The 457,878-nt window shown below is 49.0% G+C and carries 469 protein-coding genes, 17 tRNA genes, 1 other RNA gene and 23 pseudogenes; 332 read left to right on the forward strand and 178 right to left on the reverse strand.

Going from position 1 to position 457,878, the window contains the following annotated elements:
* Positions 1–438: 438 nt before the first annotated feature.
* Complete coding sequence (locus tag HS1genome_RS00005) at positions 439–1,353, forward strand: acyl-CoA dehydrogenase family protein (RefSeq protein WP_126448958.1); 915 nt, start codon at positions 439–441, stop codon at positions 1,351–1,353.
* 96 nt (positions 1,354–1,449) lie between these two features.
* A complete protein-coding gene (locus HS1genome_RS00010) occupies positions 1,450–2,649 on the forward strand; it encodes an MFS transporter (protein ID WP_126448959.1) in 1,200 nt (399 codons plus the stop codon).
* Positions 2,650–2,786: 137 nt separating this feature from the next.
* Here the strand turns inward: HS1genome_RS00010 and HS1genome_RS00015 are convergent, their stop codons facing one another.
* The 4 genes from HS1genome_RS00015 to fbp are packed head-to-tail and all read right to left on the reverse strand — an operon-like array spanning position 2,787 to position 4,772.
* Positions 2,787–3,134 (reverse strand): hypothetical protein, encoded by a 348-nt coding sequence (locus HS1genome_RS00015; protein ID WP_126448960.1) that lies wholly within the window; start codon positions 3,132–3,134, stop codon positions 2,787–2,789.
* 1 nt (position 3,135) lies between these two features.
* The gene (gene urm1 / locus HS1genome_RS00020) at positions 3,136–3,378 is read right to left on the reverse strand and encodes a Urm1-like protein (protein WP_126448961.1); all 243 of its coding nucleotides are present in this window, start codon (positions 3,376–3,378) and stop codon (positions 3,136–3,138) included.
* Positions 3,379–3,380: 2 nt separating this feature from the next.
* On the reverse strand, positions 3,381–3,617 hold the full coding sequence (locus HS1genome_RS00025; protein ID WP_126448962.1) for a 30S ribosomal protein S17e: 237 nt from the start codon (positions 3,615–3,617) through the stop codon (positions 3,381–3,383).
* Between the two features lie 9 nt (positions 3,618–3,626).
* A complete protein-coding gene (gene fbp / locus HS1genome_RS00030; RefSeq protein ID WP_126448963.1) occupies positions 3,627–4,772 on the reverse strand; it encodes a fructose-1,6-bisphosphate aldolase/phosphatase in 1,146 nt (381 codons plus the stop codon).
* 185 nt (positions 4,773–4,957) lie between these two features.
* Between fbp and lrs14 the strand changes: the two genes are divergently transcribed.
* Entirely contained in the window at positions 4,958–5,335 is a 378-nt protein-coding gene (lrs14, locus tag HS1genome_RS00035; protein WP_229768035.1) for an Lrs14 family HTH-type transcriptional regulator, read from the forward strand.
* Between the two features lie 296 nt (positions 5,336–5,631).
* Here lrs14 and HS1genome_RS00040 read toward each other — a convergent pair whose 3' ends face one another.
* Genes HS1genome_RS00040 through HS1genome_RS00050 form a run of 3 tightly spaced genes read right to left on the reverse strand, consistent with a single transcriptional unit; the run spans position 5,632 to position 7,748 of the window.
* Positions 5,632–5,919 (reverse strand): 30S ribosomal protein S26e, encoded by a 288-nt coding sequence (locus HS1genome_RS00040; RefSeq protein ID WP_126448965.1) that lies wholly within the window; start codon positions 5,917–5,919, stop codon positions 5,632–5,634.
* Between the two features lie 33 nt (positions 5,920–5,952).
* Positions 5,953–7,392, reverse strand: a complete 1,440-nt coding sequence (gene proS, locus HS1genome_RS00045) for a proline--tRNA ligase (RefSeq protein WP_126448966.1) — start codon at positions 7,390–7,392, stop codon at positions 5,953–5,955.
* Between the two features lie 41 nt (positions 7,393–7,433).
* The gene (locus tag HS1genome_RS00050; protein WP_126448967.1) at positions 7,434–7,748 is read right to left on the reverse strand and encodes an ATP synthase subunit c family protein; all 315 of its coding nucleotides are present in this window, start codon (positions 7,746–7,748) and stop codon (positions 7,434–7,436) included.
* Between the two features lie 155 nt (positions 7,749–7,903).
* Between HS1genome_RS00050 and HS1genome_RS00055 the strand changes: the two genes are divergently transcribed.
* Complete coding sequence (locus HS1genome_RS00055) at positions 7,904–9,514, forward strand: DNA-translocating ATPase CedD (RefSeq protein ID WP_158613641.1); 1,611 nt, start codon at positions 7,904–7,906, stop codon at positions 9,512–9,514.
* Here the strand turns inward: HS1genome_RS00055 and thsB are convergent.
* The 3 genes from thsB to purB form a co-directional block, all read right to left on the reverse strand.
* Entirely contained in the window at positions 9,511–11,175 is a 1,665-nt protein-coding gene (gene thsB, locus HS1genome_RS00060) for a thermosome subunit beta (protein WP_126448969.1), read from the reverse strand. The two genes, HS1genome_RS00055 and thsB, sit on opposite strands and share 4 nt — an antisense overlap.
* A 138-nt stretch (positions 11,176–11,313) precedes the next feature.
* A tRNA-Thr gene (locus HS1genome_RS00065) sits at positions 11,314–11,399 on the reverse strand.
* Positions 11,379–12,743, reverse strand: coding sequence for an adenylosuccinate lyase (purB, locus tag HS1genome_RS00070; RefSeq protein ID WP_126451239.1), 1,365 nt, complete (start codon positions 12,741–12,743; stop codon positions 11,379–11,381). The genes HS1genome_RS00065 and purB overlap by 21 nt, the downstream gene beginning before the upstream one ends.
* Positions 12,744–12,785: 42 nt before the next feature.
* On the opposite strand from purB, the gene HS1genome_RS00075 reads away from it, so the two are divergent.
* From HS1genome_RS00075 to tes, 6 genes are all read left to right on the forward strand, one after another.
* Complete coding sequence (locus HS1genome_RS00075; RefSeq protein WP_126448970.1) at positions 12,786–13,781, forward strand: formate--phosphoribosylaminoimidazolecarboxamide ligase; 996 nt, start codon at positions 12,786–12,788, stop codon at positions 13,779–13,781.
* Positions 13,778–14,824 carry a formate--phosphoribosylaminoimidazolecarboxamide ligase family protein gene (locus HS1genome_RS00080; RefSeq protein WP_126448971.1) on the forward strand — a complete coding sequence of 349 codons (1,047 nt, stop codon included), beginning with the start codon at positions 13,778–13,780 and terminating at the stop codon, positions 14,822–14,824. Before HS1genome_RS00075 ends, HS1genome_RS00080 begins: the two co-directional genes overlap by 4 nt.
* A gap of 162 nt (positions 14,825–14,986) precedes the next feature.
* On the forward strand, positions 14,987–16,003 hold the full coding sequence (locus HS1genome_RS00085; protein WP_126448972.1) for an adenylosuccinate synthetase: 1,017 nt from the start codon (positions 14,987–14,989) through the stop codon (positions 16,001–16,003).
* Positions 15,993–17,387 carry an NAD(P)/FAD-dependent oxidoreductase gene (locus HS1genome_RS00090; RefSeq protein WP_126448973.1) on the forward strand — a complete coding sequence of 465 codons (1,395 nt, stop codon included), beginning with the start codon at positions 15,993–15,995 and terminating at the stop codon, positions 17,385–17,387. Before HS1genome_RS00085 ends, HS1genome_RS00090 begins: the two co-directional genes overlap by 11 nt.
* Positions 17,388–17,416: 29 nt before the next feature.
* On the forward strand, positions 17,417–18,355 hold the full coding sequence (locus HS1genome_RS00095) for a thiamine-phosphate kinase (RefSeq protein ID WP_126448974.1): 939 nt from the start codon (positions 17,417–17,419) through the stop codon (positions 18,353–18,355).
* 60 nt (positions 18,356–18,415) lie between these two features.
* On the forward strand, positions 18,416–20,161 hold the full coding sequence (gene tes / locus HS1genome_RS00100) for a tetraether lipid synthase Tes (protein ID WP_126448975.1): 1,746 nt from the start codon (positions 18,416–18,418) through the stop codon (positions 20,159–20,161).
* A gap of 73 nt (positions 20,162–20,234) precedes the next feature.
* On the opposite strand, the pseudogene HS1genome_RS00105 reads toward tes, so the two are convergent.
* The 3 genes and pseudogenes from HS1genome_RS00105 to HS1genome_RS00115 form a co-directional block, all read right to left on the reverse strand.
* Positions 20,235–20,872, reverse strand: a pseudogene (locus tag HS1genome_RS00105) (2,5-diamino-6-(ribosylamino)-4(3H)-pyrimidinone 5'-phosphate reductase).
* A 210-nt stretch (positions 20,873–21,082) separates the two neighbouring features.
* Complete coding sequence (locus tag HS1genome_RS00110) at positions 21,083–21,598, reverse strand: MBL fold metallo-hydrolase (RefSeq protein ID WP_126448976.1); 516 nt, start codon at positions 21,596–21,598, stop codon at positions 21,083–21,085.
* The gene (locus HS1genome_RS00115; RefSeq protein WP_338067363.1) at positions 21,595–22,380 is read right to left on the reverse strand and encodes a phosphoribosyltransferase family protein; all 786 of its coding nucleotides are present in this window, start codon (positions 22,378–22,380) and stop codon (positions 21,595–21,597) included. Before HS1genome_RS00115 ends, HS1genome_RS00110 begins: the two co-directional genes overlap by 4 nt.
* 127 nt (positions 22,381–22,507) lie before the next feature.
* On the opposite strand from HS1genome_RS00115, the gene infB reads away from it, so the two are divergent.
* Positions 22,508–24,304 (forward strand): translation initiation factor IF-2, encoded by a 1,797-nt coding sequence (gene infB, locus HS1genome_RS00120; protein WP_126451240.1) that lies wholly within the window; start codon positions 22,508–22,510, stop codon positions 24,302–24,304.
* A gap of 12 nt (positions 24,305–24,316) precedes the next feature.
* On the opposite strand, the gene ndk is transcribed toward infB, so the two are convergent.
* Positions 24,317–24,727: a nucleoside-diphosphate kinase gene (gene ndk, locus HS1genome_RS00125; protein ID WP_268243592.1), complete on the reverse strand. Its 411-nt coding sequence runs from the start codon at positions 24,725–24,727 to the stop codon at positions 24,317–24,319.
* Positions 24,724–24,909, reverse strand: coding sequence for a 50S ribosomal protein L24e (locus HS1genome_RS00130; protein ID WP_126448978.1), 186 nt, complete (start codon positions 24,907–24,909; stop codon positions 24,724–24,726). Before HS1genome_RS00130 ends, ndk begins: the two co-directional genes overlap by 4 nt.
* Positions 24,910–24,981: 72 nt before the next feature.
* Between HS1genome_RS00130 and HS1genome_RS00135 the strand changes: the two genes are divergently transcribed.
* The 11 genes and pseudogenes from HS1genome_RS00135 (at position 24,982) to HS1genome_RS00185 (ending at position 36,465) form a co-directional block, all read left to right on the forward strand.
* The gene (locus HS1genome_RS00135; protein WP_126448979.1) at positions 24,982–25,230 is read left to right on the forward strand and encodes a 30S ribosomal protein S28e; all 249 of its coding nucleotides are present in this window, start codon (positions 24,982–24,984) and stop codon (positions 25,228–25,230) included.
* Positions 25,231–25,242: 12 nt separating this feature from the next.
* On the forward strand, positions 25,243–25,890 hold the full coding sequence (upp, locus tag HS1genome_RS00140; RefSeq protein ID WP_126448980.1) for a uracil phosphoribosyltransferase: 648 nt from the start codon (positions 25,243–25,245) through the stop codon (positions 25,888–25,890).
* Positions 25,871–26,260: a cytidine deaminase gene (locus HS1genome_RS00145; protein WP_126448981.1), complete on the forward strand. Its 390-nt coding sequence runs from the start codon at positions 25,871–25,873 to the stop codon at positions 26,258–26,260. Before upp ends, HS1genome_RS00145 begins: the two co-directional genes overlap by 20 nt.
* A 6-nt stretch (positions 26,261–26,266) precedes the next feature.
* The gene (gene gatB, locus HS1genome_RS00150; RefSeq protein WP_126448982.1) at positions 26,267–27,691 is read left to right on the forward strand and encodes an Asp-tRNA(Asn)/Glu-tRNA(Gln) amidotransferase subunit GatB; all 1,425 of its coding nucleotides are present in this window, start codon (positions 26,267–26,269) and stop codon (positions 27,689–27,691) included.
* Positions 27,692–27,822: 131 nt separating this feature from the next.
* Positions 27,823–28,077 carry a DNA-directed RNA polymerase subunit H gene (locus tag HS1genome_RS00155; protein ID WP_126448983.1) on the forward strand — a complete coding sequence of 85 codons (255 nt, stop codon included), beginning with the start codon at positions 27,823–27,825 and terminating at the stop codon, positions 28,075–28,077.
* A gap of 39 nt (positions 28,078–28,116) precedes the next feature.
* A pseudogene (locus HS1genome_RS00160) lies at positions 28,117–31,439 on the forward strand (DNA-directed RNA polymerase subunit B).
* 2 nt (positions 31,440–31,441) lie between these two features.
* Positions 31,442–34,083: pseudogene (gene rpoA1 / locus HS1genome_RS00165) on the forward strand (DNA-directed RNA polymerase subunit A').
* A gap of 65 nt (positions 34,084–34,148) precedes the next feature.
* Positions 34,149–35,261: a DNA-directed RNA polymerase subunit A'' gene (rpoA2, locus tag HS1genome_RS00170; protein ID WP_373286754.1), complete on the forward strand. Its 1,113-nt coding sequence runs from the start codon at positions 34,149–34,151 to the stop codon at positions 35,259–35,261.
* A 4-nt stretch (positions 35,262–35,265) separates the two neighbouring features.
* Positions 35,266–35,577, forward strand: coding sequence for a 50S ribosomal protein L30e (locus tag HS1genome_RS00175; protein WP_126448985.1), 312 nt, complete (start codon positions 35,266–35,268; stop codon positions 35,575–35,577).
* A 4-nt stretch (positions 35,578–35,581) separates the two neighbouring features.
* On the forward strand, positions 35,582–36,013 hold the full coding sequence (locus HS1genome_RS00180; RefSeq protein WP_126448986.1) for a NusA-like transcription termination signal-binding factor: 432 nt from the start codon (positions 35,582–35,584) through the stop codon (positions 36,011–36,013).
* Between the two features lie 8 nt (positions 36,014–36,021).
* Positions 36,022–36,465: a 30S ribosomal protein S12 gene (locus tag HS1genome_RS00185; protein WP_126448987.1), complete on the forward strand. Its 444-nt coding sequence runs from the start codon at positions 36,022–36,024 to the stop codon at positions 36,463–36,465.
* 30 nt (positions 36,466–36,495) lie between these two features.
* On the opposite strand, the gene HS1genome_RS00190 is transcribed toward HS1genome_RS00185, so the two are convergent.
* Positions 36,496–36,948 carry a bifunctional nuclease family protein gene (locus HS1genome_RS00190; protein ID WP_126448988.1) on the reverse strand — a complete coding sequence of 151 codons (453 nt, stop codon included), beginning with the start codon at positions 36,946–36,948 and terminating at the stop codon, positions 36,496–36,498.
* 70 nt (positions 36,949–37,018) lie between these two features.
* On the opposite strand from HS1genome_RS00190, the gene HS1genome_RS00195 reads away from it, so the two are divergent.
* From HS1genome_RS00195 to lysS, 9 genes are all read left to right on the forward strand, one after another.
* Positions 37,019–37,624, forward strand: coding sequence for a 30S ribosomal protein S7 (locus HS1genome_RS00195; protein WP_126451242.1), 606 nt, complete (start codon positions 37,019–37,021; stop codon positions 37,622–37,624).
* A gap of 65 nt (positions 37,625–37,689) precedes the next feature.
* On the forward strand, positions 37,690–38,994 hold the full coding sequence (tuf, locus tag HS1genome_RS00200; protein WP_126448989.1) for a translation elongation factor EF-1 subunit alpha: 1,305 nt from the start codon (positions 37,690–37,692) through the stop codon (positions 38,992–38,994).
* An 18-nt stretch (positions 38,995–39,012) separates the two neighbouring features.
* The gene (rpsJ, locus tag HS1genome_RS00205; RefSeq protein WP_126448990.1) at positions 39,013–39,321 is read left to right on the forward strand and encodes a 30S ribosomal protein S10; all 309 of its coding nucleotides are present in this window, start codon (positions 39,013–39,015) and stop codon (positions 39,319–39,321) included.
* 9 nt (positions 39,322–39,330) lie between these two features.
* Positions 39,331–39,413 (forward strand) — tRNA-Ser (locus HS1genome_RS00210).
* 56 nt (positions 39,414–39,469) lie between these two features.
* Positions 39,470–40,264 carry an SDR family oxidoreductase gene (locus HS1genome_RS00215; protein ID WP_126448991.1) on the forward strand — a complete coding sequence of 265 codons (795 nt, stop codon included), beginning with the start codon at positions 39,470–39,472 and terminating at the stop codon, positions 40,262–40,264.
* A gap of 119 nt (positions 40,265–40,383) precedes the next feature.
* Positions 40,384–40,566 carry a chromatin protein Cren7 gene (locus tag HS1genome_RS00220; protein WP_126448992.1) on the forward strand — a complete coding sequence of 61 codons (183 nt, stop codon included), beginning with the start codon at positions 40,384–40,386 and terminating at the stop codon, positions 40,564–40,566.
* A gap of 34 nt (positions 40,567–40,600) precedes the next feature.
* The gene (gene pyrH / locus HS1genome_RS00225; RefSeq protein ID WP_126448993.1) at positions 40,601–41,281 is read left to right on the forward strand and encodes a UMP kinase; all 681 of its coding nucleotides are present in this window, start codon (positions 40,601–40,603) and stop codon (positions 41,279–41,281) included.
* A gap of 15 nt (positions 41,282–41,296) precedes the next feature.
* Positions 41,297–41,563 carry a hypothetical protein gene (locus HS1genome_RS00230; protein WP_126448994.1) on the forward strand — a complete coding sequence of 89 codons (267 nt, stop codon included), beginning with the start codon at positions 41,297–41,299 and terminating at the stop codon, positions 41,561–41,563.
* Positions 41,564–41,657: 94 nt separating this feature from the next.
* Positions 41,658–43,037 carry a homocitrate synthase gene (gene lysS / locus HS1genome_RS00235; RefSeq protein ID WP_126448995.1) on the forward strand — a complete coding sequence of 460 codons (1,380 nt, stop codon included), beginning with the start codon at positions 41,658–41,660 and terminating at the stop codon, positions 43,035–43,037.
* Between the two features lie 3 nt (positions 43,038–43,040).
* On the opposite strand, the gene HS1genome_RS00240 is transcribed toward lysS, so the two are convergent.
* The 6 genes and pseudogenes from HS1genome_RS00240 to HS1genome_RS00265 all read right to left on the reverse strand — a co-directional run bounded on the left by HS1genome_RS00240 (position 43,041) and on the right by HS1genome_RS00265 (position 49,489).
* Positions 43,041–43,134, reverse strand: a tRNA-Leu gene (locus HS1genome_RS00240).
* 66 nt (positions 43,135–43,200) lie between these two features.
* Positions 43,201–44,274: a nucleotidyltransferase family protein gene (locus HS1genome_RS00245; protein ID WP_126448996.1), complete on the reverse strand. Its 1,074-nt coding sequence runs from the start codon at positions 44,272–44,274 to the stop codon at positions 43,201–43,203.
* Positions 44,271–46,031 carry a glutamine--fructose-6-phosphate transaminase (isomerizing) gene (glmS, locus tag HS1genome_RS00250; RefSeq protein WP_126448997.1) on the reverse strand — a complete coding sequence of 587 codons (1,761 nt, stop codon included), beginning with the start codon at positions 46,029–46,031 and terminating at the stop codon, positions 44,271–44,273. The genes HS1genome_RS00245 and glmS overlap by 4 nt, the downstream gene beginning before the upstream one ends.
* 22 nt (positions 46,032–46,053) lie before the next feature.
* Entirely contained in the window at positions 46,054–47,013 is a 960-nt protein-coding gene (gene mvk / locus HS1genome_RS00255) for a mevalonate kinase (protein ID WP_126448998.1), read from the reverse strand.
* The gene (locus HS1genome_RS00260) at positions 47,010–48,146 is read right to left on the reverse strand and encodes a threonyl-tRNA synthetase editing domain-containing protein (RefSeq protein WP_126448999.1); all 1,137 of its coding nucleotides are present in this window, start codon (positions 48,144–48,146) and stop codon (positions 47,010–47,012) included. The genes mvk and HS1genome_RS00260 overlap by 4 nt, the downstream gene beginning before the upstream one ends.
* Positions 48,147–49,489, reverse strand: a pseudogene (locus HS1genome_RS00265) (MBL fold metallo-hydrolase).
* Between HS1genome_RS00265 and HS1genome_RS00270 the strand changes: the two are divergent.
* A complete protein-coding gene (locus HS1genome_RS00270) occupies positions 49,488–49,823 on the forward strand; it encodes a nascent polypeptide-associated complex protein (RefSeq protein WP_126449001.1) in 336 nt (111 codons plus the stop codon). The pseudogene HS1genome_RS00265 and the gene HS1genome_RS00270 sit on opposite strands and share 2 nt — an antisense overlap.
* Here HS1genome_RS00270 and HS1genome_RS00275 read toward each other — a convergent pair.
* Positions 49,795–50,508, reverse strand: coding sequence for a helix-turn-helix domain-containing protein (locus tag HS1genome_RS00275; RefSeq protein WP_126449002.1), 714 nt, complete (start codon positions 50,506–50,508; stop codon positions 49,795–49,797). The two genes, HS1genome_RS00270 and HS1genome_RS00275, sit on opposite strands and share 29 nt — an antisense overlap.
* 35 nt (positions 50,509–50,543) lie before the next feature.
* On the opposite strand from HS1genome_RS00275, the gene HS1genome_RS00280 reads away from it, so the two are divergent.
* The 3 genes from HS1genome_RS00280 to HS1genome_RS00290 all read left to right on the forward strand — a co-directional run bounded on the left by HS1genome_RS00280 (position 50,544) and on the right by HS1genome_RS00290 (position 53,072).
* Positions 50,544–50,619, forward strand: a tRNA-Pro gene (locus tag HS1genome_RS00280).
* Between the two features lie 60 nt (positions 50,620–50,679).
* Entirely contained in the window at positions 50,680–51,888 is a 1,209-nt protein-coding gene (locus HS1genome_RS00285) for a cryptochrome/photolyase family protein (protein ID WP_232018770.1), read from the forward strand.
* Positions 51,889–52,532: 644 nt separating this feature from the next.
* Positions 52,533–53,072, forward strand: coding sequence for a hypothetical protein (locus HS1genome_RS00290; RefSeq protein ID WP_126449003.1), 540 nt, complete (start codon positions 52,533–52,535; stop codon positions 53,070–53,072).
* Here the strand turns inward: HS1genome_RS00290 and HS1genome_RS00295 are convergent.
* Genes HS1genome_RS00295 through HS1genome_RS00305 form a run of 3 tightly spaced genes read right to left on the reverse strand, consistent with a single transcriptional unit; the run spans position 53,059 to position 54,748 of the window.
* Positions 53,059–53,607 (reverse strand): hypothetical protein, encoded by a 549-nt coding sequence (locus HS1genome_RS00295; protein WP_126449004.1) that lies wholly within the window; start codon positions 53,605–53,607, stop codon positions 53,059–53,061. The two genes, HS1genome_RS00290 and HS1genome_RS00295, sit on opposite strands and share 14 nt — an antisense overlap.
* On the reverse strand, positions 53,607–53,894 hold the full coding sequence (locus HS1genome_RS00300; RefSeq protein WP_126449005.1) for an Sso10a family chromatin protein: 288 nt from the start codon (positions 53,892–53,894) through the stop codon (positions 53,607–53,609). Before HS1genome_RS00300 ends, HS1genome_RS00295 begins: the two co-directional genes overlap by 1 nt.
* Positions 53,895–53,953: 59 nt before the next feature.
* Positions 53,954–54,748 carry an aldo/keto reductase gene (locus tag HS1genome_RS00305; protein ID WP_126449006.1) on the reverse strand — a complete coding sequence of 265 codons (795 nt, stop codon included), beginning with the start codon at positions 54,746–54,748 and terminating at the stop codon, positions 53,954–53,956.
* Between the two features lie 33 nt (positions 54,749–54,781).
* Between HS1genome_RS00305 and HS1genome_RS00310 the strand changes: the two genes are divergently transcribed.
* Positions 54,782–55,720, forward strand: a complete 939-nt coding sequence (locus HS1genome_RS00310; RefSeq protein ID WP_126449007.1) for a GHMP family kinase ATP-binding protein — start codon at positions 54,782–54,784, stop codon at positions 55,718–55,720.
* Positions 55,717–56,688: a diphosphomevalonate decarboxylase gene (mvaD, locus tag HS1genome_RS00315; RefSeq protein ID WP_126449008.1), complete on the forward strand. Its 972-nt coding sequence runs from the start codon at positions 55,717–55,719 to the stop codon at positions 56,686–56,688. The genes HS1genome_RS00310 and mvaD overlap by 4 nt, the downstream gene beginning before the upstream one ends.
* A 13-nt stretch (positions 56,689–56,701) precedes the next feature.
* Here mvaD and HS1genome_RS00320 read toward each other — a convergent pair whose 3' ends face one another.
* Positions 56,702–57,655, reverse strand: a complete 954-nt coding sequence (locus HS1genome_RS00320; RefSeq protein WP_126449009.1) for a UDP-N-acetylglucosamine--N-acetylmuramyl-(pentapeptide) pyrophosphoryl-undecaprenol N-acetylglucosamine transferase — start codon at positions 57,653–57,655, stop codon at positions 56,702–56,704.
* Between the two features lie 38 nt (positions 57,656–57,693).
* On the opposite strand from HS1genome_RS00320, the gene thrS reads away from it, so the two are divergent.
* The 4 genes from thrS to HS1genome_RS00340 all read left to right on the forward strand — a co-directional run bounded on the left by thrS (position 57,694) and on the right by HS1genome_RS00340 (position 60,690).
* The gene (gene thrS / locus HS1genome_RS00325; protein WP_373286751.1) at positions 57,694–59,316 is read left to right on the forward strand and encodes a threonine--tRNA ligase; all 1,623 of its coding nucleotides are present in this window, start codon (positions 57,694–57,696) and stop codon (positions 59,314–59,316) included.
* A complete protein-coding gene (locus tag HS1genome_RS00330) occupies positions 59,313–59,768 on the forward strand; it encodes a methylated-DNA--[protein]-cysteine S-methyltransferase (protein ID WP_126449010.1) in 456 nt (151 codons plus the stop codon). The genes thrS and HS1genome_RS00330 overlap by 4 nt, the downstream gene beginning before the upstream one ends.
* Positions 59,769–59,773: 5 nt before the next feature.
* On the forward strand, positions 59,774–60,571 hold the full coding sequence (locus HS1genome_RS00335; RefSeq protein WP_126449011.1) for an MBL fold metallo-hydrolase: 798 nt from the start codon (positions 59,774–59,776) through the stop codon (positions 60,569–60,571).
* Positions 60,572–60,616: 45 nt separating this feature from the next.
* Positions 60,617–60,690 (forward strand) — tRNA-Ala (locus tag HS1genome_RS00340).
* A 908-nt stretch (positions 60,691–61,598) separates the two neighbouring features.
* Here the strand turns inward: HS1genome_RS00340 and HS1genome_RS00345 are convergent.
* The 3 genes and pseudogenes from HS1genome_RS00345 to HS1genome_RS12380 form a co-directional block, all read right to left on the reverse strand.
* Positions 61,599–62,501 carry a pirin family protein gene (locus tag HS1genome_RS00345; protein WP_126449012.1) on the reverse strand — a complete coding sequence of 301 codons (903 nt, stop codon included), beginning with the start codon at positions 62,499–62,501 and terminating at the stop codon, positions 61,599–61,601.
* A 425-nt stretch (positions 62,502–62,926) separates the two neighbouring features.
* Positions 62,927–63,001 (reverse strand) — tRNA-Gly (locus HS1genome_RS00350).
* A 178-nt stretch (positions 63,002–63,179) separates the two neighbouring features.
* Positions 63,180–63,397: pseudogene (locus HS1genome_RS12380) on the reverse strand (RNA-guided endonuclease InsQ/TnpB family protein); the annotation flags it as partial.
* A gap of 242 nt (positions 63,398–63,639) precedes the next feature.
* Here HS1genome_RS12380 and HS1genome_RS00355 point away from each other — a divergent pair.
* Entirely contained in the window at positions 63,640–64,608 is a 969-nt protein-coding gene (locus HS1genome_RS00355) for an Lrp/AsnC family transcriptional regulator (protein ID WP_126449013.1), read from the forward strand.
* Here the strand turns inward: HS1genome_RS00355 and pheA are convergent.
* Positions 64,605–65,456, reverse strand: coding sequence for a prephenate dehydratase (gene pheA / locus HS1genome_RS00360; protein ID WP_229768032.1), 852 nt, complete (start codon positions 65,454–65,456; stop codon positions 64,605–64,607). The genes HS1genome_RS00355 and pheA overlap by 4 nt on opposite strands.
* A 30-nt stretch (positions 65,457–65,486) precedes the next feature.
* On the opposite strand from pheA, the gene HS1genome_RS00365 reads away from it, so the two are divergent.
* Together HS1genome_RS00365 and ilvA are read left to right on the forward strand one after the other, a co-directional pair.
* Complete coding sequence (locus tag HS1genome_RS00365) at positions 65,487–65,984, forward strand: HIT family protein (protein ID WP_126449014.1); 498 nt, start codon at positions 65,487–65,489, stop codon at positions 65,982–65,984.
* Between the two features lie 6 nt (positions 65,985–65,990).
* Positions 65,991–67,235, forward strand: a complete 1,245-nt coding sequence (gene ilvA / locus HS1genome_RS00370; protein WP_126449015.1) for a threonine ammonia-lyase — start codon at positions 65,991–65,993, stop codon at positions 67,233–67,235.
* A gap of 2 nt (positions 67,236–67,237) precedes the next feature.
* Here ilvA and map read toward each other — a convergent pair whose 3' ends face one another.
* Positions 67,238–68,143: a type II methionyl aminopeptidase gene (gene map / locus HS1genome_RS00375; protein ID WP_126449016.1), complete on the reverse strand. Its 906-nt coding sequence runs from the start codon at positions 68,141–68,143 to the stop codon at positions 67,238–67,240.
* Positions 68,144–68,197: 54 nt separating this feature from the next.
* Between map and HS1genome_RS00380 the strand changes: the two genes are divergently transcribed.
* Genes HS1genome_RS00380 through pheT form a run of 3 tightly spaced genes read left to right on the forward strand, consistent with a single transcriptional unit; the run spans position 68,198 to position 71,911 of the window.
* The gene (locus HS1genome_RS00380; RefSeq protein ID WP_126449017.1) at positions 68,198–68,878 is read left to right on the forward strand and encodes a metal-dependent hydrolase; all 681 of its coding nucleotides are present in this window, start codon (positions 68,198–68,200) and stop codon (positions 68,876–68,878) included.
* Positions 68,879–68,885: 7 nt separating this feature from the next.
* Positions 68,886–70,286 carry a phenylalanine--tRNA ligase subunit alpha gene (pheS, locus tag HS1genome_RS00385; RefSeq protein WP_126449018.1) on the forward strand — a complete coding sequence of 467 codons (1,401 nt, stop codon included), beginning with the start codon at positions 68,886–68,888 and terminating at the stop codon, positions 70,284–70,286.
* Positions 70,280–71,911 carry a phenylalanine--tRNA ligase subunit beta gene (gene pheT / locus HS1genome_RS00390; protein ID WP_126449019.1) on the forward strand — a complete coding sequence of 544 codons (1,632 nt, stop codon included), beginning with the start codon at positions 70,280–70,282 and terminating at the stop codon, positions 71,909–71,911. Before pheS ends, pheT begins: the two co-directional genes overlap by 7 nt.
* Here the strand turns inward: pheT and HS1genome_RS00395 are convergent.
* Positions 71,898–72,524 (reverse strand): hypothetical protein, encoded by a 627-nt coding sequence (locus HS1genome_RS00395; protein WP_126449020.1) that lies wholly within the window; start codon positions 72,522–72,524, stop codon positions 71,898–71,900. The genes pheT and HS1genome_RS00395 overlap by 14 nt on opposite strands.
* 249 nt (positions 72,525–72,773) lie before the next feature.
* On the reverse strand, positions 72,774–74,576 hold the full coding sequence (locus HS1genome_RS00400) for a ribosome biogenesis/translation initiation ATPase RLI (RefSeq protein ID WP_126449021.1): 1,803 nt from the start codon (positions 74,574–74,576) through the stop codon (positions 72,774–72,776).
* Between the two features lie 419 nt (positions 74,577–74,995).
* On the opposite strand from HS1genome_RS00400, the gene HS1genome_RS00405 reads away from it, so the two are divergent.
* From HS1genome_RS00405 to HS1genome_RS00420, 4 genes are all read left to right on the forward strand, one after another.
* Positions 74,996–75,235: a hypothetical protein gene (locus HS1genome_RS00405; protein ID WP_126449022.1), complete on the forward strand. Its 240-nt coding sequence runs from the start codon at positions 74,996–74,998 to the stop codon at positions 75,233–75,235.
* 42 nt (positions 75,236–75,277) lie between these two features.
* Positions 75,278–76,786, forward strand: a complete 1,509-nt coding sequence (locus HS1genome_RS00410; RefSeq protein WP_229768031.1) for a B12-binding domain-containing radical SAM protein — start codon at positions 75,278–75,280, stop codon at positions 76,784–76,786.
* 82 nt (positions 76,787–76,868) lie between these two features.
* The gene (locus HS1genome_RS00415; protein WP_170166191.1) at positions 76,869–77,174 is read left to right on the forward strand and encodes a zf-TFIIB domain-containing protein; all 306 of its coding nucleotides are present in this window, start codon (positions 76,869–76,871) and stop codon (positions 77,172–77,174) included.
* Between the two features lie 8 nt (positions 77,175–77,182).
* A complete protein-coding gene (locus HS1genome_RS00420) occupies positions 77,183–77,902 on the forward strand; it encodes a class I SAM-dependent methyltransferase (RefSeq protein ID WP_126449024.1) in 720 nt (239 codons plus the stop codon).
* Here HS1genome_RS00420 and HS1genome_RS00425 read toward each other — a convergent pair.
* Complete coding sequence (locus HS1genome_RS00425; RefSeq protein WP_126449025.1) at positions 77,886–78,263, reverse strand: hypothetical protein; 378 nt, start codon at positions 78,261–78,263, stop codon at positions 77,886–77,888. The two genes, HS1genome_RS00420 and HS1genome_RS00425, sit on opposite strands and share 17 nt — an antisense overlap.
* A 283-nt stretch (positions 78,264–78,546) precedes the next feature.
* Here HS1genome_RS00425 and HS1genome_RS00430 point away from each other — a divergent pair, with 283 nt between their 5' ends.
* The gene (locus HS1genome_RS00430; RefSeq protein WP_126449026.1) at positions 78,547–79,383 is read left to right on the forward strand and encodes a fumarylacetoacetate hydrolase family protein; all 837 of its coding nucleotides are present in this window, start codon (positions 78,547–78,549) and stop codon (positions 79,381–79,383) included.
* A 1,075-nt stretch (positions 79,384–80,458) separates the two neighbouring features.
* Here HS1genome_RS00430 and HS1genome_RS00435 read toward each other — a convergent pair.
* Positions 80,459–80,947 (reverse strand): tRNA pseudouridine(55) synthase TruB, encoded by a 489-nt coding sequence (locus HS1genome_RS00435; RefSeq protein ID WP_126449027.1) that lies wholly within the window; start codon positions 80,945–80,947, stop codon positions 80,459–80,461.
* The gene (locus HS1genome_RS00440; RefSeq protein ID WP_126449028.1) at positions 80,929–81,933 is read right to left on the reverse strand and encodes an RsmB/NOP family class I SAM-dependent RNA methyltransferase; all 1,005 of its coding nucleotides are present in this window, start codon (positions 81,931–81,933) and stop codon (positions 80,929–80,931) included. The genes HS1genome_RS00435 and HS1genome_RS00440 overlap by 19 nt, the downstream gene beginning before the upstream one ends.
* Before the next feature lie 4 nt (positions 81,934–81,937).
* Here HS1genome_RS00440 and cyaB point away from each other — a divergent pair, with 4 nt between their 5' ends.
* Positions 81,938–82,492 carry a class IV adenylate cyclase gene (gene cyaB / locus HS1genome_RS00445; protein WP_126449029.1) on the forward strand — a complete coding sequence of 185 codons (555 nt, stop codon included), beginning with the start codon at positions 81,938–81,940 and terminating at the stop codon, positions 82,490–82,492.
* On the opposite strand, the gene HS1genome_RS11920 is transcribed toward cyaB, so the two are convergent.
* Together HS1genome_RS11920 and HS1genome_RS13260 are read right to left on the reverse strand one after the other, a co-directional pair.
* Positions 82,478–82,774 (reverse strand): hypothetical protein, encoded by a 297-nt coding sequence (locus HS1genome_RS11920; protein WP_158613643.1) that lies wholly within the window; start codon positions 82,772–82,774, stop codon positions 82,478–82,480. The genes cyaB and HS1genome_RS11920 overlap by 15 nt on opposite strands.
* A 174-nt stretch (positions 82,775–82,948) precedes the next feature.
* Positions 82,949–83,050 (reverse strand): annotated as a pseudogene (locus tag HS1genome_RS13260) (TFIIB-type zinc ribbon-containing protein); the annotation flags it as partial.
* A 62-nt stretch (positions 83,051–83,112) separates the two neighbouring features.
* Here HS1genome_RS13260 and HS1genome_RS00455 point away from each other — a divergent pair.
* The 3 genes from HS1genome_RS00455 (at position 83,113) to HS1genome_RS00465 (ending at position 85,349) form a co-directional block, all read left to right on the forward strand.
* The gene (locus tag HS1genome_RS00455; RefSeq protein ID WP_158613645.1) at positions 83,113–83,577 is read left to right on the forward strand and encodes a hypothetical protein; all 465 of its coding nucleotides are present in this window, start codon (positions 83,113–83,115) and stop codon (positions 83,575–83,577) included.
* Positions 83,578–83,593: 16 nt separating this feature from the next.
* The gene (gene hisS / locus HS1genome_RS00460; RefSeq protein WP_229768040.1) at positions 83,594–84,841 is read left to right on the forward strand and encodes a histidine--tRNA ligase; all 1,248 of its coding nucleotides are present in this window, start codon (positions 83,594–83,596) and stop codon (positions 84,839–84,841) included.
* Between the two features lie 405 nt (positions 84,842–85,246).
* Positions 85,247–85,349 (forward strand) — tRNA-Leu (locus HS1genome_RS00465).
* Here HS1genome_RS00465 and HS1genome_RS00470 read toward each other — a convergent pair.
* The 3 genes from HS1genome_RS00470 to HS1genome_RS00480 all read right to left on the reverse strand — a co-directional run bounded on the left by HS1genome_RS00470 (position 85,350) and on the right by HS1genome_RS00480 (position 87,899).
* The gene (locus HS1genome_RS00470; protein WP_126449033.1) at positions 85,350–85,892 is read right to left on the reverse strand and encodes an endonuclease dU; all 543 of its coding nucleotides are present in this window, start codon (positions 85,890–85,892) and stop codon (positions 85,350–85,352) included.
* A complete protein-coding gene (locus tag HS1genome_RS00475) occupies positions 85,858–87,045 on the reverse strand; it encodes a Cdc6/Cdc18 family protein (RefSeq protein WP_126449034.1) in 1,188 nt (395 codons plus the stop codon). Before HS1genome_RS00475 ends, HS1genome_RS00470 begins: the two co-directional genes overlap by 35 nt.
* A 290-nt stretch (positions 87,046–87,335) precedes the next feature.
* Positions 87,336–87,899 (reverse strand): hypothetical protein, encoded by a 564-nt coding sequence (locus tag HS1genome_RS00480; protein WP_126449035.1) that lies wholly within the window; start codon positions 87,897–87,899, stop codon positions 87,336–87,338.
* A 61-nt stretch (positions 87,900–87,960) separates the two neighbouring features.
* Between HS1genome_RS00480 and HS1genome_RS00485 the strand changes: the two genes are divergently transcribed.
* Positions 87,961–88,734 carry an enoyl-CoA hydratase/isomerase family protein gene (locus tag HS1genome_RS00485; protein ID WP_126449036.1) on the forward strand — a complete coding sequence of 258 codons (774 nt, stop codon included), beginning with the start codon at positions 87,961–87,963 and terminating at the stop codon, positions 88,732–88,734.
* Between the two features lie 232 nt (positions 88,735–88,966).
* On the opposite strand, the gene HS1genome_RS00490 is transcribed toward HS1genome_RS00485, so the two are convergent.
* From HS1genome_RS00490 to HS1genome_RS00505, 4 genes are all read right to left on the reverse strand, one after another.
* Positions 88,967–90,211 (reverse strand): dihydrolipoyl dehydrogenase family protein, encoded by a 1,245-nt coding sequence (locus tag HS1genome_RS00490; RefSeq protein ID WP_126449037.1) that lies wholly within the window; start codon positions 90,209–90,211, stop codon positions 88,967–88,969.
* A 251-nt stretch (positions 90,212–90,462) separates the two neighbouring features.
* A complete protein-coding gene (locus HS1genome_RS00495; protein WP_126449038.1) occupies positions 90,463–90,891 on the reverse strand; it encodes a universal stress protein in 429 nt (142 codons plus the stop codon).
* Positions 90,892–90,973: 82 nt separating this feature from the next.
* Positions 90,974–92,206, reverse strand: a complete 1,233-nt coding sequence (locus HS1genome_RS00500; RefSeq protein WP_158613647.1) for a metallopeptidase TldD-related protein — start codon at positions 92,204–92,206, stop codon at positions 90,974–90,976.
* Entirely contained in the window at positions 92,155–93,384 is a 1,230-nt protein-coding gene (locus tag HS1genome_RS00505; protein ID WP_158613649.1) for a metallopeptidase TldD-related protein, read from the reverse strand. The genes HS1genome_RS00500 and HS1genome_RS00505 overlap by 52 nt, the downstream gene beginning before the upstream one ends.
* A 925-nt stretch (positions 93,385–94,309) precedes the next feature.
* Between HS1genome_RS00505 and HS1genome_RS00515 the strand changes: the two genes are divergently transcribed.
* The 4 genes from HS1genome_RS00515 to HS1genome_RS00530 all read left to right on the forward strand — a co-directional run bounded on the left by HS1genome_RS00515 (position 94,310) and on the right by HS1genome_RS00530 (position 97,152).
* A complete protein-coding gene (locus HS1genome_RS00515) occupies positions 94,310–94,729 on the forward strand; it encodes a metal-dependent transcriptional regulator (protein ID WP_126449042.1) in 420 nt (139 codons plus the stop codon).
* On the forward strand, positions 94,730–95,341 hold the full coding sequence (locus HS1genome_RS00520; protein ID WP_197721495.1) for a DedA family protein: 612 nt from the start codon (positions 94,730–94,732) through the stop codon (positions 95,339–95,341).
* 66 nt (positions 95,342–95,407) lie between these two features.
* Positions 95,408–95,791 carry a DsrE family protein gene (locus tag HS1genome_RS00525; RefSeq protein ID WP_229768029.1) on the forward strand — a complete coding sequence of 128 codons (384 nt, stop codon included), beginning with the start codon at positions 95,408–95,410 and terminating at the stop codon, positions 95,789–95,791.
* 5 nt (positions 95,792–95,796) lie between these two features.
* Entirely contained in the window at positions 95,797–97,152 is a 1,356-nt protein-coding gene (locus HS1genome_RS00530) for a dihydrolipoyl dehydrogenase family protein (RefSeq protein WP_126449044.1), read from the forward strand.
* Here the strand turns inward: HS1genome_RS00530 and HS1genome_RS00535 are convergent.
* Genes HS1genome_RS00535 through HS1genome_RS00545 form a run of 3 tightly spaced genes read right to left on the reverse strand, consistent with a single transcriptional unit; the run spans position 97,114 to position 99,535 of the window.
* Entirely contained in the window at positions 97,114–98,040 is a 927-nt protein-coding gene (locus tag HS1genome_RS00535; RefSeq protein ID WP_126449045.1) for a homoserine dehydrogenase, read from the reverse strand. The two genes, HS1genome_RS00530 and HS1genome_RS00535, sit on opposite strands and share 39 nt — an antisense overlap.
* A complete protein-coding gene (locus HS1genome_RS00540) occupies positions 98,037–98,690 on the reverse strand; it encodes a B3/B4 domain-containing protein (RefSeq protein WP_126449046.1) in 654 nt (217 codons plus the stop codon). Before HS1genome_RS00540 ends, HS1genome_RS00535 begins: the two co-directional genes overlap by 4 nt.
* 38 nt (positions 98,691–98,728) lie before the next feature.
* Positions 98,729–99,535 carry a helical membrane plugin domain-containing protein gene (locus tag HS1genome_RS00545; RefSeq protein ID WP_126449047.1) on the reverse strand — a complete coding sequence of 269 codons (807 nt, stop codon included), beginning with the start codon at positions 99,533–99,535 and terminating at the stop codon, positions 98,729–98,731.
* Between the two features lie 51 nt (positions 99,536–99,586).
* Here HS1genome_RS00545 and HS1genome_RS00550 point away from each other — a divergent pair, with 51 nt between their 5' ends.
* The 3 genes from HS1genome_RS00550 (at position 99,587) to HS1genome_RS00560 (ending at position 101,170) form a co-directional block, all read left to right on the forward strand.
* Positions 99,587–99,907 carry a PIN domain-containing protein gene (locus tag HS1genome_RS00550; RefSeq protein ID WP_126449048.1) on the forward strand — a complete coding sequence of 107 codons (321 nt, stop codon included), beginning with the start codon at positions 99,587–99,589 and terminating at the stop codon, positions 99,905–99,907.
* 66 nt (positions 99,908–99,973) lie between these two features.
* Positions 99,974–100,837 (forward strand): heme o synthase, encoded by an 864-nt coding sequence (gene cyoE / locus HS1genome_RS00555; RefSeq protein ID WP_126449049.1) that lies wholly within the window; start codon positions 99,974–99,976, stop codon positions 100,835–100,837.
* A 159-nt stretch (positions 100,838–100,996) separates the two neighbouring features.
* Positions 100,997–101,170 (forward strand): AbrB/MazE/SpoVT family DNA-binding domain-containing protein, encoded by a 174-nt coding sequence (locus HS1genome_RS00560; RefSeq protein WP_126449050.1) that lies wholly within the window; start codon positions 100,997–100,999, stop codon positions 101,168–101,170.
* A 1-nt stretch (position 101,171) separates the two neighbouring features.
* On the opposite strand, the gene HS1genome_RS00565 is transcribed toward HS1genome_RS00560, so the two are convergent.
* Positions 101,172–101,435, reverse strand: a complete 264-nt coding sequence (locus HS1genome_RS00565; RefSeq protein WP_126449051.1) for an SSO5209 family protein — start codon at positions 101,433–101,435, stop codon at positions 101,172–101,174.
* A gap of 359 nt (positions 101,436–101,794) precedes the next feature.
* Between HS1genome_RS00565 and HS1genome_RS00570 the strand changes: the two genes are divergently transcribed.
* The 3 genes from HS1genome_RS00570 to HS1genome_RS00580 are packed head-to-tail and all read left to right on the forward strand — an operon-like array spanning position 101,795 to position 103,040.
* Positions 101,795–102,103, forward strand: a complete 309-nt coding sequence (locus HS1genome_RS00570; protein WP_126449052.1) for a hypothetical protein — start codon at positions 101,795–101,797, stop codon at positions 102,101–102,103.
* A 23-nt stretch (positions 102,104–102,126) separates the two neighbouring features.
* Positions 102,127–102,612 (forward strand): protein-lysine N-methyltransferase, encoded by a 486-nt coding sequence (locus HS1genome_RS00575; protein WP_126449053.1) that lies wholly within the window; start codon positions 102,127–102,129, stop codon positions 102,610–102,612.
* The gene (locus HS1genome_RS00580; protein WP_126449054.1) at positions 102,609–103,040 is read left to right on the forward strand and encodes a DUF2286 domain-containing protein; all 432 of its coding nucleotides are present in this window, start codon (positions 102,609–102,611) and stop codon (positions 103,038–103,040) included. The genes HS1genome_RS00575 and HS1genome_RS00580 overlap by 4 nt, the downstream gene beginning before the upstream one ends.
* On the opposite strand, the gene HS1genome_RS00585 is transcribed toward HS1genome_RS00580, so the two are convergent.
* Positions 102,991–105,702 carry a DNA-directed DNA polymerase I gene (locus HS1genome_RS00585; RefSeq protein ID WP_126449055.1) on the reverse strand — a complete coding sequence of 904 codons (2,712 nt, stop codon included), beginning with the start codon at positions 105,700–105,702 and terminating at the stop codon, positions 102,991–102,993. The two genes, HS1genome_RS00580 and HS1genome_RS00585, sit on opposite strands and share 50 nt — an antisense overlap.
* A 43-nt stretch (positions 105,703–105,745) precedes the next feature.
* Between HS1genome_RS00585 and HS1genome_RS00590 the strand changes: the two genes are divergently transcribed.
* Together HS1genome_RS00590 and HS1genome_RS00595 are read left to right on the forward strand one after the other, a co-directional pair.
* Positions 105,746–105,820: transfer RNA gene (locus HS1genome_RS00590), tRNA-Arg, on the forward strand.
* 461 nt (positions 105,821–106,281) lie between these two features.
* A tRNA-Thr gene (locus HS1genome_RS00595) sits at positions 106,282–106,355 on the forward strand.
* 25 nt (positions 106,356–106,380) lie between these two features.
* Here the strand turns inward: HS1genome_RS00595 and mobB are convergent.
* Entirely contained in the window at positions 106,381–106,932 is a 552-nt protein-coding gene (gene mobB, locus HS1genome_RS00600) for a molybdopterin-guanine dinucleotide biosynthesis protein B (RefSeq protein ID WP_126449056.1), read from the reverse strand.
* Between mobB and HS1genome_RS00605 the strand changes: the two genes are divergently transcribed.
* From HS1genome_RS00605 to HS1genome_RS00620, 4 genes are all read left to right on the forward strand, one after another.
* Complete coding sequence (locus HS1genome_RS00605; RefSeq protein ID WP_158613651.1) at positions 106,913–108,058, forward strand: molybdopterin molybdotransferase MoeA; 1,146 nt, start codon at positions 106,913–106,915, stop codon at positions 108,056–108,058. The genes mobB and HS1genome_RS00605 overlap by 20 nt on opposite strands.
* The gene (locus tag HS1genome_RS00610; protein WP_126449058.1) at positions 108,036–108,623 is read left to right on the forward strand and encodes a molybdenum cofactor guanylyltransferase; all 588 of its coding nucleotides are present in this window, start codon (positions 108,036–108,038) and stop codon (positions 108,621–108,623) included. The genes HS1genome_RS00605 and HS1genome_RS00610 overlap by 23 nt, the downstream gene beginning before the upstream one ends.
* Positions 108,624–108,987: 364 nt before the next feature.
* The gene (locus HS1genome_RS00615) at positions 108,988–109,659 is read left to right on the forward strand and encodes a diphthine--ammonia ligase (protein WP_126449059.1); all 672 of its coding nucleotides are present in this window, start codon (positions 108,988–108,990) and stop codon (positions 109,657–109,659) included.
* Positions 109,629–110,837, forward strand: coding sequence for an amidohydrolase (locus tag HS1genome_RS00620; RefSeq protein ID WP_126449060.1), 1,209 nt, complete (start codon positions 109,629–109,631; stop codon positions 110,835–110,837). Before HS1genome_RS00615 ends, HS1genome_RS00620 begins: the two co-directional genes overlap by 31 nt.
* A gap of 28 nt (positions 110,838–110,865) precedes the next feature.
* Here HS1genome_RS00620 and HS1genome_RS00625 read toward each other — a convergent pair whose 3' ends face one another.
* On the reverse strand, positions 110,866–111,282 hold the full coding sequence (locus tag HS1genome_RS00625) for a hypothetical protein (RefSeq protein ID WP_126449061.1): 417 nt from the start codon (positions 111,280–111,282) through the stop codon (positions 110,866–110,868).
* A gap of 225 nt (positions 111,283–111,507) precedes the next feature.
* Positions 111,508–111,762, reverse strand: coding sequence for a hypothetical protein (locus tag HS1genome_RS00630; protein ID WP_126449062.1), 255 nt, complete (start codon positions 111,760–111,762; stop codon positions 111,508–111,510).
* Positions 111,763–112,062: 300 nt separating this feature from the next.
* On the opposite strand from HS1genome_RS00630, the gene HS1genome_RS00635 reads away from it, so the two are divergent.
* Complete coding sequence (locus tag HS1genome_RS00635) at positions 112,063–112,629, forward strand: tRNA(Phe) 7-((3-amino-3-carboxypropyl)-4-demethylwyosine(37)-N(4))-methyltransferase (RefSeq protein WP_126449063.1); 567 nt, start codon at positions 112,063–112,065, stop codon at positions 112,627–112,629.
* 422 nt (positions 112,630–113,051) lie between these two features.
* On the opposite strand, the gene HS1genome_RS00640 is transcribed toward HS1genome_RS00635, so the two are convergent.
* From HS1genome_RS00640 to metG (HS1genome_RS00650), 3 genes are all read right to left on the reverse strand, one after another.
* Entirely contained in the window at positions 113,052–113,684 is a 633-nt protein-coding gene (locus HS1genome_RS00640) for a 7-carboxy-7-deazaguanine synthase QueE (protein WP_126449064.1), read from the reverse strand.
* A gap of 131 nt (positions 113,685–113,815) precedes the next feature.
* Positions 113,816–114,805 carry an NOG1 family protein gene (locus HS1genome_RS00645; RefSeq protein ID WP_126449065.1) on the reverse strand — a complete coding sequence of 330 codons (990 nt, stop codon included), beginning with the start codon at positions 114,803–114,805 and terminating at the stop codon, positions 113,816–113,818.
* Position 114,806: 1 nt separating this feature from the next.
* A complete protein-coding gene (gene metG / locus HS1genome_RS00650) occupies positions 114,807–115,136 on the reverse strand; it encodes a methionine--tRNA ligase subunit beta (protein ID WP_126449066.1) in 330 nt (109 codons plus the stop codon).
* A gap of 120 nt (positions 115,137–115,256) precedes the next feature.
* On the opposite strand from metG (HS1genome_RS00650), the gene HS1genome_RS00655 reads away from it, so the two are divergent.
* The 15 genes and pseudogenes from HS1genome_RS00655 to lysX all read left to right on the forward strand — a co-directional run bounded on the left by HS1genome_RS00655 (position 115,257) and on the right by lysX (position 132,354).
* Positions 115,257–115,958, forward strand: coding sequence for a phosphoribosylaminoimidazolesuccinocarboxamide synthase (locus HS1genome_RS00655; protein WP_126449067.1), 702 nt, complete (start codon positions 115,257–115,259; stop codon positions 115,956–115,958).
* A complete protein-coding gene (locus HS1genome_RS00660) occupies positions 115,955–116,200 on the forward strand; it encodes a phosphoribosylformylglycinamidine synthase subunit PurS (RefSeq protein ID WP_126449068.1) in 246 nt (81 codons plus the stop codon). The genes HS1genome_RS00655 and HS1genome_RS00660 overlap by 4 nt, the downstream gene beginning before the upstream one ends.
* Complete coding sequence (gene purQ / locus HS1genome_RS00665) at positions 116,197–116,871, forward strand: phosphoribosylformylglycinamidine synthase I (RefSeq protein ID WP_126449069.1); 675 nt, start codon at positions 116,197–116,199, stop codon at positions 116,869–116,871. Before HS1genome_RS00660 ends, purQ begins: the two co-directional genes overlap by 4 nt.
* A pseudogene (gene purL / locus HS1genome_RS13135) lies at positions 116,868–118,963 on the forward strand (phosphoribosylformylglycinamidine synthase subunit PurL). Before purQ ends, purL begins: the two are co-directional and overlap by 4 nt.
* Positions 118,960–120,324 carry an amidophosphoribosyltransferase gene (purF, locus tag HS1genome_RS00675; RefSeq protein ID WP_126449070.1) on the forward strand — a complete coding sequence of 455 codons (1,365 nt, stop codon included), beginning with the start codon at positions 118,960–118,962 and terminating at the stop codon, positions 120,322–120,324. The pseudogene purL and the gene purF overlap by 4 nt, the downstream one beginning before the upstream one ends.
* Entirely contained in the window at positions 120,312–121,493 is a 1,182-nt protein-coding gene (locus tag HS1genome_RS00680; RefSeq protein WP_126449071.1) for an amidophosphoribosyltransferase, read from the forward strand. The genes purF and HS1genome_RS00680 overlap by 13 nt, the downstream gene beginning before the upstream one ends.
* Positions 121,490–122,908: a phosphoribosylamine--glycine ligase gene (gene purD, locus HS1genome_RS00685; RefSeq protein WP_126449072.1), complete on the forward strand. Its 1,419-nt coding sequence runs from the start codon at positions 121,490–121,492 to the stop codon at positions 122,906–122,908. Before HS1genome_RS00680 ends, purD begins: the two co-directional genes overlap by 4 nt.
* Positions 122,905–123,870, forward strand: coding sequence for a phosphoribosylformylglycinamidine cyclo-ligase (gene purM, locus HS1genome_RS00690; RefSeq protein ID WP_126449073.1), 966 nt, complete (start codon positions 122,905–122,907; stop codon positions 123,868–123,870). Before purD ends, purM begins: the two co-directional genes overlap by 4 nt.
* A 59-nt stretch (positions 123,871–123,929) precedes the next feature.
* Positions 123,930–124,379, forward strand: coding sequence for a hypothetical protein (locus HS1genome_RS00695; RefSeq protein ID WP_126449074.1), 450 nt, complete (start codon positions 123,930–123,932; stop codon positions 124,377–124,379).
* A gap of 90 nt (positions 124,380–124,469) precedes the next feature.
* Positions 124,470–124,655, forward strand: a complete 186-nt coding sequence (locus HS1genome_RS00700; RefSeq protein ID WP_126449075.1) for a ribbon-helix-helix domain-containing protein — start codon at positions 124,470–124,472, stop codon at positions 124,653–124,655.
* A gap of 112 nt (positions 124,656–124,767) precedes the next feature.
* Positions 124,768–125,940, forward strand: coding sequence for an argininosuccinate synthase (locus HS1genome_RS00705; protein ID WP_126449076.1), 1,173 nt, complete (start codon positions 124,768–124,770; stop codon positions 125,938–125,940).
* 3 nt (positions 125,941–125,943) lie between these two features.
* Positions 125,944–127,296 carry an argininosuccinate lyase gene (gene argH, locus HS1genome_RS00710; protein WP_126449077.1) on the forward strand — a complete coding sequence of 451 codons (1,353 nt, stop codon included), beginning with the start codon at positions 125,944–125,946 and terminating at the stop codon, positions 127,294–127,296.
* A complete protein-coding gene (gene carA, locus HS1genome_RS00715; RefSeq protein WP_126449078.1) occupies positions 127,271–128,389 on the forward strand; it encodes a glutamine-hydrolyzing carbamoyl-phosphate synthase small subunit in 1,119 nt (372 codons plus the stop codon). The genes argH and carA overlap by 26 nt, the downstream gene beginning before the upstream one ends.
* A pseudogene (gene carB / locus HS1genome_RS00720) lies at positions 128,376–131,512 on the forward strand (carbamoyl-phosphate synthase (glutamine-hydrolyzing) large subunit). The gene carA and the pseudogene carB overlap by 14 nt, the downstream one beginning before the upstream one ends.
* Entirely contained in the window at positions 131,509–132,354 is an 846-nt protein-coding gene (lysX, locus tag HS1genome_RS00725) for a lysine biosynthesis protein LysX (protein ID WP_126449079.1), read from the forward strand. The pseudogene carB and the gene lysX overlap by 4 nt, the downstream one beginning before the upstream one ends.
* Positions 132,355–132,393: 39 nt before the next feature.
* On the opposite strand, the gene HS1genome_RS00730 is transcribed toward lysX, so the two are convergent.
* Positions 132,394–132,981: a translin family protein gene (locus HS1genome_RS00730; RefSeq protein ID WP_126449080.1), complete on the reverse strand. Its 588-nt coding sequence runs from the start codon at positions 132,979–132,981 to the stop codon at positions 132,394–132,396.
* Between the two features lie 191 nt (positions 132,982–133,172).
* Between HS1genome_RS00730 and HS1genome_RS11925 the strand changes: the two genes are divergently transcribed.
* From HS1genome_RS11925 to rnpB, 6 genes and pseudogenes are all read left to right on the forward strand, one after another.
* On the forward strand, positions 133,173–133,349 hold the full coding sequence (locus tag HS1genome_RS11925) for a hypothetical protein (RefSeq protein ID WP_158613653.1): 177 nt from the start codon (positions 133,173–133,175) through the stop codon (positions 133,347–133,349).
* Positions 133,300–133,581 (forward strand): transcription elongation factor, encoded by a 282-nt coding sequence (locus HS1genome_RS00735; protein WP_126449081.1) that lies wholly within the window; start codon positions 133,300–133,302, stop codon positions 133,579–133,581. The genes HS1genome_RS11925 and HS1genome_RS00735 overlap by 50 nt, the downstream gene beginning before the upstream one ends.
* Entirely contained in the window at positions 133,556–134,326 is a 771-nt protein-coding gene (locus HS1genome_RS00740) for a phosphoglycerol geranylgeranyltransferase (RefSeq protein ID WP_126449082.1), read from the forward strand. The genes HS1genome_RS00735 and HS1genome_RS00740 overlap by 26 nt, the downstream gene beginning before the upstream one ends.
* Positions 134,316–134,492, forward strand: coding sequence for a preprotein translocase subunit Sec61beta (locus tag HS1genome_RS00745; protein WP_126449083.1), 177 nt, complete (start codon positions 134,316–134,318; stop codon positions 134,490–134,492). Before HS1genome_RS00740 ends, HS1genome_RS00745 begins: the two co-directional genes overlap by 11 nt.
* Positions 134,493–134,507: 15 nt before the next feature.
* Positions 134,508–135,032: pseudogene (locus tag HS1genome_RS00750) on the forward strand (CBS domain-containing protein); the annotation flags it as partial.
* 31 nt (positions 135,033–135,063) lie between these two features.
* Positions 135,064–135,372, forward strand: an RNA gene (rnpB, locus tag HS1genome_RS00755) — RNase P RNA component.
* Between the two features lie 300 nt (positions 135,373–135,672).
* Here rnpB and HS1genome_RS12935 read toward each other — a convergent pair.
* From HS1genome_RS12935 to HS1genome_RS00770, 4 genes are all read right to left on the reverse strand, one after another.
* Entirely contained in the window at positions 135,673–135,801 is a 129-nt protein-coding gene (locus tag HS1genome_RS12935) for a hypothetical protein (protein WP_268243591.1), read from the reverse strand.
* 1,396 nt (positions 135,802–137,197) lie between these two features.
* Positions 137,198–138,001 (reverse strand): hypothetical protein, encoded by an 804-nt coding sequence (locus HS1genome_RS00760; RefSeq protein ID WP_126449084.1) that lies wholly within the window; start codon positions 137,999–138,001, stop codon positions 137,198–137,200.
* Between the two features lie 340 nt (positions 138,002–138,341).
* Positions 138,342–138,716 carry a putative metallopeptidase gene (locus tag HS1genome_RS00765; protein ID WP_126449085.1) on the reverse strand — a complete coding sequence of 125 codons (375 nt, stop codon included), beginning with the start codon at positions 138,714–138,716 and terminating at the stop codon, positions 138,342–138,344.
* Between the two features lie 159 nt (positions 138,717–138,875).
* Positions 138,876–138,950: transfer RNA gene (locus HS1genome_RS00770), tRNA-Arg, on the reverse strand.
* Between the two features lie 211 nt (positions 138,951–139,161).
* Between HS1genome_RS00770 and rpiA the strand changes: the two genes are divergently transcribed.
* Positions 139,162–139,836: a ribose 5-phosphate isomerase A gene (gene rpiA / locus HS1genome_RS00775; RefSeq protein WP_126449086.1), complete on the forward strand. Its 675-nt coding sequence runs from the start codon at positions 139,162–139,164 to the stop codon at positions 139,834–139,836.
* A 10-nt stretch (positions 139,837–139,846) separates the two neighbouring features.
* On the opposite strand, the gene HS1genome_RS00780 is transcribed toward rpiA, so the two are convergent.
* Positions 139,847–140,896 carry an NAD(P)-dependent glycerol-1-phosphate dehydrogenase gene (locus tag HS1genome_RS00780; protein ID WP_126449087.1) on the reverse strand — a complete coding sequence of 350 codons (1,050 nt, stop codon included), beginning with the start codon at positions 140,894–140,896 and terminating at the stop codon, positions 139,847–139,849.
* Between the two features lie 110 nt (positions 140,897–141,006).
* Between HS1genome_RS00780 and HS1genome_RS00785 the strand changes: the two genes are divergently transcribed.
* Entirely contained in the window at positions 141,007–142,905 is a 1,899-nt protein-coding gene (locus tag HS1genome_RS00785; protein ID WP_126451247.1) for a beta-CASP ribonuclease aCPSF1, read from the forward strand.
* Positions 142,906–142,922: 17 nt separating this feature from the next.
* Here the strand turns inward: HS1genome_RS00785 and HS1genome_RS00790 are convergent, their stop codons facing one another.
* A complete protein-coding gene (locus tag HS1genome_RS00790; RefSeq protein WP_126449088.1) occupies positions 142,923–143,141 on the reverse strand; it encodes a hypothetical protein in 219 nt (72 codons plus the stop codon).
* Between the two features lie 53 nt (positions 143,142–143,194).
* Between HS1genome_RS00790 and HS1genome_RS00795 the strand changes: the two genes are divergently transcribed.
* Positions 143,195–143,800 carry a hypothetical protein gene (locus tag HS1genome_RS00795; protein ID WP_126449089.1) on the forward strand — a complete coding sequence of 202 codons (606 nt, stop codon included), beginning with the start codon at positions 143,195–143,197 and terminating at the stop codon, positions 143,798–143,800.
* Entirely contained in the window at positions 143,801–144,301 is a 501-nt protein-coding gene (locus HS1genome_RS00800; protein ID WP_126449090.1) for an NUDIX hydrolase, read from the forward strand.
* A gap of 56 nt (positions 144,302–144,357) precedes the next feature.
* Here the strand turns inward: HS1genome_RS00800 and HS1genome_RS00805 are convergent, their stop codons facing one another.
* A complete protein-coding gene (locus HS1genome_RS00805; RefSeq protein ID WP_126449091.1) occupies positions 144,358–144,825 on the reverse strand; it encodes an AAA-associated domain-containing protein in 468 nt (155 codons plus the stop codon).
* Positions 144,826–144,935: 110 nt separating this feature from the next.
* Here HS1genome_RS00805 and HS1genome_RS00810 point away from each other — a divergent pair, with 110 nt between their 5' ends.
* On the forward strand, positions 144,936–145,430 hold the full coding sequence (locus HS1genome_RS00810) for a DUF367 family protein (protein WP_126449092.1): 495 nt from the start codon (positions 144,936–144,938) through the stop codon (positions 145,428–145,430).
* A gap of 318 nt (positions 145,431–145,748) precedes the next feature.
* Here the strand turns inward: HS1genome_RS00810 and HS1genome_RS00815 are convergent, their stop codons facing one another.
* The 4 genes from HS1genome_RS00815 to HS1genome_RS00830 all read right to left on the reverse strand — a co-directional run bounded on the left by HS1genome_RS00815 (position 145,749) and on the right by HS1genome_RS00830 (position 149,181).
* The gene (locus HS1genome_RS00815) at positions 145,749–147,170 is read right to left on the reverse strand and encodes an MFS transporter (protein WP_126449093.1); all 1,422 of its coding nucleotides are present in this window, start codon (positions 147,168–147,170) and stop codon (positions 145,749–145,751) included.
* 496 nt (positions 147,171–147,666) lie between these two features.
* Entirely contained in the window at positions 147,667–148,311 is a 645-nt protein-coding gene (locus HS1genome_RS00820; protein WP_126449094.1) for a sulfocyanin, read from the reverse strand.
* Positions 148,312–148,396: 85 nt separating this feature from the next.
* Positions 148,397–148,636: a hypothetical protein gene (locus HS1genome_RS00825; RefSeq protein ID WP_126449095.1), complete on the reverse strand. Its 240-nt coding sequence runs from the start codon at positions 148,634–148,636 to the stop codon at positions 148,397–148,399.
* A complete protein-coding gene (locus tag HS1genome_RS00830; protein ID WP_126449096.1) occupies positions 148,627–149,181 on the reverse strand; it encodes a hypothetical protein in 555 nt (184 codons plus the stop codon). Before HS1genome_RS00830 ends, HS1genome_RS00825 begins: the two co-directional genes overlap by 10 nt.
* Before the next feature lie 406 nt (positions 149,182–149,587).
* On the opposite strand from HS1genome_RS00830, the gene HS1genome_RS00835 reads away from it, so the two are divergent.
* Both HS1genome_RS00835 and pgsA read left to right on the forward strand, forming a co-directional pair.
* Positions 149,588–150,019, forward strand: coding sequence for a hypothetical protein (locus tag HS1genome_RS00835; protein ID WP_126449097.1), 432 nt, complete (start codon positions 149,588–149,590; stop codon positions 150,017–150,019).
* Positions 150,020–150,601: 582 nt separating this feature from the next.
* The gene (gene pgsA / locus HS1genome_RS00840) at positions 150,602–151,174 is read left to right on the forward strand and encodes an archaetidylinositol phosphate synthase (protein ID WP_126449098.1); all 573 of its coding nucleotides are present in this window, start codon (positions 150,602–150,604) and stop codon (positions 151,172–151,174) included.
* Between the two features lie 268 nt (positions 151,175–151,442).
* Here the strand turns inward: pgsA and HS1genome_RS00850 are convergent, their stop codons facing one another.
* On the reverse strand, positions 151,443–152,276 hold the full coding sequence (locus HS1genome_RS00850) for a hypothetical protein (protein ID WP_126449100.1): 834 nt from the start codon (positions 152,274–152,276) through the stop codon (positions 151,443–151,445).
* A gap of 113 nt (positions 152,277–152,389) precedes the next feature.
* On the opposite strand from HS1genome_RS00850, the gene metG (HS1genome_RS00855) reads away from it, so the two are divergent.
* Complete coding sequence (gene metG, locus HS1genome_RS00855; protein WP_126449101.1) at positions 152,390–154,099, forward strand: methionine--tRNA ligase; 1,710 nt, start codon at positions 152,390–152,392, stop codon at positions 154,097–154,099.
* Here metG (HS1genome_RS00855) and HS1genome_RS00860 read toward each other — a convergent pair.
* The gene (locus tag HS1genome_RS00860) at positions 154,092–156,224 is read right to left on the reverse strand and encodes a V-type ATP synthase subunit I (protein ID WP_126449102.1); all 2,133 of its coding nucleotides are present in this window, start codon (positions 156,222–156,224) and stop codon (positions 154,092–154,094) included. The two genes, metG (HS1genome_RS00855) and HS1genome_RS00860, sit on opposite strands and share 8 nt — an antisense overlap.
* Before the next feature lie 67 nt (positions 156,225–156,291).
* Between HS1genome_RS00860 and HS1genome_RS00865 the strand changes: the two genes are divergently transcribed.
* From HS1genome_RS00865 to HS1genome_RS00895, 7 genes and pseudogenes are all read left to right on the forward strand, one after another.
* Positions 156,292–156,594 carry a V-type ATP synthase subunit F gene (locus HS1genome_RS00865; RefSeq protein ID WP_126449103.1) on the forward strand — a complete coding sequence of 101 codons (303 nt, stop codon included), beginning with the start codon at positions 156,292–156,294 and terminating at the stop codon, positions 156,592–156,594.
* Positions 156,595–156,598: 4 nt separating this feature from the next.
* A complete protein-coding gene (locus tag HS1genome_RS00870) occupies positions 156,599–157,171 on the forward strand; it encodes a V-type ATP synthase subunit E (RefSeq protein ID WP_126449104.1) in 573 nt (190 codons plus the stop codon).
* Position 157,172: 1 nt separating this feature from the next.
* Entirely contained in the window at positions 157,173–158,948 is a 1,776-nt protein-coding gene (locus tag HS1genome_RS00875; RefSeq protein ID WP_126449105.1) for an ATP synthase subunit A, read from the forward strand.
* 55 nt (positions 158,949–159,003) lie between these two features.
* Positions 159,004–160,337: pseudogene (locus HS1genome_RS00880) on the forward strand (V-type ATP synthase subunit B).
* Positions 160,334–160,963 carry a V-type ATP synthase subunit D gene (locus HS1genome_RS00885; protein ID WP_126449106.1) on the forward strand — a complete coding sequence of 210 codons (630 nt, stop codon included), beginning with the start codon at positions 160,334–160,336 and terminating at the stop codon, positions 160,961–160,963. The pseudogene HS1genome_RS00880 and the gene HS1genome_RS00885 overlap by 4 nt, the downstream one beginning before the upstream one ends.
* Positions 160,964–160,965: 2 nt before the next feature.
* The gene (locus tag HS1genome_RS00890) at positions 160,966–161,109 is read left to right on the forward strand and encodes a hypothetical protein (RefSeq protein WP_126449107.1); all 144 of its coding nucleotides are present in this window, start codon (positions 160,966–160,968) and stop codon (positions 161,107–161,109) included.
* A gap of 647 nt (positions 161,110–161,756) precedes the next feature.
* Positions 161,757–161,903 carry a DNA-directed RNA polymerase subunit P gene (locus HS1genome_RS00895; RefSeq protein WP_126449108.1) on the forward strand — a complete coding sequence of 49 codons (147 nt, stop codon included), beginning with the start codon at positions 161,757–161,759 and terminating at the stop codon, positions 161,901–161,903.
* Here the strand turns inward: HS1genome_RS00895 and speB are convergent.
* Entirely contained in the window at positions 161,890–162,780 is an 891-nt protein-coding gene (gene speB, locus HS1genome_RS00900; protein ID WP_126449109.1) for an agmatinase, read from the reverse strand. The two genes, HS1genome_RS00895 and speB, sit on opposite strands and share 14 nt — an antisense overlap.
* A gap of 50 nt (positions 162,781–162,830) precedes the next feature.
* On the opposite strand from speB, the gene HS1genome_RS00905 reads away from it, so the two are divergent.
* From HS1genome_RS00905 to HS1genome_RS00930, 6 genes are all read left to right on the forward strand, one after another.
* Positions 162,831–164,546, forward strand: a complete 1,716-nt coding sequence (locus tag HS1genome_RS00905) for a glycine--tRNA ligase (protein WP_229768223.1) — start codon at positions 162,831–162,833, stop codon at positions 164,544–164,546.
* A 23-nt stretch (positions 164,547–164,569) separates the two neighbouring features.
* Positions 164,570–164,890 carry a hypothetical protein gene (locus HS1genome_RS00910; protein WP_126451248.1) on the forward strand — a complete coding sequence of 107 codons (321 nt, stop codon included), beginning with the start codon at positions 164,570–164,572 and terminating at the stop codon, positions 164,888–164,890.
* Positions 164,887–165,351, forward strand: coding sequence for a hypothetical protein (locus HS1genome_RS00915; RefSeq protein ID WP_126449111.1), 465 nt, complete (start codon positions 164,887–164,889; stop codon positions 165,349–165,351). The genes HS1genome_RS00910 and HS1genome_RS00915 overlap by 4 nt, the downstream gene beginning before the upstream one ends.
* 24 nt (positions 165,352–165,375) lie before the next feature.
* A complete protein-coding gene (locus HS1genome_RS00920; RefSeq protein WP_126449112.1) occupies positions 165,376–166,023 on the forward strand; it encodes a DUF47 domain-containing protein in 648 nt (215 codons plus the stop codon).
* 1 nt (position 166,024) lies between these two features.
* Complete coding sequence (gene endA / locus HS1genome_RS00925) at positions 166,025–166,564, forward strand: tRNA-intron lyase (protein ID WP_126449113.1); 540 nt, start codon at positions 166,025–166,027, stop codon at positions 166,562–166,564.
* A 125-nt stretch (positions 166,565–166,689) separates the two neighbouring features.
* The gene (locus HS1genome_RS00930; RefSeq protein ID WP_179950436.1) at positions 166,690–167,013 is read left to right on the forward strand and encodes a hypothetical protein; all 324 of its coding nucleotides are present in this window, start codon (positions 166,690–166,692) and stop codon (positions 167,011–167,013) included.
* Between the two features lie 82 nt (positions 167,014–167,095).
* On the opposite strand, the gene HS1genome_RS00935 is transcribed toward HS1genome_RS00930, so the two are convergent.
* The 4 genes from HS1genome_RS00935 to HS1genome_RS00950 all read right to left on the reverse strand — a co-directional run bounded on the left by HS1genome_RS00935 (position 167,096) and on the right by HS1genome_RS00950 (position 168,566).
* Positions 167,096–167,203, reverse strand: a tRNA-Ser gene (locus HS1genome_RS00935).
* 29 nt (positions 167,204–167,232) lie between these two features.
* Complete coding sequence (locus HS1genome_RS00940) at positions 167,233–168,141, reverse strand: spermine/spermidine synthase domain-containing protein (RefSeq protein WP_126449114.1); 909 nt, start codon at positions 168,139–168,141, stop codon at positions 167,233–167,235.
* Position 168,142: 1 nt separating this feature from the next.
* Positions 168,143–168,328 (reverse strand): 50S ribosomal protein L37e, encoded by a 186-nt coding sequence (locus HS1genome_RS00945; RefSeq protein ID WP_126449115.1) that lies wholly within the window; start codon positions 168,326–168,328, stop codon positions 168,143–168,145.
* Between the two features lie 10 nt (positions 168,329–168,338).
* Entirely contained in the window at positions 168,339–168,566 is a 228-nt protein-coding gene (locus HS1genome_RS00950) for an LSM domain-containing protein (protein WP_126449116.1), read from the reverse strand.
* 198 nt (positions 168,567–168,764) lie between these two features.
* Between HS1genome_RS00950 and HS1genome_RS00955 the strand changes: the two genes are divergently transcribed.
* Positions 168,765–168,850 (forward strand) — tRNA-Tyr (locus HS1genome_RS00955).
* A gap of 638 nt (positions 168,851–169,488) precedes the next feature.
* Here HS1genome_RS00955 and HS1genome_RS00970 read toward each other — a convergent pair.
* On the reverse strand, positions 169,489–170,055 hold the full coding sequence (locus HS1genome_RS00970; RefSeq protein WP_126449118.1) for a VIT1/CCC1 transporter family protein: 567 nt from the start codon (positions 170,053–170,055) through the stop codon (positions 169,489–169,491).
* A 43-nt stretch (positions 170,056–170,098) separates the two neighbouring features.
* Between HS1genome_RS00970 and HS1genome_RS00975 the strand changes: the two genes are divergently transcribed.
* Both HS1genome_RS00975 and HS1genome_RS00980 read left to right on the forward strand, forming a co-directional pair.
* Positions 170,099–170,485 (forward strand): hypothetical protein, encoded by a 387-nt coding sequence (locus tag HS1genome_RS00975; RefSeq protein WP_126449119.1) that lies wholly within the window; start codon positions 170,099–170,101, stop codon positions 170,483–170,485.
* 173 nt (positions 170,486–170,658) lie between these two features.
* Entirely contained in the window at positions 170,659–171,147 is a 489-nt protein-coding gene (locus HS1genome_RS00980; protein WP_126449120.1) for an adenosine-specific kinase, read from the forward strand.
* Here HS1genome_RS00980 and HS1genome_RS00985 read toward each other — a convergent pair.
* Entirely contained in the window at positions 171,076–171,534 is a 459-nt protein-coding gene (locus HS1genome_RS00985) for a DUF309 domain-containing protein (RefSeq protein ID WP_126449121.1), read from the reverse strand. The genes HS1genome_RS00980 and HS1genome_RS00985 overlap by 72 nt on opposite strands.
* 33 nt (positions 171,535–171,567) lie before the next feature.
* Here HS1genome_RS00985 and amrS point away from each other — a divergent pair, with 33 nt between their 5' ends.
* Positions 171,568–172,617 carry an AmmeMemoRadiSam system radical SAM enzyme gene (gene amrS, locus HS1genome_RS00990; protein WP_126449122.1) on the forward strand — a complete coding sequence of 350 codons (1,050 nt, stop codon included), beginning with the start codon at positions 171,568–171,570 and terminating at the stop codon, positions 172,615–172,617.
* On the opposite strand, the gene HS1genome_RS00995 is transcribed toward amrS, so the two are convergent.
* From HS1genome_RS00995 to HS1genome_RS01005, 3 genes are read right to left on the reverse strand one after another with little or no spacing between them, the layout of a single operon-like run.
* Positions 172,618–173,688 carry an L-threonylcarbamoyladenylate synthase gene (locus tag HS1genome_RS00995; RefSeq protein ID WP_126449123.1) on the reverse strand — a complete coding sequence of 357 codons (1,071 nt, stop codon included), beginning with the start codon at positions 173,686–173,688 and terminating at the stop codon, positions 172,618–172,620.
* A gap of 31 nt (positions 173,689–173,719) precedes the next feature.
* On the reverse strand, positions 173,720–175,549 hold the full coding sequence (locus tag HS1genome_RS01000) for an amylo-alpha-1,6-glucosidase (protein WP_126449124.1): 1,830 nt from the start codon (positions 175,547–175,549) through the stop codon (positions 173,720–173,722).
* Positions 175,550–175,558: 9 nt separating this feature from the next.
* On the reverse strand, positions 175,559–177,397 hold the full coding sequence (locus tag HS1genome_RS01005) for a glycoside hydrolase family 15 protein (RefSeq protein WP_126449125.1): 1,839 nt from the start codon (positions 177,395–177,397) through the stop codon (positions 175,559–175,561).
* A 280-nt stretch (positions 177,398–177,677) separates the two neighbouring features.
* Here HS1genome_RS01005 and HS1genome_RS01010 point away from each other — a divergent pair, with 280 nt between their 5' ends.
* The 8 genes from HS1genome_RS01010 to glmU are packed head-to-tail and all read left to right on the forward strand — an operon-like array spanning position 177,678 to position 182,649.
* Complete coding sequence (locus HS1genome_RS01010) at positions 177,678–177,974, forward strand: 50S ribosomal protein L21e (RefSeq protein ID WP_126451250.1); 297 nt, start codon at positions 177,678–177,680, stop codon at positions 177,972–177,974.
* An 18-nt stretch (positions 177,975–177,992) separates the two neighbouring features.
* Complete coding sequence (locus tag HS1genome_RS01015) at positions 177,993–178,316, forward strand: DNA-directed RNA polymerase subunit F (protein ID WP_126449126.1); 324 nt, start codon at positions 177,993–177,995, stop codon at positions 178,314–178,316.
* A gap of 47 nt (positions 178,317–178,363) precedes the next feature.
* On the forward strand, positions 178,364–178,966 hold the full coding sequence (locus tag HS1genome_RS01020) for a DUF655 domain-containing protein (protein WP_373286782.1): 603 nt from the start codon (positions 178,364–178,366) through the stop codon (positions 178,964–178,966).
* 2 nt (positions 178,967–178,968) lie between these two features.
* Positions 178,969–179,628 (forward strand): 16S ribosomal RNA methyltransferase A, encoded by a 660-nt coding sequence (locus tag HS1genome_RS01025; RefSeq protein WP_126449128.1) that lies wholly within the window; start codon positions 178,969–178,971, stop codon positions 179,626–179,628.
* Entirely contained in the window at positions 179,589–180,179 is a 591-nt protein-coding gene (locus HS1genome_RS01030; RefSeq protein WP_126449129.1) for a HemK2/MTQ2 family protein methyltransferase, read from the forward strand. The genes HS1genome_RS01025 and HS1genome_RS01030 overlap by 40 nt, the downstream gene beginning before the upstream one ends.
* Entirely contained in the window at positions 180,151–180,834 is a 684-nt protein-coding gene (gene trmJ / locus HS1genome_RS01035) for a tRNA (cytidine-2'-O-)-methyltransferase TrmJ (protein ID WP_126449130.1), read from the forward strand. The genes HS1genome_RS01030 and trmJ overlap by 29 nt, the downstream gene beginning before the upstream one ends.
* 36 nt (positions 180,835–180,870) lie before the next feature.
* Positions 180,871–181,458 carry a 30S ribosomal protein S3ae gene (locus HS1genome_RS01040; protein ID WP_126449131.1) on the forward strand — a complete coding sequence of 196 codons (588 nt, stop codon included), beginning with the start codon at positions 180,871–180,873 and terminating at the stop codon, positions 181,456–181,458.
* Positions 181,459–181,464: 6 nt separating this feature from the next.
* Positions 181,465–182,649: a bifunctional sugar-1-phosphate nucleotidylyltransferase/acetyltransferase gene (gene glmU / locus HS1genome_RS01045; RefSeq protein WP_126449132.1), complete on the forward strand. Its 1,185-nt coding sequence runs from the start codon at positions 181,465–181,467 to the stop codon at positions 182,647–182,649.
* 3 nt (positions 182,650–182,652) lie between these two features.
* Here the strand turns inward: glmU and HS1genome_RS01050 are convergent, their stop codons facing one another.
* On the reverse strand, positions 182,653–182,991 hold the full coding sequence (locus HS1genome_RS01050; protein ID WP_126449133.1) for a DUF2175 family protein: 339 nt from the start codon (positions 182,989–182,991) through the stop codon (positions 182,653–182,655).
* A gap of 350 nt (positions 182,992–183,341) precedes the next feature.
* Between HS1genome_RS01050 and HS1genome_RS01055 the strand changes: the two genes are divergently transcribed.
* The 5 genes from HS1genome_RS01055 (at position 183,342) to HS1genome_RS01075 (ending at position 187,124) form a co-directional block, all read left to right on the forward strand.
* Positions 183,342–183,962, forward strand: a complete 621-nt coding sequence (locus HS1genome_RS01055; protein WP_126449134.1) for a superoxide dismutase — start codon at positions 183,342–183,344, stop codon at positions 183,960–183,962.
* Positions 183,963–183,990: 28 nt separating this feature from the next.
* Entirely contained in the window at positions 183,991–185,058 is a 1,068-nt protein-coding gene (locus HS1genome_RS01060) for a sugar phosphate nucleotidyltransferase (protein WP_126449135.1), read from the forward strand.
* Entirely contained in the window at positions 185,055–185,750 is a 696-nt protein-coding gene (locus HS1genome_RS01065; RefSeq protein ID WP_126449136.1) for a Rossmann-like domain-containing protein, read from the forward strand. Before HS1genome_RS01060 ends, HS1genome_RS01065 begins: the two co-directional genes overlap by 4 nt.
* A gap of 165 nt (positions 185,751–185,915) precedes the next feature.
* Positions 185,916–186,683 carry an FAD-dependent thymidylate synthase gene (thyX, locus tag HS1genome_RS01070; RefSeq protein WP_126451251.1) on the forward strand — a complete coding sequence of 256 codons (768 nt, stop codon included), beginning with the start codon at positions 185,916–185,918 and terminating at the stop codon, positions 186,681–186,683.
* A gap of 60 nt (positions 186,684–186,743) precedes the next feature.
* Positions 186,744–187,124: an NADH dehydrogenase subunit 3 gene (locus tag HS1genome_RS01075; protein WP_126449137.1), complete on the forward strand. Its 381-nt coding sequence runs from the start codon at positions 186,744–186,746 to the stop codon at positions 187,122–187,124.
* Here HS1genome_RS01075 and HS1genome_RS12405 read toward each other — a convergent pair.
* Complete coding sequence (locus HS1genome_RS12405) at positions 187,096–187,305, reverse strand: hypothetical protein (protein ID WP_162299805.1); 210 nt, start codon at positions 187,303–187,305, stop codon at positions 187,096–187,098. The two genes, HS1genome_RS01075 and HS1genome_RS12405, sit on opposite strands and share 29 nt — an antisense overlap.
* Positions 187,306–187,335: 30 nt before the next feature.
* Between HS1genome_RS12405 and HS1genome_RS01080 the strand changes: the two genes are divergently transcribed.
* The 9 genes from HS1genome_RS01080 to HS1genome_RS01120 are packed head-to-tail and all read left to right on the forward strand — an operon-like array spanning position 187,336 to position 197,184.
* Entirely contained in the window at positions 187,336–187,800 is a 465-nt protein-coding gene (locus HS1genome_RS01080; protein ID WP_126451252.1) for an NADH-quinone oxidoreductase subunit C, read from the forward strand.
* Between the two features lie 4 nt (positions 187,801–187,804).
* Entirely contained in the window at positions 187,805–189,001 is a 1,197-nt protein-coding gene (locus HS1genome_RS01085; RefSeq protein ID WP_373286783.1) for an NADH-quinone oxidoreductase subunit D, read from the forward strand.
* Positions 189,001–190,056: an NADH-quinone oxidoreductase subunit NuoH gene (nuoH, locus tag HS1genome_RS01090; RefSeq protein WP_126451253.1), complete on the forward strand. Its 1,056-nt coding sequence runs from the start codon at positions 189,001–189,003 to the stop codon at positions 190,054–190,056. Before HS1genome_RS01085 ends, nuoH begins: the two co-directional genes overlap by 1 nt.
* Complete coding sequence (gene nuoI / locus HS1genome_RS01095; protein ID WP_126449139.1) at positions 190,044–190,571, forward strand: NADH-quinone oxidoreductase subunit NuoI; 528 nt, start codon at positions 190,044–190,046, stop codon at positions 190,569–190,571. Before nuoH ends, nuoI begins: the two co-directional genes overlap by 13 nt.
* Positions 190,552–191,055 carry an NADH-quinone oxidoreductase subunit J family protein gene (locus HS1genome_RS01100; protein ID WP_126449140.1) on the forward strand — a complete coding sequence of 168 codons (504 nt, stop codon included), beginning with the start codon at positions 190,552–190,554 and terminating at the stop codon, positions 191,053–191,055. The genes nuoI and HS1genome_RS01100 overlap by 20 nt, the downstream gene beginning before the upstream one ends.
* A gap of 1 nt (position 191,056) precedes the next feature.
* Positions 191,057–191,344 (forward strand): NADH-quinone oxidoreductase subunit NuoK, encoded by a 288-nt coding sequence (locus HS1genome_RS01105; protein WP_126449141.1) that lies wholly within the window; start codon positions 191,057–191,059, stop codon positions 191,342–191,344.
* A 1-nt stretch (position 191,345) separates the two neighbouring features.
* Positions 191,346–194,810: a proton-conducting transporter transmembrane domain-containing protein gene (locus HS1genome_RS01110; protein ID WP_126449142.1), complete on the forward strand. Its 3,465-nt coding sequence runs from the start codon at positions 191,346–191,348 to the stop codon at positions 194,808–194,810.
* Positions 194,811–194,813: 3 nt separating this feature from the next.
* The gene (nuoN, locus tag HS1genome_RS01115; protein WP_126449143.1) at positions 194,814–196,202 is read left to right on the forward strand and encodes an NADH-quinone oxidoreductase subunit NuoN; all 1,389 of its coding nucleotides are present in this window, start codon (positions 194,814–194,816) and stop codon (positions 196,200–196,202) included.
* 1 nt (position 196,203) lies between these two features.
* Complete coding sequence (locus HS1genome_RS01120) at positions 196,204–197,184, forward strand: inositol-3-phosphate synthase (RefSeq protein ID WP_126449144.1); 981 nt, start codon at positions 196,204–196,206, stop codon at positions 197,182–197,184.
* 82 nt (positions 197,185–197,266) lie between these two features.
* Here the strand turns inward: HS1genome_RS01120 and HS1genome_RS01125 are convergent, their stop codons facing one another.
* Together HS1genome_RS01125 and HS1genome_RS01130 are read right to left on the reverse strand one after the other, a co-directional pair.
* Positions 197,267–199,171 (reverse strand): GltB/FmdC/FwdC-like GXGXG domain-containing protein, encoded by a 1,905-nt coding sequence (locus HS1genome_RS01125; protein WP_126451254.1) that lies wholly within the window; start codon positions 199,169–199,171, stop codon positions 197,267–197,269.
* Positions 199,171–201,285, reverse strand: coding sequence for a glutamate synthase-related protein (locus HS1genome_RS01130; protein WP_126449145.1), 2,115 nt, complete (start codon positions 201,283–201,285; stop codon positions 199,171–199,173). Before HS1genome_RS01130 ends, HS1genome_RS01125 begins: the two co-directional genes overlap by 1 nt.
* Positions 201,286–202,575: 1,290 nt before the next feature.
* Between HS1genome_RS01130 and HS1genome_RS01135 the strand changes: the two genes are divergently transcribed.
* Complete coding sequence (locus HS1genome_RS01135; protein WP_126451255.1) at positions 202,576–202,782, forward strand: hypothetical protein; 207 nt, start codon at positions 202,576–202,578, stop codon at positions 202,780–202,782.
* A gap of 55 nt (positions 202,783–202,837) precedes the next feature.
* Here the strand turns inward: HS1genome_RS01135 and HS1genome_RS01140 are convergent, their stop codons facing one another.
* From HS1genome_RS01140 to HS1genome_RS01165, 6 genes and pseudogenes are all read right to left on the reverse strand, one after another.
* Positions 202,838–203,533, reverse strand: coding sequence for a hypothetical protein (locus tag HS1genome_RS01140; RefSeq protein ID WP_126449146.1), 696 nt, complete (start codon positions 203,531–203,533; stop codon positions 202,838–202,840).
* Positions 203,534–204,170: 637 nt separating this feature from the next.
* A complete protein-coding gene (locus HS1genome_RS13140; protein WP_126449147.1) occupies positions 204,171–204,440 on the reverse strand; it encodes a hypothetical protein in 270 nt (89 codons plus the stop codon).
* Between the two features lie 128 nt (positions 204,441–204,568).
* Positions 204,569–205,300, reverse strand: a pseudogene (locus tag HS1genome_RS01150) (RNA-guided endonuclease TnpB family protein); the annotation flags it as partial.
* Entirely contained in the window at positions 205,278–205,859 is a 582-nt protein-coding gene (locus tag HS1genome_RS01155) for an IS607 family transposase (RefSeq protein ID WP_126451256.1), read from the reverse strand. The gene HS1genome_RS01155 and the pseudogene HS1genome_RS01150, both read right to left, overlap by 23 nt.
* Before the next feature lie 220 nt (positions 205,860–206,079).
* Positions 206,080–207,318: an HD domain-containing protein gene (locus HS1genome_RS01160; RefSeq protein ID WP_126449148.1), complete on the reverse strand. Its 1,239-nt coding sequence runs from the start codon at positions 207,316–207,318 to the stop codon at positions 206,080–206,082.
* Entirely contained in the window at positions 207,318–208,034 is a 717-nt protein-coding gene (locus HS1genome_RS01165) for a purine-nucleoside phosphorylase (RefSeq protein ID WP_126449149.1), read from the reverse strand. Before HS1genome_RS01165 ends, HS1genome_RS01160 begins: the two co-directional genes overlap by 1 nt.
* Positions 208,035–208,168: 134 nt before the next feature.
* Between HS1genome_RS01165 and HS1genome_RS01170 the strand changes: the two genes are divergently transcribed.
* Complete coding sequence (locus tag HS1genome_RS01170) at positions 208,169–208,729, forward strand: zinc ribbon domain-containing protein (protein ID WP_229768263.1); 561 nt, start codon at positions 208,169–208,171, stop codon at positions 208,727–208,729.
* 100 nt (positions 208,730–208,829) lie between these two features.
* Here the strand turns inward: HS1genome_RS01170 and HS1genome_RS01175 are convergent, their stop codons facing one another.
* Complete coding sequence (locus HS1genome_RS01175) at positions 208,830–210,080, reverse strand: nucleotidyltransferase family protein (RefSeq protein ID WP_126449150.1); 1,251 nt, start codon at positions 210,078–210,080, stop codon at positions 208,830–208,832.
* A gap of 36 nt (positions 210,081–210,116) precedes the next feature.
* Between HS1genome_RS01175 and HS1genome_RS01180 the strand changes: the two genes are divergently transcribed.
* From HS1genome_RS01180 to HS1genome_RS01190, 3 genes are all read left to right on the forward strand, one after another.
* Positions 210,117–211,448: a glycoside hydrolase family 57 protein gene (locus HS1genome_RS01180; protein ID WP_126449151.1), complete on the forward strand. Its 1,332-nt coding sequence runs from the start codon at positions 210,117–210,119 to the stop codon at positions 211,446–211,448.
* Positions 211,445–213,145, forward strand: a complete 1,701-nt coding sequence (locus HS1genome_RS01185) for a glycosyltransferase (RefSeq protein ID WP_126449152.1) — start codon at positions 211,445–211,447, stop codon at positions 213,143–213,145. The genes HS1genome_RS01180 and HS1genome_RS01185 overlap by 4 nt, the downstream gene beginning before the upstream one ends.
* Positions 213,146–213,224: 79 nt before the next feature.
* Entirely contained in the window at positions 213,225–213,755 is a 531-nt protein-coding gene (locus HS1genome_RS01190) for an NADH-quinone oxidoreductase subunit B (protein WP_126451257.1), read from the forward strand.
* Here HS1genome_RS01190 and HS1genome_RS01195 read toward each other — a convergent pair.
* Positions 213,734–214,963: a glycerate 2-kinase gene (locus tag HS1genome_RS01195; RefSeq protein WP_158613655.1), complete on the reverse strand. Its 1,230-nt coding sequence runs from the start codon at positions 214,961–214,963 to the stop codon at positions 213,734–213,736. The two genes, HS1genome_RS01190 and HS1genome_RS01195, sit on opposite strands and share 22 nt — an antisense overlap.
* A 25-nt stretch (positions 214,964–214,988) precedes the next feature.
* Positions 214,989–215,978 (reverse strand): alcohol dehydrogenase catalytic domain-containing protein, encoded by a 990-nt coding sequence (locus HS1genome_RS01200; RefSeq protein ID WP_126449154.1) that lies wholly within the window; start codon positions 215,976–215,978, stop codon positions 214,989–214,991.
* Positions 215,979–216,968: 990 nt separating this feature from the next.
* On the opposite strand from HS1genome_RS01200, the pseudogene HS1genome_RS01205 reads away from it, so the two are divergent.
* Positions 216,969–217,303: pseudogene (locus HS1genome_RS01205) on the forward strand (IS200/IS605 family accessory protein TnpB-related protein); the annotation flags it as partial.
* A gap of 58 nt (positions 217,304–217,361) precedes the next feature.
* Here the strand turns inward: HS1genome_RS01205 and HS1genome_RS01210 are convergent.
* On the reverse strand, positions 217,362–217,802 hold the full coding sequence (locus HS1genome_RS01210) for a GNAT family N-acetyltransferase (protein WP_126449155.1): 441 nt from the start codon (positions 217,800–217,802) through the stop codon (positions 217,362–217,364).
* A 111-nt stretch (positions 217,803–217,913) separates the two neighbouring features.
* The gene (locus tag HS1genome_RS01215; RefSeq protein ID WP_126449156.1) at positions 217,914–218,096 is read right to left on the reverse strand and encodes a hypothetical protein; all 183 of its coding nucleotides are present in this window, start codon (positions 218,094–218,096) and stop codon (positions 217,914–217,916) included.
* Between the two features lie 894 nt (positions 218,097–218,990).
* On the opposite strand from HS1genome_RS01215, the gene HS1genome_RS01220 reads away from it, so the two are divergent.
* Positions 218,991–219,064, forward strand: a tRNA-Ala gene (locus HS1genome_RS01220).
* Between the two features lie 772 nt (positions 219,065–219,836).
* Here the strand turns inward: HS1genome_RS01220 and HS1genome_RS01225 are convergent.
* The 5 genes from HS1genome_RS01225 to HS1genome_RS01250 form a co-directional block, all read right to left on the reverse strand.
* Positions 219,837–220,181 (reverse strand): single stranded DNA-binding domain-containing protein, encoded by a 345-nt coding sequence (locus HS1genome_RS01225; RefSeq protein WP_126449157.1) that lies wholly within the window; start codon positions 220,179–220,181, stop codon positions 219,837–219,839.
* Positions 220,182–220,237: 56 nt separating this feature from the next.
* Positions 220,238–221,080 carry a tRNA(Ile)(2)-agmatinylcytidine synthase gene (locus tag HS1genome_RS01230; RefSeq protein ID WP_126449158.1) on the reverse strand — a complete coding sequence of 281 codons (843 nt, stop codon included), beginning with the start codon at positions 221,078–221,080 and terminating at the stop codon, positions 220,238–220,240.
* Positions 221,077–221,328 (reverse strand): Lrp/AsnC ligand binding domain-containing protein, encoded by a 252-nt coding sequence (locus tag HS1genome_RS01235; protein ID WP_126451258.1) that lies wholly within the window; start codon positions 221,326–221,328, stop codon positions 221,077–221,079. The genes HS1genome_RS01230 and HS1genome_RS01235 overlap by 4 nt, the downstream gene beginning before the upstream one ends.
* A gap of 1,541 nt (positions 221,329–222,869) precedes the next feature.
* Positions 222,870–223,121, reverse strand: coding sequence for a sulfurtransferase TusA family protein (locus HS1genome_RS01245; RefSeq protein WP_126449160.1), 252 nt, complete (start codon positions 223,119–223,121; stop codon positions 222,870–222,872).
* 240 nt (positions 223,122–223,361) lie between these two features.
* Positions 223,362–223,664, reverse strand: a complete 303-nt coding sequence (locus HS1genome_RS01250) for a hypothetical protein (protein ID WP_126449161.1) — start codon at positions 223,662–223,664, stop codon at positions 223,362–223,364.
* Positions 223,665–224,734: 1,070 nt separating this feature from the next.
* Here HS1genome_RS01250 and HS1genome_RS01260 point away from each other — a divergent pair.
* Positions 224,735–225,100 (forward strand): hypothetical protein, encoded by a 366-nt coding sequence (locus tag HS1genome_RS01260; protein WP_126449163.1) that lies wholly within the window; start codon positions 224,735–224,737, stop codon positions 225,098–225,100.
* Between the two features lie 378 nt (positions 225,101–225,478).
* Here HS1genome_RS01260 and HS1genome_RS01265 read toward each other — a convergent pair.
* Positions 225,479–225,563 (reverse strand) — tRNA-Ser (locus tag HS1genome_RS01265).
* Between the two features lie 249 nt (positions 225,564–225,812).
* Between HS1genome_RS01265 and HS1genome_RS01270 the strand changes: the two genes are divergently transcribed.
* From HS1genome_RS01270 to HS1genome_RS01325, 12 genes and pseudogenes are all read left to right on the forward strand, one after another.
* Entirely contained in the window at positions 225,813–226,949 is a 1,137-nt protein-coding gene (locus HS1genome_RS01270) for an acyl-CoA dehydrogenase family protein (protein WP_126449164.1), read from the forward strand.
* 123 nt (positions 226,950–227,072) lie between these two features.
* A pseudogene (radA, locus tag HS1genome_RS01275) lies at positions 227,073–228,049 on the forward strand (DNA repair and recombination protein RadA).
* A gap of 709 nt (positions 228,050–228,758) precedes the next feature.
* Positions 228,759–229,574, forward strand: coding sequence for a transketolase (locus tag HS1genome_RS01280; RefSeq protein ID WP_126449165.1), 816 nt, complete (start codon positions 228,759–228,761; stop codon positions 229,572–229,574).
* Positions 229,543–230,481 carry a transketolase family protein gene (locus HS1genome_RS01285; RefSeq protein ID WP_126449166.1) on the forward strand — a complete coding sequence of 313 codons (939 nt, stop codon included), beginning with the start codon at positions 229,543–229,545 and terminating at the stop codon, positions 230,479–230,481. Before HS1genome_RS01280 ends, HS1genome_RS01285 begins: the two co-directional genes overlap by 32 nt.
* Before the next feature lies 1 nt (position 230,482).
* Positions 230,483–231,520: a chorismate mutase gene (locus HS1genome_RS01290; RefSeq protein WP_126449167.1), complete on the forward strand. Its 1,038-nt coding sequence runs from the start codon at positions 230,483–230,485 to the stop codon at positions 231,518–231,520.
* The gene (aroF, locus tag HS1genome_RS01295; RefSeq protein WP_126449168.1) at positions 231,517–232,509 is read left to right on the forward strand and encodes a 3-deoxy-7-phosphoheptulonate synthase; all 993 of its coding nucleotides are present in this window, start codon (positions 231,517–231,519) and stop codon (positions 232,507–232,509) included. The genes HS1genome_RS01290 and aroF overlap by 4 nt, the downstream gene beginning before the upstream one ends.
* On the forward strand, positions 232,506–233,546 hold the full coding sequence (gene aroB, locus HS1genome_RS01300) for a 3-dehydroquinate synthase (RefSeq protein WP_126449169.1): 1,041 nt from the start codon (positions 232,506–232,508) through the stop codon (positions 233,544–233,546). The genes aroF and aroB overlap by 4 nt, the downstream gene beginning before the upstream one ends.
* Positions 233,534–234,319 carry a shikimate dehydrogenase family protein gene (locus HS1genome_RS01305; RefSeq protein ID WP_126449170.1) on the forward strand — a complete coding sequence of 262 codons (786 nt, stop codon included), beginning with the start codon at positions 233,534–233,536 and terminating at the stop codon, positions 234,317–234,319. The genes aroB and HS1genome_RS01305 overlap by 13 nt, the downstream gene beginning before the upstream one ends.
* On the forward strand, positions 234,297–235,475 hold the full coding sequence (gene aroC / locus HS1genome_RS01310) for a chorismate synthase (protein WP_126449171.1): 1,179 nt from the start codon (positions 234,297–234,299) through the stop codon (positions 235,473–235,475). Before HS1genome_RS01305 ends, aroC begins: the two co-directional genes overlap by 23 nt.
* Entirely contained in the window at positions 235,442–236,239 is a 798-nt protein-coding gene (locus HS1genome_RS01315; RefSeq protein ID WP_126449172.1) for a shikimate kinase, read from the forward strand. Before aroC ends, HS1genome_RS01315 begins: the two co-directional genes overlap by 34 nt.
* On the forward strand, positions 236,214–237,440 hold the full coding sequence (aroA, locus tag HS1genome_RS01320; RefSeq protein ID WP_229768265.1) for a 3-phosphoshikimate 1-carboxyvinyltransferase: 1,227 nt from the start codon (positions 236,214–236,216) through the stop codon (positions 237,438–237,440). The genes HS1genome_RS01315 and aroA overlap by 26 nt, the downstream gene beginning before the upstream one ends.
* A complete protein-coding gene (locus tag HS1genome_RS01325; protein ID WP_126449174.1) occupies positions 237,437–238,063 on the forward strand; it encodes a type I 3-dehydroquinate dehydratase in 627 nt (208 codons plus the stop codon). Before aroA ends, HS1genome_RS01325 begins: the two co-directional genes overlap by 4 nt.
* A gap of 475 nt (positions 238,064–238,538) precedes the next feature.
* Here HS1genome_RS01325 and HS1genome_RS01330 read toward each other — a convergent pair whose 3' ends face one another.
* Positions 238,539–238,847 (reverse strand): Rieske (2Fe-2S) protein, encoded by a 309-nt coding sequence (locus tag HS1genome_RS01330; protein ID WP_179950426.1) that lies wholly within the window; start codon positions 238,845–238,847, stop codon positions 238,539–238,541.
* Positions 238,848–238,989: 142 nt separating this feature from the next.
* Between HS1genome_RS01330 and HS1genome_RS01335 the strand changes: the two genes are divergently transcribed.
* The 3 genes from HS1genome_RS01335 (at position 238,990) to HS1genome_RS01345 (ending at position 240,909) form a co-directional block, all read left to right on the forward strand.
* Positions 238,990–239,277, forward strand: a complete 288-nt coding sequence (locus tag HS1genome_RS01335) for a hypothetical protein (RefSeq protein ID WP_126449175.1) — start codon at positions 238,990–238,992, stop codon at positions 239,275–239,277.
* Between the two features lie 22 nt (positions 239,278–239,299).
* Complete coding sequence (locus tag HS1genome_RS01340) at positions 239,300–240,238, forward strand: DEAD/DEAH box helicase family protein (RefSeq protein WP_232018798.1); 939 nt, start codon at positions 239,300–239,302, stop codon at positions 240,236–240,238.
* Positions 240,239–240,300: 62 nt separating this feature from the next.
* The gene (locus HS1genome_RS01345) at positions 240,301–240,909 is read left to right on the forward strand and encodes a helicase C-terminal domain-containing protein (RefSeq protein WP_126449177.1); all 609 of its coding nucleotides are present in this window, start codon (positions 240,301–240,303) and stop codon (positions 240,907–240,909) included.
* A 108-nt stretch (positions 240,910–241,017) separates the two neighbouring features.
* Here HS1genome_RS01345 and HS1genome_RS01350 read toward each other — a convergent pair.
* A pseudogene (locus HS1genome_RS01350) lies at positions 241,018–241,249 on the reverse strand (transposase); the annotation flags it as partial.
* A gap of 460 nt (positions 241,250–241,709) precedes the next feature.
* Positions 241,710–241,937, reverse strand: a complete 228-nt coding sequence (locus HS1genome_RS01355) for a hypothetical protein (RefSeq protein WP_126449178.1) — start codon at positions 241,935–241,937, stop codon at positions 241,710–241,712.
* Positions 241,938–242,075: 138 nt separating this feature from the next.
* Here HS1genome_RS01355 and HS1genome_RS01360 point away from each other — a divergent pair, with 138 nt between their 5' ends.
* On the forward strand, positions 242,076–242,831 hold the full coding sequence (locus tag HS1genome_RS01360) for a thioredoxin family protein (RefSeq protein ID WP_126449179.1): 756 nt from the start codon (positions 242,076–242,078) through the stop codon (positions 242,829–242,831).
* A gap of 410 nt (positions 242,832–243,241) precedes the next feature.
* On the opposite strand, the gene HS1genome_RS01365 is transcribed toward HS1genome_RS01360, so the two are convergent.
* The gene (locus HS1genome_RS01365) at positions 243,242–244,444 is read right to left on the reverse strand and encodes a redox-regulated ATPase YchF (protein WP_126449180.1); all 1,203 of its coding nucleotides are present in this window, start codon (positions 244,442–244,444) and stop codon (positions 243,242–243,244) included.
* A gap of 55 nt (positions 244,445–244,499) precedes the next feature.
* Between HS1genome_RS01365 and HS1genome_RS01370 the strand changes: the two genes are divergently transcribed.
* The 17 genes and pseudogenes from HS1genome_RS01370 (at position 244,500) to HS1genome_RS01450 (ending at position 258,288) form a co-directional block, all read left to right on the forward strand.
* Positions 244,500–245,147: a 50S ribosomal protein L15e gene (locus tag HS1genome_RS01370; RefSeq protein WP_126449181.1), complete on the forward strand. Its 648-nt coding sequence runs from the start codon at positions 244,500–244,502 to the stop codon at positions 245,145–245,147.
* Position 245,148: 1 nt separating this feature from the next.
* Positions 245,149–245,577 carry an RNA-binding domain-containing protein gene (locus tag HS1genome_RS01375; protein ID WP_126449182.1) on the forward strand — a complete coding sequence of 143 codons (429 nt, stop codon included), beginning with the start codon at positions 245,149–245,151 and terminating at the stop codon, positions 245,575–245,577.
* Positions 245,564–246,112, forward strand: coding sequence for a hypothetical protein (locus HS1genome_RS01380; RefSeq protein ID WP_126449183.1), 549 nt, complete (start codon positions 245,564–245,566; stop codon positions 246,110–246,112). Before HS1genome_RS01375 ends, HS1genome_RS01380 begins: the two co-directional genes overlap by 14 nt.
* Positions 246,113–246,149: 37 nt before the next feature.
* Entirely contained in the window at positions 246,150–246,515 is a 366-nt protein-coding gene (locus HS1genome_RS01385) for an Rpp14/Pop5 family protein (protein ID WP_229768125.1), read from the forward strand.
* 107 nt (positions 246,516–246,622) lie between these two features.
* A complete protein-coding gene (locus HS1genome_RS01390) occupies positions 246,623–248,407 on the forward strand; it encodes a hypothetical protein (protein ID WP_126449184.1) in 1,785 nt (594 codons plus the stop codon).
* A 799-nt stretch (positions 248,408–249,206) separates the two neighbouring features.
* Positions 249,207–249,935 carry an archaeal proteasome endopeptidase complex subunit alpha gene (psmA, locus tag HS1genome_RS01395; protein WP_126449185.1) on the forward strand — a complete coding sequence of 243 codons (729 nt, stop codon included), beginning with the start codon at positions 249,207–249,209 and terminating at the stop codon, positions 249,933–249,935.
* Between the two features lie 10 nt (positions 249,936–249,945).
* A complete protein-coding gene (locus HS1genome_RS01400; RefSeq protein WP_126449186.1) occupies positions 249,946–250,644 on the forward strand; it encodes a ribosome assembly factor SBDS in 699 nt (232 codons plus the stop codon).
* Positions 250,645–250,666: 22 nt separating this feature from the next.
* A pseudogene (gene rrp4, locus HS1genome_RS01405) lies at positions 250,667–251,371 on the forward strand (exosome complex RNA-binding protein Rrp4); the annotation flags it as partial.
* Positions 251,340–252,071: an exosome complex exonuclease Rrp41 gene (gene rrp41, locus HS1genome_RS01410; protein ID WP_373286763.1), complete on the forward strand. Its 732-nt coding sequence runs from the start codon at positions 251,340–251,342 to the stop codon at positions 252,069–252,071. The pseudogene rrp4 and the gene rrp41, both read left to right, overlap by 32 nt.
* Position 252,072: 1 nt before the next feature.
* Entirely contained in the window at positions 252,073–252,921 is an 849-nt protein-coding gene (gene rrp42 / locus HS1genome_RS01415; RefSeq protein ID WP_126449189.1) for an exosome complex protein Rrp42, read from the forward strand.
* Positions 252,918–253,130, forward strand: coding sequence for a 50S ribosomal protein L37ae (locus tag HS1genome_RS01420; protein ID WP_126449190.1), 213 nt, complete (start codon positions 252,918–252,920; stop codon positions 253,128–253,130). Before rrp42 ends, HS1genome_RS01420 begins: the two co-directional genes overlap by 4 nt.
* A gap of 232 nt (positions 253,131–253,362) precedes the next feature.
* On the forward strand, positions 253,363–253,608 hold the full coding sequence (locus tag HS1genome_RS01425) for a hypothetical protein (protein WP_126449191.1): 246 nt from the start codon (positions 253,363–253,365) through the stop codon (positions 253,606–253,608).
* Positions 253,584–253,847, forward strand: coding sequence for a hypothetical protein (locus HS1genome_RS01430; RefSeq protein ID WP_229768127.1), 264 nt, complete (start codon positions 253,584–253,586; stop codon positions 253,845–253,847). The genes HS1genome_RS01425 and HS1genome_RS01430 overlap by 25 nt, the downstream gene beginning before the upstream one ends.
* Positions 253,825–254,202: a prefoldin subunit beta gene (locus tag HS1genome_RS01435; RefSeq protein ID WP_126449192.1), complete on the forward strand. Its 378-nt coding sequence runs from the start codon at positions 253,825–253,827 to the stop codon at positions 254,200–254,202. The genes HS1genome_RS01430 and HS1genome_RS01435 overlap by 23 nt, the downstream gene beginning before the upstream one ends.
* Positions 254,203–254,225: 23 nt before the next feature.
* Positions 254,226–254,924 carry an ERCC4 domain-containing protein gene (locus tag HS1genome_RS01440; protein WP_158613661.1) on the forward strand — a complete coding sequence of 233 codons (699 nt, stop codon included), beginning with the start codon at positions 254,226–254,228 and terminating at the stop codon, positions 254,922–254,924.
* Between the two features lie 432 nt (positions 254,925–255,356).
* Entirely contained in the window at positions 255,357–257,567 is a 2,211-nt protein-coding gene (locus tag HS1genome_RS01445; protein WP_126449194.1) for an elongation factor EF-2, read from the forward strand.
* A 4-nt stretch (positions 257,568–257,571) separates the two neighbouring features.
* On the forward strand, positions 257,572–258,288 hold the full coding sequence (locus tag HS1genome_RS01450; RefSeq protein WP_126449195.1) for an HAD family hydrolase: 717 nt from the start codon (positions 257,572–257,574) through the stop codon (positions 258,286–258,288).
* Here HS1genome_RS01450 and HS1genome_RS01455 read toward each other — a convergent pair.
* The gene (locus HS1genome_RS01455) at positions 258,271–259,089 is read right to left on the reverse strand and encodes a hypothetical protein (protein ID WP_126449196.1); all 819 of its coding nucleotides are present in this window, start codon (positions 259,087–259,089) and stop codon (positions 258,271–258,273) included. The two genes, HS1genome_RS01450 and HS1genome_RS01455, sit on opposite strands and share 18 nt — an antisense overlap.
* A gap of 26 nt (positions 259,090–259,115) precedes the next feature.
* Positions 259,116–259,547, reverse strand: coding sequence for a hypothetical protein (locus tag HS1genome_RS01460; RefSeq protein ID WP_126449197.1), 432 nt, complete (start codon positions 259,545–259,547; stop codon positions 259,116–259,118).
* Between the two features lie 9 nt (positions 259,548–259,556).
* Between HS1genome_RS01460 and HS1genome_RS01465 the strand changes: the two genes are divergently transcribed.
* The 32 genes and pseudogenes from HS1genome_RS01465 to cmk all read left to right on the forward strand — a co-directional run bounded on the left by HS1genome_RS01465 (position 259,557) and on the right by cmk (position 279,768).
* On the forward strand, positions 259,557–260,168 hold the full coding sequence (locus HS1genome_RS01465) for a DUF447 domain-containing protein (protein WP_126449198.1): 612 nt from the start codon (positions 259,557–259,559) through the stop codon (positions 260,166–260,168).
* On the forward strand, positions 260,143–261,156 hold the full coding sequence (locus HS1genome_RS01470) for an isocitrate/isopropylmalate dehydrogenase family protein (RefSeq protein ID WP_126449199.1): 1,014 nt from the start codon (positions 260,143–260,145) through the stop codon (positions 261,154–261,156). The genes HS1genome_RS01465 and HS1genome_RS01470 overlap by 26 nt, the downstream gene beginning before the upstream one ends.
* A 95-nt stretch (positions 261,157–261,251) precedes the next feature.
* Complete coding sequence (gene ileS / locus HS1genome_RS01475; RefSeq protein ID WP_126449200.1) at positions 261,252–264,401, forward strand: isoleucine--tRNA ligase; 3,150 nt, start codon at positions 261,252–261,254, stop codon at positions 264,399–264,401.
* Positions 264,402–265,160, forward strand: a complete 759-nt coding sequence (locus tag HS1genome_RS01480; protein ID WP_126449201.1) for a putative RNA uridine N3 methyltransferase — start codon at positions 264,402–264,404, stop codon at positions 265,158–265,160.
* Positions 265,161–265,205: 45 nt separating this feature from the next.
* A complete protein-coding gene (locus HS1genome_RS01485) occupies positions 265,206–266,237 on the forward strand; it encodes a 50S ribosomal protein L3 (RefSeq protein ID WP_126449202.1) in 1,032 nt (343 codons plus the stop codon).
* On the forward strand, positions 266,234–267,034 hold the full coding sequence (gene rpl4p / locus HS1genome_RS01490) for a 50S ribosomal protein L4 (protein WP_126449203.1): 801 nt from the start codon (positions 266,234–266,236) through the stop codon (positions 267,032–267,034). The genes HS1genome_RS01485 and rpl4p overlap by 4 nt, the downstream gene beginning before the upstream one ends.
* Complete coding sequence (locus HS1genome_RS01495; protein ID WP_126449204.1) at positions 267,031–267,282, forward strand: 50S ribosomal protein L23; 252 nt, start codon at positions 267,031–267,033, stop codon at positions 267,280–267,282. The genes rpl4p and HS1genome_RS01495 overlap by 4 nt, the downstream gene beginning before the upstream one ends.
* Before the next feature lie 12 nt (positions 267,283–267,294).
* Positions 267,295–268,019, forward strand: a pseudogene (locus tag HS1genome_RS01500) (50S ribosomal protein L2).
* Positions 268,009–268,431 (forward strand): 30S ribosomal protein S19, encoded by a 423-nt coding sequence (locus HS1genome_RS01505; protein WP_126449205.1) that lies wholly within the window; start codon positions 268,009–268,011, stop codon positions 268,429–268,431. The pseudogene HS1genome_RS01500 and the gene HS1genome_RS01505 overlap by 11 nt, the downstream one beginning before the upstream one ends.
* Positions 268,432–268,434: 3 nt before the next feature.
* Positions 268,435–268,908 carry a 50S ribosomal protein L22 gene (locus tag HS1genome_RS01510; protein WP_126449206.1) on the forward strand — a complete coding sequence of 158 codons (474 nt, stop codon included), beginning with the start codon at positions 268,435–268,437 and terminating at the stop codon, positions 268,906–268,908.
* A 1-nt stretch (position 268,909) separates the two neighbouring features.
* A complete protein-coding gene (locus tag HS1genome_RS01515; protein WP_126449207.1) occupies positions 268,910–269,608 on the forward strand; it encodes a 30S ribosomal protein S3 in 699 nt (232 codons plus the stop codon).
* The gene (rpmC, locus tag HS1genome_RS01520) at positions 269,589–269,798 is read left to right on the forward strand and encodes a 50S ribosomal protein L29 (RefSeq protein WP_126449208.1); all 210 of its coding nucleotides are present in this window, start codon (positions 269,589–269,591) and stop codon (positions 269,796–269,798) included. The genes HS1genome_RS01515 and rpmC overlap by 20 nt, the downstream gene beginning before the upstream one ends.
* Entirely contained in the window at positions 269,785–270,042 is a 258-nt protein-coding gene (locus tag HS1genome_RS13265) for a ribonuclease P protein subunit (RefSeq protein WP_126449209.1), read from the forward strand. Before rpmC ends, HS1genome_RS13265 begins: the two co-directional genes overlap by 14 nt.
* Positions 270,039–270,371, forward strand: a complete 333-nt coding sequence (locus HS1genome_RS01530; protein ID WP_126449210.1) for a 30S ribosomal protein S17 — start codon at positions 270,039–270,041, stop codon at positions 270,369–270,371. Before HS1genome_RS13265 ends, HS1genome_RS01530 begins: the two co-directional genes overlap by 4 nt.
* A gap of 4 nt (positions 270,372–270,375) precedes the next feature.
* Positions 270,376–270,792, forward strand: coding sequence for a 50S ribosomal protein L14 (locus HS1genome_RS01535; protein WP_126449211.1), 417 nt, complete (start codon positions 270,376–270,378; stop codon positions 270,790–270,792).
* Positions 270,793–270,802: 10 nt separating this feature from the next.
* Positions 270,803–271,204, forward strand: a complete 402-nt coding sequence (rplX, locus tag HS1genome_RS01540) for a 50S ribosomal protein L24 (protein WP_126449212.1) — start codon at positions 270,803–270,805, stop codon at positions 271,202–271,204.
* A 23-nt stretch (positions 271,205–271,227) separates the two neighbouring features.
* A complete protein-coding gene (locus HS1genome_RS01545) occupies positions 271,228–271,965 on the forward strand; it encodes a 30S ribosomal protein S4e (RefSeq protein ID WP_229768141.1) in 738 nt (245 codons plus the stop codon).
* Position 271,966: 1 nt separating this feature from the next.
* A complete protein-coding gene (locus tag HS1genome_RS01550; protein WP_126449214.1) occupies positions 271,967–272,494 on the forward strand; it encodes a 50S ribosomal protein L5 in 528 nt (175 codons plus the stop codon).
* Between the two features lies 1 nt (position 272,495).
* Positions 272,496–272,660 carry a 30S ribosomal protein S14 gene (locus tag HS1genome_RS01555; RefSeq protein ID WP_126449215.1) on the forward strand — a complete coding sequence of 55 codons (165 nt, stop codon included), beginning with the start codon at positions 272,496–272,498 and terminating at the stop codon, positions 272,658–272,660.
* Between the two features lie 4 nt (positions 272,661–272,664).
* Positions 272,665–273,066 carry a 30S ribosomal protein S8 gene (locus HS1genome_RS01560; protein WP_126449216.1) on the forward strand — a complete coding sequence of 134 codons (402 nt, stop codon included), beginning with the start codon at positions 272,665–272,667 and terminating at the stop codon, positions 273,064–273,066.
* 10 nt (positions 273,067–273,076) lie between these two features.
* Complete coding sequence (locus HS1genome_RS01565) at positions 273,077–273,616, forward strand: 50S ribosomal protein L6 (RefSeq protein WP_126449217.1); 540 nt, start codon at positions 273,077–273,079, stop codon at positions 273,614–273,616.
* 2 nt (positions 273,617–273,618) lie between these two features.
* On the forward strand, positions 273,619–274,005 hold the full coding sequence (locus HS1genome_RS01570) for an eL32 family ribosomal protein (protein WP_126449218.1): 387 nt from the start codon (positions 273,619–273,621) through the stop codon (positions 274,003–274,005).
* Between the two features lie 6 nt (positions 274,006–274,011).
* Positions 274,012–274,458, forward strand: a complete 447-nt coding sequence (locus HS1genome_RS01575; protein ID WP_126449219.1) for a 50S ribosomal protein L19e — start codon at positions 274,012–274,014, stop codon at positions 274,456–274,458.
* Position 274,459: 1 nt separating this feature from the next.
* A complete protein-coding gene (locus HS1genome_RS01580) occupies positions 274,460–275,047 on the forward strand; it encodes a 50S ribosomal protein L18 (protein WP_126449220.1) in 588 nt (195 codons plus the stop codon).
* Entirely contained in the window at positions 275,047–275,691 is a 645-nt protein-coding gene (locus HS1genome_RS01585; RefSeq protein ID WP_126449221.1) for a 30S ribosomal protein S5, read from the forward strand. Before HS1genome_RS01580 ends, HS1genome_RS01585 begins: the two co-directional genes overlap by 1 nt.
* 2 nt (positions 275,692–275,693) lie before the next feature.
* Positions 275,694–276,125 (forward strand): uL30 family ribosomal protein, encoded by a 432-nt coding sequence (locus HS1genome_RS01590; protein ID WP_373286764.1) that lies wholly within the window; start codon positions 275,694–275,696, stop codon positions 276,123–276,125.
* A 12-nt stretch (positions 276,126–276,137) separates the two neighbouring features.
* On the forward strand, positions 276,138–276,575 hold the full coding sequence (locus HS1genome_RS01595) for an uL15 family ribosomal protein (RefSeq protein ID WP_126449223.1): 438 nt from the start codon (positions 276,138–276,140) through the stop codon (positions 276,573–276,575).
* Positions 276,576–276,591: 16 nt separating this feature from the next.
* Complete coding sequence (secY, locus tag HS1genome_RS01600) at positions 276,592–277,983, forward strand: preprotein translocase subunit SecY (protein WP_126449224.1); 1,392 nt, start codon at positions 276,592–276,594, stop codon at positions 277,981–277,983.
* The gene (locus HS1genome_RS01605; RefSeq protein WP_126449225.1) at positions 277,983–278,576 is read left to right on the forward strand and encodes an adenylate kinase; all 594 of its coding nucleotides are present in this window, start codon (positions 277,983–277,985) and stop codon (positions 278,574–278,576) included. Before secY ends, HS1genome_RS01605 begins: the two co-directional genes overlap by 1 nt.
* A gap of 1 nt (position 278,577) precedes the next feature.
* Complete coding sequence (locus HS1genome_RS01610; RefSeq protein ID WP_126449226.1) at positions 278,578–279,024, forward strand: hypothetical protein; 447 nt, start codon at positions 278,578–278,580, stop codon at positions 279,022–279,024.
* Between the two features lie 31 nt (positions 279,025–279,055).
* Positions 279,056–279,238, forward strand: a complete 183-nt coding sequence (locus tag HS1genome_RS13270) for a hypothetical protein (protein WP_373286765.1) — start codon at positions 279,056–279,058, stop codon at positions 279,236–279,238.
* The gene (gene cmk / locus HS1genome_RS01620) at positions 279,238–279,768 is read left to right on the forward strand and encodes a (d)CMP kinase (protein ID WP_126449228.1); all 531 of its coding nucleotides are present in this window, start codon (positions 279,238–279,240) and stop codon (positions 279,766–279,768) included. Before HS1genome_RS13270 ends, cmk begins: the two co-directional genes overlap by 1 nt.
* Before the next feature lie 5 nt (positions 279,769–279,773).
* On the opposite strand, the gene HS1genome_RS01625 is transcribed toward cmk, so the two are convergent.
* Together HS1genome_RS01625 and HS1genome_RS12410 are read right to left on the reverse strand one after the other, a co-directional pair.
* Positions 279,774–281,822, reverse strand: coding sequence for a helicase-related protein (locus tag HS1genome_RS01625; RefSeq protein WP_232018771.1), 2,049 nt, complete (start codon positions 281,820–281,822; stop codon positions 279,774–279,776).
* Positions 281,777–282,493, reverse strand: a complete 717-nt coding sequence (locus HS1genome_RS12410; RefSeq protein ID WP_232018772.1) for a DEAD/DEAH box helicase — start codon at positions 282,491–282,493, stop codon at positions 281,777–281,779. The genes HS1genome_RS01625 and HS1genome_RS12410 overlap by 46 nt, the downstream gene beginning before the upstream one ends.
* A 35-nt stretch (positions 282,494–282,528) precedes the next feature.
* Here HS1genome_RS12410 and HS1genome_RS01630 point away from each other — a divergent pair, with 35 nt between their 5' ends.
* The 4 genes from HS1genome_RS01630 to HS1genome_RS01645 are packed head-to-tail and all read left to right on the forward strand — an operon-like array spanning position 282,529 to position 285,571.
* Positions 282,529–284,127: an ATP-binding protein gene (locus HS1genome_RS01630; protein ID WP_126449229.1), complete on the forward strand. Its 1,599-nt coding sequence runs from the start codon at positions 282,529–282,531 to the stop codon at positions 284,125–284,127.
* Positions 284,128–284,140: 13 nt separating this feature from the next.
* The gene (locus tag HS1genome_RS01635; protein WP_126449230.1) at positions 284,141–284,386 is read left to right on the forward strand and encodes an RNA polymerase subunit Rpo13; all 246 of its coding nucleotides are present in this window, start codon (positions 284,141–284,143) and stop codon (positions 284,384–284,386) included.
* Positions 284,383–285,129, forward strand: coding sequence for a beta clamp domain-containing protein (locus HS1genome_RS01640; RefSeq protein WP_126449231.1), 747 nt, complete (start codon positions 284,383–284,385; stop codon positions 285,127–285,129). Before HS1genome_RS01635 ends, HS1genome_RS01640 begins: the two co-directional genes overlap by 4 nt.
* 22 nt (positions 285,130–285,151) lie before the next feature.
* A complete protein-coding gene (locus tag HS1genome_RS01645; protein ID WP_126449232.1) occupies positions 285,152–285,571 on the forward strand; it encodes an archease in 420 nt (139 codons plus the stop codon).
* Here the strand turns inward: HS1genome_RS01645 and HS1genome_RS01650 are convergent.
* Positions 285,541–286,071, reverse strand: a complete 531-nt coding sequence (locus tag HS1genome_RS01650) for a hypothetical protein (RefSeq protein ID WP_126449233.1) — start codon at positions 286,069–286,071, stop codon at positions 285,541–285,543. The genes HS1genome_RS01645 and HS1genome_RS01650 overlap by 31 nt on opposite strands.
* Before the next feature lie 123 nt (positions 286,072–286,194).
* Between HS1genome_RS01650 and HS1genome_RS01655 the strand changes: the two genes are divergently transcribed.
* Positions 286,195–286,282 (forward strand) — tRNA-Phe (locus tag HS1genome_RS01655).
* Between the two features lie 95 nt (positions 286,283–286,377).
* Here the strand turns inward: HS1genome_RS01655 and HS1genome_RS01660 are convergent.
* The 3 genes from HS1genome_RS01660 to HS1genome_RS01665 are packed head-to-tail and all read right to left on the reverse strand — an operon-like array spanning position 286,378 to position 287,701.
* Entirely contained in the window at positions 286,378–287,133 is a 756-nt protein-coding gene (locus tag HS1genome_RS01660) for an RNA-guided pseudouridylation complex pseudouridine synthase subunit Cbf5 (RefSeq protein ID WP_229768131.1), read from the reverse strand.
* Positions 287,134–287,151: 18 nt separating this feature from the next.
* On the reverse strand, positions 287,152–287,409 hold the full coding sequence (locus HS1genome_RS12415) for a tRNA pseudouridine synthase A (RefSeq protein ID WP_229768132.1): 258 nt from the start codon (positions 287,407–287,409) through the stop codon (positions 287,152–287,154).
* A gap of 1 nt (position 287,410) precedes the next feature.
* Positions 287,411–287,701, reverse strand: coding sequence for a 50S ribosomal protein L14e (locus HS1genome_RS01665; RefSeq protein WP_126451262.1), 291 nt, complete (start codon positions 287,699–287,701; stop codon positions 287,411–287,413).
* Between the two features lie 121 nt (positions 287,702–287,822).
* Here HS1genome_RS01665 and HS1genome_RS12195 point away from each other — a divergent pair, with 121 nt between their 5' ends.
* Positions 287,823–288,059, forward strand: a complete 237-nt coding sequence (locus tag HS1genome_RS12195; protein ID WP_162299806.1) for a hypothetical protein — start codon at positions 287,823–287,825, stop codon at positions 288,057–288,059.
* A 67-nt stretch (positions 288,060–288,126) separates the two neighbouring features.
* Here the strand turns inward: HS1genome_RS12195 and cedA are convergent, their stop codons facing one another.
* From cedA to HS1genome_RS01715, 11 genes are all read right to left on the reverse strand, one after another.
* Positions 288,127–288,918 (reverse strand): DNA import protein CedA, encoded by a 792-nt coding sequence (gene cedA / locus HS1genome_RS01670; RefSeq protein WP_308423722.1) that lies wholly within the window; start codon positions 288,916–288,918, stop codon positions 288,127–288,129.
* 2 nt (positions 288,919–288,920) lie between these two features.
* Complete coding sequence (gene cedA1 / locus HS1genome_RS01675; RefSeq protein ID WP_179950427.1) at positions 288,921–289,169, reverse strand: DNA import protein CedA1; 249 nt, start codon at positions 289,167–289,169, stop codon at positions 288,921–288,923.
* Between the two features lie 827 nt (positions 289,170–289,996).
* A tRNA-Ser gene (locus tag HS1genome_RS01680) sits at positions 289,997–290,079 on the reverse strand.
* 90 nt (positions 290,080–290,169) lie between these two features.
* Positions 290,170–290,298, reverse strand: coding sequence for a hypothetical protein (locus tag HS1genome_RS12940; protein ID WP_268243604.1), 129 nt, complete (start codon positions 290,296–290,298; stop codon positions 290,170–290,172).
* Positions 290,299–290,619: 321 nt separating this feature from the next.
* Positions 290,620–290,697 (reverse strand) — tRNA-Gly (locus HS1genome_RS01685).
* A gap of 73 nt (positions 290,698–290,770) precedes the next feature.
* Positions 290,771–291,736 (reverse strand): amidohydrolase family protein, encoded by a 966-nt coding sequence (locus HS1genome_RS01690; RefSeq protein ID WP_158613663.1) that lies wholly within the window; start codon positions 291,734–291,736, stop codon positions 290,771–290,773.
* 125 nt (positions 291,737–291,861) lie between these two features.
* Entirely contained in the window at positions 291,862–292,566 is a 705-nt protein-coding gene (locus HS1genome_RS01695) for a GTP cyclohydrolase IIa (RefSeq protein WP_126449236.1), read from the reverse strand.
* Positions 292,563–293,027 (reverse strand): 6,7-dimethyl-8-ribityllumazine synthase, encoded by a 465-nt coding sequence (gene ribH, locus HS1genome_RS01700; RefSeq protein ID WP_126449237.1) that lies wholly within the window; start codon positions 293,025–293,027, stop codon positions 292,563–292,565. The genes HS1genome_RS01695 and ribH overlap by 4 nt, the downstream gene beginning before the upstream one ends.
* Positions 293,008–293,469: a riboflavin synthase gene (gene ribC, locus HS1genome_RS01705; RefSeq protein ID WP_126449238.1), complete on the reverse strand. Its 462-nt coding sequence runs from the start codon at positions 293,467–293,469 to the stop codon at positions 293,008–293,010. Before ribC ends, ribH begins: the two co-directional genes overlap by 20 nt.
* Positions 293,466–294,122 carry a 3,4-dihydroxy-2-butanone-4-phosphate synthase gene (locus tag HS1genome_RS01710; RefSeq protein WP_126449239.1) on the reverse strand — a complete coding sequence of 219 codons (657 nt, stop codon included), beginning with the start codon at positions 294,120–294,122 and terminating at the stop codon, positions 293,466–293,468. Before HS1genome_RS01710 ends, ribC begins: the two co-directional genes overlap by 4 nt.
* A 34-nt stretch (positions 294,123–294,156) precedes the next feature.
* The gene (locus tag HS1genome_RS01715) at positions 294,157–294,645 is read right to left on the reverse strand and encodes a hypothetical protein (RefSeq protein WP_145986043.1); all 489 of its coding nucleotides are present in this window, start codon (positions 294,643–294,645) and stop codon (positions 294,157–294,159) included.
* Between the two features lie 48 nt (positions 294,646–294,693).
* Here HS1genome_RS01715 and HS1genome_RS01720 point away from each other — a divergent pair, with 48 nt between their 5' ends.
* The gene (locus HS1genome_RS01720; protein WP_126449241.1) at positions 294,694–295,458 is read left to right on the forward strand and encodes a DUF2208 domain-containing protein; all 765 of its coding nucleotides are present in this window, start codon (positions 294,694–294,696) and stop codon (positions 295,456–295,458) included.
* Here the strand turns inward: HS1genome_RS01720 and HS1genome_RS01725 are convergent.
* Positions 295,442–296,731, reverse strand: a complete 1,290-nt coding sequence (locus tag HS1genome_RS01725) for a cobyrinic acid a,c-diamide synthase CobB (protein ID WP_126449242.1) — start codon at positions 296,729–296,731, stop codon at positions 295,442–295,444. The two genes, HS1genome_RS01720 and HS1genome_RS01725, sit on opposite strands and share 17 nt — an antisense overlap.
* A 316-nt stretch (positions 296,732–297,047) precedes the next feature.
* Here HS1genome_RS01725 and HS1genome_RS01730 point away from each other — a divergent pair, with 316 nt between their 5' ends.
* From HS1genome_RS01730 to HS1genome_RS01750, 4 genes are all read left to right on the forward strand, one after another.
* A complete protein-coding gene (locus HS1genome_RS01730) occupies positions 297,048–297,782 on the forward strand; it encodes a DNA polymerase sliding clamp (RefSeq protein ID WP_126449243.1) in 735 nt (244 codons plus the stop codon).
* Between the two features lie 6 nt (positions 297,783–297,788).
* Positions 297,789–298,751, forward strand: a complete 963-nt coding sequence (locus HS1genome_RS01735; RefSeq protein WP_126449244.1) for a uroporphyrinogen decarboxylase/cobalamine-independent methonine synthase family protein — start codon at positions 297,789–297,791, stop codon at positions 298,749–298,751.
* Entirely contained in the window at positions 298,748–299,776 is a 1,029-nt protein-coding gene (locus tag HS1genome_RS01740) for a methionine synthase (protein WP_126449245.1), read from the forward strand. Before HS1genome_RS01735 ends, HS1genome_RS01740 begins: the two co-directional genes overlap by 4 nt.
* A 591-nt stretch (positions 299,777–300,367) precedes the next feature.
* Complete coding sequence (locus tag HS1genome_RS01750) at positions 300,368–300,826, forward strand: 30S ribosomal protein S15 (RefSeq protein WP_126449247.1); 459 nt, start codon at positions 300,368–300,370, stop codon at positions 300,824–300,826.
* 5 nt (positions 300,827–300,831) lie between these two features.
* Here HS1genome_RS01750 and rnhA read toward each other — a convergent pair whose 3' ends face one another.
* A complete protein-coding gene (gene rnhA, locus HS1genome_RS01755; protein ID WP_126449248.1) occupies positions 300,832–301,281 on the reverse strand; it encodes a ribonuclease HI in 450 nt (149 codons plus the stop codon).
* A 38-nt stretch (positions 301,282–301,319) separates the two neighbouring features.
* A complete protein-coding gene (locus HS1genome_RS01760; RefSeq protein ID WP_126449249.1) occupies positions 301,320–301,703 on the reverse strand; it encodes a CbiX/SirB N-terminal domain-containing protein in 384 nt (127 codons plus the stop codon).
* Positions 301,704–301,770: 67 nt separating this feature from the next.
* Between HS1genome_RS01760 and HS1genome_RS01765 the strand changes: the two genes are divergently transcribed.
* Genes HS1genome_RS01765 through HS1genome_RS01790 form a run of 6 tightly spaced genes read left to right on the forward strand, consistent with a single transcriptional unit; the run spans position 301,771 to position 305,279 of the window.
* Positions 301,771–302,400 carry a 30S ribosomal protein S6e gene (locus tag HS1genome_RS01765; RefSeq protein WP_126449250.1) on the forward strand — a complete coding sequence of 210 codons (630 nt, stop codon included), beginning with the start codon at positions 301,771–301,773 and terminating at the stop codon, positions 302,398–302,400.
* A 4-nt stretch (positions 302,401–302,404) separates the two neighbouring features.
* Positions 302,405–303,646, forward strand: coding sequence for a translation initiation factor IF-2 subunit gamma (locus HS1genome_RS01770; protein ID WP_126449251.1), 1,242 nt, complete (start codon positions 302,405–302,407; stop codon positions 303,644–303,646).
* Positions 303,625–304,023 carry a PIN domain-containing protein gene (locus HS1genome_RS01775; RefSeq protein ID WP_126449252.1) on the forward strand — a complete coding sequence of 133 codons (399 nt, stop codon included), beginning with the start codon at positions 303,625–303,627 and terminating at the stop codon, positions 304,021–304,023. The genes HS1genome_RS01770 and HS1genome_RS01775 overlap by 22 nt, the downstream gene beginning before the upstream one ends.
* Before the next feature lie 10 nt (positions 304,024–304,033).
* The gene (locus tag HS1genome_RS01780; protein ID WP_126449253.1) at positions 304,034–304,588 is read left to right on the forward strand and encodes a DNA-directed RNA polymerase; all 555 of its coding nucleotides are present in this window, start codon (positions 304,034–304,036) and stop codon (positions 304,586–304,588) included.
* Positions 304,588–304,788 carry a transcription elongation factor subunit Spt4 gene (gene spt4, locus HS1genome_RS01785; protein WP_126449254.1) on the forward strand — a complete coding sequence of 67 codons (201 nt, stop codon included), beginning with the start codon at positions 304,588–304,590 and terminating at the stop codon, positions 304,786–304,788. The genes HS1genome_RS01780 and spt4 overlap by 1 nt, the downstream gene beginning before the upstream one ends.
* 23 nt (positions 304,789–304,811) lie before the next feature.
* On the forward strand, positions 304,812–305,279 hold the full coding sequence (locus tag HS1genome_RS01790; RefSeq protein ID WP_158613665.1) for a GTP-dependent dephospho-CoA kinase family protein: 468 nt from the start codon (positions 304,812–304,814) through the stop codon (positions 305,277–305,279).
* A 55-nt stretch (positions 305,280–305,334) separates the two neighbouring features.
* Here the strand turns inward: HS1genome_RS01790 and HS1genome_RS01795 are convergent, their stop codons facing one another.
* Positions 305,335–306,576, reverse strand: coding sequence for a 2,3-bisphosphoglycerate-independent phosphoglycerate mutase (locus HS1genome_RS01795; RefSeq protein WP_126449256.1), 1,242 nt, complete (start codon positions 306,574–306,576; stop codon positions 305,335–305,337).
* Positions 306,573–308,729 (reverse strand): CDC48 family AAA ATPase, encoded by a 2,157-nt coding sequence (locus tag HS1genome_RS01800; protein ID WP_126449257.1) that lies wholly within the window; start codon positions 308,727–308,729, stop codon positions 306,573–306,575. The genes HS1genome_RS01795 and HS1genome_RS01800 overlap by 4 nt, the downstream gene beginning before the upstream one ends.
* Before the next feature lie 800 nt (positions 308,730–309,529).
* Between HS1genome_RS01800 and rgy the strand changes: the two genes are divergently transcribed.
* The 5 genes from rgy (at position 309,530) to HS1genome_RS01825 (ending at position 315,879) form a co-directional block, all read left to right on the forward strand.
* Positions 309,530–313,066, forward strand: a complete 3,537-nt coding sequence (rgy, locus tag HS1genome_RS01805; protein ID WP_126449258.1) for a reverse gyrase — start codon at positions 309,530–309,532, stop codon at positions 313,064–313,066.
* Positions 313,067–313,072: 6 nt separating this feature from the next.
* A complete protein-coding gene (locus HS1genome_RS01810) occupies positions 313,073–313,933 on the forward strand; it encodes a carbon-nitrogen hydrolase family protein (RefSeq protein WP_126449259.1) in 861 nt (286 codons plus the stop codon).
* Between the two features lie 77 nt (positions 313,934–314,010).
* A complete protein-coding gene (locus HS1genome_RS01815) occupies positions 314,011–314,346 on the forward strand; it encodes an ArsR/SmtB family transcription factor (RefSeq protein WP_126449260.1) in 336 nt (111 codons plus the stop codon).
* 12 nt (positions 314,347–314,358) lie between these two features.
* Positions 314,359–314,826 carry a hypothetical protein gene (locus HS1genome_RS01820; protein ID WP_126449261.1) on the forward strand — a complete coding sequence of 156 codons (468 nt, stop codon included), beginning with the start codon at positions 314,359–314,361 and terminating at the stop codon, positions 314,824–314,826.
* A 36-nt stretch (positions 314,827–314,862) separates the two neighbouring features.
* On the forward strand, positions 314,863–315,879 hold the full coding sequence (locus HS1genome_RS01825; protein ID WP_126449262.1) for a phosphate signaling complex PhoU family protein: 1,017 nt from the start codon (positions 314,863–314,865) through the stop codon (positions 315,877–315,879).
* Here the strand turns inward: HS1genome_RS01825 and HS1genome_RS12420 are convergent.
* From HS1genome_RS12420 to pyrE, 3 genes are read right to left on the reverse strand one after another with little or no spacing between them, the layout of a single operon-like run.
* Positions 315,854–316,516: a hypothetical protein gene (locus tag HS1genome_RS12420; RefSeq protein WP_229768133.1), complete on the reverse strand. Its 663-nt coding sequence runs from the start codon at positions 316,514–316,516 to the stop codon at positions 315,854–315,856. The genes HS1genome_RS01825 and HS1genome_RS12420 overlap by 26 nt on opposite strands.
* Positions 316,497–317,150 (reverse strand): orotidine-5'-phosphate decarboxylase, encoded by a 654-nt coding sequence (pyrF, locus tag HS1genome_RS01835; RefSeq protein ID WP_126449263.1) that lies wholly within the window; start codon positions 317,148–317,150, stop codon positions 316,497–316,499. The genes HS1genome_RS12420 and pyrF overlap by 20 nt, the downstream gene beginning before the upstream one ends.
* Complete coding sequence (gene pyrE / locus HS1genome_RS01840) at positions 317,140–317,727, reverse strand: orotate phosphoribosyltransferase (protein ID WP_126449264.1); 588 nt, start codon at positions 317,725–317,727, stop codon at positions 317,140–317,142. The genes pyrF and pyrE overlap by 11 nt, the downstream gene beginning before the upstream one ends.
* A 68-nt stretch (positions 317,728–317,795) precedes the next feature.
* On the opposite strand from pyrE, the gene pyrB reads away from it, so the two are divergent.
* The 8 genes from pyrB (at position 317,796) to HS1genome_RS01880 (ending at position 323,236) form a co-directional block, all read left to right on the forward strand.
* On the forward strand, positions 317,796–318,686 hold the full coding sequence (pyrB, locus tag HS1genome_RS01845) for an aspartate carbamoyltransferase (RefSeq protein WP_126449265.1): 891 nt from the start codon (positions 317,796–317,798) through the stop codon (positions 318,684–318,686).
* Between the two features lies 1 nt (position 318,687).
* On the forward strand, positions 318,688–319,158 hold the full coding sequence (gene pyrI / locus HS1genome_RS01850; protein ID WP_126449266.1) for an aspartate carbamoyltransferase regulatory subunit: 471 nt from the start codon (positions 318,688–318,690) through the stop codon (positions 319,156–319,158).
* Positions 319,151–319,768, forward strand: a complete 618-nt coding sequence (locus HS1genome_RS01855) for a ferredoxin reductase domain-containing protein (protein ID WP_126449267.1) — start codon at positions 319,151–319,153, stop codon at positions 319,766–319,768. Before pyrI ends, HS1genome_RS01855 begins: the two co-directional genes overlap by 8 nt.
* Positions 319,740–320,882, forward strand: coding sequence for a dihydroorotase (gene pyrC, locus HS1genome_RS01860; RefSeq protein WP_126449268.1), 1,143 nt, complete (start codon positions 319,740–319,742; stop codon positions 320,880–320,882). Before HS1genome_RS01855 ends, pyrC begins: the two co-directional genes overlap by 29 nt.
* Entirely contained in the window at positions 320,875–321,741 is an 867-nt protein-coding gene (gene pyrD, locus HS1genome_RS01865) for a dihydroorotate dehydrogenase PyrD (protein ID WP_126449269.1), read from the forward strand. Before pyrC ends, pyrD begins: the two co-directional genes overlap by 8 nt.
* Positions 321,742–321,744: 3 nt before the next feature.
* On the forward strand, positions 321,745–322,050 hold the full coding sequence (locus HS1genome_RS01870) for a hypothetical protein (protein WP_126449270.1): 306 nt from the start codon (positions 321,745–321,747) through the stop codon (positions 322,048–322,050).
* A 39-nt stretch (positions 322,051–322,089) separates the two neighbouring features.
* Positions 322,090–322,704, forward strand: a complete 615-nt coding sequence (locus HS1genome_RS01875) for a MarC family protein (protein WP_126449271.1) — start codon at positions 322,090–322,092, stop codon at positions 322,702–322,704.
* 64 nt (positions 322,705–322,768) lie between these two features.
* Positions 322,769–323,236 carry an Lrp/AsnC family transcriptional regulator gene (locus tag HS1genome_RS01880; RefSeq protein ID WP_373286766.1) on the forward strand — a complete coding sequence of 156 codons (468 nt, stop codon included), beginning with the start codon at positions 322,769–322,771 and terminating at the stop codon, positions 323,234–323,236.
* On the opposite strand, the gene HS1genome_RS01885 is transcribed toward HS1genome_RS01880, so the two are convergent.
* The 5 genes from HS1genome_RS01885 to HS1genome_RS01905 all read right to left on the reverse strand — a co-directional run bounded on the left by HS1genome_RS01885 (position 323,223) and on the right by HS1genome_RS01905 (position 326,752).
* On the reverse strand, positions 323,223–324,152 hold the full coding sequence (locus HS1genome_RS01885) for a DNA cytosine methyltransferase (RefSeq protein ID WP_126449273.1): 930 nt from the start codon (positions 324,150–324,152) through the stop codon (positions 323,223–323,225). The genes HS1genome_RS01880 and HS1genome_RS01885 overlap by 14 nt on opposite strands.
* Positions 324,145–324,651, reverse strand: coding sequence for a transcription factor E (tfe, locus tag HS1genome_RS01890; RefSeq protein ID WP_170166197.1), 507 nt, complete (start codon positions 324,649–324,651; stop codon positions 324,145–324,147). Before tfe ends, HS1genome_RS01885 begins: the two co-directional genes overlap by 8 nt.
* A 7-nt stretch (positions 324,652–324,658) precedes the next feature.
* Entirely contained in the window at positions 324,659–325,084 is a 426-nt protein-coding gene (locus tag HS1genome_RS01895; protein WP_179950438.1) for an RNA methyltransferase, read from the reverse strand.
* Between the two features lie 112 nt (positions 325,085–325,196).
* On the reverse strand, positions 325,197–326,225 hold the full coding sequence (locus HS1genome_RS01900; protein ID WP_126451267.1) for a GTPase: 1,029 nt from the start codon (positions 326,223–326,225) through the stop codon (positions 325,197–325,199).
* Between the two features lie 29 nt (positions 326,226–326,254).
* Positions 326,255–326,752, reverse strand: a complete 498-nt coding sequence (locus tag HS1genome_RS01905; protein ID WP_126449274.1) for a multiprotein bridging factor aMBF1 — start codon at positions 326,750–326,752, stop codon at positions 326,255–326,257.
* Between the two features lie 69 nt (positions 326,753–326,821).
* Between HS1genome_RS01905 and HS1genome_RS01910 the strand changes: the two genes are divergently transcribed.
* From HS1genome_RS01910 to HS1genome_RS01920, 3 genes are read left to right on the forward strand one after another with little or no spacing between them, the layout of a single operon-like run.
* The gene (locus HS1genome_RS01910; protein ID WP_126449275.1) at positions 326,822–327,997 is read left to right on the forward strand and encodes a proteasome-activating nucleotidase; all 1,176 of its coding nucleotides are present in this window, start codon (positions 326,822–326,824) and stop codon (positions 327,995–327,997) included.
* Positions 327,998–328,006: 9 nt separating this feature from the next.
* Positions 328,007–328,480 (forward strand): PUA domain-containing protein, encoded by a 474-nt coding sequence (locus tag HS1genome_RS01915; RefSeq protein WP_126449276.1) that lies wholly within the window; start codon positions 328,007–328,009, stop codon positions 328,478–328,480.
* Complete coding sequence (locus tag HS1genome_RS01920; RefSeq protein ID WP_126449277.1) at positions 328,477–329,202, forward strand: proteasome assembly chaperone family protein; 726 nt, start codon at positions 328,477–328,479, stop codon at positions 329,200–329,202. The genes HS1genome_RS01915 and HS1genome_RS01920 overlap by 4 nt, the downstream gene beginning before the upstream one ends.
* Here the strand turns inward: HS1genome_RS01920 and tgtA are convergent.
* Entirely contained in the window at positions 329,167–330,627 is a 1,461-nt protein-coding gene (gene tgtA / locus HS1genome_RS01925) for a tRNA guanosine(15) transglycosylase TgtA (protein ID WP_126449278.1), read from the reverse strand. The two genes, HS1genome_RS01920 and tgtA, sit on opposite strands and share 36 nt — an antisense overlap.
* Positions 330,624–331,073 carry an Lsm family RNA-binding protein gene (locus tag HS1genome_RS01930; protein WP_126449279.1) on the reverse strand — a complete coding sequence of 150 codons (450 nt, stop codon included), beginning with the start codon at positions 331,071–331,073 and terminating at the stop codon, positions 330,624–330,626. The genes tgtA and HS1genome_RS01930 overlap by 4 nt, the downstream gene beginning before the upstream one ends.
* A 58-nt stretch (positions 331,074–331,131) precedes the next feature.
* Between HS1genome_RS01930 and HS1genome_RS01935 the strand changes: the two genes are divergently transcribed.
* The gene (locus HS1genome_RS01935) at positions 331,132–331,512 is read left to right on the forward strand and encodes a DNA-directed RNA polymerase subunit G (RefSeq protein WP_126449280.1); all 381 of its coding nucleotides are present in this window, start codon (positions 331,132–331,134) and stop codon (positions 331,510–331,512) included.
* A gap of 45 nt (positions 331,513–331,557) precedes the next feature.
* Here the strand turns inward: HS1genome_RS01935 and psmB are convergent, their stop codons facing one another.
* From psmB to HS1genome_RS01950, 3 genes are all read right to left on the reverse strand, one after another.
* The gene (gene psmB / locus HS1genome_RS01940) at positions 331,558–332,142 is read right to left on the reverse strand and encodes an archaeal proteasome endopeptidase complex subunit beta (RefSeq protein ID WP_126449281.1); all 585 of its coding nucleotides are present in this window, start codon (positions 332,140–332,142) and stop codon (positions 331,558–331,560) included.
* A gap of 248 nt (positions 332,143–332,390) precedes the next feature.
* On the reverse strand, positions 332,391–333,641 hold the full coding sequence (locus tag HS1genome_RS01945; protein ID WP_126449282.1) for an MFS transporter: 1,251 nt from the start codon (positions 333,639–333,641) through the stop codon (positions 332,391–332,393).
* Positions 333,642–333,687: 46 nt separating this feature from the next.
* Entirely contained in the window at positions 333,688–334,056 is a 369-nt protein-coding gene (locus tag HS1genome_RS01950) for a Zn-ribbon domain-containing OB-fold protein (protein ID WP_229768134.1), read from the reverse strand.
* A 402-nt stretch (positions 334,057–334,458) separates the two neighbouring features.
* Here HS1genome_RS01950 and HS1genome_RS01955 point away from each other — a divergent pair, with 402 nt between their 5' ends.
* The 12 genes from HS1genome_RS01955 (at position 334,459) to HS1genome_RS02010 (ending at position 343,446) form a co-directional block, all read left to right on the forward strand.
* Positions 334,459–334,932, forward strand: a complete 474-nt coding sequence (locus tag HS1genome_RS01955; RefSeq protein ID WP_126449283.1) for a DsrE/DsrF/DrsH-like family protein — start codon at positions 334,459–334,461, stop codon at positions 334,930–334,932.
* Between the two features lie 29 nt (positions 334,933–334,961).
* Positions 334,962–335,186: a sulfurtransferase TusA family protein gene (locus HS1genome_RS01960; RefSeq protein WP_268243605.1), complete on the forward strand. Its 225-nt coding sequence runs from the start codon at positions 334,962–334,964 to the stop codon at positions 335,184–335,186.
* A 121-nt stretch (positions 335,187–335,307) separates the two neighbouring features.
* Positions 335,308–336,093, forward strand: coding sequence for a 4Fe-4S dicluster domain-containing protein (locus tag HS1genome_RS01965; RefSeq protein ID WP_126451270.1), 786 nt, complete (start codon positions 335,308–335,310; stop codon positions 336,091–336,093).
* A 120-nt stretch (positions 336,094–336,213) separates the two neighbouring features.
* A complete protein-coding gene (locus tag HS1genome_RS01970) occupies positions 336,214–337,533 on the forward strand; it encodes a CoB--CoM heterodisulfide reductase iron-sulfur subunit B family protein (RefSeq protein WP_126449284.1) in 1,320 nt (439 codons plus the stop codon).
* Positions 337,524–338,612, forward strand: coding sequence for a CoB--CoM heterodisulfide reductase iron-sulfur subunit A family protein (locus tag HS1genome_RS01975; RefSeq protein WP_126449285.1), 1,089 nt, complete (start codon positions 337,524–337,526; stop codon positions 338,610–338,612). Before HS1genome_RS01970 ends, HS1genome_RS01975 begins: the two co-directional genes overlap by 10 nt.
* Before the next feature lie 40 nt (positions 338,613–338,652).
* Positions 338,653–339,321, forward strand: a complete 669-nt coding sequence (locus tag HS1genome_RS01980; protein ID WP_126449286.1) for a hypothetical protein — start codon at positions 338,653–338,655, stop codon at positions 339,319–339,321.
* Positions 339,308–340,000, forward strand: coding sequence for a 4Fe-4S dicluster domain-containing protein (locus tag HS1genome_RS01985; RefSeq protein WP_126449287.1), 693 nt, complete (start codon positions 339,308–339,310; stop codon positions 339,998–340,000). Before HS1genome_RS01980 ends, HS1genome_RS01985 begins: the two co-directional genes overlap by 14 nt.
* The gene (locus HS1genome_RS01990; RefSeq protein WP_229768135.1) at positions 339,997–340,923 is read left to right on the forward strand and encodes a CoB--CoM heterodisulfide reductase iron-sulfur subunit B family protein; all 927 of its coding nucleotides are present in this window, start codon (positions 339,997–339,999) and stop codon (positions 340,921–340,923) included. Before HS1genome_RS01985 ends, HS1genome_RS01990 begins: the two co-directional genes overlap by 4 nt.
* Positions 340,924–340,964: 41 nt before the next feature.
* On the forward strand, positions 340,965–341,411 hold the full coding sequence (gcvH, locus tag HS1genome_RS01995) for a glycine cleavage system protein GcvH (RefSeq protein WP_126449289.1): 447 nt from the start codon (positions 340,965–340,967) through the stop codon (positions 341,409–341,411).
* The gene (locus HS1genome_RS02000) at positions 341,411–342,502 is read left to right on the forward strand and encodes a lipoate--protein ligase family protein (RefSeq protein WP_126449290.1); all 1,092 of its coding nucleotides are present in this window, start codon (positions 341,411–341,413) and stop codon (positions 342,500–342,502) included. The genes gcvH and HS1genome_RS02000 overlap by 1 nt, the downstream gene beginning before the upstream one ends.
* Before the next feature lie 108 nt (positions 342,503–342,610).
* Positions 342,611–343,033, forward strand: a complete 423-nt coding sequence (locus HS1genome_RS02005) for a hypothetical protein (RefSeq protein ID WP_126449291.1) — start codon at positions 342,611–342,613, stop codon at positions 343,031–343,033.
* The gene (locus HS1genome_RS02010; RefSeq protein WP_126449292.1) at positions 343,030–343,446 is read left to right on the forward strand and encodes an OsmC family protein; all 417 of its coding nucleotides are present in this window, start codon (positions 343,030–343,032) and stop codon (positions 343,444–343,446) included. Before HS1genome_RS02005 ends, HS1genome_RS02010 begins: the two co-directional genes overlap by 4 nt.
* 20 nt (positions 343,447–343,466) lie before the next feature.
* Here the strand turns inward: HS1genome_RS02010 and HS1genome_RS02015 are convergent, their stop codons facing one another.
* Positions 343,467–343,706: a hypothetical protein gene (locus HS1genome_RS02015; RefSeq protein WP_126449293.1), complete on the reverse strand. Its 240-nt coding sequence runs from the start codon at positions 343,704–343,706 to the stop codon at positions 343,467–343,469.
* Between the two features lie 274 nt (positions 343,707–343,980).
* Between HS1genome_RS02015 and HS1genome_RS02020 the strand changes: the two genes are divergently transcribed.
* From HS1genome_RS02020 to HS1genome_RS02030, 3 genes are all read left to right on the forward strand, one after another.
* Complete coding sequence (locus tag HS1genome_RS02020; protein WP_126449294.1) at positions 343,981–344,448, forward strand: hypothetical protein; 468 nt, start codon at positions 343,981–343,983, stop codon at positions 344,446–344,448.
* Between the two features lie 39 nt (positions 344,449–344,487).
* A complete protein-coding gene (locus tag HS1genome_RS02025) occupies positions 344,488–345,156 on the forward strand; it encodes a DsbA family oxidoreductase (protein WP_126449295.1) in 669 nt (222 codons plus the stop codon).
* 116 nt (positions 345,157–345,272) lie between these two features.
* Entirely contained in the window at positions 345,273–346,340 is a 1,068-nt protein-coding gene (locus HS1genome_RS02030; protein ID WP_126449296.1) for a VIT1/CCC1 transporter family protein, read from the forward strand.
* On the opposite strand, the gene HS1genome_RS02035 is transcribed toward HS1genome_RS02030, so the two are convergent.
* Entirely contained in the window at positions 346,337–346,900 is a 564-nt protein-coding gene (locus HS1genome_RS02035; protein ID WP_126449297.1) for a hypothetical protein, read from the reverse strand. The two genes, HS1genome_RS02030 and HS1genome_RS02035, sit on opposite strands and share 4 nt — an antisense overlap.
* A 343-nt stretch (positions 346,901–347,243) precedes the next feature.
* Between HS1genome_RS02035 and HS1genome_RS02040 the strand changes: the two genes are divergently transcribed.
* From HS1genome_RS02040 to HS1genome_RS02065, 6 genes and pseudogenes are all read left to right on the forward strand, one after another.
* The gene (locus HS1genome_RS02040; RefSeq protein WP_126449298.1) at positions 347,244–348,029 is read left to right on the forward strand and encodes an MFS transporter; all 786 of its coding nucleotides are present in this window, start codon (positions 347,244–347,246) and stop codon (positions 348,027–348,029) included.
* Positions 348,020–348,367 carry a hypothetical protein gene (locus HS1genome_RS02045; protein ID WP_126449299.1) on the forward strand — a complete coding sequence of 116 codons (348 nt, stop codon included), beginning with the start codon at positions 348,020–348,022 and terminating at the stop codon, positions 348,365–348,367. Before HS1genome_RS02040 ends, HS1genome_RS02045 begins: the two co-directional genes overlap by 10 nt.
* A 105-nt stretch (positions 348,368–348,472) precedes the next feature.
* Positions 348,473–349,612, forward strand: a pseudogene (locus tag HS1genome_RS02050) (RNA-guided endonuclease TnpB family protein).
* A 510-nt stretch (positions 349,613–350,122) separates the two neighbouring features.
* On the forward strand, positions 350,123–352,648 hold the full coding sequence (gene acnA, locus HS1genome_RS02055; protein WP_126449300.1) for an aconitate hydratase AcnA: 2,526 nt from the start codon (positions 350,123–350,125) through the stop codon (positions 352,646–352,648).
* A gap of 72 nt (positions 352,649–352,720) precedes the next feature.
* The gene (gene slaA / locus HS1genome_RS02060; protein ID WP_126449301.1) at positions 352,721–356,851 is read left to right on the forward strand and encodes an S-layer protein SlaA; all 4,131 of its coding nucleotides are present in this window, start codon (positions 352,721–352,723) and stop codon (positions 356,849–356,851) included.
* 39 nt (positions 356,852–356,890) lie between these two features.
* A complete protein-coding gene (locus tag HS1genome_RS02065) occupies positions 356,891–358,174 on the forward strand; it encodes a carboxypeptidase regulatory-like domain-containing protein (protein ID WP_126449302.1) in 1,284 nt (427 codons plus the stop codon).
* Between the two features lie 837 nt (positions 358,175–359,011).
* On the opposite strand, the gene HS1genome_RS02070 is transcribed toward HS1genome_RS02065, so the two are convergent.
* Together HS1genome_RS02070 and HS1genome_RS02075 are read right to left on the reverse strand one after the other, a co-directional pair.
* Positions 359,012–359,566, reverse strand: a complete 555-nt coding sequence (locus HS1genome_RS02070) for a hypothetical protein (RefSeq protein WP_126449303.1) — start codon at positions 359,564–359,566, stop codon at positions 359,012–359,014.
* A gap of 565 nt (positions 359,567–360,131) precedes the next feature.
* Entirely contained in the window at positions 360,132–361,445 is a 1,314-nt protein-coding gene (locus HS1genome_RS02075) for an ATP-binding protein (protein ID WP_126449304.1), read from the reverse strand.
* A gap of 326 nt (positions 361,446–361,771) precedes the next feature.
* Here HS1genome_RS02075 and HS1genome_RS02080 point away from each other — a divergent pair, with 326 nt between their 5' ends.
* Complete coding sequence (locus HS1genome_RS02080; RefSeq protein ID WP_229768136.1) at positions 361,772–362,233, forward strand: transposase; 462 nt, start codon at positions 361,772–361,774, stop codon at positions 362,231–362,233.
* 465 nt (positions 362,234–362,698) lie between these two features.
* Here HS1genome_RS02080 and HS1genome_RS02085 read toward each other — a convergent pair whose 3' ends face one another.
* Together HS1genome_RS02085 and HS1genome_RS02090 are read right to left on the reverse strand one after the other, a co-directional pair.
* Complete coding sequence (locus HS1genome_RS02085; protein WP_126449305.1) at positions 362,699–363,004, reverse strand: hypothetical protein; 306 nt, start codon at positions 363,002–363,004, stop codon at positions 362,699–362,701.
* Entirely contained in the window at positions 363,001–363,576 is a 576-nt protein-coding gene (locus HS1genome_RS02090) for an XdhC family protein (RefSeq protein ID WP_126449306.1), read from the reverse strand. Before HS1genome_RS02090 ends, HS1genome_RS02085 begins: the two co-directional genes overlap by 4 nt.
* 66 nt (positions 363,577–363,642) lie before the next feature.
* Here HS1genome_RS02090 and HS1genome_RS02095 point away from each other — a divergent pair, with 66 nt between their 5' ends.
* On the forward strand, positions 363,643–364,824 hold the full coding sequence (locus tag HS1genome_RS02095) for a mandelate racemase/muconate lactonizing enzyme family protein (RefSeq protein ID WP_126449307.1): 1,182 nt from the start codon (positions 363,643–363,645) through the stop codon (positions 364,822–364,824).
* 18 nt (positions 364,825–364,842) lie between these two features.
* Here HS1genome_RS02095 and HS1genome_RS02100 read toward each other — a convergent pair whose 3' ends face one another.
* Positions 364,843–366,432 carry a long-chain-fatty-acid--CoA ligase gene (locus HS1genome_RS02100; protein ID WP_126449308.1) on the reverse strand — a complete coding sequence of 530 codons (1,590 nt, stop codon included), beginning with the start codon at positions 366,430–366,432 and terminating at the stop codon, positions 364,843–364,845.
* Positions 366,433–366,611: 179 nt separating this feature from the next.
* Between HS1genome_RS02100 and HS1genome_RS02105 the strand changes: the two genes are divergently transcribed.
* The 7 genes and pseudogenes from HS1genome_RS02105 to HS1genome_RS12425 form a co-directional block, all read left to right on the forward strand.
* Entirely contained in the window at positions 366,612–366,932 is a 321-nt protein-coding gene (locus tag HS1genome_RS02105) for an SCP2 sterol-binding domain-containing protein (protein ID WP_126449309.1), read from the forward strand.
* Positions 366,932–368,842, forward strand: coding sequence for a 3-hydroxyacyl-CoA dehydrogenase/enoyl-CoA hydratase family protein (locus tag HS1genome_RS02110; protein WP_126451271.1), 1,911 nt, complete (start codon positions 366,932–366,934; stop codon positions 368,840–368,842). Before HS1genome_RS02105 ends, HS1genome_RS02110 begins: the two co-directional genes overlap by 1 nt.
* A complete protein-coding gene (locus HS1genome_RS02115; RefSeq protein WP_126449310.1) occupies positions 368,843–370,024 on the forward strand; it encodes an acetyl-CoA C-acetyltransferase in 1,182 nt (393 codons plus the stop codon). It begins immediately after the preceding gene.
* A 3-nt stretch (positions 370,025–370,027) separates the two neighbouring features.
* Entirely contained in the window at positions 370,028–371,128 is a 1,101-nt protein-coding gene (locus tag HS1genome_RS02120) for an acyl-CoA dehydrogenase family protein (protein ID WP_197721497.1), read from the forward strand.
* Positions 371,125–372,162 (forward strand): acyl-CoA dehydrogenase family protein, encoded by a 1,038-nt coding sequence (locus tag HS1genome_RS02125; RefSeq protein ID WP_126449311.1) that lies wholly within the window; start codon positions 371,125–371,127, stop codon positions 372,160–372,162. The genes HS1genome_RS02120 and HS1genome_RS02125 overlap by 4 nt, the downstream gene beginning before the upstream one ends.
* A 96-nt stretch (positions 372,163–372,258) precedes the next feature.
* Positions 372,259–372,366 (forward strand): annotated as a pseudogene (locus HS1genome_RS02130) (transposase); the annotation flags it as partial.
* 403 nt (positions 372,367–372,769) lie between these two features.
* Positions 372,770–373,473: pseudogene (locus HS1genome_RS12425) on the forward strand (RNA-guided endonuclease InsQ/TnpB family protein); the annotation flags it as partial.
* An 877-nt stretch (positions 373,474–374,350) separates the two neighbouring features.
* On the opposite strand, the gene HS1genome_RS02150 reads toward HS1genome_RS12425, so the two are convergent.
* Genes HS1genome_RS02150 through HS1genome_RS02165 form a run of 5 tightly spaced genes read right to left on the reverse strand, consistent with a single transcriptional unit; the run spans position 374,351 to position 377,576 of the window.
* Positions 374,351–375,055: a fumarylacetoacetate hydrolase family protein gene (locus HS1genome_RS02150; protein ID WP_197721498.1), complete on the reverse strand. Its 705-nt coding sequence runs from the start codon at positions 375,053–375,055 to the stop codon at positions 374,351–374,353.
* Positions 375,043–375,387, reverse strand: coding sequence for a hypothetical protein (locus HS1genome_RS12330; protein WP_197721500.1), 345 nt, complete (start codon positions 375,385–375,387; stop codon positions 375,043–375,045). The genes HS1genome_RS02150 and HS1genome_RS12330 overlap by 13 nt, the downstream gene beginning before the upstream one ends.
* A 36-nt stretch (positions 375,388–375,423) precedes the next feature.
* Complete coding sequence (locus HS1genome_RS02155) at positions 375,424–376,269, reverse strand: peptidase dimerization domain-containing protein (RefSeq protein WP_158613667.1); 846 nt, start codon at positions 376,267–376,269, stop codon at positions 375,424–375,426.
* A complete protein-coding gene (locus tag HS1genome_RS02160; RefSeq protein ID WP_126449314.1) occupies positions 376,269–376,715 on the reverse strand; it encodes a zinc-binding metallopeptidase family protein in 447 nt (148 codons plus the stop codon). Before HS1genome_RS02160 ends, HS1genome_RS02155 begins: the two co-directional genes overlap by 1 nt.
* Positions 376,716–376,763: 48 nt before the next feature.
* Entirely contained in the window at positions 376,764–377,576 is an 813-nt protein-coding gene (locus HS1genome_RS02165) for a cyclase family protein (protein WP_126449315.1), read from the reverse strand.
* Between the two features lie 191 nt (positions 377,577–377,767).
* Here HS1genome_RS02165 and HS1genome_RS02170 point away from each other — a divergent pair, with 191 nt between their 5' ends.
* The 11 genes and pseudogenes from HS1genome_RS02170 (at position 377,768) to HS1genome_RS02215 (ending at position 392,526) form a co-directional block, all read left to right on the forward strand.
* Positions 377,768–379,183, forward strand: a complete 1,416-nt coding sequence (locus HS1genome_RS02170) for an MFS transporter (protein WP_126449316.1) — start codon at positions 377,768–377,770, stop codon at positions 379,181–379,183.
* A 55-nt stretch (positions 379,184–379,238) separates the two neighbouring features.
* Positions 379,239–379,994 carry an enoyl-CoA hydratase/isomerase family protein gene (locus HS1genome_RS02175; protein ID WP_126449317.1) on the forward strand — a complete coding sequence of 252 codons (756 nt, stop codon included), beginning with the start codon at positions 379,239–379,241 and terminating at the stop codon, positions 379,992–379,994.
* A gap of 1,527 nt (positions 379,995–381,521) precedes the next feature.
* A complete protein-coding gene (locus tag HS1genome_RS02180) occupies positions 381,522–382,637 on the forward strand; it encodes an aminotransferase class V-fold PLP-dependent enzyme (protein WP_126449318.1) in 1,116 nt (371 codons plus the stop codon).
* Positions 382,638–382,901: 264 nt separating this feature from the next.
* Entirely contained in the window at positions 382,902–385,277 is a 2,376-nt protein-coding gene (locus tag HS1genome_RS02185) for a xanthine dehydrogenase family protein molybdopterin-binding subunit (protein WP_126449319.1), read from the forward strand.
* A 67-nt stretch (positions 385,278–385,344) separates the two neighbouring features.
* On the forward strand, positions 385,345–386,193 hold the full coding sequence (locus HS1genome_RS02190) for an iron-containing redox enzyme family protein (protein WP_126449320.1): 849 nt from the start codon (positions 385,345–385,347) through the stop codon (positions 386,191–386,193).
* Positions 386,194–386,207: 14 nt separating this feature from the next.
* Positions 386,208–386,984, forward strand: coding sequence for an SDR family NAD(P)-dependent oxidoreductase (locus HS1genome_RS02195; RefSeq protein WP_158613669.1), 777 nt, complete (start codon positions 386,208–386,210; stop codon positions 386,982–386,984).
* A gap of 67 nt (positions 386,985–387,051) precedes the next feature.
* Positions 387,052–388,923, forward strand: a complete 1,872-nt coding sequence (locus HS1genome_RS02200; RefSeq protein WP_126449322.1) for an APC family permease — start codon at positions 387,052–387,054, stop codon at positions 388,921–388,923.
* A gap of 52 nt (positions 388,924–388,975) precedes the next feature.
* Complete coding sequence (locus tag HS1genome_RS02205) at positions 388,976–389,629, forward strand: cyclase family protein (protein WP_126449323.1); 654 nt, start codon at positions 388,976–388,978, stop codon at positions 389,627–389,629.
* Between the two features lie 2 nt (positions 389,630–389,631).
* Positions 389,632–391,233 (forward strand): APC family permease, encoded by a 1,602-nt coding sequence (locus HS1genome_RS02210; protein ID WP_158613671.1) that lies wholly within the window; start codon positions 389,632–389,634, stop codon positions 391,231–391,233.
* A 64-nt stretch (positions 391,234–391,297) separates the two neighbouring features.
* Positions 391,298–391,641, forward strand: a pseudogene (locus tag HS1genome_RS12430) (FAD-binding oxidoreductase); the annotation flags it as partial.
* Complete coding sequence (locus tag HS1genome_RS02215; protein ID WP_232018799.1) at positions 391,618–392,526, forward strand: FAD-binding oxidoreductase; 909 nt, start codon at positions 391,618–391,620, stop codon at positions 392,524–392,526. The pseudogene HS1genome_RS12430 and the gene HS1genome_RS02215, both read left to right, overlap by 24 nt.
* Positions 392,527–392,733: 207 nt before the next feature.
* Here the strand turns inward: HS1genome_RS02215 and HS1genome_RS02220 are convergent, their stop codons facing one another.
* Positions 392,734–394,323 (reverse strand): acetoacetate--CoA ligase, encoded by a 1,590-nt coding sequence (locus tag HS1genome_RS02220; protein WP_232018773.1) that lies wholly within the window; start codon positions 394,321–394,323, stop codon positions 392,734–392,736.
* An 8-nt stretch (positions 394,324–394,331) separates the two neighbouring features.
* Positions 394,332–394,697, reverse strand: coding sequence for an acetyl-coenzyme A synthetase N-terminal domain-containing protein (locus HS1genome_RS02225; RefSeq protein WP_126449326.1), 366 nt, complete (start codon positions 394,695–394,697; stop codon positions 394,332–394,334).
* Positions 394,698–394,788: 91 nt separating this feature from the next.
* Between HS1genome_RS02225 and HS1genome_RS02230 the strand changes: the two genes are divergently transcribed.
* From HS1genome_RS02230 to HS1genome_RS02245, 5 genes and pseudogenes are all read left to right on the forward strand, one after another.
* The gene (locus HS1genome_RS02230) at positions 394,789–395,559 is read left to right on the forward strand and encodes an enoyl-CoA hydratase/isomerase family protein (RefSeq protein WP_126449327.1); all 771 of its coding nucleotides are present in this window, start codon (positions 394,789–394,791) and stop codon (positions 395,557–395,559) included.
* Positions 395,560–395,565: 6 nt separating this feature from the next.
* The gene (locus HS1genome_RS02235; protein WP_126449328.1) at positions 395,566–395,928 is read left to right on the forward strand and encodes an acyl-CoA dehydrogenase family protein; all 363 of its coding nucleotides are present in this window, start codon (positions 395,566–395,568) and stop codon (positions 395,926–395,928) included.
* A gap of 11 nt (positions 395,929–395,939) precedes the next feature.
* Positions 395,940–396,122, forward strand: a pseudogene (locus HS1genome_RS13275) (acyl-CoA dehydrogenase family protein); the annotation flags it as partial.
* Between the two features lie 12 nt (positions 396,123–396,134).
* Complete coding sequence (locus HS1genome_RS12335) at positions 396,135–396,686, forward strand: acyl-CoA dehydrogenase family protein (protein WP_126451274.1); 552 nt, start codon at positions 396,135–396,137, stop codon at positions 396,684–396,686.
* 285 nt (positions 396,687–396,971) lie between these two features.
* On the forward strand, positions 396,972–398,474 hold the full coding sequence (locus HS1genome_RS02245; protein ID WP_126449329.1) for a thiamine pyrophosphate-binding protein: 1,503 nt from the start codon (positions 396,972–396,974) through the stop codon (positions 398,472–398,474).
* A 268-nt stretch (positions 398,475–398,742) separates the two neighbouring features.
* Here the strand turns inward: HS1genome_RS02245 and HS1genome_RS02250 are convergent, their stop codons facing one another.
* Positions 398,743–399,882: a pyridoxal phosphate-dependent aminotransferase gene (locus HS1genome_RS02250; RefSeq protein WP_126449331.1), complete on the reverse strand. Its 1,140-nt coding sequence runs from the start codon at positions 399,880–399,882 to the stop codon at positions 398,743–398,745.
* Between the two features lie 422 nt (positions 399,883–400,304).
* On the opposite strand from HS1genome_RS02250, the gene HS1genome_RS02255 reads away from it, so the two are divergent.
* The 3 genes from HS1genome_RS02255 to HS1genome_RS02265 all read left to right on the forward strand — a co-directional run bounded on the left by HS1genome_RS02255 (position 400,305) and on the right by HS1genome_RS02265 (position 402,840).
* Complete coding sequence (locus HS1genome_RS02255) at positions 400,305–401,060, forward strand: GNAT family N-acetyltransferase (RefSeq protein ID WP_158613673.1); 756 nt, start codon at positions 400,305–400,307, stop codon at positions 401,058–401,060.
* 420 nt (positions 401,061–401,480) lie between these two features.
* Positions 401,481–402,326 (forward strand): FAD binding domain-containing protein, encoded by an 846-nt coding sequence (locus HS1genome_RS02260; protein WP_126449335.1) that lies wholly within the window; start codon positions 401,481–401,483, stop codon positions 402,324–402,326.
* A gap of 4 nt (positions 402,327–402,330) precedes the next feature.
* Positions 402,331–402,840: a (2Fe-2S)-binding protein gene (locus HS1genome_RS02265; RefSeq protein ID WP_126449336.1), complete on the forward strand. Its 510-nt coding sequence runs from the start codon at positions 402,331–402,333 to the stop codon at positions 402,838–402,840.
* On the opposite strand, the gene HS1genome_RS02270 is transcribed toward HS1genome_RS02265, so the two are convergent.
* Positions 402,837–404,054, reverse strand: a complete 1,218-nt coding sequence (locus HS1genome_RS02270; RefSeq protein ID WP_126449338.1) for a threonine synthase — start codon at positions 404,052–404,054, stop codon at positions 402,837–402,839. The two genes, HS1genome_RS02265 and HS1genome_RS02270, sit on opposite strands and share 4 nt — an antisense overlap.
* Positions 404,055–404,206: 152 nt before the next feature.
* On the opposite strand from HS1genome_RS02270, the gene HS1genome_RS02275 reads away from it, so the two are divergent.
* On the forward strand, positions 404,207–405,607 hold the full coding sequence (locus HS1genome_RS02275; RefSeq protein ID WP_126449339.1) for an APC family permease: 1,401 nt from the start codon (positions 404,207–404,209) through the stop codon (positions 405,605–405,607).
* A gap of 37 nt (positions 405,608–405,644) precedes the next feature.
* Here the strand turns inward: HS1genome_RS02275 and HS1genome_RS02280 are convergent, their stop codons facing one another.
* The 4 genes from HS1genome_RS02280 to HS1genome_RS02295 all read right to left on the reverse strand — a co-directional run bounded on the left by HS1genome_RS02280 (position 405,645) and on the right by HS1genome_RS02295 (position 411,286).
* The gene (locus HS1genome_RS02280) at positions 405,645–407,120 is read right to left on the reverse strand and encodes a GMC family oxidoreductase N-terminal domain-containing protein (RefSeq protein ID WP_126449340.1); all 1,476 of its coding nucleotides are present in this window, start codon (positions 407,118–407,120) and stop codon (positions 405,645–405,647) included.
* The gene (locus HS1genome_RS02285; protein ID WP_158613675.1) at positions 407,107–407,580 is read right to left on the reverse strand and encodes a gluconate 2-dehydrogenase subunit 3 family protein; all 474 of its coding nucleotides are present in this window, start codon (positions 407,578–407,580) and stop codon (positions 407,107–407,109) included. The genes HS1genome_RS02280 and HS1genome_RS02285 overlap by 14 nt, the downstream gene beginning before the upstream one ends.
* A gap of 260 nt (positions 407,581–407,840) precedes the next feature.
* Positions 407,841–408,998: an acyl-CoA dehydrogenase family protein gene (locus HS1genome_RS02290; protein WP_126449344.1), complete on the reverse strand. Its 1,158-nt coding sequence runs from the start codon at positions 408,996–408,998 to the stop codon at positions 407,841–407,843.
* A 5-nt stretch (positions 408,999–409,003) separates the two neighbouring features.
* Positions 409,004–411,286 carry a xanthine dehydrogenase family protein molybdopterin-binding subunit gene (locus HS1genome_RS02295; RefSeq protein ID WP_126449346.1) on the reverse strand — a complete coding sequence of 761 codons (2,283 nt, stop codon included), beginning with the start codon at positions 411,284–411,286 and terminating at the stop codon, positions 409,004–409,006.
* Between the two features lie 705 nt (positions 411,287–411,991).
* Here HS1genome_RS02295 and HS1genome_RS02300 point away from each other — a divergent pair.
* The 8 genes from HS1genome_RS02300 (at position 411,992) to HS1genome_RS02340 (ending at position 421,194) form a co-directional block, all read left to right on the forward strand.
* Positions 411,992–413,317, forward strand: a complete 1,326-nt coding sequence (locus HS1genome_RS02300) for a phenylacetate--CoA ligase family protein (protein WP_126449348.1) — start codon at positions 411,992–411,994, stop codon at positions 413,315–413,317.
* A 622-nt stretch (positions 413,318–413,939) separates the two neighbouring features.
* Positions 413,940–415,316: an MFS transporter gene (locus tag HS1genome_RS02305; protein ID WP_126449349.1), complete on the forward strand. Its 1,377-nt coding sequence runs from the start codon at positions 413,940–413,942 to the stop codon at positions 415,314–415,316.
* Positions 415,317–415,570: 254 nt separating this feature from the next.
* The gene (locus tag HS1genome_RS02310) at positions 415,571–416,005 is read left to right on the forward strand and encodes an SRPBCC family protein (RefSeq protein WP_126449350.1); all 435 of its coding nucleotides are present in this window, start codon (positions 415,571–415,573) and stop codon (positions 416,003–416,005) included.
* Positions 416,006–416,082: 77 nt separating this feature from the next.
* Positions 416,083–417,027 (forward strand): ornithine cyclodeaminase family protein, encoded by a 945-nt coding sequence (locus HS1genome_RS02315; protein WP_126449351.1) that lies wholly within the window; start codon positions 416,083–416,085, stop codon positions 417,025–417,027.
* 408 nt (positions 417,028–417,435) lie between these two features.
* A complete protein-coding gene (locus HS1genome_RS02320) occupies positions 417,436–418,800 on the forward strand; it encodes an MFS transporter (RefSeq protein ID WP_126449352.1) in 1,365 nt (454 codons plus the stop codon).
* A gap of 196 nt (positions 418,801–418,996) precedes the next feature.
* The gene (locus tag HS1genome_RS02325; RefSeq protein ID WP_126449354.1) at positions 418,997–419,233 is read left to right on the forward strand and encodes a hypothetical protein; all 237 of its coding nucleotides are present in this window, start codon (positions 418,997–418,999) and stop codon (positions 419,231–419,233) included.
* 308 nt (positions 419,234–419,541) lie between these two features.
* Complete coding sequence (locus HS1genome_RS02335; protein WP_126449355.1) at positions 419,542–420,753, forward strand: thiolase family protein; 1,212 nt, start codon at positions 419,542–419,544, stop codon at positions 420,751–420,753.
* Positions 420,754–420,783: 30 nt separating this feature from the next.
* Positions 420,784–421,194, forward strand: coding sequence for a Zn-ribbon domain-containing OB-fold protein (locus HS1genome_RS02340; protein ID WP_126449356.1), 411 nt, complete (start codon positions 420,784–420,786; stop codon positions 421,192–421,194).
* Between the two features lie 298 nt (positions 421,195–421,492).
* On the opposite strand, the gene HS1genome_RS02345 is transcribed toward HS1genome_RS02340, so the two are convergent.
* The gene (locus tag HS1genome_RS02345; protein ID WP_126449358.1) at positions 421,493–422,338 is read right to left on the reverse strand and encodes an SDR family NAD(P)-dependent oxidoreductase; all 846 of its coding nucleotides are present in this window, start codon (positions 422,336–422,338) and stop codon (positions 421,493–421,495) included.
* Between the two features lie 536 nt (positions 422,339–422,874).
* Here HS1genome_RS02345 and HS1genome_RS02350 point away from each other — a divergent pair.
* The 5 genes from HS1genome_RS02350 (at position 422,875) to HS1genome_RS02370 (ending at position 428,495) form a co-directional block, all read left to right on the forward strand.
* Positions 422,875–424,086: a LeuA family protein gene (locus HS1genome_RS02350; protein WP_126449360.1), complete on the forward strand. Its 1,212-nt coding sequence runs from the start codon at positions 422,875–422,877 to the stop codon at positions 424,084–424,086.
* Positions 424,087–424,712: 626 nt separating this feature from the next.
* A complete protein-coding gene (locus HS1genome_RS02355; RefSeq protein ID WP_126449361.1) occupies positions 424,713–425,576 on the forward strand; it encodes an FAD binding domain-containing protein in 864 nt (287 codons plus the stop codon).
* A 2-nt stretch (positions 425,577–425,578) separates the two neighbouring features.
* Positions 425,579–426,079, forward strand: coding sequence for a (2Fe-2S)-binding protein (locus HS1genome_RS02360; protein ID WP_269470935.1), 501 nt, complete (start codon positions 425,579–425,581; stop codon positions 426,077–426,079).
* Positions 426,076–426,855, forward strand: coding sequence for a xanthine dehydrogenase family protein molybdopterin-binding subunit (locus HS1genome_RS12945; RefSeq protein ID WP_158613677.1), 780 nt, complete (start codon positions 426,076–426,078; stop codon positions 426,853–426,855). Before HS1genome_RS02360 ends, HS1genome_RS12945 begins: the two co-directional genes overlap by 4 nt.
* Positions 426,855–428,495, forward strand: coding sequence for a xanthine dehydrogenase family protein molybdopterin-binding subunit (locus HS1genome_RS02370; RefSeq protein ID WP_338067371.1), 1,641 nt, complete (start codon positions 426,855–426,857; stop codon positions 428,493–428,495). The genes HS1genome_RS12945 and HS1genome_RS02370 overlap by 1 nt, the downstream gene beginning before the upstream one ends.
* Before the next feature lie 612 nt (positions 428,496–429,107).
* On the opposite strand, the pseudogene HS1genome_RS02375 reads toward HS1genome_RS02370, so the two are convergent.
* Both HS1genome_RS02375 and HS1genome_RS12440 read right to left on the reverse strand, forming a co-directional pair.
* A pseudogene (locus tag HS1genome_RS02375) lies at positions 429,108–430,294 on the reverse strand (acyl-CoA dehydrogenase family protein).
* Positions 430,295–430,505: 211 nt separating this feature from the next.
* The gene (locus HS1genome_RS12440) at positions 430,506–430,718 is read right to left on the reverse strand and encodes a hypothetical protein (protein WP_126449364.1); all 213 of its coding nucleotides are present in this window, start codon (positions 430,716–430,718) and stop codon (positions 430,506–430,508) included.
* 247 nt (positions 430,719–430,965) lie between these two features.
* On the opposite strand from HS1genome_RS12440, the gene tnpA reads away from it, so the two are divergent.
* The 7 genes and pseudogenes from tnpA (at position 430,966) to HS1genome_RS02420 (ending at position 436,902) form a co-directional block, all read left to right on the forward strand.
* Positions 430,966–431,376, forward strand: coding sequence for an IS200/IS605 family transposase (gene tnpA / locus HS1genome_RS02390; RefSeq protein ID WP_126449365.1), 411 nt, complete (start codon positions 430,966–430,968; stop codon positions 431,374–431,376).
* Positions 431,363–432,739: pseudogene (locus HS1genome_RS02395) on the forward strand (RNA-guided endonuclease InsQ/TnpB family protein). The gene tnpA and the pseudogene HS1genome_RS02395 overlap by 14 nt, the downstream one beginning before the upstream one ends.
* 27 nt (positions 432,740–432,766) lie before the next feature.
* Positions 432,767–433,177 carry an STK_08120 family protein gene (locus tag HS1genome_RS02400; RefSeq protein WP_126449367.1) on the forward strand — a complete coding sequence of 137 codons (411 nt, stop codon included), beginning with the start codon at positions 432,767–432,769 and terminating at the stop codon, positions 433,175–433,177.
* A 545-nt stretch (positions 433,178–433,722) separates the two neighbouring features.
* Positions 433,723–434,823, forward strand: coding sequence for a thiolase C-terminal domain-containing protein (locus tag HS1genome_RS02405; RefSeq protein ID WP_126449369.1), 1,101 nt, complete (start codon positions 433,723–433,725; stop codon positions 434,821–434,823).
* Positions 434,820–435,998, forward strand: a complete 1,179-nt coding sequence (locus tag HS1genome_RS02410; protein ID WP_126449371.1) for a thiolase domain-containing protein — start codon at positions 434,820–434,822, stop codon at positions 435,996–435,998. Before HS1genome_RS02405 ends, HS1genome_RS02410 begins: the two co-directional genes overlap by 4 nt.
* A complete protein-coding gene (locus HS1genome_RS02415; protein WP_126449372.1) occupies positions 435,995–436,504 on the forward strand; it encodes a Zn-ribbon domain-containing OB-fold protein in 510 nt (169 codons plus the stop codon). Before HS1genome_RS02410 ends, HS1genome_RS02415 begins: the two co-directional genes overlap by 4 nt.
* Entirely contained in the window at positions 436,495–436,902 is a 408-nt protein-coding gene (locus tag HS1genome_RS02420) for a Zn-ribbon domain-containing OB-fold protein (RefSeq protein WP_126449374.1), read from the forward strand. The genes HS1genome_RS02415 and HS1genome_RS02420 overlap by 10 nt, the downstream gene beginning before the upstream one ends.
* Positions 436,903–437,788: 886 nt before the next feature.
* On the opposite strand, the gene HS1genome_RS02430 is transcribed toward HS1genome_RS02420, so the two are convergent.
* The 4 genes from HS1genome_RS02430 to HS1genome_RS02445 form a co-directional block, all read right to left on the reverse strand.
* Positions 437,789–438,388 (reverse strand): DNA-3-methyladenine glycosylase family protein, encoded by a 600-nt coding sequence (locus HS1genome_RS02430; protein ID WP_126449376.1) that lies wholly within the window; start codon positions 438,386–438,388, stop codon positions 437,789–437,791.
* 402 nt (positions 438,389–438,790) lie between these two features.
* Positions 438,791–439,198, reverse strand: coding sequence for a PaaI family thioesterase (locus tag HS1genome_RS02435; protein ID WP_126451277.1), 408 nt, complete (start codon positions 439,196–439,198; stop codon positions 438,791–438,793).
* 322 nt (positions 439,199–439,520) lie between these two features.
* Positions 439,521–439,937, reverse strand: coding sequence for a hypothetical protein (locus tag HS1genome_RS02440; protein ID WP_126449377.1), 417 nt, complete (start codon positions 439,935–439,937; stop codon positions 439,521–439,523).
* Positions 439,938–439,996: 59 nt separating this feature from the next.
* Positions 439,997–440,785, reverse strand: coding sequence for a coiled-coil domain-containing protein (locus HS1genome_RS02445; protein ID WP_126449378.1), 789 nt, complete (start codon positions 440,783–440,785; stop codon positions 439,997–439,999).
* A gap of 1,331 nt (positions 440,786–442,116) precedes the next feature.
* Here HS1genome_RS02445 and HS1genome_RS12445 point away from each other — a divergent pair.
* A complete protein-coding gene (locus HS1genome_RS12445; RefSeq protein ID WP_126449380.1) occupies positions 442,117–442,329 on the forward strand; it encodes a hypothetical protein in 213 nt (70 codons plus the stop codon).
* Between the two features lie 43 nt (positions 442,330–442,372).
* Here HS1genome_RS12445 and HS1genome_RS02455 read toward each other — a convergent pair whose 3' ends face one another.
* Complete coding sequence (locus tag HS1genome_RS02455) at positions 442,373–443,389, reverse strand: glycosyltransferase family 4 protein (RefSeq protein ID WP_158613679.1); 1,017 nt, start codon at positions 443,387–443,389, stop codon at positions 442,373–442,375.
* 30 nt (positions 443,390–443,419) lie between these two features.
* Here HS1genome_RS02455 and HS1genome_RS11930 point away from each other — a divergent pair, with 30 nt between their 5' ends.
* Together HS1genome_RS11930 and HS1genome_RS02465 are read left to right on the forward strand one after the other, a co-directional pair.
* The gene (locus tag HS1genome_RS11930; protein ID WP_158613681.1) at positions 443,420–443,797 is read left to right on the forward strand and encodes a BlaI/MecI/CopY family transcriptional regulator; all 378 of its coding nucleotides are present in this window, start codon (positions 443,420–443,422) and stop codon (positions 443,795–443,797) included.
* Positions 443,769–444,479 (forward strand): M56 family metallopeptidase, encoded by a 711-nt coding sequence (locus HS1genome_RS02465; protein ID WP_126449385.1) that lies wholly within the window; start codon positions 443,769–443,771, stop codon positions 444,477–444,479. Before HS1genome_RS11930 ends, HS1genome_RS02465 begins: the two co-directional genes overlap by 29 nt.
* Here HS1genome_RS02465 and HS1genome_RS02470 read toward each other — a convergent pair.
* Positions 444,451–445,626 carry an amidase gene (locus HS1genome_RS02470; RefSeq protein ID WP_126449387.1) on the reverse strand — a complete coding sequence of 392 codons (1,176 nt, stop codon included), beginning with the start codon at positions 445,624–445,626 and terminating at the stop codon, positions 444,451–444,453. The genes HS1genome_RS02465 and HS1genome_RS02470 overlap by 29 nt on opposite strands.
* A 141-nt stretch (positions 445,627–445,767) precedes the next feature.
* On the opposite strand from HS1genome_RS02470, the gene HS1genome_RS02475 reads away from it, so the two are divergent.
* Genes HS1genome_RS02475 through HS1genome_RS02485 form a run of 3 tightly spaced genes read left to right on the forward strand, consistent with a single transcriptional unit; the run spans position 445,768 to position 446,759 of the window.
* A complete protein-coding gene (locus HS1genome_RS02475) occupies positions 445,768–446,064 on the forward strand; it encodes a ribonuclease P protein component 4 (protein ID WP_126449388.1) in 297 nt (98 codons plus the stop codon).
* Positions 446,051–446,311, forward strand: coding sequence for a YhbY family RNA-binding protein (locus HS1genome_RS02480; RefSeq protein ID WP_268243627.1), 261 nt, complete (start codon positions 446,051–446,053; stop codon positions 446,309–446,311). The genes HS1genome_RS02475 and HS1genome_RS02480 overlap by 14 nt, the downstream gene beginning before the upstream one ends.
* Positions 446,274–446,759, forward strand: a complete 486-nt coding sequence (locus tag HS1genome_RS02485; RefSeq protein ID WP_126449392.1) for a DUF371 domain-containing protein — start codon at positions 446,274–446,276, stop codon at positions 446,757–446,759. Before HS1genome_RS02480 ends, HS1genome_RS02485 begins: the two co-directional genes overlap by 38 nt.
* On the opposite strand, the gene HS1genome_RS02490 is transcribed toward HS1genome_RS02485, so the two are convergent.
* Complete coding sequence (locus HS1genome_RS02490) at positions 446,640–447,536, reverse strand: class I SAM-dependent methyltransferase (RefSeq protein ID WP_126449393.1); 897 nt, start codon at positions 447,534–447,536, stop codon at positions 446,640–446,642. The two genes, HS1genome_RS02485 and HS1genome_RS02490, sit on opposite strands and share 120 nt — an antisense overlap.
* Positions 447,537–447,550: 14 nt before the next feature.
* The gene (locus HS1genome_RS02495; protein WP_126449395.1) at positions 447,551–448,549 is read right to left on the reverse strand and encodes an NAD(P)/FAD-dependent oxidoreductase; all 999 of its coding nucleotides are present in this window, start codon (positions 448,547–448,549) and stop codon (positions 447,551–447,553) included.
* Between the two features lie 84 nt (positions 448,550–448,633).
* Between HS1genome_RS02495 and HS1genome_RS02500 the strand changes: the two genes are divergently transcribed.
* Positions 448,634–448,996 (forward strand): hypothetical protein, encoded by a 363-nt coding sequence (locus HS1genome_RS02500; protein ID WP_126449396.1) that lies wholly within the window; start codon positions 448,634–448,636, stop codon positions 448,994–448,996.
* Here the strand turns inward: HS1genome_RS02500 and HS1genome_RS02505 are convergent.
* The gene (locus HS1genome_RS02505; RefSeq protein ID WP_126449398.1) at positions 448,926–450,020 is read right to left on the reverse strand and encodes an MFS transporter; all 1,095 of its coding nucleotides are present in this window, start codon (positions 450,018–450,020) and stop codon (positions 448,926–448,928) included. The two genes, HS1genome_RS02500 and HS1genome_RS02505, sit on opposite strands and share 71 nt — an antisense overlap.
* 54 nt (positions 450,021–450,074) lie before the next feature.
* Between HS1genome_RS02505 and HS1genome_RS02510 the strand changes: the two genes are divergently transcribed.
* From HS1genome_RS02510 to HS1genome_RS02520, 3 genes are read left to right on the forward strand one after another with little or no spacing between them, the layout of a single operon-like run.
* Positions 450,075–450,812, forward strand: coding sequence for an NAD(+)/NADH kinase (locus tag HS1genome_RS02510; RefSeq protein ID WP_126449400.1), 738 nt, complete (start codon positions 450,075–450,077; stop codon positions 450,810–450,812).
* Positions 450,809–451,282 carry an NOB1 family endonuclease gene (locus HS1genome_RS02515; RefSeq protein ID WP_126449401.1) on the forward strand — a complete coding sequence of 158 codons (474 nt, stop codon included), beginning with the start codon at positions 450,809–450,811 and terminating at the stop codon, positions 451,280–451,282. The genes HS1genome_RS02510 and HS1genome_RS02515 overlap by 4 nt, the downstream gene beginning before the upstream one ends.
* Before the next feature lie 39 nt (positions 451,283–451,321).
* Positions 451,322–452,062: a DUF929 domain-containing protein gene (locus HS1genome_RS02520; protein WP_126449403.1), complete on the forward strand. Its 741-nt coding sequence runs from the start codon at positions 451,322–451,324 to the stop codon at positions 452,060–452,062.
* A 582-nt stretch (positions 452,063–452,644) separates the two neighbouring features.
* On the opposite strand, the gene HS1genome_RS02525 is transcribed toward HS1genome_RS02520, so the two are convergent.
* Positions 452,645–453,778, reverse strand: a complete 1,134-nt coding sequence (locus HS1genome_RS02525; protein ID WP_126449405.1) for a hypothetical protein — start codon at positions 453,776–453,778, stop codon at positions 452,645–452,647.
* Between the two features lie 455 nt (positions 453,779–454,233).
* On the opposite strand from HS1genome_RS02525, the gene HS1genome_RS11935 reads away from it, so the two are divergent.
* On the forward strand, positions 454,234–454,404 hold the full coding sequence (locus tag HS1genome_RS11935; protein ID WP_158613685.1) for a hypothetical protein: 171 nt from the start codon (positions 454,234–454,236) through the stop codon (positions 454,402–454,404).
* Between the two features lie 216 nt (positions 454,405–454,620).
* On the opposite strand, the gene HS1genome_RS02530 is transcribed toward HS1genome_RS11935, so the two are convergent.
* The gene (locus HS1genome_RS02530) at positions 454,621–454,809 is read right to left on the reverse strand and encodes a hypothetical protein (protein WP_126449407.1); all 189 of its coding nucleotides are present in this window, start codon (positions 454,807–454,809) and stop codon (positions 454,621–454,623) included.
* Between the two features lie 156 nt (positions 454,810–454,965).
* Here HS1genome_RS02530 and HS1genome_RS12450 point away from each other — a divergent pair, with 156 nt between their 5' ends.
* The gene (locus tag HS1genome_RS12450) at positions 454,966–455,481 is read left to right on the forward strand and encodes a hypothetical protein (protein ID WP_232018775.1); all 516 of its coding nucleotides are present in this window, start codon (positions 454,966–454,968) and stop codon (positions 455,479–455,481) included.
* Positions 455,441–456,070 (forward strand): RNA-guided endonuclease InsQ/TnpB family protein, encoded by a 630-nt coding sequence (locus tag HS1genome_RS12455; protein ID WP_232018761.1) that lies wholly within the window; start codon positions 455,441–455,443, stop codon positions 456,068–456,070. Before HS1genome_RS12450 ends, HS1genome_RS12455 begins: the two co-directional genes overlap by 41 nt.
* 763 nt (positions 456,071–456,833) lie before the next feature.
* Here the strand turns inward: HS1genome_RS12455 and HS1genome_RS02540 are convergent.
* Positions 456,834–457,745, reverse strand: coding sequence for a nucleoside hydrolase (locus HS1genome_RS02540; RefSeq protein ID WP_232018776.1), 912 nt, complete (start codon positions 457,743–457,745; stop codon positions 456,834–456,836).
* Between the last annotated feature and the right edge of the window lie 133 nt (positions 457,746–457,878).

The following is a 457,878-nucleotide window of genomic DNA, read 5'->3' on the forward strand; positions in this document are numbered from 1 at the left end:
AGCAACTTTTATTTAAACTTCAAAATATATAACTTATGCATTTTAAAACTTGAAAGCTTCGTCCCTTCGAGGGTAGGGAATGACAATTTAAATAGAAATTAAAAAATTACCTACATGATATGAACGACGTGCCTCCATGGCTCGATTGAAGGAGGAGACTGAGAAGGCACCAATATGTCCGTTTCCCATCATCAAAGGGTCCATCGGAATTCAATGGAGGATCCCTAATTTATATGGAGGTGGTTCTCTGAGCCACTCGGCTGTTCACCAAACGAGAGATGTAACCCCGAATCTACAGTCAGAACGACGCCGGAGGAGGAACCCTGTATGACTGAAAAGAAGATAGTGAAATTGTTAATGACTGCTTTCTTCCTTGCTCATCTTCACTAATAGCTAATTGGAAACAGTTTAAAATTGCGGTAAAAGAGTTATGATATCGTGCTAATCAAGGACACTTATTTGGACGAGGAGACTAGCCTGATCCTTTCCTCCTTGGATCAGACCCTGAAGAAGTTCTGGTCCACCAAGGAGCTTCGAAAATACAGGACAGGCGACTTTTCCCAAGCCAGGGTCCTTGCAAATTCCTTGGCGGAGTTAGAGATGTTCAGGTACATGATCGAGGCTACCCCTCGGACAGCAGCAGAGATGCATATGTTGGTGGGAGCCAACTTATTGCCTGGAATATTGAGCTCTACTCTCTTGGCACTGAGAGCCATAACAGACAACGTTGTCAGGGAGGAAATAGCCCTCAAGTCTCCACGAGCTGCAATATCCTCCTTCAATATAGTGCCCGCTGCAGATGAGGCTGATTACGTTATTGTCGGGGAGAGTTTGGCGAGAAGGGATGACGTACTTTTGAGCGTTATGGAGTCTCTAGATCCAACTATGAAGCTTTGTAAAGTGACGTTTAAGAGGTCACAACTTTCCCCATGGAATAGAGACGAACTTGGTTTAGGAGTTGCCTCTCAATTAGTAGGTCACGCAGAAGAAGCTCTAAGAATGACAATAGAGTACAGTAGAGTTAGAAAAGCCTTCGATCGTCCAATAGGTTCATTTCAGGCAATAAAACATAGGTTAGTTGATGACGCCATTTCGCTTGAACTGGTCAAGTCGTTGGTCTTAAAGGCAACTGAGGATAAATCGATGACAGAAGCCGCTCTATTTTTGGCAATGAAAAAGGTTCCTAAAATCATTACAGACTCGATCCAAACTTACGGGGGTATGGGGTTTACTGACGACGTGGACCTTCACCTTCACTTAAGAAGAGCGTTGACACTAACCAAAATAGCAGAACCAATGGTTGGAAAGATACTAGATAATTTCAGGATGCAACATAAATATGATATACATTAGCAATTTTCGAGATTTTATGTCGATGGATTCGTCCCTTCGCTAAAGGTACCTCGTCCAATTCACCGGATTTTTTAGGAAGCTGGCAGTGAACATACTATGCCGTTTGAGAGATTCAATTTCGTCGGCGCTTACTTTTCGTGGTTAATGGATTCCTACGACCTTGGAGCGGTCGTAATAACTTCTGCCATATTGGGTAAACTGTTCTTCCCTAGTTTAGGCCTATTGGGAGCAGCTATCCCTATCGTATTTACAGTGGTTTCAAGGCCCTTAGGCGGATTTCTGTTCGGTCTTCTAGCTGACAAGAGAGGAAGGCGTTACGCTCTCATCTTCACCGTCCTCGGCTATTCGGCGTCAATAGGTCTGACAGGTGTATTGCCTACATACGCTCAAATTGGAGTTGGAGCCGCGATCCTTTTGTCGGTTCTGAGACTTACCCAAGGACTGTTCATAGGGGGAGACGTTTCGTCCAGTTTCACGTTGGCAATGGAGAGCGCAACTTCCCATAGGGGATTTTTCTCAGGCTTGATGCAATCTGGAACGCTAGCTGGGTTCGTCATAGCCGACACCCTCTTCACCGTTCTTTCTTCTCAGCCTTGGTTCCCATCCTTCGGATGGAGAGTGGTGTTCCTTGTGGGAGTAATTCCTGCAGCCCTAGCAATACTAATTAGAGCTAAAGCAGTTGAACCTAAAATATTTTTAGACAGAGAAAAGAAGTCGATCTACTCTGGTCTAAGGCCTCTTTTGCAGACATTAATGGTAATGGTTGGTTTCTGGCTCATGATATATGCAGGGCCCCAATATCTCTCCATCTACTTCGGACACGTCCTTAGCTATAGACCACAAGTTTATGGTACTCTGTTGATTTACATGAACCTCATTGGCATAGCTGCAATGCTGTTAGCTGGAGAATTGGCTGACCTAATGGGAAGGCGCTTAATAGCTATAACTGGACTAGTTATAGCAGGAATAGTTGGAGCTATATTCTACCAAAGAGTCACGGACTCTCCCTTATTTTACACTCTAATGTTTGGTTTCGGAGTCAACATCCCTTCTGCTATATCCCCCGCATATTTAGCCGAGAGGTTCAAAACGTTCAGTAGGGCCACAGGTGTGGGTTCCGCATATAATGGCGCATTCGTCGTTTCAGGCTTCGCACCCATCATGATATCTGCTCTTTCGGGTCTACTTCCAGTTTCAGAGGCAGCTACCTCGGTCCTTCTGATCGGTGTAGCGATAGCAGTCGTAGGTCTAATAGCGGGTCCTGAAACGCTTAGAGTCAGCGAACTTAGAAATTGAGACCTTTACTACGCAAGCCCCCAAGTTCTAATAGGAAGGATTTCTACCATCCTTTTCCATATAATTTATATTTAAAGTAACTTTCCTTTGCAGATGCGCATGAGAACAGGAGAGCCTCAGCTCACATCTCCATGAAATTAGAGTATGAAGAGAGCGTTTCTACTCAAAGCGATTCTCGTTACTCGATTCTCTATCTTGACTTCTCTCGAATACAACTCATCTTTGCAGCAAGTAACTAGATACCCTTCCTTCCTCACTCCCAACCTCTCTTTGGCTCTACGAATTTCCTTTTCACCACTCAGCAAGAGAAGGAACTCTAATTCCGGTCTCCTAAGCAAAGTAGTGCCCTGTTCTATTCTCTTGAAGAGCAAATAGCAGGCCTGTCTTAAGAGAACTTCCTCTGGTAGTTCACTTACAATCTGGGTTACACATTCACCGTCGAATCCAATCTTGGCAGAATCAAAAAAACTCTTCTCTATTAGCATCTTAACCACCGTGATTGACTGGAATTACTTCGACGATATCCGTTAGGCCCACAGGACCTAAATGCAACCTCCAGTCTTTACCATTAATCAAGACAAGCAATCCCGGCCTTATTTTCCCCTCCTTAGTAAGGGTTCCGCCTTTGTCAAGCTTGGCGAGCAGTTCAGAGACTTCTCCACAATCTTGGACGCTGACCGATGCACCAAAAAACTGACTTAAGGGTCCTTTAAACCGCACTTCTACCATTTCTACTCCTCGACTAGCTCCTGTTCCCTCTCCTGTCTCATCTTCTCAGCGTTCTCGACTGTCCTTACGTAACGAGTCAAATAGCCAGCTACTCTGTTTCTTACCTTTTTAGACTGGACGTCCAAGTATTTTTTAAGCAATTCCTTGTTCTGCCTGAAATCCTTAGTTACTTCACCCTTATGCTCCTCAAATATTTGCTGAGCCACCCGCTTTATATCGCGCGTGTATACGTTTCCCATCCGACCCACCTATTCGGAGCTTTGCGCCGTATAGACGCTATGCTTAGCTTTGGTTAAGCCTTCCTCCTTCTTAAATCTGCCCTTCAATTTCTCAAGCACCAAACTTAAGGTGGTGTACTCCATTTCTGCTGGCTCCAGTCTATGAGGCATGAATGGGCCATGCCTCCTCATGTAATCTGTCACGTCTGAGGCTAGTCTCCTCGCATTATCAAAGGCAGGATCGTCAAATAAGTCGCTTGGACCAACCAGCTTCCCGTTCTTGACATTAAATCCTAGGCCTATTAGCCTAGGCGGACCATCAAACCGGGTAGCTCTAGCGTCTCTTTGAGAGACGGGCATAAGGGGACCATAGTGACTTCCCCTCATCCATCCCGCCACTAGATGCGGGAAGGAGAACGCCTCAAGTGCCTCTCCCAGTGCTGGCAGTCCATGCTGAAGACGTACCACCATAACTGGATCGTCTTTTCCTACATACTTCCCTGCCATGAGGTTTAGCCTTTCGATGGAAACCGTGGAAGCTAGTAGATCGTCCTGTTTTCTCCACACCCTTCTAACTACATATCTTCCCGTGGTCCCAATAAGTGCTAGAAGATCGTAGGACTCCTCCGGAGTGGTGAAAGTGACACTCTCACCTTCATAAACATCGAGCACATCGAACCTAAACCCGTTATGCAGGGCTGGGTCTATCACTAGGCCGGCTGTGTTAAACGGATCTGCAAACAACTTGTAGATTGGTAAATTGAAGGCTCCTGGTTCAGTCTTATCTGCCATAAATATCGCTATCGGCTCTGACTGTCTCTCCTCGAACTCCATTTCCGCCACACCGGGACCTAGGCCCTTAACGTTCCCAGAGAAGGAATCTGAGAGTAGATCCTGCCCAGCCGCATAGAGACCTAAGTCTTTGGCTACTTTCGCCGCCTCTTTGAAGGCGTTCCACGCAGTCTCGTGAACCTTGGGGTCTAAGGTGCCGCGGGAGTGAGTCATTATCAGTTCCAAATCATCGCCAACGTGAGTAATGTAATAGTCTGAGATCACGCCAGATCGCTTAGCCTCCGCCAAGACCCTGTTCGCCACGGCCATTGTATCTGGATGCACCGTGTGGTGACCGGCCAAGCTCCCTATATCGGCCTTTATAACACTTAAAGTAGTTTTCATGAGTAACCAATTACTCCCTCGTACAACACATATTAAAGTTTAGTCGGTAGGGAACCGAACACCAGTCTTAAGAAAAACATGATCAGAACTTCCATCTCCACTGACGTCTGGATCTATACACACAAGAAACGTAATATGGTTTAATATACAAAAATTTATATATGCTATCAACTGGAGACTATCACGTGGGTCTTGAAGAACTTCAGAACGTTAGAGTGAGGTTGCCCTCAGGTAGGGAGGCCCGAGTGGCCGACGCGATAAGTTTTTGTTACGACCTATCAGACACCGACATATCTGTATTGAAGGAGCTACTGCAACAAGGGATCAAAAGTGAGGACGAATTGGCAGAGGCATTAAAATTGAGTAAGGCATCAATTAATAGATCTGTGAATAAGCTGACGTCGTTGGGGTTCGTAGAACGGGTCAAAGATCCTAACTCCAAGGGAGGGAGGCCGCGATATCTATATAAACCAATGCCCATGGAGCAGCTTCTCGAGAGAATGAGAAGAGATTTCAGCTATTGTGCGGAAATATTCAGTAAAGCTATAATAAGCCTCACTTAGTCATGTTTAGCTGTGAAACGAGAAGATTCTCTCGTAAAAGCTAAGGAGGCATGTTTCTATATTAATGCAGTAGTAGATTATTTCAACTCTCTTCTCCCCACCGAGAATACTCCATGCTTAAAAACCCACTTACGCGAAATTCCTCATAGAAATGGGTAATCTAACCAACGGAAGGGGTGAAAGGGATCTGTGACTTTAGTGGCGGCCTAGGTTCGATTTCTTGAAAATGCCATGGAGCCTGGAACTCCTATTAGATAGGGGGATATTACCATTAAAGGAGAAACCTAGTCTCACTTCTATCTTAACCTGGTGTGAGATCTTCTCTCAGTCTCAGACCTGACCTTTATTATTCCAAAATGTACCGCACAGTTAACACAGTAGCACCTTGTAACTGGATATCTAGTGATCATGGCACCTTTCTTTTCCAACTCTGCAGCGAGTCCAGAGTCGACTGGACTATACATTCTGGTTACACATACAGCCTTGTCTTCAGGTATCCTCGCACCACAGTTGTCGCAAGAGATATAGCCGACGTGCCCCTTATCTCCTTTTCGTCTCCCTCTATTTTCCCTTTTCTTCGGCAAGATTACACCTTCTGCCCTCTCTACAATAATGATCTAATAAGTTTTTGCGATCCTGAGCACGGTCTCGGCAGGGCTTCCACAAACTACACATTTTCCTTGGATTTCTGCCCCTTCATAAGGTGAGCCCAATACCCTTCCTCCAGTTTGTTCTTCCATCTTCAATCCGCACTTGTTATTTCCACACCAAGGGACTTCCACTATCCCAAGTTTCGATTCTAATCTACTCTTAGCTAAATTGAGGTCGTCAACTCTACTCACTAGATCCTTCATCCTCTTCCAACTTGAGGTCCTCATATTGTCCTCTATTTGTTTAAGAATCTCTCTCACTGCGTCTATTAGATGGTTAAGTTCAACTTCTTTGGACTCTAGCGTGTCCCGCCTCTTTATAGACACAGTTTTTGAGGCCAACTCTCTGCGTCCCACTTCTACCCTAAGTGGTACGCCCCTAAGTTCCCAGTAGTAATATTTCTCGCCAGGCGTCGCTTTCTCATTATCATCAATCTTGGTTATTATGCCCGCCGAATTCAAACTATGAGCGATTTTTCTGGCATAATCCTTTACCTTCTCTCCCTCTTCCTTGGCAGGAATAGGTATTACCACCACTAAAATTGGAGCCACTAAAGGATGTAGAACAGCTCCGTGGTCATCACCGTGAATAGCTATGATGGCGGCGATAGCTCTATCCGATATACCATAACTGGTTTGGTGAGGATAATCTAAAGAACCGTCGGCCCTCTGTATCTTCATGTCGAAGGCCTTAGTGAAGTTTTGTCCAAGGTGGTGAACCGTTCCTATTTGTACGACTCGGCCATCTGGAAATATAGTATCGAAGGCAACAGTGTAAAGGGCACCGGCGAACTTATCCCACTCTGGCCTGACCGAGATCACGTAAGGAATACCGAGAGAGTCGAAGAACTTCTTGTAAATGGAGATGGCCTCCCTCACTTGTCTCTCTGCATCTTCATAGCTCTCATGAATTGTGTGGGCTTCCTTAAAGGTTGTGATCTCCCTGACTCTAAGGAGAGGTCTAGTGGCCTTGGTCTCGTAACGGAATACGCTTACTATTTGATAGTACTTTTTAGGTAACTGGGTGTAGCCTTTTATCCATAGGTTCTCCATATAGGTGATGGAAACCTCACTGGTGGGTCTAAGTGCGAGTTTAACATCGAGCTCCTCGTTACCACCCTTAGTTACCCAGAACACTTCGCCTTGAAATCCCTCTATGTGTTCTGCTTCTTTCGCCAACAAAGTCTCTGGAACAAGTAATGGAAACAACACCTCCTCATGCCCCGTCTCATTAAGGAGATTCCTTATATTCGCTAGAACTCTCTCACGGATCTTGAAACCATAAGGCATCCAAACTCCCATTCCTTTTACTGGGTATCGTCCATAATCCAGTATTTCCGCCTCAGACAAGACCCAATCATACCATTCGCTGAAGTTAGAGGAGACCTTGTCTCTTGTTAACTTCACGAGTTCCTGAAAAAGGTAAGGAGTTAAAAGCTTCTTCTGGCTTAGAACTTCGCGAACAACATAAGGACAGCGAACAATATGCCGTACACCGCTATTCCTTCACCTATTGCAACGAACAATAGCACGGTGCCGAACATATCTCTCCTCTCCGTGAGTACGCCTATTCCCGCTGCAGCTGCCATACCGACGGCTACTCCAGCCCCAATCGCCGCTAAACCTACAGCCAGTCCAGCTCCGATGTTCAGTCCTTCAAACCCAGCCGAAGTATCGGCGGCGGTTTGAGCCCCGACCATAACTGCACTTAATAGGGCCAGAAGGAAACTTCCTAGACCTAACAACCTATACTTCAGGCTCATTCAGTATCAAGCATACCCCCACTCACTTCTCCTTTAAAGCTTTCCCTAGCTTACGAAAGTTGGCTTCATGGTCTTAATTGAGAGACATCAATTGAAGAGGCCGAATATCTAAACTACCGTTCCACTCTCCATAACTCTTTATGAACTACCCTCTCATGAACGTCAATAGAGCTCTAGGGCCTGCTGTATTAGTTATCTTCGCTATTGCCCTACTCCTAAGCAGGGGTAGGTATTTAGATATATTTTTTACTTCACATACGATTTTATTAGTAATACCCAGTGGATTAGGATTAATCATATTTATATTAATAAAAAATAGAATTAAGAAGAAAATTGATCTCCTAAAAATACAGAACGATGTAGTGGTAATAAAAAACGGAGAGAAGTTGATTGCCTCCGTGCCGTATAAGCTTTCCATAAGGGAGAGGGGGTCACAATCGAGAATCGATTACGCGAACGAGATAGAAGCACTAGGAAGGGTTCTAAGTAGGGCTTTCCCTGATCTGCTTTTAACGATCGTGACCCAGCTTGAAAACCGGCCAAATACTCTATTAATAGCGAGCTGTGAGGGGAAATCAGAAGAACAATTAAGGAGGAGATTAAAGGAGTTCGGAGAGTTCCTGATTACAGTCAAAGACTCCATAGCCCCAGATATAGAAATGAACTCGATGCGCAGTAGTAGAGCTCTCGTAGTTCCGTTGGGAGATGGAGGAGACGCGGTATTTCTAAAAGTGTACGGCTCTGTGCCGGCCTTGCCAAATTCTCGTGGGTACTCAATTGGCTTCGACATCGAGTTAGGTAAAGCCAACGACGGCTACGACACGCCAGTGGGATTGAGAAAAGAGGAGTTACTCAGACATGTTGCGATATTTGGAACTACGGGTAGTGGGAAAACCAACACGGCGGGACTGATTGCAGCGGGCGCTGCTAAGCTCGGATTCAGGACTGTAATAGTAGACTGGCACGGAGAATATTCCGCTTTGCTGAAAGATGCAGAAAAATGGGACGTTAAAAGGCCCCTCAAATTGAAGCTATTCCAAGAGGACGATGATTTGGAAGAAGTAGTACAAGTACTAGGGGAGGCCTTAGACCTCACTGAGCCTCAGCGGTTTCTACTTCTCACAATTCTAAATTTGGTCCGCAAAAAAAGTAGGGAAAGGGTCTTTGACGCCGTTGTACGAGCAGAGGAGAACTCGTACTGGATAAGAGATGTAAAATATGCATTGGCTCGAAAACTTTACACTATTTCTACCCCCAAGGCAGACATACTTTTCAGCGACGGCGAAGGTGTGGAGTGGAGGGATATATTGAAGTGTTTGAAAGGAATCAACGTAATAGACCTCTCTCTGGTCAACAACTTGATTCTAAGGAAGGTTTACGTTCTCTTCCTGCTAAGATTCTTGACCGAGGCTCACTTGAGAAATTGGGACGGTAAGACTACAATTGTAGTACTCGAGGAAGCTCATAACTACCTCAAGGAAGACAACCCGTTTATAGAAAGGATGATGTCAGAAATGAGGAAGTTCAACTTAGGGATCTGTGTAGTCTCACAGTCGCCCTCCACTATAGCTCCTTGCGTAATTAAAAACACCAACACGAAACTTGTTCACGCCTTAAAATCAAACGTCGACAAGTCGGTAGTGAGGGATTCCATGGCATTGGACGAAAAATTCACTTCCGCTTTAGATAAGCTCAGAGTGGGAGAGGCGTTGTTAAGTAGCCCCACCCTTCCATATCCTGTAAGTCTGAGAGTAAAAAAGGGTTAGTCCTCGTCTTTCTTTTCCTCTCCAGACTTCTTGCTTTCTCCTCCCTTTGGTTCGCTCTTCTTCCCAGCTGCTATGAGATCGTCGATTCTGAGTATTAGCGTGGCCGCTTCCGTAGCTGCCTTTATGGAATTGGCCTTCACTACCGTTGGTTCGATTACCCCTAACTTCCACATATCGTCGGGCTGCCCTGTAAAGACATTAACTCCATACCACTTGTTCCCCTCCGTCTCATGCAGACTCCTGAGCTTCATCAGGAAATCTATCGGGTCCAGTCCAGAGTTCTCCATCAGTGTCACAGGGAGTCCCTCTATGGCATTAGCGTAGGCCTCGATTGCCAACTGCTCCTTCCCGCCAACTTGAGGTGCCATCTTCCTCAGTCTCTTGGCAACCTCAATTTCCACCGCACCTCCCCCAGCAACGACGCGTCCATCTCTTATAACGTCGGCAGTAGTTCCTAGAGCGTCCTTTATGGCTCTCTCTGTCTCGTCCACAACCCTCTCTAGACCTCCTCTTATCAATATACTCACGGCCTTCGGATTCTTAGCTTGCTCTACAAAGACCATCTTATCCTCTCCTACTTTCCTTTCCTCCACTAATTTCGCGTAACCCAGATCCTGGGCCGTCAGCTCGTCGATATTGGAAACAACCCTTCCTCCGGTCGCTCTGGACAACTTCTCTAGGTCGCTCTGCTTCGCTCTTCTCACAGCTAAGATTCCATGCTTAGCCAAGAAGTGTTGTGCAACGTCATCTATTCCCTTCTGGCAGATGACAACATTAGCCCCGCTTGCAACGATCTTTTCGACCTTCTCCTTGAGGATGGACTCGTCCTCTTCGAGGAACCTTTTCATCTGTGTGGGATCGTTTATCCTTATCTCAGCATCTATCTCTGGTTTCTCAACCTCTAGTGGGGCGTTGAGAAGAGCGATCTTAGCGTCCTCTACTCTCTTGGGCATTCCTGGGTGGACTACTTCCTTGTCTACAACTATTCCATAAACTAACTGGGTATCTCTTATGCTTCCACCATGCTTCTTCACTAACTGAACGTTATCTAAGTCTACGTAGAGTCTGTCACCTCTCTTCTCAGTAACCTGAGTGACTGCCTTAACCACTATGTCGGCGATGTAATCTCTGGCTCCAGCCACAGCCTTGCTATTAAGGGAGGTATGGGCCACCTTCTTCAGAGTCTCCAAGTCGTCTACAGTAACTTTGGCGCTCAATTCATTGATCGCCTTTATGGCCTCCTCCTCAGCCTTCTTATATCCGCTTACAATAACTGTCGGGTGAATATCCTTGTAGAGCAAGTCCTCTGCCTTCTTCACTAGGTCTCCAGCTAATATTACCGCTGTCTTAGTGCCATCTGCAGTCTCTTCGTCCTGCCCCTTGGCTATCTGAACTAACAGCTTGGCCGCTGGGTGCTGTAAATCCATTTTGTCTAATATAGTAGCACCATCGTTGGTAATCGTTATATCTCCTAAGCTGTCAACGAGCATCTTGTCCATACCTCGAGGTCCGTAAGTGGTCTTTAACATCTCCTGCACAATCTTAACGGCGGAGATGTTGACTCTGAGGGCTTCTTTCCCGTAGCTCCTACTCGATCCTTCCTTGAGGATTATCACGGGGATTCCTTCTGGAGTTTGCGCAACTGTTGCAGTTGAGGACATCTATCTATCACCTTTCACAGGCTCTTAACAAATGGTTCTATAAAAGATTTTCTGACATTGCGTAGCATGGGCCTAGCTCGGTTCCACACAACTCATAGCATTAGGAAATGCATGTCGGTTTAATCCAATCAGTAAAGGAGCCGCCGACGGGACTTGAACCCGCGACCACCGGCTTTCCAGCCAGAGGCTACGAGGCCGGCGCTCTACCGCTGAGCTACGGCGGCAAACTCTTCCCTAATTCCCTTGAAGTAGTTTATAGCCCTTTCTATCATTTCTCTGTACTGGCCTAGGTAAACCGAGGGATCTAATACCTTGTGAAGTTCTTCGTTGTTGAGGAGTGACTTTACTGTCTGATCTTCAATCGCTACTGATATCAATGGAAGTCCGAGATTACTACTTTTTCTACTTAGTTCTGATACTATGCTGTGGGCGACATGTCGTGGAATTCCTTTCCTTGTAAGGCTTAGCATGAGGCTCTCCGCCATTATATTCCCTTTACTCAATTCTAGGTTTTCCATCATTTTCTCCTTATTTACCTTCAAGGAGCTTAAGAGTTGAATAAAACTGTCCAACATCTCATCGATTATAAGCAGTGAGTGGGATAGAAGTATGCGTTCTGACGAACTATTCGTCAGATCTCTCTCATGCCAAGTTGGAATATTCTCAAGCGCGGGAACTACAAAGCCCCTAAGCACCTTAGCCAAGCCACAGATCTTCTCAGAAAGAACTGGATTCTCCTTCTGAGGCATAGTGCTACTCCCAACCCTAGAAGGGACGGACTCAGCTAGCTCAGCAATCTCTGGTCTCATAAGTTCCCTCACTTCTAGGGCGAAACGATCTAGCTGGCTACCCAATATGGCTAAATCAGATATGAGTTCGGCATGTCCGTCTCGAGGGGCTATCTGTGTAGTGATCTCGTGAGGAGATAAGCCCAGTCTCTTCGAGACCTCCAATTGGATCATGCCACCTTTCTCCCCCCAACCGGCGGCCGTTCCGACTGCACCCGCCATCTTCACTTTTAGCAGCCTCGACTCCACCTCCTTCAGACGCTCTAGCGATCTCGTCAATTCGTAAACGTAGTTTGCAAGCTTAAAACCGAAGGTTATTGGAAGGGCGTGTTGTCCGTGAGTTCTCCCCACCATTAACGTATCTGCATGTTCGATAGCCAACGCGGATAGCAAGTCGAGACTCTTAACTAGCTTTCTCTTAAGAATATCCAAGGCGTCCCTAAAGATCAGAGCATATGCGGTGTCCACTATGTCGTAGCTAGTGGCGCCAAAGTGCACCATCTTCCCGGCGTCTCCCGCTTTCTTGGCCAAAACAACTGCCATTGCCATTACGTCGTGGCCTATCCTTCTCTCTTCCTCCTCAATTTCGGATGGGGTAATGGTCGAGGCGACGTCAAGAACAACCTTAATGCTCTCTGGATTTTCGATCCCAACCTCCGCCAGAGCTTGGAGGAGGACCACCTCTACACGGATCATTCTCCTTATTATTTCCTCTCTGGAGAAGAGTAGTCTCATCTCTCTGCTTCCATACCTCCAATCAAGTGCACAGATTGAAGACACAACGAAGATATGCTTTTGAACGTATAAGGTTTCCTCGAGACTGTGAGAGTAGCCACACTAGGTAGTCATTCCTCTCTCCAAATCCTACATGGGGTCAAAGCTGAAGGTTTGGAGCCTATGCTGGTCGTTGAGAAGAAGAGACGGGACTTTTACTCTCGCTTCGACTTCATAGACTCCATCCTTACCTACGAGGATTTAGACAGCGCAGTGACACTACTTAACTCCTCCGACGTTATTGTTCCTCACGGGAGTTTAATCGAGTACCTAGGAATTGAGAGGGCGTCTAAGTTAAAAAGTAAGAGCATCTTCGGAACTAGGAATCTTTTCAGTTGGGAGTCAGACCAAAAGAAGAAAATGAGTCTGTTAAAGATGGCAGGAGTGAAAATCCCAGAACAGTTCGAGGATCCAGAGGACGTGGACAGACGAGTAATTGTTAAACTTCCTGGAGCGAAGGGAGGCAAGGGCTACTTCGTAGCAGAAAGTAAGGGCAAGGTGAAAGAAGGGCTGGCAGAAGTAATGCGAAAAGGCCTGATAAAGGATCCTTCAGAGGCGTTAATTCAAGAGTACGTGATAGGAGTTCCCATGTACTTCCAGTTTTTCAGAAGTGTAGTTAAAGACAGAATTGAAATAACTGGCATAGACGTGAGATACGAGACTAACGTCGACAGCCTCAGGAGGCTGGTAGACCCTAAAGGAGTGGAACCTTCGTTCGTGGTTGTGGGTAACATACCGCTTGTGGCTAGAGAAAGTCTGCTTCCCAACGCCTTCGCATACGCGGAGTCCTTCGTTAGGGTAGTAGACGACTTGGTGCGACCCAAGATGATTGGGCCTTTCTGTCTAGAAACCGTGGTAACCGATGAGTTAGACATTGTAACGTTTGAGTTTTCGGGGAGAATAGTAGCTGGGACTAACCTATACATTGATGGAAGCCCATATAGTTGGCTATACTGGAGGGAGCCAATGAGTGTGGGTAGAAGAATTGCGAGGGAATTAAGAGAGGCGAAAGAAAAAGGGAAATTGGAGGAAGTTCTCACATGAGGGTAGCCGCCTTCGCCAGCCATTCCGCCTTAGATGTCTTCGATGGCGCAAAGGACGAAGGATTTGAGAGCGTGGGACTCTGCAAGAAAGGTAGAGAGAGGCCTTATCTAGAGTTCAAGGAAGTAGTGGATTACTGCATAATGGTTGAGGAATTTAAGGAAATTGCTTCCGTTAAGATAGTTAACGAATTGCGCCGGTTGGAAGCTGTCCTGGTCCCGAACAGGAGTCTAGCGGTCTATGTCGGATATGACAGCTTAGAAAAGATGGAGATTCCATTCTTTGGTAACAAATTCATGTTGAGATGGGAAGAAAGAACTGGAGAGAAAAACTACTATCGATTGTTAGATGTAGCGAAGATCAAGAGACCAAGGACTTACAAGTGGGAAGATAAAATAGAAGGACCCGTTCTAGTCAAGATACCTGAGGCTAAGAGGAAAGTAGAGAGAGGGTTCTTCTTCGCTGTAAACGATGAAGACATGAGAAGTAGACTGGAGCACCTAGTCAGCGTGGGTATGGTAGATAAGGAGGATGTTAGGAATACCGTCATAGAAGAACTGATTCTAGGAGCCCATTTCAACGTGAACTTCTTCTACAGTCCTTTAAGAGAGAGAGTAGAACTTCATAGCATCGACAGGCGAATTCAAAGTGATTGGGATGGCTTCTATAGACTTCCTGCCGATATTCAACTTAGATTGAATTCGCAGCCCCGCCTCATTGAGGTGGGCCATGAGCCAGCAACGTTAAGGGAGAGTTTACTAGAGAAGATTTTCGAAATTGGGTACTCATTCGTTAAGGCAACTAAAGAACTGGAGTCACCTGGGATAATAGGACCCTTCACACTTCAGTTAATGGTGACCCCTGAGTTAGAGCTGGTGGTTTACGACGTCGCTCCAAGGATAGGCGGTGGAACAAATGCCCATATGGGAATAGGGAGCCAATACTCTAAGCTATACTGGAGGGAGCCAATGAGTGTGGGTAGAAGAATTGCGAGGGAATTAAGAGAGGCGAAAGAAAAAGGTCAGTTAAAGGAGGTCACCTCTTGATATATTTTTCATTTTGATCGCTTAAGTCGCATAGCAACAAACATGTTCAAACAGCGTCTCCTAGGTCTGTTGTAGTCAAGGGGTTTGATAGTAATCGATGTGAACATCCAGATATAGCAACTATTTTATACAAGGGATCGAGAGTAGGCAAAACGGTTTCACATGCTGCAGATAGTTGTGGGAGGTTTCTTTGGAGATGAGGGAAAAGGGAAGGTCGCGTCGTATCTAGCCCTTAAGGACTCGCCCGCGGCCTCCGTAAGGACTGGCTCCATAAATGCGGGACACACTGTAACTCACAACGGACAGTCGTGGAAGGTTAGAATTATCCCTTCCGCTTTCGCCAATAAGAAGGTTAGATTACTCCTGGGACCTGGCGCCCTCACCTCGCTGAACCTCCTTGTAACCGAAATGGAAAATACAGGGACAAGAGGAAGAGTAGGGATCGATCCGCATGTTGGAATAATAACAGAGGAGGAAATTGAACAGGAGAGGAACGACGAATACCTTGTGAAGAGAATAGGTAGTACGGCTCAAGGCGTAGGATACGCTGAAGCTAAGCGTGTACTGAGAAAGTTAAGACTGGCAGGAGAGTACAGCGAGGTGAAAGACCTAATCATAGACGTACCTTCTACTGTGGTAGACTACGTAGAACGAGGCTCAAAGGTGCTTATAGAGGGTACCCAGGGCCACTATCTAAGCCTATACCACGGAGATTACCCGTATGTGACTAGTAGGAACGTCACCGCCTCAGGGATATTAAGTGAGGTTGGCGTGGGGCCGAAATACGTTAAGGATGTTATAATCGTTTTCAAGTCTTTTGTTACTAGAGTAGGACAGGGTGAACTTCCAGGAGAGATCGAGGAGGAGAAAGCAAAGGAACTAGGTCTGATAGAGGTGGGGACTGTAACTGGAAGGAGGAGAAGAGTTTCACCATTTAACGTGGAAATGGCAAAGAGGGCCATAAGGATTAATGGAGCCACACAAGTCTGCATAACGAAGCTCGACTGGCTGTTCAAGGAGGCACACAACGTTGTAGAAGAAACTAAACTATCCAAGGAAGCTAAGCTCTGGATAGATGACATCGAATCGCAACTAGGAGTCCCAATAACTCTTATTGGAACAGGGGAAGAGAGCCTCAGCATGATCGATATGAGGAGGGAGAAAGGATTTGAAATATGATATTGCGATAATAGGAGGAGGGCCGGCAGGACTCTTCGCCGCGTACGAAATTTCAACTAGAATGAGAGAAGGAACGCAAGTAATTCTTATAGATAAAGGAGCACGGGCCAGTGTCAGGAATTGTCCTTTGCTCTCTCCAAAGGAAAAGTGCACGTTCTGTACCCCATGCCACATCACGTATGGGATAGGAGGGGCTGGCACCTATAGTAGTGGCATAATTAATTTGAGGCCTGATATAGGAGGGGAGCTCCATGAGCTTTTGAAGAGCTGGAGCGAGGCCCAATCCTTGATAGACTACGTGGACGAGGTTCTGCTTTCATTTGGAGCGCCTCACGATAGGCTATTCGTTCCCAACGAAGAGAAAGTCAGGGAAGTCCAGAAGAGGGCCGCGAAGGCGGGAGCGGAGTTCGTACCTATAAAACAGCGACATATGGGCACAGACAAGACTCCACAAGTTATAGAGAATATGACTAGATACGTAGAATCCAGAGGAGTCAAGATTAGTGACCTAACTACGGTCTTCGAAATCCAGAAGAAAGACGGCATATTTTCCATGAAGACGTCGAGGGGAGAAGTAGAGGCTGGTATAGTACTCGCAGCTCCAGGGAGAGCGGGAGCCCAGTGGTTTTACTCGGAGGCCAAGAAGCTAGGAGTGGACATGACCCCAGCCCCCTTAGACATAGGTGTTAGAGTCGAGGTAGAGGCATTGGTATTCGAGGAGGTTACCAATGCTACATGGGATCCTAAACTCATTCTCTATACGAGAAAATACGATGACAAGGTGAGGACCTTCTGCGTCAATCCAAGGGGATATATAATGAAGGAAGTCTATTCTGACGGAACAATAGGAGTAAATGGAGAAACGTATGTAGATAAGAAAAGTGATAACACCAACTTCGCCTTCCTAACCACCGTCAAACTTTCAGATCCGTTGGAGGACACAATAGAATATGGGAAAAGCATAGCCAAACTCATGACCAGACTTGGGGGTGAGAAGCCCATAATTCAAAGGCTAATAGACTTAGAGAAAGGCAGGAGGAGTACGTGGGATAGAATATCAAAGTCTACAGTCAAACCCACCTTGAGGGATGTGACTCCAGGAGACATAAGTATGGGACTTCCGTTCAGAGTTGTGGAAGACCTAATAGAGGGACTGCAGAGGTTAGACAATGTGGCGCCCGGGGTTTACTCGTCAAATACCCTCCTTTATGCGCCGGAAATTAAGTACTACAGCATGAAGGCCGTGGTAGATAGAAACATGGAAACTGTAGTGGACAACCTGTTCGTGGCCGGAGACGGTGTGGGACTATCTAGGGGAATAAACGTAGCGGCGGCCACAGGTATCCTAGCGGCTCGAGGAATAACCCTAAAGTTAGGGCTCTAAAAATTAAACAACGCCGTCAGTGCAACCTAATGAAGCTGTCTGAACTTGGAGAGAGGAAATTCCTTACTACGGTTGTAAGGAAATTGTTAGAACATTCGGAGCTCGACGATGTGTACCACAAAGACGGTATTGTGTACAAAATGGATGGATTTCCTCTCTCATTCGGATTCACCTTCTCAGACCCTTATGACATAGGATGGAAGTCAATTACAGCTGCAGTGAGTGATGTAGTAGCAAAGGGTAGCTTACCAAACGAGGTGATGATTTCGATAGGCCTAGACCCTGACTTGGAGGTAAGCGATGCCTCGGCCTTGATGGAAGGGATAATCGATTCCACTAATTACTACGGGGGAAAGGTAGTGGGAGGAGATACCAATGGAAGTAAAAAGGGAGAAGGTTGGATAGACGTAGCGATAATAGGAAAAGCGCTCTGCTACAAGCCGCTCTCGAACGCGAAAGAAGGCGACACAATTGTTCTGACTAATAAAATTGGGATGACCACCGTGGCTTTCATAAGTTTCCTAAAGGGTATTGAGGTACCTCATCACTTCCTCACAAGCTTAAGGCATCCTGTTGCTAACCGTTATCTTCCATTGGTCATGCATAATAACTGTGAGCACATATCCACTTCAACCGATATAAGCGACGGTCTCCTCATCTCTCTATCTAAAGTGGCGGAAGCATCGGGGAAGGGAGTAAACCTAACTACGATTCCTTATAGGGAAGACGTCCTAGACCAACTCAACAGACTCTCCATGGATCCTTTTTCTTCTCTGAAATATGGAGGTGAGGAGTATGAGGCGTTATTAGTAGTGACGGGGCGAGAAGTGGAGCACATTATGGAGGAAATGTCGAATTGGGGAATGAGACCGTTAATTGTCGGAAAGGTGATAGAAAGAGAAGGACTCTACTTCATGGGTAAAAAGATGGAGCCTTCTGGATGGGACAACTTCAGAGGATGGGATTAACCAAATAAACGGGTTGGAAGGAGAAATGTCTTATATACTAGTTGAAGAGATTTCTGAGTCATGGCGCAAACAGCGCAGGAACAGAGATTCACCCTGCTACCTGCGCCTTCAAAATTCGATGAAGGAGTTGTCAAATTCGGCGACAGAGACATCAAAATAGGAGGGCCCCTTCCTAAACTGGCGGAGAACGAGAAACTCATAAGGGTTACTCACTCTCTTTGCCCAGCTTGTTACAGGCTACTTCCCGCCGCGATTTTTGAGAAGGAGAGTAAACTCTTCATAAGGAAAGTATGCCCAGATCACGGTGAGTTCGAGGACCTATACTACGGAGACGTAGGAATGTACTACAAGTTCGACTACTGGGAATACGAGGGGAAGGGACCTAAGGTACCGTACGTTGACCTGAAGTCTCCATGTCCGTACAACTGCGGACTCTGTCCTATGCACCACCAGCACTCGGCCTTAGTTAACCTAGTGATAACCAACAGATGTGATCAGTCTTGCTGGTACTGCTTCTTCTACGCTGAGAAGGCTGGATACGTGTTTGAACCCTCCCAAGAACAGATAAGATTCATGGTGGAGCAGCTCAAGCGGCAGGGAGCAACAATGGTAGTACAGATAACTGGAGGTGAACCTACACTCAGGGAGGACCTTGTTGAAGTAGTGAAGATCGTCAAAGATGCTGGGGTTAAGCATATCCAGCTAAACACGTGGGGAGGTACCTTCGCTAAGATGTACATGGAGGATCCAGAGAGGGCTGTACGTTTCGCTAGAGCAGTGAGAGAAGCGGGCGTGAATACCATATATATGAGCTTCGACGGGACCACCAGGAAGACTAATCCAAAGAACCATTGGGAGATCCCCTACACGTTAGACGTATTCAGAAAGGCAGGAATGACAAGCGTAGTTTTAGTACCGACCGTAATCAAAACAGTTAACGACCACGACCTAGGCAATATAATTAAGTTCGCCGCTAGGAACATGGACGTTGTTAGAGCAATAAACTTCCAACCAGTGAGCCTAACGGGGATGATGAAGAGAAATATGAGGGCTAAGTTTAGGATCACTATTCCAGAGATACTAAAGAATATAGAGGAACAGACTAACGGAGAAATTACTAGGGACAGTTGGTATCCTATAGGCACATCCGTTGTGTTTTCGAAGCTTGTGGAGGCGCTCACTGGTAAGGAGCAGTTCGAGATGGCCAATCATCCGTCCTGCGGAGCTGGAAGCTACATCTATGTGGAGTGGAAAGGTGGAGAGCCACACTTCATCCCCATCTCGAAGTTCATAGATCTGGAGGGAATTCTGGAATACCTCAAAGAGAAGACGGAAGAAATTAGGGAAGGAGCCAACAAATACGTCACCGCGGTAAAACTAGTCTACAACTTAAGGAAGTTCATAGATAAAAAATATGGTCCTAAGGACTTCGATGTGTGGAAGATGCTCTATAACATAATAGTGAATCACAATTACGATGCGCTGGGAGAGTGGCACTACAGGACTCTATTCCTAGGTAACATGCATTTCATGGATCTTTACAACTACGACGTCCAGAGGGTAATGAGATGCGATATTCACTACGTCACGCCCGATGGAAGGGTGATACCCTTCTGTACATATAACGTACTCAACGATCTTTACAGGGACAAGATCTTGAAGGAGTATCAAGTTTCCCTAGACGATTGGATTAAGAAGTTCGGCGAGAACAGCATAGGAGATTCAGTCAAATACAAGAGGGCAGTAGGATTACTAGAGAAGGGAGAGACCTACAAGGAGACCTACAAGGGATTCCAGATATTATAATCACCTTTAGCCTCCGTAAAGAGTAGGAATTTTATCTATCCTTAAGGACAGACCTTAAGGATAGATTAGGAAGTCAGAGGATTGGGTTTTTGTTCTGATATTTTAACAACACTTCTGTTCTACACTCGCAAAGCCTAGCGTCCATTAACTCCAGGACTGGAGCTTCAGGTCCGAGAAAACCCTCACCTTGGACTAGAGACGTCCCCGAGCCGAAGATCTTCGGGCCACTGTGAGCCTCAGTTCGTCGAAACAACTTTCTTTCACTAAACTCCATATTATTCCTCCTCCTCCCTCCACCATTACCTTCTCCACGCTAAATGACTCATAAAGATCTCTCATGACCTCGCACAGCTTTCCTCCAAACTTCCTAACCTGCACACCAAGCTGTAGTAGTTTATTCTTTATTTCTTCGTTGGGAGATATAGCGTAAGCGACGGTTCTTCCACCAATAAATATCTTACTCTCTGAGTTAAGTTGCAATTTAGTGGAAACTACTACCCTGAGAGGGGGTCTACCTCTCGCGTACTTCAAGCTTAGAGATGGATTGTCAATTCTAACCGTATTAGCACCCACTAGGACTGCATCCACCTCCGACCTAAGGATGTGTTGCCTTGTTTTATCGTAGGGACAGCTTAGCTCACTGAATCCGTTTTTTGCCGCTAACCTTCCATCAATTGAGATGGTACTGAAAATAATTACGAATGGCCTCAAGACAGGAAATCATCTAGCTTGGGTTCCCTCTTAATTTTTCTGCGGACTGAAGTCCTTACCGTTAGGTGCCTAAACCACACCCTAGACTCACACTTGTTTCTAAACGCACAAGTTAGACAACAATAAGGACAAACTGGAATTCCCTTAACGGGACAATCTATTGTCAAAGATTCGCGGCCGCAAGAGCCACAGCGTTCTCCGTAGAGCAACTTAGGACACTTTGCTGCAGTCGCTGACGCTACATAAATAACTTACAGTTTTTAAAGGAGAAACGAGCGTGCTACCAGCGAAGATCACTCCATTATAGTTGGCGATAATCGAACCTAAAGTTGGAGTCCTAGTCAACTTAATCCTTATTCCCTCAACTACCTCTTCATCGCTTCTCAACTCGACGCTGACTCTCGCGGGTTCGTAGAAGGAGCCTTCACACTCTCCCCTTCTTAGAGCTACAGAATCTGGATAGTGTGAAACCACTAATGACTCTACGAAGAACTTGGAGAGTGCACCTATAGCAGAGGCCGCAGCGGGATGACAGCTCGTGACTAGAATATATTTAGGAGTAACTCCCCTAGTCACCTCCAAAATATCGCTCACTATTATATTCAGCGAAACCGGATCTCCTCCATCTATAATGACCCAACCTCTATCTCCCTTCACTAAGTAGCTTCTCATTCCTCTGGGTGTCACTAGAACGTAAACATCCCTAGTCAACCGATAAAAACTCATAACCTCAGAATTACCTTGACGTTCTTAACGTCTCTTAGCCCGTCCTGCCAACCCCTCCCTACACCTATTAGGGCTAATACTCCTACAACGGAGGCTCCTGACCTATTAACTAGACTTACTAAGGCTCTTACGGTCTTCCCAGATCTCACTACATCGTCTACTACTAATACTCTATCTCCCTTCTCGATTAAGTCTTTCCGAAGATAGAAGGTCGATACCATGCTGTTGACTTCCCTCACGGACTCTTCGTAGTAGTCCACATATGTGGACTCCTTGTACTTCTTAACTACTATTAAGGGGCGACGAAGTATGTAAGCAGCCATAGCACCGAGGGCAATACCGTTAACGGCTGGAGTTATAACCTTATCTACTTCGTCTATGGCAGATGCCTTCTCCAACGTGCTAAGTACAACAATGGTAAGGAGGTTTGGATAGAAGAGAATCTTGCTAGTGTCTACAAAATTATCATCATAAATTGATATTTTATCTTTAAAGAATTTAAAAATAAAATCATCGGTTTTGACCTTTCCCAATATCTCCCTTGCTTGGAGTTCGCTGGGAATAGTGGCTCCATTCGTGTATCTGCAAAGGAGACTCTCTTGAATATCCAGCATCGAAGATAATTCCTTGTAAGTGAACGTTTTCTTAAGCTCCTTAAGGGTCTCCACTGCCATGATACGCATTCGCAATTCCTTTTCTTTATGTTCCTTCCCTGTTAACAATTTAATACACGCCCCTCGTATACATAAATAGAGGGATGAGCGGGGTATTAAGTTCTGCAACTATGATGAGAAACCCACGCTGCGACCAAGTATGGGAGTGAACTACATGACCTAGGCGGAGTCCTAGGCCCTAAATGGGTAGTCAGTTTAATTTAGTTGGGAGTTGCACGTGAATCGGTTGAGCGCAGTGAGCTCGAGCGACATCAAGAAGTTGAGGCAACCCATAGTTACAGTGTTAGGACACGTGGACCATGGCAAAACCAGCCTTCTGGACAAAATAAGAGGAACTGCTGTTGTGAGGAAGGAAGCGGGGGAGATGACGCAGGAGGTGGGAGCCAGTGTGGTTCCTAGGTCAGTCATACAAAAAGTAGCTGAGCCACTTAAAAACATAATACCATTGAAACTAGAGATCCCAGGGTTATTATTCATAGACACTCCTGGGCACGAGCTTTTCTCTAATCTAAGGAAAAGAGGAGGGAGTGTTGCCGATATATCTGTAGTAGTTGTAGATGTTACAGAGGGATTTCAAAAACAAACGTTCGAGTCCATACAGATTCTACGAGATAGGAGAGTTCCATTCCTAATGGCTGCCAATAAGATTGATAGAGTGCCTGGTTGGCAACCTAACCCCAACCAACCGTTCACAGTGTCTATATCAAGACAGAGCAAAGAAGTTCAGAGTAGGCTTGACACGTTGATCTACAAGCTGGTCATGGACCTAGCCCAATTGGGCTTCAATGCGGAAAGATTTGATAGAGTGAGGGATTTCACAAGAAACGTTGCAATAGTCCCGGTATCGGCCAAGACCGGGGAAGGAATTCCAGAGTTGTTAGCGTTGCTAGCTGGACTGTCGCAGAGATACATGGAGAACAGGCTAAAGGTGGTGGAAGGGCCGGCTAAGGGAGTGGTAATGGAGGTCAAGGAAGAAATAGGACTAGGACATACAATCGATGTTATAGTCTACGACGGGATTCTGAAGAAGAACGATATCTTAGTGTTGGCGGGCCTAAACGGCCCTATTGTAACTAGGGTTAGGGGAATTCTGGTTCCTAAACCACTTCAAGACATAAGGATAGTAAAGACAGACTTCGTAAGCCTAGATGAAGTAGTTGCTGCTGCAGGTGTTAAAATCTCAGCACCAGGACTCGAAGAAGCTATAGCTGGCTCGCCGCTCTACGTCGCCGAAGACGAAAGTAGAATTGAACAATTGAAGAAGGTTGTGGAGGAGGAGGTCTCAACTATAAAAATCTATAATAAGGATGTTTCTGGGGTTATAATCAAGTCGGACAGTCTTGGAACGTTAGAAGCGATAGTTTCGGCTGTAAGTGGGGAAAAAATTCCGATCAGGCTAGCTGACGTAGGTCCCATATCCAAGAGGGACGTATTGGAAGCCAAATTGTCAGAGGATGAGGCCTACAGGGTTATACTGGCCTTTAGAGTCAGACCGCTCACTGGAGTAGATGTGAGCGGTGTTAAACTAATAAGTAACGAGATAATATATCAATTAATAGACGAATTAGAGAGATATATACAGGAAGTACGGGATAGGGAGAGAAGGAGGACGCTAGAGAGCATGAGCCTGCCCTGCAAAGTAAAGATACTACCAGGATTCGTATTTAGGAGGAGCGATCCCATAATAGTAGGGGTGGAGGTGATAGGAGGGGTCCTCAAGCCTGGCACAACCTTAATCGATAAAGAGGGAAGACAGATAGGACAAGTCCTTCAAATTCAAGATAAGAAGAAGAGTTTAGAACGAGCGACCAAGGGGATGGAGGTGGCCGTTTCCATAAAGAGTAATTTGATGGTAGGTAGACACGTTAACGAGGGAGACTTCCTATACAGTGATTTCACCAACGATGAGCTTGGCCTACTTCTTAAGAAGTTCAAGGATGTAGTGACAAACGATATGATGGAAGTCATAGAAGAGACGGTTAAAATAAAGAGAAAGGAAGACCCCCTCTTTGCCCTTTCAGTGCTGAACTGAAAGGTATCGTCGTCAAGGGAAGAAGACCGAACTTTCGTACGCCACCTTCTCAGGCGAATCGGACGCATGTATCACGTTCTCACTCTTGGAGAGGGCCAAATCACCTCTTATTGTTCCAGGTGAAGCTTCCTTTGGATCCGTCGCACCTATCATTCTTCTGACTACGCTGACCACATCATCCCCCTCCACCAACATTGCCACCACAGGACCTGATGTTACGTATGACACTAGTTCTTCGAAGAACGGTTTTCCCTTGTGTTCTGCGTAAAGCCTCTCCGCGCGGTTTCTATCCAGTTTATCCATCTTCAACTGAACAATATTGAGGCCTCTCTTCTCAAACCGACTTATTATCTCACCGATTAATCCTCTCCTAACACCGTCAGGTTTTATCATAACGAAGGTTCTTTGAGGCACTAATCTCACCTTACCTTAGTGTAGAACTTTGTCCATTTGAGTTTCTTTGGGTCCTTCCCGTATTCTAACATGTATTTTCTACATCTACTCGAACAAAACCAGAGTATAGTGCCATCGTTCTTTATGTGCATTAGCCCAGTTCCTGGCGCTATCTGATGCCCGCAGAAACTGCAGTTTCTAATTGCTACCATAGACCATCACCCATAGAGGCAAGGCGCGAAGTATTTAAATTGAACTGTGTCAGTTAGGTTAGACCGGTCAAGATGAGTGAGAGGTCCAAAGTACAGTCCTCACCAATAATAGAGGAGTTCGGTTTCCCCGCTGAAGTGATAAACATAATAGATAGAACAGGCGTAACTGGGGAAATAACCCAAGTCATGGTTAGAGTTCTGGAGGGGAGAGATAAGGGAAGGATCCTGACTAGGAACGTTAAGGGATCTGTCAGAAAAGGAGATATATTGATGCTCAGGGAGACGGAGAGGGAGGCTAGGAAGCTCACGACCAAGAGTTAAAGGTTCTAAGACATGCCACTATTCAAAGTTGACACGCCACTGGCGAGACACATACTTACTCAACTTCGAGATAGAAACACAAACCAAGTCCTCTTTAGGAAGAACCTAGTTCGTCTGGGCCGTCTCATTGGATATGAGATAGCAAACACCATGGAAGTAGAGGAAGTGACTGTAGAGACCCCTCTTTCAACATTAGCAAGAGGAGTGAGAATTGTAGGCCTTGAGAGAGTGGTGATAGTTAATGTAATGAGAGCTGCCACCCCTCTTGTTGAGGGACTATTGAAGGCATTTCCTTCGGCTAGGCAGGGAGTCGTGGTAGCGAAACGAAAGGAAGGCGAATTCGATTCGCCTCCAAAGGAAATGGAGGTTGATATACATTACTATAAATTCCCAGATGTTAAAGAGGAGGACAACGTGATTATCGCGGATCCTATGGTAGCTACGGGCAGCACAATCCTCAAAGTTCTAGAGCTAATGAGAACAAGTAAGGCTAAGAAGTACTACGTGGCGTCTGTACTCTCTTCACGGTACGGTGTTGACCGTATCACTAAGCAGTACCCTTACGTCAATATCTTCACTGTGGAGGTGGATCCTGAAATCAATTCCATGGGGTACATAGTTCCAGGTCTGGGGGACGCAGGTGACAGAGCCTTCGGATGAGGAACTAATCAGATTGGCAGAAAACGCCGCTTCGAAGGCGTATGCCCCTTACTCTAACTACAGAGTCGGTTCTGCAGTAGTAGGGAGAAGTGGAAGAGTTTATTTCGGGGCTAACGTCGAGAATGCTTCCTACGGACTCTCCATTTGCGCCGAAAGAGTGGCAATCTTCAACGCGGTCTCCTCTGGGGAGAACGAAATAGTTAAGATCGCGGTGGCAAGGGCTGACGGCGGTGAAATCGTACCGTGTGGAGCCTGCAGGCAAGTTATAGCCGAGTTTGGAGAAAAGGCCGTTGTGATCGTGAAGAGCGAAGGAAAAGCTAAGAGGTTCCAGCTGAGGGAATTGCTACCTGACATCTTTAGGCTGAGGTGATACGAAATGGTCCTAGTAGGGTTAGAAGTTCACGCGCATCTAACGGCCCTCAGAACCAAGCTTTTCTGTCCATGCCCTTCAGACTACGTGGGAAAACAGCCCAACTCCAACGTGTGCCCAATATGTCTAGGGCTGCCAGGGGCTATACCAGTATTCAACGAGAGGGCGTTGAGATTAGCTATAATGGTCGGAATAGCTCTTGGGTCTAGGATATCTAACAAAGTAACCTTTGTGAGGAAGCATTATTTCTATCCCGACATGAGTAAGAACTATCAGATATCTCAATACGATGGTCCTGGAACAGAGGCCATAGCGATGGGAGGGCAGCTTAGAATCAGAAATAAGAACGTAAGGATACGGAGAATAAATATAGAGGAGGATCCAGCCAAGAGTGTTTATCCCACTGGTTCGATGCTTACGAGTCAGTACACCCTTCTAGACTACAATAGGTCGGGGATGGGAATGTTAGAAATAGTTACAGAACCAGATATGAGTGAACCACGCGAGACTAGGGAATTCTTAGAGAAACTTAGGTCGGTGTTAGAACATCTGGGGGTATGTGACGGTTCAATAGAGGGGGCCATAAGGGCCGATGCCAACGTCTCAGTTGAAGGAGGTGAGAGGGTAGAGGTGAAGAATATAGGCTCAGCAAAGGATGTTGAGCTGGCCGTGGCCTATGAGATATCAAGGCAGCGCGCAGCAGTGTCCCAAGGAATTCCAGTAAAGAGGGAAACTAGGCATTGGGATGCAGAGAGGAGAGTTACTGTCCCATTAAGGTCCAAGGAGACAGAGGAAGATTACAGATACTTCCCAGATCCAGACCTCCCTCCCATCTCAGTTAACCCCACACTAATCGAGGAGATAAGGAAGTCTATGCCAGAATTACCAGATCAAAGAATAGAGCGGTTCATCAAACAGTATGGGATAAGCAGCTATAACGCCAACGTCTTAGTAATGAATAAACAATTGGCCGATTTCTTCGAGAAGGTCGCCGAGCAGTACCACGACTACACCAAGGCTTCGAGTTTGATAATCAACGACTACCTGAGGTGGCTAAATGAGAGGGATCTCTCGATTGCGCAGGCCAAGGCTGGACCAAGAGAGCTCGCTGAGCTGTTGAAGATGTTAGATGAGGGGATAATAACAATAAAGATCGCGAAGGAGTTCCTTCCAAGAATGATATACGAAGGAAAGGCCCCAAAGGAGTTAGTGGAGGCTACAAGTATGACCGCGTTGAGAGATAGGGAAACTCTGGAGGCCGTTGTCGACTCTGTGATAAAGGAGAATCCGAAGGCGGTGAAGGAAGCCAAGAGAGAACCCAAAGCGATTCACTACCTAGTTGGACAGGTAATGAAGAAGACAAGTAAGAGAGCGGAGCCTGAGACAGTGTATAAGTTACTAGAGAAAAGAATAAAAGAAACAAGCATGTAACTTTAAATTGCAAGCGGATCTAAATTGCAAAGAAAGCCCAAGATTTAGATTAGCCTTGCCTCCCCTTTATGAATCAATGTTTTTATACTCTATGCTTTAGGAAGTTGTTTTAGCTCATAGGTGTTATCTGGATGCGTTCTAGCACGAAAAAGAAGGTTGATCCCCTATCTTATCATCTCACACCTAAACATGAGTTATTGTCTCCAGAGGAAGCACTGACGGTATTGAAATCGTTAGGTGTCACACCAGATCAGCTTCCTTGGATGAGGTCCACAGATCCGGTGGCTAAGGCAATAGGTGCGAGGCCAGGCGACCTAGTGAAAGTTACTAGAAAGAATCCTTTAGGGGGCGAGGTAGTAATTTATAGATATGTGATAAGTGGTTAGGTGAACGTGTTGATCAGTTTAGAGAATCGTTGGACCCTTATGCAATCATACTTCAAATCTAAGGGCTTAGCGAGACAGCACTTAGACTCTTTCAACGACTTCATCGAGGAAAGGCTACAGGAAATAATCGATGAGCAGGGTGAGATAACTACTGAGATTCAAGGTCTTAAAATCAAACTCGGGAAGATAAGAATAGGGAAGCCAAGGGTTAGGGAATACGACCGCGGAGAACATGAGATAACTCCGATGGAGGCTAGACTTAGGAACCTCACCTACGCTGCGCCTCTCTTCCTAACCATGACGCCAGTAGAGAACAACATCGAAGGAGAACCTACAGAGGTCTACATTGGAGACCTACCAATAATGATAAAGTCTTCTATAGACCCGACTTCGCAGCTTTCTCCAGAGGAGCTTATAACAATAGGAGAGGATCCAAAGGACCCAGGAGGATACTTTATAATTAACGGCACTGAGAAGGTCATTGTAATTCAGGAGGATCTTGCTACCAACAGAGTGCTTGTAGACTACGGAAAGCCAGGAAGTAACATCACTCACACTGCAAAAGTCATATCTAGTGCGGCGGGGTACCGACTCCCAATCACAGTAGAAAGGGTAAAAGACGGATCCATCCAAGTTTCTTTCTCTGCTCTCCCTGGGAAGGTTCCCTTTGGTATATTTATGAGGGCACTAGGAGTTACCACGGATAAGGACATAGTTTACATGGTCTCTCTAGATCCTGAGGTTCAAAACGAACTACTTCCCTCACTGGAACAGGCGAGCTCGATAACTACCGTTGAGGACGCGTTAGATTTCATAGGAAACAGGATAGCAATAGGTCAAAAAAGGGAAAACAGGATTCAGAAGGCAGAGCAAGTCATTGACAAATACTTCTTACCTCACGTGGGAACAACGCCCACTGACAGGAGGAAGAAAGCCTTCTATCTCGCTTACGTGGTGAACCGAGTAATCGAGTTGAGTCTCGGAAGGATTGAGCCCGACGATAAGGACCACTATGCAAATAAGAGATTGAAATTAGCGGGAGACCTTTTCTCGAGCTTATTCAGAGTAGCGTTCAGGGCATTCATAAAGGATCTACAGTATCAGCTGGAGAAGTCTAGACTACGTGCTAGAAGACTAGTATTAGGCTCCCTAGTCAGGGCCGACATTGTAACAGAGAGAATAAGACATGCGCTGGCTACGGGTAACTGGGTGGGAGGAAGAACTGGTGTAAGCCAATTACTAGATAGAACGAACTGGATCTCCACTCTGAGTCACCTTAGGAGGGTCATATCGTCCTTAGCGCGCGGGCAGCCTCATTTTGAGGCTAGGGATCTCCACGGAACACAGTGGGGAAGGATGTGTCCATTCGAAACGCCTGAAGGACCCAACAGCGGACTAGTGAAGAACCTCGCTTTAATGGCACAAATCTCGGTCGGTATCAGTGAGAAGACGATTGAAAGAATGTTGAAAGAGATGGGAGTAGTGGACATTGAGGAAATAGTGAGGAAGGTCTCCGAGGAGGAGGTTAGCCAAGATCAGTATAGCGGATGGAGTAGGGTAATACTCAACGGCCGTTTAATAGGGTACTACGAGGAAGGTAAAGTCCTCGCCTCTGAGATCAGGAAAAGGAGGAGAAGGGGGGAGATAAATAACGAGGTCAACGTTAGTTACGTCTCTACGGAATATGGGGATGAAGTGAGGATTAACTGTGATTCGGGCAGAGTAAGGAGACCTCTGTTGGTGTTAGAGGACGGTGAGCCCCTTGTCACTGAGAGAGACATAGAGAGATTGAGAAGGGGGGAGATCGAGTTTGACGACTTGGTTAAGGAGGGGAAGATCGAATACGTCGATCCTGAGGAAGAGGAAAACCTATACATAGCTATAAATGCTGAGGACGTGACACCAGAACACACGCACCTAGAAATATGGCCACCCACCCTGCTAGGTATAACGGCCTCCATGATCCCGTACCCGGAACATAACCAGTCTCCGAGGAACACTTACCAGTCGGCTATGGCAAAACAAGCTCTCGGACTCTATGCGGCCAATTACCAATTGAGGACAGATACCAGGGCTCACTTACTACACTATCCACAGAAACCGTTGGTCAAGACTAGGGTCTTAGACGAGATAGGCTACAACTATAGACCCGCTGGAAATAACGCGATATTCGCAATTATGTCGTTTTCTGGGTACAACATGGAGGACGCTATTCTTCTGAACAGGTCCTCGGTAGAAAGGGGAATGTATAGATCGACGTTCTTTAGACTTTATGCCACTGAGGAAGTTAAGTACCCAGGAGGACAAGAGGACAAGGTTGTCGTACCCGAGCCTGGAGTCAGGGGATTCAAAGGAAAGGAGTACTACAGACTACTGGAGGATAATGGTATAGTTTCTCCAGAGATGGAAATAAAGGGAGGTGACGTCCTGATCGGGAAGGTAAGCCCCCAAGATTCCTTCAGGAATTCAAAGAATTGAGTGCTGAACAGGCTAAGAGGGATACCTCTGTCATAACTAGACATGGCGAGGTCGGCATAGTTGACCTCGTGATGGTCAGCGACACGTCAGAAGGAAATAAACTAGTGAAAGTCAGAGTGAGAGACTTGAGGATACCCGAGTTGGGGGACAAGTTTGCTTCCAGGCATGGGCAAAAGGGTGTGGTAGGTCTACTTATACCACAGGTAGATATGCCCTTCACCACCGAAGGGATCGTTCCAGATATAATCCTCAACCCTCATGCATTCCCATCAAGAATGACCCTAGGACAACTCATGGAGGCTATAGCTGGTAAGTATGCGGCGCTCTCTGGCGAGTTGATGGATGCTTCACCCTTCTACAAGATACCGATGGACGAAATTCAAGCCAAACTGATGGATTTCGGCCACCTCCCAGACTCAACCGAGGTCGTCTACGATGGTAGAACTGGAGAGAAGGTTAGGAACCGGATATTCTTTGGTGTAGTCTATTATCAGAAACTCCATCACATGGTAGCTGACAAGATCCACGCTAGAGCTCGTGGCCCAGTGCAAATACTTACGAGACAGCCAACCGAAGGAAGAGCGAGGGAAGGAGGACTGAGGTTTGGGGAGATGGAGAGAGATTGTCTAATAGGGTACGGTGCTGCAATGTTGATTAAGGATCGATTGCTAGACAATGCGGATAAGGCAGTCATCTACATCTGCGAACAATGTGGTTATGTGGGGTGGTTCGACAGGAACAAGGGCAGATACGTCTGCCCTCTACATGGGGATAAGAGCACATTATATCCGGTCACAATATCCTACGCCTTCAAACTGCTGGTTCAAGAGCTCCTCAGTATGGCAATATCTCCAAGACTGATCCTTGGTGAGAAGGTGAGCTAAATATGGAGGATAAAGTAATAAAGGGAGTAAACTTTGGAATTCTATCTCCAGACGAGATAAGGAAGATATCAGTAACAGCAATAATAACGTCGGAGGTCTATGACGAGGACGGTACCCCTATAGAAGGGGGAGTTATGGACCCGCGGCTTGGAGTAATTGAACCTGGGCAAAAATGCCCCACGTGTGGAAACCAGCTAGGCCAGTGCCCAGGTCACTTCGGCCATATAGAACTGGTGAGGCCTGTAGTGCACATTGGGTTCGTTAAACACATCAATGAGCTTCTCTCAGCCACATGCAGAAAATGCGGCAGACTCAAACTCCCCGAGGAGGAGATAGACAGATATCTTAGGATATACAGAGCAATACAGTCGAGATGGCCATCGGCTGCGAAGAGACTTGTTGACTACGTCAAGAAGACTGCGGGGAAGAACACGACATGTCCTCACTGCGGAACTGAACAGTTGAAGATCAAGCTAGAGAAGCCGCTCACCTTTTACGAAGAGGGTAAGGAGGGAATAACAAAGCTCACTCCATCTGACATAAGGGAGCGCTTAGAGAGGATACCCGATAAAGACGTAGAGGCCATGGGGCTAAACCCGAAGACTAGTAGACCAGAGCTAATGGTGCTAACCGTTCTCCCAGTTCCGCCAGTAACCATGCGCCCCTCAATAATGATCGAAAGTGGAATCAGGGCCGAGGACGACCTTACCCACAAACTGGTCGACATAATCAGAATAAATGAGAGATTGAAGGAGAGCCTAGACGCAGGAGCCCCTCAACTCATAATTGAGGATCTATGGGACCTTCTGCAGTACCACATCTCAACATACTTTGACAACGAAATTCCAGGATTACCCCCGCTAAACATAGATCAGGAAGGCCTTTGAGGACGTTGGCCCAGAGGTTGAAAGGGAAGGAAGGAAGATTCAGAGGGAACCTCTCTGGAAAGAGAGTAGACTTTTCGGCTAGAACTGTGATATCGCCGGACCCCAGCATAAGTATAGACGAAGTTGGTGTACCAATAGACATAGCAAAGATATTAACAATACCCGAGAAGGTCACAAGTTGGAACATAGAAGAGATGAGACAATTGGTGATAAATGGCCCAGAGAAGTGGCCAGGGGCCAACTACATAATTCGACCTGATGGTAAGAGAGTAGATCTAAGGTACGTGAAGGATAGGAAAGCCCTAGCCGAGGGGTTAACACAGAATTACATTGTGGAGAGGCACCTCATGGATAAGGATGTGGTCCTATTCAATAGGCAGCCCTCCCTTCACAGGATATCAATAATGGCTCACAGAGCTAGAATCCTTCCTGGAAGAACTTTCAGACTTAATCTCCTCGTCTGTCCTCCATACAACGCCGACTTCGACGGAGACGAGATGAACCTTCACGCACCACAGGCTGAGGAGGCGGTGGCTGAAGCCAAGGAACTAATGACTGTGCACAAGAATATTCTCACTCCAAGGTACGGCGGGCCGATAATGGGAGGAACTCAAGACTACATAAGTGGAGCTTACCTAATGACAGTGAAAACTACACTCATCAATAGGGAGGAGTTAGCAAAGCTACTCGGACCTGTAAACTACACGGGCGACGTTCCAGAGCCAGCTATCTTGTCACCTAAGGAATACTGGACTGGGAAACAAGTAGTTAGCATGTTCCTACCAAATAACTTCAACTTCCGCGGACCTGCTAACGTGTCGAGTGGTACTAGAATTTGCAGGGACGAAGACTGTCCACATGACTCATACATAGTAGTTAAGCGGGGAGTATTGGTAACAGGTGTTTTCGACAAGAAGGCGTTGGGAAATCAGCAGCCTGAGAGCGTGCTTCACTGGCTGATCAAGGAGTATCCAGAGGATTATGGATTATGGATTATGGATAACCTCTTCAGGCTCTTCATCAGATTCATAGAGATACGGGGGCTCACAATGACCTTCAACGACGTTAAAATACCGGCAGAAGCGGTTTCTAAGATAGCGGAGCAGTCGAGGGAAACAAGAAAAGAGGTGGAGGAACTAATAAATAAGTTCAATAAAGGTGAATTAGAGCCAATACCTGGCAGGACGCTAGAGGAGAGTCTAGAGAACTACATTTTGGATGCTTTAGATAAGTTAAGAAATAGCGCGGGAGAGACTGGATCCAGTTACCTCGACCCCTTCAACAATGCCTACATAATGGCTAGAACAGGCGCCAGGGGAAGCCTCCTCAATCTCACCCAGATGAGCGCTATGTTAGGGCAGCAGTCAATAAGGGGTGAGAGAATAAAGCGAGGCTATAAGGACAGAGTTATACCGCACTTCAAGAAAGGGGACATATCACCTGAGGCGAGGGGATTCATATATTCCAGCTTCAGTAGAGGGTTAACTCCAGTAGAAATGTTCTTCCACGCCGCGGCCGGAAGGGAGGGACTAGTGGATACCGCCGTGAGAACTTCCCAGAGCGGATATATGCAGAGAAGATTGATAAATGCGCTCTCTGACGTGAGGTTAGAGTACGATGGAACCGTGAGAAACATAGGTGGGGACCTAATTCAAACATTTTATGGATACGACGGTGTGCACCCAATGAAGAGTGTACACGGTAAGGCCATAGACATAAATAGGGCTATAGAAAGGGTTGTGGGCTGGAAAAGGTGAGGTAGTTGTTAACCGAGGAGGCTGCAAGACGTCTTGAGGAGCGGCTGACAGAACTGGGGCAGTTGCTGTCTCCTAAAATAATCGAAGACATTAAGAAAACTATAACGTCTTACCCCGTAGAAATAACAGAGGAAGAAGTAGACCAAATTGTAGATATACTGGCCAAGGACTACGTAAGTTCGTTAGTTGAAGCTGGAGAACCGGTAGGAGTAGTCTCTGCTCAATCTATAGGAGAGCCAGGTACCCAAATGACACTAAGGACCTTCCACTACGCTGGCGTAAGGGAACTTAACGTCACCTTGGGCCTACCTAGACTGATCGAAATTGTAGATGCTAGAAAGGTCCCCTCAACTCCGATGATGACCATTTACTTGACAGATGAGTACAAGGATAATAGGGAAAAAGCGCTAGAAGTGGCGAGAAAGATCGAGTATACCAAGGTGGAGAACGTAATTGCATCAACAAGCATGGACATCTCCTCCATGTCGATAGTATTCAAACTGGATCCGGAGTTAATGAGAGACAAGGGAGTAACCATGGACGACGTCAAGAAAGTGATATCGAGATTGAAGATAGGTCAATATACTGTGGATGAGGCAGACGAGAATACTCTAGTTCTAAACTTCACAGAACTTGAGAACGTTTCTTCGCTTTTCAAGGTTAGAGAGAAGGTACTCTCATCTAAGTTAAAGGGTGTGAAAGGAATAAAGAGAGCCATAGTACAGAAAAGAGGATCTGAGTACGTGATAATTACAGACGGCTCCAACTTGGAAGGCGTGATAGGAGTAAAGGGAGTAGACGTGACGAGAGTTGAGACTAACAACATTCATGAGGTAGAGCAAATGTTCGGCGTGGAGGCAGCTAGGGAACTGATAGTGAGGGAAATAAAGAGAGTCTTAGATGAACAGGGATTAGACGTAGATATTAGGCATATCATTCTCGTATCAGACATTATGAGTAGGACTGGTGTTATAAGGCAGATAGGGAGGCATGGAATATCTGGAGAGAAGCTAAGCGTATTAGCTAGAGCCTCATTCGAAGTGACAGTGAAGCACTTGCTTGAAGCCGCGGCTAAGGGTGAAATGGAAGAATTTAAAGGGGTTATGGAGAACATAATTATCGGTCAACCCATAGCGGTGGGAACGGGAATGGTAGAGCTGTCCATGAAGTTAAGGTGAGAGGATGTCACAGTCAGTTTCCTTTGAGTCAGAACTGAAGAGGCTTCTGAAAACTGGGAAGGTGGTGATCGGAACTAAAGAATCTCTAAATGTAGTTGCGGGGGGGAAAGCGAAAATGCTAATCATTTCCTCCTACTTAAAGGAGGAGTTAAGGGAGGAGTTGAAGAGACATGCCGAGCTCTCCAACGTACCTATTTACGAGTATGCTGGATCAGGCTGGGAGCTCGGGACGCTCTGTGGTAAGCCCTACATGATATCTACAATGGCAATCACTGATTTCGGAGACTCTAGAATGGAACAGTTGGCGAAGAGGTGAAATTTTGCCCGAAATAAAACTGACACCTGAGGGTATGCGATTTCTTTCTCTATTTCAGGATTTTACCAAAGTCACGGCCAGGGACTGCATCATAGATGAAGAGGGAAATAGAATTGTATTTCTCGTGGATCCGAGTGATATGGGCTTGGCAATAGGCAAGAACGGAGCCAATGTGAAGAGGTTAAGGAAAGTTCTAAACAGAGAGGTTGAGGTGGTAGCTTACAGTAACAGCTTAGAGGATATGGTTAAAAATCTCATGATGCCAGCACGAGTCAGAAGCATAAGGTTGGTTCAGACAGATTCCAAGAAAACGCTCTACATTACGGTGGCAGGAGAAGATAAGGGTCTCGCAATCGGAAAGAACGGGAAGAACGTAAGTAGGGCAAAACTTATATTGAAAAGGTACATGGACGTAGACAGCGTAGTAATAGTGTAGGTGGTAAAATGACCGGTAGTAAATCTCCGAAGGGCCTTTTTGCCGCTAGAAAATTAAAGGTAAAGAGGTTGAGGTTCAGGTGGAGTCAAAGGAAGTTCAAGAACAGAATGTTGAAGTTAAAGGAGAAGTACGACCCGCTCGGAAACACACCGATGGCTAGAGGTGTGGTCTTGGAGAAGGTTGGAGTTGAGTCAAGGCAACCTAATTCGGCCGTCAGAAAGTGTGTCAGGGTACAACTGGTGCGAAACAGTAGGGTGGTAACAGCGTTCGTTCCAGGTGACGGTGGGGTAAACTTCATCGATGAGCACGATGAGGTTATAATAGCAGGTATAGGTGGAACGTTAGGTAAATCGATGGGAGACCTGCCTGGAGTTAGATATAAAGTTATAATGGTAAATGGGGTGTCGCTGGATTCCCTATATAGGGGCAAGAAACAGAAACCGGTGAGATAGGTTATTCCAGAACGAAAGCCCGTAAGTGAGTTAGCCGTTGCTCATTTCTTTCTCCTGGTCGTCGACTAGTTCCTTCTTCACATATATATCCGTTTTTGAAAGGAGAGCCAAGTATATCGCATGACTGGGAATCATGTTCTTCTGTATCAGCACACCGTCGAACTTTATGCTAACTGTGGCACTATATACTCCTAATTCCCTATTAAGGTTATCAATAACCACACTGTCTATTCTTTTCTCCAACTCGTCTATCACCTCACTGAGCATCAAAAGAACCTCATAAATGGTTTCTCTATCATTGTAAGTAGTGAGTCCCTTGAACTTGTTAATTGCCATCACAATCTCAACTGGAACGTTAAGAAGGTTGAACTGCCTACCATCCTCTAGGTAACAAACAATCACCGGGACTGAGGGAGATACTGGGAGGAAGAAAGCCTCCACGCGATCAACCTTGATCGTGTCCCGGCTCGTCTCAGGATCCATTAATAACAATTGCAGACCTCCCCTATTTACACTTAATGAAGTGGTCGTGAGTCAGACAAGAAGGGTAAATATTTATTCCGTAAAGCCGTCATGCAAGCTTGAATTGGAGTCGCAGCTAGATGTGAAGATCTTCGGAGCTTGGGACACCGAAGTGCAGATCAGAGACCCAAGCCTAAAGAAGTACATCTCTCTGAGCCCAGTCTACTTACCACATAGTGGAGGAAGACATGAACACAGAAGGTTCGGCAAATCCAGAATCTCGATAGTAGAGAGACTGATAAACAACGTGATGCGGCCAGGAAAAAACAAGGGAAAGAAAATATTAGCGTATAACATAGTGAAGATGGCATTCCAAATCATTTCAGCTAAAACAGGAGAGAACCCGATTCAAGTGTTGGTAAGAGCGATAGAGAACGGCGCACCAAGGGAGGAAACGACAAGGATAATGTACGGAGGAATAGTGTACTATGTGGCAGTTGACATCTCCCCCCAGAGAAGAGTTGACTTGGCTTTGAGACACATAATTGAAGGGGCTAGGGCTGCGGCCTTTAACAACCCAAAACCAATAGAGGAAGCACTTGCGGAGGAAATAATGGCCGCGGCATCCGCCGACCCCAAGAGCTTTGCAGTGAAGAGGAAGGAAGAAATAGAGAGAATAGCTCTGAGCTCGAGGTAGAGTCCTAGGAATGAACTAAAAACTTTTAACTACATCTCCTTATGCTTTCGCCAAGAGGTGTTTCAATGTCTCAGAAGCCCCACGTTAATATCATAGTAATAGGGCACGTAGACCACGGTAAGAGTACCCTCATAGGCAGGCTTTTGCTCGAGAGGGGATTCATAGATGAGAAGACACTGAAGGAGGCAGAGGAAGCTGCAAAGAAGTTAGGAAAGGAGACAGAGAAGTACGCTTTCCTTCTGGACAAATTAAAAGAGGAGAGAGAAAGAGGTGTCACCATATCTCTGAGCTTCATGAAGTTCGAGACGCAGAAATACTTTTTCACTGTAATAGACGCCCCAGGCCATAGGGACTTCGTTAAGAACATGATAACAGGTGCGAGCCAAGCTGATGCCGCCATACTTGCAGTCTCAGCTAAGAAGGGAGAGTTCGAGGCGGGAATGAGCTTAGAGGGACAGACTAGGGAACACGTAATATTAGCCAAGACTATGGGCATAAATCAACTCATGGTAGCCATAACTAAGATGGATCTAACTGAACCACCTTACGATGAGAAACGGTACAAGGAGGTGGTTGATACGATGACGAAGTTCATGTCTAGGTGGTACGATATGAACAAGGTGAAGTTTGTGCCGGTGGTGTCGACGACTGGAGAGAACATAATTAAGAGGTCAGAGAACATGAAGTGGTACAACGGCCCCACATTAGAGCAACTTCTTGATGCGATAGAGATACCTCCGAAACCAATTGACAAACCACTGAGATTGCCGGTGCAGGATGTTTATTCGATCTCTGGAGTTGGAACGGTGCCCGTTGGAAGAGTAGAGACAGGAGTGATAAAGGTAGGAGACAAGGTAGTCTTTATGCCTGCTGGTAAGGTAGGAGAAGTGAGGTCGCTGGAAACTCATCATACCAAACTAGAGAAGGCTGAGCCAGGCGATAACATAGGCTTCAACGTTAGAGGTGTAGATAAGAAGGACATAAAGAGGGGAGACGTCGTTGGCCACCCGACTAATCCACCTACTGTAGCCGACGAGTTCGAAGCTAGAATAATAGTCCTCTGGCATCCGACAGCAATAACCGAAGGATACACCCCAGTCCTCCACCTACATACGGCCAGCATTGCATGCATGATCAACCAGATCACGTCCAAACTAGACCCTAAAACAGGTAAGGAGATGGAGAAGAATCCGCAATTCATAAAGCAAGGAGATACAGCAATAGTGAAGTTCAAACCAATTAGACCCCTCTGCGTCGAGAAATTTAGTGACTTTCCTGCATTAGGTAGGTTTGCAATGAGAGACATGGGGAAGACGGTGGGAGTGGGTATAGTAACTGACGTGAAGGCCACCAAAGTCGAAATAAAGTAAACTTTTTAGGTGCGTTTCATGCCAAGTAAGGCTAGGATAAGGCTCTGGAGTACGAATGTAGACAATCTAAACTACGTAGTTGGACAGATCAGGAACATCGCAGAGAAAACTGGAGTCAATATAAGGGGTCCTATCCCTCTGCCCAAGGGGACGATGACAGTGCCTGTGATGAGGTTGCCTCACGGTGAAGGGAGGAAAAAGTGGGAGAAATGGGAGATGAGGTTGCACAAGAGGATTATAGACCTTTCTGCAGACGAGAGGGCCATGAGGCAGTTAATGCGGGTCAAGGTACCAGAGGACGTATATATTGAAATAGAACTGATCTGAGCGACGGTTGCCGGGGTGCCCGAGCGGTCAAGGGGCTGGCCTGGAGAGCCAGTAGGCGCAAGCCTTCGCGGGTTCGAATCCCGCCCCCGGCGTTCTCTCTCTTGCTCGAGTTAATGTTATGTTTCCACAAGGATACTAGATAGTTTAAATGAGGAGAGCTTTGGGGAAGAGGGTAGTTGTAACCTCCTCAACAAGAGGAATAGGAAGGGGAGTGGCAGAAACTTTCCTCCGTGCTGGCGCTAAGGTATTCATAGGTTCTAGAAATCCAGAAGCTGTACGTGAGACACTAGAATCTCTTAGAAAAATCAGCCCGGCCGTGTGGGGAATAACAGTTGACATGACGTCACTGGAATCCGTCGGTAGGTTCTCTAGAGAAGCCAGAGAAACCTTAGGGGGAATTGACGTCCTGATCATCAATTCTGGAAATCCTTCAAACGAACCCGCTACGTTCTTCGAAACCACGATGGAGGACTGGATTCAATCGGTCAATCTCTTTCTCCTCAGTCCAATTAAGTTGATTCGAGAGATGGCGGAGGACATGATGAAGGGAAAGTGGGGAAGGATATTCTTTCTCTCCTCCTACACCGTGAAGGAGCCAAAGGACTTCTTCTCTCTAGCTGATGTGTCCAGGTCTCCCCTAATTCAACTTACGAAGATACTTGGTAGAGAACTAGGTCCTTTCAACATAACAGTCAACACGATACTCATGGGCACATTCGATAGCGAAGGTGCTAGGGACTCTATAAGTAAGTTGGCCAAGAGAAGAGGACAACCCTTCGAAAAGATATGGTTGGAAGAAGTTGTGGGACCCGTTCCGGTTGGAAGAATAGGAGACTCTATAAAAGATCTGGGCGCCTTGCTCCTTTTCCTCACAAGCGAGGAGGGCAGTTACATAACAGGGAGCTACATAGTAGCTGACGGGGGAATAACCCAAGCGGTCTAGTCACGAATTGAACTAAAAGTTTCCTTTAGCATTACCATTAAAGGACTAACGGTATTACTAATTAAATGAGTCATGGAAAGGTTTATTAAATGGTTCATGTAGGTTCTACTGATCAATAGATGCCTGCTGGGAAGAAGTCCGTAAAGGTGAAGACACCCAACGGAAAGGAGGCCGAGCTCAGTCCAGAAAAGGTTTGGTTACTCGCCCCCAAGGGAAGAAAGGGAGTGAAGATAGGGCTGTTTAAAGATCCCGAATCGGGAAAGTACTTCAGACACAAGCTGCCCGACGACTACCCAATGTAAATTTTATAACTCAACCTTCTTTTTTGTGAGTTCGATGAGCGTTGTAGTAAAGGTGAGTGGTAAACTCTTTGATGAGGAAACTGTGGATTCGCTTAACGCTCTAAGGGAGGGAATAAGGGGGTTGATAGAGGAAGGAAAGAGAGTCGCAGTAGTTACAGGAGGTGGAGCAACTGCTAGACGTTACATTGGGAAGGGGAGGGCCATGGGTGCCAACGAATCTATGTTGGACCTCTTAGGAGTTTGGGCCTCCAGGCTTAACGCATATTTGCTCTCCTTTTCAATGGCTGACGTGAGTTACCTAAAGGTCCCCGAGAGCCTAGAGGAGTTCATTCATGCTTGGACTAGTGGGAAAGTTGTAGTGGTGGGAGGATTCCAACCTGGCCAATCCACGGCTGCGGTCGCCGCCTTAGTGGCGGAAGCGTCCAATAGTGAACTACTAATATTGGCAACTAACGTTGACGGTGTCTATGAAAGAGATCCACGACTTTTCAAGGACGCTAAACTGATTCCGCGGCTTACCACCAAGGAACTCTCAGATATTCTTGAGACTTCACAGTCAGTGAACGCTGGAGGATACGAGTTGCTAGATCCCATTGCCATAAAGATAGTTAATAGGTCGAAGATAAAAGTGGTAGTGATGAACTACAACAAACTTTCCAAGCTAAGGGAAGTACTTAAAGGTAAAGACATTTCCACCATCATTGAGCCTGCGTGATCTAGGTTGTCTGTGATGGAAGACCCAGACTTTAAGGAGCTAAGAAAATTTAAAGGAAAAGTTGATGTGAAGGGGGTGGAGTCGATTCTACAGGAGGTAGTGTCAGAGATAGAGATGGGGAGCTCAGTCACCAACGCCCTTATATACGTATACTCCCTTCATTATTCCGAGGTCAGAAGCTACAGGGAACTTTTCAACGTCATCACTAAGCTCATGGAGAAGTTCGCTGGAAAGCTAGGTGCGGATAACGTAGCTAACCTGATTAGGGATTCATTAAAATAGTAACGGCTTCGCTGGTATTAGTTCGAAGTTATACCCATTAATATGAACAATGTTTAATACTATGTACCCTGTATAGCACCTTCCAGGTGCGACTTTGGTAGGAATACTGGACTCTACTCTTAGGGAAGGTGAACAGACGCCAGGAGTTGCTTTCACAGTACAACAAAGAATAGAGATAGCGAAAGCCCTCTCAGATGCAGGAGTGGCCATGATAGAGGCCGGCCACCCCACTGTCTCCCCAGATATAAGGGAGGGGATTAAGGGGATCGTCAAGTTGAAGAGAGAGGGAGTCATAGAGTCAGAAATAATAGGCCACAGTAGAGCGGTAGAGAAAGACATCGAGGAAGCGGCTAGCTTAGAAGTAGATCGGGTCGCAATATTTTACGGGATTAGCGATATCCACTTAAAGAGTAAGCACAAGACGGACAGAGATAGTGCTCTCCAACTGATCGAACACGCAGTCAGGTTCGCTAGATCTCACGGAGTAAAGGTTAGGTTCACGGCGGAGGACGCTAGCAGGGCAGATCCAGGGTACCTCATAAGGGTGGTCAAGACAGCGAGAAATGCGGGGGCGGACAGGGTGAGTATAGCTGACACCGTAGGTGTGTTGAAACCGACAACTACTAGGGACTTCTTCTCGTGGATAAGGAGGGAGGTACCAGACGTTGAACTCGATATTCACGCTCATAACGATATGGGAAATGCGGTGGCGAACTCGCTCGCTGCAGTGGAGGGAGGAGCCACGATCGTGCACGCTACAGTTAACGGCCTCGGGGAGAGAGTAGGTATAACTCCGTTGCAAGTAATTGGAGTGGCTCTTAAATACCATTTAGGTGTGGATGTTGTAAAGTTGGAAAAGCTCACCCAACTCTCCTCGCTTGTAGAGAAATACAGTGGGATCCCTCTACCACCAAATTACCCAATAACAGGAGACTACGCCTTCGTTCATAAGGCCGGAGTTCATGTAGCGGGCATATTAAGTGACCCTAAAACGTATGAATTCATTCCTCCAGAAGTTCTAGGACGGAGTAGAGATTATACAATCGACAAATACTCTGGAAGGAACGGTATACGCAGAAAATTAGAAAGGATGGGTGTAACCCTCAGTGACGACGTGCTAGATAAGGTCCTCAGCAAGATCAAGGAGAAAGAGGATGCGAAATTCTACAGGGATGAGGATCTTTTAGAGTTAGTGGAGGAAGTAACTGGCTCGAAGCTTAGACCCAGGCCTCCCGAGGAGATCGAAGCTGTTATTTCCGTTAAGTGCGAACCCAACGTTTATACCACTTCCGTGACTAGGAGACTTCACTTAGTGGATGGAGTTAAGGAGGTCATGGAAGTCAGCGGTGAATACGACATCATAGTAAAGATCACAGCTAAGGACACGACAAGTCTGAATCAGATAATAGAACAGGTTAGAGGAGTAAAGGGTATAAAGAACACGACCACGGCCCTTGTCTTAAAGAAGATGTGAATGTGCGGGGGCGGGGATTCGAACCCCGGATGGCCTACGCCAGCGGATCTCCCACGAGGTCTTGAGTCCGCCCCCTTGACCGCTCGGGCACCCCCGCTCAACAAATTTCTGCCGTTCTGCCCTTTAAAGCTCTTCTCAACTCTCTGTTACGCTATTTGAGTTTTCATTCCCTGTAACCGGGTTCCAAGACCTTACCGTGAGGAACTTGTCTACTCGGCGAAATTAGACACCCTAACTTCTCCACTTTACTGCGGGTAACTTCAGCTGGATAGCTAGAGGCAACGACTCCTGCTCCAATCTTGGAGGAACTTCCTATGATGGAGAATGATAGATAGGCCTTCGAACCAACGTCTGCCCTAGGTTGAACTAGAGCGTGGGCTAGCTCAGCATATGCTCCAACCCTAGAATCTTCCTCAAGTGACGTGAAGTCTCGAATCAGGGAGAAGTTTCCCACATATACGTTTCTGCCAATATAGGCTGGACCCTTGATCACAGCATACTCATCCACATACGCGTTTTCCTCTACGATCACTCCGCGTCCAATTACTGCCGTCCTTGAGATGTAGGCTTTCTCTGAGATCTCGGTTGCCCTGTTAGATAATATCGATTCTACGGCCCTGATCAGATCTTCTGGGTACCCCACATCGACCCAGCTACCGCTCCACACGAAGTAGTTAGAACCCCTCTGGATAAGATGGTTGAAGTAATCTAGGAGATTATCGAAATTACCTTTGGGTATTACATAGGCTCCGGCCAAAGCCAAGGTAGATCCGGTGTTAGTAATGGCCTTTAACTTGCCTTCCTGTATAACGGCTAATCCGTATGTGGAAAGTCCCTCACTTACAGGTACTAGGGAGAAGACCGCATCTTTCCCTCCCTCCAAATAGGCGTTCATTAAACTCCTGTAAAACCTCGGTGGGGCTACTATATCCCCATAGGCAAGGGTAAACACTTCATCATCTACTTCACTCATTCCATCAAGAACAGCTCCTTCAATACCCTTACGTTTCTGCCTCACGAACGTTAACGGAATGGAAACTCCTGAAAGGGCCTCCTTTACCTGCTCCTCCTTGTCTCCAACTACAACGACGAATTTGTCAATCCCCGCATCAACTAGTCCATCAACGACATATCTTATTACTGGCTTACCCACGACAGAAATTGTCTCCTTCTGTACGAAAGTTGTGTACGGCTCTAATCCTCTCCCAGACCCAGCGGCTAGCACTAAAGCTATCATTCCACAGTCACCGTTTTAGCCAAGTTTCTGGGCCTGTCTGGGTTAGCTCCCTTACACACCGCCGCAAAGTATGCCACCATCTGCAGAAAAGGAGAGATGTAGAATGGGGCAAGCGACGAATCTCCTTCAAAGTAGATCTCCTCATCGGCACCGATCCTAGAGTTTACCGAGACTGAGTAAGTCTTAGCCCGTCTAGCCTTCATTTCTTTAAGGTTATTAATTAATAGAGCCGTACGTTCACCGTCATTTACAAAGAACACAGGGAATCCATCGCTTATCAAGGCAATAGGTCCATGCTTACTCTCCCCCGCTGGATAGGCCTCTGCATGAATATAGGCTACTTCTTTTATCTTCAGTGCACCTTCCATGGCTAATGGGACTCCCATTCCTCGGCCTAAGTAGAACATGTCCGATTTCTTACACAGCTCCTCTCCAATCGCCTTAGCGTAACCCTGCTGAGATAGGGAGTTAGAGACTGCCGCGGGAGCACCTTCAAGGTAGTCGGTTGGCTCCCCCACGATGAGTGACTTAAGGTAGAGTAGAGCTGCGAGCTGGGAGGTGAAGGTCTTAGTGGCTGCAACTCCAACCTCCGGACCGGCCCTAGTGTGGAGCCTTATGTCGCTGACAAAGTTAAGTGCACTTTCTATCCTGTTAGTCAATGAAATCGACTTAATGTTATACTTCTTGAAGTGATTCTTAACCGCATTAAGGACATCGAGAGTCTCCCCACTTTGAGATATCGATATGAGAACGTCACCTTCTCGAGGTCTCAAGGTTGTAGCCTCTGATGCTATTAAAGTCCTCACGTCGTAACCTTCCTTCTCCAGGAGATGACCGAAAAGAAGTCCGGCGTGATAGCTTGTACCAGAACCAACTACAAGGACCCTCTCGGAGTTGCGAATTAAAGATGCGGCTTCGCTAACCTGGTCAAACCTTATGCCAGCCAACGTGTCCCTGACTGCACGAGGAGACTCTTGAATTTCCTTAAGCATGTAATGTTCGTATCCAATGATTCCGCTCTCCTCTGGACTCCAACCGATTTCCATTACTCTTTCGCCGACAGCTATCTCCTTCCCTGTGAAGTCAAAGATGCGCACCTCATCGGCTTCTATGTAGCCTAGCTCACCATCCATCAATCTAACGACCCTTCTTGTGAATCTCACGAAGGCTTCAGCGTCGCTGGCAATGTAGTTAGAGCCCTTTCCTAGTCCAATAGTAAGCGGGTTGTCCTTCCTAGCAAAGTAAATTCTCCTCTCTCCAGACACCACTGCTAATATAGCGTAACTACCATTTAGGGCTTGAACTGTCCTCTTGAACGCCTCCCAGCTCGTCAGACCCTTCTTTATCCACTCCTCCATCATATGGGGAATGACCTCGGTGTCAGTTTCACTCTTAAAACGATGACCCAGTGAAGTTAATTCCTCTTTAAGGACATCGAAGTTAGTTATAGTTCCATTATGAACGACAGCGATCTTAGAACTACAGTCTGTATGTGGATGAGCGTTACTGAAAGTGGGCATGCCGTGAGTAGCCCACCTAGTATGCCCCACAAGTACAGAACTGGAAATGGAGTCTACGTCAACCTGCTTGAGGAGATCTTCTACTCCACCCACGGTCTTCATAACCTCCACTTTTCCTACATCTAGCGCAGCTATGCCAACACTATCATAGCCTCTATATTCGAGCAGCCTGAGGCAAGAGGCTACTATTGACGCTCGTTGCTCCTTATGGGATACAATACCGATTATTCCACACACATTTAACAAATGGGTTTCGAACTCAAATAAAACTTGTATATACTCCTGTGAACGTGGGATTAGAGTCTACTATTTTGGCTCCGAAGGACAAGAGGAGTGACTTGGCTTGTAGAGACGAGTATGGGTCTTTTGTGACACAAAGCAAGGAACCCCCAGCGCCACCGCCACTCACTTTACATCCAACTCCCAGCTCCTTGGCCCTTGAGACAAATTCGTCTATTGAAGAATTAGTCACTCCAAGTGCACTCAATAACCCGTGAGAGAACGGTGCCAGCAACGAAAGATTCTCGTAGTCTTCTTTCACTATCAAATCCTTGGCTCGTTCGGTAACGTTTCCCATAAGCTCCATCAAATCGTTAAACAGCTTGGGCTCCCTCTCCATAAGGGACTTGACCTTGTGAAGAAGCTGCTTGGTTGTGGTGGTCCTTGGCATATAGCCGGCGACAATAGGGATCTTCCTCTCAGGGAGGACTTCATACGTCCCGTCTCTGCGAAAGTAGATTATCCCACCTATGGTCTCAGTGAAGGTGTCCATTTTACTTCCTAACCCCTGAACTTCAAGTTCAATCTCGTAGGAAGTTCTCGCTATCTCGTCTTTGGAGAAGTTAAAGCCCAGATAATGTGATAGAGCTGCTACCATACCAACTACTACAGCGGCGCTTGTACCCATGCCAACAGAAGGTTCAACCGTGGACTGGATCTCCACCTCTAACGGTCTTTTGACGTGAAAATGCTTTAAGGTGGCCACAACATATTCTACCAGTCGTCCCGCCTCTGGGCTCTCTAAAGTGAGGGAGTCTAGATCCACTGAAGCCCCAGTAAACCTGAGTGAATCAGATTTTAGGAGGAACTTGGATGACTCCTTAACTTTCACGGTCAGACTCTCGGACGTAGTGAAGGCCAGTGCTGGTCTCTTGTAAACTACCGCATGCTCGCCGAAAAGTGTAAGCTTCAATGGAACCTTTGCTACTACAGAGTTCAACTCCTTTCACTGACAAGGAATGGGAAAGGTTGTCTTAGGGCTAACGGATCTTTCACCTTGGCTTTGAGCTCCTCTGGCGTGAGAGTGAGTTGTTCCCCTGACTCTCTTATCCTCACAGTTAGGGTCCCAGTCAAGGCCTCTCTCTCCCCAATCACGGCGACGAAGGGAATCCATTCTCCTCCAGCCCGACGTATTTTACTCCCAAGCCTCTCCTCGGTATCATCTACATCTACCCTAAATGGAGATAGTGATTTTCCCATCTCAATTGCCTGGTCTAGGAACTTACTAGATATTGGTAACAGTCTAATTTGTATGGGAGCCATCCATAGAGGTAGCATGGGAGCCAATCCCTTCTCCTGCCTCTTCACCGCCTCTATAAGCAGATAGTAGATATACCTGTTCACGTCTACTAAAACTCCGTTAGCGTCTTTCCTTTTTAAGACGTATCTATTGGCATCATCCTCAAAGTTCTCAGGCAGTGGTACGTCCTTAAGCACCTTCACGAAGACGCCTATCCTTTCGTTTACACATGGAAGTAATTTTCCAGAGTTGGGCCGCATTACTACACCGGCTTGAGAATCACTTGCAGGTTCTCCGTCCGTCACAGTCCTAGCTCCTGCCAATTGGCTTATGTAGTGAACCACTGCATCCCTGAAGAATCTCATGGAAACCCCATCGAATTTAGTGCAAATCTCCAAGGATTTGGAGATCCTTAGCTCCTCAACATTACTTACAGTCCTAGACAATTCGCTCAGAGGATGCCCTAAGCAATGAATGTAGAACTCTTTATACCAACCGAAGGGTGCCCTTTCAGCTTCCTCACCAAGCTCCCTGACGAAACTATGCAACGAAGACAGGAGTGCAATGGCGTTTGAGGGAGAAGCTAAGTTAGAAGATAGATGTGCGTAAGGGTAAATCACAATAGAGGATGCACCCACCCTTTTTTTGACCTCAGTGAGATCGTTAGCGGCTTTCTTGGCTGTCTCTACATCGTCGCCCTCCTCAACTGAGACGAATGCGACTAGAACGTTTCTCTTTGAAAACTCCTCCATAGCTTCTTCCTCGGCCTCCCTTAGAGCTCGTTCCTTGACCTTGAACCAGAAGTTGTCTGCGTGGATGAGTAGGAGTCTCATTTAAGACCACAGCGGGATGTCTTGGCCGTTCTCGGGACCTACTACTTCTACTCCCAATTGTTCCTTAGCTAGTTGCCCGAAGCCCTGCACGCTCTGCTCGGAGCCGTGGACTAACACAACCTTCTGAAGGTTTGGCACAGCTCGAAGGATCTCTAGTAACTGATCCTTACCAGCATGACTAGAGAAGTCAAACATCTGCAGTCTTGCCTTAAGTAACTTAGACTGCTCGTCAAACTTTCCCATTTCCAATAACCTCCTGCCTGGAGTTCTTTCTCCCTGATAGCTGACGAGGAATATTGCGTTTCTTGGATTATCTTCTATTCTCTTGAAGTAATAAACTGATGGGCCCCCCTTCAACATTCCCGCGCTTGCTACTATGACTCCCCTCTCCCTCCACACCTTATGCCTATCCTCCCAACCTCTCACTGGCTGGAAAGTTTCAAAAGCCTTACTCAGAACGTCATATCTGTTCACGAATTGTCTATTCTCTAGCATCATTCTAGTTAACTCCCTTATCATCCCGTCGAAGTAAACTGGATATGGAAAGTTCTTTTCCGCCAATACAGCCATGACCTCTTGGCTTCTAGACAGGCTAAAGGCTGGGACTAAAACCGTCCCTCCACCCTCTACAACCTCTTTAACTGCGTTCACGAACTCATCTTCAACCTTGGGCCTCTCGAGGTGTCTGAAGGTACCATACGTCGTTTCCATTACTACAACGCTAGTGTCTTTAAGTTTCTCTATTTCGGCCCTTTTACTTAATTTAGTCTCTGTCAGATTTATGTCGCCCGTGTAGGTCACGACCCCCTTGTCGGTTCCAACTGTAATCATCGCACTGCCAGGAATGTGACCGGCGTCGTCTAATCTCACCTTGAAGGGGCCTATCTCGAATTCCTGACCATACTCTACAGCGGTAAAGCTTTCCATGGTCTTCTTGACTTCAACCCACTCATATGGTATGTGAGCTGCAGATAGCTTAAGAAAATCCTTAAGCATTACCTCAGTTATCACCTTAGTCATTAACGTCCCGAACACTGGCTTAGAGCCAGATATCTGGTATATGGGAAGTGCCCCCGTGTGATCTAAGTGTGCGTGAGATACGACGAAACCAGTTAAAGCCCTCGGTGAGGTCTGGAGAGGGAAGTTGGGCTTATCGTTCTGATCAAAGTTCACACCATAGTCCATAACTACGCTATGAACCCCGTCCGTTACTTCAACGCCAGCCCTACCTACCTCTCGACCGCCACCTAAAATCTTCAGCGTGTACATTTCGCATCATTCTTCGTTTTTCTTTACGGTGCGACCGCAAAGTATTAAGCTTTGTCCAAGACGCCTTCATACATGGTTAGTTCCAAGGATGTTAAGAAGCTCAAGAAGATGGGGATTGAAACTGATCAGATAAACGCTATTAGAGTTATTATAGAAACTCCTGATACCATCATTACGATAGATGAGCCTACTGTGATCCAAGCCAAGGTGGGGGGACAGAGCGCGATAACTGTAATGGGGGGCAAGAAGTCTGAGACTGTGAAGTCTAGCAGAGTCGAGGTAAGCCAAGAAGACGTAAACTTCGTTATAGCACAAACTGGAAAGAGCGAGAAGGAAGCTAGGGAGGCACTGGAGAGGGCTAATGGTGACATAGCTAAAGCTATATCGATCTTGAGTGGAGGCTCCTGAGGTTCTTCACCAGTTCCTCCTCCGATTTAAGTGTTGATAGTATGACGGGAATTCCGTCTGAGTCGGCTAGAACCATCGCTAACGGGTCGAACTTTATGGGTCTATGAAGGATTACAACGTTAGGTTTTATGGGTGCTATCCGTAATGCTATCATGGGAGACCTACCACTTCTGACTTTAGTAAATATTAGGGCCCTGTTTATACTGAGCCCTAGAAGTTGATAGAACTCGTTACCTCGATGCATAGAAATCGATCTTATACTATCTGTGACTAGATAGCCGTAGACTTGAACCTCTGGATAGAAACTGTTAATAAGAATACCATCAGTCAGTTTCAGTAACCTATCAAACGAGACTGGCTCATAGAAATCACCAGCGTCTATGACGTAGTCAGGATTTACGCTAATTCCCTTAGCGAGTTCCTTGATAAGAGGCAATCCTCTCTCCTTATCGATATCTATTAAAGACTGCACGAATTTCTTGATGAACCTAGTGCCTGGTATTCTCCTCCCTTTCTCGTAATCTCCAATTACTGACGTTGATACGTTAAGCATCCTCGCTACATCAGATTGAGAGGCATTGAATGCAACCCTCCACTTTCTCATTGCTAGACCTGGATTCTCGTTCCACACTACATCTCCTGCTATACGCTTCGCGATGGTCTCTATAACGTTCTCTAGGCTCATCAAGTTTAAATCCGAGGCCACATTAAAAGCATCGGGGGCCCGTGGTCTAGCCTGGACTAGGATGCGAGGTTCGGGTCCTCGTGGTCGGGGGTTCAAATCCCCCCGGGCCCACTCCTAACTATTAGGGCTGATTTAATCCCATTTTATAAGGAATCTATGGATATACGTCAGGTGTTTTGTGCGTTTCTATTCAGGAGGGATCTGAGACTTCAGGACAACACGGGACTTAACCTAGCGTTGGAAAGCTGTCAAGCGGTAGTACCATTGCTCGTCTTAGATCCAAGACAGCTTCTCCACAACGAATATAAATCAGACTTCGCAATAGCGTTCTTCATTAACTCCATAGTGGAGCTAAACGAGGAGCTGAAAACGTTAGGCGGGGAGCTGAACTTGATTGAAGGAATAGCGGAGGACGTGATACCTTCACTTCCGGTCAATGCGATATTCTTTAACCAAGATTATACGCCATTCGCTAAAATAAGGGACGAAAAGCTAATGGAAAGGTGCAAAAGTAGGGGAATTCAGGTTAATGTAACTGAAGACTATACACTGATGCCGAAGGAGTTTTTCCTGAGAAAAGGAAGGCCATATCACACGTTCTCTAGATTCTACGCCGAAGCGATGGGAATCTCGATAAGAAAGCCCGTCGGAACGAAGGGTGGAAAATTCTCTAAATCGAAACTGGGAACTAGTACACGAATTCTCAGTAAGTACGTTGTCGGGGAAAAACCGATAGTAAGAGGGGGTAGGAGAGAGGCAATGGGATTACTAGAGAGAGCTAGAACTCTAAATGTCGACAAACGGGAGTTCCCCGCTGAGGAGGCCACCACCATGCTTTCAGCTCACATAAAGTTCGGAACCGTGTCCATAAGAGAGGCCTACTACAACGTGCCTGAGCCAATTAGAAGACAACTGTTCTGGAGAGACTTCTTCACTCTAATAGCGTACTACAATCCCCGCGTATTCGGAGAAGCTTTCAAACAAGAATATAACTGTATAAAATGGGAAAACGATTGGAAAAAATTCAAGGCGTGGACAGAGGGTCGTACCGGGTTCCCGTTGGTAGACGCTGGAATGAGGCAGTTAAATGCAGTCGGCTACATGCACAACAGAGTGCGAATGGTGGCCGCTTCGGTCCTAGTGAAACTTCTTCACATAGATTGGAGGATAGGTGAAAAGTACTTTGCGACTAAGTTGGTGGACTACGATCCTGCGGTTAACAACGGAAACTGGCAGTGGGTGGCTTCCACTGGAACGGATTACATGTTCAGACTTTACAACCCATGGCTACAACAAAGAAAATTCGACCCGGACGCTGAGTATATCAAGAAATGGGTTACTGAACTAAGGGAGTTAGCAAAGAGAAAATTCTTGACTTAGAGCGAAAGGAAGTTAATGGATATAGGAGGCCCATCGTGGAGTATAGGGGAGCCGCAGAGGAGGCTAGACGCATGTATTTCAGGTCGTTAACGGATTGTGGCGGAAACTCCAAATCGGTGAGTTAGCAAGCCGAACTTTCTCCCAGCAATGAGGAGAAGATTGATCGTTCTTCCACAGGGCATCTTAAACGAGTCTCTGGCACGAGACTTAGACAAATGGGATGCCCTTCTGGTTTAATGACGTCTTGCCTACAACTAAATCATATGGTACCCCCTGAGGGGTGAACTATCCCTTACGGACTGGACTTCCTACTTCATAACCTTACCTTGCCCAACGGGCAGAGGGCTCCACAGGTGGTTGAGTGTAGTCCCAGCCTCGACCTAGATCGGTCGGTGCAAACGAAGTGTGATTGGTTGGGGGCGGAGACGTTACCTCACGAACCCTCCCTTTGACGGAAGCTTCTCGGCAAGGCTTACGTCATCGACGACTTTTATCAGTAAATTTCTTGAGAATTGATATTTAAATGGGCCATCCCTCTCACATCGTTACTGATGAGGTCTCTCCGCAACCCTGAGAGATAAAGAGGAGAAGAAGTTAGATAGTGTGTGGAATTCCTTTCCGCGAAAACTAGGAAATGTTTGACCATGATCTCTCGGACTGGCCCAAATGGAATAACGGTAGATAAATTAATTGAACTAATGATACCGTTAGAGACTAGGGAAAGCGTCCTCAAGTCCTTAGAGGAACTAGTGTTCGGAGGCTATGTGGACGTTCTTGGAGAGTCCGGCTCCGTCAGAGTGGTGGCTTCAAAAAGTGTGAGGACCTCTATGGTAGCGCTAGAGTTGCACAAACTGATCATCGTGAAGAAGCTTCAATCTTTAAGGAGTTCGGTTGAATCGAAACAAGAGAACGAGGCCAAGAAGTGTATCAAGGAATTATCGGAGGCGTTAGGAAACGCATTTCTCTCCCTCTCTGGTGAAACGCCTGAGCTAACTATTCCAGAGTTGCTGGAGTTAATTAGGCCAATTAGGGACAGATTGGGAAGTGTAATGGGATCAGAACAAACTCTCCCGCTTGATTTACTTAAGGAGTTAATTGGGCTAGTCTCGAAATATAAAGGAGACACAGAGGCCAAGATCTTAGAGAACATCCTTCAGAAAGAACAACATGTCAGGGATGCTTAAATAAGTGTGCCTTTCTTTTCATGTTTTTTATAACCTCCAGCAGTCTAAAGGATAAAACGATGAAGTAACTCATGTAGATGAGAGTTGCAAGCTCTAGACCTACAAAAAGGGTGCTACCAGTGGTAACGTACCCTAAGGAGAGTCCTAAAGTGAGAAAACCCAATAACATGGAGTTCCTTAAGTAATCTGAGAACTTAGCGTCCAACGACGTCAGCTCCTCTAGATCCTTGACCAACCACGATATTCCCTCTAGCTCCTTCTTTATAAAGGGAATCTTTCCGTTTACAAATTCAATCACTGTGCCTATCTCTCCTTGAATATCGACGCTTAATAGACTCTGAGTGAGAACTTCTGATACAGAACCCTCCGAAAAGGAAGTTATCATCCGTTCGAGAAGCTCCAACGTCTTCAAAGCCTTCAGCTTCTCGAGGTCCCTCCTTACAACTTCAGTTCTCTTACGCAAGTAGAAATTAAGGAGGGACAGTTCTACAAAAGTTAACGATAATGTTAGTATAGCTACATCTATGATTTCCACTAATAAAGTTCTTCTCTTATTTGGTTAATAAGTTCACTAGCTTTTGCCTGCAGTTCCCTCAGCGAATCGAGCCTATTGAGAAGTTCTACTCCCTTCTCGGTGAGCTTGAACATCCCACCTTCCTCAATTAACAAACCCTTCTCTCTGAGATAAGCCAAGTACTTCTCCATTACCTCGTAACTCAGATTGGCATCTCTCATTATTGCTGACTTCCGTCCCCTGCCTTCAGCTACAACTCTTAAGATATCGCCAACAAGTTCCACACTGGTCCTTTTAGTTCTGGTCATAGACGGATCGAATTTCTACTCACTAGGAACGGCCTAAAAACTCTTATCCATATTATCTCCTAAACCGACTTCAAGTATAGATAGTCATCCTCGCTGAGATTCCAGCCTAACGCCCCAACAATATCATCGACGTGCTCTCTAGATGACGCCTTAGGAATAGGAATAGACCTCCTCATCACATACTTCAGAGCTACCTGCACAGGGGTTCTGCCATACCTCTCTGCAACTTTCCTAACCTTAGGATCTACTGACACTCGCCCTCTTGCCAAGGGCGTGTATGCAATCACTGTTACGCCACTCTTTTCACAGAAGGGAATTAGTCCCTCCTCTGGGTCCTTTCTAAACACGTTGTACTCTATCTCATTAGCAACGATCTCGTACTTCGACGTGGATTCCATGGCGTTCCTAAGTTCCTCCTCATTGAAGTTACTCACTCCTATGAACCTCGTGGTTCCCTCCTCTACTAGTCTCTCCATGGCCCTGACTGTTTCCCCTATGGGCACAGAGGAGTTTGGCCAATGAATGAGTAATAGATCTACATACTTCAGGCCTAACCTCCTCAAGCTCAACCTTCCATACTTGATAACGTCATCATACCTAAGGTGATTACTCCACAGCTTAGTCACTACAAAGAAGGAGTCTCGCTCGATACCAGACACCGCTTTACCCACTAGCTCTTCTGCGTGTCCACCTCCATACATCTCTGCCGTGTCGACGAGTGTAAGACCCTTCTCTAGCGCGTATCTTATGACCTCGATCCACTGAGCATCCCTCGACGTATCGGCCTCCCAATAGCCGCCTCCCATTCTCCACGTTCCTATGCCTATTGAGACCTCGAAGTCTCCTACCCTCATACCTTTAAGGTAGATAGCGTGGGCTTATAACTAATGATTTCGGCGCCAGGAAAGGTCCTATGGATAGGCAGTTATACTGTGGTGTTCGGAGGGCTCGCCCACGTTATAGCTATAGACAAGAGAGTAAGATGTGAGGTCTGTGAGTCTCAGAGACCAATTTACGAGACTAACTTCGGTGTTTTTGAAGGAAAGGGGAACGAACTCATTCAATCTGTCCTAGAGGAGTTCGAGAGAGAGGAGGGGAAGGTTCCTCCACTACGGGTTAAGCTTATGAACGATAGAGAGTTCATCAGGAACGGAAGAAAGACAGGTTTAGGAAGCTCCTCCGCTGCTACAGTAGCACTCACGGCCTGCATATACAAATACCTCCATGGGAGACTCGACTTAGGCGAGATTTATGTTAAGGCCCAAAGGGCCAACTGGAGGAGGCAGGGAGGGATAGGAAGTGGGTTTGATGTAGCAGCTGCTGTCTTCGGCAGCGTTGTTTACAGGACTTTCACTGATCCTATCAAGGTGGACTCCTATCATGAACCATTAAAGCTAGGAGATAAGGTGTCTATGATCGTTGGGCTAAGTGGAAGACCTTCCTCTACAGTAGAATTGGTGAAACGGTTCATTGAGGGGAGATCCAAAATAGAACCGCTAATGAAGTTGATCGACGAGGAGAATCAAAACGCTATCAATCTGTTGAAAAGAGGAAAGATTGATGCTGCTGCTCTACATACCAGACTGGCTAGGAACATTCTGGCACAGGCCGCCAAGACTGTAGGTGTCAACCTTAACGGTGAGATGGGGAAAGTAATAGATGAAGCTGAGGAGAATGGAGCATATGTCTCTCTCTCACCAGGAGCGGGAGGAGGAGAGCTATACTTCGCCCTAGGAGATGATTTAGCGAGTGTGGAGGCCAAGTGGCGGAAGAGAGGGCTAACAGTGTTCTACGTTAAGGAAGATATGGGGGTGAGAGAAGAGTGAAGAGAGCCGTAGTTGAAGCACCTGCAAACATAGCGCTGGTGAAATATTGGGGGAAAAGGAACGAGGAGCTTAACTTGCCTTTGAACGACAGCTTATCCATGACCCTAGACCTAACCGTTAAGACTGAGGTGACTTTATCCAGGGAGTTCGATAGAGACGAGGTCTACGTTAACCAAAGGAGATTAAGTGACGAAGAGGTGAAGGAGTATGCAGGTAGAGTAATGAGATCTATTAGGAAGGTGGCTGGGGACCAAGGACTTCGAGCGGTGGTGCGGTCTGTCTCTACGTTTCCAGAGTCGGCAGGTCTGGCATCCTCAGCGGCCGGAATGGCCGCACTCGTGTGGGCATGCAACGAGGCGTTAGGGTTAGGGTTAGACAGAAAGGAAATCTCGAAGTTAGCTCGAGAGGGTTCCGGCAGCGCCTGCAGGAGTATCTTCGGTGGATTTGTATTGTGGAAGAAGGGGACGAGGAACGACGGCAGTGACTCTTACTGTGAAGAATTGTTCCCCCCTTCCCACTGGGACCTAGTTGATGTGATAGGACTCGTCTCAGATTCAAAAAAGAAGATTTCATCTAGAGAAGGGATGAAGAGAGTAAGGACTGCCCCCACGTTAGATAGCAGGTTGGAGTTCGTGAACAGGACCCTACCTAAAATGATAGAGAGTATAGCTAACAGAGACGAGAGTTCCTTCTATGAATTGGTGATGAGGCATAGCAACAGTATGCACTCAGTAATCATGGACTCTTGGCCGCCAACTTGGTATCTTAACGATATATCTATAAAAGTGATGGAAATAATTTACGCCTATGGTAAGGCTGCCTATACCTTCGACGCCGGTCCTAATCCACACGTAATAACTTCCAGCTCTAGAGCAGATGAGATCGAGAATTTGCTAAGGGACGCCGGGGCGAGAAGGGTGATAGTGTCCAAGATAAGCCAAGGACCTAGGACACTTGAGGTCGGATGACAACAATAAACCTCTAACCTGAGCCGAGTCTTCTCTTTAGAACGTAGTTAACCAACTTAATCGTCCCAGGCTCAATTGGCTTGGGTTCCTTGACGGAAGCCAGAGCGGTGTTAAGTTCATCACCTTTCCACTTTGACGGGTCCTCTAGGAAATATGCCCCAAGTAACTCAGCGTAGATCTTGGTGTCCTCTCTAGATGCTGCCCTTGTCCAGTCCGAGTTGTAGACAACTACGGTAGGCTTCCTATACATTACCACGGCCTCCATCGCGGTCTTCCCTTGATGGGTTACGACTATTGAGGCGTGTGCTATCCATCTCTCTAGATCTATGTCGTAGTCGAAGAAATTCCAATCCGGCCTTTGGCTTCTATAAAGGTCGGGCGAGAGCCTACCCGTCTGAACAACTCCCTTAACCTGCAGGGCCAAGGCCTTCTTAAAGAGTCGGTGAAATCCCATACTTCCAGCAGTGAAAAGGACGTAGCCTTCGTCCCTGGCATCATACTTAGGTTTTTCAACTATGGGGCCCGTCACCACTCCGTTTTTATACAGAGGAAGCTGCTCCTTCCAGTGGAGGAAGACCGCCCTAGAGAATCTAGAGATTAAGTGAATTGCCTTTCCCCGAGTAACTATCCTGTCCTGGCTCTCTATCGCATAAATCGAGGAACCTTTGACCCTCTCAATTAATGATGGAACGACAGAATGGTTAGAACCCGTTGCCACGGTCGCATCATACTTCGGTAGCTGAAAACTCTGAGTTAGCGCCCTTAACACGCCTAAGAGAAGCGACCCCCCAGATGGCTCCCTTCCCTTAGCTACCTCAAAGATCTTCCTAGCATAGGGCTCGAGTAGCTTTCTGGATAGCAAGTCGCCCTCGGGAACCACGAAGTCTACTTTTTCCTCTAAGTATTGGGCTATCGCTCTAGCGTAACCTGTATGTCCGCCCCCACTGGCAATTATGAGTACATCCAACGATAATCTAATTTACTCAGCACTCATAAAAGCGCACTGTGCAGGATTACACCTCCACGTGGATCAAGGGTGCCGTTATACTTGCGGCAAACATGGCAAGAGCAGGGTACAGGCCAGTTGCAGTGGGAGTAGGAGAGAGGGAGTTCTACGTAGATGTAGAGTCAGACAAATCGATAGAACTAGAAGAAGCTACGAAGTTCGCTCAATATACCGACATCCAGCTGAAGGTGTCGGATGGAGAGATTGAAGTTAACGGATTGCGATTGAAGTCCTCACATATCCCGTCTGACAATAAGCCAAGGTACTTCCAGATACTAAATATTTCCACCCACCACCCTTCTCCTGACAGACAGTACGTGAGAGTGCATGGAGTCGCTTTCGAAACTGAGGAGGAACTAAATCGATATATGGAATGGCTCAGAAGGGCCGCGGAGAGAGACCACAGATTAATAGGGGAATCTATGGACCTCTTCAGTTTTCACGAGGAGGTAGGTCAAGGACTGGCCCTGTTCCATCCAAAGGGTCAATTAATAAGGAGGGAATTAATGAGGTACATGCAAGAGATAAACGAGTCCATGAACTACCAAGAGGTCTTCACCAGTCACGTGTACAGGAGCATACTTTGGAAGATCAGTGGTCACTACGACATGTATAGGGATAAGATGCTCATCTTTACTCATGAGGATGAGGAGCTCGGCGTCAAACCCATGAACTGTCCTGGACACATAATGATATATAAATCGAGGCAGAGAAGCTACAAGGACCTCCCCATCAGGTTCTCTGAATTTGGAACCATCTATAGATGGGAGAAAAAGGGAGAGTTGTATGGACTCCTTAGAGTAAGGGAAATAACGCAGGACGACGGTCACGTCTTTCTAAGGGAGGATCAGATACAAGAGGAGGTCACTCTTCTGATAAGGAAAACGCTAGAAGTACTAGAGAAGTTAGGGTTCAAGGGAGAGGACGTCAGAGTGAACCTCAGCACTAGACCGGACGAGAGCATAGGAACCGATGAGCAATGGGAGAAGGCAACCAACAGCTTAGTGAATGCGATGAGGAGTATGGGAGTCGAGTTTAGAGTAAAGGAGAAGGAGGGAGCATTCTACGGCCCAAAGATAGACTTCGAGATAAAGGATAGTTTGGAGAGATGGTGGCAACTCTCTACCATACAGGTCGACTTTAACTTACCTGACAGATTTAAACTCGACTACGTTGAGAGGGACGGCTCCAAGAAGAGGCCAGTTATGGTTCACAGGGCGATCTTCGGATCTATAGACAGGTTCATGGCAATACTCCTAGAACACTTTTCAGGTAAGTTGCCTACTTGGCTCAGCCCAGTACAGGTGAGAGTGATACCAATATCTGACGCAGTGAGCTACTACGCGAATTCCATCGCCGAGAAACTAAAGAAACGTAAAGTTAGAACAGAAGTGGACGGTACCGATGAAACCCTATCAAGAAGAATAAAGAGGGCTTACGATGAGGGCGTCCCCTACATCGTAGTAGTGGGAAGAAGAGAAGCAGAGGAAGTCACGGTTACTGTGAGAGGGAGAGGTAACGTAGAAGTTAGGGGGGTTTCATTAGATAAGTTCCTTGCCGCGATAGAGGAGGAGGTGTCAAACAGAGAGTTGAATCCCACCACTTTGGAGAGGATCCGATGATAAAGTACGGTCTATACGAGAGCCCCCTTGGAGTGATAACAGTAGCGGCCACGGAGAAGGGCCTTAGGATGCTGGACTTTTGTCGGTGTGCAGAAAAAGGACTTATAGACCAAGACTACTTCTCTGCTCTTTTCAGACGATTAGACCTTTACTTCTCTGGTAAAAAAGTGAGCTTTGACTTTCAATTGGACTTAGATTATAACCCTTTCAGAGTACGGGTGTTTAAGGAGGTGACCAAAATAGTTTGGGGGACTACGTCTACGTACAAAGAAGTGGCAGCGAAAGTTGGAACTTCCCCCAGGGCAGTTGGTGTAGCGCTCTCAAAAAATCCCTTACTTCTTGTCATACCCTGTCATAGAGTAGTGGCAGAAAACGGGTTAGGAGGCTACTCCAGAGGTGTGGAACTGAAAAGGAAGCTCCTTGAGCTAGAGGGTGTGAACCCTCGGAGGTGATAGCCTTGAAACTGACAAGAGACGTAGAGGTCGTTCCAGGAAGTCCAAACACCCTCATATATCAAGGGAGGATCGTAGTGGACCTAGGGGGGAGAAACGCTGAGCTGAATCTGAGCGCCGAGTGGTACCTCTGCACCCATGGACATGCCGATCACATAGCGGGGCTGAAGAGAAATGGACTTAAGTATCTCCCTTCAAAGGACATGTGGGCTTTATCGAAGGCAGGAAGGAGGTCCATGGTTTATGGCTTCTCGTCCAAGGATAGCCAGCTGTTCTCTTACGATCTACCTCATGGAGACATAGAAGCACAAATAACGGACGTAGAGGTGGAGAAGGTGCCTCTACCTGGACACACTCCAGGACATACGGCCTACGTGCTGGGTAGTGTAGCCTACTTAGGCGATTCAGTTTTCGGCCAGAGAGTTCTTGAATCTTTCGTTTTCCCTTTCCACGGCGACTTCTGGCAGGCTCTCGAATCGCTTAACTTAGCGGAGGAGCTAGTCAGAGGAACAGAAGGAGCAGTAATAGCTCACGGTCCCCTACAAACTGCACCAACCAAAGTCCTCGACCTAATAAGAGTGAATAGGGAGTACATGAACAAGTTAGTCCTGAAAGTGAAGGACCTAATTGCATCCAAGCCTCAGACAGCCGAAGAGTTGGTGGTGAAAGTGATGAAGGAAAGCGAAAGAGAACCGAGCCCCACGGCCGTTCTTCTCAACTCAGTTACCGCAAAGTCAATATTGGTGGGGCTAGGCGCAGAGCCAAAGGTTACTGAGAGGGGCATAGAGTGGGCTCTGAAATAGAAACACGAAATGCTTAAAACCAATTGAAGCGAGGGAAGATTCCGAGGGCCGGTAGCTCAGCCTGGAAGAGTGCTCGGTTGGCATCCGAGAGGTCCCGGGTTCAAATCCCGGCCGGTCCATTGCGCTAGTGGGCCCGTGATATTCTTACCAACCTAACAGCTCGTCTAAGAGGTAGCTAAAGGTAAAACCTCTCTTACTTATCCCTTGTTTCATTCTCCATTATAAGGCTCCATTATAAGGACGTAAGACTCTCCCATCTCCGATTGTATAATATATCTCCTTTAGAGAAAGGACTTCACTGTCTTCAGCGACACACTGGTCCCAATCTGGCTTCCTTTCCGCCCTGTAAGGGCGAGAGTTCCATTCTATGAGTTCGTCCTTCTCACCGTCGGTTCGGGATTACATCTCTCATTTGGTGGGCAGTTGGGGGCGTCAGACCGACCCTCACGAAAGGAGAGTCCCCATCGAACACCTCTGGATCCTTCGAAAGTAAAGAATGCTATCGATGCCCCCTAATTACGACGGAGAACTACAGCCTCTTCGGTTAAGGGTCAGACTGCGCCGAGGTCAGGGAGAGGGATTCTTTGCCTGAAGGACGGAGGGCTTAAGCTTCATGAAGATAGTTGTTGAGTAGTATACGAGGTATAGCTTCGCGAACCATGGTTTCAACTGAGGTGTCCTCCGTGGTACTCACACCACGGGTGACTGTAATGGGCACAGCCCACGACAAGGGGGGACACTTGCTTTCCGGAGGAGAGACATTCACGGGAGGATATTTCTAAGCAGTGAACTACCCCTCCCTCACGAAGCGTCCTCTCCACGAGTCCCGCTTCTCGGAGTGACCTCAATCTCCGTTGGTAGGAGAGGTTCCAATGTAACCGTTTTGTGAGCTGTATGGAAGGGAGATCACAGAGGGTCGCTTTTACAGGCGCGAGTTCCCCCAGCGCCTAGGATACGACCCAGCTCCTATGGCCTAGGTCTAGATCAGTGCTTCGTAATTGCTGAGTCTCAAGGCCTCCTGACTCCATCATTCCACAATGGGATGTTTCTCTCTTACGAAAGTACCTCTCCTAAGGTCGGCCAAGGCCTCAACTATCTGTTCTTCGGTATTCATTACAATGGGACCATACCAATATACGGGCTCATTTAGAGGCCTCCCAGAGAGTAGGATAAAATGAACGCCCTTCTCCGTACTCACACGCACTTCGTCACCATCTTCATAGATGACTAGATATCCATCGGGTATAGAGGTCTTCGAAGAAGGATCGAACTTCCCCTTTCCTTCAACTATATATACTAAAACCGTATATCCACGCTTCACTTTGAATGAAGCTTCTGACTCAGGCCTCAATTTCACTTCCAAGTACGTGGGATCTACTGCGACCCCAGCTTTAACTGGCCCCTCTACACCCATGGCCTCCCCTGCCACTACAGTGACCTCACCTCCATCAAACTCTACCTTAGGAGCATGATTTCTTCTAACGTCTCTATACACTGGGGTAGTCATTTTCTTAGTTGCTGGAAGATTTATCCACAACTGTAATCCTTTAACTGTTGTATTCATAACTGAGGTCTGCAGTAAACCCCTATCGCCCTCAGAGATGGGTTTAGGCATCTCCTGATGAAATATTCCGCTTCCTGCCGTCATCCACTGAAGGTCTCCTGGGTATAGGACACCCTTGTTCCCTTCACTATCCTCATGTTCGACTTTACCCTCCATCAGATAAGTCACAGTCTCTATTCCCCTGTGAGGGTGCCATGGAAATCCGGCCTCATATTCCCTAGGATCATTTGAACCGAAGAAATCGAGTAAGAGAAAAGGATCAGTAAGACTGACAGTGTCCATCCCGCCAAAGACCCTGTACAGTTTGACACCGGCACCATCCATAGTGTGTCGACCTTGAATCGCTCCAGATATTCTTCTAATCAAGCTCGGATCACAGAAATGTCATTGACTTGGTCAAATAAAAAGATTCACGTACTTGGTCGTTTTAATGTTATGTCTAAATTCCGTTACTCTTAGCCCATAAATAGGATCAGACAAGGAAAATCAGCGTAAGCACCTCAATGGTTTTCCTGAGGACTTCTAGTGGAATCCTCCATTTACATATAGAGAATCCCTCTACCCACTTCTAAGGTCTTCAACACGTGAAGTAGTCTCAGCTTGTTCGCCAGCCTCTTCAAGATCCTGTGCTTCTGTTCGCCGTTCAGCCTCTCTACATCGATTAAGTGTAGTCACCTGTCACACCTATTAGAATGCGATGCTGTTCAAAAATAAGGACTGTTATTACATTTACGCCTTTACATGGAACCTTTACATGGAAAAGGTATCTCTTTCAATTTGCTAAGAAATAGTGCGACCGCCGGGATTCGAACCCGGGACCTCTGGCTTGGGAGGCCAGCGTCCTAACCAGGCTAGACGACGGCCGCATCACCTTTCTCTAAAATTGAGGCTTTAACTTTAACGCCTATCCATACTCCAGGGTAGAGGTCTTCCACCTTTGAAGCCTAAATTTAAGATAATCGTGGGTGAAGTTGCCCTTCCTCGATTGGATGCGACGAGAATTCTCTTAACATCCCGTTTGTGGTATAGTCGTGAGTGAACTAACCCCACCCTCATGGACGGGACATCCCCACCTCGCAATAGAGATTTCCTGTTTCTTACAGGAAACTTGCTTTACACTCCCTCGGAAAAGGGAATGTGCAGCAGAGGTTCCCTGTCCGCAGGCTCTAAGGGTAGTCCAGACCCAGCACAGACGTTCAGAGAAGCGTTATAATCCATAGATCTATAGTCCAACCTCATTTAGGACAGGTGAAGATCCGCCAGCTAAAGTCGACTCCTCTTTTGTACATAAATTTAGCACAAGGTCTCTCTAGGAGGACGATTTAGACTCAAACGTTCATGAAGCGATTATTTCACCCTGAGAACCGTCACCTCTCGATATCTATAAGGGGTCGAGATGAATAACCGTTCTTAGTTAAGGGAAGGTTACCGACCTCCTCTAACCTTAAGGACGGTTATCAGGTTTGATCGAAGCATTAAAACTGGCAATCTAAATAGTTACGTTATGCCAGTGTTGGAGAAGTCGGATGTAGATCTGTTGATGGAGCTCCAGTACCACTTTCCACTTTCGGAGACTCCGTTCGCCGAAGTGGCCCATCGACTTGGCATCAAGGAAGAAGACGTGCTGAACAGAGCAAGGATTCTAGTGGGACGAAACGTCTTGAAGAGAATTGGTATGTATGTCAGCTTCAGGGCGAAGGGAATGGAGGGAGCGTTGGTAGGAGCGTCTATCCCTCCACACAATGTGGAGTCCTTCAGAAGGACGGCCCTTGGCGTGAGAGAGATCACCCACAACTTCGTCAGAACTCACCCGCAGTTCAATATATGGTTTGTAATAAAGGAACCTACTAGGAGGGAATTGGAGGAGAAAGTGAAAGAGCTGATGAATAGGACAGAGAGTAGGAACTATATAATTCTATATTCTAAGAAGACCTTGAAGTTGAGTGTAAAGTATGACCTACGAAGGGGGGTGTCATGGAGCGAGCCAGAAGTGATAGAGGAGAGAATCCCTACCTTCGACCAGCTTGGACTGGATCAGTCGCTAGGTAAAGCTCTCTCATCACCCCTACCGATCGTTGAGAGACCGTTCTCACAAATAGCCTCCCAGTTCGGATACTCCGAACAAGAGTTGATAGATCTAGTTAAGGAGTTGAGGGAAAAGAAGGTGGTGAAGGACTACGGTGGAACTGTAAACGGTGAGAAGGCCGGAATCACAGAAAATGCTATGGTCCTCATAAGTTCCGATAATGTTGAAAAATCCTGTGATGCGTTAGCAAGGAATGTGGGAGAAGCTACACATGTCGTGCTCAGGGAAGCGGACAAACGTTGGGACTACTTATGCTACTGCATGCTTCACGGAAGCAGTAGGGCCGTAATTGATGGGGTAGTAGGAAAAGTAGTGGAGCTCACTTCTGCGTCATCCTACATGGAACTGTTCAGCCTCGACAACCTTAAGCCAGGGATCGTAGTTTAAGGGTTGCTCACCCCGCGTTTAGGGTAGCTACCCTTTAACCAAAGTTCCGACGTCAAAGACCTAGCCTCCTCTATAGAGGAGGAGATCATGGGATCCTGGATTCCTCCTTCTAACTCCAAGTAGAAATAGTACTTCCACGGGGAGGTCTTGAGTGGCCTAGAGTATATCATTGTTAGGTTAACATCCCTCTCTGCGAATGCCTTCAGCGCAGTGAAAAGAGAACCGGGCCTATGAGGAACCGTGAATAGGATGGTTGTCTTGTCTCCTTGGTAGGAGGGTTTAGTGGAGACGAGGAAGAACCTCGTCATGTTGACGTGGTCTTGAACTCCTTCCGTCAGGACCTTAAGCCCGTAGAGCTCAGCAGCCAGCTTGGAGCAAAGAGCCGCCGCACCTGGGGTTACTGAGGCCGTCTGGGCTGCTTTGGAAGTGCTTTCCACTACCTCCATCTCTTTCAATCCGTGTCTCTCCAAAAAGCCGGCCGCCTCCTTGAGGGCATGGGGATGGGAGTAAACCTTCCTAACCTGAGATATTCCACTTACGGTGGGGTTTACTGCCAACACTAACTCGATTTCCTTTTCTACCTCAGCGTTGACGTATATCTCCTTATGCTGGAATAAGTTATCCAAGGTCTCGTTCACTGGTCCTTCTATACTATTCTCAACCGGAACAACCGCAGCTCCACCTTTCAATGCCGACGAGAAGGCTTCGGTTATCGTTCTGACCGGAACTGGACGCCCCTGAAAGAGCGAGGCTACCTCGTGAGAGTAGCTACCCTCAGGGCCTAGGAAGTAAATTCCATGTGGGTCACGTCCTAACCAGTTGAGCAGCTTAAAAGGTTTAACGGACAAGTATAATATTCCCCCGAAGGGGCATAACTCATGGATTTACTTTGGTCTCCTTGGAGGTTACAGTACGTCTCCTCATCTAAACACGAGGGTTGTGTGTTCTGTGAAGCCCCGAAGCACGAGGATAGAAACGGACAGATACTCTTTAGGGGCAAGGTCTCCTACATCATAATGAACGCATTCCCTTACAACACTGGACACGTAATGGTGGTTCCCTTCAGACACGTCCCTAGCTTAGAGCTACTCACAGAGGAGGAGGCAATAGAGGTGCATAGGAACGTAGCAAGGTCGCTTAGAGCGATCAGAAAGGTTTACAAGCCAGATGGATTCAACGTTGGCGTCAACATAGGTTCGGCGGCGGGAGCTGGAGTGGCAGGCCACGTTCACGTTCACATAGTCCCCAGGTGGGTGGGGGACTCAAACTTTATGGCCATACTATCAAACACTAAGGTGTTGCCCGAGATGCTTAATGACACATATTCTAGGCTCAGGCCAGCCTTGGAGGCCGATGAGGAGGCTCTCGATCACTGATTGGAGATGAGAGCAGGGTTGACTGAGGCGTTAAGCTCGGCGAGCCTGGAACAACTATACACTAAGGTCCTTAGAGCGAAGGAGAGAGTAGCCCCCTATGTGCACGAGACCCCTCTGGACTACTCCAAGACGTTCTCTGACGCGACTGGCTCCGAGCTCTACCTGAAGCTGGAGAACCTTCAAAAGACAGGCTCTTTCAAGGTCAGAGGGGCCTTCAACAAACTCCTCACCATGGACGAGAAGGCCAGAGAGAGGGGGGTAGTGGCTGTTTCGGCCGGTAACCACGCACAGGGAGTGGCGTTCGCTGCGAGGAGTCTCAATGTAAAGTCCGTGATAGTAATGCCCGAGACTGCCCCAGCCTCGAAGTACTTGGCGACTAAGGGCTACGGAGCTGAGGTCGTCCTATACGGGAAGTATATACACGAGAGCATGAAGAAGGCTGAGGAGATAATTATGAAGAGTGGGGCCACTTTAGTTCACCCTTACGATGACGTAGAAATAGTAGTAGGACAGGGAACTCTTGGCCTAGAGTTAGTTCGGGTAATGCCAGAGATCGTTGTAGTTCCAATAGGCGGGGGAGGTCTCATATCTGGAATAACAATTGCGCTCAAGGCTAGGAACCCAGCGATAAAAGTGGTCGGAGTGCAGAGCAGCGCCTCTCCCTCCATGAAGGTATCAAAGGAGCTTGGCACGCTAACTGAGGTGGAGCCCTCCTTCTCCATAGCAGACGGCATCCTAGTCAAGTCTCCTTCTCACTTAACGTTCTCAGTGATCAAGGAGCTGGTGGATGAGATCGTGGTGGTGGAGGATGAGGAGATAGCCGAGGCTATGTTCCTCCTACTGGAAAGGAACAAGACATTAGCTGAGGGGGCAGGGGCGGCCTCCTTAGCTGCACTGTTAAGCGAGAAAGTCAAGGTAAGGGGGAAGAGAGTTGTAGCAGTGATTTCTGGTGGAAACGTTGACCTCACCTTGCTCACCAACATCGTGGAGAACGTACTACACAGAATGAGGAGGGTAGTGAGGATAAAGCTGAAGGTCCCAGACAAACCAGGCTACCTCAATAGAATACTCAGCTACGTGGCGGAGGTGAGGGGAAACGTAATTGACGTGGTTCATGATAGGATGAGCGCTGAGGTCAGACCAGGCTACACCTTGATATACGTTACTTTCGAGCTAGCTAATCCTCAAATAGTGAGGCAGTTCCTCTCGAACCTGTTAAAGGAGGGTATTGAAGCCAAGGTTATGGAGTGAACCTAAGGGGAGAGTTCAGTCACTACAATCACTCCATTCTGCTGAACTAAGACTGTGTGTTCGAATTGTGCTACAGTGCCCATCCTAGTCTCCAGCAACACAGGGTAACCATTCAGGACACCCTTCTTCCAGAGCGACTTGATGGTCGCCCGGAGCTTCTCAACCTCCATAACATCAACTAACCACCTTTCAGTGAAGGGAAGTGTCCTGAACCTCTGCTCGATCACTTCTATCAGGAACCTCTCCTCCTCTGTCAAAACCTTGTTTCTGACTCCCCTGAATGAAAAAATGGTAACCTCCTTACCTTCCCTCACAGAGCCCTCCCCATCTGTACCGAAGGGCTCTATAGCGTAAGTCTCCCCAGGCCTGATGGGCCCAAGGCCTCGCTCGAAGACGTTAGGGACGAAGGCACCAGCGTGCAGTTCGTAACGCCTTATGAGGTGACCTCCCAAGTTCCTTATGGGTTTGAAACCCGCGACTTTAAGTGTCCTCTCAATTACTCTTCCAACTTCACCTAGATCTCTACCGGCCCTAAAGGTGGAAATTGCCGCTTTCAACGAGTCTCGCGTAGCCTCCAAAAGCTTAGAAAACCTATCATCTAAGGACACGGTTACTGCGGTATCCGTAACGTATCCGTCTATATGGGCACCGACGTCAACTTTAACCACCGCCCCTTCAGGTATGGTTTTCTGATCTCCTATTAACGGTGTATAGTGGGCCGCCTCGTAATTTACAGACACATTGCAGGGGAACGATGGCATGGCTCCGGCCTGGAAGATCTCCTTCTCTGCAGCATCACACACGTCTAAGACCTTGGCCCCAGCCCTGACCGCCTTAGCTCCCGCTTCCCTGGCCTTGGCGGCTATCTTGCCAGCTTTAAGGAGAAGTTCCACTTCCTCGTCAGTCATATTCCCTTACCATCATAGGAATAGAGTTAAAAAACGACTCGTAAATTAGCATCCATGGTGACACTTCGCTGGTTCGGGCATGCGGCGATTGAGTTGAATTTCGGAGGGAAGAAGGTCATAATAGACCCATTAATTAAGGATAATCCCAAGAGCCCAGCTAAATTAGAGGAAGTAATAGGGAAATATGACGTAGTGGCAGTAACTCACGACCACCCCGACCACCTCGGGGATGCCGTGGAGATCCTTAAGGGCGGGAGGGGTCACTTCTTTGCCAATTTCGATCTCAGCGTATACGTGAACCAGACGATGGGGTTACCGATAGAGAAGGTGATTCAAGCTAACGTGGGAGGATACATAAACGTGGATGGACTGAGACTGGCCCTCACCAAGGCCGTGCACAGTAGCGAACATGGAGATCCGACGGGCGTGGTAGTCTCGGGAGAAGGAGTTACGGTGTACCACGCTGGAGATACAGGTCTCTTCGGAGATATGAGGCTAATCGGGGAAGTGTTCAAGCCCGACTATGTTCTACTCCCCATAGGAGGTAGGTTCACCATGGATCCAGAACAGGCCTCCTTGGCTGTGGAGATGCTGAGGCCTAAGAAGGCGGCGATCCCGATCCATTACAATACATGGCCCCTAATCCAAGTGGACGAGACCCAATTCGTGAAACTCAACCAAACCAAGGGATTCAAGACTATAATACCCAAGGTTGGTGAGCAAATCCAGTTGTGAGCCACAGATGCTAACTGAGCTTGAGAGACAGGTACTACGGTACCTAAAGGATCGAGGAGAAGTTGGGGCCGAAGAGCTAGAAAACGCCCTATCCCTTCCAAAGAGCACACTGATGAGTGTCCTGGAGTCCCTCAAGTCAAAGGGCTATTTAGAGCTAGAGGAGAGGATCGATAAAGTTTACGAATTAACCGAGGAAGGGAGAAGGAGGATAGAGGAAGGACTGCCAGAGGATAGGCTGGTGAACTGGTTAGCCGGGAGACCAAGAACCATAGCCGAGGTCAAGGCCTTCATGAGGGAGGACTTCGAGATCGCTTTAGGCTGGGCCAGAAGGAAAAGGTTGGTAGAAGTTAAGGATGGATTAATCGTTCCCAAAGTTGACAGGGCGAACTCAGAAGAGGCGGTGGCTCTTCATTCCCTTCCTGGAAAGCTAGCACAAGAGATCGCCTCAGTCCTGAAGTTAAGGAACCTCGTGAAAGAAAAGGAGATCAGGTCGTTAAGAGTTAGGGGACTGAAGTTTGAGGAGGATGAGAAATCGGTAACCTTCTTGACAACAGAGCTCCTAGTAGGCGGTAAATGGAGAGACGTGAAGTTCAGACCATACAACGTCGAGGCAATGCCGCCTCCATTCTACATAGGGAAGAAACACTTCTTCGTCCAATTCTTGGAACACATAAGGGACGTTCTAGTTAGCATGGGATTCACGGAAGTGAAAAGCGATTACGTGGAGCTTGAGTTCTTCAACTTCGATTTACTCTTCCAACCTCAAGACCACCCTGCCAGGGAAATCCACGACAGTCTAGCTTTACCTGGAGTTGGGAAAGTAAGTGATGCGAAGTTGCTTGAGAGAGTAAAGGAGATGCATGAGAGGAACTGGAAATACCGGTGGAGCGAGGAGGTCACATCGAGGATAATGCTAAGGAGCCAGGCTACCGCCACCACGGCCAGAACCTTGGCTTCGAGGCCGACCCCACCTGTGAGGACCTTTACAGTAGGGAAAGTCTTCAGATACGACACGATAGATGCCACACACCTACCAGAGTTCTTCCAGCTAGACGGCCTGATCGTGGAGGAGGGCTACAACTTCAGGAGGTTGCTTGGCACCCTCTCTGAGATATTCAGGAGAATTGGGATCGAAAGAGTCAGGTTCAAGCCAGCATACTTTCCATTCACCGAGCCTAGTGTGGAAGCGTATGGCTTCATGGAGGGGCTGGGGTGGGTCGAGGTGTGCGGAGCTGGACTACTTAGGGACGAGATAATGCTGGCCGCTGGAGTGCAGGGAGTGGCGGGGGCTTGGGGTATAGGACTGGACAGGTTAGCTATGATGTTCTCTGGTGTTAAGGACATCAGAGAGCTATACTCGCAAGACCTAAGGTACTTGAGGAACAGAAAGGTGAGTTGGCAATGGTAACAGTTACGTTCAACAAGTTCAGGTTATTGAGTAAGTGTGAGGTCCAAGAAGACGAGCTCGAGTCGTTACTCTTCGACCTGAAGTCTGAAGTTAAGCCAAAAGAGGGAGGACAACTAGAGGTGGAGGTCAATGCTGACAGACTGGATCTGCTCTCGTCAGATGGAATAGCTAGAGCGGTAAAAGGGCTCAAGGGGAAGGCGTTGGGAGAGGCAAGTTACAAACAGTTCTCTTCCTCTTACATCTTAGAGGTCAATGAGGTTAGGTCTAGGCCTTTCGTCGCTGCGGCTGTTCTAGAGGATGTGGTATTGGGAGAGGAGGGATTGAGAGAGCTCATACAGTTCCAAGAGAAGTTGCATACGACGATCGGAAGAAAACGGAGAAAAGTGGCAGTAGGTATTCATGACCTATCTAAGGTCGATACTAAAGTCATCAAATACAGTACACTTCCATTGGATTACAAATTCGTCCCATTAGGAGCAGGGAAACTGATGTCGTTAAGGGAAGTGCTCTCAGAGACAGAGCAGGGAAGGAATTATGGTCAAATATCGCTTTCAGAGGGAAGGTTACCTGCAATACTACAGGAAGATGGTCAAGTTCTTAGTGTCCCGCCGGTGATAAACTCTGAGAAAACTAAACTTACCGCTGAAACTGATAGGCTCCTGATAGATGTGACAGGAACCTCAGGCGAAGCGGTGGTTCAAACACTAGATATACTAGTAACCAATCTGGCGGAGGGAGGAGCCAAAATAGGTACAATTGAATTGCAAGGAGGAGTTTGGCAAAGTACGCCTGTTCTAAATCACGATGCCTTGAAGGTAGAACTGGAATATATAAGATCAGCCTCTGGCTACGAGATGGCGTGTGAACAGGTTGTTGCGTTGCTCTCTAAAGCAAGGCTCGACTCCAGCTGTGATGGCCAGACCGTCTCTGTGACTATCCCGCCCTACAGAATCGATATATTAGGTAGGGCAGACATCGTAGAAGAAGTGTTAATGGCCTACGGCTATTCTAGAGTGGACCCAATAGACTTCATAGTGACCAAGGGAGGGAGCTTACTCACTCAGACGAAATTAATTAGAGCACTTAGAGATTTGGCGGTTGGAGCTGGTTTCACAGAGGTGTTTAATTTCGTCTTAGTGGACGGAAGGGACTTCAAGGGGAACTCTGTGAAGTTAGCTAACCCAGTAACGGCAGACGTAAATAGCGTCAGAAGCTCGCTTATACCTGGCCTCCTTAAAATGCTCTCCAAGAATCAGAAGGTTGGTTTTCCTGTTAAGGTGTTCGAAATAGGAGAGGTCGTGTTAGCAGACGCTGAAAAGGAGACAGGCTACACTAACAGAACGATGATGTCATTAGCTACAATAGATAGTAAGATCAGCTATGAACAACTGCAGTCTGCTCTACACGCAATCCTCACGTCGTTGGGGGTTACTCCCTCATACACAAGATACGATAACTCATACTTCATGGAGGGAAGGGGAGCAAAGATCATAATAGACGATGAGGAGGTGGGAGTTGTGGGCGAGGTACACCCTAGGGAACTGGAGTTCTTCGGGCTAACGTTTCCAGCCATGGTTGCGGAAGTTTCGGTGGACGAACTACTTAAGTTGCTCAGGACCCCTTGACAGTCTCTCTCATTCTAAAGGACTTAGGTACTACTCTAAAGAGTAGTCTAACATGAACTGCAAGAGCGATAGTTGTAGACAGTGGAAGCGCGTAATAAGCGATTAAAAGGACTACTCCGGAGATGGGAGAGAGAAGTATTGCTGAAGAGAGTGGTGTGAAGTCTGCTATCAAAAAGGGCAGCGATATGCAGCATGATGCCCCAGTAACAACCCCTCCCACAGGAATTAGAAGGTAGTACGCAGGCATCTTTCCCCTGACCTCCATTATCCTGGTGAGGGAGGCCGTGACTAGGACTGCTATCATTAGACCCATTACTATCGAAAACGGGGATAGGTCGAGTTCAAAATATGGGGGTATTAGCAATACACCGGTGGGATTAAGAGTTAGAGAGAACACGGGTGAGAGAAGGCCAGAGAAGGGTGTCGCGCTCAGAAAGGCGTAAAAGCTAGAGGCAGGCAGATATGGCGCAACAGAGAGCGAGGATATTATCTTCTCCAATACCAAAGAGTAAACGAAGTAATGGACAATCAGATATCCGAAGAATATCCCCGCACCCAAGGCGGTGCCCAACTTACTAAGGGTCTGCCTTACTGCGGGCCTAATCAAGTTCATAATAATCAGCGTCAGAGGCACCCAAAATACTAAAGCGTCTAAGGATGTAAAGAGAAGGAGGGCACTGTAATTGAAGGCTAGTGAGGGGACAACGAGAGTGAAGATGATGCTTAGAAGAATCGACACAATAGAAACGATGATAGTATACCTTCTCACGTTCGCCCATCAGGATCTTACATAATAAAACTTTGTATGAACTAAACACCTAAGAACGAGGAATAACTAGTAGAGCCAAAAAGACTGGCATACTCATTCTCCGCTTAACTCCATGGCATAATACTCGTTACGCTCCTTCTGCAGCCTGTCCAAATAGCTCATTGGTTTATTGGCTCGAGGTCTACCAGTTTCGGCATCCCTCCTGAAGGTTATCCCGAACTCCCTGAGGAACTTGTTAAGGCCGTGTCTGAGAGGAACAGGTTCCTCCACATTACCACTAACTCCAGGCTTTCCAGAGAACACTATGATCCTGTCGGCCACGTAGTCGTGTATGGCAAGGTCGTGTTCTACTATTAAGGTGGCAGATCGCCTCTCTCGAGTTACCCTCTTTATAGCTCTGGCCATGACGTAACGCTCCTCAACGTCGATGTAGGCTGAAGGTTCGTCGAATACGTAGACGTCGGCCTCCTTAGCTAGAGTTTTAGCGATCATTAGCTTCTGGAGTTCTCCTCCACTAAGTGAGGAGACTGAGGAGTCTAGTAGCTTATGAAGGCCGAACCTCCTCACTACCTCAACATAAAACCATGACGAGGAGGAAAGCGAATCCTTGCTGGCATCCTCCATAACCTCCCTAACAGTTCTTTCAGTAAAAGGTGATATGACCTGTGGCTTATATGCCAGCCTGCTTTTTTCAGGTTCCACGATCCCTGCGTCGGCCTTAAGTTCGCCCACCAAGATCTTCACGAACGTCGTCTTTCCTATACCGTTGGGCCCTACTATCCCAACCACCTCACCTTCTCGCACTTCTCCTCGTGGTGCCGATAGGGAGAAGCCGAGAAACGATTTCTGCACACCTGACCACGAGATCTTTATAGATGTACCGGTAACCCCCTCCATCTCGGCGAGGTCCTTCATATAGAACCTTATCTCATAATCTCTCATCTTCACATTTTCACTTGGAAGGAAGCCCTTTAACATGTGGTTTATACCAGCTCTTACAGAGTAGGACTTGGAAACCCTACCATAAATCGACGGCTCTCCATACATCACGTTGACAAGGTCTGCCACATAGTCTAAGACTATCAGGTCGTGGTCAACCATAAGGACGTACTTATCCCCTAAGAGCTGTCTAAGTACTCGAGAGAGGTTAAGGCGTTCGTTTATGTCTAAGTAAGAGGAGGGTTCGTCGAATACGTAGACGTCGGCCTCCCTTAGGAGAGCTGCCCCCACCAAAAGCTTCTGCAGCTCTCCACCGCTCAAGGTCGAACTCTCCTTCTCCCACATCGACTCCATTCTCAATAAAGTCCTGATCTCGTCCAACTTTCCCCTCTCGTCAATTCTTCGGAGTAGATCCGATACCTTCCCCTTTAGTAACCTCCCTACCACCTCAACATACTGGACTTTATGGACAACTCTCAGTTCCTTATTATAGAGTTCCTTGAAGTAAGAGTGTATTTCCTTCCCCCGAAACCGCTGAAGCACCATGTCCTGTGTAGGCATGACTTCTGGATCCCCGAAGTTGGGAACGAGCTCCCCGGACAGAATCTTCAATATGGTGGTCTTGCCGGTGCCGTTCTTACCTATAATTGCAGTGATCGCTCCGCGCTTTGGGGTCGGTAATCCGAATAACTTAAAGCCATTGATGCCATACCTGTGGATCGCTTCTCCTTCTAGAGCATCGGGCAAGTTCACAATAGATATGGCGTCAAAGGGACACTTCTTCACACAAATTCCACATCCTATGCAGGTCTCCTCGTAAATAACAGGTTTGCCCTTCATGGCCTCTACTAGCTCTATCGCTTTAGTGCCGGACCTATTGACTGGACAGAAGTTAACACATTCGACCCTACACTTGTCCGGCTTACAGTCGGCGTAATTTATGACAGCTACCCTCAAAACTAGGCACCGTGCACAATCTTTCCTACTCAAAAACTAAAGGTTTAACCTTCACTCTTCCTCCCAATCTTCCTCTTCCCAATCTTCCTCTTCTTCCTCCCAATCTTCCTCTTCCCAATCTTCCTCTTCCCAATCTTCCTCCATTTACAGCACCGTGCTGAAAGCGATATAGGTATTTTTATGATTTTCCTTTATCGGATTTGGCGTTTAGGGAATAATGAATGGGCTGAAGAATAGATGACGCAAGTAGAACCCGGACTACCCGCACACCTTTGACGGTATGAATGAAAGACTGAATACCTCACTAATTCTTCCTTGTAATTGCAGACGTTAGCTTAGAACTTAACGTGAAGAGGAAGGAGTTTTCATGCCCCCTTAACCCAAAAAAGTTAAAGGAGTTGAGGAGTAGGTTTCCACCCATGAAAATCAGTAGCGTAGACTCGAAGTATCTTCTAACCGTAGGCGAAAGACAACTCCTAATAGAGGACTCTAGAAACGAAAGGGGAGAGAGACTCGTTTTAGTTTCTACAGTTTCATCTTTCACACTCCCTAACGGGGAAAAATGGACTCCCAAGGTAGAAGATGCTAAGACCGTAAAGAGGGAGGAACTTCCACCAGAATTGAAGAGAGCATTGAGAAAGTTGCTTGCCCTTTCATAAGTATTCTTTTTATTTTGGATCAAGATCTAAGGTGAGAACGTCATGGTGTCCTTCGACTTCGTTATAACGACCGACAGATGTCTCATGACTAACCACCACCACAAAGAGTTCCTCGGATTCCTAGGCACAGGGCCTGCCATTGGACTGCCAGAGAAGGTATGGAAGTGGTTAGCTTGCCCTAAGATAGGTACGGACTCGCTGGGAAGACCTAATGAGGCTCCATACGGACTCAGGAAGATAGAGGCAAAACTTCTCGACGAGGGGTTCAACGCGGCCATAATAGATCCAGATGCCATTGATAAGTACCTCCCCACTGCCAAGGCCTTGATGTTTTCTCACCACGATTACTTCGCGTTCGGTCCTCCATCTTCGACGTGGTGGGGGATAACTAAGAAGGAACCCATAAACTACAAGAGTTTTCAGGAACTCATAAACAGGCCTTCCATAGCTCAAGCTAAATCGAGAGGAATGAAGGTAATAGTAGGTGGCCCATCAACTTGGCAGTGGCTCTGGAGGGAGGACATGATAGAGAAGGTAGGAGTAGACACCCTCTTCGATGGAGAAGGGGAGAGGCTAATAGTGAAGATAGCACAGTCGATAATAGATGGAGAGCCTTTGCCTAAGTATATGTATGTTGACGCTGAGGACTCTCCGTCTCTAGAGGAGATACCAGAGATTAAGGGTGCCAGCGTGAATGGCTTAATTGAAGTAATGAGAGGTTGCCCTAGGTACTGCAGGTTCTGCTCTGTAACATTGAGGCAAGTGAGATACTACCCCTTGGAAAAAATTGAGAAAGAGCTGCAGGTGAACGTCAAGGCGGGAATAAGGGATGGAGTAATTCATAGTGACGATATGCTCTTCTACGGAGCGGTGGGTATATTTCCAAGACCAGAACCACTTATAAAATTACACCGGTTGATTAAAAGGTACTATAAGTCTATTGCGTGGAGCCACGCTAGCCTAGCCGCCATCAGATACTCTGAGGAGAAGTATGGGCTCATGAGCAAGTTATCGGAGATCATAATAGACGATAATCAGCGCTACTTGGGTGTAGAAGTGGGGGTGGAGACTGGATCTCCACGGCTGGCCAAGGAGATAATGCCTGCCAAATCCTCTCCATACAAGCCAGAGGAGTATCCCGAAACGGTTGAAGAAGCATTCAAGATAATGCATGAGCACGCTGTAATCCCCGCCGGAACCATGATAATCGGTCTGCCAGAGGAGAAGGAAGAGGATGTCATAAGGACTATTGAAATGGTGGATAACCTGAGGCCCTATAGGAGCATACTAGTTCCAATGTTCTTTGTTCCCATGGGTATGTTCAAGAATAAGGACTGGTTCACAAGAATAAAACTGAACGATAGCCACATAGAGCTTTACAGGAAAGTGTTTTGGCATGACGTTTATTGGGCTGAGGACATAATCGACAAGTTCTACATGCAAGGGCCCCTATATTATCCAGTTAGGCTCGGACTGAAGTTGTTCCTGAAGAACGCCAAGTCTAGAATGAGGAAAGTTGAGGCCTGGCTCGAAGGCCAATTGAAGAAGTGAACCATTTTTAAATGATAGAAGCAACGACCGAAAAGGTTTATATTCGGCACATGCAGAGTACTAGGATACCACGGTGACGTAGTTGAAGTTCTGTCCCAAATGTGGAGGAGCTATGGTTCCTGTAAAGAGAGATGGAAAGGAGCTACTAAGATGTACTAAGTGCAAGTACGAGGAGGAAATGAAGAAGGAATCGAAGAAGGAGTATGTAGTAACAGAGACTAAGAACAAGAGCGAGAAAGTGCTAACTACTTCCCTAGTAAGTGATAAGTCCGGGAGGAAGAGGGAGGAAGAGGAACTTGAGCAGGAAAGGGAAGAGTACTATAGAGAGATAGGGTTAGATTTATTGAGAGATGAGTTGGAAGGAAACGAGGAAAACGATGAGGACTGAGAAGTGAGTTGGAAGGAATAGAACGAACGGAGCTTCTTTTCATCCTTCGGTGTCCGTTAGATGGTATGGAGTTGAACTCCAAATTAAGGTGCCCTCAAGGCCATCAGTACACGATAAACAACGGCTTCGTAGACTTCCTAGAAGGTCAAACTAAGGAAGGCTTCCTAGAGAGAATAGCAAGAATATACGAAGGATTGTGGGCCCCCTTGGGGTTTGCGCTGAGTTCAAGGAGAAGCTACGAGTGGATGGCCAGAAAGTCTATCTTCTCCTCAGGCCGCATTGTACTTGACGTAGCTACAGGAACCGGAAAGTCATTCGACTATGTTAACTGTGAACTTTGTATAGGTCTTGACGTTTCAGCTAGACTTTTGGCTGAGGCGAAAAAGAGGAGACCACACCTACAACTAATTAGAGCCGATGCGATGAGAATTCCGCTGTCTGATGGGAGCATTGACGGTGTTATATTCAATTTGGCATTCCACCTAATCCCAAACAAGACAAAGGCCTTAGAGGAAGTGGAAAGGGTTCTTAAGAAGGGAGGAAGACTTACAATGACGACCTTGGTCAGTGACACGACTTTAGGAAAGGCCCTAGGGACCTTGTTCCACGCAGAACCGTTGAGAACTAGTGAACTACACGAGTTAGCAAAAACTGTAGGCCTAAAAGTAGAGCATTCCGAGATAAATGGAGCATGGCTCACAATTCAAGCGATCAAAGATAATCGATAGCAAGGAACACGAAGCCTAAGGTCTCCACCAATGTCAAAGGTTGAAAACCGCTGACTGCGTTATAAATGATAATATATATTGCAGCTACGAGGAAAATGAGGAATAGGGACATCCTAGCTTGGGCTGAAAAGGCCTCCGGTCCCTGAAATATCTCGTTTAGTGATTGTTTGTTGGTAATGAGATAAACTATCTTATAGGCCCCAAACACCAAACCTATCACGTAGAAGAAGTAAGGACTGAACCCATAGTAGGTGAGTACAGTAACGCTCTGCAATCCCTGGTTTATATCCTTGACTACTAAGATGAGCGATACCACCAGCAAAATCACTCCGCCAACTGCACCTAATAACTTCTTAATCATAGGGGAAATACGACTTCCAAGGTTTTTAAGGTGGATCAATGCCTTCTCCTCTAGGCTGAGCTTCCTTGAGAGGCTAACTAGTTCATAGACTCTACACATCTAGGGCGAATTCCTTAAGTTTAATAAACTTTACTATAATATAAATCTTTAAAAGCAAAAGAATAGATCTTTAACAATGGACTGACTTGTGAGCTTTCGTCTTTCAACATTGGTGAGCCGCCTGGGAAGGTGAGGTGGTTAGCTCTCCAAGAATGGTTTTTACCTAATCAGCTAAGCTTTCAGCATGAAAATAGGAGTAGCTAAAGTGGGACAGGAAAGGAGAGTCGTAATAATTAAGAATAACACTACTTTATCATTTACAGCTGAGGGGTTATCATGCGTCCTGTCCGACATGAGAAGTTTCATTTCAGCCTTCGACTATCTCAAATTCGAATCGCTCGAGGAAGTTAAGGTTGAAAAGTTCTTACCCCCGTTAGTCCCTAAGAAGGTTTTCCTTCCAGCTGTAAACTTCAGGAGTCACTCACAAGAAAGTTCTACCAAACCACCTGAAGAACCATACTTCTTCACAAAGTTCTCAAACACCGTAGTAGGACCTGATGAAGAAGTGATCCTGCCCAAGGGAGCCTCAAGAGTTGATTATGAGGGAGAAATAGGAATAGTTATTGGTAAAAAAGGGAAATATATCCCTCGAGAGAGGGCCCTAGACTACGTTTTCGGCTACACCGTAGTAAACGACGTGAGTGTAAGGGACATGCAGTACCCTGAGAGACATCCGTACGGCCTGAATTGGGTGTTAGGTAAGGGTGTGGACACCGCACTCCCGATCGGTCCCTGGATTGTAACGAAGGAGGACGCGGGTTGGCCAATGAAGATTTCGACTAGAGTGAATGGTGAGGTGAGACAGAACGGAACCACAGAAGAAATGGTGTTTGATGCCGCAACCTTGATAAGCTACGTCAGTAACGGTATAACCCTTGAGCCTGGAGACCTTATAACCACTGGCACTCCATCTGGCGTGGCAGAATTCACCGGCTCTCGATATCTAGAGGATGGAGATGTAGTGGAAGTAATCGTTGATAAAATAGGGACTCTGCGTAACATGGTGAAGAGAGAGGCCTAGCATATGGAGCACTGTAAGCTCTCTTCACTAACCACGTTTAACACTCAAACTTTTAGCCTCACCAGATTGCATCGATACTAATCCAAACTCTAAATGAAACTATAATTGAAGAAGTGGTAAGTAACAGTCTCTTTCAAGTTTGTCCCTTTCAGACTTGATCGAGAAGCAGGAGTCTTTGCGGAAGAGGGTTTTCAAACCCACATGTATAGTTTAAGGAGAGGTTACGTGGTCTAGAACCCCCCTATTTGAACTAGCGGAAGTCGGCAGCCGATTTAATGCGGATCATGTGAATGAAGTAGCAGTGGGCAGATACCTCCTCGATCTCCTCATATCACCAATAGAACTGATATTTCGTTACATCGCTAAGAAATCTCTCTACAAGGACTTCAAATTACACTGCCTTTAAAGGTGAGGACTTTCTGGTTTGTAATCGAGAAGAAATCGAGAAGACCTCCCATTCGAAGGACCGATTTGTAGGAGAGTGAGGGACTGCACTAAGAAACTGGCTGCTAAGTGAGCGTGTTAACTCGTTAGGCCAACTCAAAGACGCTAGAGTTGAGATCTAGGGGTCGAATCTCACGTTTACGGAATTCGCATTGATTCGGAACCCTATAGGCCCTCTAACTAGGTGAGGGACTTAGTCTGAACGAAGGATAGAGAACTCTGAGTCCCTAATTGTCGGAATCGTGAATTATGGGGGCCTAAGTTCACACGTTCGGCGAACGAGAGCGCGGTGAAAAAAGGGTAGTCCTCCTCAGATGTGGGACAGAGGTACCTATGTTACTGTAGAGTTGCAATCATCTATCTCCTTATAAAATGGTGAAAATCCGTCTCTTGAGAGATGGGAACGCAATCTAAACGTCTCTTCGAAAATCTCTTTTTCAGCGATATTGACCTTCTAGGTCCACGGAGGGACTGAGGAGGGAGCGTCAAGGAGCTCATCGTCGTGATCGTCGGGTCCCTTCAAGTGTGGTGTCTCTGGACCACCCCTACTGTTTGACTTGGGACTAAACCCCGAATGGGGGAGGAAAATGGCCTAGGAACCCTCAACGGTGAGGAGGAAGTTAGTGCTAATTCAACCACCTTTACGTAAATACCACCCTAGATCCCTTAATGGTCTTAGCAGGTTTCCGCTAGGTATCACTTCTCCGTACCCCAAAAAATCGCCTCTCCTGTCTACCACAACAAACAATCCAGAATTAGCGTCAACCTTCACACTCTTCCCGTATAAAAACCTAACAAGCTGACTATCATCAAGTACTATCTTACGACATGCTCGGGCCATATATTCACCAAAAGCTAGAGAAGGCTCTACCTTAGGTTCTAGCGTAGCGACTGGTATTCCTATAGAATATGGATGCATCTTCAACCCCCTTAAAGCCTGAACTATCTTCTTTACGTTAGTGGCTGTGGTCAAAAAAAGCTGGGAAAAATTCGCTATCATGAGAAAGAAGCTGTAGCCTCTGAGGAGTTCGTCGAATTCGCATCCGTACGAGAGAGAGAGCTCCCTTAGTATCAGTTCAACCGTTCCCGGTTCTGCCTCTACTACCTCGATAGAAGACATAGGAAGAACCCCTCAGTACCATGTAGGTGAGGATATAATCTTCTACAGTTTTCGATAGAACTATGAAAACTTACACCCCTAAACTCTCTAAGGCCAGGGTTTCCAACGCCTAGATCTAAAGGAAGGGTCTTCAAACCCAAGTTTTCTATAGCGAAGTCTATTACCGCTTCGTTCTCTTCTGGTGCTATGCTGCATGTAGAATAGATCAGCTTACCCCCTTCATCTAGGGCGGCAATGGCGTGTGTGAGAAGATTAATTTGGATTCCTTGAAATCTTTTCAAATGTTCTGGAGTGGTCTTAGTCCTCCTAGAGGGGTCTTTAGCAATCAACCCCTCTCCAGAACAGGGCGCATCTAGGATAATCTTACTGAACTTCAGGTCTAATTTGGACACAATGGAACTCTCAGCCCTTAGCAGAACAGTGTTTTTAACGCCCATCCTATTCACATTCGACATCAGGCTCCTCATTCTATCCCTCCTCTTTTCGATAGCGACTATGAGACCTGAGTTCTTCATCAATTGTGCCAGCTGAGTCGTTTTGCCACCTGGGGCCGCTGCCATATCCAAAACGATGTCGCTGGAGGAGGGTCTTAGAGCGTAGGCCGGAAGCATTGACGCTAAACCTTGAATGTAGTAGTATCCTTTGAGGTACTCTGGAGTAGCTCCAAGAGAAGGTTTCCTAGGGCTTTTCTCCAGAACAAGAGCATGAGGTGCCCACCTCACCTTCCTAAAAGAAAATCCCTTTTTCTCTAAGAGAGCGGATAGTTCCCCACAGTCTACTTTGAGGTCGTTACATCTGATACTAAGCCTCGGAGGGACTTGACAGCTGGAAAGGAAGGAAATAGTACCTCCCTCTCCTAACATATTTACATACCTCTCAACCATGTAAGGCAGTACTCCAAACCTAGATGCTAGCCCTCTCCACTTATCGCTGTTCTCAAATTGAAAGAGCTTTTGATACTTTTTAATTCGGGGCCTATCACTCATTCCAATGCCTAATGTTATAGAAAGGGAGATTAAAATAAGGATATTATCTCCCCCGCTCAGGTTGCTGAGAGAGTCTTTACGGGCCGTTGCTGTCTACATAGGAGCTGAGGAGCAATTAGATTACTACTTCGATAATGAGCACCGGCAACTTACTTCCTCGGATCGAGCATTAAGGCTAAGGATATCAAACGCAAGAACGGAATTAACCTATAAAGGCCCGAAGGAAAACTCCCTAGTTAAATCTAGACTGGAAGCTACGACGGCTGTAAGTGACGCAAAGGCCATAGTAACGATCTTGGAAAGTATTGGGTATCGTCCGATACTGAAAGTGAGGAAATTTAGGGAGAACTACTCATATGAAGGAGCCACAGTATCCTTGGACGAAGTTGAAGGATTAGGGGAGTTTCTAGAAATTGAACAAAACGATATAAACGAAGAAGAACTACTTACACTAACAAATAAACTGATTACCGTCCTTAACATAAAGGGAGCAAGGGAGAAGAGGTCGTACGCGGAACTTATGGCATCCATGGCAAGTGATGGGCTAAGCTTTGAATAGTTGCGAAGTTCTCTCTATTAGTTCGCATTTAACTGGATAGGGAACGCTCGACAATACTCCCCTGAAGTACGATTCATTAACTCCTATTAGTCTGAGAAGTTCTTTAAGCTTCTCTCTCTCGCTTAAGACCGAACATTTCAAGTAGAAGGCCAATGCTACTTTGATTTTCTCGGTCTTACCGCTAAACAATGGTTCTTCAGCTATTATTTTTTGGTAAACTTCAAATGCCTTTGGATCCCCCATCAAAATCCTCTTGGCTTTCAACGAGTCTAGCCTTATCATTGTCTTCACCTGTTTGGTTCCAGTCAGGTAGGAGTATAGGCCCGACTTCACTATTCTAAATCTCCTAGAATTAAAACTTTTTATATATATTTGATATTTATTAATTCTCAACATTCTATTATTGCTTAAAGGGTGGGAAGGACCTAGTATAACGTAGTTCTGTTCAGGCGAATCAGAGTAATACACCTTATCATTAACTACCCCACAATCCTCACAGACAACTTCCCCTCTCGAGTCCCAAACTAAATTGGGGGAACCACACGCTTCACAGTTCATAATTGATGAGACCACGATCCAGTTGAGATAAGTACCTCTGTTCCAAAGATCGTGGTGTGAGTGTGGAGGGCGAAACTTTAACCATAATCACTGATCCTCCTGGTGAGGGGGTGAAGGTCAATGCTACTGACTCTTTCCTGTTAGAGGTGTTATGTGAAGGGTTAATCAAGGGAAGAAAAATTTCCGCTATATGGAACGAAAGAAAGTTGGAGGTAGGGGAACTTATCGAGAGGCTATCGATAAGAGACGAGAAGCTCTGGGAAAAAGTTACAGTTTGTGTAGACTTAAGGAATAGAGGAAGACAGGTAAAGAGTGGACCATTCAATAATTCCCTTTTAATAAAATCAGGAAGCAGCTTCAATACCCTCATATATATCGTAAGTCAAAACGAGGAACTCAAACTAGGAGAGTTAATGAGTTGGGCGGAGAACCAGAGAAGGTTGAGTTTGGAAACTGTTTTGGCAGTAGTGGATAGGTCGGGCGATGTTACTTATTACTCCTTCTCGTCTCTCCATACGTTGAAGTGAAAGCCTTTTGGAATCTATGAGAGGAATGAGGGATTACGTAGGAGAAGAAGCAGATAGATTGGTGTGGATTCAAGATACCTTCAGGAGAACTGTGAGGAGAGCGGGTTACTCCGAGATCATTACACCTATCTTAGAGAGCTTTCAGCTCTTCGCTAAGAAGGGAGGTGAGGAGCTAAGGAAGACAATGTACACATTCACCGACAAGGCCGGAAGGGAAGTGGCGCTCAGACCAGAAATAACTCCAAGCGCAGTAAGGGTTTTCATAGACAGGTTGCTTCCAATGCCTAAACCAGTTCGTTTATTCTACGTAGGGCCTGTTTACAGATACGACGAACCCCAGATGGGGAGGTACAGGGAGTTCAGGCAGGGAGGAGTCGAACTCTTCGGTTCCAGCAGTATCCTAGCTGACGTAGAGGTACTGACCCTGCTACAGGAGTTCTTTGACGAAGTAGGTTTAAGGGACAAGGTAACGTTCAAGTTAGGGAACGTGGGAATACTGAGGGAAATTATGAACAGAAACGATGTTCCTGAAGACGTTCAGGAGTCGACCTTGCATCTAATTGACAAGGAATTAATAGATGAGGCAGTTAAGGTCCTTAAGCCATATTTACCTGAGGCGATCCTAAACACATTAAGTGAGGTGCTTGTCTCTGACGACCAAAAGGCCCGCGAACTCCTAGCTAAAGAGGAGTTAAAGTACGTGATTCCACATTTGACGTACTTAGACGAGTTGACGCGAATCTTGATGGACATAGGACTTAAACTTAGCGTCGAGGTGGGATTCGTAAGAGGGCTAGCCTACTACACGGGTCCGATTTTCGAAGCCAAAGTGGAGGGTGTAAGCGTCAGTATAGCAGGAGGAGGAAGATACGATAGACTAGTGGAGCTCTACGGCGGGCCTCAGACGCCAGCAGTAGGTTTCGCTGTGGGACTAGAGAGGACCCTCTTAGCTATACCGACTAGTGCTGCACAGTCCTCACCTAAGATCGTTCTACTTTTCCTAGATCGCTCCCCAGACATATTAAAGTATGGGCTGAAATTAGTAGGACTATTAAGAAAGGCCGGCCTCTTAATCACCATCAACCTAAGGGACGAAATTCTCTCGAAACTTCTATCCCACTACGGAGAACAACAGTACTCCCATGCTATCATAATAGGTAGAAAAGAGGTAGAAACGTCTAAGGTTACCATAAGAGATCTCGTTCAACGAACTCAAACTACAATTGATGCGTCTGATGTTATTGAGGCATTAAGGAACGTTTAACGGAGTTGTTGCTTCTAGAGATTTTTAGAAATATAGGCGTTTAACAGCGTACGCAGTGAGTTAATAGTTCCCGCGAACTACTTACTTTAGTGAAGTGACGTCATAGTGATTTCTTGCCCAGCAGAGGACCTCTCCTAGAGGGGTTCTACGAAACCGTTCAGCGAAATGAAGTCGCTGACGGTTGACACCACGCTGGTACTAATCCCAACCCAGAGGGTGTGATATCAACTCCTGCGGCCTAGCTGTCGCCTCTGGTTAGAATGTAGGGCCATTCCCACCACCGACTACCCCTCGAGTAGGTCTTACCCCTTCAACCCCTCTAAATTAAGCTACTACCTAAGAAATCACACTCAGCTCGAATGAGACTGAAAACCTAATTAACCAAGAAGTTAGGCATTCAGTAATGCGGGGGTGCCCGAGCCCGGTCAAAGGGGGCGGACTTAAGACCTACAGGTGAGAGATCCGCTGGCGTAGGCCTGCGTGGGTTCGAATCCCATCCCCCGCACCACTACTTGGTCAAAAGATACTTAGAGATTGCAGAAGCAACAACATGTGCTGCTCTAATGGGTTCAGGCTTTCTATCGAACACCTGATAAAACTCCACTAACTCCCTAGCATCCCTCAAGGATATGCCAGGACTGTAAAGTAAAACGTCTCCCTGCTTCGTAGTAACCTTGGTGAGAGACTTCAGGACTCTGAGAATGGTGGTCCTCCTACCTATGTCACTTGGAAAGTGTTTAAACAGGGCTTTCTCGACCTCATCCACGTTGGGAGGCGTAGAATAGAAAATGATGCAGTCCTCCATTGGTTCCACGTAATTGAAACCTCCATACACAACGCCGTCCAAGAGTCCTACCCCTTCAGGTTTCACATCTCTCAAGGCTTGAGTAGCATCTTCTCCGTCCACGGTTATTGTAGTAAAGTCTACCGAAGTTAACTCAAGTCCCCTAAATATTGCTACCGCCAAAACAGTCTTACCCCTCCTACCCTTAAATTGAGGTGGAAAGTATCCATCATCAGCTCCAAATACCGTGAAGGCGCTCATCTTCATTCAGGACCTCCAGGATTGACTTCCTATCAACTGAGAGCTTAATTTCCTTGGTCTTCCCATACCTGCCACGATTTACTACGGAAGCGGTAATCACTCCCAACATATCAAGCTCGTTTACTATATCACTGACCCTCCTCTGTGTTACACTCTCTAATCCCAGTTTTCTGGTTAATCCCCTATAAATCTCGAAAACCTCACCGGTTGTCAAGGATCTATCCCTCTTGGAACCCTCAACTATAGAGAGAAGAACAAGTTTAGAGTGAAAAGGTAGAGTCTGAATAACGTCATGCATCCTGTCTCTTTCTATCTCTGTTCTGGCTTGGTATACATGCTCTTGACGTACGACCTGTTTACCCTCCCTCTCAGCTATCTCTCCTGCCACCCTCAGGAGGTCTAAAGCCCTTCTGGCGTCACCATGTTCCCTCGCTGCCAATGCTGCACATAAACTGATCACCTCGTCAGAGACCACACCTAACTTAAACGCGACTGAAGCTCTCCTTTTCAGTATGTCTTCCAGTTCCACCGCGTTATAGGGCGGGAATACCTGTTCCACCTCGCCCAAACTACTCTTCACTCGCGGGTCAAGCTCGTCAACCAATGTTACATCGTTGGTTATTCCTACAATTGATACTCTACTTACGGAGAGCTCAACATTTATTCTTGTCAATCGATATAGAAGCTCATCCCCATGTCTCTTAATAAGAGCGTCGAGCTCATCTAGAACTAAAATTACCACTTTTCTAACATCGTTTACGGTCCTCTGCAACCTACGATGTAACTCAGCAGTTGAAAGACCTGTGAATGGAACCTTTCCACCCAAAGTCTCAATGACGTCAGCCATTACCCTATAGGGGGTATCACTCTGTCTAGCATTAACATAGACAAAAGAGAACTTGTCTGGGGCTCTTCGATGGAGGTTCGATAGAACGAACTTAGTCACTGCGGTCTTTCCGGTTCCTGTGAGTCCATATATGAAAACGTTGCTGGGTGCTTCACCCTTCACTGCGTGCACTAGAATGTCCCCCAAAGCTCTTATCTGAGTCTCCCTGTGAGGCAATTCGTCAGGAACGTAGTCTGGACGCATATACTCCCTGCTCCTAAAGATGGGAGACACCTGAACTCTAGCTATAATGTTATCAATAATGTCACTCATTGTCTTACAACATCTTCACTTGGGTACCTTATAAGTGATGAGATCCCTTTAACTGGGGAGTAAAATACCCCTCTGTTTCCACTGGAAAAGGAGTAGTGAACTTACTGATAAACGACTTAAGACGTCCACCCCTCTGTTTCCACTGGAGACTGTTTTGCCCTAAGCTACTTCAATATTGTCGGTTTGTATATTAAGCTAAAACGCTGTAGGCGAGTACTAACATCTGTTCTATCTTCACCCGCACAGTTTTAGAGTAGGCTTTTCCAGTGGAAACAGAGGGGTCCGGCCTTTCAATAAGGAATTGAAACCTTTATTTTAGCCTTATCGTTAACTACAGTCGCCTCTACGACAATTCCATTGCAGTTCTTCCTCATCACAATTCCATCTTGGTTCACTCTTACTCTAAGAGGCGGACACTCCATGACGGTCTTTATTTTTGACTTATAGTATGGGTTTCTTATTTTCCTAAGGGCCATATCCAAAGCCATTTTGAAGAGCGTGTTAGGGTCAAACGAAGGATCTATGTTCTTCAACCATAGCCTGATCTCTAACGTGTCTTCATCGTATGTTAGTTCTACCTTATTGTAGAAGGTGGTTATCATAAAGGAAATTATGAAAGGTGTGGCTAGTGAATATATCAATATGGCGTAAAGGTATTTTTGTATGGTTGGTATCCCTAGATACAGAAATAGTGCACCTAGGGCCGAGAATGGTAGAGAAAATGCTACGTATTTAAGTGCTTGTGTGAAGTCAGAAGTCTCTCTACCTATCAGAAAACCACTGAGGGGAGGTCCTATAACTGGTATCAACGCACTTACCTCAGCTAACTTTAAAAAAGTCCTCCCCTCATTCATGGGAAATACTTTGCAGGAGAACCTATAAATAATTTATGAGCCCTTAGGTGCCACGTGATTTATGGAGACTCTCAGGATAGAGAGATATGGGCAGGTTTATGTTCTGTTATTAAATCGGCCCGATAAACTCAACACAATTAACCTCCTAATGTTGGAGGAACTTTCCAAGGCCCTTCAAGAGCTTAGTTCACTTGACGAGCTAAGGGTCCTAGTGATCCGTGGAAATGGAAGAGCTTTCTGTGCTGGTGCCGACGTTTCGGAGTTCATCAAACTGACCCCATCCACGGCCTTAAATTTCTCGAGAAAAGGTAAAGAAGTCCTAAAATACTTGGCACACTTTCCGAGGCCCACTCTGGCGGCAATTAATGGGTACGCGTTAGGTGGGGGGCTGGAGTTAGCGTTAAACTGTGATCTCAGGTTCGCCTCGTCTGCCGCACTCCTCGGCTTGCCTGAGATTAATTTAGGTATATTTCCGGGGTTTGGTGGTACAGTTAAACTCCCAAAGATAATAGGAAAGGCCAAGGCCTTGGAGATGATGTATACAGGTGACAGGATCTCCGCAGAGGAAGCCCTCAGAGTGGGACTGGTAAACCGAGTTATACCCTCCGAGAAGTTCGATGAGGAGGTGATGACTTTCGCAAATAGGTTGGCGTTGAAGTCGCCCGCGATTCTCAAGCTGCTTAAAACAGCAGTCATCTCTTCCTTAGATTCCCCAGAGGAGGTGGGATCCCCCATTGAGAGCTTGGCCTGGGCCCTCACATTCACTACTGACGATCAGAAGGAGGGAATTAAGGCTTTCTTGGAGAAGAGGGAACCGAAGTTCTCGGGAAAGTGATATATTACACCTGACTCCTTTATGATCGCCTCACAGGTGAGCGAGTTTCCTCCCCCATTCCATTGGGATATTGGAGAACATTAATTAACTAAGTTATAATTAAATCTTAATTTTATAAAGATTTGGATATAAATTGATTAGGGAAACCCTCGTCCTTCAGGGCACAGGACGAAAGGTAGCCTCACAGGTGACGATAGTGTAAGCCTAACCTTAAAACATGAGGATGTAGAGTTTAGTGAAAGTGTCCCAATATTTTACCGGCGGCTTCCCATAGTAATTCCATATATGATGGATGAGGGAAGTGGTAATTGAATAAATCCTCAACTTTCATCCTAGCCTTTATGGCCAGACCGGCAATGGAGATTAGGTCCTCTGCCCTCTCACCGTAGGCTGTAGCCCCTACTATTCTCCCTTTTGTGTGAAAAACCTTTAGGAATCCCTCAACTTCGCCGTCGGCCAACGCCCTGGAAAGCGAATTGTAGCTCACCTTGACCGATTCTCCTTCCATCTTTCCTACAGTTGCTATCTCCGGTTTTGTGTAGATCACTTTAGGCACAACCTCCCCTTCATAGATCGTTGTTACCCCAGTAGCGTTGAGCCCAGCAACTATTCCCTGGTGTATAGCTTCATGTGCGGTGAATGTTCCTGTGACATCCCCAGCTGCATAAACTCCTTCTCTGCTCGTACTCATTAGTTCGTTGACCTTGATGTATTTACCCTTCAATTCCAATCCTAACCCCCCTGAGTTTGGCCTCCTACCAAAGGTGAATAATGTAAGGTCGGATTCTATGGACGTCCCATCAGATAGGATAACCTTTCCCTTCGTAGAACCCAAGGCCCTAACCCCTAGATGTAGTTTAATTCCCCTCCTAAGGAAGTTTGACTTTATGGCCTTAGAGATATCGGGATCGCCCCCTTGAAGTAGAGAATCTGATGATTCTATGATGTGAACTTCCATACCACATTGGGATAGGAACCAGGCGAACTCAACTCCTCCAGCCCCTCCCCCTATTACTACTGCCTTCCCCCCACTTATGTTGATGTAAGGTAGCTCATCCGAAGCGACAGTCCCCTCAACTTCTGGCTTACTTGTTCCCGATGCAATCACTGCTTTATCGAAGGGAAAGGTTTGAGTTCCGACCTCCATTCCATTTTGAGACAACTTTCCCTTTCCTCTAACTATTTCTACCCCGTAACTTTCTAGGAGATATTCTACTCCTTTGGAAACTTTGTCGGCCGCTTCTCGACCAACTTCTTGAAGCTCCTCTATGCTTATCGATCGAGATAGGCCGAATTTCCGAAGACCCGACGCCAACTGAAACGGATGAAACATTGCCTTTGAAGGAATACACCCGTACAGGACGCAAGTGCCACCTAGTTTCTCTTTTTCGTCTACGAGGGTGACCTTGGAGTTTCTAGATAGCATAACAGCAGCGTAGACGCCTGCTGGGCCAGATCCCAAAACTACGCTCTTCACTTAAACTTCCTCACCTAACCCCCTTTTATCCTAATGTGGAGCTCAAAGGAGGTGAAAGACTTCAACCATGAAGGGGATGGAAGTCCGCGATCTTCAAAACGCTTGAACGACTGCTCCTTCTACTCTATGGTCATACGGAATTAGCGAATCTTTGAGCTTATTGTGGTGTAACCTATGCGCCTCATCTTCTGGATCCACGATATAGTAAATAATCAAACATGGGACTTCCTTCTATGGCTGGGGTAACTACTTTACTTAACCACGAGAACGGGTATTCTAGAGTCCGTTACTAACCTAGTGGAGACACTCCCTAGCATTATCCGTTTTAGTGTAGAGAGTCCTCTACTTCCTGCCACGATCAGGTCTGCTCCATTCTTAGTTGCGTACTCTAGGATGCTGTTGGCAGGGTCTCCATCGAGGGTAACGGCCTTAACCTTGACTCCCTTAGCTGACAACGAGGAGGCTGCCTCTTCAACAGTGGACTTGGCCCTATCGTACATTGTTCTTATCACCTCGTCTGGAATTGGACTAACGCCGTTGGCCGCCAGTATCAGGGTGTCTACCACGTGTATCACATCCACTTGAGAGTTGAACTTGAGAGCTATCTCCGTTGCTGCGTTCAGTGCTCTCTTGGCTGGCTCGGAGCCGTCGTAGGCGACCACTATGTGAGTGAACATAATTAATTTTTAGCATGAAGAGAACTTAAATGCATTGTGCTGAAGTTTTTCTTCTATATTATTAGTTTAAGGATTAATAATAAAACTATAGCAATGTGGCCCTCGATATCAGCGACGGTGTCTTAATATTCCCGTATCTCTGGGGAGCTTTTGTCCCTAATTTCATGTTCTGGAGAAAATCCTTAAGGGATAGTCTAATTATGGTAGGTTTAAGGGTCTTTCCTTCAGACTTTAAATACGCTCTTACTACGGAAATTAACACGATGTCGGACAAGGTGTAGTCCGTTATGTCCTCGACTTCTTCTACGAATATGTCTCCCTCCATTTCAGCCTTATCACCCCTTATTTCCACGTTGGTTGGCCTAGCGGTGAGTCTAGAGTCTATCCAAGTAGCCGACTTCGTGTTAAGTAATCCAAGTCTCTTAGACCATCTCGCATTCGTCACCGGCCTGAGCTCCCCATCTTTAGTAAGTAATGAGGTCGAAGTCCTTAGTCCCTCGTCATCGAAGGACCTACTGTGTGGGGAGAACGGATCTCTAGGTTGGTCATAAAGTTCCATACTTTGATTGAGTACGATGTGGGAGTTTGAGTCCCACAACTCAGGGTACGTCAGAGGAAGTATTATTCGCTTTACTATTTGAGAGGCTGCTTTAGGGCCAAATTCCACCAGCCTTTCTCCAGACACCCTTTCACTACCCCCTCCACGATATGGTGTGAAATCAATCACTCTCCCTAAACTTGGATCGTCAAGTCGTGTTGAAGATGCCTCTTCGACTCCTCCGTAGTTGTTCCAGCCCCATTTCCTCAATTTCACCACAGTTATTACTTCACTAACTTCCTTATCGTTGGTGCTCTTGACAACCCTCCTTTTTCTTCCAACCTCTACCTCTCCAGTCATATTTCCTGTCGGATCCGTCAGACCCATTTCTATACCCAATTCGGTTCCTGCCTTAACTACATCATCCAATTTAGGATCCCTCAAGTCAATTTTATCCAACGGATCTGGTTTCACTACTTCAGCATAAGGATCTGGAGAGTACCTCTTTTCAATCTCGTCAAGGATGTTATGGACATTCACACCTTCATTGAACGTTAGTTCCACTGACCCTCCCCACTTCACGACCTTCACGAAATATTCGGTATTGGTTTGATACGAAGGAATTAGTTGTCCCCTCCAGACTAGGGAGTACTTCTCCACCTCTTCGGCATAAATCACACACTCTCCACCGCTCTCTTTGATCTTAGTTAATAGCAGATCCAGATCGATCAATCTGTAGCCCTCGAGAGTAGCATAGATGGAGTACTCAAAGTAACCCACAGTCCCTTGGTATTAACGGGCAAAGTCCTTCTTTCTTTGGAGCATGTCGAAAGATAGGAAAACGGTCTACTAGCTTCAAGTGTTATTTCAATTAGTGAGGGTTGTCCCTCGCTCATTCCCTCACCCGTGACAACTAGAGACCTACCAGCCGACGCTATGCTCCACACGTGGTTCATATAGGCTTCCCCCTCCACCAACTCACTCGAAATAGCGGTCTCCTCCTTACCACACTCTATAACTATGTTTCGAGGGTGAGCTGATATTGGGTCTTTAAACGAGGCGGCTCTCCCATTTCCTGTGGGTCTTATTCCATAATAGGCGGAAGAGTAACGATCGGTTCCTATTTCCTCAAGAATTCCCTTATGCACTATCCTAAGTTCTCTACCCTCAACCCCTTCGTCATCTACGGGTACCGGAGAGACTGTTGGAAACTCTTTGGGGACCGGTACATCCCTTATCTCCAAGCTGGATGGGCCAACCTCTTCTTCTAAGTTAAGTTCGCTGGGAGGTTCGGGATAGACACGATTCAACCAGTGCAGGGTCACAGTTGCCACGCTCTCTGGACTCATTAGTACGCTACCAACCCGCACATGTTTTTTGGGTTCGGCCTTCAGTACTCTAATTAATTCGGATGCTTCCTCTACGATCCGTTTTAGCTCGCTGAAGGAAGGAGGCCTAAGTCCACCTATTCTTCTTACGATTTTGTGTAGGGATCCCTGACCTATGGAGAGTTCTGTTAGAAACATGTTCCAATTTAATTCAATCTCTCTATCCTCCGTACTTAAATATTTTTTAGAGTGCCTCTCTTTATACAACTTTACTTTACTTACTCCTATCTCAGACTTGAGGCCCTCAACGACGGCCCAGAGCTCGTCATCTGAAGTCTCCACCCACTTAAACCTCGCCGGCCTAAGCCTGACGATGTTTATCTTCTCATGTCCTAACGCCGTAGCCACAACTTGGTCGCTACTAACGTGGTGCAGATCATCGGAGATCGTTACCCCCCAATTCCCTCCGAATAATCCCCTTACCTGAACGCCAGTTCTATAGCTCCAATTCTTCGCCCTTTGGTCACCTTCTATCTCCAGCACCTCAACTTCCAAGGATTCCTCTCTGATATCTGCGAAAGTGGCCCCTTTGGCCCTCAGCTCGTCAAGTATTCTTCTCCGCCTCTCCAATGGGATTCGCCGTGACTAACGCTCACTAACATATCGTGAATTTATATATTTTATCCATTCCTGTTCGATAGATATTCATTACTTAGGGACGGAGCTAGAGACTGATTATCTTCTTCCTAATCCCTGTTTAACTTCCTCCTCACCGTTGAGGGTTCCTAGGCCATTTTCCTCCCCCATTCGGGGTTTAGTCCCAAGTCAAACAGTAGGGGTGGTCCAGAGACACCACACTTGAAGGGACCCGACGATCACGACGATGAGCTCCTTGACGCTCCCTCCTCAGTCCCTCCGTGGACCTAGAAGGTCAATATCGCTGAAAAAGAGATTTTCGAAGAGACGTTTAAACTAGTATGAAGGGTGTCAGTTTCCGCAGGCGAAGTTCCATGTTTCCTTCTAACCCTCATCCTTCTGACTTCCTCCCCGCCCTGGAAGGGCGATGGTTCCCTCCCAGAGGGATCGTCGTTCCCACCATCGGTTCGGGTTTACATGTCTCGTTTGGTGGGCAGTCGAGTGGATCAGAGATCCACTCCCATTCGAAGAGGAGGGGACTTTCATCGCAAAGCTCTAGTCCCTTAAGGGAGAAGAGAGACGATGGTTGCTCCTCCCACAGTCCCATTAAACCTTCGATCGAGCTGGGGAGGAGCGTCGTTAGTACCACTAAGAGAAATTTCACAAAGAAGTATAAATACAAGGGGGCTGTTCACCCCCGTGAAAGGCGAGGCTTTACGCCCCCTTAACCCCAATTTTTGTAAACTAGGAACTGCTAGACCCTTTGAATCGGAGCTCACTCCTTATATATGGACTTTTGAGTCACTCGTAGCAAAAATGAGTAAAAACTCATTTTCTGAAGACCGTGTGAGGTAATCCGTCATTGTAGTGACTCAGTTTAGAGATCAATGTTTTTACCTCATCCACAGATTGTATTCTCGTGAGGATCTCCAGGAAGGAATACAACTACATCACCGAGATAAGTAACGAGGCCTCAAATGGAAGAGGTGCTAGGTTGACTCAGTTGGCGAAAAACCTGAAAGTTTCCCCAGCCAGCGCCTACGAGGAGGTCTTTCACTTAGTAAGCAAAGGCCTGGTTAGACGGGAAGGGGAGTATATTTATGTTACAGAGGAGGGAAATAGGGAGCTACTCTACGCCAAAAAGGCGCATAGAGTAATAGAAACGTTCCTAGTTAAGACTGGCATGGGAGTTGAGGACGCGTGTAGGCTCACTGATAAATTCGACTTGCAGGTGCCCGAGGAGGTTGTAGAGCATATTTATCGGTTTCTAGGCAAGCCCGAACGCTGTCCACACAGTCACGAAATACCTGACGTTAAGTCTGAAGGAGGAGCTAAGTAAGTGGACTTAATTTCTACACTAATTCAGAGTTTAATAGGAAATTATGTGGGCTTATTTATACTGATGTTGTTGGAGGGAATGTCCCTACCAGTCCCTAGCGAAATAGTCATGCCATTAGCGGGCGCCTTCTCTAGGGACGGCTTCATGAGTCTTTGGGCGGTAGTTGCGGTTGGCACCATGGGAAGTCTCCTTGGTTCTTTGGTGGACTATTACATAGCACTTTACGCAGGTAAGGCAGTAATAAGGCGTTACGGGAGATTTTTGCATTTAAACGAGCGAAGAATTGATAGAGTGCAGAGTTGGTTTAACAAATACGGCGTAGCTGCCGTTTTCTTCATGAAGTTTGTGCCTGGCTTCAGGGCTTTAATTTCGTTCCCTGCGGGCTTCGGTAGAATGAAGATCGGGAAATTCACGTTAGCCACCCTCGGCGGTCACGTAATTTGGGACACGGTCTTGGCCTCGATAGGCTACGTCTACGCTTCGTCTTGGAACATGTTAATTTATCTAATGGATAAATACCTGAATTACATTGCTATATTTTTAGCCGCAGGGCTCATGATGTATTTCGTTTTTCTCCTTCTTAGAACGCGTAAAGGACCTTTGAAGGATTAAAATAGTTGATATGATTTCAAGGCATGTAAGAAACGAATTTAAGTTGCTGATAAAAGCAACATGTTGGTGGTTGGTTTGGAGGAAGCAAAGAAGAAGTTCCTAATAGTGGTCACTCACGGCCCTGAGGATATAGACAGAACCTACGCTCCACTCTTCATGGCATCGATAGCAGCCTCCATGGAGCTAGATACCTCGGTTTTCTACATGATTAAAGGCCCTCTCCTTCTCTCTAAGTCTTGGCAAGAAGAGGCACGAAAGAAGGGCGACAATCCATTCATAAGGTTCTTCGACCTGGCGAAGGAAAATGGTGTCAAGATGTACGTCTGTGTACAGAGTCTCAAGGACATGTGTCATATGAGAGAGGACGAGATAGTGGATGGTGTAGAGATTGTTGGAGGCTCTACTCTCATCGATCTTACCATGGAGGCTGAGAGGAGTCTATTCTTCTAAGGTAAGTGGCTCTTTTGACGGCCTACGACGTCGTAGTGATCGGTAGTGGACCAGCCGGTTACATGGCTTCTTCACTTCTCTCTAGGGCAGGGAAGTCGGTCTTGGTAATAGAGAGAGGACGCTTCGGCGGGGTGTGTGTCAACTTCGGTTGCGTACCAAGCATATTTCTTCACGACCTCACCTCCGTCATCTCGAGGTTTAAGGAAGTTGAAAATCAGTTCGGACTTGAGGGACAGTTGCGCTTGGGAAAATTCGTCCAGAGAATGAGGGAAATCAGAGATAGACTTTCCTCAGCTGGAGAGGAGTTAGTTAGGAACGCGGGTGCAGAGGTTATTTACGGCGAAGCTGAGCTTAAGGAGGACTACGTTCTTATCGACGGAAAGCCGGTGAAGTATGGCGCACTACTCGTGGCCACCGGATCTACACCAGATACTTCACTAGTCAAGGGAGGGGGTGTATACACTGAAGACCAGGTGGGGGAGATCGACACTCCACCTGAAACTATGATCGTGGTAGGTGGAGGTTACGCTGGGGTGGAGATAGCCCAGTTCTATGCTAGACTCGGCTCTAACGTTACTCTCGTTACTGAAGCAAGGTTACTGGGAAACCTAAGTCCGAGACTATCTGAAGCTATAAAGGAGTCGTTAATTTGGGATGGGGTAAATGTACGAGAAGGGGTCAAGGTTACTTCCGTGAAAGAGAAAGAAGTGGTGAGCGAGTCTGGCTCCCTCAAGGCAGACGTCGTTATTCTTGCTGCTGGAAGGAGACCTAGCGTCCCGCGAGGAACGGTAGGCTTGGGAGTGGTAGTAGACCAGCGCGGGATTCTCGTCAATGAGCAAATGAAGACAGAAAACCCGAGGATCTGGGCCGCGGGAGACGTAGTGTCAAAGTCAGGGCCTAAGAACGCACATACTGCCATGCATGAAGCAACTGTAGTTTATAGAAATATGATGGGTCAAAGGTGTTCAGTCGATTACAATGCCGTTCCAGAGCTTGTTTACACCGATCCTGAGGTCGGAAAGGTGGGAGAAGAACAGTCTGTCCGTGAATGGGCCTATTTCCCTCTTAACGTCACTACTAGGTCCATAATTACTGGATTTACAGAAGGATTTGTTAGAATAGGCATAGACTCCTCTGGGAGAATCGTTTACGGGGAGGCAGTAGGTCACAACGTGGAAGAACTAATGAACGCCTTGACCATAGTTGTGAGAGCAAAGATGTCCTTAAGAGACTTCTCGTACACGGTCCTACTCCACCCTTCGCTGGGAGAGGCCCTCACTGGGGCTGCCAAGTCGTTCTTTGGGGAAGATGTGGATATGCCGTTAAAACTCAATCGACTGCCCGCTAGAGATGATAAGTAGGTCACTTAGAATTCCGTAGGCTGCCCTCTTTGGGCCTGCCCCAGGGCCGGAAATGAATATGTCTTGAATATCAGTACGAATTAGTAACCCGTTAGTGACACCGTCTACATGATAGAGGGGATCGTTCCGAGTCAGGGCTTCGACGGAAACCCTAAGTTCAGACCTGGAAGCCTTAGCGACCAACTTCGGCTTCAGTCCTTCATTCCTCCATCTACCTACTTCAGAGAAGTCTATATGCTCTATTCCGGAGAACCGTACGTCTTTGATCGACTTTCTACATCCAAAATACACATTCGCTAATATGGTTAATTTGGCAGCGGAGTCGAAACCATTTACATCCAAGGTGGGATCTGGTTCCGCAAATCCCTGCTCTTGAGCTTCCTTTAATGCCTGGTCGAAGCTTAATCCATCATGCATTTTGGAGAGAATGTAGTTAGTGGTACCGTTAAGGATTCCCCTTAATTCATATACCTTCAAGGCTGGCAACACCCTCCTAAGGTTAACGGAGGGCACACCACTCATGACTGTTGCTTGAAACCCCAGCGAGGCCTTCCTTTTCCTAGCCTCATCTAAAATCTCCCCGAATTTGAGTGCCAATGGGGCCTTATTCGCGGTTATTACGTGGATTCCTCTCTTGAAGGCCTCCAGGTAGGCTGATACGGAGGGTTCTCCATTAACGTAGTTTGGAGACGAAACGTCAACTAATACGTCTGGAGAGAGTTGTTCTAGGCCCTTCTCGATTTCAACGGCCTTTTCCTCACCCCCTAATGGGGCGACTAGTCCTCCTCTCTTGAAAGCCCCCACCACTTTCACGTTCAATTGGTTCTCTCTTAGGAGCTCCACGAAGGCCTTTCCCACGTTTCCATATCCTAACAACAACACTTTCAAATAACAACCACCTCCTTCCCCGAGGCTCCACAGTACTTCTCCAAGTAATAGAGGGTTAACTTGATTGCTTCTAGAAGTAACTCCCGAGGTACATTAGGAACTCCTGCCGCTACTATTAGTAATTTGGTCGTGGATTGAGATATAGCTGTGAGCCTCGAGTCACGATGAGGGAATACATGCATCACTTTTTCGTCATCCCTCATAATCGGTATGCCGCTGCTGAGGCTATCTACGTTTCCACCAATGGGGTGAAAGGACTCTCCCCCTCTGGAGACAGTTATTCGCGGGGTCCCCTTTACTTTGTCTAGATCGTAGAGTCCTATTGGAACTAAAGTCCTCACACTGGCCAAGTTTCCTGAGTCAACGACATTATTTATAAAAGGAAAATCCCTGCCATTAATTAGTCTCCTGCGCAAGGCCTCGCCGCTTGGTCTGACTTTAGTAGGATCTAGACCTATCCTCCAATAGAACTCCCTGTAGGCCCTCACTACTGGGTTTCTTGTAAGGTCCTCTCCCTTAATCTCCTCCTTGATCGACTCGACTTCTCTTCTCAACTCCTCCGGTGACTGTTCAACCTTTACCTTTTCAGCCGAGGACGTTGCGACGAATATTCCGAGTCTCCTACAATCCTCTTCTACTTCGATCGTCACATGTAAATAATAGTCCAATTGGACGTAAAAGCTAACTCCTACTGTCTGAAACTCCTTCCTAATGCTTCCGCGAACGAGAGCATGAGTCCTAGTGCATAGGCCACGTCGGGGTTTCTTCCGGCCGTGAGTAGACCGAAAGTACCGACAGGTTTCGCGTTTGGTGCATTCTTGATCCATTCCCTGAGCGCCCTGGCTAACTTCTCCAACAACATGCTCAAGCTCCCCGTCACTTCGGGTGTACCTAACACATCTAACAGTTTCACTAGGTTATCCCAAGAACCGTTGGCCTGCATTTCAGCGAACTTCCCGAGCAGAGTGAAGAGGGAGTCCCAGTTTATCTGATTTATTGACTTCAATACGGCCGGTTCACTGAACTTCCTCATTAGTGGCGTTACACCGTTGAGAGCCCCTAGCAGTCCTTCCCAGTCAACCTTCTCCATCGATTTCACCATCTCCTCTTTCCCCAGCTTAGACAGGAGCGGGGAGAGAGAGGACATCCCCTGCAGAAGTGCACCTATATCCATTTCTTGGATCGCAGTTAGCGTTCTTTCATCTGTCATTTTCTCCAGAATAGGATAGAACGCTTGCAATTTCCCCATTTGATCCATTCCTATACTTACTAGAGTATTTATGAGGTCTGCCTTCTGTACGGCTTCGTAAAGCGACATTCCCTGCTCTAACAAGTTCGATATTTGATCTAAATACCCTTTTTTCTCCCAGTCATTAACTCTTTCCATCAATTTTTCCAGCGTAGGAAGAGAGTCCATCAGTTTAGTCAACGCTATTAGTGTGGAAGGTTGCAATAACTTATCTAACGGATCCTCCACGGTTAATTCCTGAGTCAACCCGATTCCCCACCGAGACTTTAAATTTTAGACATTTAAACGTTTCAATGAATGCGGCGCAAAGTAGTCGTCTCACCTTCGGCTTACCGAGATATAGAGGAATTAGCTGAAGACTCAGCCTATGAGTTGATCGTAACCACCACCGGCCTGAGTTACGCTATGAGGAACGGTTTACCCATAAACTACATTCTAGATACATGCTCTATCAGATCTTTCGGACACAAGGTCCCTCCCATGGAGGGTCTTCCCGTACATGAGTGGGAGGCCCTGTTGCTGGCACGAGATTTGAATGCCCTTCTACTTACGAAGGATTCCAAAGCCGCCGAAGAGGCCGTGAAGTTAGGTGTTGAATTGATGCAGAGGAGGACCTAGCGACATGCTAGCTCTTCCACTTTCTTTAAACCATAGTTTAAATTTGGACAACCCTCCATTATCTTAATGCCGGCAGTGAGAGCAAGACTCCAGAGCTACGCTAAGCTCAGTAAACCTAGAATAGTTGCACTGCTAGATCTAGCGGCCGTTGCTGGAGCACTGTTGGCCTATGAGAGAGGTCTATTCAACGTTGTCGCATTTCTCTCCATGTTAGTTGGAGGAAGTTTAGCCTCAATAGGAGCAAGTATGATAAATGAGAGCCTCGAGGCCGACAGAGATAAATTAATGAGTAGAACCTCTTGGCGTCCAACTGCCACTGGTGGAGTTGGCACTAAGGAAGCAGCGTTGCTGGGATCCTCGTTAGTTGGAGTCGGAACTTCGTTAGGTCTCTTAGCTAATACCTTGACTGCGGTCTTCATTCTCTTAGGAGCGTTAATTTATGTTGTAGTTTACACTATACTCTTAAAGCCAAGGACTTATTGGAACATAGTCATAGGAGGCTTCGCCGGTAGCGCGGCGGCGTGGGCTGGTTACGCCTCACTAACAGGAAAATTCGACCTCGCCTCCTTTCTACTAGGCTTCCTAATTTTCATGTGGACCCCGGGACACTTTTGGTCTCTAGCCCTCAAATATAGAGAAGACTATGCGAGGGCCGGGATCCCGATGCTCTCCGTGGTGACCAACGAGAGGAACACAGTCTTAGGAATAGCTATCTCTAACTTCCTTATGATCCCCTTCGCGTTACTTCTTTCTATCTATCTCGGTCTGGTCTATTTGATTGCGACTGCTCTGGTAAGTGCGGCCCTCTCATACTTCACTGTTAGGTTAGTACGAAATCCGACTGCAGACGAAGCTTGGAAATCTTTTAAGTTTTCCTCACCATATTTGGCCATAATTCTCATGACTATTATATTAGTGAAAACAATTTAGGCTTCATAGGTCAATGTGAGAGCCTCACAATTTCCATTTGATCGGAGTGATAAATTTAGACAAACTGCAATATCGCTACTGTTTTGTTTATACGACCAGTTTTTAAAAAGTTACAAAAACTTTTTAACCCTTGACTATAATTCCTCAACAGGTGATTGCGTGGCTAGGACGGAGGAGATCGTGAAGGTCTCCCGGAACTATCAGATCACGATCCCATCCAAGATAAGACAAAAGTTTAAGATAACTGAGGGGGAGCTAGTTAAAGTTGTCTATGACGACAATGAGAACGTTGTAAAGATCGAGCCCGTCAGGGAACTATGGAAAGGGCAATGATTTAGGCCTCCTCCTGATCTACTACCACAGTGATGGTTACATTAGATCCCTTCTCTAGAGCTTGTAGAATCTCCAGTCCTTTATCGGTTAGTTTAAAGACTTTGTGAGAGCCCTTGGAGTATATCTGCCTTATTAGGCCGAGCCCTTCTAGTACATGGAATACGGCTAGAACCTCGTACCTCGGAAGGCCAGTTTTGACAACTACGTCTCCAGGATTAAGAGCCCCATCTCTTATCGCACTTAGTACGGACTTTATCTCCTCCATCTCAGAAGTCTCGATTAGGGTGTTTTCCTTTTAAGGGTGGGGGTTAGTAGCTTCTACTCTAAGGCTAAAGAGCAGTTGATTTCCCGACAACCTTAGGTTCCCTCATTGAAAGTCCATTGTTTTCCATGGTCTATTCTAGCCACGTCCCTTGGCATAATTGACAGGAATTGCCTTCGACCTGAAAAATAGAGATATCCACACCCCGTTATAAACAATTTTCTATGAGTTATTGAACTTGTCTACAGGTCGTCAATTGAATTTGAAGACCTAGTAGACCCTCGAATTTGTTGAGGCTCTACTGGCCACCCTCCCACACACTTTTTAAACGGGAAGAACTCCCTAACTCACGGGTCGTCTCAATGAATGTCAAGAAGCTTATCCTTGTAACTTCTAGCGGACATCCCTTAGATAAAGTTTTCAGAGAAGTTACAGAGGAGGTCTCCAAGGAACTAGGAATAGAAAATGAGGTTAGACAGGAGGACTACGCTTTCCTCTCAGACTTTGGTGAGAAGGATGACCTAGGCATGTCTTGGGTACCTCAACTCTTGGCACAGAAAACCGATGGTCAGGTAGTTCCAATCCTGACGCAGTTCCCTCTAGATGAGAAGTTCAAACCAGACAAGGCCAAGGGAAGAGAGGAAACCATAAGGAAGATTAAAAACCTCTAGGTTGAACTAACTCGAGGAGAAGCTTGAGCTACATTCCACACGTACCTTACGTTCCTACCCCTGAGAGGGTAGTGAAGCAAATGTTAGAGATAGCTAAGGTCAGTCCAGGCGACGTTGTCTACGACTTAGGCTGCGGTGACGGTAGGGTAGTAGTTACTGCAGCTAAGGACTTCAATGTAAAGAAGGCGGTAGGAGTGGAGATCAACGACGAAAGGATCAGAGAAGTTCAGGATAACATAAAGAAGAACGGTGTAGAGGGAAGGGTGCAAGTGATCAAGGGGAACTTCTTCGAAGTTGACGTTTCGGAAGCTACAGTGGTTACCATGTTCCTTCTGACCAATGTAAACGAGATGTTAAGGCCTAAACTAGAGAAGGAGTTGAGGCCTGGTACTAGAGTAATCTCTCACGAGTTTGAGATGCGTGGATGGACTCCCAAGCAGGTAGTTAGGGTTGAAGACGGTAACATGACTCACACCGTTTATCTTTATGTTATAGGTGAAAATAAGTGAAGATTTTGCTTTTGAAAAGTGAGAGAGGAAGAGTGACTTCAGAACAATTGATGGAAGGTGAGCTCAGGGCCGCTGTTACATCTGTAGCTAAGAAGGCATTAGAGGAGTGGGATGTGGATAAGTCGGATTTCGTTATATTGAAGGACGTTCACGAAATAAGGAAGAAGCTTCCTCTCTCCCCCTCACTCTATGAAGTGATAAGTAAATACCTTAAAGGAAAGGAACAGGGAGAAGCCCTAGCTGAGGTCCCAGTGTACATAATAAGTTTCGATAATGACTGGGAGGAAGAGGACTTCAAGGACAGAAGTGTATATCTGATCGCGCCGTATTTAGACGAGGAGTCTAAAAACGAGATGAAAGAGTATGCGGAAGAGTTGACTATCGAGGAGACTGAAGAGACTGACGAGGATCAGGAGTCTGAGGAGTGAAGAACGAATCTATTGAGATCCTAGACGTTATATCGTCCCAGCTAAGACCGAGGGCCTTCAGAACCTGCTCGAACGTGCTTCTCACCGCCTCCACATATTTCTCCACATCGACTTCCTTAAGTTTAGCCAACTGGACAGGCTTCACTCCTTCTTTCCCTTTCACCTTGACAAAGAGTATTATGTCTCTAGAAGTCATCTCCTGTCCTGTCACTCTCTTCAGTTGTAGCGCAGCCTTAGCGTGTTGTGGCATGGTTTTCGTATATTGTTCTATCGACTTGGAGAGCATGACTTTGAAGGCGAGCTGATCTAGGTTATAACCTTTCTCTCTTAATTTATTGTAGATTTCCTTTATCTCTTCTGCCACCTTCTGCTTCGCCACTTCCACATCCGCCTCGGAGTTCATAGAAGCCACAATGGACTTAACGTCATTAAATGAGCTCTTCAAGAATTCTGGTGTGTTTCTCTTCTTGGCTAACATTCCCTTTATTTCCACCTTTCCGTCCTGGGACACCCCCATGTAGTTCTTCTTTAGTCCCGAGAAAAGCACCAGTTTGTACGCCTTATCCACCTCGAAATCCAGGTTAAACTCCTTCTTCACCCAAGCGACAATCTCTTCTAATTTATCCTTACTTGGGTTATGCAAGAAAAGAGAGTCAGTATCGCCATAAAGTACTCTTAATCCTATCTGTTCCGCTTTCCTCAGCGTGTTTGTTATCACGAATCTACCCAGAGCCGTCACGCTTTCCGCTACAGCTGGCGCATAGAGGGGGAACTTATCGTCTCCAAAGACGCCATAAGTAGCATTGATGAACACCTTCATTGCCCTCTGGACGACGTCGTAGAGGGCCTTCTGTGAGGATTCTAGATCCTTCTGCTTCGACTTCCTCTTGTATATCTTTACTCTGAAGTCCCTCAGTAATCCTGTTATTAGCGCTGTAAGTCCTACCTTATCCATACAAACTTTGTGCAGGACGTCCCCGTTCTCATCTCTGACCTCTCTTTCGTTTCTACACTCTGCTATGTCTACAGTCTCGTAGCTTATATTCCAGTTCTTTATAACCGAGGGATATAGAGAGGCGAAGTCGAGGACAACAACATTGAAGAAGACACCAGCAGGCGGGTCTATCACTATGGCCCCCTTATATCCCTTCCCTTTTATTATGGCAGAGGTCCTGATCTTACCTCTCCTGGCTATCTCCTCCTTAGAGGGTATTAAAAGACCCCTCTGTCTATGCTCCCAATAGTACAGATTCTTAATCCACGTTGATACCTCTACACGGGTCAGCTCCTCCAATCCCAGCTTGGAGATCCTAGCCAACAGGATCATTAGTTTCCACACTAGTTCATCGCTAAACGTGGTGAGGCCAAGCGTTATCTCTGCGTCCCTGTAGTTATAAAGGATCAGGGTCTTCAGGTCTACGAAACTCACTATGGTATCCAACTTCATTTTGTTCGCTCCAAGTATTCCCGAGGCCACTGCGTCTAGGTTGTACTCACTGTACCTAGCCTCGAAGGCGTAATTTCTTACTGCCTTATTGAAGAAGAACCTAAACAAATCTACGTGAAGCCCTAGGTTATATTTGGTAGCTGGCTTTCCCTCCTGCTTGGTAACTGTGAAGGGTGTCAAGTCTCCTATTCCTAACTTCACAGCCCTGTAGAAAATGTAAGGTATGTCGAAGTCGTCACCATTGAACGTTAGGACCACTGGGTATTGAGAAAGAACTTCAAAGAACTTCATCATTAGGTCCCTCTCGCTCTTAAAGAACTCCACCTGAATCTCCTTCAACTCACCATCGAAGCCTGCAACGTCCTTCCTCTCCAACACGAGAACCTTCTTCAGCCCATCGCTTCCAGCAAGTGCTATACTTATGATAGGGAACTCTGCGTCCTTCGGGTTAGGAACTCTACCCTTAGTTGGTGTATATACCTCTATGTCTATGGCAACCCTCTTCACAGTGGGTATAGGAGTTTCGAAAATCGGAAACCAATCTAGCGCAGTCTTCTTAGAGATCTCGTCAGTATACTCTAAGCTCTTTAACAACGCGTCGACGTCATCCCTTGAAGGGACCTTCCCGGCGAATTTGAGCTGGCCCTTACTTACTTCGTAAGGCATCCCAGGAATAAGTCCTAAATCGTAAATGTAGTTGTTGAAATACTTTATATGTGCCTCGTAGGCCACGGGTATGGCATCCCTCATCCGTCTAACTGCTAATGGGTCCTTGGTTACCACCTTCGTGAGTTTTACTTTCCTCCCTGTGAAAGGATCGACTTTCTCCACCAACTCAATTCTCTCAAAGGAAGGATCCTTTACGATCTTCGCTATCTTACTTATTTTATCCGGAGGAACGTCGGCGAGGAAGTAAGGTAGGTGTTTAGTGTTGTCATATAACACATGAACCTTACTTGTTGTTACATCGTATAACTTGCAGAAGGCCTTTCCTTGTTCGCCATCGTAATCGACCTGAAGTAAGAGGTAGCTTTTCCCCTCTTCGGCTGCGGGCATTTCGAGGCCCTCTCTGTTTGTGGAGTTCCTCCCCTCTTTCTCCTTAGTCGGCCTTGGAGATTGGTTCCTAGCTTTTTCCTTACTTTCTTCCTCGCTTCTAGGCTGCTCGAGAGAAGTTAAGAGGAAATCGTCCAGTGTGCCCTGCTTTGCCTTCTGCATTAAATATAATTTAGACCTGCTCCCCATCTATAAACTTACTTGAGGACCCGTAGCTCAGCCAGGACAGAGTGTCGGCCTTCGGAGCCGATGGTCCCGGGTTCGAATCCCGGCGGGTCCGTTTTCTGTAATAAGGATCATGCGACCACGTAAGCCAGGGACAACTCTTCCTGAATTTAATTTTACAGAGGAAGGAGGTTGAGTTGGCGGAAAGCCCCCAGCGGGGATGGACGGCCTTCTCGTTTAAATATCAGTTAGATATTTCTTCAGTGGCGCTGACGACGTCCTTCCCCAACTCGACCGAGGGTTTAACGCGACTGAGGTGGAGGCGATCGGCATCTCCCTCCTACGTCCCTTTCGACAGGGACTAGAGGCCGTTCGACGAGAGTTCACTTCTAAGGGTGGCCCCCTCCCGAGTCCCCCTCTATAGACGTAACCCCGAACAGAAGGTGGGAACCACGAACCCTTGGAGGGGAACCCTCAACGGTGGGGAGGAAGCCAGATTTAGGCTCGATGAGAGACGTTTAAGCCCAAATTATTCATAGTGAAAACTTAAATATGGTACAAGAAAATTGGGTTATCGCCGCGGTAGCTCAGCTGGCTAGAGCACCGCCTTGGTAAGGCGGGGGTCTCGGGTTCGAATCCCGACCGCGGCTTATGGCAGAGTTTGACTTCGTTCTTTCACACCCTTTTTATCGCTTTAATGTTGCCTATTTTCATCAACTTATCTATTAATTCTAGTAATCCGGTAGCTTTTTTCCGTTCACCATCTACTTCCACATATTCATAAGAAACACATTTTTCGGCTTCATCAGCAATTTTTGAGATGGCCTTCTCCCAATCTTCCCTCCCCTCTACTTCAATTACTTCGCCTAGATTAGCCTCTCGCCATCCCTCTATTAACACCACGTCCGACGGAATTGCGAGAGCTAGTAGGGTAGGATCCACGTCTAAGAAAATCGCTGTTTTCCCTCTTCCCTTAAATATCACTACGTCTGCCCCGCTATTAATAAATCTAGAAGTATCCTTTCCTTCTAAATCTAATTGATGATGGGAATGTTTGATCACTACCACTCTAATTCCCTTGGATTTTAACCTCCTTAAGGCCTCCTCTATTACACTTGTCTTTCCAGATCCTGAAGGACCTACGACTTGAAATACGCAAACCATTATTTCCACCTTACCAATATCAACAATTAGAATGTTGATTCCCTTGGAGAAGGCCCGAGCCATAGTGGACCAGCTCACCTTCCCCCCAGTCAACAGGGCGACCCTACCCCTAGAACTGGCGGTGGGTAAGGTGTGCGCCAGGGACGTGGTGGCCGACAGGGACGTCCCGCCGGCCGACCTTTCAGCCATGGACGGGTACGCCCTCAGGGCGGAGGACGCCGGGAGGGGCCTGAGGGTTAGGGGGAAGGTGTTCCCGTCCGGAGGGGACGTGAGTAGGTTGGACAGGGGGGAGGCCGCCTACGTCGCCACCGGCTCAGCTCTACCCGAGGGGGCCGACGCCGTGGCCAGGGTGGAGGCCGCCAAGTTGGAGGGAGGGGAGCTCCGCGTGCTGGAGGAGGTGTTCAGGTGGAAGGACGTGAGGAGGGCAGGGGAGGACGTGAGGAGGGGGGAGTTGGTCCTGGGGGCCGGGACCAGGGTCAGGACGACCCACCTGGGGCTCCTCACTGTCCTGGGGGTGGAGGAGCTGGAGGTCTACCTGCCCAGGATAGGGGTGCTCTCTGTTGGGGACGAGCTCTCTCCCTTCTACTCCCCCGAGGCCGGGAAGTCCAGGGACGCCCTGGGCAGGGCGCTCGTGGCGACCCTGTCCGGGATAGGGGAGGTCAGGTACTTGGGGGTGGTGGGGGACTCGGTGGGGGAGATAGGGGAGGCGGTGAGCCGGAGCGTCAGGTCCCTCGACCTGCTGATCACGGTGGGGGGCTCCTCGGTGGGGGAGAGGGACTTGGTCAAGGCCGCCGTGTCCTCGGTGGGGGAGGTGTTGTTCGAGGGGGTCACGGTGAACGTGATCAAGAGGGGAGGGCTGGGCGAGGTGGGTGGGAGGCCCGTGCTGATGCTCCCGGGGCAGGCCGTGGCGGCCTTCGCCACGCTGGCGGAGCACGGCTACAGGCTCCTCTCCAGGATGCTCGGGGCTAGGCTCCAGAGGACAGAGACGGTGGAGCTAGGGACGGACGTGACGGTGAACCACAAGATGGACACCCTCTACGTGTTCGCCGTGGACGACGGCGTGGCTACTCCCTTGCGCTGGGGAGTCGGGCTCTACTCCGTCCTCGCCCAGGCCGACGCATACGCCGTCTTGAGGAGGGGGGAGACTTACAGGAGGGGGGAGAGAATTGTCGTACGGAGACTGGTTTGACGCGGTAGTACTTGCGGGCGGGAAGTCGAGGAGGTTCGGGGCGGACAAGTGCGAGTTCGAGCTCTCCGGCAAGTCCATGCTCCGGAGGGTGGTGGAGAACTTCGAGAGCCCGATAGTGGTGGGGAGGGGAGGCTTGACGGACGAGGGCAGGGGTCCCCTGGATGCCGTCGAACTGGCGGTCCCCCTCCTTCGGAGGGAGAAGGTCTTCGTCGCCGGGTGCGACTTCCCCTTCCTCAGGAGGCCGGTGGTGGAGCTGATCTGCGGCAAGGACTACGACGTGGTGGCCCCGGTGGTGAACCGAACGATCCAGCCCATGCTGGCCTGCTACAGGACCGCCTACCTCAGGGACGTCCTTCCCAGGGCCAGGTCCATGGCGGACCTGGTGTACGGGACTGAGTCGGTCTACCTGGTGGGGACCGAGGAGGTCTCCCGGGCCGACCCGTCCCTCTCCTCCCTCTTGAACGTGAACAGGGTAAACGACCTGTGGGGGAAGGTCGAGCGGACCCACTCACCCCTGCCGTTGAGGAGCTGGGCCAGACTCTTCCATTCTCTACATTACTACTGAAGAATACCTAAGGGGGGAAGCGTAAAAGTGAGACCTTCTTTATTTAGAGAATTTTGATACTTGGCAACTTAGTTGTGGTGAGTGCTTGAAAACTTTTGAATGTGACAGGCAGAATACTCGTTATCTTTCATGAAAGACCAACACTTTTTAAATCAGTATTTTGTAATCTCCAATTGAGTTATTCTTATATTGCTCCTATCTCATCTCCTACATAGAGCCAAAAATGGCCGCAAAGAAGAAGAAGGAAGAGGGCCAGAAAGCAGGCGGACAGAAGCCCGAAGAGAAAAAGAAGTAAAACTGAGCGAAGAATCCACTCACCGCAAGTCAAACTTTTTTAATGTGATTAGCTTTTCGTTTTGGAAAATTGCGGGTAGTATCAATGTTCTCTGGAGGCAAAGATAGTACGTATGCCCTCCATTGGGCGGTTGAGAAGGGATTTGACGTATGTTGTCTTCTGACTTTACTCCCTGCTAGTGATGAGTCATGGATGTTTCAGAAAAGCAGTGTCAATTTCGCCACATATCAGGCCGCGGTTATGGGAATTCCTCTAATCAGCTGGAGAACTAGTGGTGCTAAAAACGAGGAACTAAAGGATCTAGAAGAAGCCCTTCTCTACGTCAAGGAGAAGGGAGTTTCTGGAGTAATAACTGGAGCTCTCCTGTCGGACTATCAGCGTCTGAACATAAATCTGATTGCACTCAAGGCCGGCCTCAAGGTCTATTCTCCCCTCTGGCGAAAAGATCAGTCTAGGTACATGTTCGATCTTATTAGGCATGGTTTCACTTTCGTTATCACTTCGGCATCGGCTTACGGATTTCCTTTTCACTTAGTTGGCAAGGAAGTGGTGAGCGAGGAACAAGTGGAGGAGATAGTAGAGGCCGCTCTTACCTACGGCTTCAATCCTGCGTTCGAGGGGGGAGAGGCCGAAACTTTCGTAACTTTCGCTCCTCTTTTCTCTAGGAAGCTGCGACTGGAGGGAAGAACAGTAAAGGAGGGAGAGTTCAGATGGAGATACGACATCAGCCGTATACTATAACCAACTGCGACTTCGTGTTATCATCGAGAGGAGTCCTGCGTCATGTAAATGTAGTGATTGATGAAGGGAAAATTCAGAGCATTGGAAGGGAGAGAGTAGGGGATGAACTGTCTTGCGTTGGAATGACCCTCGCACCTGGGTTAGTTAACGCTCATACCCACACCGGTATGATGTATCTCAGGGGATATAGCGACGATCAGGAGCTAGGTCCTTGGCTGAAGAGGGTCTGGGAAGTCGAGTCGAGGGCGAAAGAGGAGTGGATGCGGTTGAGCTCGGAACTGAGCATTATTGAGATGTTGGCAGGGGGGATCACTGCTTTCATAGACATGTATTTCAATCCCTTTGATCTAGTTCAGCTCAGTACCAAGTATGGCGTGAGGGCGGCGGCCGGGCCAACTTTCCTCGATTCATTTAAGGATCCACACGAGATCGATAAGGAAATCAGAGAGGTCGCAAGGAAGCGCTCTCCAACCTTCTCCCCCATAATCAACGTTCATTCCTTATATGCGGTCTCCAGGCAGACCCTCCTTTTAGCGAAACAGTTAATGGAAGAGCTGGATCTCCCCCTACACATGCACGTTTCAGAGACGCGAGATGAACTCTTCGAGGTGAAGAGACTATATGGGAAGTTTCCGGTGGAAGTGTTAGCTAGTGAAGGAATTCTAGGCTCGAGGACCATATTAGCCCATCTAGGTTGGGTTAGCAGCTGGGAAATCGTGTCTATAGCGAGTTCTAAGGCTAGGGCAGTTCACTGTCCTACTTCGAACATGAAACTTGCGACAGGGGGTTTCTTTCCCATTAATGAATTCTTACAGAAAGGAATTACTCTAGCATTGGGTACAGACGGACCTGTTTCCAATAACTCGCTCGATATATTTAGGGAAATGAAGCAGGCAGTACTCCTGCAGAGACATGGATATTGGGAAGCGTCAGTAGGCGCTAGACACGTGCTTAAAATGGGAAGCCAAGAGGGTTACAAGCTTTTAGGCCTAAATGGAGGAGAAGTAAAAGAGGGAGCCTTAGCTGACCTAATTTTGATTGATAACAAGTGGCTTCGTCCCCTGACCGAGGCCAACTTAGAATCTTCACTGGTCTACTTAGCCACGGGAAGGGACATCTCCTGCACCTTAGTTGAAGGAAAAATGGTATACCAGAGGGGGATTTCGATGAAGAGATAGAGAGCTTGCAGGAAAGGTTAGAAAGGATTCAGGAGTCATTGAACTGATTGAGACGTTGTAGGAGAGACACTAGGTCTTTGGAACCTAATTCCTGAATGGTTGCGAGTTTCACCTTCCCTCTTCGCATACAAGAAGAAAGAAAGTGCAGCTCGGTTAATGTTCCGTATCTTTTTGCTACGTCTTCGAGGGAAAGGTCTAGGTTCAAGTAATCCTTAACGAAGTCTCTAGAGCAGAGGTTATAGATTAGGGTTAGTGCTCCCAAGTCGAACGTTCTAGATCTCTTCCTCCCCACCAGTACAACTCTAACTCCCAACTTAACTCTTTCATCTTCTAAGTCTTCAGGTCCAAGCTCACTTTCTCTCAAAGTCAAGTACGCTTCTTCTCTTAACTCAAATTCCTTTGCGACCTCCGAGGCCTTCAAGTTTCTCCCTACTTGAAAACTCAACATCCCATAACTTTTAAGATGGATAAGGAATTCGTCCTTATTCCTATGAGTACGTCCAACAATTTCTCTCACTCCGCCGAAGGGGCTCATAGACAACGAAGGAGGCCCACCTGAGTACCGTGCCTCTGCAATTCCAGGGAAAGTGTAGTTCGGTTCCCGTCTCGCGTTTCGAGGATCTGAAGGTCTTCACCGCGTTCCTCGCGCCGAAGGCAATGCCTTCCCGGTTTAACCCGATACATAGCACCTCGTCGTCGACGGCGGGGCACCCCCGGGAGAGGACGTACCACCCGGTCTAGGCGAGGCCGCTCTCGTCCTCCACCGGGGATTTGCTCCCTCCACCTGCCTGACCTCTCCCACCGCCCGCTTCCCCGGGTTCAGGCCGGGTGCGACGGACTCCGCTAGCCGAGTGGACTCGGCGAGGGAGTCCAGTACTCTCTTTCTCATGGCCTCTAGAATGTCTTCCGGTTTGGTCGAGTCCACGTAAACTAGGCAGCTCGAAAGTCGTCCTCTCGAAACGAATTGTTGGGTACAGTCATCTCGACTGTAGAACTCCCTAATATATAGGTAGTGAAAGTGGTGTCTCTAACCTACACGATATGATACCTTAATATATAACATCCCGAAGAATGTCGAACATAATAATCTCGTAGCTAAATATCAATGACAACAATGTATTAGTAGCATTGTTAACTAAGCGTGCCAGATTTGAGTGAGGAGTATGTAAGAAGCCCAAAACCCCTACTCACTCATCCTTTTAACGATCATTAACTCAAGTCTCACGTGGAACAGTGGTATGTGAAAAAGGAGAAGGCCTACCAAAGGATATTCAAAGACAGAGAGATCGGCTACTTAGATCCGGACATCCTTCCTACCCTACAAGCGTTCTTTTCTTGGCCGAACTTGTTCACTAAGAGTAGTTGCAGTGGTAGAATAACTGTAATAGACGCCCATATGCCTTGGGATAGGAAGAACTCAACGGTAGTGTTTAAGGATCACTTAGGAATTACCTCCAATCAGTTAGACGCTGTGGTGGAAAAGGGAGCTCTCAGGAAGCTGTGGCTAATTGTACAGGGACCTATATTTCATGTCTACGCTAAGACCCTAGATGATGTGTGGAAGTTGTTGCAAGTATCCAGATCTGTGGGATTCAAACACAGTGGCCTCCTGACCAAGAACTCTAATGGGTATTTAGTTGAAGTGAGAAGTGGCGTGAGAATGGATCATCTGCTTTACGACAGAAGTCCGCTCAGTGAGTTCGGTCCAGTAGTCAGTGTGGCTAACGAAGTACTGAAAAGGGGGAAGGAGAGGTTGTTTTCTCTGACTCAAGCACTTAAAGACAGCATTTAGCAGGAATGAGCGAGTTTCGTAAGTTTGAGGGACTTAGAAACAGTAAAATATCCATATTTATAGGAAAATTAGATAAATTTTTTATAATAAAAAAATTTAAATATTTAACTTGGAATTTTCGGCTGTCAGGAGTGAACTTCAAAGAATCTCACGAATTTGTATTTAAGCGTCAAGGTAATGCTCCATTTAGAGCCCTGTTAGACCAGGAGGGGAAGCATCTACCTCTCATATAACGATGTCTCATAGTGCTCAGAGCTGAACTCCTTAAGTGACTGTTATACAGACCCACCTTTGAGCAAACGAGGCGAGCAGTTTCGAATCCATGGTGGAAACTTTGAACCACCTAGAGCCCACCTCCTAAGGGGAGGAAACTGAGCGGAGTCCAAGGGGAATGAGGTGCCGAACTTCAATAAAGCGAGACATTATCTATACTTTAATATTCTGTGAAGTTGAGGTAGAACTCTATATGGTAATCTCATCTCACTTACTGTGTCGGCTAGCTCCCTTAGGGCCTTTTCGTAATCCTTCCTGTTCCCATCAGGCTGTACAATCACCTTAGAAGGGTTAACACCTTGTTCATTAACTAGTGCGAGCACCTCTCTCAAGTCTCTCCTAGGCTCTACAATGACGAACTTGTAGTAGGTGGCCCAGTCGTCCTTCAGGTTATAGTGTAACTTGAATCCCGCATTACTCAATTTAGGTGAAACTGAGAAGACATCCACTATTTTCCTGAGCCTCGCGGAGGGTTTCACTGTCCCGCTGGTCTCAACTATCACAAAGTGTTCCATCTCCTTCAGTTTACTGACTAGAGGTTCCAGATCTTGGAGCAATGGTTCTCCCCCTGTTATAGTAGTGGTTGTCACTAGGCCGTTAATCGACTGCAGGATCTCCTCTAGCTCCATCTCCTTACCGTCTGTTTTGAGCCAAGAATACTTAGTATCACACCAGATGCATCTCAAATGGCATCCTGCCATTCTAATGAAATTAGAAGGTCTTCCGATTACTTCTCCCTCTCCCTGTATCGAGGTGAAGATCTCGCTGATCCAATACTTCACCCTAAGGTCCCTCTCACGTTTTCACCTAGATGACTGAGTCTTAAAGAATGTCTGTTGAAGTCTATAGCTTCCAATAGAATTTCAGGACGAATGAGAACCCCTCTTCATATCCCTCATCCGGTCACCAACTACTAGAATATCGGACGAAGACCCAAGTAGCTACTTAATTCGTCTTCTATCGCAACCTTCAATTCCTCTAAGCTATCTCCATTGACACAGCTTACCTTGACGAGCCTTATTCCCTTTTCTTTGACTAGCTCCTCTAAACGTTTCACCTTAGAGGAACTAGCTATGTCCATTTTGTTTATGCATGCAAGCGAAGGTTTGTTCAATTTAACCACCTCTTCGAACACGTTGAGCTCCTCTGAAACTGTGGTGGCCTCCGTACCATCGAAAGCGAACAAGATCACTCCATTAAGGTTCCTAAGCGCGTTTACCGCTTTCTTCTCTATTATGTTCCTCTCCGAATTCGGCCGATCTAGGAGCCCAGGTGTATCAACTATTTGAACCTTGCCTAGTTTCGTCTCTAAGTGACCAACGTGAATATCTTTTGTGGTGAAAGGATAAGAGGCGATCTCAAGTTTAGCGGAAGACAACGACGCCACTATGGAAGATTTACCCACGTTGGGGAGGCCCGCGACGATCACCGTGGGAAGGGAAGGATCTATGAACGCCAGTTTCGAAAGCTTTGAGAAACCTGTTACTATTTGTTCTACTGCGGTCGAGTTTCTCCTGAGGAAAGACAAACTCCTGCCTACAGCTTCCTTTTCCAATTTTCCGATCCTGTCCATAGGGGTTTTGGATAATTCTTTATAGAACTTGAAGGAAATGGTTCTTCCGACCACCAGTTTTCTTCTAAGTTTCTCCACCTCCTCGGGCCAATCGGAACCTAGAGTTAACTCTGCCATCTCGCGATAGAAAGGATGGAGCTCCTTTGGAGTGGGAATAGAGTTCAGGAACGAGATGTAGTAGTCTAGGACCTTCACACATACACTTAGCCTAGCTAATGCTACTTCCCTTCTGTCTCTGCCCCCCACCTTCAACATGGTTTGGGAGGCCCACTTGAGGGTGAGGGTAGGGCTTGAGGGAATTCTCAGACCTTCAAAAGGAGATCTAGGCAACTTAACAAACCTTCGAGCCAGGAGAAGCTCCCTCGTCCACCGTCACTACCTTCACTGACGTACCATCTTCGCAACCTGCCGCTAAGATCATGCCTTGACTTTCGTATCCTCTGATCACTCGTGGTTTAAGATTGTAGACTATCACTACCTTTCTGTTGAGTAGTTGCTCTGGTTCGTAATATTCAGCGATTCCAGACACAATCTGTCTCTTCTCTTGGCCCGTCGAAACCTCCAGTCTAAGTAACCTTGTCCCTGGTATCCTCTCTGCTGCCGTCACTATTGCTACCCTTAGTTCCAACTTTCTGAAGTCTTCTATGGAGATTTCCTCCATGCCCTCCTCTGAGGGGCTTGAATTTAAATATGGCGTTTTACATTTCTAAGTAAAAGTTCATCCTAGATCTGCGGTCTTGATCTAGTTAAATTTTAAATTAGACATGTAAAGACATCCTCTGTGAGTGCCCTACTAGGGGAGGGGAAAACCAAGTTAGTTATAGAAGCAGGTGAAGAGCGTGTCCTTCTGAGGTTTAAAGATACCATAACCGCAGGCGATGGAGTTAAGATGGACATCCTGAGGGGTAAAGGAGAGGTTAATGCCAGAACCTCTGCGGTTCTGTTCTCTAAACTGATGGAGGCTGGCATTCGAAGCCATTACATCTCCCAGTATGACGAGAGAACCTTGCTGGTGAGGAAACTGCAGATGATACCAGTGGAAGTGGTAGTGAGGAATGTAGCCACAGGCTCGATAGTGAAGAGATTGCCTATTAAGGAAGGCGAGATATTTGATCCTCCAATAGTGGAGTTCTTCCTTAAGGATGATAGACTTCACGACCCGCTACTCAACGCCGATCATTTGAGGTACTTGAAATTGATGAGTCCAGAGGAAACTGAAGACGTTAGAAGACAGGCACTTACTATCAATAAAGTCCTTAAAAACGTATTTGAACCCAAGGGGTTACGGCTCTACGACTTTAAGGTAGAGTTCGGAAGAACAGGCAGTTCCCTGTTGCTTGGGGACGAACTCACATTGGATGGTATGAGGGTACGGGTTAACGGTACTGGAGAGGTTCTCGATAAGGACCTTTACAGAAGGGGAGAGACCCTGGAAAGGGTGATGGAGGCCTATCTCCGTTTCCTGAAGGTGTTGTCTAGTTGAATTTCGTAGTTGACGTTCTAGTCCTTCCAAAGGAAGAGATCAGGGATCCCGAGGGTGAGGCTGTGAAGAAGTACCTTCTGAAGGAGAATGGATCGAAGGTCAACGAGGTGAGAGCAGGGAAGCTAATCAGGTTAGCAGTCGACGCCACCTCCCCTAGCGAGGCTGAGGAAATAGCCCTTTCTCTGGCATCCAAGGGATTGTTCAACCCATTAGTTCATAGAGTGGAGGTGAGGGTTCTCTGATCGCTGTAATGAAGTTTCCTGGAACTACCTGCGAGGTGGAAACTGTCGCAGCACTACGTGAAGCTGGAGTTGAAGCCAGGGTGGTGGACCACCTTGAGTTCGATCCGAGCGTGGTTAGCGGGGTAGTCATACCGGGCGGCTTCTCCTTCGGAGACTACCTTAGAGCCGGAGCGATAGCGGCTAGGACTGAGGCGATCAAGGGGATTAGAGAGGTTGCTAAGTCCGGCAGACCTGTAGTTGGGATATGTAACGGCTTTCAAGTGCTGACCGAGGCTGGGCTCCTTAATGGGGCTTTACTTCCCAATCTCAGTGGAAGGTTCGTAAGTAAGTGGGTTAGCCTGAAAGTGGTGAGGGGAGATACCGTGGTAACTGAGGGACTGGAAGGTAAATTGTTGCGTATGCCAATAGCTCATGCCGAGGGAAGATACTACGATGAGGAAACAAGGGCGTCTGAAGCAGCAGTATTGAAGTACACCTCTCCTTCAGGGGAAGTTGAAGAAAGATGGAATCCCAACGGTTCTGTGCTCAATGTCGCAGCGGTGGCTAACGAGGAGGGAAACGTAGTAGGCATGATGCCTCACCCAGAGAGGGCCAGCTTCAACTTTTCGTCCCCCGACGGTTCTACCGACGGCCTCCTAGTCCTAAGGGGACTTAAGAGGTGGACTCGATGACTCCAGAGGAGTTAGACTACTTAACTTCGTCCCTTGGGCGACGTCCAACCTCGGCAGAACTGGCGTTGATGGAGCAGCTCTGGTCGGAACATTGCTCCTACAAGTCTTCAAGGTTCTTCTTAAAGAGACTAGGGTGGAGAAACGGAGATGTAGTAATGGGAGTAGAAGAGTGGGGAGACGCTGGGGCGTTCAGGCTCAACGATGGGACCATAGTAGTGCTCAAGCTAGAGAGCCACAACCATCCCTCTGCGTTGGATCCGTTCAACGGAGCTGCCACCGGGGTTGGAGGCGTAATAAGGGACGTGCTCAGTGTCGGAGCCAGACCCGTGGCGCTTTTAGACATGTTAAGGGTGGGATCCCTAAGGCGGGAGAGAAACAGGGAACTGCTCAGAGGGATCGTGAGAGGAGTTGGCTTTTATGGTAACAGCGTTGGGGTTCCAGTTGTTGGAGGAGAGCTATCCTTCGACGATTGTTATGATAGTAACCCCCTTGTGGACGTAGCTTGCGTAGGAGTAGCAACGACGGCCCTTAAGTCGAAGACCTTGGCCCCTGGAGATAGATTGGTAATAGTGGGTTCTACGGGCATCGACGGCATTGGTGGAGCCTCCTTTGCTTCCAGATCTCTGAGTGGCGATGATGAGAGGGGAGCTGTGCAGATCGCAGATCCCTTCTCGGGTAAGATCGTACTCGACGTCACTCTACGATCACTGCAGCTGGTTCACGCAGTTAAGGACTTGGGAGCTGGTGGGATAGGTGTGGCAGTGGCTGAGCTGGCGGGGAGATTGGAGCATTAGTGAAATTGGACAGCGTTCCCACTAGGGTCTCTAACATGAGTCCCGAGGAGATCTTGGTGTCTGAAACTCAAGAGAGGATGCTTTACTCAGTGGAACCCGATAAGGTTGAGGCTTTCTGTTTGCAGTTTAAGCGTTTGGACTATCCGTGTGTGGAGATAGGTGTAGTCACCGGCGATAGTACGCTGAGATTTACTTACTTTGGTGACACCTTGGTTTCGCTTCCTTCGAAGGTCCTGAGTTACGTCCCTAGAGTACCTTGGAAGATGGGCAAGAGGATCAAACGAAGTTCCACCGTTGAGAGACGGCCTACGCTACAAGAAGCTGTGTTGGCCGTGATGAGTCACGAGGACTTCGCAGATAAAGAGTGGGTTTACTCCCAGTATGACTATGAAGTTCTGGCGTCCACTGTGATTAAGCCGGGGTGGGCGGACGCGGCTGTAGTCAAGTTGCCAAATGGGGCCTTCTTGGCACTTAAGGGAGACGCTAACCCAGAGTTATGTAACTGGGATTCCTACAAATGTGCTAAAGCAATATTTGCCGAAGCCTACAGAAACCTCTCCTCGGTGGGGGCGAGGCCTCGGGCTGCCGTAGATCATCTACAGTTCGGCTCACCCGTCAATCCTACAGTCTATGCCGACTTCGTTGACGCAGTGAACGGCCTCGCAGAGGCTTCCAGATTCTTCAACGTTCCTATAGTAGGTGGAAAAGTATCGTTCTACAACGATACCCCCGATGGATTTCCCATTAAGCCCACTCCGCTTGTGGTAATGGCTGGAACGTTGGAGTCTCCTCCCCAAAGGTATCGGATTTCCTTGGGAGATCAGTTGCTTTTGGTCGGATTCACAAGGTCTGAGTTAGGAGGGTCCCTTTATCATAGACTGTTCGGTGGCTCATGGGAAGTACCAGATCCGGTTCTTGTAGAGGATCTCAGGTCCTCAGAACTAATCTCTTCTTGGGTAGCTGCGGGCCTGGTCAAGTATGTGAAGGATGTTTCGAAGGGAGGACTTCTAGGTTCTCTGTTCCCCCTATTCAAGGAAGGCCTAGGGGCTAAGATTGAGTTAGAACGGGTTCCATGCGACTCCGAGGATCCCATAGTAAAGTTGTTTTCGGAGACGAGTGGAAGGTTCCTTGTAGTTGGCAGTGAAGAGCTGGTTTCGAGCGCTCAAGATCAGGGAATTCTAGCCTCATATATCGGAGAAGTAGCTGATGGACCTGTTCTCAACCTAAGCGGACTGAAGGTGGAGCTAACCGAGTTGATCTCAAGGCAACTGAATTACTTGGAGAGGGTGATGGAGTGAGGGAGAGTTGTGGTGTGGCGGCCGCCGTAGGTCTACAAGCATCTACATTAGTTTACAGAATGTTGAGGGCCCTTCAGCATAGGGGGCAGGAGTCCGCAGGAGTCAGTTGGTTAGATGGTCGAATTCAAACTCGTAAGGGACTAGGTCTGGTGGATCGTGCTGTCAACATCAGCGAGTTGAGTGCACAAGCTACTCACGCCATAGGTCACGTGAGGTACTCCACCACTGGCAGTTCCACATTGGAAGAGGCTCAACCTATGGATGATGGAACTCTGTCACTGGCTTTCAATGGCACTATAGCCAACTATATGGATCTAAGGAAGGAACTGAATAATCTACTAACCATCACCGATACCGAAGTGATCTTAAAGGTGGTTTCAAACTACTTGCGCCAAGGCTACTCCGTCGAGGAAGCTCTGATCAAGTTTTCAGAGGTAGCTGACGGAGGATATTCGTTAGTCCTCCTAAACTTGGATGGCGAAGTGGCAGCCTTCAGAGACCCGACAGGATTTAGGCCTCTGGCAATGGGGATGGTCGGTGAAACCCTTGTAATAGCATCAGAAACGTCCGCGATAGAGCAGGTAGGTGGCACTGCCATAAGGGACATTCAACCAGGGGAACTTCTAATTCTGTCGAGAGAAGGTGTGAGGAGTTTTAGGGTTAGACGGGAAGTTCATACGTGTTCCTTCGAGTACGTTTACTTCGCCCGTCCAGATTCCGTAATTGATGGAGTCTCAGTCTACGAGGCCAGGAGGAAGTTGGGAGAACTTCTAGCCGCATACCACCCAGCGCCGGCCGAGGTAGTTGTACCTGTCCCAGACTCGGGAAGGCCTGTGGCCTCAGGGTACTCTGCGAGAAGTGGGATTCCACTAGTTGAAGGACTTGTGAGGCTCCACAACTCCCTCAGGTCGTTTATCATGCCTAGTCAGGAGTTGCGAAACGCCGTGGCATTGGATAAGTTCGGTGTGGTGAAGGAAGCCATAAGGGGAAAGAAGGTCGTCTTGATCGACGACTCAGTCGTCAGAGGAAATACTCTACGAACCTTAGTTAAGAGGGTTAGGCAGGCGGGAGCGACTGAAGTCCATGTTAGAGTAGGTTCTCCACCTGTCACCTTTCCATGCTACATGGGGGTAGACTTTCCCACCCGTGGAGAGTTACTGGCGGCCTCTATGGACCTCAACTCCATAGCTAACTATCTTGACGTTGATTCGTTGGATTATCTGACAATTGAGGAGATGATGCGAGGAGTAGGGAGACGGGATCTGTGTCACGCTTGCTTCTCTGGGATCTATCCGCTTAAGGGGTTCTACCCCCGTACCCACGTAGACCTTACTGGAGGGAGAGGGGAGTGTCAGGCATAGTCGGACTTCTCGCTTTCAGTGATACGTGGAATGTAGTCAAGTTCACCTACTATGGCCTTATAGCCCTCCAAAATCGAGGGCGGGGAGTTGCAGGATTGGCCTTGGTTAACGACGATCTCCAACAGATCATAGGTACCAAAGGGGAGGCGTCTGAGCTGGAAGTGGAGGGGGCCAGAGGCTGGGCTTCAATAGGATATGTGGGGAGAGATAGAAAGTATCCTCTGCAATTGGGGAGTCAGGTAATTGTGGTTGACGGAATTGCAAGTGACGATGAGCTGATAAGGGCTCTAGAAGATCCGACTCAACCCCTCAAGTTCTCCTTCATCTCCCTTACGAAGAATGGCACTCTCACAGTGAGGAGGGACTCATTCGGTCTCAAGCCACTTTACTTGGGTTCCTTCGGATTCGACGTGGTCATGGTTGCGTCAGAGCCCTCTGCTATATGGGCTGTTGGAGGTGAGCTAAGAAGAGAGTTGGATCCTGGTGAACTCCTAGTGATAGATCGCATGGGACTTTCGATGAGGCCTAGTAAACGCGAAAAAAGGAGAACATGTTCCTTGGAATACATATACATGTCGAGGCTTGACTCAGTGTTAAGCGACGTTCCTATCTATCAGGCTAGGGTGAAGTTGGGAGAGCTCCTAGCGAAGGACTATCCCATAAACGCTGACGTAGTGGTGGGAGTTCCAGAAACGGGAATACCGGTAGCCATAGGTTACTCGAGGGCGAGCGGAATTTCGTTTGAACTGGGTTTCGTCAAAATGGGCTCCTACGTCAGGACCATGGGGATAGATGATCCGTTTATGCGATTAGTCGGAGCACAACTTAAGCTAAATCCAATTAAGAGCGTCTTCGATGATCGTCGGGTGATTCTCATCGACGACTCAATGGTTACTGGAAACACCCTCAGGAACACCGTGCAAGTTGTGAGAAGGGCCGGAGCCAAAGAAGTACATGTGTTATTAGCCAGTCCTAAGTTGGTGAGGAGTTGTCCTTATGGTGTCGACGTTCCAGACTCTCGATTCTTGGTAAACGAGGGTGATGTGTACAAGCGGATCGGGGCCGACTCGTTGAGGTGGATAACGATAGAGTCGATGTACAGGGCCTTAGGTACTCGTGAGTTATGTACTCTGTGCATGGGAGGACAGGGATTGGGTGATGAAAAGTGAAGGTCCTAGTAATAGGGGAAGGAGCGAGAGAACACGCTATCGCAGAGTCACTTGCGAACGCGGGCGACAGTGTATTTGCGTTAGCCTCTTTTAGGAACCCAGGACTGCTCTCCGTCACCAGTAGAACTGGTGGACGTCTCCTTCTAGGTAGAGTCACAGATCCTTCGACGGCCAGGAGGGCACTTCAGAGCATCAGTCCAGATCTAGTGGTGATAGGTCCTGAGGATCCGCTCTTCAGCGGGGTATCTGAAACGGTAAGAGAGGAGGGGATCCCAGTAGTGGGACCAAACAGTTCCATGGCTCGTATAGAAGCCTCCAAGGTGTGGATGCGTCAACTGATGGAGAAGTACGATATACCTGGCAGGCTCAGGTTCAAGAGTTTCGACTCAATAGCGGAAGCGGCAGTCTTCGTGAAGTCTGTGGAAGGGTCAATAGTGATCAAGCCAGCTGAACAGGTTGGAGGTAAGGGTGTGAGAGTGATTACTGATATCCAAGCTTACCTGTCTCAGGATAAGAAGGAGTCAGCCAGCTTCACATTAAGCGAGATCTCCACTACTGTTAAAGGTAAGGAGAAGGTAATCGTAGAGGAGAAGGTTGAGGGACCAGAGTACACCCTTCATGGGTTAAGCGATGGTCACTCAATGATCTTCCTCCCGCTAGCCCAAGATTACAAACATGCTTTCGACTATGGGGTAGGCCCAGAGACGGGCGGAATGGGGTCGATCTCAGGTCCTAAAGACTCTCTTCCTTTCATTACTTCTTCGGAACTGGAGGAGACTAAGGACATACTAAACGCCACCATTAAGGCCGTTGAGGCTGAAACAAAAGGGAGCTACGTTGGATTTCTTGGAGGTCAGATGATGCTAACTCCCCTGTGGGGCCCGACAGTAATAGAGTACTACACCCGTTTAGGAGATCCTGAGGCGTCGTCCATAATTACTCGTGTGAGAAATTTCGGAGAACTCCTCCATAGGGTTGGTTCAACAAGCCTCGCTAGGGCCACTGTCGACGTGATGGATGAGCCGGCAGTAGTGAAGGTTGTAGCTCCTAGGGGTTATCCTATGAACAGGAACATGGCCGCAGGCCACTCCCTCACCGTAGACGTTGAGAGGATTAGGGAGGCTGGATGTATTATCTATTTCGGTTCCGTTTCACTGGAAGGAGGAAAGCTAGTCACTCAAGGATCAAGGGCTCTGGAACTTGTTGCTCTCGGGGGGTTCGAAGAGGCCTCTAAGAGGTTAGAGCGTTGTATATCCATGGTGAGCTCCAATTACCCTCTATATCATAGGAGCGACATAGGTGTTACGATCTCTGATCAAATAAAGTTGGCAGAATTGTCGAGAAGGATGAGATCCTCAGATGCGTATAGAGCCATGTTAAGCACCTTCTTTGACGTCAAGGGTGGCTCGTCTTGAATGGATATACCTACAAAGATGCTGGAGTAGACCTGTCTAAGGTTCTAGATCTGCATGATAAGTTAAGAGAGATTTTATCTCCTAGCTCAGAAAAAACCGTGTTGGGTCCAGGGCACTACTCTGGCGTAGTTAAGGTGGGAGATCTGTACCTAGGACTCCACACTGACGGGGTAGGAACAAAAGTTCAGTTAGCTCTTCAGTATCAGAACTTCGAGCCAGTTGGAGTAGATTGTGTGGCGATGAACGTTAATGACCTTGTTTCCCTCGGACTCACTCCTGTTGCTATCGTTGATTACATTGCAATGGAGAGTCCCTCTGATACGTTAATAGAAGGGATAGCCAGAGGTCTGAGAATGGCAGCAAAGGAAGCTGATGTGGACGTCGTCGGAGGAGAGACTGCTATAATGCCTGGTGTAATAAAGGGTTTTGACCTTTCATGTTCGGCTTTAGGAGTGTCCACTTCCCTCAAGAGCGGGAGTGAGGTGGCTCCAGGAGATTTAATAATAGCAATGGAAAGTAACGGTCTTCATTCTAACGGATTCACGTTAGTTCGTTCCCTGTTGGAGAAGGGGACTTTGAAGGTGGATCCGGTTGAACTCCTTAAGCCTACATTTATTTACGTTAAGCCAGTCCTAGAATCTCTCCCATATATAAAGGGGGTGGCCCATGTAACTGGAGGATCTTTCTCCAAATTAAGAAGAATAACTAGGCATAGGTTGAACCTATCAATAGAGCAAACTCAAGACATCTTTATCAAAATAGAGAAAGCTGGGGTACCCCACGAAGAGATGTATAGAGTCTTCAATATGGGAGTAGGAATGGTTCTCTTTGTGGCTAGAGAGGAGGCTGAGGAGGTGATGAAGATAACATCAAGATATTATCGCTCTAAAGTTATTGGTGAGGTAAGTGTAGGAGAGGGTATAGTATTAAGGACCCATCGAGGCAAAGTTCTCCATTTATAGAATATAGTGCATCTCTTTTAAACCCTGACTAGGTGTAGAGTTTCCTAGTGTGAAAGACGATGAAACAACTTGACATGAAGTCCCTAGTAAGCTATGTGGCCCTAAAGGTCCTCGGAGGGAGCGACTTCGTCCTTGATGCCCTTGAGGAATATTTAGTCAAGGGTGACGGACCTGCTACAGTCGCTCACAGGTACTCGATCTCAAAACATCAGTTGCGAGGATATGCGCAGAGGGTGACCGAGAAGAGTGGAGGCGAACTAAGGGCTAAGAAGATAGTGCCAATTCTAAGGGAGATATTTAAGGATACAGAACCGGTTGTTTCAAAAGCAAGTACTGGTATGTTCGTTTGCAAGATCTGTGGTCAGTCTATGCCTAAGGAAGACACTGAGGAGCATATAAGGAAGTTCCATAAGGAGGTAGTGGTCCTTGCTATTAAGAACTCTATGCAGAAGTTGGAGAACCTGAAGAAGGCCAGGGAGCAGGTAATATTTACTTCCACAAATAAGTAACTTCTCCCTATTTCACCCTTAAACCATGTTATCTTGTTTGGGCAATCTAGAGAGATTCATTTAATACTTGCCCTGAGTCATTTCTCGTCCGTGAAGTCTACTCAGTCTGCCTCTAAGAGGGTCCTAAGTGTCAGATTGAAGGATAGTGTGGTTAAGAAGATAGATCAATTAATACATGAGAGGAAGTTCGAAAGTAGGACGCACTTCATTAAAAGCGCTCTAGATTTCTATATATCAAAAAAACTCAATGAGGAAAGGACGGTGAACGGTTCGTGAGATGTGTCATAAAGGTAGATTAAAGGACTCCTTTAATTTTATCTATGTGGAGAACCATATAGTTTTCATTTTCTTCATGGCTTATATTCCATTAGTACTCTCGCCCTTTGGTATGAAGATAGTCCTTGCCTATTCGGGAGGTCTGGACACCACTGTGGCTATAAAGTGGCTGTCGGAGAAGTATAGGGCGCAGGTAGTTACGGTTACGGTTGACGTAGGCCAGGAGGAGAATTTCAGTGAAATCGAAAAGAGGGCCTACATTGCAGGAGCGGAGAAGCACTACACAATCGATGCCAAGGAAGAGTTCGCTAACTCTTTCGTGGCGCCCTCAATAATGATGAATGCCCTCTATGAGGGTGTATATCCCCTCTCCACCGCCCTAGCTAGGCCCTTGATAGCAGAAAAGGTAGTGGAGGTGGCTAAGAAGGAAGGTGCCACCCACGTGGCACACGGTTCCACATCTAAGGGTAACGATCAGGTCAGGTTCGACCTAGCAATCAAGTCGAAGATGCCGGAGGCCGAGATCGTGGCGCCAGCAAGGACTTGGGGGATGACTAGGCAACAGGAGGTCCTTTACGCCAAAGAAAAAGGGATTCCCATAAAGGAGGAAAACAAGAAGTTCAGTATAGATGAGAACCTATGGGGAAGAAGTATAGAAGGGGACACAATATCTGATCCATATGCGGAAGTTCCAGAGGAGGCTTTTGAATGGACTAAAGTAACTTCAACTGAACCATTGGAGATCGAGCTGGAATTCAAGGAGGGTGTTCCAATTACGATCAACGGCAAGAGGTCCTCTTTGTTGGAGATTGTGAGGTACTTGAATAGAGAGGCCGGAGCTAGGGGATTTGGAAGGGTGGATCACCTAGAGAACAGGTTGGTCGGGTTCAAGTCACGTGAAGTATATGAGGTGCCTGCAGCTCTCCTCATCTATTCGGCACACCAGGACTTAGAGAAGGCAGTTTATACGCCACTCGAACTGAGGTTCAAGAGGTATGTAGACCAACTTTGGTCCGACTTGGTGTACAGGGGCCTGTGGTATGAACCTCTGAGATCACTTCTTGACGAAGTAGGCAGATCGATGAACAAGTACGTTGAGGGAGTAGTCAAATTGAGGGTGAAAGGGGGTGGAGTTAATGTGTTGGGGAGGAGAGCCAAGTACTCCCCCTATGCCGAGAACGTTGCTAGTTACGAGAGGGGTTGGTATCCCACGGACGAGATGGCACGGGGGTTCATAGAGATATGGGGCATGCACTCACTCCTTGCAAACAGGTCGAGGGCCTAAAAGTTGCTCTATAGGAAATGGGGTAATGAGTCGGACTTCGTAGTTTCCTTCACCTCCTCTTTGATCTCTGACAAGGAAATCCAAGAGGAGGTGAAGAAAGTGATGATAGTTCACGTGCTTGAGCTAAACAAATTGGGGATAGTGAGTAGGGAGTTAGGGGCCAAGTTGCTTAAGGCCATAGAGGAGTTTCAAATGGATGGGGGGAAATTCGAGGACATTCACGAAGGACTTGAGGCCCACCTGATCTCCCGAGTAGGCCAGGAAGCCGGAGTAGTTGGCTTAGGTAGGAGCAGGAACGATCACGTAGCTACAGCCCTTCGCCTTAAAATGAGGGAGGAATTGTTGCGAGTTTTGGATGAACTATTGGAACTTAGACAAGTTGTCCTCGAGAGGTCATCAACGACGATCGAGAAGGTGTTTCCAACGTTCACTCACTTGCAGCAGGCTCAGCCCTCGACTTTAGCTCATTACATGCTTCACGTAGAGGAGGAAATGAGTTCACTGTGGGAAAACCTGTTCTCATCTCTACGTGCAGTGAATAGGTCACCTTTGGGGGCTGGGGCCGTTGTCGGAACTCAAGTACCTTTGGACAGAAAGAGAGAAGCACGAGTCTTAGGCTTCGAAGGTGTGTTAGTTAACACCATATCTGCGACGTCCTCTAGAGCAGACCTACTCATGGTGTCGATGGGGTTAACGTTGTTGTTGACCGTGCTGAGCAGGTTCGCTGAGGATCTGGTAGTCTATAGCTCAATGGGGATAGTGAAGCTACCAGACTCCCATGTGAGTACAAGTAGTCTCATGCCACAGAAGAGGAATCCAGTTACCGCAGAGATAATGAGAGCCAAGGCGGCCGACGCGATAGGACACATGACTTCACTGCTATCAAACTACAAGGGATTGCCTACAGGTTACAACTTGGATCTGCAGGAAATGAATCCCCACTACTGGGAGCTCGCACATAGTGCCTTAAGTTCCATTTCCGTCTTCAAAGACATCGTTAAGAATTTAAGCATTGGAAAGAAGGTTGAGGAAGGCTTTCTGTCTCCTTACACGCTGTCGACGGACGAGGCGGAACGGAGGTCCATGGCAGGAGAACCTTATAGAACCGCCTATTCCGAAGTGGCCTCCGAAGTTATTCAAGGCAAGTTCAAGCCCAGCTTAGACTTTGTGAGCTCTATTAGCTCCAAGGCAGTAATGGGTTCACCGTCACCACGTTTTCTGAGTTCGGACTTGGAAGTCGCTAGGATTCGGCTAAATGAGGACTACTCGAGACTAGCTAAGTATAGGTCCTCAATTGAGGAGGGCTTGAGGTTGTTGGAGGTATGGAAGAATGAGTTACTGCAGAAGGGGGAGTAAAGGTTATCTATATCTAGAGGATGGGACCTTACTTGAAGGGTGTGGATTCGGCTCACCTCAGACGAGGATCGGCGAAGTCGTATTTACTACAGCCATGAACGGCTATCCAGAGAGTTTGACGGATCCCTCGTATAGGGGTCAGATACTGGTCATAACCTATCCATTGGTGGGGAACTATGGTGTACCTAGTCCAGTTATTGACGATGGAATTCTCCTTAACTTCGAATCTGAAAGGATCCAAGCGGAAGGATTGGTAGTACAAGAGGAGACCGAGGGCGTGAAATGGAACTCAAGTAAGTCCCTTAACCGTTGGTTGGAGGAGGAAGGAGTTCCTGGACTATCCAACGTCGATACGAGATCGCTAGTTAAGAAAGTGAGGAAAAGCGGCGTTATGATGGGTGTTATCACTCAGGGTGAACCTCCAAGCGACCCAGAGACCTTACTTAAGAGGAAGTATGACGAGATCGACTTTACCTCCTTACTCTCTCCCTTGAAACCAATTATTCATAGAGGGAAAGGTAAGGGTGTTGTAGTCGTAGTGGACTGTGGAGTAAAGCATGGAATATTGAGGTCTCTAACGAAAAGGGGACTCACGGTGGTGAGAGTTCCCTGCAGCTTCGGTGCTGATGAGGTTATGGACTACGTTCCAAGCGGAATCCTGTTCAGTAACGGTCCAGGGAATCCGAACTTGCTAGAGGGGCAGGTGAAGACGTTCAGGGATCTCTCTGAGTACAGGATCCCAATACTCGGCATATGTTTGGGTCACCAAATAGGTGTACTTGCCTTGGGAGGGAGGGTTGAGAAAATGAAGTTTGGTCATAGGGGTGTTAACAAAGCCGTGGTTGAAGTAGGAACTAATAGATTCTACATCTCTACTCACAACCACGGTTACGCTGTTTTCAGGGACGGTGTACCTGACGGTACTAGGGTCTGGTTCTATAATCCCGATGACAACGTCGTGGAAGGATTGAAACATGAGAAATTGCCTATAATGACAGTTCAGTTTCATCCAGAGGCTAGTCCAGGCCCCTGGGACGCCCGATGGGTGTTCGATCTTTTCCTAAAAGAGGTGAAAAAGAATGGAAATTCCTAGGAAGGTACTTGTAGTAGGTTCTGGGCCTATAAAGGTGGCAGAGGCGGCCGAGTTTGACTACAGTGGTACACAAGCCCTCAAGGCCCTCAAAGAAGAGGGAATCGAGACGATACTAGTGAACTCCAACGTAGCAACGGTGCAGACCAGTTACAAGTTTACCGACAAGCTCTACCTGCAGCCAGTCTCGTGGTGGAGCGTGGAGAAGGTGATTGAAAAGGAGAGGCCAGACGCGATAGTGGTAAGTTTCGGGGACAAACGGCCCTCAACGTTGGAGTGGACCTACACAATAAGGGGATTCTCCAGAGATACTCTGTAAGGGTGTTGGGGACTCAAATCCAGGGAATAGAAAAGGCCCTTAGCAGGGAGAAGTTCAGAGAAACCATGATCGATCACGGGCTCCCAGTTCCTCCCAGTTTCTCCGCGAGAAATGAGGACGAGGCGGTAGGGAGGGCCAGGGAGCTAGGTTTCCCTGTGATGGTGCGAGTGAGCTTCAACCTAGGAGGAAGGGGATCAACTGTAGCATGGAACGAGGAGTCCTTCAGAAAGGAAATACGGCGGGCCTTGGCCCAAAGTTACATTGGAGAGTTGCTGGTAGAGAAGTACCTTCACCACTGGAAGGAACTAGAGTATGAGGTAATGAGGGACGAGGCCGGAAACGGTGTTGTGGTAGCCTGCATGGAGAACCTGGATCCCATGGGTGTTCACACTGGGGAATCCGTAGTCGTAGCTCCATGCCAGACGCTAGATAACGTTGAACTACAGGACATGAGAACAGAGGCCGTGAAGGTGGCAGAGAGTATAGGACTTGTAGGGGAATGCAACGTACAGTTTGCTCTCTCTCCAAACAGCTCGGAACACTTCGTAATAGAGACCAATCCAAGGATGTCTAGGTCTAGCGCCCTGGCCAGTAAAGCCACTGGTTATCCCCTAGCCTACGTTGCGGCAAAACTGGCTCTAGGTTACAGGCTACATGAAGTGCTCAATAAGGTGACTGGGGTGACTTACGCCTCCTTTGAACCTAGTCTGGACTACGTGGTGATAAAGGCTCCTAGGTGGGACATGAGTAAGTTCGAAGGGATAGAGGAGTCCCTAGGCACTGAAATGAAGAGCATTGGGGAGGTCATGAGCATAGGAAGATCCTTCGAGGAGGCCATTCAAAAAGCCGTTAGGATGTTAGATATAGGTGAACCTGGAGTTGTGGGAGGCTCATTCTATGAAGAGGGAGACATAAAGGAAGCGTTAACTGCATTAACTAAGAGGAAACCCTATTGGTTCGTTTACGCGGCTAAGGCCCTCAAGGAAGGAGTGAGCGAGGAACAATTGTATGAACTCACTGGAATCGATAGGTTCTTTCTAAAGAAGATAAACGAGATTGTGAAGTTCTACGAGTCGCTGCGAGTTACCACCCCCTCTCCGCAACTTATTCGAAGGGCCAAGGAGATGGGCTTCAGCGATCTACAGTTGTCGAGGGTTTGGGGAATAGATGAGGACATAGTGAGGAAACTGAGGTTCGAGAACAATATATTGCCCGTCGTCAAACAGATTGATACGTTGGCAGGTGAGTGGCCAGCTTCTACCAACTACCTTTATACTACATATAACGGAAGGGAAGACGACGTGGAGTTCAAGGAGTCCGAGGACAGTACACTAGTGATTGGAGCAGGTGGTTTCAGAATTGGTGTGTCAGTTGAGTTCGATTGGGGTGTGGTCTCGTTAGTTCAGGCGTTAAGGGAGGCTTCTTCTGGAGTGAGTGTACTAAATTGCAACCCAGAGACCGTCTCGACTGACTGGGACGTCGTTGGGAAGCTCTACTTCGACGAGGTGAGTAAAGAAAGGATACTGGACCTACTGTATAAAGAAAAGTTCGATAGGGTCGCTCTGTTCGCTGGGGGACAGCTGGGGAACACCGTCGCCAAGGAGTTGGAAGAACAGGGAGTGAAAATATTCGGAACCCATGGCCGTAGCGTCGACGTCGCCGAAGACAGAAGCAAGTTTTCCCAACTCTTAGAGGAGATCGGCGTGAGTCAGCCTAGATGGACTAAAGCCACATCTATGGAAGAGATCAGGGAATTCGTCGAAGAGGTCGGCTTTCCCGTTCTTGTGAGACCTAGCTACGTACTCAGTGGTTCTGGCATGAGAGTTGCTAACAATGAGAGAGAGCTAGAGAGCTATGTGAGGCACGCCACAATAGTTTCACTTAGGTATCCAGTTACAATCTCCAAATTCGTGGATGATGCGGTGGAGGTGGAGGTTGACGGTGTGTCGGATGGTAATGGTGTGTTGGGCGTGATCTTGGAACATGTGGAAGAGGCAGGAGTGCACAGCGGAGACGCAACTATAGTGGTTCCCACCAGGAAGCTGACAAGCGAGAGCCTGAGTAAAGTGAGGGGAGTGACCCACAGAATCGCTGTAGGTCTTGGAGTGAAAGGGCCCTTCAACTTGCAGCTCTTAGTCAAAGAAGGCGAACCTTACGTCATAGAAATGAACCTAAGGGCGAGCAGATCCATGCCCTTCAGCAGTAAAGCGGTTGGCCTCGACTTAATAAAGAAGTCAGTCTCGATCATTTCTAGCTCAAGTAAAATGGATGGATTCACAGAGCTGAGGCCAAAGTCGTGGTTCGTGAAGACGGCTCAATTCTCCTGGGCCCAACTGAGGGGTGCTTATCCGTACCTTGGGCCCGAGATGCGAAGCACAGGGGAAGCTGCCGCATTCGGTGTGAGCTTCCAAGACGCCCTAATCAAAAGTTGGTTGTCAACTCCTCCAAACAGATTGCCCACAGGTAAGTTAGTTTTAGTCTATGGTAGGCGAAACTCGGGATTTCTTAGGGAAGCTGCACTAACCTTAATGCAGGAAGGGATTCCAGTCGCGACCTTGGATTTGATACCTTTAGATGGCTTGGAACTCATAGAAAGGGAGAGGGCTATCCAAATGATCAGGGAAGGAAAAGTGGAGATGCTAATGACTGATGGATATGAGATAAAGATGGATTACGACGTAAGGAGGACAGCGGCTGACTTCAATGTTCCCCTCGTACTAAATGGTAGACTGGCTCTAGAGCTATCCAAGGCCTTCCGAGAGGAACTCACCTTTTACGAGACAAGGGCCTACGGTGGTGGAATTTGAGGATAAGTCTTCTAGTTGATTTGGTTAGACAGGAAGAGAAGCTCCTCATAAACGCGCTAAGTGCGGGTGGTGTTCAGTACGACGTTATAAACGTTGGACAGGAGTCCCTGCCATTTACTAGAGAGTTAGGAAGATATGATGTAGCTGTGGTGAGGCCGGTAAGCATGAGCAGGGCACTCTATTCCTCTGCAGTTTTCCAAGCTGCAGGTGTTCACTGCGTAAATTCCCCAACCGGCATAGCCTTGGCTGGAGACAAGATACTCACCTACTCTATGCTTTTCAAAGAGGGTATCCCGATACCCGACTCTGAAGTGGCCCTCTCTCCAGACTCCACCTTTAAGGCATATGAAAGGAGAGGGTTTCCTCTGATAGATAAGCCACCTATAGGTAGCTGGGGTAGACTGGTGACCCTAGTGAGGGACGTGATAGAGGGAAAGGCCATAATTGAGCATAGGGAAATGATGGGTAATAGTCTGCTGAAGGTCCACATAGTTCAGGAGTACGTTAACTATAGGTCTAGGGACATAAGATGCATAGTGATGGGAGACGAAGTTCTAGGTTGCTACGCTAGGAACATACCAAAGGACGACTGGAGGGCTAACGTAGCTTTAGGAGGAGTACCATCAAGGATCGACACAGATGAGGACCTCGAGAAGTTGGCGCGGAAAGCGGTTAAGGTTGTTGGAGGAGAATTCATGTCGATCGACATTTTAGAGCACGAAAGCCGCGGATACCTAGTAAACGAAATCAATGACGTTCCAGAGTTTAAAGGTTTCATGGTGGCTCTTAACATTAATGTGGCAGAGAGATTGGTGGAGTACCTGAAACACAAGTATGGTTAGGTCTTATAGATGGCGGAGAACTCATTAAGCTTGGAAAAATCAGGCAGTCCGGGCCAAGAAGAGATCGTGGTTAGTTTCCTCGAGTATTTTCCTTAACATATCGATCTTTTGCCTTAGTCCAGGAACTAGAGACTTTGGATACTCTAGCCTCCACAACATTTCATACATCTCGTCCATTACCTTGTAGAGCTCCTCCGCTTCCTCAATCCTGTTTCTCCTTAGGAGTTCTAAGACAGTCCTCCTCATTTCTCCCACGGCGTCAGCCACCCCTGAGACGTAATATGTCTCGGGTATGCCGAGGTCCTCCGGCCCTCCGAGCGGCGTCTGGAAGTAGAGCGATATAACCACCGACGCCTCAGCAAGTTCCTGAAATGCGGTTCCAACGTCCCCGTAAAGTAGTTCTGGAAACGATTTGAGTACCTTCCTGAGTTCTTCCACCTTCACCTGTGCCTCTTTGTACTTCTCTAGGGCTTTGTCCTTCTCTCTCCTATGTGAAAGTGAGACTATTTCCCCACAAAGTCTGATTAACTCTCTGGAAGTGAGTAAGATCTTCTCTCTTCCCTCGAACCGCTCGGCTAACCTGCTTTCGAGGTTAGAGAGGTGTCTTCGTAAATCCTCCTGCAGCATATATCTACTACGTGAAAAGGAGATTATAGGAATGGGGTTCGTGCGGAGGGAGCCCTAAGTTATTTCCCGTTCCTCTTTCACTGTAATTCTTACTAGATAGTGTTATTTGGGCTTATTTCGTTAGAATCTATCACTATTGGCGTCTTCTTGTGTAATAGCTTTTTATACGTGTCTTCAATAGGAGGCAATCAATGAATTTACCCCTGCTGGTGTATTTGGCGTCGGTGGCAGGGATAGGGATAGCGACCGCCTACGCTATAGTAGTTGAGTTACCTATTGAAAGCAGTGCACAGAAGCAGAAAGGAGGGAAGGTGAAAGTTGGGAGGGAGAAAAAGAAGAAAACTAGTACCAGTAAGGCAAAAGCCTAAGCTACCGAAGACCTTCGAGTGTCCTAGATGCGGGAAGGTCTCAATGACCATAAAGGTGGAGAAGGGAGTTGGTAGGCTAAGTTGTGGTAATTGCGGACTAAGTGCCGAGATAGAGGTCCCTCCAGTTTTCGGTGAGGTGGACGTCTATGGGAAGTTCATTGATCTCTACGCAGAAGGTAGAATAACTCTACAAGAGGGCGTGAAAGGTGAGGATGAAGGGGAGGGTGAATAATTACATAGAGAAGTTGCTAGGGGAAGGAAGGACCCTGCACTTCTCTCTTATAGACCCAGACAAGGTGGATTCCCTAGATCAGTTGGGGAAGTTAATCGAGAGGCTCTACAAAGCTGGAACCTCTGGGTTTCTGGTAGGTGGGACGATAGGTGTAACTCAGAGCAAGCTAGAAGCTGTCTTAGAAACGATGGAGGATTACGAAATTCCCAAAATCATTTTCCCAAGCAACATCAATGTGTTATCCCCTTTGGCCGACGCAGTACTCTTCATGTCACTTCTCAATTCTGACGATCTGTATTATGTTGTAGGGGCCCAAGTTATGGGCGCACCTCTGGTTAAGCAGATGGGCTTGGAGATCCTCCCTACGGCCTACTTGATAATAGGGGAAGGAGGTACGGCTGGTCATGTAGGGCGGGTGAGGACTATCCCTTTCGATAATCATGAGCTAGGTGCAGCATATGCAATGGCAGCCGAATTCATGGGAATGCGTTATATTTACCTAGAGGCTGGCTCTGGCTCTCCTAGGACAGTTAATCCATCTATGGTAAGGTACGTGGCGAAGCTAACTAACCTCAACGTGATAGTTGGGGGTGGAATTAGGAACCCAGAGGCCGCTAGGTCTATATGCGAGGCCGGAGCAGACATCGTGGTGACGGGGACTCTTCTGGAGACGGATCCAGAGAGGGCCGTAAAAGTTATAGAGGCAGTAACCGAATTCAGGACAGTGAGGGAGAGTGCCAAGTAAGAAAAAGAAGAGGGAGACAGTCCCCATGAGCAGTATGGCTGGCCTGATTAGGTACTATGAGGAAGAGAAGGAGGTAGTTAAAGTATCGCCTAAGGTCCTTTTGGTGTGCAGTGTGGTTTTAGTGGCCGCTGTTATAGTTGTAACCAAGTTACTTCCCGTACCCTGAGCCGCGGGGCCCGTTATGATACCTTCGAGGGCAGAGTTGAAGCAACTTAGGGAATTGGCAGGCTTGACACAGAAGGAGCTCGCCAAGAGAGTCGGGGTGTCGCAATCTCTGATAGCCAAGGTTGAAAGTGGTAGAATAGACCCAAAGGTATCGCTAGTTAAAAGGATACTGGACGAAATTTACTCCGTCCTTAATACGCACGAGACTGTCGAGAAAGTCATGAAACACCCAGTAATATGCGCGGAGGAAAATGAGAGCCTGTCATCTATAACTCAGAAAATGGAAACCAATGGAATTTCCCAGCTACCTGTTCTTAACGGGGATGGTAGAGTGATTGGAATGATTTACGATTCCGTGATTCTTAAGAGGTTGTTAAGAGGCCCTGCACGCGAGCTAAAGGCGAAAGACGTCATGGCTCCTGTACCTCCACTCCTCTCATTAAAGACTTCCTTGGACGTGGCCATGAAGCTCCTACATAAACATCAAGCAGTTCTCGTAGTTGACGAGAAGCTGCAGCCGCTCGGCATAATCACGAGAAGCGATATTATATTGTATAAGATAACGGCCCAGGGGGGCCGCGGAGTCGGCTGACGGGGGCTTCCTGCCCCTGAGGAAACTCCAGCCTACTGGCCAAGGACAACCTCGTGAGAGGTGGGGTCAGTAGCCCCGGCAACGGCACAGAAACTCGCGATCGTCTAGGAAATGAAAATGAACCTGCCTCAAGTGGGGGCAACCTCACTTGGGTGGCGAGACTGGGACGATCGCGTGAAAGGCCGTCCTGTCCGTAGCAAGTGAGGGTGGGCGTGAGACGGCCCGATCCACCCCTAGAACGCGTAGCCGGATGCCGACCAGAACAGAAGCTGGGTTACCTCGCGGCCCCCCTAAGTTGGTTAAACCGATCATTTTCACGTTTCCCACTGATTTGGCTACGATGTAACTTCTCCTAAATTTCTTAATTGTTTCTAATTCAGCTACAAGTACCCTCTCGAGAGACGATTCCTGGTCACTAACTCATTGGTGCCGTTTCAGAAAGATATCCTTGTCCTTACGTCCGTCTTTTCTAAATTAATATGTTAAGGTAATATGTATGAGAACTATCGCACTTCCTCATCAGTAGATAAACTATAAAATAGGGACTAAGTGACAACACTATTGCCTTAGTGGGACTACGAAAGGGGGATCACGATAACCTGTTTATCAATGCTGCTACGAATATCAATACCGCAGCTACATCGTCAGCCATATCAGCGGATCGCTGAGGCTCGATGATAGTCCAAACTAACTTTAAGGCGAGTGCCACCGCAAACATCCCTAGGTAGAAGTTCCCTAGTCTAGACAGTGTCTCATTCTTTCTAAGTTAAGCTTTCACTTAAATCTGCTAGAACCTAACGAGGATGAATCGTTGACGGAGATTGAGCGTAAATCTCTAGGCAGCTGATTGTGTTGGGATAAACCGTTATCTCTCCCTTACTTTGGGTTCTTGGGTAGGGAAACCTGTATCAAGTTTCACAACGGAGCAGCTCACGGACCACGAGAGCATTACACCGTTTTTAGCTGCTCCGATTCACAAAACGACGAGAGCCCCACCTTCTGGGAGGCGGGACGTAGATTTAAACAACAACTTGCTGAAATGTTCTCATCGACGCTAACGACACCCCTCTCTAACTCGACCGAGGACTCGACCAAAATGAGGGAGGAACAACCAACTTTTTACTTTAATTCGTCTCCCACTTAACGCTATTTCGTCTACGAAGGTTCCCCCATCGGATGTTGGAGTCCTATGGACCACCTATTGCCCATCGAAGTAGAGCCTAACCGACAGTGGGAACTACGAACCCTTGGAGGAGAACCCTCAACGATGGGGAGGAAGCCAGGCAAAAGGGGACTTAACCTAGAGTCTCTCGGTGTTTTAGAGCCCTTTCATTAAGGGCCAGATTGGACGTGACTTAGAGTAGTTGTCACACGACGGAGTGTTTACCCGCGGCGTAACTCATCCACCTCCAATTCCGCCCCGGCCACCCTTAAGGGATCGCAAACCCTCAAGTCCTCGGGGCCGGTGGAGGGGAGCACCACCCTCCACCCTCACCTTCGTCGTCCCCCACCCTCTCGAGAGGTGCCCGTCCTCGGTTCATGGGTAGTCGACTGAAGTCCTCGGGTGGCACTACGTGAACGCAACTCTCGACAAGGACGTTTAGAAGAGATTGAAAGCGTTTGGTTGCGCGAAGGTGCTATAGTCTCCGAGTTCCTAGTGACGAACCCTCTAACTCACCTCCTCGCTGCCCTGGAAGGGTTCCCCTCCTATGGCTCGTCTTTCCCACCCTCTGTTCGGGTTCACGTCCCTGGTGGGCAGTAGAGTGGATCGGGGAGGGACCCCACTCGAAGGTGGGACTTTCCTCCGTGAAGTCCATTGAGGGAGAACGCGGTCGCCCCTCCCTCGTTTTCGTCGAAACCCCGATCGATCTGGGGGGAGGGGCGTCGTTGGCGCCAACCAGGGAAATTTAGACGGAGGGGTGGAGGGGGCTACACCCCCGTGAAGGGCGAGGGTTTCCGCCCCCTCGACCCCCAGTTTGTAAGTCTTATCTTCGGACCCGCCCTTCAGGTGGCGAGATAAGTAGTCTCCAGTCCGCGGTGGGAATTGTGAACCTCCTGGAGGCTACCCATTAGGGAAGAAGTGGTGCGGGTTTATTGAAACTCTCGCTTGTGACTTAGTAGGGTAGCCTAGCTATTAATCCTTGGAGTTCAAGGTCCCTATTGATCTTTCTACTCCTCCATTCATAATACATCCTCGAGATCTCAACAGGTGTGAGTGTATTGCCCTCTATAACCTCGTTTTCTTTTACCCTCCCTTCCGCTACCACGTATTCTAGGTCTTCGTCCCCTCCTCTTCTCACTAATATTTTGTTGTTCTTGGGTCTCACGTTCATTGCTATTACTGGAAATATGAGGAACGTCGGGGCCGTGGGAACGAAGTTAAGCACCACCTTGCTCCTGGTGGCTGCCAATTGGTCTATGGACTTGAGCTCCATGAACACCACTCTCCTTTTTTCTATTTTTATTAGTTGACTATTATCAAACTCTGCAATCACATCATCCTCGTTTCCCTCCTTTACTCTCGTTTCTAACTCGTTCAGGCTAGAGTATGACATAAAGGTTAATCTGAACTTGCCTCGGAGCGGTACTACCTTCACTGGCACCTGGTTGTTTTCGTAGACCTCTATTTCAGCATCGGAGAGTGGCGTCGCGTAATAGGCGAAGTTCATGTAATTTTCGCTCCTATAATCCAACAGCTGTAGTGCCCTCCTGACAAAGAGGGTTCTTTCGAAGCCGGCCTCCTTGTAGGCCCTCTCTAGTGGTTCCCTGTATCTTCTCATTAGTCTGTTCATCAGCTCAGGCTCTAGATAGAATGAGATTATTGGAACCATACCGTTACTCTTTGCGTAATCTAGGGCTCTCGAAGCGTTTGCGATACCACGGCTGGCCAACGTCTCTAGGGCAAACACGACTCTCACTCGGTATTCTCCTTTATAAAAGCAAAAGTTACGCGAGCCATGTATCCGCGAATCGATGAGGGAACTCCACCCTTCAGGGTATGGAGAAAGTTAGCGTCTGTTCTACACTTTCATTTCAACTGTTTCATGCTCTACTGTGCTAGAGTGTAAGGACTTAGCCTCTCTACCACCCTGTTGACCGTGAGACTCCTTAGGGACAAACTGTAGGGAGACTCAGATCCCTGTGTTCTCCTCCCATACTTCTGGGCGGAGGCCACGTCGACGTGAGAATTCGTTTTCCATCAAACACCGCTATAAGTGGATATAAAACGTTTCTGTTAACATGAAAAGGATTCAGCTCTCATTTATTTAATCTCTCTCCAAGCCTTTTAGCTAATCTCTCTACTTCCCTCTCATTAACTAACCGACCGTGTTGTCTCAATCCTCCGCCGAAGCTCTTGGGTATATGAAGTAGTTCATGGATTAATACCTTAGTCCTCTCTTCACCTGTCAATTTTTCGAATTTTTCGTTAATAATTTCAATGACGTACAATGGTCTCAAGTCAAATCCGACTAGAACTGCTCTAGGAACTGACCATATGCGTGCTACTGCCTTACCTCGACTTCCTATAGACCTCACTACTGTGACTCGCTCGCTCTCGATATAGGTGAGGCCTAACTGGCCAATTATTTCTCTAACCCTCTCTGTCAGTTTCTCGTCCTTCAAATATCGCATTTGGGATCGACCTACCAGGGGCACAAAAATAATCAATACTAGTAACTATATGTTTGGGTGGAAAACCTTTCTATAAGGGGCCACCTATCCCTACTGGAGATGGTCTTCCTCTTCTTAATTCACATTAAGGTTACAGAAGGGATCCAAAAACCTCCACAACGGACCCGCCGGGATTCGAACCCGGGACCACTGGCTCCGCAGGCCAGCACTCTGTCCTGGCTGAGCTACGGGTCCAGGTTTTCGTTGCTCCACGCCTTAAAATCTCTACTTCTTTGTAGTGAGGCTTGCGATAAGGGATTTTTGTCCTACAAATATTCCATCTTCTCAGTGTGATTAACACTAATTTAAACGACAAGTTATCCGCCCCTCACGGAAGGGGCTTTCCTTCCCACCAATCCCCCGATAAGATAAAAAGTCCTTATCTATAGGTATGTGAACTTACATTGTGAGACGTGTCGAAATGGATGGAAAGGAGGTTCTCGCGCAAGAGGCAATGCGTTACGTTCGTGATGTGAAGTTCCTTGGTCTAGGGACTGGGAGGACAGTTAGGACATTAATCAAGCGACTGAATAAGGAGGGAATTCTCAGTTCTATAGAGGTTATATGCAGTTCCGTCGACACCGAGAGGCAGGTGGCAGCTCTAGGAGGAAACGTTCTGTCCATATTTGTGGGAAAGCAACCTGAGATCTACATAGATAGCTTCGACTTGTTAGTTGAGAGAAAGACGTTAGTAAAGGGAGGTGGTGCGGCCCTTCTGAGAGAGAAGTTACTAGCATACTATTCTCAGAAACGAATATACCTAGGAGAGTCCCACAAGTTGAAGGATACTCCTCCCGTTTCTGTCCCAGTTGAGGTAGTTCCAACATCTCTTAGTTATTTAGTTAAAACTCTAGAGCAGAAAGGATTCAACGTTTTAGTGCGTGAGTCTGAGGGGAAGATAGGTCCAGTGATTACTGACAACGGTAACGCTGTTATTGATGTAGAAGTAAGAGATTTGAAAAAGCTATGTGACCTTGATCGCGATTTGAAGATGTATGTGGGGGTGGTAGAGACAGGCATTTTCTGTCCCCCCTTTACGACGAGATACTTGTCGCACATGGAGGAGAGATTGAACGCATAACGAAGAAGATCTAGGAAATAACTCCAGTCTCGGTGGCCAACCTCTCTGCGGCCTCCCACGTCAAGCCCCTGTCGCCCAATATGGTGTACCTCTCAGTTCTTATGGTATGAGAAATGGTTAGGGCCTTGACAACTATGTCGTCAGGTATCCCCACGTCTCTGGCCCTAGTTGGTATCCCCGCCCCGCTTAATATCTTTCTTAATCTTTTCCAGTTTATTCCGTGAAGGTAAGCCATCATTATTGTACCTAGCGCTACCAGTTCCCCGTGCAGAGCGTGATTGGGGTAAATTAAATCGACGGCGTGAGCGAAGAGGTGTTCTGAACCGCTGGCTGGCCTTGTACTTCCAGCCAACCCCATGGCTACGCCGCTACTTATTAGCGCCTCCACTAGACTCCTCACCCCCTCAAACTTGTCCCTCTCTATTAACGTAGCGCAACTCAATGCGTGTTTTGCTGACATTAGAGCTAGGGACGCGGTATAGTCCCCGTAGTATTCTCCCCTCAATTTGGAGGCGAGTTTCCAGTCCCTTACTGCTATCAACTTTCCCACGGTGTCCCCTATTCCTGCGTTTATCAGTCTCCGGGGGGCTTGGGATAGTACTCGGAGGTCGGCCACTATTAGAGAGGGCTCCTTCGCCTTAACCGAGACTACTCTGCCTAGTCCTTTGAGTGAGGCAAACGGGGAAGTGACACCGTCGTGAGAAGGAGCAGTAGGCACGCTTACGAAGTCGGAGTTGGTTCTGAAGCTCACGTACTTAGCTATGTCTATGCTTCTTCCACCTCCGACGCCCAATACGGTCATTGTTCCCTTCGATCTCACTACCGACTCGGCCTCCTCCACCTCTTCCATGTCTCCCCTGTAGGTCTCCAAGACCTCCACCTTTCCTTCAGTCCTGTTCAGTATTGCCTCGACTACCATGGTCCTAACGGTGGGCCCTGTAACTAAGAGGTAAGGAGCACGCAGTCCCAAGGACCTCACGAACTCTCCAATTCTCTCAATCAGTCCCGTGCCGACGTATATTCTCCGTGGTAGGTCTATTACGTGTTCTCGGGACTGCACGGCTTAGAATAGAAGACTTAAATATAATAAAGCTACTACCACTCTTCGAAGTCGTTCTACTTCTAACGACTAGGAGATGGTGAGAATAATTGGCAGTGAGTAACCTAAGGATGAACATAATAGCTTCCCTAATGGAGGGTCTCCCAAAGGAGGCCCAAATCTCCAGAATAGAGTTTGAGGGGCCTGCCATAGCTGTTTACGTTAAGAATCCAGAGGCCGTGGCCGACAAGATGGACGCTATTAGGAAAGTGGCCAAGGAGATAAAGAAGAGAGTGGTGGTAAAGGCCGATCCCTCTGTTAGACGTGATCAAAAGGAAACTAGTGAGATAATAAAGAATATGGTAACACCCGAGGCGGAGATTGTAGACATAAAGTTCGACGACGTGATGGGCGAAGTTATTATAAAGGCCAAGAAGCCTGGACTAGTGATAGGTAAGGGTGGGCAGATTCAGCAGAAGATATTCATGGAGACGAAGTGGAGGCCGGTCATTGTAAGGGAACCCCCAATAAAATCTAGAATGTTGGATAATATCATGGTCCACATAGTTAATGAGAATGAATATAGGATGAAGACGTTAAGAAATTTCGGCGAGAGGATACACCGCGAACTGATCTTTAAGGACAGGTACGTCAGGGTTACTGCCCTAGGTGGCTTCAGTGAGGTGGGACGCTCAGCGGTCCTAGTGGAGACGCAAGAGAGCAAAATCCTCTTGGATACAGGCGTAAATCCCAGCGTCTCCTTCGGCGAGAGGATGTACCCTAAGTTGGACATTGAACAGTTGAACCTAGAGGACGTGGACGCGGTTGTGGTTACCCACGCCCACTTAGATCACTCTGGCATGATTCCTTTTCTCTTTAAGTACGGTTACGAGGGTCCAGTTTACGCCACTCCCCCTACTAGGGACATAATGGCCCTACTCCAGCTCGACTTGTTGGACGTGGCCTCGAAAGAGGGCAGGCCCCTCCCATACTCAGCTAAAGAAGTAAGGAAGGAGCTTCTCCACACCATAACTCTCGACTACGAGGAAGTCACCGACATAGCCCCTGATGTGAGGCTCACTTTCTACAATGCTGGACACATAGTTGGTTCCGCTATGGCTCACCTTCACATAGGAGACGGTATACACAACCTAGTTTACACCGGAGATTACAAGTACGCCAGAACTAGGCTCCTTGACCGAGCAACGGATCAGTTCCCAAGAGTGGATACGTTAATTAGCGAGACTACATATGGGGCCCAGTCACAGCCTACTAGGGAGGAGTCAGAGCTACAGTTGATTGAACTAATAACCAGAACTATCAACAGAAATGGGAAGGTCCTAATTCCAGTGCTCGCAGTGGGAAGAGGACAGGAAATAATGCTGATCGTAAACAACGCGATAAAGAACAAGCTAATTCCACAGGTGCCAGTTTACGTTTCTGGTCTAGTTGATGAGGTGACTGCAATACATAACGCCTATCCAGAGCTTCTAAGTAGGGAAGTCAGAGATCAAATACTTTATAAGGACGAGAACCCTTTTACTTCAGAGTTCTTCCGTCGGATCGAGGGATATAGGGAGGACGTAGCAAAGGGAGATCCTTCCATTATTCTGGCTACCTCTGGAATGCTCAACGGAGGTTCTTCACTCGAGTTCTTCAAGGACATGGCCTCAGATTCCAGAAACACATTAATATTCGTGAGCTATCAGGCTGAGGGAACGCTGGGCAGGAAGTTAAGAGATGGTGCAAAGGAGGTTCAGCTGGTGGATAGAGACGGACGCGTGCAGAACATAAAGGTCCAAATGGAAGTGAACGCAGTGGAGGGTTTCTCTGGACACTCTGACAGAAATCAGCTGAAGAGGTTCATGGAAAATATCTCACCTCGTCCCAAGAACATAGTGTTAAATCACGGTGAGCCCTCTGCTATAGCTTCATTCGCTCACTTACTCGAGCAACGGAAGAGGGAAATGGGGCTAACTGGAACAAGAATATTCACACCCTCCATATTAGACAGCATGAGGTTAGTGTGAGAATGAAAAATTCTGTATTAGAGTTTGAAGGGAAATTTGACGTACTTCCCACCTTCGGTTAGGATTTCTAAAGTATGTTCTCCACGGGTGGGCATGATGCCGGCGAGTGAAATCGGCGTGATCCTGTCTCCTCTAGGGATTAAGTTTGGAGAGAAGTCGTATACTGGTTTTCCATCCACGTTGATTGCTATTACCTTCTCGTCCTGTGGGAAATTAGTGCGAACTGCTACCTGCATCGTATATTATTTTACCCTTCTACCCTTTTTAAGAGAGGAGACCCTCTAATACCGTGGGCCTCATCATTTACCTATTGACGACGTTCCTAGTGTCTTTCCTGTCCAATGCTACCCCATTCTTCGGGGCTCCATACACATTGGTTACGGCCACCCTGTTAGCTGAAGCAGGAGTTAACCCGTTAAACTTCGTTTTATTCGTAACGGCGGCGGCGCTAGCAGCCTCTACATCAAAATTAGTGATGTATGTCTTAGGGGTTGCCCTTAAAAGACCTCTAACCAAAAGTAAAAATATTAGATTTATCTCCAAATTTGTTAATAAGAAGTCGTTTTATGTGACTCTATTCGTTTTATCCATAATTCCCTTTCTCCCCTTAGATGACTATGTCTTCATTGTAGGTGGGGCCTCCGACGCTAAGGTAGGTAGTATGCTGGCCGTATCTTCTCTCGGGAAACTGATTAAGACTGGAGCAGAAGTCACGGTGGAGCTGGAGGGATTGAGAGTAGCCGAAGGCTTGCTAAGGGGGTTTGGGCTATCTTACTTAGACTTAGGCCTCATAGGTACAATAGCATTCGTTGTGATCGGCTTAGCTATCGCGAAATTAGACTGGGAGAATATTTATCGAAAGGTGTTGACACAGAGCCATAGAGAGGGAGCATGAGTGCGAGTGTTCAAGGGTCGTAAATTCGAAGTGCTTGTCGAGAGGAAGTCTCTACCAAATGGAGATGAGACGGAGATAGAGTTCATCCACCACCGGGGATCTGCCGTAGTGGTGCCGATGCTGAGCTCTGAGGAGGTAGTGGTTATAAGGCAGTATAGACCAGTGGTAGGAAAGTGGCTTTACGAGTTTCCAGCTGGAACTGTAGAGGAAGGAGAGTCTCCAGTGCAGACAGCTATCAGGGAGCTCAAGGAGGAAACCGGCTACAATGCGGAAGAACTTCAACAACTTATCGCCTTCTATCCGTCGCCGGGGGTTAGTGACGAGTTAATGTACGTCTTTTTGGCAAGACGGTTAAGAGTGGGGGAATCCAAGCCAGAAAAACATGAGCTTATAGAGGTAAATAAATTGAACATTAATGAACTCTACGGTATGCTCAATAGAGGCCTCCTTAACGATGCTAAAACAATCTTGGCACTGTTCCTACTTAGATCAAAGATGTGACGAATGGCAGGTGTAGTTCATAGGACTAGAAAAACTTGATGAGACTATAAAGAGATTTACAAAGTAACCTTGTATACATTCTCCTCTTTCCTCAGGAGCCCCGAGTACACCCCCCACTCTGTGAGGGTGACCTCTAGGTCATACATACCTGAGGGAGTGTCGAAAACTTTCACTCCTTTTCTTCTAAGCTCCTCTATGAGGGCCTCCAACGTAAAGGCCCCTAGACTAACTGCGGTGGCGAACGGTTCCACCTTTACTATAGAGTTCCTTATTATTTCTTTTCTATGCTTGAGACCAGCTCTTACGAACTCGAGCCCCTTGTCTGTCACAACTATGTCCCCCTCTCCTATTGTTATGAAGCCTAGCGAATCCGCAGAGTACACTATTGGCATAAGATCGTCGAGATCCACTTCCATCTCTTTCTCCAGTTGATAAAGATCCGTCTTTCCCCTAAAGGTATTGATAAGGACATAGAGGAGGCCTACAAGGTCGGCTATTCTCGAACTTGGGTGAATGACGTCCATGTTTCGCTGAGGCAGTTGTCACTCGTCCATATTCAATGTTTCCCTCAGATCCTCAATAAGTTATTTTTAGGTGCAGAGAGGAACATTGTTCAAATGTGAGTTCGTAATTGATGAGGATACTCGTTTTGGACTTGGCGCAGGACGATCCTAAGAAGTGTACAGGAAAACGAATGATCAGAATGGGTAGGGCAGAAAGAACACTTAGACCTAGAGGGCTGGTGTTGAATCCGATCTCCAATTTTGTCCTAGGGCCACAAGACAGATCCTCGTTTGACACAATTACTGTCATAGATTCGTCGTGGAATAAGAGCGATTCGGGGTTCTTCTCAAAGTTTTTCTCGAGCTCGAGGAGACTTCCGATCCTGTTAGCTGGAAATCCGGTTAATTATGCCAAGCCCTACAAGCTCTCTTCTTTGGAAGCAACTGCGGCCGCTTTATTTATATTAGGGGAAAGAGAGCAGGCACTAGAAATTCTCACCTTGGTTAAGTGGGGACACACTTTCCTCGAATTGAACAATGAGCTCCTTGAACGTTACGCCTCCTCTAGTGACGTAGTAGAAGAGGAAAAACGAATTATGATAGATGTATTCGGACTTGAAGTCTAGGAAGATTAAGACCCCAAGCCCTTCGAGACAATTTTGCGATGTTCGGTATATATTCTCTTAGTTCTCTTGGGCTTATCGATCTCGTGAGAAAACGGCTACCTTCTTCTCAATTATTCGAGAAGAGTACGATCCCACTTACGTGGACTACGCGTAAGTGGGGAAACCTCCAGATATATACTTCTTAGAGTTATTAGAACACTTTCGAGTTTTAGCTCACGAGTGCTTGTACTAAATTAATAAGGGAAATTCTAGGGTTAGGTTCCATCCAGGGCGGTAAGAAGAGTCAGGATTCCTTTCTTAAACCTAAGTCTTAATAGCTCAGGAACGTGTAGCTATCTCCAACTCCTCTTTTGAAGCTTCCTCCAAGTTTTTCAGTTTTGGCTCCTTTACCAATATAACCGTTAAGATCGCTCCAATCACGCTGACTATGGCTAGCATCTCCAGGATCCCCTTTACTCCTATAGACAGTAATAGTTCTGGGAAAATGAATGTGGTTATAGCAGCTCCCAACTTCCCAGCTGCCGCAGATATCCCGTGACCCGTAGTTCTATATCTAACTGGAAACACCTCTGCTGGGATCACAAACGTAGTAGTGTTAGGTCCAAAGTCAATGAAGAAGTAGGAAAGTCCGTAGATTAGCATAGCCGCCCAAGAAGGAACTAAAAACCCCGTTATCTTCGAGCCACTTGTTAATGCCAGCGAGACCACCGCTGCGTAGAGTATGGCCATCATTAAGAATCCTTGGGTCTGTATAACTTTCCTGCCCAATCTATCCATTGCAGCCACTGCCGTAAAGTAACCGAAGAACCCAATTATGTAGGGAATTCCAGCATACAGAATGGCTTTCTCTAGAGTGGAGGCCGTACCCAGTATTGAGGAAACGATTACTCCACTATACGCTCCGGTGCCATACAGTGCCATGTCCAATATGAACCAAGTGGAGGCCGTTCCCACAAGAAGGAATCCGTACTTTGATAGAAATTCCGTCAGGGAAACTTTTCGCGCTCTAACTGCACTACTCTGAAGCTGAGTTCCTAACACTGTAGCGGCCTTTTTAGCCTCTTCAGCATCCCCTTTCACGAGTAGAGCATATCTAGGAGTTTCTGGAGTCTTCCTCCTCAAATATATTACGGTGGCCGCGGGGATCGCACCTACTCCTGCTATTACTCTCCAAGCTATAGAAGCTGGAAAAGCTATCACAGAGCCAACTCCTACTGCTATCGCAGCTAGAGTTCCTAGCCCTTGATTCGCGAAAACCAGGGCTATTAACTTACCTCTATCTTTAGTATTTGAATATTCTGACATTATTGTTGCTGAAATTGGATAATCTCCTCCGATTCCTAAGCCCATTATTGACCTGAAGGCAATTAGATAGTAAATGTTAGGAGATAACGCCGATAGGACAGCACCAAGTACCATCAGGGAGGCCTCAACACCATATACTGCTTTCCTTCCCACTCTGTCTCCTAGGAAGCCAAAGATCAGTTGCCCTATGACAGCAGAAATGATTGATGAAGAGGCTAGGGCACCTGTTACAAATGTGTTATGCTCAATTATAAAACCTGGAATACTATATGCTCCAAAAATGATTAATATTGCAGTTATATTGAACAGATCATATGCGTCGGTAAAGAAACCCATTCCGGCTGTGTACCATATTTTCAAGTGATTGAACGATAGTTTTAATGAGTCGGCCCCTTCAAACGGACTTCTTCCCTGCTTTCCTCCGTTCTGCTCCATCTCGTTCTCGAGAGAGCTGAAGATACGCCGGTTAAATAGATACCTTATAGAGAAGCAGTAAACTATATAGACTATATATGATAGCCTAGTTTTCCGAAAAGTTAGACGTCAAGGCGGAGTGGAATACGGATTGAACTATTTAGTTCAACTAAGGTGTACCTCACTTATTCACTTATTTAGATTATGAAGGCTTCTAGGCCATTCACGAAGACACACACGTCAGCCGCGGAAGTTCCCCTAACCTCCTTACGAACCACACGGAAGGTTCGCGTAAGGTCGTTCCCCTCGACCTCTGTTCCCACAGTTCTAAGTGTGTAGCTCTATCTCCTCGAAGCCTCTTTCACTATTTACATAAAAATATTTTATAGTAATTATCTTATATGTGAAATCAAAATATCGTGTAATCGTTTCTGAAGCATATTCTGTATAGAACGTTCTATAAAATTATAGAATTCTTAAATCGTGTGATCATGGTACCCCAGAATCTATGAAGCTTTTAATTTACAATCACGTATGGAGCAGAAACGTTGGAAGACGCCACTACGACTATCCACATTCCACTTTCAGCGTGAGTATCTATTCCACAGCAGAGCCAATAGTATCCGGCCTGTATATCCTTGTATACTCCATTTACAGACTGACCGTTCATTATACCAGAGTATTGATAGCTACTCATATTGGTCCCCAGCTGAAATAATATTTTGCCGTTTAGACCTATGTCAGCACTATTAGGTATAGGAGTGTTGTTCATCACTAGGTTCAGGTTATGAGGTAGAGATTGCTCGTTTACGAACGTGATGTTAAGATTGGCCCCCGTCGGGACATATATTACCATTTTACCATCGCTTGTACCGTTTAGATTGAATGGTTGGGAGATATCTTCTGCTATCAGAGTAATATACACGGTATTCGTAGCCTTGGAGTAGGGCAAGGGAGTGCCAGGCACGGAGATTGTCAAGTTAGAGGATGGCGAACTGACGTTTTTTGCCGTTGTGTTAGAGTTAGTGGTGTTTTGCGGCTTCGGGGAAGGAATTGTGCCGCTTCCATGCATGTGTGAGACAATCAAGGCCCCACCAACTGCTGCCAGGACTACTACGACTACTATCGCGATTATGACGAAAGAGGAAAGTCCCTTAGACATACTACCCGCTCATTAACCTATTTAATAAAACTTTACCAATTTTTCTCCATGTAGAGTCTTCTCCCAGTCAGACGTGCTTGTCAACTCACCTTAAATTCCATGTATTCACTACCAATACGAGTGCGGTTGTCATTGAAATTACAAAACCGGACAGCATTAGAGGCCACATAGGAACGGCCAATGCCGCATAAAGCATCCCTCCTAGGGCTGCCACACTGACCCCAAAGAAGCTAACCACTGATAGGGCGGAAAAGATCTTGTTGAGTGACGTCGAGACGAACATTAGTCCCAGCGAGGTAAAGAAGGCTAAGGCTCCTAGAACCACGTGGATGAAAAGGAGGGGAGGATACCCTCAAGCGAGCTTTGAATTGGAAACACGGAGATTCCTAATATTCCTACTATTAAGATTAATAGGAAGACTCCAAGCGACAACGGAAATGCCAGTTGCCGAACCCGGAACCTCAAGGCGAAATGAACGAGCGAATAGATGATTGTGGCAACTGCTGTGACGAAGCCTGCCAACATTACGAAGGTTAACTGGAGACTGAACTGTTGAAACGATAACCTTTCAATTAAGAAGAATATCCCCCCAATCCCAGCAGCCCCTACAGCACCAAGATTTAGAATAGAAGCTGCAAGGAGCTTCCTATCACCTATCGCTGAGGACAGTGCAGCGAAGAGTAATGATCCCACCGCAGACGCACCTCCCAGGGCCATGTGTGCATATATCATCGGACTGAGGTGTGAGCGCGGGGTTAAGTATGGCACGACGTATACCGTCGAGTATACCCCTAAAAGTCCCACTAAAGCGTAAAGCGTCAACATCGCTCCTAATACTGTCCCTAAAAGTGTCCTGATGCTTGAGGCCATGTAGTAGATTCGAGAGGCCAGTTTTTAAAAATTTAGCAAGACGAAACTTTGTTTCCGGATAGTCAGGTTTGGGAAACGCTCCTCACCTTTGCGGGAAACCGTCACCTCATCATCTATCGTAAAATCACTGCCGACAGCTTTTAACCTTTGGGAAACATAGTCGATCAAAAGCTATGGAGGTTTCCACATTTGACACAATTCACTCAAACCGTTTTAGAGATCTTAGCTAAGGGGAAGAAATGGTAATTGTGGATGAGAGAATGGTCGTCAAATTAAATCAATTAAATCTAGGATATAAACTTAGCCTTTTCTTATTCGGGCGGCGTTCTCTAATTTACGACCCGAACCTTGTTCGAACCCGAGGTGTTTGGCTCTCAGGTTTTACCTTTCGAGGCGGACCTGTAAAATGCTAAGTTGGATAGTTGGAACCAAATTCTCCTCTTGGTCTGAAATGAGCGACATTTTCGCGGACTATAGAAACGCTGCAGTATATGTTGACAGTGAAGACATAATTCAGATGATCAAGGTTGGAGAGTTCGATGATTTCTATACGCAATATTCCGTTCTTCTGAGTCCCTCTTATTTGAAGAGACTCCGCGTTAGATACTTGAAAATGATGACCTACGCTGCTTTTCCTGTCTTCGACCAAGAAATATACGAATCGATGGTATATCTCCCCAAAGTTAAGGGGAGAGCATCGTATGGAAAAGTTGGTTTCGAGGGAGGATGGATAGTTTATCCTTGCGAGGGTTGTCAGGAGGCCCAGCGGTTACATTTGGAACTTCATCTTTCTGCGGAGAAGCAGTTGGAGATATTGATGCTCCACCTTAGAAGGTAGATGTTCTGTTTTCCTCTATTTAGAGGACACTACGGGACTTCTCTATTAATCCTTGTTCACTCCGACTCAAGGAGACCCAGAGGACTTATGGCTAAGTATCTGCTATATGTTGTAGAAAGAGGTTTCTGATTCTCCTTAAATACTCTAATGGGGATGCAACTCTAGAGTTGCTGAAGGAACTGGTGAACCACTTCAGAAACTTCCCAGAGTAAGGAGGAAGATCGGTGATTCAGGTGCGGTTAGTAAAATGCCCTATTACAGGTTTTCCTACACTAGATGGGCACAAATTTGTGTGGGAGCTCGAATCCTTCACTATTATAGAAGTATTTTCGGGTTTCTAGTAGAAGATTTTCTACGAGGTTCCACTTCACATCTACTCCGTCTCGAAGTTGTAGAAGTGAGGGACAAGGTGCTAATCCTCTCATAACAGCATTGTGAATTTCTGAACGATCTATAACGGGGATTAGGCTTGTGGTCTAGACTAAGTTCACGATTTCGATCGTCATGAGAATAAAGTGAGCTACCAAATGAGAGTGTTACCACAGGGGTAGTTTTTAGTCCAACCCACCCTAAACGATTCAGATGTTTGAAAACCTTAGGGAAGCCACCAAAAGACTGGTTTCACCTGTTGCTAAAACTCTAGTGAAACTAGGATTAACTGCAAACCAAGTGACGTTGCTGGGCCTTGTATTCTCGTTTTTATATTTAGTACTGTTATATTTTAACTTTTATTTGATTGCAGTTGCTTTTTTAGTGTCCTCCGCTCTCATGGACGCCTTTGACGGAGAAGTGGCCAGAATGAGGGGAACAAGCGGACCAGCGGGAGCTTTCATAGATTCCAATTTGGATAGGATCGAAGATCTTGTGTATCTCTTAGGCTTCCTCGTGTTAGGTTATCCGCCACTTGCGGTGTCGATAACCATAGGCTCAGCACTCATAACTTCCTATGTTAGAGCAAAAGCCGAGGCGTTAGGTCAAGTTATGAGAGGGAGGGGAATAATTGAGAGGGGAGACAGACTATTATTCATTTTCCTTATATTAATAGTAGGATCATTTCAGAAAACTGTTGCCATTTATATTTTCTATGTTTTCACACTCCTATCCGCGATCACTGTAATACAAAGAATTTTTATCGGCTATAAGGCGATCAGGTAGAGCATGGAAGAGGCAATATCCTCAGTTTTAAAGTCTATTGGCGCAGAGGTCTCGCCTTGGATTCCCGTCTCGGAGCGTCCAGGAAAGGAACCATTTGCCAAGGAAGCCGAATATAAGGCCAAAGATTATTGGGGAAAAATACACCTAAGGAATACTGGGGAGCTTTACGTATTGGTCGTTACAAAGGCTGTGAAGAACTGGAAGGATAGTGTGGGAAAGCTAAACCTTAAGGGAAGGGTGGTGGATGCGGTAGGTGGACTCCTTTGGCTCAAGGAGAATCCGGAACTATTGAAGGGCGATTTGGAGATGATTTCCTCTTTTTTGGCTCGAAGTAATACTGCAGTGGGTTCTCAGTCCCACAGTCGCTAACACATAGTCCAAGTTCAGCCATCCTCCTACATGAGAAAGGAATGAATTTGGCTTTTCTCATCCTGTCTTGAAGCTCAGGCCATCTTTCCAAGAGCCTTTCAGCTTCTTGGTACCTCCCTACATTCGTCAGAAACACGGCTAGTATTGTGGTCTGAGCTTCGTTTAACTCTTTGTTGCTTAACTCTACCATGCATGGAGGGAAGGCATCTTCCTTACTGCTTGTTATTCTAAATCCCTCCAATTCTCCCCTCATTTCTTCGACTATTTTCTCTATCTTTTCTTTAATAAGATAGAAAATTAATTTTTTTATATCAGCATCTGTTAGCTTTACAACTCCGGCCTCTACGTTGAAGTTCCGTAGAGCGAGTGATTCATCTCTAAATCTGGCTGATGCATGTAGGTACTGTATTAAATCTACTCGAAATACTACGAATACTGCTCCATTCCTCTTTTCTTGCGATATACTCGCTCTCAGCCCAAACTTCTCAAGTAGTTTTACAACCTCTTCCGGCGACTTTATTAAAGAGGTGAAAAACGAAGCTTCCTTTACTGTCGTCTCTTGCCTCAGCGACTCGTCATCGGATGCAGCCAAAAATGCGGTTAATGCCAAGAAGACCTTGAGGTTATAGGATTCGGTGTGACGCCCAAAGTTTTCTCCACCTGCTCTATGTCTCGCTTCTTTCCCTAGGTCACCTGTAAGGAGATCATGAACTGATATTCCTAGCTCTGCCAAGACTCTCTTCCAGTCATTGAGGAAAGGGAACTTCGAGTCGAGCGAGGTGGAGGTCAATTCAGGCCTATATTTTCTCCGAGACTTTTAATAAGCAGAGAGGGGGACTCATTGAGATGAAAGTCCTAGTAGCCTCAGCGTGGCCATATGTAAACGCTGTTCCTCACCTGGGTAACTTAGTTGGGTCTCACCTTTCTGCTGACGTGTTCGCCAGATATGCCAGGTTGCGTTATGGAAAGGAAAACGTGGTTTTCGTCAGTGGGAGCGATGAACATGGAACACCCATTGAGGTTGAGGCTATACGAAGGAAAACAAGTCCTAGGGAGTTAACGGATCAAGCTCACGACTACGACGTTAAGTTATTCGATGGATGGGAGCTCAGTTTCGATAACTATTCTAGGACCGAATCTCCTGTTCATAAGAGGTTCGTCTCAGATTTTCTGATGGGACTGAGGGACTACCTAGAAGTCAAGGAGGAAGAAATCCCTTACTGTGAAGTGGACAGAATATATCTCCCTGATAGGTTCGTAAAGGGTACTTGCCCTTACTGTGGCTTCGAGGATGCTCGGGGAGACCAGTGCGACAACTGTGGTAGACTCCTTAGTCCTGAACTGCTCAAGGATCCTAGATGTAGTATTTGCTCGTCGAAGCCAGTTTGGAAGAGAACAGTGCATTGGTTCTTCAATCTCGAAAGATTAGAGGAGGATTTGAAGAGTTGGTTAGAACGGGCCAAGTTCCCAAAGAACGTTGAGGCGGTAGCGATGAGTTGGGTAACTGAAGGTCTGAGGCCTAGGAGCCTCACCCGCGATAACTCGTGGGGAATTCCAGCTCCATTTCCAGGAGCTGAGGGTAAGACTATTTACGTGTGGTTCGAAGCCCTCTTAGGATATCTGTCAGCTACTGTGGAATTCTTTGAGAGGAAAGGAAAGAAGGAAGAGTGGCTCAACTTCTGGAAAGGCCAGGATGTGAGAAGTTATTATTTCATGGGTAAAGACAATATACCCTTCCATGCCGTGATCCTTCCGGCAATGTTGTTGGCCTCTAAGAAAGGATATTCTCTTCCGTACATGATAGCGGCCTCGGAATACCTCCTCTACGAAGGGCAGAAGTTCAGTAAAAGCAGGAAAGTTGGAATCTGGATTGACGAGGCCTTGGAGATCATGGATGTTGAGTATTGGAGGTATCTCTTGATTAGACTGAGGCCTGAGGAGAGGGACATGAACTTCGCTTGGAAGGAGGCAATACGCATAATCAACACCGAACTCAACAACGATTTAGGGAACTATATTAACAGGGTTCTTTCCATGATAAAAAGGAGCTTCAATTCAGTTGTCCCCCAGATCTCTAATCCCTCTCAGAACGACCTTAACTTTCGCGCATTCATGGAAGAGGTGGTGGTGGAAGTGTCTAAGAAGTATGACGATGCAAAGCTGAAGGGAGCATTAGAATCTACCCTTCAACTAGCTAGGGAAGGTAACCAATACCTAAACAGAGCCTCACCATGGGATGCTATAGCAAAGGGCAGAATGGAAGAAGCTGGAACAGTTCTCACTATAGCTGTAAATTCCATAAGGACTCTAGGCATATTGCTTTACCCGGTCATGCCTACTCACATGAACTATCTTTATTCCATGCTGAACTTAGGAAAGGTTGAAGACGACGTTTGGGACTCAGCTGGAAAGCTTACAATTAAACCAGGACATAAGATCGGTGAGGTAAGAACGTTGTTCAAGAAGTTGCCCGACGACTTTGAAAAGGAGGTAGAAGAAAAATTAAAGGACGCTAGAAGGAAAATTGAGGCAGTAAGACCGCCCTTGCTTAGGTAGTTTCTAGATTAACGTAAGTGGACACCGGGGAGAAGCTCCTTCCTCTTCCTTCGTAGAACTTACTGAACATCTCGTAGAAGTGAAGTCTAAGGTCTTGGATGAAGACGATCAGTCCCTCCAGCGCTATGGCCAACAGGTTTCCTATTATCAATATTACTACTGCTAAAGGATTCGCAAGTATACTTAGTACGTTTGGGGTCCTAGCCACTAAGTAGGCCATGTAGGAAAAGGCGTAAAGGATGTAGTAGTGGGCTAGCGCGAAGACCAATATTCGAATAAACGATACCGTGTTCGAGAATAAGAGCAACCCGGCTTCAAAACCCCCTTCTACAAAACCTAGCCCAACCGCATATCCGATCGATCCCCCTTCATGTCTTCTCAATAGGAGAATCTTGGCTATCCAGTTATAGAGCAATGTAAGGCCCACCCAAAAGATGAGTATATACCCCAGAACATTAGCTGGAGTGTTCAATTGAGGAGTGAAGAGGTGCTCTAGGCCATTTAAGACACCTGTGAGCACTTGAATCACTGCTCCAAAGTAGTTGCTGGGGTCTGTAGTGCCATAGGCGAAAATTATGATGGGAACAAGGTAGAGCAGAAACACTGGAAGTTTATCGTATTTTATGTATTCCAAATCCCTCTTCTTAATGGCGTTAATCAGTCCTAAGAGGGCGCTCACGAAGAGTGCGATCGCCCCTATCAATATCGAGAGAAGTATAGCGTTGGGCACGGTCTGAGAGATGTTCACATACTCTCCGAACGGAAGAAGGACACTCACTATTGAACCTGGCGCCGTGTAAACCGAGGTGGGTATGGGCCAAGGTAAAGGTCCTGGTTGACCGCCAGGAATTCCCAGCTCTCGTGTCCCCCCTACAGGGAGGGGCCCGAAGAAGCCGCGAGCAATAAGTCCAGTTATCATTGCGCCTACACTCGAGTAGAGCAATACTAGTGATATGTCCTTAATCGTCCTACTGTTCCTCCTGATACCATATTTTCTGAACCATAGTGCAAAAAGGAAGATCACTATGGCATTTCCCAAATCTGGAAACATTAGGGCAAAGAGAATGGGAAAGGAGACTATTAGGAACACCGTAGGCGATATCTCCCAATAGGACGGAGTTCCGTATATCTCCGTCAGGGACTCGAAGACTCTAGCTGCCTTTCCGAGCGGCACATAGGTTGGTGGCTCTTCCTTTTCTCCATACCGTCTCGGCCTGTCCCACGTTACAGTTGCTATACCCTGAAGTTCCTTTTGTAACTTCTTCACAAGTTTTTCTGGGGTAAATCCTTCGAACTGAAGGAAGAACTCTGAGACTCTCGCCTTCGATATCATCGTCATTGCGTCCCTAACAGTCCAAAGCCTACCGAGTACTGCACGTATTTCTAATTCTTCCTTCCTAACTCTCTCTCCGAATCTCCGCTTCAATTCTTGGGCCCTTCTCTCCAACTCCTCAGCCTGCTTAGACAGCTCCGAGTAAGCTGCGGATGGCGATCCTTGAAGCCCCTCAAGGGACTCTAGACGTCTCAGTCCCACCTCTTTCACAACCTTGCTAAGTTCAGTACCTTTCTCTGACACTAATAGAACTGCGTACCAGTCCTTACCTAATGCCACGGCGTTGGTAGCAATCCAATCGTACTCCTTGAGTTTAGCCAACTGTGTCTCGTTGGCTATCCCAAATGCCATTTCAAATAATTGTGATTGATAAATTTGAGACATTGATATGTTGATTTCCTTGAAGGGTTCGAGCTCCTTCAATTTTCCCTTAACTATTTCTAGCTCTCCCCTGACCTGCCCTAGCTCTTCAAATGCCTCGGAAAACTTGTTCTCAAGCTCGCTCGCCTGTTTGTTTACTTCCTCTGCGGCCTCAAACCAGTCAGTTACCTTCATCCGTCCCTCCGTCAACTTGTCAAGACCAGCTACTTCCATTATTAGCCCCACTTTGTTGATGTGCTCTTGAATGTAGCTCAGCACTCTCCTAGCCTCATCCATCCTCACGTCACTTATTCCAGAAGCTGGCTCCTCTGGTTGAAACATTCCGAACCTTAGAATTCTACTCACAACTTGGTTGAGGGACTCCCTTTCGGCGAATATTCCTACTCTAACCATGTCCTCAGGGAATATCAATACGAGTCACACGGACTCAGCCCTACGTATAAAAAAGCTTAATTCTTCACCGCAGACCTGAAGCCTAATGGGAAAGGTCGTTGTTGTTGGAGATAGGTACACCACTTCAGCATTTGCGGTACTTGGAGCCGAAGATATGGTACTTGAGGATCCCTACAAACTACTCGAAACACTTAACAGTATAAGAAGAAGGGAAGACGTTGACCTAGTTTTGGTGTCACGCGACCTCTATGAACCTGTCAGGGAATCCGTAGATTCTCTTTTGTTGAACCTCTCCAAGCCAGTGGTTACAGTGATCCCTACACCCTTCAGTCAAGGAACCCCACTTGACGTGAAGAAGATAATATTTAAGGCTTTAGGGTTCGGGTGATGGTGTGGACTTAGAGAAACTGCTTGACCAGTCGACCTCGAAAGTCAAGAGGAGGGTTGAACAGGAACTCTCTCGAGCCAAAGAGGAAGCGTTGAAATTGGTAGAGCAATCCTATCTTAAGTCCTTAGATCACTCCACATCTAAAATTAGAGAGTTGACGGAGAGTTCTAAGGAAAGAATAGAAGGGGAGAAGGCTAGATTAGACGTCGAAAATAAGAGAGCTTTGATAGATGAAAGAAACTACTGGTTAGACAAGGCCTACTCCAAGCTTCAGGAAGCTTTGGGGAGCTACTTCGCAAGTAAGGAATACGAGGAAGCTTTAATTGCCATTATAAAACGGGAGATAACTGAAGGAGTGGAAGTGGTATGTTCTCCGAGAGACGTAGAGAAGGTTAGGAAGGCAATAGGGGGTTTTAAGAACATAAAAATAAGGACTAGCGACAAGATTATAGGTGGCATTCAACTCTACTACCCCGAGATATCAATGATGAAGGACTTCTCAATAGACCTCTTTGCTAAGCAAGTCTTCGAGACCAATAAGGAGAAACTGGCTCAAATACTCTTCGAGGGTGAATGACATGGAAACTGGGAAGATCGTGAGAGTAAACGGGCCTTTAGTTGTCGCCGAGGGAATGAGAAAGGCTCAGATGTACGAGGTCGTCGAGGTAGGAGAGGACAGACTAATAGGTGAGATAACTAGGATAGAGGGTGACCGTGCTTTCATTCAGGTTTACGAGGACACAGGTGGTATAAGGCCGGGAGAGAACGTATACAGGACTGGCTCTCCCCTATCAGTGGAGTTAGGACCTGGGATCATGGGCAGAATATTTGACGGATTAGAGAGGCCCCTCGACGAGATTCTTCAAGAGGTTAAGGTTCCATTCGTTAAGAGAGGAGTTAAGGTTCCAAATCTACCTAGGGAGAAGAAGTGGCACTTCGTTCCGTCAAAGAACTTGAATCGCGAGAAGGTTGAGGGAGGTGACGTTATTGGCTCAGTGATGGAAACTTCCTTAATAGAACATAAGATCATGGTTCCGCCAGATGTTCATGGGATAGTGAAAGAGATCAGGCCGGAAGGGGACTACACAATAGACGAGCCAATAATGACTATTGAGTCTCAAGGGGAAGAAAGAGTTGTCACAATGATGCAGAGGTGGCCCGCTAGGATACCAAGACCTTTTAAGGAGAAACTGGATCCTAGCGAACCACTCATAACGGGTACCAGAGTCTTAGATACTATATTCCCCATAGCTAAGGGAGGAACAGCTGCGATCCCTGGGCCGTTTGGGAGTGGCAAGACGGTCACTCTGCAAGGACTTTCCAAATGGAGTGAGGCGAAAGTTGTGATCTACATAGGATGCGGGGAGAGAGGTAACGAGATGACAGACACCCTGACTTCTTATCCTAAACTGAAGGACCCATGGACAGGCAAACCTTTGATGGAGAGAACCATCCTTATCGCCAATACGAGTAACATGCCCGTGGCCGCGAGGGAGGCCAGCATATACGTAGGACTAACCATGGCGGAGTACTTCAGGGACCAAGGTTATGACGCTCTACTAGTAGCAGACTCAACCTCAAGGTGGGCCGAGGCCCTGAGGGACCTAGGAGGCAGGCTTGAGGAGATGCCGGCTGAGGAGGGCTATCCGAGTTACCTGTCCTCTAGACTGGCCGAGTATTATGAGAGAGCGGGGAGGGTCAGGACTATAGGTAGTCCAGATAGAAGTGGTTCAGTCACGGTTGCATCTGCTGTTTCACCTCCAGGAGGAGACTTCACAGAGCCTGTGACTAGTATTACCTTGAGGTTTGTGAGAGTATTCTGGCCTTTAGACGTCTCTTTAGCTCAATCCAGACACTATCCTGCCATAAATTGGATACAGGGATTCTCCGCTTACGTGGATTTAGTAGCGGACTGGTGGAGTAAAAACGTAGATCCGATGTGGAGAGAGTACCGTGACACCATGGTCAGGGTGCTCATAAGGGAAGATGAACTGAAGCAGATAGTTAGGCTAGTGGGTTCAGAATCCCTATCTGAAAGGGACAAGATGACTATAGAAGTGGCACGAGTGATAAAGGAGGCATTTCTGAAACAGAACGCATTCGACGAAGTTGACGCCTTTTCTTCACCGCAGAAGCAGGTCAGAGTGATGAAATTAATATACGTCTACAATAGGCTCTCCTCTGAGCTTATAGGTAAAGGTGTCTCCGCAAAGAAAATAATGGATACGGTGACGGCCGTAACCGACGTAATAAGATCTAGGTACTCTATAAAGAATAACGAGCTACAGAAGTTCGACGAGCTAGAGGCCAAGCTCAGGACACAGTTCGACCAATTAATGAAGGAGGTGAGCTAAAGTGCAGGTCTCGATTAGAGAGTTCAGTTCCATTTCTTCGATAAAGGGGCCGCTGATGGTTGTACAGGGCGTTAATGACGCGGCCTACAACGAAATAGTTGAGGTTGAATTGGGGAATGGAGAGAAGAGAAGGGGTATCGTAGTAGACTCCCAACTAGGACTTGCCGTAGTACAGATATTCGAAGGAACCAGTGGAATATCTCCAGGTAGCTCTAGGGTTAGGTTCCTAGGGCGGGGACTTGAGGTCAAAGTCTCCGAGGAGATGCTAGGACGTATATTCAATCCCCTAGGCGAACCTCTTGACGGTGGGTCACCTATAATCAAGGGAGAGAGGAGGAACGTTAATGGCGAACCACTTAACCCAGCTGCTAGGGAGTACCCCGAAGAGTTTATTCAGACTGGTATCTCCGCTATCGATGGTCTTAACGCCCTCCTGAGAGGGCAGAAGCTTCCCATATTTAGTGGTAGTGGACTTCCTGCGAATCAGCTAGCGGCCCAAATAGCTAGGCAAGCGACTGTAAGGGGGAGGAGTCGAATTTCGTAGTAGTCTTCGCAGCCATAGGGATAAGGTATGACGAGGCCTTGTTCTTCAGGAAGTTCTTCGAGGAGACTGGCGCTATAAACAGGGTCGCCCTTTTCATGACTCTGGCTAACGATCCTCCCGTTGTCAAAACATTAACCCCTAAGACAGCGTTAACCCTGGCCGAATACCTAGCTTTCGAACAGGACCTTCATGTCCTCGCTATCCTCATAGACATGACAAATTATTGTGAGGCGCTTAGGGAGATAAGTGCCTCCAAGGAAGAAGTTCCAGGCAGGCAAGGTTACCCTGGCTACATGTACACCGACTTGGCGACTATATATGAGAGGACAGGGAAAGTGAAGGGCAAGAAAGGCTCGATAACCCAAATGCCAATACTTTCAATGCCTAATGACGACATAACTCACCCCATACCAGACCTTACGGGATATATAACCGAGGGACAGATAGTCTTAGACAGGGCCCTTTACAATAAGGGCATATATCCTCCGATTAACGTGCTAAGCAGTCTGTCTAGACTCATGAAGGATGGAATAGGGGCAGGTAAAACTAGGGAAGATCACAAGGATGTCTACAACCAGCTCTATTCCTCGTATGCTCGTGGAGTAGAACTAAGAGGGTTGGCCGCCATAGTGGGGGAGGAGGGCCTCAGCGAAACTGACAGAAAATACTTACTGTTCGCTGACGCCTTCGAAAGAGAGTTCGTGAACCAAGGGGTAACGGAAAATAGGACGCTTGAACAAACGTTAGACATAGGATGGAAGGTTCTCTCCACATTGCCGGAGAGAGAGTTAACAAATGTGAGACAGGAGTATATTGAAAAGTATATGAAGGGAATAAGGAAATGAGTTCTAAGAAGGTTTTGCCAACCAAGCTTAACTTAATTACACTAAGGAGGCAGTCGAAGCTCATAAAGACAATAAGGCGAATATTGGAGAACAAGAGGGAAGTTCTACTTCTCTACTTGAGGACGTATGCTGCGGAGTATGAGAGTGTATATGGAGAGGTAGTGAAGGCATTGAAAGTTAGCTACGACGGGATTCTAAACGCCTCAGTGGACGAAGGATTAGACTCAATTCAGCAGATTACTTCCTCTACTCCGAGGACCCTCGAGGTAGGTCTAGTGACCAAGTCAATTTTCGGAGTTAAGATACCTATAGTTAAGCTCAATGAGTCGAGCATCCCTCAGCGGACTTTTTCAGGAATAGAAACCTCTCCGTACCTCGTAGAGAGTTACGATCAGATGAAAGACGGGTTAAAGATGCTAATTCGATTAGTAGAACTGGAGTCTACCATACGTTCCTTATCGATGGAACTCAGGAGAACACAGAGGTTGATTAATGCTGTGGATAACTCTATAATGCCCTTTTATGATTCCTCCATAAAGTATGTTAAAACTGTATTAGAGGATAGAATGAGAGAAGAATTTATAAGACTTAAGGTAATGAGAAGAATGCTTCAGCGGAGGAGGTAATAATGGGTGATTACGTTGACTATGTCAAGAAGGTCCTAGACGAAAAAAAGAGTGATATAGTAGCTCAGATAGAAGCTGAGTACAGAAGGATCCTAGAAAGGAAAATCAAAGAGTTAGAGCGTATAAAACAGGAATCTACTGTTTAGATAAGTCCTAAACGATATTGGCGTTCTAGCTCTATCGAGGGTCCGATGGAAATGCATGAGCGTAGGCGAAGTTAGTCTCTTAGGGATACGGATCAACGAAGGATCCACACCACTTATGGAAGATCACTTCTGAATCGTCTTACTACCTAACTGAGACGTAGTCTTGAACCGACTAGGAATTCCCCAACGGTGATCAGGAAGTTGGAGGTTACTAGTTGTGGGTGGATTAAGGACTTTTTACAGACTATAGCACCTTCGCGCAACCAAACGCTTTCAATCTCTTCTAAACGTCCTTGTCGAGAGTTGCGTTCACGTAGTGCCACCCGAGGACTTCAGTCGACTACCCATGAACCGAGGACGGGCACCTCTCGAGAGGGTGGGGGACGACGAAGGTGAGGGTGGAGGGTGGTGCTCCCCTCCACCGGCCCCGAGGACTTGAGGGTTTGCGATCCCTTAAGGGTGGCCGGGGCGGAATTGGAGGTGGATGAGTTACGCCGCGGGTAAACATAGACTAGAACATCCCCACAAACCTTACCAAGGACTTAACACTGTTTCACGATCCCAAATTTGGTCCATAGACCTGGTAATTGTCCGATTTGAAATAGGCCTCCCCAAGCTTTAATTTGGTCTGTTCAGTACACCTCTATATGGCTTCCTACAGATGTGGTAAGTGTTGGAAAACCTTTGACGACGCCCAGCTTAAAGTACTTCCTGGAATAAGGTGTCCATACTGTGGGCATAGAATAATATATATGGTAAGAAAGCCGATTGTAAAAGCGGTTAAGGCAGTTTAGATTTTACAGCTGCAGCGACCTCAAATATCATCTTGGCCCCTAGAATAGCCGTTATCCCTGAGTGGTCAAATGGCGGAGACACTTCTACTACGTCGAATCCCACCGTTCGTTGGTCAACTATGAGGTTCATGATGTCTAGTATAGTTGAGGGATCTAGACCTTCGGGCTCCGGAGTTGCCACTCCTGGTGCATAAGCGGGATCTATAGCGTCCATGTCAAGTGAAACATAGACGTTCCTGCATCCGTTGAAGTGTGTTAGTACCTTTCTGCTAACCTCCCTAGGGCCGAGCAGTTTCACCTGATGAGAGGTGATGAAAGGTATTCCAGCTGTATTGGCATACTCTATTTCGTCTTTACCTACGGCCCTGTTTCCTACCTCCATTATCTTGAATCCTAATTCCGAGATTCTCCTCATTACACATGCGTGGTCGTATCTATAGCCCATGTATTCGTCTCTGAGATCTAGATGAGCGTCAAACGAGAGAACACACGTTTCTTCGGGACTCATTGCGCTCACGATTCCCGTCGTTATGGTGTGTTCACCCCCAATGGAAATCAGGAATTTTCCTTTATTCAAGACATATGTTGCAGCATCTCTTATTCTCCTCAAGTTGAGTTCGACATCAGAGGGGTGCAATATGACGTCGCCTACGTCGTCGAAGCCGAACTCACTTACGTCAACCCCAGTTCTAATAGAGTAGAATTCTATGAACTGTGCAGCCTCCCTAATAGCACCTGGAGCAAATCTACTACCTGGTCTGTAGCTACTCGTTATGTCCATGGGGATTCCCATTACAGCGAACTTGGAGGTGTGTCTCCTCGACCCGGCGAAAAGCCGACTTCCCTCATTTACGTAAAGCAACGCCGATTCGTCCATAGTGGCGTAATTCGATGTTCTTTTATTAAGTCTAGCGTTTCTCCATGGCCGTGGATAACGTAGATAAGGTGCTGGATCTCGCCAAGAGGAGGGGACTTTTCTGGCCATCATACGAAATTTACGGTGGAGTAGGAGGACTCTATGATCTGGGCCACGTGGGAGTTAAAGTTAAGAACAGGATCATCAGGTTGTGGAGACGGCTCTTTGTCGAGGAGAACTCTGACTTTGTGGTGGAGATAGAGACTCCTGTCATCACCCCTAAAAGGGTCTTAGAAGCTAGTGGTCATGTACAGAACTTCACTGATCCAGTAGTCGAGTGCTTGAGTTGTCATAGGGTGTTCAGGGCAGATCACTTAGTGGAGGGGGCTCTTCATATTTCAGCGGAGGGACTGACTACTTCTCAGTTAACGGAACTGATAAAGTCAAAGGGCCTCAAGTGTCCTCAATGTGGGGGAGAACTTGGCGAAGCTAGGACGTTCAACCTCCTCTTCACCACGAATATAGGTCCTTATACAGGTGAGACAGGATATCTAAGGCCTGAAACCGCACAGGGAATATTCACCTCTTTCAAGAGAGTCTTCATGAGTGCCAGAGAGAAGCTCCCCTTAGGGATCGCCCAGGTGGGCAGGGTGGCGAGGAACGAAATATCCCCGAGGCAAGGGCTACTGAGAATGAGAGAGTTCACGATAATGGAAATGGAGTTCTTCATCGACCCTAAGAAGCCTGGAGACCCTCCCATTTCTAAAATTGGTAAAAGGAAGCTAAACATACTTCTAGCAGAGTCAAAGGTAAGAGGTGACCCCCCTTCCTCGTTCAGTGTGGAAGAGTTGATGACTGGTAAACTAGTTCAGAGTCCATGGATGGTGTATTGGATGGCGATAGCTAATGACTTCGTTAATAAGCTAGGCATTAGAAGTGAGAATTCCTACTTCGAAGAAAAGCTCCCTCAGGAGAGAGCTCACTACTCTTCCCAGACCTTCGATCAGTTAGTTGTAATAGGAGACGAGAAGATCGAGTTGTCAGGACATGCCTACAGAACCGATTACGACCTTTCGAGACACATGCAGTTCAGCGGGGAGGATCTCACTGTTTTCAGACGTTTTGAAGAGCCAAAGCTTACTAGAGTGAAAAAAGTGGTTCAATTACCTGTTCGGAAAGACAAGTTAACTGCAGCTAACTTAACAGAGTTCCTGAAGGGAAAGAGCCCCGAAGAGATAGAGGAGGCGTTGAAACTTGGGGTCGTGATAGGTGACACACCTCTAAGTACCCTTGTTAAGGTTGAGGAAGTGGAGGAGAAAGTGTCTGGTGAGAAGTTCGTTCCTCACGTAATAGAGCCTTCCTTCGGGGTCGAAAGGTGTCTATACGTGGCCACGCTGAGGGCATATAGGGAAATCCAGGGTAGGGTCGTTCTGTCCCTACCAATCGATATAGTTCCTTACGACGTTGCAGTATTCCCTCTGCTAGGCAGAGACGATATGGTGAGAGAGGCAGAGAGAATAGTCTCGATGCTAAGAGCTAAGTACGATGTTCTATACGACTCCTCAGGTAGCATAGGTAGGCGGTACGCTAGGATAGATGAGATTGGGGTGCCATTTGCCATAACCGTGGATGGGGACACATTAAGGGATGGTACGGTCACCATAAGGGACAGGGATAGCTGGAACCAAGTTAGGGTTCCTCAGGCAACGTTGCTGGAAGTGTTGGAGAAGTTATTTAACGGCGAGAAGTTAGAGAGTTTAGGTATGCCCGTGAAGGGTGAGCTCTAGTGTCAGAACCCGAAGAGCGAAAGATGAACGTGAGGGACCTAGTGAATGTCATACCCCCTGCTTCTGCTCTTAAAGGGGACAAGAAGCTAGAAGTTAAGGAGAAGAGAGTTAAGTTGAGGAGACGGCCAGATGTTCAACAGGGCTTCGTCCTGATCTCTTCAAAATTAGCATCGGAATTGAAAATAGTTGATACTGTAGAAATATCCGTAAAAGGTAGCAGATCCAAGTTCAGAGCTATCGTTCAGGAGGCGATTCCAGATTACGAAATATATGCTAACGAGTCAGACATGGTGTCTAAGGGACTTCAAGACAACAGTACTGTTACTGTGAGGGCCTCAAAATGAGTGCTAAGCGCGAAAACACCGGCGTTAAGAAAGGTTCTACGGACTCCATAGATAGCCGACATGGTGATGTAGATGGCCTGCAGGTCACTCTGAACGATCTTGATGAGGTTATAGACGCTCATTCTTCTGTTCTTGAGGCGCTTGAAAGGAGTGTAACACTTAAGGACACGGAGAGTCTACTGAAGACATTGTCCTCAGCTAGGAGATTGAGAAAAGAGATGAAGAAGAGTGTGACCTCTTTAAGTCATAATTTCAGCATCATGCCTGAAAGCCAGGTTAAAGAACAAGTCAAGGGTATATTAGGTTACTTGTACCTTGTAGGACTCAGTGAGGAAATGGAGTTGCTAGCCAAGGCAGCAGAACTCATGGGTAAACTAGATCCGGTCGAAGAAAGGAAAGTCAGGGAAGACATGAAGGCCGTGAAAGAGATCCGAGACCCCCTGGCGCAAATTAGTTTTTAAACGAGAGTTCATTTACCTCTCTCGATGAGTGAAGGTATCGCTCAAATGAACATTGAAGAACAGATTCAGAGGACGGCCAACCTCTTGCTAGACGAGGTTCGTTTATTCTACGAGATGCTCTCAAAGGTCCCAGACGGCCAACAGAAGGCAATGCAGAGCTACAGCAAAATATTCGGAGTTAAGAACGCTGTAGAGGAAAGCAAACACAGGACCATGGAGTACATAGTTAGAGTTGGCCCTAGCTTAATGGAGAGGGACCTTTATATTGACTTATTAAATTACATTGAGGAGACCTCTCAGGACATCGACGCGGCTGCTTACAGGCTTGCGACGTTAATAGCAAGAAACGTCAATATAGGACCTTCCTTTCACGGCCTTTTAACCAGGATAACAGAGAAGGCCATCGCCTCTCTCACACACTTCCTTGAAGGACTAAGGATGATTTCCGTCAACGTAAAGATCGCGATAGAGAACGCTATTACTATTTCCAAAATAGAGGAGGAAGTGGATGAACTGTACAGGGATCTAGAGTTGCAACTTTTCGATAAGAAGGCCGACGATCTAGTATACCTTATGCTGATGAAGGATATCACAGACAGACTCGAGGACGCCGTAGATTTAATGAAAAGTGCTGCAGATGATATGCGCTATATAGCGATACAGAGGACCTGACTTGCCCTGTACTGGAAATCTATTAGGAGAGAGGGTAGTAGTTTTTGACATCGATGAAGCTAAGCAACTGTACAATAAGGGTTACTTCGGCAAGCCTCTAGGCGAAAGTAAGCCCAGGGAAATTAAATCACCATTAGAGCTATCCTTAATAGAGTCCGTATATTTAATGAAGAAAGGAGAGCTAAAGGTAGTCCGTAATAGGACTCCTCTTTCAGTAGAAGAATTAATCGACTTGGCCTCTACTAAGGTCTCCAGATTTAACGTTCTAAACTTCGTCTACGAGAACCTCAGAGACAAGGGCTTCATAGTCAGATCAGGCATCAAGTTCGGGGCGGATTACGCAATATATACTATTGGACCAGGAGTTGAACACGCTCCCTATTTGGTTGTAGCCCTTGACGCGGCCTCTCAAATCTCGGTGAATGAGCTAATGGGATTTGGTAGGGTTTCTCACAGTGTGAAAAAAAGGTTAATTCTAGCACTTGTTGATGAAAAGGCAAAGTGGGTCAGGTACATAACGTTTAAATGGGAAAGGATGTAGATATTAACCTGCATCAAAGCTACTAGGAGGTCGTCGTATTGGACATTGGTGACTCGAGAAGGTTCGGAGAGAGTAGGCCACCGAGAGACCAGAGGAGAGAGATAGGGGATGGCGAACCGAAACCCATGCCATTAGGAGATAAGTGTAACTACCTTTGTCCCTACTTCAAGTGCAATAAGAAGGCCCTAATGATAACAATGAAGTACATGAAGGGAAATCCGTACAAGATTGGCAAGTGCAGGTGGGTAGGTGATACCTGTATAACTGGAGACTGTCAGTACGCTTATTGCGAGAAGAGAGCATTGCTTCCAGGAAATAGATGCGCTTTCGCTATGAGGAGAAAGGAGGAAAATGAAAAAGAGGAGGAATACGAGGAAGATGAAGTGGAGAGTAGAGTGAAGGAAATACTTTCCAAAAAGTTAGGTGGAAAGGGCATAGAAGGGATCTAAGGATCTTTTCGACGTCCACACTGTTTGATGTGCGATTCGACTTATTGTTTCTGGATTGGAGTTTAAGTTCCTCAGAGAAGGGCGCCGGGGGCGGGATTCGAACCCGCGCGCTCTTGAAGAGCAGTGGGTCCCTCTCCCAGCTGGAAATTAGGTCTCGAGCCCACCCCCTTGACCACTCGGGCACCCCGGCAGGTGAAGATTTCCCTTAACGTTATAAAGTTAAGCTGGTACAACCACCGGATTGGACTCGGTGGATACTTTTTTCTCAAAGTTCAGGATTCTTCTTAATCCCTTAGGTATGTTGAACATCGACGCATGAGTAGGTCCATCATAATGTTTGAGCTCTCCAACTATCCTCTCCTTAACTTCCTCATCCACCTTTTCACTTTTAATTATAGAGCCTCCTCCTTTTATAGATGCCACGAATCCCCACAACCCATCGAACGCAGGTATGTATGTGATATAGGGATGTGAGTTACCAAATACAACCCTGCAGGTATTGTTTATAACGCTGAACACCTCTAGGGAAAATGAGGGAGAAGTAGCTTGGGTAACTATGCCGCCCCCATCCCTCACTTTTGAGGACAGTATTTCATAGAACTCTTTCGTGTATAGTTTGTACGAGGTAGATTCCCTCATGGGATCCGTAAGATCCAGTACGACCGCGTCAAAAACCTCACTACTTTTCTTCACGTAGTCATACCCGTCCCCTATCACTAGCTCCGTCCTTGGATCCTCGAAGGCACCGGCGTGCCATTCCTTCATGTAATTCCTCGCAACGTCTATAACCGTCGAGTCTATATCTACCATAACTGCCTTCCTTACATATCTGTGCTTGAGGACTTCCCTCAGGGTGGCTCCTTCTCCCCCTCCTAGGATTAGGACCTCCTTAGGTTCGTTAAGCGATAGTAGGAGAGGGTGTACCAAAGATTCGTGATAAATGTATTCGTCCTCTACCGAAGACTGTATCTTCCCGTCTATTATGAGGGTTTTTCCGAATCTATGAAGGTTGGCAAGCATAATTCTTTGGAAATCAGTTTGTTTGTCGAAAAACACGTTGGTTATACCGTGAGCGTGAAACTCGTAGGGTGTTTGCCACTCGATGTGCCAACTCCAATTATATGACATGTTATCTTAACCTTATTCCATTTATTTTCTTGTTCTGCCAATCGAACCTTTTCAGTTTTGCGGAACGCCCGAAGCCACATGCAGCACAATACTTTTTAGCGGCATTGTAGGAATTTCTGCCACACCTCCTGCATCTTATGTGAGTGCCCCCTTTGTTCATTTTGCCAAAGGAAGGTGTCCCTTTCAACTATCTCACCTTACTGCGGTATAGGAGATATCAGTATGACGTTATCTCCTCTTATTACTATCGTACCTAGCTTCTTACCGTTTCCGTCACTCTGTATCTCTTCAGAGTCTACTAGAACTAAGTTCATATGCTGATCGTAGCTCTTTAGTATACCTCTTACCTCCTTGTTCCCTTTTAATTTTACGAGAATTACGTTACCCACTGAATCTGAGAGCATCTTATGGGCAGTTTCTGCCAAACCACTGCACCTTCAGTCTCACATGAACCTCGAGTGATTTATAAAGATTGGGGATCAAGAAGTGTGTAGCTTCTCCTTCCTACTTTCTGTGCGTGCTTGGTAAACCGAGATTTCAGTGCCTTCTTAGTTGTAAAAGAAGTCGATGGCTGAGATAGCTCAGCTAAAACTTATATTCTGGTTGAGGCCGAGTAAGGGTGTCCCGCCGTAGCTCAGTAGTAGAGCGCCCGGCTGTAGATAGGGGCGCGGGGACCGGGTGGTCCGGGGTTCAAGTCCCCGCGGCGGGACCTGTTTCATTTATTCTGCTTATTGTTACCTAGTGTTTTTTTTCTCAACGGATCATTTCCCTGCATGAATTGTTACTCCTCCGACGGATTTAGAATATGTGTTGAGATCTGTGGAAAGCTCGTCTGTGACGAAAAGACTGTTTCGGACTACGGTAAGCTCTGTGAGGAATGTGATAAAGGTCAGAAAGCTTCATGTAGAGAACTTCTGTCTCGCTATGGATGTTGGAGTGCAACCGGTTGGTGGCTCTGAATTCCAGCATACTGACTCCTTCCCACCCTGGAAGGGTGGGGGTTCCCTTCCCATAGAGCTCATCGTTCCCACCATCGATTCGGGATTACGTCTCTCATTTTGCTGGGCAGTCGGGGTAGCAAGAGAGCCCCTCACGTGAAAAGATAGAACTTTCTTTCAAGACGTCTAGTCCCTTAAGAGGAAAGGAAGATGCTAGTTCCTCCCTCAGTTCCATCAAACCCTAGATCGAGCTGGAGAGGGGCATCGCTAGCATCACTAAGAAAAATTTAGAAAAGAAGTATTTAAATATAAGAGGCTATCCATCCCCGCCGTAAACGGAGAGGCTTTTTGCCTCCTTAACCCACTCGTTGTAAAAGCTACGTCATTGGGACAGTGAGGAGAGGGGTCGTTATCTAGTTACCCCATAAACCAGTCCAGCTGAAATTAAACCGGCTAAAACCATAACTACCGAGGTCCTCAATTTGTCCTCCAGTCTTCCCTCATAAACGAAACCTAGCGCTACAAACGTCGAAGTTAGAGAAACTATTGCTAACAATATTCCTATTCTCCCCCCTATTAAAACATATGTTAGGACAGGGATCAAGCCCAACATGGGCGACAATCCGTGAACTGTTGCCGAAAGGACAATAGCGACCTTAGCTCCATAATCATAAATTGTTCCATCTAGCCTCTTCATTAACTGTCTTTCCAAATTCTTTAATTCGATTTTCCTTTCTTCCGATTCTACTATGAGAGAGTTTGCCGCCGATGAAATCGCGATTCCTACGAGTCCCCCCAGTGCTGTTAGTAACACCGTCTCGGGCCTAGCCCCTATTGTGTATAATGGTATTATTACGCTCATGGCTAGGACGATTCCATCGAAAGCACCTAGTATAAGATATCTTCTTAACATTGGAGCTAAATTCATGTAGGCAATGTACTTCAGTACTTCGCGCAGTGTATGTAGTTTAGGCATCGTTGCACATCATTTATATATTGGGAAAAATGCTTTACGACGCGTGAGTAGGACTATAGTTGTAGCTCTAATGGTAATTGTTCTGGCCGTTACCTCTATAGGTGTTTACGCCCTTTCGTCTTATAGGACCATTGTGACCGTGACTCCCATTTCGGTTTCATCAATAAATGGGGAGAATGAACTCGAGGTAAAGGTGCTCATAAATTACGGCCCATTTGGAGGAACTTCTCCGCTCAGTGACGCTGAGGTCTGGGTTAGTGGACCTAGCGGTATTGTAGCTCAGAATGCAACTAATCCCCATGGGATAGTAACGTTCCAGTTACCTTCAGGGGATTATACGGTCCTAGTTACTGTTCTTCACGAAACAATAAAAGTGCACTTGACTCAGAGTGAACAGATAGAAATCGATTATGCCTATCTTTACAAATGATAATATCTATATAGTTATTCTTAACATTCTTAAGAAACTTAAGTAAATTATTAGAGAAGACTCTACTTATGGACTCATTACTTTTACAGTGAAATTATAAAGCCTACTCCTTAAGGCCATGAGGAAATTGGATTAACATAATCGCTAAATAGTTTTGTCGCTAGGAACTAATTATGTCGTTAAAGCTGGATGTCGTGAAGATAGACATCCCTGAAGGAACAAATGTTATAGTAGGACAAGCTCACTTCATAAAGACGGTGGAGGATTTATATGAGGCCTTGGTCACTTCAAGTCCCCACCTGAGGTTCGGCCTTTGCTTTTCTGAAGCCAGTGGGAAGAGGTTGGTGAGGAAAGAGGGAAATGATGAAGAATTGACCAACCTAGCTGTAGAACAATGTCTCAAAGTAGGAGCGGGTCACATCTTCTTTATTTATATAAAAAATGGATATCCCATCAATATCTTAAATCAAGTAAAATCTGTTCAGGAAGTTGTGAGGATCTTCGCTGCTACAGCAAATCCGCTACAAGTCATTGTGGCTCATACAGATCAGGGACGAGGAATCGTGGGAGTAGTTGATGGACAGTCTCCGCTAGGTGTTGAGGACGAATTTGCTATAGAGGAGAGGAAGACGCTCCTCAGGAAGTTCGGATATAAGAGATAGAGCTTTTTCCAATAATTGATTTGAGACCTCTATTTGTCCTTTCCTATACTTAAGCAAGGAGGTGCAAAGGAATATTAACGCCTGTAGGTACTTTCTCTCTTCTCCCGAACTAACTTTCCATCTATCCTCTAATAACTCATGACACTCCCAAAACCTCTCACTGTTGAACTTCTCCCAGAAACTTCCCGTTAGGCGTTCAGCGTTGACTACTTCTAGGGGCTCTCCCATCATCGTCTTAACTACCTCTAGGTCCTTCTGTTCTCCTCTTAGGTCCACCTCTAACAGCTTACCCCTCCTCACATCTATTACATCTAGGTTTGAGCCTCTAAGGTACTTCTTGACTTCTTCGGCGTCCCTCTCAGATTTGAAAAAGAGCAGGAACCTCATAAGATTTAGTGTAGGTCCACAGTTAATAATAGTATGGAGGCGTCGCTCTTCAGACTGGAGGGAGGGAGGGTAAGGTGTTTAGCCTGTGCGAGGAAGTGTTTGATAGGAGAGGGACAGTCAGGGTTCTGCGGAGTCAGATCCGTCAAGGGCGGAAAACTTCACTTGGATGTTTATGGTCTAGTAGAGGCAGCCCATGTAGATCCCATAGAGAAGAAGCCGCTGGTCCACTTCAACCCGGGCTCTAAGGTATTCTCGATTTCCACCACAGGTTGTTCTTGGATGTGCATGTACTGCCAGAATTACGAGATAAGCCAGCGGAGGCGAGTTGAAGGCGTTAATCTTTCACCTAAGGAGGTAGTCGAGCTGGCGCTAGCCTACGGCTCAGACGGTGTGACCTATACCTATAATGAGCCTATGATCTTCTCAGAATTTGCTCACGACGTGGCTCAAGAAGCTAGGAAGTATGGACTCTTTAACACTTACGTCTCTAACGGGTACGGTACGATAGAAGGTGTTGAGTACCTCTCTAGGTTCTTGGACGCCATTACCATAGATTTCAAGGGAAATGCCTCCCCTAAGTTCTTGAGAAGATATACGGGGGCCTCAGGACCAGAACCTATCCTAGAGACCGCGGTCGAGCTGGCTCGGAGGGGAGTTCACGTCGAATTCACGGATCTCGTAATACCTGAATTGGGTGACGAACTAGATTATGCAAGGAAGTTGGTCCGATTTATAAGAGATTCCTTGGGAGACGAAGTTCCGATTCACTTCCTCAGGTTCCATCCAGACTACAAAATGAATAATCTACCTTGGACGCCGGTCGAAACGTTGGAGGCTCACTACAAGATCGCCAAGGAGGAGGGAATGAAATATGTCTATATAGGTAACGTGCCAGGACACCCTTACGAAAGTACATACTGTCCGTCCTGTGGCCGCGTCGTCATAGGGAGAGACGGCTTCAGGCTGGTCACGTGGAACTTGGACAATAACAAGAGGTGTAGATTCTGTGGTACCCCTATACCTATAAAAGGTCGGTTGTCCAGGCACGCGTTCGAAGAGAGATTTGAAGCAGTTTACATTTAATCACTGAACGTATTTCCACACGTCTTCCACCTTCTTTATTATTGCCATTCCAGATGCCTTCCTAGCCCTATTCATTATAGCCAACCCTATTCCCCTCTCTGGGAAGGGCTCCATGACTCCAACTTGACATTCAGACTTATCTAAGGCCCTAAATGCACCGAAGAGGTTCTTTGCGATTTCGTAGAGATCGGAGCTAGAGCCTAATTCGATGTTACACTTAGGGATTCCCTTCAATGCATTTATTGTCTCCTTAGAAGCCAACAGGGCAACATCCATACGATTTGCCAGTAGCCTCACCACGTTATCTAATTCGCTTCTTTTCTCCACTACTAGTAACTTCTTTTCTGGGGCGTAATGTCTATACTTCATCCCAGGGGCCATCGCTTTCTCCGCGAACACCATACCTCTAGCTACATCTGGTAGCTCTACTCTTCCTAGGTATTTTTCTAAGTCCTCTGGCCCCAAGGGGCCAGGTCTGTAGAGAATCGGAGGCTCCTTTGTTAAATCGACTACTGTAGACTCGACTCCAAAAAATACGTTTCCCCCATCAAGGATTAGCTCAACCACCCCAAACAAGTCCTCGACCACGTGAGAAGCGGTGGTTGGACTGGGTTTCCCTGACCTGTTCGCACTGGGGGCAGCTATGGGAACGCCACTCTCCTTTATTAACTGTAGAGCAACTGGATGGGCTGGCATCCTTATCGCCACTGTGTCCAACCCTCCAGTGGTCTGAGGGGGAATCTTATCAGTTTTTCTTAGGATGATTGTCAATGGTCCAGGCCAGAACACTTCCGCTATCTCGAGAGCTTTCTCGGGAACTTCTGTAGCTACTTCGAATAGCTGTTCCTTATCTGCGATGTGAACTATGAGAGGGTTGTCAGAAGGTCTTCCCTTAGCCAAGAATATTCTAGTCGCTGCCTGCGGATCGTAGGCATTCGCTCCTAATCCATAAACGGTCTCGGTGGGAAAGGCCACGAGGCCTCCACTTCGTATTACTTTAGCCGCCTCAGCTATAACCTCAGCCTGTGGGTTAAGGGGGTCAACAGTTAGCACCCTAGTCTGAACTTTCACGGATTTTAAGGAGACTCTAAGCCTAAAAACGTCATACTGACAACAGTCTGCTCAATCCTCTAAGGACCTCCGCTACACTCCAGGCCTGTGCAATACAGCCTCCTTGTCTGTATGGGGCCACATCATTGAAGAGCTCTGGAACGAATCCCCTATTTGCCCTAGCGTAGGAGGTCAGCGGTTCGAAGTAGGCTATTAGGGACTTTATGTTTACGGGATCCTTCTCGATATCAATCTTCGCATCCACGTAGGCTCCGAGCAACCATGGCCATATCGGGCCATTATGGTACGCCTCGTCTCTTGAAACTCTATTTCCCGCATATATTGGCTTATATTGGGGATCTGATCTAGAAAGTGTGCTTAGACCGAAAGGTCTCAAGAGTTCTCTCTCTATTACCTCTACTATCTTTCTCGAGGTATCCTCTTCTACAACCTTGAATGGAAGTGAAGCGGCGAATATCTGGTTAGGCCTTAAGGAGGTGTTAGGCCTCATCTCCTCGTCGATATAGTCGTAAAGGCCGTGCTCTCCCACGAAGTTATTGTTGAAAGCCTCTCTTAGCTTCTCAGCCTCATCTAGGAAGATGGGCTCCCTTCCTATTTCTTCCGACAGTTTCCCAATTACTCTCAACGAGTTATAGAGTAAAGCATTAACTTCTACTGCGGCCCCCTCACGCGGTGTGACCGTTCTACCGTTGTATTGGGCGTCCATCCACGTCAGCGGCGCACCTCTATGAAAAAGTAGTCCATTGTGGGTTCTCACAACACCGTTACCCTTCAGGTACCATTCGATCGCCTCGATCAGTTTATCTAAGTTCTTTATCACAAACTCCTTATCATGTGTGTAGTTGTAGTATGAGTAGACCGAGTTAATAGCCCATAGAGTTACGTCAACTCCGCGGTAGATAGGTTCACCGTCATATTCCCTAAATTGGTTAGGTAGGAACCCTCTAAAAGAGAAATCAATGTACCTCTGGAGTATTTCTCTAGCCTCAGTGAACAACCCATTCATCAGGAGAATTCCCTCCATAGCTATCATGGTGTCCCTTCCCCATTCGCCGAACCAGTGATATCCCGCTATTATAGCTGGACCTCTGGATCCTTTGACTAAGAAGTCTAAGGCAGCTCTCCTCATTTTTCCCAGCACAGTGTCTGGAGTATACTCCAAGTCTGGGGGAGACGACCTAACTGTCCCAAAACCCAACTCAAACTGCCTTGAGGTGAACTTAATCGCAACTGGGTTGTAGAGGTCATCAACGTAGTTGTTACCTAGTTCCCTATCCTTTATGTAATTGAAGTTATAATACCAGAAACCAGTCCTCTGCATTGCGTAAGCTTTGTCGGACCAAACCCTCAGGAGCTCGCGATCTCCCTCCCTAACTACTATTTCTTGCCCCTCACTCTTAGTAACGAAGGTAGCGAATCCGCTCCTTCTAGTTAAGTGGTGACTCCTGTCCGTCACTAGGGGTAATATCTTCACCTCACATTTCCCTTCTACTCTATATTTCACTGTCACAGCATTTTCTCTTACATGGGGAATTAGGACCTTCACAATGGAACAGTTAGGAAACCTGTAGATCCATTTAACATAATTAGATCCCCATTCGAATGTATCCAAATAAACGTGACCTTGAGGATATATTATGTCCGGGTACGTGTTAGAAGACATTGGAAACTCCTGCTCGCCATCGTAGATCCATTCCTCCAGTTTAGAGAGGACGACTCTCCTCCCCTGAGGTGGTAGTGTCGCCGAAACCAGTAAACCATGGTATGTTCTTGTATTTATACCGCATGGGGTAGAGGAAGAATAACCGCCGAGCCCGTTCGGCAGTATCCACTCGCTGGAGAGGCAGTCGTCCAGGTCCATCCTAATCTACTAAAGAAGAGACTTCAGCGCTATAATTAACTCTGCGTGTGACCAAACTAACGGAGTCACGGAGACAGACTCGCCAGTTTCTGGGTCCACTTGTTCTGGCAACATATAGCTTGGAGTTCTGTGGTTTGCTGCCCACTTTATGTAAGACATGGCACCATCTTTATCACCTAAGGCACTTTTATGTTCGGATAACCAGAGCGTGGTAATAATCCACGGATTTGGAGCCTGTTTTCGCCTCTGATATAGGTCGTTCTCGTACCTGATTATTCCCCCTCCCACCTTGAGTTTCTCCTCAACCACTTCCATCGTGTTAACTACCAGTGGTTCACGTGGGGAAAACAGTCCGAAGAAGAAAGACGCGTAGAGACTAGAGTCAACTGTCAAATCCTTGTTGCCAGCTTCATCGAGGCGTCTCACAAGCCTATCCTCTGCGGTCATTCTACTCTTAACTCGTTCCTTCATCTGCTTAGCCACGTCTCTAGCATCTACTGCTAGCCCTCTATCCCCTACGCTCTCGGCCAACTCAGATCCCGCTGTTAGGGCACCGTAAACAGTAGCAACTGTGAAGAGGTGTATACCATACCTCTCCTCCCAGAGGTCGAAACTTGGCTTCGGTAGTCCATCTTCTGTGTAAGATATCATAAATTTCATTGCTGGCCTGACGAAGGATTTGTATAGTTCTGTGACGTCGTCTAAATCCCTGTAGAGGTCGAAGTGCGTAGCCAGTGCCCACACAGTTAAAGCCGTCTCGTCCTCTTGTATAGGAAGTATTTCCCTGCTTCCCATATACCACGGGTGCCAAGAACTAGCTAGAGTGCCATCACTGTTGTACTTGTGATACAAGGCTCCTCCTTGAGTTGGAAGGGAGGCCAGAAATCTGTATATCCTGAGGGCTAAGTCACCGTAACCCGCGATATCGAGGGCATGCGCAGCGTAGGCCGCGTCTCTTGGCCAGCAGTAGAAATAGCCGTCGCCATATAGCTTAACGAAGCTATAGTCGGACGAGGCTATAAGGGATCCATTGTTTCCGAGGTGCGACCTTATCACGAATAGACTCACGGACAATAGCTCCTTCAGCTCCTCTGGGACCTCAACGATCCTGCACAACCTTAACCAGTTTGACCAAAGAAGATATGTTCTCGCGAACGAGGCCTCTATATTCGTTCTGTCTACTTTAGACACCAAATTTCTGACGTCGTCTAGATTTCTTCCAAAACCTATAGCGTAGTATGCCTTGCTCGGTTTTGTAGGACTCAGTTTCATTTTGTAGCCTATTATAGAAGTGACGTCGCGTCCTTGGGCTATCGGATAGCCCTCCAGTTTGTCGTCGTTAATGTCACTCTCAGCGTCACCCTTTCCTATCGTGAATGATACTCCACCATCTTCTTGACCGATTAACTTGAATGCTACGTACCTCTTCGACTTGTAGTGTATTATCGACTTACTCTTGGGTTCGTAAAATGCTGTATCTCCTATATCATTGCCATATAGTGCGATTTTGTTAATGAAGTAAATTGAGGCCTCTTTCTTGGCTTCGGAATTAATGCTAATTATTCTGTAGAAGATTGGCTCATCAGGGTCAACGAAATCTTGGAAGGTGACAGTAACTTCCTTCCCGTTTAGGATTGTCTCGAAGATCATCGACGAATTAAGGTACCTCGTCGTTGAAGTGAAGGCATCGGGCCGCAAAACTGTTCCATCTACGTAAATCGAGAATTCCACACCTCTTCCGTTACTCTGGTTTTCCATGCCGACGTGAGGATAGTAAAGATCTATTATGTTACCTTTGGAATCCAAATTGATCAATAACCTGCCATTACCTAAACTACCTGTCCTCACCTCTTCAATTTACAGTCCCTACCATAAAAGCCTAAGTCTCTCGAAAAGGCCCAAGACGGTGGTTGGGAGTATTCGCTCATGGTACTTCCATCGGTTAGGGACTTCTTCCTTTGTTGCTATTTCCTTAAGTGCTACTAACAGTTTTACTAACTGTGCGAGATCAAAAAGCGGGTAGAAAGACGGGAAAAAGGACGGGAAAAAGGAGGAACAACGCTGCCCTTCTGAGGTTGAAGTGGCAAAACTTATTTACGTGGAGCAGTCAAGTACGCAGGGACATTACATGGTCAAGGCTAGTCGAGGGAATAGAGCTAGGAGCAGGAGTCTGCTTAGGAAGTCAGTGAGAGAGAGGGGAGCTGTACCCCCTCTTAGTAATTTGATGAAGAAGTATGAAAAGGGGGAGAAAGTGGTCATAAAGATCAACAGCTCCATTCACAAAGGGATGCCTCATAGAAGGTATCAAGGTCTAGTTGGAACCGTTATAGGCTCAAGAGGCAAGGCCTACTTGGTTGTAACTAAGTTGGGAAAGAAAGAAAAGATGATAATAGTTAGGCCTGAGCATTTGTCTCCCTTAAGGTGATACAGTACGCCCCTCCAGATAATTGAGGAGAAGTACATCCCCTACTCCGTGGCGGGCAAGATATTAGGGGAAGTAGTGAAATCTGGACAGACCTCGACTATCCTTCAAAGGACTTACGAGTACCTAAATTCGGTATCTAAATGCAGTGCCGAGGATGCTTCGAAAATAGTAGAGGAGCTAGATGGTTTACTATCAAAGGAAGAAACGAAAGTGATGATAGCTAGCATATGTCCTAAGACTCACGAGGAGCTTAGAACACTCTTAACGTTGGAGGGGAAGACTTATACTACGGAGGAGCTAGATCGTGTACTAGAGATTGTAAGGAAATATGTGAAGTCTTGAAAGTTTTTACACCTCTAAACAAACTTGTAATGCAGGGGAAACATTTGCTGCAGAGGAAACGACCGAGGGAGAGGTACGTCTACGTATTGGATTTCATGGAGGAAGGAAATCCGTTAGATAGGCATAAGTATCACCAAAATAAGCCCGTGCTTCAGATTCTCGGGAGAGACTACTTCCTTCTCATGGATGGCTCTCCCAAAGTGGAAGACGTCGAGATAAGGCCGGAGCAGTTGTTGGACCTTGAAGAGCTGAACATTTTAAAGATAGACGACGTAATAAGTGTGGAAGACCTTACTTCCATCGCTAAGGACGTACTTCCTAGGATATTGGAAAGGATAGTCGAGGATAGAAAGAGCGAGTTCGTATCTTTCTTCAACTTATCTGAGTCGTTAACGTTGAAGCTGCACTCGTTAGAGCTCCTACCAGGTATAGGCAAGGGTTCCTTGAGGAAGATCCTTGATGAGCGAGGGAAAAGGAAGTTTGACAGTTTTGAGGACATAGAGGCAAGGACGGGCTTGAAGAACGTGAAGGAAATTCTAGTTCGCCGAATCCTGTTGGAGTTAGAGGGAGGAGAGAAGTACAACCTGTTCGTTTACCCGTTTAATAGTAAAGCAGTTTTCGTCGGCTCCCTCGAGAGGCTGCGGATTTGAACTTGAAAGCGAGGAAAAGCCTTTCTCAACACTTCCTAGTTGACAAGAGGGTTGCCCAAATCGTCTCGTCCTTCGCGACTAATAGACCTATAATAGAGGTGGGATGTGGAGAAGGTTCTCTGAGCCAGTTCCTCCATCCTGACTTATGCGTTGAGTTGGACGAGAGATTTATCCCCTACATAAGGGGTTTCAATCCAGTACTCGCAGACGCGAAGAGCCCACCCTTTTTAAGGGGGGAAGTGTTCTCATCCCTTCCGTTCTCTATATCTAGAGAATTTATGAAACTCTCCGCTGCGAGTCAGGTGTCTAGATTAATACTTATACTTCAATCTGACTTCGTTAGTAAACTTCTAACCGAACCTACTTATATTTCATATATAGCGAACTACACTTTTGACATTTCAGAAAAGCTTACTATATCCCCGCGCAGCTTTAGACCCAGACCTAAAGTCTATTCTACGCTGGTTGAAATGAGAAGGAAAAGGGAATATAGTGAAGAGCTAGACAGAGTATTATCTTGTATCTCAAGATTCAGAAACAAGAGCCTCAGAAGGGCGGCCTCGTTTTGTGGACTGAAGTCAGATTTATCAAGGAAAGTAAGGTCCTTTAAACCAAGAGAGGTTTGCGTACTTTTGAGTTCCTTGGGCTTAAGTTGTGCCTAAACGATGAGGTTTACGAACCCGCCGAAGACACGGCGTTACTGATGGAACTTATCCAGGTGAGGCCAGGCGAATCTGTTCTAGAAGTGGGATCGGGAACAGGCGTGTTAGGCGTGAGGGCAGCTATGCTCGGAGGAAGGGTTACAATGATCGATGTAAATCCCCAGGCAGCTGAAGCTTCTCTATGTTCTTCAAGGTTAAACAAGGTTGACGTCAATGTACTGAATTGTGATTTATTGACATGCCTCAGAAAATTCAAAGTAGATGTAGGCATCTTCAATCCTCCTTATCTTCCCTTTGAGGAATATACTACGTGGTTACATTACAGTTGGTCTGGTGGTAAAACTGGGAACAATGTTCTTATTAAGTTCCTTCAGAGTCTGAGAGCAGGACGATATTACTTCTTGGCATCCTCTTTAGGGGACTTAGATGAATTAATGACTTTCTTAAGTAAGTCGGGATTTGCATTTAGGTCCAAGACTAAAGTTATAGGTTTCGAAGAGCTTGTTGCTTTCGAAGGAGTAGATGATAAGAGTAGTACTGGTGGAACCTGAGGGGGAATATAACGTAGGTTTCGTGGCACGCCTTTGTCGTAACTTCGACGTTGAGCAGCTATACATCGTAAACCCCAGATGCGATCTGCGCTCTGCCCTCAATTTCGCCGCTCATGGTAAAGAGGCCCTGCTGAAGGCTCAGGTGGTCGATACCTTGTCTCAGGCTTTGGAAGGTGTGGACTTGAAGATGGCAACTTCCAGTGATGCCGACAATCCAGGAGACATTCTGAGACTTTCAATTCCCCCGTGGACTGCGGCAGAAGTAGGGAGAGGCAAGAGGACTGCTCTAATTTTCGGAAGAGAGAGCGTTGGGTTGACGCGGGAAGAGATCTCCATGGCAGACTTTCTACTTCACATCCCGGCCTCTAAGGAGTATCCGGTTCTTAACCTGTCACACGCCGTATCTATCCTTCTCTACGAGTTCAGACGTGAGGCGAACAGGGATCAACGAAATGTCAATGCTGAGTCACTATCTCTCCTAGACAAATATGTGAGGTTGCTCTACGAACAGGTGAAGGGAAGGAGTGTGGACGAGAGAGCATACATAGTAACTAAGAGAGTCATTTTCAGGGGCGTGAGAACTGAAGCCGAGGCTAGGACTCTTATGCGGCTCATGAGAAAGTTGTATTTGAAGCTTGAGGGTGTGTGGCGGTGAAAAGATTTAATTGGCCATCTTATAGATGTGGGCAAGATGCCTCAGAAAGCAACCTCAGTGAAGGACAAGTGGAGAGCCAAGAGGTGGTATCCCATATTCGCGCCAAGGATCTTTGGGGAGGTGCAGTTAGGCGTAACTCCGGCCTACTCTGCTGAAATGGCCCTTGGTAGAAAAGTGGAAACCACTCTGTACGAGCTTTCTGGAGACACGAGTATGATACATGTCCATCTCTACTTTAAGGCGGCTAAGAACAATGGAGAGAGACTAGACACCATGTTCGTGGGTCACGAGATGTCGAGAGACTACATAAGATCATTAATAAGAAGAAAGAGTTCAAAGGTCAATGTCATTGTAGATGTTACCACGAAGGATGGATATACTATGAGGCTGAAGGGACTAGCCTTAACTACATACAGGTGTCATAGATCCCAGAGGACGGCCCTTAGGAATATAATGAGTGAGGTTTTGAAGAAGAAGGCGCAAGAGTCTTCCTTTGATCAGTTCATTCAGGACGTTGTATTTGGGAAGCTCTCTAACGATCTGTTCGAGGTAGGAAAGAAAATTTATCCACTTAGGAAGGTTGAGATAGAGAAAAGTAAGGTTCTAAGGTTACCGGCTCAGTGAGTTCTTTTGAAAGCCGTAGTTCTAGCGGCCGGCCGTGGAGAGAGGTTAGAGCCTATAACTCAGACTAGGCCAAAGCCGCTCATCCCGCTCATGGGTACGACCCTGTTGGAGAGAATAGTTAATATATTAAAGAGATATGTTGATCAAGTAATAGTAATTGGAAACCAGGAACTAAGAGAGAGGTATTTCGAGACTACGGTTATTCAGCAACGGCCAGGTGCCCTAGGAACCGCGGCGGCATTATCATCCTTAAGACTAAACGAGGATAGCTTCCTCGTAGTTTACGGAGACCTTTTGTTTGATGAAGGAGCAATAAGCAAGGTGGTCGACGCGCCGGGCAACACAATTCTCGGGGTTAAAGTCTCCAATCCTTCTAATTACGGTGTTATATTATCGTCTGGAAACAAGCTCGAGAAGATTATAGAGAAGCCCCAGAACCCACCATCCAACATCGTGAATGGGGGAATCTATAAACTGAGTAGTGAGGTCTTCTCTATCATAGATAAACTTCTCCCTTCTCCTCGGAACGAACTTGAACTCACAGATGCCATAAATGTTTTAGCCAGTCAAACAAAAGTGAGTGTTCTCATTCACGATGGAATGTGGATGGATGTGGGGAAACCTTGGCAGGTGATAGAGGCCAACAAAACTGTAATGGACGCAGAATTACGAACGGAGTTAAAAGGTAAAGTACACGAGGATGTGAAGGTAATTGGGAAAGTCTTTGTAGAGGAGACAGCCGAGGTGAAGCCTGGAACTGTAATAGAGGGTCCCGCCTACATAGGATCAGGTGCTGAGATCGGTCCTTTAGCTCACATTCGACCTTACACAGTAATAGGACGGAAATCCAAAGTAGGTTCTTTTGTTGAAGTAAAGGAGACTGTTTTAATGGAAGGTGTGAAGCTCCCTCATTTAAACTACGTTGGAGACAGCGTGGTGTGTGAGGAAGTGAATTTAGGCGCGGGGACAATAGTAGCTAACCTTAGATTCGACGAATCAGAAGTAAAAATGAGTATCAAGGGCACCAAAGTGTCGACCGGAAGAAGGAAGATGGGAGCGATCATCGGAGGATACGTCAAAACAGGTATCAATGTTAGTATCCTGCCTGGAGTGAAAGTGGGTTCAAGGGCCATAATATACCCAGGCCGTATAGTGAACAGAGACGTTGAAAGCGGAGAAGTTTATAAATGAATTTTAGGATTCTAAGACGTTGCTGAGTTTCTCGATCATTCTAGTAAGGATTCCAGCGTTCTTCTCAGCGTCCTTTTCTGCCTGATCTAGGACTTTCCTAACCTCATCGTTTGTTATCTTTGATAGCCTTGCTTTGTAGTTCTGAATAGAAGTGAGTTCCTCTTCCAGCGAATCCAGAACTGCCCTGAGTGTTTCTTGATCCCCCTTCGGAGTTCGTAGAGCACGATCCTTAAGACATGTGAAGTGAACGACCGTCTTATTCGACATGTAGGTAAAAGGCTCTTCCCAAGCGATCTGATTCTCGCAAAAACCACACTTCCATTTGGTATAGCTTTTGCTCATAATACCCCCTTTAGATACTCCTGCTATAAGTGTTTATTCTACTTACGAAATGAACGCGAGGGAAGTCCCAATGACCCACCTCCTATGGAAATCGATATATAAGGAAGCTTAATACCAAAATTATAACTAACTTCATACATCGGTGCATGAATAAGGTCGGCTTCAGGATTTTCTTTTACGTGATATATATTATTCCTAAGGGAAATTTATGGTTAAGAAAATCATTAAACTTCTTGTTTCCTCACAGAAGGCAATAACCAAAGAAAGACATCCCTACCTTATTGTTCGAACATTCTATCAAGCAAAAAGTTATAAGTGACGTTCTGAAAAAGACCTGAGGTGGATAGGTCTTGTCCATACAGCTAAGGAAGTATGAACTCCCCCAGCTTCCTTACAAGCTCGATGCTCTTGAGCCCTACATCAGTAAAGACATAATGGATGTTCATTACAATGGCCATCACAAGGGTTACGTTAACGGTGCGAACTCCCTTGTGGATAGGTTAGAGAAAGTAGTTAAAGGCGAAGTGACGAGCTATGATGTACAGGGTATAGTTAGGGGTTTAGCTTTCAATATAAATGGTCACAAACTGCACGACCTCTTTTGGAAGAATATGGCACCTGCAGGAAAGGGAGGTGGAAAACCTGGAGGTGCGTTGGCCGACCTAATACAGAAGCAGTACGGTGGTTTCGACAGGTTCAAGCAAGTATTCACAGAGGTGGCAAACTCCCTACCTGGCACTGGCTGGACTGTCTTGTATTATGATACGGAAAATGGTAACCTTCAGTTGATGACATTTGAGAATCACTTCATGAACCACATTGCTGAACTTCCAATAATTATGATAGTGGATGAGTTCGAGCATGCATATTATCTGCAGTATAAGAACAAGAGGGCGGATTATGTTAGCGCATGGTGGAACGTCGTTAATTGGGACTATGCAGAGGAGAAGTTGAAGAAGTACATGAAATAATTTATCGCACCGCTCTTTTTCTTGTGTTATGGTAAGTGCTGTAGTTCTAGCTGGAGGAAACGCTACCCGGCTAAGGCCATTAAGTTTGACGAGGCCGAAGGCCCTTCTTCCCGTAGTTGACAAACCTATCTTGGATTACATAATACAAGGTCTCAGAAAAGGAGGCGTCGATAGGATCTACATATCGGTAAGAGTCATGGCTGAGAAGATACAGGAAAGGTACAGTGAAGAAGACCTAATATTCGTAAGAGAGGATAAGCCGTTGGGGGATGCGGGACCTTTGAATCTCATAGCAAACAAATACGAACTTGGGGATGACGTCCTAGTAGTTTATGGAGATGTTTACAGCGAAGTGGATTTCAGTAGAGTCTACGAGTTTCACAAAGAAAAGGATCTTACAGCCACCGTAGTAGGGACTAGGGTTTCGAATCCTCGGCGGTACGGAGTACTTCTGAAAGACGATTATGTGCTTACTGAAATTGCCGAGAAACCTTCTCACCCTAAGGATAACCTAGTCAACGCGGGGGTCTACGTCTTCAAGACTGAAGTATTACGAAAGGTTCAAGCGAGGGGCATTGGACGAGAACTTCTCCCCAAACTAATCAACGAGGGAACAGTGGGAGTCTTCGAATATCAGGGAGTTTGGGCCGATATAGGTGTCCCTCAAGATTACCTAGAGCTTAACCTCAAACTGATAAGGCGCTCGTATCAAAGAGGATACGTCAGTGAGGATGCTTTAGTTTCAAAAGACGCTAAGCTAATACCTCCATATTTTGTGGGTAGGGGTGCGAAAGTCGGGGCCTACTCGAAAATAGAGAACAGTCTAATAGGTAGAGAATCGAAAATAGGAGATTGGTGTCGAATAACGGATTCACTCCTGATGGAAGGTGTGGAAGTTGGCTCAGGATCCGCTATAGCTAAAGCAATATTAGGGGCTGGAGTGAGTTTGGGAGAGTGGGTCCATGTGAGGGAGGGCTCCATATTGGGCGATGAGGTCAATGTGTCCGAGGGTGTGCTACTGAACTCCAAGACAATTGTTCTTCCATTCAAAGAGATAAATGAGTCAATAGAAGAAACGGGAAAGATCGTGTTATGATAATTGAAGAAGTACTCGATGAGTTAAGCTTTTTCTTGAAAGGCCGTAAAGTGGTTAACCTTTGTATGGGAGTTAACTACACTTCAGCTGTACTTGACGATCGGAGCGTAGGCATAAGCAATACGATCTACGATAAGGAGTACCCTCTAGGCGGAAAATTAGCGGGAATGTCTGCCTACGACGCAGCGTCGGCTCTAGGAACTTCTACTGAAAGGAGTGTGGCCACTGCTATTATGAACGCTCTTACAGTTCATCCTTTTGGGGACCAAGATCCCACCACCGATTCAGAGGGCAGGCTTTGCGTTTTCGGTTACTCTCCAAATTTCCATGGCAAAAAATTTAATAAAATTTATATATATGATTTTAATGTTAGGGAAGAGATTGTAGAGAGAAACGTTGTACTGAGGCCATATTCTATGTTCAAGGGCGAAAGTTGTGAGGTTGCGGTCCTTTTTGGATCGACGTTGGTCAATGGGACGGTTGACGATATTTTAAGTAAGCTTAGTTCAGATATCTTGATCTTGGCTGGTATTTCCGCCATCTATGCACCTCTCACATTAAAGAGGCATGGTTTTACACACGTCTTGAAGTACTTCCTCAGCGATAGATTTACGGCCTTCAGGGTAGTTTGTGAAGGAGGGGGTTCAGACGAACTTAGGAAGTATATTATAAGAAAATATAAGAAAATATGAAGAAAGCGGTAGTACATTTTGGGCATTAAGATTGAATCTTAGATCGTGTCCCTTTAAACCTCTGGGGCGATATGAAGACTGTTAGTAGCCGCTTAATTGTGTTACGAAGTGAAGCTCTGCGTTGAGCAACAAGCCTTATTCAACCTGCTGAATAATTACTATCTCGTGAATGTTCACCTAGTGTCCTTCACTGAGAACGGTGAGAAGTTAATAGCAATAGCAGCCAAGATCTCTCATTCTCGTAAAGGATGGATTGAACACGAGGACATGAGTGGAGAGGAGGTCGAAACGTGGATAAGAGAGTCCTTCAGACATGGTTACCTTTCGGTTTTTGAACATTCGGTTTACACTTTCTCTATAGAGGGAATATCGAGGGTTTGTTCTCATCAACTAGTGCGCCACAGGGTGGCGTCTTATACGCAGACCTCCCACAGGTTTGCTAGACCTATTGATGAACATTACAAGCCCATCACGCCTCCCTCTGCTAGAGGTAAAATAGAGAGCGCCTATTCCAAGATATATGAGTTGTACTGGTCCATCCTCCAAGAGGGAGTACCTGAGGAAGACGCTAGGTATGTGTTGCCAAATGGAGTCAACACTAATATAGTTGTGACCATGAACGCTAGGGAATTGATAAATTTCTTTGCTCTACGTCTTTGCTCTAGGGCTCAATGGGAAATAAGGGAAGTTGCTTGGAGAATGTTCGAGGAAGTAAGAAAAGTCCATCCACTCATATTTAAGTATGCCGGGCCTTCCTGTATACTTCACGATAACTGGATAAGCAATTCCTTGGCTACAGTGGAAGATGTTGAGGAAGGAAAGCATCACCTAGTCTCAGAGAGGTGCATAGAAGGAGTCCCTCGGCCAAACATCCCTAAATGTATAACTAATTCAAGACAGATCGTGAACGTTTTCAAGAGTAACCGCGAATAAAAATACATAATGACACTTCTGAAAAAGGTTTTTTATGGCTACGTCCGTAGGACGGATGGGATGACGCTAACACAGCCTTTAGTCGCCTTCGGCGTTACGATTGTCCTGATCCTTGCGATAGGCTATGGAGGATATAAGTTCCTGAGTATAGCTCTAGAGGGTAAGCCCTCTCCCCTCAAGACAGATAGGTTTGAGGCCGGAAATATACCAACCGGAGAAGGGAGGCTTTGGTTCCCTCTACAATATTACGGGTATTTGTTGATTTACACCACATTGGAGCCTATAATTGTTCTATTGTTTCTGGCATCGTCTGCTCTAACTATTCAAGCTACTTACTATCTCCTCTTCCTTGTAGGGGCGTTAATAATCGTACTTTATCCTGTTATAAATTATGCGATAAGACAGATAAATACTATATCTTATTGGGAGTTGAGAAGGTGAGAAAATGACTCAACCCAACCAACCTACCACTCAACCCAACCAACCTACCACTCAACCCAACCAACCTACCACTCAACCCAACCAACCTACCACTCAACCCAACCAACCTACCACTCAACCCAACCAACCTACCACTCAACCCAACCAACCTACCACTCAACCCAACCAACCTACCACTCAACCCACCAAATCTAGGTTTGGTGATAAATTACTGCAGGAATTAAAGAATACCTTTGGGATAGAAGGAAAGGCAGAGAGCGATCGGCGAATTATGATAGAGATTCCAGATCCTGCACAGATACGGAAAGTAGCCGAGTTTCTAAGAGAAAAAGGGATTGATCATGTTAAGTCTATCACAGGGATAGATTATCCCGATCAAAAGAAATTTTCAATAGTTTACCATGTGTCATCCTATGGAGACTTTGAATTAGCTAAACTGATACTATCGTTACGAACTTATGTTCCGTATGAAAGACCAGAAATTGAAACACTTTATGAAATTTGGCCAAGCGTGTGGACCTTTGAAAGGGAAACGTATGAGATGTTGGGAATAACCTTCAAAGGGCATCCAGATCTTAGGAGAATGTTCCTACCCGAGGACTTTGAGGGAGTGTACCCATTGAGGAAGAGTTTCAAGGTCAAACAGGAGGCGTTATTCATTGACAAGCAGGCCTGAGGAAATGCTCCCAGAAGGGGGTATGGGAGTAGAAATAGTTCCGGCTTCTGGAGAACTTAACGTAGGGCCACAGCACCCAGGAGCTGGGCACATGAGGATAGTAGTCAAACTTAACGGAGACATAATAGAAGATGTGGATCTCGACGTAGGATATGTTCACAGATCTGTTGAGAAACTGTGTGAAAGCAGAAATTACATGCACTTGATTCCCCTGGTTGAGAGACCTGCTATACTGGATTCTATACATATGAACCTAGGATATATAATTGCTGTGGAAAAAATATTAAATGTTCAACCTCCAGAAAGAGCGCAATATCTTAGGAGTTTCGCGGCCGAAGTAAACAGGATAGCAAGCCACCTTTATGGTCTCGGCATCTTGACCGTCTTTTTAGGTCATTCAACTGGTTTCATGTGGGGATTTGGGGATAGGGAAGTGTGGGTCGAGATACTGCAGGCCCTCACTGGCGCTAGGGTGACCAACTCCTACGTTATTCCTGGTGGTGTAAGGAGAGATCTAGGCTCATCGATAGTGGAGATGACTAATAAAGCTCTCGACTATACGGAGAGGAAACTCAAAGACTGGAGAAGTATGGTTCTGAACAATCCAGTGCTTAGGGCTAGGTTGGAAAATGTAGGAGTTATGAGTAAGGAGAATGCGATTAAGTGGGGCGCCGTAGGTCCCAACTTGAGGGCTTCAGGAGTATATTACGATGTTAGGAAGACGGAGCCCTACGGTGCCTACGATAAACTAGACTTCGAAATTCCCGTATACAAGGAAGGAGACGGTTTCGCTAGGACCCTGGTTAGGTTCGAGGAGATAGAGCAAAGCATGAAAATTATTAGACAAATAATCAAAGACATTCCAGAAGGTCCTATACTTGCGGACAGATTCCTCAATCAAATTCCTCCAACAAGACGAAAGAAATGGTTAGAAGAACAACGTAGGGTAGTGTTCCCTGGGTATTATGCTTCGTTTAGGCCTCCTAAGGGAGAGGCAATATCCAGGATCGAAGCAGGGAGAGGAGAATTAGTTTACTACGTAGTAAGCGATGGAACTGCCCACCCTTACAGGTTGAGAATGATCACACCTTCCTACAGGTTGATATATGTTTTTAAGCAGCTCTCCAAGGGGGCAAGGTACGCTGACCTAGTCTCTATATATGGAAGTCTAGACTATTTCCCACCGGAGGCGGATAGATGATGAACATACTTTCTACCGTAGGATTCTACGTTCTCTATCCGTCGTTCTTCATCATGATAATTTTCCCTGGTTTAATCTTCGCTCTGGTAGTCCTTTTGTATACGATATGGTTCGAGAGAAAAATAGCAGCGAAGGTCCAAATGAGGTTTGGGCCACTCTACGCCTCCAAGCGTAGCGGCGGATTTCTCCAGCTAGTTGCAGATGCTATAAAATTCGCTTTTAGTGAGATAATTGTTCCTGAACAGGTAAACAGAACGCTCTTCGTGTTAGGGCCAGTGTTGTATCTCTTAGTGAGTATATTGCCACTAGCTCTGATTCCCTTGTCTGTAATCCCGATTGCCGGCTCTCCTCTCTCCGTTTACTACCATACTTTCTTCGATTCCTCAGTTGGCACCGGTGTAGTAGCGGCAGTAGTTTCTAATTACAGTTTACTCCTTGTATTAGCGCTCGAGTCTGTTACGCCCATTTTCGTTTTATTAACCGCTTGGGTCACTAACAACAGGTTCGCTTTACTTGGAGCCGTTAGGGAGGGACTGCTATCGGTGTCCTACGACGTCCTTCTCATAATGGCTTCTCTTTCTCTAGCGATCGAGTATCACACATTGGACATAGCCAAGATTGTTGAAGGACCTTTGCCTGGATTTGTGGCGAATCCATTTGCAGCTTTCCTTTTCCTAATTGGAATGTTGATAGGAACGGGGAGATTTCCCTTCGATATAGTTGAGGCGGAGTCTGAGCTAGTCGCGGGTCCGTATACGGAATATAGTGGACTTCTCTTCGTCCTTTCTATGGGGGGCTCCTATATTGGAACCTTTAGTTACTCGATATTGTTCGCTGACCTCTTCCTAGGGGGATGGCAACCCTTCACTGGTTATTACGGCATGATCTTTACGGTTTTCAAGGCCGTACTAGTCCTCATGTTCGCCGTCTTCATGAGGTCTGTGTACGGTAGGTACAGAATTGACCAAGCGCTAAGAGGGAGTTGGAAATACTTGTTCCCCTTAGCCTTGGTATCTTTAGTATTAGGTGGGGTGGTTGGAGTATGGATAAGATAGAAAACAAAAATCAAGAAAAAATAAAGGAGTATGAGAAGAAGAACACGTTCAGACTCTTCGCTGATCACGTTACCGCAATAGCGACCGGGCTTAAGTACACCGTTAAGCCCACTAGGATAACGCTGAAGTACCCTGAAGAGTCTTTACTACTTCCCAACGGTTATAGGGGAATGCTAAGACTCTATAAGGACGTTTGTATAGGCTGTACCTTGTGTGCGCTAGTCTGTCCAGCCGATGCAATGAAAATGGCGACGGATCAAGGAAAGAAGTATCCAATGATCAACTATGGTAGGTGTGTCTTCTGTGGTTTCTGTGTCGACATCTGTCCGGTAGATGCCTTAAGGGAGACCGGCATGCATGACGCAGCCTTCAAAAATAGAAGGGACTTAGTATTCGATCCTGATAAGTTCAATGCCGACTTCACCCAAGATATGCCTACCGGAAAGGTTGTCAGGAGAGTTAAGACCGTAATAGATGAAAATAAGGGGATTAAGTATGAGCCTGCCGATAATTGACATCGAGCTTCCTGTATTTGTGATCTTCTCCGTATCTGCCATAATTTCCTCGCTTTTGATAGTTAATTCTAGGAACGTCTTCTACTCTGCGGTCTCCCTAGGCATATTAGGCATATCCGTTGCGGTGATTATTGCTCTCCTTAATCCAGAGGCATATGCTTTGTACTCTGCTATTCACTTGTTGCTTTACGTCGGTGCCACCGTGGTCTTCATTGCAATATCCTTGGTTCTCTTTAGAGGGGTTCAGGTAAACGAGTCTAACATTCCTTGGGCCTCTCCGTTGGCCACCGTCCTCGGTATTGTGTTATTGTCCGTAATATTGGTTCCCTTCCTTAGCGCCTCTAGCCCCTTACCTCCTCAAGCCTTGAACTTAACCGTGTTAGCGCAGGATCTTCTAGTAAAATACTGGTTCCCGACAATAATAATTGTAATAGCTCTGGCGACAACTCTAGTGGAAGCTATAACCCTAGCCAGGAGGGATTGAAATGAACACTTTGTCTTTGATGGGAATAACATTAGCTGTCGTCCTTACTTCGGTCGGTCTATACGGAATATTCCGTAGTAGGAACGTTATTAGGATCCTGCTTTCATCCGAAATTATTCTTAATTCATCCATACTATTCCTTTTTTCTGCTGCTTCCGCATTGGGTAGGACCTATACTCCAGTTCTCTTCTCGGTCTTCGCCATCGGGATGGCCTTGACGGAGGTCGTAGTGGCCTTCGCGGCCATCATTCTGTATTACAGATTGAAGGGTAGATTAGAGGTGAGTTAAAATGATATCATTGTTTGTTTTTATTATATCATTTATTCTTGCATCCGTTCTTGTTTTTTCAAAAACTAAGAAAAATAGCCTCATCATTTCTTTGATAGCAATTCTAATCAACTTGTACTACATCGTTAGAAGGGGCCTATACTTCACCTTTTATGTTTCCTATGGAGTAGGTAATTTCGGCTTCACTGTCAATAATTTCAATTTCCCGTTCATTGTTACTATTTTGCTTGTGACTTCGGTTACCGCGTTCTACTCGACGAGGTACATGTCGAAGAAGTTTGAGGAGATGGGTGGAGGGAGCTGGGGAACCTACTACGCCCTTTATGCGTTATTCAGTATTTCGATGTTGTATGCGGTGCTTTCTGTTAATCTCTTGGAAATTTACATCTTCTTGGAGATTGCCCTCATCACCTCTTTCCTTCTAATCTTAATGTATGGATATGGCGATAGAAGGAGGATATCACTTCTCTACTTCGTGTGGACTCACGTTGGAACTTTACTAACACTATCTTCGATAATAATAATTGGTCTTACCACTGGTAGTATGGATATTTACAACGGGACCGCTTACGGGCTTCTCAATTACTCCTCAATTCCTTACGTCGGTTTTGTGCTGGGTATAGGAGTCGTAGGTATGCTGATCAAGTCGGCCACATTTGGTTTCAATATATGGCTACCATACGCCCACGGTGAAGCCCCCACCCCTATATCCGTTTTGTTGAGTCCTAACATGGTCGGGCTAGGAGTATTCGTGATAACTATCTATTTCTATCTATTTTCAGCTCTGGCTCCGTATGCCCCAATCTTCATTGCGTTGGCCTTGCTGACGATGATATATGGGGGAATCAACGCACTAGCTCAACGTGACTTCAAGAGATTCCTAGCCTATTCTACAGTCTCCCAAATGGGTTACATGTTGCTGGGTTCTTCAATTGCCTTCGCTATAGGTCTCAAGAACTCCGTCTTAGATCTTCCTCTAGGGATACTGGCGGCCCTCCTGATTTACGTTTCTCACGGTCTCGGAAAGGCAGTTCTCTTCATGAGCGCAGGTTCAGGGATAACTGAGCTTGAGACGCGAGATATCGAGAAGATGGGGGGCCTATATCTTAACTCTCCTCTCCACTCCACTCTCTCGTTCATTGGACTGCTCAACATCTTAGGTCTACCACCTACAGTAGGACTTCTGAGTGAAATCCTCCTGATCATGTCAGCAGGCCAACTCATAGGCGTTTATGGAGTCCCAGTTTTTGTTGGAGTCACAGCAGTTTTAATGGTAGCTATAGCCATATCCTCAGGCTACGGAACATACTTATTCAAGAAAGTATACGGTGGGGTTCTTAAGGTCCAGAAAAGTCTAGATATAGCTACAGTATATAGCATTTCGATGGGCTTACTGGCCTTCTTCAGTGTTCTATTTTTCTTCTTCCCTCAACTCCTTTTCCATGGCGGCCCCAATCCTCTAAGTTACTTCGTGCAAGTAGTTAGGGGCACAGATCCTGTGCTTCCATTAATAGTCTTCCTTCCTATGTTAGGCTCTCTTTTATCCATCCTACTTCCCTCTGGCGTAAAAGACACCGCTAGGGGAGTTCTATCCACGACCTTAATCACAACCTCTGCCATTTTGGCCATCTACAACCTTATTACAGTAGTGGGTAGTCCTGTGCCTTTCTATTCTCCAACTAAGTTCCAATGGACCTTCTCCTATTTCGACTTTAGTTCTAGTCTCTTACAGGCTATACTTGGAGTGTTCGTGTCTGTGCTCTCTACCTTGATCGCGATATATAGTATAGGGTATATGAAGGAGGACAAGGTTCTGAGAAGATATTGGGCATTCTTTACCATTTTCGTCGCTTCCATGTTGTCTGTCATTTACTCTGATAATCTTATTCTCTTCTTGGCGGGATGGGAGGGGACAGGCCTCGCTTCTTATGGCCTGATAAGTTATTGGCTTAATGATGACGAGCATAACGTGGTAGGAGACTTTGACAGACAAGTGTTGGGAATAAGGAATCTATCCTTCCCGACTACCAGTGGAATAAGAGCCCTAGTTTTCACCAGGATAGGCGACGTAGCCATGCTCACAGGCCTTGGCGTGCTTCTGTTCTTAAGTAGTGGAACCCAGTATTCTGCTACTACCCTGCTCTACCCATCTCCCACCGGCGGATTGCTAAGACTGCTCTTCACCTTGCCCTCTCACTACCCCTCCTTTGCGTGGCTTGTGATGCTGTTTATATTTCTGGGAGGACTGTCCAAGAGCGCGCAATTTCCATTCACACAGTGGTTACTAACGGCAATGACAGGTCCCACCCCAGTGAGTGCATTGATACATGCAGCTACCATGGTCAACTTGGGAGCTATGATAACCTTCCTGTTCTATCCATTCATGGATCTTTCCAGTCCACAGACTGCTCTCTATATGGAAATAGCTGCCGGGGTGGCTTTATTTACGGCGTTCTACGCTAGCTTTAACGCACTTGTTGCTAGAGAACAGAAGCTGATCCTCGCCAATTCCACTGCAGATCAAATTTCTCTAATGATATTCTCCTCTTCGATAGGCGGTGCGCTCGCTTACGTAACTGGTAACCCCACATTGTTGACTGCTGGTATTGTGGCAGGTCTAATCCAGATGATAGCTCATGGCATCTACAAAGCATCGCTTTTCATGAATGCCGGCTATGTGATACATTTCACAGAGAACAGATATATCTCATCTTTCCGTAACCTCTACAAGAAGATACCAGCGGTGTTTGTGCTTCAACTTCTGGCAGCTCTTAACCTGGCCAACTTTCCCTTCTTGATTGGCTTTTGGGGGCATGATGTGATAAGTAACTTAACTGCTAGTACGGACTTATTTTACGCTACTGTTTTACTTGACTTGCTCGGTGCTGTTTATATCATGCGTCTGGTATTCAAAACGTTCACGTGGAGGAATGCAGAGGAAGGAGAGGAACACGAGACCTCGAAGCTTATGGTGGTGTCTCCTCTAATATTAGTGGCAGGGTCAATTGTAATGGGTGGCCTGTTCTATTCTTTCTTCTCCTCTATATCCTCGGCTTTCTCCTTGACTTATTCAATCTCATCACTGGACATTGCAAGCGTCGCCGTAGGACTTATAGGAATAGTTGTTAGCGTACTCGCTTATTACGTTGCCCAAATAGACCTTTATAAATACAGCGGAGTGAGGGGACTTCTGGACTTCTTCTACTATGGTTGGTACGTCAACCCGTTCTTCGATGCTATTGGTTTGGCCTACAGGAAGTTCAGCCAATCAGTGTTCAGGTATTTCGAGACCGGCGTATTTGACGATCTGATCAATTACAAGCTACCATCCTCTATAACAACTGCTGGGTCTAAGATTTTCGGCAGCATTCAAACGCAGGTTCTCAGGGACTACGTTGCCGTCTATGGAGCGGGAATAGTGGTGCTCTTCATTCTTTTCCTAATACTTCTCGTGGGGGTGAGGTGAACTATGAGTCCAACGGATTTTGTTCTGGCCGTCCCTACTCTCCTACTAACGGCGGTGGCGATAGCCGTACTTTACGTGGATAAAGGAACGGACTCATCGTTTAGTAAAGTTACTTGGTCGGCACTCGGTTCACTTGTAGTAGTTTTAGCTGTCCTGGCAGTAGGCATGGGCCTTAACGTTGAAGGGTATGCTTTCTCCGAAACGGTATTCGTAGATCTAATTGGGTATCTCTTGGCAATCGGAGCTACCTTGGCCACGTTAATAACGCTAGTAGGAGCTAAGGCGCATATTGAGGGTTGGAAGACGAGGACGTCCTTCGTGTCTCTTGTACTTCTAACCCTTATGGGCACTATATTTATCTCATTTGCAGCAAACGTTCTAGTCATAGTTTCGTCTTGGGCGATAGCGTCAGCAGCTTCCTACGCCATAGCAATGATAAGGAAGGACTATAGCTCGGCCGACGCAGGCATCAAGTACTTGGTTATGGGGTTAGTCTCAAGCTCGCTGATGATATTTGGCTTCTCGCTTTACGTTCTATCCTCTGGCTTCGATTTCTCTCTCTTTATCAATGACCCAGTTCTTCCGTTATTCGTTCTAGGTTCGTTCTTCCTCATAGTTGCCTTCAGCTTCAAGATAGGTGCTTTCCCATTTCAAGCATGGTTACCCGACGTTTACGCCAATGCGGACAGGGTGACTGTGACTTTCATCTCTTCAACGTCTAAAGTCATAGGTATAGCCGCATTGCTGAGAGTTTTCGAGTTCGTTAATATTACCTACCCTTACAAGCTTTACCTATTCCTCGCATTCGCAGTAATATCAGTAGGTAGTATGTTCGTGGGAAATGTAACTGCCTTCTCTAGGAGGGATCTGCCGTCTATACTCGCGTTCAGTAGTGTGACTCAAGCAGGATTCCTGATGATTGGATTTGCCATGCTGTTCTTTCAACCTAAGATCGCGGAAATAGGGATTTCAGTTCAGACGTTAGGATATGTTATAGCTCAGGCTGGAATATTTCTTTTCATTAATCTTATTGATAAGAGCGTAGGCGACACCTCACTCTCTTCACTCAATGGACTTTCCACTTCAGATAGGCCACTTGCTTTGGGTGTCTCACTGCTTGTCCTGAGCTTATTGGGCATACCTCCACTGATTGGTTTCTGGGGAAAGTTGTTCCTCTTCGAGTCCAGCTTCGTTCAGCCCTGGCTGCTGGTTTTGGGAGTAATAAATAGTGCCATTTCAGCGGGATATTACATTCCGATAGTTAGGGAGATGTTCAAGCCGGGTAATCTGAAGTTGCCGGAGTCACCAGAACGAGATGGTGTGGTGATGGCGGCTGTGCTTACTGTGGCAGTAGGATTTATTGCTCCACTGTTGTTCCTTCTAGTGGTCTAGCTTGGTCAAGGTAGCACTCGTTGGAGTAGGCAATGTGGCGTCCTCTCTAGTGCAAGCGTCCGAATTAATGGAATCTGGGAAGGAGATACTAGGTATTGAACTACCTCCAAAGGAACCTATCGAGATTGTGGCCGCCTTTGATATAGATAAAAGAAAGGTTGGAAAACCTTTACGAGAAGCAATATTCTCCCCCCCTAACGTTGTAGCTAAATACGTAGATGTAGAAACTGACTTACCTGTACTGAGGGGTCCTACTCTAGATGGTACACGAGGGATTCTCGGCGATATAATAGAAGAGTCTGACGCTCCTTTTGTTGATGTCGTGAGCGAGCTCAAGAATGCAAAGGCCGAGGTTGTGGTCTCTTTACTTCCAACCGGAGCCGACGAGGCCTCTAGGTTCTACGGTAAGGCCTCGCTACAGGCAGGCTCGGCTTTTATAAACACAACTCCATCTCCTGTAGCTAAAGAGCTAGGTTCCAGTTTTAAAGCCAAGGGGGTACCCATATATGGGGACGACCTGCTAAGCCAGATCGGAGGCACTATAACCCATGCGGGGATTATGGAATTCCTGAGAAGTCGAGGTGTGAAGTTGCTAAGGTCCTTTCAGGTCGATATAGCTGGAACTACCGAAGCCATGGTTACGCTAGAAGGGTGGAGGAAAGAAGTTAAAAAGGAAGTCAAGACTAACATGATTTCCCACACCTCTGAGGGGGCAGAAGTCGTGGCGGGCACCTCAGATTATGTTAGTTTCCTAGGAGATAGACGAGTAAGTTATATTGTCATAGAAGGTACATATTCCTTGGGTGTTCCACTAAGGATAGAGGTCTCATTAAAAACGTTGGACGGTCCTAACGCGGTACCTCCCCTAATTGAGCTCATTGGCCTCGCTCAACAATTCAAACGAATGAAAATAGGGGGTCCTGTTAAGGAAGTTTGCGCCGCATACTTTAAGTCTCCCCCGAGCAAGTTAGTGGGACGCTAGAAGATAAGAAGATTAGGTTGAGAGAGATGGTGATGAAAAGAACTCCGGTCGGATGAGTGAAGAGCCGTGTGAGGACTGAAATTCACCCCCTAGAAATCACCGTGTACTTTTCCTCTAGGAGCTGTTCGAATCGCTCCTTTACGACGTCGGAGAACTTCGCGACTATTGGCAGCAGTTCTTCTCTTTCCTTCTCGCTTAAGTGTCTATACTCCACCTTGGGTGAACCGGCTTTGTCCTCGAAAAGTTTGATCGCGAACTCTCTAGCCTTAGGTGGAAGTAATTCCTTTAAGTCGTAATAGGGTAACTGGCTCAGCTTTCTAGCCTTTTCCCCATCTATCACGCCCTTCAGCACCATAGCCCTTAGAAATCTCTCTACCTCTAGTGGGTTAGGTTGTACACCTATTTTGGATGTGCTTAAATGTCCTCTCACGAAAATCCTTCCTCCTACCATACCTGAACCTACGTGATTTCCCAACTCTTCCTCGTTCTTGTTGAACACTAAAATTACTCCCCCTCCCATGTATTCTCCTAAATAGTCGTCGAATGTCCCCCCGATCACTAGGTATGGCCTCTTGTTTTTGTATTCACGCATTTGTATTCCTGCCCTGTTTCCGACGTTTCCTCGGACGAATATCTCTCCTCCTTGAAAGGCCTGGCCAAGCACGTCTCTAGCGTCTCCTACTATTACCACTCTACCGTCGTGCATAGTGTCCGCAGCATCGTCCCCCACATTTCCATAAACATAGAAGTTATTTCCATTATTGAGATTAGCCATGCAGTTCCCGACCGTGCCGTAAACCGTGATCTTAGCTCCCTTTATTCCCGCTCTGGGTAAGTTTATCCCGAGGAACCTAGGACCCATGGCATTCAGTAATACGGCCTCTTCCCCTTCTCTTACCAACTTCAGTAATAGCTCGTTTATCTCCTTGTAATTCAACCTGCTCACATCAATTCCGTTTCCACTTTTTTCCATAACAAACCTAGAACCCACGGGCATGGACTCCCTGCCCATTCTTATTATTCCCCTGTTCAGTGAGGCTATCATGTATCCTCCAGGCCTTAAGGTCCAAACTCTAGCGTTCGTACTTAGTTCCCTGATCTCGCTCTCCTCACTAGCCGCGAATATATAGTTTTCGTCCTCTCCCACTACGGCTGGCCTGAACTTAGCCCTGTCCGCTATAACTATCATGTAGAGGTCGTCTCCACTGTAGTATCCAATCACTGCGGTAAATGGGCCATCCAAAGAACTTCCCTTCACAAACTCCTTTGCTCCTACTAGAACTTGAGTGGCCTCTTCTACACTCAATCCCTCGTTCAGAAGCTCCTCGAAAAGTAGGGCTATCACCTCACTGTCGGTTCCAACGAAGCTCCTCACTCCCCTCGACCTCAGAAATTCCACGTTAGCTCCAAAGGAACTGACATCACCGTTATGAACAACGGCCACATCGAAGCCGGAGAACGGGTGGGACCAGAAGGGGTAATACCCTGGGGAATTAGTTGGCTGCCTAGTATGGGCCAGCCAGAGATCGCCCAGTATTCTGTAGAGGTCGGCCTCCCGAGCCACTTGTTCTGGAAAACCGACTCCCTTCATTACATGTAGAGCCCTTCCTATAGAGTAGATCCGTCCCTCACTGTCTTCCCACATGATCTCGTTTGCCCTCCTTATCGCCTTATGGACTAGAGGTTCTTCACCTACTACTGTCAAAACACAATCACACAGTTCTCCCAGATTTCTCTTCACTTCTAAGTTCATTACGTCCACTCCCATTCGATTTAGCCTCTCTGTGATTAGTTTGGGATCTCTGACGTAGGCCCTTACCTCTATTTCGGCTTTGTTATCTGCATTAAATACTGCGAAACCCGCCCCGAGTTCACTTCCCCTATGCCTAACTCTAGTTATGGCTCTTAGAGTTTCTTCCCCGCTAACTTTTGGGGCGTGAGGTTTCCTTAAGATTCCGAAGACCCCACATCCTGAGGGTTGATACATCATAGCGAACCAGCCACCTTCACTCTTAATCTTCTACTTACCTCAGAGCTTAGGTTGATGTTTCTCATGAGCTCCCTGTTACCAACCATTGAGTTACTAACCTTGTAAACCCCCGCTGCTCCGGCTATCAGGGCGATCTCTCTTTTCAATCCGGCCATTAGATTCAGGGCCTTCTCCTCCATTCCCTTTCGACTTCCTTCCCCTACGGCTATTTCCATTACTTCAGCGGGAAGAAGCACTATATCAGCTCCCAATCCTACTAATTTCATTATATCCCCAGCGTCCCTAAGGGTTCCAGCTGTTACAATTATGTCGTATCTATCTCTCACTCCTAGTCTCTTGAGGTGGGTATCTATTTCTGACGTAACTAGCTCTAGTGGTTCTCCCCGCTCTTCTATAACTAACCCAGCCACTCCTTTATGTTCCACCAGTCTAAGTCCCTCTAAGGTACTACCTATCAGCCAGTACTTGCCACTCTCTGGCTTATCAGACCAACCTATTACACTTAACCCATCTTTGGCAATAGAGATGTCCTCATATCCTTTAGTGGTTTTTAGCGTGAGAACAGGGATGTTATTCGCCAAGGCCCCCCATTCTATCGCGTCTCGCAGTTCGAACTCCGCATGTCTAACGTCAAAACCTAAAGGTGCCGAAAAAGGTAATTTACCTCCTAGTAACCTCACCGAGCTGTCTATCTCCTCTCTATATGGATCTATGGAGGGCCTAGTGACTTGAGCCCCATCAATTCTAAGCCAATCCACTATTCGTCTGGGAAGCTCCACGTCCGGAGGAGCGGTACTCCCCATACTAGTCACTGTTGGAACTCCCTTTGATGCCAACTCATGAAGGTGAGTTAGGACCTCATTTGACTCCTTCGACCTGATTGATGGCTCTGAGTCTTCTGGAACCCCTTCTATCCCTAATACCCCCAAGGCATCTTTAGTTAGGGAATTACCTCTAAGGAGATCTCTTCTGCCTACTAAGTCGCTGACTCGCCTTAATCCAAGTCCACCCACAATTTCAGAGAGTTCCTCCGAGAAGCCGTTAACAAAGTTAACTAACCTTGAGAGGGCAAAATCGAAGTCTATCTCCCGAGTGCCATCGATCTTGTTAGTGAGTGCGGTAGGACAAGAACCGATGTGACACTTGTGGACCATGACGCACCCCATTGCTATCAGTACACTGGTGCCCAAGTTGACGGCATCCGCACCTAATGCTATTAGCTTGGCAGCATCCATCGCATCTCCTACCCTACCTCCAGCTATCACGTAAAATCCTTCCCGTCTGCCCTCCCTTCGTAGAACTCTGTCTGCACTTGCCACGGCCAATTCAATTGGGATCCCTATGTTGTCTCTAACTGCGGTTGGAGTTGCTCCAGTTCCGGCTCCATGGCCATCAATTATCACCCCATCCGCCCCCATCCTAGCAATTCCAGATACGACGTACGGTATGTAGTTCGTCGCTGCGACTTTAACTAGTACGGGTTTTCCAGTAGCCTCCTTCAAAGCTTCGATCCTTTGGCCCAGGTCCTCGATTGAGTATATGTCGTGATGAGGAGCTGGAGATATGGCATCTATCCCCTTAGGTATTCTCCGAGTCAGGGAGATAGGATCCGTTACTTTAGATCCAGGTAGATGACCTCCTATCCCAGGCTTAGCTCCCTGTCCTATCTTAATTACAATCCCCCTTCCCGCCATTAGGGTATTTATATCTACTCCAAATCTAGCGGAAGCCCACTGAACTAGGATGTTTCTATGCTTAGCTACTTCTGGATGGAGTCCTCCTTCGCCGGTTCCTGCCAGTGTCCCAGTCTTGTCAGCTGCCTCCGCTATTACTACGTTGGGCGTTCCGCTTAACGCTCCAAAGGACATGTCCCCTAAATATACGGGGGACCTAAGCTCTGTTCCTAACATTTTAGTTACGATTTCTGCCTCTCTCCCTTTCTCTAACCGCTTAAAGTAAACCCTATCTAGTATCCTGAGAGAACCAGCCTTTTCCACTCTCACCTCTCCTTTCCCTGTAGTGGCCAGCCTTCTTATGTGAGAGATTCTGTTCACGTCCCAAAATTCTGCCCCCCTTTGGCTAGGAACGTCCAAGTAACTATTAACTATCATTAGATGTCAAGGATGAACATAAACATGTCCATACTTTATACTTTAATTGATGGAAATCGTACAGTGATGGTGAAAAAAGGAAGTCCAGCTCTTTGACTTTCGTTCTTCTCCTAATCTTAACACGCACTTTTAAGTAGATAAATCGAACCAATAACGCGAATATTCGTTCATTAATCCGCACCTAGACTCACGATGAGTCAGAACGCTAAACTATTTCAAACTCTCCCTATCCATGTATATGTTAAAATTGAACTGTTAACAGTATTATGATATATCTGGCAACAGTACTTTTATGAGAGATCCGTGATTATAGGACGTTATGCCTGACACCACATCTTTAAATTCCTGAAACTCTGTGCCAAACTCCTTAACTTGATTTGTGGTCAGCCGCGGGTTCTCACATCAACTTCAGGAGAATCCCCTCATCATCCCAGGCGCTACTAAGGAGGTCCTTCTGGGTGTTTGCAGAGTCTTTTGGTCTAAAAATCTAGAGAAGCGTTAAAGTTCCAGGTTAATAAACAGTATTAATGTTGTGACTCTTTTACAAACCGACGAAGGCCTCGCCCTTCTAGAGTCAGGGACCACAATTCCAACAACGATTTTCCTAAGACTTCCTCCCGGGAGCCAACGACGTCCCTCCACAGTTCGACCTAGGGCCAGACTAAAAACTTGAGGGACGAACAGTCCCCCCTTTCCACCGAACTAGATGCCATCGATGGAGGTTCCCTTCGTCAATTTCTAACGGGCCTCCCCTCAGATCAACCAACCGTCCACCTAACGAGACCGGAATCGATGGAGGGAACGGCGAAACCCTTGGAGGAGGAACCCTATAGCAAGGGGGAAGTGGGGCTTAACGCAGTAGTGTAGAACGTGGAGTAGAATTGAGTAGGTAGTACAGAAAAGTGTGGCTCACCTACGGATATACCTGAATCTCGATCACTCTTCCACTCTTCTATTTCGTGTCCTAAAAGCACTCGGAAAAGGCCGAAGTTGGTCACCGTTGGTTTAATTGCACCTACGGTCATGAGAACAGTAGGGTATTGTAGCTGTCACCAACCTAAAAAGGTGGGTCTCTCTGAGCCTCTCGACTGCCCCTAATGAGAGATGTAGTCCTGATGCGATGAGAAATCCCTTAGACTGGGAGGAATTGATCAGATATGGAACTCCGTATTAAGGTTCATGCTCTACCTAGACGTGTTTTACCCCTCACATATAGGTAGGGTCTTCATTCATAAATTGTTTCAGAGAATCTGGGAAAAGTTTAAAACTTACATTGAAGAGAAAGAACTTATGAAGGAGAGAGAGGTGGAGGCGAGAAAATTAACGGGGAAAAAGGTAGTGAAGGGGAGGGTATACCAGTATGAGTACTACACTCTACCACTCAATCTTTACGTTCCTAAATCTATGGTTGAGAAATTTGGGACCAGATTCTATTTGCAAGTCGATGAAGATAGCGGTATAATAATTATACGACCAAAGGGAGAGAAAGCACAATGAATTGTCATATACATTGAATTAAATTATATCGTTTATTCTTTATATTATTTTTCTACTAACTTTGCTGATTCTTGCGAATATTGTAATATAGGCATATCCTATTAAATAGGCAGGAACGGCACATAGGTTCGACCTTAATGCTAGGTTTACAGAATGTTTTACCTAGTGAAGTGAGTCCAGCGTACATCATCTTTAAAATGTAGAGCTTACGTTGAGGTTCTTGCCCGATTACGGCCTCACTAAGGTCCTCGTAAAAATTATCACCTAAAAGTCTGTGACCCACTATCGAGACGTATTTGGAAATGGGGATGTGGGGTACATTTCCAGCAAAGAGTGAGATTGCTAGTGCCGTTTCTTCCCCTATTCCTTTAATTCCAATAAGTTCGCTTGTATTCGAAAGAATGTCATCTCCCTTAATTTTTTTAAGGTAAGCTAGCGCCTTTATGCTTTTTAGCTTTCTCTCCTTAAAATTGATGTGTCTTAGAATTCTAAGAACGGAAGATGAATCGAGTCTGCTCATACTAGGAAGGTCATTCAACGCCTGTTCTCTTAATACAGTTAAGGTTTCTTCTACTCTTTTCCACCTAGTGAGTTGAACTAATACTGCAGTTATTACTACTTCATCAGCAGTGAAGGCGCCTCCCCACCACGCCGGAGAGTAGGGATCTGTTATCACCCACCCTTGTTCTCTCAAAAATGCCTCATGTGATTCCAGCATTTTAATAAATTTCCACATTAGGTCTTTATCCATACACCTTATCACCTTCGTCTAGGGAAGTTTTAATCAGTACAATTACATTCCTTATCTTGAGGTTTGGGCTTCTTAGGATTTCATGATATTTGGCATCGTTCCTCGGCCCTTGAACTTCACCTAAGCATGTAGGAAACCCCACCTTTCTCGGCCCAGTTAGCTGGAAGACTCAGATCCACATCCTCGCAATTTCACAGGTTTGAGGGAACTTGCCCAACCTCTGTAGATGTTGAAAGACGTATTCAACTGTTTGTCTAGGGTGAAACCCCTTTACACACGAAAGTCCCGCCCGCCTTTCGGGAAGCCTATACCTAGGCAGGACTTGAGATTAGTCGGGGATCCTTTTTCTTCACGAAGGAGCCGTATGGAGGCCTTAGTATTTAACTTAACGGAGGTTGAGGGGGCGGAAGTCCCCTTCCGTGGGGACGGACAGCCCCCTTATGTAAACCTCTTTACGGTTGTCAAAATACTATTTCTACGACCTCTACTGTGAGAGCTGGGTCGCACCCTCTGGGCTGGGGGAACTCACGCCCGTAGAGAGGAAACCCTCCGCGATCCCCCTTCCGTACTGTTCACAGAAAGGTTCCACCGAACCTCCGCTACGTAAGGAGATCGAGGTTCCTCCGAGGTGCGGGACTCACCGCGAGGACGCCCCGTCCGCGAGGGCGGGGTAGTTCACTAACTTCCTACCGTGCTTCGAACTGACTTCCTCCCCGCCCTGGAAGGGACGAGGGTTCCCTCCCAAAGGGATCGTCGTTCCCACCATCGGTTCGGGATTACATCCCTCATCTGGTGGGCAGTCGAGTGGATCAGAGATCCACTCCCATTTGAAGAGGAGGGGACTTTCACCCATTACGTCTAGTCCCTTAAGAGAAGGAGATAATAGCTGCTCCTCCCTCAGTCCCATTAAACCTTAGATCGAGCTGGGGAGGAGCGTCGTTAGTACCACTAAGAGAAATTTTACAAAGAAGTATAAATATGAGGGGGCTGTCCGTCCCCGCCGTGAAGGGCGAGGCTTTCCGCCCCCTCAACCCCCCTCTCTGTAAAGGACTGTATTCTACCCCTCTTCAACTCCATACCGTACTTCAAGCTGTACAATTCCTTCAAGGAAAACGTGACGAACTTATCACCGTCATATGCGTCCAACGTGTAAATGTTGCTATCAATTGCTAGGAAATCTAGGGGAGTTGAACGAGGTAACTTGTAACGGAACGGCAAGTACACCTCGTCCTCCTTTATCACGGGCTCACCCAACTCAAGTCCCTTAACTCGTCTGGAGAACCAAGTGTGAGACCAAGAGTAGGTAATATACTCGCGAGGTCTTACAGTAATCCTTACGCTCGCACCATCGACCTTCCTAAGCGTCGACTTTATTCTGACGTAAACCTCCTTCAATCTAGGTTTCCTCAACGACTTTCCCTTCTCAGCCCTCCTCTTCCAACTCCTCAATATTGAGTAAGCATCATTCATTGCCTTATCCGCGTAGTGGGAAGCTAGAATGTTGATCTTCTCCAACTCGTCCCTCAACGTCTTGTACATTTCTTTCTTCGGTAAGGTTACTTTGACCTTCGTGGCTTTCTTACCTTTCTACACTTTCTTCCTCTCAACTTTCACCCTCCCTCACAACCGGTCTAACGCTTTCCGTAGTAGGACTCTGCAGTTCTCTAGTAGTACCTTACTTTCCTCCCTCTTATCGTTCTTTATGGAGTACGTTAGGTAAAAGAACTCCTCTGGTTGAAACGATCTAATCCTTGAGCTCTTCGACACACTCCTTCACCTTTTCGTGTTTATGGCTCCTCATACCGTAGAGTTTACCGCCGAAAGAGACTAGGATTGAGATTAAGTCTTCGACCAGTTCCTGCTCGGGTGTTTCGTCCTCATTGTTTAGCACTACTATTTCGCAGTTGTGTGCTTTGCACACCTCCTCAAGTATTTCGAAACCGAACCTTACCAGTCTGTCCGGGTAGGCTACGACCACTTTTGATACTTCGTTGTTCAGTATCATTCTTAGTAATTTGAGGAACCCCTTCCTCTTCGCGTTCAGTCCAGATCCAACGTCTGTTATCACTTGGTCGTATTCTTTAACGTTCTCCTCGAGGTACTTCACTTGGTTTGCCAGATCGTCTTTTTGCGTGTTTGAGGAGACCCTTGCGTATAGTATTTTCCTCTTTCTGACAATTCCCATCAGTTTCTCGACGTCCTCTTCTCCGAACCTCCATTTCCCGCTCTGTAGTACTACTGGTTTAATGTAGCCTTTCTTTACATATTCTCTGAGTGTTGCGTAGGATATTCCTAGGCGTTGGCATACCTCCTTAGGCTTAAGAATCATAGTAGATATACATACAAAGTATGTAAACTTCAGGCTTATCGGAAACTGTTGACAACGGCTGTCAGTACTAGTGGAGCCCCGTTCTCCACATTTGAGCGGGGTGTTTGGCGAAGCGGAAGCTCTGTTGAGTCCAGGCTGTTCACTTCACTATACTATTAGCTTAAGGAAAACCTCTGCTTGGTCAATCTAAGGTCCAAGACATCAATGGCCTCCAAAATTAACAGGTTGATTTCAACCATTCCAATAGGCTTCTAGCTCTATCGACCATAGAACTATTCGCCGTTTCATGAAAAGCTAGTACAACCTTATCTATTCTTCCAAGAGCTCCAGCTACTTTAGATACCGTTTTCATCTCCTTTGGGCCTTCCTTTGTGTATACGAATAGGTTCAGGGGGTCTTGGTCTGGAGCGTCGGAGAACTCGTGAAAAACGACCATCCCATCGGAGTCCCTCATTATATCGATGGCTTCCTTTCTAACTTGGTAAAACATCCTGGCACATTCGCCGTTCAGCTCCAAGTCCTTAGCCCTCTTGAACCCTTTCCTGAAAAGTATAGCATCGTGAGCATATCCTCCTTTCTTGCCCACCTCTGTCAGGATTCTGAAATCGGTCATATCGAGCAGTTCTTCGGACTTATTAGGTAACGAAAGCTCTCCATCCTTAAACATCTTGGCTAAAGCTAAGGCCAAGATTGCATTAAACATGCCCACTACACTGTGGAAATACACGTTCTGATACATGTGGGTCCTACCTAGAAGGAACTCCTCTGCTATTGGAACCCCCTTTTCCAACACTTGAAGCTTCCCGTCCCTGTATACCAATATTCGCTTGAGTCTCTCGAGATCGAAGAGGCCGTAAACTACGCCGGCGTAATAAGAGTCTCTTAAAAGATAATCTGACCTGTCTGCATCAATTGAACTTGAAATAATGTAACTGCAAAGCCTTTCTTCCTCACTCTTTGGGACGTCTAGAAGAGCGTCTTTGGTAAACTTGACCGGATCGGATATGTTGGTCTCCTTAGATATCTTCTCCAAGTTTTTAGCGAATTCCTCTTCAATAACTCGGAGACCTATATGCACATGAGTTTTCCGCCCGTTGTCTTCAAGTCTTAGTCCATATACTTTATTTGCCATTTCTAGTCCGAGCTCGAAGGTGTGAGAGAACGGTAAATGTCCTATATCGTGAAGCATTCCCACCGAGGAAACGAGGTTCACAAATCCTTTGCTTACGAAGTCAAGCCCACTATTTTCTCCAACCCTCTTCACTATCTCTGACGAGGCTTTCATTACTCCTAAGCTGTGCTCAAATCTAGTATGCGTCATCCCAGGATAGACATGACTTGCCAGACCGGTCTGAGATATGAACCTAAGCCTTTGGAATAACGGATTTGAAACTATCTCTATTTTGTCCTCATCTATTTCTATAAAACCATGTATAGGATCTCTAACTAGCTTCATCACTCTTCCTCCGCCAGCACCTCCAATATCGCCCTTGCGACTTGGTCTACCCTGTTCTCTAAAGTGGATCGATCAATCCATCTCTTCTCTCCTGTTAACTCATCGCTCACCACTAAGATCCCCGCAGTCTTGAGTCCCCTCATGTTACCTAGAGCGAAGAGAGTTGCACATTCCATCTCCACTCCAATATTACCTAAGCTGGCCCACCTGGAGACGAAGGAGCTATCCTCAGCGTAGAACGCGTCGCTGCTGAAAACGCTACCTTGCGCGAACTGGACTCCTCTATCTGACAACTTTTTCATTATCTTAGATGTGAGGATAGGCTCAGGAGAAGTAGAAATTGAGGCTGAGTTTCCTACGTATTGCCCTATTGTCCCCCCATGAAGATATGAGGCTCCAGTGGCCACAATTACGTCGCCTACTTTCAAATGTTCTACTAGCGAACCCGCCGTTCCCAGTCGAACAAAAGTCTTAACTCCTAGCATATACAGCTCCTCTACGACGATCGCCAACGATGGCCCTCCTATTCCGTGAGTAGCTACTGTAACTCTGCTCCCATTATAATAGCCAGTGAAGGTAAGAAAACCTCTGTTCTCATTAACTATTCTAGCTTCACTTAAAAGAGTAGCTACCTTCTTTACCCTTCCTGGGTCGCCCGCTATAAGAGCTACTGGAGCGACATCTTCCCTGCGGGCCAGTATATGAACTGGGTTCACAAAGCAGCCTGACTCTATCCCCTTTAAAAACAGTATCCTTAATATTTCGCATTCATGACTAAATATATTTTTAACACTCTACAAGTACAAACATAAAGGACAAACATTTAATTCCTGTCTAATTCATCCCGACTGTGGCTAAGGAATTATACTTTCCAAGACAGGTGGACCTCAACTACGTAGTGAATTCCCTAGTTTCCCAGCTTTCCAGCGAAGGCTATAAGGTTCAGTCCAATGTTGGAACAACGATGGCCGTAGTCCAAGCGAAGAAGGAGGGATTCCTCAGGACTCTCGTAGCAGCTAACAGAGCCTTCACCTTCACCTTCAACAATACGGTTAATGGGCTTCAAGTCAAGATAGGGATTGGAGCGTGGGTAGAAAACCTAGCGGCGACAGCCATAGAAACTGTAATTCTTGGTCCGATCTTCCTCGTCGTCGATGTGCCGGAGATGGTCTATAACGAACACATAGAGGGAAAGTTCGCTAGGATGATCGAAAACATAGTTAACCAGGCGCCATCCTCCTTTCAACAGGCTCCACCACCGTTTCAACCTCCTCAATCCGTGCCCCAGTACCAACCCATGCCTCAACAGCCTCAAGCCTCCCACCAACAATTTTCTTACTGTCCTAGTTGCGGAGGCCAGATTGCACCCAATTACAAATTCTGTCCTAGTTGCGGAACTAGGCTCTCCTAAGGATTTCCTTATATTTTTCACAGCTAATGTGTCGTTGCTGAATGGTGAGGATTGAGGTGATCTCTGATTAGTGATGAAGAAGTGAAGAAAGGAGCAGCGTTCAAACTATGACGCTGTCCTCTATTCTACTGCTTGTATTAATGAGCTTGTGAGGGTAGACCTTAGACCTTATTATCACAGTACCCTCCTCCACTACTACGTCGTCGCCCAAGGCGCTATTAACTATTCTGACCGGATTGTCCTTAGTTGATCTGATCTCACAATGCCTACCTATTATTGAGTTCTCAATTGACGCTCCTTCTCCTATGTAAACCCTATCCATCACTGCTGATCTGATGATTTTAGCCTCTGACCTAATGACACTGAAGTTATCTATAACGGACTCCTCTATGTAGGTTCCCGTTCCTATGTGGCAATGTCTTCCAATTAATATGTTTCCCTCCAGTTGGATTTCCTTTTCCTTATACTTTCTTCTTATATAGTTTCTCCTCCTAATAGAGTCGGGGCTCTGCCCTTGGATAAATATCCTCCTATCATCATCGATCTTCTTTCCAAGAAAACCCTCCTCAGGAACAGTCTTCAATAAAGTTAGCATGGCCTCCAAATACCTCTCTGGTGTACCTACGTCAAACCACAATTCGTCAGTCTGATATCCGTAGACGCTCCTTCCTGTCTCTATGAGATAGGGTATGAAGTCCTTACCGAAGTCCATCCTCCCCTCTCTCCTCATCTTGACTACTTCCTTCTCCTTGAAGATCTCCTTCACATCTGGAGATAGAAGGTATATTCCAGTGTTAACTAGGTTTGAAGGGGCCTGTTGGGGCCTCGGCTTCTCAACGAAGTTCTTGATTCTTCCATCCTCTTCCATCACTGCGACTCCGAAACCCTCCACTGAATCTAACCTCTTTAGGAGAATAGACATGGTAGCCTTCTTCTGTTCGTGGTATTCAACGAACTTCTTCAGGTCTATATGGAATAAGTTGTCACCTTGAATGACCATCGTAGTTTCGTTTACATCGTAGTACTCCATGTTTATTCTCACAGAATCTGCGTTTCCCACGCTGTCTATTCTAGGTTGATACTTGAAGTGCAACCTGGGCTTTATCTTATATCTCGAAGATAGCCCTATTCCCTCCTTGAAGTTATCGAATAACGACTTGTAGTTAACGTAACCTCTGACACCAAAAATGAATTCCTTTACTCCTTGTCTGGCCAACTCGAGTATTGGAAACTCCAACAGTGGCCTGTTAAGTATCCTGACTGTGGCCTTGGAGGTCTCTATCGTCAATGGTCTTAGTCTTAGGCCCTCTCCCCCAATGGGGATGATGACCTTCATTTTCGAGAGATCCATAATAGGATTTTAGCGGAATTCGCAAATAAGCAATGCATGAAACACGTGGCGATCGGTTTCGAGGTACATCAACCGTTTAGGGTAAGAAGGGATTACTTTTGGAACCCGAGGTATAGAGGGGATCTCGTAGAGCGTTTCTTCGACGAAACGCGTAATAGAGACATTTTCGAGAGAGTGAAACGCAACTGTTACGTTCCGGCGACAAAGATCATTCTAGAGGAAATAGATAGGGCCGAGGAAGAGGGAGTAGATCTCAAGTTCTTTTTTAGTCTATCTGGTACTCTCTTAGAGCAGGTAGAAAGGTGGGGTTCAGATTTCCTTGAGTTACTGAGGGAACTTAGATACACCAAGAAAGTGGAGTTCCTTGGTCAAACCTACTACCACTCCATAACGGGGACTTGGGAAGACAAGACGGAGTTCAGAGAACAAGTAAAGCAACATATTGCTCTAATGAAGGACCTACTCGACTACTCGCCGAGCATATTTGAGAATACTGAACTGCTCACCGATAGGTCCATAGCTAAGGAGGTGGAGGGTTTAGGGTTCAGAGGTATAGTCTTGGAGGGAAAAGAAAGCACACTTAAAGGTAGGAGTCCCAACAGACCATATAAACTGAAGGGAGGAAACATATCTCTCCTTTTTAGAAACTATAGGTTAAGCGACGATGTGGCGTTTCGCTTCTCCAATAAGTCGTGGGATCAGTACCCACTCACTGCCGAAAAATTCGCTGGCTGGATCAGTCAGTCGGAGGGCTATTACGCTCTGATATTTGTAGACTATGAAACGTTCGGAGAACATCATAGCAGACAGACAGGCATACTAGACTTTCTAAGGTGGCTTCCTAGGGAGTTGGAGAGGAGGGCTGTAGAGACAGTTGTACCTTCGGATGTCGTGAACGAGTCCATAGAGGAAATGGATCTAGATTCCCTCTCCTCTTGGGCAGATGTGAGAAAAGACGAGAGTGGTTGGTTAGGCAATCAGATGCAGAGAGCTTACGACGAATTGGTCCTGAGATCGGAACTGCCGTCTAAGGAGTTGGGAGGGGAGTTCCTAAGGACTTGGAGATACTTTACAACTAGCGACAACTACTACTATATGTACGTCGGCGAGGGTGGTCCAGCCGAGGTTCACTCTTACTTCAATGCCTATGATTCCCCAGTGGAGGCGTTCATAAACGAGTTTTACGCCCTCTCAAGGCTACTCGAAGAAGAGCTCAAGTCTCTTAACATCGATAGAGAACCTTTCTTTTTCTATAAGGGAAACAGAAAATTTAATGTTGCTTGGAATGAGAAGCAAGTTGAGGAAATTTTGCATCGAGATCAGTCTTTGAGGGATCATCAAAGGTTTGTGAAGGAGTGGTTGCAATGAATAGAGTGGAGTCGCTGTGGTTCGACGATCAACTAAAGAGTGTTCTAATGTTTTCCTTTGAATTGTTCAAAGTGGCATCAGGAGGAGGGTTAGGAACCGCAGTGTACGGACTTTCCACTGCGTTAGCAAGAGCCGGAGTAAAGACCACTGTAATCATGCCAAGCCACGGAAGGCATTTGAGCGATCCTCATAGATCCTCCCTAGGTCTGAGGGAGATCGATGTAAAGGTTTACGGGGTGAGACGTGGGGAGAACGGTGCGCATTATAGGTATGCCATCGGAGCCGAGGCTGGGAGATTGGACGGAGTCGAAGTCATTCTAGTGAAGGGACTAGACTATGAGACTGGGAGAATATTGGACAGTTGGGGAGTTTACGACTGGAGCCTGGAGAAGTCGGCCTTGTTTGCTAGAGTCGCTCCTGCCTTGGTACAATACTTGTTGAACAGAAGGGAAATACCCTCACTCATACATATTCATGACTGGCACTCCGTTCTAGCGGGCACGGCTTCCAAATACGAACTGGAGGTTAGACGGGTGATCGTGCCAACCGTCTTCACCGTTCATCTCCTCAACAAGGTCGGAGTTCCATGGCATTACGCCTCAGAGGAGTGGGCTGGACTTCAGAACTGTCCGCACTACATCTGGTCCGTAAGTAAGCACGTCCTTAAAAGAACTAAGGAGGTATGGGACGAACTTTCGGCAGGATTCATAGAGAGGTTCGGCGCCTATGAGGCAGATCTCCTCACGTCAGTTAGCTCCAATTACCTGAGGGAAGTCATAGAGTTCGTAGGTTACTGGGCCGAAAACAAGTCCTGTGTGACCTATGACGGGACAGATTGGAACTTAGAGGAGGTGGAAAGGCTGGCTGAAGGTGTCGGAATCAGGGACAGGGCACAACTCAGGACCAGGTTGCTTTCGTCCCTCCCATCTATGAAGGTCGTTCCAGAGGACTTTTCCACCGGAAGCATATTGTGGCAACACAAGGGAGCCTTAGGCATACGAGACGATTGGACATACGAACCACTGGCCCCAGGGCAGCTGGTCCTTTTCACTGGCAGAGTAGTGTACCAGAAGGGACTAGACCTACTTCTTAAGTCCTTCAAAAGGGTAGTCAATAGAGTTCCAGACGCCAGGCTCGTGGTACTGGGTATACCTGGGAAGGAATATGACCTCTTAAGGGAGGTAGTAAACGATGCGTCTGCCTTACCCAATAATGTCAGACTCCTGCTCAGTTCGAGTATAGACAGAGCAACCTACAAGTTATTCCATTACGCTGCCTCAGTGTTTGTGTCCTCATCGAGGTGGGAACCCTTTGGAATAAACGTGATTGAAGCCATGGCTGTGGGAACACCTGTGGTGGGGTATAGAGTGGGAGGAGTGGCAGAGACCGTGGTTGACCTCAGGTACAACGCTGATGGTACTGGCCTCCTAGCTAGGCCCGAGAGCGTTGAGGAGCTGGCCGATTACCTATCCTCTGCCCTCCTCCTTTCTAAGGCGGCTGAGGAATCAAACATGGAGACTCTTAGAACCCAATCAGTAGTGAGCACTGACGACGTCAGGTTGTGGCTTAAGATCAGACAGAACGCTATCAACAGGGTGAGACAGAACTTCACTTGGGACGCTGCAAGGGACAGGGTACTTGAGTGTTACAAAAAGGGTGCAGAAATGGCCCGATATAGAACAATGGCTTCTTTTTAGAAAAAAATTAATACAAATACAACTTATTTAGATCTTAAGCAACCTATTTTAGGGGATGAGATGATATAGATGGTAGGTGATAACTACGGAGAAACAAGAACTGCTCCTAACTGGGAACGTGGAAAGCGCTGCGAAGAAAGCAGCCAAGTGGCTACTGGAAAGGAAGCCGGTGAAAACGCTAAGAGATTGGGGCATATCGTTCTCCTTATGGCCTCCTCACCTAACGACCAGTTGTTGCGGTACTGAGTTTGGGGCCTTTGCGGCTGCTAGATTCGACTCGGAGAGGTTCGGTCTACTTCCTTTCAGTGGCGCAAGGCAGTCTAACCTTTTGGTCATTGAGGGGACTATGACTAGAAAGATGGCTAGGGCAGTAAGGGTAGTTTACGAGCAGATGCCTGAACCTAAGTACGTTATAGCGATGGGAGCGTGCTCATTGGAGGGGGGAATCTTCTGGAATTCCTACAACCTAGTTTTGGCTAGCGAGATCGGAATACCGGTCGATATATATCTTCCTGGGTGTCCTACAAGACCTGAGGCCTTGGCGAGGGGTCTCTTAATGCTTCAGCAAAGAATAAGGGGAAAGACCGCTCAGGCAGTAGTCAACACATAAACGTTATTTACATTTGTGTGTGTATAACCCGTCTTTATTACCACACCTGCTTTTGCGAGCGGAGTATAAGTATCGTGGTTGTTGATGTATTCATCTATATGATCGATAACTAAGGAACTGCTTAATATAGCCCCGGCAAACTCACTATTGCCATCAATTCCGTCGGTTGCGTACGCAAGTAAAGCGAAACTATATCTCTTTAACAACTTAAGGAGATGGAGGCTAAGTTCGCTGTTCCTACCTCCAATTCCACCCTCCCCTCTAACCGTGACTTCAGGTTCTCCTCCCAATATTAGAGAAAAAGGCCGAGAGAGAGGCATTCCGTAACTCAAGCAGCTCTTAAAAATTGACGCAATCACTTTCGAAACCTCACTCACCTCACCTTGGAGTTCTGACGTGAGGATCAGTGGGTTTTGAAAGAGCGGAGCTATCTCTTTTAAAACCGTCATATTGTCAAGAACTAGGTAACTTACTGTATCAAGTTTCTTCGGAGTCTCCTCCAACTCACCGTTAACCCCCCTTCTAAGAACCTCTAGTGCCCTGCCCTGGATACCCACTCTCTCAGCTACTTTAAGCGCGTCCAGGAAAGTACTGTCGTCTGGAACTGTTGGTCCGCTCCCTATGGTGGAGAGATCGTTTCCTGGTACGTCACTAACTACCAGATTAACTATCTTCCCTTTACTTAATTTGGCCAACTTTCCACCCTTTATTTTAGAGAGGTGTTTCCTCACACTGTTTATCTCTGTTATTGATAGCCCAGAAGTAACCAACACCCTGTTCACCTCTCTCAACTCGCTAAGTTCTATCAAGGGAACCTCTATCATCGCAGAGGCGCCACCCGATATCATGAAAAGCAAGGTATCATAGTCCCCGCTGGCTACCTCCTTCATCACTTCTTCACCCGCTCTCAAGCTTAACTCGTCTGGGTTAGGATGAGAGCCGTGAATCACTCTTGCTCTATCTAGAGAGACATCTACTCCGCTGGGAATTACAGCGAGACAGCTCTCAGGCTTAACGTAATCTAAGGCCCACCTAGCCATAGGATATGCCGCCTTTCCAACCGAGATCACCTTAGTCCTTCCTAGTCTATGTTCGTTTCCCATTACTTCCAAGATCCCATCCTTCACCTTGACTAAACGGCTTAGGGCTTGATAGGGATCTGCGGCTTTTTGTAACTTCGGCAATGTTGACCACAATCGTTCCTCCATTAGCATAGTGCTTGACCCACCCTCTCTATGAAACATTTATTAGTACTCTCCCATCTCTTTCTCTAGATAGAACTGACCTAACTGCGTCGGCTCCCTCTTCAAGCTCAAACTCCTTCCACACCCTAACCTTGCAGTCCCTACATATCTCAACTAATTCGCTAAATTCACGGAGGCTGCCTCTGTTAGTCCCGATGAGTTTCACATGCTTGGAATAGAGCTTAGAAAGGTCTAGCTTCACTTCATGTCCAGTGAGGGTGCCGAAGGTTACAAGCTTAGAATCCACTCCCAGAAGGTTCATCCCAGAGTCCCAGAACCCAGCTCCTAGCGAATTGATTACCACGTCGGCCATCTTACCATCTGTAACTTCTCTTACCACCTTCTCAGCCTCTGAGTAATCCACTACCTCATTCGCACCCAGCTCCTTCGGCCAACTCTTCCTGCTTACAGCGATCACTGTCGCCCCCATCTTCCTCGCCAACTGAGTGGCGAACATCCCAGTGTTACCCGATGCACCTAGAACAACCACTATGGTTCCTAACTTTACTTCAGCCTCTTTCAATGCGTGATAGGCAGTGAGTGCTGCCACAGGTAGGCTTGCAGCTATTTCTTCTGGTCCATCGAACTTGAACGCCTGTAGAGAATTAACTGCGATTTTCTCAGCGAACCCTCCGTCAGTATCTACGCCTATTCTTCCCCCATTTCTGCATAACATCTCACGTCCCTTGATGCACATATCACACCTCCCGTCGAAGAACCTAGTGTATATCGCGACCCGATCTCCCTCGCTGAATCCCTTTACTTCTTCTCCTAATTGGCTCACTGTCCCTGTAAATTCGGTACCAGGAATGTGTGGTAGAGGCGAGACCTTCAGAGAAGTAATGGTGTAATAGTCTATAGGGTTAACACTCGCTTTAGTTATATCTATAAGAAGCTCTCCTCTTTTAGGATGTGGATCCTCTACTTCTGTCAACCTAAGGTCCTCCAAACTTTGTCTACCAAACTGAAGAGCCCTCACCTTATCTCACTGCGAATCTCCTCTTACGCGAATCAAAACATTTAACTTTGTGGGGTTGAAGGCTTTCCTTACGCTAAAGAGGGCGAGTACCCCCTAGGAGCATTTCATCTCGGAAACTCGCACAGAGACAGTACTACGAGTGTGAGAGCTGGATTCAGTCGTTTATGACCGGGATTCGTGTGGGTAGATGGATAACAGCCAGCGACCTTACTTCACTGAGTTTCGTGGAACTCCTGTAGGAGAGGTAGCCAAGAGAAGCGAGAAATTCTCGCCGCGAGACGGGGATCTCCCATCCTTAAGGGGCTGAGACAATTCACATCACACAAGCCCATAACAGAAATGAAATTTATTTCTTTTATAATTTTAAATCGGAGTTAAGAAATGTTGAGAGAGTTTGGGTGATGGTTAGACCCTACTGTATTCGATGAAGTACTAGACGGCGATAATGTAGAGCGAAGTTAAATTTCACTTGCTTAACATATAAAGAGTGAAGAGTTGACGCGGAGGTGTTCCCACACGGAGAGGACCATGTTTAGGGATTATGGGCGTGAATTCACTGACTCTGCGTTGAAAAATGTAACCTATAACTCTATTCATTCTGGAGAAACTGAATAGGCGAGGGGCGTTCAAAGACACAGACGAATTCCCTATCGATGAATGTTTTAAGGAACTTTTGGAGGAGATGTAGCGAGTAAGTGAACTACCCCGCCCTCGCGGACGGGGCGTCCTCGCGGTGAGTCCCGCTCCTCGGAGGAACCTCGATCTCCTTACGTAGCGGAGGTTCGGTGGAACCTTTCTGTGAACAGTACGGAAGGGGGATCACGGAGGGTTTCCTCTCCACGGGCGCGAGTTCCCCCAGTCCAGAGGGTGCGACCCAGCTCTCACAGTAGAGGTCGTAGAAATAGTATTTTGACAACCGTAAAGAGGTTTACATAAGGGGGCTGTCCGTCCTCACGGAAGGGGACTTCCGTCCCCTCAACCCCCGTTAAGTTAAAGAAATACTCCCATCGGGAGATGAACCGCGTGTTGGACCACGTCCACAAGTTCGTGAACGGACTCCTGGAGGCGTACCCCGTGACCACGTTCGCAGTTGAAAGGTTGAACAAACAGTCCATGTTCGAAGACGCCGGTAATTCCCTATCCAGAAAGATCTCCAGGACCGTCTGGAGGACCATTCACAGGATCCTCAAGTACAAGGCCCCGTTTTACGGTTCTTTCGTTAAGGAGGTGGACCTTCACTTCACTTCCAAGTCCTACCCCAGATGTGGGTTTCCCGAAAGGTCGGCGGGACTTTTAGGTGTGAGAGGTGTGGGTTCACTCTAGATTCGGGTCATGGATTAACTTCAAGCAAGGATAGCTGAGGTAATTTTTGAGGAGACGGCTTCAACTGAGTTTTAACACACCTACTATCTCCTCGTCGTCGAAAGTTAGAGTAAATCCCAGCTTCTGGCCTAACGAGATCATCGCTCTGTTTTCTGGGAGCGTATAAAACTTAACCTCCTTCATACCTGTTTCCTTAGCATGCTTAATAAGTTCCCTTACGAGCCAGGTACCTAGATGAGATTTCCTGTAGTCAGACGCCACTACTACCGAAAACTCGCCGTCTTCGTGAAGGGTCGCCTCGCCTACCACCTCACCTCCGACTTCTGCGACTACCGTGTAGTGATCTTCCTCTTTAGCTAGTTTCATCGCCTCCTCTGGGCTAAGTTTGTAGATGTGAAAGAACCTCAGGTATAGGTCTTCCTCCGATAGAGACTCATAGAGTCTCAGTACATCTCTCCAATCGTCCTTAGTTATCTGCCTTACTTTTACAAGAGCTTCCATAGTTTATACTTTTTCCTTGTAGTATAAAAAGGGTTATGGCCACAGACTTACAAAAGTGAAGATCGATATATCATCTAAAATACAGATCTAAACATAGATGTGTGCAACTGTCTACGAAAGTTCCACCTGAGCTTCGTCTTCGACAAGAAAGTCGTTAATTACCTTCTCTACGCCCCTATTCATCATCTCTTTAACGAGGCCCATGAGAGCAACTCGAGCGATCTCAGCGCAATCTGGAGGAATCCTCTCTTCTAGATATAGAGAAACAAACTTAATCAATCTGGTCTCATCCATGTTATCACATCCTATCTTTCTAACTCTGAGGGTAAGGCGAAAGTGAGCATAATTAAGTAAATTCATAACAGCAAATCTACTCTTAATTCATTTTTAGGGTAAATAGAAAACGGGTCCTAATTCACAAATTAACCTTCATTGATACCTCGACAGGCTAACCGTATTGGTCAGAGTTTTGCTTTGTCAGTTGGCATTTGGAATCCCTGATTTCCTCCTCTTTATGTTTCGGAGGCGAACTTCATTAGGTAGGTTGGCGAGAACTGAGAGAAGTCTCGATCAGGATATAGTTTCGGAATTAGCTGTGGGTCATAGCGAAAGGAAAACACTATCGTTTACCACCGTTCTATCTTAAACGAAATTTATAAGATTACAAACTATACCTGATTAATTTATAGTCTTCTGTTTAATTATAAATTTAGACTGTATTCTTAACGACTTCTGTGGTAAACTGTAGCTTCGTATATAGACTAGTGTTGAATGGAAGCTAATAAAATAAATATATTTAATATATAAATAAGAAAAATACTAACAGTCACCCTGGTACTATGTTTAGCAGACTCCCGTGGAGTTGATAGTGATTTAGTTAGTCCGTAGGGGGTGAAGTCATAGAACCTTATTTGATCCTTAATTTAAGGTAGGGGCCCGCGATAATCCTCTATTACAAGATTAAGACGCTGAGCCGACTATCATTGTGTAGTAACCTTTTTAATCCTCTCGATGGATCGCCTCATGGCGACTGGGACATGTAACCCCTGCCCAGTGCCGCCTGAGAGGGGACGGGACAAATGAAATAAATAGGAAGAATCTGTACTACCTTTAAACTCCGTTACAATGCAACGAATATGCTACTGACAGTGAAGGTAGTATATAATGGAAGGGAATGCCCCCAAGTACGGGCCGGTAGCTCAGCCTGGAAGAGTGCTCGGTTTGCACCCGAGAGGTCCCGGGTTCAAATCCCGGCCGGTCCACAGGGGAATTTTCCACGTCCCCTTTCATCATTCTTCAAAATGGACTATATGGGCCACTCCCTTCTAGGACTCGAATAGACTCACCTTATCTATACACAAATTTAGGACCACGTTCTTGGTAGGCAAGGGCTTAGAGGGACTTCTCACAGGGAAGTTCCACCTTGGAACATTTCCTGGACTCTCTCCAGAAAGTGAGTGATATTGATGTCTCCATTTGAGTTGCATCTAGCCCATAACGAAGCCCGACTCTCTCGTGGTTCCTGAAAGGACACAAGGGAAGAAGCTCAAACCTAGAAAGAAAATTATTAGCCCCATAACCTGCATCCATTGACCTCTGATTTAAGAGGGGTCAACGTTAAAAAGGGAACTCTCGTTGATATAATCTTACCTTCTCCAGTTCGAGTTAGTTTATCCTGATGAGAGTTCAAAGGAGATCCCCATCGTCGGGGGATGGGTGCCCTCCTTTGTGAATTTATGAAGTTCAGTGAGCACATCGTCCACATCGTTTATGAGTCAGTATGGCTGAACAGTTCGACAAACTTCCTTATACACCACTACTCCAAAAGGCGGATGTACCTTACCCTAGGATAATGTGGCTCAGAGGAGTAGGAATTCTCGATCCTCATGAGAAAATGGTTCGCTATAGCCGACTTTTTATTAGAAGATGTAGTTGATTTGGTAGAATCTAAATGTTAGCTTTCAACTTATTCCAATCTAAAACCGAACATTTTAATTAAGACCATTCCGATCGGCAGAAAGTATATTCATGCTTCTAACCGTCCAAATTGCCATTTGACAACCCCGGCAGAAATAATGGTCTAGTTAGATGTCTATATAGGGGCGCCTGATATGTGCCTAAACTGAGCCCTCGATGGACTTCAATGGCTCTTCTTACACCATTAAAACGGTGATGGCATTTCCTGCATCTGTAACCTCCTCTACTTCCTAGAGATTCAGTGCTCGCTCCACAGAGGGGACACGTCGGGTTTTCATATAGGAGTTCACTTTTTAACTCCACTACTACCATCCTTTCCAGTTCCACTATTTTCGATAGTCTGGACGAGGGCCTCACCGCTCCTACTATGATTATTCTGTCCCCAGGCCTGAGCTCGCTCACTGCTCTATTGAGCTCTCTCGTCTCCTTAAATGCAACAACACTTCTCCCGGAACAGTTCAGTAGTACATCCCCCCTTTCAGGGAACTTATTCCGTTTACCTCACACTCTTCCATTATCGTTCCATAGGGCTTACTTGATGGTTTCAGTAAATGATGATCACTGTGTTGATTTGTTTTATAAATTAAATATCCGTCAATCTCCTCGTGTAGATTTATTACTGAAGGAATCCAATTGAGCAGCTCGAAGCTCAACCCTCTAATTCCCATTAGTACAGGGTCATTCCCTCTGGACTGAACTAGAGGCTTCCTCTTAACATAGTCGTAATTATAGAATAGTAATGGAAAGAATGAATCCAACTGCCTGATTTGGTCTTCATCGATCACCCTCGTGGTTCCCCATTTTTCCATCCTTCGATAGAATATTAGTTCATATGTGTAAGGACTGGTAAACCCCATCGAGGCCAGCGCTCCTATCACGCCTCTACCCCCGCGAAGGATGGCACCGTGTTTCGCAGCCAGTTTTCGGGCTACTTCTGGGAGAACTACCTCAGTTACAGCCGATTCGTATAGCCTGGACGCCCACTGACCGAGGAACGCCTCGTCTATCAGCGCCAATCCAGGGCTCCTCTTGTACTTATACCCCTGGGAAACCTCATTTACGTACCTCTCGGTCTCATCCCAAATCAGGTCAGCTAATTGTAAGAGATCTCCTTCATATCTTACCCTCACCCTCACACTCGCGTTCCCCCGGGTTTTCCAAGGAATGTTAGGGTTAAGTCTGACTAGGTACGGTAAATCTACTAGCTCGAGTCCAAATTTCCTTAACAGTACGAAAAGGAAATGTGTAGTACATCCGCCTCTTGGAGAGTCGTGATCATCGAGGCCAATACTAACTATCATTTCCTTACTGCCGACCTATCCTCCATTACTATCATTGTCAGAGTGGACCTTACCTTAGGTAATCTCCTTATGGTATTTGTTACAAAGTCCCTTAGCTTATCCATAGTCTCGAGTTCCACCTTAGCGACTATATCATATACACCATATACTACATAGACCTCTGTAACTTCAGTCATAGATCTAAGTTTATTGTAAACCTCCTCTTCTCCGCCCGCATCCGTATTTATTAATACTAAGGCAGATGCCATTACGACCCACTCCCTTATTGCATACTTTCCTATTAAGTTTACGATCTCGTTAAATGTGAGCATGATAATCTGGTTTTCAATAAACAAGTAAAAAGAGGACGTCGATAAGAAGACTATCATTCGTGTCCCTGCGTTAAAAGAAGAGCTACGTTTACAAAAATTGGGGTTAAGGGGGCGGAAAGCCTCGCCCTTCACGGGGGTGAACAGCCCCCTTGTATTTATACTTCTTTGTGAAATTTCTCTTAGTGGTACTAACGACGCTCCTCCCCAGCTCGATCGAGGGCTTAACGGGACTGTGGGAGGAGCAACCATCGTCTCTCTTCTCTCTTAAGGGACTAGAGCTTTGCGATGAAAGTCCCCTCCTCTTCAAATGGGAGTGGATCTCTGATCCACTCGACTGCCCACCAAACGAGACATGTAAACCCGAACCGATGGTGGGAACGACGATCCCTTTGGGAGGGAACCATCGCCCTTCCAGGGCGGGGAGGAAGTCAGAATGAGCACCTATAGACCTCTTCTAACTTCCTCGCCACCCCGGAAGGGATTCCTCCACGGTGATTACCACCGTCGATCTAGGGGCTGCGGCCATCGTTTGGTGGAAGTATGTAGTCTAGAGAACTTTCACTTACATAACGGGGGTCAGGGGAAGTCCCTCCCATGAAGTAGGGAACGGCCCCCTTATAGAAATGTTTTTATGCAATAAATTGATAAAATAATCTTTGGGCCACGGCTGTAAAAGCTAGTCGTACCCTGGGACTGGGGAGCTCATGCCTATGGAAGGCGATCCTCTGTAACCCCTCTTCCACACGGACCATTGCAGAGTGGTTCCCTGGAACCTCCGTTATGGTCAGGGGGATCGAGGTCGCTCAGAGAAACGAGAAATGCTCGTCGTGTGTACGCTCCGTCTGTGAGAGTGGGGTAATTCACGGACAGGGACTAATGGGGAGCTGGGATGTCCCTCATAGAACTCCTCTGGATCCCAGCGGGATGAGCATTTCTCCCCTCACCTCTGTCTTTCAATCAAGTTAGAGGGGCAAGCTATATATAGCTAAAAAGACTTTAACGCGTTCGTGTGGCATTCGTTACTTTTAATTGCTTCTAAGCATCGTTTCGATGCTAATTGAGTTTGTGCTATATTACCCAGAAATTTCCCGCGACGCCCTCCCAACCGACGACGGGCACCGCCCAAGAGGTCTCGGGGGTGACGGATGTCTGATGGGAGGGCGGCGGCCTCTTCGACCGGCCCAATGAGTTTAAGGTTTGTGATCACTCAAGGGGTTTTCGCGGAGGAATCGAAAGTAAAAGTGGATGAGTTACGTCCTGGGTAAACACTTTCCAAAGGGACACGACTTTCTACAGAGGGCGTCAGTCCGGAAAGCGAGGTCCTCCCTGTCCTTAACGTCTACATTCAGTAGATGAGTTCGTTTTGTTCTATCACCAAATCCTAAGGACAGAAAACTCGAATATACACTAATACACTAATCAAAACGCGATTATTCAGATATTCTTGAGAAAATTCCCGATCACCTAAAATTTAGAAACTAGCATGTTGACTCTATTTTCTCTGCTCTATTTTCCACTCTCTCGAAGATCACGTAATATTTCCCTTCCTTTTTGTATGAATCCAACACCTTCTGCTGCAATGTCTTCGCACCTTCTAGTAACATGTCGTAGCACTTTGGATCGGAAGTTATCACTTCCAGCTGTTCACCGTTTTTCATTTTTATTAGGGTTGCAAACGACTTCATAAAGGGAATTGGGCATTCCTCCGTTGTAAGATCTAACACTTGCATATGGCATAACACTCCCCCTACACAGATATATTTTTAGTCGTCTTAACGCGAGTTCAACGAGGAAAGACCCACATAGAACAATAATATCATCCTTGCATGTCTTTAAATATTCTTGCTATATTTACCCCCTTATAGTGAAGAATCTTAGCTCGTGGCGAACATGATATTGATGGGAGGTTAACCAGGAAATGAAGGAAAGAGAAGAGACCATTCATTTTCGATGAAATAGTGAATTAGACTCTAGGAGTTTGCCATATCTGTATACTCATGTTGGAGCATTTCGTCTATTGTAGCCAGTGACCTCGACACTCCTTCTAGAACTTTTTCGTAGTTCTCTGTTCTTAATCCCGCATCTATTTCGTCTATATATGTAATGAGCCGTTCATCTTTAGAAAATTTTTTCAAGAACTCACCTAGCTCTCTTTGCGCCCACCTGAATACGGTCCTTTCCTTTCTTTCCTCTATATGCATTTTGACCTTCTCTAGAGAAGTCTTAGCTAATAACATATCCTGAAGTCGTAGAAAACGGGCGGGAGAGGACATTTCACAAACATTTATCACTGCATTAATATAGTGTTATCGATGGAAACCACTGGGAGGTACTATGGACAGGTCCTCTTGATGGGAATTGTTGTGGCGGTGTTCTCTCTTCTACTAGGCCCTTTGGCGCCCATTTCCGAACCGCTACTATACAGTACGAGAGTAGGCGTGTATGATCTTGCCCCACCTGTGTACCTATCCTTCGCTGCGTTTGTCTCGCTCATGTTCTTTATCGTTTCAGCCATCCTTTTTTGGGGGTCTAAGTCAAAACTACCTAATTTACTGATAGATGGTTCTGGCTTAAGTTTGATTGCCCTAAATTATATAAATTTCTTTGTTATCTGGGAAATTTGGAGACCAGTTGTCTATCCTGTCCCGTTTTTTCTTATAGTTCAATACAACGGAGCAAAGGCTCTGCAGCTCGATTGGGCGCAAATTGCCGCTGTTATAGTTTTATATCGTTTGTACAGATATCACCTCAGACCCCACCGCCTATCTGAACCCGAGTCTAAGCAATGAGGGACCATCAGCCCGGTGGGGTGCATGTGATGAGGTCGACATAACCAGAGCAGTGAAGAGGGGTCGATTAGCTGAGATGCAACAGTTCAAATTACAATTTCTCTTCATAGTGAAGTTCTCAGTCAATCTAAGCTATCGATTCTCCAAGGATCTAGTAAATGGGATCGAAAATCGAGACGAAAACAATCCTCACCGTTAGGAATAGACGGAGCGTGAGCGGAGCAAAGAGTTTTTACAGCAGAAGCAGCTCTATTGTTAGATGAGTTTATTGGTCTTTACTGAGAAGTGATGAAGGCACGTCAGGACGACTCTTAAACTGTGATTACAGAATATTAGCCACTTCAACTCTCCCTAATAAATAGAGGGTTCGGGGTTGGACGATGAGGCGATTAACTACGGTATTCCTTAGCGGGTAAGGTTCATTGCATCCACTTATTTCCTGATCTTCAATGATAATTAAACGAGTACTAGGGAAAATTTGTAGAAGAATATTTGAACTCTAGTACGAATAAAATAGTCAGGGATTGGGTACATTGTTTTGGGAATATTACACCTTGGCCGAGAAGGCTACTTTCGCATCTCTTGAAGAGTTTGTGTCGTCTATCGAACTCAAAGAGAACGCTAGAAGGGGGGTCAGAGGAATGGCAGAGAGCGTGCTCCAGTTAGCCAGTAGATTGATTGGTGCAAGAGATGACTGGCAGGATACCATATTGTCACTGGTCAAAGAAGAGATTCTACCTCCTCCTCTTATAGGAGAGCTTATGGATGTAATGAGAATTAGTGTAGACCCTTGGAGGATAGATGATATCATTTTTTATAGCATGCTGGTCAGAACTATGGAAACGTTAGAACAAGTCTACCTGCTTCTAACTGGGAAGAGCGAGGGCCAACCAACTTCTATCAAATCGTTTAACAAGTGAACTACCCCGCCCTAACGGACAAGGTCTCTTGTCAGAGAGATCGTCTGTACATCGTTAAACTTCTTAACAACACATCAAGGGTTAAGTTGGCTCGGTGAGTACAGAGGTGTTTTCACAGACGACCCTCTTCTTCATCTGTTCCGTCGAGTTAATGGAACTAGAGAAGCAACTACCTTTCCCCTAGAGCAGGGCTCACAACATATCCACATCTTGTTCGTTGGTTTCCTATGAAAGGGCGTTCTGCTCCTCTGAATAACTCGATAAGCCACCTTTCTGCGTTAGGAAGGAGTGGAGCTAGAACAATCATTCACGACTAGCTTGCCTCGAACTATAGTGACCCTCTACGGTTTCTCAAACCCTAGCAGAAAATTCATAGGACGCCGGGGGCGGGATTTGAACCCGCGCGGGGTATAGCCCCAGCGGCTTAGCAGGCCGCCGCCCTACCTGGCTAGGCGACCCCGGCATGCCTTTTTCTGTTGTCTAGGGCTACCTTAAAACTTTCTCTCTAAGAACCTCTCCATCTGTCTCCTCTGACCAGACTAGGTCCGCTTCTTTAAATGGACTCGAGCAATTGAGTGTACCGAACCATAGTATACCAACGATTTCTTCATAACTTCTTCTCCCAATAGAAGGGTGAGACTTTCGTCACTTTGTAAACCACATTAGCTCTTCGAGCTTAAATGCTGAAAAGCTCTAGTTAGTAAGGACGTTAATGGATGAAGATACCGAGCTGATGGAATTCAGAAAGAGTATAAGGGTATGGATACGTAATAACGCACCTACGGAGCTCAAGGGAAAGAAGATATTATTTGACACAACTGAAATAGAGAACTACGAGTCCCTTAGAGCGTGGCAAAGAAAGTTGTACGAGGCCGGCTACCTAGGTATAAGCTGGCCCAAAGAGTATGGTGGATATGGACAGGACCCAGTGAAGGAGTTGATAGCCTACGAGGAATTCATGAACGAAGGATTACCTTATGGAAGGAGTTTAGGTTCTATCGGGTTGATCGTTGTAGCTCCCGCACTCTTAGCGCACGGAAACGAAAAACAGAAATCGTTAGTTAAGAGGATTCTGTCTGCCGAGGACGTATGGTGCCAAGGTTTCTCAGAACCTTCTGCTGGCTCTGACTTGGCGGCCATTTCCACTAAGGCCGAGGACGCTGGGGACCACTTCGAAGTGACAGGGCAGAAAGTCTGGAGCAGTTATGCCCACATCGCTGATCACTGCTTACTGTTGGCTAGGACGGGAACACTGGAGGAGAGGCATAGAGGACTAACTATGCTTATAGTGGATATGAAGGCCCCTGGGGTGACGGTGACTCCTATAAGACAAATAACGGGAAAGGCGGAGTTCAACATTATATATTTCAACAAGGTTAAGATACCTAAGACTAACGTGGTTGGGGGAGTCGGAAACGGGTGGAAAGTAGCAATGACTGTTCTGAATAACGAGAGATTTCATGTGGGCGTCACCATGTTGTTCTCCTCAGAGATTGCACTAAGGGAGCTTCTTAAAGTCAGAGGCTCCCAGGAGCTAGCTGAGCTGGCCGCCGAAGTGTCAGGAGCTAGGGCACTCTATGAGAGGATAGTGGAGAAGTTAAGGCGGGGAAAGGACGTGGGACATGAAGGTTCTATACTTAAGCTAGTGACCTCAGAACTACTACAGAAAATATATGAGAGGGCTGTAATGGAGATGGGCCCAGAAGTGCTTGTCCTAGAGAGATCGAAAGACTCCGATCCATCATGGATAATGGGATTCTTAGCTTCTAGGGGAAGAACCATAGCAGCAGGAACCTCCGAGATCTTAAGGAACCTCATAGGAGAGAGGCTCCTGGAACTACCAAAATAGGGGGTTTTCTCCGAGAGTGGATCCCACCTAAGAGTGTTAAAGCTAGAAGCCGAAACTTTCGCCCAGACTTCAAGTCAACTTATAACTAAGGCCGACAGCATAATTGCATAGATTGGTGAGTTAATGGCAGACACTGAAGAGAAGGTTGAGAAGAAGATCAAGTCGATAACGGACTTATCAGGAATTACACCTACAACTGTGAACAAACTGATTGAGGCAGGATACTCTAGCGTAGAGGCCCTAGCAGTCGCCACACCGCAAGATATCAGTGTAGCTGCTGGAATCCCCCTTACTACCGCTCAGAGAATAATAAAGGAGGCACGAGAAGCACTCGACATTAGGTTCAAGACAGCGTCGGAGCTGAAGCGGGAGAGGCAAAGTGTGAGGAAAATAACCACGGGGAGCCAAGCTCTTGACGGATTATTAGGTGGTGGGGTTGAGACCAGAACCATGACGGAAATATTTGGGGAGTTCGGATCTGGGAAAACTCAACTATGTCACCAACTCAGCGTCAACGTTCAGCTTTCCGCGGAAAACGGTGGCTTGGCAGGCAAAGCAGTTTACATCGATACGGAAGGGACTTTCAGGTGGGAGAGAATAGAAGCCATGAGCAGATCGATGAAACTTGACCCCGAGACAGTGATGAGCAACATATACTACATAAGGGCGGTAAATAGTGACCATCAGATAGCCATAGTGGACGAACTCCAAGAGATGATAGTCAAGGACAACAGCATCAGATTCGTTGCGGTAGACTCTGTGACGTCTCATTTCCGGGCAGAATATGTTGGGAGGGAGAATTTAGCGAATAGGCAGCAGAAACTTAACAGGCACTTGCATCAGTTATCGAGACTCGCCGAGATCTACGACATAGCGGTTGTAATAACGAATCAAGTCATGGCGAGACCAGATATGTTCTACGGCGATCCAACGGTAGCCGTAGGCGGGCACACCCTTTATCATGTACCAGGTATAAGGATACAGATGAAGAAAAGTAGGGGAACAAAAGAATAGCAAGAGTTGTAGACGCTCCTCACTTACCAGAGGGAGAAGTTGTATTCGCTATAACTGAGGAGGGATTACGGGACGTAGAAGAGTGATCTCCCGATTGTTTTTATCAAATCGATAGCTCTTTGCTTAAGATATAGGATTGTTGGTCCTGTTTCCTTAAATTTTTAGATTATGCAAAATAAATGTTTAGAGAGTCCTAGAACAACAAGGAAACTAACTCTAGAAGTGAAAAATACCATAGATTCCGTTTCCAATAAGATCGCCTGTGAGTGTAGACCACAGTTTTTCGAAGAGTCGAAAGTAGAGTTCAAAGGCACTTGGGGCGAGAACCCCAAGAGGTACAGGACTTCACAAAATTTGGGTTGAGGTGGGGAAAACCTCGCCCTTTAGGGCATGGAAGGAGGGCCCCTTATATTTAAATATTAGTTTTTAAAAAATCTTCTCAGAGATACCAACGACGTCTCTCCACCAACTCCACTGGGGCCTCAACGGGACTTAGGGAGAGAGACGAACAACATTCTTCCTTATTCCCTCCTCAAGAGATTTGGAGCTCAGCGACGAAAGTCCCCTTTTCACGTGGGAGAGTTCCCCCCCACCGCTCACCGGAGACGCGATCCCGAACCGACGGTGGTAACCACGACACCTTTGCAGTAGAACCCCTTCCAGGGCGGAGAGGAAGTCAGGTAGACTCCCTAACTGTAAGTGAAGAAGTAGCGCTTGCTCAAGTGGCTACTGACGATTTCAGAAAAGTTAATTAAGCATTCACAGAGGAACATAGCGGGGTGTCTTGTTGAGCCAATGGAAAGGGCTGATGCCAAGCCAATATCATTAGAGGAATTAAACAAGCTGAGGGAAGTGGCCGAACGGGCCAGGAAGAACGTCATAAGGATGCTCTTCTACGATCAGAGCATCCATGTGGGTTCCTCCCTCAGCAGTATAGAAATCCTGACCACCTTGGTGTTCAAGTATCAAAGGATGGCTGAGTCCCATTTGGACAGGGACTGGCTTATACTAAGTAAGGGGCATGCGGCTCCTGCCCTCTACGCCGTTCTAGCTGAGAAGGGAGTCATAAAGGAGAGTGAACTTTGGAAGATCCAGTCTATAGACGGGGTCCTTCAGGGTCATCCAGAGACATTCATTCCAGGGGTGGATATGTCCACTGGAAGTCTAGGCCAAGGCCTCAGCTTTGGTCTAGGTGTGGCCAAGGGAATAAAGATGTCTGGAAGGAATGGCAGGGTGTTCGTGATAATGGGAGATGGTGAGCAGGACGAGGGACAGGTGTGGGAGAGCTTCACTCAAAAGGTGGCTAGGGAACTCGACAACATTCTGGTCTTCATCGAGCTTAACGGTTTCCAGTTGGATGGGGATGTGGAGAGCATAAAACCGAAGGCTTTCCTTCAGGCAGTGTGGAGAGACGCCGGATGGAATACCCTAAGCTGTGATGGCCACGACTTCGCTAGCATTGTAGCGGCAATAGAAGAGGCTCAGAAGGCCAGGGCTCCCACTGTCATATTCGCCTCCACCCTTAGAGGAAAGGGGTTCAAACCAATAGAGAATAGTAAGTACCAGAGGTCTTCTCCCGATGATGCAAGGAAGTTTCTCATCAATGCGTGAGGCAATGGGAAAGGAGCTCGCCAGACTGGGCGAGCTTCACCAAGACCTCCTCGTCCTGACAGCTGACGTTGGGGACTCCACAAGGGCTTCCTACTTTAGGGAGAAGTATCCAGAGAGGTACTTCAATGTGGGGATCGCAGAGCAACACCTCGTAGACTTCGCTGCAGGACTGGCGGCCGCGGGGAAGAAGCCCGTTGTAGTTAACTTCGCTATGTTTCTAATGAGGGCGTGGGAGCAGATGAGGAACACGGTTGCTAGGATGAACCTCGACGTCAAGTTCTTCGCCACTCACTCAGGGTACAGCGACAGTGGTGACGGCTCAAGCCATCAATCCCTAGAGGACATAGCACTGACTAGAGTGCTCCCTAACTTTGCAGTAGTTGTACCAGCCGATCCGATTGAGCTAGTCAAGGCCTTACCAGAGATCTTGGCCCATCGCGGTCCAGTCTACATGAGGACTGGGAGGGATTATTCTCCTCCTATAACTGCAGGATTGGAGTACGAGTTTAAGCTTGGGAAGGCCCAAGTCTTGAGGGAGGGAGACGATGTTTCGATCGTAGGCGCGGGAGTAGTGCTTTGGGACGCACTTCTAGCTGCAGAAGAACTAAGGAAGATGGGGGTAGGGGCCACAGTGATCAACGTCTCTACGGTGAAGCCCATGGACGAGGCCCTCATAGAGTACTACGCAAGGAAGACTGGAAGAATTGTGACTGTGGAAGAGCATAGCGTGATCGGTGGAATAGGCTCCGCGGTTTCTGAGGTGATAGTTAAGAGGTATCCCGTTCCTATGCGCTTCGTGGGAGCTTCCACTTTCGGTAGGTCGGCAAAGAGCCAGAGGGAGCTTTTGGACTACTACGGGATCAACTCATCATCAATCGTGAAGGCTGCTATGGAAGTCGTGGGATGAAATGGACGAAGTTGAGAGGATAAGAAGGGAAATAGATAGGATCGACGAGCAACTGATCACGCTTCTCAGCAGGAGATTCTCCCTCTCCCGTGAAATGGGGAAAGTAAAGTCTGAATTAGGAGTTGGAATTAAGGACGAGACGAGGGAGGGCAAGGTGTGGGAAAGGTGGCTGTCCCTCGCTAAGACCCACCAAGTACCTGAAGGGTTCTTGAAAGACGTCTTTGAGCGTCTCATGTCCTTCTCTAGATCGATGCAGTTAGCGGTTACAGCAAACAGGCGAAAGGTGGTCGTCTTCGGTTACGGTGGGATGGCCAGAACGCTCTCCTCGCTCATGTCCAAGGCAGGCCACGCTGTTTCCATAACGGGAGCTGACCTCGTTAAAGCCGAGAGATTGGCCTCAGAGTTTGGCCTAGTATCTATGAACTGGAAGGAGGCCGTAAGTTGGGGAGAGTACGTGATCTTGGCCGTTACGCCCAACGCGCTAGGTTCAGATATAGTCAGGAGCCTCCTGAAGGCGTCTGGGGAAAAGGTGGTAATGGACATCTTTTCCTCCAAGACTAAGACGTTCTCCATAATGGAAGAGATAGCTAAGGCGAACAATTTCGCCTACGTCAGCACTCATCCTCTCTTCGGGCCGCACCTCTATCCAGTAGGTGAAAGGATAGTCATTATCCCTAGTTCTACTAGCGGATCCGTACTGAACGATGTGTGTGAATTCTGGTCCGGAGTTGGCTTGACTCCCGTAGTCAGCTCTGTGGACGAACATGAGAGGGCCATGGCAATTGTCCAAGTACTTACTCACTTCTTCCTGTTGGGATTCATAAGGGCTCTTCCTGTGGTCTCCAGTGAGCTTAAGGTTGAGCCCCAAAGGTTTAGCACAGTCTCCTTTAAGGAAATGCTGCAGATAGCTAATAGGGTGGAGTCCTTGAAAGACGTAATTATGGAAATACAGTATTCAAACCCACACGCTTCACAGGTCAGGTCAATGGCCATAAAGGAGTTGAGGGCAGCAGCTTCGGAGCTGGAGGGAGTGACGTGATTCTCTTCATACTTAAAGAGGGTGCTGATCCTCGCGAGTTGAAGGAGCGGCTAGCTTCGGTCTCGGCGTCTTGGAAGGAAGTGAGCCTATATGGTATGTCATTGATCTTGGCCTGGCCGGACGAGTATGCAGCGAAAGTTAGCGATCAGTCTGTGGTTAGCAAGGTCAAGACAACCAAACCTTACCCGTTAGCTAGTAACGAGTGGAAGGAGAAGACTTTAGTTGAAGTGGGCAATGTTGAAATAGGAGGAAAGAGGGTAGTTGTGGCCGCCGGTCCTTGTGCCGTTGAGGACGAGCAGCAGGTAGTAGAAACAGCACAGGCTGTCAAAAGAGCTGGCGCTGCTTTGTTCCGGGGCGGTGCGTATAAACCACGAACTAGTCCCTACTCCTTCCAAGGGCTAGGGGAAGAGGGACTGAAGCTTCTCAGGAGAGCTGGAGACGAGGCCGGACTACCCGTCGTCTCGGAGGTCGTAGACCCGCGAGATCTGCCGGCATTCAAAGGAAAGACGGACATGCTCCAGATAGGTGCTAGGAACGCGCAGAACTTTCAGCTCCTGAAGGATGTGGGAAGAATTGGCCTTCCGGTCCTCTTGAAAAGGGGAATGGGGAACACCGTCGAGGAGTGGTTGTTGTCCGCGGAGTACCTCCTCTCAGAGGGCAACGGTAGAGTCGTTCTTTGCGAGAGGGGAATTAGGACGTTCGAGAGAAGTACACGCTTCACCTTGGACGTGGGTGGGATGGTTGTAGCTCGCCAATCTACTCACCTCCCAGTAGGGGCAGACCCTAGCCATCCGGCAGGAAGGAGGGAGCTCGTTCACGCACTTACCTTGGCCGCGGTTGCGGCGGGAGCTGACCTAGTTATAGTTGAGGTGCACCCCAACCCAGAGAGGGCTAAGAGTGACTCGGAGCAACAGCTCACGTTCGACTCATTTAGACTACTTATGAATAGAGTGACGGCATTAGCCAAGGCTATAGGGAGGGACATTTGAGGAACCTCGAAGTTGATGTGGGTGGAAGAAAAGTCGTAGTTGCCATAGGCAACGGTACTTCTTCTCTGCTTGGGGAAGTTAGCGGAAAAAAACTTATAGTGAGGTCAAAGAACGTAAAGTCCCCTTTAGAGGCCGAGATCGAAGTAGTGATAGAAGATGGTGAGGAATCTAAAACGCTCGACAGCACCCTGAACTTAGTAAGGGCGATGAGGCGAGCAGGCCTAGGAAGGTCAGACTTTGTGGTTGCGGTAGGAGGAGGGAGTGTTCTCGATGTAGCTGGTTTCGCCGCATCCATCTACTTAAGGGGAATAGGCCTAATTAACGTTCCTACCACCCTCCTCGGGATGGTAGATGCCGGCTTGGGAGGTAAGAACGGAATCAACTTCGAGGGATTGAAGAACGTGTTGGGGACATTTTATCAACCATCCATGGTTATCGACGATTTGTCCTTCCTCACTACCCTTCCCTACGACGACTTCATCAACGGAATGGCTGAGGTTGTTAAGTATGGAGTAACCTTGGACAAAGAATTTTACGACTTTCTCTCCATTAAAGTTGAGGACGTAAAGTCAAGGAACGAGAGTGTGGTTGAGGAGATAGTTTATAGATCAGTAGAGAACAAAATGAGGATAGTTGCTGAGGATGAATTAGATATCAAGGAGGTGAGAATAGTCCTTAACTTCGGCCACACGGTAGGTCACGCTATAGAGGCTGGAACTCGTTTCGCAGTCCCTCATGGTAAAGCAGTAGCTGTGGGTATGGTATGTGAGGCCAAGATCGCGGAGGAGCTGGGAGTAGCAGAGGAAGGCGTGGTGGAAGACGTTCTTTGGATTCTTCAACTTTACGGCCTTCCAATCACTCCAGCGCAGTTAGGTCTGCCAGTTGACATGGAGCTCGTCGAGAGGGCGATTCACGGGGATAAGAAGATCAAGGGCGAGGAGATCGTGATGGCGGTCCCAGTTAGGATAGGTAGCTGGACTAAGTTCAAGGTTTCCGTTGAGACCCTCAGGGGATTGGTGAGGCAATGTTTGGAGTAAGAACCAAGTTGCTAGGCGTATTAGGAAGTGGAATAAGCTACACACTCTCCCCCGCCATACATAATTTCTCTTTTTCCCAAATGGGGATAGACGCAGTCTACCTCGTCTTTGATGTTCAGCCTGATGACTTACATGATGTAGTGGAGGGCTTAAAGAAGATCGCCTATGGGTTCAACGTCACTGTCCCCTACAAGGAGGAAGTGGCCTCCATGGTGTCATGTGAGGGAGAGAGCAAAGGACTGGGCGTCGTAAATACGGTTCATAGCGGTAAAGGATATAACACCGACTACATAGCGCTATCTAGGCTTTTGAATGAAACCGGCCTAGAATTTCACGAGGCCGAATGTGCCATATTTGGTGCGGGAGGGGCCGCCGCTGCGTCAGCGCTCAGTTTAGGCCGGTTAGGGTGCAAGGTTAAGTTAATAAATAGGAGCCTGGAAAGAGCGATTAGGCTGAAGAGAAAGCTAGACAATTTAGGTGTGGAGTCCTCTGTAGCCTCGGATTGCGGTGAGCCTCAAGTCGTAGTAAACGCGACGCCAAGGCCAGAGTTAGTCCCCACTTCTTGTGTTAGGGGGAAACTAGCAATCGACTTCGTTTACACGCCAGTCAGGACGTCTTTTATCACATTGGCCGAAAGTAGAGGAATGACAATTATAGACGGTCTTTCAATTCTAATTGAACAGGCTCTAGAGGCTGAGAAAATTTGGTTCGGGAGATCCTTAAGTAGGGACGAGGTGAGGCGATTCCTATATGACAGGAAGTTCGTTCGGTGAAGCTTTCAGGATAACCACTTTTGGGGAAAGTCATGGGCCAGAGGTTGGCGTTGTTGTAGATGGGGTCCCGGCTGGCCTTCCCCTCTCTGAGGAGGATGTGAAGTTTGAGCTCTCTTTCAGACGTCCCGGTAGGAGATTCGTCTCTGGAAGAAGAGAAGAGGACGTTCCATTAGTGGTTTCTGGGCTTTTCGAGGGTAGGACTACGGGGGCCCCAGTTACCATAGTAGTCAAGAACAACGACGTGATATCCTCACTTTACAGCGAGGTGAGATACAAACCCAGACCGGGTCACGCGGATCTAACTTACGTGTTCAGATATGGCTTTGAAAACTGGGACTATAGAGGGGGAGGGAGAGCTAGCGCGAGGGAGACAGTGGGACGAGTTGCTGCTGGAGCTATCGCGAAGAAGTTGTTGGGACTTATCGGGGTCACGCTAGCGGGATACCTCAGATCACTAGGAGAGATTGAGTCCACCGGAGAGTTCTCCTTTGAGGAGATGCTCTGTTCAAAGTATAGTCCCGTTAGGGCCGCTGATAGGAAAGTAGAGGCTAGCTATGAGGAGTTGCTCAAGAAGGCCATAATCGAAGGAGATAGTTACGGAGGGGTGGCGGAGGTCATAGCGCGAGGGGTGCCAGCAGGGCTGGGGGAACCAGTTTTTGACAAGCTAAAGGCCGATCTAGCTAAGGCAGTCCTTTCAATTCCGGCTGTGGTTGGGTTCGAGTACGGCCTTGGGTTCAAATTGGCCAGGATGAGAGGAAGCGAGGCCAACGACGAAATAGTGAGGAAAAACGGAAGGTTGGGTTGGAGAAGAAACGTAGCAGGGGGCATAATTGGGGGAATATCGAATGGAGAGGACATTGTTGTTCGTGCGGCCTTCAAACCTACAAGTTCGATAAGGATACCTCAGCGCACGGTAGACCTACGAACAATGGAAGAGACTACTATATCTGTTCTCGGTAGGCACGATCCTTCTGTAGCAGTCAGAGGTGTAGCAGTGGTTGAATCCATGGTAGCGTTGGTTCTAGTGGACCACGCAATGAGATCCTCACTGATCCCTCGTGTTAAACTTACTCAAGATCAAGCCAAAGTAGCCGAGGAGATGTGGAGGAGGTATATCGAGGCATGCAGGCAAGGGCTTTCGGAGGAATCTCAGTAGTAAACGCAGTGCCCGCGTGGCTTGGGTCAACCATGGCGATCAACCTTGTCGTCTCCGTTGAAATTGAAGAAGGAGATGGAAGGGAGGAGGGGTTGATCGGTTACGTACTTAGTTACCTCAGGAACGCTTACTCGCTTCCTCCTCTGCGAGTGAAAGTTTATTCCAGTTTACCTCAGGGCGGTGGATTGAAGAGTAGTAGCGCTGTTACAGTGGCCTTGATAGAGGCAGTGTCGAGGCTCTTCAACCTTAGGCTTGACCCTCCGTTCCTTTCAGCTAAGCTCTCCCTTGAGGGAGGCTTTTCCTTGACTGGGGCCTATGACGATGCCTTCGCTGCTTATAGAGGAGGAGTCAGCTTGACCGACAATAAGTCGATATCTCTTTTGAAGCACCTTCAACCCCCGGAGGGATTAGTTTTCTTAGTTGTCCCTAAGGAGGGAAGGACTGCAGACCCTAGACTATTGAGACGTTACTCGAAGACCTTCGAGGCCATCTTTCAATTGGCATTGCAAGGTAAATTACTTGAGGCCATGAAGATTAACGGCGTACTCGTTGCGGAGATCTTAGGTTACGACTTATCACCTATAGAGGTGGCCCTTTCCCGTGGCGCAATTGCGGCAGGCGTAAGCGGAAACGGGCCTTCCATCTTCGCCGCATGCAATGAGGGGGATGAGGGCCCCGTAGAGGACTCGCTTTCTCGCTACGGGAGAGTAGTTAGAGTTGAGGCGGTGAGAATTGAGGGTGAGGATCTGCAGGGCCAAGGCTGAGGGTAGACTGAAGGCCCCTCCCTCGAAGCCGCTCGGAATCAGACTCATATTCGCCTCACTGTTAACTGACGTGCATCTGAGTGAGTTGCCTTCTTCCGAAGACTTCTATGCAGCACTAGACGCTGTCAAGTCTTTGGGAGTCTCCGTGGAGGGGAACAGCCTACTAAGGCCCACTGCAATCCATCTAAAGACAAACTACCTCAACCTTAGAGGTTCCGCTACTTCCCTCCGGTTCATTATACCTATAGTAGCATTGGTGGGAGGGCGAGTTACTCTGGATGGCGACGAGAGTCTGCGAAGAAGGCCCCTATACGACATCATACCTCAACTTACCAGGATGGGGGTGAAGGTGTCTTCAAATTCCCTTCCTCTGACGATAGAAGGGGGAATAGGTGACAACGAGTTTCATCTATCTGAACTTAAGAGTAGCCAATACATTTCTGGGTTCATTTACGCTCTTGCCCTTCGGGGTGGTGGAAGCGTCGAATTCCCCCCAAACTTAGGATCTATGAGCTACGTGAGGCTTACCGCTGAGGTCCTCAATAGTGTAGGAGCGAAAGTAAGAGTGGAGCCAGGAAGGGTTGAGATAGAGAGGGGACCCACCACCTCGTTCCGAGGTCCCATCGCTGGCGATTACCTCCTTTCTTCCTTTTACGCCGCTGCCGCTATTTTGACCGGTGGGGAGGTTGAAATTGGTGGGCTTCTCAGCCCCGCAAGCTACTTCGGAGACCACTCTATAGTGGATCTCTTTTCAGAAATGGGCGCCTCCAGTTACTTCAATTATGGTAGGTGGAAGGTTGCAGCAGGCGACTTGAGAGGTATAAAGGTGGACGTTGATGATGCGCCCGATTTGGCACCCAGTTTGGCGGCAGTAGCAGTAGCGGCCGATGGGGAGACCGTACTCACTGGAGTCGAGAGGTTGAGGTTCAAGGAGAGTGATAGGGTAAGCACTATAGTCTCCACTGTCGACGCATTCGGTGCAGTTGCGCGAGGAGTAAACGACGAAATACGGATCATAGGAACGAGGAAGCTAAGGCGGACAGAGATCCAGTGTCCCAACGATCACAGAATCGCAATGATGGCTGGGGCCGTAGGAGCGGCCTCTGGAGTCCTTATTGAAAAGGCGGAGTGTGTGAACAAGAGTAACCCGAAATTTTGGGAGGATCTTAGTAAGTTGGGGGTGAAGGTGGAACTGCTTTGAGACCAAAGGTGGTTTGTTCGCTTCCGGTTAGACAGCCGGAGGATCTGAAGGAAGTGGTGTCGATCCCAGGCGATCTAGTGGAGTTACGGGTGGACTATTTTGAAGACCCATTGTCCCTGCCCCTAGATAGCTTAGGTCACCTGAAGAAGAAGTTGATAGTGACGTTTAGGGATGCGGAAGAAGGTGGTGTAAGAGAGATAGACCCACAGATTAAATTAGATCTTCTATCAAAGCTGAGAAAATTGGAGATAACTTACGATGTGGAGGCAAAGTTCGCTATAAGATATGGGGTCAAGACCGATGGGGAAATCGTGTCTGCTCATTACCTAGATAGAGTTCCTAGAGTGGAAGAAGTTGGTGAGTTGATCAGAGCTTTTCCAAGAGCAGAGACATTCAAGGTAGCTGTAGTAGCGAAAGAGGGTTACCTGAGGGTTCTGCTCAGACTTTTGGAGTATGGAAAAGTCGCGGTGATGTCGCTGGGTGGGCCACCTGAAGAGAGAATAGGGCTAGGTTTAATAGGTTCGTCCCTAGTTTACGGTTACGCTAAGGATCCCACGGCCCCAGGTCAGATGAGCTGTAGTAGACTCACTGAGGTCATGAGGCACATCTTTCCATTTTCATAGAAGATTTTCGTTTTTCTCAATATAGACTCCTCCGTAAGGGCATGTAGCTTACAAACCGACGAAGGCCTCGCCCTTCTAGAGTCAGGGACCACAATTCCAACAACGATTTTCCTAAGACTTCCTCCCGGGAGCCAACGACGTCCCTCCACAGTTCGACCTAGGGCCAGACTAAAAACTTGAGGGACGAACAGTCCCCCCTTTCCACCGAACTAGATGCCATCGATGGAGGTTCCCTTCGTCAATTTCTAACGGGCCTCCCCTCAGATCAACCAACCGTCCACCTAACGAGACCGGAATCGATGGAGGGAACGGCGAAACCCTTGGAGGAGGAACCTTCTAGGGTGGGAATGAAATCACAAAAATGTCGAAGCTTCTCTTTTATTGTGGCGCACGTTCGACCTCCACTCTCAAATGGTTGATGTAGACTCAGATAGACTATTGGGGCATCGAACGCTTTGAAGATAATCCTTCTCCTTCAGGTAACGATCTTCACTTCCTCGTTTTCCAGCTCGACCGCAAACTTCTTTAGTTCTTTTTTCGTGGCTCCCTTAATCGCATGACCGTCCTTTATAGAGAAGTGCGTGAAGTGGCATTGACAGACTATTTCTTCCTTTATCACTACGCCGTACTTTGATAGATCACAACCCAAGTGGGGGCATCTTGCTGAAAATGCATGAAAGGTCTTTCCACCTAAGAAAAAGACTACAATAGGTCCATGCGGGGTGTCTACTTTTCTTCTTTCTCCGATCTTAAACGCGCTAACTTTCCCCACCGCGATCTTCACGGAACTTCCCTTCTTTTTCTCTTTATACTAGAGAATTTTAAACCTTTATCCCCTACTTATAAAGCCTTCTATGGCAAATGTTTATAACCTACAATATAGTTAAGTTAGAACAATATAGTATAAACTAAGAGGAAGACTCGAGATGATAGCGGAAGATCAGGTTAAACGGAAAGTGGACTACAGAATACTGGAAGTTCAACAGGCCTCTCCCGAGACTGAAATTAGGGTCATTATTGTGACGAATGTTCCTCCCTCAGAACCAATTCTAGCGGAGTTGACGTCGGCCCACTTAAAGGTCGTCAAGGTGTTCCCAGATTTTTACAGCGTAAAAGTGGAGGGCAGGGCCAAGCACGTCATGGCAGTCTCGTCAAGGGATTTCGTTAAATACCTAATCCTAGACGAGATACTCGTGAGAGGAGCTGAGCTTTGAGCTAAGGGACTGGCAACAAAAGCTGCTCGATAGGGCGCGGCAAGTAGTTGGTAGCGGAAAAGTCCTGGCTCTGCAGGCCCCCACGGGGAGTGGAAAGACCATCTTCGCTTTGTTGGTCGCTTTGAATGTAACTGGGAAAGCACTATTCTTAGTAAGGACTCACAATCAGTTCTACCCAGTCTATCGCGAATCCAAACGACTAGGCAAATCGTTTGGATTCGTGGTGGGTAAGCCTAACGTGTGTCCGTTCTCCTCTGGTGACGTTGAATCCATCGATATAGATTGCAGAAGGTGTGAGATAAATTTGGCAACAGGTGTGGAGTTCGGCGAGCAGCCTGCCTCCTTGGTAAGTAAATTGAGGCAAGAGGGGCTAGCCAATGGTTTCTGCCCGTATCACTCTCTGCTCTTTTCGTCCAAATCCACGGAAGTGGTGGCTATGACATACCCTTATCTCTTTCTTCCTTGGCTTCGAGAGAGCCTAGATTTCAACCTAGAGGAATACGTTGTAATAATCGATGAGGCCCACAATTTGGACACCATATCGGACTTAGGTGAGAGGAGACTGTCCAGAGCCACGTTGTCCTCGGCAATGTCCCAAGCGACGAGTGAGTTGGTTAGAAACATACTCTCTAAACTTCAGCACAAGCTTTCTGCCCTGCCCGAGGTGGGTGAAAGGTATCTCTTGATTAACGATCCCCCTACTTTGGAAGCAGATGAACTGGAACTCCTTCAAGACGAGTATGAAGCACTCAGAGCCAAAATGACGGAGCAACGAAAAATAGGAAGAAATCATTTAGGCTCAGTTCTTAGATTCTTCCTATCGCTAAGGGAGCCGGGGAGGAAGGTGTTTCTCAATGGAGGGAGTTTGGTATCTAAGAACCCAGACCCCGCCTTCCAGCTCGACGTACTCAACCAGAAAACCCTACCACTCATCCTCATGTCTGGTACACTTCCCCTCTGAACTATATACAGAAGGTGTGGGGACTAACTAAGGACATAGAATACCTAGATGTGGAGCGAGCATTGCCCACTACAGTGCAAGGCAAGAGAGAGTGGCTGCTGGCTAAGGACGTCACTACCTCTTTTCAAAAGAGAAGCGATGTGATGTGGGGAAAATACGCTTCTTACCTGATGCGTATATATCATGTATCTCGGGCCAATGTACTGGCCCTAGTCCCAAGTTACGAGGTACTAAGGAAGGTTCTTGGAAGGCTTAAGGGAATTAACGTCCTGCCAGAGGACTCCAGGACATCTATGGAGGACCTGTCACGGGCAGCCGAGAATGGAAAAGTCCTCATCCTAGCGGTCAACAGGGGAAAACTGTCTGAGGGAATAGAGCTAACAAACGGAGGAAGGAGTCTGATAAGTGACGTCGCTCTAGTCGGAATACCCTTTCCTTCCCCTGACGACTACAGTAAGTTACGTGCTGAAGCAATAGCGGCGAGAACAGGAGTCGCTAATGAGGAACTATTGGTCAGGATACCTGCTCTGATAGCAGTGAAGCAAGCCATCGGTAGGGCGTTGAGGAATCCAGGAGATTCTGTCACTGTATGGTTACTTGATAAGAGGTATGACTCACCCTGGTGGAAAGCTAGACTAGGAGCCTTCAATCCGAGGAAGATAGTATTATAAGATGTGAACTACCCCGCTCCCTGGACGGGGCATCCACACCTCGCGATGGGGATTTCCTGCTTCTTCCAGGAAACTTACTACACGTCCCCTCAGAGAATAAGGATGTATAGAGGTAATTGTCTTGATCGCGTTTATGTATCTAGGTATGTTCAAGGTGAGTTTTGCTTTGTCTACTCCTATGTCAATGACCTCGACTTCGAATGTTTCGCTTATTTCTTGAATTTGCTCCTTCAAGTGGTAGTGGAAGAAGTTTATTATATCCTCACTACTCGGACACCTTCCTGCGAGCGTAAACCGAATGCGACCCTCCGTCGAATCCGTGCCGCGTAGTTACATCTATTTTTCATAACTATAGAAACGTTTCTATAAGGGGGCTGTCCGTCCCCACGGAAGGGGACTTTCGTCCTCAACTCCTGTAAAGTTAAAAAGTTTGATAACTAATAGATCTATAAGCGTCCACTATTTCGTCTATGCCGCCTTGCAGGGATCGAAAGCCTTGACTTCAGATCGGGGATGGTGATTTAATTTACTTTTGAAAATCTCTTTCTCATCGATATTGACGTTTTAACTCTACGGAAAAACTGGAGGAGGGGCATAGGCGAGCTTATCCCCTAATCGGAATCAGATCTAACTAAGGATCCCCACCACTCAAGTGGGGCATTTCTGACCCATCTGCTCAATTGGGTTGTAACCCCGAATCTGTGGTGAGAACTATGAACCATGTGGAAGGGAACTCTTAATGGTGGGGAGAAAGTCAGAAGTCCTCAACTCCTCTATTGGAAATCCTGAAACCCCCAAACTCACCGTATTCGTCTTATTACAATATCTGAGTGATCTCCTACAATATCTCCCTTGTAAACATACCTAGGTGATGCCTTAAGTATCATGTGAAGACAAGCTAGCCTGTCGGGATCAGCTATGACGTGAACAGAGTCCCCAGGTTTCGCGTTTATTAGTGCCTTAGATAACTCATTGATGAACTCGTCGCAACTTTTCCCCCTCAGCTCCAGCTCATAAGTTTCAGGCATGATCTCCACACCTCCTTAATCTTTCACACTATTTGGGTTTGTGTGTGTTATAACGCTTTTTGGATGGTTCTTACGCTAGTGAGCCAATTTTGTCACTAGACACCTAACACATTTTAGCTTCGGTGAGTATCTTCCAGCGTGGAAGTGGAAATCTTCGTTCATAGGAACTGCACCGAGTGTGCCATTTTGCTTGACTTCCTGAAGGTAGAGGGACTAATAGATAGAGTGAAAATAGTAGATACTGAGAAATATCCCTTCGAAGCCCTGCAGCGGGGAGTTCTATCTACTCCATCCATTTTTATTGACGGAAAACTGAAGTACGCAGGCAAGGTCGATCTGCAGGAGTTTAAGGAAATCCTGAAGGGAGACGTGAAGGGGAACAACAAAGCCTCGGATCCTGTTGAGGAACTCATGATCGGAGTTGTGAACTCCTTCGCAGTGACTGCCTGGCTCTACTTACATAGGAACTTCGAGGCCCTCTTAGACCAAAGGGAATTCGTCCAGGCGGTGAGTGGAGTGGGAGATGATCAGAGGCTTTACGACGAGCTAATTGAGCGTGTCAGGTCTAAAGGGGAAGAGTTGCTGAAAAAATGGGAAGAAAGGATGTTGAGGAATATCGCTTCAAACTTTGTGAGAGAGTTGTTCTGGCTATATGGTAGGAAACTCTCTTGGGCCGAGATCGAGTCTAAGTATCCTTTAGAGGTATTCGCTCATTGGCTAATGTTAAGAGGAGGAGCAGTTGGCAGAGTTGGACTAAGTATAATTCCCTTATCAAACCGCGAAGCCTTATCTAGAATCAGAATGGCTTACAATTACCTTAATTCCCATTGCGACGAACTTTGGGACAAAGTTATGAAGGAGCAATGGGAGCTTATGGGAACTGTCCACGTTTAAGTGCTGTTACAATAAATGGGGGTTGAGGAGGTTATCCATCCCCTCCCGCGCGGACGGCCCCCTGTAAATCCCGGCTCTCAAGGAACTATACTAATGGTGTTCGCCGATTAAGCGATAACCCAGACACCTCCGTGGAAGGGAGGTTCTTAAGGTTACGCCTATGCCCCAGCGGACGGCCCTACGTAGACGATGATCGATCCCACATTGTGGCTGGATGCCTACAAATGCCTGTGGGACTTTCACCTTCCACCGTTGGGCGAGGTGTCTGACGAAGTAAGAAGCCCTGTTAGGGCGAGGTAGTTTATGCGATAGACAAATAAGTGTGGGATAAGTCGTCCCATCGATGAGACGCTTTCTGCCTTAGGTTAAACTAGAAGGTTCAGACCAAATATAGTGGAACTCAAGTATCCCTAAGGTCTAGCCGTGGTCGAGACTATCTTTATAACGTCACCGTTTTTCAGCTTATAATCCTCTCCGATTTTCACTTTCCTCTTTGCATCTACGGCATAGAGGAAGCCCTTGGCTAGTTCCGTGTGTACTTCGTTTGCTAAATCCTTAGGTCCACTTCCCTCAGGGAGAAGGAATGCATCTGGCAGTACTCTGCCGTTTTTATCGGTGAACTTTCTCTCGTCCTCAACTGGATACACTACAATCATATTCAACGCTCCAAAAACTGCCTCATTGATCGCCTGTTGAACTCCGGTGTTGCCATATATCTCGAGCACCCTTTCCTCTATGTATTGTAGAGCCTCTCTTTGTCTCTGAGAGAGGTTACCTACAACTGTGAACGATGAATCCCCTGGGAGGTACTTCACTAAACCAGCTTTAGCAGCCTTCCTGAGGGCAAGCTCTGACTGAGCAGAAACTGGAACAACGTGTTTGTACTTTGCCTTGAGCCTCTCGATCATTACCTTACTCTCAGGGATATCTGCCTTGTTCGCAGCTATAATCATTGGTATGGAAATCTCCCTGAGCTTGGTGGAGAAATTCTTCAAATCTTCCTCAGACCATTGGGTGAACTTGAGCTGCTCTAATTTGGTCTCCCGCAAGGCCCTTAATACGTCCGAACGGGATACGGATATCCCGGACAGTTTTCCTAGTAAAGACTCCACCTCCTCTCTTCCACTCGAATCGGCAGTCCTGGAGAACTTCTGCCAATCTTTAGATACTATTGAAAGAAACCATTGGTCTATTTCTTCTCTAATGAACTCCACTTCTCTCAGAGGGTCGGAAGAACCTGGCGAGACCGATATTCCCTCCTCGTTAGTGGAACCGCTGGCGTCTATTATGTGAATCAATACATCTGCCCTCCTTAACTCGTCGAGGAATTTATTCCCCAGTCCCCTCCCTTCATGGGCCCCTGGTATTAGTCCAGGCACATCGATTAGTTTAACTGGGATCATTCTCTCCCCTTCTATGCAAGCTGAGTTAGAAGGAGAGCACTTGACTCCCAACTCGTTGTGCACACATCTTGTCCTCACCGCTCCAACTCCCACGTTAGGCTCTAAGGTTACGAAGGGCCTGTTCTCCATCTGTACTTCCAACAGGGTCGCTGCAGAGAAGAATGTGCTCTTCCCCACATTGGTTTTACCTACTATACCGACCTCTATCATCTAACCAGAGATGAACCCCTACATTTATTAATAAGACCCATGGTAGAGAGTTACCGTGGTATCAAGCGCTTACTCTTTCATGGAGTCCATGAGGAAGACGGAGGAGTACTCCAAGCTAATTAAGGCAAGGCTAGTGCAGTGGCGCCAAGACGAAACCGTGAAAAGGATCGAAAAACCCACAAGACTAGGGAGGGCCAGAGCCTTAGGGTATAAGGCGAAGCAGGGTTACGTAGTAGTTCGAGTGAAGGTATCTAAGGGAGGACTAAATAAGGAAAGGCCAAACAAGGGGAGGAGACCTAAGAGGATGGGAGTTTACGGCTTCTCGCCAGCCAAGAGCCATAGATGGATCGCCGAGGAAAGGGCAGCCCGAAAGTTCCCAAACCTCGAGGTTCTGGGGAGTTATTACGTTGCCGAGGATGGGCAACATAAGTATTACGAGGTTGTTATGGTTGATCCCTCACATCCAGCCATCATTAACACAGAAGAGCTGAAGTGGTTGACTAATAGCGTCAACAGGAGGAGGGTGTTCAGGGGTCTGACCTCACCGGGAAAGAAGTCTCGAGGACTCAGGAAGTCTCGAGGTCTCAAAGGAACTGTGATCCATAAGATGAAGAGGAAGCAGAAGGAGAGGGAGCAGAGAGCGAGACACGAAGCCTCCAAGTACTATAGGTTGGACACCTATACAAGAGTGCCTGGAAAGTGAAATGAAGGTAAACTCAGTAACGTTAAGCGTTTTCGTCCATGAAACCGAGGACGAGGGAAAGATAGATTCTTCCCTCCGTTCCTTCTTTTCCCCCTATTTGGGGGACCTCACACCGACGACAAGTAAAGTGGAGGGACACTTTGGGGACTCCTTAGTCATTTACAAATATTATTGGAAGGGTAAAGGAGCAAAGGAAGTTTTCCATTACCTGATAACCTCCCTACCCGATCTAGATAGAGCCGCCCTGAGGAAGTCCCTTAACGCCCACATCCAGGGTTCGAAACTACACTTCCGTCTCGACAAACAGATCATGGTTCTTCATCGCAGAGTTAGGCTCTCACAAGGAGATGACGTGATTAAGGTGGTGGTCTCCTTCTCAGCATTCAACTCCAAGGAGCTCGAGGAGGTGCTATCTGGTGGAAGTAGTTGAAACATGCGTTAAGAGTCCAGAGGCGATCCCCTACCTTAGGGCAGCTGGATACAACAGGTTCTTAACTGAGGGTTTAGGGAAACCAGCTAGAAACACCTTCGAGCTTTATGAGCCTAAGGAAATTCGGCGAACGTTAATGGGTAAGAAGGGCCTTAAGTTCGTGAAACCATTAAGTGCGGAGGCCTTTAGAGCGGCCTTAATGGACCACCTGGTATTTGCCCTCACAATAGATGAGTCCAACGTTAGGCTAGTGAGAAGGGAGGTACTTAGTTTAGCGAGGATTCACAATAAACCCATAGAGCTACTATTGAACCATTCCTCAAGTAGGACGATCTCAACCGCGATCAAGTGGGGGAGGAGATGGGTGCACACCATATTTTTTTCCTCATGCGCTTCGAAAATGAGCGAGGTGTGGCCTCCACTTGTGAAGGTTAACTTCCTAGTGGTCCATGGGGCCACAGAGGCGGAGGCGTTAAGTTGGGTGTTCCATTCTCCACTGAAGGTGTTGGGCTCTGTCACTTCAGTTAGCGGTTGATGTCGGTCTGACACTCTGGCTCTCAGTTCTTACCTTCGTGATCCTGAGGAGTCGGCGCCCTAGCCGTACAACCTATACCCTCAAACTCTCTAACAAAAAAAGGTATATAGTCTTCCAACTTATAACGCAGGGCAAGTTCACGCAAAGAGATCTAGAGGAAGCTCTCAGGGAAGCAGTGAAGGACTTTATGGGAAGCGTATGGCTCAGCTTGGCCAACCCCCGGCTTATCTTTTTCGATCCAGAGCGCATGGAAGGGGTGATATCCACTAATCGTGAGGGCTACAAAGTTGTCATCGCTAGTACGTCTAGACTTAAACACGTCAAAGATCAAGAGCTTCTGCTGATTCCGCTTAGGACAACAGGAAGCTTAAAAAAGGCTAAGAAGCTTATCGGGAGCAGATGATGATGCCGTCCCAGACTGTAGCTATGATGACCTCTGCGACGAGCTGAGTTGACATTCTAGGCTAGACATCTAGAAAACTTAATTTGTTTTAGATCGAGTTTCTTAGCGTGGATACGAGAATATTCAAGGACGCTTCAGATGACGTCAATAGAGTTGTCCTATGTGTCATAAATTATCTGTTGGCTTCCTACGTCCTCTCCGGTGTGGGATTATCTTCGACCTACGTACAAATCTCGTCGGTGGTATTGGCAACCTTATCGTTCATCGCGTACTTTGTTATTACTCCGTCTCTCATTTTGGTCTACTTGGCCCAGTCTGTCCTCTTAGGGAGGATCTTTCCACAAGATCTTCGAGGCTTTGAGGAACTAGTCGCTTTTCTAATTCTCCTTTTTCTAGTACCTGTTCTCGACATAATAAGAGCTGATAAGGGCAAATCTAGCGTAACCGCTGCCACACTGATAGCGTCTGTTATATCACCTCTCCTAGTATTTACCTTACCTCTAGGACCATCCTTCAAGAAGGACTTGAAGTATCAAGTTCTATCAATCCTCCCTCTCCTCTATTTGGGGTTCTCACTCCAAGGGGAGCTCCTGAAGTACATTGCTTTCCTCATCTTTGTCGCAGTGGCAGCTTACCTCTTCTCAATCCAACGAGAATTGAGCTTAATTGGAGCTCTACCCGCAGGATTAGCGGTTTGGTTCCTGACTTCCTCTCCCCTCTATGCGGCACTAGCCGTAACCCTATCGCTAGGCGTGAATGCAGCAAAGACCTTCCAGCTGAGGACGAGTGAGAAGAGGAAGGAAATCGAAGGACTCGGTCAATATCGGAACGGTTTATTAAATAGAGTTACCTTATTTAGGAATTTAGTGGGAAAAGTCGGCCAAGTCTCTAACCTCCCAGAACTCAGAGAGTACATAAACCAACTTGACGAGCTCTCCAAGAACGTTTCGAGATGTCAGGACATGGAATGTCTGAGATTTAATGAAAGCGAACTAGACGCAATAAATAGGACAGCTAAAACTAGGTTAAATGATTATATTTTTAGGCAAATCACCCAAATTAACGAATTCTCTCGAGAACTTAAGAAGATGGGAGTGGTCGTCGACGAAATGGAGTACCCTGGAGAACTTGAGTTAGGTCAAGATATGGTAGTAGTAATAAATCAGGTGAGAGAGAGAGAAGAGAAACTTTACGATCTAGCAGGGAGGTTTTACAGGAGGCTAGTGGGAGTAGTGAGAGAATCGTTGGGGTGGAGCCAAGACCAGTTCGGAGAACTAGGAGACGAACTTAGCTCAATACAAAAGATCATCGATGCAGCGGTACCGGAGCTTAACCAATGTGAAGAAATGGCAGCTGGCCTTGTAAGAGAGGAGGCGATCTTCCCTAGGGAAGAGGCCGAAAAACTCACTGCCATGCATCTCGAGTATAGAACTATTAAGAGTCCTCTGGACAGAATCTTAAAAGCCCATCAGATAAGTAGGGAAGTGTATGAAGGGATCGAGAAATTCCTCCAAGAAGTAAAGGCCAAATACATAGAGTTCACGGGCCTAGAGGACGATTTGTTCAAGGGAAAGGGGGACGTGGACCTAATTTTAGCCAGCGTAGGGAAGGAGCAGGGGGTCTGTCCTAAGCTGAGGCAGCTCTCAGTGACTTGGAGACTAAGCCTAGATAAGTTGATTGAAGACCTTTCTACTATGCATAAGTTAAGGGATGTAAGTGAACTTGTAGATTCTATGAGAGAAGAGCTCGTCTCTAGATTGAAGGAAGATGGTTGTGTAAACATTGTAGATATGGGTTTAGAGGAAGAATATTCGTCCTACTTAGTTGCTATGTTGAGAGCTAAGGGTATCCAAGTAAAGCCAGAAGGATCTCAAATCTGTCTCAAGGGCTAAAGTGATCTCAAAGCGAAAGACCATACCCGAAGGGTCGAGCTCTCGGCTTCCCTACCCATACTTACGACGGAGTTCCATGATTAAGTGCAGGTCGCACTTAGGAGACCTCCGCAGGTCAGGGAGGAGGCATACGCGGACCATCGCTTAGGCGCGTCTGGGCGCTTCCTGGCGAGCGTCCAGGGGAACTATCCATATAAACGGAGTCTCCCATCCTTTGGAACTCAACCAAGATAAAGTTTATTGTGAGGGCGGAAGGCCCTATCTCCATGGATAAGATACGGATAGACTCTCATTTAATAATTTAAATAACAGTCCTCACGGTAATATTGCAATTACCCTCAATGACGAGGTAAGCGTCGCCGAGACGCCTCGAGGCGAGGGTGAGTGAGATACGCCTCGGCCAAGGCCCCTTCGTTTGCACCAACTGATTCCGTGTCGGGAATGTAGTAGCCCTAGGTGCTTGCAGAACCTTGCCCTCTGCTCATGGCTAGAGTCGTGGGTAAGGTAGGGCTGCAAGGAGGAAGCTCGTCGGTGAGAGAAGGATAATTCATATGCTATATGGGGGACCTTAACTTCTAGTGCCCCTAGGGTAGAGAAATATACCTCCAATTTCGCAGCCAAGGAGAGTTGTCGCTATATAAACTATTTGGCAGAAACTACGTGAATTGTGCTCCCACCACACTTAACTTCAACGGAGCTCTTGAGTAGCTAATTCATAAGGATCATACGAGAGGGAAAACACTATCTACTTAATGAAACGTTAAATACGTAGCCTGTCAGTGGTGAGAGGGAAAGCATAATGGCATTTGGTCCTGCAGCAATGGGATACGACAGGGCTATCACGATTTTTTCACCCGACGGTTCGTTGTACCAAGTAGATTACGCCTTTGAGGCAGTTAAGAAAGGCTGGACTACGATTGGAGTAAAATCTAAGGAGGCGGTCGCAATAATAGTGGAGAAAAGGAAGGTCACCCCTTTGCTCGATGTAAATAACATAGAGAAAGTTTTCCTCATAGATGAGCACGTGGGTTGTAGCTTTGCTGGATTAGCGTCTGATGGAAGAATCTTAGTAGATTACGCTAGGAATGTCGCTCTTCAGCACAGATTAGTATACGACGAACCGGTTAACATAGACTACTTGACCAAGACCATATCGGATCTGAAACAGGCGTACACACAGCATGGCGGAGTGAGACCCTTCGGTGTCGCTATGATAATAGCTGGCATAGATAAGGGGCAGCCCAAACTACTGATGACGGAGCCTAGCGGGCAGTTCATGCCTTATTTCGCCGTCGGAATAGGCTCAGGTAGCTATCCAGCTACTGAGTACTTGGAGAAGAACTACAAGGAAGATATGACGGTAGAAGAGACTGTGCTCACCGGCTTGAGGGCACTCAACTACACCTTCAAGGGGGGCGAGAAACTTTCCTCATCGCTTGTGGACATTGGAGTAGGCTCAAGGCAGACGGGTTCTTTCAGAAAGCTCTCGCAGGAAGAAAAAGAGACATTCATAAAGAAGCTTGGGTGAATATCTGTTAATGCCAAAGGAGAACTATGTTGTGGTCAAATACGAGAGTCACGGAGAGAGGTTCGAGGTGTTGGCCAAGCCTAAGGAAGTGTCAGATCTGAAAGAGGGGAAGAGCATCTCTTTGTCCGACGTGGTGGTATCAGACATCATTTACAAGGACGCTCGAAAGGGGTTGAAAGCCTCGCCCGCTTCTATGAAGAAGGTCTTTGGAACAACAGACTTTGAGACAGTAGCTAGGGAGATCCTCATCAAGGGTGAGATTCCCTTGACTGCTGATCAGAGGAAGGAGATCTTAGAGTCCAAAAGAAAGCAACTAGTGACGTTCATCTCTAGAAACTGCATTGATCCAAAGACAAAGTTACCTATTCCTCCCACGAGGATAGAGAGTGCCATGGAGGCCGCAAAGGTGCATGTAGATCCCAATAAGGACGTTGAGTCCCAGGCCATTCAGATAGTCAGGGAACTCGCGAAAGTGATGCCAATAAAGTTGGCCAAAGCACTTGTTGAACTGAGAGTCCCTTCAGCTTACGCGGCCAAAGTGAAATCTCAACTGCCCTCAATGGGAGAAGTGAAGAAAACTAACTGGCTGGCTGACGGGAGTCTCACCGCGGAGATGGAGATACCCGCCGGAGCTCAGGGAGAGCTGATAGACAAGATCAATTCATTAACTAAGGGAGAGGCGGAGGTCAGAATTGCAGAGGTGAGATGAAACGGCGGAAAAAGATAGGGTCAGGACGTTAGTTCTCCCAGGAGAACCCGTTGGCGAGGCCTCAGATTTTCAGCAATGGAGTCCATACATAATAAGGAATGGCACGAAACTTTACTCTACTGTGATCGGATTGTTGGAGCAGAGAGAGAACCAATTGGTGGTATTACCACTGGAGGGGGTTTACTACCCGAGGGTTGGAGATCTTGTAATTGGACTGGTGGAAGATGTCGAGCTTTATGGATGGAATGTTGACATAGTATCTCCATATATTGCTTACTTGCAGGGATCATCAGTATTGGGTAGGCCCGTTAACTCTGGGGAGGACCTAAGAAGGTATCTTAACGTTGGAGATTACGTGATGGCCAAGGTCGAGTCCTTCGATAGATCGTCTAATCCCATATTAACAGTAAAGGGTAAGGGCCTAGGTAGAATATCCAAGGGTACTGTAGTGGACGTCTCTCCTGTGAGGACTCCTAGGCTCATAGGAAGGAATAGGAGCATGGTTGAGACACTCTCCAGCGAAACTGGATGCGAAGTTGTTGTGGGACAGAACGGCAGAGTTTGGATGAATTGTTCCTCCAAGGAGACGGAAGATTTGTTGGTAGAAATGATATATCTAATAGAGAGAGAGCCCTACACAAAGGGTCTTACCGAGAAAGTTAAAAGTCTGATAAGAGATAGGTTGGGTGTTAACGTTGCAGGTCCAGAAGCCAAGGCTAATCCTTGAAGATGGGAAGAGGACGGATGGTCGTAGACCTGACGAGATGCGGCCTGTGAAGATGGAGGTGGGAGTACTAAAGAACGCCAACGGATCGGCAATAGTCGAAATGGGTAGGACTAAGGTGTTGACTGCCGTCTACGGTCCCAGAGAAATGCATCCGAGGCATTTGGCTCTCCCTGATAGGGCAGTCCTCAGAGTGCGATACCACATGACACCTTTCTCCACAGATGAAAGGAAGAACCCAGCCCTCAGCAGGAGGGAAATAGAGATATCTAAGGTAATACGCGAGGCCCTGGAGGCATCTATCTTAGTAGAGACCTTCCCTAGGACCACTATAGACGTGTTCTCTGAAGTCCTACAAGCCGATGCTGGGACGAGATTAGTGGCTTTGATGTCAGCCTCACTGGCCGTGGCAGATGCAGGAATCCCGATGAGGGACCTAATAGCCGGTGTCGCTGTAGGAAAGGCTGATGGTACCTTGGTCTTAGATCTGAACGAGGAGGAAGATATGTGGGGAGAGGCCGATATGCCCATCGCGATGATGCCGTCCCTCTCTCAGGTGGCATTACTTCAGCTCAACGGAAGCCTTTCGGGGGGCGAGTTTAGGGCGGCCCTCCAAATGGCGAGCAAAGGAATCGATGAACTATATAGGATGGAAAAAGAAGCCCTAATGTCAAAGTACTCGGCTTACAAGGAGGTGAATTGATATGTCTCTCACACCGAGCAATTACAATATCATTCCTCTAATAAAAAGAGAGAGTATCGTAAGTATACTTGAAAAGGGAAACAGGACTGACGGTAGAAAGTTCACGGACTACAGGAGTCTCTCCATAACTCAGGGTTATGCGAAGAAAGCCGAAGGGTCTGCTATGGTTAGGTTAGGAGACACAGCAGTCTTGGCTGGAGTAAAGGTGAAGGAGGACGTTCCATTTCCCGATACTCCAGATCAAGGGAACTTCATAGTGAACGTAGAGCTTCTCCCCTTGGCCTACGAGACTTTTGAGCCTGGACCTCCGGATGAGAATGCGGTGGAGCTCTCCAGAGTAGTTGACAGAGGCCTCAGGGACTCCAAGGCCGTAGACCTCAAGGGATTATGTCTCGTACCTGGCAAGAAGGTGTGGACAGTGTGGATAGATATAGACGTTCTTGACTATGGAGGTAATGTCTTAGACGCCTCCATGCTAGCCGCTGTAGCAGCCCTCTACGATGCCAGGTTGCCTAAGGTAGAGGTTAATGGAGACGAAGTCAAGGTGGTGAAAGATGAAAAAGGAAATAGGGTCCCTATGAACTACCCAGTTGTTTCAGTTAGCGTGGCTAAACTGGACAGATTCCTCCTAGTGGACCCAGATCTCGAGGAGGAGAGTATGGCCGAGGCAAGGTTATCTATCTCCTACTTGGAAGATGGGAAAATAGTTGGAATGCAGAAGTTCGGTAACGGAACCCTGAGCGTGCAGGAGCTAGATACGGTGGAGGGATTAGCTAGAACGTCCTCTCAAAGACTCTTCGAAGAACTTAAAAAGGTCATAGCGAGTCCTGAGGGAGGTGTTTCTCAATGACTAAGCAGACGGGAATAGCGGGGAGGTTCGGGCCGAGATACGGTTCGTCTCTAAGGAAAAAGTGGAAGGAGATAATGGAGAGAAGGTATGACGAACATGTTTGTCCCTTCTGTCGAACTACGGGGTCAGTGAGGAGAGTTGCGTCGGGAATTTGGTACTGCCGGAAGTGCGAAACCAAGTGGGCTGGGTACGCCTATACCCCCTCCTAACTTATTGATAACTACCTCCCGAGATGCAGGTCCTCGGGTGAGGTCGGTAGCTAGGCAGTTGTCCGGATTTTTCCCCGCTTCTGTTTACATTAATCGGGGTCGCGCCTCTATAGACTCCGTGGCGAGGGAGTTAGGTGGAAGTGGTGCACCCTATGTGTTGGTTTTTCATAGCGAAGGTGGGAATCCTTCTAAGCTCTTTCTCATTAATTTAGTCAACAGATATCAGGAGTGCTTGAGGCTGAAGTCAGTCAGCGTCCCTACAGACGCGAGGCAGAGGTCTCCCAACGTAAGGAAGGTGTGTTTAGGAGACTTAGAGTGTTCAGCCTTGAGGACCTTCCTTTCTTTCGTAGCTTATCCCCTAGGACCCAACTGTGATGTGGTAGTTTCTACCTCGCTCTCAGGCGAGGAGTGTACGTTGGTGTTTACTAGTCCGCGGTCTAGGAGGGAGCTCCTTTGGATGAGGTTCAGAACGTGTTGAAGATAAAGATAAGAGTTTCTCCTTCCTCTCTAACTAGCTTGGCGCTAAACTCTATTCTACTTGAGGAGGTTGATCGAGGCCTAGTGACTGTGGATCCAGAAAAAGGAGAAGTTTCGATAAAGGCTCCTCGATTGAGCAGGGGAAGAGCCATAATGAACTCTTATATATATTGGCTCTACACCATTCTAACCACGTTTGAGGAGTTAGGTGAAGAAGATGGCAGAGAGAGTACCGCCTGAGTTACAGGCGCAGGTAGTTAAACTCCAACAGTTACAGAACCAGTTAGGTAATCTGATAGCTGAGAAGAACGTAGTTGAGAGCGAGCTAAGGGAGATCAACCGAATCCTAGAGAGTTTATCTACACTGCCTGCCGATTCTTCCATATATAAAATAGTAGGGAACCTACTAGTCAAGTTCGATAAGGCAAGTGTAGAGAAGGAGCTTACCGAAAGGAAGGAGTTCCTAGAAATAAGGTCTAAGGCCTACCAGAGACAAGAAAGCGAACTGAGGAAACAGTATGAGAGCGTGCAAAAGAAGGTGAACGAGTTAGTGAGTAAGTACTATAAACCGCCAGCCGGAGCGGAGAAGGTTTAATCTAGGACTTTTTGAGTTATTTCGTGGTACGCATTTACGTTGACGTCAGAGAGAAGGCCAGCGGAGTGCCAGATAGGCTTGGCCTACTTGGTGTTACTGTCATAGTTCGGCAACTGACAGTTGCAGACTACGTCTTGGCTGAGGGGGTTGGACTTGAAAGGAAGTCGGTGAGAGATCTAGCGTCATCAGTGTTTGATGGAAGGTTGTTCGATCAAGCGGAGAGACTAAGCGAGTCCTACCGGAAAGCATTTCTCCTAATAGAGGGAGACTTAGGCCTGCTAGAGAGGTACGTTTCCAATTTCAAGGCGATAGACCTGGCAGTGGCCTCGGTCGTGGCAGACTACGATCTTAGACTAGTCTATTCTAGAGATCAGGAAGAAAGCGCGCAAATTTTGAAGAAATTGGCAGAGAAGCTGCAGGAGGGTCGCGCAAGTAACATAAGCCTTCACTCTAAACCTAAACTCTCCACTTTAAGGGAGAAGCAACTTTACCTCCTTCAGTCACTACCCAATGTGGGCCCCAAGTTATCTCAACGTATCTTAGATCGATTTCCCACTTTGGCGGAATTCTTCGAGGCTCCTCTACCCAAACTTGAGGAAGTTTTAGGGAGGGCTAAGGCCGAGGAAGTATTCAAGCTACTGCATAGCTCAAGTAAAGGTAAAAGAGATTCCAATAATTCTCTCTTGGACTACCTAGAAAGTAGTAAGGACGAAGGTGGGTAGAACGATCTAACATAGCTAGCTGAAATTGAACTTACGAACGAGGGAGATGTGGGGAGCCTCGCCCCCAGGGACGAACCACATTTAAAATTGATCTCAGGAATTTGTTAGTGCCGCTTTCTCCTCCTCGGCTCGACCGAGAGCTCACTAAACTGGGAGAGGAGCAACCAACATCTCCTCCCTCCCTTTCGTGGGATCCGTAGTTACTCCACGAGGATTCCTCCTTTCGTGAGGGGAGTTCCTGCCTCCCCCAGAATCGACGATGGGAACTACGAGCCTTTGGAGGGGAACCCTCCAAGGCGAGGGAAGCTAGAAAGTAGGTATGGAAATGTCACTCTCATTACAGTGAACCAACACAATCCGTCTCCACATACATTGAGATAAACATTTATAACGTCGTGTTCTCAATGCGCTTGCTACATTCGGTGGTAAGGTTTGCCTCGATACAAGACCGTTGAACAGATCTTGGCTCTTATGAAGGATAGGACGAGAGTGAGGAACATTGGTATCATAGCTCACGTTGATCACGGGAAGACTACTACTAGCGATCAGCTCCTAGCCTCTGCTGGGATAATTTCCCCTAAAGTAGCTGGAGAGGCGCTCGCTCTAGACTACCTTAAGGTAGAGCAGCAGAGGGGTATAACGGTTAAAGCCGCCAACGTCAGCCTTTATCATGAGGTCGACAACAAAGGCTACGTGATAAACCTGATCGACACCCCTGGACACGTGGACTTCAGTGGCAGGGTAACTAGGAGTCTCAGGGTCCTAGACGGATCTATAGTGGTAGTAGACTCCGTTGAAGGAGTCATGACTCAAACTGAAACTGTCCTTAGACAAAGCCTCGAGGAGAGGGTAAGACCCATTCTATTTATAAATAAAGTCGATAGGTTAGTCAAGGAACTCAAGCTAGGTCCACAGGAGATGATGCAGAAGCTGTTAGGGATAATCAGAGAGGTCAACAACATGATAGATATGTACGCTGAACCAGACTTCAAGGAAAGATGGAAAATAAATCCAAACGCTGGAAACGTGGTCTTTGGTTCAGCGAAGGACAAGTGGGGTTTCAGCGTTCCGATGTCACAGAAGAAAGGGATAGGAATGAAGGACGTAATAGCTGCGTACACGGCCCCAGATAAGACCAAATTGAACGAACTAGCTCAACAAGTTCCCATCGACGAGGCTTTGTTAGATGCGGTCATAAGATTCGTACCGGACCCGGTAGAGGCACAGAAGTACCGAATCCCGAAGATATGGAAAGGAGATCTGGACAACGAGCTAGCGAAGGCAATGCTTTCGGCAGACATGAATGGTCCAGTGGTTATGATGATAACTGACATGAAAGTCGACCCACACGCTGGATTAGTGGCAACGGGAAGAGTCTTCTCTGGAACCGTGAGGCCTGGTCAAGAAGTGTGGCTAGTCAACGCGAAGACTCCTCAGCGCACTCTCCAAGTGAGCCTCTACATGGGACAAACTCGGGAGCTAGCGGAAGAAATACCGGCTGGCAATATAGCTGCTGTGCTCGGACTTGACAAGGCGAGGTCAGGAGAGACGCTCCTGGATGTAAGGTTCAAGGATCTCCAAGGGAGCTTCGAGCGTCTCCATTACGTCTCTGAACCCGTGGTTACCATAGCTGTAGATCCACAGAACCCCAAGGATTTAGCGAAAATGATAGATGCCCTCAGAAAACTGAGCATCGAAGATCCGAACTTAGTGGTCAAGATAAACGAGGAGACGGGAGAGTATCTGTTATCTGGAATGGGCTTCCTACACCTCGAGGTCTCCTTACAACTTCTTAAGGACAATTATGGTATAGAGGTGAAAACTACTCCGCCTATAGTTGTCTACAGGGAGAGCGTGAGAAATAAGAGCCAAGTATTCGAAGGAAAATCCCCAAACAAACACAATAAAATGTATATAAGTGTAGAACCTCTTAACGACAAGACTGTGGAGCTGATAGCAAGTGGAACCATTAAGGAGAATATGGAGCCTAAGGAAATGGCAAAGACGTTGAGAGACCAGGCGGGCTGGGACTACGAGGAGGGAAAGAGAATAGTTGCGTTCGACGAGAATCTAAATCTGTTCGTAGATATGACGAGCGGTATACAACACTTGAGGGAAGTCATGGACACCCTTATTCAAGGTTTCAGGTTAGCCATGAGGGAGGGGCCTCTAGCCCACGAACCTGTAAGAGGACTGAAGGTTGTACTTCATGATGCTGTCATACACGAGGATCCAGCGCATAGAGGTCCAGCACAGCTTTACCCAGCTGTCAGAAATGCTATATTTGCGGGCTTCCTGTCGGCTAGACCTACCTTATTGGAGCCCATTCAGAAGCTAGACATAAGGATACCAATGGAGTTCATGGGTAACGTGACCGCAGTGCTGAGTAGAAAGAGGGGAAAGATCCTTAATGTAGTGCAGACTGAGAACTTGGCCCGTATAATGGCCGAGATACCAATAAGCGAGTCCTTTGAGCTGGCCGGTGAGTTAAGAGGAGCAACCGCAGGAAGGGCGTTCTGGGGAACCGAGTTCAGTCGGTGGGCGCCGGTGCCGGATGCTATGCTAGGTGACACTGTAGTGAAGATAAGGGAACGGAAAGGTCTACCTAAGGAATTGCCGAAGGTGGAGGACTTTCTATCCTGAGGAACTGAGCGAGGGCCGCGGTCTCTTTTCCTCGGTCAAGGCGGTCCTCTTTGACTACGATGGTACTTTGGTGGACTTCGAGTCTAGTTCCACCCAGGCCCTGAAGCTCGTCGCCAAGGAGGCAACCGAATATCTTAGGGAAATCGGGGACTTCAAGCTGAGTTTGGAGGAGAAAATGCTTGCTATAGCAAAAGACCTGGACGCCTCGGGAGTCTACGATAGAGTTCTCTGGTGGGAGAAGGCGTTGGAGGAACTCAACCTGAAGGCCGACCCCGAGCTTCTCTTCGAATGGACATCTCTATACTGGTCAGTGGCTAGCAAGAACGAACCATATGAGGACGCTCTAGACGTAGTGGAGTACCTTAAAAGGAAAGGCTACAAGCTTGGGCTGGTCACTAACACTGACGGACGTGGGGGAAATAAGTTGAAGAGAGTCTCAAGTTTTCCACTAATATCTGCATTCGATTTAATCTTAATAGGTGGAGAAAACGATCTAAAACCTAAGCCGAACCTCCAAATTTTCGTGGAGGCCTGCGAGAGGTTAGGGGGGGCGGGAGAGTGGTGTGTTATGATAGGCGACGACCCTGTAAAGGACACCATCCCCGCCAAGAAGGCAGGGATCTTGAGCGTATTGGTCGATAGAAGGGGAATTCACAGGAACCCTGAACTCTATGCCGACTTCGTTGTTTCTAACTTGAAGGAACTAGAGGATCTCCTTTAGCCCCGCCTCCAAGAACTCCAAGTACTCCTCGGTCCACGCTTTAACGAGCTCCCTCGCGTAGACGTTCCACCTCCTCAGGTCAAGATTAGGGTCCCAGTTAACCTGATGTCCACTATCTAAGTAGATCGACTTTCTTAGAATCCTTGCCCTATTAACAGCCACCACCTTGTGGAACGGGATCACCACGGCTCTCTCTCCAGTGGCTTGCATAGCCCCGTGGAGTCTGTTGAAAAGGCGTACGGTAGACTCGCGATCAGCGACGTCGTAAAGGTTGAGCAATCTGGCTTTGAGTTCCACAGGAAGGAGCGAAGCGGTCTCCCTCAATTTTCCCTTGACCTCTTCGAAGGACAGCTTAACGTCTTTCCTAATGAGGTCCCGTAGACTCTCTAAGGACGGTCCAACTGATGGAACCCCTCTTCTGAACAACGGGAAACAGTCGCCGTACGGATCTACGGAATTCGACCCTATCCACATAAGTCCGGGGGAGCCATAAGACCCTCCTAGCTCTGGGCTCAAGTCCACACAGAGTTTGATATCGTTCACGGTAGAGTTTCTCATTAAGAACTCCATTCCCCACGACCTCGGGAAGGGATGTAGTGCTCCTCGAGATGGTACACTTAATGCATGAATCCTATACTGCCCAGCATCCAATTTAGAGAGATGAGCCTCCATCCACTTATCGCTCTCTCCCAGCCATCTATCGTGATGCGTCACTACGTAAATGGATTCGTCAGATTTTCCATTCCTTACTGCTTCAACGAGCTTTGCGGTCGCGTTTGGATTGAGTCTAGTCCTCACCACCACTTCACACCTACCTATTAACTTATCTAGCTCCTTTTCTTGAGTAAATAGAATAGGCTGAGGAAAGGGGGACAGGGGAAAGTTCCTAGAGGAGGACAATTGTATACCGGGAGACGGGCTAGCCCCTCTTCTAACCCAATAACGACAATTTCGCCGTCCAACCCGCTTGGGCGCAGCCATTCGATTTCTCTCTGGCTTAGTTTGATCCTTCTGATTTCAGACTCAGCGATCTTCCCCTCGAAAGAAGGAGACATGGGTGCTGACTTAACTTCTAACTTCCCTCCTTCACATATCAATGATGCTTCCTCTTCTTCCCACCCTACTACTGGGACGCTCCTCTCCCTGACTTCGTCCCAATCTTCCCACAATTTCCTTATTTCCCTCACCAGCCTTGCTTCCGCCTTAGAGCCTGGAGGAACCTCCATTAAGTCAGAAATTCCTTTTGGTTGACTGTCCATATTTATCGTATGAGAAACGAATATCTAGACAAAATATTTCCTCATGATGGGATCTTCGAGATCCTTCTCGGTACCACCGGCGTTAGGCCCAACCTTTCCCCCATCGGTATCAGAAGAGAGGGAGAGAGCTTAAGGATTAAAGTATATGAGGGGACCCTCACTTTGTCTAACCTCAGGCTCAATCCCAAGTGCACGATAAACGTAACTTCCAGTCCAGAGGCATTCTTCAGATGGTTAGCAGGGGAGGATATTCCGTCTCATTTCATACAAGGGATCCCTTACTTACCTGGCACCACCTCTCTGCTCGCAACAAGCAGCGAGGAGGGAGGAAATCCACCAACTTTCGTTCTTTCCGTAGGTGAACTAGTCTCCACCTCACTTCCCTCTGCATATAGTAGGGGGGATTCTTTATTTATAGATCTTCTAGTACACTCTACTAGGCTGGAGATTTTCGACGAGCATATGTTCAGATTAATGCTGCCCGTTATGAAGTATGAATTGGAAACCACAAGTAGATTGTCTCCTCAGTTGAGGCCTTTGGTGGAGAAGTTAGAAAAGGAAATAAGAGAAGTCGTGCGTAGAAGAAGTGGGAGATTTGGCAGTGAGGATAGCCTTGATTAGAGGAGACGGTGTGGGCCCGGAGGTGGTGGAAGCCTCTCTTCCCGTAATAGAGAAGCTGAATCGCTCCTACAAGCTTGGGCTCGAGTTCGTGGATGTTGAGGCCGGGGACGGAGCTCTTCGTAGACGAGGGGATCCCCTGCCTCAGGAATCCCTTAAGGAGATAGAGAAAGCTGATGTGGTTCTGAAGGGTCCAGTGGGAGAGACGGCCAAGGACGTAATAGTGAGGTTAAGGCAGATGTACGATATGTACGCAAACGTTAGGCCCGCATTCAGTATACCGGGTTTGGCCTCTAAATTTGAGGGAGTTGACCTCGTAGTAGTGAGGGAGAACACTGAGGACCTGTATAAGGGTGTGGAGCAGATGGTAGCAGACGACGTCGCTGTTGCCCTCAAGATCGTCTCTAGGAAGGCGTCAGAAAGGATAGTCAAGTTCGCAGCTGACATGGCTAGGACAAGGAGAAGGAAAGTGACGTGTGTTCACAAAGCTAACGTCATGAAGGTTACTGACGGTCTGTTTGCATCGGCCTGCAGGTCCCTCAAAGGCACAGACGTCCAGCTCGAGGAAATGTATGTTGACGCGGCCGCTGCCAATCTTGTGAGGAAACCACAAGCCTTCGACGTCATAGTGACTACCAACGTTTATGGTGACATTCTGAGTGATGAAGCGAGTCAGATAGCGGGCAGTTTGGGTATAGCACCCTCTGCTAACTTGGGAGAGAGGAAGTCCCTTTTCGAGCCCGTTCACGGTGCAGCCTTCGATATAGCTGGAAAGGGAGTCGCCAATCCAACCGCGTTTCTGCTTTCTGTTGGTATGATGTTGGAGCACATAGGAAACCTAGGGAACGATCATCGGTTTCTAAAAGCCTCCATATCGCTTAGGGAGGCGATCTTGCGAGTTTACTCGTCTGGGAGGAAACTCACCCCAGACGTTGGTGGTTCAGCGTCCCTCGCAGACATGGCTAACGAAATCGCTCAGTTCCTAGTTTGACGAATCATCCTTTTCATCGCTTGCACCCGTCATCATCGGCTTACGGTTCTCGTTTTGTTTGTTAAGGCATCAATCTTATAGTTACTCCTGTCGAGATGGGAAATCGGTGGTTTAAATTATCTGGGAAGGCCGTAGGTTCGCTTTCGAACAAGTTCGATCCTCTTGAAATCGAGAGGCAGGTTTCAGAGTATTGGGAAAGGGAACAGATATACCGCAAACTGAAGACAGTCAGCTCCAAGAGGGCCAAACGCTTCCTCTTCTTGGACGGCCCACCTTACACTTCTTCTCCTGTGCCTCACATAGGGACGGTATGGAACAAGGTACTGAAGGACTCGATCCTGAGATTTATGAGACTGAGAGGTCTCAACGTATGGGATAGGCCAGGCTACGATTGTCACGGCTTACCTATTGAAGTGGCAATGGAGAGAAAGCTCGGCATAAAGACCAAGACTGAGATTGTGGAGAAGATAGGTGTAGAGCGGTTCGTGAGCGCTTGCTCCGAATTTGCTAAGGAGAACGCCGCGTCCCTCAGCGTGGCCTTCAGGGACGTTGGTGTCTTCATGGACTGGGAAAACCCTTACATGACTCTGTCGGACGAATTCATAAGCAGGTCTTGGAGGGTGATAAAGGCAGCCCACGAGAAGGGACTTCTGGAAAGGAGCCTGCACGTAGTAAGCTGGTGTCCACGTTGCCAAACCACCTTGGCTGACTACGAGACAGAGTACAAGGAACTCAAGGACCCCTCAATTTACGTTAAGTTTAAGGTAGTAGGAGAACAGGATCTCTCGCTTCTCATATGGACAACTACGCCCTGGACTATACCAGCTAACGTGTTCGTGATGATTAATGGGGAGCAGGAGTACGCCGAGGTGAGAGTGGGCAAGGACAGACTGATCATCGCCTCTGCCAGAGTTGAGCCCGTAATGAAAGAGGCCGGCGTAAGCAACTACGTTGTAGTAAGGAGGTTCAGTGGAAAGGAATTGGTTGGCGTCAAATACGTCCATCCACTTGGTGACGTAGTTCCGGCCCAAGCTAAAGCAGAGCAGTTTCACTTCGTAATAGACGCTGGAGTAAGCGTCTCGATGGATGAAGGAACTGGACTAGTTCACTCAGCCCCAGGGCATGGGGCAGAGGACTACGAACAGGGTCTTAAGATAGGCGCCCCCGTGATCATGTTGGTGAACGAGGACGGCACGATGACAAGTGATGCGGGTAAGTATGCTGGGATCCAGGCTAGGGAGGCCTCAGAAATAGTGCTTTCAGATCTCAGGTCCGTTGGAGCTTTGTTCCATTCCTCACACATTCACCACAACTACCCCACCTGCTGGAGATGTCATACGCCGGTCTTGCTGAGAGCGACCAAACAGTGGTTCATAAAAGTGACGAAGCTGAAGGAACAACTTAAGGACGAAACTGGAAAGGTTAACTGGATACCTTCTTGGGCTAAAGTAAGGATGTCCAACTTCTTGGACGAACTGAGAGATTGGGTAATAAGTAGACAGAGATTCTGGGGGAACCCTTTACCTATATGGGAATGTAATGATTGTGGCCATCTGATCGTGGTTGGTGACGCCTCAGAGCTTGCGTCGTTATCCTCATTTCACCCTAAAGAGCTTCACAGACCTTGGATAGACGAGGTCAGATTGAAGTGTCCTAAGTGTGGCGGTGAGGCGACGAGAGTTCCCGACGTCGCGGATGTATGGTTCGACAGCAGTGTGGCCTTCTACGCACAAGGAGAGTGGGCGGAGAGCGATAAGGCCGACCTGATACTCGAGGGAACGGATCAGCTTAGGGGTTGGTTCTTCAGTCTCCTTAGATCTGGAGTTATTCTTACAGGTACTTCTCCATATCGGAACGTTCTGGTACACGGTTTCATGTTAGACGAGCAAGGTAGGGAAATGCATAAGAGCCTAGGTAACTATGTCGAGCCCTCTGCCGTGACGTCTACTTTCGGTAGGGACGTCCTGAGATTGTGGCTACTTAAGAACATAGTATGGGAGGACGTGAAGTTCTCTTTCAAATCACTAGAGTTGGCCAAGAGGCAGCTGCAGGTGGTATGGAATACCTTTGTGTTCGCTTCCGTCTACATGTCGTTAGACTCATTCGACCCGACTCAGGTCAAAATGGACCCAAGCGAGCTAACTAGAAAGGAGGATAGATGGATAGTTTCTAGGTATAACAGTATGCTCAAGGAGTTCTACTCAGACATGGAACAGTACAAAGTGCATGAAGCAGTGAATAGGCTCTTCGACTTCTTAGTGGAGGACGTCAGTAGGTTCTACCTTAGGTTAGCTAGAAAGAGAGCATGGGTCGAGGGACAGGATAAGGACAAACTGATTATGTATGCGGTCCTCTACAAGGTGCTCAGGGGGTGGTTGATTCTCGCATCGGTCGTGACTCCCTACGTAACGGAGAAGATCTATAGGGAGTTCGTTCCAGATCCGCTCCCCTCTGTAAGCATGGAAACGTCTCCAGAGGTGGAGGAACGATATATCGACAGGAACTTAGAAGAGTCTATAGCTCTGGCTAGGGAGATCGCTGAGGCGGGCCTCAACGCTAGGGCAAAGGGCAAACTCAAACTCAGGTGGCCACTCAAGAAGGCTCTAGTCTTCCTCACGGACAGGACGGCCTTAGATAAGCTGAGAGAAGTCGAGGACATAGTTAAGTCAACTCTCAACGTGAGGGAGATAGAGATAGTTAGCGATCAGATGGACGTAGTTAAGTTGAAGGCCCATCCCAATCCTTCTACCTTAGGAAGGGACTTCAGGACTAAGGCCAAGGAGCTCGTAACTTACATAGAGTCCAACCCTTACAAAGTGGCTGAGGACATCGTGAAGTTCGGAAGTCACGAAGTAGAACTGAACGGAGTCAGGTACCTGGTAACTAGGGACCACGTGAGGATAGGGGAGGAGCTAGCTGCGGGGCTAGTTTACGCGGAGTTTGATGGTGGTGCGGTGGCCTTAAGTTCGCAGGTGAGTCAAGAAGAAGAAGAAGAGGGCATAATAAGAGACGTTGTCAGGAGGGTGCAGTTTATGAGAAAGAAACTAGCTCTCAACGTGGAGGATAACATAAAACTGAGCATAACTCCACCACATGAAAGAATGGAGGCCTTGAAGAGGTGGACTGAGTACGTTAAGTCGGAGACTCGTAGCATAGAGGTGACACTAGGTGAGGCCGCTGGAGAGCTAGTAATGGAGTGGGACATTGAGGGAGAGACCTTCATTATAGGAATTTCTAGGGCGTGAATGAATTTGTTTTTCGCTCCTCCCAGAAGGGGCAGGCTTTCCGTTGCGCTTCCTCTATCTTCTCCCCTGGTGAAGGGAACTGGTCCCTCCTTGTCATGTAAATTGAGTCAGGTGCTTAGGGCGGCCGCTGCCTTCAGGGTCTCGGAGCTTATGTGGGTGGATGATATTAACGATGAGTCGAAGCGAAGGAAAGTCAGGCTGATGATAGATTACGCCCTTTCTCCACCTTATTCTAAAAGGTACTTTCCGCTGACACCTGACCTATCCAACGCGGCTCTCATGGATCCCATCCAAGTTCCCACACACCCAGATAGGGCTGTACCAGTAGAAGGAGAGGTGAGGCTAGGGGTTAAGTCAGGAAACCGCGTGGACTTTGGAGTAGGGAAGAGATTCAAGAAGGAGCCTGGGCTCTACGTTGTCACAGATTCCCTAAGACTAAAGTTTCGTCCTGTGAAGGATTTGGTATATCTCGGTCCGCGGGTCAAATTCCTAAAGTTTCAGGAATTGATTAAACTGCCAGGCTTGGTATTAGGTTCTAGGAGTTGCGGAAACCCACTGCTGGACTCCGATAGGTTAGTCGAAATATTTGAGAGAGAGGGGCTCACATTATTCCTCGGGCCCCCTCAAGGAGGACTTCTTAAAGAGAGTGGATGGAGAGGACTTTGCTACAACTTCTTGCCTGAACAGGGCGTCAAAGATGTGAGAACAGAAGAAGCCTTGTGGGCCTCTCTCTCCATTCTAAATGTTATCCTCCAATAGTTTTTTAAGGCTTCTCCACGTGGTGAGCCGAAAGAGGAGAGGCTAATGGGTCATAGGAAGCTGTCCTCGCCGAGGAGAGGTTCGTCAGGCCTTAGACCTAGGAAGAGGAGTAATGAGTTGTTGCCGTCGCCTAAGTCGTGGCCGACGGTGAAGGCGGATTCCCCATTGTTGTTGGGTTTCGTTGGTTATAAGGCAGGTATGACGCACGTGTTCATGATAGATGATAGGCCTAATTCCCCAAATCTAGGAAAGGAGATATTCGTTCCCGTGACTGTTATAGAGACCCCACCTTTGATCCCGTTGGCTGTGAGGGGATATACCATCGATGGAAGAGGGGAGTTACAAGCCTTGACGGAGTACTGGATAAAGCCACCTAAGGAGCTTGACATTAAGAGGAAGATATTCTCCTTTAATTACTCCGAGACACGCGCGAGAGAGTCCTTAGACGAGCTTTCTTCTAAGTTAGAGAGAATGAAAGTATTGAGGGTAGTAGCAGCCACTCAACCTAGATTGGTTCCAGGACTCGGCAAGAAGAGACCTGATGTGGTTGAGATCCAGGTGACCGGAGGACAGCTAAAAGCTCAGTTAGACTACGTGCTTAGCTTGTTGGGAAAACCATTGGAAGTTAAGGACGTCCTTAAAGAAGGGCAACTGGTGGATTTGATAGGAGTGAGTAAAGGCAAGGGATTTCAGGGTGCGATAAAGAGGTTCGGTGTGATGGAGCTGCCGAGGTGGCACAAACACAGGAAAGGGAGCAGAAAGGTAGGAACTAGGGGACCATCGCCAGGAACTCCCAGTTATACTCCCCAACCTGGACAACTCGGCTACTTCAGGAGGACGGAGTTCAACAAGAGGATCCTAAAAATATCTAACAACGTGGAGGAAGTGAACCCCAAGGGCGGCTTCATTAGTTACGGTCTTGTCAGGAACTGGTACGTATTAATTGAAGGTAGTGTTATAGGAACCAAGAAGAGGCCGATCTTCATGCGTTACCCGATTAGACCCACTTGGGAACCTAGATCGATTCCGCAGTTCACCTACGTAAGTACTCTAAGTAAGCAGGGTGTTGGAATTTGACTTGGTTGGAAACAGTAGAGAAATCTGTTCCCCTTTACGATCTACAGGGATCCAAGGTAGGGGAGGTTAAGCTTCCTAACCTATTTTCCTTCCCGGTCAGGAAGGACATAATAAGGAGGGTTTATATCTCCTCTCTAACGAAAAAACTACAACCCAAGGGAAGGGATCCCATGGCAGGGAGGAGGACACCAGCTTCGAGCTTTGGAATCAACTTAGGAATGGCTAGAATTCCGAGAGTAAGCGGTAGTGGAGAGGGTGCCCTAGCTCCTAACACGGTTGGTGGAAGGCTTGCCTTTCCTCCTACGCCGAGGAAGGAGTTGGCCGAAAATGTGAACAGGAAAGAGGTCAGGTTGGCTCTTATTTCCGCGCTAAGTGCGACCTCTGACTTGTCCTCGGTGAGAGCTAGGGGTCATAAGTTCTCTGGAGACGTATTACCTATAGTTATAAGGGATGACTTCGAGGGTATGAGAACCACTGTGGAGGCGCTAGAAGTGTTAGAGGAACTGGGACTGAAGGAGGATCTTAACAGGGCTAAGGATGGAATAAAAATCCGAGCAGGTAAAGGTAAGATGCGCGGTAGAAGGTACGTATGTCCTAAGAGTATACTAGTTGTGATCGGAAAAGACGATGCTCCGTTGAGGCGTTCCTTAAGAAACGTCCCTGGAGTGGACGTAGTTAGCGCAAGGGTAGTAGGGGTCATACACCTAGCGCCAGGAGGACAACCAGGCAGGTTGACAGTCTACACAGAGTCAGCTTTAAGTAAACTAACACAGCGATTAGGGGGTGGCCTCCAGTGAGTCTCATAAGAAGTGGGCTCAACACGGAAAAGGCAATAAGGTTGATCGAGAAAGAAAACTCCATCACCTTACTAGTTGATAGAAAGGCCACTAAGGGAGAAGTCAAGAAAGAAGTCGAGTCCCTCTTCAATGTGAAGGTTGAAAAGGTTCGACTCTTGATCACCCCGACTGGGGAGAAGAAGGCCTACATTAAGTTGAAGAAGGAGTTCAAGGCCAGCGAGGTGGCCGGGAAGTTAGGAGTATTGTGAGGTGAGTGAGGAGTGGGGAAGAAGTTAAGACAGCAGAGGGCAGGAAGAGGTACTCCTACCTTTGTTACTCCCGAAGCCCATAGAATTGGAGCTGTAAGATATCCACGGATCAACGAAAAGATGAATGGGAAGGTGGAGGACATAGTCCATGCCCCTGGAATGAACGCTCCGATAGCTTTGATAAGGCTAGATAACGGTTTGACCTTCTTTAACCAAGCGGTAATGGGAACCCATGTGGGACAGAGGATCGAGTTTGGTTTCGGTGCTAAAGCGAGCTCCGGTAATATCGTCAGGGTAGGAGACGTCCAGGAAGGGACGAACCTCTGCAACATAGAGATAGTAAACGGAGATGGGGGAAGTTGGCTAGGTCGGCTGGTGGATACGCCGTGGTTGTTGGGAGGAGTGGAACTAAAGTAATTTTACGTCTGCCTTCAGGCAAAGTTATGGAGGTAAGTGAAGACGCTAGAGCCACTGTGGGAGTTGTGGCTGGAGGAGGTGCCTCAGAGAAACCGCTCCTTAAGGCAGGGGCGTCCTACTACAAGTACAAGAACAAAGCTAAAAAGTGGCCCACAGTTAGGGGAGTTGCGATGAATGTTGTTTCTCATCCTCATGGAGGAGGTCTTCACCCTAGCGTTAGTAGGTCAAGTACAGTGAGTCGGAATGCCCCGCCTGGGAGGAAGGTGGGCCACATAGCAGCGAAGAGGACAGGAAGGAAGGTGGGAGAGAGTGGTGCCTGACATTCCACCTGAGTGGCGTAAGTTCAAGTACAGAGGTAAGACGATCGATGAGTTAATGGCCATGCCAATGGACGAATTCATAAAGATGCTACCGTCAAGAAAGAGGAGATCCCTGAAGAGGGGATTCACTGAGCAGCAAAGGAATCTCCTAGAGAAAATAAGGACATATAGGAGAGACCCTAAGCAGGGAAAGTCCATCAGGACTCACGTGAGGGACATGGTGATATTACCTGAGATGGTTGGATTGAAGTTCGCAGTCCACAATGGTAAGGAATTCGTGGAATTCGTGGTGTCTCCAGAGATGATAGGACACTATCTAGGGGAATTCTCCTCACCCATAAAGAAGGTGGAACACGGAGAGCCTGGACTGAAGGCAACTAGGTCCAGTCTATTCTTAGCTATGAAGGGATGAAAGATGCCAGAGTGGACATACCCTGACCTAGGAATAGATGAGTTTAAGCTGGCTAAAGCGGTAGGAAGAGATCTCAGTATATCTCCTAAGGATGCTTACAATGTCTGTAAGGCCATTAGGGGAATGAAGTTGAGTGAGGCGAAAAAGTTCTTAGAGGAAGTGATTGCGAAGAGAACACCAATACCTTATTATAGATACAACAAGAGGACCTCCCACAAAAGCGGTCTCAACCAGAGGTGGGGGGTTAAGAGCGGGAGATACCCCGTCAAGGTAGCGAGGGAATTAAACAAATTACTTACTAACGTTGAGGCCAACGCCGCAGGGAAGGGGCTAGACGCTGACTCCTTGAAACTGGTTCACGTAGCTGTGCACAAAGGGATAGTCATGAAGAGATACATGCCTAGAGCGTTCGGCAGATCGACCAAGAAGTACAAGAGAACCAGCACCTTAGAGGTGGTGGCGGCGGAGGTAGAATAGTATGGTTAAGATAAAGCAGTACTTCCTACAAAGGGCGATCACTAAGACAATGGTGGACGAGTATTTAGCGAAGCAGTTCTATAGGGCAGAGTACTCTGGGGTAGAGATAGCAAAGACGCCAATGGGAACCAGGGTGATAATATACGCCGGCCGCCCGGCAATGATAATAGGAAAGGGCGGTAAGAGCATAAAGCAGCTCTCTCAAGTCCTGGAGAGATATTTCAAATTGGAGAATCCTCAAATAACTGTCGTCAACGTGGAGAAGCCCGAGCTCAACGCTAGGATTATGGCATTCAGACTAGCCCAGAATCTGGAGAAAGGATTCCAATTCAGGAGGGCTTCGTTCATAACAATGAGGAAGATAATGGGGGCTGGTGCAGTAGGTGCCGAGATAGTTGTGAGCGGGAAGCTAACTACTGAGAGGGCGAGGTATGAGAAATTGAAGGAAGGTCAGGTTTACAAGACAGGGGGTCAGTTGGACACCGTAGTAGATAGGGCAATCGCAACAGCGCTACTTAAGCCTGGTATATTTGGTGTTGAAGTGGTAATAACTAAGCCGGTTAGGTCCGTGGACAAGATTCTGCCCAAGAGCCCAGAGGAAGTTAAAGTAGAAAGCAAAGAGGAAGGAGGTGTGACTGTAACCAACGTTAAGTTCATAGAGGAAGGAGGTGCGAGCCAAAGTGCCACTGAAAGTCAGTGAACTGGAGCAGCTCCCACCTGAGGAACTGAAGAAGAGGATGGAAGATCTTGTCCTTCAACAGGTGAGGCTTAGGGCTCAAGCCAGAATGGGTTCGCTAAAGGAGACCTCGTCGATAAGGAATGTTAGAAAGGATATAGCGAGGATAGAAAGTGTGTTGGCTAAAAAGAGGGGAAGAAATGAAAGGTTGTGACTTTAACGGAAAGTGGTTGGAAGTCTTGGGTCATAGCGACCCGACTTTGAGAGGAGTTCAGGGTACAGTGATATGGGAAGGTGAACGAACCTTCAGAGTCCTTGCTAACGGCCACACTAAGACATTAATGAAATATCCTGGATTTTTTGTCCTAGAGGATGGCCACTCTCGGCTGAAGATAGATGGCGCTTCTCTTCAGTCGAAGATTTCGAACAGAATTGTTAGGAGGAGATGTAGAAATTGAGTCTAGGAGTTAGAAAAGTGGGCGTGCCTGGAGTCGCGCAGCCCTCGAAAATATGTGAGGATGTCCTCTGTCCATTTCACGGACACCTGAAGGTGAGAGGAACTTTCATAGAGGGAAGTCTGATAAAGATGAGAGGCACCAGGTTCGGAACCGTGCAAAGAACCTACACATATTATAACAAGAAGTACAAACGATACGAGAGAAGGAGGAGTAAGATACACGTGAGGGTTCCAGACTGTCTGGAAGTGAGAGAGGGAGATAGAGTGATAATAGGGGAAACGAGGCCACTCGCCAAGTCAGTATCCTTCGTGGTCCTAGGGAAGAGGTGAGACGATGCCCGAGAAAATGCAGATGTTGGGAGCGAGGAAAGGGTATACTCCAGCAATACAGCACAACTCAATGGTGGTCGTTGCAGACAACAGCGGGGCCAAGCTAGCAAAGGTGATCGGAATATATGGATATAGAGGAGTCCTCAGGAGAGTACCTTTCGCCAATATAGCTGACTTAGTAATGGTGTCGGTGAGAAGGGGGACTCCAGATGTAAGAAAGCAGAAGTTTAAGGCAGTAGTAATAAGGCAGAGAATGCCTTTCAGGAGGCCTGATGGTACTTGGATGTCCTTTGAGGACAACGCGGTGGTAATAGTTAATCCTGACGGTACACCAAAAGGTTCGGAAATAAGGGGCCCAGTAGCCAGAGAGGCAGCAGAAAGGTGGCCCAAGATATCCAGTTTGGCCACCATAATAGTATAGGTGATTCGAGATGAACTCCAGTTCTCCTAGGAAGCAGAGGAAACTACTCTACACTTCTCCCAAACATTTGAGGACGAAGTTGTTGACGGCTAAGGTGTCAGATGAGCTATCTAACCAATATGGCATATCTAGAATAAAGGTAAGGAAGGGAGATACCGTGAAGGTGTTAAGGGGAACCAACGTTGGCTTCGAAGGAAAGGTAAACTCCGTCGACACTAAGTCGGGATTCGTAATGATCGAAGGGCTTACGAGGAAGAAAGTCGATGGGACACCGGTTTTCGTAAAGATCAGGGCCTCCAACTTAGTGGTTACTAAACTCGACATGAGTGATCCGTTGAGGAGGAAGAGCATTGAAAGGAAGGCGGAGCAACGGAAGCTTTTTATGAGAAGTGAGGCTCAGAATGGTAGCTAAAAAGGTGAGACTCTTTGGCGAAAATGGGCAATAGTACATACAGGACAAGGCATGCCGCGCCTAAGTTCGTTCCTGTGGGTAAGAAGGAGAGTAAGTGGTACGTTAGGACTTCCCCAGGCCCTCATTCAGCCTCAAGAAGCATACCTTTGGGTTCAGTCCTCAGGGACTCACTTAAGGTGGCTTCCACTATGACCGAGGCGCGGAAGTTAATAGCTGCTGGTGCAGTGTTGGTTGACGGGAGAGCGATCAAGGACTACAAGTTTCCGATAGGCCTCATGGACATCATTTCCTTTCCTTCAGCCGGCCAACATTACAGGGTGGTCCCAGATCCGATCAAATACCTGAAGCTGATACCCATCTCAGGTGAGGAGGCAAGGTTCAAGTACGTCAGGGTGATCGGAAAGGTAATGACAAATAAGTCCATGATTCAGATAAATCTAGAGGACGGTAGGAACATAAGGACCTCTATGGAAAAGTATAGGACCGAGTTGCAGGTCGACACGTTCACTACACTTAAGCTAAACTTGGAAGACGGTTCGGTGATCACCAAGTTCGAGCTGAAGGAGGGGAGCTACGCAGTGGCCGTGGCTGGAAGGAACGTCGGCCTACACGGAAGGATAAGCGAAATAAGGACATCACCGTTCAAGTCAAAGAGGGACTCCCTAGTCACGGTGGAGTCAAGCAATAAGGACTCCTTCCAGACGAGGGTGATAAACATCATGGCTATAGGTGGAAAGTCTCCAGACGTGAGGCTAGATTGACATGACTGAGCAATTGGTTCAGGAAAATCCGATGAGGAGAATAAGGATAGTGAAAGTAACTGTGAACATAGGGATAGGAGAGCCTGGAGAAAGGCTCAACAGAGCCTTTTCTCTATTAGAGGAGCTCACTCAATCTAAACCCGTTATGACGAAGGCCAAGAGGAGCATAAGGGACTTCGGCGTGAGGAAAGGTACCTCAATAGGCGTTAAAGTCACCTTAAGAGGGAAGAAGGGAATGGAATTTCTTAGGAGGGCCCTAGAGGCCTTAGGGAACAAAGTCAAGAGCTCTAGTTTCGACGATTACGGAAACTTCTCCTTCGGTATAGCTGAGCATACTCTGCTTCCAGGTACTAGATACGATCCGGAGGTAGGTATATTCGGCATGGATATTGCAGTAACCATGGAGAGGCCGGGTTATAGGGTTATGAGGAGAAGAGCAAAGCCTTCCAAAATTCCAAGGAGGCACAGGGTTAACAGAGAGGAAGCCATAGAGTTCTTCAAGAAAGAGCTAGGTGTTGAGGTGTCGTAAAGTGGCCAAGTACAAACCACCTGTTGAGAGAAAATACGGGAAGGGGGTCCAAGCTTGCAGGAGGTGCGGGAGCAGGGATAGCGTAATCCAGAAGTACAACCTGTACCTCTGTAGGCAGTGTTTTAGGGAAGTGGCGTATTCTGTTGGTTTCAAGAAGTTGAGGTGAAAGGATGGTCGTGATAAATCCGGTAGCAAATGCGTTAACTTCGCTCTACAACAACGAGTCTAGAAGAAATAGGCAGGCAGTGATATCTCCGGCTTCTAAGCTTATCATAAACGTGTTGAGGGCGATGCAGAAAGAGGGCTACGTAGGTGAGGTAGAGCAGGTAGACGATGGGAGGTGGGGGAAAATAGTTGTGCAGCTTCAAGGGCGCATAAACAAGTGTGGGCCTGTGACTCCTCGTTATCCCCTAACCTATAGAGACATGATAAACCTACCAACTTACGTCAGGAAGTATCTCCCCTCTAAGGAAATAGGTATCATAATTGTATCCACCTCTAAGGGAGTTATGTCTCACAAGGAGGCAGCTCGCCTTAGAATAGGGGGAGTTGCGCTGGGTTACGTGTATTGAGGTGATGTCGATGCAGTTAGCTTACGTAAAGGAAGAGGTTCAAATTCCGCAGAACGTGGCCGTTCACCTTGAGGGAAAAGTTCTCAGGGTGAAGGGAAGTAAGGGGGAGATAACTAGGGACTTCAGCTTCGCTAAAGGGATTGAAATTCGACTTGATGGTAACAAAGTGATCTTCGAAGCTACATTTCTTGACAAGAGGAAGAAAGCCCTCTTCTATTCTGTAATATCACACGTTAAGAATATGTTCAGAGGAGCTTCTGAGGGCTATGTGTACAAACTAAAGGTACTTCAGACTCACTTTCCTATGAGCGTAAAGGTGGTAAAGGACGTGGTTCAGATAACCAACCTGATAGGTGAGAAGAACGTCAGGAAGGCCTCTATCCTAGAGGGAGTGAAGGTGACTGTGAAGGGAGATGAAATAGTAGTGGAGGGAAGCGACTTGGAGAGGGTTGCACAGACGGCCGCCAACATAGAGCAAGCCTCTAAGATAAGGGGATTCGACAAGAGAATATTCGGCGATGGGATATATATAACGAGTAAGGGTGAGTAAGAGTGAGTGAGGAAATCGACTACTTGAGGAAACTTAAGGCTAGGCGCATTAAGGGCCCCACCTTCAGACGTTTCGATTGGGACGAGTACTTTAGAATAGGGCGAAGAGACACTTGGAGGAAACCACGAGGGCTAGACAACGGGATGAGGCTGAGGCTAAAGGGATATCCCCCTAGCCCAGATCCTGGCTACAGAACCCCTGTAATAATTAGAGATCTTCATCCCACTGGGTTGAGAATAGTTAAGGTCAGTAACGAGAGGGAACTAGAGTCAATTAAGGATAGCTCAGGGAAGGTGATCGTGGTGCTAGCAGGTTCGTTAGGGTTAAGGAAGAGGATAGTTTTGCTTAATAAGGCCAAGGAATATGGCTTGAGGGTAACCAACGGGTGAGTAGTGATGAGGTTACAGAGGAGATTGGCTTCCCAAGTGAAGGGTGTTGGAAGGAACAGGATCAAGTTTCCCGTCTCACAACTCGAGGAAATTGAGGATGCCTTAACTAGGGCCCAAGTAAAGAGGCTGATAAAGGACGGCGTTATAGTAGTTGAAAAGAAGAGAGGAATATCATCTGCGAGGCTTAAGGAACGTAAGGAGAAGCAGAGAAAGAAGAGTGAGAGGAAAGGTCCTGGAAGTCGAAAGGGAAAGCGCAGGGAAGGCAAAAAGGAAAGATGGGTCTCCACTATAAGAAAGGTTAGGCGTTACTTGAGGTGGTTGAGGGACAACGGCAGGATACCTAGGGAGGTCTATAGGGACTACTACGATAAGTCGAAGGGAGGGGTTTTTAAGAGCGTGGCAGATGTGAGGAGATCTCTCGTTTCTTCGGGCTACCTCAAGGAGGTGACGTGAAGTGAAACAGGGTCCCAATTACAAGTTAAAGCAGAGAAGACGTCGAGAGGGAAAGACTAACTACTACAGAAGGTACACTTATGTGGTATCGGGAGTTGATAGGTTAGTGGTGAGGTTTACTAACAAGGCTATCCTAGTGAGTCTACAGAAATTCGACCCCAAGGGGGACCTCACTGTGGCGAGCGCCTCTTCGTTCGAGTTGGCTAAGAAATATGGCTGGAAGGGCGATCTCAACAACTCGACCGCGGCCTATCTGACTGGTTTTCTCCTTGGAAAGAGGGCCATCAAGGCCGGAGTGAAGGAGGCCGTACTCGACATCGGCAACAGGGTACCTGCTAAGGGTTCAAGGCTCTTTATAGCGACAAAGGGAGTCATTGATTCTGGGCTTACGGTTCCCATGAACCTCGAGGTAGACGAGGGTAGGCTCAGAGGAGAACACGTTGCTAAGTATGCTGAAATGTTAGAGCAACAAGACCCAGAGAGGTTCAAGAGAGTCTTCTCCAAGTACTTTGAGAGAGGACTCAACCCTAAGGACCTTCCCTCTCACTTCAAGGAAGTTTTAAATAAACTAAGCGAGGCGAGTGAGTGATGGGAGAGGAAGTACCTGTAACTAACGTGGAGGAATGGTTGCCGAAGACCACGGTTGGGAAGCTCGTCAAGGAAGGAAAAATAAGTTCCATAAGGGAAATATTTGAAAGAAACTTGACAATACTGGAGCCAGAGATAGTTGATGCGTTGCTCCCCAACTTGAGATACGAGGTGATGGACATAGACATAGTTCAAAGGCAGACCGACGCGGGCGAGATATCCAGGTATAAGGTCCTGATAATAATGGGAAACTTTGATGGCTACGTGGCAATAGGCTCAGGCAAGGCCAAGCAGGTCAGAGTAGCTATACAGAAAGCAATTAGGGACGCCAAGCTGAATGTTATTCCTGTCAGGAGGGGGTGCGGAAGCTGGGAGTGCACCTGCGGACAATCCCACAGCCTCCCATTTAGGGTCAGGGGCAAGGCAGGGAGCGTAGAGGTTGAGCTACTTCCGGCCCCAGATGGAACGGGGCTCGTGGTGGGAGGGCCTCTGAAGACCTTGTTGAACTACGCGGGAATAAAGGATACGTGGTCCTCCACCAGGGGAGAAACAAGAACGAGGGAGAATATGATAAAGGCCGGCTATAACGCTCTATATAATACCTTTAAGTTCGTCACGATAACTGACTGGGCGAGGAGGAGATGAACGTGGAACTATTGGGAGTTGTCAGGATAAGGGGAGTGGCGGGGACGCCCTGGAAGATACAACTGGCTCTAAGTGAGTTGAGACTGCACAGGACCTTCAATGCTACATTCGTTGGCTCGACACCGGCCGTGAAGGGACTGCTGAAGGTGGTGGAACCATACGTCACGTGGGGAGAGCTGGATGAGGAGGTATTTAGGCAAATGGTGTCTAAGTCTTTAGCTAGGCAATTAAGTAAGGAGGAGCTCGAGAAGGTCCTAACTAATATTAGGGAAGGTAAAGTGGAAGGAGATGCTTCTGGTCTGGTAAAGTTACCGGTTAGGCTGCACCCACCAAGTGGAGGCTTTAAGGGCAAGATATCTAGACCTTACAAGGCCCGTGGCGAATTCGGTTACAGAGGAAAGGCCATCAACGAACTTCTCATAAGAATGATGTGAGGTTGAGCCGAAATGGTGATAAGGAAGGAGAAGAAAAGCAGGAGTAAGAGGGGCAGCAGGACTGTAGGTTGGGGAAAAGTGGGCCAGCACAGGGATAGGGGAAGTGAGAGCGGTAGACAGATAGGTATGGGAAAGCACAAGTGGTCGTGGGTAGTTAAGTTTGCTCCGAGGTGGTACGGTAAACACGGATTCAAGAATCCCACTACGGTACCCGTACATGCGATAACATTGAAGGACTTACAGGCTGGTATAGAGTCAGGGAGGTTCAAGTTCAAGGAGGAAGGTGGGAAGAAATTGTTGGATTTATCGGAGCACGGAATTGACAAGGTTATATCCGGTGGAGACTTCTACGCAGGCGGAATCGCAATAAAGGTTGGTGCTATTACCGAGAGGGCGAGGTCCAAGATAGAAGGAGCCGGAGCAGAAGTTATTTTAAACTCCGGCCAGTAAGGCCTATCTGAGCTAGATGGGTCTTATTGAAGCGTTAGCAACGCTTGGGCAGTACTTGCCCGCCGTAACTAAACCTAAGGAGAAGCCGTCTCTCACTGCTAAGCTTCTCTTCAGTGGACTAGGAGTGATAATATACCTACTAATGGCCTCCGTTCCTCTTTACGGAATAACTTCTAGCTCCTTCAACAATTTCCTTTTGGAGCAGGTAGTCTTTGCGTCCACCGCAGGAACGTTAGCCCAGCTGGGCATAGGTCCAATAATCACAGCAGGGTTAATCATGCAGATCTTGGTGGGCTCAAAGCTGATAGATATGGACCTAAATGACACGGACGATAGGTCCAAGTTCACCACGTCTCAGAAGGGTCTCGCCTTCGTTTTCATACTCCTTGAGTCGTTTCTCTTCGGTTACGTCTTGACTATTCACAGCGGAGATCTGAATCTAATGTTCATAGTAGCTGGACAGCTTATCCTTTCCACCTTTGTTATACTTCTTTTGGACGAAATGATCCAGAAAGGATGGGGCCTAGGTTCAGGAGTCAGTCTGTTCATTTTGGCGGGCGTGGCCAAGATAATGTTCTGGGACATGTTTGGGATAGCTGCCGTGCAATCCCAGAACCTACCCGTAGGTTTCTTCCCTTCTCTGGTGTCCTCTCTAGCGAGCGGTGCTGGGCTAGCCAACTTGATAGTGGACGTTACGAAGCCCTTCCAGCCAGACCTAGTAGGTTTCCTCTCTACGATAGTGCTTATAATCTTATTAGTTTACTTAACTGCCATAAACATTAACATTCCAGTCACTAGCCAAAGACTCCGGGGCATAAGGAGGACCATACCCCTCAACTTCCTCTACGTTAGCAGTATACCAGTTATATTCGTTAGCGTCCTAGCCTCAGACATAGGATTGTTTGCCTCCATGGCCTCTTACGTATCTTCCTCAGCAAGTAGCTTTCTAACGCAAGTGGAGAACCTCTTCATTTTCCCACCTCCTACGGACACCACGATCCCCCACAGCGTATACGCAGTAGTCGTTGATCCAGTGGGAGCTGCGATTTACGTCGTAATATTTGTGGTGTTGAGCCTCCTGTTCGGAGTACTCTGGGTCAATGTGGCGGGCTTGGACGCAAGGACGCAGGCGGAGAACCTAATAGAATCTGGGGTGGAGATCCCGGGCATTAGGAGCAATCCTAGGGCTTTGGAGGGACTTCTCGCCAAGTACATAAAGCCCTTAACTTTCTACAGCTCCTTGATTGTGGGAGTGATAGGGTCTGTCGCGACTCTCCTCGGTGTTTACGGTACCGGAGTGGGTCTATTGCTAGCCGTTACGATTGCTATACAGTACTACAGCTTATTGGCCTACGAGAGGTCGATAGAGATGTACCCATTGTTGAAGAGAATAATAGGCGAGGAGTAATGGCGATAGGCATAGTAACTGGTATCCCTGGAGTTGGAAAGACCACAGTACTGGGGAAGGTTGAGGAGTTGCTCTCGAAGAGGGGAGTCAGGTACAAGATAATGAACTACGGTGACTACATGTTGAGAAGGGCGTTGGAAGGCAACTACGTCAAGGACAGAGATCAAATAAGGAAGCTACCCCTAAACATCCAGAAGGAGTTACAACTTCAGGCAGCAAAGGCAATGTACGACGAGGCGCAGGCGTTGGGGGAGGGGGGTGTTGGCTTAGTCGATACTCATGCTGTCGTGAGGACACCACAGGGTTATCTACCTGGGCTCCCGAAGCACATAATTGAAATCCTCGGGCCCAACGTCATCTTTCTAATAGAAGCACCTCCTGCTCTAATCTTAGAGAGACAGAAAAGGGACCAAGGAAGGAGTAGACTCGACTACTCTGAGGAGAGCGTGATCGAGGAGGTGATGCAGTTCGCGAGGTCTTTCGCAGTGGCCTCAGCCACTCTAGTCGGGGCCTCTGTTAAAATAGTGATAAACAGGGAAGGTTCCCCGGAGGAGGCAGCGGCTGAAGTAGTTAAGGTCCTAACGGGAGGGTGAAATGTTACTCTACCTAGTTCTGATCCTCGCCGCCGGAATATTAGGAGATTTTTCTTCCTATCTCCTTTACAGGCTCTATCTTAAAAGGAAAATAGCTTTAGCGTTGGCTCAACTTAACAAGCTGGACGAACGGTTGAGTGTTGTCAGTTCGGTCAAGAGAAAAGAGAGAGTGAAGAGGAAGTTGAGCAAGGACATTCAGCAGACTCAATCAACAGTTTACAAGTACACATTCATGAGGACAATGTACACTCTAGCCATATATATGGTCCTATTTTACGTCGTTATATCCCTCTTGAACTTCCCAGTTAGGTTCCCTTTCTACGTTCCAGCGATAACGATGCTTCAAGGTCACCATTACCTCTTAGTAGGAGGGAGCCTCTTCGTTTTCATAATGGCCTTCGTCCTCTTCAGTCCCCTGGCCCTCAGACAGCCAAACCTATATAGGTAGATATTAACTGCACTCCCTCAGAGGCGTCATGATGAGCAGGAAGTCAAGTAGATCTAGGTCCAATTTGGCTCGGTGCTCTTCTTGTGGAAAACCTCTGAGGGGAGTGAGGGATTCAGGTGCGAAGACCGAAAAGAGGCCTGAGAGGCCCTTTGGCGGCTACCTCTGTCACAGATGTTTAGAGGCCGCAATAAGGGCAGGAGTGAGAGGCGTTTAATGATAATCTCAATAAGTGGACCACCTGGTAGCGGGAAAACGTCTGTAGCTAAAATAGTGGCTTCTCGCCATTCCTTGGAGTTACTGTCAGCAGGTGCGATCTTTAGAGAAATGGCCTCTAGGGCTCACATGGACGTGGTGTCCCTTAACAAAGAAGCTGAAAAGCTCTTTGATATAGACAAACTTGTCGATCAGACGGTTACTAGGAGAGCAGCTCTGGGCAACGTTGTGGTTGAGTCCCACATAAACAGCTGGCTTCTAGTTGGTATCGCGGACGTCCTAGTTTACTTGAACGCTCCACTGCAGGAGAGGGCCAATAGGATAGCCAAGAGGGACGGAATAACTTACGTAGAAGCCCTTAGACAGATACTTGAGAGAGAGAGTAGCCACTACAGGAGGTTCAAGAAATACTACGGGATCGATGCGACTGACCTAAGCTCCTTCGACTTGGTTGTTAACACGGCCAAGGTTAGTCCTGAGGCCGTGGCCGACATGGTGGATAGAGTAATAGGGGAGATAAGCTCCAAGTGAGCTCTTCACGTTTGCCAGTACCTTTTGTACTTCAAGAAGTTCTTTTCAGCCTCAAGTATAGCTTGATAGAAGGCGTCTTCACCACCGCTCCTCAACTTCGATAGAACCCTATCGAGGTTGGACGGACCTACTCCCCTAGCACTCAGTGCTATGGCTGCGTATTTCCCGTAGTCTACAGTCAGAGACGCAACTTTCCTGAGTTCCTTCAGACGTCTGAGATCTTCACTCTTCAATTTTTCATTATTGAGGGCCTTCTTCACTAACTTGTGAGACTCATTGTCATAAGGATCCGTTACTGAAAGGAAAACAGATTCACATTTAGGACACTTGTCAGGTATCTCTCCTGCCCTGTAGACGGCATGCCAGCCACAGCTTATGCAGATCACTTTAACTTCTTTGGTCGAGAGTCTCCTCTTCATCAATTCTGTCAGCCCTCTTCTCTCGTCAGACACATCAGCGAATATTCTCTCCAAGAAGTCTCCTGCAAAAGGCGAGGGAGAAGGAGCTTCTACTACGACGTCCTCAACGTCCCTTAACTCATTTAATACACTAACATCGTAGTCCCTGTACAGTAACTCCCTGACGGCCTCTTTACCAACTGGCGAGTCGACGTAAACTTTCAGGATAGATGAGTTGACGTCTACTTCGGCGTCTCTGTCTATGACTCCGAACCTTTGGAGCTCAACTATCATCTTCCACTTAAACTGAGGCGACTCGGCGATAGCTCTCTCCAATATAGTCGTAAGCACTTCGCGCTCATCTCTTCGGAGCTCGTTGAGTATAGCGTGGATGTCTTCTCTAGTTACAGGTATGATCGAGGCTATGGCAATGTGGTAGGGATCGACCTTGTAGGAGGCCTTTATCCCTTTTCTCTCCGTTAAAATCTGTGAAATTAAGGCTCCTAACGTGTTGTTACCGCGTGAACCGAATGGACTGTGGATCACAACCAGGTCTCGCAAGATCTCCACCACCAGCTTTCCCTCCATGGGGATCGGGAATCCACGCCTCTTAGTTAGGTGTAGCATATCGAGGACTTTCTCTTTGGTGTCTTCGTCAAGTTCATCTGGAGCTCCCAATAACCTATACACCTCCTTTGCTACCTCTCTCTCCACGGGTATGGTCTCTCCGAACCATGAAGGTAGCAAGCCTGACTTCCTTTGAGTCCTCTCCACGAATATCCTATCCTTTTCTATAGTCACAACCCTCCACAGCTTGCCTGCCAATACGAAGACTTCGTCGTTGCCTAAGACAGCCGCAAACTCCTCGTCGAGTGCCCCCACCTTGGAGTTAGTTTCGACGTCAATGATGGCATACTTCCTTAGGGAGTCTGGAATCATATTAGTTCCGTAAAAGTAGTTCCATATTCTCCTAGACGGCTCCAGACCGTTCCTTCTCCTTATCACCTTGACTTGGTCTAAGAAGTTCACAACTTCCTTAAACTCCTCCCAAGTTAACTCCTTAAAGGGTTGGGCTCCCCTTATGACCCTGAATATCTCCTCCTCATTTCTATACCCCTCTATAACCATGGCGGCGATTTGATGTGCTACGACATCAAGGGGGTTAGGTTCTAATGTAGGTCTTTCAAGGTACCCTCCTTTTGCCTTTTTAATTATCGCCTTGCACTCTAAAACGTCAAATGTGTCGGGTCCAGGAACTATCACTCCCCTTGGTTTCCTGTCAAGTCTATGTCCACTCCTCCCCACCCTCTGGAGGAGTCTAGTGGCCTGTCTCGGGGACATGTATTGAATCACGTAATTGATGGAGCCTATATCTATTCCCAACTCTAGGCTCGACGTCGCTACGAGAGCATCTAACTCCCCCGCTTTGAATTTAGACTCGGCGTCGACTCGCGTCTCCTTAGATAATGACCCGTGGTGAATGCCCACCTTGAGCCCAAACAGGGAGCTCAACGTTGTGGCCAAAAACTCCGCAGTCTCTCTAGTGTTCGTGAAAACGAGAACAGGTCTCTCTTTTTCTATGAGTTCTTTCATTACGTTAAGTCTAGCAATTAGTTCGGGGACAAGTTGTTGTTTGTGCCACTCTGTATTTCCCAAGGTGTAACTTTCGGGATGACCTCTTGCAGGTCCATCTCTCTCAGATTGTCCACCTTCGCCACGACGGCCTCCCCTAAGGGATCGATGAATCTGGCTGCTGCCTCCTCATCTCCTATCGTAGCAGACAGTCCTACCACCTGCACCTTCCAATCCGACAAGCGCTTCACTCTCTCTAACACTACAGCCAGCTCAGCTCCTCTCTTCTCATCTATCATCTCTTGGACTTCATCTATCACTATCCACCTGACGTTCCTTAGTACGTCCCTCACTCCCTTGGCCACAAGAAGGTAATTAAGTGTCTCTGGAGTGGTTATAACCAACTCGGGAGGGGTCTGTCTTAATTTCCTTCTTTGAGTTTGAGAAGAATCACCGTGCCTCACCATAACTCTGAGCCCCAGTGTCATCCCTATTTTCACTAGCCTGCTCTCCAAATCCCTGTTTAGTGCCCTCAAAGGGGTGATGTAAATGGCGGCTACTGGGGACGCCTGGTAATGACGTATCATGGCCATAATGGGTACAACAGCCGATTCGGTCTTACCCGATCCAGTCGGCGCAACGACTAGGACGTTCTTCCTCTGAGCCACTAGGGGGAACACCTTTAGCTGAATAGGGGTGGGGGAGCTGAACCCCAATTCGCTTAGAATCCTCAGTAAATCTGATTCTGTGAGCATGATCACTTTAACGTTCGAGTGACGTCTATAAAACGATGTATTACCTGAGGCATTTAGCGCTGGTGGGAGTAGTAGGCTTGGAGGGGGTAGTCTATTACCTAATACCGTATAAGTTCCTGATTATCGAGGTTTTGGACTTCTTAGTCCCGATAATGGCAGTTGTTCTCACAGGTTCCCTCTCCCAAGTGATCTCGTATTTCGTTTCATCCAACTTCCTCCTTTACTCCCTCGGTCTCAGAGACCTCGTTCTAGCCGGTGTCTTTGGCATAGTCATAGCCTTAGGGACTCTGTATGTGTGGGGAGGATTGGCTGATCCCATTTTCTTTAACACAATATCTAACCTGAAGTGGAGGGGAAAGAGAAGCCTCTTAGTCCTCTTATCTGGGGTTGCGCTTCTTGGGACCTTCATCTTCTTTGGTTCAACGATCTACGGCCTGGGAGCGTTGGTTGTAAGTGTCTTAGGCTCACTCTCGCCATTGGAGCTACCTCAAGGAGTTATCTTAAGTTCATTCTCGTGGTTCTCCATCCCTCTCACCTTGGCACTCGCCGGCCAAGGAGTGTGGAGCGAGAATGGAGGGGGTGTGAGCTGTGTGGGAACAGTAAAGGGAGAAATTCTCAACAATAATCATGGCAGATTATGGAGACCCAGATGGGTTCCAGTGGAATATCCATTTTGTATCGACCTGCAGCGCATGAGGAATTACAACCTCTCAGTGAGTGGAACAAGTGGTTCTGGTAAGTCAACGCTAATCCGTCAGATAATCAGGGGTACGAGCGTTTCTGTCACAGTCTTCGACCTCCACGGCGAGCATCGTGTTCATGGACTTCATGTAATTTCTGGTGGATCTGTTTCCGTGAATCCGTTATCTTTGCTAGGAAGTTCCCCGAGGCAGAGGGCCATTGAAGTTAGCTATATGGTAAAATCTCTGTTCTCGCTCGGTCCCCTCCAGTCCATGGCGCTCACCGAACTCATTCTACAGGCATATGAAGAGAAAGGTATAACTGAGGAGGACAAGGAGAGTTGGAGTCTTCCACCTCCCACCTTCAGGGATGTCATACGATTAGCCACCGCTAGAGACGATGGAAACATGAGCTCCCTGCTTCCATACGTAACTTTCCTCTCCACTGGGCCGTTCAACGCCCAAGGAATAGACCTAGATGAGTTGTTGTTACAGAGCAGTGTAATAGATTTGTCCGGTTTACCCTCAGACGAAGTGAGATACGTCGTAATGGAAACTTTAATAAGGTCAGTGGTTAGCCTGATGTACAGGCAAGGTCCGAGGCCTCTTTGGAAACTCCTGATCATCGACGAGGCCCCGTTCATACTCTCTAAAGAGAGTGGCCTCCAGCTCCTAACTAGGTTGATGGCGGAGGGGAGGAAGTTTGGTGTGGGGATAGTGATCTCTTCCCAGTCTATTAAGTACCTTAAGGGGCTTATAAGTAACTCCGCTAGGGTTTTCGTTTTCAGCACCGTTGAGCCAGACGATCTCTATTACGCCTCCCAACTACTCTCGGCTGGCCAAAGGAACGTGGAGGAGTGGTTGAGGAGTAGACTAGTGAAACTGAAGAAGGGAACTATGGTGACGTTGGATGAGGAAGGGAACCTATTTATAGTAGACTCCGAGACAGCATAAACGGTGGCGACTCGTGAGCGAAGATAGTGAGAGGGAGGCAGAGGAAGTAGAAGCGGAGGACATTGAGGAATCTGATGAGGGTGGTTCGGTCTCTATACAAGAAATAGAGACCTTCGTGAAAAGGACTCAACTGTGGGAGCAGCTCCTCGAAGGTAAAATAGGGATGGAAGAGGCTAAGAAACAGCTTACCAGGGGAGAAAGGAGAAGTCCCAAGAGGACGGACGGGAAAAAGAGGAAAGTGGGGAAGCAAGTGCAATGATACGCCTATTACATGAGAGTTCGGAATTGATCTATAACGTTCTGAATGGTCTGGGGAAGTTCTCTCCAAACTTCTCTTTAAACTTCACACATGACGGACTGTCGGGCTCCAAGCTAACTGACGATAAGGTTGCAATGGCCTCCGTATTTATTCCAAACACAGCGTTCAGGGAGTATGAGGTTGATAAACCAGTTTCGGTGACTTTCGATTTGGGGGCGCTCAGGAAGTCGTTCTCTAAAGTAAAGACTGGGTCTGCTTCGTTGTCTCTGACAGAGGCTAACGGACTGGTAAAATTAGTTGTAAGGGACGAAAAGAGAGGGATAAGGAGTTCTCTTAATCTTCGTGTCACGGAGGGAGAAATTCAGAAGAGTCCTGAGCCTAAAGTTTCGTCCTCTGTCGAGTTCGCGTGTGGCTACAAGGTAATGGAGACCGCGATTTCCGAGTCGACTGTGATCTCCGAGGAACTCGAGTTCAAGGCCTTCGCAGACTCAATTGAGCTAATCTCGAGCGAGGGAGGAAGAACTTACACTGCGATCCTCAGGAGGGATAAGCCGTTGAAGGAGCTGACGATAGAGGCGGAGGCGTCCTCATCCTACAGTAGTGAAGTATTGAACATGGGGCTCCAGGCATTGGGAGGTCTAGGTGACCTGAGGATCAGTTTCGGGAATCAGGTTCCCATACGCTTAAGCGCCGAGATAGAAGGAGGCGGTTACCTTAACGTTTGGGTGGCGCCGAGACTTTAAGAAGTGATAGGGAGGTGAATCCGTGGAGAGATTCAGGTTCTTTGATCACACGGCCGATGTGGGAGTGGAGGCCTATGGCTCTACACTCCCTCAGGCTTTCGAGAACGCTGGTGCTGCCCTGTTCGAACTCATAACCGATACCTCAAAGGTGAGGCCCGCATTAAATCGGGAGATAGAGGTTGAAGGTGAAGATCTGGCAAACCTGCTTTACAGGTGGATTGAGTCCTTGGTTGTGATTCACGACTCTGAAAGGTTGGTTTTAAGTGAATTTCACGTTGACTTAGACGAGGCTAACCTAAGGTTGAAGGCTTTAGTGGCAGGGGAGAAGTTCAATCCCTCGGTTCATGAGCCGAGAATGGTAGTAAAGGCAATGACTTACCATCTTCTCAATATCGAGAAGGAAGGACAACTCTACAAACTGACCTTCGTGGTCGATATCTGAAGTCCACTCCTACAACGTGGACAAGGTTCTTCAGGGAGGCCATCAAGGTCATTAACTGTTCGTATCTCGGAGAAGAGACACTTTCCCCCTCCTTCGTGAGTTATTCCTTGAGATCTACCCCAGCTATTGAGCACAAGCTTCTTCACCCTCTTAACATAGAGGGAGACGTCTCTGTTGTCCAATCTTGCCGTGAAATTAAGTGAAACTCCTCTTGATGCCATGCTTAGGATGTACTCGTATCCCCCTAAGTAGGCATCTACTTCTGCTATTCCCGCGGTTGAGTCATAGCCACCTGCCAGGATTTCGGAGCATTGCGTCCTGAACCACCTAAACATGGTCTCGGCGTTGAACTGGACTCTCTCCCAGTCTAGCGATCCGATGTGAGGGCCAATGGGCTGGAGCACAATATCTACATCGATCCCCATGGACTCGAAGGATTCCTGCACAGCGCGTAGGATCAACTGATCTTGTCTAGTTAATTGGACTATTGCTAGGTTCACTGTGGGGGCCTCTGGAGACTCTATTTCATCGACCCCTTAAAAGGGCTCTCCAAGAGTGTCGCCCGACCCCCATATTCGATTGAGAAAAAAGACTTTAAAAGTAAGGATGTGTAGTCGTTAAACGCCGCCGTAGCTCAGCCCGGGAGAGCACCCGGCTGAAGTACCTCACGCGGATACCGGGTTGTCCGGGGTTCAAATCCCCGCGGCGGCACCTTCAATTCAATTGATCCTCGAATTACATAATTTGGTGAGCTCCTTGAGTTCTCCACGTGAATGATTCTCCTAAGACGGATCCGTAGCGAGAGATTAGTTTCCTTTTCTAAACTTGGGATAAACCCCAGACTCCATGAATACTCTCTCAATTTTCGCCACGATCCCTTTTTCCATATACGATAACGTGTCTGAGTCCACCAAAGCTGTAGAGATGGCTATGAGTTCACCTTTGTTAGTGATAATCGCAACCCTTTCCCCTTCTAAGAACTTTTGATAGGCCAGCACTCCGGGTGCCATGAGTGGAGCACCGTGAGTCAGGGAGTCTACTGCACCGTTAGAGGCGATTATTTTCGGCATTCCACAGGTTCCGAACTCAGTTGGCGTAAGCATCCTTTTCAGCTCGTCTTCTCTCTCGCACCTTCTCCAAAGGAAAATCGCCTCTGATAGTTGATGTAAAGTCACAGCATGTTTCTCATGGAATATACCGGATCTAGTCCTTCGTAGCTCTCTCATGTGAGCACCCACCCCCAATACGAGTCCCATATCGTGGCAAAGTTTCCTCATATACGTCCCAGCATCTGACGAAACTCTCATTAACACTAAACGATCTTTCGCATCCAATAGTTCTATTTCCCTCACTTCCCTCACTCTAAGCCGTCTCTTCACAGAGGATCTAACGGGAGGCCTCTGATAGACCCTACCTCTAAACTCCTCTAAAACTTCTAATAACCTCTTTCTTTCTACCTGTCCGTGAAGCTGCATCAGGCAAATGTATTCCTTATCGTTGTTAGTCAAGAACACGTTAAGTTTAGTGGCGTTCTCTAGACTGATTGGGAGTACGCCGGACACTTTGGGATATCCCCGCCCTCAGGAGGGCTCTAGGGTTCCTCCATGCCCAGCCTTCTTCACTCCCAGTAACACTTTTATCCAATGCGCAACTTCGTGGCTCGTCGGCCCAGGCGGTTTATCTATGATCAAGATGGAGTTCTTTAGGGCCTCGCTAAGGGACCTCTCTTCCGGCCTTTTCCCGTAACTAGGTAACTCCTCCTCCTCCCTAGTCACTATCCAAGGGCTCCTGTTCCCACAAAAATCATCTATTTCCCTTATGAAGGGGCGAATCTCCAACTCACATCACTGTTAGCTTAGGCTTCACCTTCTCCTTCATGAAGTCTAGCAGTCCAGCTTCCCTCAGTTTTCCTTCAACCTCCTCGTCTGTGGCTCCCTTTGAAATCTCCACTTTCTTGTCGGTGGGCTCTATGTGTGTCACGTTACTTCTCCTCCTTTTGACTCCAGAGACCTTACTAGGGCCTGTAACCAGCACGAAGTTTTCATCTACAATGTCGACTATGACGCATTTTGATCCAGCTTCTCTGCCCCTAGTCTTTACGCAGATTCTTCCAATTTCTATGGATGCCATTTTTATCCTCACCTCCCCACATTGCCATTCACCTTAAAAAGTTACAGGAATGGAAGGTGTGGACGCGCAAGACCTTTATTCTTCGTAGCCTTTAATTTATTTAAAAATACTTCTGCTTCCCGTGGGAGCGGTCTTCCATCCCTTAAACCACATAGAGATAAAAAGGGGAACTAGAAATATCTTCTCGAGAGACAATGGGAGGAAGACAAAGGACAACGCTATTCATGAACAAGGAAATAAAGAAAGAGAATATGAGAAGAAAGGCTGGGGCCACTACCGAGCAACAATCCTGAGAGCCACAATTAGAATTAAACTAAGACACATGCCAACCACAATATCGAATGTGTTTTTGGTGTAAATGTACATCAGTCCAACGTTAAGTAGAACGAGCAGTGCTGCAAAGGACCAAGACTTCAAGCTGTCACCTATAGTATATCTATTGGGAAGGGTAACCTCGTCGAACTTCCGCCTAGAGCAGTGGAGAGGCCTGCTGAGAGTCCGGCTAATATGATAACGTACACCGCGGGGAGGAAGAGAGTGACACTTAATATATCAGGTATTACCGTCTGTGCCATTAAGTTCACGAAATTTAGGGGATCGTGGGTTTGGAGAAGTTGATTGAACGATGGAAGTGGAGATCCCAATATCCCCCCTATAAACTTAGGTAAGTAAGGAAGGCCGATGTAGAACACCGTCGATGACGCAATGAGTCCAGACCCCACACTCCTACCAACCCTGAAAGGTATGGAGAACAGTGCAACTCCCAATGCAAGTAATATAGGGTAGTTTGACTCTATTATCTCTCCAATTATCACCAAGGTTTCTATTGACGCAATGGTGCCTGTGAGTAGAGAGGAGAAAAAAGAGAGGGGAGCCAGCAATATATCTAAGGCTGGAGTTCCACCCAAAGAAACCAACGCATATATCGTCCTAATTGCGGCGAACACATTGAACTCCAAGTTCACGACTGAAGATGTCCAACCGAAGAAGTCAGACCAAGACGCACCGAGTTGAGACGCGATTTGATTTGAGAGAAAAACTATTCCAAGAAAGGAGTTAATAAGTACAGAGGCATATATCCCATCTGATATCAGCCTCGGAGCCCACCGCTTGAGTCCTTGAAGTGGAACTGGTAGAGCGTAGATTAATGCACCTATGAAGTAGGTGAGGATAGCCAACGAGTTAGCGTAAAATAAAAACTGAAAAGAATTATACATTTCTAGGCACCAGGAACCGTTATTTGAGAGGCGAAGTAGGTTATCGCTGCGAAGACTGTAGTACCTAGAGCTAACCAGAAGGCTGCCAGAATGACGTCTTCTATGATGCCCTGTCCTGCTCTCTTGACCCTGAATATGGGAAGTGGAGATCCCTTGAGGGCCCATCCAACCGCCCAGGCCAGTATGAAGAGACTCCAAGCCACCGTCGTTACATCTGTTGTCATCGAAGAGATTAACGAAGCTAGGGTCACACTCTCACGTTCTCCACTAACTCTAAAAGGTAAGCGAGAGTGTAGAGAAACTTTTATCTTAACGGGAGCTGGGGCGGAAGACTCCTCCCGTGGAATGGATAGCCTCCATTTAAATTCAACCTCAAGGGACTGTACCAACGATAGCCACAGACGGAGTGAACTTCGCCGAGAGGCGTCGAAGCGAGGGTCCTCGAAGTACGCCTACGCCCCATTCCACGGCCCTTCGTGGGCGCAAACGGATCTGAAGTGGGAATCAGAGTTCTGGGCTGGGACAGCCCTCGGCGCCTGTGTAGCACTCTACCCGTTGGGCGAGGTGAGGCGAAGAAGCAGAAAGCCCCGTCCACGAGGGCTGGATAAGTTCACGGGAGTTCAAAGAGGAGAGGAATTCCCCTGGCAGGGATCGAGACATTTTGCATTGAGCTTAAGGGGAGTTTTAGTCCAAAGGGAATTTAGATCCTGACCCTTGTAGGTTGGAACACTAATGGATACCTCGTTAAACTTCTAATTACATGAGATATGCAACTCCGAATCGATGAGGGGAACCCTCGCCCCTAAGGGCGGTGAGGAAGCCAGTCCATTGCTTTACTGCTACTTCAACGAGCAACAGAATATGTTTTTAATTTCCATTTCGTTCAAACATTTTCTAGCCTTCCGGGCAAGAGAACTCGTGTTAAAATCTCAGCTGTCACGTCATTTACGCTGACTTTGAACCGGCCCGTGTTCTTGGTGGGAGGCTTATGGACGATTGATAGAACCTCATCTTGAGTAGAACTTCGTTTCAGAATACCTAAAATTTTAGAATATCTCGAGACACAACGAGTGATAAACGCCGGGGGCGGGATTCGAACCCGCGCAGGGGTGTCCCTACTGGCTCTCAAGGCCAGCCCCTTAACCGCTCGGGCACCCCGGCTTAAGATATGTAGCCGTAGTTCCCTTATAATAGTTTTATCATGAACTGCCCGGTACTTACAGACGGTCTGTCCTTATCCTCTTATCTCCGTTATCCTGAACTGTATATGACGAACTGCAATATGAGAAGCACATTGAACTCTACGGAATTCGCTCCGGCCTCTAGGACCGCCCTAATCTCATTGTCCAGGATTTCTACTATGTAATAACTATTGTACATGATTAATGTTGAAAATAATTCAAGTATATACAACTGTGTACAACAATCCTTACCTTCACTGGGGAACGCTCTGGTCTTTATTCAAATATCTTTAGAGTAGTTCTACTCACTCCTAAGGCCCTCGGCGCTTAAACTAGCCTCGGTTTGTCCGCTAGTTTCTTCAAGATCTGTGCTCCTATTCATCGCCCAGCCTTTCCACATTAACTAGCATGGCTACTTATGACACTTACAAGGAAGTGACGCTGTTCGGAAAATAAGGGCCATCGATCCATATCACACCTAGATGTAGAGAGCGTAACCCTCTTTCAACTCCATTACAAATGGTGCGACCGCCGGGATTTGAACCCGGGATTGCTGGCTTGGAAGGCCAGCGTCCTAACCAGGCTAGACGACGGCCGCGTTTCTTTTTAGTGTATGGAGGATAATAAAGTTGAGAGCGTTGAAGGAGTGATGATCAGAGGGTCGCGCGACTTCATGAGCTGCGCTGGAAATGCTGACCTTCGATTATGGTGTAAAGGACCTTTCCTCCTCTTTTCACGATAGCCATATACTTATCCAATGACCTGTTTATCCCACTCACCTCTCCATCTATGATGACGAAATTACCGCGGGCTCCCTCCTCTATAGGCTGCATTCCTAAAAACTCGTAAGCGTTGAGGGTTGCGGCTCCAATTATTTCCTTCGCATCGCTGAAAGAAGGATCTTCGGCCCTCGCTATTAACGTCGCGGTCTCAAGTTCTCTCCACATGTCCGGTGATACAAGCCCACCGTTGTCAGTCCCTAAAAGCAATCTCACTCCCTTCTTCAGGGCAGTCGCTACTCGTGGTATTCCCACGGAGAACCATAGGTTGCTCCTGGGGCACATTACTAGAGGTATTTTCAATCTTCCTATCTCCTCTAGCTCCTTCATAGATAGGCGAGTTCCGTGAACCAGGAGAGTTGGGGATAGCCTTAGGAGCCTTTCTAGGTCCCCTTCCAGTCCTTGCTTCAGGGTCTCGGAGACGTGTGCTGCCCTCATTTTCCCCTGGAAGATTTTCTTAACCAACTCTAGCGTCTCATCGTCGTAATACGACGCACTGGGAACCCCTATCCCGTCTGCCACCTCCCTCAACTTCCTCAACTTGTCCTCTGTAGGCTTTTTCTCGTCAGTCCTACCTAGAATCACGTATCTGCCTGGATACTCTCTTCTAGCCTTCGAGGCCCTCTCCACCCCGTAAATGTCCTCCTCTCTGAAATCGATCACACCTGCTATTCCGAGTTCCGCCGAAGTCCTCAAGAAGTCCCTAATACCGTCGGTTGAGTCAACTTCCCTGAATAATCTGTACTTTAAGCTGTCTGGATCTCCAACAACCTCCTTTATGGGTTTGTCTCCTCCGTACTCAGGCCTAACGTAGTCGGCGGTATGGGCGTGTGAGTTGATTAAAGCAGGAACAGCCACTCCCCCTCTGAACTCCTCCCCTCCACTCACGAAACCAGGCCCAATGTGAGAGAGCTCTCCACTTTCAGAGACCTCTATGTGAACTCCTTGAACGAAGGTTAGCTCACGACCTAGGAGCGCACTTCCTAAGTTGATGAGCCTACTACCACCCAGTTGTCCTCACGCTTCTTCCTTATTCTGTTCAGGGCTTCTGTGGCCCTAGCGGCTGCCTCCTTGGGGTTCTTTCCCTTTCCTACCCCCGCTTTTAGCTTATCGCCGAAGCCGTTCAACACATCCTTAACCTCCTGCAGAGTCGATGGGTCGATTAGTGCCACCATGTTGTCTCCCCCCATATACTGCGCCACCGCCCCTAATTTCATCAGTTCCTTTGAGAGCTTTAAGAAGACCTCGTTTACCCACACGGCCCTCTCGTACAGCGATAACCTGTTCCTTGAAAATCCATTGACGTCGAAGTGTGCAATCCACACCTCTCCCTCCTTAGAATCGACTTCATCGTCGAACTCACCTGGTTTCATGTTGTTGGCGCACTCTGAGGCTTGACGTTGGGCCTCTAAGGGAGTTCTGCCAGACCTCACGCAGCCCGACGGAAGGACAGGTGCCACCTTTATTGCTTCCTGAAATATCCTCCTAGCCCCTCCCGCTTTAATCCCAATAGTTGGGACCAAGAACGCATCGAATGTAGTCATAAAGGGTATTGTTCCCTGCCTATCTGCCTCCTTTGTTATGCCTAAGGCCAGTCTAAACTGTGCCTCCTGTATTCTCCATTCTCTATCATCACCTAGGATCTCCGTCCACTCTCTGTACCCAGAAAGTCTCACCGCCATCATCATTCCACTGTCACTGTCTCCCCTACTTCCTTCACTTCCTCCAAGCTCCTCAATCTCCTCACCATCTTTACCGCCGATTCCACGGCTCTCACCGCATACTCCTCTATTCTGTCCACCGCCTGTTCGTGGGAAGCACCAGGTCCTATTATCCCGACTGTCACAGGCTTGTTTGAGTCAAGTGATATATCCATTATCTTTCTAAAAACTTGAGAAGCCACCGATTCGTCGTGTTTGGTCTCACCCTTTATTACCGCACCTAAGGTCACCACAGCATCGACGTCGGGTCTCTCAGCTAACTTAGAGGCCGCGAGGGGAATTTCGAAGCTTCCAGGGACTTTCACCACAAGTGGCACATCAACGCCGAGGAACTTAGCGTGGGATAGGGCCCTCTGCAGCATCAGGTAGGTGACGTCGTAGTTGAACTCCGCCACAACTATGGCGAGCCTAATCGAGCGATCCTGCATCCTCGTACCCCTGCCTCAGTCCCTTTCCAGCGAGAGGTGTAAGAGAGTTGGGACCATCCCTTACTAGTCTAACCAAGTTTAAGGCATGTTTCCTCGCCCTATCTATGGCCACCTGGGCCAGCCTTTCCTCGTTTGTCTCGTCCTCGTGAACAGTCACATCCATCACGTGTTTTGAGGTCATGATCTGTACAAATATTAAGCCTACGCTCGCCGCGATGTAGCTGTACTTGTCCAGTTGAGTCCTCCCTACCCAGCCTAGGGTTATCACCCCATCGCATCCAGCGTCCAATAGCCTCTTAGCGGCTGCCGGAAGGTCTTTGATCCCGGGAACGGTATATCTGACGATTTGTGCTTCAGGGTCCTCCTTGGATATTACTCTTATCGCCTCCTTTCCCATGTCAACTCTGGAGAACGTGGTGTCGGCCACACCGTACTTCCTCATGCCAGCTCACCTAATATTTCTGTTCCCTCTAGGAAAGAGACTCCCCAGTTCTTCGCCAATTTCTTGGCCTTCTCCTTACTCAAGCTGGCCCCCTCATCGAGCATCTCTGCTATCACCATACTCCTTTCCAGCCCCAGGGCCTCAGCAAGAACCATCACCAGTTCCGTGTGCCCTCTCCTTCTGTCTACACCTCTTGAAATCAGGACTGGAACGTGGCCTGGAGCCATGAAGCTTTCCCTAAATTTCCTCCTCGCTTCTCCGTCGTCCGTGGATAGGAGCTTAACTACTTCGTGAAGGCCCCTTATTGTCTTGGCCCTATCGTTGTCACTTATCCCCGTTTTCGTCTCAATGTGGTTGACCCATAGCGAGAACGCAGGCTCGTCACCATAAGAAGGCCTCTTAACGAGATCTCCCATTCCTACTTCTCTCAAAATTTCGGTGAAGAAAGGCAATCCGAGGAGTTTTCCTTCTCTCTCCCCTGTGACGAAGCAGATGAGTCCCCCCGCCTCCTTCCTAAGTGTGGTTATACTCTTTGGGGTCACTGCCCCCCCGTAGAAAACCATATCGACCTCCTCCTCCCTTCCCTCGAAATCGTATACAAGCACGGGTAGTCCACGCTCTAGCTCTTGTTTAAGCCTCGCCTTATCGTTCACGAGCTACATAAACTTAGGACCTATTTAAGAGTAATTACTTATTTCTGCGTAGAACCTGGAACGCAGTGAAGATCAAAGCCCCGAGAACTCCGTAAAGTGGAAGAAACGATCCAGCGTGTGATCTGTAGGCTGGTAGCCGAGTTGCGGGAGATGATACGTTCGTCAGGTTGGCGAAGACGAAGAGGCCTACTCCGTAACTCTGCAACGAGTAGAACCTTGAGGAGTTCGGTTGAATCGCGAATAGGGGGACGGTAATTTGCTGTCCACCGACGTTTAAGTATACTCCTCCAGGGTAGATTCCAGGTTGAGAGTGAGGCGAAGACCCGTTGTAGAGGACAACCCACACAATAACGAGTCTGCAAGAGCTCAAATTCACAGTCTCCGTCCTGACAAGATAGTCCTGGTAAGTCCCATTGTAGTACGCGTCTAAGGAGACCCCGTTGAGTGTGACGCTGAGGACGTGAGATCCGATGTGAAGTGCAGGAATGGAGGCTAGGACGAGGATCAATAGGTATGGGCTCACTGTCCAAAGTTTAATAACCCTCATGTATTATAGCTTTTCAGTCGGTCCATGTCTTCGTATCCTAATCCCTACAGTCCTAAGTACTTAGCCGTTTCGCAGGTACTGCTGGTAGTTCTCGCAATTGCTAATAGTTTCCTACCCAAATACTTCTTCCTGTTCTATATACTCTATCTCATCGGCACCTTCGCATTCATAGGCATCTTCACCTACAGGACTAACCCAATGATTAGGGATAGGAGTCTCATGAAGGAGGTAATGTCGTCAAGGAGCCTCCACGAGGAAAAGGACGTTCAGCAGCTCATAATGAACGATAGAGAGTACGTGAAGGAATTGACTGCACAGTCCTCTAAGATGCTTAAGTACATGCTATTTCTGCTGATTTACACTGTTGCAGTGATACTCGTCTACGACGACGTCTTGATCAAGGTAATAAACTCTCCAGCCTTCAAGGCTAACGACATCTACAGGTTCGTTATATACGTGATATACTTCGAGGCCCTCTTCGGGATAAGCTTCATAATGTCTAGGAGGGTCTTCCGGATGGGTAACATCAACAAGGTCGCTCCTAACAGCTACAAGATCACCGAGAAGGGAGTAGTTGGAAACGGTTTCCCATCGGTCACCATACACGGCGTCCACTTAGCTGATGCTGAGATCCGCGTCAACCCAGAGAACAAGTACGTGGAGATCGTTCCCTCTGACGCATCTAAGAAGTCCGTGCCTTACACGGTGAGACTTTACTCTAACGATGTAAATAAAGTGAAGGAGTTGTTGGAGAGAGTGAAGAAAATAAGCGTCAAGAAAGGAACTTAGGGAGATTGGCGAAGAGGAAGTGACTATAAGTTCCTAGGGCATTTTGCACCTGAAGTCCGTCCCAACCATCCCCTAGGCCCTTTCCTAGTCGATTTCTGAAAACGGGTCTTTCGTTGTAACTCACCACTTTGGAGACGTGGAACTCGTGTCCCCGTATTCGACTTCCCTCTCGACTAATCAAGTTGTCCTTTACGGCCTCCAGTTCCGTGTATCCTATGGTTAGTTTGCTCTTGGTCTCAATCTCCACATCTAGGGCACCGACCATTCTGTAGTCTCTTCCATCCCTAAGCAGCCTCTTGCCTAGGAACATTAGGCCTCCACACTCCCCGAAAACTTTGGTTCCCATGTTTATCTGCTCTAGGAGCCAGGTTTTGGTCGCAGTGGCGGCCTCCAACTCGGAAAGGTGCAGTTCAGGGTAACCTCCTCCTAGATATATGAAGTCGACCTCCTTAGGGACCTCGTTATTGAGCGGGCTGAAGAACTCTATTTCGTACTTACTTCTGATTGCGTCTAGGTTCTGTAAGTAATAAAAGCTGAACGCACTGTCGTAAGCCACCGCCGCCCTCCCTTTTTGCTCCCTGTTTTCCTCAGGAGCATCGGGCAAATCCCTCGCAGTTGTCGCTATATTCACAAGGTCATCCACGTCCAAGATCAACGATTCTTCTGCGGTCTTTACTATTCTCTCTGCCCTAGAGTTGTCCTCCACTGTTAGCAGGCCCAAGTGTCTCTCCTCGACTTGGATCTCCGCCCTCTTAGGTAGGTAACCTAAAGGCTTCACCCCTTCAGGCAGAGAACTGGCGCACTCTAAGTAGTGCCTCTCGGAGCTCACCTTGTTGAAGATCACGCCCTTCACTTCTGCCCCCCTGTAATCGATCAATCCCTTAACCACCGCTCCTGCTGTAGTTGACATCCCGCTGGCGTCTATTACCGCAACTATAGGTGTTCCGGTGACCTTAGCTAGTTCGAAAGTACTGTACTTCCCTCCTGCTCCATCGTACAGTCCCATGACCCCCTCTATTACACTGATGTCGAATCCCTTACCGTATTTAGCTAAGCTGTTCATCACTCCTTTCTCTCCCATCATCCATAAGTCTAGGTTAGCTGCGGGCGTACCTGTAGCAACTCTGTGATACCCTGGGTCTATATAGTCTGGACCGGCCTTGAATCCCCTCACTTTCTTGGTTTTCGATAACTTCCTCATCAAGGCCGCGGTAGCGGTGGTCTTTCCTGACCCACTCCTATCAGCAGCTATTATTACACGTGGAAGGAGCATGTGCAAGGGGGGCCGTCCAGTCTAATGACTTTTAGCCTCCTTCAGAGAGCTGTTATAAGCCTGGGAGATTGAAGGGTGGCATGGAACCTGCCTTTTAAGGCGGTGATGGATAACCCCTTTGTGGAAGGGTCTTGACAACAAAAAGCCCCCGCTAACTTATCTAAAACTTACTAGGCGACGTTTAAAAGATCTTACTCAGTCGAACCACCTCCTTGTCTGTTTAAGGTCGTGGTTGTGAAGCAAGAAACTTGGCTCTTCTGAGAGATATCCCGCTTGGCCGTTACGTTTTAATCCAAGATGTACAGAGTCCTCGTTCGTGAAAGTTGTATACTCTGACGCACTCTCGTTCAGATCGTTGGTACAGACCATTAGTTCCTTAGTAGACGAGGCCGCTTTCACGTTCGATCGGGATGGAGTGGTTGTTGTTGCCATGGACCCAGCTCACGTTTCTATGATAACGGTAAAGTTGGGAACTGTGTTCTTCTCATCGTACGATGTTGCGGAGAAGTTCGTGTTCGGATTCAATACCCAGTACCTACTGAGGCTCCTGAAGTTCCTGAGGAAGGGAGATGCGTTGGAGATCTCTTCCGACCCCTCGGGTTTGGTTATACTCAACGTTAACGGAAAGGTACCTAGGAGATTCTTGCTCAGGAATCTATCGGTTTCTTCTCCTAATTTACCTCAGCTCAAGATGGAGTTCGACGTAAGGGCAGTGGTCAGTTCGGAAGCTCTGTTTAGAGCAATAGATCAAGCGTCGGCCGTGAGCGACGCGGTGACTTTCACAGTTGACGAGTCATCTTTGAGGATCGTGGCTGGTGAAGAAAACGCGTTGGAGGTGGAACTCTCGAAAGATATGGGGGCGCTGAGGGAGGTATCCATGAAGAAGAAGTCAACTGCTTCTTACTCTTTGGACTACCTCAACGGTATCACGGGTTTAGGTAGGATGTCTAAGGAAGTTGAGCTCCAGTTTTCTGAGGAGAAGCCCCTCCAGCTGAACTTCCCAGTGGACGGTGGAAACGTAACGTATTTATTGGCACCTAAGCTCTCTTGACGTGCAATGAAGACGGCGTTACTGGGGAGCTTTCCAAGGTCTAGGGTCATTTCTAAACACGTTTATCAGTACAGGCAAGGGAAGTTCCCAGAAAATAAGCTCATGGAGGAGGTATCACGTGCAACTGGTAAGCTCATGGAACTCGCTAAGGGGGCGTCATTGGACTACGTAACCGGGGGGAATTTCCTCTGGGACGACATAGTTGACATGGCCTGTTCCCAAGTTTACTGTGGTGAAAGGAGAGAGCTGGTCAGGTTCTACGAGAACAACTTCTACTACAGGGAGCCTATGGTAAATGGACCTCTGGAGGTGCGGGATCAGGAGTACGTGAGGGCCTTGAGCATTTTTAGGAAGGAGTTCGACGAAAAGCTAAGACATGGAGAGAGCAAGCTGAAGGCCTCTTTCTTAGGTCCTCTCTCGTTCACCTCACTCTCTCAGGATTCTCACTATGGGGACAAAGTAGAATTAGCCTTCGCCTACGCTAAGGCAGTAAACCAAGTAATGAGGGACTCCGAACCCTTAGTTGATGTGATGGAGATACAGGATCCTTCAATCTTTGATTCGAAGGTAGATAAGAAGTTGAGGGCCAGGTTAGGGGAAATCTATCAGACTGTTACAGCTGGGGTTGGAAAAGAAAAGCACTTAATCACCTACTTCTTCCTTGAACCATCGCTTTTGAAGGAGTTCTTTGAACTGCCCGTAGACGTTTACGGAGTGGACCTGGTGGAAGGAAAGGCGAGGGTAAGGCAGGTGTATCGGTTCACCAGGGGGAAGAGGTTCTACTTAGGCCTCCTTGACGCTAGGTCCACGAAGCTTGAGAGGATTTCTACTTTGAGGAGGGTGGCCGAGAGGTTCAGTGAGAGGGGTGCTGTTGACGTCGTGATAGGTTTTAATTCCTTCGCCGACTTCATCCCTGAGGTGGTCGCAGTAAGGAAATTGAGGCTCTTGGGTAAGGTGAAGTCCAAGTGAGTTCAACTCTCCCCCTTCTTCCAACAACTGTCATAGGAAGTTACCCAAGGCCTAAGTGGCTAAGGGAGGCCCTACGCTTAAGGTCCACGGGCAGAATGAAAGAAGAAGAACTGAGGGAAGCGTTCGACGATTCTGTACAGGTAGTATTGAGAGAACATGGACTTGCCGGAGTTGACGTCCCTACCGATGGAGAGATGAGGAGGGACGAGATGGTGGAGTTCTTCGCGGAGAGACTTGGAGGATTTAAGTTTTACGGGCCAGTTAGAGTATGGGGAGCCAACTACTACAGGAAACCCTCAGTGGTAAGCAAGGTAAGTTACAGAGAACCGATGTTGGTTGACGAGTTTAAGTACGCCAGCTCAGTATCTTACACTCCCAACCTCAAGGTTACAATCACTGGTCCCTATACCATGGCCGACTGGTCCTACAACGAATATTACAAGTCTAAGGAGGAGCTAGCTCACGATTTGGCTAAGGTCATGAATGCAGAAATGAAGTCGTTGGTAGAGGCTGGCGCCAAGGTTATTCAGGTTGACGAACCTGCTATACATACCCACAAGTCTGAGGTGGATTGGGCAGTACACGTAGTCAACGAGTCAGTTAAGGGTATTAACGTTAAGGTTGTCCTTCATGTATGCTACGGAGACTACTCCATAATATTTCCTAAACTTAATGAACTTTTAGTCGATCAAGTGAATCTGGCGTTGAAGAACTACGATTACGAACCAATCAAGTTACTGAAGAGGTACAGAATTGAAAAGGAAATAGGGGTGGGAGTAATAGATGTCCATACCAATAGAGTGGAGACACCCGATGAGGTCGCCAAGGATCTAAATAGAGTATTGAAGTACCTAGATTACCTTCCTCCTCACAAGTTCTGGGTGAATCCAGACTGCGGTCTCAAACTCCGCCCCAGGAAAGTAGCATTCGAGAAGTTAAAGTCTATGGTCAACGGCACATTGGCATTGAGGAGCAGGCTTAAGTCCACCGAGGAACCCACACTCAAGCCCTTGTTTAGTAGGTGATGAGGAGTTTTCAGACGATATTCATGAATAGGGAAGAGACCCTTCACTTTCAATTCTGAATGTATTAGGGGTGGGAGCCACCCTCGGTGACGCGTAGTGGGCGGCTTCCTCTGGAGTATTAACTAGGTATCCAGTAACATTGTTCACGACTTGGAGCGGTATTCCTCCGGTATTGTCGCCTATTACGGCCTTCCCCTTCCATAAGGCCTCGCGCCACCCTCGGTGACCGTTGAGCTTCACTCTTCCCCGTTGGGCGAGGTGTGTGACGAAGCAGGAAACCCGCGTCAGGGCAGAAGTAGTTTACCAAAGGTCTCTTCGGAGTCGTTGGCGACTTTCCATTTCAATTGAGGATTCAATCAGCTTAAGAAGGGTTAGGGTATCGCTCAACCTCCCTACACGATTCGCAGATGTCACATTGCTAGCCCTCACAGAAAGGAGTTTTTCTCTGGGATTTTGACTACTTTAGATATACTGTAAACTAATTGTGTAGAAGTGATAAGCGGGGAGAATCGCTAATGTGTCGGGGAGGAAGTGAGGCTAGTTCTAGAGAGCTAGGTAAATTTTATTAGACGTGTGGAGGCAGTACCACCAATGAACAAGAAAAGACCTAAGGGTTCATCACATTCGACCAGGCCGGTCAGAGCTGGGGCTCCCAAGTGGGTCAGATTCACTGATGAGGAAATTGGTGTGTTAGTGGAGGAGCTAGCCAAGAGAGGCTACGGTCCATCCATGATAGGTCTAATACTAAGGGATCAATACGGCGTACCTTTAGTGAGAAGGGTAGCGAACAAGAAGTTGACCCAAATTCTGAAGGAAAAGGGCCTCGCCCCCGAAATTCCTGAGGATTTGTTCAACCTAATAAGGAGGGCCGTTAGAGTAAGGAAACACATGTTTAACTACCCTAGGGACAGGGCAGCAAAGAGGGGATTAGAGGAGATAGAGTCAAAGATAAGGAGGCTTTCCACCTACTACAAGAGAACAGGTAGACTTTCCTTGGACTGGACCTATGACCCAGCTAAAGCAGAGCTTCTAGTAACTGGAGCCTCCTAAGGAAACTAGCTTTGGCAACCGACCTTGGTTAGCTCCCCCCTCTTTGCCAGCTCGTACGCTTTTCTGGTCATGGAGTCTGCTTCCTCGTTCTTTTCGCGGGGTATCCACTCCACTTTCACGCTTCTAAAATGCTCTAGTAACCTCCTTGCCTCGGTGTAAAGCGGTTCAATTCTACTAGACTTAACCTTATACTCACCCCTTAGCTGTCTGATCACCAACTGACTGTCTCCGAAGATCTCGACCTCCGTCACTCCGAGGCTTAACATCCTCTTCAGGAGGCATATCAAACCCGTATACTCTGCCACGTTGTTGGTAGAGTCGGAGGTCCAAGGTTCGGCAGCGAGACCGAAGCCTTGTTCCTTTCCGAGTTCAGTCACCATCACGTATCCGAAGGTCGCTATCCCACCGGGGTTAACAGGTTCACAGAGTCCGTCAAAGAATCCTTTTCCTCTCAACTAGACCTCTTGAAGACTTCAAGAAATATAAGGTGTTCTCAGGCCGTAGGGGTTCTGATTGCCTGCTTAGCCCTCTCCGCTAATAGCCCAGCAACCCTCTCGTCCACTCCTAGAGGTTCTGCTATGGCGATTCTCACTCTCTTTCCCTCCACTTCACAATATCCATCTCGAACTCCCAATAGCCTGGGTACATCCCTCTTGAAGTGGGCACCTGCAGCGAAGAGAAGTGGTACAGCAACTACCTCAGTGGCCCCTTTTCTCACCAAGTTCTCGAACGCTTCTCTTAAGGTGGGGGTGTTGAACTCTATGAAGCCGTACTCGACGATACTGAAGTCTCTCCTTAGAAGCTCTGCGTACTTGGTTGCCACCTCCTTCCACGAGCTTTCTCTACTCCCATGAAGAACTAAGAGGACACCTAGCATGAGTTGTCCATTGGGGACTAGGCTTTTATATACTAGTTAAGAGTCCTACTCGGAAGGTGTATATAGAGTGCCAGATTTCAAGGTCAGCATTAGCGATCCCGGAACTAAGGGCGGGAAGTCTTTGAACCTGAAGGTGAAGTCGTCGCAAAAGGTGAAGCCAGGAACTGGAGAAAAGGAAGGGAGGACTCTTCCGATTGCCTTGTTGAATCCAGAGGTTGTGAGACAGTTGGATTTAGCTGGCTTCTTATCTCTAGAGGCGTCAGGAGCCGAGGGAAAGAAGGTAAAGGTGCACTTTGCAGTGCAGTTGGACCAAGAAGTCCCTCGCGACGAGGTCTGGGTGAGCGACGCCGTAGCCGAGAAGCTTGGCAACCAAGAGGTTAAGGCATATAGGACAAGGGCCTTCCAACTTACCCTCGACCAGGGAAAACTATCTCAGTTAGTTGGGGTGAAGTTAGGAGACGAGGTAGACGGTTCCATATTCGGAATTCAGGGGGTAAAGTTGAGGCTGACGGGTGGTTCTGACGTAGCGGGCTTTCCTATGAGGTTCGACGTAATGGGACCGGTAAAGAGGAAGGTGTTGCTCTCAGGACCCCCTGGATACCATCCCGAGGAAGAAGGAATAAGAAGAAGGAAACTGGTCAGGGGTAACACCGTCAGTACCGAGCTCTCTCAGCTTAATATGGTAATAGTAAGGTGAGCATTTGACTTGGCCTAAGGTCCAGCCTGAAGTCAATGTAGGTGTAGTCGGACACGTAGACCATGGGAAGACTACGTTAGTTCAGGCAATAACGGGAGTGTGGACCGCCAAGCACTCAGAGGAACTGAAGCGAGGCATGACCATAAAGTTGGGCTACGCTGAGTGTAGCGTAGGCCTATGTGAATCCTGCAGGAGACCCGAGGCCTACGTTGTAGAGCCATCATGCAGTGGTTGTGGGAGTGATGAGGAACCTAAGTTCCTAAGGAGGCTTTCATTCATCGATGCTCCAGGTCACGAGGTATTAATGACCACCATGCTCTCGGGGACCGCGCTAATGGACGGTGCAATACTGGTCGTTGGCGCAAACGAACCTTTTCCACAGCCACAGACTAGGGAACACTTCGAGGCCTTGGGGATAGCAGGGATAAAGAGACTCGTCATAGTGCAAAACAAGGTCGACGTAGTTACTAAAGACGAGGCACTCAAGAATTACGAGCAGATAAGGAGGTTCCTAAAGGGAACCTGGGCAGAGGACGCCCCCATCATTCCCGTGAGCGCCCTTCATAAAGTTAATATAGATGCAGTGATAGAGGCCTTAGAAACTTACGTTAAGACGCCAGAGAGAGATCTCACTAAGGTTCCCATAATGCTCACCATAAGGAGCTTCGACGTCAACAAGCCGGGTACCTCAGTTGGAGACCTCAAGGGAGGAGTATTGGGAGGAAGTATTATCCAGGGTGTGTTGAAAGTGGGGGACGAGATCAAGGTGTTGCCCGGAATAGAGAAGCACGGCGAAACGGGATACGAGCCCCTTTACGCGACTGTAGACTCTCTGAGGTTCGGGGACGTTGAGGTCGAAGAGGCTAGACCTGGCGGACTCGTCGCAGTCGGAACTTCGTTGGATCCCTCACTGACTAAGGCGGACTCTAGGATAGGTAGCGTAGTAACGAGGGCTGATGCTGAAGTTCCGGTCCTCTCTCACATCACTTTAGAGTACACACTCTTCGAAAGAGCTGTAGGGACCAAGGAGCTAGTCAAGGTGGACAGTATAAGGCCGAAGGAGACCATAATGCTAAGCGTAGGTGCTGTAACCACAGTTGGAACAGTCACTGGTGTAAAGGGCGACCAGATAGACGTTCAGCTCAAGAGGCCTGTACCCGTGTGGGGGAATGGCCTTCGCGCTGTAGTGACTAGGAATATTGGAGGAAGGTGGAGGTTAGTAGGATGGGGAACAGTCAAGGTGTAGTGGTTGACACAAACGTGCTACTTTACGTTGCCGATGGGTTGCAGCCCTTTGAAGAAGTGAGGACACAGCTCGGAGGAGAAGTCAAGTTCATTGTGTTGAGGGAGGTTCTGAGGGAATTGGAACTCCTCTCCAAGAGGAATCAGAAACTCAGAATAAAGGTCAATGTTGCAATGGAATACCTTGATTCTCATTGTGGCGAATGGATCTCGGAACACTCTACTGGAAAGGATGCAGACTCCGCTATACTCGCTTTCGCTAGGTCTAATGGGTACGCGGTCATGACAAACGACGTAGAATTGAAGAAGAAAGTGAGGGACGCCAACTTGACCCTCATATTTATAAAGGGAAAAGGTGTTACTTCGACGGTATTAAGCTGAGGTGAAGTTGGTGTTTAAACTTGTTAAGGCTAAGGGAATAGTAAGGATCTCTCCCGAGTTCTTCGGAGAACCACTGGAGCAAACCGTTCTTGAATCCCTCAGGCAGGAGTATCAAGAGAGACTGATAAAGGATCTAGGTTTAGTTTTGGCGGTGATGGACGTTAAAGTCAGTGAAGAAGGGAGAATCATATTAGGCGACGGTGCTACTTATCACGACGTCGAGTTCCAGCTTCTGACCTTCGTTCCAGTACCGCAGGAAGTGGTAGAGGGAGAGGTTGTGCAGACAGATAACATAGGTATATACGTCAACATAGGTCCAATGGACGGACTGGTACACATTTCCCAAATAGCCGACGAGAACCTAAAATACGATCCCAATAGGGGAATCTTAGTGGGAGAAAGGACTAAGAGGATAATAGAGGGAGGGGACAAAGTGAGGGCAAGGATAGTCTCCATAAGTGCCCCCTCAGCTGGCAGGCTACCTAGAATAGGACTCACCATGAGGCAGCCTTACTTGGGAAAAATAGAGTGGATAGAGAAGGAAGTTACTAAGGTGACTAAGTGATGTCTTCTAGGGCCTCTCTCAAGGCCTGTAGGAACTGCAGGGCACTTCTCCCTTCTGACCAGAATAAGTGTCCCGTCTGTGGTGGAGAGAGCTTTGCCAACGAATGGCGGGGAGTCCTCATTGTGTTCTCCGAAAAGTCTGAGTTGGGCTCAGCTGCGGGCGCCCTCAGGCCGTGGAGGTATGCAGTGAGCCTAAAGTGATGTGTTTCACCCCTCCGTCTTCCATGAGGCCTGAACTCTCTAGACCTTACGGGATCCTCTTCATAAACGACGACGCCCTCGTTTCTTTCCTCATTAGGTTCAACGGAGTCATAACAGTCGGGGATTATGTAACGTCGATCTTGAGGAACAGAGGAGTTAAGCCCGTCCTGAGCGTAGTAGACGGAACAACGCGAAGGGTCAGTTTTTCCTCATCAATAACTTTTCAAAAGGAAGTGAGAAACCCCCCAAGCACTATATCTCTCGAGGCCTTCAAGGTTATAGCTGAAGCGTTGGAGAGGAGAGGTGGAGAGACGATAATGGTGAGGGGCGAGGAAGACATGTTAGTGATTCCGGTACTACTCCTCGCTCCAGAAGGGGACGTGGTGGTCTATGGGCAGCCTAAGGCCGGGGCAGTAGCGTTGGAGGTCTCCCAGCCTATGAGGTGGAGGGCGTCCTCACTCCTTCGAGCTATGGAGGTTAAGGAGTGTTGACATCCGACCTGCGCGGGTTCATCACCTTTCAGCCCTTGTCGAGCCTCTTCACCTCCTATTCCCCGAACTTCTGAGCCCTGTTGGAGTAGTTCAGCAATAAGTTCATTAGGTCTAGTCCTCTCACTCTTAAGCTTCCCCTCTTAGCTCCCCCTTCGTCGAAGTGTGAGACATCCTCCCTCGTTAATCGATTTGGACAATGGATCATCAGTGGTACGGGGTCTCCCGAGTGTTCCTTTAGCTCGACGGGGGTGGAGTGATCTCCTGTAACTGCCACTACCAGTTCCTCTCCGAAGTTCATCAAGACCTCTCCTACCGCTTTATCGATTCCCTCGATAGCCTCCACCTTCTGCTTAGCTAGTCCATCGTGGGAGGCGGCATCTGTGGCCTTAACATGAAGGAGGACGAAGTCCTTTTCCCTCAACACCCTCGCGGCTTCCCTCCCCTTGGATAGGTAGTCCGTATCTAGACCTCCAGTAGCGCCTGGCGGAGTGTGAGACTCCAACTCCAACGCTTTACAGATTCCCCTAATTACGGCTGTAGCCGTAACGCAAGCTCCATCCATTCCTGTCCTACTTCTCAGGGAGGGAACAGCCCTATACTTCGAGGCCCCCCTTAGGAGCAACACGTTCGCTGGAGGTAACCCCTCTCGCTCTCTGTCGGCGTTTAGCCGGCTGTTCCTGAGTACTTCGTGAGCTCTCCGCGTCAACTCGTTGATTACCTTACACGTTCTGAGGTCCCTCTCGTCACTCGTTAGGGGAGCACATGGGTTGAGCTTTAGACCCTCCTCGTGCGGATCCGTATCGCTGACCTTCTCTCCTAGGTCCCTTCCAGAGAGTACCACCGCTAGCCGGTGTTCAGTTCCCCTGTAGAACCTGACCTTCACTCCGAGGACCTCACCGATCCTCTCGTTCAACTCTTTTACCAGCTCTCCTGCTTCCTTGAGGTTCCTCCCCGCTCTCCTGTCCTTGACTACCATGTCCTCGTTCACTGTTGCGAAGTTCCCTCTGAGGGCCACGTCTCCCTCCGAGAGTTCCGCCCCTGCTCCCAGAGCTTCGAACACTCCTCGGCCGGAGTAGTAGTTGAAAGGATCTAAACCGAGGAGGGCTAGGTGCGATGTGTCACTTCCAGGTCTCACGCCTGGGGCAATGGGATCCATGAGCCCCACCACAGAGTTCCTCAAGAGAAGGTCGATGTTCTCTGTTCGTGCTACCTGAAGGGGAGTTTTGTTCCCTAGGACTTCGATTGGTCTATCCCCGAGCCCATCCCCCACTACCAGTAGTACCTTATATCTCCTCACACCGCACTCCTCTTCAGTTCCTTGGCCAACCTCTCATATCGTTCTATGTCAGCCCTACTTAGGGAGGGAGTCACGACCTTCATGGCCTTCTCGAAGTATTCCATACCTATTGGCCTGACCTCGAATTTTTCCCTCAACGCAATCATTACTGCCTCCCTCACGAGGGCCTCTAGGTCCGCCCCCGTGTAGCCCTCAGTCCTGTCCGCTAGTTGCTCTAACGAGAAGCTTGGGTCCAGCTTAACTCCTTTGGTGTGGATTTTCAATATGTCCAGCCTCGCTTGCCTGTCAGGAGGCGGGACATAGATCAGTCTGTCGAACCTTCCAGGCCTGAGGAGGGCTGGATCAACTATGTCTGGTCTGTTAGTAGCTCCAATGACGACGACTCTGTTCAGAGGAACTATTCCGTCCATTTCGGTCAAGAGTTGGTTAACTATCCTCTCTGTGACGCCAGAGTCCCTCCCAGCACCCCTGATTGGAGTGATCGAGTCTATCTCGTCGAAGAATATCACCGCTGGGGCCGCCTCCCTGGCCTTCCGGAATATCTCCCTCACCGCCTTCTCGCTCTCCCCAACCCACTTGGAGAGAACCTCGGGGCCCCTCACTGCCACAAAGTTGGCCCCGCTTTCCGTGGCCACCGCCTTGGCCAGCAAAGTTTTACCTGTACCAGGTGGGCCGAAGAGAAGTATCCCCTTAGGTGGCCTTATTCCCATTTGCTCGAACACGTCGGGCCTCTTCATGGGCCACTCCACTGCCTCTTTCAACTGTTGTTTAACGTCCTCTAATCCACCAACGTCACTCCACCTGACCGTCGGTACCTCAACGTATATTTCCCTAAGTAGGGAAGGCTGCACGACCTTCATCCCATTTAGGAAGTCCTCCATCGTGACTTGGAGTTCCTTCAGTGCTTCCGATGGGATGGTGGATTGTTCTAGGTTTATCTTGCCAGTTCCAATGAACCTTCTCAGGGCACTGAGGGCCGCTTCCTTGGCCAGTGCCGCTATGTCGGCTCCAGTGTATCCGTTAGTCATCTCCGCTATCTTGTCCAAGTTCACGTCAGCCGCCTTGGGCATGTTCCTGGTGTGGACCTCCAAGATCTCTCGTCTGGCCTTCACATCAGGTGGTCTTATCTCTATCTCCCTGTCAAACCTTCCAGGCCTCCTGAGAGCTGGGTCGAGGGCGTCAGGTCTGTTGGTTGCCCCAATCACTACTAGCCTTCCCCTACCCTTTATTCCGTCCATGAGGGTGAGCAGTTGTGCCACTACCCTCTTCTCCACTTCACCCGTGACTTCCTCCCTCTTGGGAGCTATGGCATCTATTTCATCTATGAAGACTATGGATGGCGCGTTCTTCTCAGCTTCATCGAATATCTCCCTGAGCCTCTGTTCGCTCTCACCGTAGAACTTGCTCATTATCTCGGGACCGTTTATGGAGGTGAAGTAGGCCCCCACCTCGTTCGCCAACGCCCTAGCCAATAAGGTCTTCCCAGTACCTGGAGGGCCATAGAGCAGTATCCCATTAGGAGGCTCAATCCCTAGGTGCTGAAACACCTCTGGATGCCTCATCGGCCACTCTACGATTTCCCTTATTTTCTCCTTAGCCTCCTCCAAGTCTCCTATGTCCTCCCACGTCACCTTGGGGTAGGCGCCGGCCTCCTTCACTGGCTCCTCCCTGAGTTCTACGGACGTCTCACTGGAAACGTAGACGTAGTTAGAGGGTTGAGTGTTGATAACCACGACCTCGAGCGTTCCCGTGTAGATTGGCAGTGGAATCACTTCACCCTTAGTTACTGGTTTGTTCATTAACTGGTCCTTGACGTAGTCTATAAACGACTGATCGAACCTTATCGGCTGCGTGGGGGCCAGCACCACCTTGGCCGCTGGCGTTACCTGTGCCCTCGATACCGTGACCTCGTCACCTATTGAGACGTTTATCGTTTTCCTCAAGTAGCCGTCTATCCTTATCTCGTTGGTTCCAATGTCGTAACTTGGGTACACTTGGGCCAGCGCCGATCCCTTAGGTCCCTTTATCTCCACGTAGTCTCCAGTTTCTATCCCTCCCTTCCTCATTGTGACTTCAGATATCCTCGCTATCTTCCTTCCTACGTCCCTCTGCTTTGCTTCAACCACCTTAAGTTTGAGTCCGTTGGAAGCCATTGCTAACTTTTCTCCAGCGAGGTATTTAAGTGAACTCTTCTGGACTATAATCATTCAACCATTTACAAAATAGGTGTTGGGGAAAGCCTCCAGTGGAGGCGCCTCCATTTAAATTCAGTCTCATGTTCAGTCTCAGGGATTTTTCGGTGGAGTTTCTCTCCCCAGCTCGACCGAGAGCTCACTAAACTAGGGGAGAGACAATTAACACCTCTTCGCTCCCTTTCGTGGGATCTGGAGGTAAGTCGACGAGGATCCCCCTTTCGTGGAGGGGGCTCCAGTGCTCTCCTCGATAGACGTAACCCCGAACCGACGGTGGAACGACAAGCCCTTGGAGGTAAACCCCCCAGGGCGGGGAGGAAGTCAGCGTACAGCTCGTCATAGGGCAAAAGCTCTCGTGCCATCCTTCGAATGGACGTCGGCCTCTTTCGTTGTTGGACCCATGGAAAGGCCTCGCAGAAGCACTAGGGTTCTTCTCCCGACGTCCGTTGAGCAGAACTTGAACTCACGTTAGTTTCCGTACTTTCACATTCGACCTCGCGGACACCCGATGTCGCGGTCCACCCAGGAGGAGTTAAGCAGGGGAGGTGCGTCGAGAGGGAAAGTGAGTTCGTGGCCCCCATTCTGAAGAAGAGCTGGTCAACGATGCCCCTTCGAATCCCGTCTTCATAAATAACGTGGAAGTCGATTTTCGTCGCAGCGTGAAGTCACTCCCTTCAAGGCCAGCTAGGAAGTTAGGACATGCACCTTCGGTACCCCAATTTATAATATAGAGAGTCCCAACAAAAACTCTCAGGTTAAGCTTGGTTGAGGCGGTCTACGCTCGCTCGTGTCCTAACTGCGGAGGGGACATTCGAGCGTCCAGGTTGACTTTGGGCTCATGTTGCAGCCGGTGTATAGAGGAGGACGTTGAGTTCCCCAGCTTGAACGTCCTTCTAGCTACTCTGAGTCGAAGCGGCAAACTCAAGTTCCTGAGAGAGGAAGAGATGGTACTACGAGAGCTAGACTCCCTATCTACCTACTTCAGGGCCATGACAGGTTCGACCCTAACAGGTCCCCAGAGGTCTTGGGCCCTCAGGTTTCTGAGGGGAGAGTCCTTTTCAATCACGGCCCCTCCAGGTATGGGTAAGACTACCTTCGGTCTCTCAGCTTCCATTTTCAACGCGGTGAGGGGTGCGAAGAGTGTCCTAGTGTTTCCGACTAAGAGTCTAGTATCACAGGCAGAGGTTAAATTGAGAGACGTCACGTCAAAGCTTGGACTTTCGGTCAAGTTCGTTTCGACGGTGAAGAAGGAGCCGGAGGGTGAAGACTTCCACATTCTACTCACGACCTCGAAGTACGCCATGCTGCATAGGGAGCTAGCTAACCACGACTTCAGGATGATCTTCGTTGACGACGTTGACGCCGTCACTAAGTCTAGGAAGAGCACTTACATGCTCCTAGAGTTGGCGGGGTTTTCTAAGGACGAACTCTCCTCATTGAGGGACGCGTCTAGGGAGGGAGATTCCCTGAAGGTTAGGGAGATAAGGGAGAGAGTCCTTAACGGGAAAGTAGTAATTCTGTCCTCGGCCAGCGTCACAAGGGTGACACCAATAATAAGCTCGGCACTAGGATTGAGGCCTGGCGGTACAGCGATATACTCGAGGAACATAGTTGATACCTACATGGAGTTCCCAAGCGATGTAGCGGTGGAGCTCAAGAAGGTATTGAGGACTCTCGGCACAGGAGGACTCGTGTACGTCTCTGTCGACAAGGGAATGGAGCTGGCAAAGCGAATCCACGAGGAGCTCTCCGAGGAACTACGAGTTGGCCTAGTTAACTCCACGTCATCTAAGGCCGTGGAGCGGTTCAGGGGTGGTGAGCTTGATTACTTGGTGGGAGTGGCCACCCACTACGGGCCTCTCGTGAGGGGATTGGACATGCCATCGAGAGTGAGGTACGCTATCTTTGTAGGTGTTCCGAAGTTCAAGTTCGTATTGGGAGAGAAGATGCACCCTCTAGCGGCATTAAGATTGTTAGTAACTTTAGCAAGCGTGAAGAGGTTAACCGAACTCTACTCTTTAGTAGGGCAGATGAGGAAGAAGCTTAGGACGCTCTCACCCTCGGCCCTAGCGGTGGTCGCTAACGCTATACGCGAGGGTAAATTGGAAGACAAAGTCTTCGCTAGGGTGTACGATGTCGTTCAGAGGTCCTTGGAGGACAAGGAGACGCTACAGAGGATGATGGAAGCGGGAGGCTTTGTACTTCAGGATGGATTGTTGCTACTTCCAGACTACGTCACCTACCTCCAGGCCAGTGCTAGGACCTCTAGGCTCCTCGGTGGTGGCCTTACCACCGGACTAAGCGTGGTACTAGTTGACGATTGGAGGTTGTTCTCGGCTTTCAAAAATAGGCTCTCATTCGTCCTCGACGACGTGATCTGGTATCCTTTGAACTTGGCAGAAGGCAAGGTTGGAGACAAAGAACTTGGGGACCTCATGAGCAAGATCGACGAGGAGAGGAACGCGGGAGTACAGGACGAGTTGAAGCTCAGGACGGTCCTCTTCATCGTGGAGTCCCCCAACAAGGCCAGAACTATTTCCAACCTCTTCGGTAAGCCCGCTGTGAGGGAGCTGAATGGACTGAGGGCCTACGAGGTTATGATAGGGGACGCACTAGTTACGGTGACCTACTCTGGTGGACACATTTACGATCTCACGACCCGGGAAGTGGACTTGCACGGAGTCAGAGTCGTGGACGATGGAGTCAACTTCGTCCCGCAGTACGACGCTATCCTAAGGTGTGGTAACGGTCACAGCTACGTGCCCTCCGATTCGGAGGGTTGTCCAGTGTGCAAGTCAACGCTCGTGTCTGTGGATAAGTTACAGGTCGTGAACTCCCTCAGGAGGCTCTCGATGGAGGTGGACCAAGTGTTGATTGGGACGGACCCAGATACAGAGGGGGAGAAGATCGCCTGGGACGTTTACCTCAACTTGAGGCCCTTTAATACTAACATAATGAGGGCCGAATTTCACGAGGTAACTAGGAAGGCTGTTCTGTCGGCCCTGAGAAGCCCAAGACTCATGAACCTGAACTTGGTTGCTTCACAGGTTGTGAGAAGAATAGAGGACAGGTGGATAGGCTTCGAGCTATCGCAGAGACTGTGGAGGGAGTTCTGGCCCCAGTACTGCAGGTCCCGCGGCTTCGAACAGTGCGGTGAAAACAGATGGCTTAGCGCAGGCAGGGTTCAAACACCCGTCTTGGGTTGGATCATAAGGAGATACAACGAATATCAGGACACCAAGGTAAGGGCATACGCCCTAGAGTTCGACGGCAAATTCCTGGTGATCGACAAGGCACCTGGAGTTAGGAAGAACTCACAACTCACGGTAAAGATAGGTGAGGTAAGTGAGCACGTAGATATCTTCGGACCGCTTCCACCCTACACCACGGACTCTATGCTGACTGACGCCTTCAGATTCCTGAGACTAGGGGCTGGGGAGACCATGCGTCTCGCTCAGGAGCTCTTTGAGTTTGGTCTCATAACGTACCACAGAACAGACAGCACGAGGGTCTCCGACGTGGGGATCTCTGTAGCGAGGAACTACCTAACCGAACTGTTGAGTGAGGATGTGAGTAATGTATTTGAGCCTAAGACGTGGGGGGAGGGAGGAGCTCACGAGGCCATCAGACCCACGAAGCCGGTGGACGTAGATCAGTTGAGGGTACTAGTAGAAGAGGGAACCATAACACTACCAAGGCCTTTGGAGTACGATCACTATCGTCTCTACCAGCTCATTTTCAGGAGATTCATTGGGAGTCAGGTCAAGCCAATAACTCTCGTGAAGCAAGAAGCCCCGTTCGAGGTTCACAGCAAGAATGGGCAACTTGTCAGTAGGGGGAGATTGGAGTTCATCGTAGATGTGAAGTACCCAGATCCTAGATTGTCTGGTAGGACGTTCTCTCCTCCTGTAAGAACCCAGCCTCCTCTCAAACCTGGAGAATATGTAGCAAAGGTAACGAGGTCCTTCCTACGTAGTCAGGTGGAATTATATACCCAAGGGGACGTTATCACTGAGATGAAGTTGAAACAGGTGGGTAGGCCCAGTACCTACTCCACCATAATGGGTAAACTGTTGGAGAAGAGGTACGTCATGGAGAGTCGTTTCAGTAGGAGGCTGATTCCCTCTAGGCTAGGTGGCGAGGTCTACAACTTCTTGACCTCGAAGTATGGGGACTTCGTGTCTGAAGAAAGGACGCGGAAGTTACTGGAGCTTATGGACCAAGTCGAGGAGGCGAAAGTCGACTATAGAGATGTTTTGATGCAGTTATATTCTGAAATTAAGAACATTAGAGGGTGACCACAACTGCTAATCGCACTTGCTCACCTTAGGATGCGTAACATGGTGAGGAAACACAACTTGGAGAAAGCAAGGAAGCTACTGAAGATATCCAAGGAGAAGGGCGCAAAACTAGTTGTCCTCCCTTCAATGTTTCCAGTGGGGAGTACCTTGGACCCGCAGGGAGTTAACGATAGACGAACGAGGAACATGGTGAAGAACTTGGCCGAGAGGATACCAGGCTCCCTAACTGACTCCTTAGTGGACTTAGCCATGGAAGGGCAGATCCACTTGATAGCCGGTCCTATCCTAGAGCAAGCCGGACCAAAGATATTCCTCACGATGCTCTTCATTTCACCTCAGGGAGAAATAATAGGCAAGTACAGGAAGATCTATCCATCCGAGAGGGACGTCACTCTGGGTATCTCACCTGGAAGGGAACCTATAAATATGGTCCTTGACAAGAAGTACGGGATAATAGCGGAGGACGACCTATTCTCGCCCGAGATAAACAGGATCCTCACCCTTGGTGGGTCACAGCTCATGATCGTAACCACGAGGAACGGTCCCGTCACCCGAAGCGAGATTGTGAAACACGTGGCCATAACCCGGTCCATCGAGAACGGTGTACCATACTTGGTGGTGGGAGGGGTTATAGAAGACGATCAGGGTGATGTCGTAGCCTTCTCTCCAACCTTCGTCTCTACTCCCGACGCCCAAGTGTACAAGGAGATAGCGGGATACGAGGACGGTGTGATAACTGTGGAGTCCACCATGCTAACTCAATCACGGGAGAGTAAGTCGGGGTACCCTAGTGTGGAGAACACCGTTTCCATACTTTGTAAGAGCTTCAAGAAGATGAACTCAACCACCTACCACGGAAGGTGAGCTAGATGTACCTCCCCGTCACCATACCTAATCCCTTTCGCTGGGGCGTTTCCCTCCCGTAGCGGAGGGAGTTAAGGTTGGCGGGGAGGGAGTCAAAGGAGGACAGGGAGTTCAGGAAGTTATTTAAGTACCTCTTCTACACCTCTAGAGGAGGGCAGACGAGGCTCGTGATTCTGAGGTCCCTCCTTAAAGAGGGGAAGAATGCCAATAAGATAGCGATGGAGTTAGGGCTCGACTATAAGACTGTTACCCATCATTTGGAGGTCTTGATGGATAACCACATAATCTGGAAGGAAGGCGAAGGGTACGCCTCACCTTACAGGATATCTAATTTAATTCTGCCCAAGCTCCACTTGTTAGACGAGCTAGAGAGGGAGTTATCTGCTAAAAAGGATAAAAGGAGTTTTAGCTAAGTAACACTTCCAATGAGGGTTAAGGCCAGAAAGACATTGCCGGAGATATTAGTGGAACTTCGCCTACTGCGGAGAAAGTTGGAGTTGATGTCGCAGCGGTTGGCGGACAGAATTGACAGACTGCCCAAGGATGGACGACACGCACAAACCTACAGTAAGGAGGTGTCTCAACTCTCCAAGCTCCTCAGATCCATAGTGAGATTGGAGGTGGGACTAGAGTTATTGGAGGTGAGGTTGGAAACTGCCATGATGCTTGGCGCTATAACACAGTCTTTGAGGGAGGTGGTGAACTTCGTGAGTGGTGTGGGGAGCCAACTGGTGGCCATCCCGGAGATCTCCATGGGGCTCCAAGAGATCCAAGAAGAACTCGGTTCATTGGGGCAACAGGGCGTTGCTCCCCCAGATCCTGCATTGTTGGAATCCGTAGAGAGGGTGACGGAGGAGAGATTGAGAAAGTATATAGGTTCTGGACTCCAATAGAGTGAATTATATAGTACTTCAGCACTACTATGAAATGTGGAGAGGGACAGCGTCAGGAGGGTTCAGGTTACAGGGGGTTCCACTTTCATTGTTTCTCTTCCCAAGGATTGGGTTAAAGCTGTCCAGCTGAAGGCAGGGGACGAGGTAGCAGTGATCAGGAGACCAGACATGAAGTTACTCATAGTGCCCAAGACTAGGTACAGGTCCTCCGCCAATAGAATTACTATCAAATGTGGTAACGGAAATAGAGATATAGTGGTTAGGGACTTCGTCTCTTACTACATAGCGGGGCACTCCCTCATAACTCTTGTATGTCCAAACATGAGGAACGACGATAGGTCCTACGTGAAGGACCAGGTCAGGAGGAGGCTCCTTGGGGCTGAGGTCATAGAGGAGGATGCGGAAAAGTTCTCGGTCCAGTTCCTAGTGGGAGTGAGTGAGCTAAGCGTTTCTAAGACCATAGCTAGAACTTCTACAATAAGCTATCACATGCTTAAGGATGCAGTGAGGGCTCTCTCCACTGGAGACGTCGACCTGGCTGGGGAAGTCTCTGCCAGGGACGACGAAGTGGACAGGTTCTACTTTTACGTTGCTAGACAGCTTTCCATGAGTAGCCTTAACCAGGAGATACTAGAGGAGGATGGATTCTCCATGTGGCACGTGATAAACATATACGCCGTCGCTAGGTCCATAGAGAGGGTGGCAGATCACGCCACTAGGCTAGCCAACCTAGCCCAGGACGCCGTCAAGGGGGGACAGACGCTCGAGAAAGTCGTTAAAGTGGCTGACGCGGTCATCTCGGTGTACAGAGATTCTACACAAGCCTTTTCCAAGAAGGACCGAACCGCCTCACATGCGATTCTCTCGTCAATGGGGACTATGGCCTCGACTTTCAGGGAAGTGACGCAGGAAGCAGTTTCCGTTCCTGACGTCAAGTCCGCCACGGCCCTAGTGCTGGCCATGGAGTCTCTCCGCCGGGTATATAGATACTCAATAGATATTGCTGAGTCAACCGTGGACATGTTGGCTAAGGACGAGCCGTTAAGGTCCTGAGGTTACCAACGTTTATGGACTCTATTGTCATAAGCTCCTCTAGAGTATTCGCCGAATCCACCGTCTTTGCCCTTCGTAGGAGCTCTGTTCTGTCCTCCTCAGTATACGGGCCTACCCTGTAAACGACGGTGACACAGCGGTCTGTCATAACAGCATCTATTAAGTAGCCCATTATGAAGGCCCTGTCCGCCGTCCTGAGGTCGGTGGATGAGAACAGGCAGATGTTCGGGTGGGTGTGAGTCACCGCTAAACCTCTAGGATAGGGTACTGACACTTGGCTTTCTTCTCCTTCTAATATGAGATAGGTCCCATCCTCTAATAGAATGTTGATGAACTCTACGCTCGTGTCTCTGGTCTTCTGGGCATAGTTTAGACCACCCGTCCAGAGCATCTTAAGGTATAAAGGGACCGCTGTGTTAGGTATCTCCCAGTAAGGTCTACCTCCATCTCCCTCTCTCGCTAGCTCTACGGGAAACTCCCCTAACTCCTCAGGCCATTTCTTGACCACTAGTCTCTCACCGTCGAATCCTGGTGGTTCTCCAGTCAGCTCGTGGACGTCCTCAGCTAACTTGTACTCTGAAAGTAGCTTGGCAACTCTCCTACTGTACTCGTTGTCCTCAAGGCGCTGTTCCTTCACAACTCATCAGCTTCTCCTGGGCGTACGTCTTAATTTTCCTTAGGGCCTCCACTGGATCGGGGGAGGTATAGATTGTCCTTCCGACGATCTCTACGTCCGCCCCCGCACATAACCCATCCCCTGGGGACGCTCCTTGCGCACCCACTCCGGGGGAGAGTATGAGCTTGTGGGGGAAGGCCTCCCTCACTCTCCTCAACACCCAAGGTCTGGTGGCTGGCCCCACTAAGCCCTCAGGGTCTACGGCCTCGGCCACCTTTAAGGCCGCCTCCAAGGTTGAGTCGTCCCACCCCTTATGAGACATGGATACGAGGAGGTAGAGGGACACTTTGTTCTCCTCCAGAGATCGTTTGAGCCCATCTAGGGCGCCATCTCGCCCTACCAATGCGTGTGCTATCACTCCACCGCAGAGGCCTCCCAATGCCTCCACTGTGGACACCATCGTCGATTCCACGTCCGCCAGTTTCAAGTCACATATCACGTTCTCCCAGCCTCTGACCAGTTCCCTTGTATTTGCTACTCCAACTCTCAAAAGTAAGGGTATACCGATCTTAACTCCCCACGCCTCACCCCTTAGTTCCTCAACGACTTCTGGGCTGAGGGGAACATCTAGCGCAACGGCGTAATTAGGCCTCAACGTTACTCACCAAGTAGTCCTTTATGGCCGCCTCCTCCTGTGCCGTGAGGGCCCCGCTGTTTATAAGTTCGTTGAGAAGGTCAGATATGGTTGCTACAGCCAGGAGAGAGACGCCGTAGTTTTCCAGCCTCTTCCTGGCTCCCTCTTGTCTATCCACGAGGACTAGGGCAGCCCTAGGTTTACCTCCCTCCTTCGCCACTTCAACTATTGCCCTCTCCAATGAGGAACCAGTAGTTGCTACATCGTCCACTATTAATGCATCCCGGCCTGAAACGTCTCCCTCCAACACCCTGTCAGTTCCGTGGCCTTTCTTCTCCAATCTCACGTATGCTAGAGGCGTTCCTGTTCTGCAGGCCATGAAGCTGGCTAGCGGAAGTCCTCCTGTGGCTACTCCAACTATAACGTCGACCTTGAGTGTCTGTGCCCTCTTAACTGCCGCGTCAACGAATTTCTCGAACTCTGGGTAGCTCGGAAACCTCCTCAAGTCCAAGTAGTAAGGGCTCATTTTCCCAGAGGTCAGAACGAAGTTCCCTATCAGCAACATCTTCCTGTCCAGGAGCACCTGTGCTAAACCCATGGAGGGTGTTCGGCCGTCAAACCAATAAAAGGATTTAATACGTAGTTAAGCGAGCTTGAGGAGGGCTAGTGAAAGGAAGGAGTTTGATATCGGCCTCCGAGTTAAGCAGGGCCGAGTACGAGGGCCTTTTCCAAGCGGCCTCGAATGTGAGACGTTCACAGGCCCTGAGCGGCAAGATAGTAGCGCTTGCCTTCTTCGAGCCCAGCACAAGGACTTACCTAAGTTTCGAGACTGCGGCGGAGAGATGTGGAGCTTCAGTTATAGGTTTCCAATCAGAGACTTCGACGTCAGTTGCGAAGGGGGAGAACTTAGGAGACACTATCAGGATGCTAAGCTCTTACGCCGACCTAATAGTGATGAGACATAAACTCGACGGGGCCGCTAAGTTCGCGTCCGCTATATCTAAGGTACCTGTCGTAAACGCTGGTGACGGGAAACATGAACACCCCACTCAATCTATTGTAGACCTCTACTCTGTCTGGAGGAAGTTTGGGTCCATCGATGGTCTCACCTATGGGCTACTCGGCGACCTAAAGTATTCCAGGACTGTTAATAGCTTGCTCAGGGCCTTGGACAAGTTCTCTCCTAGGAAGGTGTGCCTCGTTTCACCTCCACAGCTCAGGACAAGGCAAGAGATACTGGATGGGCTTAGGCTCAACTGGGAGGAGGTGTCTGATGTGTGGGAGATCTTGAGTGATCTAGATGTACTTTACGTTACGAGAATCCAACGGGAACGTTTCCCTGACGAGCTCGAGTACGCGAAGGTTAGGAACAGTTACAGGGTAGATCTCAAGATGGTAGAAGCTATGAAGTGGAGCTCCGTGATCATGCATCCACTACCTCGCGTGAGCGAAATAGACAGGAAAGTGGATAAGGATAGAAGGGCCTACTACTTCCAGCAGGCGTCTTACGGCGTCGAGGTTAGGATGGCCCTACTTCTAGGGATCTTGGGTGAATGAAATGGAAGGAGAGCTCATTGTGAGGAAGATAAGGGAGGGGACGGTAATAGACCACATTCCTCGGGGGAAGGCCCTCCTCCTCCTGAGGTTAATGGGAATAAAGGGGGACGAGGGCTATAGGCTGGCGGTCGTATCTAACGTCGAGAGCAAGAAGATGGGCAAAAAGGACATCATAAAGGTGGAAGGGAAGGAGTTGAAGGGCGAGGAAGTTGACCTCATCGCATTGGTCGCTCCCACCGTAACAATAAACATAGTAAGGAACTTCGAAGTGGTGGAGAAGAGGAAAATCTCTGTCCCTAAGATAGTTCGGGGATTACTCAAGTGTCCTAATACTTCCTGCGTCAGCAACAACGATCCAGAGGCGGTGTCTGAGTTCTCGGTCAGGAGGGAATCTCCTCTACTCATTTCCTGCAGTTACTGCGAGTCCAGATTAAGTGGGGAAGACGTGGTGAAACAGCTCTCGGGTGATTGAGACGTCAGTAGTTCGCGCGGAGGTGCTCGAAGTTAAGGAAGCAGGAAAAGTGACTCGAATAACCGTGAGGTACCCATTCCGGCCGGAACCAGGCAACTTCGTCTCCTTGGTTAACCCCGGACAATGGGAATTCCCCCTCGCCGTAGGAGACTACTGGATGGGGCGAATGGAACTATACGTCTCGTCCAAGAGGCTGTCTCAGTGGATGAAGGGAAGGGAGGCAGTCCTGCTCAAAGGTCCGCTGGGGACGAGACTTCCTGCTATGAGGGAAGTACTAGCGTTCTCTACATCTGTTCATCTCTACGATCTGCTTTACCCCCTCAGGGAAGTAGTACGAGGTGGGGGCAAGGCGCGGTTGGTATGTGAGGACTGCGATACTGAGTTCGTAGACGAGGTCGATAGACCTGAGGGCGTGCTTGTATCCGTGCCGCCAGATAAGCTAATGCGAATGGAGGTTCCCTTTCCTGCCTATGTTTACGTCAGGTGGGCGAATATGAACTGCATGTTGGGAGTGTGCGGTACATGTGTGGTTGGTGGGAGACTGGCCTGCACCTCAGGACCCTTCTTGAAGGTGGAGAGTGTTGAGAGTCTCAGGGAAATGCTACCTTGAGGGTAGGGGTTTGGTGGAGGCGTGCATCGAGTTCGATAGGGTCATTAGGAAGGTGCGCTCTCACTGCGTTCCCGACCTCACACTGAGAAGCGACGAACTCCTGATGCCGGGCTCAGTGGACCTTCACGTTCACGTGAGGGGTCTCGGGTTGAGCTACAAGGAGGACGTTTCGAGTGCGACCAGCGAGGCCGCGTACGGAGGGGTGACGCTAGTTGGTGACATGCCTAACACTCATCCCTACCTCAACACAGCGGAGGCGGTCCTTGAGAAGTTGAGGGAGATGGAGAGAAGTAGGATCGACTTCGTGGTCTACGCCGGCGTCGGGAGCGAAACGAAGAAGCTAGATGCGATGCCCATCGCTGGTTATAAGGTCTTCCCAGAGGACTTAGAGAGGCCAGAGTTAGAGGACGTGCTCTCTTCCTCGAAACTCAAGATTCTACATCCAGAGGTTCCTAACTCGCTCCAGGGACAGAGGACCCTCAGGGCTCTCTGGCAAGAGCTGGCGTCCCTGAGGTTGGTAAGGGGCAGATTTCACGTCACCCACTGCACCTCTAAGGAGACAGTGGAACTAGCTCACGGCTCTGGATTCACTGCAGACCTGACTCCTCACCACCTATTACTCCACGAGTCGGACTGTTGGGACAAGGTCAATCCTCCCTTGAGAGACGAGACAACAAGACGAGCCCTCTGGGACTCGCTCTGGGTGGCAGAGGCCGTTGTCAGTGATCACGCACCTCATTTGCCGGAGGAGAAGAGGTGGCACTACGACATTTGTCCTCCTGGGATAGCCGCAATTTCCTTCACCACTCCTTTCATTTACTCCCTCGTATTTAGGGGGGTCCTGAGCGTGGATAGGGCGGTCCAACTGCTATCTAAGGGCCCCGCTACCATACTGGGGTTGAAGATGGGTGAGATCGCTGAGGGCTTCGCGGCCAACTTCACGGTTGTTAGGCGAGAATATTGGCGCTACTCCACTGCCTACACCAAGGCCTCTCACACCCCATTGGATGGCTATCCCTTGAATGCTAGAGTAACTATGACGTTCGTCCAAGGTAAGGTGGCCTTCGACGGTGGAGAAGTTTATCCCGTGAGAGGGGTGAACGCTATTGCCTGAGCTCGCAGGAGTTTCGTTCAGGGACCCCTTCGTTATCGCCTCTGGCATCGTTCCTAACCATCCGGAGTTGATTAGGCAGTTCTGCCACCTTTATGGTCCTGCTGGTGTGACTACCAAGAGCTTCACCTTGAATCCCCTAGACCCACATCCTCCCCCCACAGTGTTCAAGCTGGGAGATGGATGCTACATCAACGCCATAGGACTGTCTAACCCTGGAAGGGATGGCCTCAGGGAAATTAACGTTCCGTGCCGAGTTATATATAGCATCGCAGGCTCCTCTCCCGAGGAGTTCGGACAGCTGGCGTCCCTAGTGCCCAAGGGACATCTGGTGGAGTTGAACTTGAGTAGTCCTAACAGGAGGGGACTGGGGGAGTCCGTGGCACCAATGGTCAGGGAGATCGTCAGGGAAGTTGTAGGGGCGACCCAGAACCCTGTTCTAGTTAAGCTCGGTCCTTGGGATAACGTAATAGACCTAGCGGGGAGAGCCCTTGAAGCTGGGGCCAAGGGGCTCACGTTAATCAACACAGTCAAGGGAATGGCAATAGATGTTTACGAACGACGGCCGATCTTAACCTACACTACTGGTGGAGTGTCAGGCAAATGCATACACCACTTGGCCGTGAGGATAGTCGCCCAAGTTTTCAAGGAGTATCAGGCCGACGTGATAGGGGTAGGGGGAGTTTACAGTTGGGAAGACGCGGCGGAGCTCATGTTAGCTGGGGCTAAGTTAGTGGGTGTAGGAACAGCTATAATAGACAGAGGACCAAGAGTGTTGACCCAGATAAGGGAGGGCTTCGGTAAGTTCTTGGATAAGAAAGGGATTAATGCCACCGAGCTCGTTGGTGCAGGAGTCAGGTGAATCATGCCCAAGAGGATAGAAATGAAGGGAAGGGACCTAGAGGGATTGGTCTTTCTAGGCAAATTGAAGTCAGTTAACGTTGAGTACTGTGACGAGAAGAAGAAGTACGCTCGCGTGGTGGGGGTTCTCCTCGATGGGGATGAAGTGAGCACAGAGTGCATACCCATAAGGGCGGCCGGGAAGATCTCCACCGTGATAAAACACTACCTACGATTGGGTGTGGGCAAGTACATACTCACCGAAGCTTCAGGGAACCTCAGACACACGGACACTGAGCCGGAGGAAGACGACTCCCAGCCTTCAGGGTGAAAACGGTCCTTATATTCCAAACCTCCTAGGAACCCGTCGATGGGATTGGACATAGGGCAGGCCTTGGTAGTTGCCGTGAAGCTATTCGCTATCATGGACCCCTTCTCTGTCATACCGTACATACTGGGGATATACACCACTTACCAAGAGAGTTCGCAGGAGAAGGTGAGCTGGAACTACCTTGTCAACAAGATAAGTATCGTGATAATTGTGATCCTCCTCATTTTCTCGATCCTGGGTAGGGCCATCTTAGATTTCCTAGGACTAAGTCCAGCTGCCCTGGAGATAGGAGGAGGTATAATCTTGGTTTACTTGGGGATAGATACCATGGGGGGCTTCGGTCAACTCAGGTTCCTTTCCAGGAACATAGAGGAGGCCATAGTGACTCCGATAGCAACTCCGCTCATAGTTGGACCTGGAACCCTCACCGCACTAGTTACTTTGTCTGTTGGTCACTCCATACTTCTCCTCATAGTGGGGAGCATGGTCGCAGCGCTACTGACCTACCTCACTCTCCTCTCTGCTCCACTTCTGGTTAAGGTGTTGGGAAAGACTGGAACCATCGCGGCAGGCAGGTTCACCGCGATAATCATTGCGGCTTTCGGGGTGCAACTGATCTTGGGCGGACTCACTCTTTTGGGCTTGATCTCCTGAGTATTACTCATAGTGATGTGGAACCGCTCTGAAAAATTTTTAACGGATCCGCGGTTAGTTGTTCGTGTCGTCGAAGAAGAGAGTCGAACTAGACGACGTGGATAAGAAGTTAATGATAGAGTTGTTGAGGGACGCTAGGACTAGTCTCAGGCGGTTGGCGGAAGAGATGAACGTCTCCCCAGCCACCCTCCACAACAGGATGAACAGGCTCATTCAGGAAGGGGTAGTGAGGGGTTTCGTGGCGCTCTTGGACTACACCAAGCTGGGCTACACTCTGACTAGCATAATAATGGTTAAGGTCGACGGTAAACACATCGTGGAGTTCGAGAAGGAAGTCGCCAACTCCCCTAACGTCGTCTCCGTCTACGACGTGGTGGGGGACTACGACGTCATATTAATAGCGAAGTTCAGGGACACCGAGGAACTGGACACCTTCCTCAAACAACTCCTCAAGAACCCACGAGTTGAGAGGACGTTCACGAGCATAGTGCTTAACACCGTGAAGGAGGACCCGAGAGTCAGAATAATTTAGATACTTCCTTGGCGACAGCCCGTGCCACGGGCACTGGGACCGACTCCCCAACCTGGTTGAACTGTTCGTCGAGCGAGCCCAGAAAGACGTGATCGTCAGGGTATCCCATGAGTCTAGCCTGCTCCCTCACTGTGAGCCACCTGTCCCGGAAAGGGTGAATGAACCTGGAGTTTCCCAACACAGTGGGAGCTGGCTTAGATGGGTCCAACCTGAGGTAGAGAGGTATCTTCCTTGCGCTCCCCTCGAACATAGTGAGGTAACCTCCGTACCCTAGTCTCGAGATCTTCCTCAACTTCGCCTCTGTTACCTCCCTCACCTCGTGATTTGGCACCTTCCCTTCCTTACCATCTAAGTCTCCTATACTCTCCCACACACTAGGGTGAAGGGTCACCTTTGGAGGGTCTAGCCTCGCGTTAGAGATGAAGATCCTCACTCTCTTAGAAGGGTTTCCAAGTTCTAGGGCACTGAGTACGTTGAAGTGGATTTCGTATCCTACCCTAGCGAACTCCGCCCTGAGTGCCTCGCGAAGCTCCACCGATTCCACCAGAGCAGGTACGTTCTCCATCACGAAGACTCTCGGGTTGAGCTCCCCCACTAGTCTGACAAACTCCAGCGTCAGTAGGCCTCTCTCGTCACTGTAGAGCCTTTCTATAGGGTTCTTCCTTCTAGTAGGGTTGGCGGCCGTGAATGGCTCACAGGGTGGACTACCGATGAGGATGTCCACCTCACCTACCAGTTTAGAGATCAGGGACCCGTCGACTTCTCTAATATCTTCTTCCAACACCTGCGCTTCGGGGAAGTTAAGGCTGTAAGTCCTCGCAGCAGCGTGATTAAGCTCCACACCTAAGGCTGGACTAAGTCCCACCTCTGCGAATCCCCTGGAGAACCCGCCTCCTCCCGAGAAGAGATCAACCAAAGTTGGACTTGGTCTCGACGTTTATTTCCTCCTCGAGTTGCCTTATCTTCCTCTCTATAACTTCCCTTACCCTCTCCACCTCGTAATAAACGAGGGAGGTCCCACACCTGGGACACTTGAACTCGTTCTCAAAGGCCTCGTCGAAGATATACCTGCTCCCGTCCTCGGGACAGATGTAGAAGGTGTTGTTGGTCTCGAACTCCAGTCTCATTTTCAGTTTCTGCACCATCTCCCTCTTTCTGTTCAGTAGTATCTCGTTTACCTGATCCGTGTTGGCCCTCCAGTAGTAGAGATACCATCCAGTTTCCCTATCTCTAGTTCTCTTGTACCTCACTAACCCGTGGTCCGCAAGCATATAGAGCGTCCTTCTGACGTTGTTCACCTTCACGTTAAGCATCCTAGCTATCTCGTCGTCAGTTAGCTCGGACTTCCCCTTCAACAAGATCTCTAACACTGGCAGTACTTCGTCTCCTAACATGGTGACCGCTAGCTCCTTCAACAATTCCTCAGCTTCCAACCCTCACCACCCTCTTACCCGCCCTCTGCGGAAGTATCCTCAATTTGGCATCGCTATACTGTATATCTAGTTCCTCTCCCATATATATCCTATCCAAGAAGATTGCCACGCTTGCGACTTCAGAGTGGGGTTGATGCCCTATCGCCACGTTGTAGTCCACGTTCCTGAAGTACCAGCCCTCTACCTTCTCTGCCCCCACTATAAGGAGAAGGGGAGACTGGGACCTCAATTCACCCACCTTCGAGTTCAATCCCTCCCCATACATGGTCAAGTGTATCGCTCTTCCTCCGTTCCTCCTCCAATCCTCCACGAACTTCCTTCCGTTCTTGACGCTCTGAACCACGAAGTCCCTCCTTCCCCAGAGTTCCTTCACCTTCTCCACCGACTTAAATACCGACTCATCATTTCCCTCCATAATGAACCCTGAGGCACCTAGAGCCCTAGCTACGAGTGCCACGTGAGTGGTAACTCGTTTGTCCCTGTTGGGCCTGTGGCCCAACCTCAGCACGTACACTTCGGGGTTCAACTCAACCACTTACGATCTTTGACAGGGTATCAATTAGGACACCCAAGTTGGTACCGTTAGCTGCTGAGACTGGAACCACGTCCACCACAGGCGAGTATATCCTCTTAGTTTCCTTCAGCGCTACCTCCCTTAACCTCCTAGCTTCAGGGGGGTTCAACTTGTCCGCCTTGTTTAACGCTACGATCAGGGGCTTCCCAGATATCCCTATATCTCGGAACACGGAGAGAGAGCCGGTTAGACTCTCAATCATTCTCCTTTCGCCCATGGCGGAGTCCACTACCAACAACTCAACGTCTGCTAAGGCCGCCTCTGACAATGTCACGTGGAACGCCTCAACGATCTGCGGTGGTATTCCCCTAATGAAGCCGACCGTGTCTATGAGCAGGGCCTTCCTATTCCCTAGCTCTACAGCAGTCCGCTTGGGAGATATGGTTGTGAACATACTGGAGTCGACCTTCTGGCTTCCCCCAGTAAGCCTGTTGAAGAGGGAGGTCTTTCCCGCGTTAGTGTAACCCACGATCGCTACCTGGGGTAATCCCATCTCCCTCCTCTTGAGGATGGTGGCCCTCTGAGCTTCCCTCATCTCCTCCAACTTCCTCTTGAGCTTCACCATCCTTCTAGAGTAGAGCTTTATCGCAGCCTCCACACCATAGGTTCCTGCTCCCAACGGCCCCTGTTGTTCTCCTGCTTTGGCCCTAGTGAAGTAGTCCCTCAATATAGGGAGCCTGTACTTCAGTGAGGCCAACTCGATCTGCATCTTGGCCTCGGCCGATCCTGCGTGGAGGTCGAAGACCTCGAGGAGAAGGAGCACCTTGTCCAAGACCTTTATTCCCATCAACTCTCGACTGAGGTTCATCAGTTGTCTCGGTCTAGTCTGAGCGAAAACTAACAGGGCTTCCACGCCCTTTTCCTTCACTTCCTGGAGCATCGATTCGCTTATGTAGTAATTGGGATTCGGCCTCCTCGGCGTCGGTCTGTGCTCCACCACTTCGTACCCTGCAGTTTCTGCCAGGGCTAATCCTTCGTCCATCTCTTCCCGTTGATAGAAGAGGATCGCCCTCACTTCCTCCCCTCCCTTACGTTGGCAACATCTCCCAACGTGATGTCCATGTCCACCTCCTCTTCAACACCCTCTCCAACTTCTGTCGGCACGAGCAGCTTCACCCCAAGTAACTTCTCTAGTTGCCTCGCTTGGTCTATGGTAGGTTTGAGTCGCCCCGACTCAAACCTCTTCACCACGTTCTCAGAAACCTTAAGTCTCTTAGCCAGCCCCAGGGTGTCCATCTTTAACCTCTCCCTGGCCTCTTTAATGATCTTGCTGTAATCCTCGACCACTTCCAGTTCCTCTGGGCTAACTTTCTTGGGTCTCGAATTAACCCTGGGTTTCGCCTTCCTCTCCACCTTGATTTCCTTCCTCTCCACGATCGGCGGACTGCCCTGTTTCCTATAACACCTCTCGCATAAAGTGAGTAATCCCCCCTCTATCTCCACCGTGTAGCTCTTGCCCACTATGGCAGAGCCGCACATCTCACAGTATTCTCCATCGCCGTTGCCCATGGTACCACGGCATATATGTGATGCCAAACGTTATTAGCCTAACTGCATAAAGAGTTTGCTGAGTCTAGGTTGTCGGAGGAAGTAGATATTCCCAATGAGAACGTAGGCGAGGAAAAGGAACAGTTGCTGAGAGTTATGGAGGAGAAGGTGAGGTCGCTCCAAACTGAAGTGGAGATGTTGAGGAAGGAACTCAACTACTACAAGTCCGAGATGGACAAGCTCCTCAGTCCGCCACTCATCGAGGCCACAGTCCTTGACACGTTAGAGGACGGTAGGGTGGTGGTGAGGAGCTCCTCTGGACCCAACTTGGTCGTTAATGCGCTAAGAGAAGTGATAGTGGGGAAACTAAAGCCTGGCACTCCTGTGGCCCTGAATCAGAGGGCGTCCGCCATAGTCGAAGTTCTACCGACCAGGGAAGAGCCGGTGGTGAGGGGAATGGAGGTTGAGGAGAAGCCAAACGTAAGGTACACAGACATCGGTGGGCTTGAAGAGCAGATCGGGCAGATTAGGGAGGTGGTGGAGCTCCCCCTCACTAGGCCTGAACTATTTAGGGAGATAGGCGTTGATCCTCCGAAGGGAGTTCTCCTTTACGGGCCACCTGGGACTGGGAAGACCATGTTGGCCAAGGCGGTGGCCACGGAGAGCGGTGCCGCCTTCATTCACGTGATTGCATCTGAGTTCGCACAGAAGTTCGTGGGAGAGGGGGCTAAGATAGTCAGGGAGGTGTTCGAGTTGGCGCGCAAGAGGGCGCCAGCAATTCTTTTCATTGACGAGATAGACGCCATAGCTTCCAAGAGAATAGACGTGGGAACAAGTGGAGAGAGGGAAATACAGAGGACCCTCATGCAACTGCTTGCCGAGATCGATGGCTTCAAGCCTCTCGAGAACGTGAGGATACTCACTGCTACCAATAGGATAGACGTTTTAGATCCAGCGCTACTGCGACCTGGAAGGTTCGACAGGTTGATAGAGGTACCTCTCCCTGACGCTGCGGGGAGGGAGAAGATATATTCGATCTACTTAGGCAGAATGAAGGTAAAGGGAGAAGTTGACGTGAAGGGGCTGGCAGCGGAGTCGGAGGGACTCAGTGGTGCAGACATAAAGAACGTATGTGTCGAGGCGGCCTACGTCGCGATCAGGGAGGGAAGGGCTTACGTCACGAATCAGGACGTCTTCAAGGCCCTCAAGGCAGTTCTGAACAAGAGGGAAGCTAAGGTCAAGGAGAGGACCGAGAAGTTCATCTGAGGGCTCAAGTTGAGGAGTGAGGATCTACGCTACCTCGTCGACGTCCTACGCTACCAGTTCGGGGAGGAAGTCGCTGAAGTGCTATCCAAGGCCCTCCACGAGTCCACTGTGTGGAGGTCACCCTCAACCGAGAGGATTAGGAATGTCTACTTGAATGGAAAATTGCTCTTGGTTCTGAGGGCTCAGGACAACCTATTTTCCTTAACTCCCCTCTCTGGGGAATTGTTGGCGGCGTCCCTACCTTGGCCTAAGCTGAGAGTCGTAGTAAGGGAGGACGTAGCGAAGTTCATTGCGGAGGGAAGGGACGTGTTCTGCAGGCACGTTGTGGAGGTCGACAGATCGCTCAGAGGAGGAGACGAGGCAGTGGCCGTAAGCGAGACTGGCAAGTTGTTGGCGGTAGGAAGAATGAACGTGTCTGGAGAGGAAGTGAGATCTTATAAAAGGGGAGTGGCACTATCTGTGAGGAGAGGATACGCACGATGAGCGTCAGAGTGATCCTTAAGGACGCGGAAGAGTCACAACTAGAAGGCAAGTACTTCATAACTGGCTTCAGGACGTTAGGGGAAACTGGCTACCTAGCGGCCAGGTATTTGGTCACCGCGAAGAGGATGAAACGTATCGGGTTCGTAGTTACCAAGTATCAAAGGGACGTCGCATTCCTAGACGACTACGGCCTGGCCACGCCTTACGAGATATTCTACGACGATCAAGATCAGGTCATAGTACTCCTCAACCACCTCCTCCCCTTCGAGAGGGAGTGGAGCCCGTTCGCCTTAGCGGTGACGAAGTGGCTCAAGAGGATATCTCCCAAGGAAGTGTTCCTAATTGGGGGGCTCGACAAGAGGTACAAGAACGATCAGACCGACGTTAGATGGCTCAGTACGAGCAAGAGCACAGTGAAGTTAGACTTTCCCAACATCGAGAAGCAGTTATTAATGGTGGGACCACTGGCCCTACTCACGGTCTACGCGGAGATAATGGACGTTCCGGCCACCGTGATACTGCCCTTCGCCGACAGGGATAGGGCGGATCCCCAAGCGGCGGCAGTCGCCATAGAGGTGCTCAAGAAGGTGATCGGTATAAGCGTCGACGTTAATCAGTTGTACGAAGACGCCAGGAAGATACAAGAGGAGTTGCGGAGGCAGATGGAGCTGATGCAGAACGAGCTCTCAAAGTTCAGGAGCGGAGACAGAGTCTACATGTAGAAGTTCCCTCAAGGGAGGATCGCACTTCACACTTACCTTAATTGGTCTGTTTCTCCTCAAGAACTCCTTTAGGGAGTTCCTCATGTCCTCTAAAACCTCTGGGTCGAGATCCCCAGGTTCCTCGAATTGAGAGAGGGGGTAGGCCTCCGACGCGTTGGCAGGGACAATACCGAAAAAGGGAGTAATAACGTACGTGTTGTCCACTCCCAAGCTTCTCACGAACGGCCTGCTCAATAGGTTGTAGCAAACCAATGTAACTTCCCCCTCAGTCTTCCACTCGTCCATCCTCCTCTTATGTCTCACCACCTCGGGACGAAACAACGAGTCCCCGTTGAACAAAAACAAGCCCCGCGGCTCTCCCTTAGTTCTAGGATCGTACCTCTCGAGGTAGTCCACTAGGTTCCTAAACTCCCTGAACGCTGAGTATAGAGCTGGGTGGGACATGACCTTCTGTTGAACGTACTCAAAGAGCCTACCCTCTTGCACCGCAACCCTAGTCTCCGCGACCTCCTCCCTTATCTTGTAGAGGTTGTGGAGAGCGAGGAGTCTGCTCCTCTCCTCCGACTCCATCAACTCCTTTGCAGTGTGGGAGGAACATATTGGACACGAGCAGGGAAGCTCTCGGAGGTCCTCCACTCTGTATACCCTCTCCCGGGTCATGTACCTTCCGTCCCTAGCGTAGAGGACGTAAGATGCGGAGTCGAAGCTGTCTACACCCAACGCGACCGCCAACGGAATTAGGTGTGGTACACCTCCCCCGAAGAGGTGAAACGGCTTCCCCCTACTCACAGAGGTCTTGGCCGCGACCACCATCCTCACCAGGGTCCTGTAGTCGTACCCCTCCATCAATGGCGTCGGGCTCCCAAGGGCTAACATTTTGAACTCCTCCTTGGAGTCCGCTGCCAACGCAGAGGTCCTCACTAGGTCGAGGAAAGTACCTCCCTGTATTGGGTGGGCCCAGATCGCGGTTGAGTTGGCGATTAGTCCCCTGATCTCTTCTGCTCTCCTGTTAGTCTCCTCCACTGAACGTATGGCCTCGTGTCTATCTGAGGTATCTCCGGTTGGAAGGTCCAGAAAGACCGCTATGTCTGGTGATATCTGGAGTTCGTACTCCACCACTTCTCTATTCGTGGCTTCTATGCCACCGTACTGAAGTACTTGGTAAGCGCCAGAATCAGTCATCACTACGCCGTCGAAGTTCAAGAATTCGTGCACCTTCTGCTTCACTCCGCGCTTCATGAGGAAGTAGCTGTTAGTTATGAGGTTGGAGAACCCTACCCTACTTATGTCGGTAACCCCGAGTTCTCTCCTGAACGGGTTCACTACTGGAAAGAAGGCCGGGGTGAGGAGTCTCCCATGCGCGGTGTCCAGCCTACCTACTCTCCCCGCTAGGTCCTCTTCAATTGCTTCGAAGTCACCTATCATTTCCGCGAACCTTGACTTCCTCCCTGTTTCTTGTTCATGTAGTCCTTGAAAACGTCGCTTATCCTCTGAGCTAGGGGTCCGTTTCCCTCCACTCCAGCTTCAGATACCTTTATCTTATCCATGACCGTGACCACCTGGGCCCCCTCGTACACCTTGATATCCCCTGGTCTGAGGGAGAGATTCTTCTCAAGCATGTCAGCGAACTCTCTCACATCGAAGGTGGGAGAAGACTTGACTAGGACCTCCGAAACTACGGTACCGTTGATTATCACCCTACTGTAGTAGTTGTTCTGATCGTCCCTCGCCTCCGTCAGACTCAGCATCAGGGACCCAGAGTCGAACGAGCTCAGGACGCCTGTGTAGCTCCTGCCCGAGACGAGTTTCACTGTGACCTGCTTGTCGACTAGCGCGTTGAGGTCAGTTACGATTCTCCTCGCCGAACTCACGACTACTCAACCGGGAAAAAGTTATAATGCGTCGCTTAAATAAGCTCGTCGAGATAAGTTGAGTGTCTCACAACAGGGCTCGTTGAAGCTGAGTGGGGCAGTAGTGGACAAGAAACCAGGACAGATACCTGGTGCGTGGATAGCCAGAGTTGAGAGCCAAGGAACTACAGTAGAGTTGGACGTTCTCAGGGAGTTCGACCTCTTCCGCGAGGGGTCGAAGGTCGTGGTCGAACTTTCTAAGAGTAGGCCAGACTTCAGTGCAGAAGACTTCTGCGCACACGGCTACCTCTTCTCAGAAAAAGAGAACAACGGCAAAAGGGTCACCCTCCTCTCTCTATACGGTCTAATAGTCAGATTCACTACGGACGATGGTCTGATATCCTCAGGCAAGTTCTCTATGATGGATCACGTCTACCTATGTGTGAGGCCCTCCGCTTGACTGTCACAGGGGAGACTCGAAAACACGAAGATCAACTACACTTTTTCAGCGGAAAAACGATTCCTGCACACCTGCGTTACTTATTACAAGGACGTCGACACCGTCTCCCGATAGGACGTCCCTTTCTATAGAGGCCTTAACGCTCTTCAACGCTAAGTTCTTTCCCTCCTCTATCGACATCTCCTTTCTGAACTCCGTCTCCAAGACGCCTATTGCGACCTTGGCTCCAGAACCCACTGCGGCGAAGTTGTCCTCTATCAGTGAGCCTAACGGATCCAATATAAATAATTGCGGGCCGTGGGCGTCGACTCCGCCGAAGATAGTCTCGGAGATGAAAGGTGTGTACTTGTACTGGTAAAGGAGAGTTGAGAGGAGCTTTGCAGCCGCCTTCACTGAGATAGATGAACCATTGTAGAGTTCGTAGTACTTCATTTCGACCTCCATTATCCTCTCGAGGGCTTGGAGGTCCCCGAACAGTCCTACTCCCGCTATCCCGAAGCGTCCCAACTTATTGACCTTCTTGGCTGCCTTGCTTATTACGTAACCCCCGTAACTCAACCTCCTCTCTGCGGCGAGAACTACCGCGTCCTTCAGGGCCATTCCGACCGCAGTTGCAGGTAACTCCTCCATAACTAATCTAAGCTACCTACTGTTGTTGTGGTTATAAAAATCGCCGTAGATTTCTCCTACTGAAAGGGGCCTCGAGGAATCATACTACTCCTCACCCAGTTATCCTGTCGTTTTAGCGACGTCGACCCCTTAGATCGTTCTCGGACTAGGGCCACGAAAACTGAAAGCCTTGCCCTTCCAGTTGGACGATAATTGAAATATCCCTCTATCTTGATTTTCGATCCTATGGTGACTAACAATGTTAGCGATCACCCCTCCTCTAAGTAGTGGAAGAGGTAGGCGGCTATCCAGAGGAGGGCGCCCGCTAGACCGAAGTCGGCGTAGAAACCTACGTAGTGGGATAGATAGCCCGAGGCGAGGGATCCCACGAACAGCGCCGAGCCTGTCATGGTGCTGTAGACTCCTAGTCCTCTCCCGTGACTTCTTTCGCCCACTACCTTGAATACCAACGTGTTGGATGAGGCGTAGTAGATCGCGAACGCTACACCCGCGGCGAGGGGATAGAGTGTCACCCCGGCTATTAGGACGGGAAGTCCAGCTGCTGCCATTGTCACCATTGCCAATCCGACATAGGAGGCACCTCTCAATATTAGGGAGAGGGAAGCGGCCTTCTGTTCCCCCAACCTCTCCACCGCCCAGCCTGTTCTAGCGAAGCTGAGACTTTGCACCGTCATCCCCACCGTAACCACGGCCAGGACCTCAGCTTTGCTCAGTCCCCTCTGGTACAGGGAAACGGGGTAAACAGTGTTGAAGAGTCCACTAGATAAGTAGAAAAGGAATATAGCTATGTAGAGAAGTGGAACGAAGTTAATCGGTTTGGTCCTCAGTCTGGAAAGCCTGAACATCTTGAAGTGACTAGGGTCTGGTAAGTGCAGAAAGAAGAGAGGGAACATCTTGAGTCTGGTCAGGAAGGACTCTTTGTGGTGCACTAGGGCCACTCTCTCTAACCTGACTTGCGGCCTTGGCAGTAGTCTGAAACCCGCTACCGTGGACCCCAACACCACGGCCCCCAGCCCTTGGACTATGTAGGGTACCCTCAAGTACAGTACCCCCACCGACGAGACCAGGAGACCTGTAAGGACTCCCAGAGAGGAAAGCATAGATAACTTCGAGAATCCAGCCGCCCACTTGGGCTTCTCGTGAGTTTCCATTACGAGCAAGTTGAAAGGGGTGTTGGGTGCTACCGTCACGAACGTTATTGTGCCGTAGAGGGCGGCAAGGGCTGGTATGGAGTTCACGAAGGGGAACGTCACTAGCGACGCAGCGGTAGCCCCGTAACTGAGAAGGACGATCTTCCTTCTGTCGAACCTGTCCGCAGCCATCCCCCAGACAAGGGCCGCTGGGATTGTAGCGAAGTTACCCAATGTTATAACGTAGGCCACGTCAATGGCGTTCCCCCCGAGTCCGAGGACTTCCAACGTCACCAGGGTGGAGAGGGGTCCCAAGGCCACGTTAAGGGGAAACGTCATCCACATCCATCCAGCTGTCGTCCTCTTCATAAGCCGTGCACGGAGTGCGTGCTTGTCCCTACGTTCGTTTTAAAAACTACCCCTCGCCATTTAGGGAGACGAAGATTGGAACTACTCCGTCCCCGACCTTCCTGAACTCCGCCGACACTGGTGAGTCGAAGTCCACCTTGCCTTCCACGTTTCCATAGACCCTGAATCCCTCCTCCATCTCCACCACTGCGTACACGTAATCTCTACCGTCCTTGGTTCTAAACCACGTGTAAGAGAACACCTTTCCTCTCCCCGAGCTCCTGCGGATCTCTAGTACCGAACTTCCGCAAGATGGGCACGTCACCCGAGGGTAGTAGAATCTGTGACCACACTTTCCACACTCTAGGAAGGGCAAACTCCCTTCCTCCATCGACTTAGTGTACTCCAGCTTCAGGGAATTAAGGGTCCAGGCCACTAGCAACTTCAGTAATAGAGCTTTAATTGCGTTGCGTTTCCGAAGGGAAAAGAGTCTCGCCCTTCCATTGAGAGTCTAAAAACCTAAACCACTATTAACTTCCCTACGCCTGATCTGTGAGTGATCAACCAGAGATCTCCTTCGAAAGATGCCCTCGAGGGAACTGTAAGTAGGGGGTGTAAAAGCTGATGCAGTCACGCCACGAGTAGACACCCCAGCCGATGAACCAGAGGCGAACCCTTAGGGAGGAAGTCGCAGCGACTTAACTCTTCTTCTGTCCATTTCCAAAGCAGAACTCACCTATCTCTTAAATAAAACTTACATTACCACATGTCTTCAAAGGAAATAAATGTAAGTTATTAGCAAAGAGTTTAAATTTTCGTTTTAGTAGTCCATTCTACCATGACTCAGAAAACTGACGTCGGGGTATCTCAAACCCCCAAAGAAGAGAAGAAGAAGCTCTCGATCATAGTGTTCTCTGGAACGATGGATAGGTTGATGCCAGTTGGAATACTCGCTTCAGGAGCGGCTTCGTCGGGCTACGAGGTTAACTTGTTCTTCACGTTTTGGGGCCTACAGGCCATAACCAAGAAGTCTCTCCAGTCTGCGGGTCCCCAGCAGGGGCCTAAAGTCGACGTCAACTACCAGGAGTTCGGGCAGATGATGGCTCAGAGGATGGTGGAGATGAAGTACCCGTCTTGGCAACAGCTACTCAGGGAAGCTAAGGAAGTGGGAGAGGTCAAGGTGTTCGCTTGCTCTACAAGCATGGGGTTCTTCAACATAAACAGGGAAGACCTAGCTGACTTCGTGGACGACGTAGTAGGCGTTGCCACCTTCCTAGATAGGGCCCAGGGAGGGGAAACACTGTTCATCTGAGGTGAGCAGTTACGTCCCAGTCGTTCAGGGTGACCAAGACCCTAGACGCCAGGGGGATGTACTGCCCTGGGCCAGTAATGGAGACCGCTAAGGCCATGAAACAACTCAACGTGGGAGACGTCCTAGAGATCTTGGCCACAGACCCCGCCGCCAAACCCGACATAGAGGCGTGGGCCAGGAGGACTGGGAACCAAGTCCTCGAGGTCCAGCAGCAGGGGGAGGCGGTGAGGATCCTCGTGAGGAAACTCAAGTGAGCCCACGGAAAAATTCTTTTTTATAATAAAATTTATATAAGCCTAGCTCGAAGTATGGCCAGGTGGTGGTTTGGTTCAACTGAGGCTCCCCCCGCTCACCGACGATCCTAGGTTCTTGGACATGTCCTACGAGGAACAGGGAGCGGTGGAGGAGGAGCGCAGGAACCTCGATTCTCTCCCCCCAGAGGAGAGAGAGGTCGCCCTAAAGTATTGGAGGGAGGTGAAGTCCGACTTCAGGTTCGACGAGTACCTGAGGGGATGCCTGAACTGCGGCGTCTGCACTTCAGCATGTCCAGCGGCCAAGTTCTACGACTTCGGACCTAGGGAAATGATACAGTACATGATGAGGGACGAGGCCGATAAGATATACGAGTTCGTCAACAAGAAGGTGTGGGCCTGCGTTCAGTGCTACTCCTGTTCCATGAGGTGTCCCTTCAACAACGAGATCGCCGGGCTCATAATGGTGCTCCGGGAATACGCCGTCAAGATGGGCCTCAAGTCGGCCAAGGAGATACTGGCCCCCTATAGGAGGATCCTTTACGTAGTCATGACCACGGGAAACCAGGTTACCCCAAACATGATACAGCCAGAGACCTTCCCTGACTGGGGGCCACAGGCGGTAGAGGAGGCCAAGAACATGGACCTCTACAGGAAGGCCGTCCCTGTAGACCTCCTCCAGAGGTCTGACATAGGTTGGCACGCCTCCCTTCAGACTGCAGTGGAGCTCATGACAATAATGATAGAATCAGGCGTCCTAGACTCCATAAGGAACGTGGACCAGGACCTCTACGACATGATAATGGACATATACGACGAGAGGAGCCAGCAGCTCAGGGAGATAAAGGAGAAGTACGAGAGGGGAGAACTCAACGAGGACGAGCTTCCCGATAGTTGGCTAGATCTTTAACTAAAAATTTGTGAAACTTCCAATATCCTCGCGAGTTGTGAGAGGTTTTATGAGTTGACGGGAATTTATTCATAAAAATTTTTAAATGCTACTGCCGCTAAGTATCCTCGTAATGGTAACATGATGTCCCAGGAGAGGAAAATAGAAGAGGAGCTCAAGGATGCCTTCCCGTACTCGGATCAGGTGAACTGGGAGGAGGTGTACCAGAGGGTCATATACAGGTACAGTACCCCCCACGGAGTCCAGCATGTGAAGGAGGAGCTGCACCGCCTGGAGGACAGGGGGGAATTAATTGTCCACCACATAAGGCCCTACAACCAACCAACGGAGTACCAGACCATAAACGGCGAGCCCAAGAAGATACCTACTACCAAGCTCTGGCACCATAAGTCCTGTGGGCAGTGCGGTCACATCCCGGGCTATCCTACCTCCGTGTTTTGGATAATGAACAAGTTGGAGACCGACTACGTTGACGAGCCACACCAGACCTCGTGCACAGGGTGGAACTATCACGCCTCGGGCGCCTCGAATCCAGTCGCCCTAGCAGGGGTTTTCGCTAGGAACTTCTGGAGGAGCTACGAGATAGACTACTTCCCCTTGATCCACTGCGGCACGTCCTTCGGCCACTACAAGGAGATAAGGAACATGCTCGTCCTTCACAAGGAAGTCAGGGAGAAGCTCAGGCCCATAATGAGGAAGCTCGACATGGACATAGTAGTACCAGAGGAGATAGTCCACTACAGCGAGTGGATGTTCGTGAAGAGTAAGGAAGCCGCGAGACAGAGGAAGTACGATCTCTCCTCAATCAAGGCCGCTGTTCACACCCCTTGTCACGTGTATAAGCTAGTTCCTGACGATACGATATACGACCCCTCAGTCTTCCAAGGGAGGAGGCCAGCGGCGCCCACTGGCACTGTGATAAACATGGGTGCCAAGATAGTAGATTACTCCACCTGGTGGGACTGTTGCGGTTTCGGGTTCAGGCACATCCTCACCGAGAGGGAGTTCACGAGGTCCTTCGCGCTCTTCAAGAAGGTTATTCCAGCCGTCGAGGAAGGCCATGCGGACGTCTTCGTGACCTCCGACACGGGGTGTGTGACGACCTTGGACAAGAGCCAGTGGGCCGGGAAGGCTCACGGCCTCAACTACAACCTCCCCGTTCTCGCCGACGCCCAGTTCGTCGCCTTGGCCATGGGTGCAGATCCCTACACTATAGGACAGATCCATTGGCACGCCACGGACGTGGAGGGCTTCCTCAGGAAGGTGGGAGTTCCGGTAGACGAGTACAAGGAGAAGTTCAACCAATACCTGCAAGATCTCAAGGAAGGGAAGGCGGATCCCAATTACCTCTATAGGCCGCACAGGAAGATAGACTACTACCTGGCCCTTCCAGACAGGGTGAAGTGGCTTAAGGGAGGAAAGCAGGAGGGATCCAGTTGAAGAAGGTGTTGGTTGTAGGAGGAGGCCCTGCTGGACTAAGCGCCACGAAGGAGCTCGCCAGCATGGGGATCGAGGTTTTGCTGGTGGAGAAGGACCCACAACTGGGAGGAACCCCGAAGAAGTTGCACTACAGCCTACTCTTCCCAGAGCTTAGACCGGCCTCCCAAGTCATAGATCCGCTCGTAAAGTCCGCGACCGAGAACGGTAACGTCAAGGTGAGGCTCAACAGCATAGTGGAGGCAGCGAACCAATCTGAGTCTGGCTTCGAAGTGAAGGTGTCGGAGAAGGGTGGTAGATCGTCCACGGAGAAGGTGGACGCCGTGATCGCGGCCTCAGGTTTCGAACACTTCGACTCCAGAAGGAAGTACGAGTACGGCTACGGCATAATTCCCAACATCTACCAAATATCGGACATTGAGAAGATGCTCTCCGAGAACAACTTAGTGACCTCCACAGGGAAGGTTCCCAAGAGGATAGCAATTCTCCTCTGCGTCGGTTCGAGGGACGCTACGGTGGGGAACACCTACTGTTCGAGGGTATGCTGCGCAGTATCCATCAAGCAGGCCATGGAGATAAAGCAGAGGATACCCGACGCCGTGGTACACATCTACTACATGGACATAAGGACGTACGGACTCATGGAGGACAAGTTATACTGGAGGTCTCAGCTCGACTACAGGGTCGGCTACATAAGGGGGAGGATATCTGAGTTCATGAGGGGACCCAACGACACCGTTGTCATAAAGGGCGAAGACACAATGAACCTCAACAGGGCGCTGGTAGTACCTTACGACATGGTGATCTTGGCCAACGGGATGGAGCTTGGGCTAGGTTCCAAACAGGTGGCCAAGGTATTGGGTCTGGAGGTGGAGGAGCACGGCTTCGTGAAGCCTGCGGACCCAGACTCCATGCCGGTAGTGTCCACAAGGAAGGGAGTGTTCTTGGCGGGCGCCTTAACTGGGCCGAAGACTATATCCGACTCGATCATGGAGGGGCAGGCCGCAGCCATGAAGACCTTCCAGTACGTGACGAGCGGGTTGTGGGAGACCCCAGTCAAGGTGGAGGTGGCCCAGCATTAGGTACCTAAACGTCGAGAGTGTAACGGAGATCTACAAGGCCATGGTGGGGAGGGACCCGCGCAACAGTTCCAGGGACCCTAGGGATTCCTTGAGGGCGATACTGGACGCGGCTGAGCTGAAGGGAAGCTTCCTCAGGACCACGAGGCTTACCTCCCTAGAGGAGGGGAGAAGGGCACTGAACTCAGTCTTCTACACAAGGAAGTACTCTAGGTCCCTAACCGAGGACAGTCTCCATCAGTTCAGGGAGTGTCTAGACCGGCTGAGGAGCTCCGAGTCCCTCAGTGAGGCCGCTAAGGCTTCCTCTTGTCTCTCCTTCTCTAGAAAGGAAGATGCAGTGGACTTCTCCAGGGAGGTGCTGCACTTCGTTGCCCCCCAAAGGTTTCCCCTGTGGACTAGGTGGATATGGAACCCTGAGAGGGGAACAGGTGCACTGACGTATGTCCTCAGGGATGGCGTCAAGCCAGGTCAGGATCCAGCAGAGGTGTTAGGGGAGCTCCGTCAAGTGCTAGATACCTTCGGACTCCAGACTGGGGACTTCGTTCCCACCGCGGTCTTCACGGTGTACTCCTACGTGCGATACTTGGACTACACCACTCTCCTCGCCATAGACAAGAAGGTCGCCGGGCTCCTCCCCACCCACCTAGGTACCACAGCGATGGTGATGGGCCTCAAGGACTTCCTGAGGGTGAGAGTCAGTGCCAATCCCTGAATTGGAGAAGCCCATAATAAAGGGCCTCATATCCAAGGACAAGGCCTTCATAGACGGCGTCGAAGTAGACGGGACTTGGAACACTTTCATAGTGGAGAGGACCCAGACCGGTTACGATCAGAGCATCTGGGACGAGGTCGCGTCCACATTGGAGGGTGTTACCATAAGCGCTTGCTGGCAGTGTGGCACCTGCACTAGCGGGTGCACGATGAGGGAGTACGATCCCCAATTCGGGCCGAGGAAGTTCATCGATCTGGCAAGGAAGGGCGACAGACAGGCCCTAGTGGAGCTCCAGGACAGCCTCTGGAGGTGCGTATCGTGCCAGAAGTGCACCCACAGGTGCCCTAAGGGGGTGATGGTGGAGGAGGTGGTGCACGCCATACATCACAACCTGCTCAGGCACGGGCTAGTGAAGAAGGACCCTGGAACTAAGTTCGACGAACTGTTCCTCGAAACTGTAATGAGGAACGGCGGGAGGATAACGGAGCTGACGCTCGGTGCAGCCTCGGCCAAGGCGGGGTTCGTCACCCTCAGCGTCAAGGACCTGATCAAGATGGGAGGGACGTTGCTCAGATCTGGGCTGGTGAAGGACCTGATAAAGCCCAGCAGGGTCAAGAAATGGGAGAAGGTGAAGGGCGTCCTCGAGGAGGCCATGAAGGAGGAGGTGAGGCTGGAGTGAGTGGAGACGACGGGAAGAACGTGTACGGAAAGGCCGTACTGTATCCAGGCTGCTCGCTCGATGGGCTCGGGAAGTCCTACGACGTCTCCTTGAGGCTGGTAACGGAGGACCTGGGAGTTCCCTACGAGAAGGTGGAGGACTACAACTGTTGCGGCGCGTTGGAGGTGAAGAACGTCAACACCATGCTCGGGCTCCTACTTCCAGCTAGGAACCTGTCCCTAGCTCAGTCCATGGGAGCCAACACGGTTGTGTCTGCCTGTCCCGGCTGTCACTACTCCCTCTCAAGGGCCCACTACTACGTCAATAGGTACGGGAAGGTGGCAGATAAGGTTAACGAGAAACTCAAGAAGATGGACGAGGTTCCGTACGAGGGTAAGCTGACAATGGCACATGCCGTGGAATACATATACAACGCAGCTGGAGTGGAGGAAGTGAAGAAGAGGGTGAGGAGACCCCTCACTGGCCTGAGGGTGGCCCCTTACTACGGCTGCCTCTACGCTAGGCCCAAACAGTTCCTAGGGACGGGTTACTCTCCCCTCAAGGACGATCCAGAGAGGCCTTACTTCATGGACGAGCTGCTCAGGGCCGTGGGGGCCGAGGTTGTGCAGTTCGAGGCTAAGACCACCTGTTGCGGAGGGCCTCACGTCTATTCCGACGCGGAGGTGGCGATGCATTTGGAAGCGAGGATACTCAAGGAGGCGAGGAGGAACGGCGCTGAGCTCTTGGTGACCGACTGTCCCCTGGGACATGTGGCCATAGAGACCAACATGGATAAGATAGCGAAGAAGTACGGGGAGGAGCTCAGGACCCCCCTTGCGTACTTCACGCAGCTCTTGGCGTTCGCCTTCGGCCACTCTCCAGGCGAGGTGCTCCTCACGGCTAACCTCACGGATCCCATGGCCGTCCTCAGGAGGTTCTTGTAGAGAAGATTTTTTACTTTTTAATTAAACTGGTGGCCGAGAACATGGTAGTCGAGTCCAACTGCGAGGTCCCCGAGGACCTCTATTACTACATAGAGGGAAAGAACACGGTGTGGGGGAAACTTGAAGGGGACGTCATGACCGTTGGCATAACTGACGTCGCTCAGACCATGGCGGGGAAGCTAGTCAAGGTGAGGCTGAAGAAGAAGGGAGTGAAGGTGGACAGGGGTAGACCAGTAGCTACCATGGAGAGCGGGAAGTGGGCCGGTGCAGTTCCTTCACCAGTTAGCGGCGAGATAGTCGAGGTCAACGAGGAAGTGGAGAAGTCGCCGTCGCTGGTGAACCAAGACCCTTACGGAAAGGGATGGCTAGTCAAGTTGAAGGTGTTGAACAGGGAAGAGCTTAAGCAGCTCTACACCTCCTCTGTCGCAGTGGACAAGGTGAGGGGGCTCATACAGTCTGAGAAGATACAGTGTAAGAGGGTGACGTAGTGAACTGGAGATTCGTCTCTCTCCCGCCTCAAGACGGTCCCCACATGATCACCTCCTTTGTAGCCGTGGCCGACTACGTTTCCAAGGGAGGGAAAAACACGTTCTTGACCTTCACGACCTCGGAGCCCTTCGTAAATGTAGGAGTTCACCAGGAGATCTGGCTCGAGGTGGACATGGACTTCGTGAGGAGGAGGGGTCTCACCGTGGTTCGTAGGGACTTGGGCGGCGGGACAGTGGTCATAACGGACGGGGAACAGGACTTCTTCGTCGTAGTCAACGCTGAAGAAGCCCCAGCGGCGCCCTCCAAGCTATACCAACGCTACTTGGCGCCGGTGGTGGAGGCCCTCAGGTCCTACGGCCTCAACGCCACCCTGAGGGATCAGGACATAGTGGTGAACGGGAGGAAGATAAGTGGTAACGGCGCCATGACTCGCGGGAACGCCGTAGTCGTAGCGGGAAACGTCCTTATGAGGCTCGACTTGGACGTGATCGCTGGGGCGATTAGGGTTCCCAGCGAGAAGTTCAGGGACAAGATGGCTAAGGACATGTCCCAGTGGCTTACGAGCCTCGAGAGGGAGCTCGGCTATCTCCCCACAAGGGAGGACCTGGTGTCTAGGTTGAAGAGGGCGTTCGAGGAGGCGGGCGTGAGATTCGAGGACTCCCCCCTCACCTTGGAGGAGGTGGAGGAGTGGAACCGGCTCGCCGAGGATAAGCGGGCGGAGAGCTGGACCTTCTATAGGGACAACAGACACCCCTCGTTGAGGACCGAGAGGTGCGTGAAGATATCTTCCGCTGCAGTGCTGTGCCACGTGGACCACAAGGGGAGGAAACTCGTCAGGCTGACAGCTAGGATAGTGGACGGTAAGCTGGACGAGGTTTCGATCTCTGGCGATTTCTTCGTGATGTCCCCCCAAGGTTTCCTCGACTCCCTAGAGGACTCCCTGAGGGGAGTGGACGTGAAGGACGTTTCCAAGGCCGTCTCCGACGCCTTCAGCAAGTACTCGCCCAAGGCCTTCGGACTCGAGGAGGCCGACGTGCAGGTCGCCTTCCAGAAGCTACTTCAGTCTCCCGAGGTCAGGGAGGTGACTTAGCTCGACAACTCTTGAGGCAGTCCTCGAGGTCGAGGTAACTCCAGCTGTCCCGGGGTTTCAGGCACATCTCGAGGCAGTTCATAGTTGAATTTCCACGAGGACGGTAATATGGTTTCTCTAGACGAACTGGAGGTGCTGGGGAGGCTCAAGGTAGGGGAAAGGGAGCTCGAGGTGGTGAGTGCACCTAGCCCCCTCGACTCGAGGTCCTGGCCGGAGGTCAGGGAGAAGCTACTGACTTGGAGACCACAGGTAGTCGCTGACGTATTGGAGCTGAACGGCTTAGCCTGCCCGGTGGTGGGAAATCGAGTGATCCTCCTAGACGAGGAGACCTCCGCCGTCCTCAGGGAGTTGTTGTCCCTGTTCCACCCCAGGGCTCCTCCCGACGTTTTCGCCAGTGCCGTAGTTGGGAACGTCCTCAACGAGATGGAGAGGCAGGTAGGGAGGGCCTTCACTAACGAGGAGAGGGTCTCGGTCACGTTGAAGCTAGTCATGAGCCTCTCGCTTTTGGTGGACCTCGGGGTGATCCGTTGACCACGATAACGTTCGCGGCCGAGGCCAAACTCGAGGAAGAGAAGGTCAGGGTCTACGTGAAGGACTCCGAACTAGTGGTGGGAACCATAGGTTCCGACTACCCCACCCCAGAGGAGTTGCTACTCTCTGCGGCCCTCTCCTGTCTCCTCCTAACCCTCCTCTACGTGGCCAGGGAGATGGAGGTCCACCTGGAGGAGGTGGATGGGTACATAGAGGGCGACCTCGACCCTGCAGGATTCAACGGAGGGGCAGTACCTCCAGGTGTGCTCGAGGTGAGGTACTTCGTGAAGGTGAGAAGCTCCGATCCCCGAGTTAGCGACGTACTTAACGCCTCAGAAAGGAGGTGCCCCCTCAAGGACACGCTCACTAGGTCGGTTAGAGTGAGGGTCAACTGGCAGCTAGTCCACACTTAGGGGGCGTTTAGGCTCGAGGGTCACCTCAAGGCCACGATCAGTCTATCCCTCAACTTGGAGCTCAGCAGGACAGTGAACTTCTGTCCAGCCAAGGCCGATGCGACGGGGGAGGAGCTAGGGGCCACTATGACGGCCTCCGCCCCCACTGAGACGAACTTCACCACGTTCGATGGATCCTTCACCAGCCCGAGTGGTATGGTTTTAACTGTCCTGACCCTCATCCTGTCCACCAAAGTCTCCACTATGGGTTCCTCCACCATTTCCCTCAGCTTGCTCCTGAGGTCGTCCTCCTCGTAGCCCCCCTGTCTCCCCCCGTGAGAAGTGACGTTAGCGAGGAGTTTCGACCCCCAGCGTCCACGGCCGCCAAGTGGACTAGGGCCGCGGATCTACTCGAGAGGGTCAGCATCAGCACTACCTGATAGCAGTTTCTCTAGAAGGAATTAAATCTTTTCTCCTAGTATTCCAGAGTTGAACGCCGGAAGCAACTTTGGTATGACCGAAAGTCTTTTTATACATGTTTGACATGTCTTACTTATGTCACAGGAAAGTCCGGACGAGAACAGGCCCAAGACGATCAGGGGGATAGACCCGGACCTCTACGACAGAGCCCTAGCCCTGTCTAGGCAGACGGGAAAAACGGTAGGACAGGTAATAAACGATGCCCTGAGCAACCTACTCAACGCCCTAGATTCCACCGCCGACAAAGTTCAAGAGGTAGGTAGGGCATTCGTCGAGGGAGTCCAGGAGGGGAGGGGCGAGCTCACCGTGATATCTAACGTCGAGGAGATAGAGGTCACGAGGGAAGAGCTCGCCTCCCTGGGGAGGCAAGTGGTGTTCAGGAGCGTGAAGAGGCTAGTTCTAGGCGAGGACGTGGACAGGGAAACCTTCGAGAAGTACGTGAACTCGATAGTCCAGGTGGAGGAGTTAGTGGTCAGGAACAAGTCCCTCCCGAAGCTCACTGTACTGCAGAGGTGCAGGTTCGTGAAGAGGATCACCAACTAGCGCGGAAAAAACTTAATCCAGGGAGAATAAGTTTGACATATGCTGAAGGTAACGTTCTTCCACGACGTGATATGCCCGTTCTGCTACGTGACTTCGAAGAGGTTGAGGAGGGTCGTCCCCGAGTTCAAGGTGGAGGTAGTGCACAAGTCGTTCTCCATAATATCTTCCCTAGAGGACCTCAAGTTCGTCGCCCCGGACGAGGAGAGCGTGAGGGAGTTCTTCAAGAGCGAGTTCTCGATATTGAAAAGGTTCATGCCAGACTACGAGGAGGGGAAAGTGATATCCAAGGGGAACCTGGGCTACGTCTGGTCCATGCCCCCACTTATGGCGTGTAAGGCGGCAGAGTTTCAGAGGGGTTCGGAGGGCTACTGGGAGTACTTCGACAGGGCCCAGGACGCCTTCTTCTTGGAGGGGCAGAACGTGGCAGACGAGGAGGTCCTCCTCTCCATCGCCAAGTCGCTGAACTTCGACGTGGAGAGGTTCAGGGAGGACATGGGGGCCAAGAAGACGAAGCTCGCCGTGATCTCCGACGAGGAGGAGGCGAGGGCAATGGGGATCCGAGGTGTGCCGGCACTCATAATAAACGACCAGTGGATAGTGAGGGGAGTCCCAACAGAGGAGAAGCTCAGGGACGTGTTCTCGGACATAGAGGCCCACGGCGAGCCCAGGAAGGTGAGGCTGAAAGCCTACTGGGAGAAGGACGACTGAGCGATGATGAAGTGGGAAGAGTACGACGGATGAGTTCCCCAAAGCTCACTCTGAGCCACACGTCGTCGCAGTATCTTAGAGAAATAGTTAAATAGTAGTAATTCTAAATAAGTATCATGTCCTTCGACGACGAGATCAGGAGGAACTACAGAGACGAACTGCTGGGGGAGGCGACCTACAGGACCCTCTCCCGTGGGGAGAGGAACGAGAGAATGAGGAGACTTCTCCACGAGATAGCAGAGGCCGAGGCCGGCCACGCCGAGCTCTGGTCCCAGATGGCGGCGGCAAGGGGGGTGGCGTTGAAGGGTCTCGGGTTCTTGGACGAACTGAAGGTGAGGTCGCTCTCAGTCCTGAGGAGAGTGGTCGGCCTAGCGGTGACGGTGAAGATACTGGAGGCGGGGGAGGAGGAGGACATGGAGAAGTACTACGGCCTCCTCAGGGACCAGAGGTTCACGGAAGAGGAGAGGGATGTCCTGAAGAGGATACTGGAGGACGAGGTGGTGCACGAGGAGCTACTCACGTCCGAAGAATTCAAGGTCGAGAACGTGAGAGACGCGGTCTACGGAGTGAGCGACGGCCTCATAGAGGTGTTGGCGGCGGTGTCTGGGCTGGCCGGGTTCATCTCGGCCCCTCAGCTAGTGGCCCTAGGAGGCCTCATAGTGGGGCTCTCAGGCACCCTGTCCATGTCAGTCGGGGCCTATCTATCCACGAAGTCAGAGAGGGAAACGGCGGAGGCGGAGAGGAGGAAGGCAGAGATGCAGTCTGTCCTAGACAGGGACGCCCTTCAGGAGAGGGTGAAGCAACAGCTCGTCGACCGTGGCCTGGACCCAGCCAAAGCGGCGAGGGCCTCTAGAGAATTGAGGGACGTGGCCGAGGATGTGGTGGCGCCTCAGGACCCTGGAGATCCGCTCAGGAGTGCCGGCGTCACAGCGGCCTCGTACGTGGTGGGAGCGATGGTGCCCGTGCTGGCTTTCCTCCTCGGGTTGGGAGGGCTCGTAGGTCTCGTAACGTCTTACGTCGTCACGGGGATGGCCACGATGGTGGTGGGGTCCCTTATAGGGGTGGTCAGCGAGGTGAACCCGCTCAGGAAGGGTGCGGAGATGAGCGCGATGGCCCTGGGGGCCGCCCTGGCCACCCACGTCGTGGGCCTCTTGGCCCAGACCTACCTGCACGTGGCCATTTAGGGTTTCACCCCCCTCACTATCCACGTCCTTCTGACCACCTCGACCTTCCTCACCTGGAACCTCCACGCGAGGGCGGAGGTTAGCACTACTGGGTCTAACCCCCCCTCTGAGGGTTGCCTGGTCATCGCCACCACTTCTCCGCCTCTCTTCAAGGCCCTGTGGACCTCCGAAACTACCTCGTGTTCCGCCACCTCTCCCAACACTGCTCCGTCGGCCCACCCCTCCCTCACTGGCAGGGGTAGGAAAGACCTCACCTGATCCCCTAGCCCCTCCACTGGCGGCTCGCTCCAGAGCACCACCCCTCCCCCTGGGGCAGGCCAGCCCACCTGTATGACCCTGCCGCGCAGCCCGTGAGGGGGGAAGTCGGGAGGAGGGGAGGGTTCCACGTCCACAACGTGGGAAACCTTGTTCAGGGCCAAGAGCTCTCCCGCCGCGCACCTCCTGACCAGGAGAAGGTGAGGGGAAAGTCGAGAGAGTCTATCCATCCTCCTGAACCTCCACTCCTCCCCGTCCAGCGAGTCGGCCATCCACGGCGCGCATAGTTCCCCTTCCTTTGACACTAAAGCCAAGAGCAACGGCGAGGAAATATGTATCCTCCTACATATTTCTTACGATCGTCCGTTAACTCGTCTCCCGTTCTTCCTCGCACCTTCGTTCTCATCTTCGTGTTCCTCCGCGATCGAACCTAGAAACTCGGCCCTCGCCCACCCCCTAGGTGGTGGGACTCCCTGGAGCTAAATGGTGAGTTGAAGGACGAGTTTCCCGTCGACCTTTTGCCTGTAGTCGAGGAATGCGGAGCACACCTCCGTCCCCTGACCTTGAAGTGAGCCTCCAAGTCCCTTTCGAGGATTTCGGCCCCTCAATCGGAGCGGAGTTTTTTACCTAGCTAACGTAAACCCTCGAATGCGTTCGGCTCGGGCGGTCTTCGTACTTGTACCGTTCCTCCTATCGGCCTACGCCCTCTACTCCATAACCTTCGTCCTAGGGGACCTCGCCACAGCCCTCCACACTACGATAGAGGGGATCACGTTGGCGGTCACCTTGTCCTGGGTGGGAGGAGCCGTTGGGGGACTCGCGTTCGGGGTCCTAGCGGACAGGTGGAGCAGGAAAGGAGCTCTACTGATCGCCATCCTACTCTTCTCCGTGGCCACGACCCTCACGTATTTGGTGAGGGACCTACCTGAGCTCTACGCCCTCTGGTTCCTGGTGGGGTTCGGCGTGAACGGAGAGAACGGGATATCCTACGTAATTCTGGCCGAGGCCAGTTTCACCTCCCTCAGGGGACTCAACGGGGGCCTCGTACAGGGGACCTACGACTTGGGGGTACTCCTCGGCGCCCTCACGGCCTCTCTAGTTGGAGGGTGGAGGGAAGTCTTCCTCGTCGCTGGGCTAGCCGGCCTCCTCGGGGTTCCGTTCTGGGTTGGTGTAGAGTCGACTCACCGGAGGTCGAAGAGGGTGCCCCTGACCTCCATATTCAGGGGAGGGCTCTTGAGGCTCACAGTCGTCGGGTCAGCTCTCTCCCTATCCTCGCTTCTGCTAGTCGTCGCCCTGTTCTCCTTGGCGCCAACGATCCTCTCCACCGAGCGCGGGTACTATTCGGCCATAGTTGTGGGTGCGCTGCTCTCCACAGTGGCGTACGCCTTGGCAGGGTACGCGTCCGATCTGTGGGGAGGAGGAGGGTGGCGATAGTGTTGGCGGCGGCTGCGGTGGCCACATCTATCGCGTTCTCCCTCGCAGCTCTCTCCCCTCCCGCACCTCTCTGGTCTTACCCTCAGACTTACGCCGTCCTGGCCTCCTACGTCACTTCCTCGTTCTTCGCCTTCTACGGGGTTTGGATGGGGGAGCTCTATCCCGCAGAGGTGAGGGCAACTGGGACCAACTTCGACCTCTTAGTGGGGAGGCTGGTGGGAGGTTCCTTGGGCCCGCTCATAGTGGTGGCCCTCCCCTTCTCCCTGGGGATCTCGCTAGGCGTGGTTATGACCGTGAGCTCGATAGTGGCGGTGGCCTCGGCCGTGCTGATTAGGTGAAAGTTTGTCTTACAAAAGTTGGGGGTTAAGGGGGCGAAAAGCCTCGCCTTTCACGGCGGGGGTGGATAGCCCCCTTATATTTATACTTTTTTCGAAATTCTTTTAATGGCTAGGAGGGTTAAAGCGATCAGAGCTACTGTTTCTATGAAGATCGCCCTCTCTGAACCCCTCCTAGCCCTCGTGAACAACTACGTAAAGGCACTACGTTTCACACTGTTTTGGTTGAAGGAGAACGTGAAAAATCCAGAAGAGAAGGGAGTGTTAGGAAAAGTCCACGAGGAATTATACACGAGGTTAAGGGAGGAATGTGATCTACCTTCAAAGGTTGCTGAGGATTGTTATAGGGACGCCCTTGCGACGTACGAGGGTTGGTATAATAATCCGAGAAGGGGTCGTTTTCCAAGGGTATATAAGCCCACTCTTTGGTTAACACCGAAGGCGAGCTATAGCGTGGACTTCGAGAGAATGACCGTTAGGATAGCAAGTGTTGGTGAACTACCAATTCTGGGTTATCCTAGGAACTTGAGGGAGTACTTGAGTTGGAAGATGAGGGAGGCTAGGTTAGTGGTTGAGGGCGATAATGCTTTCCTCAAGGTTGTTTTCGAAAGAGAGGAAGAGAGTGCTGTGCCAAAGTCCAGTATAGCAGTTGATATTAACGTGGGTGAGGTAGTCGTAGGAAAGGACGACAAACACTACGTTAGGATTCCAACTCGCATTGAAGAGGTTCACCATTGGAAGTCTTTAGCTGAAAATTTGCAGAAGAAATACTCAAGGAGGTGGAGAGAGAATAGGAGGATACTGTATAGGATCCACTCCTTCCATCAAAAGGCTAGGCGTATTATGGAGGATTTCGCTAGGAAGGTGGGGAAGTGGGTTGTTGAAATTGCAAGGACGATTGGTGCTAATGTTATTAAGTTGGAGAGTCTTAAGAACCTCATCAAGAGCTAAGCTACCGAGGGAGTTTCGTGATAAACTGTATTTAATGCAATACCGTCGTTTGCAGTACTGGATTTCTTGGCAAGCTAGGAAGCGTGGCATGATCGTTGAATACGTTAATCCCAGTTATTCTTCCGTTTCTTGTCCTAAGTGTGGTAGATGGAAGGAGTCGCTCATAGGTATTTCCGTTGTTCGTCTTGTGGTTATGAGAACGATCGTGACGTTATCGCGGTAATCAATCTCAATGGGAGGGGTTCTCTGAGCCTCTCGACTGCCCCTCAAATGAGAGATGTAAGCCCGAATCGATGAGGGGAACCCTCGCCCTTTAGGGCGGGGAGGAAGTCAGTCCTTATCGTTCCGCGTTCGATCGCGATCGAGCGTGGTGACTCGGCCCTTGACGGCCGGTTTCATGGCACCTAAATCGCGGGACTCCTCAGAGATCAACGGCCTAGGGCCCGCGTCTCGACCGCCGCTCCCACACTCTCTGGCACAGCCTACGTTTGGTGTGGGAGATCATCTTTTGTCAATAAAAATACAATATAAATCAATACGAACAGATTTCTTTCAACACGAAAGGGATTCAGCCCATTTGAAGAGAAGGGGACTTTCCTCCGTGAAGTCCATTGAGGGAGAACGCGGTCGCCCCTCCCTCGTTTTCGTCGAACCCCCGATCGATCTGGGGGAGGGGCGTCGTTGGCGCCAACCAGGGAAATTTAGACGGAGGGGTGGAGGGGGCTACACCCCCGTGAAGGGCGAGGGTTTCCGCCCCCTCAACCCTCGTTAAGGTAAGGTTAAATCGGCTAGAGCCTACTCTACCCCATGGAGATCCGCAAGACGAAGCTCAGGACACCGAGGGGAGATGTCGTGGTCTACCCCCTCTCTCAGCTCGAGGAGAGGGGCTACGACGTCTCGAAACTTCCGTATTCCGTGAGGGTCCTAGTGGAGAACGCCCTTAGGAACTGGGACGGGAGTACTGTGACGGACGACGACCTGGAGGCCGTGGCCTCGTGGAGGCCCGGGAGGGACTTCGCTTTCAAACCCTCCAGGGTCGTTATGCAAGACTACACTGGTGTGCCTCTTCTCGTCGACCTCGCAGCCATGAGGGACAAGGTGGCCCAGATGGGAGGCGACCCACGCTCCGTGAACCCACTCATCCAGTCGGACCTCGTGGTGGACCACTCCGTTCAGGTCGACTTCTTCGGCACGCCCCAGGCTCTCGAGCTCAACATGAGGAGGGAGTTCGAAAGGAACGAGGAGAGGTACAGGTTCCTCAAGTGGAGCCAGGAGTCCTTCAGGAACTTAAGAATAGTCCCCCCAGGACACGGAATAGTGCACCAGGTGAACTTGGAGTACCTAACCCCCGTGGTCGACGTGAGGGAGTTCAAGGGGGAGCTCACCGCTTTCCCCGACACCCTCATAGGCACAGACTCCCACACCACCATGATAAACGGGGCGGGAGTCCTAGGCTGGGGAGTGGGTGGGCTAGAGGCCGAGGCGGTGATGCTCGGCGAGCCCTACTACATGCCCGTCCCAGAGGTGGTGGGGGTGAGGCTCACGGGGGAGGTCAGGGAGGGTGTAACGCCGACCGACGTGGTCCTCTTCGTCACGGAGAGGCTGAGGAAGTTGGGAGTGGTCGGGAAGTTCGTGGAGTTCTTCGGTCCCTCCTTGGGTAAGCTCTCTGTCCAGGACAGGGCCACTGTTGCCAACATGGCCCCAGAGTACGGGTCCACCGTGGGTTACTTCCCGATCGACGAAGCCACGTTGGCCTACCTGAGGGGGACGGCCAGGGACGCCTGGCTCGTCGAGGCCTACGCCAGGGCCGCTGGGCTGTTCTACGCGAACGAGCCTAGGTACAGCCAGGTGGTGGAGCTAGATCTAGGCCAAGTGGAGCCGTCCGTAGCTGGCCCGAGGAACCCAGACGAGAGGGTCCCACTCACTAAGGCCAAGGAGGTGATCTCCTCCCTGACCGACTCCAAGGCGGGGAGGACCGTGAGGGACGGAGCAGTGGCCATAGCTGCGATAACGTCCTGCACCAACACCTCTAACCCAACCGTTGTGATAGGGGCTGGACTGCTTGCCAAGAGGGCGGTCGAGCTGGGACTCAAGGTCCCACCTTACGTAAAGACGAGCCTCGCCCCCGGCTCCAAGGCCGTGACGGAGTACCTCAGGAAGACGGGCCTACTTTCTTATTTAGAGAAACTGGGGTTCAACGTGGTGGGCTACGGGTGCACCACTTGCATAGGCAACGCCGGGCCACTAGTGCCTGAAGTGGAACTGGACGTGAGGGAATCCAAGGTGGACGTGTTCGCAGTGATAAGCGGGAACAGGAACTTCGAGGGGAGGATAAACCCCCACCTCAGGGGGACCTTCCTCACCTCACCTCCCTTGGTGGTCGCTTACGCCCTCGCCGGGAGGATGGACCTGGACCTGACGTCGGAGCCTCTGGGGGAGGCGGGAGGAAAGAAGGTCTACCTGAGGGACCTATGGCCCTCGCTGGAGGAGCTGGGGAAGTACGTGGCCCAGACTATGGACCCGGAGCTCTACAGGCAGCAGTACGCCGACGTCTTCGAGGGAGACGCGAACTGGGAGGCGCTAGACGTCAGGGGAGGGCTCACCTACGACTGGGGGGAGAGCACATACGTGAGGCAGCCTCCGTGGCTGGACATGGAGCCCGCCCTGGACGTCAGGGGAGCTAGGATCCTCCTCCTCCTGGGGGACAAGGTCACCACCGACCACATATCCCCGGCTGGCCCAATCACCCCAGACTCCCCCGCCGGGAAGTACTTGACCTCCCGAGGTGTGAGGGAACTCAACACCTTCGGTGCGAGGAGGGGGAACCACGAGGTGATGTGGAGGGGAGGGTTCTGGAACCCGAAGCTCAGGAACTTCCTCGTCGAGAGGGAGGGAGGCTACACCAGGCACTTCCCCGACGGTGAAGTGATGTCCGTGTACGACGCCGCCGTCAAGTACGCGTCAGAGGGAGTGCCGCTAGTGATCTTCGCCGGGGCACAGTACGGCTCGGGGAGCTCCAGGGACTGGGCCGCCAAGGTGACGAGGCTCCTGGGGGTGAGGGCAGTGTTGGCCAAGAGCTTCGAGCGCATACACAGGAGCAACCTCGTGGCCATGGGTGTGCTCCCGGTGGAAGTGCAAGACTGGAGGGAGCTGAAGTTGAGGGGAGACGAAGTAGTGGACCTCGACGTCGAGTTGAAGGTCCACGGAAAGGTGAGGGTGACCTTGGACGGCTCCCGCCAGTTCGAGGGGAGGTTGAGGGTGGACTTGCCCCAGGAGCTGGAGTACGTGAAGAGCGGGAACGTCCTGAGGTACGTCCTCCGTAAGCTTGTGTAGACTATTGTCTACTTTTATGTACACATCTTTTTAAGTGTTCTAGAGTTCACCCTGAACTCAGTGAAAAGTGAGATGTCGTACGAGAAGCCTCTTGGCTTAGCCCTGCTCGCGCTTTTCCTCGCGAGCTTGGTAGTAGTACTTCCAATAGCCTCTCAAACCAGCTCGGCGGCGAACGGAGCCTCCATAGCGGCCAACGTTCAATACCTCTCGCCTGGACAGGTGGTGTTGATAGCGATAACTGACCCAGGCCTGGTGAGCACGTTCAAGGTGGTGAGCAACGGAGTCGTAAACGACACAGGACTCGGGAACGCCACAGAGTACATACTCAACAACACGGTGATTAGGACATCGTCCGGTTCGGAGACTCTGTATCAGGTGGGAGCCAGAGAGAACAACGTAATATTCGTGAAGGGTACCAACACCTTCTGGATCTTCATCACCAACACCAGTGCCAGTGAGACGCTAAACGGTCTAACCTTCAGTGTGTCCCCTTCGACTTCTGGAACTACCGTCACTGTTAATGGCAAGAGCTACGTGAACCCCTACCTGGTGAGTCCAACGAGCAGTGTGAGTAACTTGTGGTATATGTTACCGACTACAATAGGCCCTGTTCTGTACACCCACGGCCCCGGTACAACCCCAACTCAGGTTGCCGCTGGATCGACTGTCCCTGTCCTCAACGTCAATTCGTTCGTAGATGCTAGTGGGAGCTTCAACTTGCTTTACAGTCCCATCGAAGGGGGGACAGCCCAAATAACGTTGAACGCCTTCCCCTCAGAGAGCGTCAATCTCGTCTCCTCCGAGAGCAGCGTGCCTCTCAACTCAACTTGGCTTGCCACGTTTTACGACCCTGGAGCTCAGGTAGATCCGTTGCAGGGGATAACTTACGTAAATTCGAGCTACACCTTTAATCCTAAACTATACGCCCTAGACGTTAACGTTACCTACTCCGGGGTCATCTTAGGAGGAGACATCCCCGTCAACATAAGCAGCGATTCACCGCTGCCTTCGACCTTCAACTCACTCTTCGGCGTAACCCCCGCTCTCAACGCCCAGGTGTACAACGGTACTTTCATGGTCTACTTGGATTCTGCACCTACCAATTCCAAATACGCCCTCCTCCCTTCATCTTTCCCAACCAGTATCTCCAACTACGAATACAGGCTGGCCTCAGCCCTGACTGGAACTCAGTACTCTACCCTGATATCTGGTCATCTCTTCTCTCAGGCTACTCCAATTAATATAACTGTGAGCGACGCGTTGGCAATGGACTCCTCTGCCAGGGTAGTGGGCGCCATAATGCCTACCACAATCAAGGAGATACCTGTCAGCCTAGTGAAGGCTGGAAACATAACACTCGACGCCTTCGACAACATAAGCAACTTCAGCGAGTCAATCAGCCTGCCTGTCACGGTGAGCGTAGTCTACATATCTAACGGTTCACCGGTGTTGACTTCTTCAGGAACTCCACTTTCACCGTTTACTGCTACACTTTCAGAGACCAGCGCGGGAAGCGGGGTCTTCCAGGAGCCTCTCAACGTCACCTTGGGGACTTCTGCTTCCGTCACTGAGACGTCGTCCAACACCGTCCTAGTTACCTTAACGCCCTCAGAGGTGTCCAAGGTCAAGATACAGGCATCTGCGAATGTGGACTTCGGCGACTTCTTCTACTTCGGCTACAGCAGTACGAGCTACAGCGAACCGATAACTGTAGCTGCCACCAGTCTGGTTCCAGTCCTTCCAACGACGCTAACCGTCTCCAACTCCACCACCCTCTACGCAGTGAACTACTCCGAGCCGAACCTGCCCCACAACGTGAACGGCTTCACTGAACTGACTGTGAACAACCAACAACTGCTCTACAATGGAGAGCCCGTAGCCAACTTCGTCGTGACGGTGACTATACCAGGCACAGCACCGAAGACCCTGTATCTAAACGACTTGGGCTACTCCTTCCTTTTGTCCTCCAACGACGTCTTCACGGTGAGGGTCAGTGAGAGCCAGTTACTTTCCGCCCTGGGAGTGAATTACCTACCCTCTGGGACTACAATACAGTTCGGAGTCTACGACATGATAACGCCGGTTCCAGCTAACGTCACATACTCGCTAACAGTAGTGCCTGTGAAGACGCTGGTGATGGTTCCAACTTCATCGGCCTTCTCCGCGTCTGGCACAGCTTACCTCCCTGGAGTGTCCGGCTCGTCGGATCAGCACACTATATACGTGATGGTACAGGACACAGCCTACGCTGCGACGAACCCAGCTTCGATACTCTCTCCCACCGCTAACATATACTTGAAGCTGGCCAATGGACAGTATTACACGTTCCCCTCTGGGAACAATTACATGGCGATATCGCTCACCGAAACCGCTCCCGATTCGGGCAACTTCACCGGTACTATCACGTACTACTACGAAAACGGCGAGATTGTCTTGGATGGTAACGACATACCCGCGAACCAGATGATAGGCGCGACTCTGACTGTGGCCTACACTTCTCCAGCCTCCCACTCCTCGTCTAACGCCACTGTCTCGTTCTCCACGGCTTCCATGGCTATCACTACGAGCGTCGCTTCTGCCAACCCCGGAGCACCCCTGAACGTCACTGTGTGGGCGCCTGGCTTGGTGGCCTCGCACACCCAGAACGTCAGTCCCAGCAACGTCTTGTTCGCCAACTTCACGGCTTGGAACGGCATGGGCTCAACCGGAGTAGTTACGGTCAACGGATACCCGCTGAGCCTCAAGGAGATGTCGACTGGCAGTCCGTACTTCACTGCCTTGGTCTACTTGGGTAACACCACCGCCTCGGCTACTGACCACGGAAATGCGCTCACCACGAACTTGAATGACTACACTGTAGCTCCAGGCACGACGGTTTACTTCTACTCGATCAACTACTTCAGCACGCTCAGTACTGCCAGTTCCGGCGTTACCCCCAGCTACCACAGCGCAGACGTTTCTGTCAACGTAGTCAAGCCTTCCGTGTCGATAGTGAACCCGAGTCCCGCTTCTCCCTTCGCAACCCTAAACATATCTGTGAGTTACTCCCTGTTCCCGTTGTTCAAAGAGCCGTCGGTGGGGAGCACTGGTGCGGTCTCTAACGTCCAGCCACTTCTGGACTTACTGGCCTACGTACAGGCGGCCAACTCTGGACAACTGTTGAAGTTCCCTGCCACCTTCAGCTACTACTACGTCAACTCCACCACCTTCTACGTAACCATACCCATGACTTTGTGGAGTGGTAGTCCGGGAGTCTACGCACCGAACGCCCTCAACGTCAACGCCACGGACTCCGTCACAGTAACCAGCTACGTCTACTCCTTCACGCAAACTGTCGTTGGAAATCAGGGAATAGTGAGCAGCGTAGCTTCGCTCACCTTACAGACGAGTTCACCTCTTGCAATCAACGCCATGGTCCCACCCGTGATAGAGGAGTTCTACTCCACCACCAACATAACAGAGTCGTCAGTCCACGTAGCGCCCTTCCCCAACACGAGCGGCGGAATATTGGTGAACGTCACCGTGTGGGCGCCAGACGCGGTGAACAACCCCTTCGTGGGGAACAACGGCAAGTCCTTCGAGGTCACTGTGACTAACCCCGCCACGGGCGTGTCGACCCAGTTGCCTGTAACTGAAATAGGGAGCAGCGCCTACTACAGCGGTACTCTCAGGGTCGTCCTTCAGTCCGACTACTCCAGCTACGCCGGTCAGACAGGCGTGGTCTCAGTGGCTCCAGGTCAGGTCAACAAGATATCTGTAAAGGTGGACGTCACCACTGGAACCGCGTACGTTAACAACGTCCAGACTCAGTTCGTAATGAGCGGGAGCAGCTACTTCTACGTCGGTACTGTCGTGGCCAAACCTACCATAGTTGCTGGGCAAGTGATCAACGAGTCCACGGGGCAACCTGTCACTGAATTGCTGACCGGACACACCTACCTGATCAACTTCCAGGTGAAGAACACGGGCAATGTCAACGCCACGATCTACGCCATAATAGAGATCGAGGTGAACGGAACTACGGTCATAACTCCAGCAGTCATTAGTACGACCTTGGCGCCAGGCCAGACCGCCACCGTCGGAACGGTCTGGACGCCTGTGGCACCTGGGACCTACAACGCGACCGTGATACTTTACCAGAACCCGCAGTTGTCCATACCTTACGTACCAGGGACTGAGACCTTGACCCTGACTGTAAGCTAAGGTAATTTTTTTATGTTTCTTCATACGTGAGGTGAAAGCATGAATTACTTGAAAATCATCTCGGCTATACTCGTTGCTTCTATCTTCCTAGTGTTGCCGGTGGGGGCCGCGACCACGGCCATAACCGTGACTGTGAACCACCCAGTCATTCACCCAGGGGAGACCCTGGTGGTGAGCGGGACCACCTCTCCTAACGTGGAGGTGGGAATAACGGTATACAACCCCAACGGGAAGCCTGTGGCGAGCACAGTGACGAACTCCACGTCGTCAGGCATATACACGGCTGCAGTGGTGACTTTCCCATCTCAGGCTAACACGTTGTTCCCTTACGGTACCTACAAGGTTGACGTCGGTACCAGCACGGGATTCACTAACTCCACCACCTTCCAGTTCTCCCCCGTCACCTATCCCTTAGTGGTCCAGGTGGAGAACCCTGTCGGAATACCTGTGGTTGGAGCCACAGTCAGCGTGGACGGCATGACCGCGACGACTAACGCCTCCGGGGAGGCTACCTTCCAACTCCTAGCTGGAACCTACACAGTCACTGCGTCGGCTGCCGGCTACGTAACCTCCACCGAGACGGTCACGATACCTACCACTCAAGTGCCGTTCGTGATAACGCTTCAGACTCAGGCGCTCAAGATAACGGTGAACTCCATATCCGTGACCATCAACGGTACCACCACGACAGCCCCTATAGTAGCTCAGCAGGGGTTCGTGACTTTGCCTGGAGGGGTGTCTGCCAGCGCCAACGTAACAGTCACCTACCAGGGAGCTACCACCACGATGGCCACTGTCTCCGCGACCCTGAACGGTGCGCCCGTCACAGTGACTACCACGGCCACTGGTTACGAGGTGTCGTTCTCGCTTCCCAACACCGACGAGCTAGCGGTACTCACGATCACTGCTAACATGTCTGGTTCCTCTGCCACCTACACCATGCCCATGACAGTCATATACAACCCACAGGCCGCGTTGTCCTCTCTAAGTAGCGAGGTCAGTTCGTTGAGCACCGAGGTGTCCACTCTCAGCACGGAGTTGAGTACTCTCGAGACGGAGCTAGGTAGCAACGTAAGCGCCCTCAACGCAGACATATCCTCTCTGAACTCCGGACTCCACTCCCTGACAGCGTCCTTGTCGACCCTGAACTCCACGGTCACGAGTCTGTCCAGTCAGGTGAGCACCTTGCAGACAGAGTACTCTGCCGTTCACTCCCAAGTCAGTTCCATATCCACGATAGTTTACGCAGGTCTGGCAGTAGGCGTCATAGCCATAGTGATAGCCATAGTGGCCCTCGCCCTCATATCTAGGAAGATAAGGTAATTTTTTTTTAAATCTCCTTGTTTAATTCGTTTAAATTAAAGTGTGTCCGCTATTGCTAACACATCTAGATAAACTGTTAAGTTTATATACCTTTGATAAAAATCTTCCTAAATAAATAACGGGACAATGTGCTCTCGAGTAAGCCCAAGAGCCGAAGGTTGAATGCAAATTCATGAAAAATCAATTAAGCCCAGATCAAGAGTAGCCCAACGGAACTATGGACTACTTCCAGAACCGCTCTTGGATCTCCAGCAATTAGAGGATCGGCCGAGGAGTCGAGGTCCCACCCCGTAAGCGAACTCCTCAACTTCGCTGTCTCCTCCCTGCCACCCCGCCTTTCGCTAGGACGAAGGAAGTTCTCCGGGAAGCTGAGGTTTCACCATAAGATGACGGACATCTTTGTGGTTAAGGTCTTCAGTTAAATTAGTTTTTGTGTTTTCGCTGACATCGACAACAAATCCTCCCCAGCCTGGTCCAAGGTCTTGACTGAGGGAGGAGCGCCAGCTTCTCCCCCTCGCATCCCTACAGAGATTAGGGCTCACGTTGCGAAAGTCCCCCGCTCTATGCGGGTAGTGTTTACCCATGGCGTAACTTATCATTGCTTTTAATCACCTTATAATTATAACTAACACATATCAAGTCAGGAAACCGAGAGTACGAATTCATGGTAAGAAATAGACCGTGTTCAACAATCTCATGTCTCTAGATAAGCTGAATTCTCCACCGATATATGAAAGGTTCACCTATCCATCATGTAGTCCTACATGAGGGATCTTGTATTAATAACTATAACTTCCTTGGAGAATTGAATCAAATAGTCCTTGGCCAGCTGAGCGCTCATCTGTCTCCAAACCTATACTTATATGTCTCAGTCTTACTCCTCAAATTTTCCACTAGCATTTTAGTCTCGAAACTAGGGCTCTCCCCTCGCATGGCCTCCTCAGCCAAGGATAGGAACTCCTTCGCTTTTAAATACCTGTCCTTGTCGTCGTAGGCTACGGCGTTCTGTAAATACATCATACCTACCGTAACCAAACGTCTAATGCGATCCTCGCCCTTAGCAAACTTAAGTGACGCCTCAAAACCCTTGATCATCTTTTGATCAATCGGTTTCCCGCTCTCAGGCGAGATCTTAACACTCGTTCTCCTCATGAACTGGGATTTAAGACCTCGACTCTGAATGTATCTGTTAAAGTATGTCGAAGAGATTACAAATGTCATGAGTGGGATTATTGTGCCTAGATAGTTGGCCAAGCTCGGATTATGTAGTAGGAAGACGGGCATATAGTACGATATCGCAATTGCCACACCGGTGGGCAACCCGATAAATAGGAGTGCTAGCCCAAGCCAACTGGGGAAGGATAGCCTGTCTCTTCCTGTCTCTTTACCCATGAAAACATTACCGACTTTTTCCCAAATAACTTTACCAATGCCTTCCTTTACTTAATCTAGGACATCGTTATCATTGAAATTCACGGAACCGTTATAACGGATCGCCTGAATCACCCTACTTCAAGGCACTCGATTATGAGCTTTGGTTACCGAACTTTATTTATGTCAACATCCTGCCCACTTTTCAAGAGTCCTTCGTTCTTCCTCACTACTTACTTTAACCGGGGAGTTAATTGACAGGCAACTTCCCAAGGTTGTAAACTCCTTGTTGTAGAGTAGGGGAGTGTTGTCATACCATCTTATTCAATAATCAACAGTAAAATGTTAGGATATGGCCAAAGTTATTCCATTATGATAATTACACTACTACATCTAGGAATATGGAGATACACAATTCAATAAACGTTCACTATCTAGGATGATGAGACTTGACAAGATGGGACTCACGGGATCCCTAGATTGCTCCGCAACTCTCCGTATAGACATATTTTATCGATTAAATAATGAAAATTCTTAACCAACGATGTTCGACAATGATAAGGAGATCAATTCAGTAACCAAAATGTCAGACCTCTGTAACCTCTACCGACTGAGGGAGATCCAGAAGGGCAAGGAACAGGGATATGGGCACCATGTTATCCTGTATCTCCTCCCTGGAAAGGAAAACTATATCTTTCACTTTTCCAATGAACTTCCTCACGTTTTTACCATATTTCACCTCAAAACCCTTGTACCTCTCTCCTTCCCTAACCACGACGTCCACTTCCCCATTTCGCTTTATATAGAACGTAGGATAGATCCGGGAGAGATGGGATACTACCGCTGCCTCGGCCAGCCTCTTTTGGTCTGGGACTTGAGTCATCACCCAACTGGAGAAAGCCCTGTACACGAAGGGATCGATGAAGTAGAATTTCCTCTCCTTCCTGGGAACAGGTTCCCCGCTGTTAGGGTCCATGGCCATCACCGACTTAAGGAGGAAGAGCTTATCCATGAGCTCAAGGTAACTAATGGTTGTCCTCACGGTCCCTATCCCCTCCTTAGATAAGGTGTGGTAACTGAACTCGCTGGAGGTCCTGTTTATCACGCCCTTAACAGCTGCCTTAAAGAGGGTCTCGCTCCTCCTCAACTTGTTTAGATCTAAGGTTATGCTCGAGATGAAATCTTGAAAGGTGTTCATGTTTACCTTTCCTGTTCTCAGGTAATCCCTTACCGAATTGGGAAAACCGCCTGTGTCCAAGTAGATCTCAAATAGGTTTTTCACCGTAGATCTGTACTCCACGAAATCCATCGCGTTACTAGCGTGATCCAAATCCCCTCTGGGAAGCTTAACGCCCATGACTTCCACGAAACGGGAGAAGGGTAACGGGTACATTATGAGAGTCCTCCCCTTTCCCCTCCTTCCTGGAAAGCTCTCCACCTCACCTTTTGCCCTCATCGACAATGAACCGGAGAGCACCAGGACGTCGTTCCTGAACTCTCCCCTATCTATTCTATACTTGATGGTCCTAAACCACTCTCTGGGGAAAGTGACCTCATCCAATATCACATATGCAGACTTGATCCTGTTCCTCTCCCTGAGTTTCATGTATTCTCCCAGCACCTGATCTAATTCCTTATAGTCGGATAGCATATCACAGGAGAAGTAGAAGATCGACTTAGGATCCTCCTTCTCCAACAATCTCTTCACTAAGAGAACGAGAGTTGTACTTTTCCCCACCTGCCTGGGACCGAAGATCAGGTTCAGCGAGGAGGGTTCCAAAGAGATCTTATCCAGGACGTCTGGGACCCACTTCACCTCTGCTTCATACCATCTTCTATAGATCTCGTTCTCCAAGATCAGTTCTTTGGATATCCACCATGGGTTCTGCTCCTCAATCATATTGTGTACTCTCGATAAACAAGAGTTTAAAAACTCTGTGTACTCTCGATAAACAAGAGTTTAAAAGAGAGAAGTTGGCCTAGAAAGCTTCTTCACCCTATGCGTCTCACCCAAATGAGTTGACTGAGTAGTGAAGGAGATGGTCAAAATAACTGTGAAAACTCGGTTCCCATATACCTAGAATCTTCATTCGTCCCATTTCCCTAGGGTTCATCCTAATATATACCTGAGATTTAGTCTAATTGATGTTCTTGGTATGGCTATAGATAAGACTAACAAGAGCAGGATCTTATCTCCTCAAAGAGACTATCTTTGGAGGAAATAACATGGGTGAATACGATGCTTATGAGGAACTTTCATGTGAAAGAAGGATACTGTTTAATAGGTTGCAAAAGAGGTTTGTTCACTTATACAGAACCCTATCAAGTAAGATGGTCGAAGAGCTACACAATTTAGGTGTTTCAACTATATACGTAGGCTACCCCTACAACATCGGTCAGGATAAGGGTAACAAGTTTACCGTAAACGTTTGGTCATACCGTAAGTTAATTCGAGCAATAGAACTCAAGGCTCAAGAGTACGGTATGAAAGTCTATGAAGTAATTGAGTACAACACATCTAGGCTATGCGCTCACCACGACGTAGAAGTTAAGAGGCAACCAAGAGGCGTAGTCCACTGTCCTTTCGGACATAAACTACACAGCGATCTGAACGGTGCACTAAACATTCGGAAGAAAGCTGTAAACAAAATAGTAACTGCAGTGAAAAACCGCTTTCCTTCATTGTAGACCATAACGGAGTAGCTCCCGTAAAGGGGTGTAACCCTTGAGACCTCAGGAGAACCCTCGCCCTTCAGGGCGGGGAGGAGGTCAGTAGATTAAGAGGTGTGATATAACCCCGTCAGAAGCCGTATCGATACCCAAGGTATACCTGTCCAACGTCGTGGACCACGACGGGAGGTCGTAAGGGGATTCCGAGACCTCGAATAGCACTTAGGGTCGAGGGGATCGGCTACGAGGAAATTGGCACCCCGCAAGCGGAGTGAAGGTGTTACAACTTTGAACACCTAAAAGGCAGCTCACCTCCCACTTCAGTCCTCCCTGGCTACCCCGATCTAGGTAGTCTCGTTGGAAAGCTGGTACCAGGGCCCCATCCATGGTTAGTCTGTGGGTTCCAAACTTAACGCGGACCTCTCAAACTCGAACGGAGTTCCACTGGCGGAGTGGAACGTCCTTTCGAATGGAAAGAATTGTTCACCTCTCTGGAACCTTCTCTAGTACCTCTTCCCCTATCCTCGGCTCGCCGGTGATCACCAAGTCGTCTCCCCTATCGTAGTACTTATCTATGAGTTCGGCCAGCTTGTAAGTTGACGCGGTTGCCATGTCCACGACCTCACCCCCGGACAACCTGTCGTCCTCGTACACCACCAGTATGGTGTTTCTGTAGTACATTATCCTGTACCCGGCCACCACCTTCCCGTCCTCCACTTTCTTGTATATCATGACGGTGAGTTGTGGTTCGGTGAGCCCATGTCTCGTCCACTCGACGTGCTTTATCAAAGTGAGCCCACCACCGATCCTATGTCCTTCAGTTGGGAGAGAGGCCTGCCGGTTCCTCCCCTCTCCGCCGCCAACGCCTCAGCCACTATGCTCAGCGCGATCTCCCTCTCGTTCGACGCACCTAGGTCCAGCCCAGCGGGCAACCTCAGTCTCGCCAGTTGCTCCCTCGTGAGCCCGGCCTGGAGCAGTCTCCTCAGAATGACCTGAGCCCTCCTTACGCTCATCACCACCGCCACTTCCTTCGCCCCACCGAAGACCGACTTCATTACTGCCCACGTGTCGTAGACGTGTCTAGTGGCCACGACAGAGTAGGCTCCCCTCACGACTTCGTCCTCCACTTCGAAGGTAGTTCCCCTTATCACTACGTCGGCGTGGTAAGTTCCCTCCTGGGCGAACGGGTCCACCACCGTCACGTGGAAGCCGACCTCCTTGGCGAACCTAGCGACGAACGGGGCTACGCTTATGGAGGATCCCTTGCACTTCGAAGCGTCCACCGTGACCCTATTGGCGTCACACACTACCGGCTCCTCCATCTCCGCCTCCGCGCTGGAGGAGAAAACGACCATCCTCATAGGCCACACTAGCGAACTCGGATAAAAAGTGTTGAACATTTAACCTCTGACGTTACAACTCGGCCCATGAAGATAAAGGAAGTAGAACCCATAGTCCTCTCGGGGAAGGAGGGAGGCTCCGCCACTTGGGCGTCTGTGGCCATCCTGGTGAGGGTGGTGACAGCTAACGGCGAGGTGGGCTACGGGGAGGCCGTCCCCACGGCCAGGCCCCTGCAAGTGGTTTCCGCAGTCAAGCAAGTGGCCAGGTCCTACGTGGGTAGAGAGGTGGAGGAGGTGGAGAGGAACAGTTGGGAGTGGCACAGACAGGACTTCTACCTAGCTAGGTCGTTCGAGTCCACGACGGCTGCCAGCGCGGTAGACATAGCAAGTTGGGACGTCCTAGGTAAGGAGCTCGGAGCTCCAGTACACAAGCTCTTGGGTGGTCCGTTCAGGAGGAAGGTGAGGAACTACGCCAACGGTTGGTATCCTGACTGCGTGACACCCGAGGACTTCGCCTCTAAGGCCAAGGAGGTGGTGAGGATGGGGTACACGGCCCTCAAGTTCGACCCCTTCGGGGAGTACTACGATTACCTCGACGAGAGGGGCCTCAGGCAGGCCGTGGAGAGGGTGAGGGCGGTGAGGGAGGCAGTGGGGGACGACGTGGAGATACTGGTGGAACACCACGGTAGGTTCAACCCAAACTCCGCCGTGATGGCGGCCAGGGCACTCGAGCCCTTCAATCCGCTCTTCATGGAGGAGCCCGTCCACCCAGAGAACGTGGAGGGGATGAGGAAGTACAGGGCGAGCACGACCGTGAGGGTTGCCCTGGGGGAGAGGATACTGAGCCTGACGGAGGCCTTGGACTACCTCTCCCAGGGACTAGTGGACTTCCTCCAGATCGACTTGACCAACGTGGGTGGCGTGACGCAGGCGGTGAAGGTGAGCCACCTCGCCGAGGCTTTCGGGGTGGAGATGGCCTACCACAACGCCTTCGGTCCGGTGCAGAACGCGGTCACCTTGCAGCTCGACGCTGTAGTCCCTAACTTCTTGGTACAGGAGAGCTTCTACGACTGGTTCCCGCAGTGGAAGAGGGACTTGATTTACGACTCTACCCCAGTGAGGGAGGGACACAGCACCGTGCCGGACTCCCCAGGAATAGGGGTGAAGGTTAACGAGAAGCTGGTGGAGGATCTAAGAGTCGAGCCCAGGGAGGTGGAGTTCACAGAGGAGCCCAAGTGGGTGGTGAAGGGTACTTGGAGGGGCTGGTGAGACCAGCCCACGGTGAGCTCACTGGATCATCTTCCTGAGCTCCTTCTTGTCCACCTTGTGGGTAGACGTCTTGGGCATGGAGTCCACGAAAACGAACCTGTCCGGCATCCACCACTTCTGTATCCTCCCCTGCTCGACTAACCTAGCCAGGTGGTCGCGTATGACTCGTTCGTTCACCTCACCTGACTTCACGACGAAGGCCACAGGCCTCTGCCCCCACTTCTGGTCTGGCACCCCCACCACCGCCACTTCGCCCACACCTGGACACTCGCTTATGGCGCTCTCCAGCAGCAACGTGGGAATGAACTCTCCTCCGCTCTTTATCGAGTCGGACTCCCTGTCCACTATTGTGACGTAGCCGTACTGATCCATGGTGGCGAGATCGCCAGTGTGGAGCCACCCGCCCCTCCAGAGCCTCTCCGTCCTCTCTGGGTCCTTGTAGTACTCCTTCGTCAGCCAGGGCGCCCTAACCACGACCTCCCCTACCGTCTTGCCATCGTGGGGTACATCATTCATGTTCTCGTCCACCACCCTGAGCTCCACCAGAGGTACGGGGGTGCCGGCGGAGATGGAGCACCTGAACTTGGTCTCCTCGTCTGCGTCCTTCAGCTCTGCGTTGTAGACGCCTATGGTGAGGACAGGGCAGGTCTCGGATAGACCGTACCCTCCCACTGTGGTGATCCCCATCTCCTTTGCCTTCGCTGCGAGTCCCCGAGGGAGCGCCATGCCTCCTATCGTGATCCTCATCCCCTTGAGGTATTGGGCATACTCCTTCACTCCAGGGTGGTTAAGTATCATGTAAAGGATCGTAGGAACCATGGCCGAGTAAGTGACGCCCTCTCTCTTAATGAGCTCCAATATCCTCGGCACCTCGTACTTCCCCGGAAGGACGTACTTGGAACCCACCGTCACGGCCACGTATGGCATCCCCCACGCGTGGACGTGGAACATGGGGACCAATATCATGTATACGTCCCTTTGGGTCAGCGCCAGTGGGTCGCTCCTCCCGGCCAGGGCCACAGACTGCGCGTGCAGCACCAGTTGCCTGTGGGTGAACCACACCCCCTTCGGCATACCCGTGGTTCCAGAAGTGTAGAACATGGTGGCCCTGGTCTCCTCCGGTAGCTCTGGGAAGTCGTACTTCGGACCCGAAAGTAGGTCAGAGTATTGGTGAGCCTCAAGTGACGTCCTGGCCTTTCCATCGTCGCTGTACACTATCCACCCCTTCACGAAGGAGAAGGCGTCCTTGAACTTCTCTATCAAAGGTAGGAACTCGTCCCTCACTATTACGTAGCTGTCGTCGGCGTGTTTCATGGTGTAGAGCACCACCTCCGGCGGGTACCTCACGTTCACCGTGTGGAGGGTGGCCCCCATCATGGGTACGGCGAAGTAGAGCTCCATGTACCTCATTGTGTCCCAGTCTATCACAGCCACCACGTCACCTTGTCTCACTCCCACGTCGTGGAGGCCTTGGGCGAGCCTAGCCACCCTCTCCCTGAACTGAGAGAGTGTGTACCGCTCGTCCTTGTACACCACCTCGGTGTTGGGGTTCCTGGAGACCGCTGAATCGAGGAGGGACTTGATGTTCAACTGGTAATCGTACGCCATGCGGCGCTTTAGTGAGCTGGGTTTAAAATGTTTGATTATGAGCAATTTCCTCGCTTCTCTCCTTCGTCTCTTCCTCGCTTAAACTACTTTGAGCTGGGATAGAGAGTTTAACCTCGGCTTCCGTTCCACTGAGGTGGACTCTCCGATAAAGTTAAAGTGTATGGCCGTGAGCTCCCACTATGAACGTCGTTGTTTTGGTGGACAGTCTGTTGCGTAGGACTTATCCGACAGACTTAGTTGCCCAGGTCGGGGGAGAGAAGGTCTTTCAGTTCCTCACGGAGGATCCCTTCTACATCTCCTTGAGGAGGGAGGGGGTGAGCGTAGTGAGGGGCAGGGCGCCGACGGCAGACGTGGAGGTGGAGGGGCCGTCGTCGGTCGTCGAGGACGTCGTCCAGGGTAAGGTCAGCCCCGTCGACGCGGTGCTCAGCGGGGCCCTGAAGGTTAGGGGTGACCTCGCGGCCGCGGGTAGGCTAGCCTCAGTGGTGAGGAGGGTGATGTGATGAAGGTCGTGGTGGTAGGGGCTGGGGAGATGGGCCACGGCATAGCTGAGGTCTTCGCAATCGCCGGCCACTCCGTCGGAATGGTCGACGTTAAGCGGGAGTTCCTAGAGAAGGGATTGGGGAGGATAAGGGAGAGTCTGTCAAAGCTGGAGGAGAAGGGCAGACTCAAGGAACCCTCCTCGGTCGTTGTGGCCAGGATCTCGACGTCCACCGACCTGGAGGCTGCTGTGAGAGACGCGGACTTCGTGGTTGAGGCGGTTCCCGAGGTGGTGGATCTCAAGAGGGACGTGTTCAGGAGGCTCGACTCGTCGACGAGGCCCGACGCTATTCTGGCCTCCAACACGTCGAACATAAGGATCACCACCTTGGCGGAGGCCACCTCTCACCCGGAGAGGGTGGTGGGAATGCACTTCTTCAACCCCGCAGTTGTGATGCAGTTGGTCGAGGTAATAAGGGGAGAGAGGACTAGCGAAGACGCGGTTCAGAGGACGGTTGAAGTGACGAAGAACATAGGAAAGGTCCCAGTAGTGGTGAGGAAGGACGTGCCAGGGTTCATAGTTAACAGGATAAACGCTGCTGAGACACTCTTCTTCTGCCTCCTCGTCCAGAGGGGGATCAATGTCCAGGACGTGGACTCCACGGCCCGGGCCCAGGGACTACCCATGGGTCCATACGAGCTCATGGACTTCGTTGGGATAGACGTGGCCTACCACTCGCTGGAGTACTTCGCTAAGGAGGTCTCGCCAGATTACGGGCAATGCACTGTCCTCAGGGACATGGTGAACTCTGGCTCACTCGGGAAGAAGAGCGGTAGGGGCTTCTACGACTGGTCCAAGGGAAGGCCGGAGGTGAGGGGGAACCCAGGTACGTTGGATTTAGCAGACGTCATCGCGATAGAGATAAACGAGGCGGTGAAGCTCGTCGAGATGGGGGTGGCCTCTCCCCAGGACGTGGAGACCGCAGTGAAGTTGGGGATGAACAGACCCTTCGGTCCGATCTCGGCGGCCAAGGCCTTCAGGAGCTCCGAGGTGGCCGAGAGGTTGGAGAGGATATCTAGAGAGCTCAACTCTACCGTGTTCTCCCCCGCCCAATCCATAAGGGAGGGCAGGATGAGGGACGTCCTTGAGGGGAGGGTGCAACAACCCACCACCGACGCCGTGAGACTGGAGAGGATGGGTAAGGTGGCGTTGCTGAAGATCAACAGGCCAAGGCTGAACCTCATAAACGGAGAGGTCATAGAGGCGCTGGACAGGGCGATCGAGCAGCTCTGGAGCGACCAGTCCGTGACGGTGGTTCTGGTGACCGGTGAGGGAGAGAACACCTCCGCCGGCGCCGAGCTCTCCTCTTTCTTCAGGGACCCGTTCCAATTCCTGGAGTTCGGGAGGAAGGGAGAGAGGACGTTCAGGAAGCTATCCGAGATTCCAAAGGTGACCGTGGCCCTGATGAAGGGCTACGTGCTTGGAGGAGGGTTAGAGCTTTCCCTGGCCTGCGACATAAGGCTGGCCACAGAGGACGCGCAGGTGGGTTTCCCCGAGGTCGGACTTGGCCTAGTGCCGGGGTGGGGAGGCACGCAGAGGCTGGCGAGACTGATCGGTGCCAGCAGGGCCCTCTTCTACGTCCTCACGACAGAGAGGATGAGTGGCAAACAGGCGGCGGAGATGGGCTTGGTGAACAGGATCGTGAAGGACGAGGAGGAGGCCCTCAAGTTCGCTTCGGAGTTGTCGGATCGCGTGGCCCCGGTGGCTGCCGCCCTAGCCAAGAGGTTGATAAACAAGGCCGCCGAAGTTCCGTCCGACGTTGGCCTCGAGATGGAGTCCTTCGCCTCCGGGGTGCTCTTCGGCACCGAGGACCTCAAGGAGGGGATCTCGGCCTTCATGCAGAAGAGGAAACCTCAGTTCAAGGGGAGGTAAGTGGACGTTTACGTGGTGGACTTCCTCAGGACCGCCTACTCGAGGTCCAGGCCCAACCAACCGGAGAGGGACGTGTTCAACTCCATCAGGATGGACGAGGCCATGGCGGAGCTCATAAAGGCCTCCCTCAGGAGGACTAGCGTGGACCCCAAGGACGTTGGCGACGTGATAGTTGGGTGCGCGCTGCAGGTGGGGGAGAATTGGAGCTTCGGTGGAAGGCACCCAGTACTCCTGGCAGGACTACCTCCAGAAGTGCCGAGCTTCGCCCTCGATAGACAGTGCGCCTCATCCATGAACGCTGTGTCCGTGGGGGCAATGGAGATAGCCACAGGTAACTCGGACGTGGTGCTAGCGGGTGGGTACGAACACATGACTCACGTCCCCATGGTGAACAACCCACACTTCGAGCCCAACTACAGGCTGTTGACTAGGCCAGAGTACCTCAAGTATCAGATGAGCTCAGGATACGTCATGGGACTAACGGCGGAGAACCTTGCTCAAGAGAGCGGGATAAGTAGGGAGGAAATGGACAGGTTCTCCCTAAGGAGCCACAGGCTAGCCCACAAGTACACCGAGGAGGGGTGGTTCAGGGAGGAGATCCTGCCCCTCGAGGTGGAGCACGAGGGGAAGCTGATAAAGGTTGACAGGGACCAGAGCATAAGGCCCGACACAAGCGTGGAGAAGCTGGCCGAGCTTCAACCCGCGTTCAAGCCAGGAGGGGTGATCACTGCGGGCAACTCCGCTCCATACAACGCGGGGGCGTCGCTGGTCATGTTGGCCTCGGAGGCCAAGGTCAACCAGTACGGCCTCAAGCCCCTGGCCAGAATCAGGGCGACGGCCTGGGCGGGGGTTCCTCCTCACGTCATGGGCAAGGGGCCTGTTCCGGCCAGCAGGAAGGCCCTGCAGAGGGCCGGGTTGAAGGTGGACGACGTGGACTTCTGGGAGATCAACGAGGCGTTCGCGGTGGTAGTGCTTTACGCTCTGAGGGAGCTCAACGTTCCAGAGGAGAGGGTGAACGTCCACGGCGGCGCAATCGCCATAGGCCACCCACTGGGAGCCACCGGAGCGAGGCTGGTGGGGACGCTGTCTAGAACCCTCCACGAAAGGAAAGGTGGGACGGGGGTGGCGACGCTGTGCGTGGGTGGAGGACAGGGTTTCTCCATCGTTCTTGAGGGGGTGTGACGTGTGATACCCGAGAACTTGGACGAACTCAGGAGCAAGGCGAGGGAGTTCGCGATCCGCGAGTTCACGGAGGACAGGATCAGGAAGTACGAGGAAGAGGAGAAGTACCCGGAGGAGATAAGGAGGAAAGCGTTCGAGGCCGGCTTCCTTAACATGAACGATCCGTGGGGGATGTTGGTGGCCATGGAGGAGTTCTGCAGGGTCGATCCAGGGCTTGGGATATCGGCTCTAAGTGCAGCCTTCGGTTCCGAGGTAATCATGCTCTTCGGTAGCGACTACCTGAAGAGGAAGTACCTAGAACCGGTGCTAAGGGGGGAGAAGATAAGTGGGTTCGCTGTCACCGAACCGTCGGCGGGAAGTGACGTCGCTGGTATAAAGAGCAGGTTGGAGAGGAGAGGTAAGGGGTGGATCCTGAACGGAGAAAAGATATTCATCACCAACGGGACCGTGGCCGACCACTTCTACGTCCTCGCCAGGAGTTCTCCACCTCCCTCCCCTGAGAAGAGACATCACGGGATGACGATGGTGGTGGTGGAGTCCTCGTGGCCTGGGTTCGAGGCAACCCAGATGAAGGGTAAGTTGGGCATGAGGGCAACCAGCACAGCTCACATAAAGTTTCACGACGTAGAGGTCCCAGAGGAGAACGTCATAGGGGAGGAGGGGAAGGGATTCTACTACGTCATGACGTTCTTCGACATAAGTAGGATACACGTCGCCACGCAAGCCCTCGGGATAGCCCAGGGTGCACTCGACTCCTTCGTGGAGTACGTGGTGAGCAACGGCCTAGGGAACAGGGAGAGCTACCAGTTCGCCATAGCAGAAGCTGCCACTAGGGTCCACGCCGCGAGGCTCCTCACCTACGACGCGGCGGATAGGTTGTTCAGGTTCTCCCCCGATCCCGTGAGGACAAGCATGGCCAAGTATTTCGCGGGAGAAACTGCAGTTCACGTCACAGACTTGGCGCTTAGGTACACTGGGCTTAGGGGCCTGACCAGTAGACTCGAAAAGTTCTACAGGGATGCCAAGATCGAGGAGATCTGGGAGGGAACTAACGAGGTCGAGAAGCTCGTGATATCTAGGATGCTTCTGAAGGGGAAGAGGTGATCGAGACGTTCACGGAAGATCAGTTACTTCTGAGGAGCACGGCCAAGGAGTTCGCAGAGAGAGAACTCTCCCATAGGGCGGAAAGGGTGGAGGCCGAGGGGGTGGACGCCGAGCTCAGGGAGAAGTTGGCCTCGGCAGGTTTCCTAGGTGCAACCGTCCCCTCCAAGTACGGAGGGGCGGAGCTCGACAGCGTAGGGTTCATGTTGGCGTTGCAGGAAATGGCCAAGGTGTCCCCCACTACCGCGCTCTTCGTCCTCATACAGAACTTCGCGGGGAGGGCGCTGGCCACGGCCAAGTTGGGAGATTCGTTTCTCCCCGACGTAGTGTCTGGGAAGTTAGTCGCTACGGTGTCGCTCGAGGACGCCCTAGGACAAGGGGAACCCCTGAGGGTCGAAGGAGATAGGGTGAGGGGAGAGAGGAACTACCTCCTGCTACCGAAAGCGGACGTGGTGTTAGTCCAGGGACCAAAGCTGTTGATAGCGTTAACGGAGGGGATCCGAGAGGTGAAGAGGGAAGTTAGCCTGGGCTTCAGGGGTCTGGGGCTCTCGAAGGTTGTGGTTGACTCTCCTCTGAGGACCTTCACGGAGGTGGATGGAGACTTCCTGGGAAACCTGCTCTACGGAGCTTCGCTGGAAGTTGCCGCTATAGCCCTCGGGATGGCACAGGGTGCGCTGCAGAGGGCGATCGACTACGCGAGGTCTAGGAGGGCGTTCAATGCCCTGCTCGCGGAGTTTCAGCCCCTGGCCTTCGAGTTACTTCAGTACGATTCGGAAGTGAGGGCGATTGAGAGGTTCGTCTACTCAGTTGAGAAGGACTCGATCGAGGCCGGGGAGGCCAAGCTCATGGCCTTGGACCTAGCCCGGAGGACGGCCAGGATGTCGCTACAAGTCCACGGAGGGTACGGCTACTTTGAGTACACAGGAGTGGAGAAGTTCTACAGGGACTCCGCCGCCTTGGAATCGCTGACCACCCACTACCTCGGGGAAAGGGCCAGGTTAGCCAACTCGTTACTTGGGGTGGAGCCCAAGTACTGACAAGGCTTAAATGCGAAGAGGTCGTCGTCAAGTTTTTCCTGTTCGCTTTGGTTTTGGATAGCTGAGGGCCCGCTAAGGCAAAGACAATTACGTGACGAGATCCAGAGAAGATTTCCTCAAGTCGAGGGGAAACTTTGGAAGTGACGTTTCTGGTCTCCATCCTATTTCCTAGCAACGAGCGGACAAGTAACGCTTGAGGTGTAAAAGAGTGGAGAGTCAATGAAAAGAATAACACCATTCCACTCCCATTCAAATACGAGATTTACAAAGTCGGGGGTTGAGGGGGCGGAAAGCCTCGCCCTTCACGGGGGTGAACAGCCCCCTTGTATTTAAATACTTCTTTGTGAAATTTCTCTTAGTGGTACTAACGACGCTCCTCCCCAGCTCGAAAGAGGGCTTAACGGGACTGTGGGAGGAGCAACCATCGTCTCTCTTCTCCTTAAGGGACTAGAGCTTTGCGATGAAAGTCCCCTCCTCTTCAAATGGGAGTGGACCTCTGATCCACTCGACTGCCCACCAAACGAGAGATGTAAACCCGAACCGATGGTGGGAACGACGATCCCTCTGGGAGGGAACCATCGCCCTTCCAGGGCGGTGAGAAAGTCAGCCAACGAGAGAAGTAGGAGATAAACTCCTCAAAGTAATGCAAGTTGGAGCGAAAGTGTAAAACGCATTGCTGACGTTGAGAACAATGCGGAAAAGAAGGAAATAAAACAACACCTACGATACTCAACAAATGTTGAAAGATCTGAAAATAGACTGAAGGGACAAGTTTGCTCCAAAGTATTAACAAATTGTGAACAACTAGCTACGGTATAACATCAACGCCCTTCACGAACTGAATAAGATGACGAAAGTGGGAAACTCAGTTATAAGAAGATCACAAAGATCATCAAAAACCAATGGGGTCTCGAAGTTGAGGAGATATACTAATTACTTTAAAAAAGAAAGGATAAAAGTACTCTTCATAGACCATTAGAAGGGGATATAAAAGGAGTGACAATAAAGAGAAATACTACTGGCTGGTACGCAATATTTCAGGTGAAGGTAGAAAAAGAAGCCTCTTGAAAAGACTGGGAAAGTGGTTGGAATAGACCTAGGGGTAGAGAAACTGATAACTACTTCTGACGGAACAGACTAGAGAATTCGAAGTCCTTTGATAAGGTTGAGGAGAGGATAAAGGTTTTGCGAAAGTCATTATCTAGGAAGAAGAAAGGTTCGAGAAACTGTGAGAAGGTCGAGGAAAAACTATCCAAACATCACGAAAATGTGAAGAATTTGACGAATGATTACGTAAACAAGGTGACTTTGTAGCTAGCAGAGCAATACGATGAGATCTACGTTGAAGATTTAACTTCAAGGGGGGTCAAGGGGACGGAAGTCCCCTTCAGCGAGGACGGATGCCCCCCTCGTAGAAACGTTTTGTGATAAAAACCCCAGTGTTTCCCAGACCTAACTGAAAGAGCTGGGTCGCACCCTAGGGGCTGGGGGAACTCACGCCCGTGGAGAGGAAACCCTCCGCGATCCCCCTTCCGTACTGTTCACAGAAAGGTTCCACTGAACCTCCGCTACGGACGGGGATCGAGGTCCCTCCGGGAAGCAGGAAATCCCCACCGGGAGATGCCCCGTCCGCGAGGGCGGGGTAGTTCACGGCTAGGTCAATCCTCTATTACCATCCCCGTGACGACCTTCATCGGACGTCAACTCTAAAACGATCGAAAATCCTTAGTTTTTGAAGGTCAGGAGGGGAAGTCAGGGGACTAAGAGGTTTCTGGGTAGAAGGCGACGGACCTATCTTGCGGATGTGCGTCACAGATCGAGGACCTCTCCTTCCATCCAGCGATCAGACCTGATTTGTGTGGGGGAACGGGTAAGTAACGAGCCAATATAGTTCTGTAAAATGGATCAATATTGTTGAAATGTATTTGCTTCAATAAGGTAGTAGTTAAATAGTAGCTATTTTCACTTGGGTTATATTGCTATATATTCGTAAATAGGGACTAAGTATCTGTCAAGATCTCTAGAAAGAATTACCAATTGGCGCCACTCCTAGGAAGGAGACGAGTTTGAGCGAGGAGGTAGGCCACCATCGACCTGAGACATCCTCGGCCCCTCGAGCTACTGTGAACTGTTTACTTAGATTTACTCAGGGCTTCTGTAAGGAGCCGCTCCACAGGGACTTGCGCGTTCACTTCTCGTCGACTACCTTGTTCCGCATCAGTCCTATTTTCTCTATCTCACACTCTAGGACGTCACCGTCCTTCAGGAAGAAGGGAGTGGGATCGGGCTTCCTGAAGGCGGCCACTCCAGATATGGTTCCTGTGGATATCATGTCTCCTGGGTTGAGGGTGACCCACGAATACCTGGACACTATCTCCTCTATTTTCACGCTGAGCCTTGAGGTCGACCCTACCTGTCTTGGGTCACCGTTCACTCTGAGCTCCATTGCCAAGTTGTGAACGTCTCCTATGTACTCCTTGGGGACTATTGCGGGCCCAAGGACCGTGAACGTGTCCAAATTCTTCCCGAAGTTGAGGAGACCGTTCTTCATTTCTTCCCTCTGGATGTCCCTGGCAGTGACGTCGTTGAATATCGTGAATCCGAATATGGCGCTGAAGGCCTTTCCAACCTCGACGTTCTTTACCTTCCTGCCGATCACTATCGCGAGCTCGAGCTCGTGGTCCAGCTGCTTGACGAAGTGGGGCTTCACTATGTTATCGTCGTGCCCTATCACCGCGTCCGGGTTCTTCAGGAACGAGATCCACTGAGGGATGGGGAACGGCCAGCCGGCCTCCTTACCTTCCTGGGCGTGCTCCCTGAAGTTGCCAGCCGTGTGAATGAACTTGCCCGGCCTCAGGGGGGCCTTGATTTCCACCTGACCTAGGTCGAACACGAAGTTCTCCCCTCTGGTCCCCTCACTGACCTTCCCTCGCTCAGGACGTCCACGAAGTACCTGAAGACCCTGTCCAGGTGTTTCACAGCGCCTTCTCCCCTCCTCACAAGGGTCAACATGTCGGTGGGGGCGTAGTAGGAGGAGAACTCGTCCCTTTCCAGGTCCGGGCTGTCGTTCCACATGAAGAACCTGCTCGCAACGTTAACATCGACTACCTTGTTCCCAACAACGAAACCTGTCCTCCTGATCTTCAAGTTGGGCTCTGCGTACGTCACTAACCTAAGTATAGGTGGGGACTCCTTAGTGTATTTTCCATATATGGAGGAAGCCATGTGTTCACACTTTCCTTTGACGTTTTTAAGGTTGTCTCACTTGCGTCTAACTTCTTCCCTTGTCTTCGACAGTATGTCGAGCGAGGTGAGGACGTAGACCTTGGTGCAGTTGTGGAGGTCCGACACACTTATGTACTCCCTATCCTTGTCTGATAGTCCTAGGGAGGGAAGTCTCTTCGCACCGGATGGCCCGTAGTTCACGGCCTTGGCTCCCAACGCGTTGAAGTTGGGCGCGTTCGAGTACCAGAGTTCGTACGTGAGTTCGGGTTCCGTCCCGAAAACCTTCTTGTGGGACTGAACCAGGGACCTCACAATGTACTCGTCCTCAGAAACTTCGGTGGGTACGTTTATGGCGTACGGGGTTGACTCTAACTTAAGTCTCGGGTCCTCTGCGTTGAGTTTGGTCACAAGCTGGTCCACCTCCTCCTTCACGTCGAGGGGAGTCCAGTTGGGAGGGAACCTGATGTCCAAGTAGAGTGAGACCGAGTCTGGGGTCCTCGCCGCCTTCCACGGCCTACCTCCTTTCACCGCCGCAACGTTGACTATCCCCTTGTATCCCTTGTAGTTAGTCTTCTCCTCGAACTCTTTCCTCCACTTCTTCAGAGTCTCGATCACTTTAGGGAGTTGCTCTATCTTGTTCTCCACGTCCCTCGACCACGCGGTGTGGATCACCGTACCGCCCGTGAGGCTGAGCTTCACCCAGAAGGACCCGAAGTGCCCTATCATTATCTTCAGGCCCGTGGGTTCGCCGAGTACGACGAAGTCTGAAAGTAGTCCGTGGGAGGACGCGTACCTCGCCCCAGTTCCGTATCCCCTGTACTCCCTCCCCACGAACTCGTCCACCTGGGACGACTCTATCTCCCCGCTTGTCGCGGATATCACTAGGTCTCCCTCAATCTCCTTCCTGAGTCGACCAGGGCTTTCGCCGTGATCAAGTAGGCCGCCAGGGCGCTCTTCATGTTGAAGCTCCCGGCCCCAAAAATCCATTGGTCGTTTTCGATCTCCTCTACCCTCGCCTTTGAGGTGGTTGCGCCACCCCTCATGAACTCCTCCGCTCCAGTGAAGGAGACGTCCAAGTGTCCGTCGAACTGGAGAGTGGGTCCTCCCCCCTCACCCTTCAGTATCCCAATCACGTTCGGCCTCCCCTCCTCCACTTCCTGCCATATCACTTTCAAACCCAACTCCCTCATCTTGTCTGCAACGTACTCGCCCATCTCCTTCTCGTGTCCCGTGGGGCTGGGTATGTTGACCATCTCCGTCGTGACCTTTACTAGTTCCTGGCGATCTATTCTATTGATTACGTCCTCTAGCTCTACTTTCATTTCCAAAGACCAAGGAGAATGATGAAGGAGGCCTATTAAAGGGTGATCCTTTTCTCAGCCTATCGCTATCGGCCTGACGAGAGAGGCCTCCCCCCCAACTATCTTGAGGGGGAGAATGAAGACCGTGGTGACCCACTTCTCGTCCTTAGAGAGCTCCTCCAAGTTTATGCTCTTCATCATGAGTCTCCCGTTATCTGAGAGAACTATGTTGTGAACCTCGAAGGGCTTCGGAACTCCTGCAGCTAGATTGTCTACGGCTACCACTTTCGCCCCCCTGTCCACCAACCACTTGGCGGCCGCCGCTCCTAGCCCTGCGAAGTCGTGGAGGTACTTTTCCCTGTCCGTCCTAAAGAACCTCGAGTAGCCCGTTCTAACGAGAACGCAGTCCCCACCCTTCAGTTCCGCACCCTCCTTGGACAGAGCCTCCTCCAGGTCAGTAGGTGTTATCTCGTACCTCTCTGGAAGGATGTCGAGCTTCTTGGCCTTGGGGACGTCGAATAGAACACCTCTCAGGACCAGTGGGGGTAGCGCATCCATTGTGAGCAACCCTTCAGGGAGGTTGGAGTAACCTTTGTCGGTCTCGTACTTGGTCACGTCGTGACCCATCACCTTAAGGTTCCTGGACATGTGGATCGGTAGATCTATGTGCGTGCCGGCATGCATTGACGTGACTATGAGGCTAATGGAATCGGCGAACCCCGGCGCGACACTTTGGAAAAGGTCCTTCGTGTGTTCGTGGTACCTGTAGAGGAAGAAGAGAAACGGAGGGTCAGCCGGGTGAACTGGCATCCCCCACCAGTAGGGTTGTCCGAGGTCGTACACTTTAGCTTTACTCACAATTGAGAAAACCTCTTCTCCGAGCCCCATGCGAGGTGATTGCACCTTTCCCTTAAAAAGAGAGGGGTCTAGCGGAGTTTAGTGTCTTTCTATAACTAACTTCTACTCCTCTACTCCTCGAGTGTAAGATGAAAAGTGAAGTCTCGCAACTATTGGTGTCCCATAAGATGTGAAGAATCCGGCAAAAAGTTATTTAACCTTGAAACAGTGTTATTAATACGATGAAGAAGGGGGAAGAAAATAAGGACCCTCTAAGTAAAGCAGGAAATCCAGGTGCTGAGAGTTCACCTACTGGTTCTCCCGAAAAGACCGGAGAGAAGACCGCTCCATCCAAGGAGACGACCGGTTATGTAGTGTTAGCGGCCCTCCTCATTTATTTAGGGTGGGGACTCATCAACACCGACGGGAACCTCATTCTAATATTGTCAGGACCCATAACATCAACACTTCATCTTTCTCTTCAGCAGTACTCCTATGTGATATCTGGAGGTTTCTTCGCTAGCTTCGTCGTCAGCCTCATCCTAGGTCCCTTAGGGGATAGACTCGGAAGAAGGTTCATTCTCCAGTTCACCCTGGTGGGAACGGCCTTCTTCTCTATGCTGCAGTATTTCATAAATGGATTTCTAAGCTGGTTCGGAATACGTTTAGCTGCGGGGGCTTTCACGGGAGGAGAGTGGGGTGCGGGTTCAACCTTATTGAGCGAGGTGGTAGGCAAGAGGCTGAGGGGACTCGCACTCTCCATAATGCAGTCAGGGTGGGTCTTCGGCTATGGACTAGCTAGCGCTATAGCCCTCTTCACCATTTCTACCTTCGGTCCGACCTACGGTTGGAGGGTGGCGTTCCTTTTTGCCTTTCTTCCGGCGCTCCTAGTCCTTCTCCTACGAGGACTTAAACTTAAGGACTCTACGAGGTTCGAGCACCTCAAGGCAGTCAGAGAGGCCAAGAAGAGAGGCGATACAGAGACCTTGAATAGGCTACTTCAACAATATAGCGTGAACGTTAACCAACTCGGTCGCGGACAGTATGGGCAGTTATTGGCCAAGGACCTACGCAGGACCACTTTAGTCTTAGCCTTCTGGAACTTCCTAACCACTGGTATAGCTATAACTGCCAACAGCTTCCAACCTATATACTTCCAGGACGTCAAAGGGTTTCCGTATGTAGAGCTAGCTACGATGTTCACCGTGGTCTCTTTCGCTGGGATCATAGGTTACATTATAAACGGTGTTCTTAACGATTGGATAGGCGCCAAGTACTCAATTATAATCTTCGCATTGATAGAGTCCATAGGGATTTACCTCCTTACCTTTGACGTTGCTCACAGTTTGTTGACCCTTTACGCTTACTACATACTGTTCTTCTTTACAGAGAACGGCCAATTCTCAGCCTTGGTGAGGTTGAACTCAGAGGCATTCCCCACTAGGGTTAGGGCAACAGGTGCTATATGGGGAGGAGCGTTCTGGAGTCTAGGACAAGCAGTATGGCCTCTTCTCTTCGCAGCATTAATACCGGCCCTCTCCTTTAACGGAGCCTGGCTATGGGTAGAGGTGGTGCCAGAACTGTTGGGGCTTGTGATTTTGGGAGTAGTAATGAAGAATATACCGCCTAGGAAGGAACTAGAGGAGATAGCTATCTGAATCTAATTTTTTAAGGAACTTGTTTTTTATCTCTCTTCCTCCATCTCACTAACTCATGTCTCAAACCGTGTTATCGGAGAAAAGGGGTAACACCCTCGTTCTAATTCTAAATAGACCTGAGACCCTCAATGCCATGAACCTAGAAATGCGTAGGGCGCTCTTAGGTCTCTTGAGGGACGCCGAGGCAAATCCAGAGATCAGAGCCGTCATTATAACTGGGGCAGGAAAGGCCTTTAGCGCGGGTGCCGACGTGAACTATCTGCTCTCTCTAGATGAGACTAATGTAAGAGAGTATGTAACGTTCGTCCACAGTCTGCTCGACTATGTGGAGTCCTATCCCAAGCTTACGATCGGAGCAGTCAATGGGGTGGCAGTAGGTGGTGGATTGGAACTCTTGCTGACCCTGGATTTAGTAGTGGCGAGCAGCGAGGCCAAGTTTGGACAAACCGAGCTCAACCTAGGCTTGATTCCTGGAGGAGGAGGAACGCAGAGACTTCCTAGGTTAGTGGGACTCAGGAAAGCCAAGGAAATGATCTTTACAGGTGGACTAATCGACGCTGATGAAGCTCTCAGATTGGGGCTTGTTAATAAGGTAGTTCCACGAGATCGGTTAATGGAGGAGTCGCTTCTTTTGGCTGGTAAAGTAGCTGAGAAAGACGTCAAGTCCCTAGCCGCAGCTAAAGCCAGTCTAAACAACTGGGGTAAGATGACCATCCAGGACGGATTGAAATATGAAGCCTCCCAGTACGCTCAGACTCTCCTCAGACCTGAAGTGAAAGGGAAGCTAGCAGAATTCCTCCATAGGAAGTGAGTTGCGAAAATAGCTAGGATATAGGTCTAGTTTAGATCTCACGCGAAAAAGTCACCGCTGAATTATTCTCTTTTATTATTTTTAAAATTTTAGTATATTAAACATTCTTGGAGTGGAACGTTTAAGCCTTGATGCAATTAGACTGCTGGTCGTGGGTGGACGTTCGAAAGCTGATATCGTTCTATATCTTCAGCGAATCGACTGTCTAGCTTTCACATGAACTGAATTTCAGGCTGCCATTAATCTTAGCTTCAGTAGATCTTTACCTAAATGTTGGACTAATTTTTGTAAAGCGGGACTGTCTAGAAGACACTCATCACTAAACTTTTGAAAGTAATGAGACCCTCCTCTTTATGTCTTATGTAATTCTTTATCTGAGCGGAGTAGAGTTAAGGAGGTGGAAGTCGCCACCCATGAGGAACGGATGGAGCGTCTTAATTAGAGTCGAGGTTTTTATCACGATATCGTCTTAATATCACACGTAGAGTTCAGCCCTATACCCACAAACGATCAGTTGTTGGAGGTGTTGAAGGCCCAGCTGAAGTTGTTGTCAGAAATACATGATACCGGCGTGGCAGAATTCTGCTCTTGCAGGTAGATAGAGAGGTTTACATGGAACTAACTGGGGTAGTTCTATCTTAAGGAAACGAACCTTAGAATCCATTACTTCACTCACGAATTGTACAACAGGTCTCCCTTCACGAAGCCGAAGGAGATGTCCTTAAACTGCCTAGCGCGGATTCCTAGTAGAGAACAAACGCAATTATTTCTCTATGCTCATGAAGTGTGGAAGATACTTAAGGTTCAGAAGCGATAAAGAAGAAGCTACCAAGTTGAGGTCGTTCAGTTCGAGCGAGATAGTTGGTATGGGGACTTCCTCCTCGATCAGGTATAATAGAAACTAGTTCCTCACGAAAACATACATTCGCATTGGAGGGTTACGAGTTTCCTCAAACTACTCAACACGAACTAGATCTTAGAGATAAGTGTTAGGATCGAGAGGCCCTTCCCAGCTTCGAACCAAGAGTTCCCAACCCGAGACCTCACGAGAAGGCACCTAAGAACGTGGAGAAGTTCAAGACCCACTCGAGGGAGGAGTCCCTAAGGATCAGTTCGCTGAGATACACTAGACACTACGCCCTCGAAGACCTCATGCAGAGTGTCGGTCTAGGGAAGGATTTCTATGGAATTCCTATTTACTTACCTGCTAGGTTTCTGTTGCTGTGGCAGGTACTGCCCTTATATATCTGGACCGTTTCTAGTTAACCTTGTTTAAATATACTTTTACAGTACTTCATGCATTCTAGACTTACGAAACCTTATTTCAGTAATGTAAAAGAGTAAGGAGTAAATACTTCTTTTCCAGTGAGATTATCATTCCGAGGAATTCAGTTTGAAACGAGTGTCAGACTAGTTTTCGATAATTATCGAAAAAGAACGACCTTGTCACAAGTAAAGAACTAACACGGTTTTCCTTATCTGAAGGGTTCCTAAACTTTAAATCGTCTGGGAGTTGAGTTCAGAAGTATGGACACCTCGCTCATCGACCTCATGACGAGGAACATACACCTCGCTGCATGCTCCCACGCTCCTCCATACAGGGAGATGTTTGAGAGTCTTGAAAGATATAAGAACGACCTAATGGAGTTTGGTAACCCTTGGGACTTGTGGGTGGAGAGGGTGAAGGAAGCTAAGATCCTTTTCTCTCGCCTGATTGGGGCGTCTCCTGACGAAGTCGTACCCCATTTCTCCGTATCTTCAGCGCTAGGGGCTCTCCTCAGTTCCTTTGAGTACGGAACAAGGGATCAGATCGTCGTTAGTGACATGGAGTATCCGACCACTAACTTCATCGCCTTGGCTCAAACGAAGTATGGGGCAAAGGTGATCACTCTTCACCATGCGAACTACAAACTGAGCATTGAGGACTACAGCAAAGCCTTAACAGAGAGAACGCTGTTAGTGAGTGCTATACACGTGAGCTCGCTTAACGGCTTCAAACAAGACGTAAAGGCCATTATCGAGGAGGCGCACAAGGTCGGTGCGTACGTCTACGTCGACGCCTATCAGTCTGCTGGAAACACTTCGATAGACGTGAGGAAGTTGGATGTCGACTTCCTTGCGTCAGGAACTCTCAAGTACCTCCTAGGGCTCCCTGGCTTGGCTTTTCTCTACGTAAGGGGAGACATAGTGGACCGTCTGCGTCCGACGTATATAGGGTGGTTCTCGCAGAGGGATCCGTTCAAGTTCGGGGCTGAAGAGTTGGATTATGCCGATGGAGCGGACAGGTTCCAGTCGGGAACGTGGTCAGTACCCGCCATTTACGCGTCCATAGCTGGGATGAAAAAGATACTCGATGTTGGAGTTCAAAGAATAGAAGAGAAGGTGAAGGTACTGACTACTTCTGCTATTGAGTTGGGGAAGGAGAGGGGCTTGAAAACGATCACTCCAGAGGAGGCGAGGGAAAGGGGGGCGATCGTATCCTTCGTTGTAGACGATCCCCACGGTCTAGAAAACGAGTTACGAAGGAAGGGAGTTGTTACCTCCAGTAGGGGCATTGGTCTGCGACTTGCACCTCACTTCTACAACACTAAAGACGACCTACTGAGGGCCGTGGAGCTAATCTCCGAGCGAAGTGTTAAATGAGCCACACTCTCGGGTCACCGCTTAGTTACAGACCTAGATGCGGAATCGAAACTTTGACTACAGAGTTAGTATAGGAGGAAGAAGCCGGCATTCACGCAACTCTTATCGTCCAATACCAACTCTTAAGGATCTAGGGCCAGTTGTGCGCACTCGCGAAGTTTATGTAACTCTTGGGCTTACGAGACGACTTAGCCCCAAGATTTCAAATGAGTAATTGCCGTTTGAGATAAAAAGTTTATAGGCAGTACATTGCAATCCTCCTCCATGTCTCTAACCACGTCGGTTGAAGTCAAGGAGGCACAGAGGTACGTCGGAAAGCCGATCTTAAGGAAAGAGGCCCCATTACTCCTTCAAGGGAAGGGCGTCTTCACGGACGATGTGACCTTGCCTGTTAAGGTTTATCACGTGGCGTTCGTGAGGTCCACCTACGCTCATGCGAGAATAAGGGCGATCAACGTAAGCAGGGCCTTAACGTCACCTGGGGTAGTTGCAGTCTTCACTGGGGAGGACTTCAAGGACTTTCCCATGGGCTACTGGATGCACCATCCAGGGATGGCTGAACCTAGGAGAACCCCCCTGGCCTATTCCAAGGTGAGGTATCAAGGCGAACCAGTTGCTATGGTTGTCGCTGAGAACCAATATCAGGCTGAGGACGCGGCGGAGCTTGTTGACGTGGAGTACGATCCCCTTCCCGCACTGGTAGATCCTCTAAAGTCCTCAGAGAGCGACGTGAAGATCTTTGAGGAACTTAAGGACAACGTCCTTTTCAGGGACTCCTACACTTCGAGCGAGAGAGTCCGGGAAGTGGTGGACTCGGCCCCAGTGGTTATCGAGGAAGTCCTTAAGAACACTAGGACGTCACCTGTCTCTTTGGAGACTAGAGCCGCGATGGCGTGGTACGACGGCGAGCGGTTGAACATCTGGGCCTCGACTCAGTTCCCCCACGTAGTGAGGACCTACGTCGCTGAGACGTTGAACTTCCCTGAAAACAGGATAAAGGTCATGGTTGAAAACGTGGGCGGTGGTTTCGGACCTAAGTCGTCCGTCTTCGGAGACGAGATGGCCGTTTACGCCGCCGCCCTGAAGCTGAAGGTTCCTATAAAGTGGGTGGAAACTAGAACGGAGCACATGCTTATCACGGGGCACGAAAGGGATCAGTACCATTTCGTTAAGGCCGGCTTCACCTCCGACGGTAGACTCCTCGGCCTCGTAGACAGGATCGTCGCTGACTTAGGAGCTGGGACTGCGTTCTGGACCGAGGTTCAACCTGTCATGGTGGCCTCGGTCTCAGTTCCAGGGCCCTACAAGTTCGACAACTACTCCTTCGAAGTCTTGGGAGTGGCGACCAATAAGGCCCCCGTTTCCCCAAATATAGGTTTCGGGAGGCCGGTGGCTGCATTCGTCATGGAGAGAGTGATGGATATTGCAGCCAGGAAACTAGGGCTTAACGTTTTCGACATCAGGATGAGGAACCTGATCGATAAGGAAGACTTCCCTTACGTCAGCCCGGCGAAAGTTGTGTATGATAGTGGAGACTACAAGCGGGGACTCGAACTTCTTCGCTCCATGTTGGACGTACAGAAGTTGGAGGAGGAGCGAAAGGAGTTGAGAAAGAAGGGAAAGCTTTTGGGGGTGGGGATCTCAGTTTACTCCGAGTACACTGCTCCACCATCCTCTAGATTGAGCGGGGTTCTAGGATGGGAAGTGGGAGGATACGAGAAAGCAACTGTTAGGGTGGACCCCACAGGGAAAGTCCAAGTTCTATTGGGCGTAATGGACATGGGTCAGGGACACAGGACTGTCTTCGCCCAAATAGCGGCCGACTCCCTGGGAGTCAAGATGGATGACGTCTACGTCGTAGAAGGAAACACAGATGTAGATCCCTACGGTTTCGGGAGCTGGGCCAGTAGGGCGACTGTAACGGCTGGAAACGCAGTCATGTTGGCCTGCGAGAAACTCAAGCGAAAGATCCTCAGGATAGCAGCTCACCTGCTGAACTCGAAACCGGAGAACTTGACGATCGCGGAGGGGATAGTGAGGGACCAGAACAGTGGAAGGGAGATCAAACTAGCCGAGGTCGCAAAGATCTCGTATAGGAAAGTGAATCTGCTACCTCCTGGAGAGGAGCCGGAGCTAGAGGAGTCCGCGGTTTACGAACCCCCACAAGACATGACGGTCGTCAGTTACGCTTGGCACGGAGCTGTAGTGGAAGTGGATCCTGAAACCTTGGAAGTCAAGGTGGACAGGTACTACGTCGTTCACGATTCAGGAAAATTGGTGAACCCAGCTTTGGCTGAGGCGCAAGTGGTAGGTACAGTTATAGGCAACGGATTCCTTCAGACATTCAACGAACTCGTCTACGACTCTGACGGGAATCTAAGGACGACTTCCTTCTGGGACTACGTCCCTCCCACTGCTCAGGACGTCCCAGAGATCTTCGAACAAGAGCACTTGGTGAGTCCCTCGCCTACTCCAGGCGGGTTCAAGGGAATGGGAGAGGGAGGGGCGATCGGCGCACCTGCCGCGCTCGTAAACGCTCTTGACGACGCGTTATCGGAGTTCGGAGTGAAGATCACGAAGGTGCCCATATCTTGGAACGAGCTCTATGCCCTGGCTCTAAGAACTGGCGTACCAAAATGATTTAGAAACACCATTACCACAATATTTTTATCTTGATTTCTCGATCGAATTTAGGAAGGTGTAGTTTATGTCCGTTTCCTTCCTTTCATATAGGGAAATCCAGGAGAAGTACGGTTTCGATCTGAGGAGGAGGGAGCCGTACGATCCAAGGGAATTCGTGGACATGTTAACAAGGATATCCAGAGACTACTGGGCGGGCATCCATCATCCCCTTGTCAAAAAGTTCCTGAACGGTGAACTTTCCAAGGAACAGCTGAGGGTTTGGGCAGTGGAGGAGTACTGGTTTTACAGAGGTCCTAACTATTGGTCAGCTGCAGAGATAGCCAACTCGCCAGAGTTGGAGGATCAGGAGATCCTGATGGAACCTATAGCTACAGAGATCGGAACGGCGGAGAAGGAGGGCCACGTGAAACTATACCTCAGGTACCTCAAGGCGTTGGGAGTGAGTTACGAGGACTTAATTAATACGCCTCTCCTTCCAACCACAATAGTTGCCGTGAGCGAGTTCTACAACATCTGCAAATATCTATCCCTAGGCGAGGCCATAGCAGCGGAGAAAATAGCTGGAGAGAACATCAACAAGGAAAGACATGCCCTCTACGTCGAGGCTTTCAGGAAACACTACAAGTGGATACCGGAAGATGCAATAGAGTTCCATAAGGAACACGTGACGGAGGACGTGAAGCACACCCAGATCGGGATTTACCTGGCGGAGAAGTACGCCTCCACTAAGGAGGCCCAGAACAGGATGTGGGACGCGGCAATGAGGTTCCTAGCCCTCCTTTGGACCCTCTACGAAGGCGTGTACCAGGTCGCCGTCAACGGCGTGAACATGCCGCGGTTCGCGGTCAATAGCACGTTCCCCATTCCCTACAGCGAAGTGAGCCAGATTCCTTTGAGGAGACCGGAGCTCTAAAGGAGCTGAATTTCTTGAGGCTCAAGGACAAGGTCGCAGTAGTCACCGGAGGTAGTTCGGGGATAGGCAGGGCGATAGCCCTCAGGTTCGCGGAGGAGGGAGCTAAGGTAGTAGTCGGTGACGTCCGTGAGGAACCACGGGAGGGAGGCAAGCCAACAGTTGAGGAGATCAACACCACCTCCCCTGGAGCTGGACTCTTCGTGAAGTGTGACGTCAGTAAGGAGGAGGACGTGAAACGATTGGTCGACGAGGCCGTTAGGAACTACGGCAAGTTGGACGTAATGGCGAACATAGCGGGAGTAATGATCAAGCGAAAAGCCATAGAGATAAGTGCGGAGGAGTTGTTGAGGGCCTTGTCGGTGAATGTGGCTGGAGTCTTTTACGGCTGTAAGTGGAGTATAAGGCAGATGTTGAAACAAGGGGAGGGAGGTAAGGTGATAAACATGTCCTCCAACTTGGCCGACGTGAGCCTCCCGGAGGTCTCGGTTTACTCAGCCTCCAAGGCGGCAGTGCTGGCGTTGACGAAGGGACTTGCGGTCGAGTACGGGCCTTACGGTATAAACGTTAATGCCCTGTGTCCGGGGGCTACCAAGACAGAGTTCACTAGGGCGTTCTGGGAGACTGAGGAAGGTTTGAGGGACTTGAGGAGCAGAACGCCTCTAGTCAAGCGAGGTGAGTTCCTTCTTCAACCTCGGGACATAGCTAACGCTGCGCTTTTCCTAGCGTCGGAGGAGTCTGACAGAGTGACAGGGGAGTGCGTTCTGGTCGACGGCGGATGGAACGCTTGGTGAGTCCAAGCATGCGAGAAACCGGCGCTGAACGGAGCGCTTTTAAGTCTAGTTTAGAGGGTAGGGGTTAATGTCAAACTACACTAATCCAGAGGACAGGGCAGAGAGCAGAGATAGGGAACTCAAAAAGACTCTGGGGTTCTGGCAGGTCATGTTTTTCGCCTTCAGCTCGATCGTGGGAAGCGGTTGGCTCTTCTCCGCCCTATATGCCTCTAGTACTGTGGGACCGGCCTCCATCATATCTTGGTTGCTGGGTTTCGTCCTCATCCTGTTCTTGACCCTAGTCTACGCTGAACTGAGCGGAATGCTACCGAAGTCTGGTGCGATAGTGAGGTACCCCCACTACACTCACGGTGGGTTGTCCTCGTTCCTGGTGGCCTGGGCATACATCCTCGGGGCAGCGACCACCCCAGCCATAGAGGGGGAAGCGATAACTCAGTACCTCTCGTCGATCTTCCCCTCCCTCACTTCAAACGGTTACCTGACGATCTGGGGCTTCCTTCTTGTCGCAGTGATGACTGTGATCTTCTTCCTCATGAACTACTATAGTGTCTACTTGGTTGGGAAGTTCACCGAAGCCATAGGTTGGTTGAAGATAGTCATCCCCTTGACTACGGCGCTTCTCGTCTTCACACTGTATTTCCATACGTCTAACTTCACCAATCTTCCTGGCGGGTTCCTCCCATACGGAGCCTCTTCCGTGGTTTTGGCGCTTCCGACTAGCGGAATAATATTCTCGTTCATAGGCTTCAGACAGGGCTTGGAGTACGGGGGAGAGGTTAAGCAGGCCCAGCGTAACGTACCGCTTGGGACCATAGCCGGCATGTTATTGGGCGCCTTCGTGTACATACTCCTCCAGCTAGCCTTCATAGGAGGAGTCGACTGGAAGGCGATCTCGACCTCTCCAGGCAATTGGGCCGCCCTGTCCAGCACCGTCCTATCTAATGGGCCGTTCTACGAGTTGCTTAAGTTGTCAAGCGTACCGGCGTTGGTCGCCTTTTCCGTGATACTGTTCGTCATGGCAGTAGCCTCTCCCTTACCAAACGTCGCCGTATATATGGGTACCACGGCTAGGGCCTTCTACGGTAGCGCAGCCGCAGGGAATTTACCGTCTTCCTTCCTCTCACTGAGCAAGCGTAAAATACCTTACGTGGGACTCATCGCCTCGCTTATCCTCGGCATAGTCTACACTATTCCCTACCCCACCTGGGTCTACATAGCCGAGTTCGGAACGCTGTCGGTTGTCATAACTTACATAGTGGCCGGACCCTCCCTCCTAACCTTGAGGCGGGTCGCTCCGGACGCGAGGAGGCCGTTCAGGTTACCTGGGGCCGTCCTAATATCCGCGCTCGCTTTCATAGGAGCTTACTTAATAGTCTATTGGGCGACGTTCTCGTTCCTGTGGGGTGTTTTCGCGGCAGTCATGTTGGGCTTCCCATTCTTCTTGATATACACCTCCTCCAACAGATATGGAGTCAGTAGGAGGTATGCCCTCACTATAGGGATACCCTACTGGGTGGTACTGATAGCGGCGACCTACTTCCTGGTGTATCAGAGGATAATCGTTCCTTATAATTCGACGAGTGGTGCAGGACTTCCAATCTCGCTGCAGTACGTTTGGCCGTTCGTGGTCTACATCGCTTTAATGGTGGCCCTTACCTTCGGAGGGATCTGGCTGATTCGAGGTCGAGCCAACGAGGAGGGCAGGATTCACATGAGGGCTGGCTTGTGGATGTTGGTTGTCTTGTTCTCTGCCGTAATTCTCTCTTACATAGGGCAGTTCGGGGTATTCAAGACTCCAATAGTGCCTTTCCCCTACGACACTATATTGGCTGCCCTAGTGAGCTTAGGGCTCTTCGTGTGGAGCGTGAGGAGCGGATTTAAAACAAATGAGCTGGAGGTCGCCTTGAAGACGTCCTCAGCAGACCAGGCAGGAAGCTAGGGAAATAACTGCATTGAGTTTTATTACCCTCCAAAACTCGTTTTTCTATGGTATGATATTAAAGGCCATACACGACTTGAGCGCCGAACTCAAGTCGTACATGCCTAGTTGGCCCACTAACCCTTTTCTTGTGGTGGAGCCGGTGGCTTTAGTTCCGAGGGACGGTTACTCCATGGAGAGATTAGCCGGTCTATCCCACACCGGTACCCACGTGGATTCCCCCGCCCACTTCTTCGAAGGTGGACAGAGCGTCGACGAGCTAGACCTGACTAGGTTAATGGGAGAGGGTTACTGCCTGAGGCCCCCACTCAGAGGAAGGGAGATCGGGAGGGAAGAGCTCTCTGGGATCTGGAGACCCGAATACGACGGTAAGATAGTTCTCCTGTACACGGGTTGGAGCTCGAAGAGGTCATTCACGCGGGAGTTCATGTACAATTTCCCCGGCCTGACTAAGGACGCGGCGGAGTTCCTCGTGGAGAGAGGTGTGAGAGCTGTAGGGATAGACACATTGAGTGTCGACCCTTACGCTAACGAGAAGTTCGAGGCCCACAAAGTTCTTCTGTCCCACGGAGTTCCTATAATTGAGGACTTGAGTAACCTCTCTGAGCTCCAGGAGGGGAAGAGTTACCTCGTTGCGGCCCTCCCCATCAAACTCAAAGGTGGGAGCGGAGCGATGGCGAGAGTAGTAGCCGTGGAGGTCGAGTGAGCTTGGGCTCGTACAGGAAGGAGCTTACCGTCTGGCACGTGGTCTTCTTCGCGTTGGGATCAATCCTAGGACCCGCGATCGCCTTCGCCCCCGTGTACGTTGTAGCTCTGGCGGGTCCAGGCGGGATAGTGGCCTGGTTCGTGGCGCTACTGATGATAATTCCTTTGGGTCTAGTCTACGCAGAGTTGGGGACCACTTGGCCACGGGCGGGGGGAGTGGCCTATTACCCTTCGAGGAGCAACGGACCGCTCACGGCATCTGTCAACGGTTGGGGTACGTTCGTGGGATACACGCTCACAGCTCCCCTAGTCATTTACACTGTGATAGAGTACCTCGCCTACTACTGGCCGACGCTATACACCAATGGTACCCTGACCTTCTTGGGGATTGGGGTGTCAGAGCTCTTCGTGGTCCTCTTCTTCCTCCTCAACACCGCCAGGGTCTCCAGAATGGGAGACGCGTTCAACGCTATGACAATCGCTACAGTGGTGTCTCTCCTGGCCCTAACGTTGGTCCTCTTGGTGTACCTCAAACCGTCCAACTTCAACGATCCGTCCTACGGAGGATTTCTTCCAGCAGGAGCCGTAGGATTGTTCTCGGCCCTCTCCCTAACGATATTCGGGTTCGGTGGGTTTAGACAGCCCATAGACTACTCCGAGGAAGTTAAGAACCCGGGCAAGGACATTCCAAGGGCGATCGTCATTTCCCTTGTACTCTCCGCGGTCATCTTTGCCCTCGAAAGCGTGGCCTTCGTGGGTGCCCTCTCCTGGAAGGCTATAGGGATATCCCCAGGTCAGTGGGGGGAGCTCTTCTCTCTCCCGTATCCATACGTATCTGAGGTCGTCGGTGTAGGGGCCCCCCTCCTAGTAATCCTAGTACTCTTCGTCGCAATAGTGGGTTCCCTCAAGAACGGCGTCATCTACACCGGTTCGTCGGCCAGAGTTGCCTACACCATGGCGGCCAACGACGAAATACTACCCGAGTTTCTCACGAAGTTGAACAGGAAGGGGATTCCCCTCAACGCCGTGATCCTCATGTTGGTCGTCACCGCCTTGATGATCGCCTTATCCCAGTCTCTCTCTTCCGTCATTTCAGTCGCCGTGGACGCTCTGTTGATCTCCTACGCTCCGAGCTGTGTGAGTTTAGCCGTGTTCAGGAGGTCTTTCCCTAGTCGGCCGAGGCCGTACAAGTTACCCGCTTACAAGGTACTCTCTCCCTTCGCGTTCGCAGTGGCCAGCCTTCTAGTGTACTGGACGGGGTGGTCGGCGGTGAGGTTGATAATACCCTTGAACTTGGCCGGACTTCTACTACTCGTCTTTTACAGTAGGAGGAAGGCCCTGACCCTGAGCGACGTTAAAGCCGGCATATGGTTCCCGCTGTTCCTCGCGGTGACGGCGCTGTTGTCGTTTTTGGGGAGCCAAATGTTCGGGGGCGTGGGAGTAATACCCTTCCCATTTGACAGTGTCCTCTACGTTGCAGTGTCCCTAGTGTTCTATTGGTGGGGATACAGATCCGGCGTCAAATATACGAGCTTTCAAAGCACAATAGGTTCTGAGGAGGCGGAGGGCGGTGAGCCTACTAGAGGAATTGAAGCGAGAACTTGATGGAATTGACGTTTCCATTGAGGAAAGGACAGACTTCTCGGGTTACGGGGTTAGTCCGCTAGCGGTGGTTTTCGCGGAGTCGGAGGACCACGTCGTCAGGACCCTGATTTTCGCCAATCGAAAGGGCCTAAAGGTAGTCCCGTGGGGAGGGGGCACTAGCGTGACTGGGGCTCTAAAGTGCGAAGGTTGCGTCCTACTCGACTTATCGAGAATGAGGAAAATAGTGGAGATCAACGACGTGGATTGGTACGTGAGGGTCCAGCCTGGGGTAGTGTTAGATGAATTGAATAGAGAACTGGAGAGGAGGGGTTTCTTCCTCCCTCCAGATCCCTCCAGCTCCTTCATGTGCACCGTCGGGGGGCAATTGTCGAGAACGCCGGAGGCATGAGGGCGTTTAAGTACGGGCCATTCAGGGAGTGGGTACTGGCCCTAAGGCTCGCATTGGCAGACGGAACCGTTATCAAGGTGGGGGAACCCCTCAGGAAGAACAGGGCCGGATACGATCTAGTGAGCCTGGTTGTGGGCAGCGAGGGCACGTTGGGAGTAGTAACAGAGGCTTGGTTACGGATTCGTCCCCTACCCAAACACGAAGAGGTGACTCTGGCGATCTACCCAAAGGACATCTTCGCCGTTGGAGAGATCGTGAAGGTGGTGAGGAAGTCCGGATTGGAGCCAGACCTCATGGAGTACATGGACGCCTTCGTCGTGAGGTCGGTGAACAAACAGATCGAGCCCATCTACTGGGAAGGAGAAGGGGGAGTCGTTCTCGTTCGGGGCGATAACTCCACATTAAGCGAAGTGGAGAGGTTAAGTTCTCCCTTCCTAGCTAGGTCCGAGGTTGTGGACGGAGAGGTGGGAAGGAAAATGTTGAACGGAAGGTCACTAGTAGCGATAGCTGTGAAGTCGGAGATTGGCAACATATACGCAGAGGACATAGTCGTCCCTCCATCCAAGCTCTCTGAGGCCATCCTCCAAATAAAGAGGATAGAAGTGGAGAATGACACGAAGATACCTGTGGCTGGTCACGTAGGTGACGGCAACCTCCACCCCATGTTAAGAGAGGCAGACCTGGTCTCTAAGCCCGAACTGTTCGATGAGGTCGGCGGCGTCGCCCTCAGATTAGGGGGTTCGATTTCAGGTGAACACGGAATAGGAATTCAGAAGGTTAACCTGCTGAGGTCTCAACTCCTTAATAGGAACGGAGAGGTGGTGGTAAAGCTAATGAAGGAGATCAAGGGGCTCTTCGACCCGAAGGACACCCTGAACCAGGGTAAGTTCGTTGATCCCCTATGAATAGTGGTAGGACATTTAGCGAACTCGGACCTGGAATCCGTGGAAAGCCCTCTAACACCGACGGAAACCGACAGGATGGAGGTTGGTTTCGGAAAGTGCGAAATCCGCAGCCCTTAGGGCCGAGCCTGTGAAGGTATCGCAACTAGGACGGAAGCTCGTTCGAACTACGTTCTGTTGCACCTGTTCTAGTTCAGCTTCTGAGGTCCCTCAGCTCTCGAGTACTTTCTTCCCCACTTCGACTATTTCCTCGAACGCCTTCGGGTCGCTAATCGTTTTTAAGTCGACGACCGATTCCATCGGCGCTCCCATTAGGGCCCTCTTAACCGGAACCTCGACTTTCTTTCCGTTCGTAGTACGAGGTATAGCCTTCACCTGAACTATGTAGTCTGGAACGTGCCTCGGCGATAACCTGGCTTTTATCTCCGCCCTTATTTTCTCTTTAGTCTCTTGGGTCAATTCTCCTTCCCTCGTCACTACGAACAGAATATAGATCGTTTCTCCATCCTTGTTCTCCGTCCCTACTGCGAGGCTGTCAGCGACTTCCTGAAGGGACTCCACAACTTCGTATATTTCCCCTGTCCCGATCCTCACTCCTTTCCTTTTAATTGTGGAGTCCGATCTCCCGTAGATTACACACCCTCCTCCCCTTCTAATCTCTATAAGGTCACCGTGGCTCCACACGCCGTTGAACCTGGAGAAGTAGGTTTCCATGTACCTTTCGTAGCTTGGATCGTTTAGGAAGTGGAGGGGCATTGAGGGAAACGGTATCGTTATCACAAGCTCTCCCGGCTCGTCCCTCACTGGTTTGCCCTTTTCGTCAAACGCCTCGACGCTCATACCGAGACACCTCCTCTGGATCTCGCCAGCGTAGACAGGCAAAGTAGGGACTCCACCTACGAGGTCCGTAAAGACCTCAGTTCCGCCGCTCATGGAAGCGACCCACACGTCTTCCTTTACGTTGGTGTAAAGCCAGCTGAATCCCTTGGCGGGGAGAGGTGCGGCTGTCACACCTACGCTCCTAAGTTCTCTAAATTTGAAAAAGTCCTTTGGTGAGAAGTTTCTTCTCATGCTATCTAGCACTAGGGGAGAGGACAACCCGAGGTAACTCACATTCCTCTGATCCACGATCTCCCAGAAGAAAGTGGGAGACGGGTAAAGGGGATTCCCATCGTACATCAATATCGAGCCTCCAGTACTTAACGTCGCGATTAGCCTATTCCAAGCTACCCACCCCGTCGACGAGAAGAAGAAGACTCGGTCGGTCGGTTTAACGTCCATGTGGATGGCCGAGACCTTCTTCGCCTCTATCGCGATCCCACCGTGCCCATGTACTATACCCTTTGGCCTTCCCGTAGTGCCTGAGGTGAAGAGGACCCAGAGAGGGTGGTCAGCTGCTACCTGAACGAACCTAGGTTTTCCTCTACGTCCTAGGCCGTCCTCCATGTCGATCGCCCTCAGATCCCCGGTCGAAGATTTATCATCAACGTAGTTCAGCACGGCCACTCGTCTTACGCTCTTAACGTTTTCAACAACTTTCTTCAGCTCTGCCCCTTTGGAGAAGGTCTTCCCCCCATAGACGTACCCGTTGACGGCTAGGATTACTTTCGGATTCAGTTCCTGAAGCCGTTTCCACATTCCGTCCACGCCGAGCTCGGGCGGGACTGCGCTCCACACCGCACCGAGGGAGGCAGTGGCTAAGAGTGCCACCAGAGTTTCTGGAATGTTAGGCATCACAGCCGTGACCACGTCGCCGCTCTTCACGTCAAGAGACTCCAAGAACTCCTGAAACCCTCCCACCCTATCCTTTAACTCCCCCAGCTCAGCTTCCTGTCTTTCCTGGACTCGGACAGGGCCACCACCGCTTCCTCCTGAGTAGACTGGGAGGACAACAGGTTTTCGGCGAAGTTCAGTTTGGCCCCAATGAACCACCTAGTCCTTGGCATCTCGCCGCTGCTCACGATGTCGTACCGTCTAGAACATCTAATGTCGAAGAATTGCCACAACTTCCTCCAAAACTCATCGGCGTCCCTTACAGACCACTCCCACAGTTCGTCGTAGTCTACGAACTCTCGGCCACCCTCTCTCAACCACTTCATAAATCGAGACAAGTTGCTTTCCTCCTTCCTCTTATCGCCAGGTACCCAGAGTGGAGTCTGTTTCTCTTCACTCATGTTCTCACAATCTGCTCTACTCGTTTAATTAGCTTTGTATACGAATTCCTTTTCAGTAGAACATATTAAGGTAAAGAAGTCAGAACCAACTATGGAATCTAAGAACCTAGAGGTTTCGAAACAGGATGGGAAACTCGTCGTGACCTTCAACAGGCCCAACAAGTTGAACGCTTGGAGTGAACAATTGGTAGACGAACTGACTACCCTCCTGGAGGAAGCTTCTTTCGACAACGAAATTAAGGTTATTGTATTGACAGGGAAGGGGAAGGCATTCAGCGCAGGAGGGGACCTCGACGAGTTCCTAGCGTCCACTCCTCAACAGGTAGAGAAGTACAACAGGAAGGTCATTGATCTCTTCAGACTGATGGAGAAAATGAGGAAACCAATCATCGCTGCTGTGAATGGTTACTGTAACTTGGAGACTATACAAGCGGTAGATTACGTGTTGGCCTCTACAACTGCTAAGTTCGGACTTCCTGAAATAAACGTGGCGATCAGCCCAGGCGCAGGGATTCTGGTTCGCCTACCTAGGTTGGTGGGACACCTTAAGACCAAGGAAATAGCGCTATTTGGGGAGTGGATTGACGCTGAAACTGCTGTTAAGATGGGCCTAGTCAATCGGGTCGTTTCCCCAGAGGAATTGATGAGGGTTGCTGACGAACTCGCCACTAAGCTGGCCTCCAAAGCCCCCCTCACTTTAGGGGCGATAAAGGCAGTTATAAATAATTCACAGGGTATGGGAAAGGACGAGGCAATGGAGTACCAGCTGAAGGAGAATTCCTCTCTCTTCAATACCGAGGACCTAAGGGAGGGAATCAAGGCTTTTCTAGAAAAAAGGAAACCCGTCTACAAGGGAAAGTGAAATTCGTTGAAGAAGGAAACTCTCGAGTTAATAACGGATGCTGTGGGATCCTTCGACCTAGATTACTTCGCCCTTAACCACGCGAGATTTCCGGAAGAAATGTGGTGGACTCTAGGGAAGAGGAGGCTCTTTGGTTTGTTGATCCCAGAAGAAAAGGGTGGATTGGGGTTAGGCGTAGGTGACTTCGTCAAGAGCTGCATCGAGATGTCGGAGAGAGTTCTCACTTTCACTTACCTTTTCATCGCCCAGAACCTCATTGCGTTACTTCTCTACTCGTCTTATCGAGGTAGTCGAGAAGAACTGCTAGAGGATGTGATAACTGGAAGGAGAAGGGTCAGTATGGCCCTGTACGAGAGGGGGCAGGAGTAGATGCGTTTGGGATAGAAGCTGTAGGTCAGGAAAGGGGTGAGCGATATGTCTTAAGGGGGAAGAAGGATTTCGTCACCAATGCTGAGCTGAATCACTACCTAGTGACCGTAGTGAGGACAGGAGAACGAACCAAAAAGTCGGGCGGTCTGACAGCGTTTGTTGTGGAAAAAGGCTCGCCTGGCCTCGAAATAGGAAGAGTGAAAAAGATGGGCCTAGACTTCTTAACCTTGAATAACGTTGAGTTAAACGGCGTTGAGGTAGAGAAGACGGAAACTGTGGGTGAAATCGGCAACGCGTGGAGGAGTCTGATAGGAGCCTTTAACGTAGACAGGCTGGCCTTGGCGGGAATGTTGGTAGGTTCTGGGAGGAGGGCGTTATGGTTGGCGGTTCAACACGCGAAGGAGAGAAGGACCTTTGGGAGAGTTCTAGGTTCGAACCAAGCAATCCAGTTTCCATTGGCTAGGGCCCACGTGAAGCTGGACGCTGCGGAGGCCCTCGTTTTCAGGTCGCTCAATGAAGGGGATCCCGGTTCCATAGAATTTGGGCTTGCTGCCATAGAGTCCCTCTATCAGTCGGTTGAGGCCTCGAGCGAGGCAGTAGACGTGGCGCTCCAAACTCTGGGTGGGCAAGGATACGTAGAAGGTCCCATAGAGATGCTCTACAGGGATGTGAGGTACTATAAACTAGGTCCCATATCGGAGGAGATGAGTCTTTCCGCCATAGCGGAGAGGACCCTCGGGCTTCCAAGATCCTTCTAATGCCCCAGGGCCTCGAAACTGTGAGAGTGTCCCAGGTACTTGCGCTTAGTAGGAAGGCCCTTCTCACTGGCGATAAAGGTTGAGGGGGACGTTTCTCTAGGAAACCCAGCTTAGCGCAGGGCCCACTACCTACGTTGTTAGACCCTTACGGCGAGTCCCCACTCCTTTCACGTGATGTAACGTTAGCTTCACGGAGGTCAGCGAGGAAGTCGGAAACGTAAACTATAGGCAAACTAGGTTCTATGTTCGCAATACTAAAATAGACGGCTAAGACTAAAGCGAACCATGAGAGCAGCGGAGTACGTATTCGCTTTCGTTAGACTCGCTCGTGCAAAGAAAGTGTTTGGAAATCCCGGGACCACCGAACTTCCCCTACTTAGGCGAATACCAGGAGATATTCAATACGTTCTATCCCTTCACGACGGACTTGCTGTTGGGATGGCGGAGGGCGCTTTTCTCATATCTGGGAGGCCCCAGTTCGTTAGTCTCCACGGTGCCATTGGGTTATCTAACGCGATAGGTTACATTCGGAGCGCACTCATGGACAGGGCACCACTTCTGGTGCTTGTAGGTCAACAGCACTCCGAGTTCTTGTCGGACGAGCCTCTTATTTGGGGGGATATCCTCAAGATAGCAAGGCCGGTCGTTAAGGATGCGTTCGAGGTAAGGACTCCCATTGACGTTCCAAAACTCCTTACCAGGGCGCTAAAAGTCGCCGTGGCACCTCCATGGGGACCGGCAGTGGTGAGTTTGCCCTTCGATATAGTGGATGAGGACGTGAAGGAGTCCCCTGCCATTCCCACTTTCTCCTTCTCGATTTTGTGCGAAGACTCTTCAGTTCAGGAGGTCGCTTCTTGGCTCACAGGGGGAAGTAAGGTGGCGATCGTTGCTGGATACGAGGTAGACGTCTACATGGCCCACGAGGAGCTTAGGACGCTGGCCGAAAGGATCAGTGCCACTGTTTTCGCTGAACCTAACGCACATCGTTCCCCCTTTTACTCCTCTCACCCCCTCTTTGAAGGAGATCTACCGTGGGAGGCTGACGAGATGTTGAAGAAACTGTCAGTTTACGATAGAATATTGATTGTGGGGGGGACTCTCAACTTCTTAACACCTCCTACTGAAAAGGATTTTAAATTAAACATATTTCAAGTTACGTCTGACCCCGAGGAAGCTGAGAAGAGAAAATGGAACACAATTTGCTGTAACGTTAAAGAATTCCTCACTAAACTGAATTCTGCTCTCCCAAGAAGTAGCATCAGTCTTAAGATAGAAACGGAGAGACCAAAGCCAGTTGGCACCACAATCATCAATTTCCTCGAGGAGTTAGCCTCAAACTCCCAGGATAGGGAGAAGTTCGCCGAAGCCTCGTCTCTAATGGGAGAGATAAGGAGGACCATGGGATATTTTCCGTCTAGGTTCTTTGGACTGAAGTCGGGTTTATTGGGGTGGAGTCTAACAGCTGCTGTCGGGGCTGCATTGGAGGGGGCAAGGCCTCTAGTACTTATAGGTGATGGGGGATTCCATTACAGCTGTCAGTCACTATGGACCGCGTCTAACTACGGCGCCACGGAGCTGAGAGCGGTGGTGTTTAATAACAGAGGTTACGAGATTCTAAGGAGACATTTTAGGGACGAACCTTGGCTCTCCCCCTTAACTTCACCTTACAAGGTGGCCGAGGCCTATGGGGTGGAAGCGAAGAAGGTTGGACTCAAAGAGGCGAGTAAGGAAATCAGTTGGTTAGTTAGAGGAAAGGGTCCTAAGCTGCTCCAAGTAGACTTTGCGTGATTTGTGTCAGGTCGAGGATAAAAGGTGAGATATCGAAAGTGGACGAAAATCATCCAACGAGCGTTTTTCCATAACTCCAATTGTTGTGAGATTCGAATCGTGAACTCTAGTGATCTCCGTTACTTCTGGACTCTTAAGACTTCGCAACTTTCAGCCAAGGGTAGGGTAAAACCGAGGATTGTGCTGGGAGTAATCGTGTTCGACACCATCTTGCTCCTCTTACCTCGATTAAGGTTGGGCGAATGTAACTAGAGTATAATTTAAATCATTAAATTGCGCTAAAGTAGTCGACAAGGGCGTAGAGCCCTTTCTTTAATTCTTCCTCACTCTGGCAGAACGAAATCCTTATTCTCCCTTCTCCTCCTGGCCCGAAACCGACTCCAGGTACTGTGGCAACCCTCTTCACCTTCAAGAGTTCCTCCGCTATTTCCCTCGATGAGCCTTCTTTGACATATTTGGGAAAGGCGTAGAAGGTACCTTCTACCTCGTTTAGCTTTAACGACTCCACTGGACCTAAGATTTGGTACAACAGATTTCTTCTTCTGAGGTATTCCGGTTTTACAGAACTTACTAGCTTCTCCTGATGGTCGAGGGCGAAGGAGCAGGCTTCCTGGATAAATGGTGGGAAACAGGTTATCGTGTTTTCTATTAGGGACTTAATTCTGTCGACTAACCGTGAGTTGGCAACAACGTAACCCGCTCTCCAACCCGTCATGGAGAAGCTCTTCGAGAGGCTGTAGACAGAAACCACTCTCGTAGGTCTTTCCTCTAGGGAACCGATCGAGAAGTGGTCACCTTCGAATACAATGTCCTCGTAGGCCTCATCGCTTATGATGTAGAGGTTCCTTCTGTCCGCGAACTCGAAAAGTTCCCTGAGCGACTTTTCTGGAAAGACCCTTCCCGTAGGGTTTGAGGGGGTATTCACCACTATAGCGACGGTCTTCTCAGTAACAGCCTTCTCTACTTCCTCTATATCTAGGTTGAAAGACGGTTCGCGAAGTGTGTATCTTCTAGCTTCTCCTCCAGCTAGTTTGATCGCTCCTGAGTAGAGGTAACCTGGATCCGGCACAAGGATCTCCCCGCCGTTGTTCACTAACGCGAAGAATGTGGCATAAAGAGCAAATTTACTTGGGATGAAGACTACCTCCTCTGGCGTGGCATTTATGTTGTTTATGCGTCTAACCTTCTCTGACGCGGCCGATCTCACCGTTCTCAGTCCTCTAGAGTCAGTGTAATGGGTTAGTCCCCTCACCATGGCCTCTTTGGCGACCTCAACTATTTCCAATGGAGTAGGAAAGTACGGATCTCCTGCCGCTAGGGAGTAGACCTCCTCTCCTCGTGATTTCATTTCAATGGCTTTATACATCAGTTCGAGGGTGAGGGATTCCTCGAGTTCTACTTTGTCCATTAATTGAGCTATGGACTATCCATTTTTACTTTTTCCATATGTATACTACGGAGTAGAAAAGTTGCGGTCTCCTGTGGATTCTATCTCCCGGATAAAGGATAGTTCTCCTACTCGAGGACTCAAGGGTAAGGGAGATCCTCCTCAGCAGGATGACCCTCTGAAGGTTTGAAACTTTCATTTCTGATCAGCCCAATCGAGAAGAACTACCCCACTGCTTAGGCCTTAATTCAAGTGACCGTATAACGGTTCAAGTCTACCTAGCTCACCTCGGCTAAAGCCGTCCCAGCTAATCAACCGTTCGCCACGAGCCTACGTCCGGAGAAACCAAACTCTGCTCAAGTCCCTCAGCCGCAAGCGGTATGCTTGTTCAATTGGAGGGTCACGCCCTTAGGCTTTTAGATCCCTTTCGAAACAGGATTGTTATGATACGGAGAGCCACTTTGGAGAACGTTCTCAGGATGGCGGAGGTTTTCTCGAAGGCCATGGGCCTAAAGGATGCCGAGGGAGCTACTGAGGCCTTCAGGACTGCTATTAGGTTCGGAATGTGCCTCGTGGCCGAAGATGGGGAGATTATGGGTACTGCCTGTCTGACTCCCTACACCAAGGTGGCATGGGTGGGTGGGGTAGCGGTTAGGCCTGAACTTCAGGGAAGGGGAATAGGTAGGGCACTCGTGATCCGACTACTGAACCTAGTCCGATTTCCCACGGTGAGGCTGGACGCCACGGAGGTGGGGAAGCACTTGTACAGGAAACTGGGCTTCTCAGAGGAATATCGTACCGTCACCTATGACCTATCTTGGGTTCACCCGACTCACGTGGAGACGGTGGAGGGACTTGAGGATTGGATGTTAGAGTTGGACAAGGAGGCCTTCGGGGACGACAGGTCAGCCCTCCTAGAGACCTCAGGCGGGATCGCGTTGAAGGCCGAAAGGGGGTTCGGGGTCCTGAGCCGCGGTCTATTGGGTCAGGTAGTGGCTGAAGACGAGGGGTCTGCCGAGGCCGTGATAAGGGGGGCCGTGGCGTTAGGAGCGAGGTACCTAGTGGCCCCGAGTTATAGGTCTGGATTTTTGGAGAGCATTGGAGCTAGGGAGGTATACAGGTGCACCAGGATGAGCTTGGGGCGCCACAGGGAAGCTAGTGGACTGCTATACGGTATCTACGGATACATGTTCGGATAACACCTCGGGCTTGAGGTAGATGTATGAACAAGGTTGTCTCCACATACCCTGTTCCTTGGACATAATACTCTCCCCTTTTCGTGATTTAGAGAAAGGGGGGCTTTCACGCTCCGAAAGGTATAAGTTGGTTCTCTCAAATTCTGTTCGTGCCTACCTTGAGGGCTGATCGCTTCGTCCACGTTATCGACTCACTTCTCTGGCCTCTTCGCCATAAAGGGCTATCTCGTTTTCCTAGACTAAGTGATACATGTAAGGGTGGAGACTACAAAATCAGCACCCCCGGTTTTCTGAGAAAGGTCTAAGTCTCTTCTCCTTGCTGCTAAGCGGCGCCTAGCAATGTACTGCATGTGGCATAAACAGGGTTCCAAACATTAGCACCAGCAGGCATATTTAAAAAGCAGTTAAATGCAGGACTAAGTGATGCCCGTAATCAAGACGAGGAATTACGTAAGGCCCACCAGTGTATCGGAAGCCTCTCAACTACTCGCCGACGAAAACACGTTGGCTGTAGCGGGCGGAACTCTGGTGTACATACTGTCCGCTAAGGGACTGCTTGGCGAGGTAGATACCATCGTCGACCTAGAAACGCTAGGGTTGTCGTTCGTACGGGTTTGTGAGGAAAAAGGAGAGCTCGGTGCGACTACCAAGATCCAGGCTTTAGTGGATCGAACGGACCTACCAGCCGTTCTGAGGGAAGCGTCACTTTACGTTCCTAAAGAGGTTCGCAATATGGGGACAATAGGAGGAGAAGTTTCCGCAGCATATCCTTATTTCGACGTGGCCTGCGCGCTCATGAGTCTAGACACCGTAGTTAAGTTGACAGATGGAAGTAAGACGACTTCACGTTCCCTAGACGGGTTCTACAGGGGAATCCTAGAACCAGACGTGGATAAGGGGAGGATCGTGAAGTCCCTCGAGTTTCCTGTCAATAAGTTCGATTTCACGAAGTACAAGAGGAAGTCTCTCACTGCGCACGGTTACGGTATCGCATCCTTAGCTCTTTCTCTAAGGAGGCTGCAAGGAGTGGTGGAGGATATTAGAGTTGTAGCGGGAGGAGCCCTCAGTACGCCACCGACCAGGTTGTTGGATGTAGAGGGGAAACTCAAAGGAAGGGAACTAAACGAGGAGCTCCTCAGCGTAGCTAGGGAGGCCGTCATGTCTTCTTCTTACCTTAAGCCAACTGACGACATCAAAGCCTCCTCTAACTATAAGAGGAGGCTGTTTTCCATCCTATTGGGGGAAATACTGGACGAGGTGGCGAGGTGAAACTATGCGACTCAAACTAAAAGTGAACGGTGAGGAAGTGAACGTTGAATACGCTCCAGGAGAGTCCCTATTGGACGTGTTGAGAGGAAGACTCGATCTGAAGGGAGCGAAGAGGGGATGTGATGGGGACGGATGTGGAGCTTGTGCCGTGCTATTGGACGGGAGACCGATCTACTCCTGCATGCTCTTGGCTCCTAAGGCCGAAGGGAAGGAAATAATGACCATAGAGGGCATCACTAACGACGATCAGTTGAACGTAATTCAAAGGCTCTTTGTAGAGAGGTGGGCGACTCAATGCGGTTACTGTACCCCTGGCTTCATTGTAGCGATAGAGGCCTTAAGGAGAGAGCTCGAAAGCAATCCAGCAAGAATCCGGACGAACTTCAAGAACGATCTCGAGAAGTTTGTGCTGGACGGGCTGACTAGTCACATCTGTAGATGCACCGGATATTTACCCATAAGGCAAGTAGCTAAGGAAGTTGTTGAAACAAAAGCAAGGGAAATCAAGGGCTAACTACCGTGGGTAACGCGTTTCAAGGCAGCAATCACTTCTTCCAATTCAGCTAGAGGTACTTGTGTCCTTTCCACACGATAATCCTTAAATCCAATACCTGTGGTCACAACCACGACGACGTCGTCCTTCCCTATCTTCCCTACTTCACTCAATTCTCTGACTGCCTCGAAGGCCGTGGCGGAAGTCAATTCACAGAAAATTCCCTCGCTTGTAGCCACCTCGATCTGAGAGGGTGAGATCATTTCCTCCTTCACGCCCACGGCCACCCCGCGGGAATCGTAAATTGCCTCAAGGGCATGTTCGGCCCCGAAGCTGACGTCGATAGCCTTTGCCAGAGTACCTTTACTTGGAGTTTCAGGCACGAATTCTAACTTCTGTTCAACAGCCCTCACTAAAGGTGCAGCTCGCTCACTTTGTACCGCAACCATCCTAGGGAGTTGATCGATATCACCCCCCTCGAGTATTTCCTTGAACCCCTTGTAAACTCCGTAGAGCAAATCTCCACCGGCTACAGGTACCACTACGAAGTCCGGCCGACCTACACTTAAGAAGATCTCGTAGGCTATTGTCTTGTAAGCGTCAGGTAGTAACGGGTTGACTGGAGCCCACATGAACAGATTTCTCCACCCTGGAACGCTAAGAGAAATTTTCTTCAATCCCTCCAGGAGCTTCGAGGTACTGCTGAAGAGATCCTTCACTTTGAATACCTCTGGCGAGAAAAGGAGGAGATGAAGCAGTTTCTGTTCTGCCACGTTCTCCCTGACTAATACAGCACACTTGGTACCAGCAATCGCCGAGTAGGCAGCTACGGACGTAGCAGCGTTACCGCTTGAGGCAGTGAACACTCCTCTGTAGTTCCACTGTTTAGCCAATGAGACTCCGAGGCTAGCAGCCCTATCCTTGAACGAACCTGTAGGATTTACTGTTTCAAGTTTAGCGAAAAGATTCCTCAGACCGAGTTTAGCTCCAAATCTCTCTAACTTCCTTAAGGGAGTCCAACCCTCACCTGCCGTTACTATCTTAGAGATCTCTACAGGAGGTAACGCCTCAACGAAGTCCCACATACTTTCTCTGGACAAGGATCTCTTCCTTATTTTGGTCGGAGAGTAGACTGTTGTCAGTATTCCCCCGCATTTGGGGCACCTAAATAAAGTGTCTAGGGGGTATTCACTTTTGCACTTCCAGCAGTGTAACTTGACAAAGCCCGTTTCCATGTCACTCCTTCCTTCTCAGTCTTAAAAATTCTTCACATTCGAGTAAGGGAGTACGTCTCATCCGCAGCGTGAGGCCCTCCACCTTTATCTCAGTGGTGATGGTGATTTATTAGGAAGGATATTTACTTTTGAACAGATTAGGTCGAAAGGAAATGAGTGGTGACAAGGGACTAGAGAAGGGATCTCTCGGTTTCAGATATTTGTTGGCAGAGAGTATAGCTCTCATATCTCCGATGGGTGCCGCCTTAGGGACTCTACTCGGTAGTGCACAGTACGCCCAAGGTGCATTTCCACTAGCTGTACTTGTGGCAATGCTGGTGACGGTCTTTTGGATCAACACGCCTTATCAATTCTCTAAGAAGATCGCTGGAGCGGGGGGATTTTACCACTATGGAGCCGAGGCCGTGGGTCCTTCATTCGGAACATTAGTTGGATGGTTCTACTTAATGAACTACTTCTTCTTCATAGCACCTGGAGGGATCTTCATTTTCGGGTTGATCCTCCCCACAATTTTGTCTCAATTCGGTGTTTCATCTTATCCTACTTGGATTGTTTTGCCCGCTAACGCCGTCTACCTCATGTTGATTTTCGTCCTAACGTACTTCGGGATAAGGCCCTCCTTAAAGTACAGCCTAGTTGCCTCTATGTTGGAAGTAGCTTTCCTAGCATTTTTCGCTGGCTTTGTAATACTCCACTCGATCAACAGTCCTCTAGTTTTCACGCCAACCCTGTCTCCAACAGGCTGGAGCGGCGTCCTATTGGGAGCCGTCTACGGTTTCACGGCGGTCTCTGGAGTCTCTGGCACGGTCTACTTGGGTGAGGAAGCGAAGGCGCCCTTGAAGAACGTCAAGCGCGCCTTGGCCATAAGTTTTTCGATCACAGCGGCAACTTTCGTTTTGGTTTCGTACGCTATGACTGTTGGGTGGGGAATAAACGACATGAGTTCTTTCGCCTCTTCTGGAGTACCTGGTATAATCCTCAGCTACAAGTTCCTTGGCCTAGCTGGACTGGGAGTGATCTCAGCTTTAGTCCTTAACAGCGTGTTCGCTGGTGGGTTGGCTCCCCTTATCGCTTCGGCGAGACTGGTTTACTCCATGGGTAGGGATAGGCTGTTGCCAGAAAAACTAGGGAGAGTCAATAAACATAAAGTACCTGGCCTCGCTTCGCTCGTTTTAGCGATCGCAGCTGTGGTGATTTCGACTCTTAGTGTAATAGGGCTCGGGGTGGAGGGTGGTTTCATTTTCATGCTGCTGTTGGCTGGTGTGGGATCTCTAGTGGCGCACGTCCTTGGTTCGATCGCCTTACCTCTTTATTATAGAAGAAGGAGTTTTAATCTTGTATTTCATGGTCTATTTCCAGGAATATTTCTGGCCTCTGCCGTTCTAGTAGCCTATAGCCTACTCATCCCATTCACCTTCCCGGTATATTTAGGCCCTCTCGTCGCAGTTCTGTGGGGATTACTCTGTTGGCTATTAATTAGGAGGAGGAGAACCATGGGTGGATGGGAGCTAGTTGGAAGGGCCCCCATAAGGGAACATGAACAAGCTACGTAAGTTCGAGTTCATATATAACTCTCGAAACTATTTTGGATCATTCCTTTAGGTTGTTCCTCAACATGTACTCTGCTGCTATGTCTGCCAAGGCGTAAATGGTAAGCGACGGATTCACGTCTAGGACGCTGGGGATGGCGCTTCCGTCTGGAACGAACAGGTTCTTGACGTCGTGAGATTCTAGGTGAGAGTTGACTACACTCTTCGAGGTGTCTTCTCCCATCCTACACGTTCCCTGAACGTGGTGTGAGAGGAGGATCGAATGAAACACCTCCTCAGCCCCAGCAAGCCTCAGTGCCTCTTCCGCCACTTCCCTAGCCCTTCTAATAATTCTTCTATCGCCTCTGGTCACCGGCTTGTAGAATACGGGATTTCCGTTGGAGTCGAGCCTCACCTCTCCGTTATTCGAATCGTGAATAGTGACAAATATTCCAGCCACCTTGCCGTAGTTCATTAACAACGATTTTAGTTTTCCTCCCACCAACGGCCTACCCTCAGGGTCCGTAACTACCTCCGCGAAGCCCAAGGGGCCCTCCATGCTCTCTGAGAACTGTAACAGGAAGCCTTCTCTCTCCGCGAAGTCAGGCACTTCGGCCGAAATGGGGTGTATGAGCCAATTTCTTAGTGTGTCCCTGAATCTCCCGAAGACAATGGTGCCCGTATTAGCCGCCAAGTTCTTTCCGATCTGCAGCGAGCTGTCGCTGTATTCTGAGAGCTCCCTTAGCTTGCTTCTTAATAGTATTTGAGGAGTTTCGAGCGCCCCAGCGGCTACCACTACCACCTTAGATTTGAGTTCCACGGCTCTCCCCTCACTATCGAGGAATTTAATTCCCTTAGCTACAAGTCCCTCCTGTGTTCTTTCAACGAGCACCTCTCTGACCGTAGAGTTGGGAAACAGATCTGCTCCAGCGTAAAGGGAAGGAACGATGTAAGATACTAGGCTGCCCCTCTTGGCTTCTGTGGGGCAACCGAAGAGACAACCCGACTGATCACAGTTAACGTCGACGTAAGCATTGACAGCTTCCGCCTTAAGTCCCATCTTTTCGAAGCCTTTGGCGATCAATCTAGTTCCCGCGTCCCACTCAGTGTATCTCCTCACGCGGGTCTCCCTCTCTATTCTCTCGTAGCGAGGTTCCAGATCTTCGAGGGTTAAGGGTTCTCCACGTTCGTTAGTGACTTTGGTCTCCCTGTACCACTCCTTCAAGTTCCACGCCGGTGCCCTGTGGGCTACTGCCGTAAATATGGTGGTGGAACCACCCACACATCTCCCCATTCCTAGGGAGATCTCGTCCATATCGCCGAACAACTCACTGTTTGAAGTCCACCGCGGTTCCCACCACAGTTTCCTATAGGCGTCGAGTTCGAATCTGGTGAAATCGTTCGTCCCGTAATAGCCACCACGTTCTATGATTGCTACCTTTTTCCCTGCCATGGATAGCCTATATGCTACCAGGCCTCCTGCTGCGCCAGAACCAACTATGATCGCGTGGTAGTCGTACACTTTATCTTCCTCCACACTCCTGATATATTTTTAGAAACGACCAATCCTTCTTCACTCCGTCTATTCTCTTTCCTCCAAAACCAACCTCGTCCCACGCTGTCCTTCCCTGATACCAAGGATCTCTGTAATCCGAGTAGAATCCCTCCAATATTAGGGCCCTCAGGAGGAACACGTTCTTGAAAGTGGACTTCCTCCTCAGGAGAGTGTAAAGTACGTCCTCCCTTTGGCTTTGTTCGAGTGAGCAAAATCCCCTCCCGAAAAGTTCTCCAGACGCGCCTTCTACTTCTATTAAAGCTTCAATTACCTCGTCTCTCAGTGGAGTACCGTATATCCTAGAATCTACGTAGTTGGCGGAGCCAACTTCCTTAGCTCCCACCCCAGATGGGATCGAAGGTATTAGGGCCTCTGCCACACACTTCAGTAACTGGTACTCCGACTCTGACAATGAGAATGGCGGTCTACACTCGTCCCCCACTTTCCGTCGATATTTATTTATTAGAGAGATATATAAGCCAAGATCATGAGCCCTACGGTTCCTTCGACCCAACCTATTACAAAAGACGGCAACAGCTATGGAGGGGAAGGTAGTAAATCATGGACCTGTGATCTTCCCTGAGGGATCCCCTTCAGGGGATGGAGTTCAGAAAAGATTGTGAAGGTGGAGGTCAAGTTAGCCTCACTTAGCTTACTACGTCCCCTTCTTTCCAATTGTAGGCCCGTTCCCTCCTTCCTCGCTTAGAAAGATCTTGGCAATCCTAATACGTTGTGGGAGACGTAGGCTAGGGTCATCTGTTCTGGAACAGGACCTACTCTCAAAAGCCTAGCGTTTCGCCAATGCATCTCAACTCCTGTATCCGAGCCGAATGCCATACCTCCGAACGCCTGCATTGCGGCGTCAGCTGCTAAGAACGCTGCTTTGGCGGTTATGAAGGCCGCGCTATTTGCCTCGAAGGCGGCGTTTTCACCTAAGTCTAACTTCATGGCTGCCTCTTGAGCCATTCTCCAACCTGCCTCACTTAACATCTTGGCCTCAGCGAGAGGAAACTGAATGGCCTGGTTTGCCCCTATTGGTTTCCCGAACGTCTTTCTCACTTTCGTATATTCTACAGTTTTATTTATAACGAGTTCCGCAAGTCCGACCCCCAAAGTAGCAGTAGACACCCTCTCAGCGTTTAGAATGCGTGCGAGATTCCTCCACCCCTCGTTGGGCTTTCCAAGAACCGCTTCCTCTGGGACACTCACATTATCGAAGACTACCTCATATGATCCCAACGACTTCAGAGCAATGTCGTCTATCCTAGTACATTTCAACCCCCTGTGAGAGGAAGGATCTAAGAGGAAAAGTGTAAGGGAGTTGGGATCTCTACGATTATTCTCTCCAGTCCTCGCGAGGAGTATCATCATCCTGGAAACTCCCGCCATGGTTGTCCAGACCTTTCTCCCCGTAATTATGTACTCTCCCGCCTTGTATTCAGCTCTAGTCGTTATGCTCAAAGTGTCCACTCCCGCCCCTGGTTCCGTAATGGCTACACACGGGTTCGCCGAACCATTCATGATCGTCGGTAAGAACTTCTCCAATTGCTCACTATTTCCCAGTAGGCGTAGGGGTAAGACGCCGAAGACGTTGTAGGCCATAACTAGGTCTCCAGCATCCATGCTGGTGGAAGTTGTCAGGGTCCTGAGAACTTTTAGATAGTCCTTCAGTTCCAGTCCCAAACCACCCAACTCCTTCGGTAGCAGGAGGTAGTTGAGGCCGGCGTTCCTAACAGCCTCCATGAACTCGCTGGGGAAGAGGGCTTGTTTATCGTGTTTAACCCAGTAAGATTCTGGGAAAGATTTCGACAATTCCCTCGTGGCGTCCAACATCAGTTCAAGTGTCTCACTGTCGTACAAGTCTCTCACTTCTTTTCAATCGCTACCAGAACGTCTTCGGCTCTGAAGGGCATCTTATACAACCTGACTCCCACCGCGTCGTATATCGCGTTGCCTATGGCCGCGGCTATGGGTATTATTCCATTCTCTGCGATTCCCATCGCCCCGAAAGGCCCTTCCGCGTTTTCGCTGTCGACGAACTCTACTACCACATCAGGTGCCTCTGTGGCGCTCGGTACTTCGTAATCTCCGAAACCGACATTGATGACTCTACCCTCCTTCAGCTCCAACTCCTCGAAAAGAGCGTGTCCTAATCCCTGGACGATCCCGCCAATTACCTGCCCCTCAGCCGCTAGGGGATTTATCACGCGACCCACGTTGTGAACGCTGAACACCTTGAGCACCTTCACCTCCCCAGTTAAAGTGTCCACCTCGACTTCGGCGATCTGAGCGGCCTGGGCATATCCAGCAGATATATTCCCCTTGTTCTCCTCGTTAGCCATCTCCGTAGGGGGATCGTAGTAGAAGTACTCGTATAGCAACCTTCCTCTCTGAAAGTGCAATCTTCTCACTACCTTTCCCAGGTCCAACTCCTCTGTACTTTTACCGACGATCTCTACCTTTCCTCCAGACAACGTCACCTCGGACGGCGTCACGTTAAAGAGTGATGCTGTCTCAACTATCATCCTTTCCCTGAGTCTCTTGGCGGCCTCAAACGCAGCCCTCCCACACACGAAGGTGGCCCTGCTCGCGTGTGTAGCGGTGTCCCAAGGCCTCATGTCGGCGTCGTCTTTGTAGATCACTTCGACCTTCTCGAGGGGGAGGTCGAGTACAGAAGCTACAATCTGCGCTATTCCGTTCGCGCTCCCTTGGCCCATTTCCGTCATACCAGTGAAGACAGTTACCTTTCCACCATCGTCGACCTTCACTGCGGCTCCACAACCGTCTGTACGGTAGACCCTAGCTCCGCCTCCTACGTGAAATAACGCCGCGATCCCCATCCCCCTCCTAAACCTTCCTGACCTTCTCTCTCTCGTCCTCCACCTCGCCAACTCCCCCACTCTACTTAGCACCGTCCTAAGCCTGGCGTTGTCCACTCTCATACCTTGCGGGGTCACGTACTGACCCTCGTAGGCGTTAAGTAGCCTGAAATCTAGCCTGTCCATTTCGAGCTCCTCGGCTAACATGTCCATGTGGGACTCTATAGCGAACGTCACCTGCGGGTTCCCCGCACCCCTCATGTTGATTGTGTACGGGTTATTGGTATAGACTGCCGTGGCTACGAATTCGACGTTGGGTACAGCGTAGAGCCCTGTTGTGGTCGATGCCATCACTCTTGCGTCGAAAACTCCCCAAGATACGTAGGCCCCGCTGTCCAACAACACCTCCACTCTCCTCGCGGTGAGCCTTCCATTTCTATCCACGCCTGACGTGACTTCGATCTCTGCTCCCTGGCGCGTCGGAGAACACATGAAGTCCTCCGTTCTGCTGTAGACTAACTTCACAGGCCTCTTCGTTTTTAGGGCCAGGAGAGACACGATAACTTCGAACGGATAGACGTCCATCCCCCGTCCAAAGTTTCCACCTATGTAAGGTTGAACGATTTTGACTCTATCCATCGTCAGTCCCAAGATCTTCGACAACTCCGCCTTTAGTTGGTACGGCTCTTGGGTGTTTGAAATTAGCGTTAGGTTATTTCTCTCGTCCAAGAAAGCGAGGGCACCCAAAGTCCCCATGGGAGCGAACGCGACCCTAGGAACCGAGAAGGCGTCTTTCCTCACTAGGTGGCTCTTGCGGAGAGCCTCCTCTACGTTCCCAGCTCTGACGTTAAAGTTCAGTTTCACGATATTTGAACCGTTCTCTTCGTGTACTAGAGGTGCTCCCGGTTTCAAGGCCTCCTTTGGATCGAAGACTGGAGGAAGTTCCTCCATTTCCATGTCCACTTCTTGGACGTACTTCTTGGCCTTATCCTCGTCCGTAGAGGCGATGGCCACCACCTCGTCGCAAACTGACCTAACCTTGGGGAACTTAAGGGGAGGGTTGTCTCTTAGAATGCCTATGTTACCCAGCTTAGATTCCCTTCCGTCGACGACGGCCTTAACGGAATCTAGTCGTTGGATCTTCTCGTAGTCTATTCTCCTTATCTTCCCGTGAGGTATGGGACTTCTTGCGATTGCCGCGTAGAGCATCCCGGGAAGCTCAACGTCAATTAAATACTTAGCTCTCCCACTGGTCTTCTCAGGTCCGTCCACAAACCTCGGGATCTTCTCACCTATGTAACGTCCCCTTATGGTATCACCGGAACTCATTTCGATAACAACCTAACTATCTTATTATAAGCCTTCCCCTCAAATCTCCACAACGGAAAGTCTTGAGTCAGGCGATCGATCAGTGGGTACCGTACGTAATACGTTGGCCTAACCGTGCTCCATTCATCTCAACTTGGCCTTTAACCTTACATCCAGCCGACCTCAACTTCCTGCCCTTGGAACAGAAGAATCCCACCCGACCTCAGGCCGGAGTTTAGGTCGTCGTTCGCCAGTGGGGAAGAGTGTTCGCACAAACGAACTACAACCTGTGTGTAGCCTCGAGGGCCGTTCGGAAAATCACTGAGAGAGTCAACGAGAGTTAAGTTTGAACTCAAAGGGAAATAGTCTCCTACTGTGAATTTTCTTTGAGCTCCGAGCATAAGGTATTTAACGGCGACCAGATCGGCTTCAGGCAGGAGGTTCTAGATTTGATAACGCTGGGAGTTCGTAATACGTAGGCGTTGCGCCGAATGTCTCCAATCACCTTTCAAAGGTTAAATACTAATCAAGGAGAACTTCACTATCTCGGAAGGCCTAAGGAGTGTAATGGTTCCTCATTTACAGTAGCTAGTACGGTAATTTTCTTAGCACAGTGACGCTCTTCCTCGAGGATCTTCCTCGAATATATTGTATTAGCTCACACATAATTTATGGTGGTCGTCGTAAAGATTATATTAGTAAATTACCAACCTAACAGAGAAGGTTATGTCGCGGGAAGACACAAGGTTTTGGAACGAATCGATAGAGAGAATGAATAGATCGAAACTGGAGGAGATTCAAGGGGAGAGACTCAGAGAGTTGGTGAAGAGGCTTTACGAGAGTGTCCCTTTCTATCGTAGGAAATTGAAGGGCGCGGGCATAGATCCAAGCGACGTAAGAGGACTCCCAGATCTTAGAAAGCTCCCTTTTACCTCTAAAGACGAGCTGAGGGAGAATTACCCATTTGGCCTATTGGCCGTTCCCAAGAGCGAGCTGGTGGAAGTGCACATGACATCTGGAACGACTGGGATTCCAACTCCCAACTTCCTGACCCTGAAAGACGTGGAAACGTGGGGGGAACTCATAGCCAGATCCCTTTATATGGGAGGGCTCCGTAAAGGAGACGTCTTTCAGATCACGCCGAGCTTCAGTCTCTTTACAGGAGGGTTCTCTTTCTTCTATGGAGCGAGGAAGATAGGTTCTTTCATAGTGCCTACCGGCCCGGGTAACTCTAAGAGACAGATAGAGCTGATGAAAGAACTAGGTACGACCTCCTTCGCCTCAATAGTTTCTTACGCGGTGAGGCTAACTGAGGTCGCTAGGGAGATGGGAATAGATCCTTCAAGAGATCTAGGTGTTAGGAGGATATTTATGGGTTCTGAAATGTCTACTCCTCAACTTAAAAGGAGGCTTATGGAAGCCTGGTCCGCAGATGTCTTTGACGCTTACGGACAGACTGAGACCTACGGTGGACCCAGCGTGGGACTGGATTGTCACCTTCACGATGGCATCCACGTGTGGGAGGATCACTTCCTAGTGGAGATCGTGGATCCCAAGACAGGTGAGCCCGTGGGGAACGAGGAAAAGGGCGAATTGGTCGTGACCACGCTCACAAAAGACGCGATGCCCTTGCTTAGATACAGGACTAGAGACATAACTTTCATTTATGATGCTGTGGAGCACGATTGCGGTAGAACACACAGAAGAATAGGGTGGATTGAGGGTAGAACAGATGACATGATAAAGTATAGAGGAGTTAACTTCTGGCCTTCCTTCATCGAATCAATCATACTCAAGTACGACGAACTTAGTGAACACTACCAAGTAGAGCTTTTCTCAGAGAGGGGGAGTGAGTACATGGTAATTAAGATAGAAGCAAAGAACGTCCTACAAGAAGGAGAAAGGAGGAGACTTTCCCATCTCATTGAAGACGAGCTGAGAAGAAGGTTCATGTTCGAGGCTAAGGTCGAAATTACTGAACCACACGTTCTACCCAGGTTTGAGACTGGTAAAGCGAAAAGGGTGATAGACAATAGGGAGAGGAAGATTTAACACTTTCGACCTCCTTCTCACCCTGAAGGGCGGAGTCCTTCAGCATCTAGTGACAATCTGAAAGCGCATTCGATTTCGGCCTCCTCGAGGTCTGAGGACTCGAGAGACCGTTAGTTCGGAGCGACGAATAGAACGCTTCTCCTGCTCCATGAATTGGCCTAGTTAACCTCCTACTTCTCTCATCTTCAGCAACATCGACTGGGGAACGTAATGGAAGTTTCACTCTTTTCTATATGAACTTAATCCAATTTGTAATGATTTAAATCAGATGTACAACAACAGCCTTTAATCTATATATTTAAATCACTACTTTGGAGGTTTAGAAGGTCGCTACCTTTAATCGGAAGTCTGGAGCAGCGAGGGTTCTTGGCCCGCTTTCGTTCTAAATACAGTGTCCGAATGCACGCGAGCTAATATTCCGTCACTGAAACGGTCTTCATTAATACCTAAATATATTAGAGATTATAAATTTTAATTCCTCTATTACTTAGAATCTGGTTTGTGAGTTCCCCAGCGATGTAGAAGAAGGTTCCCCTTATACGTAGCCTCAGCAATCTTTAAAGAACAATATCCTAACTAGCCTTAGAAAGGTTTAAAATATAGATTCTCGAACAGAAAACCGATGGTTCTCAAAGGAGACCCTAAGAGTGTATGGCCTAATCTGAAGCCTAAAGCCTACGCAGAACTAACGGACGAAGAGAGAAGGAAGTTAAGGCGCAGGCAAACTCTCATAGCCGTCTGGTTGGTTTTCGTGGGGTGGGCGTTCGCAGGGGTCTGGTACTTCCCTACAGCATTCGTACCGTTCATAGCGAAGTCGTTCATGTTAACTACACCAGAAATCGGCCTTCTGATTTCCTCTTTCGCCATAACCTACGCACTCTTCAACCTCGTGTGGGGAAACGTCACTGACCTCTACTGGCCTCACAGAACCCTCACGGCTGGATTCATTGCCGCTGGCGTACTTACTATCCTTTTTCCCTTCGCTACTACGTTTGGAGCGTCGCTAGCCCTCAGGCTTTTAACTGGGATAGCAAACGCAGTCTCCTGGCCGGGGATTCTCAAGCTCGTTGCACTGTGGTTCCCCGTAGAGAGGAGAGGGAGATATATGGGATTGTTCATAGGAGTTTACTCCCTAGCGATATCTCTCAATTTCCTAATTGGAATTCCAGTGGCACTCACAGTAGGATGGCCCGTCTGGACCTACTTCTTGGGAGCCATGAGCCTAGCGTCTGGAGTAGCAGCTTACTGGATCGCCAGGCCCTACGGACCTTTAGTGGGGCTACCCCTCATAGACTGGGGAGACGTTTCTCCTTCTAAGAACATTAGTTACTTAACCGCGGTGAAAACACTCTTTAGGTACAGATGGCTAGTTCTTACCGCGCTCGGTGCCTTCATAGCTCCTGGTACTGCCAGTGTTGTGGCGTCTTTCTGGGTATCTCAGTTGGTGCCTCAGCTCGACCACATCTCAGTGAGTACAGCAAGTTTCCTAGGAACGGCGGCCGGTCTGTCGCAGGTAGTGTTCGTCTTTCTCGGAGGGTTTCTCACGGATAGAACGCTGAAGAGAGTACTTATAACTAAAGTGGGGGCGGGACTAGCTTTCTTCTCCATGCTGGCAGTTGTGGCTACTACGGTCTTCCACCCTCTCCCCTTCATTGTGCTACTCTTAGTCTCGATATTCACAGGGGGAGTGTTCATCCTGGGTGGTTCAGTGTTTCCTCTCTTAGCCGACGTATATGGGACAGACATAGTAGGAACTGCCCTCAGTTACTTCGAAGCGTTGGGAGCGGGTTTGGGGACCTTCGTTATGCCCTTGACCCTCGGCTTCACTTTAGGGCCTTTAGGTCCCACCTACAGTTGGCTCATTATATCGCTTTACACCCTTCTCGTGTTTGCTCTCTGGTTACCTCAACGAGAGTTCAAGGCCATAAAGTCCATGGTCAGCCCAGAGGAACTCAAGCAAGAGGAGGAGAGAAGGAAAAGAGAGTTGGGATTGGAGTGAGACTTAATCAGATCCTGAATTCATCTATATATTTTTTGAAGATTTTACTATTTCTTGACCTCCTCGACGGATAGTTGCAGGGTCCGACTTAAAGAGGAGTTGTGTAGGCGCAGAGAATCTTTTCCCGTTCTGATCGTAAGACAGTTAGGAGACCGTTGAGGTTAGGAGTTCTACCTGTTGAGCCTCAAACGAGACATGTCCTTCCACCTCAATACTTATTTTCTAGTCTTTCCTTCACTTGTGTTTGATCAAAGATGTTGTTCGAAGGTAACCTATCCGTAAATTCCACTAGGGACAAGGTTTGGAATTTCCTCTACACACCTGAGAAAGCCGTAAGCTGTTTGCCGGGATTTAAGGACGTGAGGAAAGAGGGGGACAGCTACAGGGTCACTGGTAAGACGGGCATAGGATTCCTAAAGGGAGACTACAAGGCTAACTTCCGTTACTCCGAAGTTCAGCAGCCTTCGAAAGTGACACTCTTGGCTACTGGAAGTGGAATGGGAGGCACCATGGAACTTAAGGCTGAGGTCAACCTTGAAGGGGATGGACCGGTGAACCTAAGGTGGAGTTCTGAAGTCAAGGTTGGCGGGTCGTTGGCTTCTGTGGGCGCCAGAGTAGTCCAGGGTGCTGCACAAAGGATCATTGAGGACCTTTTCCAATGTGTGAAAGAGAAGGTTGAGAGGACTTGAATCACTTAATTCCCGAGTTTAACGGGAGACGTTTTCCCTTAGAATAATTTAATAGCCAGAGGTACGAAGGTTGAGGTGTGTTAGGTGAAGTTCCTATCTACCAATTTGCGGACATCGACAAAACAGTTAATTTTAAAGAATTTATATATTTCCTAAGAGAATACATTCTATCCCTAGACGAATCTAGCGTCAAAATCCCACCGCGGACAGTGATCTCTCTCCCCAACGACGCGGTGTGGCTAGTGATGCCAGTAACCGATCTGAAAAACGATGTGTTCGTTACTAAAATTGTCAATGAATACAAACATAATCCTGAACGTGGACTTCCGAAATCAGCTGGCTTGACTCTCGTATCAAGGGCCTCAAACGGACAGCTGCTCTGTCTATTGGACTCAAACTACGTAACTGGGCTTAGGACAGCTGCCTTAGCAGCCCTCTCCCTAGAGCTAAGGCCAGATAAGGTTTGGAGGAAGGTCGGAATGATAGGCTCGGGACTTGAAGCCTCTTTCTTGGCCAGGGCCGTCCTCTCCCTAACCAGCCCAGAGGAGGTCAGAGTTTTCAGCAGGAACCCAGAAAACGTCAGAAATTTCGTAGAGAGAATGGGTAAATACGGATACACAGTATCTGCCGCCCCCAGTCCAGATAACGCAGTGAAAGACGCCGATCTAGTGGTTCTGGCCACCGACTCAAAACAACCCGTCATATCTGCGAACTGGCTCAGGTCTGACGCTCACGTGATAAGCATCGACACCCTCCCCGACAGGAGGGAACTGGATCCAGAGACGTTGAGGAGGGCGTCTATGATCGTCGTCGACGACTTAGACGAAGTGATGAGTGCTGCGGGAGACGTGATCCACGCAGTCGAGAGCGGCCTTATCGGCAAGGAAAGGATAGTCCCTCTAAAAGAAGTACTAAGAGAAAGGAAAAGAGTAACAGGCTCCTTAACAGTCTACAAGTCGGTCGGTTTCGCTTTGCTAGATTGCGCTGCATCGCTTTATATTCACCAGAGACTGAGCTCCTGAATTAAGTTCTCCCTCAATTGCTACTTTGTAATAAGAGAACTAACTAATAGAGGACATAACAACTCCACTTCGCTGGGAAATTCGGGATCCGACTTAACTATGCTCTTTATGGATTCGACTTCCTACATCAATCTAGGATCTGGGAACAGTGAATTGCTCTACTGGGTAACAGTTTGGTTTTTGGTGGACTTGGAGAACTCAAGAGGACCACCTTCCCCCCTCACGTGGCGCGCTGACGTAAGGAACTCTCCCCGCGGGCGACGTGTTTAGACAGTTAGGAGCGACCAGAAATTAAGATGAGCACCTCAGCGGCGACGGTAGGGAAGGGCTATGATATATTTGCGATTTACTTGGCATTAGTGTGAGGAACGAAAAAGATATATAACACTTTCTAAGTTAGAAAATTACATGTCAGATGTAAGCGGAGAAACAGAAGTTCTACTCCGTATGGAAAGGTTCAAGACGTGGCCTTGGCCGTTTTCCTACCTAGCCATGGTCGGTCTGGCTTACTTTTTCGGGCTCATGGACGTCTTAACTATAGGGATTGCCGCCCCAGCCATAGCTGCCACTTTCGGCGTGAGCGCAGCGCCCCTAGCGGCGCTAGGTGGTACGCTCAGTCTAGTGGGTTACGTCATTGGCGCACTTGGCTTCTCCCACATAAGCGACGCCTACGGGAGGAGAGCGGGCCTGACGATCACGCTCATTTCCTACTCAGTTGGCTCGCTGTGGACGGCCCTTTCCCCTAACGTTATTAACGTCTATGCGTCTAGGCTCTTAACGGGGGTGGGAATAGGGGCAGACCTGGCTATAGCGGCTGCCTACCTGGGAGAACTCTCCCCACACGGCGTTCGAGGAAGATTTCAGAGTTTCGGAACTTTCCTAGGTTTCGTAGGAGCCGGAGTAACCCCCTTCATAGGCCTCCTCATAATACCCGCCTTCTCTTGGGGGTGGAGACTTTTCTTCGTGATAGGCTCCTTAGGGGCGTTAAGTCTCCTTTACATAAGGAGGGTATTGCCAGAGAGTCCGCGTTGGCTGATTTCTAAAGGCAGAGTGGAGGACGCCAGCCGGATTGTCTCGAAAGCCGAAGAATTCTACAAGAAGAAATATGGTGTTCTCCCACCCGTGGAACAGTCTGCCTCGAAATTGGCTATTGTGAAGGGGGGTAAAGTTCCCACGTTGTCGTTGGTGACCGATAGGAGGTACTTGACGAGGCTTGCCATACTCCTTCCAGTCTTCGTTCTCTACTACATTTACACTTACCCTTACCTAGTCCTTACCACCTCGTTTCTCTCTGCCGCCGGTTACACAATTGCGAGCAGTCTCCTGATTCCTGGAATAGGGGGGTTCGGCTTCGCGCTAGGTGCTTTCCTCTCCTACGTTTTCTCGGATTACATTGAAAGGAAATACCTGATCTCGCTTCTCCTCTTCATTCAGGGATTAGCCATGTTCGCCATAGGGATAAAGGGACCAGTCCCAGAGGAGGTAGGAGCTTACTTCCTCGCGGCGTTCTCTAACACGTTCCTGGCTACGGCCCTTTACATATATGCGGTAGAGAACTTCCCGACCAGAGCGAGAAGCACAGGTGTGGCCTTCACTGACGGGCTTGGGCACATCGGTGGTATATTCTCGCTTCCCTTTGCCCTCTCACTGTTCCTCTCTCTTGGCTTTTCACCGACTTACTACATCCTCGGCGCGTTTGCCTTGGTGGCAGCAGCGGTAGTCCTGCCTGGTATACTGTCTACAAGGAGAAAATTAGAGGAACTCACGGATTAGCTTAATTTTAAAGTTTTTATCCTGTCCTCCTGGAGGAGATTTTCATTCCCTTGAACCCTCAGGAGGATAGCTACTTTGGAAGTTTAACTTTATAAAGTGGGGGTTCAAAGGGGGCGGAAAACCTCGCCTCTCTGAGGCGGGGATGGATAGCCCCCCTTTGTATAAGTTTAAATATCTATTCGCAGTCAATATATTGATGACAGTCATAGACGGAGTAAGTGTCACCGAGACGCCTTGGTTAAAGCGAGGGTCCGTGTGGTACGCCTCTGCTCCACCCGAAGGCCCTTCATGGGCACCAGCTGGATTAGAGCAGGAAGATAGATCGGGGTCGGTGCGACCCTCAGTGCCTGTGGAGTTCCGCCCTCTACCAGTACTTCGGTACTGGCAAGGTGGAGCTGGGAAGCAGGAAGCTCCGCCCTTTAGGGCGGGGTGAGTTCACTAGTGCCAAATATTCTTCCATAAATTGTCCTTATTGTTGTAAAAGGATGAGGGAAGTTAGTTATAGGTGGTTTTAATGCTCGTATGGTTATGAGAACTATAGGGATGTTATTGATATCGTGAATCTTAACAGGAGGGGTTCTCCGACCCTCTCGACCATCCCTCTGGTGAGTGATGTAGTCTCAAACCGAGGAGGGGACCCTCGCCCTTGAGGGGAGGAAGTCAGTAATGCCGAACGAACTTCCCTGTAAAGAAAGACAATCGCGGAAGCGTTTTATAGGAGGGGAACCGACTTAACTTCCCGTGCCGGCGAGTAGAGCAGCAATAGTTGGGTACTCGATAATTAAACCTTCTAGGGCGAGGAAGGACAGGGGAGAGGAAGTCCTCTCTACCGAGCAGTACCAAGCCCTTGCCCTAACGTCAATTCTAGGGAGCCTAGGTTTGGCTAAGAGAGAGTTGAACTCCATGAGATTTCTCCTAGGATTGAACCACCCTCTTTGGCCTCACGCCTTGATATATTCCTCTGAGGTCGCAAGTAATTTGGGGTTGAGTCCGTCTCTCTCGATAGTCTCAGATCACGGAGGAATGTCGGCTCTCCACCTATTAGTGGAGGCCAGTTTGGCCGTGTCTCTAGGAGAGGTTGAGATAGCTGTCCTAATAGGTGCGGACTCCCCCCTCACACCTGCCACACCCATGGGTAAATGGAGACTCGATCGTACTTGGAGGTACGAGTTGAACTACGAAATACCCCTGGGAATGATAGGCCCCATTAGTGAAGGAGGTCTCCTTGCAACCAGGTACATGAGCCTCACTGACCTCAAACAGGAGCACTTGGGAACATTCGCTGTGGCCCTGAGGAGAAACGCTCAACAAAATCCCTTCGCCTATTTAAGGGAGCCGTTGAGTTTGGACGAGTACATGAAGAGCCCATACATAGCTTACCCCCTCAGACTATTGGATGCCGTCATTCCGGTAAACGGAGCTTTCGCACTCGCGGTAACTTCCGAGGAACTGGCCAAGAGGTACACGCCCAATCCAGTCTACGTAAGAGGACACGCCATAAGGGTTAACGCCGAACCGGAGAACGAACTAAGGGAGGTCACCGACCTCAAAATGAGAGACGTCGCTGAAGAGGCGCTAAGGAGGGCTGGCCTGAGAATGAGGGAAATAGACCTCTTTCAACTTTACGACGACTTCACCGTAGTCCCGTTACTACAGATGGATTCTCTAGGTCTCTTAGGGGAAAGCTCCATAGGAAAGTTCGTGGAAAACACGGACTTCACGTACGCTGGGAACCTTCCAGTGAACACTGGGGGAGGCCAACTCTCCGGAGGACAGGCAGGAACTGCTGGAGGCTTCGGGTTGATAGTGGAAGCTGTGAAGCAGTTAAGGGGGGAAGCGGAAGGACGACAAGTGAAGGGGGCTAGGAACGCGTTGATCACGGGATTGGGGGGCCTGGGTTACAATAACAACTTACTAAACAAGGGAGTTCTCGTTATCTCGAACGAGAAATGAACTTTTATACCCGAAGGATGTCAAAGCTGTATGGCGAGCCAGGAACTACCCTATCCGGAACTCGATCCTATAAATCAAAAGTACTTCGATGGGCTGAAAGATGGTGCCTTGCTCGTTCAAAGGTGCGGCGAATGCGGAAACTTCCAATTTTATCCTAGGCCCATTTGTGTTAGATGTGGCAGTTTAAATTTGGAATATAAAAAAGTGTCTGGGAAGGGAAAGGTCTACTCGTACGTGATAATCCACAGGGTGATATCGAATTCTGAGTACTTCAAGAAGATGGTTCCCTACGCTGTGGTCTCTGTCGAACTAGAAGAGGGAATTCGGGTTTACGGACTCTACGTCGGAGAGGTCAGTTCCCTTAGCGTTGGCAAGGAGGTGAAATTCAAACCATACTCCATACCGTGGGGTGTGATTCCAGCCTTTGAGTCGCTCGCCTGAATGTATAGGCTAAGTGAAACGGATCTTTCCCAATCAACTGAGTTGACGTTTACTCTGGACGACATTGTTTTCCTTAACTTAAAGTACTATAGTTTAGAGGATGTTGAATTACCTTAGTCCTTAGGGATCCAGGTATCTTATCCCTTATGCGAGTTTGGGTGGTGGCCTTTTCATAGGGAGAAATACTCTTTATTTTTAATGTATTTTTCCTTACTTCAGATTTAGAGCTTGACTTCCTTCTAAACAAGGAGAGAAAATGAAGAATGAATTTCTTAATAAAAAGTATTTTTGTTACGGTTCAAATAGCGGCCATGGTAAATCCACCGTCACAGAATATGGTCTCTCCTGTGATGTGAAGTGAGTCTTGCGAGGCTAAGAACACTACAACGTAGGCGATGTTCTCTGGTTTGCCCAGGGAACGAAGGGGCGTGTGTTGAATAATCCATTTCTTTCTCTCTTCAGTCCAATCCTTCCTGGCCCTGAGGGAGGGAGTGTCCATATATCCCGGAGCCACAGCGTTGACTCTCACGAAAGGAGCTAAGGCAAGTGCGAACGTCTTAGTAAGTCCTATGATGCCGTATTTCGCGGCTGCATATATGGGCGATCTAGGACTTCCAGTTGTGATCACGTTGGAGGCTATGTTAACTATAGTGCCGCTCCTCTGGAGGTCGAGCATCCTACTCCCAAACTCGTAGAGACAGTAGTAAGTCCCCTTAAGGTCCAAGTCTAGGGTCTCGTTGACTACCTCGTCCGAGAGCTCCCTCCAAGACGTCTGTCTCGGGGCAGTGGTACCCGCGTTATTTATGAGGACGTCTAGCCTGCCCCACGTTTCCCAGATTTCTTCAGCCATCCTCTTTACTTCCTGATATTTACTAACGTCGGCCTGTATGGCCACCGCATCCTGGCCTATGTCCTTGATCTCCTTTACTACCCTCTTTGCGTCGTCCTCACTTTTTATGTAGTTGACTATCACGTCGGCTCCTTCGTTAGCGAGGGCTAACGCTATGGCCCTTCCGAATCCTCTGGAGGCACCCGTAACTAGGGCCCTGGCTCCGCTCAATCTCTTCCCAGGAGGAGTAGGTTTCCTGACCCAGTTTATTTCCTCCTCTACGTCTATACTTCCAGGAGGCTTTCCCCACGCCATGTTTTCACGAACTATTTAATTGTCGTATCCTAATTAATGTTAACTCCCGGTCCTTTAAGTGAGCTGGTTACCGATTTTCATCTTTCCTTAATATACAATAGGCTCCCAGTAAGTATCTCCACAAGTCGAAGAGTCGTGTCTGGAACTAAAGGTAAGGTATTAGTACTCGTTCAATATGATAAAACGCGTGAGGAACCTTCTAGCTTCGTAACCCACTTATGTAGTAAGGAGATTCAAAAGGAGCTGAAGATTTTGTTGACGAAGACGTAAAGGTCCTTTGCACAACTTAATCGAGCTTAGTAGGCCGCATCTTTATGCTAGTTTGGGAGTCAGCGCTCACACCTAGGCGAGGGTTCTTGAGATAGTCCTCCGTCCCTACTAACCGAGGTTCACTAAGTACGAGCACCTGATGCCGCTCTGATCGTAGGAGTTCCACTCTTTAGGGCCGTACCGTAGTCCTTCAGGGGTAGAACTAGACCAGCTCTCACCGCAATCCTTTATTACTTACTCGACCCTTGGAACGTGGGTGAAGTCGCTTGAGCGAGAAGTACCGAGGGGAAACGTGGTGGGTCAGCCCATTCAATTTTATACCAGAAGTAACAGGAAAACTTAAGATACCAGAGAGAGTAGTAATCCATGATGTCACCCTTCGCGATGGGGAACAGACGCCTGGGATAGTATTTAGAAAGGAGGACAAGGTCTCTATTGCACAAGCTCTCAATGACGCGGGGGTGGACAGGATAGAGGTGGGAATGCCTGTCATATCGGAGGAGGAGAAAGACGCTATCAAAACCGTCGCAAGAGCCGGCCTCAACTCGAAGGTTTTCACTCTCGCTAGGCTGGTGAGGAAGGACTTGGACGAGTCTGTGGACTGTGATGTAGATGGAGTCATCTTGGAGGCTCCAGTGGGCGTCCCCAAGCTTAAACAGTTCGGGTGGAGTCTAGAACAGTCGAAGGCCAGCGCTCTAGAGCACATAGATTACGCCAAGTCCCACGGGCTTTACGTGACCTTCTTCGGAGTGGACACGACCCGCGCTGAGCCTGAGGCATACTTTGAGATGATCAAGGAGATCTCCAGATCAAGGGCTGATGCTGTTGCAGTGGTGGACACGTTCGGATGCATAACCGTTGAAGCAATGGGATTCCTAGTTAGGACGCTCTCTAGTTTGTTGACAAAACCCCTTGAGGTCCACACCCACAACGACTTTGGACTATCCACCGCGACTACCTTGGCCGCCGTGGCAAATGGGGCGACTGTAGCACATGTGGCGATTAATGGCCTCGGGGAGAGGACTGGAAACGCACCATTGGACGAAGTTGTGATGGGTCTGAATCTCCTCTATGGTGTGAAGACCTCGGTGAGGCCTGAGCTCCTGCATAAGCTCTCTAAGCTAGTTGAAGAGAGATCCGGGGTGAGGATTCCAGCGGGTAAGCCATTTGTGGGGGAAAACGCTTTTGGTAGGGAGAGCGGAATTTCAGTTGCGGGGTGGGCAAAGTACTACTTGGGCTCGGAACCCGTCCTCCCGGAGTTCGTGGGTAACGTTCACAGAGTTCTCGTGGGGAAGAAGAGCGGCAGACATTCGATAGAGTACAAGTTGAGGGAGTTAGGCTATGATCCATCGAAACTAGGAGAGGAGGGTGTCGCTAAATTGCTGACTAAAGTAAAAGAGGAGGCACAACTCAAGAAGAGGGCCCTGACTGACGGGGAGTTCGTTGAGTTAGTGAAGGAAGTAATGAACTCTCACTAGGTAATCCGTGACGAGCTCCCTACCTCAACATCTCAGGCACCTCGTAACTCCAGAGAGATTGATGGCCTCAACATTCTAGGGCGGCAAATATGGTCAATCATAGAAAATTTTTAGATATCTCTTTAAACATCAATTTTTCAGTTGGCACCAGGTAGCGAGTCTCCCCTCCAAACTTCACGCGGGACTCAGCGAGAGAGAGGAGCGTCATCGAATTCACTTCTTAACTCTTTGGATCCGGAGTCCGTAGACGAACGATCACACTTCGAATTAGGTTCTCCGACCCTCACTGATCCACACGAATGGCCAAGAGGCTAACCTGAATTCGGAGAGGAACCCATTTACGATGGAAAGGAAGTCTGAAAATGAGAAGAGCAGCACGTGGACGACGAGCTAAATAATTCCTCACCAAGTCACCCTCAGTGAGCCTAGTGACTATCTAGCTCTCCTGAAGGTTAAAAGAGGCCGAGAACCGACATTCTCAAACTCACGGGATCTACGGTCCAATAGGGATATCCCAAACTTCATTGGGGTCTTAACATCAATGTTTAGAAGTAAGGAAAGCCAGCAGGGTGAGATACCTAGGTCGAAAATAAACATTTATAGGAGCTTCAATAATACAAATCGAGATGAGACCTAGACCTTTCTCGTATCGTGCTCCAACCACCCTGAAAGAAGCAGTGGAGATACTTTCGAAGGACGAGGACTCAAAAGCGATGGCTGGAGGGCAAAGCCTACTGCCCATGATGAAATTGAGAATCATAGGACCGTCCACGATCGTATCTCTCTCCAAGGTGGCGGAGCTGAAACCCCACGTAACCGTGTCGGGAGAGACCGTTAAGATTGGAGCCCTGACCACACACGACGCAGTGAACAGGAGCCCAGACCTGAAGAGGTATGCTCCGTTATTGAGCGAAGCGGCCGGCCACATAGCTGACCAGCAAATAAGGAACCGTGGTACAATAGGTGGTAACATTTCCCACGGCGATCCAGCCTGCAACATGGCGACCGCCCTAACCGCCCTCGACGCCACTGTTCACGTAACTGGGCCTGAGGGTAAGAGGACGATCCCAATAAGGGACTTCTTCGTCGATACACTAGTTACCTCTCTAAGACAGGGCGAGGTGGTGACGGATGTAGAGGTGCCTGTAGCTAGGCCAGGCACGAAGCAGAAGTTCGTGAAGATTTCCAAGACCGCTACGTCTTGGCCCATGGCCATGGTTGGAGTGAGTGTAGAGCTCTCGCCCGAGAGGAAGGTTGAGAGAGTCTCGATAGCACTGGGAGTGGCCGCCAACACACCCGTTAGGGCCACCAAGGCCGAGGAATACCTTATCGGAAAGGTGTTGACTGAGGAAGTCGTTAAAGTGGCAGGAGACGTGGCTACCGATGGACTTACTCCTCCCTCTGACCTGCACGCCTCTTCCGAGTATAGGAGGCAACTCTTGAGGGTGCTAGTGCGGAGGGCCCTTTCGACGGTAGGTGAGGTGAGTTGAGCTTGGAGAAAGCGAGGATAGTGGAGAAAGTGAAGGTCTCCGTGAAAATAAACGGTAAAACCTACGAGGGACTCGTCGAGCCGCGTATGTTGCTGGTGGACTTCATAAGAGACGTGGCCGGACTTAAGGGAACTCACATAGGCTGCGACACCACCAGCTGTGGCGCATGCACCGTGCTGGTGGACGGAGTGTCAGTGAAGTCCTGCACAATGCTGGCGGTGGAGGCAGACGGTAGGGAGGTGACCACAGTCGAGGGTCTCAGTAGGGACGGGAAGCTCCACCCACTCCAGGAGGCCTTCTGGAGGAATCATGCTCTCCAGTGCGGCTACTGCACTCCTGGAATGCTTATGTCGGCCTACTTCCTCCTCTCAAGGAATCCAGACCCCACTGAGGAGGAAATAAAGGAGGCGATAGCAGGGAACATATGCAGGTGCACTGGTTACATTCCAATCATAAGGGCCATAAAGGAGGCTTCGGTAGAGATGAAGGGGGGGAGGAAGTGAGCACCGAGGCTACCTCCGAAACACAGGAGTTTAAGTGGATAGGAAAGCCGGTGAGAATCAGGGAGGATCTCCTATCACTGACGGGAAAAGGTAAGTACATAGACGATTTGGACTTTCCAGGGGCACTCTACTTAGCCTATGTTAGATCTCCTTACGGCCACGCGAAGATAAAGAGGATCGACGCTTCTAACGCCATGGCGCAGGAGGGCGTGGTAGCCGTATTTACTGGAGAAGACGTCAGGAGGGAACTTAACCCGTTCCCACAGATCCCTAAACCTCCTGCTGGAAACCTCCTCGATTACCCCCTCGCCGTAGATAAGGTAAGGTATTATGGCGAGCCGGTTGCGGCCGTTGTGGCCAGCAGCAAATATGTGGCCGAGGATGCAGCCGAGTTGGTTGACGTGGAGTACGAGAAGCTCCCAGCAGTAGTGGACCCAGAGGAGGCCCTTGAGGGAAAGGTGTTAGTGCATGAGGAGGTGGGCTCCAACGTGGTGTGGGAGGGCCTCTGGGACCTAGGAGAGGTAGATAAGGCCTTTCGGGACGCCGAGGTCAAATTTGAGGAGAAAATAACCTTCCACAGGTACGCCTCGGTTCCCCTGGAGACGAGTGGAGTAGTGGCCACGTACGACGAGGCGACCGATTCGTTTGTTATATACAGCAACAACATAATGCCCGTATTCACCGTGCCTTTAGTGGCCACCGCTTTGAAGACTCCCCCTTCCAAGATAAGGTTCGTCGTGCCCCCAACGTTGGCGGCTCGTTCGGAGGGAAAATAATAAACTACACTCACATGACCCTCCTCGCCTTCATAGCCAAGAAACTCAAGGCCACCGTGAAGTACGTGGAAACTAGGTCCGAGAATATAGCATCTGGTACCCACAACAACGAGAGAGTGTTTTACGTCAAGGTGGCAGCAAACAAGGAGGGTGTAGTAAAGGCAATAGACGTAAAGGCCATAGACAACTGCGGCGCATATCCCAGGTATGAGCCCGCGGGCGCTGTAATATGGAGCCAAGTCACCCCAGGAATATACGGGGTGAAGAACGTTAGGGTGAGATTCGTACAGGTGACAACGAACAAGGGACCGACAGGGCCTGTGAGGGGATACTCTAGACTGCAGCATAATTTCATGTGGGAGAGGGTTATGGATATGCTCGCGAGGAGGCTCGGTCTAGATCCGGCTGAAGTTAGGTTAAGGAACTTCATACGAAAGGAAGAGATGCCTTACAAGGGGCCTTCCTACGCCATTTATGATGGAGGGGATTACGTTGGGGCCTTCCGCAAACTCTTGGACGCCCTCGACTACGCTAAGTGGAGGAAGGAGCAGGAGGAGGCTAGAAAGACTGGAAGGTACATCGGAATTGGGTTTAGTTCCGTGATCGATTCCGGAGCTAATAACTTCGGTCAGGTGAAAATAATTAACAGGGACTTCCCGGTCTCAGGCAATTCTGAGGCCGCAATGGTGATGGTAGATCAGGTAGGAAATATAGTGGCCAGGATAGGGGCCACCGACACTGGACAGTCTCACGCCACCACCATGGCACAGATAGTTGCCGAAGTGTTCGACGTAGATCCGTCAGAAGTGCAGGTAGAGATGGGATTTGACACTCTGTCAGGTGTGTGGGCACAGCACTCGGGAGCCTACGCTAGCAGGAGCGCAGTTCTAGCAGGGAGCGCAATCTACATGGCCGCAGTCAGATTGCGCGACAAAATGATCAAGATAGCCTCCCATCTCTTGAACGAAAGTCCCTCCAACCTCGAGGTAAGGGGTAAGAGAATAGTCTCGAAGTCCTCTGGAAAGGAGGTGTCCTTCGACAGGATAGCTACCGTGGCTTGGTCAGACGTGATGTTCCTTCCAGAAGGTATGGAACCAGGATTAGTTAGTCATTACGTCTATAGGCCAGACTTCATTTACAACCTACCCGACGAGAAGAACAGGATCAACAATACCCTCACTTACTCTTACACAATGCACGGTACGGTTGTGGAGGTAGACCCCGAAACCATGACCGTAAAGATCCTTAAGCACGTTGTCGTGTCGGACCCTGGCGTAATGATAAATCCGTTAGTGGTGGAGGGACAAGAGCTCGGGGCCACAATGCACGGAATAAGTGCCGCCCTGTATGAGGATCTGGTCTACGACGCTGAAGGGGTGTTACTTTCCTCTACGTTTTACGACTACATGCCTATAGGGGCCAAGGAAATGCCCACTGTCGAGCTCCTTCACTCTGTCACTCGCTCTACAAGCTCTATGTTGGGTGTAAGAGGTATAGGAGAGGGTGGAGGAGGTCCGATAGGATCCATAGTCAACGCGGTTGAAGACGCCCTCACTCCTCTCGGGCTGAGATTAAGGAGGTCTCACATAAACTCAGCGGAGCTGTACGGCATGCTGTCCTCTCACCCTGGGGGTTCGTAGATAATCTTTCCAGATCTTAAAGCAATTCTTTTAATTATATCTAATATACGCTAGAGACTTCATTCTTTGTGATCATATAAGAAAGGGTTGGCATTAGAAAGTCTCCATGTCCTCTCCCTATTAATACTCTTTTATCTAATAATAATTTAAATAGACTATTTATAAAATAATTAAAGCCTCCCTTCGAGACTATAGCTCAAATGTAGTTTGCTTAAACACTTACTCGACAACGCTACTCCTCAGCCCTAGTGAGAGAGAGGAGAAATCAACGACGCATCTTAATCCGTGGGAACCAGAAGTCATCTATTAATGATCGGGTAGCAATAATTAGAGGGCAGAGAGGAAGACCTCAGGGGATTGAGGTTAACAGTGAGGAGGAGGAAAACGCCTTTACGCTATGGTTTCATCAAACACACAAAACGAATAGTTACCGAGTGAAATACTTGGGGAGTAAGTCGGGGGACATGGTTTGGTAATGGCAGCCATTGGATCTGGACTGAAAGTGAAGAGGAAAGCTCCCTTAAGCTCCTCAGGGCGATACCGATCAACTAGGTGTCTGAACTTGTTGTTACTTATCTAAACGGACTAGTTAGGTTAGCTCTCGAGATCCTTTCACCTAATGTTTAAGTTGTATAACTTCCTCATGACCTGCCTCACCACTATCATCCTCTGGATGAGGTTAGTACCCTCGTATATAGTCGTGGTTTTGGCGTCCCTCAGCAACCTCTCCACCGGCGTGGAGACCCCGTACCCCCGTGCACCTCGATCGCCCTGCTCGCCGCCCTCTCCGCGACCTCCGTGGCGTAGAACTTCGCCATGGACGCCGCCACCACCCCGTCCTGGAGGTTCCCCCTGTCGAGGAGGGAGGCGGCGAAGTAGGTGAGCAGCCTCGCCGCGGCCACCTCCGCCATCGCGTCGGCCAACCTCTCCTGGACCATCTGGAAGGAGGCCACGGGCTGGCCGAAGGCCTCCCTCTGGGAGGAGTAGGAGAGGGAGGCCTCCAGGGCCGCCTGGGCGAGGCCCACCCCCTGGGCGGCCACCGAGACCCTGCTGTAGTCGAACGCGAGCATGGTCTGCTTGAAGCCGTTCCCCTCCTCCCCCACCAGGTTCCCCTCCGGGACCCGCACGTCCTCGAAGAGGAGCTGGGCCGTGTTTGACGCCCTGACGCCTGAAGTCTCTATCCTCCCCTCCACCTTGAAACCGTGCTCCCTCGAGGCGAGGAACATGGATATCCCCATCCACCTCCTCTCCCCCTGGGAGGTCCTGGCTGTGACGAGGAGCCTGTCCGCAATCCCCCCGTTCGTGACGAAGGTCTTCCTCCCGTTTATCACGTAGTGCGACCCGACCTTCCTGGCGGTGGTCCTCATCCCCGCGACGTCGGAGCCCCCGGAGGGCTCGGTGTTGGCGAAGGCCACCACCGCCCTCCCGGAGGCGACCTCGGGCAAGTGCTCGGAGCGAAGCCTCTCGGAGGCGAACCTAACCATGGGAACGTTGAAGAGCCAATAACCGAAGACGTGGGTCGAGAGCGACGGCCATACTCTGGAGATCTCCTCTATTGTTATGGCCTGCGACAATAGATCGGCCTCCTGTCCTCCATATTCCCTAGGGACGTTCATTCCATATATCCCGGCCCGAGCCAACTCACCTCTCACCTCCGGCGGTATCGCCATCTCCCTCTCCCCCTTTTCCACGTAGGGCCTGACCCTGCTCTCGCACAGTTCCCTGACCGACTGCCTGAGTAACTCGTGCTCCTCCCTCAACTCCACCTTGAAGTCCTGAGGAGAAAACGGTAAGGTCATATCATAATTTCTTTGGTTTACAATAATAAATCTACCATACCCGAGGGTATCAAAGCGTGGGTGTCTAAGTAATCATCGAGTAGAGGCGCCGATGTTGGAGCTTTGAGAGCTCAAAAGGAGGGAAGAACCCCCTGCCCCAATGAAAGGTCTTCTCCTCGTTCTCGTTGGCCGAGGCTTTCGTTCTACTGCAGTTGAGGACTAGCTCCGCGTATTAACTGACTTTCTCACCGCCCTGGAAGGGACGAGGGTTCCCTCCCAGGGGGCTCGTCGTTCCCACCATCGGTTCGGGATTACATGTCTCGTTTGGTGGGCAGTCGAGTGGATCAGAGATCCACTCCCATTTGAAGAGGAGGGGACTTTCACCCATTACGTCTAGTCCCTTAAAGGAAATCGAAGCCGCTGCTCGCTCCTCCCTCAGTCCCATTAAACCTTAGATCGAGCTGGGGAGGAGCGTCGTTAGTACCACTAAGAGAAATTTTAACAAAGAAGTATAAATATGAGGGGGCTGTCCGTCCCGCCGTGAAGGGCGAGGCTTTCCGCCCCCTCAACCCCCGACTTTGTAACAGTGAGGAGGCGGTTGAGATCTAAGGGCGTAGTGACAAAAGATTGGCAAGCCTCGCCCCTTCTAGGGGCGGGGTAAAGTTTTTAAAATCCGAATACTTTAAAGTATTGTGGAATATAAGTCAACGAGGCATGTGAAATACCTATGCAACTATCATTTCGTATGGGTTCCTAAGTATCGTAGAGGCATATTAATCGACGAAGTAGCTGAATACACTAAAGAGGTCTTGAAATCGATTGCTGAAGAGTTAGGTTGTGAAATAATGGCCCTAGAAGTAATGCCAGATCATGTACACCTCTTCGTAAAATGCCCACCCAGATACTCACCATCATACCTAGCAAACTACTTCAAGGGGAAGTCAGCCAGACTAGTTTTGAAGAAGTTCCCAGATTTGAGAAAATACACGGGAGGAAAACTCTGGACTAGAAGCTACTTCGTATCGACAGCCGGAAACGTATCAAGCGAGACAATAAGGAAGTACATTGAGGAACGATGGGTGAAAGAAGGTGAAGAGGACTAACGTGGTTAAACTCGTTATAGACAAGGACACCCACGAGAAGCTCAAGGAACTAGCTATAGTGACTGCCAAATGCTGGAACGAGGTAAACTGGTTAAGAATGCAACAGTTCAAGAAAGGGGAGAGAGTAGATTTTGCTAAAACTAAAAAGAGGTTTACGAGAAATATAAGCATGTGTTAAAGGTTAATGCACAGCAAGTGGCTAGGAAGAACGCTGAGGACTGGAGGAGCTTCTTCTCGCTAATTGAGGAAAAGAAGGAGGGTAAACTACCAAAGTGGTTCAGACCAAGACCTCCAGGCTATTGGAAGGACGAAAATGGGAAATATAAGCTGATTTTCATCATTAGGAACGACCGTTACGAGGTGAACGAAAGCGAGAGGACCATCTATTTGAAGGACTTTAAACTCTCTCTGAGGTTTAAGGGGAAACTTAAGTGGTGTGGAAAGCTAGGTAGGCTTGAGATTCACTACGACGATGCCAGGAAAGCTCGGTATGCACATATACCTGTTGAGGTGGAGAGCACTGTGGAGAGCAGGGGGAGCTTAAGGGCTTCAGTGGACTTGGGAATTGTTAATTTAGCCACCGTTTATGTTGAGGATGGTAAGTGGTATATTTTCAAGGGTGGTGGTGTTCTCTCTCGATACGAGTATTATGGTAAGAGGACAAGTGAGGTTCAGAAAGTTTTGGCTAGGCATGGGCAAAGGAGGGGTAGGAAGCTTAAATTGCTTTACGATAAGAGGAGGGGGTTCTTAAAACACGCGTTAAATAGCATGGTTAGGAAGATAATGGAGGAGTTAGGACAAAAGGGGGTAAGTGAAGTTGTTATAGGTTATCCTAGAGAGATTAGTAGGAACCACGGCAACAAACTCACTGTAAACTTCTGGAACTATAGTTATGTCGTTAAGCGTTTTGAGGAGATTGGGGAGGAATTAGGGATTAAGATTGTTAGGGTGAACGAGTCTTACACTTCTAAGTCTTGTTCCCTGTGCGGGGAAGCCCACGAAAGTGGGCGTATTAAGCGTGGTTTGTTCAGGTGTCCCCGCATGGGGAAAGTTATAAATGCGGATTTGAATGGGGCGATAAATATTCTACACATCCCCGAGTCTCTAGGATCTGGGAGTGGAGGGCAACTCCCAGTGAGGGATAGGGGTAACGGACCGAAGGCCCGGCCCGTGGTCCACCTCTGGACGAACGGAGCGGGGTGGGTGCTATTAGCACCCACCAGCTATGAAGCGATGAAAATGAAGGCGGTAAACCACGAACCTATGATCCGCCCTAAGGGGACCCTCGCCCTTTAGGGCGGGGAGGAGGTCAGTATTGAAGTGCCTGTCCTCTTTAGTTTTCCACTTTGATGAAAATTTATAGAGAGCGTTTAGGCTAAACTACTGCAGATTGAGAGAGATCTACAGCTTTCCTACGAAACAAGAGGCAAGCCCAATTAAGGTTATATGCGCAGATCCAAAGTTTCTACTTCCTAAGGTCATTAGAGCTCTGAAGGACGTCACAATAAAGGAAGAAGGATATGTCGGATGGGGTTTTTATTTTGGAACAAATTTCACAATAAGAGGCCATGTATACTCTCCTGAGGATGGAGTTGTTTACCCTTTCGAGTTAGAGGGAAGGGGTAAAGGAGGTGGTAAAGTGACCCTTCTAGTTCATGAGAATCAAGTTACTGTAGAGTTCCAATACGAAGGATGGAAATTCACACCGTTAATGGGAACTGTAATCAGGGGCTGGTTGAAAAAATTCGGAGAGGAATTTGATGAACAGGTAACATTGGAGAGAATTAAGAGAAAAATTTAGTTTTCACATTTACTCTTAGCGGGGTTGAGGGGGCGGAAGACCCCTCATGTGAGGATGGATAGATCCCTCGTTTAAATATCGGTCTTCAAGAAACTACCCCAACGACACTCAACGACGGGGCGTCGCGGATAAGGTGAAGTTAAGGGGAAAGTCCCTTGTAAGGAGATGAAGTCGTCTTATCTCCACCTGTGAACTCGAAGCCGGAACTAGGCCGCTGGGCCTACTTCTGCACTCTCTTGGTTCGGGTCTTGTCAGTGGAGAGCGAACAATTATGACATTACTTTATTTCTCCTTATTAATAAAACTAAAGACAAACGACCTCCTTATTGGACTTCTATACTCCAGTATGTAGGGTCGTTCCACCGATGGGGTGGAGGAGGGTTAGCCTCTTCAGAGACTCCTGTGAAGTGCGAGGATTTCAGGATCGATTATGAAATAATACGGGATCCCGAGAAGCCCAAACCTCCCTGTAATAGTCAACTAACAGAAACTAGGAAACTAAACTTTTTACCATTTCCTTCTACGCCATTGCCGAGGTGAATTCCATGAGGGTCGGATTGGTATCTTATGGCTTCTCAGGGTTCGCTCCTTCTGTCTCAGACAAGAGCTTCAGGGAGATGACCTTCGAGGCGGCCTCTAAGGCCTACGCGAAGGTCGGACTCAATCCGAGGACTGACGTCGATGCTTTCGTGTCCTGCAAGGAGGACTTCTGGGAGGGAATATCAATAACAGACGAGTTCGCCCCGGACCAACTGGGAGGTGCACTTAAACCAGTCTTCACCGTTACCGGGGACGGTCTGTTGGGCATCGTAAACGCATATATGATGATAAGGACAGGCGCCTTCGACGTTGTGGTGGTGGAGGCTCACGGGAAGCCCTCGGAAGTGAAGTCCTACGGGGACGTGGAGCGTATGTCCCAGGACCCCATATATGTCAGGCCCCTTAACTTCCCAAACTATCACAGCGTCAAGGCCGTGGAGGCCAAGGCGTTCATGCGATCGGCCAAACTAACGAGGGAGGACTTGGGGCTGTACGTCTCCCAGACTAAGAGGAACGGGCTCTTAAGCTCAAGGGCTCCTCACGCCTCTGACCTTTCCGTAGACGCTTACCTGCACGAAGAGCAGGTGCTCGGTCCCTTATCAGAGAGCGATCTCGCTCCCAGGACAGATGCCTCGTTGGTGTTCGTGGTAGCCTCTGAGGCCAAGGCCAGGGAACTCTCTGGCTCGCCGGTTTGGTTAATGGGCGTGGGGTGGGCGTCGGACTACCACACTCCATCGTACAGGAACCTAGAGATCGACATGTCAGCTAGGAACGCGGCGAGGATGGCCTTCAAGCTCGCTGGGATAGAGGACCCCAAGAGGAAGCTAGGGTTCGCGGAAGTCGACGAAAGGTATAGCTTCGTGGCCCTTCGGGATCTGGTCTCAATGGGACTGGTAGACGACGTTAGGAGTGCGTTGAATGGAGGAGATCTGTCTAGAGAGGGCAGTCTCCCCGTGAACAGGAGGGGAGGTGCCCTCAGCGAGGGCCTTCCTCTGGAGGCCCATGGGTTAGCGAGGCTCGCTGCGGCGTGCGACCTCTTAGATGGTGTAGGAGTGGTGGTTAGTGGCACGGGGAACACGACCGCAGTAGTGGTGGTGACGCCTTGAGGCCAAACGTAAATGTGAAGAATAGAGTTGCTGTCGTAGGGGCTGGGCTCACCCTATTCAGGAGGAGGCTCCTGGAAACTCCACAGGAACTAGCTTGGATCGCCGCCAAGCAGGCCCTGCAGGAGGCTGGTCTGGACTTCAAGGACGTGGACTGCGTTGTTAGCGGGAGCGCTCCAGACGCCTTCGACGGCGTCCACATGAAAGGTGAATACTACGTCGAGGGTGTGGCCGACGGGAAGCCTCACGTCAGGGTCTACGTGGGCGGGGGGACTGGTGTGTTCGTTCCCGTTGCAGCCTGGTGGCACGTAGCGTCTGGACTGTGTAAGAGGGTGCTGGTCCTAGCGGAGGAGAAGATGAGCTCTGCCGCTCAGCCCCACCCTCAAGCGGTGTTCAAACACATATGGGATCCTCTAATCGAGAAACCACTCAACCCGAACTTGATATGGATCTTCGCCATGGAGATGCACAGGTACATGTATAGGTGTGGCGTCAAAAAAGAGGACATAGCGCTAGTGTCCGTGAAAAACAAAAGAAATGCCCTAGACCACCCCTCGGCTCAGGCTGCGGGCAGGATCACTGTTGAGGACGTGCTTAACAGTGAAATGTTAGTGTACCCAGTTAACAGGCTCGACGTATCTCCTGTGTCAGATGGGGCGGCGGCCCTAGTCATGGTATCCGAAGAGTGGGCCAACAGGCTCACAGACAACCCGGTTTGGGTCGAGGGTATCGGGTTCAACTTGGATTCCACCAACTGGACCAATAGGGACCTCTCTTTCCCAGTTTACGTGAGAAGGGCCGCGGAGATGGCCTATAGGTTAGCCGGAGTAACTAACCCAGCGAAAGAGATAGACGTGGTTGAACCCTACGACCCCTTTGACTACAAGGAGCTCCACCACATGGAGGGACTTGGGCTCTGTGCTCCTTGCGGGGCCGCCAAGTTGACGAGAGAAGGACTGACACAGAGGGACGGCGAGCTTCCCACCAGCCCTAGCGGCGGATTACTTGGAGTAGGGAATCCTATAGCGGCAGCGGGACTGATGAAGGTGGCCGAGATCTTCTGGCAACTGCGAGGTGAGGCCGGGGCAAGACAGGTAAAAAAGGACGCGGTGACTGGACTGGCCCAGGCCTGGGGGGACCTTATGCAAGTTGGGACAGTGGTGGTGATGAGGAGGTGAATTCGACGAAGGGCACGCCCCTCAGCGAGGAGGACTTCAAGAGGGCCGTGAAAGAGATCACTAGGCCGAGAGCAGTCTACGACGTGGCCCCAGGAGAGGCATACTCTAGGTTCTTCCGTGGATTGAAGGAAGGGAAGATCTTGGGAACTAGGTGCCCCTCCTGTCGTCTGGTTCACGTTCCCCCTAAGGTATACTGTCAGTACTGCTACGTCCCACTTACTGAGTGGGTGGAGGTAAAAGATGAGGGATACGTGGAGACCGCTGTCGTGGTTTACATAGCTGCGGAGAGGGAAAGGTTGGAGACGCCAGAAGTGGTTGGGGTTGTGCGGCTTGAGGGATCTGGGGACGAGTACCGCTTTCCAGGGCTGATGCACAGGATCTGTGCCGACCCCGACGACGTTAAGTCGATGAAGCTCCTAGGATCTAAGGTGAGGGCTAGATGGGCAAAGGAGAAACAGGGAGGAATAAACGACATAGAGTGTTTCGAGGTGGTACAATGGAAGTGAGAATGGAAATAGATGCCTACGAGTACACTCCAGGTCCAATGGGGGATAAGTGGCTTGAGGAGCTAAAGCAGGGAAGACTCACGGCCTCGAAGTGCTCTTCGTGTGGGACGGTCTTTCTACCTCCTAAGTTGTATTGTCCTGTGTGCAGAGGTGAGGCGAAGGAGCTCGTTCCCACTGGGAAGGGAAGGGCCGTAAACGTGGTGCAGGTGAAAGTGGACGATGAGGGGAAGAAACTGACTAGACCCGTGAAGCTAGCCTTGATACGTTTTGACGGGATCTTCGGGGGACTGCTCCATTACGTGTCAGACGAAGTCGAGGAGGGAGACCAGGTCAAACCGAAGTTCAAGGTAGAGAGGAGGGGATCCATAACTGACATTGAGTTCTTCGAGAGGGTTTGAACGGCTACGCTGGTCGGATCTCCACTGATACGGGTGCTTCTAAATGTCCTCGATCAATCCTCGATGAGACAAGTTCTATTTCCCGGCACGCATAGATGACAACGTAGAACTCCTTTCTCTCTATCAATACCTACTCTTTTTCTCCTTCATCTCTTTAATTTCCTCACTTTAGTTTTTCTCTCCATTTTTCTCCTAGTTCGTCATCACCTCTACTTAACTTTATTGACGTTTGAGGGGGTTAAAGTCCCCTCCCCAGGGAAGGTCCACTCGTAGAAACGTTTCGCTCGCGAAACGAAAGCGATCGCACCTCTGCCGTAAAGGTGGATACCTAGTGACCGCGGGGAACTCGGTGAAGGACGAAACTCGTAACCTCCCTTCCACACCGTTCCTCCTTCGCGGTGAGGGGACCCGGTTGGCTCAGGGAATGGGAAACCCAGGTCGCAAGGACGCCACGTCCGTCAGGGTGGGGGTAGTTCGCACGTGATAAAACCATCCCGACTCAACTTTCAACGTTTACCTCTCTACATCTCCCAGCCGACCTTTATCGTCCACGAGACCTAGTGAAATGTGCCCATCATAGGTTGGAAGATCCGTTTATAGGAGGCACGTGATCTGACTTCCTCCCCTCCCCCCGGAAGGGTTCACTCCCAGAGGGCTCGTCGTTCCCACCATCAACTCGAAACTGCATTTCTCATTTGGTGGGCAGACGAGTGGATCAGAGAGCCACCCCCACTTAAAGAGGGACCTTTCCTCCTTGACGTCCAGCCCCTTAAGGGGGAAGGAAGGCGTTGCTTTCCCCTCCCGCAGTTTCTGAGTCCTCAATCGAGCTGGAAGAGGGAAGTCGTGAGCGTCACTAAGAAAATTTAGATAAAGAAGTGTTTAAACTTTAAACTGTGAGCACTGGAATGGTAGAGTCGTTCGTACCGCTCTTCCAAAGGTAGATGGTGGCGTAAGTCCTCACCGGCTTCCACTTCTCGCCCAACTGGAGCACCTGCTTCCTGTCGGGGACGGATCCATTGAAGTAGAGTCTTCCTATCGCCTTCCTCACACCTAGGTCCCCGGCCGGGAGAACATCCTCCCTTCTTAGACAAAAAATGAGGTACATCTGAGCAGTCCACTCCCCTATTCCCCTCATGGTCGTTAATGTTGCTAAAACCTCGTCGTCTGACTTCCAAGTGAGGGCCTCCAAGTCTAAGGTTCCTTGCTCCACTGCCTTAGCTATGGAGATTATATACTCAACTTTTCTCCTCGAGAGACCCACCCCAGTCAGAATGGAGGAGTGAGCCACGATCGACTCGGGGGTAGTCCCAATAGACCGGAGCCTCGCCACCACGGCGGAAGCTGCCTTCCAGCTAAGTTGCTGCCACACCACCGCCTCTATTAGGCCGAAGAACTTGTCTTTAATCTCGGGTCTTAGCTTCCCGTACTTCTGGACTAGCATTCTCATGACATCGTCCTTCAGGGCCAATTGTTCATGAGGGCCCATGTTTCCTTCTTACCTCGCCAAGGTTAATAGGATGTTAGGGCTGAAACCCTCTTCCACGTTGACGGAAATGTTTTTGGTTTATACGTTAATTTCGTTAATAGTAGACGACCTCTAACGCCGATTTGAGCTCCGCCTGGGGGGAGTGATCATGGAGATGCGAGCCCCCTCGTCGCTGGGCCCCCAAGGAGCCCAGTCCCCTAAACGTGATCTGGACGACCGCGGGGTTGAGGGACGAGTCCCTACACTCGATCGCAAATCAACTTGAAACAACTGAAATGAAAGCGTGGAGACAAACGGGATCTAGTGCGACTGCCCCTTCAATTCACTCGCGAGGATGACTCAGAGAATCCTTGAAGTTCCAGGTACACCATGAGACCTGGAAAGGTGAGGTATCACATCACTTCACATTCTTCTCAAGATGTACCACGTGCCAAGGGCCTTGGCTCCCAATGTCCCCGACGAGTCCCTGAACTCTAGGTCTACCACCACTGTGGTTCGTCCTTTCCTCACTATTTTCCCTTCCGAGGTGAAGGGGCCTTTTCTCATTGGTTCGAGAAAGTTGACCTTGAGTTCCTGCGTTACCTGATCTTCTCCATCGTTCACAGTCATCACTGTGAGACCACCCGTGTAATCCATCACCGTCATTACGGCTCCTCCATGTAGGATGTCCCCCGTTCTGGTGATCTCCTTGTGAAACGGAATCTCAAGCACAGCCCTCCCTTCCTCTAGTTTCACAATCCTTAACTTGAGGAACTTGAAGAACGGTTCGAGTTCCTCGAAGGTCTTGTTAACGGCCTCCAGGTCCTCCATCATATTCCTGATGGCTTGCGCCCTGCCCATGACATAGATAGGTTGCAGTTGACTAAGAAAGCTTTCCTCATCTACAAAAACGTACAGGGCCCCTCGCTTCTAGCCGACCTGAGCGCGGCTTATCGCGAACAAAAGGAGGACTCCGAGGATCTCGAAAGAGCTAAGTTTTCTGCTAGTTGACCCTGAAAGTCTGCGGTAATGGAAGGTCCTCTTCCTTAATGGAACTCCTCAGGACTATTTCTTAGACTGTTTTCCTTACCTAGAGATTAAAGGGCCAGTCAAAGTACATTCGACTTTAGTCCTCCACCAAGTCCCCTTGCAGTCACGGATGGTGAGAGTTTGTTCTCTCATTTTTCATTTCTTTCATTATCTTTGCTGTCAAGTAACCCCACATTATTAAGTAGGCCGCTGGGAACACGTAAAATCCTGCCACCATTAAGACGTCCAATACCGTTATTACTGGTGCTCTACCGAATTGTAGGAGTGCCCTAAAATGGGCCCTGGATAAAGACGAGGTGATCATGGCTACCGTGGCTAGGGAGGCTCCTAGATGTATGGCCCACTCTTTTCCTGCCCTTATCTCGAGCGCAGCGAAGAGGACCAAGAGCACCGCAAGAGCTGTGAATATGGTGAGAATTTCCGGTACCAGCTTGTAGAACCAGAGTAGACCTCCACCGGCCCCCACTGAAACTGCAGAGGCCAAGGACAACGCAGCTAACACTTTCCTTCTACGACACAAGGATTTCTTCGCACCTCTCCTCTGACGGTACTGATCCCTCGTTTTCTAGTGTACCCTTTTCAACCTTCTTTGTTCTCCATTTTGCGTAGAAGGGTGGCGAGCCGCTTCCTTAGCGATCCCACCTTCTTATCAATTTCGTTGACCTTACTGTCAAGAACTTCAACTTTACTGTTCAGTCCATCCATCCTACCGTTCATCTCGTTCCTGAAGGAGTCCACCTTGCTGTCTACGGCCTCTATCCTCTTCTCTAGTCCATCCATCCTACTGTTCAGTCCATCCATCCTACCGTTCATCTCGTTCCTGAAGGAGTCCACCTTGCTGTCTACGGCCTCTATCCTCTTCTCTAGTCCATCCATCCTACTGTTCAGTCCATCCATCCTACCGTTCATCTCGTTCCTGAAGGAGTCCACCTTGCTGTCTACGGCCTCTATCCTCTTCTCTAGTCCATCCATCCTACTGTTCAGTCCATCCATCCTACCGTTCATCTCGTTCCTGAAGGAGTCCACCTTGCTGTCTACGGCCTCTATCCTCTTCTCTAGTCCATCCATCCTACTGTTCAGTCCATCCATCCTACCGTTCATCTCGTTCCTGAAGGAGTCCACCTTGCTGTCTACGGCCTCTATCCTCTTCTCTAGTCCATCCATCCTACTGTTCAGTCCATCCATCCTACCGTTCATCTCTTGCCTCAGACCTGAAATCTCCGCTCTAACAGCTTGCATCGCCTGGGAGAAAATGAGCATCATCACTTCAGAGTCGGTCAATTTCTTGCCTTCTTGGACTTTCTTGACAATTTTCTCCGAGAACTGCTTCAGAACGGCGTCTATTATTGCCGCTGAAATCTCGGCCATGTTATAAACTATCCCTACTAACAGTTATAAAAATGGGGGTTTAGGAACCACATCCCCTAAACTCGACTAAAACGTTGTGAGGTATTCGATGTCATCCCCTCCGAAGGACTTTCTCCCGATGGTGGTGTGGAAAACTTCACCAGGAAGGACAGATAGGTTGACGAGAAGGTTCTTAGGTTTCAATAGATAAGGTTAAGGAATCTACAAACTAACTAGTCTAACGAGGGGAAGTAGTGTTGTTACTACATGTACTACGTGAGGATTCAAGTTCAGATTGTTAATGTGGACGTCAACTCCTCCTAAATGCAAGGAAAGGACCTTATGGAGAAGTTTCACTTCGAGCTTCGTTTCTATTTTTGGGTCTTCCTAGGAGACGTTCCTTCAACAGATGGGAATCCTCCTTAGATCTCCGCTAACTTGTAGCTCTTGAAGCTTAGAGTCCATCTCTTAGCCACTAAGAAAGCCTAAATTCCCCAAAGACTGGCTCCTTAAACGTCCTATGATTAATTTGCCGAGTCCCGATGGATGAGGAAAAATAAATAAATGAGGACTTATGTGGGTGAACAACCCCTTACTAACGGGGCGTCATCGCCTCGAAGGTCTCCTGCTTCACAGAGCAATCTTGATTCCCCTTAACCATAGCGGAGGTTCAGAGGGACAGTTCCGTGAACAGTACGGAAGAGGAGTTACGGAAGATAGCTTTCCACAGGCGTAAGTTTCCCCCAGTCCCGAGAATGAGATCTAGCTTTTACAGCCGAGATCAGAGGATTCTTTGTTTTTATTATATAAAAACATTTCTATAAGGAGTCTGCCCGTCTCCTCATCCATAATGTTGTCTTGAAACGTGAGTGGAGGTAGACCACCCGCGAGGACGAATGGCCCCCTTCCACTCCAACACCAGTTCCCAGACTACGTGTCGAGACAGTTAAACGCAGCGACCTTCACCTAGACGCCCGAAAGGGGAGGGTCAGCTAAGTCACGCCTCCGTCCCAACCGTTGGCCAGAGGCGGGTGAAAGGGATCGCGCACACGTCCAAATACGCTGGACGACGCTCGGTGCCCGTGGGGCGCCCCACCCTCGTGGGGTCGCGAAGTAGGAAGCACCTCCGTAAGTGGTAGTGGTTCACAAGTGTGGTAAACAGAAAACTCAAGGTCACTCTATCAGAGCGGCTAAATGTGTGTAGAGAGATATCTTACAAAGTCGGGGGTTGAGGGGGCGGAAAGTCTCGCCTTTCACGGCGGGGACGGACAGCCCCCTCATATTTATACTTCTTTGTGAAATTTCTCTTAGTGGTACTAACGACGCTCCTCCCCAGCTCGATCTAAGGTTTAATGGGACTGAGGGAGGAGCGAGCAGCGGCTTCAATTTCCTTTAAGGGACTAGACGTAATGGGTGAAAGTCCCCTCCTCTTCAAATGGGAGTGGATCTCTGATCCACTCGACTGCCCACCAAACGAGACATGTAATCCCGAACCGATGGTGGGAACGACGAGCCCCCTGGGAGGGAACCCTCGTCCCTTCCAGGGCGGGGAGGAAGTCAGATAAGCTTAGGAAGGTATTTAATGTGAGATCACGTCTAAGTACTGCTTCACTCTGCCAAGGATGTGTAAAGTTCGGCTAGTTTACGTCCTACTTCCCCCGGTGAATGTCTACTCTCCACGACCCGCCTGCCTGCAGAACCTAACTTCCTGTTCAGCTCAGGGGAGTCAAGTAGCTCCTTAGAGGACTCCAAGAAACACCTTACGTCCCTCCTTTCGCATAACTCCCCCCCTCCTTGAAGCGTTTCCGGCAGCGAGCCGTAGTCAGAGGACACTACTGGCACTCCCACGCTCATGGCCTCGAGCATTGTGAACCCGTAAGCCTCAACTTGGCTCGGGAAAAGGAGCACATCGGTCTCCATCAAAAGTTCTCTCAGTCTCTCCCGGGGCAAAGGATTCACATACTCTACGTCCTTCAGTCTTCTCCTCGGTTGGCCTATCCATATTTTCCTGTGTTCCTTACCAATAGAAAGGAAGACGTGTTCAGCCACCTCCCCTCCCTTCCTGTCGTAGTCCAATCCTACGAACAGGATGGTCGATTTACTGTGAGGTCTCCTGAAGCCCGTTTCCATTGGAGGTGGTATGATCCTGACGTCCTCTAATCCATCTGCCTTAAGTCCGTCCGCACTCCACTCCGTCCACGTCACCACTACGGCTCTCCTATTCAAAGTTCTAAACAACAGTTCCCCGACCCTCTTGGATAGTCCGCTGAGCTTAGCGTACTCTGTGAAAAATGTGGATATGGGTTGGTCCAGTTCTGTGACCCACTTTCCTCGAGGTATGTAGAGATTGTCTAGGAAGAACGAATGCACCACTTCTCCCCTCACAGGGATGAGCGGTTGTGTTGCGAATCTCAGCGTCCAGTTAATCGCTGTCCTCCAGCTTCTCTCGTAACCGTTAAAAGTCGGAGGAAGCCTGGGGTATCCCTCAAAGACTTCGTACTCAACATCTCCTGGTGGGTGTTGCAATCTCAACGAAATAGCAGTCCTGAACTTGCCGTCGACTCTGTTGCGGGTGGCGATCAGTTTTACCCTCATGGAGGCAACTATTACTGTAGTTGGGCTCAAGCATATAAGCTTAGAGTTCCCTTGACAATTGTGGATGAGCTGGGAGAACTGGAGAGACTAGTCATGGAGGTGGTTTGGTCCAGAGGTAGAGCGTTCGTTAAGGACGTTCACGAGGAGCTCAGTCGCACAAGATCGCTTGCCCCCACCACGGTTTCGACTGTGCTTGACAGGCTCTACAGGAAGGGCTTCCTGCGGAGGGAGTTAGTAAAGGAGGGTGGGCTCAGGTATATTTACTACCCAAAGGTCACTAGGGAAGAATTCCAGAGGTCCAAGATAAGGAGAATGGCAACCACTATCTTGGACTCCCTAGAGGATCCAGCCTTCGCCTCTATATTGGGAGACACGAACTTGAAGGAGCTCAAGGAGAGACTGAGGAGACTTGCTTCCTCCGAGTCCGATAGAGGTTAGACTCATCCGCCTCGGGGAGGCGGTTGCGCTCTCAGTGTTTCTTTCCCTACTGGGGATTTCGTTGAAAAGACTCTGGAAGGTGGGCCCTGTACTTGGAGCCGCCCCCATGGTGGCTTACGTTTCAGGATACGCACATTTCTTGCTAGACGTTTGGACTAGGTTCGGGAGGATACCTCTTCACCTATTAGCGGAGCCTGCGACGCTCTTCGTAAGCTCTCTGACCTTCCTAGTCGTGTTGAGGACATTTTATGTCGGATTGGCCTCAAGGAACTACCTAGAACCCCATCCAGAGTTGTTGAGGACCTTCACCGAAGCAACTCGTAAGGTCGGGGTGAGGGCGAAGTTGTCGGTGCTTGACAGGGGAGATCCCGTTGTTTACACGACGATCTCGTTCACCCCCAGGGTGGTAATCTCCGTGGGGGCCTTGGAGGGCCTAGGAGAGGAAGAACTGGCAGCAGTGCTCTATCACGAGTTATCTCACGTAAAACTGGGTCACATGAGCCTAAAGGTGATCTATTATGCCACTCTAGTGGTTGCGTTCCTGAACCCGTTACAGGTGAGGCTGTATAGGATGGCCATAAACGAAATGGAGAAGGAGGCCGACGCCATGGCCGCTAGTATGGTCGGTGGGAAGGCTCTCACCTCTGCGTTAGTCAAATTGAGCGAGCCCCTAAGGTATTGATGACGAACTCGAGCAGGGAGAGGTCCTCTCCCAAGTCTGCCACCATTTGGGCCCCCACCATCTCGTTGATCGGGACAGAGAGAGCTGGGTTACCGGTTAGGTTGAAGGGCGCCGTGTTGGAGACCAATCTCACTCTCCACTCTACTTCCTTTCCCAAGACCTCCTCGAGTAGAGGAGGCCTCACCTTCACCGTCGGACAAATGAGTAAATCGAACGACTTGAAAATCCTTGAAAGGTACGACACTGCCTCGCTCCTGATCCTTTGGGCGTTAACGTAGTCTACTCCTCTAAGTCCCATCCCCATCCTTAGGAAGGAAATTACATCTGGAAAGTAAAGCGTCTCCCGTTCTGGCAGGAACTTTGAGTGGTAGGCAGCTGCCTCGACCGCAGCTATGACGAATCGAGCCTCGGACCAGCCCTTGTCTTGGAGCGAGACATACTCTACTTCTAAGGTCGAACTGAGCTTGTCCACGAATTTCATGAACTCCTTCTCTACCTCCGTGCCCTCAGTCATTTCCCTGATCAAGCCGACCCTCCTATACTTCCTATCCTTCTCTGGTACCGATAGGTTGAGAGTGGTACTTGGGTCCTTACTGTCGTAACCCTTTGAGGCTTTGTAGGCCTCCACGATCAATTTCAGGTCCCTTCCTATGAATCCGACGTGGTCTAGGCTCCACGCCATCGGCACAACACCGTTCCTACTTACTCTCCCGAAGGTAGGTTTGAAGCCGTAGACTCCGCATAGTGCAGCCGGTATCCTAATCGAGCCTCCAGTGTCAGTTCCAAGAGCTAGCTCCACGTCCCCAGCCGCCACGGCAGCAGCCGAGCCACCGCTAGAACCGCCGGTGATCCTTGACGGATCTCGGGGATTTCTCGTGGGCCCGAACCTGCTGCTAGTGTTTGTAGCGCCTATGGCGAACTCGTGGGTATTTGCCTTGGCTATGGGAGTGAACCCGGCCCTCTTCAGTCTTCTCACCACTGAGGAGTCCTCCTCTGCCACGTATTCCATCACCCTCGAACCGGCAGTGGTCCTCGCTCCCTTGACGTCAATTACGTCCTTCACAGCTATGGGTAGTCCTCCTTCCCACTCCAATACCTGGACGTATTGGTTGAAGCGATTTTCCTCAAGCCTCTTCCTCAGCTCCAACTGCTAACACCACCAAGAGGGTCGTCTCGAAAGGGAACTGAGAGGACAATACCTTCGACATCTCCCTCACCGTGTTGACGGACGACTCCACGCTGGCCTTTCGACTTCAACGATTAAAAGCTTCTGAGGAGCATGTAAGGCATGAGCGAGCTCAGGGAGAGGGCCGAGGAACTAATGGTAGAGGCCGTCAAGCTTGCCCGCTCTGGAGAAGTCGAGCTCTCGAGAAAGTATGTGAGGCTGGCCCTAACCTACGTCGCGAAGGGGAGAGTTCGTTTACCTAGAGAAATGAGAAGGAGCTACTGTAGAAGGTGCTTCTCACCTCTCGTTCTTGGACTGACTGAGTCTAGGAGGGTAAAGAGGAAGACCTTAATACGTAGGTGTCTCCTCTGTGGGTGGGTGAGGAGGTATAGACTTCGAGGACAAACTGAAGAGAGTTAGGAAAGAAGGAGCGAAGGTGAGCGTCGGAAAGAGGGGGCTGACGGAAGGAAGCCTCAACGAGATCTCCAAGAGGTTGAAGAGGGAAGGAATACTCAAGGTGAGGATGAGGGTGGCAGTGGAGGATAGAGAGCGGTTCGCAGTCGATGCGTCTAGGAGACTCGGGGCTAAGTTATTGGAGGTGAGGGGGAACACGTTCATAGTGGTGAGGGATGAAGCTTCAACTGGTAGAGGGAAGGGGTCATCCTAACGTCAGGGCAACTCACAGGACCACCTTCGAGCTCACGAGGGAATCTCACCTAACCCCCCGCGGGGACTGCATTATCGCGGTCTCGGCCGACAAGGCCGCCGCCGACCTCGACAGGTCATTCGTTCAGGAGTTAAGGGGCGGTTGGATCTGGATCGGTTTGGTGGTGGGATCGAGGGTGGAAGTGGTGAAAGCCAGGGGGAGTATCGACATCACCTCCTCGAACAAGGTGAAGTTGATAGTGAGGAGGTCCACCTTCATTGAGCCCGCCACTGTGGGGGTCTCGGCCGACAAGGCCGCCGCCGACCTCGACAGGTCATTCGTTCAGGAGTTAAGGGGCGGAAAGAGACTGGTGGCCCTCCTTGCTGCATCCCAGAGGGCCTTGGAATATCGAGAGTTCCTTGGAGTACTCGTTGATCACTTTCCACCCCTTGGGGGGACTCTCGGCTAAGGCCAAGCCAATCACAGACTTGCAGACCCTGCAAATCTCTTCCTCGAACTCCCATAGGGAGGTGGGATTGTCGGCTACACACTTCTCGAACGCCCCGTCTCTGAAGGGTAAACTGTGGCCGTCGTACCTGATCACGTCCACCTTGTGTAATAGTTTGTTGAGTTTCGCGTTCCACAGGGCCCACTTCACCGCCTCTGGGTTGAGGTCGCCCGCTACGACCTGTGTTCCCTCTCTTGCAAGGTGGAGGGAGGTGGCTCCGTAACCGGCGAAGACGTCTAAAACCCTCCCTCCCTTCAGGTTCCTTCCCATCTCCGCTCGAACCTGAGCCATAGAGGGGTCCACGAACACCTCCCTCAGATCGACTTGGAAGGTGAGACCGTTCTCCCTAAACTTGACCACGGAGTTGTCCTCACCCCACACCAGTCTCAATTTGTTCACCCTGTACTCACCCTCCACTTTCTCCTTGAGAAAGACGCTCTTCACCCTCCTGTTGGTAGCGGCTATGAACTTAGCCACATTCTCGAGGTCGATTCCCTCTCTGTGTTTTATCACTGCCGCGTGCCCTACTACGTAGTACCCCCTCACACCGGGGAACAGCGAACTGAGTCTCCTGTTCTCCCTTTGAGGCGGACTGCACTCCACTACCTGTCCGAAAGGCTCACTCACCGGAACGTAAATGTAGTCCCCCTCAACGAATGGGAGGAACTTCGCCTCCCTTTTGAGCCTCCCCTTCACATTCTCGTAGTCTCTTCTGCTAACCTTGGCGCAGAGCGTCACCTATCCGGCACCGCTCACTTCTTGAACTTATCCATCTCGGAGCTGTGTCCGCCGAAAGTAGATGCGCTGGGATCTATGTATTTTTTAGCTACGCTAGTCGCTATTACCGCCTGTCCAAAGCCTACCGCTATTATGGCTAATTTCGGAGTGTCTGGCTGTGATACGATGTCCCCTACGGCGTATACTCCAGGCAAGTTAGTTTCCATCCTGGAGTTGACCAGTACCTCCCTACCCCTCATTGCTATCCCCCACTTCGGCATGTTTCCCAGATCTCCCTTGTATCCTATGCTTATGACCACCGCGTCTAAGTCCAACACCTCCTCTTCCTTAGTCCTGTTGTCGAAGATGATCGCTTGAGTTACCTTATTTCCATCTCCCCGAACCTCCTTGAGCTCGTGCCAAGTCTTCACCTGGGCCACCCTGTAGAGCTGTTTGACGTTGCTCTCCAAGGCCCTGAACTGGTCCCTCCTATGTATCAAGGTGACCGACTTCGCCACTGGAGCCAACATAAGCGCCCAATCCACGGCCGCGTCACCTCCGCCCACCACCATCACACGCTTACCAGTGAAGTCGCTCTTTCGCCTCACAGCGTAATACACACCCCTATTCTCGTACTGTTCTTCTCCCTTAGCTCCAAGTCTACTGGGAGCCAGCCTACCCAGTCCCACCGCTATCGCCACTGTCTTCGTCTTAGCCTTATACCCCGTGTTGGTCTCCACCGACCACGTCTTATCTTCGTTCTGTCTTATCCAGTCCACGTATTCCTTCATCCTGACGTCTGGACCGAAGGTTTTCATCTGTTCAGCTAACTTTTGAGCGAGCTCGTACGCTGATATGGCGGGGTAGCCTCCTACGTCGTAGATTATCTTTTCAGGGTAAAGAGACACTAACTGTCCTCCGAGTTCGTCTTGGGCGTCCACCGTAAGGACCCTCATGTCCCTCAGCCCCGCGTAGAAGGTAGTGAACATACCAACTGGTCCTCCGCCTATGACTACCATGTCGTACTCTGACATGAGCTCAACCGGGCTCAGCTTGTTTAAAGACATTTAAATCTTTGCTCTTCAATAATCTTTTATTCGCTTAGAGCTAGGAAGCCCGTGGGCTCCCTGTTGTTCCTCTTGGCTCTCCTGCCCCTACCGATCCTGAGCTACGCTTGGGGTGCCACTTACAGGAAGCTTACACGCGGCGCGATGGAGTACGTGGGAGAAAACTTCAACGAGGTCCTCCTCACTATAGCCCCGAGGAAGTCAGTCAAAGTGGGAGTGGAGGGTAGGTGTGCCATAGTGGTGGAGGGTGCAAACAGCTGGGTCACCATAAGGCTAAACGGAGGTCCGAGGGAGAAGGTTTTCAAGCTCAGGTTACTCAATTTCACTGGGGAGCTCGAATTGATCAACGAAAGTTTCGCCCTGCCGTGTTCCTTGAGACTAAGGAGTACAGGGCCAATAAGGAGAGGGGAATGAGTCCTAGTAAGGCCATCGCTATCCACATTTCGAACCCGAAGAGCGGTGCCACGGCGGACAAGTAAATGCCGCATAACATGTTGAGAGAGTTGACCTCGGCGAGGCTAATGGAGGCGTTAGTGTAGCCTACCACAGTGGCTGCCCTAGCGTACATTACAGTTATGGCAAGCTCGTTGAACATGCCAACTAAAAAGAGTCCTACGGCCAGGTTGAGGTAAAGCAAGGCCAGGGAGGCCAGGGAGAGCACCGACGGTACTATCAAAGCTAAGAGTCCTCTGACCCTGTCCCCTACGAAAGCTATAGCTCCGCCCAAGGCCGCCGACACCAGCAGTAGACTGGACAGGGAGGAGGCGTACTCCAGGGACACGTCGTCGAAGTGGAACGCGAAGGTGGGAAAGAGGTTTCCTACTGCGAAGTAGGCTCCCCAAACTCCCGAGGTTGCCAGTCCCAGCAGTAACACTCTCGCGTCCCTGATCGTACTCCACTTTCCCATTGGGTTTGGGAGAGAAGAGGTGAGGGTGACCAAACCCAGGGCCAATGTCACCAAACCAAGTACAGCGACGGGAAACCTCCAACCCAGTCGGAGCTCAACTTCGCCGTAAGCGAACGCTAATATACCTCCCACGGAGAAGAGGGCGTTGTACACCCCCAGAACTGTGGAGGCCCTCGAGTTAAGGAAGGCTAGCATTCCTCCTCCAGAGGAAAAGAACATGGAGGCCCCTATTCCCACTATAGCGTATGCCACCAGGAGCTGAGGGAAGTTCCCTGCTCTAGAGACCACTACGTTGCCCAGCCCCATAATCACCAAGCCCAACCCCATGGTCCTCTTCATGCCCAATTTGGTTGAGAGGAAAGCCGATGGGAGCTGCATGCTTCCTGCTCCTAGGAAGAAAGATGTGGGTACCAGTCCGGAGAGGGAGAGTGGAAACCCTAGCTCTTGGGAGAGGAGTGGAAGTACTGGGGAGAGGTAAAACCAGGACATGGCGTAGAACACACGAGATAGCAGTACCAGCCAACCTTTCACGATGTCGGGAAAGGGAGTTGAAGCTTAAATCTTTCGGGAGGAAGGTGGGACTGAATGAGGGTCAGGGTAGTATCTAAGCCATCAACTGAGTTGAAGCCTCTGTTGGCCAAAGTCGAGGCCTCGTTAAGGGCACACGGGGTAGATGTGGAGGAAAGGGACTTCGACGCGGTGGTGGCCGTGGGGGGAGACGGGACGCTGTTGAGGGCAGTTGCCCTGGGGAGGCCAATCATAGCCGTGAGGGCTGGAAAGAGGGGGCTACTCATGGACGTCCCCCCTGAGAGATTCGAAGAGGTGGTGGAGAGGTTGAAGAAGGGGGACTTCAGGGAGGAAAACTATAGAACCCTCGAGCTCGACCTGTTTGGGAAAACTTACAGGGCCTTCAACGACGTTGCTCTACTGACCGACGGAGTTGGAACAGCTACCTTCAAGGTTAGCTGTGGGACCGAGTTCTCGTTCGATGGAGACGGACTCATTGTAGCTACCCCACAGGGAAGTACAGGGTGGTCGCTATCGGCTGCAGGACCGTATGTGGATAGGTCGGTCATGGGAACCGTAGTGACCCTCATAAACCCAGTTCTCACACCAATGAGGTCCCTAGTAGTGAATTACCCCACAGTGAGAGTCTCGGTACTTCCCTCCGGAGAGGAGCCTCACATTAACGTTGTAATAGACGGCAACAAGGTAGGGAAGCTCGAGGGAGAGATCGAGGTAAAGACTAACGGTCGACCTGTCACAATATACCGTTTCTTCGATTTCGATCCAGTTAAGCTAATACTGAGGAAGGATCCTTGACAGAAAGAGTGGTTTTCGACACTTCACCTTTCATCGCGGGGTTAGCTAACCTCTTTCCTCGGGTGTACACTACTCCCCTCGTGTTGAGGGAAGTGAGGGACGCCACATCTGTTCACTTGTTGGAGCTCGCGGTAGCGTCAGGAAAGGTGGTGATCACTTCACCCTCAGAACGCAGCCTCTCCACCGTGAGGGTGAAGTCGAAGTCGCTCGGCGAGTTCACTCTTTCCGAGACCGACGTATCTGTAGCTGCCTTGGCTGTCGAGTTGAAACCGACGGTGACCTTCACCGACGACTACTCTCTCCAGAATTTACTCAAGGCGATGGGACTGCCGTTCAGGTCGATTAGAACCACTGGGATAACAGAGACTAGAAAGTTCGTGTATGTGTGCGAGGACTGTGGAGCACCTCACAGGAGTTGGAGGGCCAACTGTGAAAGGTGCGGAGGAAAAGTGCGGAAGGTTAAGATCTGATCTGGAAAAATTATTTAGTGTAGACGAATAGGTTCGCTCATGGCCAGGAAGAAGAGGGACTCTCCCTCAAAGGCGATCTACGTTCCGTTCGGGGTTCTCGCCGCAGTGATAGTGGCCTTCGTCGTGCTGGGCTCCGTTCCTCACGCTCCACTTCAAGCTGTAACTGGACAGTTCTTCAAGGTGGGCAAGGGCCACTCTTCTAAGGTAGAGGTTTACTTTGTTTCTTGGATAGGGTGCCCAATAGGAGCCTCGTTAAGTTGGCCATTAGACGAGGCATTAGGAGGACATTTGTTCGTCTCGTTGCACTACTCCGATCCATCTGATATACAAATACCTGGGCTGATCTTCCTATCGGGTAACAATTCTAACGTCACCTTCTACCCGATCTACGTCTACAACGAGTACCTTAACGCTTCGCCCTCAGGTCAGCCAGTAACAGGGAACAGGATCGACTTCGGGCTTAACGTTTTGAGGCAACAAGTCCCTCCGTGGGTTTACGACCTTGTAGTCAAGTACGACGTCAATACGACCTTCAACTTGAGCGGGAAGGTGGAGTCCTTGGCAGACTACGGTGACCACCTCACCACTGTAGTAATAATCACCGGACCCAATGGAACGTGGATGCTTTTAGGAGGGCTCACTTCTGTCAATGCCTACTTCCCTCAGCTCTCCAAGATGACCCCACAGGAACTGTATCAGGACCTCCAGCAAGGGGAACTCCCTCCAGTCTTACAGCAGGCAGAGCAACAGATCTTGCAGGTGATAGCTGAGGCAAGTTGAGCGTTTACAAAAGACCGTGAGCTTCGCTTTTAGGGAGAGCATAACTAGTGAACTTTCACCCCGGACACTAAAGGTCCCTCTTCGGGGTGAGGCAATTCACAGCCTACAAGTTTTATCAGATTCGTGATTTCCATGCAAGAGCTCACGTCCTCTCAGCAAGGGAGACTTGTACTGGCCTTCACGTGACCGACGCCTCCTTGTCCTGAAAGGGTTCCTCCTAAGGGATGTTTGTTCCACAGTCGGTTCTGGGTCATATTTATCGAGGGGGCAGTCGGGTGGCTCAGAAGGTCACCCTCGTCTGAATAGAGGGGACTTTCCTCCCTGAGTTTTAGTCCCTTTGAGGAGAGGAAAGAGATTGATGCTAGTTTCTCCCTCGATCCCGTTGAGCCCACAGTAGAGCTCTGAAGGAGCGTAGTTAGCTTAAGTGATAGACGTTATGAAAAGAAAGACTCAAACTTCGTCCGTGAGGGTGTATTCATATAGCCTACGAGGCTTTCCGTCCCCATTTTTTGTAATTCCCAAGGGAACTTTAAATCGACTAGGGGGGTTCGCCGTCCGAGTTGAGATTGAAATGTTCTCCCCTCAGGGACTTAGGACCTTAAATGAGTCCCTCTCTAGTTCAACCTTCATCTCTGCTAGTATCTTTGGGCACTCTCCTGAGGCACACTTGTCCAACGGAGGAGCCTTCCTGTCGGTCACTGCCACAAACTTGCTACCTCCGTACCTGGACACCAACTCCGCTAGCGTCGAGTTCAGAGTCTGGTAATTGAGCAGTACGTACACAGAGTTGAGCTCGTAGAACCTGCCATCTTCCTTAAGTTTCCTGAAACCTTCCACATTGTTCCACGCTTCCTTTACTTTAGTTTCTGCCTCGACCCTGAATTGAGGAGCTATAACGAAGTAAGGGAAAATGATCACGTCTGCTCTTTCTGGAAGAGAGTCGGTCGCATTTATCGCGGACCTGACCTGGTCAGTGACCCTCAGCATCGTCCTCATGTGCCTTACGGAGCTCTCCCTGTCGAAGAGTTTGTCGTTGTCCACCTTCCTGTGGAACTCCTCGTACTCGTCAGCGAAGGCCTGTACCACCTCCTCCGTTCTACTCCACATTTTGTCGTAAACCGTTACCTTACTGGGCTCGGCGCCCCAGAGGGCACTGTTTCTGTTGTATACTTGTCCAGTGAGGGCCGGCGTGGCTATCAGGACGCTCTTTCCTTTGATGAGTTGAGAGAGTTCCTGCAGTCTTTCAGACAACCTGAATCTGTCTCCAGCGGTGGCGGCCATGGGGTGTGCGGCGATACCGGGCAGGATCCCCTCTTCGGGGTCGACGTATGAGTAGTAGGTTATCCAGTAGTGCTTGAGGATTAGGTCCTTAGGGAACCACTGAGAGTAAATTGGCTCACCGTGCTGGGCAGCTTCGCTTATCCTGTCCAGCAACAGTTGGTAGGCCTTCTCGGGGTCCTTGAACTTACCGGTTAGTCTCCCAAAGTGAACAAAAATGGGTTCTCCCACTTTAGGACTGAGGTAGGAGAGTCCATACCCTGTGGCCAGGTCTGAGAGCGTCCCGTCCATGACTGACCTCAGGACCGCTCTCATTTCCTCTGGGAGGGAATTAACGTGATATATCTTTTGTTCCCCCCTACGGAAGAAAAGTGCCATGGACGAGACTAGGTGAACTACATTATATATTCTAGGATATATTCTAGGTCGAGGGTTCACGGAGCTGTCCTTCCTCCCGAAAGGGATCTTCTACCCCTTAGTCCATATTAAAATAAAAGTTGAGGACTAACGAACTTATTACTAATAGTATATTGAAAATAAATTTTTGATTTAATTCTCTCGCTCTGAATAAGAAAACAAAATCTCTCTATCAGTCGTTCTCCAAGTCGGTTTCAGGACAGTAGGAACTGATTAGGGGCTGAGAGGGTGTAGAATACCCTTCATAGACGATGAACTTCCACAGCGATATGGGTTGTGCCGGAAAGGGTGAGAGAAGGGGAGATGCTAGCCCAAGCCGTTGAACTCTAAGGGGCCCCATGACCCAGCTACCATTAAGTTCGGTAAGTGGTTGAGGGCTAAGTCCCCCACCTTCTTCGCGATCGAACGTGAAACGAGCGAAAGGAGAGTGTAGGGGCAAATGTACGAATTTTCCGCCAGCATTCGAGGTGATCCCCTTGTCCGAAGGGGAGTTCCTCAGGATCACGGAGAAGAACAACCCAATCGTCTGGGACGTTGAGGGGAGGGCGGTGGTATTGAGAGACGACCTCGGGCCGTGTAGGAAACGTCCAGAGTTGAAGTGTGTGGAGGATAATGGAGTCGAGGGTCTCGAATCTTGTCAGTACTAGGTTCCCCCTCCTTGGAGTTAAGGCTTCAGATACTCCCGTACTGGGGTATAGGTTCAGTTCCCCCTCGAGACTGTGATGTAGCGGTTTAAGGAAATCCGTATATTTCCTTCTGCCTCAACCGTTAAACTTCCTTACGTTGAAATGGAATAGCCGTATGTTGGTGATTCCGTAAAGTCCATGTCAGTAGAGGTAGAGGAGGAAGGTAGGATACCATACCTAAACCGTTCTGGACACTCCTATCACCTCACCTTCGAAGTGGGCCCAGTGCCCGCCCACACGTTCAGCCAACTCTACTGCGATTACGCCGTGCTCCGCCTTGACCCTCGCCTTAGCCCTTATCCTCGAAGCTTCCTCTAACAACTCCTCAGGGGTTAAAGGGATGTCAATCACTGGCCTGTTCTTCATCAGGAAGTGAGCGTATTCTTCCAAAAGAATCTAATTGTACTCTTCCAGTGATTGTTCCACAAGACACTTCATCTTTCTCGCCAGAGACCCCGTCCGTGAGGGCGGGGAGTGTAAATATAAATACCAAAACAGACATAAAAAGATTTGGGATGTTCCTTGAAATCCGAAGTTAAGATATCTATAAAAGGAAAAATTTTGAATCCTAATAAAGAGAAGAGGCGTAAGCTAAACGTAGCCCTAGAGAGATACTTGAAGGCTGTTAAATTCTTCGTCTCCTTTAAGATAAGGGATAAGGAACTCCTTCAACAGAAAGCATACAAAGAGGCTAGAAGGAGGTTTGGTCTATCTTCCACACTTACACTAACAGCGAGAGATAAGGCAGTAGAAAATGTTAAGGCTAGCAAAGGAAGAGAGTTTCACATAAACCGTACATCCATACGGGTGAACTACCGTGCGTTCAAGCTCGTGAAGAGGGACACTAAATTAACACCTTACTGGTTGTACCTACAATTGGACGGTGAAGGGGTTTGGTACCCAATACAGTTAGGAGAGAGACAAGGCAAGTTAATGAACGACGCACTCAACGATAACAGCGAGTGGTCTACACAACAAGTTGAACTCGTAAAGGGAGATGGAGAATGGTACGCTTATTCTAGAAAAACCGTTCGTTAAATATGAGCCAGTAACGCCTATAGGTATTGACCTAGGTGAAAGAAACTTAGCTACAGTAGTTGCGTTAGTTAATGAAAAACCTACAAAAGGCACTTTCTTCGAAGGGTCAAGGATTAAGGAAATTAGGCACGAGTACTTCAACATAAGGAAGAAGCTCCAGGAAAAGAAGAGGCTTGACGTAGTGAAGAGGCTAAGAGGGAAGGAAAGAAGAATGGTAAATCATGAGCTTCACGTTATCTCCAAGAAGGTCGTCGATTACGCTAAAAAGTTCCCTTCCCCAGTGATAGTCGTGGAGAAGCTCACAGGAATTAGGGAGAAATTCAAGGAGAGCAAGAAACTCGATAGGAGATTTCACTCGTTGCCGTTTAGAAGGCTACAGAGCATGATAGAGTACAAAGCGAAGATCAACGGTATAAAAGTGGTATACATTAACCCTAGAAATACTTCAAGAACTTGTCACAGATGTGGGCACGTTGCCCGCACGGACGGAAGGGAATACAGACGTAAGTGCGGTGTGGTACGTAACCGCGACTTGAACGCGTCGATCAACGTAGCCCGTGCCTCAACGAGAGGTACGGGTCGGGGGTAGGTAAACAACCCGAAGGGGGATGAAGGTGAACCGCGAAGGGTACCGGAAACCCCGAAGCCCCGTCCGTGAGGGCGGGGTAGTTTACCTAACAGGTTATTTAACATTGTCGAGGTCGCGAGCCCCAAAAGGGCGGAGTTTCCTGCTTCCCAGCTCTGTCCTGTTGTCATGGTGGAGCGCTGAACTCCACACCGATAATTGCTCCCACCTCCCGATCTCCTCAGGACGTTACGACAAATGTCCTTAATTCCCGTCCTAGAGCCAACTTCGAGCCAGACTGGAGAGCGAATCCAAGAAGTTTTCGCCCTAGCACCGACCTCATCTCCCTCTACTGACAAGGACTTTACGGAATCGCCTATCTCTTTGGCTAAGTCTAAGACGTTCCCCTCCACGTTTCTCACCGAGAAGAGCCCGGGGAACTTGGAAAGAGAACCTCCCTCTTGACAAGACTAACAGCTAGCCTCACCCCTAAAGGGTGAGAAGGAGGTCAGCTCCACTAAGCCACTCGAATTCAATTCACTAGGCTTTACTCCAGGCACCATTTGTCGGTTTCCGTGGAAAAGCGTCGAGAAATGGACACGTATAGGCTATACGAATAAGGACGATAGATCTAAAATGTACTCAGCTCGGCTATCGGAGCCGAAGGTTAGGAAGAACTGGAGCGCTTTCGGAGTCGCGAAACCCTCACGCAGGAGGGGGGCGACGTCCTCTTCCATCTAGCGCCACTTGAGGAGTCCCATCAACATCTCCACGAACCTCTCGTAATCTACACTGTAAACCACTTCCACCTCTCCCCGATTTGCTTTACTTCACCCATGAAGTACCCTCTCACGTGGCCCGGACTGGAGTAGTCGATAACTGTGGCTCCCCGCGTAAGGCAGTCACAGTTCTCCACATCTACTCTCTCTCTCCTGACGTCAGTTGCAACTGACCTATCTATCGCAACTGCTGTAGTTAGGACGTCCGGATGAGGGTGTCCTCTCATTCCTTGCCTCTTGGTGGCGAATTCCCTGTAGTGCTTGTAGGACTCCACGTAGTACCTGGCCATCCTGGTGTTCATGGACTGGATCCTGGCCCAAGTGGACTCGTCGATAGCGTTACTAACTGCGACCTCCCACGGTAACATGATCAACTTCGCCCCGCTGTTGAGCACCACCTTCGCCGCATCTGGGTCAACCCAGAAGTTGTACTCGGCCACAGGAGTTATGTTCCCTCTACCGTAGATTGTCCCTCCCATAATGTAAATCGCCTTGAGTCTCTCAACTAACCTCTTGTCCTTGAGGATCGCCATGGCCAGGTTGGTGAGGGGGGAAATGGCCATGACCTCGAGTTCCCCCGCATATCTCTCCGAAAGTTCGATCATGGCGTCTACAGCGTGCTTGGGACTAGGCTTGGCCTTGCTCGGTGCCAATCTCTCCTGGCCTATCCCGCCCTTCCCGTGGACGTCCTCCACAGTCACGAAGGACTTAATCAGCGGCCGCTCCGTCCCCACGAAGACTGGAGTATCGACTCCAGCGAACTCCACGGCCCAGAGGGCATTGTTGATCTCTTGATGGAAAGATATGTTACCCTCCACCACTGTTAGCCCAACTACTTCCGCCCCGTACCTGAGCAGTAGGAGAAAGCTTGTGATGTCGTCCTCCGCGGTATCGCAATCAATAATGAACTTACGCGCCACGATAGAGAGTCAGTTTCTGACTCTTAAAAGGAGTGTGGGTGGTTGGGGACTTCCTGAAGGAGTTAGGCACCTAATTTGGCTGGACGTTAAGGAATACTCAACGATCTCGAGAACCAGCTCAATCGAATTACCC

The sequence above is a fragment of the Sulfodiicoccus acidiphilus genome (genome assembly GCF_003967175.1).
In the GTDB taxonomy this organism is placed as follows: domain Archaea; phylum Thermoproteota; class Thermoprotei_A; order Sulfolobales; family Sulfolobaceae; genus Sulfodiicoccus; species Sulfodiicoccus acidiphilus.

What these genes read in the sequence shown, in the direction of transcription:
- HS1genome_RS02270 (WP_126449338.1), bottom strand. Translation starts at nt 404,054, where the DNA reads ATGGAAACGGGCTTTGTCAAGTTACACTGCTGGAAGTGCAAAAGTGAA.
- HS1genome_RS00270 (WP_126449001.1), top strand. Translation starts at nt 49,488, where the DNA reads ATGGTTAGTTCCAAGGATGTTAAGAAGCTCAAGAAGATGGGGATTGAA.
- HS1genome_RS01970 (WP_126449284.1), top strand. Translation starts at nt 336,214, where the DNA reads ATGATGTCCCAGGAGAGGAAAATAGAAGAGGAGCTCAAGGATGCCTTC.
- HS1genome_RS01895 (WP_179950438.1), bottom strand. Translation starts at nt 325,084, where the DNA reads ATGGAGGGAAATGATGAGTCGGTATTTAAGTCGGTGGAGAAGGTGAAG.
- HS1genome_RS00055 (WP_158613641.1), top strand. Translation starts at nt 7,904, where the DNA reads ATGAACGTCAATAGAGCTCTAGGGCCTGCTGTATTAGTTATCTTCGCT.
- tes (WP_126448975.1), top strand. Translation starts at nt 18,416, where the DNA reads ATGGCGCAAACAGCGCAGGAACAGAGATTCACCCTGCTACCTGCGCCT.
- HS1genome_RS11925 (WP_158613653.1), top strand. Translation starts at nt 133,173, where the DNA reads ATGAATTTACCCCTGCTGGTGTATTTGGCGTCGGTGGCAGGGATAGGG.
- HS1genome_RS02025 (WP_126449295.1), top strand. Translation starts at nt 344,488, where the DNA reads ATGCTGAAGGTAACGTTCTTCCACGACGTGATATGCCCGTTCTGCTAC.
- HS1genome_RS01480 (WP_126449201.1), top strand. Translation starts at nt 264,402, where the DNA reads ATGAATTTGTTTTTCGCTCCTCCCAGAAGGGGCAGGCTTTCCGTTGCG.
- HS1genome_RS02260 (WP_126449335.1), top strand. Translation starts at nt 401,481, where the DNA reads ATGCCCGTAATCAAGACGAGGAATTACGTAAGGCCCACCAGTGTATCG.
- pheT (WP_126449019.1), top strand. Translation starts at nt 70,280, where the DNA reads ATGGTAACAGTTACGTTCAACAAGTTCAGGTTATTGAGTAAGTGTGAG.
- HS1genome_RS02255 (WP_158613673.1), top strand. Translation starts at nt 400,305, where the DNA reads ATGATACGGAGAGCCACTTTGGAGAACGTTCTCAGGATGGCGGAGGTT.
- HS1genome_RS01100 (WP_126449140.1), top strand. Translation starts at nt 190,552, where the DNA reads ATGAGCCTGCCGATAATTGACATCGAGCTTCCTGTATTTGTGATCTTC.
- rplX (WP_126449212.1), top strand. Translation starts at nt 270,803, where the DNA reads ATGAACTCCAGTTCTCCTAGGAAGCAGAGGAAACTACTCTACACTTCT.
- rrp42 (WP_126449189.1), top strand. Translation starts at nt 252,073, where the DNA reads ATGTCTCTCACACCGAGCAATTACAATATCATTCCTCTAATAAAAAGA.
- HS1genome_RS01875 (WP_126449271.1), top strand. Translation starts at nt 322,090, where the DNA reads ATGGGATTGGACATAGGGCAGGCCTTGGTAGTTGCCGTGAAGCTATTC.
- HS1genome_RS01535 (WP_126449211.1), top strand. Translation starts at nt 270,376, where the DNA reads ATGCCCGAGAAAATGCAGATGTTGGGAGCGAGGAAAGGGTATACTCCA.
- HS1genome_RS01230 (WP_126449158.1), bottom strand. Translation starts at nt 221,080, where the DNA reads ATGATAGTTAGTATTGGCCTCGATGATCACGACTCTCCAAGAGGCGGA.
- HS1genome_RS01315 (WP_126449172.1), top strand. Translation starts at nt 235,442, where the DNA reads ATGCAGGCAAGGGCTTTCGGAGGAATCTCAGTAGTAAACGCAGTGCCC.
- HS1genome_RS01110 (WP_126449142.1), top strand. Translation starts at nt 191,346, where the DNA reads ATGATATCATTGTTTGTTTTTATTATATCATTTATTCTTGCATCCGTT.
- HS1genome_RS02105 (WP_126449309.1), top strand. Translation starts at nt 366,612, where the DNA reads ATGAACGTCGTTGTTTTGGTGGACAGTCTGTTGCGTAGGACTTATCCG.
- HS1genome_RS00835 (WP_126449097.1), top strand. Translation starts at nt 149,588, where the DNA reads ATGCTAAGTTGGATAGTTGGAACCAAATTCTCCTCTTGGTCTGAAATG.
- HS1genome_RS02245 (WP_126449329.1), top strand. Translation starts at nt 396,972, where the DNA reads ATGAGAGCAGCGGAGTACGTATTCGCTTTCGTTAGACTCGCTCGTGCA.
- HS1genome_RS01355 (WP_126449178.1), bottom strand. Translation starts at nt 241,937, where the DNA reads ATGCCTGAAACTTATGAGCTGGAGCTGAGGGGGAAAAGTTGCGACGAG.
- HS1genome_RS12935 (WP_268243591.1), bottom strand. Translation starts at nt 135,801, where the DNA reads ATGTTTGCGGTGGCACTCGCCTTAAAGTTAGTTTGGACTATCATCGAG.
- HS1genome_RS00130 (WP_126448978.1), bottom strand. Translation starts at nt 24,909, where the DNA reads ATGGTAGCAATTAGAAACTGCAGTTTCTGCGGGCATCAGATAGCGCCA.
- HS1genome_RS12445 (WP_126449380.1), top strand. Translation starts at nt 442,117, where the DNA reads ATGGGACTGAGGGAGGAGCGAGCAGCGGCTTCAATTTCCTTTAAGGGA.
- HS1genome_RS00050 (WP_126448967.1), bottom strand. Translation starts at nt 7,748, where the DNA reads ATGAGCCTGAAGTATAGGTTGTTAGGTCTAGGAAGTTTCCTTCTGGCC.
- HS1genome_RS01160 (WP_126449148.1), bottom strand. Translation starts at nt 207,318, where the DNA reads ATGAAGCTAGTTAGAGATCCTATACATGGTTTTATAGAAATAGATGAG.
- HS1genome_RS01270 (WP_126449164.1), top strand. Translation starts at nt 225,813, where the DNA reads ATGGATGAAGATACCGAGCTGATGGAATTCAGAAAGAGTATAAGGGTA.
- HS1genome_RS01135 (WP_126451255.1), top strand. Translation starts at nt 202,576, where the DNA reads ATGAAGGAGAGAGAGGTGGAGGCGAGAAAATTAACGGGGAAAAAGGTA.
- HS1genome_RS00395 (WP_126449020.1), bottom strand. Translation starts at nt 72,524, where the DNA reads ATGAACTTGATTAGGCCCGCAGTAAGGCAGACCCTTAGTAAGTTGGGC.
- HS1genome_RS00930 (WP_179950436.1), top strand. Translation starts at nt 166,690, where the DNA reads ATGCCATTAGGAGATAAGTGTAACTACCTTTGTCCCTACTTCAAGTGC.
- HS1genome_RS01250 (WP_126449161.1), bottom strand. Translation starts at nt 223,664, where the DNA reads ATGTCCTCTCCCGCCCGTTTTCTACGACTTCAGGATATGTTATTAGCT.
- HS1genome_RS01075 (WP_126449137.1), top strand. Translation starts at nt 186,744, where the DNA reads ATGACGCTAACACAGCCTTTAGTCGCCTTCGGCGTTACGATTGTCCTG.
- HS1genome_RS01905 (WP_126449274.1), bottom strand. Translation starts at nt 326,752, where the DNA reads ATGGGCAACGGCGATGGAGAATACTGTGAGATGTGCGGCTCTGCCATA.
- trmJ (WP_126449130.1), top strand. Translation starts at nt 180,151, where the DNA reads ATGATAAGAGTAGTACTGGTGGAACCTGAGGGGGAATATAACGTAGGT.
- HS1genome_RS01235 (WP_126451258.1), bottom strand. Translation starts at nt 221,328, where the DNA reads ATGGCATCTGCCTTAGTATTAATAAATACGGATGCGGGCGGAGAAGAG.
- HS1genome_RS01870 (WP_126449270.1), top strand. Translation starts at nt 321,745, where the DNA reads ATGCCCAAGAGGATAGAAATGAAGGGAAGGGACCTAGAGGGATTGGTC.
- HS1genome_RS00175 (WP_126448985.1), top strand. Translation starts at nt 35,266, where the DNA reads ATGTCACAGTCAGTTTCCTTTGAGTCAGAACTGAAGAGGCTTCTGAAA.
- HS1genome_RS01920 (WP_126449277.1), top strand. Translation starts at nt 328,477, where the DNA reads ATGAGCGTCAGAGTGATCCTTAAGGACGCGGAAGAGTCACAACTAGAA.
- psmA (WP_126449185.1), top strand. Translation starts at nt 249,207, where the DNA reads ATGGCATTTGGTCCTGCAGCAATGGGATACGACAGGGCTATCACGATT.
- HS1genome_RS01185 (WP_126449152.1), top strand. Translation starts at nt 211,445, where the DNA reads ATGAATAGAGTGGAGTCGCTGTGGTTCGACGATCAACTAAAGAGTGTT.
- tgtA (WP_126449278.1), bottom strand. Translation starts at nt 330,627, where the DNA reads ATGATAGGTGACTTCGAAGCAATTGAAGAGGACCTAGCGGGGAGAGTA.
- HS1genome_RS00215 (WP_126448991.1), top strand. Translation starts at nt 39,470, where the DNA reads ATGAGGAGAGCTTTGGGGAAGAGGGTAGTTGTAACCTCCTCAACAAGA.
- HS1genome_RS02475 (WP_126449388.1), top strand. Translation starts at nt 445,768, where the DNA reads ATGAGCGAGCTCAGGGAGAGGGCCGAGGAACTAATGGTAGAGGCCGTC.
- HS1genome_RS01420 (WP_126449190.1), top strand. Translation starts at nt 252,918, where the DNA reads ATGACTAAGCAGACGGGAATAGCGGGGAGGTTCGGGCCGAGATACGGT.
- HS1genome_RS00915 (WP_126449111.1), top strand. Translation starts at nt 164,887, where the DNA reads ATGAGTGCTAAGCGCGAAAACACCGGCGTTAAGAAAGGTTCTACGGAC.
- HS1genome_RS01290 (WP_126449167.1), top strand. Translation starts at nt 230,483, where the DNA reads ATGGACGAAGTTGAGAGGATAAGAAGGGAAATAGATAGGATCGACGAG.
- HS1genome_RS00015 (WP_126448960.1), bottom strand. Translation starts at nt 3,134, where the DNA reads ATGCTAATAGAGAAGAGTTTTTTTGATTCTGCCAAGATTGGATTCGAC.
- HS1genome_RS00730 (WP_126449080.1), bottom strand. Translation starts at nt 132,981, where the DNA reads ATGCTGCAGGAGGATTTACGAAGACACCTCTCTAACCTCGAAAGCAGG.
- HS1genome_RS01585 (WP_126449221.1), top strand. Translation starts at nt 275,047, where the DNA reads ATGGGAGAGGAAGTACCTGTAACTAACGTGGAGGAATGGTTGCCGAAG.
- spt4 (WP_126449254.1), top strand. Translation starts at nt 304,588, where the DNA reads ATGTCTTCTAGGGCCTCTCTCAAGGCCTGTAGGAACTGCAGGGCACTT.
- HS1genome_RS00920 (WP_126449112.1), top strand. Translation starts at nt 165,376, where the DNA reads ATGAGTGAAGGTATCGCTCAAATGAACATTGAAGAACAGATTCAGAGG.
- HS1genome_RS01560 (WP_126449216.1), top strand. Translation starts at nt 272,665, where the DNA reads ATGGTCGTGATAAATCCGGTAGCAAATGCGTTAACTTCGCTCTACAAC.
- HS1genome_RS00110 (WP_126448976.1), bottom strand. Translation starts at nt 21,598, where the DNA reads ATGAGTTTTTATCGGTTGACTAGGGATGTTTACGTTCTAGTGACACCC.
- HS1genome_RS02295 (WP_126449346.1), bottom strand. Translation starts at nt 411,286, where the DNA reads ATGAGTTCCGGTGATACCATAAGGGGACGTTACATAGGTGAGAAGATC.
- HS1genome_RS02405 (WP_126449369.1), top strand. Translation starts at nt 433,723, where the DNA reads ATGAGGGTCGGATTGGTATCTTATGGCTTCTCAGGGTTCGCTCCTTCT.
- HS1genome_RS00220 (WP_126448992.1), top strand. Translation starts at nt 40,384, where the DNA reads ATGCCTGCTGGGAAGAAGTCCGTAAAGGTGAAGACACCCAACGGAAAG.
- HS1genome_RS02200 (WP_126449322.1), top strand. Translation starts at nt 387,052, where the DNA reads ATGTCAAACTACACTAATCCAGAGGACAGGGCAGAGAGCAGAGATAGG.
- HS1genome_RS00890 (WP_126449107.1), top strand. Translation starts at nt 160,966, where the DNA reads ATGGGTGATTACGTTGACTATGTCAAGAAGGTCCTAGACGAAAAAAAG.
- HS1genome_RS01085 (WP_373286783.1), top strand. Translation starts at nt 187,805, where the DNA reads ATGCTCCCAGAAGGGGGTATGGGAGTAGAAATAGTTCCGGCTTCTGGA.
- HS1genome_RS12335 (WP_126451274.1), top strand. Translation starts at nt 396,135, where the DNA reads ATGGGCCTAGACTTCTTAACCTTGAATAACGTTGAGTTAAACGGCGTT.
- HS1genome_RS01565 (WP_126449217.1), top strand. Translation starts at nt 273,077, where the DNA reads ATGCAGTTAGCTTACGTAAAGGAAGAGGTTCAAATTCCGCAGAACGTG.
- HS1genome_RS01140 (WP_126449146.1), bottom strand. Translation starts at nt 203,533, where the DNA reads ATGGATAAAGACCTAATGTGGAAATTTATTAAAATGCTGGAATCACAT.
- pyrH (WP_126448993.1), top strand. Translation starts at nt 40,601, where the DNA reads ATGAGCGTTGTAGTAAAGGTGAGTGGTAAACTCTTTGATGAGGAAACT.
- HS1genome_RS00980 (WP_126449120.1), top strand. Translation starts at nt 170,659, where the DNA reads ATGTCGTTAAAGCTGGATGTCGTGAAGATAGACATCCCTGAAGGAACA.
- HS1genome_RS00230 (WP_126448994.1), top strand. Translation starts at nt 41,297, where the DNA reads ATGGAAGACCCAGACTTTAAGGAGCTAAGAAAATTTAAAGGAAAAGTT.
- HS1genome_RS00275 (WP_126449002.1), bottom strand. Translation starts at nt 50,508, where the DNA reads ATGAGCCTAGAGAACGTTATAGAGACCATCGCGAAGCGTATAGCAGGA.
- HS1genome_RS01775 (WP_126449252.1), top strand. Translation starts at nt 303,625, where the DNA reads ATGGGGAACAGTCAAGGTGTAGTGGTTGACACAAACGTGCTACTTTAC.
- HS1genome_RS02165 (WP_126449315.1), bottom strand. Translation starts at nt 377,576, where the DNA reads ATGGGGCTCGGAGAAGAGGTTTTCTCAATTGTGAGTAAAGCTAAAGTG.
- nuoN (WP_126449143.1), top strand. Translation starts at nt 194,814, where the DNA reads ATGAGTCCAACGGATTTTGTTCTGGCCGTCCCTACTCTCCTACTAACG.
- HS1genome_RS00875 (WP_126449105.1), top strand. Translation starts at nt 157,173, where the DNA reads ATGGAAACTGGGAAGATCGTGAGAGTAAACGGGCCTTTAGTTGTCGCC.
- HS1genome_RS02305 (WP_126449349.1), top strand. Translation starts at nt 413,940, where the DNA reads ATGGTTCTCAAAGGAGACCCTAAGAGTGTATGGCCTAATCTGAAGCCT.
- HS1genome_RS02345 (WP_126449358.1), bottom strand. Translation starts at nt 422,338, where the DNA reads ATGGCGTGGGGAAAGCCTCCTGGAAGTATAGACGTAGAGGAGGAAATA.
- HS1genome_RS00985 (WP_126449121.1), bottom strand. Translation starts at nt 171,534, where the DNA reads ATGAGGTTCCTGCTCTTTTTCAAATCTGAGAGGGACGCCGAAGAAGTC.
- HS1genome_RS02430 (WP_126449376.1), bottom strand. Translation starts at nt 438,388, where the DNA reads ATGGGCCCTCATGAACAATTGGCCCTGAAGGACGATGTCATGAGAATG.
- HS1genome_RS01945 (WP_126449282.1), bottom strand. Translation starts at nt 333,641, where the DNA reads ATGAAGAGGACGACAGCTGGATGGATGTGGATGACGTTTCCCCTTAAC.
- HS1genome_RS00940 (WP_126449114.1), bottom strand. Translation starts at nt 168,141, where the DNA reads ATGTCATATAATTGGAGTTGGCACATCGAGTGGCAAACACCCTACGAG.
- pgsA (WP_126449098.1), top strand. Translation starts at nt 150,602, where the DNA reads ATGTTTGAAAACCTTAGGGAAGCCACCAAAAGACTGGTTTCACCTGTT.
- HS1genome_RS01515 (WP_126449207.1), top strand. Translation starts at nt 268,910, where the DNA reads ATGGTTAAGATAAAGCAGTACTTCCTACAAAGGGCGATCACTAAGACA.
- HS1genome_RS02040 (WP_126449298.1), top strand. Translation starts at nt 347,244, where the DNA reads ATGCGTTCGGCTCGGGCGGTCTTCGTACTTGTACCGTTCCTCCTATCG.
- HS1genome_RS01575 (WP_126449219.1), top strand. Translation starts at nt 274,012, where the DNA reads ATGAGGTTACAGAGGAGATTGGCTTCCCAAGTGAAGGGTGTTGGAAGG.
- HS1genome_RS12440 (WP_126449364.1), bottom strand. Translation starts at nt 430,718, where the DNA reads ATGGGACTGAGGGAGGAGCGAGCAGCGGCTTCGATTTCCTTTAAGGGA.
- HS1genome_RS02215 (WP_232018799.1), top strand. Translation starts at nt 391,618, where the DNA reads ATGAGGGCGTTTAAGTACGGGCCATTCAGGGAGTGGGTACTGGCCCTA.
- gcvH (WP_126449289.1), top strand. Translation starts at nt 340,965, where the DNA reads ATGGTAGTCGAGTCCAACTGCGAGGTCCCCGAGGACCTCTATTACTAC.
- HS1genome_RS00155 (WP_126448983.1), top strand. Translation starts at nt 27,823, where the DNA reads ATGCGTTCTAGCACGAAAAAGAAGGTTGATCCCCTATCTTATCATCTC.
- HS1genome_RS02075 (WP_126449304.1), bottom strand. Translation starts at nt 361,445, where the DNA reads ATGATTGAGGAGCAGAACCCATGGTGGATATCCAAAGAACTGATCTTG.
- HS1genome_RS01510 (WP_126449206.1), top strand. Translation starts at nt 268,435, where the DNA reads ATGCCAGAGTGGACATACCCTGACCTAGGAATAGATGAGTTTAAGCTG.
- urm1 (WP_126448961.1), bottom strand. Translation starts at nt 3,378, where the DNA reads ATGGTAGAAGTGCGGTTTAAAGGACCCTTAAGTCAGTTTTTTGGTGCA.
- HS1genome_RS01040 (WP_126449131.1), top strand. Translation starts at nt 180,871, where the DNA reads ATGCCTCAGAAAGCAACCTCAGTGAAGGACAAGTGGAGAGCCAAGAGG.
- HS1genome_RS00565 (WP_126449051.1), bottom strand. Translation starts at nt 101,435, where the DNA reads ATGGAGGAGATAAAGTCCGTACTAAGTGCGATAAGAGATGGGGCTCTT.
- HS1genome_RS12455 (WP_232018761.1), top strand. Translation starts at nt 455,441, where the DNA reads ATGGAGAATGGTACGCTTATTCTAGAAAAACCGTTCGTTAAATATGAG.
- upp (WP_126448980.1), top strand. Translation starts at nt 25,243, where the DNA reads ATGCCACTATTCAAAGTTGACACGCCACTGGCGAGACACATACTTACT.
- amrS (WP_126449122.1), top strand. Translation starts at nt 171,568, where the DNA reads ATGGAGGCGTCGCTCTTCAGACTGGAGGGAGGGAGGGTAAGGTGTTTA.
- HS1genome_RS01125 (WP_126451254.1), bottom strand. Translation starts at nt 199,171, where the DNA reads ATGTATCAACCCTCAGGATGTGGGGTCTTCGGAATCTTAAGGAAACCT.
- HS1genome_RS02435 (WP_126451277.1), bottom strand. Translation starts at nt 439,198, where the DNA reads ATGGAGGACCTGGAGGCCGTTAACAAGACCTTCGAGGAACTCGAACCG.
- HS1genome_RS02180 (WP_126449318.1), top strand. Translation starts at nt 381,522, where the DNA reads ATGGACACCTCGCTCATCGACCTCATGACGAGGAACATACACCTCGCT.
- HS1genome_RS12330 (WP_197721500.1), bottom strand. Translation starts at nt 375,387, where the DNA reads ATGGCTTCCTCCATATATGGAAAATACACTAAGGAGTCCCCACCTATA.
- HS1genome_RS02095 (WP_126449307.1), top strand. Translation starts at nt 363,643, where the DNA reads ATGAAGATAAAGGAAGTAGAACCCATAGTCCTCTCGGGGAAGGAGGGA.
- HS1genome_RS11920 (WP_158613643.1), bottom strand. Translation starts at nt 82,774, where the DNA reads ATGATAAGGCTAGACTCGTTGAAAGCCAAGAGGATTTTGATGGGGGAT.
- HS1genome_RS00885 (WP_126449106.1), top strand. Translation starts at nt 160,334, where the DNA reads ATGAGTTCTAAGAAGGTTTTGCCAACCAAGCTTAACTTAATTACACTA.
- HS1genome_RS01980 (WP_126449286.1), top strand. Translation starts at nt 338,653, where the DNA reads ATGGTGGGGAGGGACCCGCGCAACAGTTCCAGGGACCCTAGGGATTCC.
- HS1genome_RS01365 (WP_126449180.1), bottom strand. Translation starts at nt 244,444, where the DNA reads ATGATAGAGGTCGGTATAGTAGGTAAAACCAATGTGGGGAAGAGCACA.
- HS1genome_RS01955 (WP_126449283.1), top strand. Translation starts at nt 334,459, where the DNA reads ATGACTCAGAAAACTGACGTCGGGGTATCTCAAACCCCCAAAGAAGAG.
- cedA (WP_308423722.1), bottom strand. Translation starts at nt 288,918, where the DNA reads ATGTATAATTCTTTTCAGTTTTTATTTTACGCTAACTCGTTGGCTATC.
- HS1genome_RS00620 (WP_126449060.1), top strand. Translation starts at nt 109,629, where the DNA reads ATGGAGATACGACATCAGCCGTATACTATAACCAACTGCGACTTCGTG.
- ribH (WP_126449237.1), bottom strand. Translation starts at nt 293,027, where the DNA reads ATGCAGGATCGCTCGATTAGGCTCGCCATAGTTGTGGCGGAGTTCAAC.
- HS1genome_RS12410 (WP_232018772.1), bottom strand. Translation starts at nt 282,493, where the DNA reads ATGCTCACAGAATCAGATTTACTGAGGATTCTAAGCGAATTGGGGTTC.
- HS1genome_RS00705 (WP_126449076.1), top strand. Translation starts at nt 124,768, where the DNA reads ATGAAGATAGTCCTTGCCTATTCGGGAGGTCTGGACACCACTGTGGCT.
- HS1genome_RS02185 (WP_126449319.1), top strand. Translation starts at nt 382,902, where the DNA reads ATGTCTCTAACCACGTCGGTTGAAGTCAAGGAGGCACAGAGGTACGTC.
- HS1genome_RS00865 (WP_126449103.1), top strand. Translation starts at nt 156,292, where the DNA reads ATGGGAAAGGTCGTTGTTGTTGGAGATAGGTACACCACTTCAGCATTT.
- HS1genome_RS02520 (WP_126449403.1), top strand. Translation starts at nt 451,322, where the DNA reads ATGGCCAGGAAGAAGAGGGACTCTCCCTCAAAGGCGATCTACGTTCCG.
- mobB (WP_126449056.1), bottom strand. Translation starts at nt 106,932, where the DNA reads ATGGCTCGGGCCTTCTCCAAGGGAATCAACATTCTAATTGTTGATATT.
- cmk (WP_126449228.1), top strand. Translation starts at nt 279,238, where the DNA reads ATGATAATCTCAATAAGTGGACCACCTGGTAGCGGGAAAACGTCTGTA.
- HS1genome_RS00300 (WP_126449005.1), bottom strand. Translation starts at nt 53,894, where the DNA reads ATGACCAGAACTAAAAGGACCAGTGTGGAACTTGTTGGCGATATCTTA.
- ilvA (WP_126449015.1), top strand. Translation starts at nt 65,991, where the DNA reads ATGAGAGCAGGGTTGACTGAGGCGTTAAGCTCGGCGAGCCTGGAACAA.
- HS1genome_RS02510 (WP_126449400.1), top strand. Translation starts at nt 450,075, where the DNA reads ATGAGGGTCAGGGTAGTATCTAAGCCATCAACTGAGTTGAAGCCTCTG.
- HS1genome_RS00475 (WP_126449034.1), bottom strand. Translation starts at nt 87,045, where the DNA reads ATGAGTGACATTATTGATAACATTATAGCTAGAGTTCAGGTGTCTCCC.
- HS1genome_RS00970 (WP_126449118.1), bottom strand. Translation starts at nt 170,055, where the DNA reads ATGCCTAAACTACATACACTGCGCGAAGTACTGAAGTACATTGCCTAC.
- HS1genome_RS01640 (WP_126449231.1), top strand. Translation starts at nt 284,383, where the DNA reads ATGATACGCCTATTACATGAGAGTTCGGAATTGATCTATAACGTTCTG.
- HS1genome_RS00810 (WP_126449092.1), top strand. Translation starts at nt 144,936, where the DNA reads ATGAGGATACTCGTTTTGGACTTGGCGCAGGACGATCCTAAGAAGTGT.
- HS1genome_RS01820 (WP_126449261.1), top strand. Translation starts at nt 314,359, where the DNA reads ATGAGGGTTAAGGCCAGAAAGACATTGCCGGAGATATTAGTGGAACTT.
- rpsJ (WP_126448990.1), top strand. Translation starts at nt 39,013, where the DNA reads ATGCCAAGTAAGGCTAGGATAAGGCTCTGGAGTACGAATGTAGACAAT.
- HS1genome_RS00790 (WP_126449088.1), bottom strand. Translation starts at nt 143,141, where the DNA reads ATGCAGGTAGCAGTTCGCACTAATTTCCCACAGGACGAGAAGGTAATA.
- ribC (WP_126449238.1), bottom strand. Translation starts at nt 293,469, where the DNA reads ATGAGGAAGTACGGTGTGGCCGACACCACGTTCTCCAGAGTTGACATG.
- carA (WP_126449078.1), top strand. Translation starts at nt 127,271, where the DNA reads ATGAGTTACTGCAGAAGGGGGAGTAAAGGTTATCTATATCTAGAGGAT.
- HS1genome_RS00830 (WP_126449096.1), bottom strand. Translation starts at nt 149,181, where the DNA reads ATGGCCTCAAGCATCAGGACACTTTTAGGGACAGTATTAGGAGCGATG.
- HS1genome_RS01550 (WP_126449214.1), top strand. Translation starts at nt 271,967, where the DNA reads ATGACTGAGCAATTGGTTCAGGAAAATCCGATGAGGAGAATAAGGATA.
- HS1genome_RS02225 (WP_126449326.1), bottom strand. Translation starts at nt 394,697, where the DNA reads ATGAGTGAAGAGAAACAGACTCCACTCTGGGTACCTGGCGATAAGAGG.
- HS1genome_RS01545 (WP_229768141.1), top strand. Translation starts at nt 271,228, where the DNA reads ATGGGCAATAGTACATACAGGACAAGGCATGCCGCGCCTAAGTTCGTT.
- HS1genome_RS01610 (WP_126449226.1), top strand. Translation starts at nt 278,578, where the DNA reads ATGTTACTCTACCTAGTTCTGATCCTCGCCGCCGGAATATTAGGAGAT.
- HS1genome_RS02445 (WP_126449378.1), bottom strand. Translation starts at nt 440,785, where the DNA reads ATGGCCGAGATTTCAGCGGCAATAATAGACGCCGTTCTGAAGCAGTTC.
- HS1genome_RS01630 (WP_126449229.1), top strand. Translation starts at nt 282,529, where the DNA reads ATGTATTACCTGAGGCATTTAGCGCTGGTGGGAGTAGTAGGCTTGGAG.
- HS1genome_RS02530 (WP_126449407.1), bottom strand. Translation starts at nt 454,809, where the DNA reads ATGAAGAACAGGCCAGTGATTGACATCCCTTTAACCCCTGAGGAGTTG.
- HS1genome_RS00010 (WP_126448959.1), top strand. Translation starts at nt 1,450, where the DNA reads ATGCCGTTTGAGAGATTCAATTTCGTCGGCGCTTACTTTTCGTGGTTA.
- thsB (WP_126448969.1), bottom strand. Translation starts at nt 11,175, where the DNA reads ATGTCCTCAACTGCAACAGTTGCGCAAACTCCAGAAGGAATCCCCGTG.
- HS1genome_RS00430 (WP_126449026.1), top strand. Translation starts at nt 78,547, where the DNA reads ATGAAAATAGGAGTAGCTAAAGTGGGACAGGAAAGGAGAGTCGTAATA.
- HS1genome_RS02340 (WP_126449356.1), top strand. Translation starts at nt 420,784, where the DNA reads ATGGCGAGCCAGGAACTACCCTATCCGGAACTCGATCCTATAAATCAA.
- HS1genome_RS02325 (WP_126449354.1), top strand. Translation starts at nt 418,997, where the DNA reads ATGACAGTCATAGACGGAGTAAGTGTCACCGAGACGCCTTGGTTAAAG.
- HS1genome_RS01245 (WP_126449160.1), bottom strand. Translation starts at nt 223,121, where the DNA reads ATGCAAGTGTTAGATCTTACAACGGAGGAATGCCCAATTCCCTTTATG.
- HS1genome_RS01900 (WP_126451267.1), bottom strand. Translation starts at nt 326,225, where the DNA reads ATGGACGAAGGATTAGCCCTGGCAGAAACTGCAGGGTACGAAGTGGTG.
- HS1genome_RS01375 (WP_126449182.1), top strand. Translation starts at nt 245,149, where the DNA reads ATGAAGGTAAACTCAGTAACGTTAAGCGTTTTCGTCCATGAAACCGAG.
- pheS (WP_126449018.1), top strand. Translation starts at nt 68,886, where the DNA reads ATGCTAACTGAGCTTGAGAGACAGGTACTACGGTACCTAAAGGATCGA.
- HS1genome_RS01790 (WP_158613665.1), top strand. Translation starts at nt 304,812, where the DNA reads ATGAGGCCTGAACTCTCTAGACCTTACGGGATCCTCTTCATAAACGAC.
- HS1genome_RS02420 (WP_126449374.1), top strand. Translation starts at nt 436,495, where the DNA reads ATGGAAGTGAGAATGGAAATAGATGCCTACGAGTACACTCCAGGTCCA.
- nuoI (WP_126449139.1), top strand. Translation starts at nt 190,044, where the DNA reads ATGGATAAGATAGAAAACAAAAATCAAGAAAAAATAAAGGAGTATGAG.
- cyoE (WP_126449049.1), top strand. Translation starts at nt 99,974, where the DNA reads ATGCCGGCAGTGAGAGCAAGACTCCAGAGCTACGCTAAGCTCAGTAAA.
- HS1genome_RS02320 (WP_126449352.1), top strand. Translation starts at nt 417,436, where the DNA reads ATGTCAGATGTAAGCGGAGAAACAGAAGTTCTACTCCGTATGGAAAGG.
- HS1genome_RS01665 (WP_126451262.1), bottom strand. Translation starts at nt 287,701, where the DNA reads ATGGCATCCATAGAAATTGGAAGAATCTGCGTAAAGACTAGGGGCAGA.
- HS1genome_RS00440 (WP_126449028.1), bottom strand. Translation starts at nt 81,933, where the DNA reads ATGAGTGATAGGCCCCGAATTAAAAAGTATCAAAAGCTCTTTCAATTT.
- HS1genome_RS00480 (WP_126449035.1), bottom strand. Translation starts at nt 87,899, where the DNA reads ATGAATGAGGGGAGGACTTTTTTAAAGTTAGCTGAGGTAAGTGCGTTG.
- HS1genome_RS02020 (WP_126449294.1), top strand. Translation starts at nt 343,981, where the DNA reads ATGTCACAGGAAAGTCCGGACGAGAACAGGCCCAAGACGATCAGGGGG.
- HS1genome_RS01760 (WP_126449249.1), bottom strand. Translation starts at nt 301,703, where the DNA reads ATGCTAGGTGTCCTCTTAGTTCTTCATGGGAGTAGAGAAAGCTCGTGG.
- nuoH (WP_126451253.1), top strand. Translation starts at nt 189,001, where the DNA reads ATGAACATACTTTCTACCGTAGGATTCTACGTTCTCTATCCGTCGTTC.
- HS1genome_RS00330 (WP_126449010.1), top strand. Translation starts at nt 59,313, where the DNA reads ATGATAAAGTACGGTCTATACGAGAGCCCCCTTGGAGTGATAACAGTA.
- HS1genome_RS02300 (WP_126449348.1), top strand. Translation starts at nt 411,992, where the DNA reads ATGTCGCGGGAAGACACAAGGTTTTGGAACGAATCGATAGAGAGAATG.
- HS1genome_RS01130 (WP_126449145.1), bottom strand. Translation starts at nt 201,285, where the DNA reads ATGATAGTTAATAGTTACTTGGACGTTCCTAGCCAAAGGGGGGCAGAA.
- HS1genome_RS02310 (WP_126449350.1), top strand. Translation starts at nt 415,571, where the DNA reads ATGTTGTTCGAAGGTAACCTATCCGTAAATTCCACTAGGGACAAGGTT.
- HS1genome_RS01180 (WP_126449151.1), top strand. Translation starts at nt 210,117, where the DNA reads ATGAAACACGTGGCGATCGGTTTCGAGGTACATCAACCGTTTAGGGTA.
- HS1genome_RS00305 (WP_126449006.1), bottom strand. Translation starts at nt 54,748, where the DNA reads ATGAGGGTAGGAGACTTCGAGGTCTCAATAGGCATAGGAACGTGGAGA.
- HS1genome_RS00765 (WP_126449085.1), bottom strand. Translation starts at nt 138,716, where the DNA reads ATGCGATATTTGAAGGACGAGAAACTGACAGAGAGGGTTAGAGAAATA.
- HS1genome_RS00085 (WP_126448972.1), top strand. Translation starts at nt 14,987, where the DNA reads ATGCTGCAGATAGTTGTGGGAGGTTTCTTTGGAGATGAGGGAAAAGGG.
- HS1genome_RS00910 (WP_126451248.1), top strand. Translation starts at nt 164,570, where the DNA reads ATGAACGTGAGGGACCTAGTGAATGTCATACCCCCTGCTTCTGCTCTT.
- HS1genome_RS02170 (WP_126449316.1), top strand. Translation starts at nt 377,768, where the DNA reads ATGAAGAAGGGGGAAGAAAATAAGGACCCTCTAAGTAAAGCAGGAAAT.
- HS1genome_RS02230 (WP_126449327.1), top strand. Translation starts at nt 394,789, where the DNA reads ATGGAATCTAAGAACCTAGAGGTTTCGAAACAGGATGGGAAACTCGTC.
- HS1genome_RS12940 (WP_268243604.1), bottom strand. Translation starts at nt 290,298, where the DNA reads ATGTACAATAGTTATTACATAGTAGAAATCCTGGACAATGAGATTAGG.
- map (WP_126449016.1), bottom strand. Translation starts at nt 68,143, where the DNA reads ATGACTGACGAGGAAGTGGAACTTCTCCTTAAAGCTGGCAAGATAGCC.
- hisS (WP_229768040.1), top strand. Translation starts at nt 83,594, where the DNA reads ATGAGAGGAATGAGGGATTACGTAGGAGAAGAAGCAGATAGATTGGTG.
- HS1genome_RS00820 (WP_126449094.1), bottom strand. Translation starts at nt 148,311, where the DNA reads ATGTCTAAGGGACTTTCCTCTTTCGTCATAATCGCGATAGTAGTCGTA.
- acnA (WP_126449300.1), top strand. Translation starts at nt 350,123, where the DNA reads ATGGAGATCCGCAAGACGAAGCTCAGGACACCGAGGGGAGATGTCGTG.
- HS1genome_RS00550 (WP_126449048.1), top strand. Translation starts at nt 99,587, where the DNA reads ATGCGGCGCAAAGTAGTCGTCTCACCTTCGGCTTACCGAGATATAGAG.
- HS1genome_RS00080 (WP_126448971.1), top strand. Translation starts at nt 13,778, where the DNA reads ATGAGGGTAGCCGCCTTCGCCAGCCATTCCGCCTTAGATGTCTTCGAT.
- HS1genome_RS00135 (WP_126448979.1), top strand. Translation starts at nt 24,982, where the DNA reads ATGAGTGAGAGGTCCAAAGTACAGTCCTCACCAATAATAGAGGAGTTC.
- HS1genome_RS01750 (WP_126449247.1), top strand. Translation starts at nt 300,368, where the DNA reads ATGAACAAGAAAAGACCTAAGGGTTCATCACATTCGACCAGGCCGGTC.
- metG (WP_126449066.1), bottom strand. Translation starts at nt 115,136, where the DNA reads ATGGAGGAAATCTCCATAGAAGACTTCAGAAAGTTGGAACTAAGGGTA.
- secY (WP_126449224.1), top strand. Translation starts at nt 276,592, where the DNA reads ATGGGTCTTATTGAAGCGTTAGCAACGCTTGGGCAGTACTTGCCCGCC.
- HS1genome_RS00695 (WP_126449074.1), top strand. Translation starts at nt 123,930, where the DNA reads ATGAAACAACTTGACATGAAGTCCCTAGTAAGCTATGTGGCCCTAAAG.
- HS1genome_RS00185 (WP_126448987.1), top strand. Translation starts at nt 36,022, where the DNA reads ATGACCGGTAGTAAATCTCCGAAGGGCCTTTTTGCCGCTAGAAAATTA.
- HS1genome_RS02015 (WP_126449293.1), bottom strand. Translation starts at nt 343,706, where the DNA reads ATGGTGGAGGAACCCATAGTGGAGACTTTGGTGGACAGGATGAGGGTC.
- HS1genome_RS00365 (WP_126449014.1), top strand. Translation starts at nt 65,487, where the DNA reads ATGGATTTACTTTGGTCTCCTTGGAGGTTACAGTACGTCTCCTCATCT.
- HS1genome_RS00585 (WP_126449055.1), bottom strand. Translation starts at nt 105,702, where the DNA reads ATGCAGAAGGCAAAGCAGGGCACACTGGACGATTTCCTCTTAACTTCT.
- HS1genome_RS00435 (WP_126449027.1), bottom strand. Translation starts at nt 80,947, where the DNA reads ATGTCTTCTATCGAGGTAGTAGAGGCAGAACCGGGAACGGTTGAACTG.
- HS1genome_RS01965 (WP_126451270.1), top strand. Translation starts at nt 335,308, where the DNA reads ATGTCCTACGAGGAACAGGGAGCGGTGGAGGAGGAGCGCAGGAACCTC.
- HS1genome_RS00190 (WP_126448988.1), bottom strand. Translation starts at nt 36,948, where the DNA reads ATGGATCCTGAGACGAGCCGGGACACGATCAAGGTTGATCGCGTGGAG.
- HS1genome_RS00410 (WP_229768031.1), top strand. Translation starts at nt 75,278, where the DNA reads ATGGTGTCCTTCGACTTCGTTATAACGACCGACAGATGTCTCATGACT.
- HS1genome_RS01605 (WP_126449225.1), top strand. Translation starts at nt 277,983, where the DNA reads ATGGCGATAGGCATAGTAACTGGTATCCCTGGAGTTGGAAAGACCACA.
- HS1genome_RS02175 (WP_126449317.1), top strand. Translation starts at nt 379,239, where the DNA reads ATGTCTCAAACCGTGTTATCGGAGAAAAGGGGTAACACCCTCGTTCTA.
- HS1genome_RS02265 (WP_126449336.1), top strand. Translation starts at nt 402,331, where the DNA reads ATGCGACTCAAACTAAAAGTGAACGGTGAGGAAGTGAACGTTGAATAC.
- ileS (WP_126449200.1), top strand. Translation starts at nt 261,252, where the DNA reads ATGGGAAATCGGTGGTTTAAATTATCTGGGAAGGCCGTAGGTTCGCTT.
- fbp (WP_126448963.1), bottom strand. Translation starts at nt 4,772, where the DNA reads ATGAAAACTACTTTAAGTGTTATAAAGGCCGATATAGGGAGCTTGGCC.
- HS1genome_RS02485 (WP_126449392.1), top strand. Translation starts at nt 446,274, where the DNA reads ATGAAGCTTCAACTGGTAGAGGGAAGGGGTCATCCTAACGTCAGGGCA.
- HS1genome_RS00785 (WP_126451247.1), top strand. Translation starts at nt 141,007, where the DNA reads ATGAACATAATAGCTTCCCTAATGGAGGGTCTCCCAAAGGAGGCCCAA.
- HS1genome_RS02030 (WP_126449296.1), top strand. Translation starts at nt 345,273, where the DNA reads ATGTCCTTCGACGACGAGATCAGGAGGAACTACAGAGACGAACTGCTG.
- tuf (WP_126448989.1), top strand. Translation starts at nt 37,690, where the DNA reads ATGTCTCAGAAGCCCCACGTTAATATCATAGTAATAGGGCACGTAGAC.
- HS1genome_RS00485 (WP_126449036.1), top strand. Translation starts at nt 87,961, where the DNA reads ATGGAGACTCTCAGGATAGAGAGATATGGGCAGGTTTATGTTCTGTTA.
- HS1genome_RS02355 (WP_126449361.1), top strand. Translation starts at nt 424,713, where the DNA reads ATGAGACCTAGACCTTTCTCGTATCGTGCTCCAACCACCCTGAAAGAA.
- HS1genome_RS02090 (WP_126449306.1), bottom strand. Translation starts at nt 363,576, where the DNA reads ATGAGGATGGTCGTTTTCTCCTCCAGCGCGGAGGCGGAGATGGAGGAG.
- HS1genome_RS02250 (WP_126449331.1), bottom strand. Translation starts at nt 399,882, where the DNA reads ATGGACAAAGTAGAACTCGAGGAATCCCTCACCCTCGAACTGATGTAT.
- HS1genome_RS00245 (WP_126448996.1), bottom strand. Translation starts at nt 44,274, where the DNA reads ATGATAGCTTTAGTGCTAGCCGCTGGGTCTGGGAGAGGATTAGAGCCG.
- pyrE (WP_126449264.1), bottom strand. Translation starts at nt 317,727, where the DNA reads ATGGGTTTAGCACAGGTGCTCCTGGACAGGAAGATGTTGCTGATAGGG.
- HS1genome_RS01285 (WP_126449166.1), top strand. Translation starts at nt 229,543, where the DNA reads ATGATGCAAGGAAGTTTCTCATCAATGCGTGAGGCAATGGGAAAGGAG.
- HS1genome_RS02080 (WP_229768136.1), top strand. Translation starts at nt 361,772, where the DNA reads ATGGGTGAATACGATGCTTATGAGGAACTTTCATGTGAAAGAAGGATA.
- HS1genome_RS00260 (WP_126448999.1), bottom strand. Translation starts at nt 48,146, where the DNA reads ATGAGACTCCTACTCATCCACGCAGACAACTTCTGGTTCAAGGTCAAG.
- HS1genome_RS01210 (WP_126449155.1), bottom strand. Translation starts at nt 217,802, where the DNA reads ATGGAAGCTCTTGTAAAAGTAAGGCAGATAACTAAGGACGATTGGAGA.
- HS1genome_RS00470 (WP_126449033.1), bottom strand. Translation starts at nt 85,892, where the DNA reads ATGAAGATGAGCGCCTTCACGGTATTTGGAGCTGATGATGGATACTTT.
- HS1genome_RS00310 (WP_126449007.1), top strand. Translation starts at nt 54,782, where the DNA reads ATGATTTCGGCGCCAGGAAAGGTCCTATGGATAGGCAGTTATACTGTG.
- HS1genome_RS01010 (WP_126451250.1), top strand. Translation starts at nt 177,678, where the DNA reads ATGGTCAAGGCTAGTCGAGGGAATAGAGCTAGGAGCAGGAGTCTGCTT.
- speB (WP_126449109.1), bottom strand. Translation starts at nt 162,780, where the DNA reads ATGGACGAATCGGCGTTGCTTTACGTAAATGAGGGAAGTCGGCTTTTC.
- HS1genome_RS13270 (WP_373286765.1), top strand. Translation starts at nt 279,056, where the DNA reads ATGAGCAGGAAGTCAAGTAGATCTAGGTCCAATTTGGCTCGGTGCTCT.
- HS1genome_RS00405 (WP_126449022.1), top strand. Translation starts at nt 74,996, where the DNA reads ATGAAAATCAGTAGCGTAGACTCGAAGTATCTTCTAACCGTAGGCGAA.
- HS1genome_RS00895 (WP_126449108.1), top strand. Translation starts at nt 161,757, where the DNA reads ATGGCTTCCTACAGATGTGGTAAGTGTTGGAAAACCTTTGACGACGCC.
- HS1genome_RS01465 (WP_126449198.1), top strand. Translation starts at nt 259,557, where the DNA reads ATGAGAAACGAATATCTAGACAAAATATTTCCTCATGATGGGATCTTC.
- HS1genome_RS01060 (WP_126449135.1), top strand. Translation starts at nt 183,991, where the DNA reads ATGGTAAGTGCTGTAGTTCTAGCTGGAGGAAACGCTACCCGGCTAAGG.
- HS1genome_RS13140 (WP_126449147.1), bottom strand. Translation starts at nt 204,440, where the DNA reads ATGGGACTGAGGGAGGAGCAGCTATTATCTCCTTCTCTTAAGGGACTA.
- HS1genome_RS01435 (WP_126449192.1), top strand. Translation starts at nt 253,825, where the DNA reads ATGGCAGAGAGAGTACCGCCTGAGTTACAGGCGCAGGTAGTTAAACTC.
- HS1genome_RS01485 (WP_126449202.1), top strand. Translation starts at nt 265,206, where the DNA reads ATGGGTCATAGGAAGCTGTCCTCGCCGAGGAGAGGTTCGTCAGGCCTT.
- HS1genome_RS00815 (WP_126449093.1), bottom strand. Translation starts at nt 147,170, where the DNA reads ATGGAGCAGAACGGAGGAAAGCAGGGAAGAAGTCCGTTTGAAGGGGCC.
- HS1genome_RS01725 (WP_126449242.1), bottom strand. Translation starts at nt 296,731, where the DNA reads ATGCTCCTTCCACGTGTAATAATAGCTGCTGATAGGAGTGGGTCAGGA.
- HS1genome_RS00025 (WP_126448962.1), bottom strand. Translation starts at nt 3,617, where the DNA reads ATGGGAAACGTATACACGCGCGATATAAAGCGGGTGGCTCAGCAAATA.
- HS1genome_RS01595 (WP_126449223.1), top strand. Translation starts at nt 276,138, where the DNA reads ATGGTGATAAGGAAGGAGAAGAAAAGCAGGAGTAAGAGGGGCAGCAGG.
- HS1genome_RS01460 (WP_126449197.1), bottom strand. Translation starts at nt 259,547, where the DNA reads ATGGACAGTCAACCAAAAGGAATTTCTGACTTAATGGAGGTTCCTCCA.
- HS1genome_RS00355 (WP_126449013.1), top strand. Translation starts at nt 63,640, where the DNA reads ATGCCAGTGTTGGAGAAGTCGGATGTAGATCTGTTGATGGAGCTCCAG.
- HS1genome_RS01305 (WP_126449170.1), top strand. Translation starts at nt 233,534, where the DNA reads ATGTTTGGAGTAAGAACCAAGTTGCTAGGCGTATTAGGAAGTGGAATA.
- HS1genome_RS00095 (WP_126448974.1), top strand. Translation starts at nt 17,417, where the DNA reads ATGAAGCTGTCTGAACTTGGAGAGAGGAAATTCCTTACTACGGTTGTA.
- HS1genome_RS01050 (WP_126449133.1), bottom strand. Translation starts at nt 182,991, where the DNA reads ATGAGCAAAAGCTATACCAAATGGAAGTGTGGTTTTTGCGAGAATCAG.
- HS1genome_RS01335 (WP_126449175.1), top strand. Translation starts at nt 238,990, where the DNA reads ATGATAGCGGAAGATCAGGTTAAACGGAAAGTGGACTACAGAATACTG.
- cyaB (WP_126449029.1), top strand. Translation starts at nt 81,938, where the DNA reads ATGCCTAATGTTATAGAAAGGGAGATTAAAATAAGGATATTATCTCCC.
- psmB (WP_126449281.1), bottom strand. Translation starts at nt 332,142, where the DNA reads ATGGAGGAGTTACCTGCAACTGCGGTCGGAATGGCCCTGAAGGACGCG.
- HS1genome_RS01400 (WP_126449186.1), top strand. Translation starts at nt 249,946, where the DNA reads ATGCCAAAGGAGAACTATGTTGTGGTCAAATACGAGAGTCACGGAGAG.
- HS1genome_RS00380 (WP_126449017.1), top strand. Translation starts at nt 68,198, where the DNA reads ATGGTGACACTTCGCTGGTTCGGGCATGCGGCGATTGAGTTGAATTTC.
- HS1genome_RS01105 (WP_126449141.1), top strand. Translation starts at nt 191,057, where the DNA reads ATGAACACTTTGTCTTTGATGGGAATAACATTAGCTGTCGTCCTTACT.
- HS1genome_RS01195 (WP_158613655.1), bottom strand. Translation starts at nt 214,963, where the DNA reads ATGGAGGAACGATTGTGGTCAACATTGCCGAAGTTACAAAAAGCCGCA.
- HS1genome_RS02205 (WP_126449323.1), top strand. Translation starts at nt 388,976, where the DNA reads ATGATATTAAAGGCCATACACGACTTGAGCGCCGAACTCAAGTCGTAC.
- HS1genome_RS01175 (WP_126449150.1), bottom strand. Translation starts at nt 210,080, where the DNA reads ATGGATCTCTCGAAAATGAAGGTCATCATCCCCATTGGGGGAGAGGGC.
- pyrI (WP_126449266.1), top strand. Translation starts at nt 318,688, where the DNA reads ATGGAAGGAGAGCTCATTGTGAGGAAGATAAGGGAGGGGACGGTAATA.
- metG (WP_126449101.1), top strand. Translation starts at nt 152,390, where the DNA reads ATGAAAGTCCTAGTAGCCTCAGCGTGGCCATATGTAAACGCTGTTCCT.
- HS1genome_RS00570 (WP_126449052.1), top strand. Translation starts at nt 101,795, where the DNA reads ATGAATGTCAAGAAGCTTATCCTTGTAACTTCTAGCGGACATCCCTTA.
- slaA (WP_126449301.1), top strand. Translation starts at nt 352,721, where the DNA reads ATGTCGTACGAGAAGCCTCTTGGCTTAGCCCTGCTCGCGCTTTTCCTC.
- HS1genome_RS02070 (WP_126449303.1), bottom strand. Translation starts at nt 359,566, where the DNA reads ATGGGTAAAGAGACAGGAAGAGACAGGCTATCCTTCCCCAGTTGGCTT.
- HS1genome_RS02275 (WP_126449339.1), top strand. Translation starts at nt 404,207, where the DNA reads ATGAGTGGTGACAAGGGACTAGAGAAGGGATCTCTCGGTTTCAGATAT.
- HS1genome_RS01065 (WP_126449136.1), top strand. Translation starts at nt 185,055, where the DNA reads ATGATAATTGAAGAAGTACTCGATGAGTTAAGCTTTTTCTTGAAAGGC.
- HS1genome_RS02110 (WP_126451271.1), top strand. Translation starts at nt 366,932, where the DNA reads ATGAAGGTCGTGGTGGTAGGGGCTGGGGAGATGGGCCACGGCATAGCT.
- HS1genome_RS01280 (WP_126449165.1), top strand. Translation starts at nt 228,759, where the DNA reads ATGGAAAGGGCTGATGCCAAGCCAATATCATTAGAGGAATTAAACAAG.
- HS1genome_RS00425 (WP_126449025.1), bottom strand. Translation starts at nt 78,263, where the DNA reads ATGATTAAGAAGTTATTAGGTGCAGTTGGCGGAGTGATTTTGCTGGTG.
- aroC (WP_126449171.1), top strand. Translation starts at nt 234,297, where the DNA reads ATGACAGGAAGTTCGTTCGGTGAAGCTTTCAGGATAACCACTTTTGGG.
- gatB (WP_126448982.1), top strand. Translation starts at nt 26,267, where the DNA reads ATGGTCCTAGTAGGGTTAGAAGTTCACGCGCATCTAACGGCCCTCAGA.
- HS1genome_RS02495 (WP_126449395.1), bottom strand. Translation starts at nt 448,549, where the DNA reads ATGTCAGAGTACGACATGGTAGTCATAGGCGGAGGACCAGTTGGTATG.
- HS1genome_RS01215 (WP_126449156.1), bottom strand. Translation starts at nt 218,096, where the DNA reads ATGGATGAGACCAGATTGATTAAGTTTGTTTCTCTATATCTAGAAGAG.
- HS1genome_RS13265 (WP_126449209.1), top strand. Translation starts at nt 269,785, where the DNA reads ATGAAAGGTTGTGACTTTAACGGAAAGTGGTTGGAAGTCTTGGGTCAT.
- HS1genome_RS02100 (WP_126449308.1), bottom strand. Translation starts at nt 366,432, where the DNA reads ATGGCGTACGATTACCAGTTGAACATCAAGTCCCTCCTCGATTCAGCG.
- HS1genome_RS01720 (WP_126449241.1), top strand. Translation starts at nt 294,694, where the DNA reads ATGTCTTCGTATCCTAATCCCTACAGTCCTAAGTACTTAGCCGTTTCG.
- HS1genome_RS00805 (WP_126449091.1), bottom strand. Translation starts at nt 144,825, where the DNA reads ATGGACGTCATTCACCCAAGTTCGAGAATAGCCGACCTTGTAGGCCTC.
- HS1genome_RS00290 (WP_126449003.1), top strand. Translation starts at nt 52,533, where the DNA reads ATGATCTCTCGGACTGGCCCAAATGGAATAACGGTAGATAAATTAATT.
- HS1genome_RS01695 (WP_126449236.1), bottom strand. Translation starts at nt 292,566, where the DNA reads ATGATGATGGCGGTGAGACTTTCTGGGTACAGAGAGTGGACGGAGATC.
- HS1genome_RS02065 (WP_126449302.1), top strand. Translation starts at nt 356,891, where the DNA reads ATGAATTACTTGAAAATCATCTCGGCTATACTCGTTGCTTCTATCTTC.
- HS1genome_RS02190 (WP_126449320.1), top strand. Translation starts at nt 385,345, where the DNA reads ATGTCCGTTTCCTTCCTTTCATATAGGGAAATCCAGGAGAAGTACGGT.
- HS1genome_RS02005 (WP_126449291.1), top strand. Translation starts at nt 342,611, where the DNA reads ATGGTTTCTCTAGACGAACTGGAGGTGCTGGGGAGGCTCAAGGTAGGG.
- HS1genome_RS01800 (WP_126449257.1), bottom strand. Translation starts at nt 308,729, where the DNA reads ATGGCTTCCAACGGACTCAAACTTAAGGTGGTTGAAGCAAAGCAGAGG.
- HS1genome_RS01735 (WP_126449244.1), top strand. Translation starts at nt 297,789, where the DNA reads ATGAAGACGGCGTTACTGGGGAGCTTTCCAAGGTCTAGGGTCATTTCT.
- HS1genome_RS01000 (WP_126449124.1), bottom strand. Translation starts at nt 175,549, where the DNA reads ATGGACCTGGACGACTGCCTCTCCAGCGAGTGGATACTGCCGAACGGG.